Source organism: Lysobacter sp. A286 (assembly GCF_054052105.1).
This window is the reverse complement of the sequence record NZ_JBSVRJ010000001.1, coordinates 1,369,269-1,825,042: the sequence shown is the minus strand read 5'-3', so window position 1 is coordinate 1,825,042 and position 455,774 is coordinate 1,369,269. Positions and strand designations below refer to the sequence as shown.

Below are 455,774 nucleotides of genomic sequence, written 5' to 3'. Positions count from 1 at the left end.
CAGCTGACGGCGACCAGCACGGGCCGACTGGACCTGGGGACCACCGACGTGTCAGGCGCACTGGTGGCGACCAGCAACGGCGGCGCGATCGAACAGGACGGCGCGCTCCACGTGGGCGGCACGACCGAACTGGACGCGGGCACGGGCAGCGTGACGCTGGCCGACGGGGGCAACGACTTCGTCGGTGCGGTGGACGTGACCGGCGGCACCGTGGCGATCACGGATGCCACCGCCCTGACGCTGGCCACGGTCACCGCCGGTCAGCTGACGGCGACCAGCACGGGCCGACTGAACCTGGGAACCACCGACGTGTCGGGCGCGATGGTGGCGACCAGCAACGATGGTGTGATCGAACAAAGTGGCGCGCTGCACATAGGTGGCGTGACCGGGCTGGACGCTGGCACGGGCAACGTGACGCTGGCGAACGCGGGCAACGATTTCGTCGGTGCGGTGAATGTCACCGGCGGTGCCATCTCGCTGCGCGACGCCAATGACCTGGCCGTGGCGTCGCTGGCCAACGGCGCCAACCAGGCGGTGACGCTGGTCGCCGGCGGTGCGTTGAATCTGGCCGGCGCCGCGATCGACACGGGTAGCGCCGACCTGGCGCTGCAGTCGGGAGCCATGTTGACGATGGTGGCGTCGCTGGACGGTGCGAACGTGACGCTGCGAGGTGACGGTGGCATCGCACTGGGCGCTGATGTGACGGCGACCGGTGATCTGTCGCTGACAAGTCAGGACGCGGCGATCGTGCAGACCGGCGGCATGCTGTCGGTGAGCGGCAACACGGACGTGGATGCGGGCACGGGCGACGTGACGCTGGCGAACGCTGGCAATGATTTTGTCGGCGCGGTGGACGTGACCGGCGGCGCGGTCTCGCTGCGCGACATGAATGACCTGACGGTGGTGTCACTGGCAAGCGGTGCCAACCAAGGGGTGACGTTGGTGGCGGGTGCCGCGCTGAACCTGGACGGTTCACCGATCGACACGGGAACTACCGATCTAGTACTGCAGTCGGGCGCTCTGTTGGCCACGACGGCCGCCATGGGCGGCGCGAACGTGACCTTGCAGGGCGACGACGGCATCGCGCTGGGCGCCGACGTGACGGCGACCGGCGACCTGTCGCTGACAAGTCAGGACGCGGCGATCGTGCAGACCGGCGGCGCGCTGTCGGTGGGCGGCACGACCGAGCTGGACGCGGGTACGGGCAACGTGACGCTGGCGAACGCCGGCAACGACTTCGTCGGTGCGGTGGACGTGACCGGCAGCGCGATCTCGCTGCGCGACATGAATGACCTGACGGTGGCTTCACTGGCAAGCGGTGCCAACCAAGGGGTGACGCTGGTGGCTGGCGGCGCGTTGAACCTTGGCGGCAACGCTATCGACACGGGCACCGCCGACCTGGCGCTGCAGTCGGGGGACCTGCTGACGACGACCGCAGACCTTGGCGGTGCGAACGTGGCCCTGCAGGGCCACGGCGGTATCGCGCTGGGCGCTGACGTGACGGCGAGCGGCGACCTGTCGTTGACGAGTCAGGACGCGGCGATCGTGCAGACCGGCGGCGCGCTGTCGGTGGGCGGCAGCACGGACGTAGACGCGGGCACGGGCAACGTGACCCTCGCAAGCGGGGGCAACGATTTCACCGGTGCCGTGGACATCACCGGAGGTGCCGTGACGATCACGGATGTCAACACGATGACGCTGGGTACGGTCACCGCCGATCAGCTGGCGGCAACGAGCACGGGCCGCCTGGAGCTGGGAACCACCGACGTGTCGGGCGCGCTAATGGCGACCAGCAACGGTGGTGCGATCGAACAAAGCGGCGTGCTGCACATAGGCGGCACGACCGAACTGGACGCGGGCACGGGCAACGTGACGCTGGCCGACGGGGGCAACGACTTCGTCGGTGCGGTGGACGTGACCGGCGGCGCAATCTCGTTGCGCGATGCCAATGACCTGACGGTGACATCGCTAGCCAACGGCGCCAACCAGGCGGTGACGCTGGTCGCCGGCGGTGCGTTGAATCTGGCCGGCACCGCGATCGACACGGGCACTGCCGACGTGGCGCTGCAGTCGGGAGCCATGTTGACGACGGTGGCGTCGCTGGACGGTGCGAACGTGACGCTGCGGGGTGACGGTGGCATCGCTCTGGGCGCTGACGTGACGGCCACCGGTAACCTGTCGCTGACAAGTCAGGACGCCGCGATCATGCAGACCGCAGGCGTGCTGTCGGTAGGCGGCAGCACCGATGTGGATGCCGGCACGGGCAACGTTACCTTGGCGAACGCGGTCAACGACTTCGGCGGCGCGGTGGACGTGACCGGCGGCACCGTGGCGATCACGGACGCTAACGCCCTGACGCTGGGCACGGTCACCGCCGGTCAGCTGACGGCGACGAGCACGGGTCGGCTGGACCTGGGAACCACCGACGTGTCGGGCGCGCTGGTGGCGACCAGCAACGGCGGCGCGATCGAGCAGGACGGTGCGCTGCACGTGGGCGGCACGACCGAGCTGGACGCGGGCACGGGCAGCGTGACGCTGGCCGACGGGGGCAACGACTTCGTCGGTGCGGTGGACGTGACCGGCGGCACCGTGGCGATCACGGACGCCAACGCCCTGACGCTGGGCACGGTCACCGCCGGTCAGCTGACGGCGACGAGCACGGGTCGGCTGAACCTGGGAACCACCGACGTGTCGGGCGCGATGGTGGCGACCAGCAACGGCGGCGCGATCCAGCAGGGCGGCGCGCTGAACATAGGTGGCGCGACCGAGCTGGACGCCGGCACGGGCAACCTGACGTTGGCGAACGCGGGCAACGATTTCGTCGGTGCGGTGAATGTCACCGGCGGTGCCATCTCGCTGCGCGACGCCAATGACCTGGCCGTGGCGTCGCTGTCCAACGGGACCGACCAGACGGTGACGCTGGCGGCTGGCGGTGCGTTGAACCTGGACGGTTCATCGATCGACACGGGAACCGCCGATCTGGTGCTGCAGTCGGGCACGCTGTTGGCCACGACGGTGGCCCTGCGCGGCGCGAACGTGATCCTGCAGGGCGACGACGGCGTCGCGTTGGGCGGTGACGTGACGGCGAGCGGCGACCTGTCGCTGACGAGTCAGGACGCGGCGATCGTGCAGACCGGCGGCGCGCTATCGGTAGGCGGCAGCACCGATGTGGATGCGGGTACGGGCGATGTGACGCTGGCGAACGCGGGCAACGACTTCGGCGGCGCGGTGGACGTGACCGGCGGCACCGTGGCGATACGGGACGCCAATGCCCTGACGCTGGGCACGGTGACGGCCGATCAGCTGACGGCGACAAGCACGGGCCGGCTGGACCTGGGAACGACCGAGGTGACGGGCGCGATGGTGGCGCACAGCAACGGCGGCGCGATCGAGCAGAGCGGCGCGCTGGTGGTAGGCGGCACGACCGAGCTGGATGCAGGTACCGGTGACGTGACGCTGACCAACGCGAGGAACGACTTCGTCGGTGCGGTGGACGTGACCGGCGGCGCGATCTCGCTGCGCGATATGAATGATTTGGCGGTGGCGTCGTTGGGCAACGGGGCCAATGAGGCGGTGACGCTGATGGCTGGCGGCGCGTTGAACCTCGGCGGAGACTCGATCGACACGGGCACCGCCGACCTTGCGCTGCAGTCGGGGGGCCTGCTGACGACGACCGCAGACCTGGGCGGCGCGGACGTGACCCTGCAGGGCGACGACGGTATCGCATTGGGCGGTGACGTGACGGCGACCGGTGATCTGTCGCTGACGAGCCAGGATGCAGCGATCGTACAGACCGCAGGCGTGCTGTCGGTGGGCGGCAGCACGAACGTGGATGCGGGTGCGGGCGACGTGACGTTGGCGAACGCCGGCAACGACTTCGGCGGTGCGGTGGACGTGACCGGCGGCGCGATCTCGCTGCGCGACGTGAATGACCTGACGGTGGCGTCACTGGCCGGCGGTGCCAACCAGGCGGTGACGCTGGCGGCCGGCGGTGCGTTGAATCTGGGTGGGGCGACGATCGACACGGGAACTGCCGGTCTGGTGCTGCGGTCTGGCACTCTGCTGGCCACGACGGCCGGCCTGAGCGGTGCGAACGTGACCCTGCATGGGGATGACGGAGTCGCGCTGGGTGCCGACGTGACGGCGACCGGTAATCTGTCGCTGACGAGCCACGACGCGGCCATCGTGCAGGATACGGGACTGTTGTCAGTGAGCGGCATCACGAGTGCGGATGCCGGCACGGGCGACGTCACGCTGGCGAATGCGGGCAACGATTTCGTCGGTGCGGTGAACATCAGTGGTGGCACCGTGATGATCACGGACGCCAACACCCTCACGCTGGGCACGGTGACGGCCGGGCAGCTGACGGCAACCAGCACAAACGCATTGAATGTCACCGGGCTGGTGAGCGGAGGAGACCACGCCGTACTGACGGCGACCGGGGGCGACATCCTCATCGATGGCGCAGTGTCCGCGCAGGAGGTGCATCTCGATGCGAGCGGCGCAATCACCGCGCGGGGGGAGGGTGCCAGCATCGCTGCGGGGACGCTCAGTGGCCGGGCCGGTGGTGCGACCACGCTCGGCAGTGCCGATCACCATGTTGACAACCAGGTCGATGTGCTCGGGAACTTCACTTCCCGCTCCGGCTTCAGCATGACCAATGGCCGGACACTGACGCTGTCTTCAGTCGATGGCAGCGGGTTTACGGTGGACGCGGGAATCGCCGACACTTATCTATCCGTTGTTGGCGGCGACTTGCTTCAGCAGGGAACGGCGTGGCTTTACAACGGTAGCGGTACCTTCGCCTCTACCGGCCACATCGGGCTGCAACCGGCGCCAATCTATGTGTGGGGAACCGATCCCCAGCACGTGACGCAGATTGGCAAGCCACCGGCCTATTTCTACGCGGTTTCGAGCGATGGGGCGCAGTTGCCCATCGTGGGCGGAAGCATGGTGCCGGAATGGGCCGCACGAGCGCAGAACGCCAGCTATCGTACGGTGGCATTGACGGACGTCGATTCCGATTCGCCCTACCGTGGCTACGGAATCGTTGACCCGGGTATTCGCTTGCCGGAACACCTGCGTCCCGAGTGCAACCCGGATCTGCCCGGGTCGGAATGCGGCGAGAGGGAGTGACCCTTCGGAGCCGTAAGCCAATGAGCGCCCGAGGGTAGGGCAAATGGAGGCTTCCGATCGCTTGCTCATAGAACCTCCGTTGTTGCCGACCAGGCGATTGGAGCGCCCCCGACGGGCGCACTTGGCGGCCAAAAATGAAATGACGAAGTAAGTCACCCGGGGACGGATCCAATCGCGCTGGCCGGCGTCAACAGGGGTTGAGTGCCGATCCCCTCAGCACGTGGCCCTGCGAGCTGCCGCATGTGCGGTGATGGGGAGTCCCGATTGGGAGCGATTGGGATCATGGGGTGATTCGTCCGGACGCAATGCGTCGCTGTGGCTGGGCAAGGTGATGTGCCTCGGGCAGCATGCTGTGTGGCGCCGTCGGTGATGGACGGCCGTTTCGGGTGGATGTCCTGCTAGGACAGCTGTTTCACAATCTCACTTGGGAAGCGCGGCGAACGCAGAGCCTTGTTGTCTCGGGGTTGCGGGCTTTTGTTCCTCAGTGAAGTAGATGCGTCACTTTCTCAGAGCAGTGCCGGCGGTACGGGAGAGCGGCTAAGCGCTGGGTGCGAACTGCCGGGCTGGCCGGCGATCGTTGGAGCGTCTGATCAATGCGACTATCCGAAAGATGCCGTCTGAGATGGGCGCAGGGCCGATATGGCTGGCATGCGGCCAGTCGCGTGCGCTGTTCGCGCCTTGGGAAAGATCGTATCTCAGCAGCCACGGCGAGCAAGGGGGCAACCGGCGCTTCGTAGCCCTTGGTGACCCTGGCGAAGTCTGTGCCCCTGACGTCGCGTGCGGCCGGCCGACACCGCCCACAAAAAACCCCGCCGAAGCGGGCTGTGTGGGGCGGGTTGGGAGTTTTCGCCAAGGGGTCTTGATCATATGCCTGGGACGCAGAAAGGCAGGAGGTGAATTGAATATGCATAAAATCGTTGACAAAGTAAGTGTTTGGCGATCTACTACCTCCACTGATCTTGATGGGCTACCCATGGAAATACCTCAGTCGCAAGTCCACCGAGCCTTACATGACCATTTGCAGCCCCTGCGGGAGATGGTTGGACAGGCCGTCAGTGACTACCAGGTGCTGTACAGCCCGTATTTGCGCAGCGTGCACACGACCCGCACAAAGGCGTCAGCGATCCATGACCACTTCTTCCATCATGCAAGAGCCTATGCTGAGAAGACCCTAGGAGTGCGGTTTGAGCAGGTGCAAAAGCTCTGCATGCTGCAATTCTCTGAAGGCTTCATCGTCCGCTTCAAGAAGATGGACAAAGACCTCCTCCCCTCTGGTCATTTGACGAAGCAGGTCGTAAGGTTCCGCACCCATCAAGCTCTTGAGGGCCTTCCTGACTCCGTTCATCTGGATCTTGGCTACGAAGAGGGCGTCTTGGGAGACCTGCAGAGCGTGTACCTGATCTGCCCATCTGGCCCGCGGTCAAATATGTGGGTCTCCGAGCTTAACGACGAAGCGCCCGCAGCAACCACGGTTGTAAGCCTGTTCGGGGCCAGCAACACCACTATCGAAGAGCCGGCCGGCGCGACTATCGCGACGAAGGCAAAGCAGGACAAGCGCAATGAAACCCAACCCGGAAATGGTGATTCTGGCGCGTGAATTTCGTGAACTAACGCAGGCAGATTTGGCAGCGTTAGCGGGAATCACGCAGCCCCGCGTTGCGCGAATTGAGGCAGGGGTCGGCGCAGATCTGAGCACGACGGAAATGGGCGGGCTGGCGAACGCGCTGGGTTTTCCGGCGGGGTTCTTCAGCTTGGCCGAGCAGCGATTCTCTTACGGAAGTAGCTCGGTCTTCACGCGTAGTCGGCAGCTAAAAGCTGGTGAGCGACGGAAGATTTCCGGTCTCGTGAACGTGCTACGCATTCACGTCAAGCGCATGCTCGATCACGTGGATGTACAGCAGGCGCGTCCACTACCTCGTTTCAGCATTGAAGACTACGGCTCTGCCGGTGCGTGCGCTCGCGCGTTGCGTGTCGCATGGAACCTGCCCAATGGCCCCATCAAAAACCTCACTCGCCTACTGGAAGGCGCGGGCATTGTCGTCATTGAGTGTGACTTTGGAGGAGTCCCAATGGATGCGACCTGCATCCAGTTCGCGGATCTTCCGCCCATGGTGTTCATTGATAAGTCTGTGCCGGGTGATCGCTGGCGTTTCACGTTAGCTCATGAGCTAGCGCACCTTGTGATGCATGACTTGCCCCATCCATCGATGGAAGACGAGGCTGACGATTTTGCATCGGAGTTTCTGGTTCCAGGAGACGAGCTTTCACCCGATCTCTCGCGTGCGGCGGCTTCTAAGTTGGCGACGTACATGCCTCTGAAAGAGTACTGGCAGGTGTCGATCGCCATGCTGATACGCAAGGCCGTAACCTTGGGGAAGATCGACGGCAATCAAAGGAAGTGGCTGATTATCCAAATGGGTAAGCTTGGGATCCGAAAGGTTGAGCCTTTGCCCATCTCAAGGGAGCAGCCCGCCTTGTTTCCTTCGCTGATAAAGCACTTCCGCGGGGATCTCGGCTTCACCGACGTAGAGCTTGGCGCCGCGCTCATGTACTTGCCTGAGCGTCTTGGCGAGCTATACGGCGACATGGGCCGAGAGAGGGCGAAGCCTCAGTTGCGAGTCGTCCGATAAGTCGAGGGGCATGGCGACGAGCCATCGCAGGAATAGCAAGGGAAAGGGGCAGTTGCGGGTGGCGCTGAAACCGGGCTCTAACGTATCTTAACCGCCGCTTTCATCCGCCCACGACTGGCACCCTTGAATGAACGACTGCGAGTTGCCACCGCAGTCGCCAGGGTCACGGTTGCCCGTTATCTCTTCTTGCTCTTCTGTACGGACGTAATAAGGCCGTCACGGAACACGAGTGTTACCTGTGACACCTTCGCGCCTACCGGCCTTTTCGCAGCAAATTCTTTTTCCACATCACGTGCTGCGACCGAGCCGTGTATCGACATAGGCAGGCCAAGCGCATGACCCCACGGCTATCGCTATCGTGTCGCGCATCACCTCCACGACGGCGAACCCAGCCCTGAGCGATGCGAACCCCGAGCCGCACCCGAGATACGAAGTTCAGCATCTTGAGCGCTTGCAACTCGGTATGCCGTACCCCGCACAGGTTGACCGCCTAGAGGCCATGGTGTGCCGCCCGCCGCTAAGCCACGCAGCGCCGCGCGTGCTGGTCGACTACACGGGCGTAGGCCGCCCGGTGTTCGATATGTTCGCGGGCCGCCCGGCGCTGCGTAGGGCGCAAGGCGTGGTCATTACAGGTGGGCGCGAAACGTCGAGCACGACGGCGGGTTGGTCGGTGCCGAAAGGCGAGCTAGTCAGCAAGCTGCAAGCGTTGCTCCATGCCGGGGAACTTCGCATTGCGTCCACCTTGCCCGACGCGCCGGTTTTGCTGCGGGAGCTACAGGACTTCCGGGTTCGGTTTACCGAGTCGGGCAATGCGACGTTCAACGCTCGCGAGGGCGCTCACGATGATTTGGTCCTGGCGCTTGCGCTCGCCGTGTTCGGCTTGTCGCGGCCGGAGCCGGTACGGGAGATAGACGTGGTGTGGCCTCAGCGATGAACCCCCTGTTGACCGACCCGTTGGGTGGCCTCATCCTCGATCCCATCACAAGGGGAGGAGTTCTGACTGCTATGCCACTAGACCTGTCGTATCCGGCGATTTTGGAATTGTTCGGAACTCATTTGATTCCTGGAAGAGTTGAGTCGCGAGCGCTCTTGGGATGGTTCCTTGAGAACTACTATCGACTTGATGAGACAGACGCGCAGGACGCGATCTGTGACGGGCCAGACGACAAAGGCATCGACGGTATCTACGTTGACTCGAATCTTGAGCGCATCATCGTCTTTCAAACGAAGTTGCGGCAGAACATCGACAGGACCCTTGGTGACGCAGATCTTAAATCGTTCGCTGGCACACTGGATCAGTTGCGCTCAAGAGAGTCGATCGAGCATCTCCAAGGTTCAACTAAGAACGTGGAGCTTGCGCAGCTGATCAAGGATGCTAATCTGGCTGAGCGTGTAGAAAAGGACTACGAGGTTCGCGGTGTTTTCATTACAAACGTCAATAAGGACGATTCGGCTGTCAAGTATCTTAAGATGCGGCCGGACATTGCGGTTGTTGATGGCGATGAACTCGATACTAACTGGGTTGCGCCGGGCGACGCAGAGCCCGTACATACCGCAATGACGTTCAGGCTCGAGGGCCTCTCATCCATCGAGTACAGAACGCCGGAGGCAACCGCTTACGTCGCTCCACTTCTTGCCACTGAGCTAGTGGCCATGTCAGGACTCCAAAGCGGTGAGCTGTTCGCTTGGAACGTGCGCCAAACGTTGGGAAAAACGAAAGTTAACAAGGCGATTGCCGAGAGCGTAAAGGAGCAGGGGGAGCACAAGAATTTCCTCTTGTATCACAATGGACTAACCATTCTCGCTGAAGAGGCGGAGCTCACTGAGGACTCCATTACTATCAACGGCTACACTGTCGTCAACGGGTGTCAAAGCCTTACCACCCTGTTTGAGCATCGAGCAGGCATCACGGACGAACTGCGATTGCTCACGCGGATTATTAAGTTGCCGCCTGGAAGTCAGCTCGCCGCAAAGATCACGCGGCACAGTAATAACCAGAACTCGATCAGCGCGCGAGACTTACAGTCGAACAGCAATATACAGCGCCGCTTGCAGGCAGAGTTTCGAGAGGTGTTCCCTGGGGAATTTGGCTACGAGATAAAGCGCGGCGAGGTGATCGGAGCCTCGCATTCCATTACCAATGAGGCTGCGGGGAAGCAATTGCTCGCTTTCGATCTGCACCAGCCTTGGGCATGCCATCAAACTTATCGGCTCTTCGATGAGTTGCATAGCGAGATATTTGCCCGAAAGGAAGTCAATGCTATGCGAGTAGCGACCCTTTCTGTCCTTTTTGAAGCTGTACTTCAAACACTCCCAGAGCTGAAGAATAGATTGGTCGCCAGTTACACGCTCACGCGATTCTTTATGTTGTACCTGCTCCGGCAGGCACTTGATGTTGACCCGGGTGGTCGCGAGTTCGTGCGAGACCCAAGTCCTGTGGTCGACAAGTTCGGGTTTGATGCCGTTTCGGAGATCGCACAGAAGATCTTGTCGGATCTGATTATTGATATGAATGCGGAGCTAGAAGATCGCGAACAGGCCGGGACGCCGTTCGATTACAAACGGGAGCTGAAGAGCCCCACTGCCGTGAAGGCTTTAGCCAAGCAAATTATCCCGAGCTATGAAAAGGCGATTCGCCGTAACCGGGCGACATCGTTCAGTTCCGAATTGGAAGCCCTTGTAGCCGAATAAGCAGGCCGAAACTGCGATCCGTCGCAGCTTCAGTAGTGGCCTAGACACCGGGGCCGGCGCATCGTCGCGCGTGGCGGCTGGGGCAGCCATCGGCGACCGTCGCGCTCTCGTGTAGGGCAAATCTTAGAACGCGGGTTCGGCGCGCGTGCAGGTACCACTGTAGTCAGCAAATCCACCATCTGTCATGGGCATCGGAAAAACGATCAGCTCACCCGTGTAGCGGTTGAGGTTGATCCAGTAGTCTTTTCCCTTGGCCGTTGAAAGTTGACCAAGGTAGATTTCCGGCTTGGCGTCGAGCACTCCAAAAGCACGCCCTTCGCTAGTGGAGACGGATGCTCGCAGAGTGGCGAAGTCGATGCTGAGAACCCGAGTGGTCTCTACCTGTTTTCCGCTCATGTAGGTCCGACCCTGACAGTACAGGTCGTCAGCCAACGCCGGAGGAGCAATTACGACCAAGACGGCACCTATGAGCATGTGCTTCATCTTTCCGCTCCCCCGATCCGGTGTGTCAAGGGAGGTTAGCAGAACGACACAGATCGAAGCCGCCCTGCTCGCGCCTAGGCGGTCGCGCGCCGCGCACCTTGCCCCATTGGTGCCACGCGCAACGCGCGGGTCGTGGCGGCGCGTACAGGGCAGGGGTTGCCCCGGTGTCGGGCCACTGTCGGGCCACAGCGCGCGCCGGGCCATGCGCCGGGCCAGCCAAACGCCACAAACAAAAAACCCCGCAGTGCTCGAAGCATTGCAGGGCTTGCGTTACAGCTATCACAGCGACAGCCACCAAATGGTGGCCGGGGAGGGAATCGAACCCCCGACACGGGGATTTTCAATCCCCTGCTCTACCAACTGAGCTACCCGGCCCTGTCACGGGCTGGCCGTGAAGGAGCGGCATGATAGCGGGCTGATGGCGTAGGTGGCAAGCCGGATGTGAGCTGAATGCGTGTGCGCTCGTGCCAGAATCATCGCGACTCACTGTGCACTATGCACTCTTGAACGCCTCCTTCGCCAACCCGGGAGCAGACATGAAACGTATTTTCCTTTCGGTCGCCGTCGTAGCGCTGCTGACCGCTTGTGCCACCACCGCGACCTTGCCCGACGATCAACGCCTGGACATCCACCGGGCGCATGCCGGAGCGCCGGTCAACAGCTTCCACAATCTGGGCACGCTCTACAGCTGGACGCCGCTGGGCGATAGCGCTCTGGCGGTCTGGACCCGGCGCAACCAGGCCTACCTGCTGGAACTCGGTGGGCGCTGTCCGGGCCTGGAATACGGGCATGCCATCAGTTTCAGCGGGCAGGGTGGGACGGTCTTTGCCGGGATGGACAGCGTGGTGGTGCTCGATCGTGGAACCACCAACTTCCCGTGCCGGATCCAGCAAATCCTGCCGCTGGACGTCAAAGCCCTGAAGAAGGCCGAAGACGCCGCCCGCGACAGTGTGGAAGGCAAGTAGGCGCGGTTCAATCACCGTCGGGCGGAATATAGCCCGCTACTTGATCGACGTTGCCTTCGAACAGGAACTTCAGCATCTGCGCCTGCAGGAACGCGCGGTGCTTGGGGTCCATCGGTGACAGGCGATTCTCGTTGATCAGCATTGTCTGGTGGGCCAGCCACTTGGCCCAGGCGGGCTTGCCGATATGGGCATATACCCGCTTGCCGGCGTCGCCCGGCCAGGGTGCGAAATCGAGTCCTTCGGCGTCGCGTTTTTCGTATTCGCAGTAGACGGTACGGGCCATCATCAGATCTCCTTGAAATTGGCTGCGCGCTCGCTCAGTCCGCTTCCAGCAACCGGCGGATGGGCGCAGGGATGCCGAGACTCCCCAGTTGTCCGGGGGCGACCCAGCGCAGACCGACATTGTCGCCCACCGCACCGCCCAAGGTAACGCCGCGCCAGCGTCGTGGTTGCAGTGCCAGCCGGTAGTGGCTGAAGGCGTGGGCGATGGTCGGCAGGGTTTCTCCCTGGTCGAACCCGTCGTGATCAAGGTCACCCGCCAGGTGGCGGGCGAACCAGTCGCGTGCGCCAGCCTCGTCGTCGGCCTGCGGCAAGGTCCACAGCGAGGCCCAGATGCCCACCGGTGGGCGTTGCTGCAACAGCACCCGGCCATCGACGTCTTGCAGCCAGAGTACGTGCGCGTGACGCTGCGGGATGGCCTTGGCTGGCTTGCGGGTCGGCAGTTCGCTGCTGCGGCCTTCGATACGCGCAACACAATCGCCTTGCAGTGGGCATGAGACGCAACGCGGGTTGCTGCGCGTGCACAGGGTCGCCCCAAGGTCCATCTGGGCCTGGGTGTAGTCGCGCAGACGCGAGGTGGGCAGGTGTGACTCGGCAAGCGTCCACAACTGCTTCTCGATTGCCGGCGAGCCGGGCCAACCGGTGATGCCGTGGTAGCGCGCCAGTACCCGTTTGACGTTGCCATCCAGGATCGCGTGCCGGTCGTCCCAGGCTTGCGCCGCGATCGCCGCGGCGGTGCTGCGGCCAATGCCGGGCAGGGTGATCAACGCGTCGACATCACGTGGCAAGTCGCCGTCGTGCTGCTCCATGCATAGTCTCGCCGCATTGTGCAGGTTGCGGGCGCGGGTGTAGTAACCCAGTCCCGACCACAGCGCGAGGACATCGTCGAGCGGCGCGGCGGCCAAGGCGGGCAGGCTTGGTAGCGCCGCGACGAAGCGTTCGAAGTAGGGCGCGGCGGTCTTGACCTGGGTCTGCTGCAGCATGATCTCCGACAGCCATACCCGGTAAGGCGTGCGCGGATGCTGCCAGGGCAGGTCATGGCGCCCGTTGTGATCGAACCAGACGAGCAGGCGTCCGGCAAAGTCGGCTGGCTCGGGTGTCATGGGTCGACGCTGTCTTCGGAATCGCCTGGGTGCTCGTCTTCACCATTGTCGAACCGGATTTCCACCCCCGTCAGGGTTGCGCCGGCAATTTCGATGCGTGGCGTAACCAGGGTGCCGCTGAGTGGCGGCAATGGGGTGCCGGTGTCGAGCTGGTCCAGCCAGTCCAGGATCGCAGGCAATTTCAAACGGGTGTCCAGACGACTGCCATCGCGTTGCAGTTGCAAGGAGGTGACGCCGGACAAATCGAACGGGCCGGTGTAGTCGATATTGAACGGTAGTGGTGAACCGGACTGGGCCAGCGGCGCTGGCAGCGCCGGCCAACGGTCGGGCCATTCGGCGATGGCGCCGTTGAATTGCAATGCCAGTGCGTCGCCCCAGGCCAGAGAGCCGTGGGCATCGAAGCTGGGTATGGGCCCGTTGCCGCGCAGCACGGCGCCCAGCGGCGCGATGGTGAGGTTGCCTGAGTGATACCGCAGCGGCCCGGCAATGCCAAAGGAGAAAGCCAGGTTCCGGGAGTCGTCGGCAGTGCGGTCCAGCCAGCGAGTGTCAGCACCCAACCGGAAGCGATCAAGCCCGAGGCCATCGTCGCCATCGTTCAGTTGCCCCGATAGCTGCAGCCGCATCGGCATGCGCCAGTCGGGCGTGACCACGGTGACAATGCCGGCGGCGCCAAGGCCTGCATCCAGCGCTGGCCGGGTCAGGGCCAACTGCAAGTCGAACGGGGCGAGGGTGGTGCCAAAATTGCCCCTGCCGCTGATTCGCGCCGCAAGCGCGCTTTCGGGATGCAGCGACGGCATGTCCAGGCCAATCCGGTCGATCGACCAGCCGTCGCCAATGATCTCGCCTCGGGTGACCTGGACCCCGCTGGTGATGGTCGGGACGCGAAACTCCCCGCCGGGTGGCCGGCTGTCGAGCCAATGCTGCAATGCGGCGAGGTCGACTCGTGGCGCATCCAATTCCGCGCGCTGCACGGTGAGGTCTTCACCGGCCGCGCGCAGGGTCGTCCACGGCAGTGACAGGTAGATGCGTTCGGCGGTCAGTAACGGCGTTTCCGCGCCCGGCTGGCGGGCGATGACATCGCGAACCACAAGCCTGGGGACACCGCGCAAATGGTACTCACTTGCGCCGCTGGAGGTGATCTCCAATCCCAGTGCCTGCCCGACCCGTTCCAGAATCAGATCCGCGACCTGGCCGGGGCGAGTGAACCAGCCGAGGGTAAGCGCGAACATCAACAGCAGGAACGCGCCTGCACCCTTGGCGATGATCTTTCGCCACTGGCGGGCTTCTCGTTCGGTCCCGGTTGGCGCTGCTGGGGCGCCCACGCGCAGGTCGCCGGCGCTAGGCGCCGAGCGCCTCGGGCAACAACGCGTCGACGAAGGCTTCGGCATCGAACACGCGCAGGTCCTCCGGGCGCTCGCCAATGCCGGCAAAGCGGATCGGGATGCCGAACTCGCGCGCCAATGCAAACACCACGCCGCCCTTGGCCGTGCCGTCCAGCTTGGTCACCACCAGCCCGGTTACCCCGACGGCGGCGTTGAACTGACGCAGCTGCGACAGCGCGTTCTGGCCGGTGGTGCCATCGATCACCATCAGCACTTCGTGTGGCGCATCCTGGTCGAGTTTCTGGATCACCCGCTTGATCTTGCCCAGCTCGGCCATCAGGCCTTGCTGCGTATGCAGGCGTCCGGCGGTATCGGCGATCAGCACCTCGATGTTGCGTGCCTGGGCGGCTTGCAATGCATCAAACGCAACCGAGGCGGCGTCCGCGTTCTGTCCCTGTGCGATCACTGGCACCTGGTTGCGTTCGCCCCAGGCCTGCAACTGGGCCACCGCGGCGGCGCGGAAGGTATCGCCGGCAGCCAGCATCAATGACCGGCCTTCGTCCTTGAACCGGCGCGCCAGCTTGCCGATCGTGGTGGTCTTGCCGACGCCATTGACGCCTACGGTCAGGATGACGAATGGGTGGGCGTCGTTGCGGATCGACAATGGCACCGCAACCGGCGCCAGCAATGCGACCAGGTCGGCGCGCAATGCTTGCAGCAAGGCGCGCGAATCGGCGAATTCCCGTGCCTTCATGCGCTTGCGCAGGTCCTCGACCAGGTCGGTGGTCGCCGTTACCCCGACGTCGGCAATGATCAGTGCGGTCTCGATCTCGTCGAGCAGGTTGTCATCAAGTTTCGGGTTTCCATGGAACAGGCCGCCGAAGCTGCGCGCGAATCCGGTGCCGCGCAGGCGCTCGCGCCAGCTCGACCGACCGATTGCGACCGGCTTGTCGACCGACGCGACAGGCTGGATATCCGCTGTCGCGACAGCCGTGTGTGGGGTCGGCCCAGCGGCAGGCTGCGGCAAGTCCGCGGGCTTGGGCAAGCCAGGTGGCGCCGGGGCCGGCTCGGGTTCCGGAGTTGGAGCGGGAGTCGACGCTGGCGCCGACACTGGGATCGGAGCCGGAGCCGGAGCTGGTGCCAGGGCTTGCGGCGGAGTTGAGACCGGAGCCGCCGCTGGAGCAGGAACCGGTACGACCGGAGCCTCGGGTGCCGAAGACTCATCGCTCGCCGGTGCCGGGCCCGGGAACGCGGCCGCCAGTTCTTCCGTGCTGTAACGACGCTCGGACGGGCTGGTCCCTGACTTTTTTCGGCGAAAGAGGCTGACCATCGACGGTTGGTTTCACGAATGCGCGAGAATAGGCACATGCTAGCACTGGCCTGTCATTGCGAATGACCAAGAAACCCGCTCCAAAACCTATCCGCCCGGTGTTCCGTGGCCCCGGCCAGGTCCGGATCATCGCCGGGCGCTGGCGCGGCAGCAAGCTGCCGGTGGGTGACGCCAGCGGGCTGCGTCCGACGTCCGACCGGGTCCGCGAGACTTTGTTCAACTGGTTGATGCCGGCCTTGCCCGGCGCACGAGTGCTGGACCTGTTTGCCGGCAGCGGGGCACTCGGGCTGGAGGCGGTTTCCCGTGGTGCGGCGTCAGCGGTGCTGGTCGAGCGCGACCCCCGGCTGGCGGAAAGCTTGCAGGCGACCACCGAGCGGCTGCCGGGCGGCGAGGTCGCCAGCATCATCCGGGCGGACGCACTGGTCTGGCTGCCGGCGCAACCGCGCGCCAGCTTCGATATCGCCTTCGTTGACCCGCCATTCGCTTCCGGGCAGTGGGAGCCGGTGTTGGCCGCGTTGCTACCGGTCCTGGACAACGATGCCTGGCTCTATGTTGAGGCACCGCTGGCCGAGTCCATTGTCCTGCCGCCTGACTGGATATTGCACCGTGAAGGCCGCACCCGCGAGGTACGTTATGCCGTATATCGACATGTGGACATCACCGCTGACCAGCAGGACGACGGCCGCGGTTGATACACTCCCCGCATACCCGGCAATCCCGGGTTGCCATCTTCTTGAGCTCGCCATCAAATGACTCCGGCCCGCCATCGCATCGCTGTCTACCCCGGGACCTTCGACCCGGTGACCAACGGTCATATCGACCTGGTCGACCGTGCCGCGCCGCTGTTTGAGCGGCTCATCGTCGGAGTGGCGGAGAGCCCGAGCAAGAGTCCTGCCTTGCCATTGGAACTTCGGGTCGAGTTGGCGCAACAGGCGCTGGGTCACCACGCCAACGTGGAAGTGTGCGGCTTCGACTCCCTGCTGGCCCACTTCGTATCCGGTCTGGGGGCAGGAGTACTGCTGCGTGGCTTGCGTGCGGTGTCGGATTTCGAATATGAGTTCCAGATGGCCAGCATGAACCGCCATTTGATACCGGACGTGGAGACGCTGTTCCTCACTCCCGCCGAGCAGTACAGCTTCATTTCATCATCGCTGGTGCGCGAGATCGCCCGCCTTGGGGGCGACGTCTCCGGCTTCGTGCCACCGGCCGTTGCCAAGGCGCTGCAAACGCAATGGCAACGTAGTGACGTTTGAGCACTTGCCGTACCGACGCCGTTCCAAATCGACGCCGATCCAACCGACGCTGTTCCAATTGAACTTGATATTTGACCAAAGGGGAATGCCATGAACACCACCACCCGCCTGATCCTGATTGCCCTGCTTTCGATGCCGCTGCTGGCGGCTTGCGACAAGACCGACACGTCCGAAGACGCCGCCGTGGTGGTGAAGGCACCATTGACTGCGCCGACCACCAATGACGACAACGCCTGGGGCAGCTATCTGTCGCAGGTAGTGACCAGCAACATGGGCGAGGTCACCAACAGCCCATACCTCTACTACCTGCCCGGCAGCGACAGTGCAGGCTTCGAGGGTGCCCATGAGCGCCTGAAGGAAGAGATCGAGATTGCGATGCAACGCGGCATCGTGGAAGGCAACCTGGTGGCGTTTGGCTCACCCGAGTCTGCGATGATGGCCGATATCGTGGTCGGCGCTTTCGCCAAGGTCGATCCGGGTTCAATGAACAACGTCAGGCTGCTGTTCATCGGTGACGCCGCCGATAATGACCGGGTCAAGGCTGCCGTCGAGCCGTCCGGTGTCGTGTACGTGTTTGTCGAGGCGAAGTAGTCTTCTTCGACAGGCATCCTTGAAACTGTAATCACGGGATCCTTTCGCGGGCCACGGCGCCGCGTCATGCCATGGCCCTGAAGATCAACGAGATTTGCGTCAATTGCGACGTCTGTGAACCGGCCTGTCCCAACGGGGCGATCACCCAGGGTGAAGATATCTATGTAATCGCCCCGGGGCTGTGTACCGAGTGCGTGGGACATTTTGACGAACCGCAGTGCGTGGTCGTCTGCCCAGTGGAATGTATCGACCCGGACCCGAACTTTCCGGAAACCCATGAGCAGCTGCTGGGCAAATTGCTGAAGCTGCAAACCGGTGCCGGGTAAACCCTGCGACGCTAAAGAGGGCGACTTGATGCGCAATACACCACGAACGCTGACGCTGGTTGGCTTGCTGGCCTTCACTACACTCACCGTTGGCCTCACCGGGTGCGCGAGCTCGCCGGAGCAGGCACCGGCGCCCCAGGCCGCCAGCAATACCCCGCCCGGGGCGGTGATCGCCAGCGCTCATTCGCTTGCGACCGAGGCCGGGCTGGACATCATTGCCCAGGGCGGCAACGCGTTCGACGCCGCGGTCGCGGTGTCGGCGACGTTGTCGGTGGTCGAGCCGATCAGCTCCGGGCTCGGTGGCGGTGGTTTCTTCCTGCTCCACGACGCCAGTACCGATCGCGACATATTCCTCGACGCCCGCGAGACGGCACCGATCGTGGCGACGCCGGAGGCCTACCTCGACGAGGACGGCGAACTGGATCGCGACCGCGCGACCAACGGCCCGTGGTCGGCTGGTATCCCGGGATTGCCGGCCGCGCTGGTCGTGCTGGCGCAGGACTACGGCGACCTGCCGCTGGCAACCACCCTGGCGCCGGCGATCCGTGTTGCCCGTGATGGCTTCCCGATATACGAGCGGCTGGAGAAGGGCTACGCGCGTCGCAGCGAGGTGATGGAGCGCTACCGTGGCACCCGCGAGGTATTCCTGGCCGATGGCGATCCGCCCAAGGTCGGCGAGATCCTCAAGCAGCCCGACCTGGCTCGCACGCTGGAGTTGCTGGCAGCGCATGGCCATGACGGCTTTTATCGCGGTGAGGTGGCCGACAAGCTGCTCGCCTCGGTGGCGGAAGAGGGTAGTCACTGGACTGCCGCCGAGTTGGCCGGGTACCAGGTGCGCGAGCGTGAACCGATCAGGTTCGATTACCGCGGCTGGCAGGTAGTCACCGCGCCGCCGCCGTCCTCGGGCGGGGTTGCATTGGCGGAAATGCTGCAGATCCTGCAGCCGTGGGACTTGTCCCAGCTCGACCAGACCGAGCGAACCCACCTGGTGGTGGAGGCGATGCGCCGGGCTTACCGGGATCGCACCATTTATCTTGGCGACCCGGATTTCGTGCAGATGCCGATCGCGCTGCTGACCGATCCGGCCTACGCGGCCGGCCTGCGCGCGACCATCCACCCGGACAAGGCGACTCCCAGTGAGCTGCTTTCCGGCCAGCCAGTGCCCTTCGAGGATGACGAGACCACCCATTTCTCGATCATCGATACCGAAGGCAACATCGTCTCGGCAACCCAGACCGTCAACCTGCTGTACGGCTCCGGGTTGATTGCGCCCGGGACCGGCGTGATCCTCAACAACGAGATGGACGATTTCGCGCTCAGGCCCGGTACGCCCAATGCGTTCGGGGTGATGGGTTTTGCCGCCAACGCGGTCGAGCCGGGCAAGCGCATGCTCAGCTCGATGACCCCTACCTTCATCGAGTCGCCAGACAAGCTTGCCGTGCTGGGTGCGCCCGGTGGCAGCCGGATCATCACCGAGGTATTGATCGGGATCCTGGGCTATGACGCCGGCCTGGACGCACAACAGGTCGCAGCCGAACCGCGCATCCACCACCAGTGGCTGCCCGACGTGATTGCCGCCGAACCCGACGCGCTGGATGCCGACACCATCAAGGGTTTGCGCGCGATGGGCCACACGGTCAATACCGGCGAGGGTACCTGGGGCAACCTGCAAACCGTTGCCTGGGACAAACAGACCGACACCCTGGACGGCGGCACCGATCCACGCAATCCGGTCGGCTCGGCCGAGGTACAGATCGACGGGCGTTGAGCACTGAACGGACGGTTTCCTTGCGCATCCCGATCGCCCATCATGATCGGGATGCAGCCATGACTGCGAGCTTGTGGAGTCGACGATGAAACTCTGGTCGCTGATCGGCAACAGCCAGAAACTCGATGGCGGGGCGATGTTTGGAAACGCGCCGCGAGCGATGTGGAGCCAGTGGGCGCCGCCCGATGAGCAAAACCGCATCGACCTGGCCTGCCGCGCGCTGTTGGCCAGCCCCTTGGCGGGCAAGACGGTGTTGTTCGAGGCCGGCATCGGCGCCTTCTTCGAGCCCAGGTTGCGCGAGCGTTATGGCGTGGTCGAGGATCGCCACGTGCTGCTCGACTCGCTGGCCGAGGCCGGCTTCAAGCCCGGCGACATCGATGTGATCGTGCTGTCGCACCTGCACTTCGACCATGCCGGTGGCCTGCTGGCCCAGTGGAAAGAAGGCCAGTCGCCGCGGCTGGTGTTCCCGAATGCGAGTTACGTGGTGGGCCGGGAGCATTGGCAGCGTGCCTCCGCGCCGCACGCCAGAGACCGCGCCAGCTTCATCCCCGAGCTGCCGGGGTTGCTTGAGGCCACCGGCAAGCTTGAGCTGGTCGATGGCGAGTTCTCGCAGACTCTCGGCAAGGCGGTTCGCTTCCATTACAGCGACGGCCATACGCCGGGTCTGATGTTGGCGGAGATCGTCGGCCCGGAAGTCATCGACGGGCAATCCCAGGGCGGGGTGGTGTTCTGCGCCGACCTGGTCCCCGGACGGCCGTGGGTGCATGTACCGATCACGATGGGGTACGACCGCAATGCCGAGTTGCTGATCGACGAGAAAAAGACCTTCCTGGCCGACAAGATGGCGCGCAACGTGCGCCTGTTCTTTACCCACGATCCCGGTTGCGCACTGGCCCAGGTGACCCGCAACGAGAAGGGCAGGTTCGGCACCAGCCACGAGGTGGCGGAATTACGGGCGAGGACGCTGGCCGCATGAACTGGCGGCCCGGCCTGGCGGCATGGTTGCTGGTGGCCGTGGCGACACTTGCGCCATGGTCGGTCGGCGCGCAGGTGCCTGGCCGCATGGCGGCATCGGCGCAGGCGGTCGCAGCCCGGCCAGTGGGCGATCCGATGCCGGGCCGCGTGCTTGAAGACACCGAATTTGGCGTGCGCACCGACCAGTTCGGACTGGACCGTCGGGTTGAGATGTTCCAGTGGTATCGCAACCGCGATGGCGACTATGAGCGAGTCTGGAAACCGGCTTTGATCGACTCATCGGCATTTGCGCCGGGCCACAAGAACCCTGATGAAATTCCACTGCAAGGCCAGCGTTGGTGGGCTACCGACGCCAGTCTGGATGGCAGGCCGCTCGACCTGTCGGTGCTGAAAACACTGGGCCATTGGGAGGATTTTCGACCGGGTTTCTCACGCTTGCGAGCCAACTTGGCGGCCACCTTCCAGCCAGAGGGTGACGGCCTTGGAAGCTCCGACAATCCGCTCGACCCCAAGATTGGCGACTTGCGTATCCATTGGCGGCAATTGCGCCTTCCCGAGTTGGCGGGGCATGTCGAGCTGGAAGAGGGGCGCTGGCAGCTGACGGCGGCCAGGCCGGAGCTGGACACCCAAGCCCCGCGGTCGTTTCCAGCTGCCCCCGAGGACTCTCCGCAGGCCGCAAGTCCTGGACGCTGGTTCTGGATATCCGGCGGTGGACTGGTGCTGCTATTGGCGCTCGCCATGCTGTTGCGCGGCCGTTCCAGGCGCTAGCATTCACCCGCCTCACAACAAATTGACGTTCACGGCTGAAAAACGTGCTAATCCACTGCAAGGGTTCCTGGTGTCGGACAATCGTCTCGCAAAAGGACAGTCGACATGTCAATGCAGCAACAGCGTTTTGTCGAGCACCTTGAGGAGAATTTCAAGTACGTGCTGACCGTCACCACCGGCCTGCTTCCGCAATCGCTGTTGAAACGCATCATCACCGCAACGCACTACGTCCAGTTGGCAAGCTGGATGAAAGCCCAAGGCTTCGATTTTCCACGCCGTGTGCTGACGCGCGATGCGCTGTTTGATGTCCTGATCGCCGAAGTCGCCGATACCCAAACCTTGTATCTCGAGTTCGGAGTTTACCGGGGCGACAGCATCCGTTACTGGTCGCAGGGCCTGCGCCACTCAGCGAGCCAATTGCACGGTTTTGACAGTTTCGAGGGTTTGCCCGAATCCGGCTGGAACTGGCAGCAGGGCCAGTTCGACACGCAAGGCAAAATTCCGAGCGTCGACGACGCCCGGGTGCACTTCCATAAAGGTTGGTTCGACCAAACATTGCCCGTTTTCTGCCTCCCCGAGCATGCACGACTTGTGGTCAATCTGGACGCCGATCTTTACTCGTCCACCATCTCCGTGCTGCGGACGCTGGCACCGAGCCTGTGCACCGGCACCCTGATCTACCTTGACGACCTGCTTGCGGCGGATCACGAGCCACGCGCACTGGAGGAGTTCCTGTGCGAAAGCGGGCTGGTGCTCGAGCCGGTGGTGGCGTTGCGCTCTCTGGCGTCCGCCGCGTTCCGGGTGACGGGCTCAACGCGGGCCTGGCAACCCAGCGTGCAGTAGATGCCGAAGGGCTTGTCCAAACACCACGCCGTTTCGCTGTCGGTTCGGGACGATTACGGCGGCGAATGCGGGCGTCACTGCCGCCAGTAATTATTGGCCACGGCCACTGTCTGGAAATTGACCGCGATTACCTGGGATGCGGCCGTCAGCGCCTCGGCGGATTGTGCGTAGGCAGGTCGCAGTGCGTGCAGGACTTCGCCATCGGGTTGGGTGTACTTGACCCCGCGACGACTGAGGGTGATGGCCAATTCAAAACCTTCTTGCGCTGTGGTGGTGATGAGTGATGGCAACCATGTATCAGCCATGTCCGGTCTCCTGTTGGATGGGTGGATCGAGCGAGGTGGAGTCATAACTCTAGCCGAAGCCGACCCAGGCACTAGCGTGCATTCACTGCCCGACGAACGGATCATCGGCATCGCGACCATCCTGCTGCGGCTTGTCCGCCGTGTCGCGGGCGGTCAGATCATGCGTTGCAGCATTGGCGCTTTTTTGAATCGCCGTTCATGGATTGCTCCTGCTTTTGATCTGGAATGATTAAGCGCGCCGGTTGCTCAGCCGAAGCGGAATGCCGAAATGGTGGTTTGCATGACCGTCTCCGAGTAGACCTTTTGGCCACTGGAGTCGGCACCGGCACCGGCGGCGACCAGCAGCGGCATCAGGTGCTCCTCGCCGCCTGGGGGATGGCACAGGCGCGCGCGCGGCGCCTGCGTCCAGTCCTGCAGCAAGGCGTCGCGCTCGGCAGGCGCGCTTTCCACCGTGGCGGTCAGCCAGTCGTCGAACTCGGCCGAGATCGGGGTGAAACGCGGATCGCCGTAGCCGCGCATGTTGTGGAAGCTCATGCCGCTGCCGATGATCAGCACGCCCTCGTCGCGGAGCGCCACCAGTGCGCGGCCCGCTTCGATGTGCGCACGCGGATCCAGGTCGCGCCGCAGGGACAGCTGGATCACCGGAATATCCGCGCCCGGGAACACCAGCTTCAGCGGGATGAACATGCCGTGGTCGAAGCCGCGTTGGCCATCCACCCGCGCCTCCGTCCCGTCCTGGCCAAGCAGTTGCGCGACCTGCGCCGCCAGCTCCGGGTTGCCGGGCGCGGGATACGTCAGCTCATAAGTGTGCGGCGGAAAGCCGGAATAGTCGTAGATCAGCGGCGGGCGGGCGTGCCCGGTGACGCTGAACGCCGGCTCCAGCCAGTGGCCGGAGACCAGCACGATGGCCTTGGGCCGAGCCGGTAGTGTGTCGGCCACGCCCTTGAGAAAGCCCGCCATGCGGGTCCAGGTGTCGGCCGGGTTCCAGTCCATGAAAAAGCAGGGGCCCGCGCCATGCGGGATGAAAAACACCGGCATTCTTGCGTTCTTGCCGGCGCTGGGGCTGTTGTCATTGTTCATCGTGGATGCCTTTGCCTGATTCATGACTCGAGTATGGGTGCCGACCAAACGATAGAGAACCGACTAAGATCCACCAACACTTCGAACTAATAGTAGGAGCTGGTATGGATCGCGTCACCAGCATGCGCGTCTTCGTGCGGGCTGCCGGCGTCGGCAGCCTGTCCGCCGCCGCCCGCCACCTGGGCATGTCGCCAGCCATGGCGACCAAGCATGTCAATGCGTTGGAAGCACGGCTGGGCGTCAAGTTGTTCCACCGCACCACGCGTCGCCTCAGCTTGACCGAGGCCGGCAGCAATTACCTCGAGGCCTGCCAGCGCATCCTTCCGGAGATCGACGAGGCCGAGGCGGCGGCCGCGTCACAGCGCATCAAGGCCACCGGGTTGCTGCGCATGAACGTGCCGCTGTCCTTCGGCAGTCGTTTCATCGCGCCGCTGATGCCCGAGTTCAGCCGACTGCACCCGGAGGTGAGGGTCGAGCTTGGCCTGAACGATGCCCAACTGGACCTGATCGCCGACAGCTGGGACCTGGCCGTCCGGATCGGCCGGCTGGCGGACAGTCCACTGCAGGCCCGCCGGCTCGGAGACGCCGCGATGCTGGTCTGCGCGGCACCGGATTACCTCGACCGCCGTGGCGTGCCGCGACGGGTTGCCGAGTTGGCCCAGCACAACTGCCTGAGCTACACGCTGTCCGCCATGCAGGACAGCAAGCAGTGGGCGTTCGGCGCGCACGGCGAGTTCCGCGTGCCGGTCGGCGGCGACCTGCTGGCCAACAACGGCGATGCGCTGCTGGCCGCGGCGGTCGGCGGGCAGGGCATCATCTACCAGCCGGATTTCATCGTCGGCGAGGCGCTGGAGCGCGGTGACCTCGTCGTGCTGGAACTGGATAAACCGGTGGTGGAACTCGGCGGTATCCATGTCCTGTATCCGCCCGACCGGCGGCCGCCAGCCAAGGTGCGGGTCATGATCGACTATCTGGCGGAGGCCTTCGCCAAGAATCCGTGCTGAGCGTCAGGACAGTGCGTCAGCCGGCGTCGCGGACGGTCAGGTTCACGCGCGCGGGATTGCCCATGGCGGTGACGCCATCGGGCACGTCGCGGGTCACCACGCTGCCCGCGCCGATCAACGCGTCGTCACCGACGCTGACGCCCGGAAGAATGAGCGCACCGGCACCGATCCAGACATTGCGGCCGATATGCACCGGGCGGCCGAACTCCAGGCCGGAGCCCCGCGTTGCCGCGTCGCGTGGATGGTCGGCGGTGAGGATCTGCACACCCGGCCCGATCTGCGTCCCGTCGCCGATCGTGACTTCAACCACGTCGAGGATGATGCAACTGAAGTTGAGGAATACGCCATTTCCGAGGCGGATGTTGAAGCCGTAATCGCAATGAAACGGCGGTCGTATGACGGCACTCTCGCCGACCGCGCCCAGCCGCTCGCGCAGCAGCAGGTGGCGCTCCGATGCCGTCATGCCCAACGCGTCGTTGTAGCGTGCCAGCCATCGATGCGTCGCGGCCATGTCGTGCTGCAGCTCTCTGGCGCCGGCGTCGTACAACTCGCCCGCCAGCATCTTTTCCTTTTCCGTTCGCATATCCAGTTATCCGGACGCTCCCGCTTCAGGCTTCGTGGCAGGGGCAACCATCCCGCCGAACCCCCGCGTTGAGCGCGTGGGTCGGCGGGTTCATGTCAAGGACGGTCAGCGGGCCGGGGCCACGCGCCAGATCGTGTTGGCCAGGTCGTCGGCGATGATGAGCGCGCCGCGCGGATCCACGGTCACGCCGACCGGGCGGCCACGGGTCTTGCCGTCCTCGCCCCGGAAACCGGTGGCGAAATCGATCGGCGGACCCGCGGGACGACCATTGCTGAACGGCACGAAGATCACCTTGTAGCCGACCGGGTTCTTGCGGTTCCAGCTGCCGTGCTCGCCGACGAATGCGCCGTCCGCGAATTGGGTACCCATCGTGGGTGTGGAGAAATCCAGACCCAGCGCGGCCACGTGCGTACCCAGGGCGTAGTCCGGAGTGAGCGCGGAGGCCACCTTTTCCGGATTCTGCGGTCGCACGCGCGTGTCGACGTTCTTGCCCCAATAGGCGTAGGGCCAGCCGTAGAAACCGCCTTCACGGACCGAGGTGAGGTAATCGGGCGGGAGGTCCGGGCCGATCTCGTCGCGTTCGTTCACTACCGCCCACAAGACGTCCGTTCCCGGCTGGATGGCAAGCGCTGTGGGATTGCGCAGGCCGGTGGCGTAGACCTTGTGCGCGCCGGTCTGGGCATCCACCTGCCACACTTGGGCGCGGTCGACCTCGGCGTCCATCCCGCGCTCGGTGATGTTGCTGTTGGAGCCGATGCCGACGTAAAGGAAACGTCCATCCGGGCTGGCGGTCAACGCCTTGGTCCAGTGATGGTTGATGGCCGACGGCAACTCCGTGATCGTGACCGGTGCTCCGCTGGCCTTGGTCTGGCCTTCGTGATAATCGAACCGCACCAGCGCGTCCTGGTTGGCGACGTACAGCTTGTCGCCGATCAGCGCGAGCCCGTAAGGCGCGTTGAGGTTCTCGGCGAAGACGGTCCGCTCCTTGTAGCTGCCGTCACCGTCGGTGTCGCGCAGCAACGTCAAGCGGTTGCCGCTCTTGACCGTGGTGTTGCCCTTGGCCTTGATGCGGCCAGCGATCACGTCCTTCGGCTTCAACTTCGCTGCACTGCCGCCGCGGCCTTCGGCAATGAGGATGTCGCCGTTGGGAAGCACCAGGGTCTGGCGCGGGATGTTGAGGTCGGTGGCGATGGCCGCGATCGTGTAGCCCTGCGGCACGGTCGGCACCTGGTCGCCCCACAGCGCCGGCTTGGCAATGGTCATGTTGGGCAGCAGTCGGGTCTGAGCGGCCGGGATGGTCGGGTCAGCGCCGTACAGAGCGGAGTCCGGGGTGCTGCTGCCACCGCCACATGCACCCAACAGGGTCGTGATGGCAACGGCGGTCAATAGGCGTTTCATGCTGCACCTCCGGCACGAAGATTGGAGAACCCGACCCAGGTCGCCGCGCATGCAAGCACGGTAACGATCACGGACAGGATGAGGCTGGTCGGCATGATCCCGAACGCATCCTTGGCGTGGATCAGGGAGTCGATGAAGCCCACCACGAAGGTCGCCAGCAGAAGCAGGACGTAGACGAGCGGGCGCCCGCCGCGGCGATCGCCACGGAACAGGTCGATGACGGCCCACAGCAGCGCGAAGCCGGTGAAAACCATCGCGCCGACGAGCAGCCAGGACGCGAAGTTGCTCCACTGGATCTGGTAGCTGCGGGCATAGGTGATATCGCTCAACAGGACGCCCAGGAACAGCGGGACGGCCCCGGCAAGCAGAAACGCATGAAACGGGTGTAGTGCCCTTTGAGACACTTGGTCGACAGTGACAGCCATGGCAGTTGTTCCCTTTGATGATTGAAACGAGGCACCCACTACTGTACCAGTGCTGCCGGGCGAGATTTCCAGCACGAGGGCCCCACACAGTATCCAGACGCCGTTGTCATCGCGCTGTTACAGCGAGGTAGCAAACTTGTCTGTTTCGCAGACTAAGGTGCCACCGATGGCCGACTTCGATCTTTCCCGCCGCCAGATCCTCAAGGGCAGCGCGGCGGCCATGGCCATGGGCGCGATCGGCAGCCTGGGGGCGCTGTATTCCCGCCAGGCGATCGCCGCCGTGAGCGGTGATGCGATGCGCCTGGGACCGATTGCCGGTCCCTACGGTGCGCTGGCGCCGGTGGCCGACAGCGCGACCGGGCTGGAGCTGCTGCAATTGCCCCCGGGCTTCAGTTATACCTCGCTCGGTTGGGCCGGTGACCTGATGGATGATGGCCAGCCCGTGCCCGACCGGCACGACGGCATGGCGGTGCTCCAGCCTCAGCGCAAAGGTGGCGGCAGCGAGCTGGTGATCGTGCGCAACCACGAGCGGGGGATAGGAACGCCGATCAAGGCGCCGGGCATGTACGACACCGGGCTGATCGGCGGCGGCGTTGCTGGCGGCGGCACCACCAACCTGACCTGGCGCGACGGCAAGCTGCAGGCGATGGAGGCGAGCCTGGGTGGCACCCTGATCAACTGCGCCGGCGGCCCGACCCCATGGGGAACCTGGCTGAGTTGCGAGGAGGTCAGCAGCAACGAGGTTTCAGCCGACGGCAACAAACACGGTTACGTGTTCGAGGTCGACCCCGACCCCGCACGCACCAGCGGGCGGCCGATCATCGGCATGGGCCGGTTCTCGCACGAGGCGGTAGCGGTGGATCCGCGCACCGGTTACGTCTACCTGACCGAGGACGACCGCAACAAGTCGGGGCTGTACCGCTACGTGCCCGACGACACCAGTGGCCGTAATGGTTCGCTGGCCAACGGGGGCCGGCTGCAGGCCGCGCGGGTGCAGGGCAGGCGCAACGCCGACCTCTGCGTGGCCGCGATCGGCGACCGTTACCAACTGGAATGGGTCGACATCGACGCCCCCGACCTGGACAACCTGGTCGCTCCGGCCAGCTTCCCGGACGTCGACCCCGGGGATACCCTCAGCGGCCCGTTCGCGCAGGCCTGGACCCAGGGCGCGCTGCGCATGAGCCGCGGCGAAGGCATCTGGCACGCCGGCGACAGCCTCTTCATCGTCGACACGTCCACCGGCATGGACGATTCCGGCCGCAAGGGACATGGCCGTGGCGCGGTCTGGGTGCTGGACCTGCCCAGCCAGACGTTGCGCGCACTGTTCGTCAGCGGCAACCAGCTCGCCGCCAACAACCCCGACAACGTCACCGTCAGCCCGCGCGGCGGGGTCGTGCTGTGCGAGGACGGCGGCGAGAGCCTGGACCAGTACGGGCCTGGGGCGCGCGTACTCGGCCTGACCGGGGCAGGGGAGTCGTTCTACCTGGCCAAGAACAATGCCGAGTTGACCAGCAGCCAGATCGCGGGTGCCGGCAAGCAGGTTGCCGAGGGCGATTATCGTCGCGGCGAATTCTGCGGAGCGTGCTGGGATCCGGCCGGGGACACGTTGTTCGTCAACATCCAGACGCCGGGGATCACCCTGGCCATCACCGGGCCGTGGCAACACGGGGGGCTGTAGGAAGGAGGCTCCCGACGCGCAAAGGCCGCCCTGCCACCACGCTGACATCCGCACGTCACAGGGTGGCGATAGGGTGGCCGGTTCATTAACGTCCCGTAGCAGGATCCGCGCCGATGCCCCTCATCCCAAGCCTGTCGCCCATCGCCATCGCTTTCCTGGTTGCCATGACCTCGCATGCGGGGCCGGCCCTGGCCCAGCCGGCCGACCTGGCATTGTCTGACGGCAGTCGCGCCGCCAGCTGCACGTTGACGGCGTTCCGTGTGCGCTCGGACTTCGAGGCCGGACTCAACGTCGATACCGACTGGGTAGCCGCCACCAACGAGCCGATCACGGTCAACGCCGACCAGCCGTTCCGGGTGCGGATCGAGGTCGAGGCCGCTGACATGGCGGATACGCTGCGTCGCTTCTGGCTGCAATACCGCCACAACGGCGGGGAGTGGGCGGACCTCCAGTCGGCCGAGTTCCCCTATCCGCTGGTGACCCCGCCGATCAGCGTGGTCGCCAACGAGGAGTACACCCCCGGCGAGGCGACCACCGACCTGCTGGCCGGCTCATCCGCCCCGTTCCGTGCCGGTGCGGGCATGGTGCTGGACTCGACCACGCCGACCTGGAGCGGTGGGCAGGTGCATGGGGAATGGGAGTGGCCGCTGGTGATCCGCCGCTTCGCCGACGACGCGCATGCGAATGAGACCGGCGACACCTATGAGTTGCGCATGGTCGACACCGCCGGTGCCTGCGCAACCGCGGCCACACCGACCCTCACCGTGGCGGTGCCGGACGGACTGCTCGGCGGCACCTTCGTCGAGACCCCTGGCCCAATCGGCCCCTGGCAGGCGTCCAACGGCGACCTGTATTTCATCATCGAGCCGGCCGAGACCAGCAACGTCCTGATGATGGTCAAGTCCAGCGATGGCGGTCGAAGCTGGGACGAAGTCGACGCTGCCCACCGCCCGGCCGCGGACGACCTTGAAGGCTTTTCCACGGTGTTGGCCGGCGACACTGTGCATATGCTCCACCAGACCTCCGACGACGTCTGGCACCACGCCTTCCGCACCTCCGACCACCCGACCCACCCGGATAGCTGGGCGGTACGCGACGAGCTCGTGGCGTCCCCGCCGGAGCCGCCGACCCAGGTCGCCGCGCTCGCCGCGCGCTCCGACGGCAGCCTGGTGGGCGTGTATGGCGGCCCGGAACAGATTCATCTGAAGATCCGCGCCGCCGACGGCCGCTGGGGCGCGGAGACCATCCTCGACGCCGACACCGGTCCGCGCCTGTCCGGCCCGATGCTGGTCACCGGCAAGGGCGACGCCGTGCATCTGGCCTACACCGGCCACGACGGCACCGCCTGGTACCGTCTCATCGGGGCCGACGGGCAGCCCGGCCCGCGGCAGCTGCTCTCCGACCGGCTCGGCACTGGCGAAGACGATGTCGGTGCGATCCTGCCGCTGGTCTACCAGCCTCAGGACGACACCGTCATGGTGATCTACCGCCAGGCTGATGGGCGGCTGCGCGAGCGCCGTTCGGTTGCCGGTGGCCCGCTGGGCGAGGTCAACGTGGTGACCGATCGCCACGTGGTACAGAACGCGATCGACTCCGACCAGGCCGGCGCCGACGCCATCGTTCTGGACGGTCGCGCGCAGGTGCTGTTCATCGAGAACGCCAGCGGCCGCCTGTTCCACGCCAGCACCGATGCCGCCGGCAACTGGCAGCCGGCGACGCTGCAGGTCGACGAGGTCGATGCACAGTGGGTCCGCGGCCAGCCGGTGCGGCGTGCCGATGGCACGCGGGTGTACGGCTACGTCTACGACGCCGGCTCCAACGGCGGCTCGGGCATGAACCGGTACGGCGAGGTGATACCCGCCGGGAACTGAACATGGCGACAGGCGGCATTGGGGTGACAACTGTCATCGGCAGGTCACGGTTGAGACATACGGTTGCAGGGATCAGCTGATCCGAATTGGCTCGACGACCCTTACCCCAATCCGCCGGAGTCACCATGACGTCCCGTAAGCCCCTGCGCCAACGTGCGCTTGCATGCGCCGTTGCGACCGCCTTGCCACTGTTTTCCGTGATGTCCCACGCCGACGCCGCCACCGTGGCTGGCCGCGTGACCGATCAGGCCGGCCTGATCGGATTCCAGGGCGCCACCATCCGCGTATTGGAAGGCAACCGTCAGGCGGTCAGCGGCGACGATGGCAGCTTCCGTATCGGCGGCCTGCCCGCCGGCAGCTACACGTTGCAGGTCGACTACGTCGGCGCCGCGCCGGTGCAGCAGGCCATTGAAGTGGCCGAACCGATGGCCTCGATCGGCAATATCGCCATTGGCGCCGTTGGCGGTGCCGCGACCACGCTGGACTCGGTGCTGGTGATTGGCCAAATGGCCGGGCAGGCCGCCGCGCTGAGCCAGCAGCAGGCGTCCGACAATCTGGTATCGATCGTCTCGGCCGACGCGATCGGCCAGTTCCCCGACCAGAACGTGGCCGAGTCGCTGCAGCGACTGCCCGGCGTGTCACTGGAGCGCGATCAGGGCGAGGGCCGGTTCGTGGTCGTGCGTGGCCTCGACGCCGCGCTCAACACCACCAGCATCAACGGCATGCGTGTGCCCGGCCCCGAAGACGACTCGCGCGCGGTCAACCTGGACGTGATCTCCTCCGACCTGCTGGAGACGCTGGAGGTGATCAAGACGGTCACCCCCGACATGGACGGCGACGCCGTCGGTGGCCACATCGAGATCAAGAGCCTGACCGCCTTCGACCGCCCCGGTCGCAGCATCAGTGGCCGCGTGGAGGCCAGCCACAACGAACGCAGCGACAACACCAACCCCAAATTGTCGGGCACCTACACCGACCGTTTCGGCGCCAACGACGACTTCGGCGTAGCGGCGTCGGTGAGCTGGTACGAGCGTGAGTTCGCCACCGACGGCATCGAGACCGCTGCTGCTGACTGGCTGGAAGCGCCCGACGGCACCGAGTTCAAGGGCATCGCCGAGGGCGAGCAGCGCGACTACATGATCACCCGCGAGCGCACCAGTGCGAACCTCAACTTCGACTGGCGCCCGGACATGGACAACGAGTTCTACTGGCGCAACCTCTACAGCCGTTTCAGCGACGACGAGGTGCAGTCCACCAATGTGTTCGTGTTCGACGACGGCGACACCGTGGCCCTGGACGACACCGGCGGACGCTTCGAGGATGCGACCGCGAAGAAGTTCACCGAGGCGCGCATCCAGACCCAGGACATCTTCGCCACCACCCTGGGCGGCAAGGCATTCCGCGGCCCGTGGACGATCGACTACAGCGCCGCCTACTCGTTTGCCGAAACCGAGGAGACCGATTCTTTCGGCGCCGGTTGGGTGCAGGAAGGGCTCGACCTTGGCTACGACATCGGCGGCGCCGGTAAGCGCCCGCACTTCTTTGGCCTGGACAACGCCGCATTCACCGATGCCGGCGCGTACGAGCTCGACGAGATCGTTTTGGAGCCCTACAGCACCAAGGAGACCGAAACCGCGCTGAAACTGGACCTGCAGCGGGACTTCGAGCTGGGCGACATCTACGGCTACATCAAGTTCGGCGGCAAGTCGCGGTTGCGCGACAAGACCGCCGACTTCGACTCGACCGTGTTCGGTGGCTACGGCGGCGACTACACCCTGGCCGACTTCGCCCGCTCGGGTGCCGACTACCCGTATGCGACGCTCCAGCCGATCGCCGACGCCGGTAGCCTGGCCGGTTTCATCGACGCCAACCGCGGCCAGTTCGAGATCGACGAGGAGGAGACCGCGATCGAGCGCCAGGGCGGTGACTACCGCGTCGACGAGGACATCCATGCCGCCTATGCGATGGGCAAGCTGGACTTCGGTGACCTGCACCTGATCGGCGGTGTGCGCGTGGAGCGCACCGAATACGACGCCGTCGGCACCCGCATCGAGATCGACGAGCAGTCCGGTAGCGGCGATCCGATGTTCGTGCCGATCGGCATGGGCAAGACCTACACCAACTGGCTGCCGGGCCTGCACGCACGCTGGGAGCCGCGCGAGGGATTGGTGTTCCGGGCCTCGGCCAACAAGACCGTGTCGCGGCCGAACTTCGCCGACTCCGCGCCCTACCAGGTGATCGAGATCGAGGAAGACGGCGACGGCTACGAGCGCAAGGCAGAGCTGGGCAACCCCGAGCTGGACCCGATGCGCGCCACCAACGTCGACCTGTCGGTGGAGTACTACCCTGGCGACGTGTCCCTGCTCTCCGCGAGCCTGTTCTACAAGAAGATCGATGACTTCATCGTGGTCGCCGACGTGGCCGGTACCGGCGCCTTCGTCGACTTCGACGAGGCGATCCAGCCGCTCAATGGCGACGACGCGACCGTCCGCGGCCTGGAGCTGGGCTGGACGCAGAAACTCTCGTTCCTGCCCGGACCGTTCGACGGCCTGCTGTTCTCGATCAACCACGCCTGGATCGACAGCGAGTCCACGCTGCCATTCCGTGAGGGCGAGTTCAGCCTGCCGCGCCAGTCCGACCGGGTCGGCAACGTGTCGCTGGGTTATGAGAACGAGACCGTCTCGCTACGTCTGGCCGGCAACTACCGCAGCCGCTACCTGGACTCGCTGGAGGAGCTGGACGACCCGGCGTTCGACCGCTACGTGGACGACCACTTCCAGCTTGACCTGAGTGCCAAGTACCGTCTCAGTCCGAGCACCCAGCTTTACTTCAACGCAATCAACCTCAACGATCGCCCGCTGTACGCGTACCTGGGCGAGCGCCGCTTCAACAGCCAGTTCGAGAGCTACGGCCGCACCTTCGAGCTGGGCGTGCAGGTGAATTTCTGATCGCCGCGTACCCGCCGAATCCGCCCCGCCCACTCCGAATCCCGAGGACCCGTCCATGACCCTTCGCCTGAGCCTGCTGCCCCTGTCCCTTGCCATCTCACTGGCCGTCAGCGCCTGTGGCAACGCCGGCGATGCCGCGACTTCCACTGTGCCTGCGCAAGGCAGTGCCGACGCCGTAGCGGCCAGCGCCGAACCGGGCGCGACGACGGATACGCCGGTCATCGCCGAGGCGTTCAAGAGCACGATGACTCCGGAGGACAACATCGACTCACTGGCCAGCTGGACCACGGCCGACGGCAGCACCTGGGTGTTCGGCACCGCCAAGGCCACCGACCAGTTGGTGGTCTATGACGGCGATACCGGCGCCACCGTTCGCACGCTGGGTTCCCGCGGTGAGGCGGACGGACAGTTCAAGCGTCCCAACGGCGTATTCGTGATCGATGACCTGCTGTTGGTGGTCGAGCGCGACAATCGCCGCGTGCAGGGCTTCGCGCTGCCGTCGCTGCAGCCGCTCGGGCACTTCGGCCAGGAGCAGTTGGTCAAGCCTTACGGCCTGTGGGTCGACAAGGCCGGCGAGGGCACCTACGAGATCTACGTTACCGATGCCTACATGGCCGGCGAGGACGCGGACGGCGAGGACATCCTGCCGCCGCTGGCCAAACTGGACGAGCGGGTCAAGCGCTACAGCGTCACCGTGGGCGACAACGGCATGCTGGGCGAGTTCACCGGTGCCTTCGGCGATACCGGCGAGACCGGCGCACTGCGCGTGGTCGAGTCACTCTGGGGCGACCCCGCCACCGGGCGCCTGCTGGTGGCCGAGGAGGACGAGACCTACGCCAACGAGTTCAAGGTGTACGACCTGGAAGGCAACTTCTCCGGGCAGGTGTTTGGCGCCGACACCTTCGCCGCCCAGGCCGAGGGCATCGCCCTGTACACCTGCGGTGACGGCGGGTGGTGGGTGACCACCGAGCAGGCCAAGGACGTAACCACCTTCCACCTGTTCGAGCGCGAGAGCCTGCAGCACGCCGGCGCCTTCCGCGGCGAAATGGTGGCCAACACCGACGGCATCTGGCTGCACCAGGCCGCGACCCGCGAGTTCCCCGAAGGCGTGTTCTACGCGGTGCATGACGACCAAGGCATGGTCGCCTTCGACTGGCGCGATATCGCGAGCACGCTCGGACTGCCGGCTTGTAGCGGGTAGGGGTGGCGGGTGGGGTGGGCGCATTACGCCTTTGGCTAATGCGCCTACGCGGCCTGCGGCTTGATCGCGGTCAGGGCTGGGAGTGGTTGTGCGACGGACAATGGGGTGTCCGGACAACGTGATGTCCGCGGGTGAGGTCATCCAGATGGAGTTCCATGTCAGTGCTGCTGGTCCGTTGCCGGATGCCGATGCCGTCGAGGCGGCGATCCGCGAGCTTGATCCGTCGGCGCTGGTCGACGTTGATCCGACGGGCCAGTTGCTGAGGATCGCCGCCTCGATCGATTCGACCGAGTTGGTTTCACTGATCAACCAAGCCGGCTATCCGGTAACCCCGGAGCAGGTGCGGCAATTGCCGTCCATCTGTTGTGGCGGGTGTAGCGGATAGCGACCCACCCCGACAACCCAACGCGCATCCTGCCAACTGCATCCACAAAACAGCAGGGCAGCCGGCGGGCTACTACCCGATCGACTGCGTCGCGGCACCCACCGCGGTGCCGGAGGTGCGCGCCAGCATGCGGTCTTTTACGCCTGCGCGCGTTCCGGCTCCGCTGGTCATGCGCCTGCAGGATCCGGGGCAGGCTCCCCTCGATCCAGTCCGCAAGCGTACTGACCTTCTCCGCGGCCTCCCGGCCCAGCGGTGTCAGCCGGTATTCCACGTGGGGCGGAACCACTTCATAAGCGATCCGGTCGACCAGGCCGTCGCCTTCCAGCCACTGCAGCGTCTGCGCCAGCATCCGCTCGCTGACGCCATCGATGGCGCGCCGCAGCTCGCTGAAGCGGTGGACGCGCGTCTCCAGCACCAGCACCAGCACGCCCCAGCGGCTGGTGACGTGCTTGAGTACCTCGCGCGAGGGGCAGGCGGCCACGAGGAGTTGGTGTAAGTCCTACACTGCCAACACCCCCATCAACGGAGCGAATCTCCATGACCATCGCAGACACCGGCGCCACCGGCCAGCTTGGCCGCCTGCTCATCGAGCGCCTGCGCGCCAAGCTGCCGGCCGCCGACATCGTTGCGCTGGCCCGCACGCCCTCGAAGGCGGCCGACTGGAGGTGCGCGAAGCCGACTACACGCGCCCGGACACTCTGGACAAGGCCTTTGTCGGCATCGACACGCTGATGATGATTTCCGGCAGCGAGGTCGGGCAGCGGCTGCAGCAGCACCACAACCTCATCGAGGCCGCGAAGAAGGCCGGGGTCGGGCGCGTGGTCTATACCAGCCTGCTGCACGCGGACCGCTCCACCCTGGGGCTGGCGCCCGAGCACGTCGCCACCGAGGCGCTGCTGGAGGCGTCCGGGCTGGCCACCACCCTGCTGCGCAACGGCTGGTATACCGAGAACTACACCGCCGCCGCCGGCGCCGCTGTCGCCAATGGCGCGCTGTTCGATGACGGCCGCGTCCTGTCGCAGCTGATCGGCCGGCCGACCACGTCGCTGGCGGACGCCGTGTCCGCGGTGCTCGCGTAAGGACCAGGAAAACGATGACAACACAGGAAGGACCGCAGCGGATCGTAATCGTCGGTGGCGGCGTGGCCGGCCTCGAGATCGCCAGCACCCTCGGCCGCCGCTGGCGTCGGCAGCACGGGCGACCGTCCATCATCCTGATCGACCACGACTCGGCGCACGTGTGGAAGCCGATGCTGCATACCATTGCAGCCGGTACCCGGGATATTTCCCAGCAGCAGACTACCTACCTCGTCCAGGCACGCGACGCCGGCTTCGCCTACCAGCCCGGTGAACTGTGCGGCCTGGACCGGGACGCCCGCGAGATCCTGCTGGCGGCACAGCACGCGCCGGATGGGCGCCTGCTGATCCCCTCGCGGCGGCTTGGCTACGACATGCTGGTGCTGGCTACCGGCAGCCAGGCCAATGACTTCGGGACGCCGGGCGTGGCCGCGCACTGCTACCGGATCGATTCGCGCCGGCAGGCCGAGGCGTTCAACCGCGAGGTGCGCATCCGCCTGCTGCAGTGCCTGACCCAGGACACCGTGCTGCCGATCGCCATCGTCGGCGGTGGTGCCACCGGGGTGGAGCTGGCAGCGGAACTGGTGCAACTGTTCGAGTCCGCGACTGCCTACGGCGTGCCGGAGCTGGCCTCGCGCATCTCGATCACCCTGGTCGAGGCTGGCCCGCGCCTGCTCGCGGCGTTCCCTGAGGACATCTCCAGCGCCACGCGCACGCGGCTGGAAGCGATCGGGGTCACGGTCATGACCGGGACCCAGGTCAGCGCGGCGACCGCGGATGGCTTCGAGCTGGCCGATGGCAGCCGGCTGGCGGCTTCGCTGAAGGTCTGGGCGGCCGGGGTCAAGGGGCCGGACTTCCTCGCCGACCTCGATGGCCTGGAGGCGACCCGCAACAACCAGCTGGTGGTGCTGCCGACCCTGCAGACCACACGCGACCCGGCCGTCTACGCCCTCGGCGATTGCGCCAGCCTGACGCCCGCCGGGGCGGAGCGTCCGCTGCCGCCCACCGCCCAGGTGGCCCACCAGCAGGCCAAATACCTGATCGGAACCTTGCCGAAGGCGCTGCGGAGGGATGCGGTGGCGGATTTCCGCTATCGCGACATGGGGGCGCTGGTGTCGCTGGGGGACTACGACGCCTTCGGCTCGCTCGGCCAGTTCGGCCTGTTCACCGGCGTCACCTTCCGTGGCCGGCTGGCCCAGCTCAGCCACGTCATGCTGTACCGCAGCCACCAGGCCCGGATCCACGGCTTCTGGCGCGGCGGGTTGCTGTGGCTGGTGGACCGGCTCAACTCGCGCCTGCGCGCCACGATCCGCTTGGACTGATGCGTGTCAGCTGCCCGGGTGGCTCGCCCGGGCAGGAGGCCGAAGACCTGCTGGCAGGCCCCGACTCAACGCGCCAGCACGCCACCGTCGATCGGGTAGTAGCCGCCGGTAATGAAGCTCGAGCGCGGGCTGGCGAGGAACAGCACCAGTTCGGCGACCTCTTCGACTTCACCCAGCCGGCCCATCGGCTGCACGTTGGCCAGCTCGGCGCGCTGCTCGGCCGGGACGTAGTTGACGAGGTCGGTGTTGATGTAGGTCGGTCCCACCGCGTTGGCGCGGATGCCCTGGGTGGCGTATTCGAGGGCCACATTCTTCGTCAGCCCCACGACGCCGTGCTTGGCGGCGGTGTAGGGCGACAACCCCGGCACGCCGGCCGCACCGGCGACGCTGGCCATGTTGACCATCACGCCACCGCCCGCCTCGAGCATCGCCGGGATCTGGACGCGCACGCCGTAGAACATGCCCGACAGGTTGATCCGGAGCACCCGGTCCCAGGTCTCGACGGGAATCTCGGCGGTCGGGGCAAAGTCGTGGCTGATGCCGGCGTTGTTGACCGCGATGTCCAGGCGGCCATAGGCCTCCTTGGTACGGGCGATCACTTCGACGTGGTACTCCGGGTCGGACACGTCGCCGGTGACCAGAATGGCCTTCCTGCCGAGTGCACGGATGGCCTCGATGGTTCCGTTGCCGCCCTTCTCGTCGATGTCGGCGATGACGACGTTGGCCCCTTCCTCGGCCAGCTTCAGGGCGATTCCGCGGCCCAGCCCCGAACCGGCACCGGTGACGATTGCGGTCTTGTTCTCAAGAATCATTGATTCCTCCAGTGGCCTTGCGGCCGGTTATTCGGGTGGGTTGTGCGACAGGTAGGCACCTAGCGCGGCGAGTTCCCCGTCGTTGATCTCGGTCTTGCGGAAGAACGGCATCACCGAGATGCCGTTACGCACGAAGATCGCGACCACTTCCGGGCTGAGATTGGTGCGGTCTTCCAGGGCAGCGGGCATCGCGCCGCCATAGCGCGCTTCCAGTGCCTGGGTGCCCGGGTGGCCCGGGCCGCGGGCATGGCAGGCCGAGCACCAGTGCTGGTACAGCTGCTTGCCCTGCTGCAGCTGGGCCTCGTCCACGGCGGGCGTGGCCGATTGCCCGGATGCGGCCGACTGCGCTGACGCGGAGAACGGCAGCATCAACGCCAGCAGCAAGGCCGAGGGGAGTGTCATCGTCTTCACCGCGTGCCCTCCCGGTAGCGGCGCGGCCAGATCCCGCCGCGACCCGGCGCCATGATCCCGTTGGGGTCGACGGTGTCCTTCAGCTGTTCCTGGAAGCGCAGCAGCATGTTGTTGTTGAACGAGTAGGTCTTCGCCACCGCGTCCTGGAACGCGGGGGTGGTGCGGTACTCGGTCCAGCCGTGTTCGGCGGCGATGCGGATGAGGTTGGTGAAGTCCTGGACGGACTTGCGGTTCTGCGCCTTGTCCGATCGCGAGATGAACACCGGAAACAGGTAGACGTAGGTGCGGTACTGCCAGGTCTGCGGGACGTTGGTCACGCCGATCGGCGCCGAGGTGATGTTGAGCTCGCGCGCCGCCTGGGTGAACACCTGGTGGGCCTTGATGATCGCCTCGCCGGAGCGGGGAATGATCGGCGAGAACCAGATGTGGCCGTCGCTGGGTTCAGGCATGGCCTCCGCTCGCGCACCGATCGCGAAGATCGACATGTTGGGCACGCCGATCGCCACCTTGTGCCGTGCGTTCTGCTTCGCCTTGTCGTTGCGCAGGGGATCGGCGTAGCTCTCGATCTCATCGAAGCGCACGCCCGGGATGTCGCCGAACACCTTCTTCGCGTGCGCCCAGTTGGCGTACACGGTGTCCTTCGGTCCGTAGAAGTTCAGCAGCACGCTCCAGAACTCCAGGTCATGCTTGTCCGCGTAGGCTTCGTACGCCTCGACGCTGGCGCCGCCGGGCTGGGTGATGAGCGCCATCAGCTCCGGGGTGGTCTTGTAGATTTCCGGTTCCATCTGGATGCACAGCGGGTCCATCGGGCAGATGTAGCGCGGATGCCCGATCAGGCCCTGGTCCTCCATGCGGTTGACGCCATCGACCAGCGGGACGATGTCGCGGTACCGGGGCACCTTGACCACGGTGGACAGGAAGTGGTCGGGCGCCGGCTGCATCCAGAAGCCCATCCGGGTGACGATGCCGAAGCCCGCCTGGGCAAACAGGCCGTCGACGTAGGCACCGAAGCCGTACTTGTTCTCGCCCCAGGTCTCGGCCCCGGGGACGGCGGCCATGCCGGTACGCATGATCTCACCATCCGGCAGCACCACTTCCATGCCGCAGTGCGAGCCGAAGTGGTCGCGGTAGTTCATCCACGTGTAGCCGACGCCGTGGTCGAGTGCGTTGCCGAGCGGGCTGCCCCAGCCCGGGTCGGGTACGTCCACCATCAACTGCTTGCCGTGCTCCTGAATGTGGTTGTAGAGGTCGAAGTACGACACGCCGGGTTCGACGATGCAGAAGTTCCTGCGGTCGTCGACCTTGATGATCCGGTTCATGCGCTTGAGGTCGACGATGAAGGTCCCGGTCATGTTCGGGGCCGACCCGCCATAGCCGAGGTTCTTGCCGGTGGAGATGGCGTAGACCGGCAGCTTGTACTTGTTGGCGATGCGTACGACCGCCTGGACTTCCTCGGTGGAGGCGGGGGCGACGGCGCCGGACGGCATCAGCTCGCTTTCCTCGTCCCATACCGGCGAGTAGGCGTCGCGATACAGCGCGATGTCCTCGTCGCTGGTGAACACCCACTCGGGGCCGACGATCTTGCGGAACTCTTCGACGGCGGCGTTGAAGCTGGCCGGACTCACGTCATTGGGTAGCTTCATGCGTTCGCTCCTCGTGGATGGGCCTTCCGGGGTGCCAGCACCCAGGAGTACAGGGGGCCTTCGGCTGCGTGCCCGTGGGCGGGGGTCTGCAGCGACCGCGTGTCGCTGGCACCCGGCACTGCCGGGCAATGGACAACGGCACGCGCCACGCAGGCGCCGAAGTTGCGCTCGCGCCGCGCCGCCAGGCCGAATGCGCCGATGACATCTGGCGGGCCGCTGAGGGAGTGGGCGACCGTGCCGTCGCCCATGGGCCGGTGCTCGGCCCGGAACGCCACGCGCAGCCCGTAGTCACGGGCAGACTGCTCGAGCAGCAGCAGCGGGGTATGCGTGGTCATCCCGGCGATCGCGGCCGGTGCGGTGCGCCAGAGTTCAACCAGCCGTGCCCAGACGGGGGTGATGTCGCCGTCGATGCCGAAGGTCGGCAGCCTCTGGCGCGCGGCGGCGGCGAACGCGGCGCTCTGCGTCCGCCCCGGCTCGAACACCACGCCCTGCAGCTTCAGGCGGGCGCCCGGCGGCCCCAGTACGGAAGCGACGCCGGGACCGGCAAAGGCCGAGCTGGCGAGCACCAGGCCGCTGGTCGCCAGCGAGCCCTGCAGGAACTGTCGTCGTGTAGCCATGATGCTCTCCAATCAGTCGACCGACTCAAAGGCAACAGCGACCGCTTCGCCGCCGCCGATGCACAGCGTCGCAATGCCGCGCTTGGCCTGGCGGTCCTGCATGGCGTGGAGGAGGGTGGCGGTGATCCGCGCGCCGCTTGCGCCGATCGGGTGGCCCACGGCCAGCGTTCCGCCGTGCACGTTGATCTTTTCCGCCGGCACGCCGAGGTCCTTCATGACCGCCATCGGCACGGCCGCCATCGCCTCGTTGATCTCGAACAGGTCGACGTCGTCCACCGTCCAGCCGGTCTTACCCAGCAGCTTGCGCAGCGCGCCGACCGGTGCGGAGGTGAACTGCTCCGGCGCCTGCGAATGGGTTGCGTGCGCCACCACCCGCGCGAGCGGCGTGACTCCCAGGCGCTCCACCGCCTTCGCGCTCATCAGCACGACGGCCGCAGCGCCATCGCAGAAGCGCGACGCGGTCGCGGCGGTGATGCTTCCGTCGGGAGTGAAGGCGGGCTTGAGGGAGGACAGCTGGTCCAGGTTGATGGAAGACGGCATTTCGTCGGCGTCGACCAGGCGGCGTTCGCCCTTCCGGTCGACCACCTCGACGGGGACCAGTTCGTTCTTCAGCTTCCCGGCCTCCATCGCGGCGCGGGTGCGCAGCACCGTCGCCCGGGCGTACGCGTCCTGCTGCTCGCGCGTGAATCCGTATTCGTCCGCGGTGGCCTGGGAGAACGTGCCCAGCACGCGCCCGTCGGGGTGGTTGAGGCCGTCGCGCATCAGGTGATCGACAAGGGCCGTGTCGCCGATGCGGACCCCTCCACGGACATGGCTCAGGTGCGGCGCCAGGGTCATGTTCTCCATGCCGCCGGCGACCACCACGTCCGCGGAGCCGGCAAGGATGCCGTCGCGGCCGATCATGATGGCCTTCAGGCCCGAGCCGCAGACCTTGTTCACGGTGGTGGCTCCGGCCTTGAGTGGGATACCCGCCGCCATGGCCGCTTGCCGCGCGGGCGCCTGGCCTTCGCCGGCGGTCAGGACGTTGCCCATGTAGACCTCGTCGACCTCGTCCGGATCGAGCTCGATCGATGCGAGCGCGGCGCGGATGGCGGTGGCGCCCAGCGCGACCGTGGGAACCGACGAGTACTGGCCCAGCAGCGAGCCGATGGGCGTGCGCTTGGCAGCCACGACGAAAACTTCGTTGGATGACATGTGTTTGCTCCTCCTGCCCGCGTCGGGCGTGGAGGATCACGATAGGTCGGTTGACCTATTTTAGTCAAGTGACCTACTATGCGGGGGAGAGAAAATACAGGCCCTGCGCATGTCGCCAACACGTGTATCCACGCCCGAGCGCATCCTCGACGCTGCGGAGGCCCTGTTTGCCTGGCGCGGCTACGACGCGGTGTCGACCAGGGCCATCACCGAGCGCGCCGGCGTCCGCCTCAACCTGCTGTCCTACCATTTCGGGACCAAGGAAAAGTTGTTCCAGGCAGTGATCGACCGGCGCCTGGACGTGATCATCGAGCGGCGCGAGGAGGCGCTGGCCAAGCTCCGCGAGTCGGAGAAGCCGGTGACGGTGGACGGGATACTGCGGGCCTTCATCCATCCGTACTACGAGCTGTCGCATGGTGACCCGGGCTGGTTGAACTATGCGCGCCTGGTCGCGCTGACCAGCCAGTCCGAACGCGATTATCAGGCCCTCGACCAGTACATGCAGAGGACCGTTCACGTGTTCATGCGTGCCCTGCAGGAAGCGCTGCCCGGAGTATCGGAAAAAGCGATCAAATCCGGCTTCTACTACGCGATCACGCTGATGATGGCCTCATTCTCGGGCATGAACCGGATCAAGGGGCTGGTGGATGGTGCCAAGTCCGGCAAGGCGCTCGAGCGTGCGTACAGCCCACTCATCATTTATGCCGAGGCCGGCATCCTGGCGCTGGCCGAAGCCGACCGCGCCGCGCGATGACCGGCATCACCCAAGAGGATCCCCCATGACCATCAAGACTGTTTTCATCCCCGCCGGTGGCGGCTTCGACCACGTCAGCATCGGCACCACGCAGCCGGTCGAGCCCGGCCCCGGTGAGATCACCGTGCGCCTGCGCGCCAGCTCGCTCAATTACCACGACTACGGCGTGGTCAGTGGCGCGATGGCTCCCAAGGAGCGGCGCATCCCGATGTCCGACGGCGCTGGCGAAGTGACCGCGGTCGGCGCGGGCGTCACCGAGTTTGCCGTCGGCGATCACGTGGTCAGCACGTTCTTTCCGGACTGGGTTGACGGCGAGCCGCAGGCCGAGGGCTTCGGCCGGGTGCCGGGCGACGGCATCGACGGCTATGCGCGCGAGCAGGTGACGGCGGCGGCCACGGCGTTCACCCTCGCGCCGTGCGGCTGGAGCCACACCGAAGCGGCCACCCTGACCACCGCCGGCCTGACCGCCTGGCAGGCGCTGTTCGAGCACGGCGCGCTGCAACCGGGTCAGGACGTGCTGGTGCAGGGCAGCGGCGGCGTGTCGGTGTTCGCACTGCAGTTCGCGAAGCTGGCCGGCGCGCGCGTGATCGCGACCTCGTCCAGCGACGCCAAGCTCGAGCGCCTGCGCGAGTTGGGCGCCGACGAGGTGATCAACTACCGCAAGGACCCCGAGTGGGGCATGACCGTGCGCGGCCTGACCGGTGGCCGCGGCGTGGACCACGTGATCGAGGTGGGTGGTCCAGAGACGCTGGTGCAGTCGATGCTGGCGACCTGCGTGGGCGGCCACATCGCCGTGATCGGCGTGTTGACCGGCGTCGACAGCAAGCTGCCGTTGGGCCTGGCCCTGGCGCGGCACCTGCGCCTGCAGGCATTCGTGGTCGGCAGCCGCCGCCAGCAGCAGGACATGGTGCGCGCACTCGACGCCAGCACCATGCGCCCGATCATCGATCGCCACTTCGCGCTCGACGACCTGGTGGCCGCGTTCCGCCATCAAGAGAGCGGGAAGCACTTCGGCAAGATCGTCGTCGACATTTGAGCCGATCTCGACCAGCTACCGCGGCTACGACATCGTGCAGATGCCGCCGAGCACGCAGGGTTTCGCCGCGTTCACAGCTTCAGCAAACGCAGCCTGAGCGCGTTGCTGATCACGCTCACCGACGACAGCGTCATGGCCGCTGCGGCGATGATCGGCGACAGCAGGATGCCGAAGAACGGATACAGCACGCCGGCTGCGATCGGGATGCCGGCCGCGTTGTAGGCGAAGGCGAAGAACAGGTTCTGGCGGATGTTGCGCATGGTGGCTTCCGACAGCTGCCGGGCCCTGACGATGCCCATCAGGTCGCCCTTGAGCAGGGTGATGCCGGCGCTTTCCATGGCCACATCGGTGCCCGGGCCCATGGCGATGCCCACGTCTGCGGCGGCCAGGGCCGGGGCGTCGTTGACGCCGTCGCCGGCCATGGCGACCACCCGGCCTTCGGCACGCAGGCGCGACACCACGTCGCTCTTGCCGTCGGGTAGCACGTCGGCCTCGACCTCGTCGATCCCGAGCGTGCGCGCCACCGCCAGGGCCGTGGTGCGGTTGTCGCCGGTCAGCATGACGATGCGGATGCCGTCATCGCGCAATGCCTGCAAGGCCGGCGCCGTGGTGTCCTTGATCGGGTCGGCGATGGCGAGGATGCCGGCGGCCCGGCCGGACACGCCGATGTAGATGGCGGTTGCGCCTTCGCCACGCAGGCCGTCGGCCTGGTCGGCCAAGGCGGCGGTATCGACGCCGTGCTCGGCCAGGAAGGCGGCGTTGCCAAGCGAGACGAACTCGCCTTCCACTGTTCCAAGCACGCCCTTGCCGGTGGGTGAGTCGAAGCCGGTGACGTCGGGGATGACGATGCCGCGGCTCTTGGCAGCGTCGACGATCGCCAGTGCCAGCGGATGCTCGGAGGCGCGCTCCACGCCCGCAGCCAAACGCAGGATCGCCTCCTCGTCGAAACCCTCGGCGGGCACGATGCCGGTCACCGACGGCTTGCCCTCGGTAAGCGTGCCGGTCTTGTCGACCACCAGGGTGTCGACCTTCTCCATGTGCTCCAGCGCCTCGGCGTTCTTGATCAGCACGCCGAGCTGCGCGCCCTTGCCCACGCCGACCATGATCGACATCGGCGTGGCCAGCCCCAGCGCGCAAGGGCAGGCGATGATCAGCACCGAGACCGCGGCCACCAGGCCGTAGGCCATCCTCGGCTCCGGGCCGACGATGGACCAGACGATGAAGGTGACGATGGCAGCCGCGATCACCGCCGGTACGAACCAGCCCGAGACGCGGTCGGCCATGCGCTGGATCGGCGCGCGCGAGCGCTGCGCGTCGGCGACCATCTGCACGATCCGCGACAGCAGGGTGTCGCGGCCGACCTTCTCGGCGCGGATGATGAGCGCGCCCGACTGGTTGAGGGTGCCGCCGATGACCGGGTCGTCGACGCTGCGGGTCACCGGCATGGATTCACCCGTCACCATGGACTCGTCCACGGCCGAGCGGCCGTCGACGACCACGCCGTCCACCGGCACGTTCTCGCCGGGGCGCACGCGCAGGCGGTCGCCGATTTCGACCTCTTCGACCGGCACGTCGCTTTCCTCGCCGGACGCGTCGATCCGTCGGGCGGTCTTGGGTGCGAGATCGAGCAGGGCCTTGATCGCGCCGGAGGTCTGCTCGCGCGCGCGCAGCTCCAGCACCTGGCCGAGGAGGACGAGGACGGTGATAACGGCGGCGGCCTCGAAGTAGACCGCGACGCTCCCGTCTGCCGCCCGGAACGCGGGCGGGAACAGGCCGGGCATGAGCGTGGCCACCGCGCTGTAGGTCCAGGCCACACCGGTGCCCATGGCGATCAGGGTGAACATGTTGAGGTTGCGGGTGACCAGCGACGCCCACGCGCGCTGGAAGAACGGCCAGCCGGCCCACCACACCACCGGCGTGGCCAAGGCGAACTGGATCCACGCCGACGTGGTTGGCGGAACCAGACGATGGATCGCCGGGAACAGGTGGCCGCCCATCTCCAGCACGAACACGGGAAGGGTGAGCACCAGCCCGATCCAGAACCGCCGGGTCATGTCGGCCAGCTCCGGGTTCGGCCCGTCGTCGGCGGTGGCCACGTCCGGCTCCAACGCCATCCCGCAGATCGGGCAGCTGCCCGGCCCATCGCGCCTGATCTCCGGATGCATCGGGCAGGTATAGATCGCCCTGACTCCTGTTCTCGACATGCTCACCGGTAGACGATGCCGCCATCGATCAGGGGGGCCTGGCCGGTCATGTAATCCGAATCGGGACCTGCCAGGTAGGAAACGAACGCGGCAACCTCCTCGGGGGTCTGAGCGCGGCCAAGAGCGATGCCTTCGATATTCTTCTTGAGGTTGACCCCGATTTCGTCTCCATTGATCTCGGCCATACGCCTGTCAATCTCGACCCACATGTCAGTACCGACAGTGCCCGGGCAGTAGGCGTTGACCGTGATGTCGTCGCTGGCAAGCTCCTTGGCAGCCGCCTGCGTCAAACCCCGGACCGCGAATTTGGTCGCGCTGTATAAACCCAGGAGAGCGAAGCCCTCGTGGCCGGCATTCGACGCCGCGTTGATGATCTTGCCTTTCTGCTTACGCTCCTTGAACTTCTTTGCGGCGGCTTGAATGCCCCACACGACGCCCGCGACGTTGACCTTCAGGATCTTGTCGAGTTCCTCGGGCGTGACGTCGACCAGAGGCTGAATCGAGGCGATGCCCGCGTTGTTGACGATGATGTCGAATCCGCCAAGTTCCTTTTCAGCGTGATCGATGGCGGCATGAACATCGTCGCGATTTGAAACGTCGGCCTTGAACGTTGTCGCTTTGCGACCGACCGCCCTCACCTCGTCCGCGACAGCCTTCATCTGCTCGTCCTTGATGTCCACGATGGCGATGTCAGCGCCGTCGTTCGCCAGCCTGAGAGCGATCGCACGGCCAATGCCCTGGCCAGCGCCGGTGACGAGGGCGACTTTTCCCTTGATGCTCATGTTTATCTCCTTGTTGGTATTGCCCAAGACGTCTCTTGAGCGTCGTGGTGGATTCAGCTTTGAAGTGCAATGCGGCGAGCGGCTGCACCGTGTCCACCAGTCAACTCTTCCATCGGGGTGCCACAGTTTGCGAGTCGCGACCGTTAGACCGGGTGAAATCCGGGGTCGTCGATCACGGCATCGATGATGAGAATCACGTCGCCGACGAACATGGTCGGTGAACCGAACACGCCGCGTTCGGTGGCTTCGCGGGTGTTGAGGTTTGTGTTTGACGGTTTCGCACCCGCGCAACGCGACGCGCTAGTCTGTGTACCCGTTTCGAGGATCGCGCCATGGCCCGCACGCCCCGACGTACCATCCTGCCGATCGCACTCGCCGCCCTGCTGGCGGCCATCGCCCCGGGCTGCCAGGGCGATGGCGTGGCGCTCGCCTTCGACAGCCCTGACACGCAGGCCACCAGCGTCGGCGAGTTTGCGTTGCGCTCGCCGGCTTTCGCCGACGGCCAGCCAATCGCGGAGCGCCACAGCGCCTACGGCGAGGACATTTCGCCGGCGCTGTCCTGGCAGCCGGTGGAGGGTGCGCGGACCTACGTGCTGGTGATGGAGGACCCCGACGCCGACAGGCCCGCGCCCTACGTGCACTGGGTGGCCTGGAACATACCGGCCGGCGCGACGTCGCTGCCCGAAGGCCTGCCCGCGGAGCCGCAGTTGGCCGACCCGGACGGCATGCGCCAGGGCCTCAACGACCACGGATCAGCCGGTTACTTCGGCCCTCGGCCGCCTGCGGGGACCGGCCTGCACCACTACCACTTCCAGGTGTTTGCACTGGACGCCGCGCTCGACCTCGCGCCCGACACCGGCCGCGACGCGCTGCTCAGAGCGATGAGCGGTCACGTGATGGGGAAGGCGCGGCTGGTGGGCACGTACGCGGCACCGCAGGAGCCTGCCGGCTGACGGCGGCTGGCACCCCGGCACGCGCCACGGAGACGGACACCGGCCTATGCTAGGGTCAAACGGCTTGATGGGCTGGGACTGGGGTGATCTATCCCGCGCATGCGGCAGTGGATGTCTGGTCAACTCAAGGGGAAGGGGACATGTCAAAACTGCTCGTTCTGATGCGGAAACTCGGCAGTGATGCCGCGCTGGCCGCAGAGTATGCGGAGGATCCGGGCGCGGTGGTCAAGCGCGCTGGCCTGTCCGGGGACGAGCAAAAGGCAATGCTCGCCAGCGATTACGCAGCGATCAAGCGGCTAACCGGGCTGGCGGACGGACAGTTCGCCACAAACCACATCGTCAAGGCCTACGAGTAGCTGGCCGCGCCTTACGCCGTCGATGATCGCTACCGTATGAGCCGGTTCCTCTCCTTCGCCCTCCTGCTGCTTGCGTTCGCCGCCACGCCGGTGTTCGCCGACGACGCGTTGGAGGCGCAGGTCCAGGACATCGAGCGGTTGGCGGTCACCGCGCACTGGCGTGAGTCCGACAAGAAGATCGAGGGCCTGGCATCGCAGCTGGATGCGCTCTCGCAGGAGCAGCGCTACCGGATAGAGTTCGTCCGTCTGCGCAACCTCGCGCTCGCCGGCAACGAGTCCGTCGCGCTGCAGGGCCTGGCGGAGCTGCTGCGCCAGGATCTGACTGCGGCACTGCGCGTGCGCGTCTATACCAGCGCCATCAGCATCGCCGCCAACGTCGAGGACTGGACGTTGGCGTTCACCTGGCTGGGCGAGGGTCTGTCGTACCTGCCCGAGGCCCCTGCGGAATCGGCCGGGCTGCTTGGTGCCGCCAGTTATCTGCACACCCTCGTCGGCGAGACTGGCAAGGCGCGGGACCTGGCGCTGCGCGCCCTAGAAATTGTCGAAGCCGGAAATGAGCCCAGGGCGCTGTGCCTGGCCTTGGCCGACGTGGCCATGGCCGAGGACCACGCGGGTAATTTCCCTGAAGCGGAGGCATGGCGTCATCGCCAGATCGAGGCCTGCACCCGCGCCGGCGACAGGGTGTTCATTGCCAACGGCAAGTACGGCGTCGGCAAGATGTTGGCCAGCCAGGGGCGCCACGCCGAGGCACTGGACTGGGCCCGCCAGGCGCTTGCGGACTTCGGGGCGGCGGGCTTCGCGGCCGGCGCCTGGAGCGCCCGGCTGGAGCTGGCCAACAGCCTGATCGAGTCGAACCGGGGGCTCGACGAGGCCGAGATGCTGCTGACCGACACCCTGCGCTACTACCGGGACCAGGACTCCCACCTCGCGATCGCGGAGACCGAGGACCTGTTCGCCAAGCTGGCCGAGCGGCGCGGCGACTTTGTTCGGGCGCTCGCCCATTTCCGGCTGTCCATGTCGGCATCGAAGGTGGCCGAGCGCGACGCCCGCGAGCGCCGGCTGGTCTACCTGCAGGTCGAGTTCGATACCCGCTTGAAGGAGCAGCAGATCGCCCTGCTGGAAGCCGAGAATGAGCTGGCGGCGCTGCAGGTCACCGCGACGCAACGCCGGCAGATAATGCTCGGTGTAGGCCTGGTCGGGCTGCTGGTCACTGCGATCCTGCTGTTCGGCCTGCTGCGCCGCTCGATCCGCGAGCGCCGTCGCTACCGCTGGCAGTCCGAACGCGACGGCCTGACGCGCCTGTACAACTACCAGCAGGTCCGCAAGCTCGGCGAGGCGGCATTCGCGCACGCACGCGCCAACGGGCGGCCGTTTACGGCGATCGTCGCCGACATCGACCTGTTCAAGCAGGTCAACGACAGCTACGGCCACGCTGCCGGCGATGAGGCGTTGCGTTCGCTTGGCGAATGGATCACCGAGGTCGTCGGCGCGCGCGGCATCGCCGGGCGCAGCGGCGGCGACGAGTTCACGATTCTGCTCGATGCCGACGTGGTCGAAGCCGAGGCGCTGTTGCTGCGCCTGCGCGCGAGGATCGAGCCGATCACCGTGTTCGGGCAGACGTTCGGCTTCAACCTCAGCGCGGGAATCTGCCAGAGGAGCGCTGACACCGCCACGCTGGAGGAGCTGATCCACGAGGCCGACCAGGCCCTGTACCGCGCCAAGCACGACGGTCGCGACCGCGTGGTGTGTGCGAGCGGGGATGTCGGCTCCGCCGCGAAGTCGGCCGGAGGCCTGGTGGTGGTGGGCAGCGGGATCCAGTTCGGCCGCCACGCCAGCGAACGCTGCCTGTCGGAAATTCGTGAAGCCGAGGTCGTGTTCTGCCTGGTCGACCCGTTCGCGCTGGGCATGATCCACGGCTTCCGCCCCGATGCGATCAACCTCGGCGTCTACTACGCGCCCGACAAGGACCGGCGCGAGATCTACCGCGAGATCGACGCGGCGATCATGGCCGAGGTGGAGGCCGGCAAGCACGTCTGCGCGGTGTTCTACGGCCACCCGGGCGTGTTTGCCGACGTGCCGCATGCGGTGCTGCGCAAGGCCCGCGCCAAGGGCATCCCGGCGCGCATGGAGCCGGGGATTTCCGCCGAAGCCTGTCTGTACGCCGACCTCGGGATCGACCCGGGCCACCGTGGCGTGCAGTCGATGGAAGCGACCCATTTCCTGGTCTACGACCGCCGGCCTGATACCGCCGGCCTGGTGCTGCTGTGGCAGGTGACCCTGTCCGGCGACCTGTCTTGTCGCCGCCTGCACGCGGAGCGCGAAGGGCTGCAGGCGCTGGTCGACAAGCTGCTGCGCTGGTACCCGGCAGAGCACGAGGCGATCCTGTACGAGGCGGCGCAGCTGCCGATCGGATCACCCCGGATCGAGCGCCTGGCCCTGCGCGACCTGCCCGACGCGCACTACGAGGAATACACCACGCTGGTCATTCCGCCGCTGGGCGAGCTGCGCGACGATCCCGCGCCTGAAGGATCCGGGGCAGGCTTTCCTCGCTTCAGTCTGCAAGTCCCCTGACTTCTCCGCGGCCGCCGAAGCTGGTGGAGATGTTGGTTGCGCTAGGCCGGGCACAGGACCAGGACGGAAAGGTCGGCGCCGCTTGAGTTGGGTTATCAGGCGGAATTTATTGATAACTATAGTTAGGCCTCAGGAGAGACTATGCGGCAGTCCCTTAAAAATATCGCAGCCGGTGTTGTTTCGGGCGGGCTCACTTATGCGGCCTCTATCTACACGCTCGGCTTCACCAATGCCTTTGTCATGCCACGTGGCTTCTCTCTCGCGTTTTGGGAGGCTGCGGTGGTCTTTGGCATTGGCGCTTTGCTCGTGGCACTACTGATCCACTTCCTCTCAATTCGGTTGTTTGCCGCCAGAAGCGCTCTTGCCTTCGCCGCATTCGCAGTGACCGGGCTTGTTTCTTTGGCGGCGTCTGGCCTTCTGGTACATGGGGGCAAAGCCCTGGCAGCATGGTTGCTCGGTGCTTTGCTAGCGTCGGTGCTTCACATTCGGCTGAGGCCTAACAATTCATTCAAGCCGAAGCCGCTTCGCGGCTCGGCTTAATTCAGGCATTAGGCCGCTATCAAACTTTCCCTCGTAGTTTTCATGTTGGAGACGCCGTGCGCCGGACAACACTAAGCCTTTGGCAAAGCTTTTCCTCTAAACCGGGTGGGAAGTGGGCGTTCTCTCGCCTACTGTGCCTAAAGGCACCATACTTCGGCAGCATTCGCCCGCAATTCGAGGAGCTTCGCCCACAATACTGCGAGGTGCGGATGCGAAAGCGCCGTGCCGTGCTAAACCACATAGGGACGGTGCATGCCGTTGCCATGTGTAATATGGCGGAACTGGCAGGCGGAACAATGACCGAGGTTACTATTCCCTCGACACACCGCTGGATTCCCAAGGGAATGACCGTGAGGTACCTCAAGATGGCAAAGACCGACCTGGTTGCCATCGCTACGCCCCAGTCGCAGATCGATTGGTCGGTACCTGGTGAATTCAAAGTCAACGTCGTAGTGCGGGATCAACAGGCAGAGCCCGTGTTTGATGCGCTGATTACTATGTGGGTAGCACCCCGGAAGCTCAGGTCGGGCGCGGCCTGACAATTCATTCAAGCCGATGCCACCTCACGGGTCGGATCAATTCAGCTGCAAAGCGGCTCAATGAGCTGGAAGGCAAGTTCGCATGGATCATGGATCCGGATGGAAACAAGATCGAGCTTTGGAGACCAATGCCGTGGGGCGACAAGAACAAAGGTGTATGAAGCCATGCCCATACTGAATCCAGATTACTTCAACAAAATCGGTGCCGGGAACCTTCCTGGTCATCTCGGTATTGTGGTCACGGGAATCTCTGCGGCAGAGGTCACGTCGGAGCTGCCTGTGCGCAAGGAGATGATGGCGCCCAACGGGTTCCTGCATGCCGGCAGTATTGTCACCCTGGCCGATACCGCCGCAGGTTATGGGTGCGTCGCCAATCTTCCGGAGGGAGCAGAAGGTTTCACCACGATCGAGCTCAAGTCCAACTTTCTCGGCACCGCCCGTGACGGAACGATCGAGTGCACTGCCAAAGCCGTGCATCTTGGCAAGACCACCCAGGTCTGGGATGTCGTGGTCACGCACCGGGAGTCGGGCAAGACCATCGCTCTTTTCCGTTGTACTCAGATGGTGCTCTATCCGAAGAAAGGCACCTGACCATTCATCCAGCCGACCGTGGCTCCGCTGTGCGGCGTGATTCCAGGTTCTCCATGCCCCAGTCCTGTCCCTGCAACCCATCCTCTGCCTACGCGGCTTGCTGCCAGCCGCTGCACGAGGGCCGCGCCCCCGTCGCCAGCGCCGAGGCGTTGATGCGTTCGCGCTACAGCGCCTATGTGCTGGGCCTGCGCGACTACCTGCTGGCCACTTGGCACCCCGACACCCGCCCGGCGTCGCTCGACCTGGACGACACCCCGGGCCTGCGCTGGCTGGGGCTGGACGTGAAGCGCCACGCCGATGCCGGTGATGACAGCGCGGTGGTGGAGTTCGTGGCCCGCTACAAGGTTGGCAGCGCGCCCGCGGTGCGGCTGCACGAGGTGAGCCGCTTCCAGCGCATCGGCGGACGGTGGCTGTATGTGGACGGGGAGTTTCCTGCAACCATATGGTTGGATAGGTCCGGCACTGCATAGGTCCAGGGATACTGCTCATGAGTTGCACAGCCAACATTTTCAAGAGTCGTGCAGGATGGCTCGCCAAGGCATTTTGGCTGGGGCTGCTATTCGGCGTAGGTGGAAGCGCTTTCGCCGCTGGCTACGAGCGGGTCGAGGTGCCGGCTTCAGCCACCGGGCCAGCAATACAGGCGATGGTCTGGAGTCCCTGCGCAAGTCCGCCGGCTTCCGCGCAGTTGGGCCCTTACGACGTGCAAGGCACCCCGGGCTGCGCCGTGCATGGCGACTCGCTGTCCCTGGTCGTGGTTTCGCACGGGCACGGTGGAAGCCTCATGGGCCACCATGACACCGCCACGGCATTGGCCGATGCGGGTTTTGTGGTCGTTTCGTTCAATCATCCCGGAGACATGTTCGGCGATGATTCCGCGGCGCATCAGGTGGGAATATTCGAGTCGCGGCCGCGCGATGTGAGTAGGGTCATCTCGTTCATGCTTGAGGGCTGGCGCTCGCGCCAGCAGCTTGACCCCGGGTCGATTGGTGTTTTTGGATTCTCCCGCGGCGGGTACACAGCACTGGCCCTGGCTGGTGCGCAGCCCAGCGTGGCCGCCGCCGGGGAACGGCTCTGCGCTCGCTGGTGGTCGCTCATCAATCCCTTGTGTCGCCAGATCCGGTTGGGTGATCCACGCCTGGAGCCCCGCGCGGATCCGCGGATCCGTGCAGCCGTGGTGGTGGATCCGCTGAACCTGTTCGATGCGGCGGGGCTGCAGGCAGTGCACGTTCCGATCCAGTTGTGGGCGTCGGAACACGGCGGTGATGGCGTGGAGTTCGAACATATCGAGGCCATCCGGTCGGCGCTTCCGCAGGCGCCCGAATACCATGTCGCGAAAGGCGCAGGCCACTTCGCCTATCTGGCTCCGTGTACATCCCGGCTTGAGGAAGCGGCGCCGCAGATCTGCGAGGACCCGGAAGGCTTTGACCGTTCCGCCTGGCATCGGAGCATGAACGCCGCTGTGACTGCGTTCTTCCGCCGGCACCTGCCATCGGGCGTTTCCCGGTGAAGGGCAGCGCCGGCATGGTCGAGCGATCCACAGCGCGGTCCAATCCCGGATCACGCGATCACTTCATGGCGTCGCCGGCGATGGCCGGTGACCGCGTCCGCCATGGACAGCACCACGTTCTAGCGCGGTGAAAAGGGCTTCCGGCCGCACATGAGCAGCGACTGTCCCTTCTGCCGGATCGCCTGCGGAACCGAGCCTGCCAGCATCGTCTGCGAGAGCGATCTGGCGGTCGCGTTCGTCGATCTGCACCAGTTCAACCCGGGCCATGTCCTGGTGATTCCGCGGCACCATTTGCCGGATGTTCGTGAGCTGGACGACGCCACGGGCGCTGCGGTGATGTCGATGCTGGCCCGAGTGACACGGGCTGTGGGAGTGGCCTTCGCCAACGAGGGCTTGAGCCTCTGGCATTCCATTGGCGAGGCGGCGGGCCAGGAAGTGCCGCACCTGCATTTCCATGTGCATCCGCGCCGGATCGGGGATGGGATGTTGCGCGTCTATCCGCATGCGCCAGATACGCCAGGCGAGCAGGTCAGGGAGGCCTATGCGGAGACGCTGCGTCGGCAACTGGCGCAACCCGATGATCGGGCGAAGGGCGGTCCGCAGCGGTAAGCTCGCAAACCTTCCACTAGTCGGTAACTTGCCATGCCCCATCTGCTGCGCAACGTGATTGCGGTCGTCGTCGGGTTCGTCGTTGGCAGTGCCGTCAACCTGGCACTCGTGACCCTCGGCCCGTCGCTGGTTCCGCCGCCGGCGGGCGTGGACGTGACCAGCGCCGAGGGCCTTGCCGCCGCCATCCATCTTTTCGAGCCGCGGCACTTCGTGATGCCGTTCCTGGCGCATGCCGTCGGCACGCTCGCCGGGGCGCTCGTCGCCTACCTGATTGCGGCCAGTCACAAGGCGAAGCTGGCCTACGCGATCGGCGTGATCTTCCTGTGCGGTGGCGTGGCCGCCAGCTTCATGATTCCGGCACCGGCCTGGTTCATCGCGGTCGACCTGCTGGCCGCTTACCTGCCGATGGCCTGGTTGGCCACCCGGATCGGCGCGTGCCTGCAGGCGGGGAAGGCGGCGCCGGCAACGCCATGAAATCGACTTGGGAATGGGTCGCGCGCTTGGCGTCGATCCTGATCCACCCGGTGGTTGTGATGGTGGTCGCATCGGCCGTCGCCACCAGTGCGGGCGACCCGGCGCCGGGACGGGTGTGGCAGGCGCTGGGGCTCACGCTGGCGGCGGCCGCAGTGGTGATGATCTACAGCGCGCTGCAGACCCGCTCGGGCCGCTGGTCGCACATCGATGCCTCGCAGCCGCACGAGCGCTCGCAACTCAACCGGTTCGCCTCATGGGTGCTGCTGGGGCTTGCGGCGATACTCGCGGTTGCCGGTTCGGATCGTGGTGTAGTCGCGGCGATCGGCTTGTCGGGGGTGATCGTGCTGGGCGGCCACGTGCTGCGCGGCCAGCTCAAGATCTCTTTGCATGTCGCGTTCGCGATGTTCGCGGCGTGCATCGTCTGGCCGCAGGCGGTGGCGTTCGCCGGGTTGCTCGCGGCCGCAGTGGTGGTGGCGTGGTCGCGGCTGGTACTGCGCCGACACGGGATTTCGGAAGTCCTCGTCGGTGCGGTGACAGGGCTGGCGTGTGGGGTGGCGTTCCAACTGGCGGTGAATGCGTAGCCGCCGGTAATCCCCCCCGAATCAGGTTCCAGTGTCGACTCGGCGCGGGAGCTCCGGGCGCGTGGTCACGCGCCTGATACAAAACGGCCCCGCATGACAGGCACGCGGGGCCGGGTGTTTCACAAACCGACGTCAATACGGGCGGGTGATCAGCCCTCGCCCATGCCCTCGGCCGGTGCCGGCGCGCTGCCCGAGCGGACCTTGTCTTCGATCTGCTGGCCGGTCGCGGGGTCGACGTTCTTCCAGTATTCGAACGCGCGTTCCAGCACCGGGCTGCGGACGCCGCCGAGCAGGCTGCCGGCGACCTGGTCGACGAACTGGGCGCGTTGGGCGTCGTTCCAGACCTCGCGCACCAGGGTGCCGGGTTGGCCGAAGTCGTCGTCTTCCGCGTGCAGGGTGTAGGCGCTGCGGACCATCTCGCCGTCGGTCTCCCAGCCGTCTGCCACCGGGCCGGTTTCATCCGCCCAAGTGCGGCCGCCGCTGTTGGGTACGTACACCGGTGCGTTGCCGCTGTGGTGGTAAGTCATCTGGCCATCGAACATGTACGTGTTGACCGGCACCTTGGGCTGGTTGACCGGCAACTGGTGGAAGTTGGTGCCGATGCGGTGGCGCTGGGCGTCGGCGTAGGCGAACGCGCGACCTAGCAGCATCTTGTCCGGCGACAGGCCGATGCCCGGCACCGTGTTGCCCGGTGAGAACGCGGCCTGCTCGATCTGGGCGAAGAAGTTCTCCGGGTTGCGGTTCAGGGTCATGGTGCCGACCTTGATCAGCGGATAATCCTTGTGCGACCAGGTCTTGGTCAGGTCGAACGGATTGAAGCGGTAGCTCTTGGCGTCCGCGTACGGCATGACTTGCACCGACAGGATCCAACTGGGGTGTTCGCCGCGCTTGATCGCGTTGAACAGGTCGCCGCGGTGGAAGTCGGCATCCTGGCCGGCCATCGCGGAAGCTTCGGCGTTGTTGAAGAACGCCATGCCCTGTTCGGTGTGGAAGTGGTATTTGACCCAGAACTTTTCGCCGGCAGCGTTGATCCACATATAGGTGTGCGAGCCGTAGCCGTTCATGTTCCGCCAGGTGCGCGGCAGGCCACGCTCGCCCATCAGGTAGGTGACCTGGTGCGCGGTCTCGGGATTGTTGGTCCAGAAGTCCCACTGCATGTGGTTGTCGCGCAGGCCGGAGTCGGGCAGGCGCTTCTGGCTGCGGATGAAGTGGGGGAACTTCATCGGGTCGCGCACGAAGAACACCGGGGTGTTGTTGCCGACCAGGTCGTAGTTGCCCTCATCGGTATAGAACTTCAGCGAGAACCCGCGCACGTCGCGCCAGGTGTCGGGGCTGCCCACCTCGCCGGCGACGGTGGAGAAGCGCGCCAGCATGTCGGTCGACGCGCCCTTCTGGAACAGCGCCGCCTTGGTGTACTTCGAGACGTCCTCGGTGGTCTGGAGCACGCCGAACGCACCGGCGCCCTTGGCGTGCGGCTGGCGCTCGGGCACCTTCTCGCGGTTGAAGTGCGCCATCTGCTCCAGGAAGTGCACGTCGTGCAGCAGGATCGGGCCGTCGGCGCCGATACTCAGCGAGTTGCGGTCGCTCGGGGCGGGCGCGCCGGCACCGGTGGTCGATCCGCTGTTGGACGCACTGCTGTTGGACGTGTTGTCGGGACGGGTCATGGTCGTCTTCCTCATGTAGATGGTCAGCGCCGCATTGGCACGGATCCAGGCGGCTTGGCTTGGTGTTGCCAACGAGTCTGCCCCGCGCTCCATTGATATGCCATTTGATTGTCTCGATCGAAGCGATAGGCGGAGCGCACGAATGTAGCGACGGGCGATCGGCAATTTCAATCATATTGATGCTGGCATGAAAAAGCCGGGTTGCCCCGGCTTTTTCAGTACGCGATTGCAGTGGCTGACGTGGGGGCAGTCAGGCCACCGCGGCCTGGTTGAGGCGAGGGCCTTCCTTGAGGGCACGGCTGACCATGCTGACCAGCAGGTCGATCTCGGCGCTGGTGACGGTGAAGGTCGGGGTGAAACGCAACGAGTTGGCGCCGCCATGGATCACGCCGATGCCGTGCTCGCGCAGCCACTCTTCGGTGGAGCCGGTGCCGAAGCACTTGAAGTCGTCGGACAGCTCACAGGAGAACAGCAGGCCGGTGCCCTGGACCTTGGTGATCATGCCGCCCAGTGTGTCCTTGAGCGCCTCCAGCTTCTGGATCGCCTCGGCGCCGCGGGCGCGGATGTTCTCGCGCAGCGCCGGGGTGACCGTTTCCAGCACCGCGCAGGCCGTGTCCAGCGCGCGCGGGTTGGTGGTCATGGTGTTGCCGTACAGACCCTTTTTGTAGGCATTCGCGGCCAGCTCGTTGACCGCCAGCACCGACAACGGGTACTGCCCGGCGTTGAGCGCCTTGGAATAGGTCTCCATGTCGGGCGCATCGACGCCCTCGAAGCCGGGGTAGTCAACGATCGACAACACGCCGTTGGCGCGCAGTCCTGCCTGGATAGAGTCGACCAGCAGCAGCGCACCGTGAGCCTTGGTCAGCGCGCGGGCGGCATTGTAGAAGTCGACCGGCACGCTGCGGCCCGGGTCGCCTTCGCCCATTACCGGCTCCAGGAACATCGCCTCGATGAACCAGTTGTTGGCGTCGGCATCGGCGAACGCCTGCTTCAGCGCATCGATGTCGTAGGGCGCGATCACGATCACGCTGTTCTCGCCGCGGTAGCTGGCCAGGTACTGCTCGTAGGCCTTGCGCGAGGAGTTGGAGTACAAGCCCGGGCGCTCGGTGCGGCCATGGAAACCACCCTTGACCACGACCCGCTTGATGGTGGTGCGACCGGCGTGCCGGCCGCCTTCGTCGGTCATGGCCTTGGCGTTGGCATCGGCGATGCGGGCCGCCAGCGTGACCGATTCGGAGCCGGAGTTCAGGCACATGAAGCTCGCGTACGGACAGTCGCGGCCCAGGCCGATCGCTTCGCGCAACAAAGTGCTTAGGCGCAACTGGGACAGGCTCGGGGTCATGATGTTGGCCATCGCCTGCGGCTTGGCCATCGCCTCGAGCACCTTGGCCGGTGCGTGGCCGAAGCCGAGCATGCCGTAGCCGCCCGAGTCATGCAGCACCGCGCCCTTCAGGGTCACGATCCACGGCCCGCGTGCGGTGAGGGCGACATAGGGATTGACCGCGTCATCCTGGTAGAAGTTGATGAAACCCGCCTGCATGGCGTGGATCTGGGCATCCTCGTCGAGCTCGAGCAGGTCGGCGAAATCACCCTTGACGCGGTGGTACTCGGCGACCGCGGCATCGACCGCCTCGATCAGGTCGGCATCGTTGGAAAAACCGGCCAGAACCGCATCGTCCAGACCGGTGGTGCGGCGCGAGCCGGAGTGGGCGCGCAGTGGCGCAAGTTTGCTGACAATGGCGTTGCCGTTGGTGGTGCTGGACATCGGTGTTGTTCCTCCACGGGGTCGATCGCGGTGTCGAAAGTGCCCCGGCATAAGTGCGCAGGAGTTCAACACGACGGTGTTTTTCTTTTTGATTCAATCAGTTGCATGATTCTATCATGCCGGTCGTATGGGTATAACCCCCGCCGTCGTTACACTATGCGGCCGGCATGGGTGGGTTGTCACCGCGCCCGCCAGCCCGAAAGTCGCCTCGAAGATCCGCCTTGAAAAAATCCGATTTCCATTATGCGTTGCCGCAGGCGCTGATTGCCCAGGCGCCGTTGCCCGAACGCTCGTCGAGCCGATTGCTGCTGGTGCCGCCAGAGCCAGGTGGCATCGAAGACCACATATTTCACCAGTTGCCCGGTCTGCTTGCACCCGGCGACCTGCTGGTGTTCAACGATACCCGGGTGATTCCGGCGCGCCTGTTCGGGCAGAAGGCAACCGGCGGCCGGGTCGAGATTTTGATCGAGCGGTTGCTGGGTGGCGATGAGGCGCGCGCGCAACTGGGCGTCAGCAAGTCACCCCGGCCGGGCGCGCGGATCGCGCTGGACGCCGGTGGCGACGTCGAAGTGCTGGGGCGTGACGGCGAGTTCTATCGTCTGCGGTTCAATGTCGGGCAATCGCTGGAGCAATGGCTGCTGCACGCGGGGCAGCTGCCATTGCCGCCGTATATCCAGCGTGCTCCTGGCGCGGATGATGCCGAGCGCTACCAGACCGTGTTCGCGCGCGAGACCGGTGCGGTTGCCGCGCCCACCGCTGGGCTGCACTTCGACCAGCGACTGCTGGAGCGCCTGGCCGCGCGGGGTGTGGACGTCGGCCATGTCACCCTGCATGTGGGCGCGGGCACGTTCCAGCCGGTGCGGGTCGACGACCTGGACCAGCACGTGATGCACAGCGAGTGGCTGAATGTCGGCGCTGGACTGGTCGGGCAGGTGCGTCGTACGCGCGCTGCCGGGGGCCGGGTGATCGCCGTCGGCACCACGGTGGTGCGCGCGCTGGAGACGGCGATGCAGGCGACCGAGGCCAATCCCGGCGGCGAGTTGCGCCCGTATGCCGGCGAGAGCCGGTTGTTCATCCTGCCCGGTTACAAGATCCGCTCGGTCGATGCGATGGTCACCAACTTCCACTTGCCCGAGAGCACCTTGCTGATGATGGTGTCCGCGTTCGCCGGCAAGGACCGGGTGTTTGCGGCCTACGCGCATGCGATCCGCGAGCGCTACAGGTTCTTCTCCTACGGCGACGCGATGCTGCTGTGGCCCGAGCGCACCACGGAGCGGCAGCCATGAGCCGCATGTCCTTCGAACTGCTCGGCACCGACGGCAACGCGCGCCGTGGCCGCTTGGATTTTCCGCGCGGCACGGTCGAGACCCCGGCGTTCATGCCGGTCGGCACCTACGGCACGGTCAAGGGCGTGTTTCCCGATGACATCCACGGGTTGGGCGCGCAGATCATCCTGGGCAACACGTTTCACCTGTACCTGCGGCCAGGCCTTGAGGTGATCGAGGCGCACGGCGGCCTGCATGGCTTCACGCGTTGGGATGGCCCGATCCTGACCGACTCCGGGGGCTTCCAGGTGTTCTCGCTGGCGCACAAACGCAAGATCACCGAGGCCGGAGTGACCTTTGCCGCGCCCATCGATGGACGCAAGGTGTTCCTGGGTCCGGAGGAGAGCATGCACATCCAGAAGGTGCTGGGCTCGGACATCGTGATGATCTTCGACGAGTGCACGCCCTATCCGGCAACCCCGGATGTCGCGAAAAAGTCGATGGAACTGAGCCTGCGCTGGGCCGAGCGTTCCCGCAAAGCCCACGACGGCAACGATGCGGCGTTGTTCGGCATCGTCCAGGGTGGGGTCCACCACGACCTGCGTACGCGCTCGGCGGAAGGGCTCCGCCAGATCGGCTTCGACGGCTATGCGATCGGCGGCCTGGCGGTCGGTGAGCCGGAGCATGAGCGCAACGCGATGCTCGAGCACACCTGCCCGCAATTGCCTGCCGACCGTCCGCGCTACCTGATGGGTGTGGGGCGGCCGGAGGATCTGGTCGAAGGCGTGGCGCGCGGCATCGACATGTTCGATTGCGTGATGCCGACCCGCAACGCGCGCAACGGCCACTTCTTCACCTCGACCGGCACGGTGCGCATCCGCAACGCGAAATACGAGCACGACCTGCGGCCGATCGAGGAGGGTTGCGACTGCCGCGCCTGCGCCGGCGGTTTCACCCGCAGCTACCTGCGCCACCTGGACCGTTGCAACGAGATGCTCGGGCCGATGTTGGGTACCTTGCACAACCTGCGCTACTACCAGCGACTGATGGCGCAGATGCGCGAGGCGATCGGGCAGGGAACCTTTGCCGCCTTCAGGGAGTCTTTCTATCTCGCGCGCCAGCCGTAGCGGCGTGCAAGCCCCATTTCAACCGGTTTCAACCCGTCTCACGGTCAGGCAGGTGGTATGTGCGCTGCCGTGACATAATCCCCGGCTAATTTCAGCCTTTACGGAATTTCCACATGAACCTGCTTGATCTCCTGATTGCCCCCGCCCATGCAGCCGCTGCGCCGGCGGCTGGCGGCTTTGGAATGTCCTTGCTGTTCCCGATCCTGTTGATCGGCGTCATGTACTTCCTGATGATCCGTCCGCAGATGAAGCGCGCCAAGGAGCACAAGGCAATGCTCGGCCAACTGGCCAAGGGCGACGAAGTGCTGACCAACGGCGGCATGGCCGGCGTGGTAACCGAACTGGGCGAGAACTTCATCACCGTGGAGATCGCCGACAACGTGCGCATCCGCGTGCAGAAGGGTTCGATTGCGAACGTATTGCCCAAGGGCACCTTGAAGTCGGCCTGATCGGCCAACACTACCTTTTGACGTCTGGTGGCCGGGGTGGTCGCCACAGGGGCAATCGATGCTGACTTACGCGCGCTGGAAATACGTTGTACTGGTGCTGGCCATCGTGTTGAGCACGCTGTACGCGTTGCCCAACCTTTACCAGAAGGATCCCTCGGTACAGGTCACCGCCAGCCGCGGCGCTCCCGTTGACCAGGCACTGGCTGACCGGGTAAGCAGCACGCTTGAGAAGGCGGGCATCCCGGTCAAGCAAGTCGAGTTGGCCGGTGACAACCTGCTGGTGCGTTTGCCTGGCACCGAGCTGCAAACCAGGGCCGCCGATGCACTGGCGCCGGTGCTGGGCAGCGACTACGTGACCGCGCTCAACCTGGCGTCCACGGTCCCCGACTGGCTCACCGCCATCGGTGCCGACGGCATGCTGTTGGGCCTGGACTTGCAGGGCGGCGTGCACTTCCTGATGCAGGTCGACCAGAAGGCGGCGCTGGACAAGCACATGGAAGCCATCGTCGAGGACACTCGGGTGGTGTTGCGCGATAGCCGGGTGCGTTACGAGTCGGTGACCCGCCGGCCCGATAATTCCATCGTGGTACGTCTGGCCGACGCGGCGGACGCTGCCAATGCGCTCAACAAGATCCGCGCCAGCCAGCCGGCGCTGCAATTGGATCAAGATGACCGGATCCTGACGCTGACGGTGCCCGACACCGAGTTGCAGCGGATGATGGCCGACGCGCTGACCCAGAACCTGGGTACCTTGCGCAACCGCATCAACGCATTGGGCGTGTCCGAGCCGCTGATCCAGCGCCAGGGCAATGACCGGATCGTGGTTGAATTGCCGGGCGTGCAGGACACTGCCCAGGCCAAGCGCATCATCGGTGCCACCGCCACCTTGGAATATCGCGCCGTGGTTGAAGGCAACGCGTATGACGCGGTCGCCTCGGGCAACGTGCCGCCGCAGGCCAAGATCTATTATCGAAAGGAGCTCGGTCCGGATGGAAAGCCGGTGCCGATCCTGCTCAACAAGCGGGTGATCGCCTCGGGCGACCAGTTGATTGGCGCCACCTCGGGGATGGATCCGCAATCGGGCACGCCGTCGGTCTCGGTCCGGCTGGACAGTGCCGGTGGGCAGCGCATGTTCGACTTCACCAGCGAGAACGTTGGCAAGCCGATGGGCGTGGTCTATATCGAGCGTATCCCCGAGGTGCGCATGGTTGATGGCGAAGAGGTGCGCAGCACGCGGGTCAGCGAGCAGGTGATCTCTGTGGCCAACATCAACGGCGTGTTCGGCAAGGAGTTCCAGACCACCGGCCTGGACAGCAGCAAGGCGGCGGCCGACCTGGCGCTGCTGTTGCGCTCGGGCTCGCTGGCCGCACCGATGGACTTCGTCGAGGAGCGCATCGTCGGTCCCAGCCTGGGCCGGGAAAACATCGAGCGCGGCCTCACCGCGGTGAGCTACTCGTTCATCTTCGCGCTGGTGTTTTTCCTCGTTTACTACCGTATGTTCGGCCTGATCACCTGCCTGGCGCTGCTGCTCAATATCCTGATGCTGGTCGCGGTGATGTCGTGGTTCGGCGCCACGCTGACCTTGCCTGGCCTGGCCGGCATCGCGTTGACGGTCGGTCTGTCGGTGGATGCAAACGTGCTGATCAACGAGCGAATACGCGAAGAGCTGCGTGACGGGATGCCGCCCAAATCGGCGATCGTCGCCGGCTACGAGAAAGCCACCGGCACCATCATGGACGCCAACCTGACCGCAATCCTGGCCGGCGTGGCGCTGTTCGCCTTCGGCACCGGTCCGGTGAAGGGCTTTGCGGTGTCGTTGATCGTAGGTATCGCGACGTCGATGTACACGGCGGTGTCGGGTTCGCGGGCGATTGCCACGCTGATCTATGGCAAGCGCAACAAGCTCAAGTCCCTTGCGATCTGACGGCGGGAAACGATTATGAAACAACTCAACCTCATCCCGGTAAACGTCAACATCGACTTCCTGCGCCTGCGTACCGCGGCATTTTCGTTATCGATCATCCTGCTGTTGGTATCGGTCGGGTCGATCGTGGTCAACGGTTTCAACTTCGCACTGGACTTCACCGGCGGTACCGTTACCGAGCTGCGTTTTGAGAAACCGATCGACGTCAACGATGCGCGTACCCGGCTCGAGGAAGCCGGGTACGGTGATGCCGAGGTGCTCAGTTTTGGCTCGGGCAACGATATCCTGGTTCGTTTGCAATCGGAGCAGGAGGGCGAAGACGAGGCTGCCCAGATTGACTCACAGACGGCCCAGGCCATCACCAAGGCCGTATCCACGCCGGAGAATCCGGGCAGGGTGATGCGCAGCGACTTCGTCGGCCCGCAGGTCGGCAAGGAACTGGCGCTCAATGGCATCTGGGCGGTGATCTTCGTCGTGGTCGGCTTCCTGATCTATATCTCGATGCGGTTCGAGAAAAAATTCGCGGTCGCCGCGGTGATTGCGTCACTGCAGGACGTGGTGCTCGTCACCGGCTGGTTCGCGTTGAGCGGCCACGAGTTCGACCTGACGGTGCTGGCCGGCATCCTGTCGGTGCTGGGGTTCTCGATCAACGACACCATCGTGGTGTTCGATCGAATCCGCGAGAATTTCCGAACCATGCGCGCCGACCCACGCACGATCATCAATACCTCGATCAACCAGACCTTGTCGCGTACGATCATCACCTCGGTGGTCGCGTTCCTGACCGTGCTGGCGTTGTATCTGTACGGTGGCGGGTCGTTGCGTGGCATGGCCGAGTCGATGATGATCGGCGTGGTCGTGGGTACCTTGTCGTCGATCTTCGTGGCGTCTCCGCTACTGACCATCGGCTTCCTGAAGATCACCAAGCAGGACCTGATGCCCAAGGCCAAGAACGACGAAGCGTTGGCCCGCCGACCGTAACCGGTGCGGTTGTGTCACCCACGAAAAAGGCCGCGGATTCCGCGGCCTTTTTCGTGGGTGACCATTCGTTCTTGCGGCCATTCGTCCGTAGGGTGGATTAGCCACCGGCGTAATCCACTATTTTGATTCAATCAAACGCGGCCGCGTAGCCGGTATTGACGATGCGCTGCTGCAACAATCCGGCGACCTTGATGTTGCCGGCCAACAGCGGCCGCGGGTTCACGCCCCGCGCGTCCATCGGGCCGGTGGTGCGGTCGCGGAAGTCGCTGATCTTGCCGCCCGCCTCACGCACCATTAGCGCGCCAGCGGCGATATCCCACGGCTTTACGCCGGCCTCGAAGTAGGCATCGGCGCGGCCACAGGCCACGTACGCCAGGTCGAGCGCGGCGGAACCGCTGCGGCGGATGTCCTCGATCTCGGTGAATAGCGTATCAATGCATTTGAGCTGCGCACTGGCGCGGGCACGCTCGCGCGGGGCGAACCCGGTCAGGATCATGGCCCCGGTCAGGTCCTTGCGGTCAGAGACGCGTACGCGTTTGTCATTGAGCGTGGTGCCGCTGCCGCGACTGGTGGTGAACAGCTCATTGCGCAGTGGGTCGAAAATCACCCCGTGGATCGGCTCGCCGGCCTCGACCAATGCAATGGACACGCAAAAGTGCGGGATCCCGCGCAGGTAGTTGCTGGTGCCGTCCAGGGGGTCAATCACCCAGGTGAAACGGGAGCTCCCGCTCTTGGGCTTGATCAACCCTCCCTCTTCGCCAAGGATCGCGTAGTCCGGGGTGGCACGGCGGAATTCCTTGATGATCTCCTTCTCGGCCAGTTCGTCGACTTCGCTGGCGAAGTCCATGCGGTCCTTCTCGACCACGTTCAACGCATCCAGCTTGTACATGTGGCGCAACAGCACATTGCCGGCGGAGCGGGCGGCCTTGACCATGAGGGTGACGGCGGGTTTCTGCATGGCAAACGGCCTCGGGCGAAAGAGGTGAAGGAAGGATTGGCAAGGGAAAAGAGCAGCCGGCGATGACACGGATGGAGACCGTGGCCGGCTGGGAAGTTTACCATTGCCGTCATGACTACCACGCGCATTCCCGAACACGCCCCGCTTCCCGTCGCCCATCGCATCCGTATCGTGCTGGTGGGGACCCAGCATCCGGGCAACATCGGCTCGGCGGCTCGCGCGCTGAAAACCATGGGGCTGGCCCGTCTGGTCCTGGTCGCGCCGGAAAAATTGCCCAATGGGGACTCGTTCGCGCTGGCGGCCGGTGCCGACGACTTGCTGTCTGCCGCGGTGGTCTGCGGCAGCTTGGCCGAGGCCGTTGCCGACTGCCGGCTGGTAGTGGGCTGCACCGCGCGCACCCGTCGCATAATGTTGCCCGAGTTGCTGCCTGCCGCGGGTGCCCAGCGCCTGGTGTCCCGGGCGGCGGCCGATGAGGAAGTCGCGCTGGTGTTCGGCCGTGAGCGTACCGGACTGGACAACGACGAGTTGCAGCTGTGCCATGCCGCGGTGCATATCCCCGCCAACCCGGACTACAGCTCGTTGAACCTGGCGGCCGCGGTGCAGGTGCTGACCTATGAGGTGCGGTTGGCACTGCTGGCCGCCTCCGGACCGTCTGTAGCGGACGAAGCCCATCAGTTGCCTGCATCGCACGCCCAGATGGAAGGTTTTTTCACCCAGTTGGGCGAGACGCTGGATGCGATTGATTTCCACAAGGGCCGAGCGCCGGCATCGGCAATGCGCAAGCTGCGCCGATTGTTCATGCGCGCGGGACTGGACGAGCCGGAGGTGCGGTTGTTGCGAGGGGTATTGGCGGATGCCACCCGCATGGCAACCCTGGCGGGAAAACGATGACTGCATCGCGAGCGTCGACTGGCGGTCGCCAGGGTCGGTTGGGAGGGTTTTCGGGCTATCCTGCCGAATCGCCCCGTGTCGGCGGCTTTATTTTGCGAGTTCTGCAGTGATCGCAATGGTTCAGCGGGCCGTATTGGGTCTCTTGGTCGTGTTCGGATGCGCGTTGTCGCCGGCAATGGCGGACGACGGTGTGCTGGTGTTGGGTCGGATCAGCGACGATCCAGCGACCCACTATGAGCAACTCAAGCCGTTGCTGGACTATGTGGTGCCCCGGATGGCCGACGTGGGGATCCGTGAGGGCAGCGTGCTGATGGCGCGTGATGCCCAGCAGATGGCCAGCTACATGCGCCGTGGCCGGGTCGATTGGGTCACCGAGACCGCCGGGTCCGGCATGTTGCTGCGCGAGCGTGCCGGCGCCGAGCCCTTGGTCTTGACCGAGCGTGGCGGCCACAGCCAATACCACAGCGTGTTCTTCGTCCGGCGTGACAGCGGCATCACCGGGTTGGACGGCTTGCGCGGGCATTGCATCGCCTTCCAGCGGCCGTCCTCCACCAGTGCCTACTTTGTCCCGGCAGGCGAATTGCTGGAACGGGGAATCACGTTGGAGATCCTGCTTTCCCCGACGGATTCGATCGATTCCGACGCGCTGGGCTACCTGTTCGCACGCTCGGAGCGAAACATTGCGACCTGGGTGCATAAGCGGGTGGTCGATGCGGGGGTGATGAGCAACCTGGATTGGGACAACCCGGAGCGGATGCCGAAGGCCTTCCAACGCGACCTGTTGGTGATTGGCCGCACACCGGAGTACCCGCGTGCGGTCGAGATGCTGCGCCGGGACATGGACCCGGCGGTGCGCGAACGGCTCAAGGAAGTGCTGCTGGGCGCGGCCAGCGATCCGTCTGCCAGCGCCGCGCTACGGCAATTTTTCGGGACCACCGGGTTCTTGCCGATCGACGCCACGTCCCGCCATGCGCTGGATCACATCCAGTCCGGCGTCCGCCACGTACGGGCCAAGGTCGAATGAAGCCATTGCGTTTCAAGCCGGCTTACGGACTGCAGGCGAGGGTCGCATCGCTGATGCTGGTCGCGATGGTGGTCCTGGTGGCGCTGATCGCGTTGCTGTTGCACCGCCAGAACCGTACCCAGTACGAGGTCGAGGCCGCCAGCCGGGCGGCCATGCATTCCATGACCATCGAGACGCTGCGTCGACGGGCGGAAGGGATGGTTGGGCCATTGGCGGAGTCGCTGGCGAACCCGCTTTATTACCACGACCTGGACCAGATCGGAGCGCTCGTCCGCGACGCGTTGCGCCAGCCCGGCATTGCCTACGTCACCGTCTTCGATGAAAACGGCGACATCCTGCATGACGGCAGTGACGAGATTCCCGGTTACGGCCGGCACATGAGCGATCCATTGGCGGCACAGGGCATTGCAACGACGGCGCTGCATACACAGTTCAGCGACACAATCATGGACGTGTCGGCGCCGATCCTGGTCGGCCGCAATCGGCTGGGCGGCGTCCGCATCGGCTACGACCTCGACGTCGTGCGCGGGTACCAGGAACGTGGGGCAGCCAGTCTGCGCCAAAGCCTGTCGGAACTGGGTCGGCGGCAGCTGTTCTGGATTGGCCTGCTGGGTGTCGCGGTGCTGGCCCTGGGCGGTGTCACGTTGTGGTCGATCCATCGCTGGCTGGTACGTCCGATCCGCCAGCTGGCCGATTCGGCACGTGCGATCGAGGGCGGGGCATTCGGAACACAGGTGCCGGCCAGTGATCGCAACGACGAGCTTGGCGACTTGATGCGCGCGTTCTCGCGGATGAGCGAGAGTATCGCCTGCCATGACCGCGACATCCGCAAGATGGCCTATACCGACGCGCTGACCGGCCAGGCCAACCGCCTCGCTTTCCGGGAGGCGCTGGACCAGCGCCTGGTGCAGTTGCGTGGCTCGGGCCGACAGCTGGCGCTGTTGTTCGCCGATATTGACGACTTCAAGCGGATTAACGACACCTTGGGCCATGACGTCGGGGACGAGGTCTTGCTGGAGGTCTCCAATCGCATCCGCGAGGTGGTCGCGCGGGTGGCCGGCGAGCAGGCCCTGGTGGCACGCTTTGGTGGTGATGAGTTCCTGGTGCTGCTTGAGGCGGCTGATGGGGACGAGTTGCGCGCTGTCGCCAGTACGTTGGCGGAAATGCTGGTGGAACAAGTCGCGATACCACTGCCACTGCGGGCCAGCGATGTCTTCCTAGGGATTTCCATCGGTATCGGCCTGTTCCCTCAGGATGCGGCCGGCGCCGCGACCTTGATGAAAATCGGCGATATCGCGATGTACCAAGCCAAGGCCGCGGGCAAGAACTGCATCCGCTACTACAGCCGGACGATGAACCAGGCGGTAGAGCGGCGGCTGCATCTGGAAGCGGAGTTGCGTGATGCCTGGGACCGCGGGGAGCTCAGTCTGGTGTACCAGCCGATCTTCCAGCTCGCCGATGGCATCCTGGTCGGGGCGGAAGCATTGCTGCGCTGGAACCATCCGGAGCTGGGATCCATTGCCCCGTCGGTGTTCATCGAAGTCGCCGAACAGAGCGGGCTGATAGAAACCATCGGGCCGCTGGTCATGGAGGCTGCCTGTCGGGACGCCGTTCAATGGCAACCGATGTCTGCCAATGGGGAACCGCTGTTCGTGTCGGTCAACGTCTCGCCACGGCAGCTTCGTCGTGGCGACTTGCCGCGCGTGGTCGCCGCGGCGCTGGGAGATAGCGGGTTGCCGCCGCAACAGCTGCATATCGAATTGACCGAAACCGCGATGATCGGTGACGCGGCGCACGCGAGCGAGATGTTGCATCAGCTGCGTGCACGCGGGGTGCGGGTATGGCTGGATGATTTTGGCACCGGGTTCTCCGGGCTTAGCCATCTGCGACGGGTGCCGATCGATGGCGTCAAAATCGATCGCAGCTTCGTGGCTGACATCCTGCATGATCCCGATGACCTTGCCTTGACCACCGCGATCATCGCGATGGCGCATTCGTTGGGGATTCCCGTGGTCGCCGAAGGCGTGGAGACGGAAAGCCAGTACGCGCTGTTGCGTGAGCGTGGCTGCAACTTGGCTCAGGGTTTCTGGCTGGGGCGCCCGATGGCCCTGGAAGCATTCCATGAGGTAGTGCGGGCAAAGACGCCGCTGATGGTGTCGGGTCTGGGCTAGAACAGCAGGTCGACCCACGGGGTGATGAGCGTGGCGATCTGGCCCGACAGCAGTCCGAACACTGTAACGGCCACCGCTCCGGCCAACCACGCCACCGCCATGAGGCGCCCATCGCGTTCCAGCAATGCCAGCGCGAACAACAGCAGCAAGACGCCAAACAGATAGTTTGTCAGCGGTATCGGCAACGCCAGCAGCAGTCCCAGCGCGACCAGCAGCAAGCCGGTGAACGCGTTGGCCAGGCGATGATCGAGCAAGGCAGGTGAGCGCGGCCGTACCACGCGTTCCAACCGGGCCAGCCAGGGTGACAACCGGTCGCGAAAACGCGCCAGGGTGTGTCGGCGCGGGCCGCGGCAGGCGACGAACCCGGGTAGCCACGGGGTTCGCAAGCCGAGCAACAACTGCGCCCCGACCAGGATTACCAGTGGTCCGCTGACCGCGCCTGCCACGCCGGGAATGGGGATGAATGCTGGCAGGATGGCAACGAACAGCAGCATGCCGAAGGAACGCTTGCCAAGGCCGGCGAACACCTCCCCCAGCTTGACCACCTGTTCCTGGTCGCCGTCGGCAAAGGCGTCCAGCAGGGCACGCGTTCCTGCTTCGCGGATGGCCTGTTGCCTATCCACCGGTCTCATCGTTGTCCGGATCCTGCTCGGGTTCGCGGAACAGCAGGAGCTTGTCGATACGCGGGCCATCCAGGTCGACCACCTCGATCCGCCAGCCGGGCCAGGCGAACTGCTCGCCTACGTTGGGAATGCGGCCGAAGTGGGTGATCACCATGCCCGCGGCGGTATGGAAGTCGTGCTCCTCGTCGCCGGGCACGGAACCGGAGACCAGTTCGTGCAGGTCCTCGACGTGGAGGCTGCCATCGATCAGGTACGAGCCGTCGGCGCGCTCCACCACCGGGCTGGCCTGGTCGTCCTGGTGTTCGGTCGTCGTCCCCATGCCCGCCTGGACGCGGCCAATGACCGCTCCCATCACGTCGTTGACCGTCACCAGGCCGGTTACGTCGCCGTACTCATCCACCACCAGCGCCAGTGATTGCTGCTCCTCGCGGAAGATCTCCAGCAGCTTCATCGCGTGGGTCGATTCGGATACGAACAATGCCTCGCGCATGTTGCCAAACAGGTCGATCGCCACCCCGGGCGCCAGTGCGCGCAACAGCGACTTGGCTTCGACCACGCCGATCACGTCCTGATCGGTACCGCGCAACACCGGGAAGCGCGAGACGGGCGCATTGCGCATCGTCTCCAGGTTGACCTCCAGCGGGGCGCCGGCATCCAGCCAGGTAATGCGCGTGCGGGGAGTCATCAGGCTGTCGGCGGTGCGATCGCCCAGGCCGAGCACGCGGTGCATCATCTTGCGCTCGTCGGCATCGATCACGCCTTGTTCGTGGCTCTCGCTGACCAGCAGGCGGATCTCCTCCTCGCTGATGTTCGTGGCCTGGCTACGGTCCAGCCGCAGCAGCCTGAGCAGACCGCGGGTGCTGACCATCAGCAGCCAAACCGCCGGGGTTGCGATCCGTGAAACCCAGTGCATCGGCAATGCAATGAAACTGGCCAGCTTCTCGGGCGCCAACAGTGCCAGACGCTTGGGCAGCAATTCGCCCAACACGATGCTCAGGTAGGTGATCAGGCCGACTGCAAGTACCACGCCGACCGGTTGGGCGTAACTGCCAAGGGCCGGGATCTTCTCGCCCAGCCAGCTGCCGATCGCGCTGCCGATGGCGTCGCCACCGAACATGCCGGTCAGGATGGCGATCAGGGTAATACCCACCTGCACGGTGGAAAGGAAGCGGTCGGGGTGCTCGGCCAGGTCAAGTGCCTTGCGCGCGTTGGGACTGGAGCGGCTCATCTGGCGGAGCTTGGGCCGGCGTGAGGTGACCACCGACATTTCCGACAGGGCAAAGAAGGCGTTGAACGCGATCAGCACCAGGACAATCAGGAACTCCAGCATTGCGCCCTCTCCGGGTTGGCGGTGAAGGGGGCGCGCACGTGTCGCCGCAATGGCGGCGTAGTGACTGTTGGCGGAGGTTTGGAGTCGTCGTCCATGGAGAAATGATGTCGGATAAGCGCGCCGATGCGGCGCTCGCGGATTTTAGCAGGTGGTGCCCGTGGGCCCGTTGAGAGTCCCTGACTGGGCGTGAAGGTCACGAAACCGTCATAATTCCGCCGTCGCCTCCACCGCTATCCGGTTGCGGCACTCCTGCCCGCACATTCCGGCGACCCATTGCCGCCAGCACGACGAGGTCCCTCCCTGATGTTCTCCCTGCAAACCATGTTCGGCCAAGGCAATCAGTTCTATACGCTGCTGGAGGCCTCTGCGGTTGCCGCACACGACAGTACCAAGGCGTTGCACGAGATGCTCAGGAGCGCAGACGCCGAGCCGGCGCTGGATGCGTTCAAGCTCGCCCGCCAGCGCGAGCGCGATGCCTCGGCGCAGATCAGCCAGGAGCTGGTCGACAGCTTCATCATCCCTATCGAGCGCGAAGATATCGAAGCGTTGAGCTCTGCACTGCACAAGATCAACAAGCAGGCCGAGAAGTTCGCCGACCGTTACTCACTGGCGGTGCAGCACCTGGCGCACATCGACTTCGCGCCGCGCGCGGCGATGCTGGAGCAGGCGGCCGAAGTGGTGGTCAAGATGGTCAAACAGCTGCGCAAAATCAAGCTGGCGCCGATGAAACAACTCAACGACGAGCTGCGCTCGATCGAGAACGAGGCGGACCGGTTGATGCTTGAGCTGTACCGGGATATCTACTCGGGCGACCTGGAGCCATTGCAGATGTTCCTGCTCAAGGAGTTCTTCGAGATCCTCGAAAAGGCCATCGACCGTTGCCGCGAGGCCGGGGTGGCGGCGTACGACATCGTGCTGAAGAACTCCTGAGGCCTTTGGGATGCTGACCCTGGTCCTGATAGTCGTATTCGTGGCGTTGGTCTTCGAATACATCAACGGCTTCCACGACACCGCCAACTCGATTGCCACGGTAGTGGCCACCAAAGTGCTGTCGCCGATGCAGGCGGTTGCGATGGCGGCCAGTACCAACCTGTTGGGCGCGTTGCTGGGTACCGCGGTTGCCAAGACGATTGCTTCGGGGCTGATCGATGCCTCCGTGGTCGATATCAGTTCCCAGCTGATCCTGTGCGCGTTGCTGGGCGGCATCGTGTGGAACCTGATCACCTGGTGGCTCGGCCTGCCGTCCTCCTCGTCGCACGCACTGATCGGCGGGCTGATCGGTGCCGCACTGGCGGCAGCAGCAAACAATTTCGACGCGATCATCTTTTCGGTCCCGGTTGAACCGTGGTACCGCAGCGCCGGCGTGATGTGGAAGGTGATCGTGCCGATGGTGACCTCGCCGGTGGCGGGATTCGTCGGCGGGTTCCTGCTGATGGGGGTGTTGTTCGCGACCATCTCGGCCATGGCGCGGGCCGGTGGGCTGGTGGCGCGACTGGCGCGGACACGTTGGGTCAACGCGTTCTTCGGCAAGGCACAGATCGGCAGTGCGGCCTACATGGGGTTCGCGCACGGCATGAACGACGCCCAGAAGACCATGGGCATCATCGCCCTTGCCTTGGTCGCCGCGCAGGCCGATGGGACGCTGGACGACCTGCCGGGCTTCCTGGCGTTCCTGCACCCTTCGGAGGCTGCGTTGGTCGATGGTGACATCGACCTGTGGATCAAGTTCACCTGCGCCGCAGTGATGGCGGCCGGTACCGCTGCCGGTGGCTGGCGCATCATCAAGACCCTGGGCCACAAGCTGGTGAAGTTGCATCCGATCCATGGCTTCGCCGCCGAGGCCAGTGCGGCGACCGTCATCACCATTGCGTCTTCGCTGGGGATCCCGGTCTCCACCACCCACAACATCTCTGCGTCGATCATGGGCGTGGGTACCGCCAAACGCCTGAATGCCATCAAATGGACGATGGTGGAGCGGATGATCTGGGCGTGGATCCTGACCATCCCCGCGGCCGGCGGTATCGCGTACCTGTCGTTCCGGGTGTTGGCCGCCGCCGGCTGGGCCTAGAGCAGGTCGCGCTCACCGGACAGGGAGCGTTCCATGCGGTCGCCGAGTCCGCCGATCTCCAGTACCAGTCGGTGGACTTCGGCGCCATCGAGTCCGTCGAAGGGGCGGTTTTCGCACAGTTGCAGGTAGCGTTCTCCGCCCATGTCGCCGATGGCCAGGTAGCCGACCCGGCTTTGCCAGTTGAATACTAGGGCGCGGTGGGCATCCAGGCCCGCAATCGGCGCCACCGAGCTGCTTACGCGCAGGTAGGGACGCCCATCGTCGTCGTCCAGTTCCGACAGGAAGATCGATTGGTGGCGGCTGCCGCTGTCCAGTGACAGTTCGATGCAGACCACGCCTTCGTGCGGCAAGCTGATCTGGAAGCCGGCGGCAACCAGGTGCTGCTGGATCGCTTGGAGGTTGTGCATGGGCGACTCCGGGTCGGGACCACTATGCTACCGCGATGCAAGATGATGCTCCCACTCGAATCCTGGCCGTCATCCGGGCAATACCGCGCGGTTCGGTGGCCGGCTATGGCGAGGTGGCGCGTCACGCCGGGCTCCCCGGGCGTGCGCGCATGGTGGCCCGCCTGTTGAGCCACAACGACGACCCCGACCTGCCCTGGCACCGGGTCCTGCGCTCGGATGGGCGCATTGCTTTTCCTGCCGATTCGCCGCAGCTCGCCGAGCAGATCCAGCGCCTGCGGGCCGAAGGCGTGGTGGTGGAGGGCGGGCGGGTACGCGGCCGGCGTGCCGCTGCGACGCTGGATGAGCAGATCTGGGGCGGGCAGGGAGGCTGAGGGATAGGCCAGCGGGGGTTGCCAACTGACCAGGTGAACACCATGTCCTCGACGGGCTTCCCAACCGGAAACCGCACCCAGCCGCTACCATTGAACGACCCTTGAGGAGATGCGATGTTTTCCAACCTGCCGCCCGTCACCAAGGCGCTGTTGATTGCCAACGGACTGGTTTTCGTCCTGCAGATGGTGCTGGGTGACGCTGCACTGGCGTCGTTCATGCTCTGGCCGATCAGCAGCGGTGACAGTGCCTACGTGGTCAACGAGTTCCTGCCATGGCAGTTGCTCACCTACGGCTTCATGCATGGCAGCTTCACCCACCTGCTGTTCAACATGATCGCGTTGCTGATGTTTGGTGCGCCGCTGGAACACACTTGGGGCGAGCGTCGGTTCCTGACCTACTTCCTGGGCTGCGTGGCGGGCGCGGCGGTATGCCAGCTGATCGTCGGCGCCTGGACGATGTCACACGGTGGCGCCGCCTATCCGACCATCGGTGCCTCGGGCGGCGTGTTTGGCCTGCTGCTGGCCTACGGAATGCTGTTTCCGCACCAGCGGGTGATGTTGCTGATTCCGCCGATCCCGATGAAGGCGCGCACGCTGGTGATCGTCTACGGCGCCATCGAGCTGATGCTGGGCTTCAGCGGTTACCAGCCTGGCGTTGCCCATTTTGCCCATCTGGGCGGGATGCTGTTTGGCTGGTTGCTGATCCGCTATTGGCGGGGCCAGCCGCCATTTGGCCGTCGTGGGCCACCGCGGCCCCGCGTCGTACGCTGACGGACGCGGATGGTTGAAGTAAAACGGCGCGGTTTCATCCGCGCCGTTTTACCGGATCAGCTCAGTCGCTTTGCGGCCAGAGCACGACCCGGTCATCGGCCGGGCGTTGCATCGGCGTCTTGGCCTTGCAGCCGTAGACCTCGCCGAAATCGCCCAGGTTCATCAGCGGGCCATTGGTCCGCCACACGCCGGGGGCGTGCACGTCGCTGACGGCGCTGCGGGCGGCCATCTCAGGAGTCATATGCTTGGGCCACAGGGCCGCCCAACCTTCGAAGAAGGCTTCCCTGGACGCCTTGTCGGCGTCGGGCGTCGCGGCGGTATAGGCGGCCCACGCCAATTCGACTCCGGCCTGGTCGGCAACGCTCTCGTCGCGGACCGCTTCCGGGTTGACCTTGGTCGCTTCCAGTACCGGATAGTCGAAGGCTCCGTACTGCGCGGCCAACTGGTTTGCCGTGGCATCCCACGCCGCAAGTTCCTGCGGGCCCCACCAATTGCGCAGCTCCCCGGCGGCGTCCACGAAGCGACCGCGCGAATCGAAGCCATGGCTGAGCTCGTGACCGACCAGTGCGCCAAAGCTGCCGTACTGGGCGGAGGTCTGTGCGATCGGGTTCATTATCGGGGATTGCAGCACCGCCGCGGTGATTATCAAGCGGTTGTGGGCCAGGTCGTAGGCCAGTGCAGGTTGCTGTGGCAGCACGTTCCAGCGGCGGCCGGCATTGTCCTCGCCGATCCTTCGCATTTCCTCGCGGTGACGCCAAGTGGAGGCGATCAGCATGTTGCCGCCGAAGCTGCCACGGCCCATCGGCTGCACGGTGTAGTCAAGATCCCGCGCCGGGGTGCCAATCTCGATCTTCAGCGCGGCCAGCTTGGCTGCCGCTTCTGCCCGGGCTTCCGGTCCCAGGCGTGAGTCGCCCTGCAGGGCGACGCCGAGTGCGTCGCGGACGTGCCCGGCAATTTCGAGTGCCCGCGCCTTGACCTCCGGGGTCAGGTACCTTTCGGCGTACTCGTGCCCCAGCATTGGGCCGGCGGCGAGGTTGATGGCATCCAGTACCTGTTGCTGGCGTGGCGGCGGTGCCTTGGTGCCGGCCAACAGGCGACCGTGAAAATCAAAGTGCGCGTCACGCCATACTTTGGACAGGTACGGTGCCATGGCATCGCCCACTTGCCAGCGCAGATAGGCACGCCATTGTTCGGGCTTGAGCTCATCGACCAATGTGTCGATACCGGCCAGCAGCTCCGGGTTGGCAACCGATACCGTGGGCGAGGTGACGCCCTGGACTTCGAGAAACTGATCCAGGTGCAGATTCGGGTACTGCGCAGCGAGTCCCTCGGTGGCAACCGGCGCGTAGTTGGTGCGTGGATCATTCAGCTTGGGCAAGGGCAGCGAGAGCCGGGCAATGCGGGTCTCCAGGTCAATCACCAGTTGCGCCTGATCGGCCAGGTCCTTCTCCTTCACCCCGGTCAGGGCGAGGATTTTCTGCACGTAGGTGTCGTACTGGGCCAGCAACGCCTGGGTCGCGGCATCGGTGCGGGTGTAATAGGCCGGATCGGGGAGGCCGAGTCCGCCTTGGCTGAAGTAGCCGATATGGCTTTGCAGGTTGCGCAGGTCGATGTCGGCGCCGAAGTTGAATGCTATCGGGATGCCCACCTGATGCAGGGCCGCGATGGTCGGGGCGACGTGCTGGGAGCGCTTTACCGCGATGATCTTGTCCAGCAGGGGCGCCAATGGCTGGGCGCCGTCGCGCTCGACCTGGGCTTCACTGATGCCGCTGGCCCAGAAATCACCCAGCAGCTTTTGCACGTCGCCTTCGGGTGACTGCATGGCGGCGTTGAGCAAACTGATCTGTTGCTGGTGCGCGCGCTCGCCCAGTTGCCCCAGCGCAGAGATGGAATCCGAACCGGCGGGCAGGGGGTTGGCGGTGAGCCAGCCGCTGTTGGAGAAAGCGTGGAAATCGCTGCACGCGGTGGCAGTATCCTGCGCGGCGGCACTCGGCGAAGCGAAGCCGGCGGTCAGGGCCAGGGCGAGGGCACAACAGAGCGGTCGAAGGGTCATTGCAGATTCCGTCCAGATGATCGCGCCAGTCTAACAACGGATGCGCCTTGGCCACTGAATGCGGGTGGCAGAAAAGCAGAAGCCCGGAACGAATCCGGGCTTCTGCATCGATCGCTGGTCATTGCGTTGTCAGGACTGACCAGGGCCGGGCACGATTACCAGATGACGACCTTTTTGTCGTCGCTTCGAACCATCGGCTGGCCGGGCTTGCACTCAAACGCCGCGGCGAATTGCGGCATGTTGGACGGCGCACCAATGGCGCGGAAGTTCGCCGGTGCGTGCGGGTCGGTGGTCAGGCGTACCTTGAGCTCGTCGTCGGTGAAGTTGCGACGCCACACGGTGGCCCAGTTGGCGAAGAACCGCTGGTCGCGGGTCATGCCATCGGTCATCGGGTCCGGGGTGCCTTCGGTCGCCTGCTTCATCGCGTCGTAGGCCACCGCCAGCCCGCCCAGGTCGGCGATGTTCTCGCCCAGGGTGAGCTTGCCGTTGACGTGCTTGCCCGGCATGGCTTCATAGGCGTCGAACTGCGCGATCAGCTTGTCGGTACGGCTGCTGAAGCCCTTGGAGTCCGCTTCTGTCCACCAGTTCTCGAAGTTGCCGGTCGGGCCGAAGCGGCTGCCCTGGTCGTCGTAGCCGTGGATCATCTCGTGGCCGATCACCGCGCCGATGCCGCCGTAGTTGACCGCGTCGCCGGCTTCGGGATCGAAGAACGGTGGCTGCAGGATCGCCGCCGGGAACACGATCTCGTTGGCCAGCGGGTTGTAATAGGCGTTGACGGTCTGCGGGCTCATGCCCCATTCGGTCTTGTCGACTGGCTGGCCGATCTTGGACAGGTTCCACTGGTAGTTGAACTGGTTGGCCGCCATCACGTTGCCGATGTAGCTGTCGCGGTCGGTCTCCAGTCCGGTCCAGTCGCGCCACTTGTCCGGGTAGCCGATCTTCGGGGTGAAACTGCCCCATTTCTCCATGGCCTTGGCCTTGGTTTCATCGCTCATCCAGTCCAGGCCTTCCAGGTGAACCTTCAGCGCGTCGCTCAGGTTCTTGACCAGGGTTTCCATGCGCGCCTTGGACTCGGGGGAGAAGGCGACCTTGACGTACATCTGGCCCAGGGCTTCGCCCACCTCGCCCTCGATCGTGTTCAGCACCCGCTTGCTGCGGTCCTTGATCTCTTTCTGGCCGCGCATTGCCTTGTTGTAGAAGTTGAAGTTCTCCTGCACGAACGCGTCGCTCAGGAACGGCGAGGCACCGTCGACGGTGTGGAAGCGCAGGTAGGACTGCCACTGCTCGACCGGTACGTCGACCAGCATCTGGCTGACTTGCTCGTGGAAGGCCGGGATGGCCAGCGAGAACATTTCCGGGGCGGCGACACCCTGGGACTCGAAGAATTTCGTCCACGGGAAGTTCGGGGTCAGCTTGTCCGCTTCCGCCAGGCTGACCGGGTTGTAGAACAACGAGACATCACGCGACATCTCTTCGCTGGACTTGGAAGCCTTGGCCAGCCGGGTCTCGAAGGCGATCACGTCGCTTGCCTGTTCCGCCGCTTGCGCCACTTCCACGCCTGACAGCTCCAGTACCTTGGCGATGTGCTCCTGGTAGGCAGCCAGCTTGTCGGCCTTGTCGGGGTCCAGGTAGTACGACTTGTCCGGCAGGCCGAGTCCGCCCTGCGCGGCGTAGGCGATATTCATGTCGGAGTTCTTGAAGTCGGCCTCGGCACCAAACGAGAACAGGAAATTCTCACCTTCCGCTGCGCTGCTGCGCAGGTAATCGGTGACCGCCTGCTGGCTGTCGAGTGCGGCGATTGCGTCGATCCTGTCCTGGATCGGGGCAATACCCTGGGCGTTGATTTTCTCGGCGTCCATGCCGGTCGCCCAGAAGTCGCCGACGATGTTCTGCACGCCGGTGGCATCGTCATTGGCAGCGGCCTGTTTGGCCAGCTGGTGCTGGACTGCGGTGGAGCGCTCGTCGAGCATCTCGAACGCGCCCCAACTGGTGCGGTCGCCCGGAATAGCGTTGGCCGCCAACCAGGTGCCGTTGATGTAGCCACCAAAGTCGGTGCAGGCGTCCTTGGACGTGTCCAGGTCGGAGATCTGGAACCGGTTGACCGGCGGCAGCGCGCTCTCGTCGATGGTCAGTGAGTTGGCGTCAGCGGCAGCGACAGGCTTGGCGCTGGCGTCGTCAGCGGTGGCGGCGTCCTGGTTGGAACAAGCGGCCACGGCAGTGGCGATGGCGAGGGACAGCAACAGGATTTGTGGTTTGTTCAAGCTCACGTGTGACTCCGGCCGGTGGCATTGGGGAATGGCAGCCCCGAAGAGTACTGCTTTCAAGAACGGGACCGGTCGACATTAGACCTCCTGCAGGATCATTGGGGGTGTCGAAGGTCATTGCCGGAAAGTCATGGCAACCGGAGTTGGTATGGTGTTATGGTTTGCTACATCACCATATCAGGAAGCGTTCATGCTCAGCATCCGTGAGCTCAGCAAGACCTACGCCAACGGCGTGCGCGCACTCGATAACGTCAGTCTCGACATTCCGCGGGGGATGTTCGGGTTGCTGGGTCCCAACGGCGCGGGCAAGTCTTCGTTGATGCGAACCTTGGCGACCTTGCAGGAGGCCGACAGCGGCTCCGTCACGCTCGACGGTGCCGATGGCAAGCCGATCGACGTGCTGCGCGACAAGGACGTGGTACGCCGTCAACTCGGTTACCTGCCGCAGGACTTCGGTGTGTATCCGAAGGTCAGTGCGGAGGATCTGCTGGAGCACTTTGCGGTGCTCAAGGGCCTGACCGGGCGAAAACAGCGTCGCGAGGTCGTCGATGCGTTGTTGCAGCAGGTCAATTTGTGGGATGCGCGAAAGCGCAAGCTCGGCACGTTCTCCGGTGGCATGCGCCAACGCTTCGGCATCGCCCAGGCGTTGCTCGGCAGCCCGCGACTGGTGATCGTCGATGAGCCGACCGCAGGACTCGACCCGGAGGAGCGCAATCGCTTCCTCAACCTGCTGGCCGAGATCGGCGAAAACGTCGCGGTGATCCTGTCGACCCACATCGTCGAGGATGTCACCGATCTGTGTCCGTCCATGGCCATCATGAACAAGGGCCAGGTGCTGCTGACCGGCGAGCCGGGGGTCGCCATCGAGGCGTTGAGCAACCAGGTCTGGCGCAAGCAGGTGAGCAAAGCCGCGCTGGGTGATTACGAAATCCGGCACACGGTGCTGTCGACCCGGCTGGTTGCCGGCAACCCGGTGATCCACGTGTTCGCACCACAGCGACCCGATGACGGTTTCGAGCAAGTCGCGCCCGATCTCGAAGACGTCTACTTCCAGCGCCTGCGCCAGCATGCCGCACGAACCAAAGCGGCCTGAGGGCAGATCAGATGATGCTTGAATTCTTCCGCTTCGAGCTGAGGCAGCAGTTGCGTGCGCCGTTGCTCTGGTTGATGGCGCTGATGTTCGGCCTGCTCGCGTTTGGCGCCGCCAGCAGCGATGCGATCCAGATTGGCGGTTCGGTCGGCAATGTCGACCGCAATGCGCCAACAGTGATCATCAGCTTCCTCGGGATGTTCACCGTGCTCGGCTTGCTGGTGACGGTGGCCTTCATCAGCGGCGCCTTGCTGCGTGATTTCGAGCTTGGCACCGCCGACCTGTTTTTCTCCACGCCGATGCGCAAGCGCGACTTCCTGCTCGGCCGTTTCCTGGCCGCGGTGACCGCATGCCTGGTGATCTACCTGATGGTGGCGCTGGGGCTGATGATCGGGCCGCTGATGCCTTGGGTCGACCCGGAACGCGTCGGTACGTTTTCGCTGGCACCGTATTTGTGGGGTTTCGCCCTGCTGGTGTTGCCCAACCTGCTGTTCGTCAGCGCGCTGCTGGCCTTGCTGGCTGTGACCACGCGCAATGTGCTGGCGGTGTACCTGGGCGTGATTGGCTTCTTCGTGTTGAACGCGGTCTCCGGCAGCTTGACCGCCGACCTCGACAATATCTGGGTCGCCACCTTGGTCGACCCATTCGGCTTGACCGCGCTTGACCGGATGGTGCGTTACTGGTCGGCCGACCAGCGCAACAACCAGTTACCGGAGCTGGCCGGTTACCTGCTCGCCAATCGCGCGTTGTGGATGGCGGTGTCCATCGCATTGGTGACCGCGATGCTGGCCTTGTTCAAGCCACAGCGTGCCGGGACCGGGCGGGCCTGGTTCAAGCGCCGCAAGAAGGCGGCGGCAACCAGTGTCAGCGTGCGGCCGGTCTTGATGGTGCCACCGCGGATGATTCCGGCCAGTGGTGCCGCGTTGGCGTGGTCGCAATTGCTGCGGCAGCTGCGGTTCGACACCATCGGCGTGTTCAGGAGCGTGCCGTTCCTGGTGATGCTGTTGTTCGCGGTGGCCAACTTCCTGGCGATCGCAGGCATGGCGCAGAGCACGTATGGCACCTCGATCTACCCGGTCACCTCGCAGATGCTGGACACCTTGAAGGGTGGCTATGGCTTCATGCTGGTGTTCATCGTGATGTTCTACGCTGGTGAGTTGATGTGGAAGGAGCGCGGCGCCGGGTTGGGCGAAGTGACCGACGCATTGCCGGTGCCGAACTGGGTGCCGTTGGCGGCGAAGATGGCGAGCCTGGTAGCGGTGGTGCTGGCGTTCCAGGCCATCGGCGCATTGGCGTCGATCGGGTTCCAGCTGGCCAGCGGCTTCACCGCGATCGAGCCGGGATTGTATGTCCAGGCGTTGCTGCTGGACGCGATACCCTTCGTGTTGATGGCCGGGCTTGCGCTGGTGCTGCAGGTGCTGAGCAACAACAAGTTCATTGGCTACAGCCTGCTGATCGCCTGGCTGGTGCTGCAGGCCACGCTGGGCTTCCTGGATTTTGACCACAACCTCTACAGTTACGGCAGCGCCCCGGCCGCGCCGTATTCGGACATGAATGGTTACGGCCATTTCCTGGTCGCGCGCTTGTGGTTCCAATCGTACTGGGGTGTTTTCCTGCTGGCGCTGCTGTTGATCTCCGCGGCGTTCTGGGTACGCGGGGTTGCGCCGAGCCGACGGGATCGGTTCAAGCTGGCGCGACGGCGGCTTGCCGGACGCTCGGGCTGGGCACTGACGGCAAGCCTGGCCCTGTTCGCGTTGTTGGGTGGCTTCATCTTCTGGAATACCAACATCGTCAACGAGTACGTGCCCGGTGATGCCGTGTTCGATCGACAGCAACGTTATGAGGAGCAATACCGCAAGTACGTCGACCTGCCGCAGCCGCGCATCCTCGCCGTCCAGACCCACGTCGACCTGCGGCCGGAACAGCAGGGTATGCGTATCCATGGTCTCTACGTGATCGTCAACCAGCACGCCGTGCCGATCGGTGACATCCACATCCAGCTGCCGGCGGAAGTGGAACTCGGCGCGATCGAGATGGGCGGTGCCGAGATGACTCACCATGATGAGGTGCTCGGCTATCGGATCTATCGACTAGACGAGCCGATGCAGCCGGGCGAGCAACGCAGGCTGGGTTTCGATATCGCCTTTGACGAACACGGCTTCGGCAACTCCACGGCGCAGACCCAACTGGTCGAGAACGGCACGTTTTTCAATTCCATGATGTTGCCCGGCTTCGGTTACTCCGAGGCGGGGCAGATCAGCGACCGCAACGAGCGTCGCAAGCGTGACATGCCCGAACTGCCACGCATGGCCAAGCTGGAGGATCAGGTCGCGCGCGCCAACACCTACATCAGCGACGATGCCGACTGGATCGACTTCCAGACCACCGTGTGCACCGCACCCGACCAGATCGCGCTGGCGCCCGGGTTGTTGCAGAAGGAATACATGGACGATGGTCGACGCTGTTTCGACTATGCGATGCAGAGGCCGATGCTGGACTTCCATGCGACCTTGTCGGCGCGATGGGAGGTCAGGAAGGGCGCTTACAAGGCCGGTACCCCCGATGAGATCCCGATCGAGGTCTATTACGACCCCAAGCATCCGTACAACGTCGAGCGCATGGTCGAGTCGGTACAGAAGTCGCTCGCTTACTTCGAGGCGAATTTCAGTCCGTACCAGCATGAGCAGGTACGGATCATCGAATTCCCTGGCTACAACAGCTTCGCCCAGAGTTTCGCCGGGACGATCCCGTACTCCGAGTCGATCGGCTTCATCGCCGACCTGCGCGACGAGGACGCGATCGACTACGTGTTCTACGTCACCGCCCACGAGATCGCGCACCAGTGGTGGGCGCACCAGGTGATCGGCGCGGACGTCCAGGGCTCGACCATGCTCAGCGAATCGCTGGCGCAGTACTCGGCGCTGATGGTGATGGAGAAGGAGTACGGACGCGACAGGATGCGTCGCTTCCTCAAGTACGAGCTGGATCGTTACCTCTCCGGCCGTGCTGGCGAGAACATCGAGGAGCTGCCGCTGTACCGCGTCGAGAACCAGCCGTACATCCATTACCGCAAGGGCTCGCTGGTGTTCTACCGGTTGCGCGACGAGATCGGCGAGGACGCGCTCAACCGCGCGCTGTCGCGCTTCATCGCCGACAAGGCCTACCAGCACGCACCGTTCACCACCTCGGCCGAGTTGCTGAGCTACATCCGCGCCGAGGCCGCGCCGGAGCACCAGCAGTTGATCACCGACCTGTTCGAGAAGATCAGCTTCTATGACAACCGGGTAGAGGCTGCAACCGCGGTCAAGCGCGACGACGGCAAGTACGAGGTCACCCTGAATTTGCATGCGGCCAAGCTGTACGCCGATGGCGAGGGCAGGGAGACCGCGGCGAAGCTCGACGACTGGATCGAGGTCGGGGTATTCGCTCGCGGGCCCTCGAGCGAGGAGGCCGATGAGCAGGTGTTGTACCTCGAACGGCAGCACATCGTCGATGGATCGCCGGCGCTGACCGTGGTGGTCGACCAGTTGCCGTACGAGGCCGGTTTCGACCCCTACAACAAGCTGATCGACCGGGTGTCGTCGGACAACCGCAAGCGGGTGTCGGTGAAGTAATCCGGCGCAAAAATGAACGGGCAGTTACGAGTGCTGGCGCAGGCGAAGGTTTTCACGTAGGATTCGCCTGTTCAGCGCACGGCTGCCTTACGTTTCCCAGGTTGCCTGTCGTATCTGGTCCGAGTTCCCCGCATTCCGGGACCGCCCAATACGACGTTATCCCGCACGTCTTTCGTCGCGCCGACACGGTCCGGAGCATCCGGCACCGTCACATTGAATACTCGCAGCGCGGTTTCAGGGAACGCTCCGGGTCTTGCCGCATTCCATGCGGTTTTTTATCTACTCGGAGTTACAACATGTCTTTTGAATCCCTCGGCCTTGCGCCTGCTTTGCTGCGCGCGCTTGCCGAACAGGGCTATACCAGCCCGACCCCGATCCAGGTCCAGGCCATCCCGCTGATCATGGATGGCCACGACCTGCTGGGTGGCGCCCAGACCGGCACCGGCAAGACCGCCGCGTTTGGTTTGCCGCTGCTCAACCGGCTGGCCAAGCAGACCGCGCCGAACGGTTCGCGCAAGCCGCGCGCGCTGATCCTGGTGCCGACCCGTGAGCTGGCGGTGCAGGTCAACGACAGCCTGCGCAGCTATGCCAAGCACCTGCGCCTGAACTTCTGCACGATCTTCGGCGGCGCCGGCATGGGTCCGCAGGTCGAGAACCTGCGTCGTGGCATCGACGTGGTGGTGGCCACGCCGGGCCGGCTGATCGACCACATCGAGCGCGGCACCATCAAGCTCGACGAGATCGAAGTGCTGGTGCTCGACGAGGCCGACCGCATGCTCGACATGGGCTTCCTGCCCGCGATCAAGCGCATCCTCGGCCGCGTGCCGGCGCAGCGGCAGACGCTGCTGTTCTCGGCCACGTTCGAGAGTCAGCTCAAGCAGCTTGCGTTGCAATTCATGCGCGATCCGAAGCAGGTGCAGGTCGCCACCAGCAACGCGATTGCCAACACCATCAGCCATCGTGCGCACCCGGTCGACAGTGGCCGCAAGCGTGACCTGCTGATCGAGATCATCGCCAAGCGTCCGGGCGACCAGGTGCTGGTGTTCGGCCGTACCAAGCACGGTTGCAACCGGCTTGCCGAACAGCTGGACGCTGCCGGCTTGAAGTCGGTCGCCATCCACGGCAACAAGAGCCAGTCACAGCGCCAGAAGGCGTTGCGCGACTTCAAGTCGAACCGTGCGCGGGTAATGGTTGCCACCGATGTCGCCGCACGTGGCCTGGACATTCCTGACTTGCCGCTGGTGATCAACTTCGACCTGCCGATGGTGGCCGAGGATTACGTGCATCGGATCGGTCGTACCGGTCGCAATGGTTCCACCGGTGAGGCGCTGTCGCTGGTCTCGCATGACGAAGGTGGCCTGCTTCGCCAGATCCAGCATGTGCTGAAGAAGGATGTCGAGATGGTGGTGGTGCCGGGCTACGAGCCCAGCCGCCCGATCCGTCTGGACGTGGCGATCCCGAACCCGCGCAACAATGCCGGTGCGGGCCGTCCGCCGCGCAACAACGCTCCACGCAACAACGCCCCGCGTGGCGGTGCTCGTTCGCATGGACAGCCGGCTCCGCGTCATGCCCATGCCGGCGGCCCGCGACAGCGCACGGCACCGGCCGGTCGTGGCGGACGCGGTTCGTTCCGGGACGGCTCCAGCGCCTGACCCAAAGCGTAGTCGAACTTGGCTGCCAGCGACGGGAGCCATTCCCGTCGCTGGTTTGCGTCAGTGCAATCGAACGACCCGGATAAGCTCCGGGTCGTTTGCGTATGGGAGCCCCGGATCCGGGCTGGCTTGTTACTTGCTGGCGATCCAGCGGTTGATCTTGGCTTCCAGCACGTCCAGCGGCACCGAGCCGTCCTTCAGCACTTCCGCGTGGAATTCGCGCACATCGAACTTCTCGCCCAGCGCCGCTTCCGCCTTGTCGCGCAGCTCCTGGATCTTCAGGGCGCCGATCTTGTAGGCGAGCGCCTGGCCCGGGATCGCCATGTAACGCTCGGCTTCCGCCGTGGCCTGGGTCTCGCTTTCCGCCGAGTTCTCCAGCATATAGTCGATCACCTGCTGGCGGGTCCAGCCCTTGCTGTGCAGGCCGGTATCGACGACCAACCGGATCGCGCGCCACAGTTCATTTTGCAGATAGCCGAAGTAGCTGTACGGATCCTCGTAGACGCCCAGGTCCTTGCCCAGCGACTCGGCATACAGGCCCCAGCCCTCGATGAACGCGGTCTGGCCACCGAAGCGGCGGAAATCGGGCAGGCCGGTCAGCTCCTGCTGCAACGCGAGCTGGAAGTGGTGGCCGGGGATCGCCTCATGCAGGTAGAGATCTTCTGCATCCCAGGTCTTGCGGGTGGGCAGGTCATAGGTGTTGACGTAGAAGATGCCGGGACGACTGCCGTCCTCGCTTGGGGTCATGTACGAGCCGCCGGCCGCGGACTTGGCCCGGAACGCCTCGACCGGTCGGATCTCGAAACCGGCCTTGGGAATCAGCGAGAACTGCTCGGGGATCTTCTGGTTGATCTTGTCTTCGAGGCCACGGTAGTAGGTGAGCAGTGCTTCCTCGGTATCGAAGCTGAACTGCGGATCGGTCTTCATGAACTCGAAGAACTCCTGCAGCGTGCCCTTGAAGCCGGCTTCCTCCATCACCTTGTGGATCTCGCCGTGGATGCGGGCCACTTCGTCCAGGCCAATCTGGTGGATCTGGCTCGGACTCAGGTCGGTGGTGGTGGACTTGTGGGCGTTGAACGCATACCACGCCTCGCCATTGGGCAACGTGGCCATGCCGACGGTATCGCGGGCGTGCGACATGTAGTCGTTGGCGATGTACTCGCGCAGCTCGCGATACGCCGGCATCAGCTCGGTGTCGATCATCTTGCGGTACTCCGCCGCGATGCGCTCCTTGTCGGCCTCCGGGAATGATTCGGGCATCGATTCGATCGGCTTCCAGAACAGGGTTTCTTCGGGCTTGTCCTTGATCAGCGCGTCGAGCTGGTCGACCACGTTGTCCATCAGCACCTTGGGCTGCACCACGCCGGCCTCGACACCGAGCTTCATGTTGGCGATGGCCTGGTCGAACAGCACCGGGGTCTGCGATGCACGTTTGCGCCACGCCGCGTAGTCCTCAACGGTCTTGAATGGCTGCGCGCTGGTGCCCGAGCCGAGCTGCACCGCCATGCTGGCAAGGTTGTAGAACTGGTTGATCGGTTGCATCCAACCGGGGAATTGTTCGCTGGCCAGCTCGTCCTCGGCATCCTCGACGAAGATCTCATAGCTGAGCAGCGCCTGGCCTTCCAGTCCGTCCGAACCGATCGCCTCGACCTTGTCCAGCCAGCGCTGGGTGAAGTCGTGCGACTTCTGCCGGTACTGCTCGGACAGGTAGTTCGGCATCTGGTCGTTGTAGCGCGGGTCGCCCTGGAACGTCGCCGCCAATGGATTGAGCTTGAGGTACTCCTCCCAGTACTGGGCGTACATCTCCTTGAGTTCAGCGGCCTTGTCGGTTGCCGCCTGTTCGGTGGCGGGCTTGGCCTGGGCCGCATCGTTGGCGGGGGTGGGGCTGCAACCGGCCATTGCGGCGACCAGGGCAACGGCGAGCAGGGAGCGGGTGACGTTGGACTTCATCGCATTCTCCGATTGGATGGGCCGGCAAGCACAATCGTCGAGCCTCATCGCTCACGGCGCGCATGGCATGGCCCAAAAGTCACCCGCGATCGCTACGTGGCCTTCCCGCCATCAGTCCGCGCAGGTGGCGAGAACGGGATCGAGTCAGGCGACACCGCGCCGCCGGAGATGATGAAGCTCATCGCCTGGTCGACGGTCCAGTCGGTCGGGGTGATCTTCTCGACCGGGACGATCTCCAGGTAGCCCGAGGTCGGGTTCGGCGTGGTTGGCACGTACACGGCGGCCAGTTCGCGCCCGGTGCCCTGTTCCTTGAGCACCCGGGTGACGAAGCCGATCGACTTCATCTGGTCGTGCGGGAAGTCGATCAGCACCACCCTTTGGGTGCCGTCGGGCTTGGTCTGCAGGATATCCAGCAGCTGCCGCGCGCTGCCATAGATGGTGCTGGCGAACGGGATGCGCCCGATCACGGCTTCGAACCAGCGCAGCAACCGCTGGCCAACTACCCGATGGGCCATTACCCCCGACGCCAGGATTACCAGCAAGGTTGCGACCAGCGCGATCACCGTCTGCACCCAGGGTTGCGCCAGCCAACCGGCGAAGTGCGGGAAGTCGCTGGCAAGCCGGGTCAGCATCGGCCCGGTGATCGGCCGGCTGGTGTCCGATAGCAATACGAACACGAACTTGCCCACGACCCAGGTCAGCCATAGCGGCAACAAGGTCAGCAGTCCGGTGAGGAACAGTCGTTTCAGGGTAGGGGGAGTTCGCATGGCGCGATTGTAAATGGGCGGCGTGGCATCGGTGGACGGATGCTACAGCTCCCTTACCAGCCGGAACCCGACATCGTCATAGCCACGGCCGCTATCCAGCGCCCGACTCGGAGTCTGGCTGCGCCATGACGTGCCGCCAACCTCGCGTTGTTTGCAACTGCTACCGCAGTCAAGCAGCCACAGCGACAAGGGTTTGCCGCTGATCTCCGGTGCCAGCTGATCGGCCTCGGCAGTCGATGGCAAGCGATAGGTATGCCCAGATTGGCGGCTGTACCACTCGGCGTAGGCCTGTGCATCGACGAACGATACGCAGGTAACCGGGTTTTCCTCGTCCTGATCGAACCCGGGATTGCGCCAGTCACGTGGTGCCAGGACGCGCAACAGCGATACGCGCTCGCGACAGCGGGCGGCCGGACGGTCGGTGAGCGTGGCGAACCGGGAGTAATCATCGACGCTGACCGGCTTGCGACTGACGGCTACGCCGGCCGTTGCCACCACCGCGCCCGAGGGGTCACCCGGCAATCGCTGCCCAGACCTGGGGATCGCCAAGGCCAAGCGTTGAAGTTTGGCCGCGGCGTCGTCCGACAATCCAAGCGGTCCTGACAGGGCGGCAGCAGCGACCGCCCGCGTACTGTCGAAATGGGTGGCGGCCTGCTCGACCCGGTGTTGCAGGACCTGCTGGATGTCCGATTGCAGTTGCGAGCGAGCGGGCGACACGCGGGTTCCGGTATCGTCGGCCAGTTGCTGCACACGGCCCGCGTATTCCTTCGCGCGGGTGTCCTTGCCGCTACGCAGGTTCAATAACAATTCGGCCCCCAACGCGGTGGTGAGCTCGTCAGCTACGGCCTGCACTTGCGGGTTGTCGGGCTCGGCCTGCCACGCCGTCACCACGCTGGCATAGGCGTTGTCGCCCTCCGGTGCAGTGAGGTTACGTTGTGCGATCTGCCTGCGCGCGTTGTCCAGTGCGGCTTGCAAGGGGGCTTCGGGCAGGGGGCGCAACATCGACGCGATCGGGTCGGTTTGGACGGTGTTTTCGATCATCGGCGCGCCAGCGCGGAAGAACCCATCGATGCCATTATCGCGGGTCAACACGGCGCTGCCGATAATGGCGACGAATACCAAGGCGGTGGCAGCCAACACCCACCGTGGCACGTCAGCCAGCTGACCGGTGATGCGCTCCCAGAACACGGCGAGTCGTGGCCAACCCTGGCGCCGCTCCACCCGGGTCAGCATGTCCGACATTTGGCTGACATCTTCGAATCGCTCGCCGGGTTGCTTGGCCAGCGCACGGTTCATGAAACCCTGCCAATGACGCAGGTGCGCCGGCAGTTTCGGGATCGGGTCCTGCGCATGCATGACTGCCATCGACAAGGCGTCAGCGGCTTCGAACGGCAAGTGGCCGGTAAGCATTTCCCAAGCCAGCACACCCATGCTGTAAAGATCGGCGCGACCGTCGACTTCCTCGCCGCGTGCCTGTTCGGGTGCCATGTAGGCCGTGCTGCCAACCGCCAGGCCGATGGCAGTCACCCGCGGGCCGAAGCCGCGTCGCAACGCAATCCCGAAATCGGCCAGCAACGGTTGCTCGCCCTCGTCGAACAGCACGTTCTCGGCCTTGACATCACGGTGCACCACGCCGCGGCCATGCGCGTACGCCAAGGCAGACAGCACCGTGCGCAAGGTCGCGATTATGCGCGGTTCGTCGGGCTCGCCATTGTCGAGCAGGAAGCGGCGTTGGCCGAGGTGGCCACGCGACAGGTACGGCATCGTGTAATACGGCAGGCCATCCGCGGTGCGCCCCAACTCGTGGATGCGTACCACGTGGGGATGCTCCAGCCTGGCAACGGTACGTACCTCGTTCTCGAAGCGACGCCGACTGACTTCATCCGACAACGCCTGCGGCGCCATCACCTTGATCGCGACCTCGCGTGACGGGGCGATCTGCTCGGCCAGGTACACCGTGGACATACCACCATGGTTGATGACGCGCAGCAGCCGATAGCCACGAACTTCGGGCATTGGTTGCGTGCTCATGTCATTGTCTGGCGGATGTGGCATCGCGCGGCCCCCCTGTCTCGCGAGCGACGAGCATAACGCTCATGGGTCCGGTTCGATATCCCCAAGGGTCCTGCGTTTCCGGCGCACGTACAGTTGCTTGCGTACCAGGGCGACGATATCGCCTTGGGCGTCGGTGATTCCGGTCTCGAACCAGCGCAAGGCCTTGTCGCCATCGGCTGTCGCTTCCCGCAACTCGTCCAGGGCCGCCGCCTCCAGGTCGAAGCGCGCATGTACGGTGCCGCGGCCCGGCTTCATGAATTCGATCGTGCCGGCCTTGTCCCAGACGATGTAGTCACGCCCGAGCGATTGCATCACCAGCAGCATCCAGAACGGATCGGTCATCGCGAACAGGCTGCCGCCGAAATGGGTGCCGACGTAATTGCGGTTCCACGGACGCATGCGCAGCTCGACATGGGCATGGTGGTAATGGGCACCAATGGCAGTGACGTGGATGCCGCTGAACAGGAATGGCGGCCACAGGTTGAGTCCGTGGCGGAGCAGGTTGGGGTTCATTTACTCAAGTGCCGGACGCCGCCGGTTTTTCGACACGGACCTGCAGCCGGCCATCCGAGAGCCGGATTTCCAGGCGGTCGTCGGGTTCGGCATCGAATACGCTGCGAACCAGGCGGCCGTCGGGGTGCTCGACGATGGCGTAGCCACGGCGGACGGTGGCCAGTGGGCTGATCGCCTCCAGTGATCGCGCGAGTCCACGCAGTGCCAGGGCGTCGTGGCTCAACCGTCGGGCAATGGCTGCTTGTGGGCGTTGCGACACCGCCGCCAGCCGCTCGCGCAAACGATCGACACGCCGCCGCGGGTGGGATATCCGCAGTACCGCGTCGGCATGGCGCAGGCGGGACTGATCGCGCTCGAGCCGCTGCTGCCATGCGACGCTGAGCCGGCGCAGGGCATCGAGCTGGCGCCGGCGCAACCCGTCCAGCCGCGCTTGCGGGCGCTGTGCGTTCAGCCGCAGGCCGGCGCGGTCCACCCGTTGCATGGCCTGGCGTAGGTGCTGTGCCTGCAGGTTGGCATGGCGTGCATCCAGCGCGCGCAGGCGGCGATTGAGGTCATCCCGGTTGGGTACCAGCAATTCCGCCGCGACCGATGGCGTGGGTGCACGCACGTCGGCGGCAAAGTCGGCCAGGCTGAAGTCGGTCTCGTGGCCAACCGCGGACACCACCGGCACCTCGCACGCGGCGATCGCGCGCGCCAGTTGCTCGTCATTGAATGCCCACAAGTCTTCCATCGAGCCGCCGCCACGGGCCAGCACCAGCACGTCGTAACGACCTGAGGCGGCGGCGCGCTGCAGCATCCGGGTGATCTGCACCGCGGCGGTCGCACCTTGTACCGGTACCGGCAAGACCTCGGCCTGGACCAGGGGGAAACGGCGTGCCAGTACGCTCAGGACATCGCGCACCGCCGCGCCGCTGGGCGAGGTGATCACGCCGATACGCGATGCAAACGCCGGCAATGGCCGTTTGCGCGCGTCGTCGAACAGGCCCTCGGCCTGCAGCCGCGCCTTCAACTCGTCGAATGCCCGGCGCAACGCGCCTTCACCGGCTTCCTCCATGTGGTCGAGCACCATCTGGTACTCGCCGCGGGCCTCGTACAAGGTCAGCCGGCCCCGAGCGAGCACCCGCATGCCTTCGCGCGGGATGAACTTCAGCCAGGTGCTCTTGGGCTTGAACATCGCGCAACGCACCTGCGCCCGCGCGTCCTTGAGGGTCAAGTACAGGTGTCCGGAAGACGGACGCGCCACGTTGCCCAGCTCCGCCTCGATCCACACCAGCGGGAATGCCCCTTCCAGCAGGTCGCGCGCCAGGGTGTTGAGCTGGCTCGGGGTCAGGACGTGGTTGGGATCGTCGAGGGTCATGGCAACAGGGCAGGGTGGCTGGACAAGGTAACCCAGCGGTCGGGAGTGGTCACGCGGATCACGGGCCACCGGCATTGCCGCCATCGGCTGTTGTCATGTAACGCCTGCCTGCGGCGGTACAATGAGCGGATGAATCAGGACGTCGCCTTGCCTTGCTCCCACGCCGCCTTTGGCCCCCGGCCGCGCCTGCAGACGCGTGCCGTCAGGATCGGCGGGCTATCCGTTGGCGGCGGTGCACCGGTGGTGGTGCAGTCGATGACCAATACCGATACCGCCGACATCGCCGCTACCGTCAAGCAGGTCGCCGAGTTGTGGCGCGCGGGCTCGGAACTGGTGCGCATCACCGTCAACAACGCGGAATCCGCCGCCGCCGTGCCGCGGATCCGCGACAAGCTGGCGATGATCGGCGCCCCGGTTCCGCTGATTGGCGATTTCCATTACAACGGCCACCAATTGCTGACCGCAGAGCCGGCGTGTGCCGAGGCGCTGGCGAAATACCGCATCAACCCGGGCAACGTCGGTTTTGGCAAGAAGCGCGACAGCCAGTTCGCGACCTTGATCGAGCTTGCGGTCAAGTACCACAAGCCGGTCCGGATCGGTGCCAACTGGGGCTCGCTGGACCAGTCACTGGCCCGCGACTTGATGGACGAGAACGCGCTGCGCGCCAAGCCCTGGGACGCTGGACGGGTGCTGCGCGAGGCGCTGATCCGCTCGGCACTGGATTCGGCCGCGCGGGCCGTCGATATCGGCTTGGCGGCCGATCGCATCGTACTCAGCGCCAAGGTCAGCGGCGTGCAGGAGCTGATCGCGGTATACCGCGAACTGGCGACCCGCGGGGACTACGCACTGCACCTGGGACTGACCGAGGCCGGCATTGGCAGCAAGGGCATCGTCGCTTCGAGCGCAGCGCTGGCGGTGTTGCTGCAGGAGGGCATCGGCGACACGATCCGTATTTCGCTGACGCCCGATCCCGGCCAGTCGCGGACCAACGAGGTCATCGTCGCCCAGGAGCTGCTGCAGACCATGGGCCTGCGCGCATTCACCCCGATGGTCACCGCATGCCCCGGCTGCGGTCGCACCACCAGCGAGTTTTTCCAGGTGCTGGCCAAGACCGTGCAGGAACATGTACGCGCGAAAATGCCGCAGTGGAAAGTCACCCATCCAGGAGCCGAGAATCTCACCCTCGCGGTGATGGGCTGCATCGTCAACGGGCCCGGGGAATCACGCCACGCCAACATCGGCATTTCGCTGCCGGGTACCGGCGAGGCGCCAGCGGCGCCGGTGTTCGAGGACGGCCAGAAGACCGTGACTCTGCGCGGCGAGAACATCGCCGATGAGTTCGTCGGGCTGATCGACACCTACGTCGAGCGACACTATGGCGGCACCAGGGCCGACTGAGCGCAAGCTTCCCGCGGTCGGCGAGACGCTCCGCGCGGAGCGGCACCTCGTTACCGACCTGTCGCGGCGATACGGTTGGCGGTTGCTGCTGGTGTTCATCGGCTTGCTGTTGCCGCTGTGGGGTTTTGCCGAGCTGGCCGGGGACATCCACGAGCGCGAGGTGATCGGCTTCGACGAGCCGGTCCTGCGTTTCGCCCACGCGCTGGCGACACCGGACCTGGATCGTTTCTTTGTTGCCATTACCGATATCGGCTACCTGCATGGGGTGGTGCCGTTCGACATCGCGCTGGTGCTGGCGCTACTGCTGTTGAGGCGGTTGCGGGCGGCGACCTTTGCCGCGATCGCACTGGCGGGATCCGGCCTGCTCAACGTTGGCACCAAGCTCATATTCGCGCGCGACCGGCCATCACTGTGGGAGTCGATCACGCCCGAGCTCACCTACAGTTTCCCCAGCGGCCACGCGATGGGGTCGGCCACCCTGGTCTGGGTGTTGGTGTTGTTGTCTTGGCACACCCGCTGGCGCTGGCCGGTGGTGGCATGCGCGGTGCCGTTCGTGCTGCTGGTCGGCTTCTCGCGGGTCTACCTTGGCGTGCATTACCCCTCCGACATCCTTGCCGGTTGGGCCGCGGCCAGCATCTGGGCGGTGGTCGCGTATCTGGCGGTATTCCGCCTGCACCACAGGCCGTTTACTGGCCCGGTTTGACCGCAGTACTCGGTGCCGAGGTCGCCGCGCGACGCGCGAGACTTGCCTCGCGATGGGCGATGTAGCCGTTTGCGACCAGGATGATCGTCGCGCCAATCACGGTCCAGCGATCCAGGCTCTCACCGAACAGGAAGAAGCCGAACACCACCACGATCGGCAACTGCACGAAGCTGATCGGCGTCAGCGCGGAGACATCGCCAAGCTTGAGCGCACGGGTCCACAGCATGTGCCCGGCAGTCCCCAGGATGCCGGCGGCGATCACCCACAGCCAGGTGATGCCCTGCGGCCATTCCCACACCCACAGTGCCGGTACCAGTGACATCGGCACCCAGAAGATGGTGGTCAGAACCACGATCCGGTCCGCCGGTTCGGTATGCGACAACTGCTTGATCTGGATCGCGACGATGGCGCTGATGACCGCCGCCGAGACCGCGACCAGGGTCCCGGCACTGAACTCCGCCGTGCCGGGGCGCACGATGACCAGCACGCCGATGAAACCCAGCACGACCGCGCTCCAGCGGCGTACCCGCACCTGCTCGCCCAACCACAGCACCGCCGCGATGGTCACGAACAGCGGGGTGGAGTAGGACAGCGATACCGCCTCGGCCAGCGGCAGGTTGCCGATCGCCCAGAAGCCGCAAAACATCGACAGCGTGCCCAGCACGCAACGCACCAGGTAGCGGGGTAGTTGCTGCGTCCGCAATAGCCCGGGCCCATGTTTGAGCACCAGTGGCAGTGCTGCCAGCATGCCGAAGAAGCTGCGGAAGAATGCGACCTCGAAGGTATGCAGTGATTCAGAGGCCAGGCGGATGGTGATCACCATCAGCGCGAAGAAGCCGGTGCTGCCAAGCATCAACAGCGCTGCACGCGTATGTACCGGCATTGGCGCCTTGGAAGTGCTCACCATCGTGCTCCGATCACGCGCGGCTCCGGCTCCAGCGCCACGCCAAAGCGAGCGTGCACCGAATCGGCAATTCGCCGCGCCAGCTCGAACAACTGACGACCACTGGCATGGCCATGGTTGACCAACACCAATGCATGGGAGGCGGAAATACCCGCGTCACCGTCGCGATGCCCCCGCCAGCCGCAGGCATCGATCAACCACGCGGCCGATAGCTTGCGGCAGTCATTGTCGGGGTCGTTGTCGCGGACGGAAAACACCGGCAGTGCGTCGTGCTCCGCCAGCAGCGATTGCGCCTGCGACGTCGGCACGATGGGATTCTTGAAAAAGCTGCCCGCATTGCCGATGACCGTCGGGTCGGGCAGCTTGCGACGGCGAATCGCGATCACGGCATCGGCGACCTGGCGCGGGCTCGGGTCGCGCACATCAACCTGCATTGCGGCGAGCTCTTCCCTGATTCCGGCGTAGTCCAGTCGTGCTGTCGACGTGCGCGGTGTCGACGTGCGCGATAGCGCGAACTCCACTGCGGTGACGATGAAACGGTCTGGCTGCCGCTTGAACAGGCTGTCGCGGTAGGCGAACGCACAGGCGTCGCGATCCAGGCGATGCCATGACCCGGTCGCCGGCTCGAACGCCTCGACCGCGTGGATCAACTCGCACACCTCGACCCCGTAGGCGCCGATATTCTGGATCGGCGCCGCGCCCACGCTGCCCGGGATCAACGCGAGGTTCTCCAACCCGCAATAGCCGCGAGCGAGCGTGTCCAGCACGAATCCATGCCACGGCACCCCGGCGTCGGCACGCAAGATGACCCCGCCAGCTGCGCCGTCGACCACCCGGATCTCGCGACCGGTCAACACCAGCAGTGGTGGCTGCGGATCTTCCACGAACAGCAGGTTGCTGCCGCCACCCAGCACCAGCGGTGAGCGGCCGGCAAACTCGTCGTTCTCGAACAATTCCGGCAGCGCTGACGCATCACCGACTTCCGCCAGCAAGCTCGTACAGGCGGTCACGCCCAGGGTATTGCGCGGTTGCAGCGGTACCTGGCGAAGGATACGGACGGATGGATTCATGCGGCCGGTGGCATCGGGCCACTGCTGGGCGCGAACTTGCGCCGACGGATCGCCTCCACGCAGTCGCGCACCAGCGCCGGACCGCGGTAGACCAAGCCCGAATAACATTGCACCAGACTCGCCCCGGCGGCCATCTTGGTCACCGCATCGGCACCCGACAGGATGCCGCCGACGCCAATCAAGGGGATCGATTCGGGCAGCCGGGTGCGCATCATCCGCAATACCGTGGTCGACGGCCCCATCAACGGACGACCCGACAGGCCTCCTTGCTGTTCGGCATGGCGGCTGCCTTCGATCGCAATCCGCGACACGGTGGTGTTGGTCGCGATCACGCCATCGACTTCCAGTTCCGCCAGCACCCGCGCGCAGGCCTCGATATCGTGATCCGACAAGTCCGGCGCGATCTTGACCAGCATCGGGATGCGTCGGCCGTGTTTGGCGCCGAGGCGCTCCTGCTCGTCGCGCAGGATGCTCACCAGCCGGCGCAACATCTGCTCTTCCTGAAGCTCGCGCAGGCCGGCGGTGTTGGGCGAGGAGATGTTCACCGTTACGTAGTCGGCCAGTTCGTAGACCCGCGACAGGCAATACATGTAATCGCCTTCGGCAATCTCGTTGGGCGTTTCCTTGTTCTTGCCGATATTGATGCCCAGCAAGCCCTTGCCCGTGCGTTGCGCCCGTTCGACATTGCGCACCAGTGCGTCCACGCCGGCATTGTTGAACCCCAGCCGGTTGATCACCGCCTCCTGACCGGGCAGGCGGAACATGCGTGGCTTTGGATTGCCGGCTTGCGGCCGCGGGGTCACGGTACCAATCTCGACGAAACCGAAACCCAGCGCCAGCAACGCATCGATATGCTCGCCGTTCTTGTCCAGCCCGGCGGCCAGGCCGACCGGGTTGGGGAACTCCAGCCCGAAGGCACGAGTCGGCAACGGTTCCGGTGAGCGTGCCAGCATCCCGGTTGCGCCGCTGCGATGGGCCAGGTCAAGCGCCCGCAAGCTCAGGTCATGGGCGCGTTCGGCGTCCATGTTGAACAACAGCGGGCGTGCCAACCCGTACATGCTCACCCCCAGCTGGAGGCGATTGCGAAGAACGCGGCGAGCCCGCCAAAAAACAGCAACATGGCGATCACTGACAAGACCGCAATCACCACCATCGCGTACCCCAGCACCAGCCCGGCCAGGGCCAATCCATCGCCCTCCACCACCCCGGGATCATTGCGGATCTCGCTGCGTGCCAGATGACCGGTAACGATCGCCACGATGCTGCCGACGAACGGCAATACCGTCCAGCCGAGCAGGCCCGCGACCAGACTGATGACGGCCAGGACACTGGTTCGCCTACCGCCCGCAACGGGTGCGGGCGGGGGCAGCGACGAAGGATGATCCGGACTGTTCATCGTGCTGGTCTCGGTGGGCTTGTCTTACAGGTCGAACTTGATGCCCTGCGCCAGCGGCAGTTCGTCGGAGTAGTTGATGGTATTGGTCTGGCGACGCATATAGGCGCGCCACGCGTCGGAACCCGACTCGCGACCGCCGCCGGTTTCCTTCTCGCCGCCGAACGCACCGCCGATTTCCGCACCCGAGGTGCCGATGTTGACGTTGGCGATACCGCAATCGGATCCGCGCGCCGTCAGGAACTGCTCGGCCGCCTTCAGGCTCTCGGTGAAGATCGCCGAGGACAGGCCTTGCGGCACGTCGTTCTGCATCTCGATGGCTTCGTCCAGAGTGCTGAATTTCATCACGTACAGGATCGGCGCGAAGGTCTCGGTCTGGACGACCTCGGAGCTGTTGGCCAGACCGGTGATCAGGGTCGGCAGGACGAAGTTGCCCTTGCGGTCAATGGCCGCGCCGCCGGTTTCGACCTTGCCGCCGGCCGCCTTGGCCTTCTCGATCGCTGCCAGGTAGCCCTTCACGCCTTCTGCGCTGTTCAGCGGGCCCATCAGGTTGGCCGTGTCCATCGGATCGCCGGTTTTGCTTTCAACCTGCTTGTACGCGGTCACCAGCTTGGCCAATACGTCGTCATAGATCGACTCGTGGATGAACACACGGCGGGTACTGGTGCAGCGCTGACCGGCGGTGCCGACCGCGCCGAACACAATCGCCGGGATCGCCAGCTTCATGTCCGCACTGGCGTCCACGATCATCGCGTTGTTGCCGCCCAGTTCCAACAGCGAGCGGCCCATGCGCTTGGCAACGCGTTCGCCAACGTGGCGGCCGACCTTGGTCGAGCCGGTGAAGCTGATCAGGTTGATGCGCTTGTCGTCGACAAAGGTCTGGGCCAGCTTGTTATCGTCGTCGTTGAACAGGAAGAAGATGTCCGGGAAGCCGCCCTTCTTCAGCGCCTCGTTGCAGATCTTGATCGAGGCGATCGCTGACAGCGGGGTCTTGGGCGACGGCTTCCAGATGGTGATGTTGCCGCAGACCGCCGAGACCAGCGCGTTCCAGGCCCACACCGCGACCGGGAAGTTGAACGCCGAGATCACTCCGACGACACCCAGTGGATGCCACTGCTCGTACATCCGGTGGCCGGGACGCTCGGACGGCATGGTCAGGCCATACAGTTGGCGCGACAGGCCGACAGCGAACTCGCCGATGTCGATCATTTCCTGGACTTCACCATCGCCTTCGGGCTTGGACTTGCCCATTTCCAGCGCGACCAGCGAACCCAGTTGGTCCTTGTGCTCGCGCAGCGCGTCGGAGCACAGGCGCACGGCCTCGCCACGTCGCGGCGCCGGGGTGGTGCGCCAGACCTGGAACGCCGCCTGGGCGCGCTCGACCAGCTTGTCGTAGTCAGCCTGCGAGGTGGCATTGACCCGCGCCAGCGACTCGCCATTGGTCGGATTGATCGGTTCCAGGATGCCGGCATCGCTGGACGTGGCCCATTCGCCATTGCCGAGATAGGTGCCTGATTCGTTGTCGGTCAGACCGAGTGCGGTGAGGACGGGGTGGGTCATGAAGAAACTCCTTGGAAAAGCCTGGTGACCCCGACACGATTCGAACGTGTGACCTGTCCCTTAGGAGGGGACCGCTCTATCCAGCTGAGCTACGGGGCCGTAAAACGGTAATTTTCGCACGAATGGACGGTGGGCCGGAACTCAGGCGGATCCCCGGCGGGGTCTGGGCTGGCCCCAACGGGCACGCTCCAGCCACCAGGACGCCGCTACCAGCAGCAACCACGCGCAAAACCACGGCAGGCGGGGGCCGGGCGGGGCCGATCGGGGCGCCGATTCATGGGGCGACGTTGAGGTAGCGGTGTTGACGATGGCAGGCGTGGCCAGGGCGCGGGTGGCTTCGTGCAATGTGAAGGCGGCCAGACCGGGTGCATCGGACGGCTCGCGAACGTGGAACGGCAACGTGCGGTCCGCGTCGCGAAGCTGGTGCCAGCCACCGGTCTCCGCCCAGAACCCGGCGCAATGGCCGCTGTCGCTGGCCGGGTCAAGCGTCAACGGGACGGAATGCCCGTCCGGCGCCAGAACGCTGGCCTGCTCGCCGATGCCACAGATCACGCTGCGTTGGCCCGGAGCGGCGGCGTCCACCGTCGGCGGGGCGCCGAGCGGGGCCGGACGAGCCAAGGTGGTGAACGCATCGCTCCACAGCTCCCCGTGAACATCGTCGCGCCCGGCCAGCACCAGTCGATAACTGTCATTGACGATGGATACGCCGATGCGGCCGCGCCCATGCGCGCGCCAGATGGACACGGGCGCGCCAGACGCGTCGGCCAGAAGCGCGACCCCATCGGCGGCGGATATTTGTGGCGACCGGGTATGCAAGGTCGGCGATGCGGCGGTGCCGTTGTCGGGGGTGGTTACGGTGGCAGTGTCTGTGCCAATTTCGGTGAGGTTGCTGCGCAGTCGGATCTCACGTGGCGTAGCCGTGCTTGATGCCGAGAAGCCGAGCGTCTCCAGATGGTTGCGATCCGCGCCGTTGACCGGCCCGTCCAGGCGCAGCAACACGCCGAGCCCGCGGTCCATCGCGGCGGCAATCGCGCTGCGGTCGCGGCTGCCCAGTCCACGCCAGCGGCGATGGTCGAGCACCAGCAGATCGAGCTGGTCCAGCGCGGCGGCGCGCAAATCGACGGCGGTGGTGCGAATCTGCAAGCCCGCGCCCAGACTGATGCTGGTGTCGAGCTCGGCTCCGGTGTCGAGCGACCAACGGCGCAGGAACTTCAACTCCGGATTCGGTGCGCCCGCCATCATCAATATCCGCAGCGGGTGGGCGGGGGTTGTCTGCACAGGGACGATCACGTCATCGACCACCTGCGAATCGGCATCGCGCAGCTGCAGCCGATAGGACGTCACCCCGGCGCTGCGGGTGCGGGCGTGCAGTTCGAAGCCACCGTTGTCACCGATGGCGCCGCGTGACATGAGGCCGCCTGCCGGGTCACGCAGTTCCGCCGATCCGCCATCGCGCGCCAGCGCACGCCCGGTAATGGCGAATTGGCGGCCGGCGGGCACCTGCGTCGGGAAGTGCAGCGCGACCAGACCGTCGGGGAGTGGCGCGGGGTCGAATTCGACCGAATACCCGCGTACGGCATCGCGGTCGCGTGCGACCAGGCCGGCACCGACCACCCGGACTCGCTCGGTGGCGGGGTAACGGCGCAATGCACTGGCGAGATCGCCGAAGCGTTCGGCATCGGGCCGGATGTCGGACCGCGTGTCAGTAGCTGCGTGTGATTCGGGTAACGCGATCACGCGGGCATCGGAAGGCGCCTGCCCGGTCACCCCGCTCGCACCTGCGGTCCGCACGACCAGCGTCCCGGTGGTGTGTGCGACAGGGGGCGGGCACAGCACCTGATAGAGCAACCATGCGCTGGCAGCTTGCGCCAACAGCAGCACCACCGTGCGCCAGACGCGGGGGCGTGAAGACGGCGGCTGACGGTGCCGGTGCCACAGGCTGCGTGCGCTGGCGAGCACCACGGCAAGCGCGAGAACGCCGGCAATGACAACAGTGAAGTCGAGTGACGAGATGTTCATTGCTCACCCGCGCGCCCAAGCGCATCCAGATAGGCGTCGCCCACGCGTCCTGGTGGTGAGCGCTCGCCAGTGGCAGCGGGTGATCGCGACAACAACGGCCACAACAAGCGCCGAAGCTGCTCGCGACAGTCCGCGCAAGCGGGGTCGCGTCGCAGTGCGTCGATGGCAGCGACCAGCTGCAAAGGATCGCCGGCGTCGGTGGTGTTTGATTCGACCCAGCGGCCGAGCGCATCGAGATCCAGGGTCGCGTCCTGGCTTGCCGTAACCGGTGCCAGCGCGCGCCACGCATTGATGACGGTGGTATCGGTGCCGGCCGCCGGCTCCAGCGGGTCCGCCCGATCGGCCAGACCGGTGCGCTTGCCGCTCAGGCGCCGGTCGTGATCGATTGGTGGCTGTTCACTGCCCACGCGCGGCAAGTAGATCCGCTCGGCCTGTTGCACCTGCTTGATGAAGCCAAGCGCGCGGTTGGCGTAGGGCAGGGCGAGTTCGGGCCGGCCCTGTCGCAGGTTCAGCTCCGACTGCCACATTTCATCCAGCGCGGACTTGAGCAGCTTGCGCGTAGTCGGATCGAGCAAGGTCGCGGCTTCAGCATGATCGTGGGTGTGGCCGAACTGCTCGACCATGTCCTGTTCTTCGCCGAACGTGGCCGGTCGCGACACGTCGGGCGCGTCACCGTGTTCATCGCCGTGCTCATCGTGGCCGGCCGCTGTCGACGCATCGGTGTCGTCGCCCTCCAGCGTTGCCAGGTACTCATCCTGGGCGTCGGCGGTCACCATCAGCCGCGGCTCACCACTGGTCTCCTCGCCCAGGAACTGTCCGTAGCGCAGTCGCAGAAGACGCTGGTCGACGCCGATGGTGTTGGATTTTTCGAGATAGACGTCCGGCGCGAGCCCGTGCACCTGCTCCAGCAGCGCCTCCGCATCGATGATGATCTGGCGCTGGCTGCGGAAGTAGGCGGGCATCACCCTTTTGACCACGCCTTCAAGATCACTGGAGCTGGGGGTGATGGCCGCCGGCCAGCGCAGGATGTAACTCGGACTGTCGGTGGTGTGGGCCTTTGGGGCGCGACGATCACTGACACTGAGCTTGGCGATGACATCGTTGCCTGCGGCCAGGCCGAGCGTGGTGAGGTCGATCTGGTGGCGGTAGCGCTTGTGCCTGGCATCGCCACGTCCGCGCACGGTGATGACGTGATGTCGGGCGGTGATGTTCTCGCCATCGCCTTCGGTCCGCGTGAGTTGGAGTCGCGCGTCCGGGGACAGTCCGTAGTCGTCGCTGGCCTCGAACTCCAGCGTCCATGTCCGTTGCGCCGGTGTGGCCTGGGTGAGCGTTTGCTTCGGCTCCAGTGCGTGCAGCTGTGGAGGATTATCGGTGACTACATCCAGGCGATGCGGACCTGCCTGGGCCGGTGGCAGTGGCTGATCGGTTTCAATGCGATACAGGGTTGGCTTGTCGATGCGAAGCGCGCCTTTCCAATCGTCGCCGTCACGCTCCAGGGCCAGGCGCCGGCCATCGTGGAAGACCAGCTCCACCTGTTCCGGTGCCGGTGCGAAGTGCAATGTCCATTGCAGCGCCGAGCCCTCCGGCACCTTGGCCTCCAAGGTATCGACGGTACGCACCGGCAGGCCGGTATAGGCCGGCGGCTGGATACCGATGTGCTGGTCGAGCAATCGCCCCGGGGGTGCCACCGCGTGGTGCCTTCCCGAAGGCGCGGCAGGGTGGGGCGTGGCTTGCGGCAGCCCGGGATAGAGCACGATGGCAGCGATGCAGGCGCCGGCCAATGCCGCGCCACCAAGCAACTGGCGTGTTTTCCACGGGGCTCGCAGGTCCGGGATGGGCTGGTCTTGTATGCGTTGGCGCAGGCGTTCGCGTTGCAGGCGCCCAAGCGCGCTCGTTGGTGCGGCCTGCGGGAACAGCAAGGCCGCGCTGTCCTCCATGTCGGCGCGCTGTGCGTCCAGAAGCCGTGCCAACCAGTGATCATCAAAGCCGCGTCCGCTGCGCCAGACATGCCAAAGCGAGGCGATCAGCGTCGCGGCGACCAGCAGCTGCGACCAGACCGGTGCGTCCACGCGCCAGGCAAGGACGATGGCCGCGAGCAGCCATGGCAACGTGGTGAGCACCGCGGTCCCCATCGCGCGACGGCGGGCGATGCCACGGGCATGCTGCAAGCGGGCGTTGGCGATACTCATGCGACGGGCTTGCGACGCGGGCCGCCGGCCACCCAGCGCTCCATCAGGAACACCAGCGCCACCAGCATCGCCAGCCACGGCGCGAGCGGACGCGGTACTTCGGGATAGTCCGCACGACCGTTCCGGGGCGTGTGAACGGTGGCGTCCACCAGGGTCGGTTGCGGTGGTTCGCCGACCAGCAACCGTCGCAGGCGGATCGGAAAATCAGCCTCAAGCAAACTTGGCATTGCTGCCGGCACCAGCTCGCGCTCCAGGCGCATGATGCGCCCACGGCCGAGGCTCGTCCCGCGCACGATTGGGCCACCCGGGCCACGCCACAGGACGGCGGCATCCGCCAGATCAGCTGTGGTGGCGCCGGCGTCCAGCAGTGCACTGCCGCCGGCGATGACCCACTCACGGACGCTGTCGGGGAGCGGGCCGGGGACCAGCCAGACCAGGTATCGCTTGTCGACATCGATTGGCTGGGACGCGAGCGCGATGGTCACTGGCGAGACTGGCGTCGTGGCGGGAGGGTCGGTTTCCGGGTCAGCGTCCCGAGCCAGCGCCATCCACGCCTCGCCCGCGGCACGCAGGTAACGCAACGCGGCAGTACGCTCTGGCGAGTGGCGCACCATCAGCGAGGGTGTCGCGGTGGCTACAGGACGAGCGGGGGTTGCGGTGTGGGATCCCGGCACGACGCGCCATTCGACGTTGCGGCTGAGCACGGGGCGCTCGGCATCGGCCCCAACAATCACCGGTGGCACCAGCACGGTCAATGCCGTGCCTGCGGGTATCGTCGCGTCGACTTCGCGTAGCAGGCTGCTCAACGAGGGCGGGTTTGTTGCAGGCTCGTCGGTGCTGTGCGCGTCCTGCTCATCCAGCAGCGGAAGCCCTGGCGCCAATCGATGCCACTTGGCATCGGCCATGCCGATATCCCGACGAGCCGCTTCGACGTCGACGCCGGGTGCGACCACGATCCATGGTGTCCGGTCCGGCCGGCCGAACAGCACCGGATCCGCCAGCAGCAACGCCAGCGCCAGCAGCAGCAACAAGCGCAACAGCAGCAGCAGGATTTCCTCGAAACGGTACTTGCGCCGGGGTTGCGGTTTTGCCTGCAGCCAGCGCAACGCGGCGAACATCACCAGCCGTTGCTCGCTGCGTCGCGCGAGGTGGATCAGCAGCGGTACCAGACACGCGGCCAGAGCTGCCAGGCCGACTGGTAGCAGCAGCGACAGCGTCATGGGTGTGGGTGGCCCATGAACAGCCGGCGCAGCGGCAGGTCGAGCGGTTCGTCGAGCATGTATTCGACATGGCGGATGCCGTTGGCGGCGAGGCGCGAAGCAAGGGCGGCGCGTGCGGCGGCGAAGCGGGCAATGAAGCCTTCGCGGATGTCATTACCGTCGCCAAGCATTTCCTCGCCACTCTCGGGGTCTTGAAAACGGCAACCACCACGAAACGGAAAGTCGCGCTCTTCGGTGGTCAGTATCTGCACGCTCAGCACCTCGCGCCGCGCCGTGGCAAGGCGTTCCAGCAGGTGCGCGACGGCTTCGTCGAAGGCATCACTGAGCGACACGACCAAAGTGCGTGCCCCGACGTGTTGCCATAGCGGTCGCAATCGCGCCTCGCCGGGCCAGGTGCCAGTGGCGGCCAGGGACTGCAGCTCAAGCAGGCAGTGATCACGGTGGCGTGGCCCGGCGCCAATGCCCTGCAACCGGAGCTGGCCACCGCCAATGATGGCCAGGCCAAAGCGCTCGCCCTGGCTTGCCGCCAGTTCGATCAGGCAGGCGGCAAGCGACTTGGCTGCGGCCAGGCGCGACCAGCCGGGGCGGGCGGCATCTTCCTGTGACATGGAGGCGCTGGTGTCGATCAACAGCCACAGGTCGAGCGGACTGTCGCGCTCGGATTCGCGCACGAAGAAGCGGTCCGAGCGCGCATAGAGCTTCCAGTCGATCTGGCGCAACTCATCGCCGGGCTCATAGGCACGGTACTGTGCGAACTCCAGGCCGGCGCCGCGGTGGTGGCTGCGATGCTGGCCGAAGCCCTGTGCACCCGCAGCCTGTCGCGCGGCAAGCTGGATGTTCTTCAGCCGCGCGCGGACATCCGGTGGGATCAGGTCTGGCAGAGGGGTCGGCGGATGCGCCACGGCGTCACCTGCCTCAGCGCGGCGCGAACGGCACGGCGTTCAGCAGGGCTGCGATGACCTCATCGCCATGGGTCTGCTCGGCTTCAGCGGTAAACGACAACAACAGGCGGTGACGCAGCACGGGCGCGGCGAGTGCGAGGACATCTTCGCGGGTGGCGGCCAGGCGTCCGTGCAACAGCGCACGGGCCTTGGAAGCCAACACCAGCGATTGCCCGGCACGCGGACCGGCTCCCCATTTCACCCATCGACGTATTTCGGGCGGGGCGTTGTCGTCAGGCCGGCTGGCACGCACCAACCGGGTAATCCAGTCCAGCAGGTCGTCGCCCAGGTGCACTTCGCGGACGCGCGCCTGCAAGGCCAATACCGCTTCACCGTGCATCACCTGCGGCACTTCGGCCTGGTGGGTGCCGGTGGTCTGGATCAGGATCTCACGCTCTTCCGCCTGGGTCGGATACTCCACCCGCACATGCAACAAGAAGCGATCAAGCTGTGCTTCCGGCAGCGGGTAGGTGCCGGCCTGCTCCAGGGGGTTCTGCGTTGCCAACACGAAAAATGGCGCCGGCAGCGGATGGGTGACTCCCGCGTAGCTGACGGTACGTTCCTGCATGGCCTCCAGCAGCGCGGCCTGGGTTTTTGGCGGCGTGCGGTTGAGCTCGTCGGCGAGCAGCAGGTTGGTGAACACCGGGCCGCGCTGGAACTTGAAGTGGCGTTGTCCGGTGCCGTGATCCTCCTCCAGTATCTCGGTGCCGATGATGTCACTTGGCATCAGGTCTGGAGTGAACTGCACGCGTCGGAATTGCAGGTCGAGCGCCTGGCCGAGTGAGCGCACCAACAAGGTCTTGCCCAGGCCCGGCACTCCTTCCAGCAGGCAGTGGCCGCCGGCGAGCAGGCCGATCAGCAACTGCTCCACCACTTCATCCTGGCCGACGATCGCCTGCGCGATAGCGCGACGCAGGGTCTCGAGTTGGGCCAGCTCGGCCTGGATGTCTGTTTCGTTCGGCGTATCGTTCATGGTTGTTCCGGTTGCCTCATGCCGTCAGTGCATAGATCGCGATGTTGACGGCAAGCTTGGTGTTGTCCTCGGCCAGGAAGCGTTTGTTGCGCCAGTCGTAGTCCCATTCGCAGCCGTAATCCTTGTTGCTGTAGAGCACTCCCAAACGGCCATCCACTTCGATGCCCTTGAGGTAATCGTGGACCAGGTCATCACCCCAGCCGTTGAGCTCGAACGAGGTCGCCGGTGGGCCGTCCTTGAACGTGAAAAAGCTGCGGTACAGCGCATGGCTGTTGGGTAGTTTCCTGAGCGCCTTGCTGCCGAAGATCGATGCCATCTGGGCCTCGAACGACTTGGCGAACAGCCCATCGATGTCGTGGTTGCAGTCGTCGACGAAAACAAAGCCGCCGTTGCGGACGTAGCGCTCGAAGTTGCGCCGCTCGGCCGGGTTGAACTCGACCAGCTTGTGGCCGGCGAGGTAGCAAAACGGTGCCATCAGCATCTTCGGATCGGCGAGGTCGAGCACGCGCTCTTCCGGGTCCACCCGCAGGCTGGTGTAGTCGATCAACGAGGTGATCATGTTGGCCGGCATGCGCTGGTCGACATCCCAGTCGCCGGATTCGTAACGCAATCGGGTGAACCAGAAATCGTAGTTGGCGGTTGCCGCCGCTGCGACCTGCGGCCATGGCGCGACCAGGACGCCGAGGGCGCCGCCAGTCAGTAAACGAAGGAAATCGCGGCGGTGGACAGGACTGTTCATGCGGGTACTACGGCCGGCCGCGACCTCTTTTTTTCGATGGTGGCTCAGACCGCGTCCGACAGGGAACTGAAGGTAAAATCGCGCAGCTTCATCGCCGGGATCATCATCACGAAGTCCGACTCGTCACCCACGCGCACGGATCGGCCGAGTTCGTCGATGTTGTTGAGCATGATCACTGGCGACTCATTGAAGCGGAAGTTCTTGACCGGATACTTGATGACGCCGTCCTCGATGTAGAACGTGCCGTCGCGGGTCAGGCCGGTCAACAGGACGGTCTGCGGATCGACCATGCGGATGTACCAGGTGCGCGTGACCAGCACGCCGCGTTCGGTGCTCCTGATCAGTTCGGCGGTGGACTTGTCACCACCTTCCATCAGCAGGTTGCCTGGCTGGCCCACCGCGCGTTTACCGTGCTTGTCGGCCCAGTAACGCGAATATTGAAGGTTGGCGATCTTGCCATCCTTCACCAGTGACACCTTTTCGCGCGGCAGGCCATCGCCGTCCCACGGCAGCACCGCCACCTCCGGGTGCCATGGATCGGAACTGATGTTGACGCGCGGGTCGTAGACCTGCTCGCCGAGCTTGTTGCCGCCTCCCTTTTGCGACAGGAAGCTGCGGCCCTCGTCGGCGCGCCGCGCATCGAAGAATCGCATCATGAACGAGACCAGGCCGGCGGCCGCCGCCGGTTCCAGGATCACCGTGTACTTGCCCGGCTCCAGCGCCTTGGCATCGGCGGAACCGCGCGCCTTGGCGATCGCGGTCTTGATGTCGCTGCTGGCGTCGAACTGGCTGACATCCGCCAGGTTGCGCGCCACCCAGCCCGAGCCGGTGCCGTCCGCGGTGCGCACGGTGCACGTGTAATCCATTGCCGAGGTCTTCTGGTAGCCGAAATTGCCCTTGCTGTTGGCTTGGGCATGGAAGCCCTGCCCATCATTGAGGAAGCCGGCGGCCACCAGGTCCTGGGCCTTGCACGGCTCGATCGAATCGGCAGCGACCTTGGCGCGATACGCCGGGGTGATCGCGGCGGTCGCGGCGGTGAAGGTCGGGCTCGGCTTGTAGTCCTGCTTGCCGATGACGGGCATGAACTCGGGATTTTCCGGGGCGAGCTTCGCCAATTCCTCGGCGCGTTGCACCACGCGTTTCAATGCGGCGTCATCGAACTCGTTGATCGTCGCCACGCCCACGCGCTTTCCAAACGCTACCTGCACCGCCAGGCTGGTATCGCTGACCACGCCGCTGGTGGAGATGTTGTTCAGTGCGAAACGGACGTTTCCATCGATCGAGCCGTCCAAGGTCGCGGTGCATTCGTCGGCCGTCGACAGTGCGATGACCTTGTCGAGGATCGTCTTGGCCTCCTGTTCGGTGAGCATACCCATCTGCGGAACTCCTGGTTGATGCGTGCCTGGCGTTTCTAGCCGAGGCTGCGTGCCGTGTTGATGACGTTGATGCCGTCGAAGCGTGTGGTGCTTGACCCGTGCGAGACCGCCGAGACCTGCGAGGGTTGGCCCTTGCCGTCGAAGAACGAGCCGCCGAGGCGGTAGTCGCGCTGGTCGCAGATGGCCGAACATGAATTCCAGAACTCCGGCGTGCGGATCTGGTACGCCACGTCCTCGATCATGCGGGTGACCTGGCCGTCCTTGATTTCGTAGAACAACTGGCCGCCGAACTGGGCGTTGTAGCGCTGCTGGTCGATCGAGTACGAGCCGCGACCGAAGATGTAGATGCCGTTGTCGATGTCCTTGACCATCTGCGCCGGTGTCAATTCGGCCTTGCCAGGCGCCAGTGACACGTTGGGCATGCGCTGGAACTGCACGCTCGACCAGGAGTCGGCATAGGAGCAGCCCTGCGAGTGCGCCTCGTCGATGATATGGGCCTGGTCACGAGTGGCCTGGTAATTCACCAGGACGCCGTCCTTGATCAGGTCCCAGCGCTTGCCCGGGATGCCCTCGTCGTCGTAGCCGATCGCGCCCAGCGAATGCGGCTGGGTCCGGTCGGCGACGATCGTCACCTGATCGCTGCCGTAGTGGTAATCGCCGGAGCGCCACTTGTCGAGCGTGGCAAAACTGGTGCCGGCGTAGTTGGCTTCATAGCCGAGCACGCGGTCCAGTTCCAGCGGATGGCCTACCGACTCATGGATGGTGAGGAACAGGTGGCTGGGGTCGAGCACCAGGTCGTATTTACCCGGTTTCACCGACGGAGCCTTGAGCTTGGCCTGGGCATCGCGCGCCGCCGCGGCGGCGTCGGCGACGATGTCGTAGGAATCGGAATACATCACCACGCCGCCAGGCAGGTCGAAGCGGTGCTCCGGCTGCGGGTCGAGGAATTCGTATCCCATGCCCATCGGCGAGGACAGCCCGTCGCGGGTACGGAACTTGCCGCTGGCCTGGTCGATCGCGGTGACCGTGAACGGCGTCCAGATGCGGTGGATGTCCTGGTCGATATAGGAGCCATCGGTCGACGCGAAGTATTTCTGCTCGTTGACCTGGAACATCCGCGACGCGACGAAGCTGGCGCCGGCGGACAGCGCTGCAGCGTTGGCCCCCAGCAGCAACTCGACCTTGTCCTTGACCGGTACTGCCATGGCGTTGCGTTGGATCGGCGTCGCCCAGGACACTTCGCCGACGCCACGCGCCGGTGCCAGCTGGACCGGCGTGGTGATCATGTTCGCGTTGGCGTTCGCAATCGCAAGCGCCTGCAGCGCGGCTGCGGCCACCGCGTCGGTACCGAACTCGTTGGTTGCGGCAAAGCCCCACGCACCGTTGGACAACACCCGCACGCCGATGCCGGCCGACTCGGTGTTGACGATGTTCTCGACCTTGTCTTCGCGGGTAGTGATGAACTGGCGCAAGTAGCGCCCGATACGCACGTCGCAATAGCTTGCGCCGCCGGACTTGGCCGCATTGAGCGCGGCGTCGGCGAGACGCTTGTTCACGGCGGCGTCGAGCCGGCTGGTCAGCTCTTCAGCGGCAATGGCATGGCCGAACGAAGGCAGCAACAACAAGCCCAGGCCAGCGCTGGATGCTTTCAGGAAATCGCGACGGTGCATCATCGTGCAGGGTTCTCCATCAGCCCAGGTTGCGTGCTGTATTGATCACGTTGACGCCATTGAAGCGCGCCGTGCTGGATCCGTGAGAGACGGTCGATGATTGCGATGGCTGACCCTTGCCATCGAAGAACGTGCCGCCAAGACGGTAGTCACTCTTGTCGCAGACCCCGGCACAGGAATTCCAGAATTCGGGTGTCTGTATCTGGTAAGCCACGTCCTCGAGCATGCCGGTGATCTGGCCGTCCTTGATGCCATAGAACAGCTGGCCGCTGAACTGCGCGTTGTAGCGTTGCTGGTCGATCGAGAACGAGCCGTCACCGACGATGTAGATGCCGTTTTCGACGTCCTTGATCATCTCGGCGACGCTGAGCGGGTCCTTGCCGGGGGCCAGCGAGACATTGGGCATGCGTTGGAATTGCACGCTCGACCACGAGTCGGCGTAGCTGCAGCCATGCGAGGCGTCCTGGCCGAGCAGGTGTACCTGGTCGCGAGTGCCCTGCAGGTTGACCAGCTTGCCATCGCGGATCAGATCCCAACGCCTGGTCTTGACGCCCTCGTCGTCGTACCCGACCGCACCCAGACTGCCGGGCTCGAGCTTGTCGGCGATGATGTTGACGTGCTCACTGCCGTACTGGAAGTGATCACGGACTTTGTCCAGGGTCACGAAGCTGGTCCCGGCGTAATTGGCCTCGTAGCCCAGTACACGGTCCAGTTCGAGCGGGTGGCCGACCGACTCATGGATGGTCAGCCAGGTGTGCGAGGGGTCCAGCACCAGATCGTATTTCCCCGGTTTGACCGAGGGCGCGTTGAGCTTCTCGCGCGCCTGCTTCGCCGCGGCAATCGCGTCATCGCGCAGGTTGTAGGACTGGCCGTAGCTGACCACCCCATTGGGCAGGACGAAGCGGTCGTCGGCATTCCCGTCGAGGTATTCGTAACCCATGCCCATCGGTGCGGACAACCCGTCGCGGGTACGGAATTTGCCGCTGGCCCGGTCGATGGCAGTGACGGTCATCGGCACCCAGATCCGATGCACGTCCTGGTCGATGTAGGAGCCATCGGAGGACGCGAAGTATTTCTGCTCGTTGACCAGGAACAGCATCGAGTTGACGAAGTCGGCACCGGCCTGGATGGCATCGGCGTTGACGCCCAGCAACAGGTCGGCCTTTTCCTTGATCGGCACCGCCATCGCGTTCTTGCGGATCGGTGTCTTCCAGGACACTTCGCCCAGACCCGGGGTCTTGGCCAGTTGCACCGGCGCGGTTTGGGTCTTGGCGTTCGCCTGGGCGATGTCCGTGGCCTGCCTGGCCGCATCGGCGATGCCTGCCGCAGTGAGGTCGTTGGTTGCCGCGTAGCCCCAGGAGCCATTGGCGATCACACGGATGCCAACGCCGGTGGATTCGGTGTTGACGATGTTCTCGACCTTGTCTTCGCGGGTCCTCAGGAACTGGCGCAGGTAGCGGCCAATGCGCACGTCACAGTAGGACGCGCCAGCGTCAGTGGCCGCCTGTAGTGCGGTGTCGGCGAGCGCCTTGTTGATCGCCACGTCAAGCGGGTCCAACAGCGCCTCGGCGGCAATGGCGTGCCCCCATGAGGGGATTGCCAGGCCGGCGACGCCGAGGCTGCCGAGGGTAAGGAACTGTCGTCTATCCATCGTTAACGCGCCCCAGGAACGTGTTAATCGACTGTGCTGGCCACGCTATATACCGTCAAGTGACGTTAGGCATGGTTGGTGCGTCGGATACAAAAAACCCCGCACTAGGCGGGGTTTTTTGTATCCGGAGGCTATCCGGATTGTTTCGTGGTGGAGCGGAGGGGGATCGAACCCCTGACCTCCACGATGCGAACGTGGCGCTCTCCCAGCTGAGCTACCGCCCCACGAAGCTTGAAATTGTAGCGGCGTGCGGGCACCAGCGCCAGTACCCGCGACTATTTTTGCAGCAACGGGGCGAGACTGGGTTCCAATACTTCACGGCGCCAGCCAGCGAGTGCATCGGGCCACTGTCCATGATCCAGCAGTGCCTCCAGATAGCGTCGCGATGCAAGCACGCCGGCAGGCAGGCCCAGCTCGGCACTGCGGGCGGTGACGGCATCCTGCAGTTGCCGCAAACGATTCTTGTCGCGTTTTTCCGCCAGTCCCGCGTCGGGCAGGTCGGCCTCGTCGGGCAGCGCGGTGGTGAGCGCCTGCCAGATGGGCTCGCCCAGCTTGCGCGGTGCCTTGGGGTGGGCGTCCAACACGGCTTGCAGCGCGGTGGGATCCGCCGGCACGGTTCGGGCCAGCGCAACCGCCAGCTCGTTGTCGAGGATCCAGCTGCGCGGGCGGTCGTGTTCGCGAGCGTACGCCTCGCGCCAACGCAGCAGGCGCACCAGGCGGCGCTGGGCGTCAAGGTCGAGGAACTGGGCGCTGCGCATTGATAGATGCGGCCACTGCTCCAGCCCGGCGTTGCGGGCGTTGGCAACGGTGCGCGCCTCGTCGCTGGCCAGCCACTGGCTGCGGCCGAGTTGGTCGAGCATGCCGGCCAGGGCATCGTGCATCGGGAACAGGTGGCGAACGTCGTCCGCGGCGTATTCCAACTGCGACGGTGACAGCGGCCGGCGCAGCCAGTCCGAGCGCGTCTCACCCTTGGCCAGGGCAATCCCGGTCAGGTTCTCGACCAGCTTCTGGTAGCCCATGCCACCGGCGATGCCCGCCAGCGCGGCCGCCAGCTGAGTGTCGAACAACGGCTGCGGTACCACGGCGCAGGCGTGTTGGAAGGCCACCAGGTCCTCGCTGGGGCTGTGCATGACCTTGAGCACCGACTCGTCGACAAGGATCGGCGCAAGTGCCTGCGTGATTCCCGGCGCAAGCGTGTCCAGCAGCAGGATCTCCAGTACGCCGTCGCGCTCCAGCGCCAGTTGCACCAGTGCCAACTGTGGCCAATAGGTGCGTTCGCGGATGAATTCGGTGTCCAGACCGATACGCACCGGGCGATCGGTGAGGCGGGCGGTCAGCTCGGCGGGATCGGTGATCCAGACGGGAGTGGATGATGGAGGCATGGCGGGACTTGGCACGTGAAGACGGCTCCGATACACAGATTGCCGGGGCGGGTGACAATAGCCTACTTTCACCGTGCTCCTTGGCGCGGCACCGATGGTTCGCAGGGCAGGAGGACGATTGCAAGCACGATTGCCAGTTCAGTCACCCGCGTCACGACCCGTGCGGTGGGTAGCGGCCACGGTGCTCGCGCTGCTGTTGGCGGCCTGTGCGAACGAGCCGGACACGGAGCGTTCTGCATCAACCGATCCGGAAGCCGCTGCCGGCCCGCGGGTGCCGGTCGTCACCATCAGCGATGACCAGCAAGTCTCGCCCGTACCCGCTTGGCAGGCACCGCCGGTCGAAGTGGATGCCGACAGTGCCGCCGACCTGAAAAAAAGCGCGCAACTGGCGCTGGAGCAGGGTGAATTGTTTGGCAACGCGAGCGATGCCATTCCGTCGTACCTGGCATTGCGTGATATCGCACCGGAGGATCCCGAGGTCCTGGCCGGATTGGAGCGCGCCCTGGAGGCCCTGCTGGCCCAGGGCAGCGCCGCACTGGGGGGAATCGATTCCGACCCGGCGCAGTTGCGTCATGCCCATCAGATCGCCGCGGTTGCCCGGGCGGTTGCGCCGACCGATGAGGGCGTGGTCGAGTACCTGGAATTGCTGGACCGCGCCGATCAGGCTCGGCAAGCCAACCTGCGCGGCGAGCGCGCGTTGAATCAGGATCAATTGGGGCAAGGCGGCCAGGACGGTGCGATCGGCTATTTCCGCCAGGCACTGGTGTTGCGCCCCGCGGATGCACGTGCGAGGCAGGGGCTGGCCGCGGCCGAGAGCGGTTTGATCCGCAAGGCCGAGCTGGCAGCCAGCGGTGACGACTATGCCACTGCCGAAACCTGGTTGGGACATGCGGCCCAGGTGCGCCCGGACATGGACACGGTGGAGCAGGCGCGCCAACGGATAGCGCGCCAGCGGGGCGCGCGGGTGGGCAACCTGCGCGACGAGGGCATTGCTGCGTTGTCGAAGGAGGACGGCCTCGACGTGGCGCGTGGCAAGTTGGCAACGTTGCTGCGGATCGCACCGGCCGGCGACCCGGCGGCAATCGAGTTGCGCGAGCAAATCGAGCTGGTGACGCACTACGGGCTGTTTCGGCCGGGGCAGGCGTTCACCGAAGCGCTTGAGCACGGCGGCCGTGGCCCGGAGATGGTGGTGATTCCGCATGGCGCGTTCCGGATGGGCGCCGGTGACAACGAGCCGGATGCGAGCGAGTCGGAACTGCCAGTGCGCAGCATCCGTTTTGACCGCGGGTTGGCGGTATCGCGCAATGAAACCACCGTCGGCGAGTTCCGCCGTTTTGTCACTGCGACCGGCTATGAATCACGCGCCAGTCGGCGGCAGGGCTCCACGGTGTACGACGAGCGCAGCGGCAACCTGGTGCACCGAAGCCATGTGGACTGGCGCTCGGACTACACCGGCGCTCCGGCGGCCGATGACCAACCCGTCGTGCATGTGAGTGCCAAGGACGCCGAAGCCTATGCCCGATGGTTGTCGGAGCAGACGGGTCATCACTACCGGTTGCCGAGCGAGGCGGAGTTCGAATACATGTTGCGTGCCGGCAGCCAGACACGGTTTCCGTGGGGCGACGGTGCGCCACCATCCAAGGCCGGGAACTTTACCGGCGGACTCGACCAATCGCCCACTGGACGGGGTTGGCGCAACGCCTTTGACGATTATGGCGACGGGTCGTGGGGGCCTGCGCGGGTTGGCTCGTATGCGGACAACGCCTACGGTCTTCACGACCTGGCCGGTAATGTCAGCGAGTGGGTGGCCGATTGCTGGCATGACAGCTACCGGCGCGCGCCGTCTGACGGCCGCGCCTGGATCAATCCAGGCTGCCGCGACCGGGTGGTGCGTGGCGGCTCGTGGGCAAGCTCGCCAAGCCAGACGCGTTCGGCGTGGCGGCTTGGCAGCGACGCCAACACCACCAACGCCCGGGTTGGCTTCCGGGTGGTGCGCGAGATCTGAACGTAACGAGTTCCGGGAAATAAGGAGCGTGGAATGAATATCGGTTCCCTGTTGGGTTCCCGGCGCCGTACAGCGCCGGCGGGCAAGCGTCGCGGCGGTGGCATCCGTTGGTGGATATTGTTGCTGTTCGCCGGCTACGCGGCCTGGCAATGGTTTGGAAGTGCCCAGACCGATCCTTATACCGGCCAGACCGCGCACTATGGCGCCAGCGCGGCTGAAGAGTCGGAGCTCGGCGCCAACGCCTATCAGCAAGTCTTGGGTGATGCGCAGGCGCAAGGTGCATTGCTGCCGGCGAGCGACCCGGTGAGCCAGCAGGTCCGCGGCATCGCCCAGCGGCTCGTGGCCAGGGTGCCGCAGGTTACCGCCGACCTGGCCGCCCAGCATCAGCAACAGGCCCCCACCTCCTATCAGGACTTCCAGTGGGACGTAAGCGTCATCCAGTCCGACCAGGCCAACGCGTTCTGCCTGCCCGGAGGGAAGATGGCGGTCTATACCGGGCTGCTGCCGATCACCCGGACCGAAGACGCAATGGCGGTGGTGATGGGCCACGAAATTGCGCACGCATTGTTGCGCCATGGCTCACAGCGTATGGCCCAGCAGAACCTGGTGCAGTTGGGGCAGGTGGCCGCCGGCATGGCGGTGGGCGGGATGGACCCGCAACAACAGCAGGCGGTGATGGCGGCGTTGGGGGCAGGGGCCCAGTACGGCCTGATCCTGCCGTATGGCCGCAGCCACGAAACCCAGGCGGACGAGGTCGGGCTGATGTTGGCGGCTGCGGCCTGCTATGACCCACGTGCGGCGATACCGCTGTGGGAGCGGATGTCGCAACTGGGCGGCGGCGAACGTCCGCCAGAGTTCGCCTCGACCCATCCAGACCCCGCCAACCGCATCCAGACGCTGCAAACCCTGATGCCGCAGGCCATTGGGTTCTATGAGAAATATTGCCAGGGGGCGGCCAGGTAACCGCAGCGCGCGGAGCCTACCTGCGTCCTAGGACTTGGACCTGGACTTGTCACCGGTCTTCTTGCCCGGTGGCGTCGGCGTTTGTCCGACGCTGCCGGACAGGTTCTGCTGGAATTCCTTCCATAGCGCCATGTTGCGCTCGGTCAGTTGGTTCATCATCGACCATGGCGTCTGCCCGACGGAGTCGCCGAGTTGTTTGCGCAACTGTTGCTGCTGCTCCAGGAAGGTCTGCATCGAGCGTTCCAGGTAATTGCCCATGAAACCCTGCATCGAGTCACCGTAAAAGCGGATGACATGGCTCAACAGCTGCGTGGAGAGTATCGGCTCGCCGTTCTGCTCATGCTCGGTAATGATCTGCAACAGCACCTGGCGGGTGAGGTCATCGCCCGAACGCGCGTCACGCACCTCGAAATCCTCGCCATCGATGATCAGCTGCCGCACATCTTCGATCGTGATGTAGCTGGAGATCTCGGTGTCGTAGAGCCGGCGGTTGGGATATTTCTTGATGACGCGATTGGAAGACATGGGACAATCGGACCGGAAGCCATGATGCTTTGCAGCATGGCCCAGCAGGTGAGGTCTTGCAACAAGGTCGGTCGGCGCTGCGACGTTACCAGCCCATGTATTGACCGCCGTTCGCGGACAGGTTGGCGCCGGTGATCCAGCCCGCCTCGTCAGGCATGAAGAAGCTCACCGCGTAGGCGATCTCATCGGGCGTGCCGAGACGTCCGGTGGGGATCTGGGCAATGATCTTCTCGCGCACTTCCTCGGGTACCGCCATCACCATGTCAGTGCCGATGTAACCCGGCGAGACGGTATTGACGGTAATCCCGAACTTCGCATTTTCCTGGGCCAGCGAAATGGTGAAGCCGTGCATGCCGGCCTTGGCAGCGGCGTAGTTGGCCTGCCCGTATTGTCCCTTCTGGCCATTGATCGAGCTGATCTGGACGATCCGGCCCCACTTGCGCGCGCGCATGCCTTCGATCACCGGCCGCGTGACGTTGAAACACGAGTTCAAGTTGGTGCAGATGACGTCGTTCCATTGCTGCGACGTCATCTTGTGGAAGGTCGAGTCGCGGGTGATTCCGGCGTTGTTGACCAGGATGTCGACCGGGCCGAGTTGGCGCTCGACTTCCTGGATCAATGCGGCGGCCTGTTCCGGGCTGGACACGTCGCCCGGTGCCAGCGTGACGTCGATGCCCGCGTCTTTCATCCTGGCTTGCCAGGCAGCGCCACGGGCCTCATCACGAAAGTTGGTCGCGACCTTGTGGCCCATGTTGACCAATCGCTTGACGATCGAGGTTCCAATGCCGCCGGTACCACCGGTGACCAATGCGACGCGTGACTGCATGTCCTGTCTCCCCTCAATGGCGGGTGCAATTGGAATGGTGCGCCCTTGGAGGAAGAGTCTAGTAGGCAATCATAAAATTTCTGTTGTGCAACGCAGCGCTAGTTGAATTCGTAATCCATTTTTGGTCCGGCCTTGGCCAGGAAGTGTCCCTGGGCGTAGTCGATACCCGCGCTGAACAGCACCGTCATGCTGGCGGCATCCTCGACCATCTCGGCGATGGTCTGTTTTCCCGACTCACGCGCCTTGTCGGCAATCTCGCGGATGCGGCGCTGGGACTCCGGGTTCGCCGGGAGGTCTTCCATGAAGCTGGGATCGAACTTCAGCAATGCGGCGTCAAAATGACTCAACAGCTGGAACGAATTGAGCCCGCTGCCGAACTGCTCCAGTCCGACTCGCACGCCCATCTTCGCGACCTGTTGCTGGAACACCTGGGCGGCCTTGAGGTGGGTGAACACCTTTGACTCGGCCAACTGGAGTACCAGCAATTCACCATCCACTGCGTGCCTGGCCAACTGTTCCTGGATGTGTTGCAACAGGCTGTCGTCCTGCAGCGATACCTCGGTGATACGCACCAGCAAGGTAGTGCGCTGGCCGGCCTTGAGCTGCTGGGCAATGTTGGCGATCGCATTGGCGACCACCCAGCGGTCAATTTCCCATAGCAAGCCGTGCTCTTCTGCAATGTGCAGGAACGCCGGTGGCTGGATCAGCTCGTCGTGTTCACCGCGCATGCGCAGGTAGGTGTCGTACATCTGCCGGGGCTCGCCGTGCAGGCTCACCAGCGGCTGGTAATGCAGGACGAAGTCGTCACTGTCAATGGCTTGGCGGATGCGGTCGACCCAGACATCAATGCGCTCTTGCTCGGCGCGGTCAACCGCGCCGGGATCGAAGATATCGACCCGATTGCCGCCGACACCGACGTTCGATTGCACGGCCTGGTGTGCCTTGCCCAGCACCTCGGTGACACTGGCGATCTTCTGCCCGATCTGGACCCCGCCAATGCTGACGGTTGCGTTGAGCGATCGTTCCCGGGTCTCCAGCACATGGTTGGCGAATGCGTTGCGCACCGATTCCGCCAGGGCCAGGGTCGCGTTGAAATCGCTCCCGCGTCGCAAGACCGCCAACTGCTGCTCACCAAAGCGCGCGGCGATGTCATTCTCGCTCAGTACGCCCTGCAGGCGCTGGGCGCAGGCGGCGATCAGGTCGTCGGCGGCGTCCAGGCCAATGTCCTGGACCAGGTGGGCGAAATGATCAGGCTCCACCAGCAGCAAACCGTGGCTGGTCGCGTTGCGCGCGGCATCGGCAACCGTGTCCTCCAGCTCCCGCAGGAACGTCGCCCGGTTGAGCAGGCCGGTGGCCTGGTCACGGTGGCGCAGCGCTTCCATCTCCCGCGCCAGTTCCGGATCCAGCTCCTGGCGGCGCAATACGACTTGCTGGCAGGTCTCGCCTTCGTAACTGGCCGCCGTGAACTCCATCACCGCCGGGAAGCTGCTGCCGTCCATGGCGCAGGCTTCGGTCTCGTACCGTGGTGGTGCGGACTCGCCCTTGCCCAGTCGCTTCAGCAGTTGCTTGAACTCGTCGACGCGCTGTGGGGCAATCATGTCCAGCAGCGACATGCCCTCGATGTCTTCGAACGAGTCAAACCCGAACGCCTCCAGATAGGCATCGTTGGCGCGGATGTGCATGCCTTCGTGGATATAGGCGATGGGGTCGCGCGACGAGTCGATCAGGGCATCGCAGCGACGTTCGGTTTCGCGTACCTGCGATTCCAGCCGACGCAGGTCGCGGCGCGCTTCCAGGTCGGACCATTCACGGCGCACGACCGTCTCGATATGTGCCAGGCGGTTGCGCAGGGCGACTGCGCGCGCCCCCGTCGCGATGACATTGACCAAGCTGTCGCCGTCAATGGAGTCCAGCAACACCACCACCGGCAGGTCCTTGCCGGTGGCGTCGACCTGCGCCATCACCTGGGCCAGCGGAACGATATGCGCATCGTTGGCCACCAGAACCAGGTCGTGGGGTTGATTGGCCAACAGGGCGGCGAAATCCGCTTCGTGTTCAGGACGGCTGGGGCGCACGGCAATACCACTGTTGCGCAAGCCGTTGGTAATGCCTTCGGCAGCCTCCACGCTGTCATCGACGATCAGCAGCCTGAGCATGGTGTTCTTCACCGCCTGCATGTTGTCCCCTTGGTCCGGATGGATCGACGATTGTCGCGCAGCCAAGCGGACAGTTGCATGGAAATCGGATGGTGCCCCGGCCGTGGAAGTGCTGCCAGCAACCATGGCATTGTTGTCAATTTGTACCAGCATGATGCCCCCTGCGCTGCCGGACGCGTGACTTGATGCCCTTTGGTGGCTGGGCACCCGTGCATGGCGAAGTGCCGCAACATGGGCTCGATCCGGTCAGCTTGTGACAGCTTATGCCAGAACTTGTCCCATGCGTCCACGCAGGCGCGCCGGGTTGAGACGTCGGTTGCGGTCTACAGCGGCCTTTTGCCGCTGTCGCCGGCAGTTTCCCGCACCAGTCGCGGGACCAGGTAACCCGAGAGCCGAGCGCCCAGGGCCGCGTGCAGTTCACGGGCGCGTTCGTCGCTGACCTCGAAATGGGCCGCGCCCTGGACGCGATCCAGTTGGTGCAGGTAATACGGCAACACCCCGGCGGAGAACCCGCGCTCGCTCAGCGCGGCCAAGGCGTCGACCGAATCATTCACTCCGCGCAACAGCACCGCCTGGTTGAGTACCGTGGCGCCGGTGCTGCGCATTCGCGCCACTGCCGCATCGACATGGGCATCAAATTCATTGGCGTGGTTGGCGTGAAGGACCACCGCTACCGGCCAGGGCAGGGCGCGCAGCCAATCCTGCAGCGCCTGGTCGACACGCTCCGGCAGCACCACCGGCAACCGGGTGTGTATCCGCAGGCGCTTGATATGGGCGATGTCGGTGAGCGCGGCGGTGAGTTCGGCGAGTTTTGCACTCGACAGCGACAGCGGGTCGCCACCCGACAGGATCACCTCGTCGATAGTGGGGTCGGCGCGAATCAGCGCGACGGCCTCGGACCAGCCACCGGCTGCGGCGGTTTCCTGCGCATACGGGAAATGGCGTCGGAAGCAATAGCGGCAATTGATTGCGCAACTGCCGGTACTGACCAGCAAGGCCCGCCCGCGATACTTCCGGATCACCCCGCTGCCGGCCTTGGCCGCCCCGTCGCCCACCGCATCCAGGCTGAAACCGGGGCTTGGCCGCATTTCCGCATCCAGCGGCAGGACCTGGCGAAGCAATGGGTCCTGCGGGTCGCCGTGGCGCATGCGGGCGACGAACCCACGCGGCACGCGCAGCGCGAACTGGCTCGCGGCGGCGTCGGAGATGCCCATTGCGGCCGGATCCAGGCCGAGCAGGTCGAGCAGTTCGCGCGGGTCGCGCACCGCGTCGCGCCACAGCTGCTGCCAGCGAGGTGGCCGCGAAGGGGCTGGCTGCATGGCGATGGGGGCTGCGGGTATCATTCGGTTCCAGTTTCGCTTGTGACCGGCGTGACCGGAGACAGCCAGATATTCTAGCGGCCCGCGGCACAGCACGGGCCGAGTCATCATTGCCATCTACAGCGCAGGAGTTTCCGCATGGCCTCTTACGGCATGAACGACGTAAAAAACGGGATGAAGATCATGGTCAACAATGACCCGTGCGTCATCGTCGATACCGAGTACGTCAAGCCGGGCAAGGGCCAGGCATTCACCCGGGTGAAGTACCGCAGCATCAAGTCCGGTCGCGTGCAGGAAGTCACCATGAAGGCGACCGACGCGCTCGAGGCCGCCGACGTGATGGATACCGACATGCAGTTCCTGTATGCCGACGGCGAGCATTGGCACTTCATGGACCCGACCAACTTCGAGCAGGTCCAGGCCGACAAGAACGGCGTCGGCGACGCCGCCAAGTGGTTGAAGGGCGAGGAGGATTGCATCGTGACCCTGCTCAGCGGCACGCCGATCTTCGTGACCCCGCCGAACTTCGTCGAGCTGAAGATCGCCGAGACCGACCCCGGCGTGCGCGGTGACACCTCGGGTGGCGGCGGCAAGCCGGCCACCCTGGAAACCGGCGCAGTCGTGCGCGTGCCGCTGTTTGTCGGCCAGGACGAGATCATCAAGGTAGATACCCGCTCCGGCGAGTACGTCAGCCGCGTCAAGTGACCCATTGGCCCATGCACACTGACATCCCGTCCCAGCCCTGCGACCTGTTGATCGAAGCCGGCTGGGTCGTGCCAATCCAGCCGCATGGCATCGTTCTTGAGGACCATGCCGTTGCGGTGACCGGCGGCGTCATCATGGCGGTCTTGCCGACAGCCGAGGCCCGCACCCGTTATAGCCCGAAGGAAACCGTCTCGCGCCCCGATGCGGTGCTGATGCCGGGTCTGGTCAATGCCCACACCCACAACCCGATGACGTTGTTGCGCGGCGTTGCCGACGACCTGCCCCTGATGGAGTGGCTGCAAGGCCACATCTGGCCGATCGAGGCCGAGGTGATCGGGCCGGAGTTCGTGGCGGACGGGGTGACCCTGGCGATAGCGGAGATGTTGCGTGGCGGCACCACCTGCGCCAACGAGAACTACTTCTTCCCCGACGTCCAGGCCGCGGTCTACAAGCAACATGGTTTCCGGGCCCGGGTCGGCTTGCCGGTCATCGACTTCCCCACGGCTTGGGCGGCCAGTGACGATGAGTATTTCGATCGTGCCGGGGAGGTCCACGACCAGTGGCGCAATGACCCACTGGTGTCGATGGCATTCGTCCCGCACGCGCCGTACACCGTCTCCGATGCCAGCTTCGAGCGGATCCGGATGCTGTCCGACCAGCTCGACATCCCAGTCCACCTGCATTGCCACGAGACCGCGCACGAGGTCGCCGAGTCGCAATTGAAGTACGGCCAGCGTCCACTGGCGCGGCTGGACCGGCTTGGGCTGGTCAATGACCGCCTGATTGCGGTGCACATGACCGACTTGGTCGACGAGGAGATCGCGCTGTGTGCGGCGCGCGGCGTCAGCGTGGTGCATTGCCCGGAATCCAACCTCAAGCTGGCGTCCGGTTTCTGCCCGATCGGCAAGCTGGAGCAGGCCGGCGTCAATATTGCGATCGGCACCGACGGTGCGGCCAGCAACAACGACCTGGACATGTTCGGCGAGACCCGCACGGCAGCCCAGATGGCCAAGGCCGTGGCCGGCGATGCCGCAGCCTTCAGTGCCCCCAGTGCGTTGCGCGCCGCGACCCTGGGCAGCGCGAAGGCCATGGGGTTGGATACGCAGATCGGATCGATCGAGATCGGCAAGCAGGCCGACCTGGTGTGCGTCGACATGAGCCAGATCGAGAGCCAGCCGTTGTTCAACGTGGTCTCGCAACTGGTTTATGCCACCGGCCGGCATCAGGTGACCGACGTGTGGATCGGCGGCAAACCAAAACTGCGTCAACGCGAGCTGGTCGGGCTTGACGCGGCGGCGCTGATCGCCAATGCAAGACAATGGCGTCAGCGGATCGCCGCGATCCGTCCTTGAGCCACCACGATCCGGGAACCGAGTCCGATGACTGCACAATCCGCCACGCCCAATGACAATTTCCACCAGGCTGAGCTGGACAAGTTCGGTGCGCTGGCCAACCGCTGGTGGGACCCGCAGGGCCCGCAAAAGGCGCTGCATGCGCTGAACCCGGCGCGTCTGGGTTATGTCGCTGCGCGTCGTCCACTGGCGGGCGCCGACATGCTGGATGTGGGGTGTGGTGGCGGCTTGCTCAGCGAAGCGCTGGCACGCGAGGGCGCGCGGGTGACGGCGATCGATCTGGCGCCGGAGCTGGTCAAGGTTGCGCGGTTGCACGGGCTGGAGAGCGGCGTGGAGGTCGACTACCGGGTGCAGTCGGTCGAATCACTGGCAATTGAAATGCCGGCGCGGTTCGACGCGGTGACCTGCATGGAGATGCTGGAGCACGTACCCGACCCGGGCGCGATCATCCAGGCCTGTGCGAGCCTGCTCAAACCGGGTGGTCGCCTGTTCGTGTCCACGCTCAACCGGACCCCGGCCGCGTTTGCATTGGCGATCGTCGGGGCCGAATACGTGGCCCGGCTGCTGCCCAAGGGCACCCACCGCTACCGTGACTTCATCAAGCCGTCCGAGCTGGGCGCCTGGTTGCGTGAGGCGGGGCTGCAACTGGAGGATGTCAGCGGCTTGATGTATGAGCCATGGCGCAACGCAGCGCGGGTGGTGAAGCGCGCGGATATCAACTACCTGGCCTGCGCACGCAAACCCGAATGACCGCAAAATTTCCCCGGACCGTCCTGTTCGACCTCGACGGCACGTTGCTTGACAGTGCGCCGGACATGCTGGCGGCGATCAACGCGATGCGTGCCGAGCGGGATTTGCCGCCGATGCCCATGGACGACTTGCGCCCGCACGTATCAAAAGGCGCCCGAGCGATGGCCGCCGCCGCGTTTCCCGATGTCGACCCGGCGCAGCGCGAGACCTGGATTCCGGCTTTCCTGGATCACTACCAGCGCCAACTTGGCCGTCACGGCCGACCGTTCGAGGGCATCGAGTCGATACTGGCGAAGCTGGAGTCGGCGGGTAGTAGCTGGGGCATCGTCACCAACAAGCCCGAGTACCTGGCGGCCCAGTTGATTCCGTTACTGGGCTGGCAGGACCGTTGCGCGGTGTTGATCGGTGGCGACACGCTGCCGGCGCGCAAGCCCGATCCGTTGCCGCTGGTCACTGCTGCGCAGCGCATGGGCATTGCCCCGGCCGATTGCGTGTATGTCGGCGACGACGAACGCGACATCATCGCGGCGCGCGCCGCCGGGATGCCCTCGGTGGTGGCGTTATGGGGTTATCGTTTGCCCGGTGATGATCCCGCGACCTGGCGGGGCGACGTGATGGTCGCGTCTCCGGAGCAGTTGTGGGAGGGGTCTGCATGGCCATCGATATCATGAGCATCAAGGGTGATCCGGACGCGCAACGGCCCGTCGCCGACGAAGGCGAGGCCCAGACACTGGATAATTTCATCGGGAAATGGCGCGCTCGCTGGCCCGAATGGAGCGTCGCTGAGGTTTTCGTGACGCGTTCCGAACGGGAGCGCGCGCTGGCCTGGGCCACGCTCCAACAAGAGTTGACCGACGCCGCATGGGGCGGCAGCGACCCGCGCCCAGGCGCTGCCAAACTGTCCTGGTGGCAGGAAGAATTGATGGGTTGGGGCCGCGGCGCGCGTCGGCATCCGCTGGGCGTGGTGTTGCAGCGCTACCCGGCGCCATGGGACGGTTTGGCGGCTGAACTGCCTGCGCTGGCCAATAGCCGCGACCGGCCCGTCAGCATCGAAGAAGCGTTCGATGGGTTGTCGTCGGTCGCCAATGCGATCGCCAACATCGATGCGGTGCTGTTTGCCGTCGCGCGCAACGATGGCGATGGGGACGTGGTGGCGGCAACCCTGCTGCATGCCCGTTTCGCGCAGCCCGGTGATGCCCACGTACCACTGGACATGCTGGCCCTGGCGGGTACGGGCGACCCGCGGGCGGCATGGACGAACGAGCTGGCCAGGCGATGGCCGGACCACCGCGCCGCGAGCCGTTGCCGGCGCTTGTGGGCAGGATTGGCGAAAGCGCGCCTGCAGGCGTCTGATCCCGACCGGCCGCTATCGGCTTGGGCGACGTTGTGGCTGGCTTGGAGCGCGGCACGCCACTGAGTCGATTCGGCGTTATGCTCGGAGCATGTGCAGGCTAGGGGGCGGCATGGGGTTTTGCTGGGGGCAGCGCTATCGCAGGGCAGCATGGCTGGGTCTGGCCATGGCATGCCTGTTTGCGTTGTTGTCGTTCGCCTCGGGCGCTTCCGGGGCCGATGCCCCGACGTTGAATCCCGACATCCAGACAGGTTTGGCATCGCTGACGGTCGCTCGACTGGACGCCGATCCGACGGCCATGCAAGTCAGCACCGGTGAGTGGGATGGAGATTTCGTCACACTTCCCGACGACATCATCCATGCGTCAGAGCGATCGCCGCGCTGGTGGCGGGTAACGGTGGACCGCGTTGCCCCCGGATTGTCTGCAGCCGGCATGTTCGATGCACCGCTTTTGGTGATGCGATCGCCGTACATGACCCGTATCGAGGTCTGGCGGCCGGGGCACGCCACACCGTCGATCCATGCACGGGTGGGGCCGGAAGCCGACCGGGGTTATTCGACCCGTGCGCTGGTGTTCCCCCTGACGGACGGGGTGTCGGCGGGGGATTCAATTTACCTGCGGGTCCATGCTCCCGCGACGGTCTCGATGCCGGTCTCGATAGATACGCTGGGGGCGGTTCACGAGGCCGACCTGGTCCACGTGGCATGGCGGACGGCACTGCTGGGCAGCCTGATGCTGCTGGCGGTACTCGCATTGGGGCTGTGGATTGGCATTGGCGAGCGCAGTTACGCCTACCTGTTGTTGACGCTGCTTGCGCAGGCCGCTTATTTTGCGACTTCCGGCGGGGAGATCCGCCTGCTCCCAAGCTTGGCCGCGTTACTCGGTCACGATCCCCGGATTCCGCGCCTGTTTGCCGTCGTTGCGGTTTTGTCCAGCCTGGTCTTCGTTGGCAGGTACTTGGATCTGCGCGCGCGACAGCCTGTGATGCAGCAATTGCTTGCACTGTGCGGCGCGTTGTTCGGCGCACTGGCACTGGCCGCACTGGCCAACGCTGCCAGCTGGATCGCCACGACCATCAATCTGGCCCTGCTGTTGGCGACTGGGCTGGTATGGATTGCCACCGTGGTCGGCTGCCTGCGCCGCTATCGGCCGGCCTATGTGTTGTTGCTGTCGATATTACCGATGACAACCTTGATGCTGTTTGAGATCGGCACGATGGCCGGCCTTTGGCCAGCACCGCCCTGGTTGGATCACGTGTTTCCGATGACGTTTGCGATGTCCGGGCTGATCATCATGATCGGGCTCAGCGATACCATGCAGCAGTTGCGGCGCGATCGTGACCATGCCAGCCAGTTGGCGGGGTTTGATGCATTGACCGGTGCGATGTCGCGTCAGGCGATAGAAACGCGATTGTGGACTTGCGTCTCGGAGTCGCGCAGCAATGGCTTTCCCCTGTCGGTGTTGTTCCTGGATGTCGATAATTTCAAGCAGATCAATGACGGATTTGGGCACGGTGTCGGCGACACTTGCCTGAAGGTCATCGTCTTGCGTATCCGCAATCGCTTGCGTACCTACGACCTGCTCGGCCGTTGGGGTGGTGACGAATTACTTGTAGTGCTGCCCAACACCCGATTGGCTGAGGCGGTGGGCGTCGCCGAGAACCTGCGGTCGGCGGTCAGCTCAAGGGCGCTGTCGATCGACGGCCAGTTTCTCGACGCCACTCTCAGCCTGGGCGTGGTCGAGCTTGTCGGTGACGAGAGCGCTGAACAGCTGCTGGAGCGCGCGGATGCGGCGCTGTACGCGAGCAAGTCCGCCGGCCGTAACCGGGTGACCGGCAGCCGGTCGTTGCATGTGGCGCGAACGACGTCATCGTGAGCAATGCGAAACTGGTTGGCACGCAATCCGTGCAGCGATCATTTGCCTGGGCCGAGAACCAGTAACGGGTCGATCCGCACGTCCAGCCAGTTCATCCCCCAGTGCAGGTGTGGCCCGGTGGCACGCCCGGTCGCGCCGACGGCACCAATGACCTGGCCCTGCTCGATGCTGTCGCCGGTCGAGACATCCATGCGCGACAGATGCAGGAAGTTGGAGCTGATGCCGTGGCCATGATCCAGCACGATGGTGCCACCGGTCAGGTACAGGTCGTCGCTGAACGAAATCACGCCGGCGGCCGGCGCCTTGACCGGCGTGCCACTGGCGACGGCGATGTCCATGCCCGAATGGGCCGAGCCGGGCGTTCCGTTGTAGATACGCTGGTTGCCGAACCGGCCGCTGATCCGGCCGCGAACCGGCCAGATGAACTCCTGCGCGAAGCCGGTGCGGGCATCGTCACGGGTCCGTGCCGCGGTGACGGCGGCCTGCTCGCGGGCAATGCGTTTGGCGATTGCGGGCGGAGGTGTGACCGTCTTGCCGGGGACACCGTTGACGCGCTCGGTCGGGAAGTCACGCGGCGTGATGGTGATGCTGACCGACTGCTGCCGACCATCGGGTCCTGACACCTGCACGCTTGCCGGGCCGGCCTCGTCACGGGCGATACCGAATGCAACGGTTCCGTAGGACGTGACCCGCAGGTCACGTCCGGCGTAATGGACGGTGCTGCCGGAGGGCACTTTGCCGATGACGAGCGAGCCCTGGGGGACTGCCTCGGGAAACACGACGCGGCGATCGGCATGCACCGCTTCCACTGCTGGCAGCCGGGTGTCCTGCGATGAATCGGCGGCGCAGGCTGACCTTGTCGTGCTGCCGGCACCGACAATAAACGCCAGCGCAACCACCAGTGGCATTGCCCTCATCGATCAAAAACCAGGCGCTGGCCGTTGGCGGCGCCCACCAGCTGGCTGCCGTCCCATGCGAGCACGCCATTGACCCAGGTCGATGCAATCCGGGTATGGAAGGTGCGGCCCTCGAACGGCGACCAGCCGCATTTTGACAACACGTCTTCACGCCGAACAGTGAGCGGTTTGTCATCGATCAGGACCAGGTCGGCAGCGTAGCCTTCGCGCAGGAAGCCACGACCCTTGACGTCGAACAGCTGCGCCGGCGCATGGGCGAATTTCTGCACCACCTGGGCGGTGCTCAGGTGACCCTCATGGACCAGTTCCAACGCCGCATTGAGTGCGTACTGGACCAGCGGCAGGCCACTGGGCGCCTTGGTATAGGGCCGTTGTTTCTCTTCCAGCAGGTGCGGCGCGTGATCGGTGGCGAGCACATCGATGACATCGTCGGCAAGGGCGCGGACCAGTGCCTCGCGGTCTGCCGGGTCCTTGATCGCCGGGTTGCACTTGATCAGGTGGCCGAGCTGGGCATAGTCGTTGCGGTCAAAACGCAGGAAGTGGATGCAGGTCTCGGCAGTGATCTGCTTGCGGCTGCCGTCGGCGCGGACGAGCGGGCCGGACTCGAACAACGCCAGCTCGTCGGCAGTCGAGATGTGCAGTACATGCAACCGGGTGCCGTGCCGGCGCGCCAGCGAGATCGCCAACTGGGTCGACTTCATGCACGCCTCGCGTGAGCGGATGTCGGGATGGCACTCGGGCGGGATGTCGTCGCCGTACTTCGCCTTGTAGACGGCGGTGGCGGCCTCGATCATCGGCGTATCTTCGCAGTGGGTGATGATCGGTGTGGGCACGTCGCGGAATACCGCGTCCAGCACCACCGGATCGTCCACCAGCATGTTGCCGGTGGACGCGCCCATGAACACCTTGACCCCGGGCGCGCTCAGCGGATCCAGACGCTGGATGGCCTCCAGGTTGGTGGTGCTGGTGCCCATGTAGAAACCATAGTTGCCGCGCACCCTGCCGGCCGCACGCTGGTACTTGTTCTCCAGTGCTGCTGCATCCAGGGTCGGCGGGCTGGTGTTGGGCATATCCATGAAGCTGGTCAGTCCACCGGCAACCGCGGCGCCGGATTCAATTTCCATGTCGGCCTTGTACTCCATGCCAGGCTCACGGAAGTGGACCTGGTCGTCGATCATCCCAGGCAGCAACCGGCGACCGTTTGCATCCACCACGGTCTCGTTGGCCCGGCCGGAAAGGCCACTACCGATCTGGGTGATCCGTCCCTCCTCGAAGCGCAGGTCGCCGTCGAATTCACGGCCCTCGTTGACGAGACGGGCATTGACGATAAGCGTTGATGACGCGGTCATGGGGATCCTTTTGGGGCGAGTTGTCGGGAGGGCGAATCAGCCCGCGGGCGGCACCGGGTCGTTGCCGCCGGGATGCAGCGGGTGGCAGCGTAGTATCCGCCTCAATGCAAGCCAGCTGCCCTTGAAAGCGCCAAACCGGGCGATGGCCTGCATGGCGTACTCCGAGCACGTGGGATGAAACCGGCAGCGCGGTCCCAGCAGCGGGCTGATCCAGCGTTTGTAGCCTCGCAGCAGGGCGATGAGCAGACGGTCGATCACGGTTTCTCGAATATGGGCACGAACAACGGATGGAGGGTAGGATGGGCCGGATCCGTGCCCGACCCGGCCGGGGTCGATGGCAGTTTGCCGTCAGACCCTGGGTAAACCTGGAACGCCTTGTTTGTGACGAGGTTGCCGCAGGTGCCGGAGCAGGGTATAACAGCGCGCTTTCCCGTCACAAGGGAATCAACATCAAGGACAGTTGCTCGTGGCAATGAAAAAAACCGCGACGAAGGTCGCCAAAAGCAGTAAAAAGGCCGTCAAAACAGTTGCCGTGAAAAAATCCGCGGCGGTGAAAAAAGGCGTTGTGAAGAAGGCTGTGGCAGTGAAGAAGCCGGCTGCCAAGAAGGTCGTGGCGGTGAAGAAACCAGTCGCCAAGAAGACCGCGGCAGTGAAGAAGCCGGTCGCCAAGAAAGCCGCGACGGTGAAAAAAGCAGCCGTCAAGAAAGTCGCGGTGAAGACGCCGGCCGCCAAGAAGGTCGCGGCAGTGAAAAAGCCAGCCGCCAAGACAGCGGTCGTAAACAAATCCAGGGCGCCCGTCGCGAAGAAGACGGCAGAGGCGCCGGTAACCCGTTCAGCCGTGCCAGTCAGGCGACGTCTGGGGAAGGTTGCCGTAGCCGTTGCGGCCAAGTCGCAAACCCCCATCCCCCGAGGTAAAGTCAAAGTCGTGCCATATAAAACAGAAAAAGGCAGTGGCCGTCCGATCGTCCCCAAGGGCTATACGCCCAGTGAAGACGAGGAGTACATGAGTCCCTTGCAGTTGGAGTATTTCCGTCAGCGCCTGTTGCAGTGGCGGGAAGACCTGGTTGAGGAGTCCAAGCAGACCATCGAAAACCTGAAGGACGAAGTCCGGGATGTCGGTGACGAAGCTGAGCGCGCCACCCGCGAAACCGAAAACTCCCTGGAACTGCGTACCCGCGACCGCTATCGCAAGCTGATCAGCAAGATCGACAGTACGTTGAAGCGTGTCGACTCGGGTGAGTACGGTTTTTGCGCCGACACCGGCGAGGAGATCGGGTTGGAGCGCATGGACGCCCGGCTTACCGCCGAGCGGACGCTCGATGCACAGGAGCGTTGGGAGCACTTGCGCAAGCAAATGGGCGACTGAGGCATTGGATTGATCCAGAAAAAACCCCGCCAATGCGGGGTTTTTTCATATCAGTGCGGATGGCGTGTGCAGCCAGGCTGGCTTGTGTGCGTCAATGCTTTGGCTCGCCAAGTTGCGCCATGGCCTGTGCCTGGATGAAGCCAAGCAACGCGGCCAGGCCATTGCTTCGCGTGGGTGAAAGGTGCTTGGCCAGGCCGATGTCGGCGATGTAGCTGGCACCAGTCCCTGCGATCTCGGCCGCACTGCGGCCCGAGTAGACCCGCAGCGCCAGGTAGACCAGGCCGGAGACGATGGCTGAATCGCTGATGGCGTGGAAATCCAGCTTGTCGGCATCGCCTTGGGCGACGATCCAGACCAACGACTGACAGCCATGCAGGCGGTGTTCTTCGGTCTTCCATTCAGCCGGCAGGTCCGGCAGCTTGCGGCCCAGGTCAATCAGGTACTGATAGCGTTGCGACCAGTCGTCAAAGAATGCGAACTCGTCACGGATGGCGTCTTGAGCCTCGGTGGTAGTGGGTTCAAGCGGGAACGGTGTGGCAATCACGGCATCAATCCTGGTGGCGGATACTGGTATCACGGCGCCAGCGCACGCCGGCCGGGGTATCTTCCAGCAGTACCCCCTCGTCCGCGAGTCGGTCGCGGATGGCATCGGCACGGGTGAAGTCCCGGGCCTGCTTGGCCGCGCCCCGCTCATCGACCAGCGCCTGGATACGCGCATCGTCGCCGTCGTCATCGGCGCCACCGACGAACCAGGCCTGGGGCTCTTGCTGCAACAGCCCCAGAGCCAGGCCAGCACCCAACAGGTCGCCCTTGAGCCGGGCCTTGTCGTCGACCGATACCGCCTTGCGCGCCTGGCCGGCGATCCGGGCCAGTTCGGCCAGCGCCTGCGGGGTGTTGAGGTCGTCGTCGAGGATGGCCTCCAGGCTCGCCGGGATCGTGGCCGTTGCCTCGGTATCGGCCAGCGCACGCAGCGTCCCATACAGCCGGTCGAGCGTCCGCACGCTTTGCTCGATCAAGCCGTCCGACCAGTCCAGCGGTTGCCGGTAATGCGCCGATAGCAACGCGTAACGCAGGGCTTCAGGTGGGTGGGCGAGAACCAGGTCGTGGATCTTCTCGATGTTGCCCAATGACTTGGACATCTTGCTGCCGCCAAAATTCAGCATCCCGTTGTGCAGCCACCACCGTGCGAACGGCTTGCCGCCATGGGCACATTCGCTCTGGGCGATCTCGTTTTCATGGTGCGGAAACTGCAGGTCGACGCCGCCGGCATGGATGTCGATGGTCTCGCCCAGGTGCGCGGCCGCCATCGCGGAGCACTCGATGTGCCAGCCGGGGCGACCGTAGCTCCATGGCGACTCCCAGCCGGGCAGGGCCTGGCCTGGTGCTGATTCAGAGCCGGATCCCGAGCCCTGGCCAGAGGGCTTCCACAGCACGAAGTCGCCCGGATCGCGTTTGTAGGGGGCAACCTCGACCCGGGCGCCGGCCAGCATGTCCTCGATGTGGCGGCGCGACAGCTTGCCGTAGCCGCCGAAACTGGCGACGGAAAACAGCACGTGGCCCTCGGCGGCGTAGGCATGGCCGGAGTCGATCAATTGCCCGATCATCGTGATGATCTCGCCAATGTGGGCGGTCGCTTCTGGCTCGATATCCGGCGGCGCGACGCCCAGGGCCGCCATGTCGTCGCGGTAAGCGGCCGAGAATCGATCGGTGATGACCGAGATCGGCACGCCCTGGGCGTTTGCCGCGGCGTTGATCTTGTCGTCCACGTCGGTGATATTGCGGGCGTAGGCCAGCGCGCCGTAGCGCCGTCGCAGCAGTTCGGCCAGCACGCCGAACACCACCGGGCCGCGGGCGTTGCCAATGTGGACGTAGTTGTAGACGGTCGGGCCGCACACATACATCGTCGGACGGGCAGGATCGAGCGGCGTGAACGGTTCGACCCGTCGGCTCAGGCTGTTGTAGAGGTGCAGGCTCATGGAGACAGATCAATGGCGTTGCTCCATTCTAGCCTGCGCGTTCACCCGTCCGCCCGGAAGGCGCCGCACGACAGCATTGATTCAGCCGCCTGCCCTGGCGGGCGAATACACTTGTCCCCTTGTGTTCTTCGAGTCCAGCGACACGATGAAGCGTTTGCGCCTTTCACTGCCGATCCTGCTGTGTGCCTTGGTGATGGGCCCGGCGTGGGCGCAGGACACCACGGTGATCCAGGCCGAGAACGTCCGTTTCGCGTATGCCCAGGTGCTGCGGGTAACCCCGATCTATCAGACCCTGACCGCTACCAGTGTCGAGGAGCAATGCGTGCCGACCCCAGCGGATGAGGGTGATGGCGAGTCGCGCTTGGCGCGCGTGGTGGGAGCGGTCAAGGATGCGCTCAGCCGGCAGCCGGCGGAGACACGGGATAAAACGGTCGCGGCGGATTGCGAGACGGTGTCCGTTGAGCGCGAATTCCGCCGCCCGATCGCCTACGACGTCGACTATGTGTACAAGGGCTCGAAATACCGCTCGCGCTTGCCCGATGATCCGGGTAACCGGCTGCGGATCCGGATCGGGGTGACTCCGGTGGTGACCGGCTCGCGCAGTCAGTGACGGATGCTTGCTCCGCTGGCCGTCACGTGCCAGCATGCCCTCCATAAATGAACCAGCTTCGCGCCCCTGCCGACATCCTGACTTCTGCCTACATGGCGGCGGGGATGACCTCGCGTGCGCGCCGACTGTTGCCCACTGATCTGGCTGGGTAGCCGCTCGCACGCACGCCGCATCCGGCGTAACACGAACAAGCCCAGCCTCCGAGCTGGGCTTTTTGTTTTTCTGTCCCACGGATCCCTCAGTCATGCCCATCAAGCACTTCCTCAACACCCAGGACTGGTCACGCCCCGAGCTCGATGCGCTGCTTGCGCAGGCGGCCGGGTTCAAGGCCAGCAAACTCGGCGACCAGTTGCGCGGCCGGCCTTTGGAGGGCAAGTCGATCGCACTGGTGTTCTTCAACCCCTCGATGCGCACTCGCACCAGTTTCGAGTTGGGCGCATTCCAGCTTGGCGGTCATGCGGTGGTGCTGCAGCCGGGCAAGGACGCCTGGCCGATCGAATTCGACCTGGGCACGGTTATGGATGGCGATACCGAGGAGCACATTGCCGAGGTCGCGCAGGTGCTGGGCCGCTACGTCGACCTGATTGGCGTGCGCGCTTTTCCGAAATTCACCGACTGGTCGCTGGACCGCCAGGATCGGGTGCTCAAGGGTTTCGCGAAGTACTCCCCGGTGCCGGTGATCAACATGGAGACCATCACCCACCCGTGCCAGGAGCTGGCGCACGTGATGGCGCTGCAGCAACGGTTCGGAACGACCGATTTGCGTGGCAAGAAGTTCGTACTGACCTGGACGTACCACCCGAAGCCGCTCAATACCGCGGTCGCCAACTCGGCGCTGACCATCGCCACCCGGATGGGTATGGACGTGACCTTGCTGTGCCCGACGCCGGAGTACGTGCTGGACGAGCGCTACATGGGCTGGGCCGAACACAACGTGGCGGAGAGTGGCGGCTCGCTGGCGGTCAGCCACGACATCGAAAGCGCCTATTCCGGTGCCGACGTGGTCTACGCCAAGAGCTGGGGCGCGCTGCCGTACTTCGGTAACTGGGCGCCGGAAAAGCCCATTCGCGACCAGTACCAGCACTTCATCGTCGACGAGGCAAAGATGGCGCTGACCAACGACGCCGTCTTCAGCCACTGCCTGCCGCTGCGCCGCAACGTCAAGGCGACCGACGCGGTGATGGATTCGCCGCGGTGCATCGCCATCAACGAGGCCGAGAACCGCCTGCATGTCCAAAAAGCCATCATGACCGCCCTCATAAACCAGCCGCAGGGCGGGTCTTGACCCACCCTGCCATTGCCACGAGACAAACCATGACCGACAAGAACATCGTCCTCGCATTTTCCGGGGGGCTGGACACCAGTTTCTGCGTGCCATACCTGCAAGAGCAGGGCTACGCCGTGCATACCGTATTCGGTGATACCGGCGGCGTGGACGATGACGAGCGCGCCTTCATCGAGCAACGCGCGGCCGAACTGGGCGTTGCCTCGCACGTCACCGTTGACGGCGGCCCGGCGATCTGGGATGGCTTCGTCAAGCCGTTCGTGTGGGCCGGCGAGGGCTACCAGGGCCAGTACCCGCTGCTGGTGTCGGACCGCTACCTGATCGTCGAGGCCACGCTGGCGCGCGCCGCCGAGCTGGGCACGCGTGTGATCGCGCACGGCTGCACCGGGATGGGCAACGACCAGGTCCGCTTCGATCTGGCGGTCAAGTCGCTGGGCGATTACGAGATCGTTGCGCCGATCCGCGAGATCCAGAAAGAGCACACCCAGGTCCGCGCCTACGAGCAGAAATACCTGGAAGATCGCGGCTTTGGCGTGCGCGCCAAGCAGCAGGCCTACACCATCAACGAGAACCTGCTCGGCCTGACCATGTCCGGCGGCGAGATCGATCGCTGGCAGGCCCCGGGGGAGGGTGCGACCGGCTGGTGCAAGCCGCGCAACGAGTGGCCGGCGCAGCCGTTGCGGGTGACGCTCGGCTTCGAGAACGGCGAGGCGGTCACGCTCGATGGCGAGACGATCGCCGGGCACGTGATACTCGCCAGGCTCAACGCCTTGTTCGCGCAGTACGGCGTCGGCCGCGGCCTATATACCGGTGACACCACCATCGGCCTGAAGGGCCGGATCATCTTCGAGGCGCCGGGCCTGACCGCGTTGCTGGTCGCTCATCGTGCGTTGGAGGAGGCGGTGCTGAGCAAGCAGCAGAACCGCTTCAAACCCGAGGTCGCGCGCAAGTGGGTGGAACTGGTCTACGAGGGCTTCTTCCATGACCCGCTGAAGACCGACCTGGAGGCGTTCCTGGCTTCCAGCCAGTCGACCGTCAACGGCGAAGTGATGCTGGAAACCCACGGTGGCACCGTCAACGCGGTCGCGATCGACTCAAAGCATATCCTCAACGCCAAGGGCGCGACCTACGCGCAGGCCGCCGACTGGGGCGTGGCCGAGGCCGAGGGCTTCATCAAGCTGTTCGGGATGAGCAGCACGCTGTGGGCGGAGGTCAATCGGAAGTGAGCCTGCTCCCCGACATCCTCCGCCACCTTGAAGCCCTGGTGTCATTCGACACCCGCAATCCACCGCGCCGGATCGGTAGCGATGGCATCTTCGACTACCTGCGCGCCCAACTGCCCGATTTCCGCATCGAGGTCACCGACCACGGCGATGGTGCGGTGTCGATGCTGGCGGTGCGCGGCGACCCGCGCCAGCTGTTCAACGTCCACCTGGATACGGTGCCGGACTCACCGGCATGGACCGCCGATCCGCACGTTTTGCGTGTTACCGACGACCGCGCGATCGGTCTGGGTGCCTGCGACATCAAGGGCGCGGCGGCCGGCTTGCTGGCTGCCGCCGCCGTGACCAGGGGCGACGCCGCATTCCTGTTCGGCACCGACGAGGAGGCCAACGACGCGCGCTGCATTCCCGCCTTTCTCGCCAGCGCACATGGCTTTACCGAGGCGATCGTGGCCGAGCCCACCCGCTGCGAAGCAGTGTTGGCCCATCGCGGCATCAGTTCGGTGCTGATGCGGTTCCGAGGCAGTGCCGGCCATGCCTCCGGCGCCAACGCGATGGACGCCAGCGCGTTGCACCAGGCAATGCGTTGGGGCGATCGTGCGCTGGACCTGGTCGAGGCGGAGTCTCACCAGCGTTTCGGTGGCTTGACCGGGTTGCGCTTCAACATCGGTAGAGTCGAGGGCGGGATCAAGGCCAACATGATCGCGCCGAGCGCCGAGGTCCGGTTCGGCTTCCGGCCGCTGCCGTCGATGTCGATCGACGACTTGCACGCCCGGTTCGGCACGCTGGTCGAAGCGGGTGCGGTCGAGCGCTACGAGGAAACCTTCCGCGGTCCGTCGCTGCCCTCCGGCGCGGCTTCTATCGAGGGTGTCGCGACGGCCGAGGATCGCCGGCTGGAGGCCCGCGACCTCGCCGAGGCGCTCGACCTGCCGATCGGCAACGCGGTCGACTTCTGGACCGAGGCTTCGCTGTTCTCCGCCGCCGGCATGACCGCGATTGTCTACGGTCCCGGCGACATCGCCCAGGCGCACACGGCCGACGAATGGGTGGCGCTGGAGCAGTTACAGCGTTATGGCGAGTCGGTTGCCCGGATCCTTGGCGTCGACACGCCCCGATGACCATTCCCCCTACCACCCATGACATCCAGACCCGCCAGACCATCGTGCGGCTGCTCTCCAGCATGGCCAGCGCCAAGGAGATCAGCCAGTACCTCAAGCGCTTCTCGCAGCTCGATGCGGCGCGCTTCGCGGTGGTCAAGGTCGGTGGCGCGGTGTTGCGCGACGACCTCGATGCGCTGACCTCGTCGCTGGCGTTCCTGCAGGACGTCGGCTTGACCCCGATCGTCGTCCACGGCGCCGGTCCGCAACTGGACGAGGCGATGGTCGCCGCCGGCATCGATAAGCAGACCGTCAACGGTCTGCGGGTAACCTCGCCGGAGGCGCTGGCAGTGGTGCGCCGGGTGTTCCACAGCCAAAACCTGAAACTGGTCGAGGCGCTGCAGCGCGGCGACGCACGCGCGACCTCGATCGTGTCGGGCGTGTTCGAGGCCGACTACCTCGACCGCGACACCTACGGGCTGGTGGGCGAGGTCAAGCGGGTCGACCTGGCGCCGATTCAGGCCAGCCTGCAGGCCGGCTCGATCCCGGTGATCGCCAGCCTCGGCGAGACCGTCGGCGGCCAGATCGTCAACATCAACGCCGACTTCGCTGCCAACGAGCTGGTGCAGGTGCTGCAGCCATACAAGATCGTGTTCCTGACCGGTACCGGCGGCTTGCTGGACGCGCAGGGGCGGGTGATCGACTCGATCAACCTGTCGACCGAGTACGAGCAACTGATGTCGCAGCCCTGGGTCAACGGTGGCATGCGGGTCAAGATCGAGCAGATCAAGCAGTTGCTCGACCGGTTGCCATTGTCCTCCTCGGTGTCGATCACCAAGCCGGCCGAGCTAGCCAAGGAACTGTTCACCCACAAGGGCTCGGGAACGCTGGTGCGGCGCGGCGAGCGGGTGCTGCAGGCCGGTGACTGGGACGATCTGGACCTGCCGCGTTTGCGCACGCTGATCGAGTCCGCGTTCGGCCGCCGGCTGGCGCCGGACTACTTCGAGCGCACCGCGCTGCATCGCGCGTATGTCAGCGAGAACTATCGCGCCGCCGTCATCCTCACCGACGTCGATGGCCGTGCCTACCTGGACAAGTTCGCCGTGCTCGACGAGGCGCAGGGCGAGGGACTCGGCCGCGCGGTCTGGCTGCTAATGCGCGAGCAGAACCCAAGGCTGTTCTGGCGCTCTCGCCATGGCAACCCGGTCAATGCCTTCTATTACGCCGAGGCCGATGGTCACTACAAGCAGGAGCAGTGGAAGGTGTTCTGGTACGGACTTGATGATTTCGACGACGTCGCCCGCTGTGTCGCCCACTGCCGCGACCGCGCGCCGACCCTGCTTGACCCATTGGAGGCCGCATGAGCATCTGGCCCCTGCATGGACGGTATTTTCATGACTGAACCATCCATCAAGATAGGCATCGTCGGTGCGCGTGGCCACGTCGGCGTCGAACTGATCCGGCTGGTCGCCGTGCACCCGCGGTTCGAACTGGCCTTTGTTTGCTCGCGCGGACTTGACGGTCAGCGTGTTGCCGACCATGGCGATACCTACACCGGCGATCTTCGCTTCAGTGCGCCGAGCTTCGAGCAACTGCCGACATTGGGTGCTGACGCTGTGGTACTGGCGCTACCCAATGGCAAGGCCGCGTCATGCGTCGAGGCTTTCGACAAGGCGGCCGGCGGCGATGCGGCGGCTGGCCCGGTGATCATCGATCTGTCAGCGGACTATCGCTTTGACGAAGACTGGTATTACGGCTTGCCCGAGCTGACCCGCGATGGCTACCAAGGCCAACGTCGAATCAGCAACCCGGGCTGTTACGCCACCGCGATGCAGTTGGCGATCGCGCCGATGCTCGACGTCCTGGATGGGCCTGTGCAGTGCTTCGGTGTCTCCGGCTATTCCGGTGCAGGCACCACGCCATCGGACAAAAACAACCCGCAGAAACTACGCGACAACCTGATGCCGTACGCGCTGACCGGTCATGTGCACGAGCGCGAAGTGGCGGGTCGCCTCGGTCATCCGATCGAGTTCATGCCGCACGTGGCGCCGCATTTCCGCGGCATCACGATCACCGCCAACCTGCATCTGGCACAGGCGTTCGATCGCGATGAAGTGATCGAGCGCTACCGCCAGCGCTATGCCAATGAACCGCTGGTGCGCGTGCTCGACGAAGCACCATGGGTCAGCGCGATCGCCGGCGCGCATCATGTGGAGGTGGGCGGGTTTACCCTGTCCGACGATGGGCGACGGCTGGTGGTGGTCGCGACCGAAGACAACCTGCTCAAGGGCGCTGCGACGCAGGCGCTGCAGAACCTCAACCGGGCGTTCGGCTTGCCCGAGTTGAGCGGAATTCCAGGGTAGGGCGGGTTGAAACCCGCCCTACAGACCCCTCCGATCTACGGTAACGACATCATGACTGACCTCCTCTGGCAAAAGCCCGGCGTCAAGGTCGACCAGCGCATCCAGCAGTTCTGCGCCGGCGACGACGTTATCCTCGACCGCGAGTTCTTCGGGTTCGATATCCAGGCCAGCGTCGCGCATGCCGAAGGCCTGCAGCAGATCGGGATCCTCGACGCGGATGAACTGGCCGGGATCATCCGCGAACTTGATGTGCTGGCGAAGGATTTCGAGGGCGGAGGGTTCGTGCTCGACGCCAACTACGAGGACGGTCATTCCGCGATCGAGGCGCGCCTGATAGAACGGCTTGGGGATGCCGGCCGCAAGATCCACACTGGCCGTTCCCGCAATGACCAGGTATTGGTCGCGACCCGTCTGTGGCTGAAGGATCGGCTACTCAAGTTGAATGCGCTGTGCCGTGAAAGCGCCGAAGTCGCGCTCGCCCGAGCCGAGGCCGAGGCCTCGTTGCCGCTGCCTGGCTACACCCACCTGCAACGCGCAGTGGTGTCGTCGGTCGGGATGTGGTGGTCGGCGTGGGCCGAGGGCTTCATAGATGACGCGACGCGCGCGCGCGACACCTTGGACTGGGTCGATGCCAACCCGCTCGGCAGCGCCGCAGGTTATGGCGTCAACCTTCCGCTGGCGCGCGAGTACACCACCGACGCGCTGGGCTTCGGCCGGATGCAGGTGTCGGCGGCCTACGCCCAGCTATCGCGTGGCAAGTTCGAGATGGCCGCGATCGAAGCGCTGGGGTCTGCGCTGCTCGACCTGCGTCGATTGGCCTGGGACCTGAGCCTGTTCACCAGTGCCGAATTCGGCTTCGTCGCGCTGCCGGCGCAGTACACCACCGGCAGTTCGATCATGCCGAACAAGCGCAACCCGGACGTCATCGAGTTGATGCGCGCCAGCTACGCCAGCGTTGCGGCCGGGCGAACCGAGGTCGAACAGCTGCTGTCGCTGCCGTCGGGTTACCACCGTGACCTGCAGTTCACCAAGGGTGCGATCTTCCATGCTTTCGGTCGTGGCCTGGGGGCATTGGAATTGCTGCCCGACCTGCTGCGTAACCTGGAGTGGAAACCAGACGCCATGCGCGCAGCATTGGAGCCGTCGATGTACGCGACCGATCTGGCGGTTGAACTCGCCCGCGACGGCGTGCCGTTCCGCAATGCCTACCAGCAGGCCGCCGATCCGACTCGCTGGGTTCACGGCGATCCGGACGCGAGCCTTGCGGCCCGCGTGTCGCCGGGTGCTGCTGGCGACCTGCGTTTGCAGCTGCTGCAAGAGCGGTTGCAACAACTGCCGTAGTGAGCGTGTCCCACTCCACGATGAACCGCCGGCTGGGGTCGGCGTGGCGGAAGTGTTAGGCTCCTCGGCTTAGCGGATCCGGTTTTCCGGCGTCACCACGACGTTCCGATGTTCGGATTCGCATTTCTTCCCCGGCCCGCTGGTCGGGGGCGATGGCACCGCAAGGTCGCCTTCCGCAGAGCTGCTCCCCGTGCAGGCAATACCCGCTCCATGCGGGTTGGATGATTGCGGGAGTACCTGATTCGTCGATGCCTTGCTGTCTGGCGATGTTGAAGCCAGCCGCGTTGTCGCGTCCATCGCCAGCTCGCGAACATTCCATTGGAGAGCCACCCAAAACGATGACTTCGATATTCCCCGAACAACCACTACCCCCCTGGCAGCGCGCCGTGATCAAGGTCGGCAGCAGTCTCCTGACCGATGGCAAGGGCGGGTTGGGCAAGCGCAATGCCGCCGCGCTGGCCGGGTTGATTGCCCGCTTTCGTGACCAGGGGCGCGAGGTGCTTCTGGTCTCGTCCGGTGCCGTCTCCGCCGGCCGTGGCTTGCTGGCCAACCACGGCATGGGCGTGACCCAACGCCAGGCGTTGGCCGCGATCGGGCAGACCCCGATGCTGGCGTTGTGGCAAGGCCTGGTCGAGCAGCCCGTTGCCCAGGTGCTGCTCAGCCACGACGACTTGTGCAACCGACGCCGTTACCTCAATGCCCAGGCCACGTTGCGCGAGCTGTTGCGCATCGGCGCGCTGCCGATCGTCAACGAGAACGACACCGTTGCCATCGACGAGCTGAAACTGGGCGACAACGACAACCTGGCCGCCGTGGTGGCGACCCTGGTCGAGGCCGACATCCTGTTGATCGCCACCGATACCGGCGGGCTCTACACCGCGCATCCAGGTGAGGACGCCAGCGCACGGCCGGTACCGCGGATCGAGGAGATCACGCCCGACATCATGCGCATGGCCCAGGGTGGGGCGGGTTTGCTGGGCACCGGTGGCATGTACACCAAGCTGGAAGCGGCGACCAAGACCGCCGCTGCGGGCATCGCGACCGCGCTGTTCTGCGGCCACGATGCCCAGACCATTTCGGCGCTCGGCGAAGACCGCCTGCACGGCACTTTCATCCCGGCCCATGGCGATCGACTGGTCGCACGCAAGATGTGGCTGCGACACACTCCGCCCAGTGGTGGCGTGGTGCGGGTAGACGCCGGTGCCGTGCAGGCGCTGTCGAAGAACGGTGCTTCGTTGCTGCCCGGTGGAGTGGTGGCGGTTGAAGGTGATTTTTCGCGCTCGGCAATGGTCGATGTGCTGCCCGCGACCGGCCAACGCCGCCTCGCGCGCGGACTGGTCCAGTACCAGTCCAGCGACCTGGAGCGCATCGCCGGGCATCACAGCCGTGATATCGAGCCGATGCTGGGCTTCAATAACGGCCATTCGGTCATCCGCCGCGACGATCTGGTGCTGTTGAGCGCCGCCGCGGCGGTCGGAACCTGTGAATAATTCAAGGAGTAAAGTCATGAGTGGAACAGCCATGAGTGGATATGTCCGCAAACTCGCCGAGCGCGCACGCGCCGCCTCCCAGGTCATTGCCAGCCTCGATTCCGCCCAACGGGTGGTGTTGCTGGACGCCATGGCCGACGCGGTTGCGGCCGGCAGCGATGACATCCTCAAGGCCAACCGCGCCGATATGCAGCGCGCGGAAGCAGCAGGGACCACCGGTGCGATGCTGGATCGCCTGCGCCTGGATGACGAGCGTATCGCCGGCATCGTCACCGCGATCCGCGAGATCGCCCAGCTGCCCGATCCGGTTGGCCAAGTGACTCGCAGCGAAACCCGCCCGAACGGCCTGCTGGTCGAGAAGGTGCGTATCCCGCTGGGGTTAATCGCAATGATCTACGAAGCCCGCCCGAACGTGACCGCCGATGCTGCCGCGCTGTGCCTGCGCGCGGGCAACGCGGTGCTGCTGCGTGGTGGCTCGGAGGCGCGCGACAGCAATATCGCAATTGCCGCCTGCCTGCATCGCGCGCTGCGCCAGCAAGGCCTGCCGGCCGAAGCGGTGGCGCTGGTCGAGGACACGGCTCGCGAGCACGTGTTGGAGCTGCTGCAGCTCAGCGACCTGATTGACCTGGCGATTCCACGTGGTGGCGAGAAGCTGATCCGCTTCGTGGCCGAGAACGCCCGGGTCCCGGTGATCAAGCATTACAAGGGCGTGTGCCACCTGTATGTGGATCGCGCCGCGGACCTGGACCTGGCCGTGAAGCTGGCGATCGACGGCAAGCTCTCGCGCCCCGGCGTCTGCAATGCACTGGAGACGATGCTGGTCCACGCCGATGTCGCCGAAAAATGGCTGCCCGGTGCGTTGGCCGAGTTGACCGCCCGTGGCGCCGAGATCCGCGGCTGCGAACGGACCCGGGCGCTGTTCCCCGATGCCGTGCCCGCGACCCCGGAGGATTACGACGCCGAGTACCTGTCGCCCATCCTGAGCGTGCGGGTGGTGGACTCCATCGACGAGGCGATCACCCACATCCAGCGCCACACGTCCGACCATACCGAGGTCATCGTCAGCACCGATGCTGCGGCGTGCGATCGCTTCGTCCGCGAGATCCGCAGCTCGGCGGTAGTGGTCAATGCGTCATCGCGCTTCAACGACGGTGGTGCGTTGGGCCTGGGTGCCGAGATCGGCATCTCCACCACCCGGCTGCATGCCTACGGGCCGATGGGGCTGGAGTCGCTGACGATCGAGCGCTATGTCGTCCGCGGCGATGGCCAGACTCGCCACGAGGATGTACCCAAGGTTGCTGCTTGACGATCAACCATGAGCGATGACGAAATCCATTCAATGGATGTGGTCAACAGGTAATTTCAAATAGGTTTATACGAGGCGACTGGTTATCCTGACGCGAATTATTCGGATCCGCCGTCAGGGTAACCATGACCACGCAAGCCGCCAGCTCCGACAACATCGCCACCAATGCTGCTCCGCCACCGGCCACGGGTCTGTGGCCGGGCTTGTTGCTGTCGGTGGTGATTTCCGTGGTGGCGTTTGGCCTGGGCCAATGGCTGCCGCTGGTGGGCGGGCCGGTATTCGGCATCATCCTGGGCGTGCTGGTGAGCAACCTGGGCGCGCCACCGCCGGCCGCCTGCCAGCCCGGCATCCGGTTTGCCGGCAAGAAGATCCTGCAGTGGTCGATTGTTGCGCTCGGGCTTGGCTTGAGCCTTGCCCAAGTGGCGCAGACCGGGATGGAGTCGCTGTCGGTCACTGTTGTCAGTGTCATCGCGGCTTTCGTCTCGGCGCTGCTGCTGGGTCGGCTGCTGGGCATTCCATCGAAGCTGAAGATGTTGATCGGTGCCGGCACCGCGATCTGCGGTGGTTCGGCGATCGCCGCAGTGACGCCGATCATCAAGGCCGACGAGCACGAAACCGCGTTCGCCATCTCCACCATCTTCCTGTTCAACCTGGTGGCCGTGCTGGTGTTCCCCGCGTTGGGACACTGGATGCAGATGAGTCCAGAGGGGTTTGGCCTGTGGGCCGGGACCGCGATCAACGACACCTCGTCGGTGGTCGCCGCCGGCTATAGCTACGGCCAGGTGGCGGGCGACTACGCAACTATCGTCAAGCTGACCCGGGCCACCCTGATCATTCCGCTGTGCCTGGTATTGGCGGCAATCGAGGCATGGCGCCACAAGCAGCAGGGCGGCGGCGACTTCGACCTGCGCAAGGTGATTCCCTGGTTCATCGTGTGGTTCATGGTGGCGTCGGCCGTGCGCACGATGGGATGGATTCCGGAAGCGTGGCAGCCGGCGATCCATGACGGCGCCGAGTTCCTGATCATCATCGCGCTGACCGCCATAGGCCTGTCGGCCAACCTGCGCCGCATGGCGGCCACCGGCTGGCGGCCGATAGGGCTGGGGTTCGGGGTCTGGGTCGCCGTGGCGCTGTCCAGTCTGGCCACGCAGCAGGTCATCGGCAGCTGGTGAGCGCGGCGGCTGCAGGGACTGCGCACGCGCTACCCGCGTCGGGCTGTGCCTAAGCCGCTAAACGTCACTGGTAAGGAGCTCGTTCATGAAAGCAAGATTCTCATACCTACTGCTGTTTCTTCTTCCCATCGTCATGGTCGCGATCATTGTCACGGTGTTCGCAGGGGGTGCGAGCGCCGGCATCCTCTGGCTATACGTCTATGGGGACAACGTCTGGCCTCAATCAGCGAACAATGTGTTTATGGCAGTGATCGTGGTGGTATTTTCGGCAACCCTGATCACCCTCTGCCTTGCCAGCTATGCTTTCGGCAAGAAAAGGGAGTCTTGTGGTGGGCTGAAGGGGTCGCATGTGGCGTTGGCGGTGGGCGCCTCAATACTGATGCCAGGGCTGGGACTTCTTCATCAGCTGAGTGTAGGAAACATTGGACCACAGACAGATAACGTCATCTGCTCCCATTTCTGCCTCACGAAAGATTTCCGCGGCAGCAGGATACCGAGCGACGGCACATGCCGTTGCCTTGGCACGGATGGCAGCGCAGCATTGAACGTCTCGATAGAAAGCATACGTGCCAAGAAATAATGACGGTTACAAATAGCTCAAGCCAAGACCGCCAACCAACGACGTGTTAGGGGAAGCTTTGCACTATGGGGACGCGAGAAAAGCGAAAAAGCCCGAAAAGCTTTTGCTTTTCAGGCTCTTGCGTCAATACCAGTTGGTCGGGGAGACAGGATTCGAACCTGCGACTTCTACGTCCCGAACGTAGCGCTCTACCAGGCTGAGCTACACCCCGACTGCAGAGCCGCAAATTGTAGGACCGTGGCCGGTAGTACGCAAGGGGCAAGTGCCGCTGCAGGCGGAAAGAGAGCCGGCCCGCTAAACTGTGAGCTGAACCTTTTCACGCCCGTCATCATCAGGAGTCTTGCTTGATCAAGCCGCGCACGCCGCCCGGGGTCATGGAGCTGTTGCCCCCCGACCAGATCGCCTTCCAGCGCATGCTGGACACGATCCGCCGCAATTTCGAGCGATTTGGCTTCCTGCCGGTGGAGACGCCGGTGATGGAACTGTCGGAGGTGCTGCTGACCAAGTCGGGCGGCGAAACCGAGCGGCAGGTGTACTTCGTGCAATCGACCGGTGCGCTGGAGAAGAGCGCCGGGAGCTTGCCCGAGATGGCGCTGCGCTTCGACCTGACCGTGCCGCTGGCACGTTATGTCGCTGAACACGAGCACGACCTGGCGTTCCCGTTCCGGCGTTACCAGATGCAGCGGGTGTACCGCGGTGAGCGGGCCCAGCGTGGACGCTTCCGCGAGTTCTACCAGTGCGATATCGACGTAATCGGCAAGGACACGCTGAGCGTGCGTTTTGACGCGGAGATGCCGGCGGTGATCCACGCGGTGTTCTCGGCGCTGGCAATCGGCAAGTTCACCATCCAGCTCAACAACCGCAAGTTGATGCGCGGCTTTTTCGAGGCACAGGGCGTGGCCGATGGCGAGCTGCAGGCGCGGGTGCTGCGCGAGGTCGACAAGCTCGACAAGCGTGGTCCGGATCATGTGCGCGAGACGCTGACGGGCGAGGGTTTTGGCCTGTCTACGGAGGCGGTCGATACGATCCTGGATTTCGTCAAGGTGCGCTCGACTTCCCATGCCGATGCGCTGGCGCAGCTGGACGCATTGGGCGAGGGCAACGACTCGCTGCGCGAAGGTCGTGAGGAGTTGCGCGAGGTGCTCGGGCTGGTTCGCGCGATGGGCGTGCCCGAATCCGATTACGCGCTGAACTTCTCGATTGCGCGCGGGCTGGATTACTACACCGGCACCGTGTACGAGACGACGCTGGATGACTATCCGCAGATCGGCTCGATCTGCTCGGGCGGGCGTTACGACAACCTCGCCAGCCAGTACAGCAAGTCGAAGTTGCCGGGCGTGGGGATCTCGATCGGTCTGACCCGGCTGTTCTGGCAATTGCGTGATGCGGGTCTTGTCGACAGTGCGGCCAGCACGGTGCAGGTGCTGGTGACCCAGATGGACGCGGACTCGTTGCCGCATTGCCTGGCCGTGGCCCACGAGTTGCGACAGGCGGGGTTCAATACCGAGGTGGTGATGGAATCGTCGAAGCTGGCAAAGCAGTTCAAGTACGCGGATCGGTCCGGCATCCGTTTCGTGGTGGTGTTGGGCGCGGACGAGATCGCCAAGGACACCGTGACGATCAAGGACCTGCGGCGCGCCGACCAGTTCGAGGTGGCGCGCACGGATCTGGCCCGCAGGCTTCGGGTCGAACTGGCGCAACCGGAGGTGCAGCCATGAAGCCGGTATGCCTGGATGGTCGTTCGCTGACACGTGCCGGACTGGTTGCCGTCGCCCATGGTGCACAGGTCGAGCTGGCCGCGGAGCAGTTGCCTGCGGTGGCCCGTGCGGCCGACTTCCTGGCCGAACAGGTGCGCCGGGAGGAGCCGATCTATGGGGTGTCCACCGGGTTCGGCAGCAATGCCGACCGCCTGTTGGGCGCACATCGGGTGCGCGAGGCATTGCCCGGCGAGGAGCCGACTGGCGAGACGCTGCATGCGGAACTGCAGCGCAACCTGATCGTCACCCATGCCGTCTGCGTGGGCGAGCCATTCGCGCCGGAAGTCGTGCGCGCGATGCTGTGCATCCGGATCAACACGTTGATGCGCGGGCACTCGGGTATCCGGGTGCAGACCTTGCAGGCGCTGGTGTCGATGCTCAATGCCGGGATCGTGCCGGTGGTGCCGCAGTTGGGCTCGGTGGGCGCTTCGGGCGATCTGGCACCGCTGTCGCACCTGGCCATCGTTCTGCTCGGTGGTGGCGAGGCGTTCTACCAGGGCGAGCGCGTCGGCGGTGCAGAGGCATTGGAGCGCGCTGGCCTGGAGCCGGTCACGCTGTCCTACAAGGAAGGTCTGGCGCTCAACAACGGCACCGCGCAGATGCTGGCCTGCGGCGTGCTCGCGCTGTCGAAGCTGGAAGACCTGCTGGACACCGCCGACCTCGCCGCGGCAATGACGATCGATGCGTTTGCTGGCCGCCTGGGCGCGTTCGCCGAGGAAGTCCACGCCTTGCGTCCGCATCCGGGGCAGGTCGAGGTCGCGGCCCATTTGCGCCGGCTGCTGGATGGCTCGACCCTGGCCGATATTCCGTATCACCTCGTGCCGCGGTTCAAGCCGTGGTCACCGCGCGCTTGGGACACGCCCGACGCGCAGGCACTGCGTTTCGATATCGGTTGGGACTGGGTGCCGCTGGACCAGCGCCACGGCCGGGAAAAGTTCTACACCCGGTTCCGTCCGTTCCGCGGCGGCAAGAAGCACCAGCCGCAGGACAGTTATTCCTTGCGCTGCATCCCGCAGGTGCACGGCGCGGTGCGCGACGCGGTCGCGCAAGCCGCGCGGGTGCTGGAAATCGAGCTCAATGCGTTGACCGACAACCCGATCGTGTTCCCGGATGCGAAGGCGGAGCACGTCGAGCAACAGGTGATCTCTGCCGGGCACTTCCACGGCATGCCGCTGGCGCTGGTGATGAGCTATGTGAAGGCATCCATCCCGGTGTTGGCGAGCATCTCCGAGCGCCGCCTCAACAAGCTGGTTGACCCGGCCACCAACGACGGCCTGCCGGGTTTCCTGATCGGTAACGAGGATGCAACCGAGTCGGGCTTCATGATTGTCCAGTACACCGCCGCGGCGATCGTCAATGACCTGACCAGCCGCGCCATGCCGGCGTCGGTGTACTCCATTCCGACCAGCGCCAATGCCGAGGACCATGTCTCAATGGGAGCCAACGAGGCGCGTCATGTGCTGGCGATGGCGGACGACCTGGGCAAGGTGCTTGGGTTGGAGCTGTTCACCGCCGCGCAGGCGCTGGACCTGCGCTTGGGCATGATCAACGCCGCCTGCGAGTTGGCGCGCCGCGGCGACGCTGCCGCGCTGGCAACCAAGGTCCAGGGCGGGCCTCGCGACGACGGCGACCAAGCCGAATTTCTCAACGAGGTCGAGGCGCTGCGCGTGCAGTTGGTCGAGGCCGAAGCGTTCCGTCCCGGCAACGCGGTGGCGGCAGCGCATGCTGCAATTCGCGCACGTATTCCGTTCCTGGAACGTGACCGGGCGCTGGACGGTGATGTGGCTGCAGCCGTTCAGCTGGTCGTCGATGGCGACGTGCTGACGGCGGCGCGCACGCTCTAGGGAAGCTCTGATCAGTTCAGCGGCTTAGCGTCCATGGATCCCCGCCTTCGCGGGGATGACGGTTTATTGTGGGATGACGACAATTGTTCAGCGCCAGCGCCAGCGCACGCAATCACGGCCATCGCCCTTGGCCCGGTAAAGCGCTTCATCCGCACGCTTCAGGGCGGGGGAGATATTCGTGCCGCCATCCAGTTCCAACTGGTGGACGCCAATGCTGACGGTCAGGCGAATCTCCTGGCCTTCATTCAAGCAGGAGGCATCGCGCAGGTTCTGGCGAATCTCTTCTGCGATGACGATGGCGTCCTGCAGGCTCAGTCCCGGCAGTCCCACCACGAACTCCTCCCCTCCGAACCTCGCCAGCAACGCACCATGGGGCCGCAGGGTTTGCCCAATCGTGCGGGCGGTCCAGCGCAGGCATTCGTCGCCGACCAGGTGCCCATGGTTATCGTTGATGTGCTTGAACAGATCCAGGTCCATCAGCAGCAGCGATAGCGGCTGGCGCTGGTGATGGGATTCAAGCATCAAGTGCTGGAACCGCTCGATGAAATAGGCGCGGGTGTGCAGCCCGGTCAGTCCGTCGCGCTGGCTGGTCTCGCGCAGGCGTGCATGCGCATCGCCCAATTGGCTCAAGGCGTTGCGCAACTCGGTGGTACGGCGTCTGACCGTCTGTTCCAGCTCCTGGCCTGCCTCGCGCACGATGCGCTCGTTTTCGGTGCGCAGCACGGCGTACCTGTAACCCAGCGCGATCGACAACAGCAGCATTTCGCTGGCCGATCCGATCTGCACGCCGTATTCGGTGATGAAGTTCTTCGGTAACAGCCCAAATGCCACCGCTGCGAACATGGCAGTGCCGAGCAGGAACAACGCCCATGCCAGCAGGAACAACCGCGCCGGCTTGTAGCCAGTGCGCATGACCACGATCGACTCGACGGCGATCCAGCCAATACTGATGAACACCGAGGCCGACGCCAGCGGGGTGGCAATGCGGTAGGGCAGCCATAACGAGGCGATCCCGAGCAGGACGAAAAACCCGATCATCGCCAAACCGATGTAGTCGCCGAACCGCCATCGTTGCCGCAGCTCCAGGAAGTGCCGCGCGAATTGCTGCATGCCGATTTGTGCCAGGCAGATGGACAGCGGTACCGACTTGTCGGCCAGCCAGAGCGAGTCGGGCCACAGGTACTCGAAGCCCAGTCCGTTGAGGGTAAACAGGACCAGCCCAAACGCCGAGATATGCAGCAAGTACCAGAAGTAGCCCGAATCGAGCAGCCGCAGCCACAGCACCAGGTTGTAGACGAACAACGCCAGCAGGATGCCGTAGTAGAGCCCGATCCCGAACTGACCGTCGCGTGAGGCTTCGGCAAAAGCGGCCGGGGTATAAAGCCACAACGGCACCTGCATCGAGCTTTGGCTGCTCACCCGTACCAGCAAGTCGACCGGCTGGCCGTCGGCCATGTGGATCCAGGAATTGGGCATCCGGTAGCGGATGCTGCGCGCATCGAACGGCAGCCAGTCCCCGCCGGCGTGATGGTCTACACGCCCGTCGGGATGCACCGTATACACGTCGACGTGGTCGCTGAGGGCATATTTCTGTACCAGCAACCAGCGCGGCTCGAGCGGATTGTTGTTGCTGATCCGGGCATGGAACCAGTAGGCGCCGGGCTGGAAGCCGAACGTCGTATTACCGTCTGGCAGCGGTGCGAAACGCCCGTTCCGGAGCATGTCACGTGCCTTGGCGAGATCGGCTTCACCGGAAGTATCGTGGTAGTAGCCGATGTATGGCGCCAGCTCCAACTGGGAAACCTGGGCGTCCAGCTCGAGGGTGGGCATGGCGGCATTGGCGGGCGTGGCGGGAAAAGCGTGAGCGCACTGGCCGGCGAACACCAACCAGAACAGCAATCCGTAGCCGATCCCCATCCGGTTCCACTTCATCGTTCACCCTCGCGGAAACACAGCCCTATGCTCGCGTTGCGTGACAGCCTCCTGCCCAAGGCCGTGGCTGCCATCGTAACGCTCTATTCCGGTTCACGGATAGATTGCGGACAAATCGTGGACGGGCCATGCAGGGTTCGCGACGTATCGACAAGCGCGCCATATGGATGGGCGGGCACGCTGCGCTGCTACGCTTCCCCCAACGCGTCATCGGAAACCGCATCATGCTCGAATTGCACTCGCTGCCCGTACCATCGCGAACGCTGTTGTCATGGCGGCGCTGGTTGCCAGCGGTCGGTGTTGCCGCTGCCCTCGCCATGCTGGCGCCGCCGGGTCATGCTGTGCCGGCCTCCACTACCGATATGTCCGGCGGGATTTTCCTCGATGCCAATGGCGATGGTCTGCGTGACCCGGGCGAAGCCGGTGTCGCGGGGGTCAAGTTGTCCAACGGGCGCGACATTGTCCTGAGCGCCGCCGATGGCAGCTACTCGATTCCGGTCCGGCCCGGCGACACCGTGTTTGCGATCAAGCCTTCCGGGTATGCGTTCGCCAAGCGGGATGACGGGCTGCCCGCGTTCTGGCAACACTTCTTTCCGGAGGGCTCGCCGACGCTGAAGTACGCGGGTGTTCCCAAGCAGTCCAGCCGGCGGATGGACGTGGCCCTGCAACCGATGAGCGCGCCCGCCGGCGATCTGGACGTCGTGGTGCTGGCCGATCCGCAGGTCAAGTCCAGGGTCGATGTCGACTATTACGCCCGCGACATCATCGCCTCGATCCGCGGCGGCACGCTCCATGGCGACACGCCGGCCCGGCCCCCGGCGCAGCTGGGCCTGAGCCTGGGCGATATCGTCAATGACGATCTCTCGCTGTATCCGCCGATCAACACCCATACCGCGTCGCTCGGGGTGCCGTGGCTGCATGCGGCGGGCAATCACGACCTGGATTTTGATGCGAGTCACGATGAGGACTCACTGCTCAGCTTTCGCCAGACTTTCGGCCCTGACACACTGGCGTGGGAAGAGCACGGGGCCGCGTTCGTCCTGTTGGACGATGTGATCTATCAACCGGGGCAAAAGCCGTCCTATATCGGCGGCCTGCGCGAGGATCAGTTCGCCTTCCTCCGGGCTTACCTGCCGACGGTGGCGAAGGATGGGCTGCTGGTAATCGGCGCGCATATCCCGTTCTTCAATGCTTCATCGGTGCCAGGTGTGGAGACGTTCCGCTCCCGCGATCGTGAGCGCTTGTTCGCATTGCTGAAGGATTTTCCGAACGTGTTGCTGCTCAGCGGCCACGGGCATGCGCAACAGCATGTCGATCACGGTGTCGCCGATGGCTGGCATGGCCAGCAGCCACTGCACGAGTACAACCTGGGTGCCGCTTGCGGCGCGTTCTGGTCCGGGGCGAAGGACGCGGCCGGCATTCCCGATGCGACCATGGCCGATGGCACGCCCAACGGCTACGCAAGGTTGAAGGTCGGGCAGGGCGGCGAGTACGCGCTGAGCTGGCATCCGGCGCGATTGGCGTCCGATGATCCGGCCCGCACGGTCGCAATGTCTCTCCACGCACCCAAGGTGCTGCGTCGCGGCGCATACCCGGCCTGGGGTGTTTACGCCAACGTGTTCATGGGCATGGACGCGAGCCGGGTCGAATACCGGATCGATGAGGGTGACTGGAAGCCGATGCGGCGCGTCGGACAGGCCGATCCGGGCCTGCTGGCCGAGAACGTCCGCGACGACGAGGCAAGTGCCCTGCGCGGCTTCGACCGCTCGCCGGAAGCCGAGCCCAGCCGGCACCTGTGGCGTGGTGCATTGCCGACCGACCTGCCGCTGGGCGAGCACCGGATCGAAGTCCGCGTGTTCGACCCGTGGCAAGGCGAGCAGCGGGCTGAAACCCGCTACCAGCTGCAGGACGCTACCGAGTAGCCGCCGTCGTGGGGAGTAGTCGTTTGATCGGCGCGCCTAAAGCGTCGGCAAGACGGCGCTGAACGATTCCATGCGGCGGTGGCCGTTGGCCTGTGCGGCCGTGCGCGGCTGCGGGTAGTCCTCGATGCGGTCGATCAGCACGGTGTCCATGCCGGCATCACGCGCGGCATCCAGCTCGGCGACCACGTCGGACAGGAACAGGATCTCCGACGCGGGCAGGCCGATCGAGCTGGCGATTTCGCGGTAGCTGTCGGCCTCGCGTTTGCCACCGACCTCGGTGTCGAACCAGCCCGAGAACAGGCCGGTCAGGTCTCCGGCATCGCTGTGGCCGAAGAACAACCGTTGCGCCGGCACGCTACCTGAGGAATACACATACAGCGGCATGCCATCGGCGTGCCATTGACGCAGCGCATCGGCGGCATCGGGGTAGATGTGGGCGGTGAAGTCGGCCGACTGGTAACCATTGGCCCAGATCATTCCCTGCAGCGCTTTCAACGCGGTGTGCTTGCGATCCTCGTCGATCCAGCCCTGCATCACCTCGGCGATCATTGCGTCCTGGCACATGCCGCCCATCTCGGTGGCGACCATGTCCAGCCATCTGCGCACCGCGGGTTCATGGCCTCGCGCCTTGACGAAGCCGGGCAGTACCCGCCGCGCATACGGGAAAAGAACGTCGCGGACGAACGAGATGCTGCTGGCAGTACCTTCGATGTCGGTGAGGATGGCTTTCATCGGCGTGCTCATCGGGCCTCACCGGGTTCGTGGCGCGGGAAGCGCTGGGCGATGTCGGTGCCGGTGAAATGGCCGACCCAGCCGTCGGGCTGCTTGAAGAAACGGATCGCGATGAAGTCCGGCTCTGCGCCCATGTCGAACCAGTGGGTGGTGCCATCGGGCACCGAGATCAAGTCACCCCGTTCGCACAAGACCTCATAGACCTTCTCGCCCACGTGCAGGGTGAACAGTCCCGAGCCGGCGACGAAGAAACGGACCTCGTCCTCCTTGTGGAAATGCTCATCCAGGAAGGTTTTCCGGATCTCCTCGCGCTTGGGGTTGTCCGCACCCACGCTGGCCACGTCCACGCTCTTGAAGCCGTGTTGCGCGACCAGCCGGTCGATGTCGGCGCGATAGGCCAGCATGATCTTTTCCGGCGGGTCGCCGGGCTTGACCGGATGGCTGGCTTCCCACTGCTCGAAAGCGACGCCAATGGTCGCCAACTCACGGGTGATCGCGGCCTGGTCGCTGGTGGCCAGCAACGCCGTGGCCGGTTGGTTGTGGTCGAATATCCGCAGTCGGCTCATCGTTGCAGTTTCCTCAGCTCCAGTTCGCACCCCAGCAGGAAATCGAACGCCTCCAGGTGGCGTCGCGCTTCGGCCATGTCGGCCCCCCAGGCATACAGGCCGTGGCCGTCGATCAGATAGCCCCACATCTCACGGTTGTCGAGCAGTGCATCGACCTGGGCGGCGAGGGTGTGCATGTCCTGGCTGTTGGGTAGCACCGGCAAGTCCAGCATGGTGTCGTGGGTGGTGTTGCCCGTGAACGCCTTGAGCATCTCGTAGCCTTCCAGGTGCACGTGGCCGGCGCCGGCATACAGTCGAGAGGCGACGGTCTGGTTCTGCGAATGGGTGTGCAGGACGCAACCGATCTGCGCGGAGCGCTGGTAAAGCCGGGTGTGAAGCAGGGTCTCGGCCGACGGGCGCTGGTCGGTGGCGACCGGCCGACCCTCCAGGTCGACAACCATGATTTGAGCCTCTGTCAGCCGGCCCTTGTCGCCGCCCGAGGTGGTAATTGCGATGTGCCGGGCGTCCAGACGACGCGAGAAATTGCTGCTGGTCGCGGGGGTCCAACCGGCCGCCGCCAGTTCGCGCACGTTGACGATGATCTCGCCGGTGCAATGCTTCAGCTGTTGCGGGTCGTAGGGCAGGGCAATGTTCATGCCTCGATTCTAGCAATCCGGGGCGCATCTGGACGTTGTCCGTTTCACACCCCAAAAACGACGACGGCGCGGTTGCCCGCGCCGTCGTCGTTGCCATCGGGGTCCATCGTCAAGCGGCGGGAAGCGCCTTGCGTCCGAACACCCGGTACGCAATCCAGGCAATCAGGGCCACTATCGCCGCCCCGAGAAGCATGTCCGGGTCCGACGACCACAACAACAACCCGCACGCGATCAGGGCGCCCACGCCCAGCAGGCGGTCGCTGCTACTGGGACGACGCGTCCTGGTGCCCACCACCAGGCTCAAGCCGGCGGCGGCGTAGGCGATGACCACCAGCGACACCACGGTGCCAATGATGATCTCGAACTGGCCGGACACGGTGGGCGACAGGGTGAAGAACGCGATGGCAGTCATCGACAGGCACACGATCACCAGACCCCATGCTGCCGCACCGCGGCGGTTCATGCGGGCGAAGATACCGGGCAGGAACCCGCGCTCGGCGGCGCGGGCACCCGATTCACCGGTCACCATCATCCAGCCACCCAGGGTGCCGGTGGCTTTCAACGCGGCAGCGGCAGCGATCGCAATGGCCGCCCAGGGACCGAATATTTCGGCGGCAACCAGCGCGAACGGAGCGCTGGATGCGGCCAGGTCAGCGGCCGGAATGATGCCCATCACCAGCACGGACGAAATCAGGTAGATCACGCCGGCGATGGTGATGCCCGCCAGGGTGGCGATGGGTACGTTCCGGTCCGGATTGCGGACCACGCCGGCGACCATGGCGCCAGTTTCCAGCCCGACGAAAGCCCAGAAGATCGGCGCCAGCGAGCTGAAGATCACCGAGCCGTCGGACTCGCCAGTGACGTTCCAGCCGGCGTCGTAGATACCGCGGTCGAAGCTGCCCCAACCGAACATCAACACCATGGCCACCGGCGCCAGCCCGAACACCACGCAGAACGACTGGAACTTCGCCACCGGTCGTGGACCCAGCAGGTTGAGCGCAAACATCAGCCAGATCAGGCCGACCTGGCCGGCGACCTGCACCTGCGGGTTGCTGCCATCAAACGGCAGCAAGGTGACCAGGTAGCCAAACGCGGCCACGGCAATCGCGTTGTTGCCGATCCATGATGAAGCCCAGTAGAGCGTCGTCGCCAGGAAGCTGACGTCGCGGCCCAGGGCCGGCCGCACGTAATCGTCGGAAGATTCCAGATTCGGGTAGTCGCGGGCCAGTCGGGCGAACGCGCCACCCAATATCAGCGCCAGCGCGGTTGCGAACAGCCAGCTGATCGCGGTAACCGCACCGGAGCGGGCGAGGGTGGCCGGCAACAGGAAGAACCCGGAGCCGATCATGTTGTTGGCCACCAGGAAGGTGGCCAGTACCGGGCCTATCTTGCGGACGCTCATTGGGGCAGGCTACCGGCTGTGCAGCTTGCTGTGGCGGTAGCCATAGAGCCCGTAGATCAGCGCGCCGACCGCGATCCAGCCTAGCAGCAACGGCCAGTGCGACTTGAACGGCTGCCAGAACAGGTACAGGCACGATGCGACGCCCAGCGGGCAGATCACGATCGCCATCGGTACCCGGAACGGGCGTGGCAAGTCGGGCTGGGTGAAACGCAGGATCAGCACGCCGGCGCTGACGGTGGCGAACGCCAGCAAGGTGCCCATTGACACGATGTCACCCAGGAAGCCAACCGGCAGCAGGCCGGCGAGGATCGCGGCAACCACGCCGACGATGACCGTGCCGATATAGGGCGTGCGGTACTTCGGATGGACCTTGCCGAACACCTTTGGAATCAGGCCGTCGCGTGACATCGAGTAGAAGATCCGTGGCTGCGCCATAAGCATCACCAGGATCACCGATGACAGCCCGGCGATGGCGGCAAGCTCCACCAACGTCTGCAACCAGCCCAGGGTCGGGAAGGTGTCCAGTGCGGTGGATACCGGCTCTGGCGTGTTCAGCAGGCGGAAGTCCACCATGCCGGTCAATACCGCCGCCATCGCGATATAGAGCACGGTACACACCGCCAGCGAGCCGAGAATACCGACCGGCATGTCGCGCTGCGGGTTTTTGGCCTCGCCTGCCGCCGTGGACACCGCGTCGAAGCCGATATAGGCGAAGAACACCACCGCCGACGCGCGGATCACCCCTTGCATGCCATAGGTGTCGCCACCCTGGTTTTCCGGGATGAACGGCTGCCAGTTTGCCGGGTCGACGTACTGGATGCCGAAGGCGATGAACAACAGGATCACGGTGACCTTGATCGCAACGATGGCCGAGTTGACGAACGCCGACTGGGTAATGCCGACATAGCCGATGCCGCTGACGGCGGCGATGATCAGCACCGCGGGCAGGTTGACCAGGGCGCCGGTGCCGAGGAACTGATTGGTGGCGGTATCGAAGGTGTATGGCGCGCTCGCCAACGCCGCCGGCAGGGCCAGGTCGAAGTTGCTCAGGAACGCGTTGAGGTAGCCGGACCAACCCACCGCCACGGTGGACGCGGCAAACAGGTATTCCAGTATCAGGCACCAGCCGATGAACCAGGCAACCGCCTCGCCCAGGGTGGCATAGGAGTAGGAGTAGGCGCTGCCGGAAACCGGCAACATCGCCGCGAACTCGGCGTAGCACAGGCCGGCGAATGCGCAGGCGATACCGGCGAAGATGAAGCTGAGCATCACCGCAGGTCCGGCGTACTCGGCCGCGGCCTGGCCGGTCAACACGAAAATCCCGGCACCAATCACGGCTCCGACACCGAGCAGGACCAATTGGCTGCGGGTCAGCGTGCGTCGAAGCGAAACCTCGCCCTCAAGGCTGCCCTCGAACGGCTCGCCTGCATCGACGTGTCCTGCCGGTGCAATCGGTTTGGTGACTAACAGGTTCTTGAGCATCCGGATCCCCAACTGGTTGTCGACAACCGTGATGACTGCCGTGTGTGCTGCACCAACGTACGTGCGAAGGTGTGGCGGGCCACCTTACCCCAGCGGAGAAACGTGCGGCAAGCAGGGGTTGCGGCGCTCAACGCAACCGATAACATCCCCTTGCAACCATTCTCACGACGTACCCCAGCGTATGCACGCAAGCCCCCAAATACATCCATCTGCCGACCCGGTCATCGACGCGCTTCGGCTTGAACTGGACCATTACCGCCAACGTTGCCCCGACGAAACCGAGTTGGTCGGACAGTTCCAGCAACTGCTGGACGACGCGGAGGATCCCTTCGTGCGCGACCGGCTGGCGGGCCACTTCACCGGCTCGAGCTGGCTGGTGGACCGCACCGGCACACGGGTGTTGCTGACCCACCATCGCAAGTTGGGTCGCTGGCTGCAGCTGGGAGGCCACGCCGATGGCGATCGTGACCTGTCGCAGGTCGCTCTGCGCGAGGCCGAGGAGGAGTCTGGCCTGACCGGGCTGCGGGTCGAACCGGCGTTGTTCGACCTGGACCGTCATTGGATCGGCGAGCGCCAGGGCGTGCCCGGGCATTGGCATTACGACGCGCGATACATCGTCCATGCCGGCGCAGATGAGGACTACGTCATCAGCGCCGAGTCGCTCGACCTGCAATGGCGCGATATCGCCGGCATTGCCGGCGAAGCATCGACTGATCCGTCGATGAGGCGCATGGCATGCAAGTGGCTGCAGCGCCGGTGAGCGCCCGCGGCAAGGGCCGCGGCACCGGAACGATCAGTACAGCACACGCGTGCGCAGGGTGCCGGTAATCGCCGACAGCAGCGTCTTCAGTTCTGCCGCCTGCGCTTCGCTGGCGCTGATGTCGATCACCACGTAACCCACGTCCGCGTCGGTGCGCAGGAACTGGCCGTCGATGTTGACGCCACGCCGGGAGAAGATCTCGTTGACCTGCGACATCACGCCCGGCACGTTGCGGTGGATATGCAGCAAACGCAGGCTTCCGGTGTGCTCGGGCAGGGTGACCTCGGGGAAGTTGACCGCCGACAAGGTTGACCCGTTGTCGCTGTAGCGGATCAGCTTGGAGGCGACCTCCAACCCGATATTGTCCTGCGCCTCCAGCGTGCTGCCGCCGATGTGCGGGGTGAGGATCGCGTTGTCGATGCCGACCAGGGGCGAGCTGAAAATATCGTTGTTGCTGCTCGGCTCCACCGGGAATACGTCCACTGCCGCGCCGCCGATGTGGCCGGATTTCAGGGCATCGGCAAGCGCATCGATATCGACCACCTTGCCCCGGGAAGCGTTGATCAGGTGGGCGCCCGGGCGCATCCGGGCGATCTGCTGCGCACCGATGAGATCACGGGTGGCCGGAGTCTCCGGCACATGCAGCGTCACCACCTCGCTGCGCGCCAGCAAATCCTCCAGGCTGGCGGCCTCGCGTGCGTTGCCCAGCGTCAACTTGGGTTCGATATCGTGGAACAGCACCTGCATTCCCAGTGCCTCGGCGATCACGCCGACCTGGGTGCCAATGTGGCCATAGCCGACGATGCCGATGGTCTTGCCGCGGATCTCGTGGCTGCCGGTGGCCGACTTCGACCAACCACCGCGATGACAGCTCGCGCTCTTCTGAGCGATCCCGCGCATCAGCATGATCGCCTCGGCAATGACCAGCTCGGCCACGCTGCGGGTGTTGGAGTAGGGCGCGTTGAACACCGGGATGCCGAGCTTTTCGGCCGCATCCAGATCGACCTGGCTGGTACCGATGCAGAAGCAGCCGATCGCCATCAGTCGTCGCGCCTGGCCCAGTACCTCGGCCGTCAACTGGGTGCGCGAGCGGATGCCGATGATGTGCGCCTGGGCGATCTGGCGCTTGAGCTCGTCGTCGGGCAGCGCCTTGTCATGGACTTGTATCTGCTTGTAGCCGGCCGCCCGGAACTTCTCCACGGCATTCTGGCTGACGCCTTCCAGCAGCAATACGCGGATGTCGTTCTTCGGATACGAGGTCGTCTGGGTCACGGGCCGGGATCGTTGGGCAGAGAACCGAATATCGCAGAAATCCGGGCGTCTTGCTGCGTCGCACCACTGGACGTGCGGCTGGTGCTGCTGGCAGGCTGAAGTCCCATCGGCTGCCGCGACCATTAATGAACCACCCACGCCTGAACAGCTTGCTGGCAACCATTTCCGGTTTGCAGATCAAGACCGATCCGCACGACCTGGAGTACTACGGTCGCGACTGGACCCGGCGGTGGACGCCGTCGCCGCTGGCAATCGTCTTGCCCACGAGCATCGAGCAGGTTCAAGCGGTCGTGCGTTGGGCCAATCAGCACAGCGTGGGAATCGTGCCGTCGGGCGGACGCACCGGTCTGTCGGGTGGCGCAGTCGCGGCCAATGGCGAGCTGGTAGTCAGCCTGGAACGGATGAACAAGGTGCTGGAGTTCGACCCCATCGACCGCACCTTGACCGTGCAGCCGGGCATCGCGCTGGAAGCAGTGCACGAGGCGGCGCGCGAGCAGGGCCTGCTCTACCCGGTCGATTTCGCGGCACGTGGTTCGTGTTCCATCGGCGGCAACATCGCCACCAACGCCGGCGGTATCCGGGTGGTCCGCCATGGCAACACCCGCGAATGGATCGCCGGGTTGAAGGTGGTAACCGGTCGTGGCGAATTGCTGGAGCTCAACCGCGGGCTGGTCAAAAATTCCAGTGGCTACGACCTGCGCCACCTGTTTATCGGCTCGGAGGGCACCCTGGGTATCGTGGTCGAAGCGACCTTGCGACTGACCGACCTGCCGCCGCCGTCAAGCGTCATGTTGCTGGCGCTGCCATCATTCGGGAAATTGATGCAGGTGTTTGCGGCCTTCCGCGAGCGGCTGCCATTGGAAGCGTTCGAGTTTTTCACCGACGTGGCAATGCAGCATGTCGTTGAAGCTGGCGCGCAAGCCCCGTTTGATGAGTCGTATCCGTACTACGTGTTGGCCGAATTCGCCGTCGGTGACGAAGCCCGACAGGCGGCCGCGCTGGGAGCATTCGAGTACTGCCTGGACGCCGGGTGGGTCAGCGATGGCGCGATCAGCCAGAGTGATGCCCAGGCCGCCCGGTTGTGGCGACTGCGCGAAGGCATTACCGAGAGCCTGGCGCGCCACCGGCCATACAAGAACGACGTCTCGGTGAGGCTCTCCGCGATGCAGCCGTTCCTGGCCGAAACCCAGGCACTGCTGGCGCGCGAATACCCGGATTTCGAGGTGGTCTGGTTCGGCCATATCGGTGATGGCAATCTGCATATCAACGTACTGGCGCCTGATGACATGGCGATTGATGATTTCGTGGCCCAGTGCACGCGGGTGACCGACCTACTGGCGGCGTGCCTGCAGCGCCACGGCGGCAGCATTTCTGCCGAGCATGGCATTGGCCTGGTCAAGAAGCCCTGGCTGGACAGCACCCGGTCGGCGGCGGAAATCGAAGTGATGCGTGGCATAAAACGCGTGCTGGATCCGGCAGGCCTCATGAATCCGGGCAAGTTGTTCGACCCTTGACCGTCCAAGCGATGTAAAAGGACTAGCTGAACGTTTACAACACCTGCGTTGCCGGTCGACACGACCGATCGTGCCCCAGACGGGTAATCTGCAACCGCCATTCTCTTGCTCACCCCCAATGGAACCCAATCGATGACCATTCACACTCGTCTGCTTTGTGTCCTGCTGCTTGCCAGCGCCTCTTCGATCGCTTCGGCGTCCAGCTTCTACACGCTCTCCGAAGCGATAAGCGGCGCCATTGGTGGCACGTCCGCGACCAGTAGCTCGGCCGGTGACGACAAGATCGTCATCGCTGCGCGTGATGATGCCGCAAGCTTCGTGGCCACCGATGGCGATATCCGTGGCGTGCACCTGGAAGCGGCGTTCGTGTTGTTGCGCGGGCAGTTGCAGCAGGCGCGTGACGCCAGCGATCTTGAACTGGCACGGGCCATCCTCGCGTTGTGAACCCAGTGGTCGCGGGTTCCGATACATGAAGGATTGGCGCGCGGCCCGGTCGCGTTTTTGCTGCGCCGCACTGTTGTTGCTATCGGGATGGGCGCCCGCGCACGCCGCGCTACGCCTGCAACTGGAAACCAGCGGGCTGGGGCCGGCGCAGGTCGATGCCAGTCAGGAACTGCTGGACCAGGCCCTCGTGCGGTTGCCTCCAGGCTTCACGGACTCGCTGGACCAACAGGTCGTGGTTCGCTGGAGCGAGGTGCTGCCTCATGACGCCTGGGGCCGGGCGGAACATCGCGAACTGCTACTCAACCGCCGGCTGCTGGATGGATTGACCGACGGTACGGCTGCGGGGCGCGCGAGCCGCCGCGATGCCACTCGCACCGACCGCAGCCAGCGCGATGAACTGATCGCCACGGTATTGCACGAACTTGCCCACTTCCATGACCGCGTCCACGGGCTGTCCGATGACCCTCGCTTGCTGGACCTGGCAGGTTGGCAGGTCAAGGCCAGATGGTTCGGTGCGCGACAGTCGGAGAACCGGTTCGTCGATCGCAGCCCGGACCCGTACGAACTCACCAGCCCACGCGAGTTCGTCGCGGTCAACCTGGAGTACTTCCTGCTCGACCCGTCCTATGCCTGTCGCCGGCCGGGGTTGCACCGGTTCTTCCGGGATCATTTCGGCTGGGCGCCGCCGCACCCGGAGTGCCCGCAGGGGTTTGTCTATCTGAACGCGGGTAACGCGGCAGCTGATGACGCCTCCGGTAGTCCGCAGGTCCTGAACGTGCTCGACCCGGAACGCGTCTACGCGATCGAATACCTGCTGGCCGAGGGCAACGAGCAGTTGATGAGTCGCTGGGGCCACAGCATGTTGCGGCTGGTGGTCTGTGCGCCCGGGCGACCGCTTGGGCCGGACTGCCGGCTGGACATGCAGCATCACCTGGTGCTCTCGTTCCGCGCCTTCGTCAATGACGTGCAACTGTCCAGTTGGCGCGGACTGACCGGCTCCTATCCATCGCGGCTGTTCGTGCTGCCGCTGGAGCAGGTGGTGGAGGAGTACACCAAGGACCAGCTGCGCGCGCTGCAATCCATCCCGCTGGCGCTGGATCGCAGCCAGATCGAGGGCCTGCTGGACCGCGCCGCGAAACTGCATTGGAGTTACGACGGCCGCTATTACTTCGTCAGCAACAACTGTGCGGTGGAGACATTCAAGCTGCTGCATGACGGCATCCCGCAGCTGGCGCAGGCGGGGTTGGCGGCGATCACGCCAACCGGCCTGCTGACGAAGCTGGATCGGCGCGACCTGGCCGATACCTCGGTACTGGACGACCCGCAAGAGGCACGCCGGCTGGGTTACCGCTTCGACTCGTTTCGCGAGCGTTTCCAGGTGATGTTCGTGGTTGCCCGGCTAGAGCTGGGGCTGCCGCAAAGCGAGGTAGAAGACTGGTTGGCATTGCCGCCCGGCGAGCGGCACGCCTGGTTCGATCAGGCCGGGATGCGTGCCAGTGCCGCGTTGCTGTTGCTGGAACAAGCGGCATTGCGTCGGCAGGTATTGCTGGCCCAGGAGGATCTAAAACGGCGCTACCTGGGCGCGATGATGGCCGGACGCGACGACGGACCGAACAGGCAGCCGAACGCTGCGGAGGAACAGTTGCCTGCGGGCCAGGCGGCGCCAGGTGGAGAGCCTGCCGATGCCGGTGCAAGGCTTCGCCAGATCCTGCAGCACAGCGGGTTCCTCAGCCGGCCGGCCGGGTTGTTGGCCGCGAGCGACGGCTATGGCTTGCCGCAGCCCGCCGAGATCCAACGCCTGGCGCTGGAGAGTGGGCGCCGCAAGGCACGTCTTGACGAGCTCAACCTGCAGTTGCGTGATGAAGTCAAAGCGCTGCTGGATCCTGACCTGCGCGCCAACCTGGAGCGCACCCGCGGCAACGTGGATGCGCTCGGCCGGCGGTTGCGGATGTTGAACCAGCGCGATGCGGGGCTGGAGCTGCCGTAACCGCAACGGCCGGGCGCGGGTCAGATCGTCAGTCGGCGCGACCGGCGAACTCGCCACTGGTCGTGCTCACCAGTACCCGCTCGCCGGTGCCGATGTACTCGGGAACCATGATCTCAAGACCGGTTGACAGCTTGGCGGGCTTGGGTCGCTTGGTCGCCGTGCCTCCCTTGAGTTCGGGCGGTGTCTCGATGACCTCGATCGCAACGCTGGCCGGCAACTGCAGCCCGACCGGCAGCTCATCGATGATCTGCACATAACACCCCGAAAGACCATCGACGATATAGCCCGACGCATCGCCGACCACCGCGGCGTCCAGCATGTAGGGGCTGTAATCCTCGTCGTCGAGGAACACGAATGCATCGCCATCCTTGTAGGAGTAGGTCACCTGGCGACGGCTCAACTCGACTTCCTTGAGGTCCTCGTCACCGCCCAGGCTGAGATCGAACTTGTTGCCGCCCGGCACCGAGTACATGGTGAAACGGAACTTGACGTTGCCGCCTCGGCCTTGCGGCGAGCTGCGCTCGATGTCGCGCACCTGGTAGATGGTGTTGTTGTACTCGACCACGTTTCCTTTCTTGACGTCTGCAGCTTTCATTGGGTTCTTCCGTAGTTACCTGGGTGCCAGGCGCGTTGCGCCATCGAGACGGATGGTCTCGCCGTTGAGGTAGGTGTTGCCGAGGATGTAGGCGACCAGGTCGGCATATTCCTCCGGCTTGCCCAGCCGGGAGGGGAACGGGATGGTCGCTGCCAGCGATTGCTGTACCGACTCGGGCATGCCGTCGACCATCGGGGTCCAGAACACGCCCGGGGCGATGGTCATCACCCGGATGCCGAAGCGGGCCAGCTCGCGCGCCATCGGCAGGGTCATGCCAACCACGCCACCCTTGGATGCGGAGTAGGCGGCCTGGCCGATCTGGCCCTCGTAGGCGGCCACAGACGCCGTGTTGATGATCACGCCGCGCTCGCCATCGGTGCCGGCTTCGTTGTGCTGCATCAGGTCGGCGGCGGCCTTGGCGACGTTGAAGCTGCCGACCAGGTTGACCATCACCGTGGCCTGGAAGCGCGACAGCGGCATCGGCCCTTCCTTGCCCAGCACGCGGCCGGCACCCAGGATGCCGGCGCAGTTGACCGTGACGTTGAGTCCGCCAAGGAACTCCCGGGCCGCCGCGACACTGGCCACCACCGCGGCTTCGTCGGACACGTCGGTGCTGAAGAACCGTGCATTGGCTTCGCCCAGCCCAGCCACCGCCGCCGTGCCTTTGTCCTCGTTGACGTCGAACAGGGCGACCTTGCCGCCGTGCCGGACCAGGTGCTGCGCGACCGCCAGGCCCAAGCCGGAGACGCCGCCGGTGATGATGGCGAGGGTAGTGGAGAGCTGCATGGGAAACCCCGAATAAGAAAGCCGTAATTCTAGGCCAGCGGCGCGGGGGCGGCGAATGGTTGCCGCGAGTTATTTCGCTGACACCGCCGCCGATGCGTACATCTCTTCCAGCGCCTCGGGGGACAAGCCTTCGGCAAACAGGAACCCTTGCCCGACGCCGACCCCGAGCTTGATCAGGAAATCGCGTTGCTCCGGTGTCTCCACGCCTTCGGCCACCAGTTCCAGCCCGAGGCTGCGGGCAATGCCGATGACCGCCTCGCACACGGCGACGTCGGAGGCGTTCCCGGGGATGCCCTGGACGAACACCTGGCTCAGCTTGAGACCATGGATCGGCAGCCGGCGCAGGTAGTTGAGGGCGCTGTAGCCTTCGCCGAAATCATCGATCGTCAGCGTCACCCCCATCTCGCGCAAGGCTGCGAAGGCGCGCTGGGTGTCGGGCTCATCCTCGATCAAAACCCGTTCGGTGAATTCCAGCTCCAGTGCGCTGCCCGGCAGGCCGAATTCCAGCAGCACGGCCGCCACCGCCGTTGCCAGGTTCTTGCCCAGGAACTGGCGATAGGACACGTTGACCGCGACGCGATTGATCTCCAGCCCGCGGCTGCGCCATTGGCTCAGTTGCCAGCACGCCTGGCGAATGACCCAACTGCCGATTCCGATGATGTCGCCGGTGGTTTCGGCGTGGCTGATGAAATGATCCGGCTGGATTTCCCCCAGCAGTTCGTTGTTCCAGCGAATCAACGCTTCGACCGCGACCAGCCGGCCGCTGGCCAGCTCAACCTGGGGTTGGTAGACGAGGCGGAACTCGTCGTTGCCGATGGCATGGCGTAGCTGGGTTTCCAGTTGCTGGCGGTGTTGTTGCTCGGCGGCCAGCTCGGGACTGAATACCTGCCAGCTGTTGCGGCCGCGGCGCTTGCTGGCATACATCGCCACATCCGCATTCTTGATCAGTTGCTGGGCGTGGTCGCCGTCCTGCGGCGACTGGGCGATGCCGATGCTGGCGGTGATCGCAAACTCCTCGCCGTCCATGCGGAACGCATCGGCAAATATCTCCAGGATGCGGTCGGCCAATCGTGCCGGACGGACAGGGTCGTCCTCAAGCGAGCACAGCACCAGGAACTCGTCGCCGCCAAAGCGTGCGATCAGTCCCTCGGTGCCGACCGCACGCTGGATGCGCCGCGCGGCAGACGAGAGCAGCCGGTCACCCGCCGCGTGGCCGAGCACATCGTTCACGACCTTGAACCGGTCCAGGTCGATGTACAAAAGCGCCAACGCCGATTGGCATGAATCACCCAGGCGCGCTTCAATCTCGATGCGCAGTGCATCGCGGTTCAACAGGCCGGTCAGCGGGTCCGTGCGTGCTTCTACGCGCAGGGTTTCCTCATCCTGCTTGTCCTCGGTGATGTCCTGCACGGTACCGGTCAGGGTGGCACTCAAGGGCGGGGCGACCTGAGCCTCCCCGATCACGCGAATCCAGAACTGATGCCCATCGCTACGCCTGCCTTGCAGTTCAAGTTGCAGGCCTCGCCGGCTTTCCATGGTCTGGTCGAGCGCTTGGCGCAAGCGTCGGTGGTCGGATTCAACCAGGCAATCCAGCAGGCCTTCCATCGTGTCTGGAGCCGGATCGCGTCCGATGATGCGTTGTGCCTCGTTGGTCAGGTACAGGTGGTTGCGTCCGGTGTCCCACTGCCAGCCACCGATGTGGGCCAGTGCCTGCGCGCGCTCGAACAGCGTACTGTCGCGTTTGAGCGCAGTGACGTCGTGGAATACGGACAACGCTTGGTGTGGCTTGTCCGCACCGGCGACAAACTGTGGCACCGCGATCACCGACAGCCAGATCAGCTCGTGTCGTCGCTGGTTGAAGAAGCCGATCACTTCGGGTCCAACCGGCTTGCCGCTGGCCAAAGCGCGGGACGATGGCAGGGCATAGTCGGGCAAGGCCTTGCCACTCTCGTCCACCATCAGCCAGCGACCGTCCCTGAGCACCTCGTCGATGCTTGTGCTCTGTTCGGCATCCAGCAGCCGGACCGCGGCCGCGTTGGCATAGATGATGTGCCCGTCGGCGTGGCGGACCACGATGCCCTTGTCGACCATCTCGGTCAGTTCACGGAAGCGGACCTCGGCGTCGACGCGGGCGCTGAGATCGCGCGCGACCGCAACCAGGCAGCGCTGGCCGTCGTATTCGAAATTGGCCGAATGGACTTCGACCGGAAACCGGCTGCCGTCCGCGCGCCGGTTGGTGACTTCAATCACATAGGTCTGGCCGCGCGAGAGCGCGTCGTGCACCGGGCCCATGTGGCCGGGCGGCAGGTCGGGGTTCAACAGCTCGATTGGCTGGCCGACAATCTCGTCACGGGGGCGTTGGTAAGCGGCGACCCCGGCTTTGTTGAGGTCCAGCACGGTGCCGTCCCAGGCAATGATGCTGATCGGGTCTGGCACGGCGTCAAACAACGCCCGGTAGCGCTGCTGCGCGGACGCTTCGTTGCCCAGTGACTGCTGCAGTGCGGCCCGGGCCTGCTGCAGGACGGTAGCCAGCGCGGGGGGCAGGGTGGTGTCCTGGCCGGCCTGGTCCAACGCCGCCAACACCGCCGATGCATCCACCGGGTCGAGCGGTATGGACGGACTTCGTGCGGGTGGCTTGCGCTTCAATCTACACCGCCAGTGCCTTGCCGACTTTGCTGCCGGTCTCCCGTCCCAGGCGGGTGGACAACCAGCGCCCGGTTTCGGCCAGCAGATCGAGATTGATGCCGGTATGGATGCCCAGGCCATGCAGCATGTAGACCACGTCCTCGCTGGCGACGTTGCCGCTGGCACCCCTTGCGTAGGGACAACCACCCACGCCGGAGACCGCCGAGTCGACCACCGCGACACCTTCTTCCAGGCACGCCAGGATGTTGGACAGCGCCTGGCCGTAGGTGTCGTGGAAATGCACGGCCAGTGCGTCCATCGGAACCTCCCCGGCGACCGCCTTGAGCATCGCACGCGCCTTGCCCGGCGTGCCTACGCCAATGGTGTCCCCCAAGGAGATTTCATGACAGCCCATAACATGTAACTCACGTGCAACCCGGACAACATCGGCCAATGGCACATCGCCCTGGTAGGGGCAGCCCAGCACCGTGGACACGTAACCGCGCACCTTGATGCCATCGGCCCTGGCCCGCTGCAGGATTGGATCGAAACGGATCAGCGATTCTGCGATCGAGGCGTTGATGTTTTTCTGGTTGAACGCTTCCGAGGCGGCAGTGAACACCGCCACCTCCCGGACGCCGGCGGCGAGTGCGCGTTCGTACCCTTTCTCGTTGGGTACCAGTACCGGATAGTGCACGCCCGGCTTGCGGGCAATACCGGCATAGACTTCGGCCGCGTCGGCCAGTTGCGGTACCCATTTGGGGCTGACGAAACTGGTGGCCTCGATGCTTTGCAGGCCGGTCGCTGACAACCGGTCGATCAGCTCGATCTTGTCGGCGGTGGCGACGACCGTCTTCTCGTTCTGCAGCCCGTCGCGCGGACCGACCTCGACGATGCGGACCGCGGGCTTCATTCCACCGGGTCCAGAGTGACGAGGATCGCATCGGCGTCGACAAATTCGCCGGTCTGCGCGCGGACCTCGGCAACGGTACCGTCGCGCGGTGCCTTCAGGCTGAGCTCCATCTTCATCGCCTCGATCACCATCACCTCCTGGTCGGCCTGGACGACCTCGCCAGCCGCGACCCTCACTACCACGACGCGCCCCGGCATCGGGGCAACGACGTTGTCCGCGCCGGTGCCCGGACCGCTTTCCTGATGACAATACATCGCCAATGGCTGCAGGCGAAGCCGCTGGTCGCCGTCGTGGACGATGACATGACGGTCCTGGTCGAGCACCTGGAAGCGTCGCGCGCGCTCGGCGATGCGCAGGCTCAGTGACCCGCCTGCCAGCCGCGCGCCAGTGACCTGGTGGGTGTCGCCGCCAGTGTCGACGCGATAGTTGCCATCGCTGCCGCTGGCGCGAACCTCGATGCGTTGTTCCCGGTACTCGAAGGCGAGGCTGCGCAGGCTGCCGTGACCCAGGCGCCAGCCATCGGCGATGGCCCACGGTGAACCCGGGTCGCCGGAGTTTTCGGCCAGCATGCGGGCGTTTCGTTCTTGTCCCAGCAGGCTGGTTACCGTGGCGGCCAGCAGCAAGTCGGTATCGATCTCGTCGTTGGCTGGTATGAATTGCTCGAGGTGGCGATCCAGGTACCCGGTATCGATGGTGCCGGCCACGACCGTCGGGTGCCGCACCAGGCGCTCGAGAAAGGCAATGTTGGACTTGGGGCCACTGATCTCGCACTGCGCCAGCGCGTCGCGCATCCGCGCCAGCGCGCGCGGACGGTCGACGTCATGGACGATCAGCTTGGCGATCATCGGGTCATAGAAGATCGTTACCGTATCGCCTTCGATCACGCCCGAATCGATCCGGACGTGCGGGCCGGGTGCCGGTAGCCGCAGACGCTCCAGTTTGCCGGAGCCGGGCAGGAAACCGGCCTCCGGGTCTTCCGCGTACAGGCGTACTTCGACCGCATGGCCGTGGCGTTCGATCTGGTCTTGCGCCAGCGGCAGCGGTTCACCGGCGGCGACCTGCAATTGCCACGCGACCAGGTCCAGCCCGGTTACCAGCTCGGTCACCGGATGCTCGACCTGCAGGCGGGTGTTGATCTCCATGAAGTAAAAGCCTGCCGGCTTGCCATCGGCATCCTGGCCGACGATGAACTCCACCGTGCCCGCATTGACATAGTCGATGGCCCGCGCCGCCATGACCGCGGCCTCGCCCATCTGTTCGCGCAGCGCCGGGGTCAGGAACGGCGAGGGCGCTTCCTCCAGCACTTTCTGGTAACGCCGCTGGGCCGAGCATTCGCGCTCGCCGAGGTGAATTGCATTGCCGAAGTCGTCGCCAAATACCTGGAACTCGATATGACGCGGTTGCTGGACATAGCGCTCCAGCAGCACCCGGTCACGGCCGAATGCGTTCTTCGCCTCGCGCTGGCAGGATTCCAGATTGGATAGGAACTCCGCCGACTCGCGCACGATCCGCATGCCCTTGCCGCCGCCGCCGTGCGCGGCCTTGATCATCAGCGGGTAACCGATCCGGTCCGCCTCGGCCTGCAGGTGGGCAGGCGCCTGGTCCTCGCCGGTATAGCCCGGCACCACTGGGACCCCGGCGGCCTGCATCAGGTCCTTGGCGCCGGCCTTGCTGCCCATCTTGCGCATCGAGGCGGCCTTGGGCCCGATGAACGCCATGCCGGCGGCTTCGACGGCTTCGGCGAAATCGGCGTTTTCCGACAGGAAGCCGTACCCCGGGTGGATCGCCTGCGCGCCGGTCTGCGTTGCGACTTCGATGATCGCCTCGCCACGCAGATAGCTCTCCGCAGGCGTCGGCCCGCCGATGCAGTACGCCTCGTCCGCCTGGCGCACGTGCTGGGCATCGGCGTCCGCAGTGGAATACACCGCGACGGTACGGATGCCCAGCTCACGGCAGGTGCGGATGACCCGGCAGGCGATCTCGCCGCGGTTGGCAATCAGGACCTTGGTGAACATGCGGGGGCTCGCGACAAGGGGGTTGCTGGGAAGGGTGACGGACGCACGAGTGGTCATTGGCACCAGCCCGGCTTGCGTTTGTCGAGGAATGCCGACAGCCCCTCCTGACCCTCCGCCGATACCCGCAGCCCGGCGATCAGGCTGGCGTTGTCGGCGTCGTGGCGCGCGCCATCGTGGTGGGACGCGACCTGGCGTACCAGGGCCTTGGCTTGCGCCGAGGCCACCGGACCGGCCTTCAACAGCAAGTCGATCTGCCGTTGCACCGCGGTGTCCAGGGCGGTGGCGTTGACCACTTCGTGCAGCAAGCCCATCTCGCAGGCTTGCCGGCCGTCGAAAATCTCGGCGGTGGCAAACCAGCGCCGCGCCTGGCGCGCACCGATCGCGTCGATCACGTACGGCGAAATCACCGCCGGCAGCAGGCCCAGCTTGCTCTCGGTCAGCCCGAACTTCGCCTCCGGCACGCCGATGGCGATGTCGCAGCAAGCGACCAGCCCGACGCCGCCGCCAAAAGCCGCGCCGTGGACCTTGGCGATGGTCGGCTTTGGTATCTCGTCCAGGGTGCGCATCAGCCTCGCCAGCGCGAGCGAGTCGTCGCGGTTCTCGTCCTCGCTGGCGGCGGCCATGCCGCGCATCCAGTTGAGGTCGGCCCCGGCCGAGAACGACGCGCCTTCGCCTTCCAGCACCACGACTCGGACGCTGTCGTCCTCGCCCAGGTTCTCCAGTGCGCCGGTCAGCGCCGAGATCAGCATGGCGTCGAATGCGTTGTGGATCTCGGGACGGTTCATGCGCAGACGGGCGACAGGGCCCTCGCGCAGGTTCAGCAGCGGGTTGGTCATTGGTACTCGGCGGTTGCGGGACTAGTGGAATGATAGCGGTCGCGCCGCGGTGAGCAGCCATGACGTTCGGGATGCGATCAATTCTCATTATGAAGTAGAATCCGCCAGTCCCTTTACCGCGTTGAATCCGATGCTTATTGCCCTGCGCCTGCTTGCCGTCACGCTGATGCTGTCCTTCACGCTGCCTGCGTACGCCGCCGATACCGTGAACCAGGACGCACAGACCGCTTGGCGCCTGCTCGACTACATCGCGGTGGATTATCCGGTCGCGGTACAGGACGGGCAGGTCGTGAGTGAAGCCGAATACGCGGAGATGACGGAGTTTTCCGCGGCCGTGGGCGAGCGCCTGGAAGCGTTGCCGCCGACCGACGGCCAGGCCGGTTTGATGGACGCGGCCAAAGCCCTGCAGCTCGCCATTGCGCAGAAGACCGCCCCCGAGCAGGTCGCCTCGCTGGCGCGCAATCTTGCCGGCGAGTTGCTGGCGGCCCATCCCATGCCGTTGGCACCGACCGGCGCCCCCGACCTGGCCGGGGCGGCGGATCTCTACCAGCAGCAGTGCGCCAGTTGCCATGGCACGACCGGTGCCGGTGATGGCCCGGCAGGGATCGCGCTGGATCCGCCGGCGATCGATTTCACCGATGAGTCGCGCGCCCGCGAGCGCAGTGTGTTCGCGCTCTACCAGGTGATCGAACAGGGCCTTGAAGGCACCGGCATGGTGAGCTACGCGCACCTGCCATCGGAAGACCGCTGGGCGCTATCGTTCTATATCGGGCAGTACGCGTATCCGGATGAGCTGGCGGCATCGGGCGAGCGCCTGTGGAACGGCGATGAGTCGCTGCGTGCGCAGTTTCCGGATCTGGGAACCTTGACCCAGGTGACCCCGGCCGCCCTTGCCCAGAGCATTGGCGAGGAAGATGCCAAGGCGGTGACGGCTTACCTGCGTCGTCATCCCGAGGTGGTGCAGGCCAAGCCGGAAGGATCGTTGGCCCTGGCCCGCTCGCGCCTGCTCGAGAGCACCCAGGCCTATGCGGCCGGCGATCAGCGCAAGGCGCGCGATCTGGCTCTGTCCGCCTACCTGGACGGGTTCGAGCCGGTGGAACCGTTGCTGGCGGCGCGTGATGGCGCGTTGATGGTGGAGATCGAAACCGCCATGGCAGAGCTGCGTTCGCGCATCGGCCGCTCGGCGAGCGTGGAAGACATACAGGCGCAGGTCGAGGTCGTCGACGGCTTGTTCGTCAGGGCCGAGGCGGCGCTCGCCCCGGGGATGGCGAGCAACATGACGGCCTTCGTGGGGTCTTTCACCATCCTGCTGCGAGAGGGGCTGGAGGCGTTGCTGGTGCTGATTGCCATGATTGCGTTCCTGCGCAAGGCCAACCGCACCGAGGTCATGCCGTACGTGCATGCCGGTTGGGTTACCGCGCTGTTGGCGGGCGGGCTGACGTGGGTGGTGGCGACCTACCTGGTCAGCATCAGCGGTGCCAGCCGTGAACTGACCGAAGGGTTCGCGGCCCTGTTTGCCGCGGCGGTGCTGCTGTTCGTCGGCATCTGGATGCACGGCAAGAGCCAGGCCGGTGCATGGCAGCGCTACATCAACGAAAAGCTCTCCCACGCCTTGTCCAAGCGCTCGGCATGGTTCCTGTTCCTGCTGTCATTCGTGGTGGTGTACCGCGAAGTCTTCGAGACCGTGCTGTTCTACGCCGCGCTGTGGAGCCAGGGTAATGGCAGTGCCATCCTGGCCGGTGGTGCCGCCGGCGCGGTGGTACTGGCGGGTATCGCCTGGGCGATGCTGCGTTACAGCCGGAAGCTGCCCATTTCCACCTTCTTCTCGATCAGCTCGATACTGATTGCCGTACTGGCCGTGGTGCTGGCAGGCAAGGGTGTTGCCGCGTTGCAGGAAGCCGGCTGGCTGTCGGTGTCGGTCGTCAGCTTCCCGCGGATCGCACTGTTGGGGGTCTATCCAACCCTGCAAGGCGTGTTGGCGCAGCTGGTGACGCTGGCGATCATCATCATCGGGTTCTGGGGCAATCGTCGCGCGGCATTGGCGCGGTAAGCCACGCGCCAGCTTGAACACGCCAGCTTGAGCACGCCAGTTTGAAAGCGCGCTGACCGGAATGCGCTACAGGTACGTGCCGCCCTAATGAGGGCGGCGGGTTTTTTTTCCGGTGCTCTCGGTGGCTTCCACTACCAGGCTGAAGGTCCGCTCGTCGCCCGGGTGCAGCGCACCCACGCCGACCACCTGGCGGTTGATCTCCTTGCCGCGGCCGTCGCGGATCGACAGCACCATCGAGTACTCGCAGGCACCATCGGCGGGGGCCGGAATGGTGCCTTCAACCTTCAAGGCAGTTACCGCGGCTGCGGCGGCTGGGCCGGCATCAAACCGCAGGTGTCCACGGCATTGCGGACACACGCTGGAGCTTTCCAGGATCGTGGTCTTGCAATGCGGGCAGGTGCGGGTCGCGCCCGCAGTGCCCGGGCGCGGTGTGCTCATGCGAGGCTTTCGAGGCCCGTCTTGGTGCCGGACTGGTTGGCCGGTTTGGCACCCGAGTTGTTCTGGGACTTGTTCTCTGCCTTGTCGTAGCCCTTGTCACCCCAGCCGAACTCGACCTGGCCGCGCATCCGCGACCCGGCGGCGACAATCAGCGATCCGGCCTTGACGTCGCCGATCAACGCACCCGACTCCAGTACCTCGACCCGTTGCGCCGATTCGATGTTGCCTTCCAGCTCGCCGGCAACGATGACCTTCTGCGCGCGCACGCCGCCGGTCAGCTTGGCGCCGGTCTCGATCGTCAGGTTGCCCTGGACGTTGACATCGCCGTTGAACTTGCCGGCAATGCGCACGTGCCCGGTACCTTCGATTTTTCCCTCGATGGTCAGGTCGGCGGCAATCAACGATTCCTTCATCGATGATTCGTTGCGGCCTGGTGCAGCCACTTCACGGGTCGATGGGGCATCGAACCGGGCGGCTTCCGGTGTCGGGGTCGGTACCGATTGAACAGGCGCCGGCGGGGCAGCCGGGGCAGGCGCCGGTGATTTTGAGGAGGCGGGTTCTTTCCAGATAGCCATCGGTTGCAAGGTCCATCGAATCAGGGACTTCCGAATCTAGCACCGACTTCACGCCCTCTTGATGTGAAACCGGCCTGAAAAGCGGATCTGCTTCAGCCTCCCGACAGCAAAGCCGTATTCATCGGTGCAGTCCATCACATTCGGAATACGCCAAAATGGGTGCCGCGGGGGGCCGGCTCGCCCTGGGCCGGCGCATTGAACGCGGCCGACAACCCCAGTCCAAGCACGCGGCGAGTGTCGGCCGGGTCGATGATGCCGTCGTCCCACAGCCGGGCGCTGGCGTAGTACGGGCTGCCTTGCGACTCGTATTGCTCGCGCAGCGGTACCTTGAACGCCTCTTCCTCATCGGCCGTCCAGGTCCCGTCGCGCGCCTCGATGCCGTCGCGCTTGACCGTCGCCAGCACCGAGGCCGCCTGTTCGCCGCCCATCACGCTGATCCGCGCGTTCGGCCACATCCACAGGAACCGGCCACCATAGGCGCGGCCGCACATCGCGTAGTTGCCGGCGCCGAAACTGCCGCCAATCACCACGGTGAACTTGGGCACGTGCGAGCAGGCCACCGCAGTGACCATCTTCGCCCCATCCTTGGCGATACCGGCCTGCTCGTACTTCTTGCCGACCATGAAGCCGGTGATGTTCTGCAGGAACACCAGCGGGATCCCGCGCTGGTTGCACAGCTCGATGAAGTGCGCGCCCTTGAGCGCGCTTTCGGCAAACAGGATGCCGTTATTGGCCACGATGCCGACCGGGTAGCCGTGCAGGTGCGCGAAGCCGGTGACCAGGGTCTTGCCGTAGCGCGCCTTGAATTCCTGGAACTCGCTGCCGTCGACGACGCGGGCAATCACCTCGCGGATATCGAACGGACGGCGGGTGTCCTTCGGCACGATGCCGTACAGCTCCTCGGCGGCAAACAGCGGTTCGCGCACGGGCTGCACCGCGACCGGCACGACCTTCTTGCGGTTGAGCGTGCCGACGATACCGCGGGCGATCTGCAGCGCGTGGCGATCGTCCTCGGCGAAGTGATCGGCAACGCCGGAGATCGACGTATGGACGTCGGCACCACCGAGGGTTTCGGCATCGACGATCTCACCGGTCGCGGCTTTCACCAGCGGCGGGCCACCGAGGAAAATGGTGCCCTGTTCCTTGACGATGATCGATTCGTCGCTCATCGCCGGCACATACGCGCCGCCGGCGGTGCAACTGCCCATGACCACCGCGATCTGGGGGATGTTGTCCGCGCTCATGCGGGCCTGGTTGTAGAAGATCCGACCAAAGTGCTCCTTGTCCGGAAACACCTCGTCCTGCAAGGGCAGGAAGGCGCCACCGGAGTCGACCAGGTAAATGCACGGCAAATGGTTCTCGCGTGCGACTTCCTGTGCGCGCAGATGTTTCTTGACCGTCATCGGGAAGTAGGTGCCACCCTTGACGGTGGCATCGTTGGCGACCACCACCACCTCCAAGCCCTGCACCCGGCCGATGCCGCAAACCATGCCGGCCGCTGGCGCCGCGTCGTCGTACATGCCGCCTGCCGCCAATGGGGCAATCTCCAGGAACGGCGAGCCCGGGTCGAGCAGGGCAGTGATGCGGTCCCTGACCAGCAACTTGCCGCGAGCGGTGTGCCGGTCGCGCGCCTTGTCGCCGCCGCCGTGTGCAGCGCGCAGCAACCGGCTGTCCAGTTCATCAACCAGCGCGCGGTGGTAGGCGACGTTGTCCTTGAAATCCTGCGAGCGCGGATCAAGCGCGGAACTGAGTACGGGCATGCGGCGTTCTGTCGGTGATGGTCCAGGGGCTACAGGATACCCGTCCCGCAATTTCGCCATGAAAAAACCCGGGCCCGCATGACGCGGACCCGGGTTTGGAGTGACGGGATGATCGAGGCGATCAGTCCTGGATTTCGGCGTCGGCCTTGGCCTCGGCTTCCGCCTGCTCGTCCTTCATTTCAGCGGAGACATTGTCGGCAGCGTCGCCGATCGCACCGGCGGCATTCGCCTTGCCTTCCTCGTACGCCTGCTGCAACGGATCCGCTGCAGCATCGGCGGCGGCAGCTGCCGAGCCAACGGCGGCAGCGGTGTTGGTGGCGGCAGCATCAATCCCGGCAGCGGCGGCATCTGCGGCCGATTCGGCGGCGACTTCGGCCTGGGCAGCGGCCTCGGCGGCCTGCTGGTCGGCGCTGGGCGAGTTGCAGGCCGCAAGAGCGAAGACGCTGGCAGCAAGAAGGGCGGTGATCTTGTAGTTCATGGTGGACTCCTGGGTTTGTCGGCAGTGAAACTGCGTTGTGGTCGCCGGTTCTGCCGGCGGGCGCACTATTGAGGTTTTGCCAGTAAAGGAATGTGAAGACCATCAAAAAAGCCGCCGGGATTACCCGGCGGCTTTCGGTACAGCTGACAACTAGGACGGATTACTGACCGTCGTTGTTGGTCTCGGCATCGGCACTGGCAGCGGCTTCTTCAGCAGCGTCCTGGGCCTGCTCGGCAGCGTCGGCAGCGTTCTCGGCAGAATCGGCAGCGTCGTCAGCACCGGTCATGTCGGTAGCGGCGGCAGCGGCGTCAGCCGAGGTTGCGGCGGCATCGGCAGCCGAAGCGGCGGTGTCGGCAGCAGCCTGGGCAGCGTCGGCAGCCATCGCGTCGCCGGTAGCGGCGGCGTTGGCAGCAGCTTCGGAAGCCTCGGACGAAGCAGTAGCCGCTTCAGCCGCAGCGTCGTCAGCCTGCTGGGAGTTGGAGCAGGCAGCCAGGGCAAAGCCCATGGCGATAGCGAGCAGCGCCTTGTTGAAAGTCATGGTGTAGTCCTCGTCGTTAATAGGGTTAGGCAACGCGCTAGTGCGCGCATTAACATGATGACAACCGAGCGACGCGTGTCAAGCGCCACGTAGTGCATTTTTCGTTAACGAAACGTTGGCGTTTGGGTGCCGTTGGGGAAAAGAGTCAGAGCAGTTCGATCGCGATCGCTGTCGCCTCGCCGCCGCCGATGCACAGCGACGCGACACCTCGGGTGCCTCCGCGCGAGCGAAGTGCATTGATGAGCGTCACCACCAGACGTGCGCCACTGGCGCCGATCGGGTGTCCCAACGCCACCGCGCCGCCATGCACGTTGACCTTCTCGTGCGGGATCCCCAGGTCCTTGATTGGCGCCATCGCGACGCAGGAAAACGCCTCGTTGATCTCGAACAGGTCGACGTCCTCGACCTTCCAGCCCGCCTTTTCCAGCACGTTGCCGATCGCCGTAACCGGCGCGGTGGTGAACCACTCCGGCGCCTGGGAATGGGTCGCGTGGGCGACGATCCGTGCCAGCGGCTTCAGGCCGCGTGCGCTGGCGTCCTCGGCCGACATCAACACGGTGGCGGCAGCACCATCAGAAATTTTCGACGATGACGCCGCTGTCAACACGCCTTCCTTGCCGAAGGCAGGACGCAAGCCCGGGATCCTGCTGACGTCGATCTTGCCCGGCTCTTCGTCGGTGTCGACCACGGTCTCGCCCTTGCGGGTCTTGACGGTGACCGGGACGATTTCGTCCTTGAACTTGCCCTCGGCCTGGGCAGCCTTGGCGCGGTTCACGCTCTCGGTGGAGAACGCGTCCAGCGCGGCGCGATCGAACTGGTACTTGTCGCATGCCATGTCGCCGAACACGCCCATTGCCTTGCCGTCGTACGGGTTGGTCAGCCCATCGTGGGCCATGTGGTCGAGGAACTCGGCGCTGCCGTAGCGCACGCCCGTGCGGCTACCGTTCAACAGGTGCGGGGCATTGGTCATCGACTCCATGCCGCCGGCAACCACGACCTTCGCCGAGCCGGCCTTGATCAGGTCGTGTCCAAACATGATCGCTTTCATGCCCGAACCACACACCTTGTTAATGGTGGTGCAGCCGGCGGAGGCGGGCAGGCCAGCATTCAGCGAGGCTTGCCGTGCAGGCGCCTGGCCCAGCCCAGCGGGCAGTACGCAGCCCATGATGACCTCGTCGACCTGGTCGGCCGCGAGGCTGGCATGCTCGAGGGCGCCGGTGATTGCGGCAGAGCCCAGCGCCGGTGACGGCACGCCGGTGAACTGGCCGAGGAAGGAACCGATGGCGGTGCGCTTGGCACCAACGATGACGACGTCGCTCATGGGGGGACTCCGGTAAATGGGGGCTTGAGCTGCCCGAACCTCTCCGATTATGGCGCCGCATGCTGCATTGCGGCAAACCGCGGGTCGCAGCTGCCGTTGCGGGGGGCGCAGTGCCCGCCATTGTGGCCTGTGTCGCGATCGGCTAGAAAGGGTGGGGTTGATCAGCCGTTATGAACCAGCCGTTGTGACGCACCCGGGCGACACCGGGACCAGCCGGGGGAAGAGACAGAATGAAGTCAAAGGATAGTGGAAGCTGGCAAGCAATGGTGGGCGGCGCATGCCTGCTCGCGTTGACGGCGTGTGGCGGTGGCGGTGGTTCGTCCAACATCCGCCCGCAGCCGACGCCGCCTCCCACCGCGCCGGATCCGGAGCCAGAGCCAGGTCCGCAGCCCGACTTCGATTCCCATCTGGTATTGACCAACGCAGTCGCGGCCCACGATGCCGGTTTCACTGGCGAAGGCGTGATCATCGGCCTGCTTGACAGTGGCATCCGCCGCGACCACCCGACCCTGGTCGGCCGGGTCGATCCCGGGTTTGTGTACCTGGATGCTTATCAGAACGATCTCGACACTGACGACGTTCTGGGTCACGGCACCACCGTGGCGCAACTGGCTGGTGGCACCGCGTTTGGCGAATGGCCCGGCGGTATTGCCCCCGGAGCGACGTTTGTCTCCGCCCGGATCATTGCTGACGACCCGCCCGAGGACGACGGGTCCGGCCAGGGCAACCGGGTCACCGACGGCTCCTGGCTGGGGTTTGTCCACGAAGACCTGATGAGCGCCGGCGTACAGATCTCCAACAACTCCTGGGGCGGCCTGTACTGGGATGGCGATAATGTGACCAGGACCTTCATCGATGCGATGACGCCATTCGTGGTGGACTGGGGCGGGTTGGTGGTGTTTGCCACCGGCAACGAATCCGGGGCCAACCCGACGGATACCGCCTCGTTGCCCAGCCAAGGCGCCGGCGCGGCGGTCCTGGAGCAGGGCTGGCTCGCCGTGGCCGCGCTGGACACGCTTTCGCCGACGCAACTGGCCTCCTATTCCAATGCCTGTGGCATCGCGATGGACTACTGCCTGGTGGCACCGGGCGACGTGGTATTCACCGGTCTGGACGACACCGCGGGCAATCCGACGTATTGGGTCGGCGGCGGGACATCCTTCGCCGCGCCGCAGGTATCGGGTGCAGCGGCGCTGGTGTGGGAGGCATTCCCCTATTTCGACAACGACCTGGTGCGGCAGACCTTGCTGGGCACGGCGACCGACATTGGGGCTGCCGGCGTGGACGAGGTGTTCGGGCATGGCCTGCTGGATGCAGGCAAGGCAGTGCAGGGGCCGGCCAAGCTGGACTGGGGCCAGGTCACGGCCGCATTCGATGGCGGCATGTCGGTCTGGTCCAACCCGATTTCGGGCGCCGGCGGCATCACCAAAAGCGGCACCGGCCACCTCGACCTGACCGGTGAAAACAGCTACACCGGCGAGACCGTCGTGGAGGCAGGCACGCTGTCCACGCTGCACGCCTTGCCTGGCGACGCCACGGTGCGGACTGACGGGCTGTTGCTGCTGGACGAAGTCGGGGTGCATGGGACGCTGCGCAATGAAGGCGCGACCGCGATCTATGGAGCCGACCCGACCGGGGCCGTACATGTGATCGACGGCGACTTTGCCCAGACCGCCACCGGCAGGCTTGCGCTGGAGGTCGGTTCCCAGTTGCAGGTGCAGGGGCGCGCCGACATCGACGGCGAGGTGCTGGTCACCGGGGTCACCGACGGCTATGTGTACTCCGCACGCGAGACCTTCCTTGAGGCCGCGCAAGGCGTGAACGGGACGTTCGACGTGCTCTCGGCCGCCAGCGGCGTGTTCCTGGACGCCACCCTGGGCTACGACACCAACAGCGCCTGGCTGGACATTGACCGACTGGATGTCAGCGCGGTCGCACAGTCGATGGGCCTGACTGCGGCTTCCGTCGGATCGGCGTTGCGGATCGAGACTGCCTTCCAGATCATCGATGGCAACGGAGCAGGAACATTGCCGGTCGGCGGCCCCGTTGGCGCCAGCGAAGCGAGTGGGTTCATCCACGGTGCCGCGGCACTCCAGCGCACCCAAACCGCCGCCGCCGCCGAGCGTTCGCTGGCCAGCCTGTCGGGCGAGATGCACGGCGCGGATACCTCGTTCGCGATGATGGCGATGGAAGACAGCCGCCACGCGCTGGAATCGCGACTGGATGCACTGGGCCGCGGTGCCGGCAACGGCGCCTGGGCCGACCGCCTTGGCGGCGAGCGTTCGATCCACTCGCATACCCGGGTCGATGCCAATGGCTGGCTGATCGGTCAGGATCAGCGGCTTGGCCCTCACTGGACGGTCGGCGTCGCGTTCGGCCAGACCGATGGCTACGCCAATCACGACCTGCGCCGGGACCGTGAGCACAACCGTCAGTTCGAAGGCCAGCTCTACACCGCTTGGAGCACCGGCGGAAACTACGTGCTCGGACGCTTCGCCATTGGACAAATGGACCGGAGGATGCAGCGCGAAATCACCCTGGGGGCGGATCGCTTCGGCGTCGGTGCTGACTACGACAACCGCTACACCAGCTTCGGCCTGCAGGCCGGGCATCGCTTTGACTTCGCTGGCGGCACGCTGACCCCGTATATCGGCACCGAAACCATGCAACTGGAGCGCGGTGGCTTCAGCGAGAACGGGGCCGCGGGCTTTGGGCTGAGCACCACCGGGTCCAGCCTCGAGGCGACTCGCGCACTGGTTGGAGCCCGGGTGCAACAGCAGTTGCGGGTGGGATCATCCTTGATGACGGTGAGCAGCCGCCTGGAGTGGCAGCGCCTGCTGTCGCAGACCGGCAACCTGATTGATGCGCGCTTTACCGGGATCGATGCCTGGGCGCCGATCAGTGGCACCGGGCTGGCTCGGGAAGCGGCCGTATTCGGTGTCGGCGTGCGCGCTGACCTGCCGCTCGGCCAACTCGGCTTCGACCTGGATGCCCGTCATGAGCTCGGCAGGACCTGGACCGGCGCGTCTGCCAACTGGTCGGTCGGGTTCTGACCCGGTCGACGCTTTAAACAACAACGCCGCGGACATCCGCGGCGTTGTTGTTTCTGCGTGGCATGGCTTGCTGGTCAGTGCTGCTCGTTGAACAACTCGCGCCCGATCAGCATCCGCCGGATCTCGTTGGTGCCCGCACCGATGGCGTACAACTTCGCGTCACGCAGGAAGCGGCCGGTGGGGTAGTCGTTGATGTAGCCATTGCCGCCAAGGGTCTGGATGGCTTCCAAGCCGACCTGCACGGCGGCCTCGCTGGCATGCAGCAGGCACGAGGCGGCATCCACCCGGCTGCGGTGCCCGGCGTCGTAGTCGCGTGCCACCTGGTAGGCAAACGCGCGACTGGATTGCAGTGAGGTGTACATGTCGGCGATCTTGGCCTGCATGATTCCGAAGGTACCAATGGCGACGTCAAACTGCTTGCGCTCGCGCACATAGGGCAGGGCGATATCGAGTGCCGCCTGCATCAGTCCCAGCGGTCCGCCGGTCAATACCAACCGCTCGGTATTCAGACCGCTCATCAAGACCTTGACGCCCTGGTTGACCTCGCCCAGAACGTTGGCAGCCGGGATTTCGCAGTCGCGGAAGACCAGCTCGCAGGTGTTGGACCCGCGCATCCCCAGCTTGTCGAGCTTCTGGGCGGTGCTGAACCCCGGCATGCCCTTCTCGACGATGAAGGCGGTCATGCACTTGCTGCCCGCTTCCTTGCCCGCGGTGCGCATGTAGACCACCAGTACGTCGGCTTCGGGACCGTTGGTGATCCACATCTTGTTGCCGTTCGCAATCCAGACGTCGCCCTTCAGTTCGGCGCGGCACGACATCGAGCCGACCACGTCCGAGCCCGCGCCCGGTTCGCTCATCGCCAGTGCGCCCTTCCATTCGCCGGTGCATAGCTTGGGCAGATACTTGCCACGCTGCTCGTCGCTGCCGTTGGCGTAGAGGTTGTTCACGCACAGGTTGGAATGGGCGCCGTATGACAACCCGACCGAACCGGATGCGCGCGATATCTCTTCCATCGCGACCAGGTGCGCCAGGTAACCCATGCCGCTGCCGCCGTACTCCGGGTCGACGGTCAGGCCCAGTAACCCCATCTCGCCCAGTTTTGGCCACAGGTCCTGCGGGAATACATTGTCCTCGTCGATCTTCGCCGCGCGCGGCGCGATCTCGACCTCGGCAAAACGGCGCACGGCATCGCGCAGTGCATCAATCTCGTCGCCCAGTGGAAAAGGTCGCATTGGAGCTCCATAGGTTTTGTCTTGAAAGCACGACGGGGCACTCGGCCCCGTCGTGTTTGTCGCGTACTACAGCCGGTAATCAGCTGCCGCGAACGCGGCCCTTGAAGCGCGGGGTTCCGCGACCCATTGGCAACTTCAGCTTGCCGACGGCGGCGATGCGCTCCTCGGCCAGGCGGTCGGCGGCCTTGTAGGTCGGGATGCCGTCGCGCTCGGAGATCTCGAAGATCCGGCCGAGGTTGTGGTAAATGGTGCGCATCATGCGCATCGCGCGCTCACGGTTGTAGCCGTCGATCTCCAGCGAGACGTTCATCACGCCGCCGGCATTGACCGCGTAATCCGGGGCGTACAGGATGCCGCGCTTCTGCACGTCATCGCCAATCGCATCGGTGGCCAACTGGTTGTTGGCCGAACCGCAGATGACCTTCGCCTTCAAACGCGGCACGGTCTCCTCGTTCACGGTGCCGCCCAGCGCGCACGGCGCGTACACATCGGCCGCCACGTCGTAGATCTCGTCCAGGCCCACGGCTTCGGCGCCGTACTCGGACACGGCCTTGTCGACCAGGCCCTGGTTGATGTCGGTCACGAAGATCTTCGCGCCGCGCTCCTTGAGCAGCTTGACGTATTCCATGCCGACGTGACCCAGGCCCTGTACGGCGTAGCTGTACTTGCCCACTTCCTCGTCGCCAAAACGCTTGTTCAGCGATGCCATCAGGCCCTGCAGGGTGCCGTAGGCGGTGAACGGCGACGGATCGCCCGAGCCACCGTGGACCTGATGCACGCCGGTGACGTACTCGGTCTCGCGGAACACGAACTCCATGTCGTTGACATCGATACCGACGTCCTCGGCGGTGATGTAACGGCCGCCGAGCGACTCGACGAACTGGCCGAACGCGCGGAACAGCACCTCCGACTTGTCGGTGGCCGGATTGCCGATGATGACTGCCTTGCCGCCGCCCAGATTGAGCCCGGCGACCGCGTTCTTGTACGTCATGCCGCGGCTCAGGCGCAGCACGTCGTTCAGCGCTTCGGCCTCGGACTTGTACGGCCACATGCGGGTGCCGCCCAGCGCGGGGCCCAGCGTGGTGTCGTGGATGGCGATAATGGCCTTCAGGCCTGCATCCTTGTTGTGGCAGAACACGACCTGCTCGTGGCCGAAGGTATCGAGGGTTTCGAAAATCATTGCGGACTCCGCACGCTGGTAGCCGTATTGCGTAGCGCAACCGTCCCAGCTTTGGTTGATAAGTTGTTGAAAATGCTGAAATCTGGGGCGTGGGAGGTCGTCGAGACACCCGCCGCAGCCGCATCAGTCTAATGGAATCGGCGGTTTGTCGCGTGCAATGCAGCGGCACGGGGCCGATAGCAGCGGCGGGCTTCATTGGCGCGCCGGCGCTACAATCGGGGGTCAACGATTCTCCGATGGAAAGTGCATGAGTACGTCCGCCGCCAGCCTGCCCGAAGCCCGCCCCGACAACACGCCGCTGCGGTTCGTTACCGCCGCCAGCCTGTTCGATGGCCACGACGCGGCGATCAACATCATGCGCCGGCTGATCCAGTCCCAGGGCGCGGAGGTTGTCCATCTGGGCCATAACCGCTCGGTGGAGGACGTCGTCCGCGCCGCGTTGCAGGAGGACGCCGACGCCATCGCGCTGTCGTCCTACCAGGGCGGGCACGTCGAGTACCTGAAATACATGGTCGACATGCTCAAGGAGCGCGGCGCCGGCCATATCAAGATCTTCGCCGGCGGTGGCGGCACCATCACCCCGGAGGAGATCCGCGAGCTGCAGGCCTACGGCGTGGAGCGCATCTACCACCCCAACGACGGCATGAAGATGGGTCTGGTGGAGATGATCGAAGACGTAGTCCGCCGCACCCACGACGCCCGCGACGCAGTACGCCACGCCTCAACCGACCCCGCACCGCGAACCCCAACCGACCCCGCACGGCCGGCCTCAACCGACCCCGTAGGGCGGGTTTCAACCCGCCAAGACGCCACCCCCCACCCCCACCCCACCGACGCCACCGCCCCCTCCATCACCGACGAAATCGCAATCGGCAGAATGCTAAGCGCCATCGAAGAAGGCGAGTTCGACGAGACCGAGCTAAACCACCTCCGCAAACAATGGCAACTAGCCGGCAGCCGAACCCCGGTCATCGGCATCACCGGCACCGGCGGCGCGGGCAAGTCCTCGGTCACCGACGAACTGCTGAACCGCTTCCTCGCGCACTTCCCCGACATGCGCCTGGCGGTGATCTCCGTCGACCCGACCCGTCGCCGCACCGGTGGCGCGCTGCTGGGCGACCGCATCCGCATGAACTCGCTGCGCTCCAAGCGCGTCTATATGCGCTCGATGGCGACCCGCCGCCAGCACGCGGCGACCAACATCGTGCTCAAGGACAGCATCGGCTTCCTGAAGGGGCTCGGCTACGACCTGGTGATCGTGGAGACCGCCGGCATCGGCCAGAGCGACTCGGAGATCGTCGACCTGGTCGACTTCCCGATGTACGTCATGACCAGCGACTTCGGTGCCGCCAGCCAACTGGAGAAGATCGACATGCTCGACTTCGCCGAACTGGTGGTGCTGAACAAGTACGACAAGCGCGGCGCCGAAGATGCCTTGCGCGACATCCGCAAGCAGTGGAAGCGCAACCGCGTCGCCTTCCAGACCAAGGACGAGGACGTCCCGGTTTACCCGACCATTGCCAGCCAGTTCAACGACCCCGGCATCAGCTGGATGTTCGCCAACCTGTGCCGCCTGATGCGAGAGAAGCTGCACCTGGGCGAGGACGCCGGCCACGCCGCGCCAGCCCATTGCGACTTCCTCCCCGAGCTCGACACCACGCTGAAAGAGCCGCGCGCCACCGTCCTGATCCCCGGCGCACGCATCCGTTACCTGGCCGAAATCGCCGAGCAGGGCCGGGCGATCAACAGCACCATCGACACCCAGTCCGAGACCGCCGACCGCGCCCAGAGCTATTGGCAAAGCCTGCACGACCTCGAGGACCCCGCGCTCCCCAAGCAACTCGACCTCTACCAAGCCGACGACCTCGTAGGGCGGGTTTCAACCCGCCACGACGACGATGACGGGAAGGGCGGGGCAGACGATGCGGGCGCGAATGACGGAACGGCGGACCGCACCCTGCTCACCCTGCGCCAGCGCTACAACGACGCTATCCACTCGCTCTCGGCCGACTCCCGCAAACTACTGCGCCACTGGCCCGAGCGGCTCAAATCGATCACCGACGAGATCACCGAGTACGAAGTCCGTGGCAAGAAGATCCGGGTCGAGAACTACCGCGAGTCGCTCAGCCACCAGCTGATCCCCAAGATCGCCGCCCCCACCTACAAGTCCTGGGGCGAGCTGCTGACCTTCCTGCAGAAGGAAAACCTGCCCGGCCATTACCCCTACACCGGCGGCGTCTACCCGTACCGCCGCACCGGCGAGGACCCGATCCGCATGTTCGCCGGCGAGGGCACGCCGGAGCGCACCAACCGCCGCTTCCATTACCTGTCGGTCGGCCAGCCGGCCGCGCGCCTGTCCACCGCGTTCGACTCGGTCACCCTGTACGGCGAGGACCCCGCCCCGCGCCCCGACATCTTCGGCAAGATCGGCAACTCCGGCGTCAACATCGCCTCGTTGGACGACATGAAGAAGCTGTACTCCGGCTTCGACCTGTGCGCGCCGACCACCAGCGTGTCGATGACCATCAACGGCCCCGCGCCGATGATCCTGGCGATGTTCATGAACTGCGCCATCGACCAGCAGATCGAGAAATACCTGCGCGAGGACGACGCGCGCTGGAACGACGCGAAGGCCAAAATCGACGCACTGTTCGAAGGCAAACGCCGCCCCGAGTACAGCGGCGAGCTGCCGGAAACCAACGGCGGCCTCGGCCTCGGCCTGCTAGGCGTCACCGGCGACCAGGTGGTCGACGCGGACACCTACGAGCGCATCAGGACCTACACCCTCAAGACCGTGCGCGGCACCGTGCAGGCCGACATCCTCAAGGAGGACCAGGCCCAGAACACCTGCATCTTCAGCACCGAGTTCGCGCTGCGGATGATGGGCGACATCCAGCAGTACTTCGTCGACAACGGCGTGCGCAACTTCTACTCGGTGTCGATCTCCGGTTACCACATCGCCGAGGCCGGGGCGAACCCGATCAGCCAGCTCGCCTTCACGCTGAGCAACGGCTTCACCATCGTCGAGTACTACCTCGCGCGCGGCATGAAGATCGACGACTTCGCGCCCAACCTGTCGTTCTTCTTCAGCAACGGCATGGACCCCGAGTACACCGTCATCGGCCGCGTCGCCCGCCGCATCTGGGCCCGCGCCATGCGCGAGCGCTACGGCGCGTCCAGCCGCAGCCAGATGATGAAGTACCACATCCAGACCAGCGGCCGGTCCCTGCACGCGCAGGAGATCCAGTTCAACGACATCCGCACCACCCTGCAGGCGATGTACGCGCTGTTCGACAACTGCAACTCCCTGCACACCAACGCCTACGACGAGGCCATCACCACGCCGACCGAAGAGTCTGTGCGCCGCGCCGTCGCCATCCAGATGATCATCAACAAGGAGCTGGGGCTGAACTTCAACGAGAACCCCTGGCAGGGCAGCTTCATCGTCGACAAGCTCACCGACATCGTCGAGGAAGCCGTCTACAAGGAGTTCGAGGCCATCAGCGAGCGTGGCGGCGTGCTCGGTGCCATGGACACCATGTACCAGCGTGGCAAGATCCAGGAAGAGTCGATGTACTACGAACACAAGAAGCACGACGGCAGCCTGCCGCTGGTCGGCGTCAACACCTTCCTGCCGAAGGAGCACGCCGGCGAAGTGACCACCGAGATCGAACTGATCCGCTCGACCCCGGAAGAGAAAGGCCAGCAGATCGACAACGTCGCCAACTTCCAGCAGCTCCGCAACGCCCTAACCCCAGCCGCCCCCGCTCCTGTAGGTGGGGCTTCAGCCCCTCCCGACGAACCCACCCCAGGCCTCGCCTACCTCCAAAAAACCGCCCGCGACCGCCAGAACGTCTTCGCCGCGTTGATGCAGGCGGTAAAGACCCACAGCCTCGGCCAGATCAGCCACGCCCTCTACGAAGTCGGCGGCGAATACCGCCGGAACATGTAAGTCGATGGGCCGGCTGGTCGACCAGATCAAGGAGGAGATCTCGTCGCACAAACCGGCTTTCCGACCCACTGAGCGCGAGCCCAAAACGCTGCTCGTGCGCGAGGGCGGCCTGCCGGATGCGCCGTCCGGTGTGCGTGATTCGTTCGAAGCGCGGGTTGAACTGATGGAAGTGGTGGAAGCGCGTCGTTGATATGCGACGGCCCGCGCTTTCTTTGGCGCCGGAGCGTCAGTTAGCTGGTAGGGTCGTGAATGTGCTGCGATCGCAGTCTTTGCGACACCGATACGGAATGGTGCGTTGGCGGGACTGCCACATAGGGCGCCACCACATTGCAAAGGGAGGAGTTATCGCGATGGTAGAAACACAGGGGAGCGATCAAGCTCACGCCAATCCAGAGACATATGTGCCACTCACGGCATTGAAACATGCCATCGTCCATTCGATGGTGGTGCAAGGCTCGAAAGCCAGCGTCGACGCACGCGAGGACGAACTACCGAAAACGGCGCTCGCACAACGTCTGGTCGACACCCTCTATTCGGTGTATCGCAGTCGCCACGCGAAGTCGCACGGCAAGTTCAACGGCGATGAGGAAAAGGCGCCCTCGCAGAAGCATGCGAAGGCTTACCTGCTCGACCAAGAGGGCGATTTCTGCGCTTTCACGAAACGTATGGCCGAATTACTTTGCGACAAGGTGCAGGGAAAGGCGGCGACGAGCGGTCATGTGTTCTTCGCCCATATCGAAGGAGATGGCCGGGAGTTCTTGCTGATCGCAATCGTCACCGACGAAGTGGACATTGCCCTCAGCCGACAGAAAGATCTGCGAGAGTCCGAGCACCTAGACCTCAAAGGCTTCCGCTTCGCGGGTCGCATCGATGTCACGGGGTGGCGCGAGCAATCGGATCGCTACGTGAGCTTTCTCAAGGGCACGAAGGATGTATCGAACTACTTCATGGCCTTCCTCGGTTGCGATACGGCCATACCTAATCTCGCGGACACGCAGCACCTGACCAATGCAATTCGTGGTTTTGCCAGCACCGCGACGATCAATGGCGCACCGCTAAGCGAAGAAGAACGCGACCAATTTTTCTGGCGCGTGGACGCGCACTGCCGGAAGATGGCAGACAACTCGGAGCCGCTAGACACCGAAGCGTTTTGTAACGAACTCTGGCCGAAGGAGCCGGCGGCACTGCAGCGTGCCATCGTGGAGTCGGACTATCCATTCAGCGACGGGTTTGTCGTGAACAAACGCGGCCTGCAGGGATTAGTGCACTTTCGTGGCAAGGGCGATCACTGGGAACTAAAATTCGATCGTGAAGCACTGTCAAAAGGCAATGTTCATTACAACGCGGAGGACCAGACTATTACTCTGCGCGGCGTTCCTGTCGATTTGATTGCTCGCCTCAAACACGAAGATGAAGACCGGGAAGAGTAATTGAGCAAGCTTTTCGACAAGCTCGTGTCGCTGTACCGCATGGTCAATCCGGACCATGACGCGGTTGCCGACGTGTACATTGGCGATGCTCCAACACTTGCGTTGTTGAGCAATCTGCTCCAGCGGGATCCCGATGATACTGGCCTTGCGGTCTTATCAGGTGACCCGAGCGATTTGGCGCAGGGTCAAACCATTCGTTTGCAGTTCAACGCACCGCGACGCGGCGTGGGCTTGCTCTTGCACGATGTCGCACAGCTAGTGGAAGCGGGTCAATTGCGCGAGCCGTCTCGCTATTTCCTGCTCAACCCGCTTCGCGCAAAAGACGATCCCGAGCCGCCGGAAATCATCGGTCGTTACCGTGCGGCGCTGGAGTTCATCGACTTGTTGAAGAGGGCCGCCGCCTATTTGGACGAGTCACAAGGTGAGCTGGTGTTCGTCCAGAATGGTCGCTTCATTGTGCCGATTCGTTATACGGTTGCCGATCTCGCCGATAGGTTGCCGAGCGTCATCGATAGGCTTGCTGCGTTGTTCAATGAAGATATGCACCGCGATCAGAAGTTTGCCATGCTTGCCAGCGCCGTACAGGAGGCGGCAGGTCGAGTGGAGCCGCAAGCGCGCTTCACCGAGCTGTTGAGTCATCTGGACGATGTGACTCGTACAGTGACTGAGAGCTATCGATTATTTTGCTCAAATTTCTCTTATGAAAAGGTCAAGAATGACATCCAAGATGCGCATATCGAGTTCACCACGAAGATCCACAAGACCTTCTCGGATATTCAGAGTCAGCTGCTAGCTATCCCGGTTGCGACTGTGATCGTGACTACTCAAATGAAGCGTGCCGAAGGGCTAAATAGCCAGTTCTGGATCAACACAGGGGTTTTGCTTGGTAGCGCGATCTTCGTCGTGCTTTTCTGGCTGCTGGTGATCAATCAGCGGCACACGCTTGCCGTACTTGAGGAGGAGATTGGCCGGCGTGAAGCGGCGATCGCCAAAGACCATGAGCGCATCATGGATTTGTTCGAAACGACCTTTCGTTATCTTCGCAATAGGATTACATCGCAGAAGCGAATTATCGCCATCGTGCAGGCTATCGTGGTGCTTGGCTTCGTTGCGACTGTCGTGGTGTATGTCTATCTGCTCTATCTGCCTGTCAGCTAACTGGGTAACTATCTTGAAACCTCGGGTAAAGCGGAGGGTAGAACCTACACTTGTTAGCTCGACGCTAATTTCTCATGGTGATCCGTAATGATGCTGAGCAGCCTTGGTTTAGATGATAACCCGGCTATGACAGAATCGGTCTCGATAATGGTTGGGCCGAACGGATCTGGAAAAAGTTTGTTCCTCCGCAATCTAGCGGAATATCACCGCAATGATCGAAGCGTTGTGATCGTGTGTAATACGCCTCACGATCGATTTGTTGGTTTGCGAGGAATACGGCGCATATCAGTCGGGAGGATCGGAGGCTCCCCGAGGGTTATCGTCAAGAAGGCAGTGGCCCGGTCGCTTGCAGGCTCCGGTGCTGAGTTTCATCAGATGAGCTCTATTCTCGAGTATTGCGGCTATCGGGCGCGTTTCGGTTTCCGCATCGATCCAGGGCTGTTTTATGGTAAGAACCCTAGGGAAATTTGGTCGCAACTGACGAGTCCGTTCGTCGAGGAAATCGACGGGGTCGCGCATAATCTGTCATCCGTAAACGCGCCGGATGGTCCACAGGTTGCCGATTTTGATCTGGCCTTGGCGTTCTTCCAGCGGCACGATCCGTTGGAGCCCATATGGATTGATGCTTCCGAAAAGATCCTTGACTTCAGTCGTTCGCGAGAATTTGCCTCTGTTCTGAGGCTCGAATCCAAGTTGCGCGCGTGGAACGTTCTGCGCGGCATACGCGTTTATCTGCAACCGCGTACAGACAGCGATGCTATCGAAATGCAGCACGCGAGTTCGGGACAGTTGGCACTGATCTCCTCGCTTCTGTTCCTGATAACTAGTGTGGGTGCGGACCCGATCGTTATCATTGATGAACCAGAAAACAGCCTACATCCGAAGTGGCAGCGGGAATACGTCGACAAAGTCTTGACGGCTTTGAGCTATCGCAATCCAACGGTTATTGTGGCCACCCATGCCCCCTTAGTGGTGACGGGCGCACTTGCGAATAGGTCGGACCATGTGTCGGTGTTCGTGGTGAGGGATGGCATTCCTCAGCGCCTACCTATCGATAGCACCGACAGCTCGCTGGGCAGCATTGAGGAGGTGCTTTGGCGTGCCTTCGATGTCGTGACGCCGGCGAACCACTTCGTCAGCGAGCAGATCGTCGATGAGGTTTCCCGTTTCGAGAAGGGCGAGGTTCCGAAGGAAGTGGTGCTGGCGCTTATCGCAAAGATGGAAAGAGAAAGCTTCGATCAACGTCAGCAGAGCTTTTTTGCTGCAGTCAGAAAGCTTCTCGACAAGGTCGAGGCGCAGCGGGATGGAAAAATCAGCGATGGTCGATAAGTATTTACCAACGCTTGACGCTTTCACCCTAACTGACGATGAGCAGGAGCTACTCACGTCTGCTCTAGCCACCGACGATCCGTGGGGATGGAATCCGGGTAGGGCACAATCTAAGTTGCTTGCCAGGGTCAAGGCGAAGATCCGCGATCATCACCTCCAGCGTCATGGCAACAAATGTTGCTACTGTCGCGTCAATCTTCATGGAGGTGGCCCCTTTATGACCGATAGGGAGCATGTCCTCCCCAAATCGATCCCGGCTTACAGGTCCTTGTCCTACACAATGTGGAACTTGGGTATTGCCTGCAAGCGGTGCAACATGGAGTACAAGAAAGGTAGAACCGATTTCGTCGTAGTCCCTGATGACGCCACGCTTTTCGCGGAGAGCGCGAACTATCGCTTTATCCATCCGAACTTCGATCTGTTTCGTGACCATATGTCGCGCTTGGCGCAAGAGGTGGACGAAGCGGTGCTCGTCAAGTACACGGCCGTACCGGGAAGTTCAAAAGGGGCGTACACGTACGACTACTTCAATCTGCGCGGGCTGGAGGTTAATAGCTTCGATCAGGCGCAGGGATTGGACTCGCCAGATGACTTTGGCGAGGCTGTTCTAGAGGTTAGATCTCTAGCTGAAGAGTTTGGGCAATAAAAATGGGGTCAGGTTCACTTGCTCCGATATTAAAAACGGGTCAGGTTCACTTATTCCGTAGTTCTTTCAGTTTTTTTTCGAAGTCGGTGAGGGGCTCGAGAATTGCTAACCCGCGTCGTAGGGAAAGTGAACTTGGCCCCGTTATCACTGCAGCAGTCACTGGCTCGTTAGTTGCGCAGCCTAATCGTCCTGGCGTTCGCTCCACACGTCTCTAATCTGTGATGAAAGGACTTCCATCTTCACCTTGGGCGTGGTTCCAGACAGCGTTCCGGCAGCCACCATGGCGTCTCTGATTTCCTTCAGCTTTTCCAGTTTGATGTTGATCAGAGTTTTGTATTTGTCTGAATGAGATGTTCCCTGCTTCTCAGACGCTGTCCTGAATGTTTCTCTCTGATCTTCTACGTTCTTAAGCGCTTGGTCGTAATCTTCTTGCGTGAAATTATTTTGGTCGGACACGCCGTTACTCCTGTTGAAGGATGAAATAAAAAAACGGGGTGAGGTTCACTTCTCGATCTGGCCGCGTTCGGCGGGAAAGTGAAGCTGACCCCGTTCTGCCGTTCCGCGCGTACTTGCTTCATTGAATTATTCCGACTGGTCAATTCCCAACTTCTGGGTATCGCAGTGCGATTGCTTGGGCGACTAGTGTTCGACTTGTGGCATCCAACGCTTCTTGCCCACCGAGCATAAATTCCGCGCCGCGGCCCATCGGTGTAAACACGCGAACGTCGAAATGTCGTGCCGGATCCGTCCGCTCGATCCACCAGCCGGGCAGGGCGACGGTGGGAATCACGGGAACCTCCCGGCCTAATGATTCGCGGAGATAGCGTGCGAGCCATTGAGCTTGACGGCGCGCTTGGATGATCGGGGCATCGTCCTTCCAGTCCGGGAAGCGCAAGGATTGACCGTCGTATGTGACTTTGTAGTGGGAGTCGTCGGCGGAGCCACGCGGCTTGCGGAAGGACTTTGTCTCCACGGCATAGACGGCGCGTGGGGCGATGACGATGTGGTCGATGTTAAAGCCATCGCAAGGCAGGTCATGAGCCACGATGCAGTTGGGACCGATGAGGCGATTTAGCAGCTGGCCGGTCATCTGCTCGGCTACCAAACCGTCGCGAGCCTTGGTCCTAGCATCCCAGTGGCGGGCAAAGCTGCGCATTCCATAGGCGAACACTCCCAAGGCACTAATCACGAAGATAAGTTCGGCGATTCCGAACCGAACTGTTTCCCATTTCACACGGCTGATCGCCCAGGCGAACAGCATCATGGGGAAGGAGAGATACATGACCAGGCCGGCAAGCAGCAGATTGTCACCGTGATCGTTCACGCGGGCGATCAGTTGCTGGCCCGGGAGGTTCGCCAGCTTTCGACCATGCAGAGGCGAGCGTCGGGCCTCTCGTCGACGCCACACCTTGAGTCCGGCGACGCCGATGATCATCAGCACCACCGATACTGCGAAGGCGCCGAGCAGCAGGAGGTTGCCCATCATCGAATGGCCTCCTTGCGCATGGTCTCAACGATGACCTGGGTTTCCACGCTCGCGCGTGTGGCGCGCATCAGCAGGTCGATGACCTTCTCCTTGTGTTCGGAAAATCGGTAGGTGTTGAACTTCTCGCGGATGATGGCATCGTGAGGAGTCTTTTCCTTGTGCTGGTCCAGTACCGGAAAAACGGGGTCAGGTTCACTTCTCGATCTGGCCGAGGCGAAATTAACGCAGCTCAGTCTAATGACCTCTTCAGTGTGTTCTCCAAGGGGTCAGATCATCCTGCGGAAAGGGCGGGTTCTCAGGCGATCTTTTGAGCAAAGACAGAGCGATGGTGAGCCAAAAATCGCGACTGCTCGGGACAAAAGGATCTTACTTGTCGCCTCGGGTCGATCGACCAGCGTTCCAGTACATCTTCAGGAAGTGAAAGATGCACATGCATTTGGCCGTTGTCCTCGAACGTAAGTAAATGATCGTCGAACAATGCGTCGACGTGCGGCGACAGCAGCACGCCGTTGTAGCCGCTAATCCGCTCGGCGTTGCTTGAGTCCTTCCAACCCTTGATGTGGCTGGCGATTAACACCCGCTTATCGCTGACGCCGGTCACGCGGCAGGTCTGATCCAGCAGGATGACGCGCTTCCGGAACAGGCCTTGACCAACGCGGGCCTTGGCCAACTGGATACGCTGGGTCACCGGGACGTTTGGGTCGTCCTCGATGCGGTGCAGGTCTGCCAGTATTTCGGCGTCGGGCTCGGGTTCGTGGACGAAGCTGGCCGTCGAAAGTGGCAGCTCATCGGCTTGCGTCAGCGCCATTATGAGGTGACCGAGTGAGTCGGAGATGCCGGCGAGATAGCAACCCTGATTGCCGTGACCGTTCTGTTGGATCGGCGAGTAGCGGCTAGGGAGCAAAGGGCCAATTGCGTCGATATGGTCGCCCGGTTTGAGTGCCTTCGGCACCTCGACGAACTCCACCTCAACCAGCCAACCTTCATCCGACCAGTAGTCCCCGACGCTCCCGAACTCCAGCGGTTTGGGAGAGGGCGTCGCAGCTGCGGTGACCCGGCCGACCGCTCCGATGTACCCGTGCGCGAAGGAGAAGACGATGTCTCCGACCTTCACATGCCGCATGTTTTCGTAGGTCTGGTTGAAAGCCCCGTTCGCGTTTCGGTAAGGCGACCAGATGTAGCCACCGCCCACCTCGTGCTCGCGGGTCTGCTTGTGATTAACCCACCAGAAACTCATCGACGTCCCCTTCAACGATCTGGCCAGGGTATTACAAGTGACTGCACTAGTTCGTCTGTGTAACCATTCCCCCGCTCCGATCGCCCCGTACCCGCGATCACCCACACGCCACACGGACCGCGGCGGAGCAAGGACGCATCCGGCACTCGCCGGATTCACACATGGATCGACAAGGAGATCACCGTGTCCCAGAACTACATTTCACTCGACCTCACCGACGACCAGGTCACCACCGCCCGCGCCGGGCTGGACCAGTTGGCCACCGCGCTGACCGGGCTGGTGGCGATTCCGGATTCGGAGCGCCGCAACATCATCTACATGGGCCCGCGCTCGGAGGTGTTCGTCCGGCAGACGCTGCGGGTGATGACGGCCAATCCGCAGATCGTGCCGCCGAGCCTGGACCTGGCCGGGGCGTCGGCGGACCTCGCCACGCTCGACCGCCTGCGCCCGCTGCTGGAGGACCTGCAGAAGCTGGTCGCGCGCATGTCCGACACCGTCGACCTGCTCGGCAGCGATGCGATGGACGTCGCGCTGGACGGCTACGCGCAGCTCAAGCTGTCCGGCGGCGACCACGGTCTGGACGACCTGCGCCGGCAGCTCGGCACGCGCTTCAAGCGTGGCAGCCGTAGCGAGGCCGTCGAGCCGGTGCCGGTGCCCGAAATGACGCCCGCCTGAGGTCGTAGGCAAACGCGTCAATGAAAAGGCCGCCTTCGGGCGGCTTTTTCGTATCTGGTGCCGATCATGCGGTCATCTCCGGCGAAAATGAGGTCTCGAACCTCGTCAACTAGGTTCGAGACCGCATCCCCGACGTTGCAGACCTCGTCACCGAGGTTCAGGACCCCGTCTTTCACGTCCGCGACCGCAGCGGCGAGGTTCCAGACTCGAGGCGCGACGTCCGCGACCTCGTTGACGAGGTTCCAGACCGCATCCATGCGGTGCTGAGGCAGGCCGACGCGCTTCCGGACGTCGTTGTCGATCTGGTCGCGGATGTGCGGCCCGACCCGATTCCTCACAATCCGTACCGGACCAGGCATTGGGCGGCGCTGCGCTGGGGCTGGCGGAACTGCCGTTGCCCGTCTTCGTGGCGCCCTAAATGCGATGATCCAGCGCAGACACCGTTCCCCCTCGAAGGCAAGGTCATGTCCCAACGCATCCTGGTGTTCTACGGTTCCTATCGTTCCGACCGCATGGGCATCCGCCTGGCCGACTATTGCGTGCGCACGCTTCAGGCGCGCGGCATCGACGCCGAGTTGATCGATGCCAGGGCGGTCGGCCTGCCGATGCTGGACCGCATGTACAAGGAGTATCCGGAGGGCCAGGCACCGGAGGCAATGGAAGCGCTGGCCGGCAAGATCCGCGGTGCCGATGGCTTTGTGTTCGTCACCGGCGAGTACAACTGGGGCATGCAGCCGGGCCTGAAGAACCTGGCCGACCACTTCCTGGAGGAGTGGTTCTGGCGTCCCGCCGGTATCGTCAGCTATTCAGCCGGGCGCCTGGGCGGTGCGCGCGCGAATACCGCCTGGCACGGCACCCTGTCGGAAATGGGCATGGTGGTGATCTCCAGCACGGTGGAGGCCGGGCCGATTGCAAAGACCCTGGACGACCAGGGCCAACCTCTGGAAGCGGCCGGCAAGTCGCTCGAACGCAGCTTTGCCCGCTTCGCGGATGATCTGACGTGGTGGGCCGAGGCCGCGCGTTTGCAGAAGGTGCGTCGGGCGCCGCCGTATTGAATTGTGAGGGAAACGGGGGAAACGGGGTCAGGTTGAGGTGGCCCCGTTTGACCAGGATCCGGCGTCATGCTTCATGGCTAGGGCTCAGCGCGAGATCTCGAACACCGCCGATACCCGCTCGGTGAAGTCGATGGTCGGTTGCAGGTAGCGCCCGCTGTCCATGCGTGTTCCGGTGACCTGGATGCGGTCCAGTGTGGTGTTGCCGTAGCCGTGCGCCTGCACCGAGTTCACGCTGTTGATGCTGTACACCGGCCCGAGGTTGCCGCCGAACGCGTTGGCGAGGCCGGTCGCCTTCTCCCTGGCATCGGCGACGGCGCGGGCGCGTGCTTCTTCGCGCAGGCTGGCCTCCTTGCTGGACTTGAAGGTCACGTCCGCGATGTCCGTGAAACCGGCGGCCAGTGCCGCGTCCATGTAGGCCCCGAGTGTGTCGAGGTCGTCGAGCCTGACCTTCACTTCGCGGCTGGCGACGTGGGCTGGAGGCAGCGGCCGGTCGTTGTCGTCGTAATCGATGTCCTCGCGCAGTGCGAGGTCCGAGGCGGTGATGTCGTCGGGGTCCACATCGAATCCCGGTGCGGCTTTCAGCAGCGCCTCCACCGCGCGGTCGACCACGCGCTTGGCCTCGCCGGGGTTTGAGGCACGGTGACGCGCCACCATGGAGATGATCGCCGCGTCCGGCGCCACGCTGACCTCGCCTTCGCCCTGCACGACGACGTGTGGCGCGTCAGGCAGAGGGGTGCCGGCGATGGCGGCGGCGGGAGCCAGCGAGAGGAGTACGGCGGCAAGCATCCATTGGCGCATATGTGGCTCCGTGGGGCAGGTGGTTGTTTGATTGGAGAGAGTGCGGTGCGCTGGCACAGCGCGTCCAGTGTCCGCGCCGCCACGCCGGCCCGGTTAAACTCCCGGGGCGCTTGCCGAGCGCTGTTGAAGATGTCGATACCTCGGCGTAAAGGGGTCGGCTCACCAGAGTGGATCCACATGGAATTCGGAATCGAGGCCATCGCGCTGCTGATGGGCGTTGCCTTCATCGCAGGCGTCATCGACGCGATCGCGGGCGGCGGTGGGCTGCTGACTATCCCGGCGCTGATGGCGGCCGGCGTGCCGCCGATCCAGGCGATCGCCACCAACAAGCTGCAGAGCACCTTCGGCACCGCGAGCGCGGTGCATGCATTCGCGCGCAAGGGGCGCATCGACTTCAAGCGCTTCGCCAAGCCGGCGGTCGGTGCATTTGTCGGGTCGACGCTGGGCGCGTGGACGCTGCAACGCATCGATTCCGCGTTCCTGGCCGGGCTGATCCCGGTGCTGCTGATCCTGATGGTGATCTACTTCACTGTCGCGCCTAAGGCTTCGGAAGAGGACCGCCACAGTCGGTTCGGCACCGGCGCGCTGGTCGGGCTCGCCACGGCGATCGGCTTTTACGACGGCTTCTTCGGCCCGGGCGCGGGGTCGTTCCTGGCCACCGCGTTGGTCGCGCTGTTCGGCATGGGGCTGGTCTCCGCCACCGCGCATACCAAGTTCCTCAACCTGTCCAGCAACATCGCGGCGCTGATCACGCTGACGATCGGTGGCCACGTGCTGTGGGCGATCGGCTTGCTGATGGCGGTGTCGAGCGTGGCCGGCGGGCAGGTCGGTGCGCGCCTGGCGCTGCGCGTCGGCGGCAAGGTGATCCGGCCGCTGCTGGTGGTGATGGCGTTGGCGTTGACGGTCAAGTTGCTGGCGGATCCGGCGAATCCGTTGACGGCGTGGGTGATGGCAAAAACGGGGTCAGGTTAACTTCGCGATTTGGCCGCGTTCAGGCGGCGCCGCTTACGGTCGGGTTTCAGTTCCCCGGGAGCACACCAATGAAGAAGCTGTTGATTGCGAGTGCACTGGCGGCCGTCGCCGTCGCCTTCTCCGGCAACGCTTTTGCCGACGATGACCGTGGCAAGGAGGCGCGAAAGGAGTACCAGGAGGCGCAGCGCGAGCACTTGAAGGACCGCCGCGAGGCCATCCGCGAGTACGAGAAGGACCGCCGGGAGTACGAGAAAGACCGCCGCGAGGACATGCGGGAGGCCGCGAAGGATCGCCGCGAGGACGAGCGTGAGTACTGGAAGGACCGCCAGGAGGCCGAGCGCGAGTGGCGCAAGGATGTCCGCGAGCACCGCCGCTGGGCGCGTGGTGAATACATCCCGCGCGACTACCTGGCCGATCGCTACTACGTGCGGGACTATCGCGACTACGACTTGGCCGTGCCGCCGGACGGGTACAGGTGGGTGCGTCCCTATCAGGGCGATGACACCTACTACCTCGTGCAGATGGCCACGGGCCTGATATCGAGCATCCTGGGCGACTGAGGGGGCAGCCATGAACCACGTGATCCGCGGCATCGCCATGGTGCTGTCCATCAGCGTCCTGCTCCTCGCCGGTTGCGTGAGTCCCGGCGGTTCCGGCAGCTACCCCGGTGGATACGGACAGTCCGACCCGGGCTACCCCGGGCAGTACGGCAGCCAGCTGCAGGGCACCGTGGAGGACGTCGACACACGCTACGGCCGCATCGTGCTGGTCGTCGACGACCCGCGCACCCGGCGCTCAGAGCGCACAGAGGTCCGCTACGACCAGCGCACCCGCCTGTTCTACCAGGGGCGCGAGCACCCGGTGGGGGGCCTGGAGCGGGGCGACGTCATCCGGATCGATGTCGCCTCGTCGGGACGCGAACTCTTGGCGCGCTCGATCGAGGTCGTGCGCAATGTCCGCGATGGCGGGTATGGCGGCGGCTACGGCCAGGATCTGCGCGGCCCGGTCGCCTTTGTCGACCCGCGGGCGCGAGTGATCGCCCTGGACGGCGGCGGCTACGGCAACGCGACGCGAGTGCGCTACGACAGCCGCACCGCGGTCGAGTACCAGGGTCGCCGCTACCGCCCGGAGGACCTTGAGCGCGGGGATCTGGTTCGGATCGAGGCGCGGCGGATCGGCAACAACGAATGGCTGGCTGAGCGCATCGTCGTGGAGCGCTCGGTCCGGCGATGATGGGCGTGTCGCGCAGGCCGAACAGAATGGCGCTGATTTACCGGGTGGGGTCGGTGTCGAGCACCGTCGGCAGCGATGCGATGGACGTGGCGCTGGACGGCTACGCGCAGCTCGGCACGTGCTTCAAGCGATGCCCCCGCAGCGGTGGCTGCCGGGTTAATCTTCCATCCTTCCGAACGCAGAGTTGAAGAAATGAGAGTCACCGTCGTCGGTCTCGTGACGCCGCATCTGCTGCGCGTCGTCGATCTCGCCAATGAAGCCGAGAAGGGCGTCAACGTGGATTGGCATCTGCGCGCTGCCGTGGCCAAGACGATGGGCGAGCTGGCCGACCAGTACAACGCGCCGGCGTTGATGGAGGCGTTTGTCCATGGGCTGGAGACCGCTGGAGGCAACGCCCCGAAAACCCGTGTCGATTACGTGCGCGTCCTGCAGGCCGCGGCTGATGCAGCGCGCGCCCTCAGGCGCGATTGATCCAACCACAGAGAGAACCCCGATGACCCGTACCGCCGCCGCGCTTCCGCTCACCTTTGCGCTTGCCATGGCGCTGGCCACCGCGTCCTGCACCACCACCACGCCCGACGTTGCCGGGCCGGCGGATGGCCCGCTGCGGATCGAAGGCACCATCACCGCCATCGACCTGCAGCCGTGGACCTACGACGGCAACGCCACCGTGCAGGTCGACGCCGACGGGCGCGGCGATGTGAAGGTGCAACTCCCGGCCCGTTGGAGCCTGTGCAAGGCGCCGCCGGTGGACGTGCAATCGCTGGCCGTCGGCATGCGCGTACAGGCGGTGGGTGCCGCAGCGGGCGAGGGCGGGTTGGTGGTGTGTGGTGACGCGGCCCACCGTCTGTCGCCGGTGCAGTAGCGCCCCCGCGCTAGCCGGGAGATCGTGCATGCGTCGCCATAGCCGGCGGATCACACCGATATGACGTCACAGCGTGTGGCCCGCATGCGCTTGTCGGCATACATCGCGTGATCAGCGTGAGCCAGCAGGGACTCCAAGTCGTTTCCGTCCGCCGGAAAACAGGCGATTCCAACGCTGGCATCGAGCTGTAGTGCGCCATCGGGCAGCGCGTAGGGAGAGCGCAAACGGGCCCGCAGCATGTTGGCGATCTCGCGGGCGGCTGCGGCATCGTCGCAGCCTGGCAGCAGGACGACAAACTCGTCGCCGCCGATACGTGCAATCAGATCACCGTGACGTATGCCTTGTTGCAACCGGGTCGCGACTTCGCACAGCACCCGATCACCCGCGTTATGGCCGCCACGATCGTTGGCCGTCTTGAACCCATCGAGATCCAGGTACAGCAACGCCAAGCTGCTACCGCTCCGTGCCGCGTGATCCAGCGCGTGCTGCATTTCACGCTGCAGGCGGTGGCGGTTCGGCAGCCCCGTCAACTGGTCGTGGCTGGCGAGATGTTCGAGCTCGCGTTCTGCGCGTCGCAGGTCGGTCACCTCACGGCCAATAGCGATGCGCACACCGTGTTCGGCGTGCCAGCGGGCTGACCACTGGATGTCGACGCTGTGTCCTTCCTTGTGAACGTAGCGGTTGCGGAAGTGGCGCTGCACCGTGCCGCCCATGACCATTTCCGCCTGTTGACGGGTCGCCGCACGATCATCTGGATGCACCAGGTCGAATATGTGCCGGCCCAGCACTTCGTCGCGGCCGTAGCCAAAGACGCGTTCGAAGCTGGCACTGGCGAACAGGAGCCGGCCCTCGGCGTCGACCACGCACACCGTATCGGGGAGCAGATCGAGAATTTCGGAGGGCAGAGGCAACGTCGGGTTCATGCGGTTTCCGGATAGGGGGCGTCCGTTTGCTGTGTCTTCAAGGGCTCCGCCAACGCGCAAAGCATAGAACGTCGCCTTGGGCATGGCCATCGAACAACATAGGGACGGTGAACGGTTCCCGCGCGTTCTGCAGTGCAACACAGCAGCGATCATGCCCACACACTCCGTGCGTTCCGCACAACCATCAGGAGAATCCATCATGGCCAAGACTTTCGCCCTCGTGTATTCCTACAGCCCCGACGTGGCGCTCCAGGACGCCACGCGTCCCGCACACCTTGAGCACCTGCGCGGCCTTGTCGACGCCGGCACGCTCATCGCTGCCGGACCTTGGGGTCCCGGCGACGCGCGCGGCGGCTTGCTGATCTTCCGCGTGGATGATCGAGCGGCCATCCAGGCAATCGTGGACAGGGATCCGTTCGTCACCCAGGGCGTGGTAGCCACCAGCGACATCCGCGAGTGGGTGCCCTTGCTAGGCCCTGCCGCCCCGGCACTCGCCGCCGAGAAAGCCGCGAACTGAAGGACAGCAATGAAAAACGTGAAAAACGGGTCATCTCAACCTGACCCCGTTAGGGCCTTCGCGTTGCCTGGGCGCGAACCGAGCTACGGGTTGGAGCAGCGATTCTATTTGGCCTGTGCGCTGGTGCGCGTCCACTGAGCCACTGGCCGGCCGTCACGCCGCCACCACGACCCGGCCTCGTCCTGTTGCGGCCAGCCGACCGGCGAGTCCTCCCACGTCTCCTGTCGACCGTAGGCAGTGAGGTCAAGCAGTTGGAGAGAGGGCAGCATGGCCTCAATCCCCCGCCACTTCGTTTCGTACGTTTGGAACACCGCTTCGCCGTCTCGAACGTAGCAGCGGAGGTCGCCCCCGTTTCGGGTCGCCAGCACCTCTCCTGAGTTGGCTGTCGAGTACCACGGCGTCGTCCAACCCATGAAATCTCGGTAGGCAGCGATCTCGGCCCACGGACCACTGCTGAATACGGCGTAGCTCACGTCGCGTTCGGCCAGATAGGAGCGGACGGCCGAGTTCATTGCCGTCTGACTGTGCGTGCAGCCTTCACACTGTCCTTGGTGAGGTGCGCCCGGGTTCCACATGAAGTGGTAGACGATCAACATGCGCCGGCCTTCGAACACATCGTGCAGATGGACCGGGCCGTCCGGACCCACGACCATGACCGGTTCCATCCGCATCATCGGGAGCCGCCTCCGAGCGGCGGCTAGTTCATCGCCGGCGCGAGTGTGCGCCTTCTCACGGACCAGTAGTTCAGCGCGAGCCTGTTCCCACTCGTCACGGCTAACGATTCTCGGAGTCGCTGATACTTTCATGACATTCCTCCTACTCCAACTAGGCCGCGGGCCGGCGAGCTGGTGATCACGGGCATCACGGGATGGTCAGCCCTGCCGTGCCGCCTCGATGGTGGCGATGTCGATCTTGCGCATCGTCATCATGGCGTCGAATGCGCGCTTGGCCGCCGCGGGGTCGGGGTCGGTGACCGCTTCGATCAGGACGCGCGGCGAGATCTGCCACGACAGGCCCCACTTGTCCTTGCACCAGCCGCAGGCGCTTTCCTCGCCGCCGTTGCCGACGATCGCGTTCCACAGACGGTCGGTTTCTTCTTGGTCGTCGGTGGCGACCTGGAACGAGAACGCCTCGTCGTGCTTGAACGCCGGGCCACCATTCAGTCCGACGCAGGGGATGCCCATCACGGTGAACTCGACGGTCAGGACGTCGCCCTGCTTGCCGTCGGGAAAGTCGCCGGGCGCGTGGTGGACGGCGTCCACCGAACTGTCGGGGAAGGTCTCGGCGTAGAACGTCGCGGCATCAAGCGCGGTGCCGTCATACCAAAGACAAATCGTGTTTTTGCTGATCATCTCGCGTCTCCTAAGCAATGGGGCGGTGAAACGGTGCTTCAATCCCGATCCGGCGCCCCCAACGGGAAATACGCACGGTAGGGCCGCGCTTCGTCCACGGCTCGCTTGAACGATGGTCGCGCGAGCAGCCGTTCGCGATACGCGCGAACGTGGGCGAAGCCGGGGGCGATGGGATGCGTCCAGTCGGCGTAGAACAGGAACGGTGCCGCGCCGCAGTCGGCCAGAGAGAACGCCTCGCCGACGGCCCATTCGCGCGTCGCCATGTGCCGGTCCAGCCAGGCGTAGGCGGTCTCGAGCATCGCGCGGGCGTCGTTGACGCCGCGCGGGTCGCGTTCGGCTTCGGGACGCAGGCGGTCGATGACGAACTTCTGCTGCGGGGTGGAGATGTAGTTGTCGAAGAAGCGGTCGAGCATTCGCACCTGCAGCGCGGTGTCGGGATCGGCCGGAATCAACCTCACCGGCCCGGGGTAGTGCAGGTCGAGGTACTCGATGATGCAGGTCGCCTCGATCACCGTGCGCTCGCCATCGATCAGCACGGGGAAGCGACGCATCGGCCACAACGCCGCCAATTCCTCATTGGCCTGCGCGTCTTCCAGGTTGCGGTAGTCGAACGGGGTCTGATTTTCGTACAGCGCGATGAGCGCCTTCTGGCAGTAGGAGGAAAACGGGTGGGCGTACAGGCGGGGGCAGGCAGCGGGCATGTGGGGCTCCTGGTGGGTTTACCTGTGCGACGAACGGAGGCGCCGCGATTCGACACCGTTTCCGCTTGCAGCCACGCCTTTACACATACCCTACTCGCATTTCGACACACGCCCGGTAACGTTCAAAGCCCCACCTCGCGAGGCGGACGCAGTGACGTTCCGCACTGCCGGTCCGGCCGTCGCGATCCATCGGAGAGGCGTCATGTCGAATGTCGTTATCCACCCGGCCCTGCCTGGATTGCTCATCACCCTCGCGGCCGCGGCGAGCGCCGGTTGCGGCCTGTCATCGGAGGGCCAGGCGCAGGCCGCCGAGCACCCCGCGAACCCGGCGCTGACGCCGGCGCTCATTGCCGAAGGCCAGCAGATATTCCGCTACGACACCTTCGGCGACGAGCAGCTCTGGACCGACCGCCTGCGTATGCACGAAGTGGTTGCGACGATCGATCCAATCACCGCGCTCGCGGTCGGGCTCAAGGTCGATTCGGAGGCGCTGCCGCCGGGTATCCTCGAGACCGCTGACCTGAGCGATCCGGCCACCACCGCGGCGCTGCTGAGTCTCGACGCGGTGCTCGGCATCAAGGCCGACGTCGACGCCGACGGCCGCATCACCCGGCTCGGCATCACCTGCGCGCTGTGCCATTCCAGCGTCGACGATTCGATCGGGCCGGGCATCGGCCGCCGCATGGACGGCTGGGCCAACGTCGACCTCGACCCGGGCTTCATCATCGCGCTGTCGCCTGCGGTGTCGCCGGAGGACAGGGCGGTGTACATGAGCTGGGGGCCGGGCAAGTACGATCCCCGCTTCAACATCGACGGCCTCAACACGCCGATCGTGCTGCCGCCGGCCTACGGGCTGCGCCACATCCGCAACGAGACCTTCACCGGCGACGGCACGGTGTCGTACTGGAACGCCTACGTCGCGGTGACCCAGATGGGCGGGCAGGGCAACTTCTCCGATCCGCGCCTGGGCATCGACGTGCGCCAGACGCCCGACCTCGTCACCCCGAAACTGCCGGCGCTGCGCGCTTACCAGCTCAGCCTTGAGGCACCGCCGCCGCCGGTGGGCAGCTATGACCGCGTCGCCGCGCGGCGCGGCTTCCCGGTGTTCGCGCGCAACTGCATGGGCTGCCACGTCGCCAAGACCCGTACCGACAACATCTCCGGCCTATTGCACGCGCCGGAGGAGACCGGCATGGACGGCGCGTACGCAGCGCGCACCGCCAACAAGGCCTACCGCACCACGCCGCTGCGCGGCCTCTGGCAGCACCCACCGTATTTCCACGACGGCAGCGCGGCCACGCTCGCCGAGGTGGTCGAGCATTACGACGAGACGCTGGCGCTTGGCTTGACCGCGGACGAACGCGAGAACCTGGTCGAGTACCTGAAGACGTTGTAGGGGCTCCCGCACGCAGACCCTTGGCGGCGCAACCCGCGCCTTGTCCATGAGGCGAAAGAGAAGTGTGTTGCTATAGTCGCGGCAGCAAGGGGAGTCGGCTTTGAACGCGAAGATCAGCAGCATGGCGCTTGCTTTGGCGGGCGTGGTTTTCCTGGGCGCAAGTCCGGTGGCGGCCCACGCACAGGAGTCGTCCGAGAAGGATCGATCGACCACCGCCCAGCTTGCCTACGGCCTGATGTCGGACACGCGCTACGCCTATCGCCCCCACGAGCTCGACGATGCGCTTTCGAGCGAGATTTTCGACGCGTATGTGGATGCGCTCGACCCCGAGGGAGTGCGCTTCGCCCCGGCGGATCTGCAGGCGCTCGAGAAGCACCGGTTCAAGCTCGACACCGCAATCAGGCGTGGTGCGCTCGAGCCCGTCTACGAGATTGCCGCGGCCCGTACGAACGTCGGCGGCGAACCGCAGGACAAGGACGGGATCCTCGAGGTGTTTCTCAACGCCTATGCCAGGAGCAGCGACGGTGACGGCTCCTACAGGAGTCCGTTCGTCGAAGCGCCGACACAGGCCGCACCGGGTGCGGCCGACGAGCCACTCGCGTCGGTCCGATCAAGCGTGGTTGAGGCGGGCGGCGAGCGTATCGGCGTCATCGCCGTTTCCCACCTGCATTCGACCCCGCAGCAGGTCATCAGCGTCGACGTATCGGAGGCACTTGCCCGGTTCAATCGCGATGGTGTCGAGACGCTGGTGCTGGACCTGCGTGGCAATGAGGGCGGGGCGCTGCGCGAGGTGGTGGAGTTGGCTGGCCTGTTCCTTGGACCGATGCCGGTGATGCAGATCCGCGAGGCGGGCGGACGCGTCGGCGTCGAAAGCTCCAAAGCCGTGAGCCAGTGGGAGGGTCGGCTGGGTGTCCTGGTCGATCGCGAAACGGCCGCGGGCGCGGAGATGCTGGCGGCCGCGCTGCAGGACCATGGCCGCGGGATCCTGCTGGGAGAGCGGACGTTCGGCCGCGGCACCATCCAGAACCCGGTCGACCTGGATGCGTGGGGCTCCGGACCCCGCCGCTATGGCTTGCTTTCTCTCACGATCGCCGAAATGTTCCGGCTCAACGGACATCCGCTGGATGGTGTGGGAGTCACTCCGAACTACGAACTGCCGTTGAACGCCGCGCCAAGGGCCCCGGCCGTCCGGGTGGCGGTTTCGGACCCCATCGCTCCGGCCCGGGGTTTCACGCCGGTGCCGCGGGCCCTCAGTGCGCCCAGCCTTGCGCTGCCGCAGCAGGAAGATAGCGGCCAGAGCATTACAGACCCCGTTGTCGCGAAGGCTGTCCTGATCGTCCACGGTCTGGCCGATATCACACCGGACGCGCCTGCGGCGGAGCGAACCCCCGCGTCGCGGCTGGAGCGCTACGCGAGAACGCTGCAGGCGCACGTCGTCGACCGGTGGGTGTACCCCGAAAGCGCATTGGCGATGGATGCGTGCAAGGTGCACGTCCGGCAGCTGCCCGGGGGTGAAGTCATCGAGATCGCGTTCGACCCGGGCTGTCCGGTAGACCCGGGTTTCCGGCAGTCGATCCAGACAGCGATCGTCAAGTCCAGCCCGTTGCCTTATGCGGGGTTCGAGGACGTGTTCTCGCGCAACGTGACGATGAACTTCAAGGCCGAACCTGATCAGCCCATGTAAAACGGGATCAGGTTCACTTCTCGATCTGGCCGCGTTCGGCGGGAAAGTGAACCTGCCGCCGTTCTGTTGGTCGACTAGGGTGCGGTTGGCGGCGCCGGTATGGAATATTCTGCGTTGATCACGCAATCCCGGGCTTCGGCTTGGGTTTCAAAGTCATCCACTGTCAACACACCAAAACCGTTTCCGGTAACGCCAACCCAGAAGAAGCGAATCTCACCGGGGTTGATCTCAAATGTCTCGAATCCGCCGGCTCCGTGGTTCATGCCGTCATGTCGTAACAGCACGCCATGTTTTCCGGGCTCGACGGCTGTATGAACGAAGCTGTTGACTTTCAATGTGCCAATGTTCTCGTTGTCGATGTAGACCTCGCTCTTGACCCCACGGGCGACGAGGAGGGCCGACTCCCTGCAAACGTAAACGCTTCCTTTATCCGGAATTGACTCGAACTTTTTCAGAGTTGCACTTCGGTCGGCACCACCTGCCTGGTAGGTGGCACAGCCAGTTGCACAGGCGATACCCGCGATCATCGCTGCAGTCAGAACATTACGCATTAATTCGTCCCCTTTTTGTTTGCCCGTCCCCACGGGTAACGGAACTGTATGGCATGGCCACCGACCATGTCCATGACAATAAAGGGCAAGAGAATGTCGAACGGATGGCGTGGCCTGCCATTCGATCCCCTGCAATGCGTACTGGAGTAAAACCGATTGCCTTACTCCCCCTGCGCCAGCGCTTCCTCCACCGCACTGAACGCCGACTGCCCGCCGAGCCGATCGTGTAAAACGGGGTCGTGTAAAACGGGGTCAAGTTCACTTACCCCTCGGGTCTGGTTCTCTCCGCGGGCGATGAGCCGGCCGCGCGGAGGCGAAGCGCCGGGTTTTTGCTGCGACCATCGCCTTGAAGACGTTGCGGCCCAGCGCCCGCTGCTGCTGGAGGTAGAGGCGGATCTCCGCCAGTTCTTCGGGCGGGAGTGCTTCGTCCAGCACCTGGCGCCACACCTTCTGGCGTTGCGTCGCGGTGTCACCAAGGTCTCGCCAGACTGGATGTTCGCAGAGGTCCGAGCTTGCGCGCTGGCCGAGATAGGCTGGGCAACTGGAGACGGGGGAGGCGGGCCATGTCCATGAGCATGGCGACGCAGTCGCGTGGCGGCAGCCGGTGCATGCCGCCGTTGCGCATCGGGCATCGCCATCGAACAACGTAGGGAAAGTGAACCTGACCCCGTTAGTCGCCTGCGGATCCCGCATGTCCCGCTTTCCGTCCGAAATCGGTTACTTAGGGAAAGGAGTGGCGCAAATATCGCAGAGAGCGCCATGCCGCAAGCACCTTCATTGCACCGAACTGGAGAACCTGATGAGAGCAACCTCTCTTTCCGCCATCACTGCAGCCGTGGCGCTAGCGCTTGTTGCCGCCTGTGGTGCCACTGACCAACTCGACGGACAGGGCACGGCGCAGGGCGCGGCGCCGGACATCGCGCAAAGCACGGCGCAGAGCATGGCGCCGGACATCGGACAGATCACGGCGGCCATCGAGGAAGCCGGGTTCACCTGTGAAGTGAAGGACCGACATCCGGACAAGTTCGTCCAGGTCGTCGATTGCCGGTCGAACCAGGACAAGTACCAGAAGCTGATTGCCAGCGAATGGAAGGACCCGACGGCTCGCGACGAGATGTACCAGAACAAGATCCCCGGGATGTGCGGCACGCTCGGCCTGAAAGACCAGGTCCGTTGGTCGACCTCGGGCAATTGGGCGCTGGTTGCCGGCGCCGGCACGGAAAAGGACGTGGACGCACTGAACCAGGCCACCGACGCGCTCGGCTTCGAACCGCATGCGCTACCGTGCCAGTAGGGGGAGACGATCCATGAACAAGATGCTGACGTTGTTGTGCACGCTGTTGTTTCTGTCCAGTGCGCCATGGGCCGCCATCGCTTCGGAGAGTGGCGACGATGCCGCAAAGGCCGAAACCCGGAGCAGCAACCTGCTGTTCATCCTCGATGCCTCGGGCAGCATGTGGGGTCGCGTCGACGGCGAGCCGAAGATCGTCGTCGCCAAGGAAGTGATGTCCAGTCTGGTCCGGCAGTTGCCGGCGGACGCCAAGGTGGGATTGACCGCTTACGGCCATCGCCGCAAGGGCGATTGCATGGACATCGAGTCGCTGGTGGCGCTGGGGCCGCTGGACCGCGACGCCATGATCAAGCAGATCGAAGGTCTCAACGCGAAGGGGATGACACCGCTCACCGCATCGGTGAAGCAGGCGATCGAACAGCTGCGGCAAGCGGAGCAGTCCGCCAGCGTCGTGCTCGTCTCCGACGGGTTGGAGTCCTGCGGCGGCGATCCCTGTGAAGCGGTCAGGGCGGCGAAGCAGTCGGGTGTCGACTTCAAGTTGCACGTGGTCGGCTTCGATCTTGGTGACACCGATACCGAGCAGTTGCAGTGCATGGCCGAGGCTGGTGGTGGCCGGTTCTTCAGCGCGAGCAACGCCGATGAGTTGGCCGGCGCGCTGGACGAAGCGGTGCAGGTCGAACCCGAACCTGAGCCCGTGGTGGAGACCACCGGGGCAATCGCGCTGACCGTCACCAAAAACGGTGAGCCGATCGGCGCCTATACCTATGTCTACAGCGCCGGCACCGAGGACGAGGTCACGCGAAACCACGCGCTGGAGGAGGGCAAGGCCCGGTACGAGCTGGTCGCGGGTGACTACGACATCAGGGTCCGCGCGGAGGGAATCTCCGCACCGGATCAGCTGCTGGAAGACATTCCCGTCAGCAACGGTGAAACCACCGAGCGAAGCGTGGACTTTTCCACCGGAACCGTCGAACTCACGGTCACCACCAACGGCAAGCCGCTGAAGGCTCGCACCTATATCCAGTACGCCGACGGCCACGAGGAAGCCAGCCGCGACGGGACCGACGGCGAGGGCATCGCCAGCTACACCATCCCGGTCGGCGAATACCGCATCCAGGTCAGGCCCGATGGCATCAGTGCACCGGATCAGTTCATCGACGGCGTGACGGTGGAAGCGGGGAAAACCACGACGAAGAGCCTGGAAATCCCCAGCGGGACGGTCCGGATCAAGGTCACCGCCAACGGCAAGCCATTGAAGGCCCGCACCTATATCCAGTACGCCGACAGTCACAAGGAAGCCAGCCGCGACAGCACCGACGGTGAGGGCATCGCCGGTTACACCATTCCGGTGGGCGAGTACCGCATCCAGGTCCGGCCGGACGGTATCAAGGCCGATGACCGCTTTGTCGAGGACGTGACGGTCAATGCGGGCGCGACTACTGAAGTCAGTCTCGACTTCCCGGTGGAGTAGGGCGGTCATGAAGCGACCCATCGCCTCCATCGCTCGCCTGCGCGGGATGCACATCCTGCCCCTTGCCCTGTTCGTGGCCGTGCTCACGCTCACCGCGTCTGCCTGGGCCCAGTCGAACAGGCCCGGGAGTTGGCCGACGACCAAATGGGTCGTGATGGAAGAAAAGCCGCAAGAATTCAGTGCTGGCACTAGTCCCTTGTTCGTTGACCATGCTGATCGCTTTATCCCGTTCGGCGAGCGTGGCGAGCTTGCGGAAAGGCACCGGAAAGTACTGGAGGCCGCCAGCATCTGGTACCGCTCGCTGGGCTTTCCAGCCCCGTATCAGTTGACGGAGGACAAGAACCTGCACGTGGAACCCGGCGAGGCCTACCGCGCCCTGCTCAATGACAATCGGAAATATATAGGCTCCTGGCACGACTCGGACGGCGTGATGATGCTGACGTCACACCCCGACTTCCTTCCCGCAGACACGCCGATGTGGGAGCTGATGAAAGCTTCGGCAGTCCACGAGCTTTACCACGGAATCCAGGACATCATGAGTCCTCAGTGGAATGAGGCTGATCCAGGTCCCAAGAACCCGGAATGTCGCGACGACACGAACCTCGTCTGGTTGTCGGAGGGGACCGCGGCGATGATCCAGATCCGTTGGCTGGAGCAGACCGAGGGCGTGTCGTGGGGGCACCCGTTCAAGGGATCGAACCGGGCCGCGTGGGTCCGGGCATTCGATCAGTCGCTGCACAGGGGCGCGCTTCCGTTCGAACACCAGGTTTCGAAGGATCGGATTCTGGCATCGGGGACCGAGACGCCGTCGTGGGCATGCGATTACGGCACCTGGTACTTTTGGTACGCCATTGGCGACATGATCGGGCGCAATGACCACGAAAAGGTGGCCTATACCCGGTATCTCTTCGAAACCTCCCGGTCGTTTGACAACAGCGGGATCGAAGCGGTCGATCTGGGACTGAAGCGGGCGGCGAAGGAGTACGACGCGATCAGGCTGTATCGCGGCGGCCTTTACGACCTGTACCCGCAGTTCGTGGCGCAGTACCTCACCGAGGATCGTTTCTACGACAATCTCGAAACGGTCGAACTTGGAACACCTGATTTGTACCAGGCGTCGAGCAGTGCGCGCTCCGACGGGCCGATTGCGCCACTCGGATCGCGGGCATGGCGCTTCCGCGTCAAGCTTCCCAAAGACAGCGCGATCCCCTACAACGTGCGCTTCACGGTGGACACGCCGGAGGGCACCGACCGCGATGATCTCCACCTCATCGTGGACGAACGCGTGGTCAATCGGCCGGTGGACCCGACCGCGCCGTATGCCGACGTCCAGCGGACCAACCTCGCCACGCCGGCTGCCGACGGTGCGGTTGAGTACCTCGTCCGCGTCGCCAACGTGGCCGAGACGGCATCGGAGACCGCCGACGCCCAGTTCTCGCTGCGTGTCGAGGTCGACGGCTTCTACGGCAACGACGTGTCCAGCGAGCTGACGGCGGACGATATCGGCCGGGTCGCCGGTGAACTCCCGCCAGGCTTCAATGTCCGCGGGCCGTACCCGTGGTCGTGTGGCGGCAACAAGAATTCGCGCGGCATCTTCGAGGTGCGGACCCCCGACGAGGCGGCGCGCAACCTGGACCGGTCGATGCCCCAAGCCGAGCGCAACACCGAAGACTGGCTGAACAACGTGGAGAAAATGCGCGACCAGGCGGACAAGGCGCGCGGTACGCCAGGCGCGACGAGCGAGGAATTCGCCGCCTTCCGTCGCCAGATGGAGGAAGCGGTCGCCGCTGCCCGGGAACAGATTAAGCCGATTATCAGCGGTGCCGCCGACCGGGCGCGTGCCCGGAAGACGACCACTCTAGCCGCGACTTTCGTCGGACAGAGCGGTGACGGCGAGTGTCAGGTGACGGTCGGCGCGAGGCTGGAAGGGCGCGAGGGCGGGGCACAGGTGGTGGCCGGGGCGGTCGATGAAAGCCTGTATCCCACCGATGAGGCGCCGGAGTTCTCGGTCCGTGTCCATCCCACCAGGACGCTGCGGGCCATGCGCGCGGGGATGCCACTGTTCCATCCCCTTGAGCCGCGTCGCGGCGACTGGGAGGTCTGCACCATGAACCACGCCGAGCAGCAGAGAGCCCAGCGACTTGGCTCGGCCAGCTGCCCACCCGTCGTCTGCTCGGCCGGTAAGCTCACGCTGGAGGCTGCCGAACAGGGCCGGATCGCGGGGACGTTCGAGTTTGATGTCGTTCGCTGGCCGGAGGACAGGTATGGCGGCCGATGCAGTACCCCGCTGGCTCGCGAGAAGGTGGTGGGCCACTTCAACGTGAGCTCGACCGATGACGGCTACGATGGCAAGGGTCTGACCGACATCACGCCTGGCGTGGCCGGTGCGCCGATGCTCTAGCTCCTGGACGCTAGGGGATCGGTGAGCTTCCCGACCAGCAAAAACGGCCAAAAACCGGGCCACCTCAACCTGACCCCGTTTTTTGCGTTTTTTGGGCGAGGACATGCGCCCGCGGGCTTACTCCTCCTGCGCCAGCGCCTCCTCCACCGCACTGAACGCAGACTGCCCGCCGAGCCGGTCGCCCGGCATGCCGGTGACGAACCAGACCACGCCGGTGCCGCCCGCGCGGTCGAGCCACAGGCCCGACTGCAATCCGTACGCCGACCCGGAGTGGCCCACGCGCGGTACGCCGTCGTCGAACGGGTCGTCGCGGCAGCCCTGCACCGGTGTGGCCAGTGTCTGCATCGCCAACCCATAGCGGCAGAAGAACCCTTCGCCGACGTCGCCGGTGTCGGCTTCATAGGTCATGCCGTCGCCGGGCGTGTATTGCCATTGCGGGGTCGCCAGTGCCTGCACCGAGGCCGGGGTCAGGACGCGCACGCCGTCCAGCTCGCCTTCGGCCAGCAGCATCCGTCCGATCCGCGCCAGCCCGTTGGCCGAGATCCGCAGCCCACCCTGCGGTGCAAACAGCGCACCGTTATCGCCCGCGCGCCACTGCGCCAGATCGCAACTGCCGTCCTGCGCAGGGGACACCGGGCAGGCGGGCTTGTGGCCGCGCAGGTCATCGTCCTTGTTCGGCTCGCCCTCGCCGTTGTAGATCACCACGGCGCGCGCGGCGGCCGCATCGTTGCAGGCCGCCCAGTTGAAACAGCCCTCGATGCCGAGCGGTTGCAGTACCAGCCGGCCCATCAGGCGATCGAAGCGCTCGCCAGTGGCACGCTCCATCACCTGCGCCACCAGGGGGAAGTTGAGATTGGTGTAGCGGAAATACGTGCCCGGCGCATGCGCGGTGTCCCACGCGCTGGGATCGTCGAGTATGTCGTGCAGTTGCCCGCCCAGCGGCGTCTGCCAGTAGCCGGCCGCATCGGTGAGGCTGGAGCGGTGCGACATCAGCAGGCGCAGTGTGATCGGCGTGTCCGGGAACGCCGGGTTGCGCAGCGGCCAACCGAGCAGATCGCCCACGTCGGCGTCGAGGTCGAGCGTGCCGTCCTCGACCAGCCGCATCACTCCGATCGCGGTCACCAGTTTGGAGATCGACGCGATCCGCACCGGGTCGCCCGCGGTGACCTTGCGCCCGGTCGTCTTGTCGGCGATGCCGTGGACGTAGGTTGACGTGACGCCGTCGTGGTCAAAGGTGACCCGCACGGTAGCAACCGGCTCGGTGGCGTGGGCGAGGGATGTGACGGCGAACAGCAGTGCGGCGAGGAAGGTGATTTTGGTCATGGGGTGGCAATCTGACTCTGGATGAACCTGCATGAACATGCCCGTTTTGCGCTTCGCGGTCGAGCGCTGCTGGAGCCTGGTCCGATTTCCGCGACAATACCCATCCCGTTGAGACTTTCGCACTCCCATGCCCACATTGCGCGTGACGTTGATCTCCCTGCTGTTTGCGGCCAGCACCGTGTTGCACGTGGTGCCGCTGCTGCTGGTGGCGGTGGTCAAGGCGTTGCTCCCGTTCGCACGTCTGCGCAAGGCCAGCAACCCGGTGCTGACGGGGCTGGCGGAAAGCTGGATCGGGGTGAACAACTGGCTGTGGGACCGCTTCTTCGGCGCGCGCGTCGATGTGCAGCAGGACGTGGCGCTGCAGAGGGATGGTCATTACCTCGTGCTGGCCAACCACCAGAGCTGGGTGGACATCCTGGTGTTGCAGAAGGTCTTCAACCGGCGCATCCCGCTGCTGCGTTTCTTCCTGAAGCGGCAGCTGTTCTGGGTACCGCTGCTGGGGCTGGCGTGGTGGGCGCTGGATTTCCCGTTCATGGGCCGCCACACACCCAAGCAGATCGCGCGGCGTCCCGAGTTGGCGGGGCGCGATATCGAAGCCACCCGCCGTGCCTGCGAGAAATTCCGCGAGATCCCGGTGGCAATCATGAACTTCGTCGAGGGCACGCGGTTTACGCCGGCCAAGCATGCGAGGCAGGATGCGCCGTACCGGCACCTGCTCAAGCCCAAGTCGGGCGGTGTGGCATTCGTGCTGGATGCGATGGGCACGGGCCTGCACGCGATCCTCGATGTCACCATCGCCTATCCAGGCGGGCGGCCGTCGATGATGGATCTGGTGGCCGACCGCATCCCCGCGATCCACGTGCACGTGCGCCAGCGCCCGATCCCCGATGAGTTGCTGGACGGCGACTACCGGAACGACCGCGCCTTCCGTGTCCGGTTCCAGCATTGGATGAACAGGGTGTGGCAGGAGAAGGATGCGGAGATGGCGCGTCTGCTGGGGGAGTGAAGCGGGGTGATGGTGAAGGAAGCGCTCGGATGTCGGTGCGCTAACCTTGGCCGTATTCCGTTCGACGAGTGACAGCATGCAAAGACGAGATTTCATCCAGAGCACGGCGCTGGCGGCGCTGCTGCCATTGGTGGGCAGCGGCGGCAGTGCAATCGCGGCGCCGCGTGGGCGATTGCTGCCGGTGCCGCTGAACCCGGGCGACACCGTCTCGCTGGTCAGCCCGTCCTCGGCCACGGACGAGCGGCTCAGCCTGCAGCTTGCGCAGGAGGTGATGCAGGCGCTCGGCTTCAAGGTGAAGACCGGCGCGCACTACGGGTCGCGGCGCGGCCACCTGGCGGGCACCGACGCCGAGCGTGCGGGCGACCTCAACACGATGTTCGCCGACGACGAGGTCAAGGCAATCATTTGCGTCCGCGGCGGGTCCGGTGCCGCGCGGCTGCTGCCGCTGCTGGACTACGACACCATCCGCGCCAACCCCAAGGTACTGCTCGGCTACTCGGACATCACCGCGCTGCATAACGCCATCCTCGCGCAGGCCGGGCTGGTTACCTTCCACGGGCCGATCGGCGCCGCCAGTTGGAACGCCTTCAACGTCGACCAGTTCAAGCGCCTGTTCTTCGAGCGCGAGCTGATGCATTACAAGAACGTGGTCGATGCCGGCGACGAGCTGGTGCCGCGCAAGAACCGCACACTCACCATCACCGGCGGCAAGGCGCGCGGCGAACTGGTCGGTGGCAACCTGTCGGTGCTGGTTGCGCTCGCCGGGTCGCCATATCTACCGGACTTCGACGGCAAGATCCTGTTCCTGGAGGACGTGGAGGAGGCGCCGTACCGCATCGACCGCATGCTCACCACGTTGAAGCTGATGGGCGCGCTGGACCGGGTCGCCGGCTTCATCTTCGGCGAATGCACCGACTGCGACCCCGGCAAGGGCTACGGCTCGCTGACGCTGGACCAGATCTTCGACGACCACATCAAGCCGCTCGGCATCCCCGCCTACCGCGGCGCGATGATCGGGCACATCCGGGAGCAGTTCATCGTGCCGGTCGGCGGGCAGGTGGAGATGGATGCCGATGCTGGCGCGTTCCGGATGCTGGAGCCGGTGTTCCAGGCCGGGTAGGGCTATCACCAGCAGGCGACCGTTCCCTTGGTCCGCTCGCGCGGTTTCAACGGGGTTCCAGGATGATGTTCGGGTGCGTGGCGATGATCTCCAGCACGATGTCGAAGAACGTCTGGCCCGTGCCGGCCTCCAGCGCATCGAGGTCGCGCTGGATGCGTGCATCGTCGTACCGCCCCGGTACATCGAGTTTCGCCTGCAGGAAGGCGCGCGTCGCCCCGATGCCGAGGTCACGCTGGTTCTTCTCGAACTCCGTCCAGACCAGCGTGATCGGGGCGCTACCGTCGAGTGCGCCGTAGCTGCCGTACAACAGGTCGTCCAGTGCATCCAGACTGTGGCCGAGCGTCCAGTCGACGCCTGTCATGAAGACGCGGTTGATCTCGTCATAGAAGGACGGGATGTCATGGATGCGGCTGCCATCAAGGGTCAGGAGTGAAGTCATGGGCGTGTCCCGGCGATCATTCGCATTGTATCGGGATTGATTTTCCTATAACGCATTGCGTTATATAACGAGAAACGTTATGGTGGGCGCGTGATCCGGAACTTTACCGACACGGAAGCGGAAAAGATCTGGGGTGGCTCGCCCTCCAGGCGGCTGCCCTCGGGCATCCAACACGTCACCCGGCGCAAGCTGCGCATGCTCAATAGCGCCGCCACCCTGGACGACTTGCGTATCCCGCAGGCCAATCGACTGGAAGCATTGAAGGGCAACCGGAAAGGGCAGCACAGCATCCGGATCAACGACCAATGGCGTGTTTGCTTCCGCTGGAAGGGCGGCGACGCGCATGACGTGGAGATCGTCGATTACCACTGACACAACGGAGTCGGCCATGAAGACCCTACCCAACATCCACCCCGGCGAAGTCCTGCTGGAAGAGTTTCTCACTCCGCTGGGCATCAGCCAGAACGCCTTGGCGCGTGCCGCGGCCGTCCCGCCGCGCCGCATCAACGAGATCGTCCTGGGCAAGCGCAGGGTGACCGCCGATACCGCCGTCCGCCTTGCAGCCGCACTGGGTACCAGTGAGCGGTTCTGGCTTGGCCTGCAGGCCGATTACGACCTTGAGGAAGCGCACCGCGCGCTGGGCGAGACGCTTGCACGGATCGATCGTATTGCGGCCTGAGCGCCTGCCCTGGGAGTTATCAGCCGCAAGCACCGATCACCCTGCAAGCATGTTCTGACCAGCACGTTGTGACCGGCAGGCGTATCCCGAGCGCGCCGATGCGGCGCGCTTGCTGCGGATGGGGGTACCGTAAGCCCCAACTTGGAGATTCGAGGGGGTGCCATGAACCAGGCTTGGTCCAGACGTGAGGTATTGGCTGCAATGGTTGCGGGCGCTGCCTACGCGGCGGTTCAGCCAGTCGTGGGCGCGCAGCCCGCATCACAGACAGGCGGCTTGCTCTTCCGCGACACCCTCCTGATCGACGGCACCGGTGCTCCCGGTCGCGCCGCGGATGTCCTCATCCGCGGCGACCGCATCGAACACATCGGCACGCTGTCCGCTCGCGAGCTGCGCGGCGTGCGCGTCATCGAAGGCGGCGGCCGCGTCCTCGCGCCGGGCTTCATCGACCTGCACACCCACGGCGACCCGCTGGAGGAGGCGTTCACCCCGTACCTCGCGATGGGCGTGACCACCGTGGTGCTCGGCCAGGATGGCGGCAGTCCGTCGCTGGAGGACAAGGGCACAGCCGCCGACAGCCTGTCGTCATGGATGGACGCGGTGGGCCGCGCCACGCCCGACATCAACATCGCGACCCTGTCCGGCCATGGTGCGCTGCGCCGCCGCGCCGGAATCGACGACGGCACGCGCCGGCCGTCGGACAAGCAGCTGGCGAGAATGCAGGCGATCCTCGAGCACGACCTGCGTGCCGGTGCCTTCGGCCTGTCCACCGGGCTGGAGTACGTGCCAGGTCTTTATGCGGAGACGCGCGAGCTCGCCAGCCTCGGCCCGGTGATCGCCCGCTTTGATGGCGTCGCGATGAGCCACATGCGCTCCGAGGATGCCGACGACGTGCGCGACTCCATCCGCGAGCTGGTCGCCGCCGCCGGCCCCGCACGCGCTCACGTCTCGCACCTGAAGATGGTCTACGGCAAGGGCGAGGCCACGGCCGAGGAACTGATCGCCTTCCTGCGCACCGTGCGCGGAGCGGGGCAGCCGCTGACCGCCGATGCCTACCCGTACGAGGCCAGCTACACCGGCGTCTCGATCCTGTTCCCCGAGTGGGCGCTGCCACCGACCGACTACGCCACCGTGCTGCAGGCCCGCCGCGACGAGCTGCGCGCCTACCTGCAGCAACGCATGGAAAAGCGCGGCGGCCCGTTGGCGCTGCTGTTCGGCACCGGCCCGCATGCCGGGCGCACGCTGGACCAGGTGGCGGCGCAGCGCGACCTGCCGTTCGCCGACGCGCTGATGGAAATCGGCCCTGGCGGCGGACAGGCCGCGCACTTCGTGATGGACCGTGCCCTGCAGGACCGTCTGCTGCTGGACCCGATGGTGGCGGTGGCGTCCGACGGCTCGCCCGGCGGCAGCCACCCGCGCGGCGCCGGCACGTTTGCCAAGTGGATCGAGGATTTCGCGGTCGGCACGTCGCGGGTGCCGCTGGAGGAAGCGGTGCGCAAAGCGACCGCCTTCCCGGCATCGATCCTTGGCCTGACCGACCGCGGCGTGATTCGCACGGGAGCGAAGGCCGACCTGGTGCTGTTCGACCCGGCCAAGGTGCGGGCGCACGCGGACTACGTGAGTCCGACCGCGATGGCTGAAGGGTTCGACTTGGTGGTGGTGAATGGTCAGCCAGCATATGAGGCCGGAGAGCCGATGGGGCGGGCAGGGCGGATGTTGCGGCGGGATGGTTGACCCGGGGAGCCTGGATCCGCCAAAAGCCCTTCCGCTGGAATGACGGCGACGCGTGGTCACGCGGAATCGCCGTTCTTGACACTTGCGCACGCCAACCCCACGCTACGAGCCGATCGAGACGTTCGTCACATAACCGGGCTGGCATCCAGCCACACGAACGGTCGATTCCAAACAGGGGAAAACATGAAGAAGACCAGACTGATGGCGGCCATGGCCGCTGTCACCGCGGGGGCCGTCCTGGCATCTGCCGGCGCGCACGCCCAGACCAAGCCGCTCCAGGTTTGGCAGCCACCACAGCACGAGGAGCCGGACCCGGCCAAGCGCGTGCCGGCAACGCCGCAGCAGGCACCGACCACGCAAAGCGCGTCGCAGCCGCAACCCGCCGCCGCGTATCCGCAGCCGTACACCGCCCCGCCAGCTCCTGCGCGCTACGAGGAAGAGCGTGGCGGCTTCTTCCTCGGCGTGCAGGGCGGCAAGGGTTGGGTGGTTGACGATGTCGATCAGTCCGCGCTTGCGGTCAATGCCGGCTACCGCTGGCAGGCCGGCGCAGTGACGCTGGTGGGTATTGAAGCGGCATCCGGCCGGCTGGACGAAACCCGGCACGATGGTTGGAGCTACAGCAAGGTCGAGTACGCCAGCATCGGCGCGACTGCCCGCTTCAACTTCGGCGCCACCAACCCGATCTACGGCTTGGTCCGCGCCGGCTATTGGACGGCTGACAACAATTACGGCATGGACGTCGATGGCGGCTACTTCGGTGTTGGTCTGGGTGTCGACATCACCCGCAACTTCAACCTGAGCGTTACGTACACCAACCACGTGTACTTCAACGATTACTACTGGGATGACGGCGAGTTCTACTACGACGCCAACCGCGCCGACACATTGATGTTCGGCGCCGAAGTCCGGTTCTGACGGCGCGAGGAAAATCTACTTCATCGAGTGCAACCCGAACAGGTTGCCCTCGGTATCAAATACCAGCGAGATGTTGCCGTACTCGCCAATCGACATCTTCTTGCGCTGGATGCGGCCGCCGGCAGCCTCGACGCGGCTTTCCTCCTGGGCGACGTCCTCGCAGTCGAAGTAGACCAGCGTGCTGTTGCCCCCGGACGGGGCGCCGTCCATCTTCACCAGCGTTCCTCCCGCGCCCATGCGGTCCATCTCTGCCGGGAAGGCCTTCATCTCGACCGTCGAGTCGTTCGGGTCGCCCAGCGGCGCCAGTTTCACCTGCAGCACGGCCTCGTAGAACCGCTGCGCGCGGGTCATGTCCTGCACGTAGATCTCGAACCAGACGATGGGGTTGGTTTTCATGGCGATATGCCTCGTGGGTTGGGTGGTGGAAAGAGGGCCTGTGCAGACCCTTCTGACATACGACGAACGGCGAGGGCAGGGATCGACATCAGGCCGTGGCTCGGCCCGTGTGTGGTGTGCGGATCAACGCGGTGAGGTCAAACCCCTGGGCCTGCGCGATCGACAGGTAGCGGTTGCGCGCGGCCTCGTCGAGTTGCGGGTCGCGTGCGAGCAACCACAGGTACTTGCGGTCCGGACTGCCGACCAGTGCGACGGTGTAGTCGTGCTCGAGCGCTATGATCCAGTAGTCGCCTTTGGTAAACGGGATCCAGCGCAGGCCGTCGGGCAGGAAGCTGACTTCCAGCCGGCTGCCGCTGTCGTCGGTGGCGGTGGCCTCTCCATCGGCCTCCTCGACCTCGCCGTCGCGGCGCATGCGGTTGCACACCCGCACCTTGCCGTTGTCCTGCAGCGTGTAGGTAGCTGAGATGTCGGTCGCGTCTTCGGGCTCGTGGCGCATGGGAAGGCGCGCCAGCTCGTACCAGGTGCCCATGTAGCGCTGGATGTCGACGCGGGGAGCGGTGGCCAGTTCGGGATGATTAGTCATGGGGAGGGCCGTGGGGAAGGGACCGTAAGAGGATCGCCGGATGAGTGTTAAGCGGTCGTGCCGGCGTAGTCGGCGAGGGCACCACATTGCACGGCGCCAGTTCAAAGGCTGGCCATTGCGGCTGGCGTCTCGACCGTGCCAGCCCGCGAGTTGTTAGCATCCCAGTCACCGCAGTCCAAGGGGAATGGTCGATGGCACTGGATGGAACCCGACACTCATGATCAAACCCAAGGTCAAGCGCAAGTTGCACCCGATCGTCCGGCTGGACTACATCGTCCGCCTATCGTGCTTCCCGCCGTTGATCGCGATCTTCTACGCGGTGTTCCATGCCAGCGGGCGATCCAGCCAGAACCTGATCATCCTGCTCGCGCTGTGGGGGCTGGTGTGGCCGCAGGTGGCGTACCTGCTGGCGCGTTTCAGCCGCGATTCCAGGCGCGCCGAACACCGCAACATGCTTATCGATTCGGTGTTGATCGGAGCGTGGGCCGCGGGTATGCATTTCAGCCTGTGGCCATGTGTCATGGCGCTTACGGCGGTCAATCTCGGAAATCTGGGGGTCGGGGGCGCCCGGCTCGCGGCGAGGGGCTGGGCGGGCATCGCCCTGGGCGTCATTGGTTGCGGGCTGCTGTTCGGGTTCGAGTTCAATTTCGATGCGCCACCGCTGCCGACCGCGGCGAGCATTGTCGGCATCTTCCTCACCAGTTCGGTGTTCGCCTTTCACTCGTACCTGCAGAGCAAGCGCTTCGTGCGTAGTCGCAAGTTGCTGGAAGAGCAGAACCTGGTGATGGAGGAGAAGAGCCAGCAGCTGGCCCAGGCCAAGGAGGAGGCGGAAGAGGCGAACCGCTCCAAGAGCGTGTTCCTGGCCAACATGAGCCATGAGTTGCGCACGCCGCTGAACGCGATCATCGGTTACAGCGAGCTGCTGGTGGAGGAGGCTACCGACATCGGCAACGATGCGCTGATCCCGGACCTGGACAAGATCCATATCGCCGGCAAGCACCTGCTCGGCCTGATCAACGAGGTGCTGGACCTGTCCAAGGTCGAGGCCGGCAAGATGGAGCTGTCGCTGGAACAGGTGGAGATCGGCCCGATGATGGAGGACGTTAAGAACACCACTGAACCGCTGGTACACCAGAAGCACAACCGCCTGGTGGTCGAGGCCGGCGAGTTGGGCAGCATGCTGACCGACGTCACCAAGGTGCGGCAGATCCTGTTCAACCTGCTCGGCAATGCCGGCAAGTTCACCGAGGATGGCACCATCCATTTGCGTGCACGTCGTGAGCCGGGTTCGTCGCGCGACTGGATCGTGTTCGAGGTCGAGGACACCGGTATCGGCATGACGCCGGAGCAGCAGTCGCGGGTGTTCGAGCCGTTCGCGCAGGCCGATGCGTCGACCTCGCGCAAATACGGGGGCACTGGCCTTGGGCTGGCGCTGACCCGCCGCTTTGCCGAGATGCTCGGCGGCAGCATCGGCATGCGCAGCAGCGAGGGCGTCGGGACTACGTTCACCGTGCGTATTCCGGCGAGTGCCGAGGTGGCTGTGGCGGGGCCGGACGACGAGACGCCCCTTGTATCGCCCGGGGCGTCGACGACGGTGGCGAGTGCCGGCACCGTCCTGATCATCGATGACGACGGCGCCGGCGCCGAGGTCATCGGCCGCATGCTGGGGCGCGAGGGTTACCGCGCGGTGCCGGTCGGCAATGGCGAGGACGGCCTGCGGCTGGCGCGTGAACTGCAGCCGGACCTGATCCTGCTCGACGTGCTGATGCCCAATGCTGACGGCTGGAGCGTGCTGTCGCAGCTGAAGGCTGATCCAAAGCTGGCCCGGATTCCGGTGATCATGATTTCCGTCACCCGTGACAAGAGTCTCGGCTTCGCGCTCGGCGCGGTGGACTATCTGGTCAAGCCGGTCGATCAGCAGACTCTGGTGCGCGCGCTGCACAAGCACCTTGCCGGCAGTCCCGGCCGTCCGATCCTTGTGATCGACGACGATGAGACCACGCGCAGCATGTTGCGCCGGTTGCTGGAGCGCCAGGACTGGAAAGTGGTCGAGGCGGTCAACGGACGCGATGGCCTGGCCAAACTCCAGGAGGTACGTCCGGCCGTGGTACTGCTGGATTTGATGATGCCGGAGGTTGACGGCTTCGGCTTCCTCGACGCGCTGCACGAGCAGGGGCTGAGCGGCAGCGTGCCGGTGGTGGTGCTGACCGCCAAGGAGCTGACCCGCGCCGAGCAGCAGCGCCTGGCCAGCCACGTGCAGGCTGTGATCGAGAAAGGCAGCTACACGCAGAGCGAGCTGGAGCAGGAAGTGCGTCGCGCCATCGAATCGCGGCCGGTCAACCCGTAGCCCTCCTCCACACCATTGGATTGTGCCGACGATGAAGATCCTGCTGGTTGAAGACAACGAAATGAATCGCGACATGCTGTCCCGGCGCCTCAAGCGTCGCGGCTACGAGGTGGCCATCGCCATCGACGGACAGGCCGCGCTGGACAGGGTGGCCAGCGAGATGCCGCAACTGGTGTTGATGGACATGAGTCTGCCGGTGATAGACGGCTGGGAAACCACGCGGCGCATGAAGGCCGACCCGCGCACCGCAAACATCCCGATCATCGCGTTGACCGCGCACGCAATGATGGAGGACCGCGAGCGCGCGCTGGCCGCCGGCTGCGACGATTTTGATACCAAGCCGGTCGACCTGGAACGGCTGGTCGGCAAGATCGAGGCGCTGGCCGGTTCCGCGATGCCGCCATGACAACCTCGCCGCCGCCCACTGGTGCGTCCGTGTTCCTTGCCTCGGGAATGGCCGACCTCGCCGGGCTGATGGAATTCGTCGACCGCGCCTGCCGCGATGCCGGTGCCAATGACGACATGCAGTTCGCGGTGCGGCTGGCCGTCGAGGAGGCGTTTTCCAACATCATCACGCACGGTTATGGTGGCCAGGAGGGCCCGGTCGCGGTCAGTATCGATGCAGATGCGCGGCGCCTTGCCGTCACCCTGGTCGACCAGGCACCGCTGTTCGATCCGGCCGACGCGCCGGCAGCGGATGTGAAGGCCTCGCTGGATGAGCGCGAAATCGGCGGCCTTGGCTGGCATCTGGTGTATCAATTCATGGACGAAGTCGCGCATTCGCCCAATGGGGCGCGTGGTAACGTTTTGGTGATGGTCAAATTCTTTCCGGGCGCGGATGCCCGGTAATGGGAGCAGGTCTGTGGAAATCGATATCCAGCGGCGGGACCATGTCTCGGTCGTCGCCATCAGCGGCAGCGTCGACAGCCTGACCGCCGAGACGTTGCTGGCCGCATTGCACGAGCATGTCAGCGCGGGCAATGCCTACCTGGTCGCCGATCTCAGCGCGGTCGAGTACACCAGCAGCGCCGGCTTGCGCGCGCTGCTGGCGACGGTCAAGGAAGCGCGCAGCAGCGGCGGCGACCTGCGTCTGGCCGACATCAATGCGCAGGTATTCAAGGTGCTGGAACTGAGCGGTTTCACCACCATCCTGAAGCTGTACGACAGCGTGGACGCTGCGGTGGACAGTTACGCAGCGCTGGCACCGCAGTAGCCGGGACAGTTCACCAAGGGGCGGGGGAGGCCATGGACGCAACAACAACCAGGAAGAAGCGTGTCGCACTGGTGATCGGTGCCGGTAGCGTCAAGTGCGCCGCCGCGCTGGGCTTGTGGAAAGTGCTCAAGCGCGAAGGCATCGACATCGACATGCTGGTGGGCTGCAGCGGTGGCAGCCTGTACGCGGCGACGATGGCGCTGGGCTACGACGTGGAGACCAGCGAGCGGCTGACGCGCGAACTGTGGACCCCGGCGATCACCAAGCGCCGCGACATGCGCTCCATCCTCGGCGCCTTCATGCCGAAACTGTTCGGTTTCGACGGCCACTTCGGCATGGTCCATGGCGAGCCGATGATGCGCGCGCTGGAAGGGCCGTTCGGCGGGCGCGACTTCGCCGACGCGACGATACCGCTGCACATCGCCGCGACCGCCCTGGACAATGGCGAGCGCGTGGTCCTGAGCAAGGGCAGCGTGCGCGACGCGGTGCGCGCCAGCATCGCCATCCCGTACATATGGAAGCCGATGTGCATCGACGGACGCTGGTTGCTGGATGGCTGCATGTCCGACCCGCTGCCGATCGACATCGCCATCCGCGAGGGCGCCGATGTCATCTTGGCGATGGGCTTCGAGAGCCCGTATCCGAGCCGCATCCGCTCGGCCACGCGCTACGCGTTTCAGGTCAACAGCATCTATACCAACAACCTGCTGCGCGCCAATTACGCATTCCACAACCTGGCGCACCACGCCGAGATCATCCCGATGCTGCCGGACTTCGACCGCCCGATACGGTTGTTCGACACCGACCAGTTCCCCTACGTGATCGAGCAGGGGGAGCGCGCGGCCGAGGCGCAACTCGGCTACCTGCGCAAGGTGCTGGACCGGGCCGATGCCTGAGCCGGTGGCCAGCGACGCGCCGGTGCCGGCTGCCGGCGCGGCGCGACGGCCGCGGCTGGCGGTGGTGGTCGGTTCCGGCGGCATCAAGTGCGTGGCCGCGATCGGTATGTGGAAGGTGCTGCGTCGCGAAGGCATCGACGTCGACATCGCGGTCGGCTGCAGCGGCGGCGCCCTCTACAACGCGACGATGGCGCTGGGCATGTCCATCGCCGAAGCCGAGGAGCACAGCCTTGGGTTGTGGGGCGGGCTGTTCAGGCAACTGCACTACCGCTCGCTGGTACGCAGCGTGCTGCCGAGCTGGTTCGGCTTCAACGAGCGCTCGGGCCTGGTCAACGACCGCGCGGTGGGCGACGCCATGCGCACGCTGTTTGGCGATGCCACCTTCGCCGACACGCAAATGCCGCTGCACCTGGCGGCGACCGACCTGCACAGCGGCGAGCGCGTCGCCCTAAATACCGGGCACATCGGTGATGCCGTCCGTGCCAGTATCGCCATCCCGCTGCTTCTGCGGCCCTGGCCGGTCGGCGGGCGCTTGCTGGTCGACGGCGGCCTGTCCGATCCATTGCCGGTCAGCATCGCGATCCGGGAAGGGGCCGAGATCATCCTGGCGATGGGGTTCGAGACGCCACCGACCGAGCGCCTGAACTCGCTGCTCGGGGTCGGAGGGCAGTCGATCTCCATCACCGTCAACCACCTGCTGCGTGCCACCTATGCGTTCTATAGCGCCGCGCACCACGCGGAGATCATTCCGCTGATGCCCAGCTTCGATCAGCCCGTGCATATCAACGACACCCACCTGATCCCGCACCTCATCGAACAGGGCGAGCGTGTCACCGAGGCGCAACTGCCGTACCTGCGCCGCCTGCTGGCGGCGGGCAGCGTGGCGCGGGGTGCATCGTGACCGCAGTGTTGCCGGCTGCCGTCGAGCCGGCGCACATCCTGGTGGTCGACGACAACGAGGCCAACCGCGACCTGCTGGTACGACGTTTGCACCGCCAGGGGCACAGCACGGAGATGGCCGCCGACGGTCGCGAGGCGCTGGACATGCTCCGGGTGCGCGCGTTCGACCTGGTGCTGCTCGACATCATGATGCCGGTCATGAGCGGCTACGAGTTGCTCGAACACCTCAAGGCGGATGAGGTCCTGCGGCACCTGCCGGTGATCCTCATCTCGGCGCTCGACGATACCGACAGCATCGTCAAGGGCATCGCCATGGGCGCCGACGACCACCTGCCCAAACCGTTCAACCCGCACATCCTGCGCGCGCGGGTGGGGGCCAGCCTGGCCAGGAAACGCCTGCACGACCGCGAGCAGATGCATGCCCGCAGCCTGGAGCGCGAGATGGACATCGCGCGCGACATCCAGTCAGGTTTCCTGCCCGATCGATTGCCGGCCACCGCCGACTGGGACCTGGCGGCCTGGTTCCAACCGGCGCGGCGCGTGGGTGGTGATTTCTATGACGCCTTCGAACTGCACGGTGGCCGCCGTATCGCGATCGTGGTGGCCGACGTGTGCGACAAGGGCGTGGGGGCGGCGTTGTTCATGGCACTGTTCCGCAGCCTGGTGCGCGCGCTGGCTGAACGCATGCTCAGCGTCGACGGCGACCCGATGATCGAGGTGCGGCAACTGGTCGACAGCGTCAACGACTACATCGCCCGCACGCACAGCAGCGCCAACATGTTTGCCACGCTCTTCCTCGGCACCCTGGACCCGGCCAGTGGCAAGCTGGTGTACGTCAATTGCGGACACGAGGCCCCCATCGTGTGCGGCCCTGCCGGCGTCCGCGCGCGACTGCCACCGACCGGTCCGGCCGCGGGCATGTTCCCGGCCATGACGTTCCACGCGCGGCGCGAAACACTGGCCGTAGGCGAAACGCTGGTCGCATTCACCGACGGCGTCACCGATTCGCGCGATGCCGATGGTGTGATGTTTTCGGAACCGCGACTGTTGGCGCTGCTGTCACCCCCACCCGGTTCCGCACAGGCCACCGTCGAACACATCCGCAACGCCGTGCAGGCGCATGCGCGCAACGTGGCCCCGTTCGACGACATCACGCTGTTTGTCGCGCATCGGAATCAGGGAGAGATCTGAACAATCCGGCGTTTGCTCGTCATCCCCGCACTGTGCTCGTCCCCCGCACTGTGCTCGTCATCCCAGCGAAGGCGGGGATCCATGGGCTTTGATCAATCCAGGTCCGGCAAGCTTGTCACCTGGCGTTGTTGTGCGATGTGCATCCTGACCTCTGTCTTCCTGTTGTGGAATTAGCTTATGCCCCTGCGAAATGCACTCCTCCTGCTGAGCCTGTGTCTGTGCGTGCCCGCGCTGGCGTCATGCAGCGATCAACGCAGTCCGTCAGACGGTGGCAGCGTTGGCGGTGACACCGTCGGTGTTGCAGACGATGCCGCCCACGAAATCAGCCCGGACGTTCAGGCGGCAGCGGATGCGTCGATGGTCCCGGCCACGGAGGGACCGACACATGGCGGCGACGGGTCGCAGATCGCGTTGCAGCCGTTGAGCGCCGACCAGTTGGACGGCGTCGATCTGCCAGGCGAGCTGGCCTGCAGTTTTGCCGATGCCGGCGGCGCCACGCTGCTGTTGGCGCGTGCCGATGTATTACCCGACGGGATGGTCCGCGGCGTGCTGAATAACAACGGGTATGCGGAGATGCTGGGCAACGGCCGGGCGGGTGGATTCAACGACCTGGCTGATGGCATCACCCTGTCTGGCAAGGGCCTTGTGGTGGAGCTCCAGCGCGGTGAGTCACGCCCCACCGGCAACGAGGCGACGCAGCATGTGGCAACCCTCAAGGTGCAGCGCGCCGACGGCGCTGAGCGGATCTACGATGGCACCCTGACGTGCGGTCCCTGAAAGCGCTGCTGACCGTCGCCGAGGCGTTCGCGGCGAGGCCGGTAGCCGGTACCGCCGCCTCGTGTTTGTGACGGCGCCTCCACGCCCGGGCGGCTAACATCGGTGGTCCGGTGCCTGGAGCGTTGGCGATGCAACTTGAAGGATCCTGTCACTGCGGCCAGGTGCGCTTCCGCTGCCAAGCGTACGCGCCGGTGCCGTTCCTGCACTGCTACTGCTCGATCTGCCGCAAGACCGCGGGCGGCAGCGGCGGCGCCGTCAATCTTGGGGCCCGCGCCGACACGCTTGAGGTTGAAGGCCGCGAGCACGTGGGTGTCTACCGCGCCCGGATCCGCGAGGACGATGACAGCTGCCGCGTCAGTTCGGGGCGTCGGCATTTCTGCATGGCCTGCGGTAGCGCACTGTGGTTGTTCGACCCGCAGTGGCCGGAACTGGTGCACCCCCACGCGTCGGCCATCGACACGCCGCTGCCGGAGGCTGGTGAGCGGGTGCACATGCTGTTGGACTCGAAGGCAAATTGGGTCGAGGTGCCGGACGGACCGCATGATATCCACTTCGACGGTTTCCCCGACGAGTCGCTCGAGGACTGGCATCGACGCCATGGTGTACTGGGCGATGGGGCGCCGGCATCCTGATTGGGTGGTCCTTCAGCTGCCCAACAGCCGTGTCCGCACGAAATCCCCGTACATCGGATCCTCGTCCTCGAAGATCTCGGGGTCGAGCAGGTAGGCGCGTGTGAGTTCGTCGGCTGCGCGCTCCTCGTCGCCCAGCTCCAACTGGCACTGGCCAAGGCGCAAGTGCAGGAAGGGGTTGCCGATGGCGTCCGGGCAGTGCATGGCGCTGCTCAGGTTGTCGCGGCCGGCCTCGAAGTCCCCCGCCTGGAAGTTGGCGTCGCCGATGGCGGCCAAGAGCCAGGTGGCGGCTTCCCATTGGGGCTGTGGCTCGGGCAGCAGCCCCCATGCGGCCCAGTAACACTCGAGTGCGGAGGTAAAGTCGCCTGCCTCGGCGAGATCGTCGCCTTTGGCGCTGAGTGCTTCGATCTGCGCGTGGATGTCGTCGTCCAGTTCCATCATGTCGTCTTGCGGGGAAACGGCCATGTTCGCTGCCAAAGTTTGCAGTTGTACGACGATGGTGGCTGCACCGTCTGCAGCGCAGCTGTCACATTGAGCGGCCATGCTGCGGAATGCCCATGTACACGGTCACGTTGTCCAGGCTGATCGCAACCACCGCTGCCAGGCGGGCAGCGGTCCTCGCCGTGCCGCTGCTGTTCGCCGGCTGCATCGGTGGCCAGGACCATGCGGAGATCCGCGCCGAGGCGCTCCAACGCGGCGGTGGGGCAGAGCCCTTCCTGGTGCGCGAGGCAGAGGCCGCAGTTGCAGCCCGGCTGTCAGCCGAGGCCGGAACCCTGGTCCTCGCCTCGATCTCGATTGCGCCGGATCATCTGGCCCTGGTCGCCGCGGACCCGCGTACACCCGGCAACTGGGACCGCTATCGATATGCCAGTGGCCGGCTGGGTGAGCCCAGGCCCGTGAGGGCGCGGCCCGGCGCGGCGGCCGGGTTCCGGCTTGGCGAATTCCGGGCGTTGGATCGCCTGCCGACGCTGGTTGCCGACGCCCGTGCGCGGATCGGGTTTGCCGAGGGCCAGTTGGGGACCGTGGAAATCAAGCCCGCGGCGAACCCGAACGCGGACGAGGGGCGCAGGCCCGGTCCGCGCCTTTGGGTTCGTCTCACTGATCCGCGTCGAGGCACAGCGGCGCAGCAGTACGACGCCGAGGGCAGGCCACTGTGAAGCGCCTCGCGCCTTCCGATCGGGCGTCTTGGCCAGCGATCGCGGCGATGGCGGCAGCGGCGTCGGTGGTGGCGGCCGTATTTCTGGTCCTCATCCTGTGGGTGGTCTGGCCGGGCGCGATGGCCTATGCCGCACCGCTGGCCTGCCCGACCGGGTTTCCCGACCCGTTCGTGCTGGAGGAGGTCTACAGCTTGCCCGGCGAAACCCGGTGGACGTGGTCGCTGGTTTGCATGTCCGCGCACGGCGCGATGTACCGCCCCGGATCGACCATCCCCTGGGCGCTCGGCGTCGCCATCCTGTGGTTGCCGTGCATGGCCATCTCCCTTGCCGTGGTGGCGCGCAGCGGGGTGGCGCTCCACGCTTCGGATGATGTCGGGGGGTTGCACTTCTGAGGGATGGTGCCGCAGTGGACTGGGAACAGGGCCAGAACGGAACGAACTGCGTGGTTGTGAGCGTCATCCACGTCGTTCTTACTTCTGCCGCGGCATCTCCAGCCGGGAGCCGGCCTCGCGGATGCCGCCGCGCAGCTGACCGATGCGTTCGACCAGCGCCCGTGCCGCGTTGCGGCTCTCCTCGAGCGGGGCCCGGTCGTCATCCAGCGCGTCGTGGCTGGTGGCGTAGGGCGCGTAGTAGCCGATGTAGCGATCGACCTGCGACAGCGCGCCGGCGTCGACCAGGCCCATGCCGCGGAGCCAGTCGGCGAGCGCGTGGCGCACGGTCTGGGTGCCTTCGCTGTCGCCGTGCACCACCAGCGCGAACGCGCGTCCGGCGAGGTGTTGCGGGTAGTCCCAGCCGTCGAGCTCCAGCTGCTTGGCGAGCTTCGGGTCCTTGCCCTGGGTGGAGGTGGGGTCGACGTTGCCGCCGTCCGCACAGACCAGACGGTCCATCATCAGCTTCAACGGCGAGGTGGCGTGGTTCCAGTGCACCGGCGTCAGGATCATTACGCCGTGCGCCTCGGCCCAGCGCGGGTAGATCTCGCTCATCCAGTCGTGCTGCTGCCCCAAGGCGTGGTTGGGGTAGCACGAGCAGGGCCAGTGGCACAGCGGCATGGCGGTGGACACGCAGCCCTTGCAGGGATGAATGGTGCGGCCGTACTCGGAGGTGAGGCGGTTGAGCTCGAGTACGTCGCATTCGGCGCCAGCTTCGGTCGCGGCATCGCGCGCGGCCTCGAGAAGGCGCCAGGTCTTGGACATCTCGCCAGGGCAGGTGTGTTCGCTGCGGGGCGAGGCGCAGACCAGCAGGATGCGGTCGGGCGCTTGCGGGTCGCGCTGGCGCGCCTCGGCGGCGCGGATGGCATCGCGGGTGGCGCGCCACTCGTCCGACAGGTCGTAGCCAGGGTCCTGGAAGCCGGGGCCGGCGGGATGCGAGCGGGGCGCTTTGCGTCCTTCGTCGTAGGCCTCCCATGCGACGGCGGCGAGCCGGTCTATCGCGTCGCGGTAGGCATCGAACGCCGGATCGAAAAACGCATGGCGGTAGCGCTGCTCGAACTGCTCGCGCGTGAGCTTCGGGTCAGGCTGGCCGGTGCGCGGTTCGGGCGCCTGGGTTGCGTTGTCGGGCATGGGATCCTCGTGTCCGCGGTCAATGCGCTGCGGGAGCGCTCCGCTGAGGGGTATCGATCAACGGGCCGAAGTCGTAGCCCAGTGCCTGCGCGGTGGCGAGGTAATCCTGCCGCGTGCCTGGACAGCGCTGCAGATCGATGGCGGGGACGGTGGCAGGTTCGTCGTGGTGAGTCATGCGGGGATCCCGGCTTGGGGTGAGGAACATGTAACCCACCGGCGATGAAGCATATGCATACATGCGCCCGGTACCTTCGGTGATCACCGCGTCCTGAATGCGCCGCCGGAACGCGTCTATCGCGCCTTCCTCGACGCCGACGCCATCGCCAAGTGGCTGCCGCCGAACGGCTTCACCTTCAAGGTCCACCATCTCGACGCGCAGGTCGGGGGCAGTTACCGCATTTAGGGCGACGCCTGACGCGAAGCCGGGTACCCGCGCCGCTCCATGATCTGTAGCACCTCGTCGACCGGCAACGCGCCGACCTCATGCCCGTCGCGGCCGGTCATCGTCTCGGCGTGGAACAGCGAGTTGAGGATGGCTTCCTCGGTCGCTTCAATGGCAGCCATGAACAGCGGCGACATGGCGTCGTTGCGCAGGACGGCGATCTCGCGCAGCGGGCTGTCGGATTGGTAGGGCACGCGCACCGATTCGCTGGCCGAGAACGCGATCACGTAGTCGCCGCTGCCATTGGACGCGATGCCGCCGGTCCGGGCCAAACCGAGCATCGCGCGCTTGGCCAGCCGCTCCAGGTTGCGTGCGTCCAGCGGCGCGTCGGTGGCGACGATGATCATGCAGGAGCCGTCGGGCGAGTCGTTGAGTTCGTCGCTCAGGTAGTACTTGCCCAGCGACTTGCCGATCTGCACGCCGTCGACGCTCAGCACGCCGCCGAAGTTGGTCTGCGCGAGTACACCGACGGTATGGCCACCGAGGTTGTCGGGCAGCTTCCGCGACGAGGTGCCGATGCCGCCCTTGAAGCCGAATGTGACCGTGCCGGTTCCGGCGCCGACGTTGCCTTGCGCGACCAGACCGCTGGCGGCTGACTCGATCGCCTCCAGCACGTCGCGCCTGGTGACATGGCGTCCGCGGATGTCGTTGAGGTAGCCGTCGTTGGTTTCCCCGACGACCGGATTGACCGAGCGCACGTCGTCGTTGCCGGGGAAGGAGAAGGCGTGGTCGATCAGCGCGTCCGCCGCGACCGGCACGCTGAGGGTATTGGTCAGGATGATCGGTGTCTCGAGGGTGCCGAGCTCCTCGATCTGCGTCGTTCCGGCGAGCTTGCCGAACCCGTTACCGACATACACCGCGGCCGGAACCTTGGCCTGGAAGATGTTGCCGGCATGCGGCAGGACTGCGGTGACGCCAGTGCGGACATCGTCGCCACTCACCAGCGTCTTGTGGCCGACCTCGACGCCCGGCACGTCGGTGATCGCGTTCCACTGCCCCGGCTGCAGCACCCCGATGGTGATTCCGTACGCGCGCAGGTTTTTCTGTTGCGCATCTGCGGGCGTCCATGCAGACAGCAGCAAGGCAACGACAAACAGGCGAAAACACATGGTTGATTCCCTCGCGGAGTGCTTGGGCACAACGATACTAGTTGTTCTCCAGCAGCGGCTTGCGCGGCAGTCGCTCCTCGCGCATGGCGGCGTGGTAAACGAATGACGCGACGATGGCCGCGGCCTGTTTTAGGTCCTCCGGCTCGACGTGGTCCCAGGTGTCCAGGTCGGTGTGATGGACGTTGCTGAAGTAGTCCAGATGGTCCTGGATGAACTGGAAGCCGGGCAGGCCGACCTGATCGAAGGATATGTGGTCGGTGCTGCCGGTATTGCGCGTGGTCACGGTGGTGGCGCCGACGTCGTGGAATGGCGCCAGCCAGGCCTGGAAGATCGGCACCGCCGCCAGGTTTTCCTGCGCGTAAATGCCGCGGAAGCGACCTGAGCCATTATCCATGTTGAAGTAGGCGGAGAAACGATCGTAATCGCGCGTCTTCCGTAGCGGGCCGGTCGGGTCCCGCAGCGACGACGGCAGGGCTTTCTGCCCGGGGTCGGTGGGCTCGGGGTAGGCGGCGAAATGGTCGGTGACGTAAGCCCGCGACCCCACCAGCCCCTGCTCCTCGCCGCTCCACAATGCGACGCGGATGGTGCGGTCGGGCTTCGCGTCGACGGCCTTGAGGATGCGCATGGCTTCCATCATCACCGCGACGCCGGCCGCATTGTCGGCCGCGCCGGTTCCGGTGTGCCACGAGTCCATATGGGCACCGAGCATCACGATTTCATTGGCCTTGCGGCCGGTGCCCGGGATCGAGGCAATGGTGTTGTAACCGGGCTGGTCGGTCTCGTCGGTGAAGCGCGCCTCTACGTTGACCCGCAACCTGACCGGCTGTTCGCGCTCGGCCGCGCGCGCGAGCTGGTTGTAGTGCTCGGCCACCATCACCAGTGCCGGCACGCCGACCGATTCGCCGGCCTTGCGCGAGCCACCGCCGGTGGCACGAATGATGCCGTTGTCCCGGCTGCTGATGCTCAAGGTGGCCAGCACGCCTTCGTCGACAAAGAACTTGTTGCTGGCCTTGCTCAGTGCCAGGCGTTTGGTGTACTTCTTGATCCGCTCGGCGCGATCTTCCTTTTTGTCCTCGGGTACGGCGAATACCTCCAGCTCGACCAGACCGCTGTCCTCGTGGCGGCTCGAATCGGGCTTGTCGCCGCGTTTGTAGTCGCGTGCTTCATCCAGCAGCAGGATCTTGCCCGCCAGCTTTCCCTTGTACTTGTCCAGGTCGGCCAGCTTCTTGATGGTGACGGCCATTACCTCGCCGTCGACCGGTCCGTCGGTGCCCGGGGTCCACGCCTCAGGCAGCGCATGCAGTGGCAGCGTGCGCGGACTGAGCATCTGCACGCTGGCGTTGTTGAACTCCCAGCCACGGCCGAAGTCATCGAAGGCTTCGTCGTGGACGTCAGCCAGGCCCCAGTCGGTGAATTGCTCGCGGGTCCAGGCATTGGCCTGGGCCATCTGGGGGGAGTTGGTGAGCCGCGGGCCGATGGTTTCGGTCAAGTGGCTGAAGGTCGCCATCACCTGCGAACGGTGGAAAGCCTCCTGTCGGATGCGGTTGACCATGTCCAGGTCCACCGGCTCCTGGGCCACGGTCACGCCGTTGACTCCCAGACCCATCAACAACACGCATATCGGCAACAGGCAGCGATTGATCACTTCATTCCCCAAAGAGTTGGCGCGACATTGAAGGGTTGAAGTTTAGGGGGCCACGCTTCCATGCTCGCCGGCCTTTAGTCATGCGGCCGTTGCATGCTCACGACCCTACGCCTTGGCTACTGCGTGCTGGGCGTCGGACGGATCCGGCAGGTCATCGGCGAACGACGACGGGCGACCCAGCAGGTAGCCTTGCCCGAGTTCGCAACCCAGTGCGATCAAGATCCGGTGCTGTTCTTCGGTTTCTACGCCCTCGGCGACTACCACCATGTCCAACGCCCGGGCCAGTGCGATGACCGCCGACACCACCGGCGCGGTGTTGCTCTGCTTGCCGAGTGCGGCGAGGAATGTCCGATCGATCTTGAGCATTCGCAGCGGGAAGGTGTGCAGGTAGCTCAGCGATGAGTATCCGGTACCGAAGTCATCCAGCGCGGTCCGGACTCCCGAGGCCAGCAGGTGGTCCAGTACTGCCCGCATGTGTTCAGGGTCGTCGAGCAGCGAACCCTCGGTGATCTCGATCACCAACTGCGTCGGTGACATGCCGGTATGCGAGACCAGCCGCAATAGACGTTTGGCGAAATCCTTTTGGCGCAGGTGGCGCGGGGCAACGTTGATGGTCAGATAGGTGTCATCGTCCAACATCGCCATGTGGGTCATGCTGCGTTTGAACACGCGCCAGTCGATTGCCTGGATCAGGCCGCTGTCCTCGGCGACCTGAAGGAAGTCGCCGGGACACAGGACGCCGCGCCGCGGATGATTCCAACGCAGCAATGCTTCGTGGCCGACCACCTTGCCATCGGTCAAACGCACGATCGGTTGCAGGTAGGGCTCCAGTTGATCCAGCTGCAGCGCTTGGCGCAGCTCGCCTTCGATCGTCAACACGTCGACGGCCGACCGCTGCATCGAATCGTCGAACATCTGCCAGCGCTTGCGACCCAGCGCCTTGGCGCGATACAGGGCGGCGTCGGCGTCGCGTATCAGCTCATCGGCCTGGGTGTAATTTTTGTTGCCGATCGCGATCCCGATACTGGCCGACGGTTCCAATGTGCGGCCGGCGATCTCCATCGGCGCGGTGATCAGGTCCAGTACCCGCTGGGCGACGGCCGTCGGCGTCGACCGCGGACTCCCGCCATCGGGCGGGATGTCATTCAGCAGCACCGCAAACTCGTCTCCCGACAGCCGCGCCACCAGGTCCGGCTTGCGTACCGATGCCTGCAGCCTGCATGCGATCTCGCGCAGGAACGCGTACCCGGCCAAGTGTCCGAGACTATCGTTGATGACCTTGAAGCGGTCGACATCGAGGTACAGCAGGGCGCAACGACGCTTGGGCTGGCCCGCCATCTGGGCCAGCGCCGCCTCGATCCGTTCGCGCAAATGGCTGCGGTTGGGCAGTCCCGTCAGGGCATCGTGCATGACCTCGTGGCGCAATTGCCGCTGGATCCGCTCGCGCTCGCGAATCTGCTCTCGCAACTCGAGGGTGCGTTCATCGACCCGGTCTTCCAACTGTTCGTAGGCTTGCTGGCGGAACCGGGCAACGCGGCGACGATGCAGGCTATTGGCGATCTGGGAGGCAACAAAGCCCAGCAGCTCCTGGTCGGGCAGGCTATAGGAAACCGCCGGATCGTAACTCTGTACCGCGACCAGGCCGATGGTCTCGTCGCCGGAAATCAGCGGTACGCCAAGCCAGCTTTCCGACGGGACGCCGAAGCCGGGATGGTGCTCGATTTCGCCCCTGCGCTCGAGTTCGCGCAGCAACGTCGCCGTCGCCAGCAACGGCTGGCGGGTGCGCAGCACGTACTCGCTCAGCCCGCGCGCCAGTGGTCGGCTCATCGACCAGTCTTTGGAGTGCGGGTCGACGTGATAGGGAAACTCGAGCATCGAGCCGTCGTCGGACAACAACGCTATGAAGAGATTTTCGGCGTTGAGCAGCTGTCCGATGATGCCGTGGATGCGCCGGTAGAACTGATTCTCGTCGATGTCATCGACGGCGAGTTGGGCGACCTGGAACAGTGCCGTCTGCAGTTGCTGGGTGCGCTCGCGCTCGGCCACCTCGAACTGCAGGTCGCAGTTGGCCTGCGCCAGCTCCTGGGTCCGCAGTTTGACGCTGCGCTCGAGCAGCTCTGTGCTGCTTTTCCGTTCCAGCGTGGTCAGGATGTGACTGGCGACGAATTCCAGCAGGGTTTGGTTGGCCTCGCTATACCCGATACCCGGCTGGTAGCTCTGGACCACGATGGCGCCATGGGCGACGCCCTCGCGCAGCATTGGCACCCCCAACCAGGCCGGGCTGTCGGAGCCGACCAACCGCATCGGTCCGCTGGCCTGGGCCTTGAGGCGCTCATTGTCTCCACGCAGCGCCTTTCGATCACGAATGACGTACCAGGTCGCGGAATGCTCGACTTCGTCCAGGGGGAGCTCATCGAACGGCTGTGGATCCTTGACGTCCGCGAAGTAGATCAAGCGCAGGGTATCGAGTTCCAGGTCGCGCATGACGATGAAGAAATTCTCGGCATGCATCAACGTGCCGACAATGCGATGGATACCTCGCAGAACCTCGGCCATGTCACGGTCGGACCCGGCGAGCTCGGAGATCGCGAACAACGCCCGCTGGACCTGCTCGGACAATTGCAGCCGGACCACCTCGCCCTCCAGCTCGGACATCCGCAACCGGTTATCGAGCTTGCGGTCGACAACCCGCAGTGCCGAAGCCAACTGCGACGTGATGGCACCGACGTCGACGCTGGGCGCCAGTTCCAGCAGCATCACCGCAGTACTTGCGGGCAGGGGAATCGCAAGGTGGCGGCCATCGGCACTGGTGCTGGGCGCTCCCGTCGCGCCCGCGTCATCCATCAGTGCGAGTTCCCGCGGGTCGGGGGCGGGCACTTGGTCGGCCATCGGCGGCGCGAAATCGAGCTCCCAAAACAGCCTTGCCCGGCGGACGCCAGGCAGGCTGCCGGCCAGCCCGACCAGCACCGATGCCACTTCCAGCACGCTCACGGCTTCCACCATGCGTGTCCGCCAGTCCGCCGCGTTACCGGCGGCCCCCGGCAACGTGCCTGGAAACCAACTGTCGAACATGGGACATCCGTGACCGGTCGGAAATGCCGGTGCGCATGTTCTATCGGCCGTGCCGGAGGATTCTTTAGGGTTGCCGCGATTGATATCGCAACTGGGTAACGGCAGGGCGCGGGCGTGAATGACGGCCCGGCGTAGGTCGGTCAGCCAGCGGCCTTGCTTGCGGCCTTGTCGGCGGCGGTGCTTGGCTTGCGCTTGGAATTGCCCTTGGAGCGGAATGCGGTGACGTTGGCTCGAAGCGGCGTATTGCCGAGGACTTCGATACGGCCGCCGCCCTTCTTGAATGCCGCGAGCTGGTCGGCGATGTGGTCGCTGGTGATGCTGCGGTTCTGGTTCTTGTTCTTGCTGCTGTTGGAAGCGAACAGGTGTGACGGATTATTGGACTTGCCGGCGTTCTGGCTGGACATTGCTGCTCCTTGTGCGGGTCCGCCGTGGCAGGCATCTGGCGCGCCACGGCGTGACGTTCGGCGAAGGGCGTTCGACGCCCTTCGCGGATCGATGGCTTTCTTCCTTCCCCGGCACGGCTGAGGCGTGCGACAAGGCCCAGAGATACGGGCAAGAGGGGGAGGGAAGGCGCATCATACAGAAACGTCTGTGAACAAGAAGTTATGTTCGCCTAAGTTCGGCGAAAATTACTGCGTCAGCGCGAAGTCGATCGCCGCACGAACGGCCGCTACCTGCGCGGCGTTGCATTGTGCCGCCGTTGCCTGTGGGCTGTCGGGGTAGACCTCGGTGGTCGTCTTGTACGGCGCGTTGGTGATGCTGGCGCACAGGCCGAGTTGCTTGAGTGGGTAGGCGATGACTCCCGGGCCGACCATGGGCGAGCCTATGAGTTCGCCGTTGCTGTCCGCCGGTGCAATGTGGGTGACTTTCGCTACCGCATCGATCACGGCCTGCTGGAACCCGGGCTGCGGGTTCTCGCTGTCGTCGACCAGGTAAAAGCCGTCGGGGATCTCACCCGGTTCGCTGCTGACGCCGTCGCGAGCGGCCAGTGCCGGGCGAAACTCGGACTCGTCGGTATCGGTGGTTTCATGCAGGTCGACATGCACCAGGACGCGGTCGCGGAAGGGCGCGACCAAACCCATGAGCGCGGCCGACTCCTGCGCCGGGCTGTCGTCGCGGAACGAGCGGTTCGGGTCGACCGCATCCTTGTTCCAGCGGTGGATCATCTCGTAGGCCCAGGGGCTGACGCATGGGGCGACGACAAGGTTGACGCGGCCCTCATAGCTGGCGGCATGTTGGTCGACAAACTGCAACGCCCCATGCACGCCGCTGGTTTCGTAGCCGTGCACGCCGCCGGTGACCAGCGCGCAGGGGAGGTCGTCGCGCCAGTTGCGGGTCTTGATCGCAAACAGCGGGAATTTGTCGGGGTGGTAGTCAAGCTGGCCGTACTGCACCACATCGAAACGTGTCCGCAGGGTCTCGATGACGCTCAGCACGTCCGCTTCGTAGCTGCGCTTGGGAGTCTGCTGCGACAGCCAGGTCGCCACTTCGGCCGGCCCCCAGGGCTGGCCTGGCGTGCCGATCGGATAGGGTGCGGGGGTCTTCGTCATGGTGCTCGTTTCGCGATGGCTAAAGGGGGTAAGGCACTGTAGCACTGGCCCAAATGACCCGAAAAACCGAAGATGGCGCGAACCGGCCGATCAAAAAGCAAGGCGTGGCACATCCGAATCTTTAGCCGTCAACCGATGGATCGCGAGATCCTGCGCCTTGCCGTTCCGGCGTTCGGTGCGCTGGTGGCCGAGCCGATGTTCCTGCTGACGGATTCGGCAATGGTGGGGCATCTGGGCGAGGTGCCACTGGCCGGTCTCGGACTGGCGAGCGTCATTCTGCAAACCATCATCGGCCTCATGGTGTTCCTCGCCTACAGCACCACGCCTGCGGTGGCCCGATGGCTGGGCATGGGCGACACACAGCGTGCGGTGGCGGTGGGTATCGACGGGTTGTGGTTCGCGTTGGGCCTTGGCATCGTCCTGGCGGGCGCAGGTTGGGTTGCAACGCCCGGTCTGGTGGCCGCATTCGGTGCGGACGCTGGCGTCAACGCTGCGGCGGCCACCTATCTGGGCATCTCGATGGCCGGTATCCCGGCGATGCTGCTGGTGTTTGCCGGCACCGGACTGCTGCGCGGACTGCAGGACACGCGTACGCCGCTGATCGTGGCGGGCGGTGGGTTTGCCGCCAATATCGTGCTCAATTACTGGTTCATCTACGGCCTTGACCAGGGCATTGCGGGTTCCGCCGCCGGCTCCGTGGTGGCGCAATGGGCGATGGCGGCGGTCTACCTGGCCGTGATCGGCCGCCACGCGAGACGGGAGGGTGCCAGCGTATGGCCCAAGCGCGCCGGGATCATGCTGGGTGCGACCTCGGGTGGCTGGCTCTTCCTGCGCACAGTCACCATGCGCATCGCCATGGTGCTGGCGGTGTACGTGGCGACCGGCCTTGGGTCACCGCAGTTGGCGGCCTTCCAGGTCGCGATGACGATTTTCGCAACGCTTGCCTTCGCGCTGGATGCGCTGGCGATTGCTGCCCAGGCATTGGTGGGTCGAAGCCTGGGGGCGGGTGATGTTGCCAGCGTCAAGGCGATCCTGCGTCGCTGCCTGGAGTGGGGCGTGCTCGCGGGTGTCGTGCTCGGAGTACTGCTGATTGCCACCAGCGGTGTGCTCGGCCGCGTTTTTACCAATGCGGAGGAGGTCTCGTCATTGCTGCCGCCGACCCTGATCATTCTCGGCCTCTCGGTTCCGCTGGGCGCCGTTGTGTGGGTGCTGGATGGGGTTCTCATTGGCGCCGGTGACCTTCGTTACCTGGCCATCGCCGGGGTCATCAACCTGGCGGTGTTCGTGCCGCTGGCCGGTGCCGTCCTGGTGGCCGCGCCGTCGGGTGCGTCGGGGCTGGCGTGGCTGATGGCGGCATTTGTCTTCGGCTTTCTTGGTGCGCGGTTGGTCACGCTGGGTCTGCGCGCCCGTCACGACCGCTGGATGATCGTCGGCGCGCGATAGGCGACACCAAAGCTCCGAGGGACGATGACGTGCGCTGGGGACGGGCGAACTCGGGGGTTGTTGACGGTAAGATGCGGTTGGTTCCGATTTTTCCTCTCCATGATGCCAACGCCATTGCTTCTGCTTGCGGGTATTGCCGCGGTGCTTGTCGCCGGCTTTGCGTTATGGGCGGTTCGTCGGCGGGCAGCAGCGGCGCCTGTGTCCGGATCGATCAGGACGGCTGTTGAGCGCGCAGGCAACCGGCCCGATATCGGCGCTGAGGAGAGCGCGGATGAACGCAGCGGGGTGCCTGACCGGGACTATCCCGAGGACCGTGAGGTACTCCATCAGCTTTACGCCATTGCATTCGACGCCACGACGTTCAGCCGCGGCGCGGTGGTGGCCGGCTCTGCACACGCCGCTGTGGTGGCGCGATCGGTATCGCTGCTGCAAAAGATCGAGACACAACCGCGCTACACGCCCCGCCGGCCGCAGGTGCTGCCGCAGTTGATGCGTACCGTCAATGATCCCAAATCCTCCGGACGGATGATGGCGGACATCATCGGCAAGGATCCGGTGCTGGCCGGGAACCTTTTGCGCATCGCCAGCAGCCCGCTGTATTGCGTGCAGTCCCGGCCGGTGGAGGACTTTACCCATGCCGTGGCGATGGTTGGCACCGATGGCATCCGCCACCTGATCGCGGCGGCGGTGATGCAACCGGTGATGGGGACGAGCGACGTTGGCGCGTTTGCTGCCTTTGCGGACCTGATCTGGGAGTACACGTTGCTGTCGGCGGCCGCGGCGACCGATCACGCAAAGCTGGTCGAGCGTGACGATGCGTTCGCCGCGCAGCTTCTGGGCCTGTTGCAGGGGCTGGGCTTGATCATCGTCGGCAGGGTGGTACGCGACCAGTACAACCGGCAACCGGGGTTGGTTCCGGATGCGGATGTGGTCACCGCACTGCTGGATGCATGGGCGGCTCCGGCGGCGTTTCGGGTTTCAGGGACGTGGGAGCTGCCGCCACGGGTTTGTCAGGCGTTGGATCACTCTCGCCATGGGGTTACGTCTGACTCGCTGGGTCGGTCATTGCGGTTCGGGAGACTGGTCGGCGCGCTTGCCCTGCTGTGCAAGCACGGCCGAATGGATGAGACGCATGCGCTGGCGATGCTGGCGTCGGTTGAGCCCCGGCAGCATGCGACAGCCGATATCTGGAAGCGCGTGCGCCGAAGCGTCGATTCCGCAGGATGATCCGGCCACTGACCAACGCGTCGGCTGGGGCGATGCGCGAGTAGGCGTGTTGCGGATACAGGTGGCGACGGGTTGCACTTGCGGTGCATCTTTTCTAGGCTGGTCAGGTAGCACCCATTCTCGCCGTGAATCGACCGGCACATCCCCTGACTATCCCTAGAGAGGTTTCCCATGGAAATCGCAGAACGACGCGTTGCCGCTTTTCATTACACCCTGACCAATGACGCTGGCGAGGTGATCGACAAATCCGCCACGGATACGCCTTTGGCCTATTTGCATGGTGCCGGCAATATTGTCCCGGGCCTGGAGAAAGCCTTGCTCGGCAAGAAGAGCGGGGACAGCCTCACCGCCGATGTCGCGCCCGAAGAGGCGTATGGTCCGCGCCACGAGGGGCTGATCCAGACCGTGCCCCGCAGCGCGTTTGAAGGTGTGGAGTCGGTGCAGCCCGGCATGCAGTTTGAAGCGCGCACCGAGAAAGGCCCGCTGCTGGTGACCGTGACCAAGGTGGAGCCTGAGGAAGTGGTCGTTGACGGCAATCACCCGCTCGCCGGCCAGCAGCTGCACTTCGCGGTCGATGTGGTCGAAGTGAGGGAAGCGACCGAGGAAGAGTTGAACAACGGGCACGTGGCCTCGGCTGCCTGATTGCCCGGCAAGCCATCCGCGGACGCGTGTGTCTACGCGTCCGCGGACCGATGTTTCGTAAGCTTGTTTCTTAATACTGCCGCAACGTTTGTGGCGGTTTGTCAGGCCGCTTTAGCTTCCTGCGCCAACGCCGTTCCCACCAGGTGGCCGAACAGGTCCTTCGGGTCTTCCATCACCGGCACCAGGTCGATCTTGCGGCCCAGCTCCAGCTCGACGGCGCAATCGCGCATCAGGCGCAAGGAGGCGTAATCCTCCAGCGCGAAGCCGACCGAGTCGAAGATGGTGACATCGGCGTCGCTGGTGCGGCCCTCGGCTTCGCCTCCGACCACGCGCCAGAACTCGGTGACCCGGAAGTCCTCGGTCATGTGCTGCAACTCGCCTTCGATGCGGCTTTGCGGTTCGAACTCCACATAGGTGCGTGCGTCGTCGCGCAGCAGGATCTGCGGATCCAGCTCGGTCTTGCCCGGGCAATCGCCGCCGACGGCGTTTACATGCATGCCCGGCTCGATCATCGCCGCGCTCAGGATGGTGGCGTTCTTCTTGTCGGCGGTGACGGTGGTGACGATGTCGGCGCCGCGCACGGCCTCGGCGGTGCTGCTGCAGCGGACCACACGCAGGCCGGGTGCGGCGCTGGCGAGGTTGGCGGCGAGCTTGTCGATGGCGCCTGGGTCGACATCGAACAGACGCACTTCCTCGATACCCAGGAGGTGGTGGAAGGCCAGCGCCTGGAACTCGCTCTGGGCACCGTTGCCGATCAGTGCCATCACCTTTGAGTTCTTGCGGGCCAGCCGCTTGGCGGCCATCACCGAGGTCGCGGCGGTGCGGATCGCGGTGGTCAGGGTCAGCTCGCTGAGCACGGTGGGCATGCCGGTGTCGACATCGGCCAGGGCGCCGAACGCCATCACCGTCGACAGGCCGTGCTGGTAGTTGCCCGGATGTCCGTTGACGTACTTGAAGCTGTATTCCTTGTCGTCGGCGACCGGCATCAACTCGATCACGCCGACATCGGAGTGGGCAGCGGTGCGGGCGGTCTTGTCGAAGTCGTTCCAGCGGCCGAAGTCGGCTTCGATGTACTCGACCATGCGACCGAGCATCGTCGGCAGGCCGTGGGTGGCGACAATCCTGGCGACATCGTGGGTGGTGAGCAGGGTGGTCATGGAGACTCCTCTTGAACATGTGGGATTGAGCAGGGGGACGCACGGCGTCCTGACCCGATCCATTGTCCGGACTTCAGCGTCAGAGCGAAACGGCAAAAACGTGAGTATTACGCCATATTTCTAGCAATTCGCCAGAATAATCTGCCACTATGCGCATATGGACGACCTCGACCACCGCTTGATTGCCCTGCTGCGCCACGATGCCCGCACCCCGGTCGCGCAGCTCGCGCAAGTGCTTGGCGTCTCGCGCGGCACCGTTACCAACCGCATGGCACGGCTGGAACGCGACGGTGTGGTCGTCGGCTACACCGTCCGGCTGCGGCCGGATGCCGCGCCCGAGGAGATCCGCAGCTGGACCAGCATCGCGGTGAAGGGCAACCAGCATTCGGTGATACGTGCGCTGCTGGGCGAGCCGGGCGTGGCCGAGCTGCACGACACCAACGGGCGCTGGGACCTGCTGGCCGAGCTGCGCGTGGGCGACCTGGCCGAGCTGTCGAAGGTGCTCGAGCGCATCCGCAAGATCCCCGGCATCAGCGCCAGCGAGACCAGCGTGCACCTGCAGACCTTCCGCGGGTAGGACACCTCGCGTTTGCCACGGGCCAACTCTTGGCACTGCCCGGCATGCTCCCGGCTAAGGTAGAACATCAGGTCGGCCCAGGGCCGCCCGCTCATTCCAAAGAGAAACCACATTGAACAAGACCCTGCTTTGTGTCGCGACCGCGGTCGCGCTGACGATGGCTGCACCACTGGCCGCCCAGGACCGCTGCGTCGACGACGGTTGCGAAATCCAGACCCTGTTCGAGGCAAGCGATAACACCGGTGGTGGTGATGCGGCCATTGCCGCGACGCGTTTTGGCACCTGGGGTATCGACCTGGCCGGCATGGATACCAGCGTCGACCCGGGAGTGGACTTCTTCGGTTACGTCAGCGGCAACTGGGCGCAGAACACGCCAATCCCGTCCGATCGGTCAAGCTACGGTTCCTTCCTGGTCCTGCGCGACTTGTCGGAGGCGCGTCTGCGCCAACTGGTCGAGGGCTACGCGCTCGGCGACCCGGCCACCGGCGGCGATGCGGCCAAGGTCGCCGCGCTGTACCGCGGCTTCATGGACGAGTCGGCGATCGAGGCGCTCGGCGCCGCGCCACTGCAGCCGCACCTGGACGACATCCGCGCCGCCAATGACAAGGACGCCATTGCCGCCCTGATGGGCCAGCGCAACGCCGGCTTTGGCGGCAGCTTCTTTGGCGCTTACGTCTCCGACGACCAGAAGAGCCCCGACACCTACGCGCTCTATCTCAGCCAATCCGGCCTGGGCCTGGGCGACCGTCAGATGTACCTGGATGAGAAGTTCGCGCCGCAGCGTGAGCGCTACGTCGAGTACATCGCGCAGATGCTGGAACTGGCCGGTTGGGAGCAACCGCAGGCCAACGCCGACGCCATCATGGCAATGGAGACCAGGGTCGCCGAAGCGCACTGGACCCGCGCCGAGAGCCGAAACCGCGACAAGACCTACAACCCGGTGATGCTGGCCGACATCGACAAGGCCGCGCCCGGCTTCCCTTGGGCGACGTTCTTCGAGGCTGCCGGCGTCGATTACGCCGAGCGCGCTGTAATCCGTCAGGACACCGCGTTCCCGGAGATCGCACGGATCTTCGCCGACACTGACCTGGCCACCCTCAAGGCCTGGCAGGCGTTCCAGACCACCGACAACGCCGCGCCGCTGCTGTCGAAGGCGTTTGTCGATGCCGAGTTCGGCTTCCGCAGCAAGTTCCTGTCCGGCCAGCCCGAGCAGCGTGAGCGCTGGAAGCGTGCCGTCGCCTTCGCCGAGTCGGCGATGGGCGAGGCGATCGGTCGCGACTATGTCGAGCTGTACTTCCCGGCCGACGCCAAGGCCAAGATGGACGACCTGGTCGCCAACGTGAAGGCGGCGATGGGTGCGCGATTGGACCAGCTGGCGTGGATGAGCCCGGCGACCAAGGCCGAGGCCCACAAGAAGCTCGCCAACTTCGGGCTGAAGATTGGCCACCCCGACACCTGGCGCGACTACGCCGCATTGCAGGTCGCCAACGACGATGTGTTCGGCAATGCCGAACGTTCCTACGCCTTCGAGTGGGAGCACGACCGCGTGCGCATCGGCAAGCCGGTCGACAAGGGCGAATGGGGCATGACCCCACAGACCGTCAACGCCTACTACTCGTCGGTGAAGAACGAGATCGTATTCCCGGCCGCCATCCTGCAGCCGCCGTTCTTCGACCCCGATGCCGATCCGGCGGTGAACTACGGCGGAATCGGCGCGGTGATCGGCCACGAGATCATCCACGGCTTTGATGATCAGGGCCGCAAGTCCGACGGCAATGGCCTGCTGCGCGACTGGTGGACGGCCGATGATGCGGCCCAGTTCGACGTCCAGGCCGAGCGGCTCGGTGCCCAGTACGAGGCCTACGAGTTTCCGCAACTGCCGGACATGCACATCAACGGCAAGGTCGCGATGGGCGAGAACATCGGCGACCTCGGCGGCCTGACCATCGCGCTGGAGGCCTACCGCCGTTCGCTCGACGGCGACGCGGCACCGGAGATCGACGGCTTCACCGGCGAGCAGCGCCTGTTCATGGGCTGGGCGCAGGTCTGGCGCACCCTGTGGCGCGACGACGCCCTGCGCCAGCAACTGGTCAACGGCACCCATTCACCGGGTCAGATTCGCGCCTTTGCCCCGCTGCGCAACATCGACGCCTGGTACACCGCGTTCGATGTCACCGAGGACGACGCGCTGTGGATCGCTCCGGCCGATCGCGTCAGGATCTGGTAAGCCGCTGCACGGCAAACCGGTGAGTCCGTTGCGCCGGCGGTTGGCCTGTCCACCCGCCGGCGTCATCATGGTCGGCCACCGGAGTTGAATCACCACCATGCCAGAACCCATCCAGACCCAGTTCGATCTCAGTGAGCTCGACCTGCCGGACATCCTTGGAACCATCAACGAGGAGGTTCGCGCCCGCTTTGGCGAGGGTAAGCAGGCCGACTACATCGATGCCCTGGCCAACGTACCGCTGGACCGCTTCGGCATGGCGCTGGTGACCCGCGACGGTAACGTGCACGAGGTCGGCGACGCACGCGAGCGTTTCCCGATCCAGAGCATTTCCAAGGTCCACACGTTGACGATGGCGCTGGACGCGGTCGGTGATGCGCTGTGGGATCGCGTGGATCGGGAGCCGTCCGGCGATCCGTTCAACTCGCTGATCCAGCTCGAATACGAGATGGGCATCCCGCGCAACCCGTTCATGAATGCCGGCGCGCTGGTGGTGGCCGACGTCATCCTGTCCAATTACGCCCACCCCGAGCAGGCGCTTCTGGAGTTCATGCGGGCACGCTCGGGCAGCGTCGAAGTGGGCGCTGACGAGGTGGTCGCCAGGTCCGAGCGCGAGAGCGGTTTCCGCAATATCGCCACGGCCAATTTCATCCGCAGCTACGACAACATCGTCAACGATGTTGACGCCGTGCTCGACTTCTACTTCCTGCAATGCTCGCTGCAGATGAACTGCGTGGATCTGGCGCGCAGCGTGCAGTACCTGGCCCGACGCGGTCATTGCGGCGTCTCGGGGACGCGCGTAGTCAGCGAGCAATTGTCGACCCGGATCAACTCGCTGATGATGACCGCCGGCACCTACGACGCCGCCGGCGACTTCGCGTTCTACGTCGGCCTGCCGGCCAAGAGCGGCGTCGGTGGCGGCATCGTCGCGGTGGTGCCGCACGTGATGAGCCTGTGCGTCTGGTACCCGGGACTGGACGAGAAGGGCAACTCATTGCTGGGCGGCTATGCGCTGCACCGCTTTGCTTACATGACCGGGCTGTCAGTGTTTTGAGGCGCTTGCGCTGGGGTGCCACCTTCGGATTGCTGCTGGTGCTGGCCGGTTGCGTGACTGCGCCGCGGCCCACCGGTCCTGCGGCCGATGTGGTGCGTGCCGATATCGCCCGGCGGATCCCGGCCAAGGTCGACGACCGAGCCGGCTGGGCGGCCGACATCCAAGCGGCATTCGCGGCGCAGGAGATCGAGCCGATCGAGGAGAACATCTGCGCGGTGTTGGCGGTGATCGAGCAGGAATCCGGCTACCAGGCCGACCCGCCGGTGGCCAACCTGCCAGCGATCGCGCGTGCCGAGATCGTACGGCGGGCCGCGGCGGTGCACGTGCCGAAGTTCATGGTCACGGCCGCGCTCAAACTGGACTCGTCGGACGGCCGCAGCTACGACGAGCGGCTGCGCGCGGCGCGCACCGAACGCCAGCTGAGCGAGCTTTACGAAGACCTGACCGGTCGCGTGCCGCTGGGCGAGCGGTTGTTCGACGGCTTCAACCCGGTGCAGACGGGCGGCCCGATGCAGGTGTCGATCCCGTTCGCCGAGTCGCGCGCTGACGGCTATCCGTACCCGATCGACGGCAGCATCCGCGACGAAGTGTTCACCCGCCGCGGCGGCCTGTATTTCGGCATCGACCACCTGCTGGGTTACGCCACGCCGTACACACGCAAGGTGCACCGTTTTGCCGACTTCAACGCCGGCTGGTACGCCAGCCGCAACGCCGCATTCCAGAACGCGGTGGCGCTGGCGAGCGGGCAATCCCTGGCGCTGGACGGCGACCTGCTGATACCGGGCGCGTCGCTGGACCGGCCGGGCGAGACCGAGCGCGCGGTGCGCGTTCTGGCCGGCCAACTCGGCATGGACGACCACGCCATCCGCGACGCGCTGGAGCACGGCGACCGGCTGGACTTCAACAGCACCACGCTATTCGAGCGGGTGTTTGGGCTCGCCGAGGCCCGCGCCGGCAAGCCGCTGCCACGTGCGATGATCCCCGGCATTACGCTGGACAGCCCCAAGATCACCCGCGAGCTGACCACCGCGTGGTTTGCGAACCGCGTGGATGACCGTTACCGGCGCTGCATGGCGCGTTGATCGGAGAGTCTGACCAGTCATGAAAGCTGCAATCACCATCGCGGCCTTCCTCGTCTTGACGTCGTGCACGTACGGGGAGCCGACAAGCAGGCTCGAGCTTGACTACGCCATTGCCGATGACGAGTCGAAGGTAGCCATATCGGCAGAGCGCTATGTTGTGCAGCGGGCCACCGGAATTTCTGCACTCCCCAGCGGCGGCTTCGCAAAAATCACCGCCCAGATGGTGGATGTGTATGTCGTCGACCTGACGTCGGGGAAGATCCTGTACAAGCACGCGATCGATCCGCCAGGGGAGAGGAGCATGACCGCGCTCGAGACTTGGCTGCTGGGCTGGAAGGGTGACGATGTCTACCTGAAGATGACCGGTTGTGAATCGGGTTTCCGAACAAGCTACAAAGGGTGCGGGCCGGAGCGACGGAAGACGTATGTCTACAAGGTGTCGAGACATGATGTGGAGCCAGCCGGCGTGCCCGTGCCGCGACTGCGTCGACATCGGGTATTTGGCGGCATCGCGGGGGCCGACTCCCCGGGTGGGACGCGCTCATATCTTTCGACGACCGAGACCGATGGCGTGTGGATCCACAGGGGCGCACGAGGCCCGCGTGAGCCGCTCCTCCGGGTCAACGGGCATGAGCTTGAGCAGGTTGCCGATTGAGTTAAGTGGCGCGGCGTTGATCGGCTAGAACACCGGTGACCTGGTCGCGGTTACCATCGCGCTGGAGGCTTAAACCATCAAAGGAGCACGGCATGACCATCGCCCCCGCATTGACCCTCTACCACCATCCACACTCCCGTTCCGCCGGCGTCCGCGTGATGCTGGAGGAGCTGGGCGTCGACTACCGGATCGAGCTGGTGAACCTGCAGGCCGGTGAACAGCGCCGGCCGGAATTCCTCGCGCTCAATCCGCTGGGCAAACTGCCGACTCTGGTTGACGGCGACACGGTGGTGACCGAGCAGGTCGCGATCTACCTGCACCTGGCGGACCGCTTCCCGCAGGCGGGACTGGCACCGGCCATTGGCGACCCCGAGCGTGGCAGCTACCTGCGCTGGATGGTGTATTACGCCTCGTGCTTCGAACCTGCCGTGGTGGATCGCTCAATGAAGCGCGAAGCTGCGGCGGCGATGATGTCGCCGTACCGCGACTACGACTCGATGTTGGCGGTGCTGGAAGCGCAGCTCGGCCGCGGTCCCTGGATGCTGGGCGAGCGCTTCAGCGCCGCCGACGTGCTTTGGGGCATCGCGCTGTCGTGGACGACCGGTTTTGGCCTGGTGCCGGAGAGTCCGGTGATCAAGCAGTACATCGAGCGTGCGAAAGCCCGGCCGGCCTTCCAGCGTGCTGCGGAACTTGATGGGGCGTTGTTGGCTGGCGATTGAGACAAACGCGTATCCTGCCAACGGCATCACAAAACCGCAGGGTAGGGGACCCATCGTGGCCGACGACGCAGATAACCGATCTTCTGACAACGCCGCCGCCGATGCCTTCATCGACCCGCCACACGGGCCGGTAGGCCAGGGCCGCGCCGTCGCCGACGTCCTCGCCAACAGTCCCGTTCCGCTCTCACTTGATGAGATTACGACAAGGTTTACTGCGCGGGGGGGCTTGGAAAAAGCGGCTGCCGAAAATGGTTGAGATGCTGGTCGCGCTAGGGCTGGTACCGGAACAGGATGGGAAGATCGGGGCCGCTTGAGCTGCGTTATGAGGCGGAATCTATTGATAACCATAGTTAGGCCTTACAGGGGACTTCGATGCGACTCAAAAAAAGCACGTTAGACGTCCGGTTCTCTCTCGTGCTCTTTGCGGTCGGCATAGCAACTTTCGCAGTTCATGAGTTCGCGCATTGGATAACTGGAGTCGTCCTAGGATACGAAATGATGGTCGGCCCGAATCATGCTTGGCCCAAGGGCGACCTTACACATGCGGATGCGATTCTCATTTCAGCTGCGGGACCGATAGTAACGATTGCGCAAGGCGTGATCGGATTCACTCTTGTCTATAGTCGACGGCTATTGTTTGGCTTCGCACTGCTTTATATCGCGTTCTTTATGCGCTTTCTTGCCGCAGTCGTCAGCATCTTCAACGCAAACGATGAGGCTCGGGTCAGCTCAGACCTTGGCCTTGGTCTATGGACCATTCCAACGCTTGTGGTCGCCACGCTTTTCATGCTCACCTATTTGGCAAGCCGTCGATTGAAGCTTTCATTCCGTGACCAATTCCTATGCTACGTGGTGGCGTCTCTGGCTGTCAGTTTGGTCGTCGGCATTGATCATTTCTACTTTGGCAAGGCCTAACAATTCGTTCAAGCAGGTCGCTTAACTCATGCGTTATTGATTCGGGGAGAAGTCGTGGACGAACCAGCCAAAGAGCGTGACTGGGGCAACGTTCGGTTCCGCCGCAGTAGCCGCACCCCCGACGGGTCGCCGGACGACAACGCCGACTCCCGTTTCTGGATCGGGCTGGTGGTTTTCCTGACGGTGGCACTGGCCTATCCCTGGTACTCGTACTGGGTTCACGCACAGCTGTTGTCACGTAGCTTCCAGGAGGCGGCCGACTCACTGGGTCGCGAGCTGGATGTGGCGGAACGGCAGACCCGGCAAGAACTGGCCGCCAGTGCGGCGCGAAACAAGGAGTCGGCACGGAAGACGCGCATCGCCAGTGTGCGGGTGGTGGGTGTGAGCCCTGGCCGAACCGGGCCGGTGGTCATCGTGCGCTTGGGCAATGCCAGCCTGACCGAGTCGACCCTGACGATCTGCCGCCAGTCCGAGGTGATGCTGGGTAGTCCTCTGGATGGGCAATCACTTCGTGTGCAACAGCACCGGGGCAACCAACCGGCAATGAGCGTCGGTCAGATTCGCTGCTGAGGCCCCACGCGCTGGTCAGAAAACTCTGATCCCGCGTTGATACGTGGTCTACTTCCTGCGGGGATTTTCGGGTTGACACAGGGGATAGAAATGACCGAATTGATGACCGGAGGCGTGGGCCTCGGCGTCGCATTTTTTTGCAGTGTCCTTTGGAGAATCCAATGACGGACAACAGCCTTGAATACGTGGGGTTCTGGCCCCGGGTCGGCGCTTCATTGCTCGACACCATCATCCTCCTGCTTCTCACTTGGCCGGCTCTGTTCGCAATCTATGGCGCCGGCTACCTCACCGACCCGGATGCTCCTTTCATCGCTGGTCCGGCGGACTTCTTGATTTCCTGGGTACTGCCGGCAGTGGCGGTCATCCTGTTCTGGCTCTACAAGCAGGCCACCCCCGGCAAGATGGCGGTATCCGCGCGGGTGGTGGACGCCAAGACCGGTGCGACCCTGACCACGGGCCAGGCTGTCATCCGCTACCTCGGGTACTTTGCCTCGTCGATTCCCCTGGGCCTGGGCCTTATCTGGGTGGCGTTCGACCCGCGCAAACAGGGCTGGCACGACAAACTGGCGGGCACCGTCGTCGTGCGCTCGACGCATCGTGGACCGGCGCCGGTCCGGTTCGAAAGTTGAGGGCGGATGCATGAAACCGGAACAGCTCGAGAAGTGGAAGGAAACCCGGCAAAAGGGAATGTTGCGGTTCGTGCTGGTGAACGGCGTGCTGGCCTATGGACTGATCATGTTCATCGTCATGACGTTCGTCGTGCATCGGGACAAACTCAGCGTCAACTTCGTTTGGATTTCTGCGATGGTCTGGTCCATCGGGGGCGCGCTGTTTGGCGTTCTCATGTGGATCATCAATGAGCGCAAGTTCCACAAGATCAATGGCGCCGATGCGTAACGGAAACGCCTGAAAGGGCTAAGCCAGAGCGCGATCAGGAGAATACGATGGCAAAAGTTACCGGAATCGGCGGGGTGTTCCTCAAGTGCAGGGGCGACAGCACCGCTTTGGCCGCGTGGTACCAGAAGCACCTGGGCTTGCCGCTGGAAACCTGGGGCGGCGCGGTACTTAAATGGCCCGATGACAAGGCCGAGGACGGTGGCCTGACCGTGTGGAACCTGGCGGACAAGGACAGCAAATGGTTCAGCCCGAGTGATTCCGCCTTCATGATCAATTACCGGGTCGACGACCTCGACGAACTACTTGCTCAACTGCAGGCCGCCGGCATCGCGGTCATAGATGGCCCGCAGTCGCACGAGAACGGCAAGTTCGCATGGATCATGGATCCCGACGGAAACAAGGTTGAACTTTGGCAGCCGATGCTTTGGGACGACAAAAACAAGGGTGCGTGACACATGACCAGCAAGCGTCCGACCACGATCGCCGAATACATCAAGGCCGCGCCGCCTGAAGGCCAGCCGCACCTGCGCCGGCTGTACGCGATCCTCAAGAGTGCCGCGCCGGAGGCCGAGGAGGCGATCAAGTGGGGCAACCCGTTCTTCGTGGAGCCCCGGTTCGTGTTCGCGTTCTCCGCGCACAAGGCGCACCTCAGCTTCGCGCCGACAGCGGCGGCGATGGAGCACTTCCGCAAGCAGCTGGAAGTGCACCAGACCACGAAAAACTTCCTCAAGGTTCCCTACGACGAGCCGCTGCCCGAGGCCCGGATCCGGGAGATCGCGGAGTACTGCGTTCGGGAGCTAGGCAAGCGGAAGGATGATGCTTTTTGGTAGGACTACCGGTTACCAGCGGTAACTGACCTTCCCGTAGACAAAGGCACCCTGGGAACCGAACGGTGAGCTGCTCGGGTATGGGAATATGCCGTGGAAATCGCTGCCTGCGGGCGCCTTTTGTGGATAGGTATCGAGTATGTTGTCGGCGCCCAGGGTGAATGTCCAACGATCACGATAATAATCAACGGCAGTGTTGATAATCCATTTGGCCGGGTATATGTCGTCGTTGATAGCGTCGGTAGAACTGTATTCGGTCACGCCTCCGTAGCGGAGGGCGGTGCCGGTGATTCCCCAGTGGTCCTTCTTGTATGTATTGGTCCAGATGAACTTGGAGCGGGGCATCTGGTCGGCGAGTAATCCCTTTGTCTGGCTGCGGGTGATGCGGTTGAAACCGACATCGCCCAGCGCCTCAAGTACCGCAGGGTTCGGACGAACGCCGGTCACCTCGTTCTTGTGGTACGACCAGTTGACGGTTGTCTCGAATTCCCCGCCGTTGGCGAGTTCCGTGAAGTAATTGGTGACCATGCCGATACCCCGGATGCGCATTTGCGCAGCGTTAGTGAAGTAGGCAAGGGCAACAAACTGCGGGTCGGAAACACCATTGTCCGCCAGGTAGTCTTGGACCGAATCGGCCACAAGCGACATCGAACTCGACATCAGGATGCGGTCATCGAGGTCTATCTGGTACAGATCCACCGTTGTGGTGAGTGCAGGGATCGGGTTCCAAACCGCACCAATGGTGAAGCTCTTCGAGGTTTCCGCCTTCAGAGGCTCACTGCCAAGCAGCACGGCCAATTCGTTATTAACCGGCACCAGTCCACGCAGGTAGATTCCCTCGGGCAGGCCCAGCGAGTTGCCTTCTGGATAGGACACGGAGGTGGTTGCCGAGCCATGCTGTTGTCCCAGGCCCGGGGCGCGGAACCCGGTGGAAACCGTCCCGCGCAGGGCGAATCCGTTGTCAAAGTCATAGCGTCCGGACAACGCGTAGGACACGTTGGTCCCGAAATCCGAGTAATCCTCATGGCGCACCGCAAGGGAAGTACTCAACCGCTCCGTAATATTCCCTTCCAGCTGCACGTACTCGGCAATGGAGTTTCTCGAATTGTCGCTCGCGTCCTGCGGCCCCCAGCCGGCAAAACCCTGGGCAGCGCCGGTGACCCCGGAATTGCCCACGTACCACGAGGCAAGGTCACCCTCGACGATCTGGTATCTCTGGTGCAGGTACTGCACACCAAAGCCAAGATCCCAATTGTCCCCCAGCGGCTTGGCAATGGCGACATCAAACGAGGACTGTGATGAAGTCAGGGTGCCGTCGTGAATATCCGTGGGGCTGTAGCCAAAATCGTTCCAGTAGGCGAAGTTGACTGTATTGAAAGTGCCGTATGACACGCGGTTGGCGCCCCAGTTGGCACTGACATCCCAACTCCAGCCGCTATCGGTATAACCACGCAGCCCCGTGACGAAGCTCTTGTCCCGCGATTCACCGTGTTCCACCGGTTGAAAGCCATCGCCATCCGGGAAGATATACTGCATCAGGTCATCTTTCGGTTCCGGTGCATTGGCGCCATAGCGGTAAAACGCCATGGGCTCGGCCATGAGCATGCCGTAATGCCCGGAGCCATACAGACTCACACTCGGCGTGAAATCATATCCCCAGTTGAGGAACGTGTTGTAGCTCTCGGATTTCGGGATGCCCACCTGGAACTTCTTTCCCAGTTCGGTAAAGCCCGGCCTGTTATCCAGTCCCGCACGGTTGGTGGGCTGCTGATCACCCACCTCCGCAGAAAGCCGCAGCCATCCATCCGCACCAAGTGCAAAGCCGATGTCGGCCTGGATCCGGGACCGGTCACCGTCGCCAGCCGAGTACTTGCCGTAGCTGGCTTGCACTTGGCCGCCATCCGGTCCCTTCTTCAAAATGATGTTGATGACGCCCGCAAGGGCATCCGAGCCGTACTGTGCCGAGGCGCCATCACGCAGCACCTCGATGTGGTCGATGGCACCTATGGGGATCGTGCTGATGTTCACGCCCTGGGAGCCCTGGCCGACCTGGCCGAGCGTCAACATCAGCGCACTGGAGTGCCAGCGTTTGCCGTCCACCAGTACCAACACCTGGTCGCTGTTGAGGCCACGCATCTGGAAGGGCCGCGTGAAGGCGAACGTATCGGACATGGACGCGAGCGGGAAATTCAGCGACGGAACAACGAGGTCGAGTGCGCTGCCTAGGTCGATGGCGCCGGACTGGGTCAAGACGTCGCTGGGAATCACGTCGATCGGTACCAGCGACTCGGCCTGCGTGCGATCGCTGATGCGCGTGCCTGTCACGATGACCGTGGCCATGTCCAAGGCTTTGGCGGTTGCCGCAGCTTCGGACTTGGTGTCCTGGGCGGTGGTTGTCTGGTCCGCGTTTTCCAGATCTTGCGCGGTTGCCATGCCGGCCAGCGCAAGCAGCACCGACGCAGCCAACAAAGTGGGAATATTCCGACCCAGGCGATCATTCATGCAAAGTGCTCCCAGCGTTACGTGTCATGAAACCACCACGGCCAAAAGCAGTCACATCATCTTGACCGTGCAACGGATGCCCCCAACAGTCGGCCATGGAACCGGTTCAAGCAGCGCGCGGACCTGCGCCCCGACAGCGGCACATAGTGGTCGGGCACGGGGTTCTTCCGTCCATGACACGGTCCGAGCTTAGGCATAAGCCGCCAAAGTCCGCCAATAGAAAAACGGGTGTGAGTCATAACCGCAGGTTGTGGGTGGCGCGGTTGAAACCGTGCCTACAACGGCGGTGCCGCCAACGCGTCGTAATGCGCTTGCCATGCTTGCGGTGTCTGTGGCTTCACGAACAGCGCCACGACCTCCGGATGCTCGGTGCGCACGGTGGCCTCAAGGCGATTGATGCAGCTCTCGATCTGCGGCGTGGCGAGGGTGTCCTCGAACTCCACGCTGAGTGCGGCGACTACGCTCTTGGGCCCCATCTGCGTGCTCAACACGCCATTGGCGCAACGCACTGCAGGGTCTTCATTGGCGATGCGCATGATTGCCTCGCGCAGCTTCGGATGTGCCGACTCGCCCAGTAACAACGCTTTGGTCTCGCGCGCCAGCAACGTTGCGGTGGCGACCAGCAACAGGCCGATGCCGATGGATGCGTAGCCGTCGAATGCCGGGTCGTCCAGCACCAGCGCCAGGGTGATGCCCACCAGGCCGAACATCAGCCCGATCAGGGCGGCGCTGTCCTCCAGCAGCACGGTCAAGGTGCTGGCGTCCTTGCTGGACTTGAACGCCTGGAACCATCCCTGGTCGCCCTTGGTGGCGCGGAACTCCTTCACCGCCACCGACCACGTGTAGCCCTCGAACACCAGCGAGGCCCCGAATACCAGGTAGTTGACCAGCGGCCGGACGATCGGCTCGGGGTGTTGCAGGTGGTTGATGCCCTGGTAGATCGACACGCTGCCACCGAGCGCAAACACCAGCAGCGCCACGATGAAGCTCCAGAAATACAGTTCGCGCCCGTAGCCATACGGATGGCTTTCATCGGCCGGTTTTGAGGCGCGTTTGAGGCCGTACAACAGCAGCAGCTCGTTGCAGGTATCGACCAGCGAATGCACGCCCTCGCTCAGCATCGCGGAGCTGCCCGTAACCGATGCGGCAATGAACTTGGTGACGGCAACCGCGCCATTGCCGAACAGGGCGGCGATGACAACCTTCCTGCTGCTGCCGGATGTCTTGGCCATGGGGTGTCCTCGCACGTGGTCGGCGCGCAATACGCTTGCGCAGACCGCCATGGTCGTTGTCATGGCATGAAGGGCTTGTTCGCAGGGACCTGGCCGGAAGACTATTCGCTGCGTTAACGGTCGCTTGTCAGTGCTGTCAGAACCGGTAGTTCATACTCGCGAACCAGGTGCTGCCAACCTCGAGGTTCGTACGGAACAGGTCGTTGTGCGGGCCGGTTGCGCGTCCGCGCTCCTCGCCGAAGATGTTGCGTCCTTCAAGGCGAAGCTGCAGGTTCGGGTTGACCACCCACTTGGCGCTCAGGTCGAAGGTGGTGAACGGTTCGATCCAGATGTTCTGCCAGGGGTTGGCGGCAAACGACTCGAGGTACTCGCCCTGGTGGTTGACGGACAGGCGCAGCTCCGACCCGCGGTCGAAGGTCCAGAACACCGCGGCGTTGCCGGCGATCTCGGACTGGTATTGCAGTTGGTCAAGCTCGTGCGGGGTTCCGTTGTAGATGTAGGACGACTTGCCATCGACCAACATCAGGTTGAACGAGGCGCCCAGTGGGGACAGGGCGGGATGCATCTGCACGAAGCTGCTGTTGACGACGCCGAGCTCCAGGCCCTTGTACTTGGTGTCGTCACCATTGACCGGTGCGGAGACGGTCCAGGTATCGCCATCGATGACTTCCTGTGAGGAGACGTCGAGGATGTCGTCCTTGACGTCCTTGTAGAACCCGGTCAGCGTCAACATGCCCAGGCCGTCGTTGAAGTAGTACTCCATGCCCAGGTCGAGGTTGGTCGACTGCCGTGGTTTGATCAGCGGGTTGCCGCGCGAGATCGTGAGGTCGTCGTAGTCCAGGTTCTCGACCGTCGCGATCATCTCGGGGTTTGGCCGGCCAAGGGTCTGTGACGCCGAGGCCTTGATCCGGAAGTCGGGTGACAGCGACCAGATCGCGTTGAGATAGGGCAGGACCTCGGTGTCGTCGCCGGAGGCGCGTGCCTTTTCGGGCTGGACCACGCCGCCGACCGTCTTTGCCATTTCCGCGTCGAAGTCCGAACGGTCCATGCGCAGGCCACCGCTGAGACGCAGATTGTCGGTGGTGTAGACGCCGTTCACGTAGGCGGCCAGGACCTTTTCGCGGTACTGGTAGTCGTTGATCAGCGAGCGCTGCAGGGACTCGTCCTCGTCGATGGCGATGCCCGGGATGACGTCGTTCCAGAACGCCTCCGGCTTCTCCAGCCACATCGCCGGCCAGCTGTAGCCGGGCGTGTTGAAACCCGGGAAGTAGGACAACCCGTCCATCGTCACCTGCCCCTTCTCATAGTAGGTGGCGGTGTTGTCGCGCTCCATGTCCATGACCCGGTAGTCGAGGCCGGTGGTGAAGCCCCAGCCACGGTCCGAGGCCTCGTCGTTCAAGCCGTAGTCGACCTTGGCCTGGGAGACGTAGGACCAAGCCTCGCGCCGGTCCTGGTAGGTGTTGCCATTGCTGAAGTTGGCCGGGTCGATGAACGCATTTCCATCGTCCGGAATGAAGAACTGGCCCGGGTTGGACAGGTCGTAACTGATTCGCGTGTTCGGGTTGTAGAGGAAGGCCACGAACGGGCGGTCCGAGCTGTACCAGGCGCGGGTCCGGCTCAGGTCCACGCTCAGGTTCCCCTTGTCCTGGAAGTCCCACGCGGCGTGACCCTGGATGCCCATCTGGTCACGGTTGAAATCGTTGGAGCGCCACTGGGAGTCCATCGCGCGGACGTTGGCGGTGCCGGTGTGCTCGGTCTGGTCACGGTGCTGGTTCAGGCTGTAGACGCGGTTGGTGTTGCGGGTCTCCTGCTCGTCGGAGAAGTACGCGTAACCGAACAGGGAGGCCTGGAAGCGTTCATTCGGGCGGAAGTCCAGCTTCGCAGTGCCGCCGTGCTTGGTGAACATGTTGGTGTAGTTGTGCGCGACGAACCCGTCGGGGGCTGCGAAGCCATTCCAGCCCTCCGATTCCGGCGTGGTCAGGGTGCCGTCATCGTTGTAGTAGAGGCGGTTGGGGATCGCGGCGTTGGACTGGGTGCGGGGGCGCTGCTCGTAGATGCCGGTCACCATCAGGCCGATGGTGTCGTTGGCGAAGGTCGGCGCCCACGAGAACTGGCCCGAGCGGCCCCACGGGGAGTCCTTGGAATCACGGCCGAAGCTGTTGTCGTCGGGTACGTCCATGTAGGTCGAGTAGCTGGTGCCCAGGTTGAAGCTGAACAGTGGCTGCCCCATGTCGAACGCGCTGGTCGGCATGATGTTGATCAGGCCGGCGACCGCACCGGCGTCGAGCTCGGGGGACAGCGACTTGTAGGCCTGCAACTGATGCACGGCACTGGACGGGATCACCTGCAGGTTGACCTTGCGGGTGCCTTCGCCATGGTCGCCGGTGGTCGCGATCGTGAGGCCGTTGATCGTCACCGGGACGAAGTCGGGGTGGGAGCCACGGATCGACGCGAACTGGCCGATGTCGTCGTTGTAGACCGTGGTCACGCCGGTGATCCGTCGCAGGGACTCGGCGATGGTGAGGTCGGGCATGGCGCCGATCTCGTCGCTGGACAGCGTGTCCACGATCGCCGGTGCTTCACGCCGGGCCTCGATCTCCGACTTGGCCTGCAGCCGCGAGCCGGAGACGACCACCGCATCCAGGTTGGCGACATCCAGAGTGGTCTCGATGTTGGCCTCGGGTGCCGCCTCATCAGCGGCGAGGGCGGCGGTGTGCGTGTCCTGGGCGAAGGCCGGGAGCGCCGCGGCGGCGATGGCGGCGGACAGGGCCAGCGCCAGGACGCGGTGTTGCGGCAGGCCGCGCTGGTTGCGATGAAGGGTCGATGCGGTGACGGGGGACATTTTTGGCAAATCCATGTTCTGACCGTGGCGGTCGCAGGCAAGCCGCGACCGCCACGATCGGTCGGGCAGTGGGGAAGACGCGAGATTTCGCGTGCCGGGCGCGCGGCCTACGGCATTACGGGCGTGCGTTGTCGAATCGTTCGTGGAAACCGGTCAGCTCGACCACGAAGTCGTCGCGCTCCATGAACTCGGCATCCGGGGTGTCGGCTTGCCTCTCACCGGCCTTGTACCAGGCGGCGTATTCGGGGATTTCCGAGCTGTACTTTCCGTAGTGCGTGGAATAGGTCCGCACGTGGACGCTGGGTTGCGGGCTGTCGAGGTTGAAGGTCAGCAGGCGCAGCCAGCCGTCGCCTGTCTGGGTGTTGTCCGGATACCGGTTTTCCGGGTCCTTCGTCTTTGCCACGTGTGCCCGCGGCTGGTAATCGGACAGCATCTGGTGCACTTCGTGGCCATTGTCGTTGTAGTCGATCCCGTGGCCTTGGCCGCCGATGTGCCCGCTGAGCACCAGGAAGATCTGGTCGTGCTGGCTGATGAACTCGTCCCAGACCATCTGCGGGTTGTTGTCCTGCCGGTCGATCAGGCTCATGTCCAGCGTCCCGCCGACCGCATGCCTGCCGTCGCGCCCCGTGTACTTGTGGGTAGTGACGATGGTCGGCAGACCGGGGTTCTGATTGATCACGCGTCGCGCCCATGCCAGCGAGGAATCCGGGGCGTCGTACTGCAGGCCGAGGTGCAGGAACTTGCACTCGCCTGCGGTGAACAGCTGGGCACTGTCGGCGCCACCGTCATTCGAGGCGATGTACCAGGGCTGGTCCCGGAAGAAGTTCGACTGCTCGGAGAAGGCCGAAAGGAAGCCGGTCAGGCCGCCGAAGTGGCGGATCTCCGGTGCCATGGGGTCGGACTCGGGCTGCGGCGGATGGGCCGGGTCGGTCCAGACGGCATCGTAGTCATGGTTGCCCGGGACCACCGAGAACGGTAGGGCGTTGGCGATGATCTCGAATCCCTTTACCGCCGTCGGGATCTCGTGGTTCGGCACTTCCTCGGGGTGGAGGCCCGGCTTGCCGCCAGTCACCGAGTCGGGCAGGGCCTTGAAGCCACGCGCGGCGTGCCCAGGATCGATACGCTCGACGCGGTTCTGCCAGATGTCGCCCAGGTGGGTGGCGAACACGATGTCGCCGCCGTTGCTCCTGGCGTTGTCGGCGATGTAGCGCATCTGCTCGAAGTACAGTTCGGCGGCATCGATGGGGAACCCGTGGGACTTCTGGTGGCTGAAGTCCATGTAGTTCTGGGTGTCGGGGATGGCGGCGATGGTGAAGGTGCCGCACTCGCCCTGTCGGTACTGTTCAGCCTGAGCCTGCGATGCGAGCGTGGCGCCCAGCAAGGCAATGGCCAGCGCCGCCTGGAGCCGTCGGGCGGAGGAAATATTTCCAATCAGTTTCATCAAATTACCCGTGTCTGGTGCCGCCGCCCGTGGCGGGCCGAGGAATGTGATGATTCGGCCACTGCGATGCTTCACGCACGTGACAGGACGCCCGGCCGGCGCAATCGGCGCACCGGCCCGCCAAGCTGTGCAAAGGTGAGCGTGTCGGGGCAGGCGCCGGATACATCGAGGCCCCCTCCCGAGGGCTGGTTACCGCTCCAACCGCAGGAAACGTGCGGCGTTGTCGTGGAAGATCGCGCGCTTCTGCGCCGCATCCAGGAACGGCGCGCTGTCGACGCCCTCGAAGGCTTGGCCGATCGCTTCGGGCCAGACCATCTGGTCGGAGCCAAACATCAGCCGGTCGCCAAAGCCCGCCGTGACCAGCGCCTGCAGGTACTGGTGGAACTCGGCGCGCGGGATGATCCAGTCGATCACCGCGACATCGGCGTAGACCTGCGGGTACATGTAGAGGATCGCCTTGGTCTCCTGAAGGTACGGCCAGCCGGCGTGCATCAGCCACACGCGCAGCTTCGGATGGCGCTTGAGCATCGGCTCCAGGATCGCGGGGTTGCCGAGGCCGATGCTGAAGTCCGGGCAGCACCCGTAGGCGGCGCCGGGCGGCGCGAGGCCGGTGTGGATGCCGACTGGGATATCGAACTCCTCGGCCAGTGCCAGGTACGGTTCGAACCATTCGTCGCTCGGGTCCAGCCCGTGGTACTGCGCGCCGATTTCGCCGAGCACCTTCAGTTCACCGGAGGCGAATGCCGCGCGCAGCACCTCGGGCGGTGGCAGCGGGTGGCCGCCATCGTCGAGGAACGCACCCGCCCAGATCCGCTCGCCGCCGGCGTCGCGCATGCTTTTCATCGCGCCATCGGGCCCGCTAACCAGGCCCAGCACCACGTTGTGCTGCCGCAGTTGCTCCAGTGTCAGCCGCTCGCGCTCGGCATCGGTGTTGGCCGTGGTCAGCTGGCCGGTGGCCGGGTTCGGCGCGCCGGGCGCGGCCGCGCCGACATGCAAGTGCACGTCGATCACCGGGCCGGTGTAGTGCTGCGCGTGTGCCGGCGGCGTGCACCCCAGCAGCAGGACAGCCAGGATCGAGGCCGTTGTTTTCATCGGCGCGCTCCACAGGAATGTGCCCGGGATAACGCGGAAAGCATGGGGCGTCGGACTCGCCAGCATTCTCCGGGCGGCCCGGGTTCGCGCTGACCCTGGCGAAGCTGCTTGAGCGAGGCGGACTATCGCGTTCGGATCTCGCAACGCGCCTGGGCGTGAGTCCGGCGATGGTGACCAAGATCCTGGGGTTCCCGGAGGAGTCGCTGGAGGACTGGCATCGGCGGCAGGGGTTGTGGGTGCTTGATGCAGACCTTTGCGGGTGCGGAAAAGCGGTGCATTGTTAATGCACCCTACGACCGACCGTTGACCGGATGTAGGGTGTATTAGGCGGAGCCGTAATACACCGCTTTGCGGGGCATGGACATCCACTACACGCGGGCGAGGGTGGCCGGCTTTTCCATTCGATAACAATTGGCCCGATATGCTCGGACTGCGGCATACGCCGGTCCCGGAGAACCCCATGTCAAACCGACCCCGCTCAAAGGCCAGCGACTTCGATCCCGAGGTGCTGCGACTGTTCGATAAGTACGTCCACGGGGTGATCGATCGCCGCGGCTTCCTCACTGGGGCGGCGCGGCTTGCGGTCGGGGCAGCGACCGCGACCGGGCTGCTGGCGGCGCTGAGCCCGCAGTTCGCTCAGGCGCAGCAGGTGAAGCCGGAAGACCCGCGGCTGTCGGCTGAGTACATCGAGTTCGATTCTCCGGAGGGCTACGGAACCGGTCGCGGCTACCTGGTGAAGCCGGCCAAGGCGAGCGGCCCGTTGCCGGTGGTGTTGGTGGTGCATGAAAATCGCGGCCTCAATCCGCACATCGAGGACATCGCGCGGCGGATGGCGCTGGAAGGCTTCATCGCCTTCGCGCCCGACGCGCTGTTCCCGCTGGGCGGCTATCCGGGCGATGAGGACGCGGCGCGTGCGCTGTTTGGCAAGCTTGACCAGCGCAAGACCCATCAGGATTTCCTCGCCGCCGCCGACATGCTCGGCAAGGTCGAGGGCGGTAACGGCAGGATGGGCGTGGTCGGCTTCTGCTACGGCGGTGGCATGGCCAACTTCCTCGCCACGCGCTTGCCGGGCCTCGCCGCCGCTGTGCCGTTCTATGGCAGCGCACCGCCGCTGGAGGACGTGGAGGCGATCAACGCCGAGCTGCTGGTGGTACTCGCCGCCGCCGACGAGCGCGTCAACGCCACCTGGCCAGGCTACGAGGCCGCGCTCAAGGAAGCCGACGTGGACTACACCCTGTACCAGCCCGCCGGCACCGGGCATGGTTTCAACAACGACACCACGCCGCGTTACGACGAAGACGCCGCGCGTGAGGCGTGGCGCCGCACGGTCGCGCTGTTTGATCGCACGCTGCGGGACGACGGGGTGACGCCCGCTACGTAGCCGTCGGATTCTGGCGATGAATCGGGGGATCCGGCGACGCCTTCGCGCTCGCTTCGCGGTCGCGATGGCAGCATGGCAGCACCTGTTTTCAACGGAGTGCCATTCATGAATACCTTAGCCAGACTTGCCGCCGCATTGGGTGCCGGCGCGGCCCTCATGTACTTTCTGGACCCGGCGACGGGACGGCGGCGGCGTGCCTTGGCGCGCGATCGTGGGGTGTCGGTCGGCCATGACGCAGAACATTTCGCGCGGGGCAAGACCAAGCGCGTGATCGACCGTGCGCACGGCGTAGTGGCGCGCGCACGGGCCGGGCTGTCCAATGCGCCGGTGGAGGATGGCCAGCTGCACGGTCGCATCAGCACCCGACTCGGGCGCCTGCTCACGCATCCCGGCGAGGTCAATATCGAGGTGAACGAGGGCCACGTCGTGCTGCGTGGGCGCGCCTCGGCAGCGGAGATCGGCGCGCTGACGGCGGCGCTGGAATCGATGCAGGGCGTCACCGGGGTCGACAACCGGATGTCGGCGGCCACCAGCCAGACGCCTGACTGACAGGTACAGCGGCGCAGTCGCGGCCGTCGATCAGTGCTGCACTGGTAGCCGGCCGGTGCCGCCGCCTCGTTCCAGCATCACGGCGAAGGCTTCCGGACTCATCGGATGGGCGATTGCGAAGCCCTGCGCGCGGTCACAACCGGCGTCGGCCAGCCAGGCCAGCGTCGCCTCGTCTTCCACCCCTTCAGCGGTGACCTGCACGCCGAGATCGTGGGCGAGATGGATCGTCGCATGCACGATCGCCTGGTCGGAAGGCGACTGCAGCAATCGCGTCACGAAGGTGCGGTCGATCTTCAGTTCGTCGGCGTCCAGCAAACGCAGGTTGGTGAGCGAGGAGTGGCCTGTGCCGAAATCATCGATCGAGATGCGGATGTCGTATGGGCGCAGCCGGGCAATTGCGTCGACAACCTTGTCCGGGTCCCGCATGACGTCGGTTTCCGTGAGCTCCAACAACAACTGCGAGCCGAGGTCCCCCGTGGCGGCAATGACTGACGAGACCAGTGCCGGGTCGGCCAGGTCGTTGGCGGACACATTGACGGCGATCGTGAGCGGATGGCCCTGCTCGCGCCATTGGCGACAGTGCTTGAGCGCACAGCCCACCATGTACAGGGTCAGCTCGCCGGTCATGCCGGCATGTTCGGCCAGCGGTATGAAATCGTCCGGTGCCAGCGGACCATGCCGTGGGTGATGCCAGCGGACCAGCAGTTCGACGCCGATCCAGCGGTGATTGTCGAGGTCGAGTTTTGGTTGTAGCGCATACCCCAACTGCCCGTCGGCGATGGCTTCGCGAAGCTCTGACAGCAGCGTCAGCTGGCGAGGATCGGGCTCCAGTCCCGCGTGATAATAGGTGCCGACCGTGATCTGCTTCCCCGCGGCTTCACAGGCGATCCGGGCGGCTCGGGCCAAGCCGGTAGCGTCGGTGGCATCGGCGGGATACAAGGCAGTACCGATCCGGGTGCGCAACTCCACCGGCAGGTCACCGACCTCGAGCCGTGCGGCCAGGCACGCGGTCAGCCGGTCAATCGTCCGGGTGACGGCGGCCTGGTCGGAAACGCCATCGACGACCACCCCGAAGTTGCCGAATCCCAGCACGGAGACATGCTCGACGCCCGATACCTCCCGCAGCCGTGACGCGCTGCTGCGCCAGATGCGCTGACTCGCGGCTTCTCCCGCGATATTCTCGATCAGGTCCAGACCCAGCAGTCGGATTTCCGCCAATGCAAAGCTTGCACCCGGCCGGCGGCGGATGCGGCGTCCGAGCCACGTCACCAGGTCGCGGCGTCCATTGGTCTGGCCAGGCCAGGGCATGACACCGCCCGATGATCGCCACCAGGACAGTGCGGGAATGAGCAACATCAGGCATAGGCCGGACAGCACCAGCACCGCGAGCACCCACGACTTGTCGGTGTTTTCGGTGACGTGCCGACCCAGGGTCGCGGCTTCGTACAGTCGTTCCCGCTCGCCACTTGCGCGGACCCGGTCCAGCCCGGCGTCGATGATGGGCACCAGCTCTGCCCGGCCGGGTCGGACCGCGAAGACGTATCTGCGCTCGAGCAGGGGTGGGCCGAGCGCGATGATGTCGGTCATGCCGCCGTGTGCGGTGGCGTACAGTCCGATCCCGGTGGGCACAAGGGCGTAGTCGGCTTCGCCTCGTTTCACCGCGGCCAGGGCATCAGCTTCTACATCGACCTGGATGATCTCCACATCAGTGAGCGGGAGCGCACTCAGGGCTTCCAAGGCAAGACTGGCGTGCTGTACAGCGACGCGGTGTCCGGACAGCTCCTGCAGCGACAGGATGAGCGGAGAATCGCGATGGCCGAACACGACGTGGTAGCGCAGCATGTACGGCTTGGTGAACAGAAAGCGTTTGGCGCGCTCCGGCGATGTGAACATCGGTACCACGTCGACTTCGCCGCGATCGAGACGCTCCAGTGCGATGTCCCACTCGCCCAACTCGACGCGGACCGTCAGCCCCTGAGGTTCGAGCGCTGCGCGGATCAATTCGACGTCGAACCCATGTGCATCGCCTTGGTCGTCGAGGAACTGGAACGGCGGGTAGTCCTGGTCACCACCGACGATGACGGTCGGTGCCGAGGGCTGCGCGGGGATGGGCGCGCGGTCGTGCGTGTCGGTGGAGGCGGCGGCCGTCACTCCCGCGAGCAGGCACGTGGACAGGGCGAGCATGGCCACCCGCGTCGCCATCGTCGCGCTTCCGTGACTTCGCCTGGACAGTGATTCCATTCGACCCCCTCGAACGCGCCGTTTTGGGCATCGGATCCATCCTACCCCGGGTGGCGGCCGGCGGGGAGTGGGTGATGGGGTTTTAACGGTAGCCCTGCGCCTGCAGCGAAAACAGGTGGGCGTAGTGGCCGTCGGCGGCGATCAACTGCTCGTGGTTGCCACGCTCGATGATGCGGCCGTCCTGGATGACGATGATCTGGTCGGCCATGCGCACGGTCGAGAAGCGGTGCGAGATCAGGATCGCGATGCGGTTTTTCGTCAGCTTGCGGAAGTGCTCGAAGATGGTCGCCTCGGCAGCCGCGTCCATCGCCGAGGTGGGCTCGTCCAGCACCAGGATGTCGGCGCGCGAACGCATGAAGGCGCGGGCCAGGGCGATCTTCTGCCATTGCCCGCCGGACAGCTCGCGGCCCTCGCGGAACCACTTGCCGAGTTGGGTATCGAAGCCGGCCGGCAACGTCTCGATGAAAGGCGTGGCCATGCCCATGTCGGCGGCTTCCTGCCAGCGCTCGCGGTTCTCGAAGTGCTCGACGTCGCCGGCGCCGACGTTCTCGCCGACGCGCATCTGGTAGCGTGCGAAGTCCTGGAAGATCACCCCGACGCGTTGCAGCAACGTGGTCTCGTCCCACTCCTGCAGGTCGCGCCCGTCGAGCAGGATGCGCCCGGTGTCGGGCGAGTACAGCCGGGTGAGCAGCTTGATCAGGGTGGTCTTGCCCGATCCGTTCTGGCCGACCAGCGCCAGCGACTCGCCGGGACGGATGTGCAGGTTGATGTCCTGCAGCGCCGGAGTGTCGGAGCCGGGATAGGTGAAGCCGACGTTCTCGAAGCGGATGCCGTCGGCCGGATCCGGTCCTTCCTGGGCTGCGCCCTGACTGGCCGGGACCGGGGTCTCGAGATACTCGTACAGCGTCGACAGGTACAGGTTGTCCTCGTACATGCCGCCGATGGCCGACAGGCTTGCCGACACCGCCGCCTGACCCTGTCGGAACAGCATCAGGTACATCGTCATCTGGCCCAAAGTGATGCGCCCGACAATCGTGGTCATCGCGATCCAGCCGTATGCGGCGTACAGCGTCGCGGTGCCGATCAGCCCCAGCACGAACCCCCAGCCGTCGCGGCGGATGGCGAGATCCCGGTCAGCACTGTAGAGGGTGCGGAAGATGCTGCGATAGCGATCCAGCAGCAAGGGGCCGAGGCCGTAGAGCTTGACCTCCTTGGCATGGTCCTCCCGCGCAAGCACGGTCTCCAGGTACATCTGCATCCGGGTTTCCGGCGAGCGCCAGCGGAACAGCCTGAAGGCGTCACCGGAGAACCGCGTCTCGGCCAGGAACGCCGGCAGGCCTGCCAGCAGCAGCACCAATACCGCCCATGGCGAAAAGGCTGCGAGCAGGACGCCATAGCTGACCAGCGAGATGGCGTTCTGGACCAGTCCGAAGGTCCGGGTCACCAGTGACAGCGGCCGCGACGAGGCTTCGCGACGGGCACGGGTCAGCTTGTCGTAGAACTCCGAGTCCTCGAAATGCGCCAGTTGCAGGGTCAGCGCCTTCTCCAGGATCATCACGTTGACCCGCTGGCCCAGTTGCGCACGCAACAACGACTGCGCCAACGACAGGCCTCGCTGGGCCCCGGTCAGGGCCATCACCAGGGCGGCTTCCACGGCGATCAGCACGAACACCGGCGCCAGTACCAGCGGCTCTCCGGCAGATACCGCGCCGCTGGTGGCGACCACCGCATCGATGATCAGCGCGCCAACATAGGCCACGGCGGCAGGCAGCAGGCCGGCGACCAGGGTCAGCAGGCCCAGCGCCACGGTCAGCAGGCGACTGGTACTCCAGACCAGCTCCAGGGCACGCCCGCTGAAACGGAATACACCGAGGAAACTGCTGGTCAGGTCACTCGCGCTGGTGTCGGAGGGGGGAGGTATGGATGGAGGCAAGGAGGCGTTGTCCAGGCGGATGCGGAATTGGCGATATGGGGCCGGTTACCCGCTTCCTCAAACCGCCGACATGGTCGGCCGTATTCAATTACTTACGCAGTTACGGCCCTGGTTCTTTGCTCGATACAGCGCGTTGTCAGCGGAGTTGAGCCAGGCACGCAGGTCTGCATCCACGATGGGGAAGGGGGCCAGACCGATGCTGATGGTCGGCCGCAGGTCGGGGTAGTCGGGCAGTTGCAAGGCTTCAACGGCGACGCGAAAGCGCTCGGCAACCTGCCTGGCTTCGTGCTCTGAGGTATTGGGCAACAATACCGCGAACTCGTCGCCTCCGATCCGGCCAACGCGATCGTGGGGACGTAGCGCCTGGCGCAGTTGGCCTGACACCTGGCGTAGGACCTCGTCGCCGGCACCATGGCCGTGCAGGTCGTTGACTTGCTTGAAGTGGTCGATGTCGATCAACAGGATGCAGGCGTGCCCGTCGGTTTCCGGGTGGCTGGACAGCAACCGTTCCGCCTGCTCCTCCCAATCGCCGCGCCGTGACAGGCCAGTGAGTGTGTCGATGCGCCGTATCTGGTCCAGGACGGCGTTCTGTTGGCTGATCTTGCGGATCAGTTTGTTGCTGCCCCAACTGACCGCGATGGTGTGGATCAACAACACCGGCAAGCAGGCGACAAGCACGCTCATGGTGGTGGTCGGCGCAAACGCGGCGCCAGTGAGTATGGTGGTGGCCGCCAGCGCCAGCAGCAATCCAGGCATCGAGCGGATCCACAGGCCCGGGATCCCGGTGCTGATTTTATCGACCGTGGCAAGGGTGATGATCAGCACGCTGGGTAGCAGGTTGAAGTGCATCAGCGGTGCCAGTGTCCCGGCGATGGCGGAATCGATCAGCAGGTTGCGCGTCTCGGCGCGGTGGGGGTCGGCGCTGGACACGGCCATCCGGTAGGCCAGGTGCGGCCACAGCAGCGAGCTGAATGCCACGAATGCCCAAGCGCCCGGTGATGCCTTCAACTGGTGGAGTACAGCCGCCGCAGCCAGCCCGCCCAGCCCCATGCCCAGTATCCGGAAGGGGTATATGCGCCGGGCCAGCAATACCCGTCGGGGCTTTGCGTGGTTCGTCATCGGGCGCCTGTATGCCCCGCGCGGCAGCCGTGGCGAATACGCTGTCGCGGCTGTTCGTGCGTGATAGATAAACCATTCAAGACGTCGCCCCCCGAGCCTCGGTTTCGGTGAATCATACCTGTGGGTGGGTGATGAGCCATGCCGGCATCGGCGTTGCCCGGCGTTCCGGCGTTGAACCCACATGGGGGCACTCGACGGTCTTGCCTTACCTTGCTGCGGGGTCACGCAGGCCTCCACCGGAGCGCGATATGATCGCCGCTACTTTCGTGCATCACGGTTTGGAGGCTCCCATGGCAACCGGATGGGCTGGCGATGGCGCCGTGCAGGACCAGATCGATGCGACCGTCGAAGATGCCGTCAAGCGGGCGCGCAGCAAGCTGGCAACGGGCCCGGGCTTGACCCATTGCGAGGAATGCGATTGCGTCATTCCCGAGGCGCGGCGGATGGCGGTTCCGGGCGTGCGTCTGTGCATAACGTGCCAGGAAGCGCTGGACCAGGAGCAGTCTGGCGCCGGATACAACCGGCGCGGCAGCAAAGACAGTCAGCTGCGTTGATCACTGTCCGACGCCGCGGGCCGGCGATGGCTTGACTCGCACGCAATCGAGGTGGGTCAGGTACAAACGCAGGTCGAATTCCAACTGGTGGTAGTCCGGCGCCATGTGGGTGCACAGCTGGTAGAAGGGCTTGTTGTGATCACGCTCTTTCAGGTGCGCCAGCTCGTGCACCACGATCATCTTGAGGAACGGCGCAGGTGCTTCGCGGAACACCGTCGCGATGCGGATCTCGCGGCTGGCCTTGAGTTTGCTCCCCTGCACCCGTGACACCGTGGTGTGGGTGCCCAGCGCGTGTCGCACTACCTGCAACTTATTGTCATACATGACTTTGTTGAGCGGTTCGGTCTTGCGCAGGTAACGCTCCTTCATGGCGACGGTGTACTCGTACAGCGCCTTGTCGTTGCGCACGTCGTGCAGTTGGCCGTACTTGTCACGCAACCACCCGCCCAGGCGGTCACCGGCGATCAGTTCGCGCACTTGCGAAAGCACGTTCTCGTTGTAGCCGGTCAGGTATTTCAGCGTGGTCATGGCTGGCACGATACGGCAGTCTTTGCGCTAAAGTCGGGGCACCGACTGCCCATGTGGATCCCGATGTCGAACAACAAAGCCAACGCTTCCAGCGAGGCACTGGACCGCATCGTTGCCCAGGCTCGCCGCGACGCGGAACAGCGCGGCAAGGGCTATCGCGAGCGGGCGTTGAAGATGTACCCGTGGATTTGCGGACGCTGCGCGCGGGAGTTCACCCGCACCAACCTGTCAGAACTGACGGTGCACCATCGCAACCACGACCACGACTTCAACCCGCCCGACGGCAGCAACTGGGAGTTGCTGTGCGTCTACTGCCATGACAACGAACATTCGCGCTACGTGGACTACACCGGCGGCAGTGCGCTGGATGCCGAGGAAAAGCTGCCAGCCGCCACCGGTAATCCGTTTGCCAACCTCAAGTCGTTGCTGAAGCGCGAGTAGTCGCCAATCCGTCAGATGACGGTCACCGGGATTTCGCGCTCGTAGCGGCGGGAATAGGCCTTCCGCTCGCTGCGGCAATAACCGCTGCCCATGGTGAACTTGCGGCAGATGGCCGGACGTTGCTCATAGATGCTGCAGCACATGCGGTTCTGGTCGACCGCGACGCACCAGCCGTCCTCGTCGCGGGCCATGACTTCCAGGCCACGCTCGGTGCGCTCAACCAGATGGCGAGGCACGTTGTCCTCGGGCATGACCACGACCGTCAATCGGCAGCACACCGCGTCGCAGTGATCGCACGAGACCGTGGGGTCGACCACGTGGTCGTCATCGTGGGCGTCGGGTTGACCTTCGGTGTGGAGCGGGAAACTCATTGCCTGCTTACGGTAGAGGCGGGGATCGGGTGGAAGGCTGGTACCGCGCCGCGGTGGTAATGCAGCAGGCGACCACGGAATGGCGGCAGGTCGTCGTCGTTCATCGGTCCGCGGGTCTCGGTCACCACGAAGCCCTGTACCGCCAAGGCGCGGGTGAATGGTGCGCTGTTGCCGCGGCCGGGGTCGGTGATCAGGACCTCGGCCTGCTCATTGGCGTGGCGCCCGACCAGGGCCGCCAGCAGTTCAGCGTGGGTGCGCTCGTAAAGCACGTCGCTGCCGATGATCAGGTCGAACCGGCCCAGGGTGGGCAACGGCACGGCCCAACGCAGTTTTCGGTACGGGACCGAGGGCAATGCGTTGAGGGCGGAGTTGTACGCCAGGAAGGGCTCGGCCAATGGGTGGATATCGCTGGCGACGACATCCGCGCCGCGTCTTTGCAGCACCAGGCTTGCCAGGCCAAGTCCACAGCCGATCTCGAGAATGCGTTTGCCTTCGATGTCGAAATCGCTCATCGCGTTGGCCAGCAATCGGCCTGCGGGCCAGATCTGACCGAACAGGCACCATTGGGCCGACGAGATGCCAAGCCTTTCGGCGCGGCCATCCGGATCCGAGAACTGCTGGCGATCGCTGAGTGAGCGGATGCGATAGTCATGCGCACCCAGGCGCAGGTGCTGCTGGCGAGTGGTATAGCCGGGCATCGGAAACCTCCGGGAAAAGCGTCACCGCTGAAGCTGGGTGATGGCGCATGGAGGGGCGGGCCGGGGATTGGAGCGGGCCGCGAGAGGAGCTATTGACGAGGACGTACCGGGACATGCTACGCGTTGGTGGGGGCAACAGCGCATGGCACGCCGTCGGTCGGGGTTCCGGTTCAGCGATGGAACCGCCGGCAGGGCGGCGCCGCACCCGTTGGTGGCCATCCGCGACGGCCTATAATCCGGTGCCCGCTCAACGACTCTCCTGGACGGACTCATGCCCGATATTCCCGCGTGTAGCCAATGTGGCCTGGAAAACACCTATCCCGATGGTGACAACTACGTCTGCGCCGACTGCGCCCATGAATGGCCGATTGCCGGTGGTGCCACAGCCGACGACGCTGCCGTGGTCAGGGATGCCAACGGCAATGTCCTCAGCCAGGGCGATACGGTGACGGTGATCAAGGACTTGAAGGTGAAGGGTTCGTCGATCCCGCTCAAGCAGGGCACCGTCATCCGCAACATCCGACTGGTGGAAGGCGACGTCGAAAACATTGAAGGCAGCTCCGACAAGATCAAGGGCCTGGTGCTGAAAACCTGCTTCCTGAAGAAAGCCTGACGCCAGAATCGCGCTAGCATTGCGGTCATGCGCAGCCATGGCCGATCCGGATATCCTCGCTCCCCAGACCCGGACCCGGATGGAACGAGTGCGTCGGAGGAGCTCGCCAACGCGCTGACCCACGGCCTGGGTGCGACGGCGGCGCTTGCCGGTGGAGCGGTCCTGATCACTTTGGCCGCGTTGCACGGCAGTCGCTGGCAACTGGCCAGTGCGATCGTGTTCGGCATCTCGTTGCTGCTGCTGTACGTGGCCTCGACCCTGTACCACTCGGTGCGCCATCCGGTGCTCAAGTCGCGGTTGAAGGTCGTCGACCACTGTGCGATCTACCTGCTGATTGCCGGCACCTATACGCCATTCACCTTGATTGGCCTGCGCGGACCGTGGGGCTGGTGGATGTTTGCCACCATCTGGACGCTGGCCGTGGCCGGGGTGGTGTTCAAACTGTTCTTCACCGGCCGCTTCAAGCGCCTGTCCACGATGATCTACATCGGCATGGGCTGGCTGGTCGTGGTGGCGGCCAAGCCGATGTGGAATGTCCTGGACGGCTGGACGCTGGGCTGGTTGTTGGCCGGCGGCATTTCCTACACCGCCGGCACGTTCTTTTACCATCGCCCGACGCTGCGCTACTCGCATGCGATCTGGCACATGTTCGTGCTCGGTGGCAGCCTGTGTCACTACGTCGCGGTAATGGCCCACGTAGTCTGAGCGACACGTAGTCTGAGCTGGCGCCGTCACGGCGCGCTGCCGAACCGGAGACCCACGATGCTTTGGGAAGGATTGACCGCAACGCGGGACCTGGGCCGGGTGTATGAACTCGCCTCGATCCTGGTCCGCTACGGCTTTGGCGACATGGTGCGCCGGCTCGGGCTGGCAAAGTTGCTGGCCGGCGCGGGCAGGGTGCTTCCGCTGGGTCACATCGAGGCGTCGGTGGCGCTGCCTGCGCCGGTTCGGGTGCGGCGCGCGCTGGAGGAAATGGGTCCGAGCTTCGTCAAGATGGGCCAGATCCTGGCTACCCGCGTGGATCTGTTCGCCCCGGAATGGATTGCCGAGTTCGGCAAGCTCCAGAGCCAGGCACCGGCGGCGGCGCCGGAGGCGATCCGCAAACAGCTGTTGGAAGACCTTGGTGCGCCGCCGGAAGAGGTGTTTCTGCAGTTCGATCCAGCCCCGTTGGCCGCCGCGTCGATCGCCCAGGTTCATCGTGCGCGCCTGCATGACGGCACCGAGGTGGTGGTCAAGGTACGTCGACCGGGCATTCGCCCGACGGTCGAGGCCGACCTGCGTTTGCTGCAGCGCGCCGCGCAGGCGATCGAGGCGCGATTCCCGGAGCTGCGCCAGTTCCAGCCGACCGGGATGGTCCGTCAGTTCAAGGCATCGCTGACTCGCGAGCTGGACCTGGCCGCCGAGTGCCGTCACGCCGAACGGATTGCGGCCAGCTTCATCGATAACGACCAGATCGTGGTGCCGCGAGTGCATTGGGACTACACCGGCCCGCGGATGAACGTGCAGGATTTCGTCGACGGCATTCCAGTCTCGGATCTGGCGATGTTGGACGCTGCGGGCCTGGATTGCGGCTTGGTCGCCCGTCGCGGCGCCCAGACGGTACTGAAGATGATGTTCGAGGACGGCTTCTTTCATGCCGACCCGCATGCCGGCAACGTGTTCGTGCTGCCCGGCAACCGCATTGGGCTGATTGACTACGGCATGGTTGGGCGGTTATCCGACTCCAGGCGCGCGCAGGTGGTCGGGTTGCTGGATGCGCTGGTCCGGCGTGACTCGGAGCGGGTGACCGACATGTTGCTGGAGTGGAGCGGCGCAGTGCAGGTGGATGAGGCCCAGTTGGCCCAGGATATTGACGGGCTGGTGGACCATTACCACGGCGTACCGCTGGGGCAGCTTGACCTGGTGGCGATGCTGATGGAGGTCACGGCGTTGTTGCGCGCCAACCAGTTGGTGTTGCCCGCCGACCTGGCGTTGATGATCAAGGTGTTTGTCACCCTGGAAGGGCTGGGGCGCAAGCTGGATCCGGATTTCGACATGGCCGGTGAGGCAGAACCCTTCCTGCGTCGGGCGATGCTGGCGCGTTACGCACCGGGGGCGGTCGCACGCGACGGGTTGCGGGTGTTGTCTGATACTGCCGGCATCCTGTCGGTGCTGCCGCGTGATCTTCGCCGCCTGCTGCGTACCGCGCGCGGCGGCAATCTCAAGCTGAGGCTGGATGTCGATCACCTGCAGCGGTTCGGTACCCAGATCGACCATTCCGCCAACCGGCTGACCGTGGGCGTGGTGCTGGCGGCATTGATCATCGGCTCGTCGATCGCGCTGACCGTGGATGCGGGTCCCACTTTGCTCGGGCTGCCGGCATTCGGATTGCTGGGTTTTCTCGGTGCAGCGATTGCCGGTGCCTGGCTGGTGTTGTCCATCTGGCGGAGCGGGGGCGGCAAGTAATCAGCCAGCGCGTGGATGGCCAACGATTGGTTCGTTGATGCAGCGCCCGTCACGGCGATGGCATTGGAGCGGCAGTTCCGGACGCGTAATACGGGAACTGGGCGAAGATGGCGTTGATCGCACGATCGGCGGCCATGATGCGTTCGGGTGCGGTTTTCTGCGTCACCCTGCCGATGGCGTCGCCGGTCCAGACCAGCCGGTTCTGGTCGGCGTCCACGAGGTCGACCGTCAGCGTGCCTTCGGTGTATTGGTTGACCCGGGTCTCGTCGTACCACACCGGCACGGCCACGTAGGAGCGCGCGCGGTAGCTGTAGAACCAGCGCACATCAGAGCGGGGGACGTCGTATACCGACGTGCGCTCGCGGATCACTCCCTGGAAATTCACCCGCAGGTCGGGGTCTGCCGGGTCGAAGCGATAACCACGCGCTTCCATTTCGCGGCGGATGCTGGTTTTGATCTGCGCAGACAGATAGGAGCTGTAGCCAGAGGCCTCCATTGCCAGCGGCTCGTAAAATGCGTACGTCTGGTAGGCGGCGAAATTGGCTTCCGGATCAAGGTCGGTCCGCACCCGGGGCCCGGTGGAACAGGCGACCAGGGTAAACAGGGCAAGCGCGACAGCCAGCCCGCGAGCGGTGCGCTGGAAGCGTTTCTTCACGGTGCGCCTTCACTGGTGTGGGTTGCTGTCGACGCTAGCACCCAGCCCGGATGGGGGCGTGAATGCCGGCCGCTGCGCTCGCCTGAAGCCACGCGTCTCAGGGGACCACAGCCGTCCAGTCGACGGACGCGAACTTGTCCCTGGCAAGCACGGTGGCGCGGTCCAGCTCGTCGGCGGTCAGGCTGTCCGGGCGCAATCCATGGCTGCGCTGGAAGGTCTGGACCATCCGTTCGATCACCGCCTCGCGGCTCAGGCCGGTCTGGCTGCGCAGCGGGTCGACCCGCTTGGCCGCGCTCGCCGTGCCCTTGTCGGACAGCTTCTCGCGGCCGATCCGCAGCACTTCCAGCATCTTGGCCGCATCAATGTTGTAAGCCATGGTGACGTGGTGGAGCACCGCATTGCCGCGACGCGCCTGGGCGGCGCCGGCGATCTTGCCGCCGGGCGAGGTGATGTCGTTGAGTGGCTGGTAGCTGGCGTGGATGCCGAGCTCGCCGAGTGCCTCGATGACCCAGGAGTCCATGAGCTGGTAGGACTCCTGGAACGACAGCCCTTCGACCAGCGTCAATGGCGCGCAGATCGAGTAGGTGATGGTGTTGCCCGGCTCGATGAACATCGCACCGCCGCCACTGATCCGGCGAACCACCTCGATGCCATGACGGCCAGCAGCCTCGGCGTCGACCTCGTTGCGCAGCGACTGGAAGCGGCCGATGACCACCGCCGGGCTCGCCCACTCCCACACCCGCAGGGTCGGTGGGCGACGGCCGGCGGAAACTTCCGTGGTCAACACCTCGTCCAGGGCCATGTGCATGCCGGGCGACTGCGCGTCGGTATGGATCAGCTGCCAGTCGTGCTCGCGCCAGGACGAGCGGCTCACGAATGGTCTCCGTTGCCCAATGCCCGGGTCACGGCGATCGCCACGCCCTCGGGCGTTATCCCGTAAAGGCTGACGCCATCGCCCAGCGCGGCGTCTACCGCGGCGGCGAGCGCGGTGGTGTCGGTATCGACGGGCAAGCCGCGCAGCGCGGTGTTGATCGATTCCAGCGCGGAGTCGGGCTCCAGGAAGAAGTCGCCGCTGACCTGGACCTCGGCGAGTCGACCGCCGGTGGCCTCCAGGTCGACTACCACCAGCTTGCCGCCGGGCACCTTGTATTCGCCATGCATGTGAGTTGGCTCCCTTGGATTGCTCCGGTCGTCGGTGACGACCATGTCGGTATACATGGTCGGGGTCGTGCGGGCTGCTGACAATGACATGGGTCAGGGCGGCATGGATCCGCCACACGCGCATCCTGGCCCGGTCTCGGCGACAATCGGCAGTTGCGCCGTTACCGGACGCATCCGCTGCGAGGCTTCGGTCGCGCGATGATTTCCATTTCCGTCGACCGACCAGGTACCCATGCCAAATTCCAGGTTCCGAACTTTTTTCGTCTCGCTGCTGTCCCTCGGCCTGGTCACCCAGATCGTTATCGGCCTGGTCGCCGGAACCCTGCTGGCGCTGGTATCTCCAGCGGCGGCGGCATCGGCGGGCCTGTTGGGGACGATCTTCATCGCTGCCCTGAAGGCCGTGGCGCCGGTCCTGGTGCTGGTGTTGGTGGCGGCGTCAATCGCCAACCATCGCCAGGGCCAGCGCACCCACATCAGGCCGATCCTGGTGCTGTACCTGGCGGGCACGTTGGCTGCGGCGCTGGTGGCGGTGTCGGCAAGCTTCGTGTTCCCGACCGTGCTGCAACTGTCCAGCGTCGGCGTGAGCGAACTGGCCCCGCCCGATGGCATCGCGGAAGTACTCAGGACCCTGTTGCTGCAGATCGTCGACAACCCGGTCAACGCGTTGGTGACCGGCAATTTCATCGGCATCCTGGCCTGGGCGGTCGGCCTGGGCATTGCGCTGCGCCATGCGGCCGACAGTACCCGGCAGATGGTCGGAGACCTGTCCAATGCGGTTACCTGGCTGGTCCGGCTGGTGATCCGGCTGGCACCGCTGGGCATCTTCGGACTGGTGGCCTCCACGCTTGCCGAGGCGGGGCTTTCGGTATTGCTGGACTATCTGCATCTGTTGACGGTGTTGCTCGGCTGCATGTTGTTCGTGGCGCTGGTTGCCAACCCGCTGATCGTGTTCGCGATCACCCGGCGTAATCCGTACCCGCTGGTGTTCACCTGCCTGCGTGAAAGCGGGATCACCGCATTCTTCACCCGCAGCTCGGCGGCCAACATCCCGATCAACATGGAACTGTGCCGCAAGCTGGGGCTGCACAAGGAGACCTATTCGGTATCCATCCCGATCGGGGCAACCATCAACATGGCCGGCGCGGCCATCACCATCACCGTGCTGACGATGGCAGCGGTGCACACCCTGGGCATTTCCCTGGATCTGCCTACCGCGTTGCTGCTCAGCGTAGTGGCGGCGATTGCCGCGTGTGGTGCCTCCGGCGTGCCTGGTGGTTCGCTGCTGCTGATTCCGCTGGCCTGCGGGTTGTTCGGGATATCCACGGATATCGCGATGCAGGTGGTCGCGATCGGCTTCATCGTCGGTGTGGTCCAGGACTCGGCGGAGACGGCATTGAACTCATCCACCGACGTGCTGTTTACAGCGGCAGCGTGCCGGGCCGCCGCGGATACCGTTGATGCCCGCACTTGACATGAGTCAGGGTATTGGCCGGTCGAATCGCTAACGTGTTGGCAATCATCCAGGAGTACCCATCATGAATATTCGAGACTTTGCCGTCGCAGTGGCGGTCGTTTCCCTGATGCTTGGCAGTGCCGGTTGCAGCGACGACGCCGACGTCGATCCGTCGGCGCACGCCACTGCCAACGAGGGTGGTGCCAGCGTCACGCCGGATGCGCCACCTGCCCACGAGCAAGCGGCCGACCACGCCGGCCACGATCAAGCCGCGCCGGTCCTGGCCGAAGGGCAGCGCTGGGCAACCGACGCTCCGTTGCGTGCGGCGATGACCCGGATCCGCGATACCGTCGCGGATAACCTGCCCGCCTACCACGAGGGCCGCCTGCAAGTGGAAGACGCCGACGCGCTCGCGATCGGAGTCGGGAACGATATCGATTACATGGTCGCCAATTGCGAGCTTGACCCCGAGCCGGATGCGGCACTGCATGTCTTGATCGGGCGGATGATGGGCGCGACTGGCGCATTGAAGACCGATCCGGCTTCGGTGGAAGGGATGCCGCAACTGGTGGCGGTCGTCAACGACTACCAGGCCACGTTCGACCACGAAGGCTTGCAGCCACTCACTCATGACTAAGTAGCAAAGCACGCAGCAAATCACCAGGTCACGCGAGTTTCACGGCGCCCCTTCAAGGGGCGTTTCGCATTGTCCGCAACCATTGCCAAGGCTGGCTGTCAGCTGAACATACGGTGGCGTTTGGTTTGGCTTGACCCAAGTCATGGAGCAAGTCGTGCGCGCACCCTATGTTGACTTCCAACAGCTGCATTTTTGTAACCGGAAGGAAGTCCACGATGAAAGAGCTTGTGTTGTTGTTTGCACTGGCAGGAGCCGCGGGATTCGTACCCCAGGCAATCGCCGCCAATGAATCCGTTACCCCGGTGGCGGATATCACCTTCACCCTGAAGACACAGATCCATGAAGGCCAGTTGGTCTTTGTTGGCGATGCCGGTTCGATCAAGGGGCAGATCAATCCCGACTTGAAGGTGGCCGAGGGCGCGGTGGTTGCACTCACCGTGATCAACGGCGACGGCGCAATGCATGACGTCGCGGTTCCCGAGTTCAACGCCCAGTCCGACAACCTGGTCGGAGTGGGCTCGGCGACCACGATCGTGTTCCGCGCCACCAAGGGCGGCACATTCGAGTACGTGTGCACGATTCCGGGGCACCGGGCGGCCGGCATGTTCGGCAAGCTGATCGTCGGCGATGTCGTGGAAGTGGCCAGCACCGCGCTGGACGTGGCCAAGGATCCTAGCCAGGTCGGTGAGCCGGTCGGGGACCGGGCGCCGAAACACGTCAACTACGACTTGCTGACCACCGAGGTGGAAGGACGTCTGTCCGATGGCAGCACCTATCGCTACTGGACCTTCGACAACACGGTGCCAGGCCCGATGCTGCGCATCCGCCAGGGCGACACGGTGACCATCAACCTGAAGAACGCCGAGGACAGCATCAACATCCACTCGGTCGACTTCCACTCCGTGACCGGGCCTGGTGGCGGCGCGGCGGTGACCCAGGTGGCTCCGGGGCAGACCAAGAGCTTCACTTTCAAGGCCCTGCATCCGGGATTGTTTGTCTACCACTGCGCCACGCCGATGATTGCCCAGCACATCTCCAACGGCATGTACGGCATGGTTCTGGTCGAGCCTGAAGGCGGTTTGTCCGAGGTCGACAAGGAGTTCTACGTGATGCAGGGCGAGCTCTACACCGCGCAGAAGCATGGCTCGTCCGGCCTGCAGGAATTCTCCCTGGAGAAGCTGCTGGACGAGAAACCCGAGCACCTGATGTTCAACGGCAGCATGGACGCGCTGACCAAGACCTTCAACATGGAAGCCGAGGTGGGCGAGACGGTGCGCATGTTCTTCGGCGTCGGCGGTCCCAACCTGACCTCCAGCTTCCACCTGATCGGCGAGGTCTTCGACCGGGTCTACAACCTGGCCTCGTTCACCAGCCCGCCGCTGACCGACGTGCAGACCACGATCGTGCCGCCGGGCGGGGCGACGATGGTCGAGTTCAAGGTCGATTATCCGGGCCGTTACATCCTGGTCGACCACGCGCTGTCGCGGACCGAGAAGGGCCTGATCGGGTTCCTGAACGTCAAGGGTGACGCGGACCCGGCGATCTTCCAGTCCAACGAAGCGATCGATCATTCCTCCGGTCACTGACCAACGCAGCGTCCGCCATGCCTGAACGCCAGGCGGATGCGACAACACAGGCCAGGTCCGCAGCGATGCGGATCTGGCTTTTTCATGGTTCTGCGTGATAGCCTCGCCGGCGAAGGGGAGTAGCTCCCAATCGCTGTCGCCGTCATTACGGGCATTTGCTCCGGTGCAGCAGCAAACCGTCCAGCGGTTTGCGGGCAAGACCTTCGCCTCTCCATGGCGAAGGTGCATCCATCCGATGCATTTCCGATCGTGGTTTTTCATACCTCGCTGGAACATTTGGAAATCATCATGGAATTGCTCGCCAACCCGGAAATCTGGGTCGCATTGCTGACACTGACGGCGCTGGAGCTCGTGCTCGGCATCGACAACATCATCTTTATCTCGATCCTGGCCGGGAAACTGCCCGTCGAGCAGCGCGCCATGGGGCGTCGCATCGGCATCCTCATGGCAGCCGTGACCCGTTTGATGTTGCTGTTTGCGATCGTATGGATCGTCGGACTGACCGCACCGCTGTTCTCGGTGTTCGATCATGTTTTCTCGTGGCGGGACATGATCCTGATCGGCGGTGGCCTGTTCCTGATCGCGAAGGCCACGCACGAAATCCATCAGAAGCTGGAGGGCGCAACCGAGCAGGTCGCGACGGGCGCGGCGACCGCGACCTTCGGTGCGGTCATCATGCAGATCATGGTGCTCGACATCGTGTTCTCGCTGGATTCCATCATCACGGCGGTGGGGATGGTCGACGAGCGCTGGGTGATGGTGACCGCCATCGTCATCTCGATTGTCTTCATGCTGGCGTTTGCCCGGCCGATCGGGGAGTTCGTCGAGCGCCACCCCACGGTCAAGATACTGGCGCTGGCCTTCCTGATAATGGTCGGCCTGGTACTCGTCGCCGACGGGTTTGGCCAACACATTCCCAAGGGTTACATCTATGTCGCGATGGCGTTCTCGGTGTTCGTGGAGATGATCAACCTGTGGATCCGGCGGCGCAGCAAGGAGCAGGCCGCACCGGTGGAGTTGCACGAAAAATACACCGAGGGCGGTAGCAGTCGATCTTTGCCGGCCGATTAGATTGCGGCATCGCTACCGTCCATACTTGGCACTGTGCCTGGTCATTCTCCCAACCTGATTCCGCCGCCGGTTCCGATGCAGAAAAGCGACGACCCGCCGCCGTTGCTGCCCGAACGTCCACTGCCGATGGATTGTTGTGACAGCGGCTGCGAGCGTTGTGTATCGGACATCTATGCCGACGAGATGAAACACTACGAGACCTTGCTGGCGGCCTGGCGCGCCCGAAACCCCGGGCGTGATCCGGGCCCCGGTTGAGTCGCAAGGCCCGGGTGTATCGCTCACGTGTCCGGGAGCGTGGCATTCTATGGCGCCATTCCAGTGAGCGCGGGCTGCCTTGGACCTGAACTCCATCATCACCGTGATCGACCTGGTCGGCACGTTTGCGTTTGCGATCAGTGGCGCGACCCTCGGGGTACGCAAACGGCTGGACCTGTTTGGCGTGCTGGTGCTGTCATTCGCCGCGGCAGCCGCAGGCGGCATCACCCGCGACCTGATGATTGGTGCGACACCACCGGTCGCATTGGCGAACTGGCATTACCTGGCGGTGAGTTGCCTGGCGGGTATCGTCACTTTCTATCGTTACGCCGATATCGAACGGTTGCACAATCCGGTGCGGTTGTTCGACGCAGCCGGATTGGCGCTGTTTGCAGTGATCGGCACGATCAAGGCGTTGGATCACGGGCTGGGGCCGGTGGGCGCGGTGCTGTTGGGAATGCTCAGTGGCATCGGCGGGGGCATCGTGCGGGACGTGCTGGTGGCGCGCACGCCGGTGGTGTTCCAGTCCGATTTGTATGCGGTTGCCGCGATGATTGGCGCGATCGTGATTGTCGTCGGGGATTTCTTCGACCTGCCGCTGGTGCCGGTGATGATCGTGTCCGCGGTGCTGTGCTTTGGGCTGCGCTACATGGCGATCCGCTACGATTGGCATCTGCCGGTAGCCCCGCAACGTGAACAATGATCCGTGCAACTGCTATGTTTCGATTGGGGGGTGGGCAGGGACGACGAAGGGTACGAAACGATGACGACGATGATTGCGCGGTTCCCAGCTTCGTGGCGATATCTCCCCGCCGCAGCGCTTCTGGTCGTGCTGTCTGGCTGTGCAACGGTTTCGCTGGGGTCCAAGGCGGGATACCCGGAGTACATGGCCGAGGCGGATGCCGCCGTTCGCGACGACTTGCCTGAACAGGCATTGCAGGCCTACCGGCAGGCGGCTTTGGCCGACCCGGCGCGCAAGCAACCGTGGCAGCAGATTGCGCTGCTCCAGGCCCAGGCTGGGCAGCCCGAGGCGGCGCTGGTGGCCTGCCAGGAAGTGCTGCGCCGCGACCCGGCGGACCAGCAGGCCGGCGAGCTGTTCATCGACAGCGGTCTGGACATAGCGCAAGAGACCTTGCGCCGATTGCGTGCCACTGACGCCGCGCAGGTCGAGCCGCGGCGCAAACCGGCGGAAGCACTGCTGGCCCAGATAATCGAGGTGTTTGGCGAGCAGGCGATTCCCGCCGGGATACTCGACCAACATGCAAAAAAGGCGATAGAGGCGTACAGGAGCCGGTTGCCCCGACGCTCCGTCCCGCTTCCTGGTGAGCCGCTTCCCGATCAACCGGTTGCCGACCCACTGGACGTGCTGGGAGTAAAATGAACCGTCCGGCACCGCCGCCCGCCGGTATGATGGCGGCATGTCAAAACTGCTGCTCAACCTGCGCCTGGTACTGGACGACGAGATCGATGACGTGCGGGCGATGCTCGATGAGGCACGGATCGAGTACTACGAGACCCAACCCAGTCGCTGGGGCATCTCGCATGGCGGTATATGGCTGAGCCATGACGACGACCTGCCCAGGGCCAAGCGGCTGATGGCGGAGTATCAGGCCAAGCGGCAGGCGAACGCGCGCGCCGAACATGAAGCTGCCCAGCGCGATGGCACCGCCCAGACGTTCAAGGACGTGCTGCGCGAAGAGCCTGGCCGGGTGCTGTTGGCGGTTGTCGCGACTATCGTGTTGCTCGGGCTGGTGGCGCTACCGGCGATCCTGCTGCGCGGATAGCCCCTCGGCGGCGGGCTGCGGCGTTGCAGTCGCGTTCCGACGTGGGTCGAACCACGGCAGCATCAGCTGGATCAACGGCCCGATTACCAGCATGTAGGCCACCGTGCCGATGCCAAACGTGCCGCCAAGCAGGAAGCCCGATACCAGCACGCTGCCTTCGATGATGGTGCGCACCAGGCGCACGGATCGGCCGGTCCGTCGTACCAGTCCGGTCATCAACCCGTCGCGTGGGCCGGGGCCGAAGTGCGCCCCCAGGTAGGCGGCCGTCGCCGCCCCATTGAGCACGATGCCGCCGATCAGCAACGCCGTGCGCGATGCAAGGGAGGCTTCGAGCAACCGGTCGCCAATCAGCGTGTTGACCGCGTCGAATACCAAACCGATTACCACCGCGTTGCACAGGGTGCCGACGCCCGGCTTCTGGCGGATGGGGATCCACATCAACAACGTCGCGAAGCTGACCGCAATCGTGACCCGGCCCATCGGCCAGTCGCCCTGCAACGCGATGCCCTGGTGCAGCACGTCCCATGGCATCAGTCCAAGGTCGGACTGGAGCATCATCACCATCGACACCCCGTAGGCGATCAACCCCAGGAACAACTGCAGTACGCGACGCGGCATTGGATGACCGAAAGACGACAAGGCCGTCAATTCTAGAGCGCCACGGCCAAGGCCGGGTGTGCAGGGATGGAACGTTGAGGTAGAGCGGCTACCATCAAGGTTTGTCCCTTCAGAGAATCCCGATGACCATTTCCATGCACGCCGCGTCCGTTCCCGTGTTCAAGCAGATGCTCGGCAGTCTTGCCGCGATCCTGGAGAAGGCCGAGGCGCACGCGTCCGAGCGCAAGATCGACCCGGGCGTGCTGCTGCAGGCACGCCTGTTTCCCGACATGCTGCCGCTGGTGCGCCAGGTGCAGATTGCCTGCGACTTCGCCAAGGGGGTCACCGCGCGGTTGGCCGGCGCCGAGGTGCCGGTCTATGACGACAACGAGCAAAGCATCGAGCAGCTGCGGGCCTTGCTGGAGCGCACCATTGCCTTTGTCGACAGCTTTGATGCCGCGCGCTTTGACGGCAGTGAGGCACGCGAGATCGTGACCCGTCCCGGCACCGCGAAGGAGCGTCGCTTCACCGGCCAGGATTACCTGCTGACCTATGGTTTGCCGCAGTTCTTCTTCCACGTGACCACGGCCTACGCCCTGCTGCGTCACAACGGACTGGAGATTGGCAAGCGCGATTACATGGGCGCGTACTGACCCGCGATCAAACGTGATCAGAAGCGATCGGTGACCGGCTGGTAGCGCCACTGGCCCACCGGCATCTTGTTCAGGCCGATCCGCCCGATCCGCAGACGGCGGATCGCCACTACCTCAAGGCCCACCTGCGCGCACATGTCCCGCAGCTGGCCGGGGCGCACGTCCTTGATGGCGAAGCGCAGGCGGATCTCGTTCTGCCAGCTGACCTTGCACGGCCCCAGCACGCGTCCCTGATAGCTCAGGCCACGCGCCAGGCGGCTCAGGGTGTACGGACCGGCCTGACCGCTGATCTCAACCAGGAATTCCTGCTCGAGCTTCGCGCCGTCTTCCTTCAGCCGTCGCAGGACGCGTGGATCCTGGCTCAGCACCACCAGGCCGCTGGCGTCGCTGTCCAGCGGCATCGATGGCGTCAGGTGCGAGAAATGACGCTGCAATACGCGGATGCCGCGACGGTGGTCACCCTCGACACGGCTGGACTCGATGATCAATGGGGCGCTGTCTTCAAACGCAACGCCCGCCGGCTTGTGCAGCAGCATCGTCGCCGGTTCGGCGGCTTCAAGTTGTGCGTCGGGATCCACTTCCACGCATTGCCCGGCCACCATGAACTGCGGCGACTCGACCACCTCGCCGTCCACCCGGACCCAACCCCCGGCAATGTACTGCTCGGCTTGCGCGCGTGAACATGCCGCCAACTCCGAGACCCGGCGCGACAAACGCTCGGATGACGGCGGGGCATCGTCCTGGGATGGGTCAGACATCGATGGAACCTGCATTCGGGCGGGCCAGTGTAGACGGGCCAGCGTAGATCCGCCGGCCCGGAATGACCGGGTTACGCCTCGGACTCGGGTCGATAGGTTTTGCAGAAAACCTACATCGGCTCGGCATAGGGGGCGTCGGCCAACTCCTCACCGTCCGATTGGCCAGCGTCCTGCTGGGCAGCGTGGCGGCCTTGGCGCTCCGGCGCGGCCAGCTTGCCCAGGGAGCTGGCCAGCAGCCGTTGCAGCTTGCCGGTCGCCCCGGTGATGGCCGCACGCATGGTGCCGGCCTGGTGGGTGACGGCCATCGGCTGGCGGCCTTCCAGTCGCGCCTCCATCATGCATTGCTTGTCGCCGCCGCCGCCCTTGGCGGCATTGAGATCGCTCAAATGGACCTCGACCCGCGTGACCTGGGTGCTGAACCGCCCCAGGGCATCGGTGACGACCCCCTCGACGTGGGCGGCGAGGGCATCATCGCCCTGGATGTTGTTGTCGGTATTGAGCTGGATCTTCATTCGGTAGTCTCCGGTGGGTTGGGATGTCGTGCGCGCGGATGCAAACGCGCAGGCCTATAGACACGTTAGTGGTGGCAACATTTACAGGGTGAGAAGGGATCCGACCGCCATGCGCTTGCAGCGTGGTCGCGGTTAAAATTGGCGGATGATCCTGAATGTCGCCGCCTACCATTTCACCGCCGTTGCCCAGCCCGACACCCTGGTCGACGAGCTGCGTACCCGCGCCGAGGCCGGCAACCTGCGCGGCACGGTGCTGGTCGCGCCCGAGGGGATCAACCTGTTCCTGGCCGGCGCGGAAGCTTCGGTGCAGTCTTTTTTGGTAAAGCTGCGCGAAGACCCGCGCTTTGCGGACATGGTCGTGAAGTCCAGTCGCAGCCACGCGCAGCCATTTGCGCGGCTGAAGGTGAAGCTCAAGCCGGAAATCATCAGCTTCCGTCGCGACAACGCCTCGCCGTTGGCGACCGGCCGCGCGCCGGTGGTGGCGCCGTCAGACCTCGCGCGCTGGATCGAGCAGGGCACCGACGATGCCGGCAAGCGGCTGGTGTTGCTGGATACCCGCAACCGCGAAGAGGTGGGTTACGGGACATTTTCCGGCGCACTGACGCTGCCGATCGACAATTTCACCGAGCTGCCCGAAGCCCTTGAGCCGCATCGAGACGGGTTGAGCGACGCCACCGTGGTCAGCTTCTGTACCGGCGGTATCCGTTGCGATAAGGCCGCGCTGTGGCTGCGTGCCGATGGCATGGACAACCTGCTGCAGCTCGACGGTGGCATCCTGGGCTACTTCGAGCAGGTGGGCGCGGCGGGCTACGACGGCCACTGCTTCGTGTTCGATGAGCGGGTTGCGCTGGACGCGGCATTACGACCGCTGGTCCAGCCGGAGCCTGCTGGGTAGGAATTATCGTCATTCCCGCGAAGGCGGGAAGCGCTCCACAACAGCCCAAAGGGCTGGTCATCCATGGACTTCAAACCGGTGATCTGACGGCTGGTTTGGCCCGGTCCGGCCGATTACAGGCGATACAAGTCCGTCGAGTTGGCGGCGGATAGTGATTCAGTTGACATTCCCACCATGGGAAGCTTGAGAATGGCCCGCAAGCAAGTTCCGGAGTCCGTCATGCCTGCCCCCGCCATTCCTGCAAACAACCCGCGCACCATGCGCTTCGACGTCCTCGGGATGTCATGTGCGTCCTGCGTGGGCCGGGTCGAGAAGGCGCTGGCCAAGGTGCCGGGCGTGCAGGCGGCCAGCGTCAATCTGGCCACCGAAAGCGTGGAGATCCTGGCTGGTGAGGACGTGCCGGTATCGACTCTTGTCGCCGCAGTACGCGCCGCCGGTTACGAAGTCGCGGGTGAATCGGTCGATCTGGCGATCGAAGGCATGACCTGCGCATCGTGCGCCGGCCGGGTCGAGAAGGCACTCGCGGCGGCGCCCGGTGTGCTGGAGGCCAACGTCAACCTGGCCACCGAGCGCGCCACCGTGCGTACGGTGGGCGGTACCGATCCGGCCGCGTTGATCGCCGCAGTCACCCGGGCCGGCTACGCCGCGACGTTGCCGCAGGCTGAGTCCACAGGCGACACCGCCATTTCGGCAGCGGGCGAGACAGCGGCAGCGAACCCGCGTCGCTCGCGCGAGCTGCGCCACCTCATCATTGCGATCGTGCTGTCGGCGCCGTTGATGTTGCCGATGCTGGCGATGCCGTTCGGCCACGACTGGATGCTGCCGGGCTGGCTGCAGTTCGCCTTGGCGACGCCGGTGCAGTTCTGGCTGGGTGCGCGCTTCTACCGCGCCAGCTGGGGCGCGCTGAAGGCACGCACCGGCAACATGGACCTGCTGGTCGCGCTCGGTACCAGTGCGGGCTACGGCCTCAGTCTGTTCCATTTGATCGCGCCCCATCTGTTTGCCGACGCGGGACACGGCAGCGGACATCTGTATTTCGAGGCCTCGGCGGTGGTGATCACCCTGGTTCTGCTGGGCAAATGGCTGGAAGCACGGGCCAAGCGCCAGACCACCGAGGCGATCCGTGCGCTGCAGGCGTTGCGCCCGGCCACCGCGCGGGTGCTGCGCGACGGCGTGGAGCGGCAACTGCCGCTGGCCGAGGTCGTCGTCGGCGACGAGGTCAGCGTGCTGCCCGGCGAGCGCATTCCGGTCGACGCCGAGATCATCGAAGGCCGCAGTCACGCCGACGAGTCGCTGATCACCGGTGAGTCGTTGCCGGTCGCCAAACAATCCGGTGACCGGGTGACCGGTGGCGCGGTGAACGGCGAGGGCCGGATACGGCTGCGCACGCTCGCGGTCGGCGCGGAGACCGCGTTGGCCCGGATCATCCGGCTGGTCGAGGACGCGCAGGCGAAGAAGGCGCCGATCCAGCGCATGGTCGACAAGGTCAGCGCGGTGTTCGTGCCCGTGGTGGTCGGCGTTGCCGTGCTGACGTTGCTGGGCTGGGGCGTGGTGGGCGGCGACTGGAACGTGGCGATCCTCAATGCGGTCGCCGTGCTGGTGATCGCCTGTCCGTGTGCGCTTGGGTTGGCCACGCCGACCGCGATCATGGCCGGCACCGGCGTCGCCGCCCGCGCCGGCATCCTGATCAAGGACGCCGAAGTGCTGGAAACCGCGCGCTCGTTGCAGGTGATCGCCTTCGACAAGACCGGCACCCTGACCGAAGGGCGGCCGACCCTGGCCGAACACGTAGCGGTCGATGGCGACCACGCCGCCCTGCTGCGACTGGCGGGCGCGTTGCAGTCGGGCAGCGAGCATCCGCTGGCGAACGCAGTGGTCGAGGCCGCACAGCCGGCCGGCTTCCCGCAGGCGAGCGGGGTGAGGGCGTTGGCCGGGCGCGGGCTGGAGGGTGATGTCGAGGGCCGCGACCTGCTGCTTGGCAGCTCCCGGCTGATGCAGGAGTCTGGCGTGGATCTCGGTGCCTTGCAGGCGCGCGGCGATGAGTTGGCGGCACACGGCCACAGCGTGTCGTGGGTGGCTGAGCGGACTGCGGGTGAGGCTCGCTTGCTCGGACTGCTCGCGTTCCGCGATGAGCCGCGGCCGCAGGCACGTGCCGCGATCGCTACCCTTCATCAACTCGGCCTGCGCACGGCCATGATCTCCGGCGACAACCGTGGTGCAGCCCAGGCCGTCGCCGACACGCTTGGCATCGATGACGTGCGTGCCAACGTGCTGCCCGGCGACAAGGCCGAGGCTGTGCTGGAGCTGCGCTCGCATGGCCCGGTGGCGATGGTCGGCGATGGCATCAACGACGCTCCGGCGCTGTCGGCGGCCGATGTCGGTATCGCGATGGGCGGCGGAAGCGATGTCGCCATGCACGCGGCCGGGATCACTCTGATGCGCTCCGACCCGCGGCTGGTCGCCGACGCGATCGCGGTCTCGCGCCGCACCAGTGCGAAGATCCGGCAGAACCTGTTCTGGGCCTTCATCTACAACGTGGTCGGGATTCCGTTGGCGGCGGCGGGCCTGCTCGACCCGGTGGTGGCCGGTGCGGCGATGGCGTTCTCCAGCGTCAGCGTGGTGGGTAATACCCTGTTGTTACGGCGCTGGAAGCCGCAGTCGGCGGTCGCGCTGCAGGAGCAGGATTGACATGGCCAAGACCGATCGCGAACTCCATCCGCAAGCCGGGCCGGCGCTGGCAGCCGCCCCAGGGAGGCACCAATGAGCAACATCGCCCGGCCCCGCTCAGCTTCGCCACGCGCGCCAAAGCCCGAACTGGCCGATGCCCTTGCCGACGGCCTGCACAACATCGGCCAGGCTGCCGCGCTCAGTGGTGTGTCGGCGAAGATGATCCGCCACTACGAAGCGATCGGACTGCTGCCGGCAGTGGCCCGTACCCAGGCCGGCTACCGGATCTACGATGAAATCGCGCTGCACCGTCTGCGCTTCATCCATCGTTCCCGCTCGCTGGGATTTCCGATCAAGCAAATCGAAAACCTGCTCGCGCTGTGGGACGACCGCGCGCGAGCCAGTGGCGAGGTGAAACAACTGGCGCTGGCGCACGCCGCCGAGCTGGCGAAGAAGGTCGAGGAGATGCAGGCCATGCAGCGCACGCTGGAACAACTGGCACGTCGCTGCCACGGCGATGACCGGCCGGACTGCCCGATCCTGGACGACCTGGCGGGCGACGCGTGAATCGAACAGTGCGGGTGCTCGGATTTCTGCGCGTTCGCGGCTGAAGCCGCTCCTACATGGGAGCCGCGTGCGTGGAACGGGCTTGCGTATGGCGTAGCCACTCGACGGCGCCCAAGCCTGCGCGTCGGCCGCTGGCGAAGCATGCGGTCAGCAGATAGCCGCCGGTGGGGGCCTCCCAGTCCAGCATCTCGCCAGCGCAGAAAACGCCGGGCAGTCGGGTGAGCATCAGGGCCTCGTCCATCGCTTCCAGCCGCACGCCGCCGGCGCTGCTGATGACCTCGGCGATGGGCCGCGCACGGCGCAAGGTCAGGGGCAGTCGTTTGATCGTCTGCGCCAGCAAGGCGTCGTCGCTGATGCGCTCCTTTCCCAGCACCTCGTACAACAACGCCACCTTGGCACCAGCGAGCCTGGTCTGGCGGCGCAGGTGGTCGCTGACGCTTCGGCCGTTGCGTGGTTTGCCAAGGTCGTTCTGCAGCCGTTCCAGCGTGCGGCCGGGGGCCAGGTCGAGTGTCAGCGTGGCCTCGCCGTCGCGCGCGATCGCGTCGCGCAGTTGTGCGGACAGGGCGTACACCAGGCTGCCTTCGATCCCCGTTTCGGTGACCACGCATTCGCCCTGCAGCGCGTGCTCGCCATCGGCTTCGCGCCAATGGGCGACGACCGGCTTCAACGGCGCGCCCGCATGACGGCTGGAAAAGTGTCCGCTCCAGTCGATGTCGAATCCGCAGTTGGCCGGTGCCAGCGGCGCGACATCCACGCCGCGATCGAGCAGCCAGGGTTGCCAAGCACCATCCGAGCCCAGCTGCGGCCAGCTGCCGCCACCCAGTGCCAGCAGCGTCGCCGATGCGCGGGTCTGGCGCTCGCCGTCTGCGGTCTGGAAGCGCAGCGCGTCGTCTTCGGTCCATCCCAGCCAGCGGTGTTGCACATGGAAGCGCACGCCGTCCTCGCGCAGTCGTCGCACCCAGCCGCGTAGCAGTGGCGCCGCCTTGCGGTCCAATGGAAAGACCCGGCCGGAGCTGCCGACATAGGTCTCCACATCCAGCTCGCGTGCCCAGTTGCGCACGGCGTCGGCGTCGAAGTCGTCCAGCCAGTTGGCTACCGTGCCACGGCGCTCGCGATAACGCGCGTCAAAGCCCGGTCGCGGCTCGTCGTGGGTCAGGTTCAGTCCGCCCTTGCCGGCGATCAGGAACTTGCGCCCGACCGAGCCCTTGGCCTCGAACAGGTCGACCTCGATGCCGGCCGCGCGCGCGACCTCGGCCGCCATCAGGCCGGCGGGACCACCGCCAATGATGGCCAGGCCGGGCAGGGCAGTTTGTTTGGGCATGCTCACGTCAGTGAAGTGCTCGCGCGGGGACAAGGTGCGCAGTGAAAAGTGTCGGGGGATCCAGTGTGATGCCCGGCCCGCATTATGCCGTGTCCGGCAGAGACTGCCGGGCAGTGCATCGGTGCGGTATCGTCGGCGTTTCGCATCGAACGGGAGCAGGGGCAGCATGCAGATTGACACCATCCCACGCCGGGGACTGGCGGTTGCGGTGATGTTTGCCGTGGCCATGACCACGCCTGTTGTCGCGTACGCACAAGCGGCTACCGAGTCGCACGTGGGCGAAGTGACGTCGGCGACCAACTCGACCGCGGCGTTGCCCGCGCAGTTGCAGGACTTCGACGCGTATATCGAGGACGTGCGCCAACAGTTCGACGTGCCGGCGATGGCGGTGGCCATCGTGAAAGACGGAAAGGTCGTGCTGGAGCGCGGTTACGGCTTGCGCCAACTGGATGGCACGCAGCCGGTGGACGAGCACACGATGTTCGCGATCGCCTCCAATACCAAGGCGTTCACCGCGGCCTCGCTGTCGATGCTGGCCGATGACGGCAAGCTGGAGATGGATGATCGGGTGATCGAGCACCTGCCCTGGTTCCGGATGTCCGACGCGTACGTGACCGCCGAGATGCGGATCCGTGACCTGCTCGCGCACCGCAGCGGACTGGGTCTGGGGGCCGGCGACCTGCTGTACTGGCCGGGCACCGATTACAGCACCGAGGAGGTCGCGCGCCGGCTCAAGGATGTGCCGCTGGATGCCAGCTTCCGCGCCCAGTACGCCTACGACAACATCCTGTTCGGGGTTGCACAACTGGTGGTCGAGGCGGCCAGCGGGCAAACCTACAAGGACTTCCTGCAAACGCGCATCTTCAAGCCGCTGGGCATGGACGAGACACGTTTCAACAGCGACTATTTGAAGCCCGGTGATAGCGTCGCCACGGGCTATTCGAAGGCCGACTTCACCACCCTGGTGGAAGCGCCAAAGCTGTCGTGGGGCAATGTGTCCGGAGCCGGCGGCCTGTACTCCAGCGTCCACGACCTGACCAAGTGGGTGCAGGTGCAGCTCGACCAGGGTGTGATCGCACCGGCCGGTGGCGCCGGCCAAGACGACCAGGAACCTGCCCGGCTGTTCAGCGAGAAGCGCCAGCAGGAAATGTGGTCGGTGCTCACTCCGATCCGGGTCCGCGAGCCTTCGGTTCCCGAACTCGCCGCCGCCACGCCCAACTTCATGGGCTATGGCGAGGGCTGGTCGTTGTCCGACTATCGCGGCGAGAAGCTGGCATGGCACACCGGCGGCTGGCCGGGGTATGTCTCGCGCATCACCATGGTCCCCGAACAGGAGCTGGGCATCATCGTGTTGACCAGTGCCGAGGCCGGCGGCGCGTTCCAGGCCGTGACAATGCGCGCACTGGATGCCTATCTGGACGCGCCGAAAACCGACTGGACGGCGGCCTACATCGCCGCCCAGGGTAGCTCTCAGGACAAGGCGGCCAAGGATTGGCAAGCCCACCTGGATGCGCGTGACGCGGGGTCCAAACCCTCGCTGCCATTGGCGGACTATGCCGATACCTACCGCGACCCCTGGTACGGCGACGTGGTGATCAGCCAGGACGACGGCAAACTGCGGATCCGCTTCACCCACACCGCCGCGTTGGTCGGCAGCCTGGAGCCGTGGCAGAACGACACCTTCGTGGTGCGTTGGGACCAGCGCTGGTTGAATGCCGACGCCTTCATGAGCTTCGCGTTGGACCCCGATGGGCAAATCCGCGAGGCGCGGATGGAAGCGATTTCCCCGGCGACGGATTTCAGTTTCGACTTCCACCATCTGCGACTGGCACCGGTGGAGAAGGACAAGCCGTCACCGGGTTAAGGGAGCCCGAATACCTCGATCTTTGCTCGTTCAGACGTACAGAAACACTTTTACGCTGGTGACAGGAGGCCGTTGGCCGTGCCGTTTTCCGGCTGCTCGAAGACCACCACGTGTTCCAGATCCAGTCGTATGCCGATGGCTTGGCCGATGGCGTGGTCGTGGTGCGAGGGCACCAGCGCCTGCACCAGGCCGCCGCCGTCGAGTTGCAGGGTGTAGAGGAAGTCCGCGCCGCGGAAATGACGGCGCACGATCCGTGCCTGCAGCGGTGCGTCGTCGTCGTGGATGACGTCGTCGGGGCGCAGCAGCATGTCCACGTCGGTGCCGGGAGGGTCGAGCAATTGATGGTCGGCGGTGAGCACGCCGAATTCGGTGCCGACATGACCGTCGTCGACGACCCGTGCGGGCAGCAGCACGCCTTCGCCGACGAAGCCGGCTACGAAGCGGTTGGCGGGGCGGTGGTAGAGGTCGTAGGCGCTGGTCCATTGCTGCAGCCGGCCGTGGCCGATCACGCCGACCCGGTCGGCCATCGCGAACGCCTCGGCCTGCGAGTGGGTGACCAGCAGGGCGCCGATACCAGTTGCCTTCAGGGCCTCGCGCACCTGCAGGGCCAGGCGTTCGCGCAGGTCGGGATCGAGACTGGAAAACGGTTCGTCCAGCAACACCAGCCGTGGTTGCGGGGCGAGGGCGCGGGCGACGGCAACACGTTGTTGCTGACCGCCCGACAATTGGTGCGGCTGGCGCTTGGCAGTGTCGGCCAGGCCGACCAGTTCGAGCATCTCGCGGGCGCGTGCGATCGCTTTCGCGCGCGGCCAGCGGAACAACCCGAATCGCACGTTGTCGAGCACGCTCAGGTGCGGCAACAACGCGTGGTCCTGGAACACCATGCCGATCTGGCGTTGCTCCGGCGGCAGTCGCACGCCGTCGCCGACCAGCAGTTGCCCATCGGCGCGGATGCGGCCCCGCATCAGTGGCTCGAAGCCGGCCACCGCGCGCAGCAAGGTAGTCTTGCCGGCGCCCGACGGGCCGAGCAGGCAGCCGATCTCGCCATCGGCCAGGGTCAGACTGGCGCCTTCCAGCACGATGCGGCCGTCGTAGCCGACTGCAGCGTCGTCGATATCAAGTTGCATGACGGCTCCGCCGTGTCAGTGCGATCACCGGGATCAGGCCGGCCAGGGCAATCGCCAACGAGGGCAGGGCAGCGCGGGCGTATTCGCCTTCGTTGGTCAGCTCGAACACGCGCGTGGCCAGGGTGTCCCAGCCGAACGGTCGCATCATCAGGGTAATTGGCATCTCCTTCATTGTGTCCACAAATACCAGCAGGGCGGCCGTGGCGAAACTGCCGCGCAACAACGGCCAGTGCACCTGCCGCAGTTGGCGCGCGCCGGTCACGCCGAGGCTGCGACTGGCTTCCAGCAGTTGCGGGCGGATCCGCAGCAGGCCGCCGGCTACCGGAGTGTGGGCCACGGCCAGGAAGCGGATGCCATAGGCGACAAGCAACAGCAGCAGGCCGCCTTCCAGCGGGACATCCCAGCCGCGGGTTTCCATCAGCCAGGTCGAAAATTGCGCGACCGGGACATACAGGCCGATGGCCAGCAACGCGCCCGGCAGGCCGTAACCGAGGGTGGTGATGCGGGTGATGGTGGTGGTGAGCAGTCCAGGTTGCTCGCGTGCCGCCAGTGCGATCGCGAACGCGGCGGCGGTCGTCAGCGCGGCGGCCATCGCCGACAGCGACAACGCATTGCGCAGGCTGGCGAGGTACCGCAGGTCGAGGTCGGCCAGATGGGCCAGGCCATCCCACGCCAATTGAGCTAGCGGCAAGACCAGCGCCGCGAACAGCACCAGCGCGCAGCCGCCCGTGGCCCACCAACCGCGGCGGCCGAGTGGAATCCGGGCGGCCTCGGCCAGACCGACGCGGGCGAACGATTGACGCTTGCGCGACGCGGCTTCCAGGCCGACCAGCACCAGCACGCCGATCAGCAGCACCGCAGCGATCTGCAGCGCGGTATCGGTGGAGAACAACGCGAACCACGCCTTGTAGATCGCTGTGGTGAAGGTCTCGTAGTTGAACGCGGACACGGCACCGAAGTCGGCCAGCGTCTCCATCAGCACCAGCAGGGTGCCGCCGGCGATCCACGGTCGGGCCATCGGCAGGCTGGCGTGCCAGAACGCCCGCCACGGCCCCATGCCCAGCGCGCGGGCCGCTTCCATCGCCCGTGCGCCCTGGCTGGCGAAGGCCTCGCGGGCGACCAGGTAGACGTAGGGATACAGCGCCAGCGTCATCACGGCGATCAGGCCACCGCGCGAGCGGATGTCCGGCAGCTGCGTCCCGGCGAATTCACGCAGGAAGGTGGTCAGCGGCGCGCTGTAGTCGAACAGCCCGATGAAGGCCACGGCGAGCACGTAGCCCGGTACCGCCAGGGGCAGTACCAGCAGCCAGGCGAACACCCGCCGGCCGGGAAATTCGCACAAGGCGACCAGTGCCGCCAGCGCCGTGCCCAGCACCGCAGTGCCCACGCCGACGCCGAGCAACAGCCACAAGGTGTTGCCGGCCACCTGTGGCAGTACGTACTGCCACAGGTGTTGCAAGGTGTCGCCGTCGGGCCGCGCCAGTGCCGCCAGGGTGGCGGCCAGCGGGATCAGGCTCGGCAAGCTCAACGCGACCGCGAGCCAAGTCCATCCCCGCAAGCCGATCACCTGGTGGACGCGCCCGGGAGCGTGCCGACGTTGGAGCGGATCAGCGATAGCCGGCACGATCCATGAGCTTGACGGCCTCGGCCTGCATCGCGCCGGCCTCGGAGACGTTGATCAGGTCCTGACGGTAGTCGCCCCAGGCCGCGATCAGCGGGTCGGTGGCGACGGTCGGATTGGCCGGGTACTCCAGGTTCTCGCCCGCAAACAACGCCTGGGCCTGGCCATCGGACAGCCACTCGATAAACGCAATGGCGGCTTCGGGGTGCGGGGCGTATTTGGTGACGCCCGCGCCGGACACATTGACGTGCGCGCCGCGCTCGCCATCGGCCTGGTTCGGCCAGAACACGGTGACCGTCAGGTCGGCATCCTTGCGCAGCGCGCGGCCCAGGTAGTAAGTGTTGGTGATGCCTACCGCGCAGCGCCCGGCAGCAATCGCGTCGATCACCTCGTTGTCGCTGGCCATCGGTGCCGCGGCGAGGTTGGCGACCCAGCCCTTCACGACCTGCTCGGTTTTCTCCGCACCCAGGCTGGCCATCATAGTGGCGACCAGGCTCTGGTTGTAGACCGAGTTGCTGGTACGCAGGCACAGCTTGCCTTTCCACTTCGGGTCGGCCAGTTCTTCATACGTCGACAGCGTGTCGGCTGGGGCGGCCGCTGGGTTGTGGATGATCGTGCGTGCACGCACCGACAGGCCGAACCAGCGATTGTCCGGGTCGCGCAGGTTCGACGGGATGTTCTGCTCCAGCCGCGTCGACGTGATCGGCTGCAGCAGATCCAGATTGGTCGCCTGCCACAGGTTGCCGGCGTCCACGGTGATGAACACATCGGCGGGACTGCGACTACCTTCCGCCTTCAGTCGCTCCATCAGCGGCGGCGCCTTGTCGGTCAGGTAGGTGATCTTGACGCCGGTCTGCTCGGTGTACTGGTCGAACAACGGTTTGAGCAATTGCTCGTTGCGGGAGGTGTAGACCACCAGCTCCGCCGGTGCCGCATCACCGGCGTCGGCGTCGGTGCCAGATACCGTGGATGGCGATTGATCGGCGGAGCACGCCGCCATGGAAACCAGGATAGCGACGGACAAGGACAGCAATCGCACGGTGAGCACCTCGAATAGCAGTAAATGAGAATCGTTATTATCCACGAATCGCCGCAGCCCTGCATGGAGAATCCGTTGCAAGGCCCCATATCCAAAGTTAATCCTCAGCTTGGTCTTCAAATGACTCCCTATTCATTGCTCGATCTGGCGCCCGTTACCGAAGGCAGCGACATCCGCCAGGCATTCGCAAACACTCTGGATCTGGCGCGCAACGCGGAGCGCTTTGGTTATAACCGCTACTGGCTCGCCGAGCACCACAACATGCCCGGTATAGCCAGCGCCGCGACCGCGGTGTTGATCGGCTACGTGGCGGGCGGCACGTCGACGATCCGGGTGGGGGCAGGCGGCATCATGTTGCCCAACCATTCGCCGCTGCAGGTGGCCGAACAATTCGGAACACTGGCGTCGCTGTATCCCGACCGGATCGACCTGGGACTGGGGCGCGCACCCGGCACCGACCAGGCGACCGTGCGTGCCTTGCGCCGTTACCACGAGGGTGCGGATGCGTTTCCGCATGATGTTGCCGAACTGCTGGGCTACTTCCGTCCGGCGAAGCCTGGCCAGCCGGTGCGCGCTGTGCCAGGCGCCGGGGTCGAGGTGCCGGTGTGGCTGCTTGGCTCAAGCCTGTTCAGCGCGAGGCTTTCTGCGGCGATGGGCCTGCCATTCGCCTTTGCGTCGCACTTTGCGCCCGGCTCGATGGATGAGGCGTTGGCGCTGTATCACCGCGACTTCACCCCGTCGGCGCACTTGTCGAAGCCCCACGCCATGCTCGCCCTCAACGTCGTGGGGGCGGAGACCGATGCGGCCGCTCGGCGGCTGTTCACCAGTCAGCAGCAGTCGTTCGTGAGACTGCGCCGCGGCGACATCGGACTGGTCCCACCGCCGATCGATGACATAGATTCGTGGTGGAGCCCGCAGGAGAAGTTGGGGGTGGAAAGCGCGCTGTCCTGCTCGGTGGTCGGCAATGCCGAGACGCTGAAGGAAGGGATCGCCGCCTTCATCGACCGCCACCGTCCCGATGAGTTGCTGCTAACGGCCAACATCTTCGACCACGCTGCCCGCGTGCGCTCGTTCGAGATCGCCGCCGAGGTGATGCGCTCGCTTCAAGGCACAGCATGAGCATGACTGCGTCCCGAACCGCGCTGGTCGCCGGCTACACCGGGCTCGTTGGCCGCCATCTGCTGGCGCAATTGCTGGCAGGCCGGCCGTACGCGAACATCAAGTACGCGCACATCAAGGCGGTGGGCCGGCGGGCACCGCCCGGGGACGATGCGCGAGTCGAGGCGCTGGTGACCGAGCTGGGCGACCTCGCCGGCATGCGCGAGCGGCTCGCGGCCGATGACGTGTTCTGCTGCCTGGGCACCACGCTGCGCACGGCGGGCTCGCGCGCGGCTTTCGAGCATGTCGATTTCGACATGGTGGTGGACCTGGCGCGCGCGGCCCGTGCCGCCGGTGCGCGGCGCTTCTTCCTGGTGTCCGCGCTGGCAGCGAATGCGAACTCGCGGGTGTTCTACAACCGCATCAAGGGACGCGCCGAGGCGGCGGTGCGTGCGATCGGGTACGAGACACTGCACATCGTGCGGCCCTCACTGTTGCTGGGTGAGCGCGGCGAGTCGCGTCCCGGCGAGGACTTCGCGCAGAAGCTGCTGCCTGCACTCGGCCGGTTGCTGGTCGGGCCGCTGGCGGCGTATCGCGCGGTGCCTGCCGAGGACGTGGCGCGCGCACTGGTCGAGCTGGCGGCACGGGAACAACCGGGCGTGACGATTTCCACCCTGCCGCTGCGCTGAGTCGCTGCCTCCGCACCGCGACCTTGCGTCCTGTCGCCGCGCTACGGCTTCCGCACGCCAATCAGTTCGACCTCGAACACCAGCGATGCGCCGGGCGGGATGGCCCCGCCGGCGCCCTTTCGCCCGTAGCCGTAGGCGGCCGGAATCAGCAGGATCCGCTGTCCGCCGACCCGCATGCCGGCCACGCCTTCGTCCCAGCCGCGGATGACGCGGCCGGCACCAAGCAGGAAGGTGATCGGCTCGCCGCGTTCGCGTGAACTGTCGAACTGTTTTCCGTGCTGGTCGGGAGCGTCCTGGTCATACAGCCATCCGGTGTAGTGGACGTCGACGGTGTCTCCGGGAGCGGCCACCTCTCCGCTGCCGGTCTTCAGGTCGATGCGTTGCAACTCGTCCACGCTTCCACCAGCGGGTGGCTGGGACGGTGTGCAGGCAGCCAGCATCGCGATGATCATGGTGGAGATGGCGAGGCGGGGAATCATTCGGCGCATGGGTGGGAGACTGAAAAAGTGGAACCCGGAGCCTAGCCGATCTGCCGGGCGTGCGGCCGCGACCGGGGTCGGTTTGGGGCGACGGTTAAACCGGAGGGGAAAATCGCCCATACTGCTTGGTCCTCCGAAGGCCGAACGTCAATAATGAAGACTCCCGCCGGCTTGCAGCCGTTGATCGATGAAGGTGTGATCGACGAGGTGCTGCGCCCGCTCAAGAGTGGCAAGGAAGCATCGGTCTACGTGGTCCGGTCCGGCCACGAGATCCTGTGCGCCAAGGTCTACAAGGACATGGCGCAGCGCAGTTTCCAGCAACGCGTGCAGTACCAGGAAGGCCGCAAGGTCCGCGGCAGCCGGCAGGCACGCGCGATCGGCAAGGCGACCAAGTTCGGCCGCAAGGAACAGGAGGCCGCCTGGAAGAATACCGAGGTCGATGCACTGTACCGGCTGGTCGATGCCGGGGTACGGGTCCCGCATCCGAAAGGCTATTTCAACGGCGTGCTGGTGATGGAACTGGTAACCGATGCCGATGGCCATTCGGCTGCGCGGCTAGGCGAGGTCGAGCTGGCGCCGGACCAGGCGCGCGGCTTCCACCGGTATCTGGTCCGCCAGGTCGTAAAGATGCTGTGCATCGACCTGATCCACGGCGACCTGTCCGAGTACAACGTCCTGGTCGGCCCGGAAGGCCCGGTGCTGATCGATTTCCCGCAGGTGGTCAGCGCCTCGGGCAACAATGCCGCCCGCCAGATGCTGCAGCGCGACGTCAACAACCTCACCCTGTGCCTGGGCAAGATTGCCCCCGAATTGCTGTCTACCCACTACGCGGAAGAAATGTGGGCCTTGTACGAGAAAGGCAAATTGCGGCCCGACAGCGAGCTCACCGGAGAGTTTGAATTCGACGAGTCCACTGCCGACCTGGACAGCGTGCAACTGGCGATCCGCGATGCCCGCGAAGAGGCGTTGATTCGCCAGCAGGGGCGCGAAGCCGCCGCCGAGGCAGACTGACCGTCGGCCCTGAACCTTGGCCGTGGTTAGACCGCGCTGCCCGCAGCGTGACCCGAGGCCCAGGCCCACTGGAAGTTGTAGCCTCCCAGCCAGCCGGTGACGTCGAGCACCTCGCCGACAAAGTACAGCCCTGCGACATGCCGGGACTGCATCGTGCTGGAAGAGACCCCGTCGGTATCCACGCCGCCGAGGGTCACTTCGGCGGTGCGGTAGCCTTCAGTACCGCTGGCAACCAGCGGCCATCGCTCCAGTATCGATGCGACCTCGCGCAGCTGCGGCAGGTTGAACTGCTTCATCGGTCGCGCCGGTTGCAGTTGCGCCAACCAGATCTCGCACAGCCGCTGGGCGAATCGCTTGGGCAGCAGATCAACCAGCACGGTCTTGAGCTCGGCCGCCGGGCGCTCGGTCTGTAGCTGCTGCAAGGTTGCCAGCGCGTCGCGCCCGGGTAGCAGGTCCAGTTGCAGCTCGTCGCCGGGCTGCCAATAGGACGAGATCTGCAGGATCGACGGTCCGCTGATACCACGATGGGTGACCAGCATGAAGTTGCTGAAGTCCTGCCCATTGCAACTGGCGGTGACCGGCAACGCGACGCCGCTGAGGTCGGCCAGGCGTTGCTGGTGCTTGCCGCTGAGCGTCAGCGGCACCAAGCCGGCGCGGGTCGGCAACACATTGTGGCCAAACTGCCGGGCCAGCTCGTAACCGAAGCCGCTGGCGCCCATGCTCGGGATCGACAGCCCGCCACAAGCGATGATCAGTGCCGGTGCGGCGAATGTCCCACGAGCGGTATGCAGCCGGAACGCGGCTTCCTCGGACATGCCGTCCCCGCCACGCACCACGCGGTCAATACCGCATGAGGTCTCGACCCGCACCCCAGCGTTGCTGCACTCGTCCAGCAGCATCTTCACGATCATCTTGGATGAGACGTCGCAGAACAGCTGGCCGAGCTCCTTCTCGTGGTAGGCGATGCCGTGGCGCTCGACCATCTCGATGAAATGCCACGGCGTGTAGCGGGCGAGGGCGGACTTGCAGAAATGCGGGTTGCCTGACAGGAAATTGTCGGCGCTGGTGCCGGTATTGGTAAAGTTGCAGCGGCCGCCGCCCGACATCAGGATCTTCTTGCCGACCCGGTTGGCATGCTCGATCACCAGTACCCGCCGGCCGCGCCGGCCGGCAGTGATCGCGCTCATCAGCCCGGCGGCACCGCCACCGATGACCAGGACGTCGTAGTGCTCCATCGCGTCGCGCGCTCCCGGCTTAGCGCGGCGCCATCCGCACCGTCGGCCGTAACGACGTGCTGCCGCGCTCGCCCATCAACTGCAGTTCACCATCCTGGATCAGCACGTTCAGGCGCATGCCACGCTCGCCGATGGCCGGCAATGCGTCCACCACCTCGGCCGGGATGTCGATCACGGTGAGGTTCTTCAAGCGCGTCAGCGAGCTGGCGACCTTGTCCCACCAGATATCCGATGCGCGCCCGCCGTAGTTGACCACAACCACTTGCTGGGCCCGTCCGCAGGCTTTCTTGATCCGCGACTCGTCGGGATGGCCGAGGTCGATCCACAACTCGATCTCGCCGGTATAGCTGCGCCGCGACAAACCCGGCTCATCCTCGTCGCTGAGGCCGCGTCCAAACTCCAGCCGTTCGTCGGCATGCAGCGCAAAGGCGAGCACCCGCACCATCAGCCGCTCGTCGGTCTCGGACGGATGTTGGGCGAGGGTGAGGTTGTGGGTGGCGTAGTAATTGCGATCCATGTCGCTGATCTGCAATTCGGCCTTTACGACGGTGGATTTGAGCGCCATGGGGACATGGACTGCCTGACGAAGGGGATCGCCATTCTAGGCGCTGCAGGCGCCGTCCGGACAACCGCCTCAGCCGTCTCCCTGCAATTGCTGCGCGTGTTCGCGATGCGCGGCGACGATATCGCGCGTTGCCTGCAGGTGCTCCCGGATAGCACCTTCGGCCATGGTCTCCAGGTGCTCATCAATCAATGCCAGCGCATCGGTGTGGCTGTCCACCATGGCCGCAAGGTAGGCGGTCGCGTACTGCTCGCCCTCCAGCGTGCCCAGTTGCGTCAACGTTTTTTCGGTTTCCCCACGGTAGGTTTTCAAGGGCTCCGAATCGGTGATGTCCACGCCCGAGGAGTCTGCTAACGCCCGTGTCTGGCTGAGGTTGCGACGATGCTCGATATGCATTGCATCGGCGTAGGCGCCGACCTCGTCATCGACCTGCTTTTCAATGGCCTGCGATGCGGCCGTGATTTCGTACTGGTCGATCGCGATGAGCCAGGCCAATGTCTCGCCGGGACTAGCGGCTTTCTCCCCGGCTTGTGCCTTGGCGGTGTCTGGTGTGTTGGTCGGGGCGGAGCGCGCATTATCGGTTTCGGATTGCATGCATCCTGATGTAGCAACTGCGAGGGCTGCGGCAATGGCGAAGGAAATTTTCCTGGACATGGTCGTACCTCCAACGGTTGTCGAACTGCGCTTGGTGCGCGGAGTGAGCTCACCTGCAACCCTGAATCTAGATGAACCGGTAGCACGCCGCGTGAAGGCCACGCGAAGACCCTCCCGCTGCCGTGCGTGTCCCCCCGCTAAGCTGAGGGGGTGAAGACGGCCCCATTCAACGTTGATGGCGTGGCAGCCAGTCGCCTGCAATTGCCCCCCGGCCCCTGGCCGACGGTACTGGACGCGCTGTGCGCCAGGTTCCCGGCCATTGGTCGGGACGCATGGTTGCAGCGCTTTCAGCGCGGGTTGGTGCTAGATGCTGACGGGACACCGCTGATGGCCGCTGCCAGGCATCGCACGGGAGCGGTGGTCCAATACTTCCGGGAAGTGGTTGATGAGCCACGCATCCCGTTCCAGGAGACCATCGTCCATCTCGATGAGCACATCCTGATCGCTGACAAGCCCCATTTCCTGCCAGTCACACCGGCTGGTAGATTCGTCGCAGAGACCCTGCTGGCACGGCTGATGCAGCGCACGGGGATAAGGGATCTGGTGCCGCTGCACCGCATTGACCGCGCGACGGCTGGCCTGGTGCTGCTGTCGACCAATCCCGGGAGCCGCGGCACCTACCAGGCGCTGTTTCGGGAGCGCCGGATCAGCAAACGCTACCAGGCACTGGCGCCGCCACTGCCGGACACGGCGTTCCCGTTGCTCAGGCGCAGTTGCCTGGCCACGGGTGATCCGTTCTTCCGGATGGCTGAAATCGAGGGCGAACCCAATAGCGAAAGCCGTATCGAGGTAGTCGAACAGTCGGCGACGTCATGGCGCTACGCGTTGGAGCCGGTCACCGGCAAGAAGCATCAGTTGCGCGTGCACATGGCCGCACTGGGGGCACCCATCGCCAACGATGGCCTCTACCCGGTACTGCGTGACTACGCGGCAGATGACTACTCACGCCCACTGAAATTACTGGCCAGGTCGCTGGCTTTCGTTGATCCGCTGACCGGGCGTCAGCGGAGCTTCCAGAGCCAGCGGACCTTGTCGGCGGTTGGCGCGCCGATCAGCGCGGCTTGAACGGCTTGCGTGGCGCGAAGCCGGCAGGTTTTCCATCCCTGGGGCCGGACGACCGGCCCGCGGGCCCCGAGTGTGGCTTTCCGGGATGCGGCTTTCCGGCATGCGGCGGTCGCGGTCCGCGTGGGCCCGGGGCGCGCGCGGCGACGTTGGCACGCGGGCCACTGCGACCGCCTCCGGCGTCGTCAGCATCGGCATGGCGGATGCGCAATGGCTGGCCAGCGACGTAGACGCGCTTGAGGTGCTCCATCAGTTCGTGCGGCATGCCTTGGGGTAGATCGACCAGGCTGTAGTCGTCGCGGATGTCGATACGCCCGATGTAGCGGCTTTCCAGGTCGGCTTCATTGGCAATCGCGCCAACGATGTTGCCGGGTTGCACGCCGTGATCGTGACCGACCTCGATGCGGAAGGTTTCCATGCCGATGTCTTCCGTACGCGGTGCGGTGCGCTCCGGCGGACGGCGCTCGGTGTTGCGCGGCTCCGGGCGCGGCTCTGGGCGTGAGCCGGCGCGATGCGGCGGCGCGGCGTTCTCCGAGAACATGGCCTCCGCGGCGTTGATCGACGGGTTGCGATCGGGGAGCGGAGCGCTGGAACGCGGACTGTGGCTGGACGCTGCCGGCGGGTTGCCGAAGTCGCGTGGTTCGCGGGGCTCACGAGCCGGTGGCGCCACGTGGCGCTCGTCGAAGCTGCGCGGGGCGGCGGCATCGCGATCCGCGGTGCGTTGCTGACGCGGCGGGCGCGGCGGCTGGCCCCGATGGCCGACATCGCGGGGACTGGCTCCGCGCGGATCCGGGCGCGGCTCGTACTTCGCGCGCGGCGGCGGCGGGGCCAGCAGCAGAGGATGGTCACCCTGGAACAGCTTGGCCAGTGCCGCAGCGATCTCCACCGCAGGCACATTCTGCTCACGTTCGTAGCGCTCGATCAGCTCGCGGAACATCCCCAGGTCATTGTCGGCCAGGGTGTCGGTGATGCGGTCGAGAAATTTGGAGACGCGCTGCTCGTTGACCGTCTCGATGGTCGGCAATTCCATCTGCTCGATCGGTTGCCGGGTGGCCCGCTCGATCGAGCGCAGCATGCCGCGCTCGCGCGGGGCGACGAACAGGATCGCCTCGCCCTTGCGCCCCGCGCGACCGGTGCGGCCGATGCGGTGGACATAGCTTTCAGTGTCGTAGGGAATGTCGTAGTTCAGCACGTGGCTGATGCGCTCCACGTCCAGGCCACGCGCGGCGACGTCTGTGGCGACCAGCACGTCGATCTTGCCGTCCTTGAGATTCTGGATGGTCCGTTCGCGCTGCTGCTGTTGCACATCACCATTGATGGCCGCGGCGGAAATCCCGCGTGCGGCAAGTTTGGAAGCCAGTTCATCGGTACCCAGCTTGGTGCGGGCAAACACGATCATGGCGTCGAACGGCTCGGCTTCCAGTATCCGGGTCAGTGCGTCGAGCTTCTGTACACCGCTGACGGCCCAGTACCGCTGCCGGATGTTGGCGGCGGTGCTGGTCTTGTTCTTGATCGCGATCTCGACCGGGTCTTTCAGGTAGGTCTGGGCGATGCGCTTGATCTGCGATGGCATCGTGGCCGAGAACAGCGCGACCTGGCGCGTTTCCGGGGTCTTCTTCAGGACCGTCTCGACGTCGTCGATGAAGCCCATGCGCAGCATCTCGTCGGCTTCGTCCAGGACCAGGTAACGCAGTTCGGACAAGTCCAGCGACCCACGCTCCAGGTGGTCAATCACCCGCCCTGGCGTGCCCACGATCACCTGCACGCCGCGCTTGAGCGCCTGCAACTGCGGGTAATAACTCTGGCCACCGTAAATGGGCAGCACGTTGAATTTGCGCAGGTGGACGGAATAGGTCTGGAACGCCTCGGCGACCTGGATCGCCAGCTCGCGCGTGGGTGTCAGCACCAGCGCCTGGGGCTTGAACTGGTTTGGATCGATACGGGCCAGGATCGGCAGCGCAAACGCCGCGGTCTTGCCGGTACCGGTCTGGGCCTGACCAATCACGTCCCGGCCGGCCATCAGGGGCGGAATGGTCGCGGCCTGGATGGGGGAAGGTGACTCGTAGCCCAGATCCGCGATCCCGCGCAACAGCGCGTCCGACAGGCCCAGATCGGTGAAGTTCGGTGAAGTTGAGGTTGAAGTGTCGGGGGAAGCGGGCGTTTCGGCGCTCATCGCAATTCTCGGCAGCGCCGGCAAGGCCGGTCGGGTAGACCGCCTAGTTTAGCGCTCACCGGCAGTGTGCGTGTAACTTTCGCGATCAACCGCTAGCGCCCGGTTATGAGTCGGTCACGCCGTTTCCGCATATTGGAGACCCGGCAACGCGGTCAGCCCGCTGGTTCAGCCCTGGTCCGGGGTGTGGCTGGTGCTGGTCGGGGTGACGGCTGCGTCGCCGCTGGTATCGGTTGTATCGGTTCTGGCGGGCTGCTTGCGAGACAGCTTTTCTTCTTTCTTCTTCTTTTTCGCGATCTCGCGCTGTCGCTTCTCAAACGAATAATTCGGCTTTGCCATGGGCATCTCCTTGCGGGTGAATGCGACCAGTCTAGGGCATGCAGCTTTTTCATGGCGGCGGCGGTCACCGCCAGTCTCCGCCAGTGTGTTTACGATGGGGTGTTTCCTGGCTTTCCGAGTGACATCCATGATTACCGTCCATCACCTCGACAATTCGCGTTCACAACGCGTGCCATGGCTGCTGGAGGAGCTGGGCCTGCGCTACGAGCTGGTGCGCTACCAGCGCGACCCGAAGACGCTGCTTGCGCCGCCGGAACTGCGCCAGATCCACCCACTGGGCAAGTCACCGGTGCTGGAAGAAGACGGTCTGGTGGTGGCCGAGTCCGGCGCGATCATTGACTACCTGATAGAACAGCACGATCAGGCCCATCGGCTATCGCCCGCGCCGGGGCCGGCGGATGATCCGGAGCAGCTTCGGTACCGCTATTGGCTGCATTACGCAGAAGGATCGGCGATGCCGCCGTTGCTGCTCAGCCTGGTGTTCTCGCGGCTGAAGCAGGCGCCGATGCCGTTCTTCGCCAAGCCGGTCGCGCGCGCCATTGCCGAAAAGACCCTGAAGGCGTTCGTACGCCCCCAGATCAAGCTGCACATGGACTACATCGATGCCGAGCTGGCCAAACAACCGTGGTTTGCCGGGGAGCGCTTTACCGCCGCCGACATCCAGATGAGCATCCCGATCGAACTGGCCACGGCGCGCTCAGGTGGAACCGTGTGGCCCAACCTGCAGCGTTTCCTGGACCAGATCCGCGCACGACCCGCCTACCAGCAGGCATTGGAGCGTAGTGGTGGACTCGAGCCGGTCCGATGAGCGCCCTGCCATGCTGAAGCTTGAATTTGACAATGCGTTCCTGCGTGAGATGCCAGGTGACCCCGAGTCCGGCTCACGGATACGGTCGGTCGAGAACGCGTTGTGGTCGTTGGTCGAGCCGACGCCGGTGGTCGCGCCGCGGCTGCTCGCCCACTCGGCTGAAATGGCCGCAAGTCTTGGCTTCACCGGACAAGACGTCGCGTCGCCGCAGTTTGCGCGGATCTTTGCCGGCAACGAGCTGTTGCCAGGCATGCAGCCTTTCGCGTCCAACTACGGCGGTCATCAATTCGGCCATTGGGCCGGGCAGTTGGGCGATGGCCGGGCGATCAGCCTGGGCGAGGTGGTCACCGCGACTGGCGAGCGCTGGGAGCTGCAACTCAAGGGCGCCGGCCCGACCCCATACTCGCGCAACGCCGATGGCCGCGCGGTGCTGCGCTCATCGGTGCGGGAGTTCCTGTGTAGCGAGGCGATGCACCACCTGGGAGTACCGACCACGCGGGCGTTGAGCCTGGTCGCCACCGGCGAGGCCGTTGTCCGCGACATGTTCTACGACGGCCACCCCGCGCCCGAGCCCGGCGCGATCGTGTGCCGGGCAGCGCCGTCATTGCTGCGCTTCGGGAACTTCGAGTTGCCTGCCTCGCGGGGGGACATCGATCTGTTGCGGCAACTGGTCGACTTCTGCATCCGCCGCGACTTCCCGCATCTGGAGGGCGAGGGCGAGGCGTTGTACGGCGCCTGGTTCAGGGAAATCTGTGAACGTACCGCAGTGATGATCGGCCACTGGATGCGGATCGGCTTCGTGCATGGCGTGATGAACACCGACAACATGTCGGTTCTGGGGCTGACCATCGACTACGGCCCGTATGGCTGGATCGACAACTTCGATCCGGACTGGACCCCCAACACCACCGATGCCCAACGCAAACGCTACCGATTCGCCCAGCAACCGGCCGTGGCGTACTGGAACCTGGGCCGGTTCGCCAGCGCGCTGGCGCCATTGTTCGACGGGGTGGAGGCGTTGCAGGAGGGTTTGCAGGCCTATGCCGATACGTGGAATGCGAAGAGCCGCGACAACACCGCACGCAAACTGGGCCTGGAAGAGTGTCGCGACCAGGATGTGGCGCTGATGGAAGCGTTGCAGGAGCTCCTGCATGAGGCCGAAGTCGACATGACGATGTTCTTCCGGGAGTTGATCGACTTCAAACCGGACGCGCCTTCACCGGAGCGGTTTGCGGAGTCTTTCTACGACCCCGCGAAGCGTGCAGCTGCGATGCCGGCGCTTGAGGACTGGCTGGCGCGCTACGCACGACGCCTTGGTGAAGATGCACTGGAGCCACTGCAACGACAGGCCCGGATGCGCGCTGCCAACCCGCGTTACGTGTTGCGCAACTATCTGGCCCAGCAGGCGATTGACCGCGCGACGGGCGGCGACATGGGCGCAGTGGAGGAATTGCTGGAGGTCATGCGTCGCCCGTATGACGACCAGCCCGGCCGCGAGGCATTTGCGGCCAAGCGACCTGACTGGGCCCGCGACAAGGCCGGGTGCTCGATGCTGTCATGTAGCTCGTGAGCGCGCGGACCGCAGGTTCACAGGCGTGGAGCGAGGCAGGCTCCCTCCAGTGGGAGGGCCCTGTCAGGTTCGGTTCATTGAAGCGCCCGCGAATGCCGGGATCAACATTGCCGCTCAGGTCGGCGCGAACGCCTTGCCAGCCTTCTTGTCGCGTTTTTCAGCCTTCTTTTCCTTCATGGTCTTGGCCGGTTTCTTTTTCTCGCTTTTCTTCTGGTCCATGCCCTTGCTCATGCCGTTCTCCTGGGTGCCGCAGTTGGGTCGACGCGGACGTTGGACGCCGCACACTGCAGTATGCACTTTGCCCGGTCGGAAACGTCCTCTCGGCAGCGCCAGCCAAGTAGAATGGGCGGATGTCATTGATCACCCTGAATAGCGTCGACTACAGCGTCGGCGGCCCGCTCCTGCTCGAGAACGTCGAGTTGTCCATTGAATCCGGCGAGCGCATCGCCCTGATCGGTCGCAACGGTGCCGGCAAGTCGACCTTGCTGCGCCTGCTGTCGGGCACGATCCATCCCGACGACGGCGAGATTCGCCGTGAGAGCGGCCGCCGGATTGCCCGGCTCGAGCAGGAGGTCCCCAAGGACGCGACCGGCAGCGTGTTCGACGTGGTCGCAGAAGGGATGGGCGAGCTGGGCGCCTGGTTGGCCGAATACCACCGCATCAGCCATGCCGAGGTGTTCGATGGTGACGCCCTGGCTGACGTGCAGACCAAGATCGAGACCGCCAACGGCTGGGGCGCCGACCAACGGGTAGTGGAGACGCTGGACCGTCTCGGCCTGGATGGCGATGCGGCCTTCACCGGCCTGTCAGGTGGCATGAAGCGTCGGGTCCTGCTGGCGCGCGCGCTGGTCTCCGCACCCGACCTGCTGTTGCTGGACGAGCCCACCAATCACCTGGACATCGAGGCGATCGACTGGCTGGAGGAGTTCCTCAAGTCGTCGTGGAAGGGTGCGTTGGTATTCGTGACCCATGACCGGCGGTTCCTGCGGGCATTGGCGACCCGGATCGTGGAAATCGACCGTGGCCAGGTCACCAGTTGGCCGGGCGACTGGGCCAACTACGAGCGCCGCCGCGAGGAGCGATTGAATGCGGAAGCGCAGGAGAACGCGCGCTTCGACAAGATGCTGGCGCAGGAGGAGATCTGGATCCGCCAGGGCATCAAGGCCCGGCGCGTGCGTGATGAAGGCCGCGTTCGCCGCCTCAAGGCGATGCGCAACGAACGCATGGAGCGCCGCAACCACGTCGGCAACGTTCGCATGGACCTGGCACAGGCCGAGTCCTCGGGCAAGAAGGTCGTGGAGGCCAAGCACGTCTCGTTCGACTTTGGCGGCAAGCCGCTGATGCGTGATGTGTCGACCACCATCTTCCGCGGCGACCGGATCGGCCTGATCGGTCCCAACGGCAGCGGCAAGACCACCTTGCTCAAGGTGTTGCTGGGTGAGTTGCCGCCTCGCGAAGGCGAGGTGCGGACCGGAAGCAACCTGCAAATTGCCTATTTCGACCAATACCGCGCGACCTTGCGCGAGGATTGGAGCGCGCTGGAGAACGTGTCCGAGGGCCGCGAGTTCGTCGAGGTCGGCGGCAAGCAGAAGCACGTCATCGGTTACCTGCAGGATTTCCTGTTCACCCCCGAGCGGGCCCGCGCGCCGATCACCCGGCTGTCGGGAGGCGAGCGCAACCGGCTGCTGCTGGCCAAGTTGTTCGCCCAGCCGTCCAACCTGCTGGTGATGGATGAGCCGACCAACGACCTCGATGTGGAGACCCTGGAGTTGCTGGAAGAACTGCTGGGTGACTACCCGGGCACCTTGCTGCTGGTCAGCCATGACCGCGACTTCCTCGACAACGTGGTGACCTCCACGCTGGTCATGGAAGGCGACGGACGCGTGGGTGAATACATTGGCGGCTACAGTGACTGGTTGCGCCAGCGGCGGGTCGAGTTCACCGCGCCGGCGTCGGCCCGCTCGGCCTCGATGCCGGTGTCGCCGGTCGCTGCCGCAGTCACCACGCCATCGGCGCCCAAACGCAAGCTCAGTTACAAGGATGCGCGCGAACTGGAACAGCTGCCGGCGCTGATCGAGAGCCTCGAGGCCCGGCTGGCCGGACTTACCGCGCAGATGAACGAGCCTGCGTTCTACCAGCGCGACAGCACCGCGATCAACGCCCACAACGCGACCATCGCCAGTACCCAGGTCGAACTGGAAACTGCGTACGCGCGCTGGGGCGAGCTGGAGTAGGCCGGTTGACGCAGGCGCCCCAGCGCTCGCGCTGACAAGGTTTTTTCCACGTGCGATGCTGGGATGTCACCATCCACGAGACCCATGAAGATGCAGACTCCCGACCGCGAAACTATGGAACAGGCCGCGCGCGATGGCGACGACGGCGCGCGGATCGAGTTGGGTAATCGCCTGTTGAGCGAACACCCGTATGGCGCCGCCGAACACGAGCGCGGCCTGGACCTGCTCAAGCAAGCGGCGCAAGGCCCGCGGGGCCAGCAGGCGCAGTGGTTCCTCGGTGCCTATTTCACCCAGGTGCCGGTGCGGCCGGACGCGCAGGTGCATGCGGCGCACTGGCTTGGGCAGGCCGCGAGCGCCGGTTTCGCGCCGGCGATCGACCGCCTTGCCGACCTCCATCTGCAAGGTGCGGGCGTCGAGCGATCGCCCCGGCGCGCGCTGGAACTGCAACGCCGCTTGGCCGATCACGGTTTCCAGCGGGCGGCATGGGAAGCCGGCTACCTGATGTCGCAGGGTGTTGGCGATGCCACCGAGACGACTGCGACGGTTGCGTTCGCCCGGGCTTGCGCCCTCGGCTACCCGCCCGCGTATTACTCGTTGGGCCTGCGTTTCGTGCTCGGCGTCGGAGTGGCGCGCGATGGCGCGTTTGGCCGAGCGCTGCTGCACCGCGCCGCCGATGGCGGTTTCCCTGATGCACGTGAAGCCGCGGACGAACTCGCTCCCGAGGCTGAATTCGGCGCCGAAGCATCGCGATGGCAGGGTCGCCTGAAGGCCAACCTCGACAGCGCGCCGCTGGAGCGGTTGGTGCCGGGCCGGTCAGCGGTGGGGCAGCATTCGAACCCGGTAGTTCAGGTGCTGGAGGCGCATTTTGCCGGGGTTGGTCACCCGGCACTTCGCATCGACGACCACGGCCGGCTGGACTGCGTGGCTGGCGGAGATGCCGCTTTGCAGACGCAGCCGCCCCGATGGGAATGGCTTGCCGAGCGCCCGAAGATCGGCATCAGCCGCGCTTTCGCGTCCCGCGAGGAATGTGCGCATCTGATTCACAAGATGGCCCAATCATTGAAGCAGGCCAGCGAGTACCGCCGCAGCAGCAGCGCCAACGACGATGCCGAGGTGCTGCACTTCAGCGGGCGCGGCCAGTCGGTCGGCGCGATGCAGGCCGACTCGGTGGTGCGCTGGCTCGAACACCGCATCGCGACGATGACTGACTGGCAGCTCGACGCGCTCGAACCCTGCTCGGTGATCCGCTACCAGCCGGGCGAGGAGTACCGCCCGCATGTCGATTACTTCTCGTCCGAGCAGATCGAAATCAACCGTGCCGAGGGCAGGGACTTTGGTGGCCAGCGCATCGCCACGTTCCTGTTGTACCTGCGAGTGCCCGAACAAGGCGGCGAAACGGTTTACGAGCATGCGGGGATCACGGTGAAGGGCGCGCCGGGCATGGGCGTGCTGCACTACAACGTGACCCCCGATGGCAGCGCCGACGAACAGTCGCTGCACACCGGCAAGCCGGTGCGGCAGGGTGAGAAATGGCTGTGGCGCTCGACCCTGCGCGAGCACTGCCTGTATCGGGCGCCGCAGCGTTGAGTCGGACGAACTGAGTATCCCTGCGCCCCCCAGCCATTGCGTCCGTGACCGCAGCGGCTTCGTCCAGGTACGTGGCGCGCGCGAGCACAACCTGCAGGATGTCGACGTCGATATCCCGCGGGATGCGTTGGTGGTCTTCACCGGGGTGTCAGGTTCGGGCAAGTCATCGCTGGCGTTTGGCACCCTGTATGCGGAGGCGCAGCGTCGTTACCTGGACTCGGTGGCGCCGTACGCGCGCCGGTTGATCGACCAGGCCGGAATACCCCAGGTCGACTCGATCGAAGGGCTGCCGCCGGCGGTCGCGCTGCAACAGCAGCGTGGCACGCCCAGCACACGCTCCTCGGTCGGCAGCGTCACCACGTTGTCGAACGCGTTGCGCATGTTGTATTCACGCGCCGGCCGCTACCCGCCGGGGCAGCCGATCATCTACGCCGATGGCTTCTCGCCCAACACGCCGCAGGGCGCCTGCCCGCAATGCCACGGCCTGGGCTCTGTGCACGAGGTCACCGAGCGGTCGATGGTGCCCGATGACTCGCTGAGCATCCGCGAACGTGCGGTGGCCGCCTGGCCGCCGGCCTGGCACGGGCAGAACCAGCGCGACATCCTGGTCACGTTGGGCTACGACATCGATGTTCCCTGGCGCGAGCTGCCGCAGGCGCAACGCGACTGGATCCTGTTCACCGACGAGCAGCCGGTGGTGCCGGTCTACCGGGACCTGACGCCGGCGCAGACGCGCGCGGCGCTTGATCGCGGCGACAACCCCAGCTACAAGGGCACGTTCTCCAGCGCGCAGCGCTATGTACTGCACACCTTCGCGCACACCCAGAGCGCGATGATCAAGAAGCGCGTCGCGCAATACATGGTCAGCACCACCTGCCCGCTGTGCGAAGGCAAGCGGTTGCGGCGTGAGGCGCTGTCGGTGACCTTCGGCGGGCTGGATATCGGCGAGTTGTCGCGGCTGCCATTGAAACAACTGGCCCGATTGCTGCAGCCGGTCGCCGACGGTGCCCCGGTCGATGTGCAGCAGGCCAAGGCGCACCCCGAGCAGGCGGTGGTGGCCCAGCGCATCGCGCACGACCTGCTGGCGCGGATCGGGATCATCGTCGAGCTCGGACTGGGCTACCTGACGCTCGAGCGCACCACGCCGACCTTGTCGCCGGGCGAGTTGCAGCGGCTGCGGCTGGCGACCCAGATCCGGTCCAACCTGTTCGGCGTGGTCTACGTCCTCGACGAGCCGTCCGCCGGCCTGCATCCGGCCGATACCCAGGCGCTGCTGGCGGCGCTGGAGCAGCTGAAGGACGCGGGCAACTCGCTGTTCGTAGTCGAGCACGAGACCGATGTCATCCGCCGTGCGGACTGGCTGGTCGATATCGGCCCGGCGGCGGGCGAGCACGGCGGCCGGGTGCTGTACAGCGGGCTGCCGGATGGGCTGTCGGGCGTCGCCGACTCGCAGACCGCGCGCTACCTGTTCGACCGTGCGGCTGTGCCTGTGCGGGTACCGCGTACGCCGACGGGCTGGTTGCGGCTGGAGGGCGTCAGCCGCAACAACCTGGACGGGGTGGGCGTCGGATTCCCTCTGGGCGTGTTCACCACCGTCACCGGCGTGTCCGGCTCGGGAAAATCCAGCCTGGTCAGCCAGGCACTGGTCGAACTGCTGTCCGGGCACCTTGGCCAGTCGGTCCGTGCCGACGCGGACGATGCCGAGCGGCTCGAGCCGGCGCCCGTCACCCGTGGCGGCCGCATCACCGAAGGCCTCGACCAGATCAAGCGTCTGGTCACCGTTGACCAGAAACCGATCGGTCGTACCCCGCGCTCGAACCTGGCCACCTACACCGGCCTGTTCGACCATGTGCGCAAGCTGTTTGCGGCGACACCCCAGGCGCGCGAGCGCGGCTACGATGCGGGCCGCTTTTCGTTCAATGTTGCCAAGGGCCGCTGCGACACCTGCGAGGGCGAGGGCTTCGTCAGCGTCGAATTGCTGTTCATGCCAAGCGTCTACGCGCCTTGCCCCAGTTGCCATGGCGCCCGTTACAACGCCCAGACACTGGAGGTCAGCTACCGCGGCCGCAACATCGCCGAGGTGCTGGCGTTGACCGTGGATGCCGCCGCTGACTTCTTTGCCGGCGACCCGCCGGTAGTGCGGCCGCTGAAGGTGCTGCGCGAGGTCGGTCTGGGCTATCTGCGCCTGGGCCAACCGGCCACGGAGCTGTCGGGCGGAGAAGCACAGCGGATCAAGCTGGCCAGTGAGCTGCAACGTGCGCACCGGCGGGGCACGCTCTACCTGCTGGACGAGCCGACCACGGGCCTGCATCCGGCCGACGTGGACGTGCTGATGCGGCAGTTGGACGGGCTGGTCGAGGCGGGCAATACCGTCATCGTGGTCGAGCACGACATGCGCGTGGCCGCGGCCAGCGACTGGATCATCGACATCGGTCCTGGCGGCGGTGACGAGGGCGGCAAGGTGGTGGTGCAGGGCACGCCGCAGGAGGTCTGCCAATCGCGACAGGGCCGGACTGCGCCCTTCCTGGCAGCGTGTTGCGGTTTTTGAGCCGGGTTACGGCTTGAGCAGCCGCGGCACGCTTCCGGTGCTCAAAACGCCCGACTGATGGTGAAGCTCCCATACGCAGGACGGTTGCGCTGACCCTCGAACTCCCGGGTACGGAAGTAGCGGGCGAAAGCGAACTTGGTGCGGCCATGCGTCATGGCGACGCCGATTGCGGCTTCGGCGACCAGTGGCTCCTTGTCGACGCTGTGGCTTCTGCGGAACGTGTTGCCATCAAGGGTCAGGTCGCGCAGCACCCACCGCGCATCGGTGGCAAGGAACGCATGCCAGGACCAGCCCCGTACCATCCTTCGATCAATGGTCGGCGAGGTGTTGTTGCCTGACGGCCGCACCGGGCTGGAGCCGAAATCGTCCGGCAGCCGGTGGCCGAGCCGCAACTCGACCCCGGCGTTCGCATGGGTGTGTAGATTGCCGATCGCTCCGCCCCAGTGCGAAATTGCATCCCATTCCAGGTAGCCATCGCCGATCGTAACCGCCGGCTGTCGGCGTGACCGTTCGTGGACAAGGTTCAGCACCGGCTCGTTGTGCAGTTGGTGTTCCCAACCGTGGAACTTGTCCCCGCTGACGATGTCGTGGATCAGGTCCTGGGTGCGCTCGGCCAGCGAAGCGGGACCGACCATGCCCACCAGCAGCTGCGTGGTGCGTAGTTCGTGTTCCTTGCGGGCGTTGTAGCCGAAGCCCACCAGCAGCGCGCCCGCGTATGGCCGGTCGTCCTCGATCAGGTCCGTCCGTGTGTGGTCCCCGGGGGTGAATATCCCTTGGGCGACAGTGACAACCATATTCTGCTGGTCGAAGCCCTCGGGCTGGATGCGCTGCAGGTATCCGTTCAACCAGCGCGCCGGCGCCGGCAGGCACGGGTCGTCGACATAGTCCTTGAGATTGGGCGAGACCATGGTCAGCAGCACGCCACTGGTGTAACCCTCGTCCCGGTTGGCGAACAGATCATTGTCCACCCGCAAGCTGACGACCGGCGGGTAGGCGGCCAGGGTGGAGTCCTCGGGGCAGACGGCCTGCGCGGCGGCAAGGCCAGGCAGCACCGCGCCGATCGCCAGCACGCACCAGCGGCGCAGGAGGCATCGCTTGGCCGCCACGGGGCGACTTTACGCGCTGGCGCTGTCGAGCAGGGCGATGTCGGTCGCCGGGAGCGCCAGTAGGGTTGCGCGAACCAGACTGTCGAGCTGCTCGATTGTGGTGGCGCTGGCGATCGGTGCGGTGACGCCTTCACGCGCGATCAGCCAAGCCAGCGCGACTTCGGCCGGCGTCGCGTCGTGGTTTGCCGCCACCGTGTCCAGTGCCTGCAGGATATTCAGGCCACGCGCGTCGAGATACCGGGCGATGCCTTGGCCACGCACGCTTTTGCCCAGATCGTCGCTGGAGCGGTACTTGCCCGACAGGAAGCCCGAGGCGAGGCTGTAGTACGTGATCACGCCCTGGCCTTCGGCGATGCAAAGATCGCGCAGTCCGGCCTCGTAGCCGGCGCGGTCGTAGAGGTTGTACTCGGGCTGCTGAACCTCGTAGCGTGGCAGGTTCTTTTCCGATGCCACCGCGAGTGCTTCGCGAAGCTGTGCCGCATCGAGGTTGGAGGCGCCGATGGCCCGCACCTTGCCCTGGGCGATGAGCTGCTCGTAGGCGCGCAGGGTTTCCTCCACCGCCGTATCCGGATCCGGTTGATGGCTCAGGTAAAGGTCGATGCGGTCGGTCTGCAGCCGGCGCAGCGAGTCTTCGGCAGCCGTAATGATCCATTTCGCCGACAGGCCCTTGCGGTCGGGGGCTATCTGCGAGCCGACCTTGGTGATGATGACGGTCTTCTCGCGCCGGGCGGGGGCTGCCTTGAGCCAGTTGCCGATGATGGTCTCCGACTCGCCGCCCTGATTGCCGGGCACCCAGGTGGAGTACACGTCGGCGGTGTCTATGGCGTTCAGGCCGGCATCGATGAAACGGTCGAGCAGGGTGAAGGCGGTCGGTTGATCCACCGTCCAGCCGAATACGTTGCCGCCGAATACCAGCGGTGCGATCTGCAGGCCGCTACGGCCAAGGGGGCGCTTGTTCATGGAGATTCCTTTTGCGTGTTTCTGCGGATGGCCAGGCCCGCGGATCGATCCCGGTTAGGGGCTGAGCAGCAGCGGCACGAAATCCTGCAAGGCCTTCGCCAATAGTGCCCGGTCCAGTTTGGGCTCGCGGGTCTCGCGCACTTTCAGCCCTTCAAACAACAACTGCAGCATCAGGGCGCGGGACGGGGCCAGATCGGCTGACAACCCGAGGCCGCCGTTTTCGGGGCTGTCGCTCAGCCACTCCGTCATTACCTTGCGCAGTACGGTGTCGAAACCGTCCAGCGCGGCGGCGATGGAGGGATCACGGGTGGCCTCGGCAGACATCTCCAGCAGCAGCGCCGGGCTCATGCCGCGCGGACCCCGGCGGCAGGTGGTGCCGAAACTGCCGATCATCTCGGCAGTCATGTCGACTTGGCGGTTGAGCTGGACGTCGTGCAAAAACAGCTCGAGCTGGTGCTGCACGATCGCCAGGATGATTTCGTTCTTGCTCGCGAAATAACGGTAGATCAGCCCGGCGCTCATGCCGGCGGTCTCGGCGATGTTGGCCATGCTGGCGCCGTGGAAGCCGTGCTCGATGAAGCACTTCTGCGCCGCAGCCAGGATCCGTTCGCGCTGGGCTTCGACGCGGGCTTCGCCCTTCGCCGTGACCAGTGCCTCCTCGCTCATGGCCAGGGGGTCAGGGGTTTTGCTCATACCACCCGCCGCCGAGCACCTTGTATAGCGTGATCCGGTTGGCCTGCTCGGACAACAGGGTCGCCACCAGGGATTGGCGGGCTGCATACAACGTCCGCTGGGCATCGAGCAGGATCAGGTAGCTGTCCCGTCCGGCGTCATAACGGGCCTGGGAGAGTTCGTGCGCACGGGTCGCCGCCTCCAGCAGGGCCTCCTGTGCAACCCGCTGGTCCGCCAGAGTCGTGCTCAGTGCCAGCGCATCGGCGACTTCACGGAAGCCGACCTGGATCGATTTTTCATATTGGGCCAGTGCGATATCGCGGTCCGCGGTGGCCATGCCCAGGTTGGCGCGCAGGCGGCCACCCTGGAAGATCGGCAGGTTGATCCGCGGCACGAAGCTCCAGATGCTGGTGCCACCATCGAACAAGCCAGACAACTCGGTGCTGGTGGAGCCAATGCTGCCGGTCAGGCTGATCGACGGAAAGAACGCCGCGCGGGCAGCGCCGATGTTGGCATTCGCGGAAAGTAACTGGTGTTCGGCGGCCATGATGTCGGGCCGGCGCAACAACACTTCCGAGGGCAGGCCGGCGGGCAGGGCATCCAGCCCGCTCACCTGCGGCTGGAACGCGTCGGGCAGAAATTCCGTACCGATGGGGTTGCCCACCAGCAAGGTCAGTGCATTGGTGTCCTGCGCCACTTGGCCGGCGAACCGGGCCACGTCGGAGCGTGCGGTTTCGACCACCGTACGGGCCTGGTTGACCTCCAGTGCGGACAAGGCGCCGAGCTCATGACGCTGTTGGGTCAGTTTGTATGAAGCTTGGTGGCTTGCCAGCGTCGCTTCTGAGATTTGCAACAGTTCGCGGTCGGCCGAGAGGGCGAGGTAGGTGTTGGCGACCTGCGCGATCAGTGCCAACTGGGCGCTGCGACGGGCTTCCTCGGTGGCGAAGTACTGCTGCAATGCGGCGTGACTGAGGTTGCGCACGCGTCCGAACAGATCGAGTTCGAACTCGGCGATTCCCAGGTTGGCGGAGTAGGTCTCGCTGGTCGTTACATCGCCGCCGATCCGCTCCATTTGTCCGGTCACGCCGAGCGATGGCATCCGGTCGGCCCGCTGGATCCGGTACTGGGAGCGGGCGCGCTCCACGTTGAGCATCGCCACCCGCAGGTCGCGGTTGTTCTCCAGCGACAGCGCGATCAGCTGCTCCAGCGCGGGATCGACGAAGAAGTTGCGCCAGCCAATATCGGCAACCGGGAGCGCAGTGGAGGTGCCGGTCACCAGCGCGGGGGAGCTTGTCGAGGTGGTCGGCGGCAACGGCCAGTCGGCGGCGATCGCCGGTGCCGCCTCAGGTACCCGGGGCTCGAGCATGGCGCAGCCGGAGACGAACAGGCTCGTCGCCAGCGCCAGGGCGGTGATCAGTGGCTTATGCATGTTTGTCGTCTCCGGCGAGAGCGGCAGCGGCGGGTTTGCGCAGGTCGCGGTTGAACAGCAGCTCGACCACCAGGAAGAACAGGGGAACGAAGAACAGGCCCAGTATCACGCCGACGATCATGCCGCCGAGCACACCGGTACCGATCGCATTCTGTGCGCCCGAGCCGGCACCGTTGGCGAGGGCCAGCGGCAGCACGCCCATGCCGAACGCCAGCGAGGTCATCAGGATCGGCCGCAGGCGGTCGCGTACAGCCTGCATGGTGGCCTGCACCAGTTCCATGCCCTCGGCCATGTAGTCCTTGGCGAAGGTGATGATCATGATCGCGTTTTTGCTGGTCAGCCCCACCGTGGTCAACATAGCCACCTGGAAGTAGACGTCGCGTTCCATGCCACTCAACGAGGCCGCCAGCACGGTGCCCAGGATGCCCAGTGGCGCCACCATCAGCACCGCGGTCGGGATCGTCCAGCTCTCATACAACGCGGCCAGGCACAGGAATACGATCAGCAGCGACAGCGTGTAGAGCAATGGCGTCTGCGCGCCAGCCTCGCGTTCCTGATAGGACAAGCCGGTCCATTCGATGGCGAACCCTTCCGGCAGTTGCGCGGCGAGCGTCTCGATGGTGTCCATGGCCTCGCCCGAGCTTTCCCCTGGCGCGGCCTCACCCTGGATCTGGACCGCGGACACGCCGTTGTAGCGTTCCAGACGCGGCGAACCATACGCCCACCGCGAGGTGCCGAAGGCGGAGAACGGCACCATCTCGCCGGCGTTGTTGCGCACCGACCACTGGTTGAAGTCCTCGGGCACCATGCGGAATGGCGCATCGGCCTGCAACATCACGCGCTTGACGCGGCCACGGTCGATGAAGTCATCGATGTACTGGCCGCCCCAGGCTGCCGACAAGGTGGAGTTGATGTTGGCGGTCGACAGGCCCAGCGCGCTGGCTTTTTCCTGGTCGATATCCAGTCGCAACTGCGGCGAGTCCTCCTGGCCGTTCGGACGTACGTTGACCAGCACCGGACTCTGGGCGGCCGCGCCCAGCAACTGGTTGCGCGCCGCGATCAGTGCATCGTGCCCTTGCGCGGCGTTGTCCTTGAGGTAGAAGGTGAAACCGGCGGCCGTGCCCAGCTCGGGGATGGCCGGCGGGGCGAAGGCGAACGCGAATGCGTCCTGGATGCCGGCAAGCCCGACCATCGCGCGGCCGGCAATCGCGGTGGCACTGGCGTCGTCGCTGGTGCGCTCGCCCCAGTCCTTCAACTTGACGAAGGCCATGCCGTTGTTCTGGCCGCTGCCGCCAAAGCTGAAGCCCTGCACGCTGAACACCGATTCGACGTTGTCCTTCTCGTCCTCCAGGAAGTAGTTCTCCAGCTTCTCCATGGACTCCATCGTCCGCTCCTGGGTCGCTCCCACCGGGGCCAGGACCTGGGCGAACAGGATGCCCTGGTCCTCCTGCGGGAGGAACGAGCTGGGCAGGCGCACGAACAGCAGGCCCATCACCACGACCAGGGCCAGGAAGATAGCCAGGAAACGCTTGGAGCGACCCATGATGCCGTACACGCCGCGTCGGTACTTCTTGCTGCTGTTGTCGAAGTGGCGGTTGAACCAGCCGAAGAAGCCGGTGGTCTTGCCGTGCTCGCCCTTCTTGATGGGCTTGAGCATGGTGGCGCACAGCGCCGGGGTCAGCACGATGGCGATGAGCACCGACAACCCGATCGCCGACACGATCGTGGCGGAGAATTGTCGGTAGATGATGCCGGTCGACCCGGACATGAAGGCCATCGGCACGAATACGGCAGACAGCACCAGGCCGATGCCGACCAGTGCGCCGGTGATCTGGTCCATCGACTTGCGCGTCGCCTCCAGTGGCGACAGGCCTTCCTCGGACATCAGCCGCTCGACGTTCTCGACCACCACGATGGCGTCATCAACCAGCAATCCGATTGCCAGCACCATCGCGAACATGGTCAGCATGTTCACCGAGAAGCCCAATGCCGCCAGGATGCCGAAGGTGCCCAGCAGGACCACCGGCACCGCGATGGTGGGAATCAATGTCGCGCGGAAATTCTGCAGGAACAGGTACATCACCAGGAACACCAGCACGATCGCTTCCAGCAAGGTGATGACGACGCCCTTGATCGCCACCTTCACAAACGGCGTGGTGTCGAACGGAACGACTGCCTTCAGGCCTGGCGGGAAGAACGGCGTCAACTCATCCAGTGTCGCCTTGACGCCTGCGGCTGCATCGAGGGCGTTGGCGCCGGTGGCCAGCGAAATGGCCACGCCGGTTGCGTTCTGGCCGTTGTAGCGGGAGATGAACTCGTAGTTCTCCGAGCCCATCTCCACCCGTGCGACGTCGCCCAGCTTGAGCACCGAGCCGTCGGCATTGCTGCGCACCACGATGTCGCGGAACTGCTCCGGCGTCTGCAGCCGATCCTGTGCGGTGATGGTGGCGTTGATCTGCTGGCCTTCAACCGCCGGGGCGCCACCCAGCGAGCCGACCGCGACCTGCGCGTTCTGCGCCTGCACCGCGGCGGTGATGTCGGCGGGAGTTAGGTGGTAGGTGTCGAGCTTGTTGGGATCCAGCCAGATTCGCATCGCGTACTTGGAACCGAACACCTGGATGTCGCCCACACCGGGTACCCGGCTGAGTGGGTCGACCAGGGTGGCACCGACGTAATCGGAGATGTCGTCCTTGGACATGCTGCCGTCTTCGGACACGAAGCCGATCACCTGCAGGAAACCACTGGACGACTTGCTGACGTTCACGCCCTGGCGTTGCACTTCCTGCGGCAGCAACGGCATGGCCGACTGCAGCTTGTTCTGCACCTGCACCTGGGCGGTGTCGGGGTCGGTGCCGTTCTCGAACGTCAGGGTGATCGAGGCGCGGCCGCTGCCCTCACTGGTGGATGAGAAATACAGCAGGCCGTCGAGGCCTTTCATCTGCTGCTCGATGATCTGCACCACCGAGTCCTCGACCACCTTCGCCGAGGCGCCGGGGTAGGTCGCGCCAATGGATACCGTGGGCGGCGCGATGGTCGGGTACTGGGAGATCGGCAAGGTGAAGATCGCCAGCCCGCCGGCCAGCATGATGATGATCGCGATGACCCACGCAAAGATGGGGCGATCGATAAAGAAATGTGCCATGAAGTTCTCCGCTTACTGCTGCGAGGCCGGGGCGTTGGCCGCCGGCGTGGCCGCATCAGCGGGGGTGGCGGCGTCGGGGTTGGCGACCTCGGGCGTGCCGGGCTCTGGTTTGGCAGTCGCCGGCTGGGCATCCTCGGGCGCAGCTTCGCCGGTGGCCTTTTCGGCCTGCTCACCGGCCTCGGTAGCGTTCACCGGGGCATCGGGCTGGACTTTCTGCAGGCCGGCGATGATCACCTTATCGCCGGCAGCCAGGCCGCTTTCGACCAACCATTTGTTGCCGACGGTCTGGCTGACCGTGACCGGGCGCACCTCGACCTTGTTCTCGGCGTTGACCACCATCGCGGTAGCATGGCCCTTGGGGTCGCGGGTGATGCCCTGCTGCGGCACCAGGATCGCGTTCTGGCGTACTCCTTTTCCGATTACCGCCCGTACATACATGCCGGGAAGCAACAGGTGATCGGGGTTGTCCACCACCACGCGCAATGAGTAGCTGCCGGTGCCGGGATCGACGCTGACCTCGGCAAACGCCAGCTTGCCCTGCTGGTCGAACGGCGTGCCATCCTCCAGCAGGATCGTCACCGGCAGGTCGCGCGCGCCTTCCAGCGTGCCCGCCGCCAGCTCCTTGCGCAGTTGCAGCAGTTCGCTGGCCGATTGGGTCAGGTCGACGTAGATCGGATCGAGTTGCTGGACGGTCGCCAGCGCTTCGGGCTGGTTGGCCGTCACCAGGGCGCCCTTGGTGACCGAGGACTTGCCAATGCGGCCGCTGATCGGCGAGTTGATCCGGGCATAACCCAAGGTCACTTCGGCACTTTGCACCGCGGCCTGGGCAGCCGCGACCTCGGCCTTGGCCTGGCTCAGCGCCGCCGTGGCGTTTTCATTGTCCTGCCTGCTGATGGCATCGATCTTGACCAGTTCGCCCGATCGGGCGGCGGTCAGCTTGGCCGATACCAGGGTTGCCTGCGCGCGTCCGAGCTGCGCCCGGGCACTGTTGGCGTTGGCTTCGTAGGAGGCGTTGTCGAGCTGATACAGCGCCTGTCCCGCCTTTACCAGACCGCCCTCGGTGAACAGCCGCTTGTCGACGATGCCCGACACCTGGGGGCGAACCTCGGCGATCTGGAAAGCGTTGGTCCTGCCCGGCAACTCGCGCGTCAGGGTCGCCGTTTCCGGCTTCATGGTGACCACGGTTACCGCGGCGGGCGGCGGCTGTTGCGAGGCCTCATCGCCGCCGCAGGCAGCAAGGGCGACGGTGAGTGCCAACGGCAGGAGAACCAAGCGGCGTGGGGACCTGGACATGGGAGTAGGCTCAATGGGGTGAATAGAAAGAGGGCGGTCAAGCCGCCCGAACCGGAGAAGAATGAACGATCATTCTTTTTATGTCAATGGTGTGATCACGTGAAGCTGAATGCGCGTGTGACGTTCCGTGAGCGATCACACACTTTCGAGCGCCGGTCTTGCGCGGATTCATTTTGAATGACGCCCGGAAGCCATCTGGAGATCACGTTGACGAGTTTCTGTGCGCATAACGCGCGCAAGCATTGCAGCTGCCGGTTGAAGCTCATGTGAGCGCAGGGCTTCGTTGGAAATGAGCAGCCGGGAAGCTTTCGCTACTGTCCGGCACCAGGCCCAGTGCGGTTTGCAGCTCGCGGACTTCTGGGTCTATTTTGGCCGCAGGCCCTGGTCGGCGAACAGCGATAGCACCTGGTGGTCGGCGAAGCCGGGGAAAGGAGCTCGGCCTGGCGGGACTGTCGCGATGACTCGATGTGCTCGACAAAAGCCCCGAAACACCTATACTTCAATAACTGAAGTAACAAGGTGTCGACAAAGTGAAAGTGAAGTCTTTCGCAGGAATGCGGTGTTCCATCGCGGGCGCACTCGAGTTGATCGGGGATCGCTGGACGCTGCTGCTGATCCGCGACCTGTCGCTCGGGCTTGCCCGCCATGACGAACTGCGCGAGAGCACGGGCATTCCCACCGCCACGCTGGCGGCGCGCCTCAAGCACCTGACGCAGCACGGCATCGTCGAACAATCGCGCTATCAGGAGCGGCCGCCACGGGTCGAATACCGGCTGACGGCCAAGGGCCGCGACCTGTGGAAGGTCAGCGTCGCACTGCGCGAATGGGGCGATCGCTGGGATGCGAGCGGCTTTGGCGCGCCGACCGTGGAGACCATCGATCGCGAGACCGGGCGACCGCTGCGCCTGGCGCTGGTCGATCCCGAGACCGGCACGGCCGTGCCCACGAACCGCACCCAGCTTCGCCCCGGCCCAGGGGCCGACGACCGCACCCGCCACCTTCTCGACAACCTCGCCACAGGAGCAGCCCGATGACCCGATCGCTCGAACTCTTCTACGATTTCCGCAGCCCGTACAGCTACCTGGCCTTCACCCAGCTACGCGAGATGGGCGTCGACCTCGTGCTCAGGCCGATGATGCTGTTGAAGGTGATGGAGGCGGTCGGCAACGTGCCGACCACGCTCACCTGCGCGGCCAAGGGACGCTACGCCTCCACGGACCTGGCGCGCTGGGCGCAGCGCTACGGTATCGCGCTGAACCCATCCGACATGCGCGCCAACGATGGCGATGCCTGTTCGCGCGCGGTGCTGGCGGCGGAGTCGCCGGCGGAGGCAATGGAAATAACGCTGGCGCTGTACCGCGCGTGCTGGAGCGAGGGCAAGACACTCGCCACGAAGGACGACATCCTCGCTGTCATCGCCGCAGCCGGGATCAACACTGACGCGATCGCCAAGCGGATCGACGCACCCGAAACGATCGCGCAGCTGGAGGCCAACACCAACGAAGCCATCGAGCGCGACGTGTTCGGCTCGCCGACCATGTTCGTTGGCGACGCGATGTTCTTCGGCAACGACCGTCTCGACTTTGTGCGCGAACACATCGCGCTCCTGGAGGAATCAGCATGACCAGCAAGACCACCAAACCACTCGCCCTCGTGACCGGGGTCGGCCCCGGCACCGGCGCTGCCCTGGTGCGGCGCTTCGCCGAGGGCGGCTACCGCGTGGCAATGCTGGCGCGCGATGCGGATCGCCTCGCGGCGCTGGAAAGGGAGATCCCCGACACCATCGCCGTGCCGTGCGACGTGACCGACGTGGCCGCGCTCGAGCAGGCCATCGCCGACGTCGGCATGCCGAAGGTGGTCGTCCACAACGCCGTGGGCGGCGCGTTCGGCACGTTCATGGAGATCGAGGCGGAGACGCTGCAGAAGAACTTCGACATCAACACGATGGCGCTGTTCAACCTCGCGCGGCTGACCGCCCCGGCGATGGTCGCGGCTGGCGAAGGCGCGTTGATCGTGACCGGCAACACCTCCGCCCAGCGTGGCAAGGCGGGCTTTGCCGGCTTCGCGCCGACCAAGGCGGCGCAGCGGATCCTGGCCGAATCACTGGCCCGCGACCTGGGGCCGAAGGGCGTGCACGTTGCCTATCTCATCATCGATGCCGTAATCGACGTGCCGTGGCAGCGCGAGCGGCTGCCCGATGCGGCGGACGATTTCTTCATCTCCCCCGCCTCGATCGCGGGCGAGGTCTTTCACCTGGCACATCAGCCGCGAGACGCGTGGTCGTTCCTCGCCGAAGTCCGGCCCTTCCACGAGCCGTGGTGAGCACCGTGGATACGTGGGGAGACGGCGCGCTCAACGGCCTCGAGCAGCTTCGCGCCCTGATGGTGGCCGGAGCCAACCAGCCGCCGATGGGCGAAACGCTCGGCTTCACCTTGGTCGAGGTCGATCGCGGCCATGCCGTGTTCGAAGGCGCGCCTGATCGGACCGTCTACAACCCGCTCGGCTCGGTGCACGGTGGCTATGCGGCGACACTGCTCGACAGTGCCTGCGGCATTGCCGTCCACAGCCAGCTCGACGCCGGGCGCGGGCACACCACGCTCGAACTGAAGGTGTCGTATCTGCGTCCGCTGACCGACAACAGCGGGACGGTGCGCGCGGTCGGCCGTGTTATCTCGATGGGGCGACGCGTCGCTTTCGCCGAGGCGACGCTGCATGACGGCGAGGGCCGGCTGTGTGCGACGGCCACGTCGACGCTGCTGGTATTCGACATTAAGGAGCCCCAATGAGGTGGCAGAGATGGACAAGGCGATGAATGGATTGGAATTGCGATCGCTGGCGACGTCCGAGGGACAGCTTCGCCTGAGTCTGGAGACGGTCACTCTGGATGAGCCCGGCCCGGATGAGCTGGTGGTGCGGGTCGAGGCCACCCCCATCAATCCATCCGACCTTGGGCTCTTGCTCGGGCCTGCCGATGTCTCGACCGTCAGAGCCGAAGGTACGCAAGAACGACCGGTGCTGGTCGCCGACATTCCGCAGCAGCGTCTGGCGGCCATTCGCAGCCGGCTGGATCAATCGCTGCCGGTCGGCAACGAAGGCGCGGGCACCGTCGTCAAAACCGGCGGCAATATGCAGCATTTCCTTGGGAAAAAGGTCGGGATGCTGGGCGGCGGGATGTACACGCAGCTGCGCAAGCTGCGGGCGCAGGACTGCATCCTGCTGCCCGATGACGCGGACGTGGCGGACGGCGCGTCGATGTTCGTCAATCCGCTGACGTCGCTTGGCTTCACCGAGACGATGAAGGCCGAGGGGCACAGCGCCATCGTGCATACCGCCGCCGCTTCGAACCTGGGCCAGATGCTCAACAGGATCTGCCTTGCTGACGGCATCGGGCTCGTCAATATCGTGCGCAGCAGCGCGCAGGCGACGATTCTCCGCGAGATCGGCGCACACCACATCGTCGACAGCACGTCGCCGGACTTCCAGGCCGAGCTGACGGAAGCGATCGCTGAAACGGGCGCGACCATAGGCTTCGACGCCATCGGTGGCGGCAAGCTGGCCGGGCAGATCCTGCAGGCGATGGAAACGGTCGCCAGCCGCGGCGTCACCTCCTACAGCCGCTACGGCTCGGACGCGCCCAAGCAGGTCTACATCTACGGCGCCCTGGACACCGGGCCGACCGTGATCGATCGGACGTTCGGCTTTGCCTGGAACATCGGCGGATGGCTTCTCTTCCCCTTCATGCAGAAGGCGGGCCAGGAGGTCGCGGCGCGGATGCGCCAACGCGTTGTGGATGAGCTGACAACGACTTTCGCCAGCCACTATACAAAAACCGTCAGCCTCACCGATGCGCTCCAGCCAGAAATCCTGGCCGCGTACCAGCGCAAGTCGACCGGCGAGAAGTATCTGATCAACCCGTCCTTGTAGGCGGGGAGCCTGGAGCCGCGAACGCGGTCAAGGTCTGAGGCGCTGGCTGGCGGGGGAACCTCTGTCTCTGGTTTTCGTCATGCGCCCGTCCGCTGCGGGCCGCCGTCGAGCCAGGCCGGCTCCTCGGCATACATCTCGCCGATCAAGCGCTTCACCAGGTCGATGTCGCGCGAGTGGTCGTTGGCGCGGTAGCTGATGATGATCGGCGAGGTGGCGTGATCGTCTGCCAGGTCGCGATAACACAGGTCGGTGCGCAGGATCCGTACCGAGCTGGGGATGATGCAGGCGCCCATGTCCGCCGCGACCAGGCCCAGTGCGGTCTGCAGTTCGCGGACTTCCTGGGTCTCTTTTGGCCGCAGGCCCTGGTCGGCGAACAGCGAGAGCACCTGGTCGGCGAAGCTGGGGCGGGGTTCCTTCGGGTAGACGATCAGGGTTTCGCCGGTGATTGCGCTCAGCGGCAGCGGGCCGGTGCCGCCTGCCAGCGGACTGGTCGGGGGCAGGGCGACCACCAGCCGCTCTTCGCGCATCACGATGCGCTCCACCGCCGGGTCGATCGCGCGGACGCGGCCGAAGCCGACGTCGATGCGCCCGGTCTTGAGTGCCTCAATCTGATCCATCGACATCATTTCGAGCAACTGGATGTCCAGCTCCGGACGCTGTTGGCGGAGCCGGCGCACCAGCAGTGGCATCCCGCTGTACAGCGTGGAGGCGACGAAGCCGATCGAGAGCACGCCGCGCTCGTTGCGGCCGGTGCGCTGGGTCGCGGTTTTCATCTGTTCCACCCGCGCCAGGATCTGCAGGGCCTGCTCGCGGAACACCCGGCCGGCGTCGGTCAGCCGCAACGGCCGGCTGTTGCGCAGCAGCAGCTGCACGCCCAACTCGTCCTCCAACTGCCTGATCTGGCGGCTGAGCGGTGGCTGGGCGATATGCAGCTGCTCGGCCGCCCGGGTGAAGTTGCGCGTTTGGGCGACCGCGACAAAATAACGTAGCTGCCGGAGCTCCATTCAGCTTTACCTTCGACTGGGGTATGGGGCGGATGTTGCAGCGCAATAAACGCTGCATTCGGGCGTTATGCAGTTAGATCATACCTTTTGGGTATGAAATAAGACTGTAATAGTCTTGGACTTGCCACGCGGCAGGGTCGAAGAATCGGGGCATGCCAAATATCAGCCATCCCCGTCAGCCCACCGTTCGCGTCGAGCGCGTCGAGACCCTCCTGCTGGATATCCCGACCATCCGGCCGCATAGGATGTCAGTCGCGACCATGCATGCCCAGACCCTGATGCTGGTTCGGATCCACGCCACCGACGGCAGCGTCGGCATCGGCGAGGGCACCACCATCGGCGGCATGTCGTACGGGCCGGAAAGCCCGGAAAGCATGAAGCTCGCCATCGATACCTACATCGCGCCACTGCTGAAGGACGCCGACCTGTCGCAGGTGCGTCTGCTGATGGCGAAGATCGGCAAGCACGTGAAGGGCAACCATTTCGCCAAGTGCGCCGTCGAGACCGCGTTGCTGGATGCCCACACCCGCCGGCTGGGCATACCGCTGTCGGAACTGTTCGGTGGCCGCGTGCGCGATCGCCTGCCGGTGGCGTGGACGCTCGCTTCGGGCGATACCGCACTCGACATCGCCGAGGCCGAGCAGATGTTGGCGCTTCGCCGCCATGACGTGTTCAAGCTGAAGATCGGCATGCGTGCGGTGGCCGACGACGTCGCCCACGTGGCCGCGATCAAGCGTGCGGTTGGCGACCGTGCCAGCGTCCGCGTCGACGTCAACATGGCCTGGAGCGAGACCGCCGCCGCGCGTGGATTGCCGGCGCTGGCCGATGTCGGCTGCGATCTGGTCGAGCAACCGACGGCGACCGCTGCTTCCCTGGCGCGGCTGGCCCGTCGCTTCCCGATCCCGCTGATGGCCGACGAGTCGGTCGGCACCCCGCAGAGCGCCTACGAGCTGGCGCGTGCCGGCGCGGCCGATGTGTTCGCGATCAAGACCGAGCAGGCCGGCGGCTTGTTCGCCGCGCAGCAGATTGGCGCGATTGCCGATGCCGCCGGCATCGAGCTGTATGGCGGCACGATGCTGGAGGGATCGGTTGGCACCGTTTCCGCGGCGCATGTCTTCAGCACCTTCCCGAACCTGCAGTGGGGCACCGAGCTGTTCGGGCCGTTGCTGCTGACCGAGGAGATCCTTGTCCAGCCGCTGGATTACAGCGACTTCCAGCTCACCGTTCCGACCGGTCCGGGCCTGGGCATCGACCTGGACGAGGAGCGGGTGCAGTTCTTCCGCCGCGACGCGGTACGCCGCACGCTCAGCGTCCCCGCCGCGATCGCACCTGTTTCCACCACCTCATCCCAAGGAGCCTGACCATGCTTTTTCATGTCCGCATGGACGTGCGCATCCCGCGCGACCTTCCCGCAGACACCGTCGCCACGCTCAAGGCCGACGAGAAGGCGCTGTCCCAGCAACTCCAGAAAAGCGGCAAGTGGCGCCACATCTGGCGCGTCGTCGGCCAGTACTCGAACGTCAGCATCTTCGACGTCGACAGCAACGCCGAGCTGCACGAGCTGCTGATGGCGCTGCCGCTGTACCCCTACATGCAGATCGAGGTGATGCCGTTGTGCCGTCACCCGTCCGCGATCCGTGACGACGACCGCTGAATCGGTCATCGCATCACCCCCAGCTACTCGCCACAACCCCAGCAAGACGAACCGAAAGAGGGCAACACCATGACGGTCAAACTCATCGACACCGCCGAGCTGCGGGATTTCCTCGAGACCTGCAGCGGTCTGAAGTCGGCTGAAGGAAAAACGTCCCAAGGCAACCTGCGCACCAAGCAGATCCTGCACCGCGTGCTGGGCGACCTGTTCCGTACCATCGAAGATTTCGACGTCACCCCGGGCGAGTTCTGGACCGCGGTGAACTACATCAACGAGCTCGGTGCCGCCGGTGAAGCCGGCCTGGCCGCCGCCGGGTTCGGCTTCGAGAAATACCTTGACATGCGCATGGACGCGGCCGATGCCGCCGCCGGCATCGCCGGTGTGACCCCGCGCACCATCGAGGGTCCGTTGTACGTGGCCGGCGCGCCGGTGAGCGAAGGCAAGGCCCGCCTGGATACCGACCCGGATCCGGATGGCCAACTGCTGGTCATGCACGGCCAGGTGCGCGACGCGGGCGGCAAGGCGCTGCCGGGTGCGACCGTCGAGGTCTGGCACTGCAACACCAAGGGCATGTACTCGTTCTTCGACTCGACCCAGAGCGCGTTCAACCTGCGCCGCACGATCCGCACCGATGCCGACGGCAACTACGAGTTCCGCAGCGTCGTTCCGGCCGGTTACGGTTGCCCGCCCGGCGGCCCGACCCAGAACCTGCTCGACGCAGTCGGCCGCCACGGCCAGCGCCCGGCGCACATCCACTTCTTCATCAATGCCGATGGCTGCCGTCACCTGACCACGCAGATCAACATCGACGGCGACGAGTACCTGCACGACGATTTCGCCTTCGCCACCCGCGACGACCTGGTGCCGGCGATCAAGCAGGTGGACGACGCCGACGCGATCAAGGCGCGGGGGCTGGAAGGCCCGTTTGCCGAGATCGAGTTCGACTTCGTGCTCGTGCCCAAGACCGGGTCCGTGCCCGATAGCGTGGTCGAGCGCAAACGCGCCGCCGCCTGATCTTTCAAGCCAGCCCTTGAAGCCCGGCAGATGCTGCCGGGGTCTTGTCCAGTCCGGTACCCGCGAGTCGTCTCGCGTGGCGCCGCACACGCCACGCACGTCGCTCACGTGCAGGAGCTCGCCATGTCCGCCGTCATCGAGAATTCCCCCCGCGTTTCCCGGTTGATCGACGCCGCCCTGGTCGAAGACGCCGACAGTGGCGTGTACCGCGCCCGCCGCGACATCTTCACCGACGAAGCGCTGTTCGACCTGGAGATGCGCCACATCTTCGAGGGCAACTGGGTGTATCTGGCCCATGAAAGCCAGATCCCGGAGAACAACGACTACTTCAGCACCAACATCGGTCGCCAGCCGGTGGTGATCACCCGCGACAAGCAAGGCGAGCTGCACGCGCTGATCAACGCCTGTGCGCACCGCGGCGCGATGTTGTGCCGCCGCAACCGCGGCAACAAGGGCAGCTTCACCTGTCCGTTCCACGGCTGGACCTTCAGCAACAGCGGCAAGCTGCTCAAAGCCAAGGACGCCAAGACCGGCGCCTATCCGCCGGGCTTCAACACCGACGGTTCGCACGACCTGAAAAAGGTGGCGAAGTTCGCCTCGTACCGCGGCTTCCTGTTCGGCAGCCTCAACGCCGCGGTGCTGCCGCTGGAAGAGCACTTGGGCGAAACCAAGGTGATCATCGACCAGATCGTGGATCAGGCGCCGGACGGGCTCGAGGTGCTTCGCGGCAGCTCCAGCTACACCTACGACGGCAACTGGAAGCTGCAGATCGAGAACGGCGCCGACGGTTACCACGTCAGTTCGGTGCACTGGAACTACGCCGCCACCATGGGCCGGCGCAACTACGAGGAAGGCGGCACCCAGGCCGTGGACGCCAACAGCTGGTCCAAGGCGGTCGGTGGCGTGTACGGCTTCGAGCACGGCCACCTGCTGCTGTGGACGCAACTGCTGAATCCGGAAGTCCGGCCGGTGTATGCGCATCGCGAGGCGCTGGCCGCGAAGCTGGGGCAGGACAAGGCCGACTTCATCGTCAACCAGACCCGCAACCTGTGCGTGTACCCGAACGTCTACCTGATGGACCAGTTTTCCACCCAGATCCGGGTGGTGCGCCCGATCGCGGTCGACAAGACCGAGGTCACCATCTACTGCTTCGCGCCCAAGGGCGAGAGCGCGGACATGCGTGCGCTGCGCATCCGCCAATACGAGGACTTCTTCAACGTCAGTGGCATGGGCACGCCCGACGACCTGGAAGAGTTCCGCGCCTGCCAGCAGGGCTATCAGGGCATTGCCGCGCCATGGAACGACCTAAGCCGCGGCGCCGACGGCCACTGGATCGACGGTGCCGACGACAACGCCACGGCCATGGGCCTGAAGCCGCTGATCAGCGGCACCCATCCCGAGGATGAAGGTCTTTACCTGAAGCAGCATGGCTACTGGTCGCAAGTGATGGCGCGCGCGCTGGCCGCGGAGCAGGGCGATGCGGAGGTGTCGGCATGAGCCTGACGCATGAGCAGATCGCCGCATTCCTGTACCGCGAGGCACGCCTGCTGGACGACCGCGACTTCGACGCCTGGCTGCAGTGCTATTCGCCCAAGGTGGAGTTCTGGATGCCGGCCTGGGACGACGACGACACCCTGGTCGAGAACCCGCAGACCGATATCTCGCTGATCTACTACCCCAACCGCGAGGGGCTGGAAGACCGTGTGTTCCGGATCAAGACCGAGCGTTCCAGCGCGAGCCTGCCGGAGACGCGTACCGGCCACAACCTGAGCAATATCGAAGTGCTGTCGCGCGAAGGCGAACGCATCGACCTGCGCTTCAACTGGCACACGCTCAGCCACCGCTACAAGGCCACCGACAGCTATTTCGGCACCTCGTTCTACACGTTGGATACGAGCGGACTGGACACCAGCGGTGGCGAGCCCTTGATCGTGCGCAAGAAAGTCGTGCTGAAGAACGACTACATCCACCAGTTGATCGATATCTATCACATCTGATCAGGCTGAATTTGAGCCGGCCGAATTTGAGCTGGCCGCCTGCCGCATCTGCGAGGTAAATCCATGAGTCATCGCATTGCCCTGAGTTTCGAGGACGGCGTCACCCGTTTCATCGATTGCCGCGCCAATGAGACGGTGCTGGATGCCGCCTACCGGCAGCGCATCAACCTGCCGATGGACTGTTCCGATGGCGTCTGCGGCACCTGCAAGTGCCGCGCCGAGCAGGGTCGCTACGACCTCGGCGACGACTACATCGAGGACGCGCTGACCGAGGACGAGGCCGCCGAGGGCCTGGTACTGACCTGCCAGATGGTGCCGTCGTCGGACTGCGTGATATCGGTGCCGTTGCCGTCGACTGCGTGCAAGACCGGCACGGCGACGTTCGAGGCGACGCTGGTGGCGATCACCCCGCATCAGGACGCGGCACTGGAAGCGGCATTCGAGATCGCCGACGGCGCCGAGGCGCCGGTGTTCCTGCCGGGCCAGTACGTCAATATCGCCGTGCCGGGAAGCGAACAGACTCGTTCGTACTCCTTCAGTTCGGCCCCGGGCGCACGCCGGCTGTCGTTCCTGGTCAAGCAGGTGCCGGGCGGCCTGATGACCGGCTACCTCACTGAAGCGGCCATAGGCCAGACCGTGTCGTTGACTGGCCCGCTGGGCAGCTTCTACCTGCGCGAGGTCAAGCGGCCGTTGCTGCTGCTCGCTGGCGGCACCGGGCTGGCGCCGTTCCTGTCGATGCTGGAAGTGTTGGCGGTGCAGGACAACACCCAGCCGGTGCAGCTGCTCTACGCGGTCACCCGCGACGAAGATCTGGTGCTGGTGGAACAACTGCAAGCCTATGCGCAGCGCCTGCCCGACTTCGCGTTCGCCACCATCGTCGCGGACGAGGCGTCCACGCATGCGCGCAAGGGCTTCGTCACCCACCACCTGCCGGCCGATGCGCTGCATGGCGGCGAGGTCGACGTGTACCTGTGCGGGCCGCCGCCGATGGTCGATGCGGTGCGCCGCCACCTCGGCGAACTGGGCGTCACCCCGGCCAGCTTCCACTACGAGAAGTTCACGCCCAGCACGCCGGGCCTGAAGGAGGCTGCGTGATGGCCCGCGCCGACCGTTTCACCGGCAAGTCGGTGGTGGTCACCGGCGCGGCCCAGGGCATTGGCCGCGAGGTCGCGCTGGACATCGCCCGTGAGGGCGGCCGCCTGGTGCTGGCCGACCGGGCCGACTTCCTCGATGAGGTGGTGGCCGAAGCGTGCGCGCTGGGCGCCGACTGCGAGGGCATCCACGCCGACCTGGAAACCTGGGCCGGCGCGCAGGCGGTGATGGCGCTGGCGATCGCCCGGTACGGCCGCATCGATGTGCTGGTCAACAACGTCGGCGGCACCATCTGGGCGCGCCCGTTCGAGCACTACGGTGAAGAGCAGATCGAGGCGGAGATCCGCCGTTCGCTGTTTCCCACCCTGTGGTGCTGTCGCGCCGCGCTGCCGCAGATGCTGGAGCAGGGCGCCGGCGCCATCGTCAACGTGTCCTCCATCGCCACCCGCAGCATCCACCGCGTGCCATACGCCGCGGCCAAGGGCGGCGTGAACGCGCTGACCGCTTCGCTCGCGTTCGAGTGCGGCGGCCGTGGCGTGCGCGTCAACGCAGTCGCGCCCGGCGGCACCGAAGCGCCGCTACGCAAGGTGCCGCGCAACACAGAATCGCCCACCGCGCAGGAAGCACGGTGGTACCAGGCCATCGTCGAACAGACCACCGACAGCACGCTGATGAAGCGCTACGGCACACTGGCCGAGCAGGCCGCGGCGATCCTGTTCCTCGCCTCCGACGAGGCCTCCTACATCACCGGAACCGTGCTGCCCGTTGGCGGCGGCGACCAGGGTTGAGCGCAAGCCGGCCCTCCACAGCGACATGAAGGATATCCATGGCTGACATCTGTTCACTGCGAGAAGCCGTCTCCGGCCTGATCCACGATGGCGACACCGTGGCGATGGAAGGCTTCACCCACCTGATTCCGCATGCGGCCGGCCACGAGGTCATCCGTCAGGGCAAGCGCGACCTCGCGCTGGTGCGCATGACCCCGGACCTGATCTACGACCAATTGATCGGCGCCGGTTGCGCGACGTCGCTGCGCTTTTCCTGGGGCGGCAATCCCGGCGTCGGCTCGCTGCACCGCCTGCGCGATGCGGTGGAGAAGGGCTGGCCGCACAAGCTCGCCATCCGCGAGCACAGCCATGCCGACATGGCCAACGCCTACGTCGCCGGCGCGTCCGGGCTGCCGTTCGCGGTGCTGCGCGGCTACATCGGCTCGGATCTGCCCAAGGTCAACGACAGCATCAAGTTCATCGATTGCCCGTACACCGGCGAGACGCTGGCCACCACGCCGGCCGTGCGGCCCGATGTCACCGTGATCCACGCCCAGCAGGCCGACCGCCAGGGCAACGTGCTGCTGTGGGGCATCCTTGGCGTGCAGAAGGAGGCCGCGCTGGCGGCGAAGAAGGTGATCGTCACCGTCGAGGAGATCGTCGACAAGCTGGACGCTCCGGCCAACGCCTGCATCCTGCCGCGCTGGGTGGTGAGCGCCGTGTGCCACGTGCCGCGCGGGGCCACTCCGTCCTATGCGCATGGCTACTACGAGCGCGACAATCGCTTCTACCTGGCCTGGGATCCGATCGCCCGCAGCCGCGAGGCGTTCACCGCCTGGATCCAGCGCCACATCCTGGACACCGAAGACTTCGAGGGCTTCCTGCGCGTCCATGCCGAAAGCCAACAGGAGGCGAGCGCATGAGCACCTACACCACCAATGAAATGATGACCGTCGCTGCCGCCCGCCGCCTGCGCGATGGCGCGGTCTGCTTCGTCGGCATTGGCCTGCCGTCCACCGCCGCCAACCTGGCGCGGCTGACGCATGCCCCGGACGCCACCCTGATCTACGAATCCGGCCCGATCGGTGCCAAGCCGACCGTGCTGCCGCTGTCCATCGGCGATGGCGAATTGGCCGAGACCGCCGACACCGTGGTCTCGACCCCGGAAATTTTCCGCTACTGGCTGCAGGGCGGGCGGGTGGACGTGGGCTTTCTAGGCGCGGCGCAGATCGACCGTTTCGCCAACCTCAACACCACCGTGATCGGCCCCTACGACGCCCCGAAGACGCGCCTGCCCGGCGCCGGTGGCGCGCCGGAAATCGCCGGCTCGGCCAAAGAAGTGTTCATCATCATCCGCCAGTCGAAGCGCGCCTTCGTCGACACGCTCGACTTCGTCACCAGCGTCGGTCATATGGACGGCGGTGATGCGCGCCAACGGGCCGGTCTGCCGGGCAAGGGCCCGCAAGTCGTGGTCACCGACCTGTGCGTGATGGAGCCGGACCCGGTGACGCGCGAGCTGACCGTGGTCTCGATCCATCCCGGTGTCAGTCGCGAGCAGATCGTCGAAGCCACCGGCTGGCCGATCCAGTTCGCCGACAACGTGAGCGAAACCGTGCCGCCGGAAGCTTCGGTGTTGGCGACGCTGCGCGAGCTGCAGGCCCGCACCGATGCCGCCCACGGCAAGCAGGAAGGAGGAGAGTGATGACTGACGCATTCATCGTCGACGGCATCCGCACGCCGATCGGCCGCTACGGTGGCGCGCTCGCCGGCATCCGCGCCGACGACCTCGGCGCGGTGCCGCTGAAAGAATTGCTGGCGCGCAACCCGGCGCTGGATCCGACACTGATCGACGACGTGTTCCTCGGCTGCGCCAACCAGGCCGGTGAGGACAACCGCAACGTCGCGCGCATGAGCCTGCTGCTGGCCGGGTTTCCGAGCGACGTACCGGGCGTGACCCTCAATCGCCTGTGCGGCTCCGGTCTGGACGCGGTGGGTACCGCCGCTCGCGGCATTGCCAGTGGCGAGCTGGAACTGGCGATCGCCGGTGGTGTCGAGTCGATGTCGCGCGCGCCGTTCGTGATGGGCAAGGCAGCGTCGCCGTTCGCCCGCAATCAGCTCCTCGAAGACACCACGATGGGCTGGCGCTTCGTCAATCCGGCGCTTGAGGCGCTGTATGGCGTCGAGTCGATGGGCCAGACCGCCGAGAACGTGGCCATGCAGTACGGCATCTCGCGCGAGGATCAGGATGCGTTCGCGCTGCGCAGCCAGCAGCGTTACGCCGTAGCCAAGGCGGCCGGCTTCTACGACGGCGAGCTGGTGCCGGTGACGGTGCCCGGCCGCAAGCGCGGCGAGACCGTGCAGGTCGACGAGGACGAGCATCCGCGCGCCGACACCAGTGCCGAGGCGCTGGCCAAGCTGAAGGCGATTTTCGCCAGCCCCGGCACCGTCACCGCCGGCAATGCCTCGGGCATCAACGACGGTGCCGCGGCGCTGCTGCTGGCCTCGGCCGCGGCGGCGCAGCGCCATGGCCTGACCCCGCGCGCACGGGTGCTGGGCATGGCCACCGCCGGCGTGCTGCCCGGCGTGATGGGCACCGGCCCGGTGCCTGCCACGCAGAAACTGCTGGCGCGCCTGGGCCTGACCATCCACGACTTCGATGCGATCGAGCTCAACGAGGCATTCGCCGCGCAAGGGCTTGCGTGCCTGCGACAGTTCGGGCTCGCCGACGATGCCGCCCACGTCAACGCCAACGGCGGCGCGATCGCGCTCGGCCATCCGCTGGGCATGAGCGGCGCGCGTCTGGCGCTGACCCTGCTGCGTCAGCTGGAAGCCAGCGGCGGCAAGCGCGGCCTGGCGACGATGTGCATCGGCGTCGGGCAGGGCATCGCCCTGGCCATCGAGCGGGTGTGAGAAGGCCGGTGAAACACATCGAAACCTTCGCCACCGTCAACGGCGTCCGTCTGCATTACCGCGTCGACGGCCGCGCCGACGGCCCGTGGCTGACGTTCTGCAATTCGCTGGGCACCGACCTGACGATGTGGGACCGGCAGATCGAGGCGCTGGGCGAGCATTTCCGCATCCTGCGCTACGACCGTCGCGGCCACGGCCGTTCGGCCGTCCCGCCCGCGCCGTATTCGATCGACGACCTCGGCCGCGACGTGCTCGGGCTGCTCGATGCGCTGGGCATCGAGCGCACCCATTACTGCGGCCTGTCGATCGGCGGGCTGGTCGGGCAATGGCTGGCGGTCAACGCCCCGGAACGGCTCGATCGGCTGGTGCTGTGCAGCACCGCCGGCAAGATCGGCACCGAAGACGGCTGGCTGGCGCGCATCGACCAGGTTCGGGCGAACGGCATGGAGTCGATCGCCGAAGGCACGGTCAGCCGCTGGTTCACGCCGGCGTTCGCCGCAGCCGAACCGGAGGCGGTCGAGCAGACGCTGGAGCGCTTGCGGCAGATCCCGGTAGAGGGCTACGCCGGTTGCTGCCATGCGCTGATCGGCGCCGATTTCCGCGACACGCTGGCGGGCGCCGCGACGCCGGTGCTGGCGCTGGCCGGCAACCAGGATCCGGTGACCACGCCGGCCGACCTGCAGGCCATCGCCCACCGGGTTGCCGATGGCCGCTACGCCGAAATCGAGGGGCGCCATATCTGCAACCTGGAGTCCCCCGATACCTTCAACCAGGCGCTGACCGGCTTCCTGTTGCCATAGCCATTAACCGCGGTGGCGCTGTGCGTACTGGCGGCCCGGGTGGATCAGATACCCTTGGCGGATGCCTGCTGGAAAGCACCACGACATTGAGATTCGACTTATGAGCAACAAGTACTATCCGTCGGCACTTTGCAGGCGTCGCCTGCGACTGCATTGGCTCGCACTCCTGCTGGTGCCGGGGATTGCGCAATCGCAATCATCCTCGCCGCCGCCATCGTCGGGGGGTGATACGCAATTGGCTCCTGTGGTGGTCACCGCCACCCGCATCCCGGTGGACGCTCTGGTGGTGCCCGCGGCGATCGACGTCATCAGTGCCGATGAGATCCAGCGTGCGCAACCGAAAATCGACCTGTCGGAAACCTTGCAGCGAGTGCCCGGCGTGGTCGCCCGCGACCGCCAGAACTACGCCCAGGATCTGCAGATATCGATCCGGGGCTTTGGTGCGCGTGCCGCCTTCGGCGTGCGCGGCATACGCCTGTACACCGATGGCATTCCGGCCACGATGCCCGACGGTCAGGGGCAGGTGTCGCACTTCCCGTTGGAGTCGGCGCAACGTATCGAGGTGCTGCGTGGACCTTTCTCGGCCCTGTATGGCAACGCGTCCGGTGGTGTCATCTCGCTGTTCACCGCAGACGCACCGGCGAACCCGCTGCTACGCGCAGGCATGGTTGCCGGGGAAGACGGACTGCGGCGCTCGGCACTGTCGTTCCACACGCCTTGGGGCCGAGACGAGCAGGGCAGCTTCCTGGTCGACCTGGTCGATGTCGAGGATCAAGGCTATCGTCACCACAGCGCCGCGCGCCGGCGTAGCGGCCAGGCGCTGCTGAAGGGGACGTATGGTGATGGCGGACGCTACACGGTGTTGTTCAATGGCCTGGACCTGCAGGCGGACGACCCGCAGGGTCTGACCGCGCAGCAGTTGCAGGGAGACCGGCGCGCCGCCAGCGACGGCGCGCTGGCTTATGACGTCGACAAGTCGGTACGCCAGAGCCAGTTTGGTGCGCATGTGGTGCAGCCGATCTCATCGGACCATGAGTTGGCGGTGACCGCCTATGGCGGCAATCGGGCGACCGGGCAGATGTTGTCGGTCCCTGCCGCGGTCCAGCGAAATACACCCTTGCACAACGGTGGCGTGATCGACCTGGACCGGGACTATCACGGCATCGATGCGCGCTGGCGCTGGACGACCGAGTTATGGGAACGGCCGTTCTCGTTGACCTCGGGGGTCGAGTACGAGGTTTCCGAGGAGCACCGTCGAGGCTATGAGAACTTCGCCGGCGACCAGCTAGGTGTGATCGGGGCGCTACGCCGTGACGAGATCAACCAGGTGTCCGGACGCGACGTCTACCTGCAAGCGAACTGGGAGCCGGCGGACCGCTGGCGGATCAACGTGGGCGCGCGCCGCAGCCAGGTGCGGTTCCGATCAAGCGATCGCTTCATCACCGACATCAACCCCGATGACAGCGGCGCGTTGTCCTACTCGCGGACTTCACCCGTCGCCGGTGTGCTCTATCGCGCCACCCCGTGGATGAGCCTGTACGCCAATGCCGGTGGCGGCTTCGAGACGCCAACCTATTCGGAGTTGGCATACCGCAGTGACGGGTTGAGCGGCTTGAACGATACCCTGGCACCGGCGCGTAGCCACAACTACGAGATCGGCCTGCGCGCGCGCCGGGACCGACTGCAATATTCCGCTGCCGCGTTTGTCAGCCGTACCCGGGACGAGCTGGTCGTGGTGGCCAACCTGGGCGGACGCAGCGTGTACGACAACGCCGGCCTTACGCGCCGTCGCGGGGTAGAGTTGGCGTTGTCGGGAGAGATCTCCCCACGCTGGCATTTTTCCTCGGCCTACACATTCCTCGACGCACGCTATCTGAGTGATTTCGCTGTTTGCGCCACGCCGCCTTGCGCGCCCGGTGATGCGCGCGATGAGCTGCTGATCCAGGGCGGACGGCATATCCCGGGACTGGCGCGGCATGTCGCCTGGGCCGAATTGCGCTGGAGTCCGCAGGAGGCCATCGATGTCATGCTGGACGGTCAGTTCGTGGATCGCGTCTATGTCAATGACGACAACAGCGAATTTGCTCCGGCCTATGCCAGCTTCGCCCTGGCCGCCGAGCGCCGATTCCAACTGGGTGGCTTCGACTGGCGAGGCTTTGCCCGGGTCAACAACCTGTTCGACCGGGACATCATCGGTTCGGTGATCGTCAACGCCGGTGGCGGGCGCTATTACGAGCCATCACCCGGACGCAACTGGATGCTTGGCCTGGACGTGACCTGGTCGTTCGACTGACCAGGCCGCGCCGGCGGCCCCGGCGTTACCGGGGCAAGGTGTCGATGCGCATCACGGGATAGAGGTTGTAGCGCTGGTCCCACGAGGAGTGGCGGCGGTAGAAGAAGTCCAGCCGGGCACGCGGGTTGGCGGCGAACTCGGCATCCTCGCGCAGGCGCTGCTCAAACACGGCCTTCAACTCCGGGTCCGCTGCGAGCATCTCGCGGGCGACCTGTTCGGCGACATAGGGCTCCATGTATTCCTTGCGCTCGAAGGCATTGTTGAACTCGCCCCATGCGGCCAGCGAGTCCGGCGCCTGCGGCTCCAGGATGTGCATCACCAGTCGCGCCTTGGGCTGGGTGATGGGCACCAGCAAGGCACCGGCGTTGACATCGCGCGTCTCCGGCTGCCATTGCCCCTCGAGGTCAAGACGCTGATGGCCTTCATAGGATGACTCACCGAACTTGGTCGCCTGTGCGCGGAAGGTTTCGACTTTCGCATTCGGCAAGCCTTGTTCAAGCCGGCGGTAGTCGATGTCGTGCCGGTCGAGCCGTTTGGCGACCCAGCCGGCATGGGCGGCCGGTACCAGGTAGCCCCCCTTGGGCGCATTGACCACCAGTGCGGGACGGAGCTCGTCGCATAACGGGACTTTCCAGGTCTCCGGCTGGTTCTCGTCGTAGCGGGTCATGGTCGCCCCGGAGATCTCCGACGGCGTGCGGGTAAAGGCGTAACCCTCGAAATTGATGGTGTGGCAGTTGGCGGTGGCATCGAAGGTGAGCGGTACCGGATCACCAGCCAGCGCAAGCGCGCGTGTGTCGGCGGCGCTGGCCAACTGTTGCCACTGCCCGCCGTGTTGGGCGACCTGTTGCAGCACCGCGATGATCGCGTCATGGGTGGTCTTTACCCGGTGCGGATAGTCCTTCCAGGAGTGGGTCTCGACCAGCATCCCGAGACGGTTGCGCAGGCGCATGTAACCCTGCGAGAACCTCGGGGTGGCAACGCCGTCGACAAAGCCGGAGGCCGGGTTGTCTTCTTCCACGAACGAGGGATAGAACGGCAGCGGCATTGCGCCATGGTCGGCGAGATAATCGATGGTGCCCTGGCGCAGCGCACTGCCGGCCTTGCGCAGTGCCTGGTCGCCACTGTTGACCGGCTCCACCTGGATCGACACGTCGTGCTGGAACTTCGCGCCGTTTGTGACGTGCAGGTCGACATACACCAGCGGGTCCCACTGGTTGATCAACGCCAGCATCGCCTGCATCTCCGGCGCGTCGGCTTTCACATAGCCGCGATTGAGGTTGTAGTTCTGCGCGGTGGTGCGCCAGCCCATCTGCTCGGGCCCGCGTTGGTTGGGGCGGTTCCATGCACCGAATCGCTCATGACCATCGACGTTGAACACCGGCACGAACAGGAACACCTGCTGCTTCAGTACACCGGGGGCGATTTCACCGTCGAGCATCTCGCGCAGGGCCAGGAAGCCGGCGTCCTTGCCATCGATCTCGCCGGCGTGGATGCCGCCCTGGATCAAGGTCACGGGCAGGCTCTGGTCGCGCGCCGCCTCGGCGGAGAACGCGCCGCTCTGCGACACCACCAGCAGCTTCATCGGCCGACCTTCCGGCGTGGTGCCGAAGGTCTCGCAGCGCACGGCCTCCGGATACTGCGCGGCGAACGCATCGCACAGTTCCAGCACCTCCGCATAGCGTCCGGTCTGGATGAAGCCGCTGCGTTCGGACACCGTGGTCAACTGCGCGGTGGTCAAAGATGTTTGCTGGGCGAAGGCAGGAAGGGCGGCGGCCAACAGCAGGCAAAACAGGGCGGGACGGAGTTCGCGGGAGCGGGTCATCGGCAGGCTTCGTGTCTTGGATCGGTCAATGTTACCCCGCGACCGTGGCGAGTCGGTTAGCCTTGCCCCTTCGCCAAAAAGACTCAAGCAGGATTGCCTGACCCATGCTGACCCTCATCCTGATCGCAGTAACCGTGCTGGTTTCCTGGCTGGCGTTTGACCGTCCGCGCCTGCTTGATCGCCTGATCCTGTGGCCGCCGGCGATTGATCGCCAGAAGCAGTACGACCGGCTGCTGACCCACGGCTTCATCCACGCGGACTGGCAGCACCTGCTGTTCAACATGATCACCCTGTTCTTTTTTGGGCGGGCGACCGAGCGTTTGATCGTCGAGATGATCGGCCCACTGGGCTTCCTGCTGTTTTATCTGTCGGCGATCGTGATTGCGATCCTGCCGACCTACCTGCAGCACCGCAACGACGCGCACTATCGCAGCCTGGGGGCCTCGGGCGCGGTATCGGCGGTGTTGTTCGCCTTCATCCTGGTGCAGCCGTGGTCGCTGATCTTCGTGTTTTTCCTGCCGGTGCCCGCCATTGTCTACGGCGTGTTCTTCGTCGGCTATTCGTACTGGATGGATCGCCAGGGTGGCGGCCGCACCAACCACAGCGCGCATTTGTCCGGCGCGATCTACGGCGTGTTGTTCATGCTGTTCATGGAGCCGCGAATCGGCCCTTACTTTCTCGAGCGACTGATGAGCCCGTCGTTCGGTTGATGCCTCAGCCGGCAGTGGCCTCGCCGTCATTGCCATAGGTCTGCAACAGGCGCTCGTAAACCAGCGCGTCGACGCGGGCGAGTTCACCGCTGTCGTCGTTGTCGCCCAGTTCGTAGAGCCGGGCGACCAGTGCATCGTCGCTGCAGGCAGCACTCGTGGCGGGGCTCAGGACATCCATGGCTATCTCCGTGAAGTGGCCGCATCAGGTTTCCGGTGATCGGAACCTTGTACCCAAGAGAAACGCAGGTTCCATGCCATCAGCGCGGTCAGGAGGATCCAGTGATGTGTGACACGGTGAAATGACCTTCTGCGTCACACTCGGCCGTGAAGGTGCCGGCGTTGCCGTCGGCGGTCGATGCTCACTCCGTATAAATACAATCCATGGTATCGATCAGCCGTCACATCACAGCGTGACGTGACGGCGCGCACCGGAACCTTCGTTGGCGCGCCCCTCGACTATCTCGATGGAGGACTGTATGGCCACGACCTCAGCGCGAAAGGCCACTAGCAAGGTGGCAACGAAGAAGACCGCGGTAAAGAAACCGGCTGCAAAGAAGGCAGCCGTGAAAAAAGCGGCCGTGAAAAAAGCCGCTCCGAAGAAACCGGCTGTGAAGAAAGCAGCAGTGAAGAAGGTGGCAGTGAAGAAGGCGGCAGTGAAGAAGGCTGCGGTGAAGAAGGCTGCGGTGAAGAAAATGCCGACGAAGAAAACAGCCGCGAAGAAGACAACCACGAAAAAGACGGCCACGAAAAAGACGGCCACGAAAAAGACGGCCACGAAAAAGACCGCCGCGAAGAAGCCAGTGGCCAGGAAGGCCGTGGCGAAGAAATTGCCAGCCAAAACAGCGACAGCAAAGAAAAGCGCCAAGCGACGCCGGATCACTCCCGAACGGGCGCTTGCCAATACCCGCGAACTGCTTGAGGCCAAACAGGCACGCGACCGCGAGCCACAGCCGTGGCAGGCGCTGGACCCGGAGCACGAACATCAGCCAGGCGTGGGTTTCCAGTCACCCGCCGCCGCGGACCGCGCCGAAGAGCTGCACGCGGGCGAGAGTCGGATGTCCGCCATCCAGGGCAGCGTCAGCACGCATGATCGACACAATCAGGGCAAACGCGACAACCGTTGACGCATGCCGGAGCATTTTCATCCAGTGGGTAGCACAGACATGTCCGTTTCCAGTCCCAGTCCCGATATGCCGACGGTGGTGGTTCGCCATGACGTCGCCGGTTCACGCTTTGTCACCACCGTTGATGGCGTCGATGGGGTGCTCGACTACCAGCGCCGCGACGACTTGATGGTGCTCACCCACACCGGCGTACCCGAGGCGATAGGCGGGCGGGGCATCGCCGGAAAACTGACCTTGAAGGCGTTCGAACACGCCCGCAGCGAGGGCCTGAAGGTACGTCCGGACTGCGCCTACGCCGCCGCGTGGGTCAAACGCCACCCCGAGTACCGCCTGCTGTTGGCGTAGACTGGCCGGCCGCCAAACCCTGTGCAACCCACCATGCGTCTGAACAAACACATCAGCGAGAGCGGTTTCTGCTCGCGCCGCGAAGCTGATCGCCTGATCGCCGAAGGGCGGGTCACGGTCAACGGATTGCGCGGCAGGGTTGGCTCCGAGGTGGGCGAGGGTGACGAAGTCAGGGTCGACGGCCAGGCGCTGCGCGTCCGCGCGGTCCCCAAGGGGCAGCGAAAGCACGTTTATCTCCTGCTCAACAAGCCCGTTGGCATCACCTGTACGACCGAATCCGCAGTGGACGGCAATATCGTGGACTTCGTTGGCCACGAACGCCGGGTTTTCCCGATTGGTCGTCTCGACAAGGATTCCGAGGGCCTGATCCTGTTGACCAGCAATGGCGATATCGTCAACGAGATCCTGCGCGCCGAAAACAAGCTTGAGAAGGAATACCTGGTCGCGGTCAACCATGAGGTGACCGCCGAATTCCTGCGCGCCATGGCCAAGGGCGTGCCGATCCACGGTCAAACGACGTTGCCCTGCAAGACCAGCAAGCTGGGCCGGTTCGGCTTCCGAATCGTGCTGGTACAGGGCTTGAACCGGCAGATCCGGCTGATGGCGGCGTACTTCAAGTTCCGGGTCAAGCAGTTGATCCGCGTGCGCATCGGCAACGTCAAGCTGGGGCGGATGAAAACCGGCCAATGGCGCAACCTCACCGATGCCGAACTGCACGGACTGCTGCCGCAACGCACTGACTGGTAACGATACGTTCGCTTTATCCCGTCTGCATCCGGGCGTCACATGAATGGCGTTAAGGTTCCGTCCAATCAGGAGGGGCCAACTTCATGCGACAAATCAGGATCAATGGTGTTTTCGCGGTCGCGTTGCTGGCCTCGCTCGTGGCCTGCGAGCGTTCGCCGCAATCGCCAACCGGAGTGACGGATCCCACGGCGGGTCCGGACATCGCCTCGACACCCGCGGTGGGCGCGCCGGCGGCAGACGTGGCGCTTGAGGACGTGATGGAGTCGACCGGGGACTACATCATCGGTATCAGCTATCCGTCGTCGGCCGGTAATTACCCCGAGCTGGCGGCACTGCTCAAGGCTTACGCGGAGGCGGCCCGCACGCAGTTGCTGCAGGCGGTGGCGTCGCGTCCCCAGGACAGCAGTGCGATCTACGATCTGTCGCTCGGTTTTACCGAGGTGCTGGACAGTCCCGGATTGGTTGCCTACGCCGCGGATGGCAGCAGTTATACCGGTGGCGCCCACGGTGTGCCGTTGCTGGAGCGATTCGTGTGGTTGCCCGACCAGGCTGAGCGACTGACGGCGGCACGGTTGATTCCGGACGCCGAAGGTTGGCAGGCGGTTTCCCGACAAGTGCGCGAACAGCTGCATGCCGCCTTGTCACAACGGGCCGATGCCGATGAGCTGCCGTCTGGCCAAAGGGCCGAGCTGGTGCGCAGTGCAGGCGGGATGATCGATGAAGGTACCACCGCGGATCCGGAGAATTTCGCGCATTTCGAACCGGTTGCCGGTCCCGATGGCAAGCTGGTTGCGCTGCGTTTTGTCTTCCCGCCCTATCAGGTGGGGCCGTATTCCGACGGCGTGCAGACGGTGGAGATACCGGCGACTGTATTGCTGCCCCATGTCGCACCGCAATACCGCCAGTTGTTCCAGGACGGCGCCCCGCGTTAAGCCTTTGCGATCACAAAAAAAGCCGCCCGGATTGCGCCGGGCGGCCTTGGTCATGCAAGCGGATCGTTACTGCTTCGGTGTGTCTGGCACCACGGCGTCATCCGATACCGGGCCGTCCAGGCCGCGACGTACCAGCAGCGACTGGATCTGCGGCTCATGGCCGACGAAGTCGCGGAACAACTGCAGCGCGTCCTTGCTGCCACCCTGCGAGAGCAGGGTTTCGCGGAAATGGTCGCCGTTCTCGCGAGTCAGGCCACCGTTGCTCTTGATGTATTCCACGGTGTTGGCGTCCAGCACTTCCGACCAGATATAGGCGTAATAGCCGGCGGCGTAACCCCCCATGATGTGACTGAAGTACGGGGTCTTGTAGCGCGGCGGAACCGGCGCGTAGTCGGTGCCGTTGGCTTTCAGGGCAGCGGCTTCGAACGCCATCACGCCATCGGCCTCGGGGATCTTGTCCGCACCGATCTGATGCCAGCTCTGGTCAAGCATTGCCGCACCCAGATACTCGGTGGTGGCGAAACCCTGGTTGAACTTCGAGGTCGCCAGCACCTTGTCCAGCAGTTCCTGCGGCATCGCCTCACCGGTTTCGTAGTGCTTGGCGTAGTTGGCCAGCACCGACGGCCAGTCGGACCACATCTCGTTGACCTGGGACGGGAACTCGACAAAGTCACGCGGCACGCTGGTGCCGCTGAAGTACGGGTACTTCACGTCGGAGAACATGCCATGCAGCGCGTGGCCGAACTCGTGGAACGTGGTGGTGACTTCATCCCACGTCAACAGGGTCGGACCGTTGATCGGCTTGGTGATGTTGAGGTGGTTGGCGACCACCGGCAGGTCGCCGGTCAGCTCGGACTGGTCGACATAGGAGTTCATCCACGCACCACCACGCTTGGTGTCGCGTGCATACATGTCCGCCAGGAAGATCGCCAACTGGGTTCCGTCAGCTTCGAACACGTCGTACACGAGTACATCCGGGTTGTAGACCGGCAGGTCGGTGCGCTGCTTGAAGGTCAGTCCGTAAAGCTCGCCGGCAGCATAGAAGACGCCGTTTTCGAGCACGTTCTTCATCTCGAAGTACGGCTTCAGCTGGGACTCGTCGAAGTTGAACTTCTCCTGGCGCACCTTCTCGGTGTAGTACGCCCAATCCCACGGCTGCAGCTCAAAGGTCGGCTCGCCCTTGGCGGTCTGTTCCTTGTCGATCATCGCCTGGATGGCAGCACCTTCGCGCTTGGCGTTGGCCACCGCAGCTGGTGCCAGCTTGCCAAGCATGTCGTTCACCGCTTCGGTGGTCTTGGCGGTCTCGTCGGCCAGCACGTAAGCGGCGTAATTGGGGTAGCCCATCATCGTCGCTTTCTCGGCGCGCAACTTCAGGACATTGGAGACGATGCCGGTGTTGTCGAACTCGTTGCCACGGCTGCCACGTGCGACCGAGGCCTTGAAAATGCGCTCGCGCAGCTCACGGTTTTCCAACTGTGCCAGCGGCGGCTGGCCCGTGGTGTTGAGCAGGGCGACGAGGTACTTGCCCTCCAGGTCACGACCCTTGGCGGCAGCCGCGGCGGCGGCGATCTGCTCGTCGGTCAGCCCGGCGAGTTTGTCCTTGCTGTCGACAACGACGGCGGAGTCATTCACCTCGGCCAGCACGTTCTGGTTGAACTGGGTGCCGAACACGGCCAACTCGGAGTTGATCTCCTTCAGGCGGGTCTTGTCGGCATCGGACAACTCGGCGCCGGCGCGGACGAAATCGGTGTGATAACGCTCGATCAGGCGCACACCCTCGGGCTCCAGGCCCAAGCTGTCGCGGGTTTCGTACAGCTTCTGGACACGGGCAAACAGCTCGGGGTTCAGCGAAATGGCGTCGCGATGCGCCGACAGCTTGGGCGCGTACTCGGCCTGGATCGCCTTGCGTGCATCGTTGGTGTCGACACCGACCAGGCTGAAGAATGCGGTCGCGGTGCGCTGCAGGATGTCGCCGGATTTCTCCAGCGCGATGATGGTGTTGTCGAACGTGGGCGCTTCGTTATTGCTGGCGATCGCCTCGATCTGCTTGAGATGCTCGGCCATGCCGCGATCGAAACCGGGGCCGAAGTCGGCGTCATCGATCTTGTCGAAGCGCGGGTAGTGCAGCGGCAAATCGCTTTCGGTGAAGAACGGGTTGCTGGCGTCGGTCACGGCGGTATCGGCCTTGGATTCGGACTGGGCGGCGTCGCCCTTGGCAGCTTCAGATTGTGCGCAGGCGGACAAGCTGGCGGTCAGCGCTATGGCCAACGCCAGCGCAAGTGGATGCTTCATCGGACATAACCTCGTCAGTGGGAACCCGAAGCCTAACGCATGCCGCCGGCTGCCACCCATGGCAAAAGCCACGGGCGCACCACCGTCGTGCTCAGCGGCTGTCCTTGGCGCGAGCGAAGGCGGCGGCCAGTGCGTTGTTGGCCGGCGGTGCAGACGCCGGCTTGGCCGGGCTGGACCGGTGTGGCTTGACCGGAACGTTGCGAGGCTGGCGGTCCCGAGGTTGGCGGTCCTGGTGCTGCGGCGCCGGTGGGGACGCGTCCTCCAGGCGGCAGGTCAACGCGACCCGCTTGCGTGGGATATCGACTTCCAGCACCCGCACCTTGATCACGTCGCCGGCCTTGACCACCTCGCGCGGGTCCTTGACGTAGCGGTTGGCCAGCGCCGAAATGTGCACCAGCCCGTCCTGATGGACGCCGATATCGACGAACGCGCCAAACGCCGCGACGTTGCTGACCACGCCTTCCAGGATCATCCCGACCTTGAGGTCCTTGAGTTGCTCGATGCCGTCGGCAAATCGCGCGGCCTTGAACTCGGGCCGTGGGTCGCGACCGGGCTTTTCCAGCTCCTTGAGGATGTCGCGCACGGTCGGCAAGCCGAATTTGTCGTCGGTGTATTGCTCGGCGTGCAAGCTGCGCAGGAACGACGCATCGCCGATCAACTGCTTCACCTCGCGCCCGCATTGCTTGACGATCCGCTGTACCACCGGATACGCCTCTGGATGCACCGATGAGCCATCCAGTGGCTGGTCGCCATTGGCCACGCGCAGGAAGCCGGCGCACTGCTCGAAGGTCTTCTCGCCCAGTCGCGGCACCTTCATCAGCTGCTTGCGGCTGTCGAACGCGCCGTTCTGGTCGCGGTAGACCACGATGTTCTCAGCCACGGTCGCACCCAGTCCCGACACCCGGGCCAGCAAAGCGGCCGAGGCGGTATTCACGTCGACACCCACGGCGTTCACGCAATCCTCGACCCGCGCATCCAGCGCGCGTGCGAGCCGGTAGCCGTCCACGTCGTGCTGGTACTGGCCGACACCAATGGCCTTGGGCTCGATCTTGACCAGCTCGGCCAGCGGATCCTGCAGCCGGCGGGCGATCGACACCGCGCCGCGCAGCGACACGTCCAGTCCGGGAAACTCCTTGGCCGCGAATTCCGACGCCGAATACACCGATGCACCAGCCTCGCTGACGACCATTTTCTGCATCTTCAGCTCGGGTGCCAACTTGATCAGATCGCCGGCCAGCTTGTCGGTCTCGCGCGAGGCGGTTCCGTTGCCGATCGCAATCAACTGCACGCCGTGCTTGGCGCACAGGGCCCGCAACACATGCAACGAGCCGTCCCACTGGTTGCGCGGCTGGTGCGGGAATATCGTGTCGGTCGCGACCAGCTTGCCGGTCGCATCCACGACCGCGACCTTGACCCCGGTGCGCAGACCAGGATCCAGCCCGAGCACGGCCTTCGGCCCGGCGGGAGCCGCCAGCAGCAGGTCCTTGAGATTGTCCCCGAACACCGCGATCGCCTCGGCCTCGGCCTTCTCCCGCGCCTGGCCGAACAGGTCCAGCATCAGGTGCAGGTGGAGTTTGGCCTTCCAGGCTAGGCGGCAGGCGTTGTGCAGCCACGCGTCCGCTGGCCGGCCCTGGTCGCGGATGCCGGCATGGTGTGCCACCCGGGCGATGGCCTGGGCGTGGCCCGTCTCGGCGTTCGTGCCCGGGTCCAGTTCAAGCTGGATGACCTCTTCGCGACGGGCGCGAAACAGCGCCAGTAGCCGGTGCGAGGGGATTTTCGCCAATGATTCGGCGTGATCAAAGTAATCGCGGTATTTAGCGCCGTCGTTTTCCTTGCCCTCGATCACCCGGGCGCGGATGACGCCAACCTCCGTGAGCCAGCTACGCAGCTCCCCGACCAGCGCGGCGTCCTCCCCCCAGCGCTCCATCAATATCGCGCGTGCGCCTTCCAGCGCCGCCTTCGTATCGGCAATGCCCTTTTCGCCGTCCACGAAGTCGGCCGCGACTACCTCGGGCTCCTGGCTGGGGTTGGCCAGCAGTCCGTCCGCGAGTGGCTCCAGACCGGCCTCGCGTGCAATCTGGGCGCGGGTCCGGCGCTTGGTCTTGTAGGGCAGGTACAGGTCCTCAAGGCGCGACTTGCTGTCGGCGGCCTCGATGTCGGCGCGCAGTTCGTCGGTCAACTTGCCTTGTTCATCAATGCTGGCCAGCACGCTCGCCCGACGATCCTCCAACTCGCGCAGGTAGATCAGCCGGGTTTCCAGGTTGCGCAACTGGGTGTCGTCCAGGCCCTCGGTTACCTCTTTGCGGTAGCGGGCGATGAACGGCACCGTCGCACCGTCGTCCAGCAAGCCGATCGCAGCGATGACCTGGCTGGGCCGGGCGTCAATTTCGCGGGCGATCAGGTGGGCGATCTGGTTCGAAAACCGGGAGCTGAGTTCTGACATTGAGGAGACGACCTTGGGGGAAAGACGGGCCCATGCCGGGCGGGGTGGTCGATTGTGGCGGGGGATGCGCTGCGGGGAAAGGCGTTGACAGCCGCGATGAAGGCAGCAACAGAAACGTCTGGTCGGCAGTGTCTGAGGTTTTGACGCGATGGGAACAACGATAATTTAGTGATGTTGATCACAAAAACGAAAGTGCGTCGAGCACGTCGCTCATGTTCGACCTCGCCCGGCCGTTGTCGCAGGCATGAGTAAATGGGTTCTGCCTCTGGCGATGTTGTTTGCAACGGCGACGGCCTTTGCGGCTCCAGCGTATCGCCCGGTCGCGCCAATCTCCACGGCGACCGGGGAGTCGGTCGAGACTGTCCTTGAAGACCAGCGCCTGCATGGCTACGAGTCTCCGATGCGCGCCATTGCGCGTTTGCGTGCAGCGCACGCGCGACAGGGTGGCCGTCTGTCAACGGATATGAATAGCCGATACTGGGCGGCGATTGCCGGATTGTCCCTGAGCGGCCGTGACGCGGAGTCGATGCGGGATGCATTGGTCGCGGCCGAGAAAATCAGCAAGCGCGGCGACTGTGCCGGTTGCCGCGCCCGGTTGCTGGTTCTGCGCGCCGGTGACGCGATGCAGCGCCTGGACTACGAGCTGGCAGGGGACTTGCTCATCGAGGCGGAACCGCTGGTCGGCTCGAACCCGCAATTGCACCTGGAAATGCTCAGGGCAAAGGTCAGGTTCCAGGAGATGATCGGAAATCTGACCGCTTCGATCTCCGGTTCGTTCGACGCGCTGCATTTGGCCCAATCGCTGGGAAACACCGCGGACCGGGTCGAGTTGTTGAACCGGCTTGCGCGAATGAACGCGATTCTGGGTAACGAGGTCCAGGCGCTTGCGTTCACTGAAGAAGCCTTGGCCATCGCCGAGTCGATCGGTTTCGTCCATGCCATTGCCGCGTTGCACATCACCCGGAGCCATGCCTACGCCAAGGCCGGGCAAGGCGACAAGCAACTCGAGGCGCTCACGAAAGCCCTGGCGATCACGCAGGCTCACGAGGGGCTGAGTGACGCCGAAGTCACCATTCTTTCCAACCTTGCCGACCATTACCTGAAACCCGGTGGCTACGCACAGGCGCTGGCGTATGCGAGTCGCGCCGCAGCCCTCGCCGTGAAGACGGGCAACGATAACGGCCTTGCCGTGGCGATGGCCAACCAGGGCATCGCGATGAGCGGCCTGGGCGATGTGGAAGCAGGGGTCCACACGCTGGAGCAATCGGTGGCGTTGGCCAGACGCCAGGGCAATATCGTCTACGAGATCGTGATCTCCGATGAACTGGTGCGGATCCTGGAGCAGGCAGGGCATTACAAGGAGGCTCTGCAGGCCGTGCATGAAGCGCAGGCGGCCAACGACAAGCTGACCCTCCAGGAGCGCGAAAAAGCGGTTCTGGAGTTGCAGGTCAAGTACGACCAGGAACGCAAGAGCAGTGAAATCCAGCGCCTCTCCGCGCAGGCCGAACTGCGCAAGGCCGCCGTCGCCGCGCGCAATTGGCGCCAGCGCCTGTGGGTCGTGGTGGCGATCGCGTCGATTCTCGCTGCGCTCTTGCTGGTGCAGCGGCTGCGGCGTACCCGGCATGCAAATCGACGACTCGCCGTGGACAATGCCACCCTCACCGAGAAATCGGTGCGCGACGAGCTGACCGGCGCATTCAACCGGCGCCATTTCCACGCGCTGATGGCGCGGGTGGCAACGAGTCGCAACGGTGCCTTGCAGGAGCAAGGAGCGCGCTCCGGCATTGGCCTGATGTTGTTGGATGTCGACCATTTCAAGACGATCAACGATACCCATGGCCATGCCGCCGGCGATGCGGTATTGGTCGAGCTGACCCGGCGCCTGCAGTCAGGGTTGCGCGAGCAGGATGCGTTGGTGCGTTGGGGCGGGGAGGAGTTCGTGCTGGTTTTGTCGGGTGTTCCGGCAGGCGGGATGGTCGTGCTGGCGCAGCGGATACTGCTGGCCATCGCTGGTGAGCCGGTCGAAGTCGGCAGCGATGCGATCAGTGTCACCGCGTCGCTTGGCGGCGTTGTGTTTTCCGGCGCCAGCGAACGGCAATGGCAGGATGCCTTGCGGCTGACCGATGCGGCGATGTACCTGGCCAAGCATCACGGACGCAACTGCGCTATATGCTTGGACGTCAGCCAGGGCAACATCGAGTCGTGCGATATCGATGAGATCTGCGAGGACCTGGCCGCCGCGGAACGGGCGGGGAAGGTCGAATTGGTGACCTTGCTGGGAGATCGGCAAACTCCGTCATCGGGTCTGCCGTCACCTCTGCCGGTGCCAGCTCCGGGCAAGTTGCGCTGAGGCTCCCGGCTACTTCTCCACGAAGGCCCGCTCGAACACGTAATGGCCCGGCACGCCGATGCGGGGTGCAGCGACGAAACCCCGGCCGTCCAGCAGGGCGCGGAAGTCGGCCAGCATCTGCGGGCTGCCGCAGATCATTGCCCGGTCGTGCTCCGGGTCGAGCGGCTCCAGGCCGAGGTGCTCCATCATTTGCCCCGTGGCCATCAAATCGGTCATCCGGCCGCGATGGTCGCACCCGTCGAACTGGAAGCTCTCGCGGGTGACCGCCGGGTAGTAGTGGAGTTTCTGCGCGATCGTCTCGCCGAGAAAGTCATGCCGCGGCAACTCGTTGAGGATGTAGTCGCGATAGGCGAGATCGTCGGCACGCCGGACACCGTGGGTCAGGATGACCCGATCGAAGCGCTCGTAGGTTTCCGGGTCCTTGATCACCGACAGCCATGGCGCGAAGCCGGTGCCGGTGCCCAGCAGGTACAGGTTGCGCCCGGGGTGCAGGTCGTGGATCAGCAGTGTCCCGGTCGGCTTGCGGCCGATCCGGATCGTGTCGCCCGGCTTGATGTGCTGCAACCGGGACGTCAACGGGCCGGAGGCGACCTTGATCGAGAAGAACTCCAGTTGCTCCTCCCAGTTCGCGCTGGCGATCGAGTACGCGCGCATCAATGGTTTGGTCGAGCCGTCGGCTTGCGGGATATCCAGACCGATCATGACGAACTGGCCGTTGTCGAAACGGAAGCCGTTGTCGCGGGTGGTGGTGAAGCTGAAGTAATCGTCCGTCCAGTGACGGACGTCCAGCACGGTTTCGGTGCCGAAGGCAGGGGACATGGCGGATTTGCTGCGTGGGGACAGCGCATTTTAGCCGATTGCGGCCAAACGTTCCGGAAGCCCCAGGCGGCCATGGTTGCTGGTTCCATCGCCGCTCGGCGACCGAATGATTCCCGCGTCAATGTCACTTCACGGGCGGCAGCGCATCCTGTCGGCATGGATGGGCAGAACCACACGTTGTGGACCATCGGCCACTCGACCCGCGACTGGGACGTGTTCGTCGGCATGTTGCGTGACGCCGGTATCCGCGCGCTGGGCGATGTGCGCCGGTTTCCCGGCTCGCGCCGAAACCCGCAATTCTCTGCCGAGACCATGGCGAGCGAATTGCCGCCGACCGGAATCGTCTACCTGCCGATGACCGAGCTGGGAGGCCGTCGTAAGGTGGATCCTCATACCCGCAATACCGCCTGGCGCAACGCCAGTTTTCGCGGCTATGCGGATTACATGCAGACCGCCGACTACCAGCGCGCGAGAGACCATCTTGCCGAGCTGGCAGCAAACCAGCGCGTGGCGATCATGTGCGCCGAAGCGGTCTGGTGGCAGTGTCATCGGGGGTTGATTTCCGATGATTTCAAGGCCCATGGCTGGGACGTCATTCACCTGATGGCACCTGGGCGCAGTGACGAACACCCGTACACCTCGGCGGCCAGGATCGTTGATGGAAAACTGGACTATTCCGCGCCCGAGCCGCCGCAGGCCACGCTGTTCTGACGCGGCTGGTAACCGATAGGGCATCTGCGCCACGCCTGATCCTGGTCAAGGCAACGCGACCCGATTTCCGCGACTCTGGCGACCAGCGCTCCGAAGACCGTCGGGGCATGCCACCAAGTATCAGGAGTGCCGGAATCATGTTGCTCGATGTAGAAGAAATTACCTGCGACAAGTGCAGTGACGCCATCACGACCGCTATCCTGGCCCAGGATCCCACCGCCCAGGTCACCGTCAATGTCGACCACAAGCAAGTCCGCGTGGAAGGGCTCCTGACCCAGCAACAGGCCATCGACGCGCTCGCGACCGCCGGGTATCCGGCCAGCAGTGCGGCGCCCCATAGCGGTGAAGGTAGCGACTGCTGCGGCGGTTGCTCCTGATCGGGACCATCGGGATTGGGGAGCGGCGTGTCGCTTGGCGGCGCGTCGCTCCCGTGTTCGGGACCTGATTCGCCACTCGGCCGGCTCCGATCGCTAGAATATGGGCTCCGCAACCAGCACTGAAGCCTGCCGTGAGCCCTGTCGCAAGTCCGATTTCCGTCCGCCAATCCGTCTCGATCCGGCAGGAGGACTTCATCCAGTCCGTTGCCGATGCCTTGCAGTACATCTCGTACTATCACCCGGTCGATTACATCAAGAGCCTCGCCGCCGCCTATGAGCGCGAAGAGAGCGTCGCCGCGAAGGGTGCGATCGCGCAGATCCTGATCAACTCGCGGATGTGCGCCGAAGGCCACCGGCCGATCTGCCAGGACACCGGCATCGTCACCGTGTTCCTGGAAATCGGCATGGACGTGCGCTGGGACGACGCAACGATGGGTGTGGAAGACATGGTTCACGAAGGCGTGCGCCGCGCCTACCAGCACCCCGACAACAAGCTGCGCGCCTCGGTGCTGGCCGACCCGGCCGGCAAGCGCGTCAACACGAAGGACAACACGCCTGGCGTGGTCAACGTCAAGGTGGTGCCCGGCAACACCGTCGATGTGATCGTCGCGGCCAAGGGCGGCGGTTCGGAGGCGAAAGCCAAGTTCGCGATGCTCAACCCGTCCGACTCAGTCGCCGAATGGGTGCTCAAGACCGTACCGACCATGGGCGCCGGTTGGTGCCCGCCGGGCATGCTCGGCATCGGCATCGGCGGCACCGCCGAGAAGGCGATGCTGCTGGCGAAAGAGTCGCTGATGGAGCCGATCGACATTACCGAGCTGAAGGCGCGCGGCCCGTCCAACCGCGCCGAAGAGCTGCGCATCGAGCTGTTCGACGCGGTCAATGCGCTGGGCATCGGCGCACAGGGATTGGGTGGGCTGACCACGGTGCTCGACGTCAAGGTCAAGGATTATCCGACCCACGCCGCCAACCTGCCGGTAGCGTTGATTCCCAACTGCGCGGCCACGCGGCATGCGCACTTCACCCTTGATGGCAGCGGCCCGGTACAACTGGATCCGCCATCGCTGGAAGACTGGCCCGAGCTGACCTACGACGCTTCCAGCGGCCGTCGCGTCGACCTCGATACCGTGACCCCGGCAGACGTCGCCAACTGGCAGCCGGGCGAGACGATCCTGCTCAACGGCAAGTTGCTTACCGGCCGCGACGCCGCGCACAAGCGCATCGTCGGCATGCTCGACAAGGGCGAACCGCTGCCGGTCGATTTCAAGGGCCGCTTCATTTATTACGTGGGCCCGGTTGACCCGGTGCGAGACGAAGTCGTCGGCCCCGCCGGCCCGACCACGGCCACCCGGATGGACAAGTTCACCGAGCAGGTGCTGAGCCAGACTGGCTTGCTGGGCATGGTCGGCAAGGCCGAACGCGGTCCGGTTGCGATCGAGGCGATCAAGAAGCACAAGTCGGTTTACCTGATGGCGGTCGGTGGCGCCGCGTATCTGGTGTCCAAGGCGATCAAAGCCTCACGCGTGGTGGCGTTCGAGGACCTCGGCATGGAGGCGATCTACGAGTTCACCGTGCGCGATATGCCAGTGACGGTGGCGGTCGACAGCAGCGGCGAGTCGGTCCACCAGACCGGCCCGCACAAGTGGCAGGCGCGCATCGGCAAGATTCCCGTGCTGGTCGAGCCCGCCTGACCCGTAGGGTGTATTAGGCGCCAGCCGTAATACACCATGGCCGGTCTACAACCGCTCCACCAGCGCCTTCAGTTTCTTGCGCGTGCCCGGCAGGGCCAGGTAGCCCGTTGCCAGCTTCTCCAACGCGGCGATGTTGACCGCGCTGGTGTCATCCAGGTCATCCAGGCCGGCCAACAGTTCCGCCTGCATCCTGAAGTAACTGTCACCAACCAGCTGTCGGGTGATGTAATCCACCGACTCGGCGTTGCCGTCGAACAACACGTCGATGATCGGCACGGCCCACTCCAGCGCGCCCCATTCCCGGGCGGATTCCAGGCTGATGGGCCGGGTGCGCTCCCCGGTGCCGATCGAAAGTACCACCAGGTCGCCGCATTGGTGGGCATCGCGGTCGTAGCGCAAGGCCTCGGCAATCGCGCACATCGTCGGGTTGTTGGCAACGACGCCGCCGTCGATCAGCGAGCAGGTCTTGCCTTCTATTTTCATCGGATGCGCGGGGAAATAGGTGGGGGCGGCGGTGGTTGCGCGGCAGACTTCCCAGACCAGCAAGTCCCGGTGGCTGGGCTTGAAACTCTTGAAGATCACAGGCTTGCGCGAGATGGTGTCGTAGCTGGGGATCACGGTCGGCAGCTTGAGCTGGCCCAGCGTGGTCTTGCCAAAGACCTTCTTCAGTATCTTCTCCAGACCCTTTCCGTCGTACTTGGGTGCGGACGGCCCGGCGCTGAAAAATCGTCCCGCGCGTGACCACAGGCGGTCGGTCATCCCCGGGAAAATCTCGTCGCGCTGGGTGCGGTAAACCTCGGCCATGGTATTGGGACCCAGGCCAATACCGAGCCCGCAGGCCACCAAAGCGCCGGTGGAACTGCCGGCGACCAGGTCGAAGCTGTCAAGCAATCCGGGCTTTCCAGAGCGCGCCAAGACGTCCTCCACGCCGCCAAGCCAGGTGCAGCTGACCAGGCCGCGGATGCCGCCGCCGTCGAAGGACAGGATTCGTTTGGCCTGCATCAGAACCACTCCAGTAGCGAGATGCCCAGCCCGATCTGGGTTGATCGATGGTCATAGTCAATCAGGCTTTCGCCATAGCCGTCGAATACCTGCAGGTGGCCCCGCAGCGTGCGAGTCAACGGAAAGCCCCAGTCGAACCGCACCGCGCCGTGGGATCGATCGCCGCTGCGCATGGAGTGTCGCGCCATCAGTGCGAACTCATGGCCGCCGCGGGTGTGCACCAGTGTGACGTCGCCGCGCCCGACGTAGTCCTCGATGTTCGGGTTTTCGTCCTCGCTTCCGTCGGATATCCGCCACCACGGGCGCACCATCAGGGCCCAGTTTTCCCGGTCCAGGCCGAAATTCATTACCACCCGGTTCCAGCTGCGCGACAGTGGGTCGGCGCGACCGTTGGACTGGTGGTTGATGCCGATACCGAGCATCCGGCCGCGCCAGTGCTCGCCCAGTCCGTAGTTGTTGCGGAACACCAGCATTACTTCCGGCTCGTAATTGGACTCGCGGAAGGGGCGCGAGTTGTCGCCTTCGTAGACCTGCCAGTGCGAGACCTGGGTGTAGCCCATCCAGATATCGCCGTTATCGCCAAACAGGTTCTCGACCGCCTTGGTCTTGAAGCTGATCTGGAATTTGGTTTCCACGTCCTTCAGTGATAACGGCTGTGCCGGCATGACCGGGTTGGAGCTGGTGGGAAATTCGTTTGGATGGCTACTCCACACGGCGGGGAGCAGGTAGACGGGTTTGTAGGCACGCAGATTGAAAATGCCCAGCTTGGAATCGCGAGCCAGTTCCCAGCGGCTGTCCAGCAAGCCGCCCTTGCCGGCGTTGGCGATGCTTGCATCCAGCGGGTTGGGCGGGCCGTTCTCTGCGCGGAACAGGTCACTCAGCCCCTGCCGTAGGCGTTCGCGCCGGGGCAGGTCTGCGCGTCGGCTGCGCTGCTGTGCCGCGCTGGCGTCCTTGAGCTGCCGCGCCTGGAGGGCCTGTGCGTCGGCGACGGAAGGGCCCTCCGGGTGACGCCCAACAGCGGCGTCGTAGCAAGCCAGGCGCTCCACGTCGATATTGAGCGCCGCGCAGGCCTCCGGGTTTGCCGGGGCGCCTGGTGACAGAAAGTCCTGCGCCAGCGTCGGACTGGAGGTCAAGCCGATGAGCAATCCGATCGACCAACAGCCTGGCAGCAGCGCCCTGCGGCGTGTCGGCGCGGGAACCAACATTGTCTGGTCGCCCGGCTTCACAATTGCGACTTGATTGGCAACAAGACCCGCTCGGCAATCTTTTCCGTCCACGGCCGTTCCTGCCAGGTTTGGTAGGTGTAGCGCTTGCTCGACTCCAGGTCCCGCTCGAACACCCGGGTCATCCGCTCCGCAAATTCATGGTCATAGATGTTCAGGCTCGCCTCGTCGTTGAGCTGGAACGAGCGGATGTCAAAGTTGGTGGAGCCGACCGAGACCAGTTCCTGGTCGATGACCAGCAGCTTGGTGTGGATCATCGTGGGTTGGTATTCGTGGATTTCGACGCCCGCGTCCAGCAATGGCCCCCAGGTGGACTTGGACGCCAGTCGTACGGCGTTCGCATCGATATGCGGGCCCGGCACCAGGATCCGGATTCGCACGCCGCGTTCGCGAGCCGCCACCAGCGCGCTGATGATCAACGAGTCTGGCACGAAGTACGACGCGGTCAGGTCGATCGACTGCTCGGACGCGGCGATCGCCATCAAGTACATCAGATGCATGCTTTCGCTGCCACCGGACGGAGAGGCGGTGAGCATATGCGCGTCGATATCTCCGGCAGGCGGCAGTGCGGGGAAATACTTCGGGCCGTTCAACACCTCGCCGGTGCTCTTGATCCAGTTGTCGTTGAACGCCGCCTGTATTTGCCCCACCGCCGGGCCTTCCACCCGGAAGTGCATGTCACGCCAGTGATCGGGGTCCTGCGCGTGGCCCTGCCACGGGTCCGCAATACCGACGCCGCCAGTGAACCCGATCTTGCCATCGACCACCAACAGCTTGCGGTGGGTGCGGTTGTTCATCCGGCTCAGGTTGTACCAATGCAAGGGCCGGTAACGCTCCAGCCGAACGCCTGCGTCGCGCATCCGGTCCAGCAACTGCTGGTCCATCTTGAGGCTGCCGACCCAGTCAATGGTGACGTGCACCGGGATGCCTGCCCGTGCACGCTCTGACAGCGCCTCGGTGAACTCTTTGCCAATCGCTCCGGACCAGTAGATGTAGGTCTCAAAGGTGATGGAAACCTGCGCGCTGCGGATTGCCTCCAGCATCGACGGAAAAATTTCGTCACCGTTGTTGAGGGCTGTGACCTGGTTTCCCGACAACACCGATGGACCCAGCATCACCGACATTTCCCGACGGAATTGCGGGTCGCTGATTGCGTAGCGATGCTCGATCTTGCGATCGAGCTGCTTGGTCGGGGTGGCGAAGTTGAGCCCGATGATCACAGCCAAGGCAGTGATCAGCACGGTGGCAAGGATGATCCAGGTCATGCGTTGGCGACTCCATCGTGGCATTGATGCTCCCCACACCCCATCCGAAGGTGCCTACTTTGCCCGTTCATGGTCAAAGTTGGTGTGAACGTGGCATGGGTGCCAGAGGGTCAGATAAACCACGCAAAGGCAAAAATTCCCAACATCGCGAACGCCAGCCCAACCTTGAGCACGGTGCCGACCAGAATGCCCAGCCAGGTACCAAAGCCGACCCGGGTGGCCTGGCGCACTTGCCTGCCGTGGATCAACTCGCCGACCAGGGCGCCAACAAACGGACCCGCCAGTAGACCGATGATGCCGAAGAACAAGCCCACAAGGGTGCCAACTACCGCGCCCACCAAGGCCAGTCGGCTCGCGCCGACCCGCTTGGCGCCCATCGCAGTGGCAAGCAGGTCGACGGCGATCGACAGCACGGTCAGCACCCCCAGCACCACCACCACCCACCATCCCACCTGTTCGAAATTGCCGGCCCAGGCCGCCAGCAGCATGCCTGCGAACATCAACGGCACCCCTGGCAGGGCAGGCAGTACCGTGCCGGCCAGGCCCACCAAGACCAGTAACGCGGCGATGAGGTAGTAGATATTCACCAGATCCATGCCAAGTCCCCACCAGTTTTACTGGATACGTTATTGCGTTTTCACACTGTACGGGTTAGTTTCAGGCCGCTGTTTGTCAGGGTCACCGTGAATCTTGGCTCGATGCGCTGATCCCATGATCGCTTCATCGTTGTACCTCGCTTCCTCCTTGCAACCAGCACCGTGCAACCGCGCTGTTGTCAATCAAATGTTCCAAGGAGCAAGTTAATGTCCAACCGTGAAACCGGAACCGTCAAGTGGTTCAACGATGCCAAGGGTTTTGGCTTTATCAGCCGTGAAAATGGCGAAGATGTGTTCGTCCATTTCCGTGCCATCCAGTCCGAGGGCTTCAAGAGCCTGCAGGAAGGCCAGCAGGTCTCGTTCGTCGTGACCCAGGGTCAGAAGGGTTTGCAGGCTGACGAAGTCCAGGCCGTATAAGACGCGAACCCCGGCACCCGCCGGGATTCGGCTGTCGCAATAGAACAGGCGGTCCGCATTTGCGGGCCGCCTGTTTTTTTACGGGAACGTTTTTGTTGGAATGTGGCACTTGGCGCGCAGCAGCGTGCGCCGTTATCAGCGCGCCCAGGCCCGCCCGTTGTATACGCGCACGTACGAGCCTTGGCGGATGCCGCCCAGGTCGTCCTGGCTGACCACGGTGGTGCGGCCGTTGTCCATGCGCACATGGACGTTGTAGCCCGCTCCGCCGACCCGGTTCTGGATGGCGTTGCCTGCCACCGCGCCCGCCACCGCGCCCGCCACGGTAGCAGTGTTGCGGCGACCCTTGCTCTCGTCATCGGCCAGCTCACGGCCCGCAGCCGCACCTACCAGGCCACCCAGGACCGCACCGGTGGCATTGGGCACATTACTGTTGTTGCCGACCTGCTCGATACGGACCACGGTGCCGCAGTCCTGGCAATTGGCGCCGTTGTTGCCGTAGCTCGGCGACGGTGAGCCGTAGTTGTTGCCGTAACCCGGGGTGGCGCAACCGGCCAGAGCAAGGCTGGCAGCAGCGGCCACACCGAACAACTTGAGGTTCTGGATATTCATGCGGATCTCCTGCGAAGGCGGGGTGTCACCGGATGATGGACCCGGTTGCGTCCTCAACTTATGCGCTGGATCGTGAACATCCGGTCAACCGCGAAAATCCTGATGACAGGCTTTGCATGACTCACCGATGCTCTTGGTGACCTTGGCCAGGCCTTCGCAGTTGAGCGGGGGACTGGCAAGTGCTGAATCCAGCGTCGCACGCAGGTTGCCCGCGTGCTCGACGAAACGCCTGTCGTCGCGCAAGCCGGGAAAGGCAGGTTCCAGGTCATTGGCGACCGTCCGCAGTGCCTGCAGGTGCGGCAGGCTGTCAGTCGCGGCGCAGCGATTGGCCTTGACGCTTCCGCCCAGTTGTGCGGCATGGGCCTGCATCAAATGCATTGCCGCATGTGGGAAATGATCCTGCCAACCCTTTCGGCTCTCGATCGCGCGCAATGCCATGACCGTTGCGAGCACGCCGATGACCAAGCCCAGCAGCAACAGGAAAATGTACTTTGACCCATTGGTGGTCTTGGGCGTGGGGGTGGTCATGGTCGCGCTCCTGTGAATTTCGCCGAACGATAGCATGCGTGTCGCCGGTCTCGTGCTCGGTGGCACTTACAATGCCCGGATGAATACTGCTTCGCTGGACCCGGTTTTGCTGGAACGTTTTGGCGGGATCGACCGCTTGTATGGTGCCGGGGCGCTGGCGCGGTTCTCGGGCAGCCGGGTTGCCGTGATTGGCATGGGCGGGGTTGGCTCGTGGGTGGTGGAGGCCTTGGCGCGTAGCGGGGTCGGACACCTGACCCTGGTCGATGCCGACGATATCTGTGTGTCCAACAGCAACCGCCAGTTGCCCGCGCATGCCGGGCAGTTTGGCAAGGCCAAGGTCGAGGCGATGGCGGAGCGCTGCAGGGCGATCAATCCGTTGCTGGAGGTGGAACCGGTCGCAGACTTTCTGGTCGCCGGCAACATGGCCCAATTGCTGGACCGCCGATTTGACCTGGTGCTGGATGCCTGCGACAGCTTCCGCAGCAAAGTCGAGTTGATTGCATGGTGTCGACGGCGCAAGTTGCCACTGGTGGTGTGTGGCTCGGCAGGCGGGCGGGTCGATCCGACCCTGGTGCGGGTGCGGGACCTGTCTCGTACAGAGCACGACGCGATGTTGGCGCTGGTCCGTAAAAAATTGCGGAGCGAGTTCAATTTCCCCAAGAGCCTGCAGCGCTATTTCGGAGTGCCGGCGGTGTACTCGCTGGAGAACGTGAGGTATCCGCAAGCCGATGGCAGCGTCTGCGGCTTGCGTCCGTCGGTCGCTGGAGACGCGGCGCTCAAGCTCGACTGTGGCGCCGGTCTGGGCGCCGCCACGCACGTCACTGGCGCGTTTGCGTTTGTCATGGTGAGCAAGGCGCTGGAACTGCTGTTGAAGCCGCCGCGGGTGCTTCCACCCGCCTAGGTCGGTTTCCGGGTCGGTGGCAACCGGAACAATCGTTCGGCATTCGCTGTCGTTGCGGCGGCCACCTCTGCTGGTGCGACGTCGCGCAAGTCGGCAATGGTCTGCAGTACATGGGTCAGGCGGGCCGGCTCGTTGCGCTTGCCGCGATGGGTGGCGTCGGGTTGGTCGGGAGCGTCGGTTTCCAGCAGCAACCACTCCAGCGGCATGGTGGCGGCCAGTTTGCGCAGCCGATTGGCGCGCGGGTAGGTGACCGGGCCACCAAGACCGAGCAAAAATCCTTGCTCCCACAGATTCTCGGCCTGCTGCTGGCTGCCTGAAAAGCTGTGGACGACGCCGCGTAAGCCACCGATTGCACGGATCGCCATCGTTACCGCATCCACCGCTTTGCGGGCGTGGACGATGACCGGCAGATCGAACTCACGAGCCAGTGTGAGTTGGGCCTGGAAGCAGGTCGCCTGGAGGTCACGATCAAGTCCGTCGACGAAGTAGTCCAGTCCGCACTCGCCGACCGCTACCGGGCTCTCGCGCTCGATCCACTGGCGCAGCTCGTCCAGGTGTCTGGGGTGATAGGAGGCCAGGAACATCGGATGCAGTCCGTAAGCCGGGTGCAGCCGATCATCGAGCCCACATACGCTGCGCAATTTCGGCCAATCGGCGGCAGTCACTGCAGGCACGATCTGTCGGGTGACACCGGCCTGGATGGCGCGCGCGATCACCGCAGCGCGGTCGACATCAAACTCCGCCGCGTCAAGGTGACAATGGCTGTCGACCAGCACGACGAACCGTTACCGGTCGCGGTCGCGGGGTGCCGGAGCCTGAATGGTGTCCTTACGGCTTTTCCAGTTGGCGAGCAGCAAGGTGCCCAGCCCCAGGACGATCTCATCGATGAACGGAAATGGATCGGGTACCAAGACAGTGATCACGAACAAGGCCGCGGTCAGCTTGAACAGCGTTGGGTAGCGCAGCTTTCGCGCCCAGCTGAGTAGCGGCAGGAGCAAAGGATTGGGCATGACCATCTCGCGAGTCGGATAACCGGGAAGCTAGCACGCGCTGATCGGGCGGACTTCACGGTTTGGCGGTTGTGGTCTCGACTGGCGGCCTCTGTTCAGCATCAAGGTGCTCAGATACCGACATCTGAAACGGCGGAATGCACCGCTTCACGAAGGAGAGCGACCTAATGAACAAGAACATGCTTGCCGTGGCGCTCGCCGCCCTGCTGGTTGGTGGCGTGGCCGTCGCCGCCTACAACAGCTTCAGCGGCACCGATGTCAGCGAATCGGCTCAACTGATGACCAATGGCGACGGGTTGACTGCCAATCTGTCGGGTGACGTCGACAGCGCCGGTGCGATCAATCCCAGCGGCAACCTGGAGTATGCCGACGTGGTCAATGTTGATCCGGTCCTGAAGAAGCAGGAATTGTTTGCCAGCGTGATTGGCACCGATCCGATTCGCGAGACCAGCACCACTTCGTCCCCGCGTCAGGTTTGCGAGGACGTCGTTGTGCAGGAACGTGCGCCCGAGCGCGATGGCAACGTTGGCGGAACAGTCGCCGGTGCTGTGCTCGGTGGTGTGTTGGGTAACCAGGTGGGCGGAGGCAACGGCAAGAAGCTCGCGACTGCGGCCGGCGCCGTTGCCGGTGGTTTCGTCGGCAACCGGGTCGATCGCAACCACGTGGGTGGCCGGGTGAGCCAGCGTGTCGACACCCAGTGCCGCACCGTCTCCGACACCTCCAAGTCCACCAAGGTCATTGGATACAACGTGACGTATCGCAATCCCGACGGCACCACCGGCACGATGCGCACGGGCAGCAAACCCGGCGAGAAGATTTCGCTGGGCAGCGAGGACCAGGTGGTCGCCTACGACGTGACCTATCGCTACCAGGGACAGGATCAAACCGTGCGTCTGGACGACGAGCCCGGCAAGCGCTTGCCGGTGATCGATGGTCAGGTAGTCACCCAGACGGCCTCGGCGAGCACTGGTGCCGATCGCGGCTGATTTTACAAGCGCGAACAGGCAACAACCCAAAGGGGTCGGACTTTCCGGCCCCTTTTTGTTTGGTCGCGGATTGGTTCGTTGCGATGTTCCTGATGCTTTCCTTCAGGGCGCCTGCTTACAATGGGAGCTTTCCAAGTACGAGTTCACCATGGCCCTGAATCCCTACGACCTGTACGACACCCGTTCCCTGCTGACCGAAGAGGAGCGCGCCGTGCAGGACACGGTGGCGCGGTTCACCGACGAGCGCGTGCTGCCGATCATCGGCGACGCGTTCGACGACGGCCGCTTTCCGAAGGAGTTGGTGCCGGAAATCGCCGAGCTTGGCCTGCTGGGCGCGACGTTACCCGAGCAGTACGGCGGCGGTGGCCTGAACTCGGTCAGCTACGGCCTGATCTGCCAGGAGCTGGAGCGCGGCGACAGCGGCATCCGCAGCTTCGTCTCGGTGCAGTCCTCGCTGTGCATGTACCCGATATTTGCCTATGGCACCGAAGAACAGAAGCTGCGCTGGCTGCCCGACATGGCCGCCGGCAAGGTCATCGGTTGTTTCGGCCTGACCGAAGCGCATGGCGGCTCCGACCCGGGCAACATGAAGACCCACGCCAAAAAAGACGGCGGAGACTGGGTGCTCAACGGCTCCAAGATGTGGATCACCAACGGCAATCTGGCCGACATCGCGATCGTCTGGGCGCAGACCGACGACGGTATCCAGGGCTTCGTGGTCGAGAAGGGCATGGCCGGTTTTGCCGCCCAGGAGATCAAGCACAAGATGAGCCTGCGCGCGTCGGTGACGTCGTCGCTGTTCTTCGACAACGTGCGCGTGCCCGAAGCCAACCGCTTGCCCAAGGTGAAAGGCCTGCGCGGCCCGCTGGGCTGCCTGACCCAGGCCCGTTACGGCATCACCTGGGGCCCGATCGGCGCGGCGATCGCGTGCCTGGACGAGGCGCTGAACTACTCCAAGGAACGCATCCTGTTCGACCGCCCGGTGGCGGCGACGCAATCGGCCCAGCTGAAGCTGGCCGACATGGCGCGCCGGATCACCATGGCGCAGTTGCTGGTCGTGCAGTTGGGCCGGCTGAAGGATGCCGGCACCATGGCGCCTACCCAAGTCTCGCTGGCCAAGTGGAACAACTGCCGGATGGCGATCGATATCGCGCGCCAATGCCGCGACCTGCTGGGCGGTGCCGGCATCACCACCGAGCATTGCGCGATCCGCCACGCACTGAACCTGGAGTCGGTGATCACCTACGAGGGCACCGAGACCGTGCACCAGTTGGTGCTTGGCCGCGAGCTGACCGGCATCAACGCGTTCTAGGAACCCGATACCCCATGACCGTTCACCTCGGACCTACGCTTGAAACCGAACGCCTGATCCTGCGCCCACCGCAACGTCCGGATTTCGAGGGCTTCGCGGAGTTGATCGGCGACGAGGAGGCGGCCCGCTACATCGGTGGCGCCATGCCGCGTGCCGCCGCTTGGCGCAAGTTCCTGCAGATGCCCGGAGCGTGGGCGATGCAGGGTTTTGCCATGTTTTCGGTCATCGACAAGACCAGCGGCGAGTGGCTCGGCCAGACCGGTCCGTGGCAGCCCGAAGGTTGGCCGGGGACTGAGGTGGGCTGGTCATTCAAACGCTCATCGTGGGGTCGTGGTTATGCGCATGAGGCGGCGATTGCGACGATCGACTGGGCGTTCAACCATTTGCAGTGGTCCGAGGTAATCCATTCGATCGATCCGGACAACCGCGCTTCGCAAGCACTGGCGGCGCGACTGGGCTCGACCAATCGTGGGCCTGGCCGGTTGCCGCCCCCGTTGGAGGACCATCCGATCGAGATATGGGGACAGACCCGTGAGCAATGGCAAGCGCGGCGCGCGAAGCCTCCGTCCTGAGTCAAATCGCCATCACTGCCGCGAGGCCCGGTGCCTTTCCCCCATTTGAAGCCTCGCTTGACGGTGAGGCGGAGCCTGTCGATGTCAACATTGTCCAACCCCATCCCCGCGCGCATGAGGGGTCTTAATCGCGCCGAGATTTGCGACGTCAATTTCACCGAGTTCGTGCGTGACTGGAACGACGCGATCGACGCGCCACCGGCGCCGCATGAGCCGGTTGTCGAGGGCAGCGCGCTGGATGCACAAGGCTTCATCGAACTGTTCGAGTCGCAGCTGGTCAGTCGCCACCTCGACCTGATGGCGCGCGTGTTGCGGGTGCAGAACAAGGTCTTCTACACCATCGGTTCGTCAGGCCATGAAGGCAATGCGATGGTGGCCCGGGCGACCCGTCATACCGATCCGGCGTTCCTGCATTATCGCAGCGGTGGCTTCATGGCCGAGCGCTTCCGCAAGTTGCCGGGCATGGACCCAGCGATGGATTCGGCATTGAGCTTTGCGGCCAGCAAGGATGATCCCGCCAGCGGTGGTCGTCACAAAGTCTGGGGCAGCAAGCCGTTGTGGGTGCTGCCGCAAACCTCGACCATCGCCTCCCACCTGCCCAAGGCGCTCGGCACGGCGATCGCGATCGAGGCCGGCAGGCGGCTCGGCCATGCGCTGCCGATCCCCGACGACAGCATCGCGATCTGCTCGTTTGGCGACGCCTCCAGCAACCATGCCACCGCCCAGACCGCGTTCAACGCCGCAGCATGGACGGCGTACCAGAAGCTGCCCGCGCCGGTGCTGTTCGTCTGCGAGGACAACGGCATTGGGATCTCGGTAAAAACTCCGAACGGCTGGATCGCGCAGAACTTCTCGCAGCGGCCGAACCTGGATTATTTCACTGCCGACGGGCTGGACCTGGCGACCGGCTATGCCGACGTCCAACGCGCCGTCGAGCATTGCCGCCGCACCCGCCGGCCGACCTTCCTGCACCTGCGCACGACCCGGATCATGGGTCACGCCGGTACCGACTTCGAGATCGAATGGCGTTCGCTGGAGGAATTGTGTGCCGTCGAAGCGACCGATCCGCTGCTGCGATCGGCCGCGATCGCACTGGAATCGGGCCTGATGTCGAAGGACGAGGTGTTGGCGCTGTACGAGGCCACCCGTAAACGCTGCTTCGCCGCCGCCGACGAGGCCGACCGTCGGCCCAAGCTGGATTCGCTGGCGGAGGTCATCGCACCGCTCGCGCCGTACTCGCCGGCGCGGGTGATGGCCGAGGCCGAGCGCGCCGATTTCGGCCAGCGCCGACTGGAGGTGTTCGGCGATGAGTCGAAACTGCCGGAGAACCAGCCGCCGCGCCACCTCGCAATCCAGATCAACCACGCGTTGCACGACACCTTCGCGAAGTATCCCGAGGCGCTGCTGTTCGGCGAGGATGTGGCCCAGAAGGGCGGCGTCTACACGGTGACCAAGGGGCTGCAGAAGGCCTTCGGCGCGCGCCGGGTATTCAACACGCTGCTCGACGAGACGATGATCCTTGGCATGGCGCAGGGGTTTGCGAATGTCGGCATGTTGCCGATCCCGGAAATCCAGTACCTGGCGTACTTCCACAATGCCTGCGACCAGCTCCGCGGCGAAGCGGCCAGCCTGCAGTTCTTCAGCAACAACCAGTACGCCAACCCGATGGTGGTGCGTATCGCCGGACTGGGTTACCAGCGCGGTTTTGGCGGCCATTTCCACAATGACAACTCGATCACCGCGTTGCGCGACATCCCCGGCCTGGTCGTGGGCTGTCCATCGCGTGGCGACGACGCGGTGACCATGTTGCGCACCTTGACGGCATTGGCGAAGGTCGATGGGCGGGTGAGCGTGTTCCTGGAGCCGATTGCGTTGTACATGGCCAAGGACCTGCACGAGCCGGGCGATGGCGGCTGGTTGACGGGCTATCCCGCCCCGGGCGAGGCGATGACGCTGGGCGAGGGCAGGGTGTACGACGCCGGCCACGACGACCTGGTGATCTTCACCTACGGCAACGGCGTGCCGATGAGCCTGCGCGCCGCACGCGCGATCGAGCAGAAACATGGCTGGAAGACGCGAGTGGTCGACCTGCGCTGGCTGGTGCCGCTCAATGACGGATTCATCGTCGATCACGCACGTGATGCGAAGCGCATCATCGTGGTGGACGAAGGGCGTCGCAGTGCCGGTGTCGGCGAGGGCGTGATCACGGCGATTGCCGAGGGCGGACTGGGAGCCATTCCGTTCCAACGCGTGGTCGGCGTCGATACCTACACCCCGTTGGCCGGCGCGGCATTCCTGGTAATCCCGGGCGAGGAGGACATTGTTGCGGCGGCGGACCAGTTGGGTGACACGAAAATCTGACGACCGCACTTTGCTCGTCGTGGCGTAACCTCAGCGAGCAAGGCCGTCCATCAGGATGCCTTCGCGCGCAGTGGTGCCGTCCACGCTCAATCTCGCCGCCTCGCTCCCGCGCTCCAGCGGCAGCACGGCGAGGCTGACATGCCGCCCGCCATGGGTGGCAGCGGCCGCAATGCGACCCAATACGGTAGTGACGCCGTCTGCGGCGGTGCTGGTCACGTCACTACCAGGTGCGGTCGCAGCAGTGGCCTCCAGCAGAACCAATCCACGCTTCGCCTTGCCGAGAAAATGCGTGCGCGCGACGATCTCCTGGCCCGGGTAGCAGCCCTTCTTGATGCTGAAGCCCGTCAAGCGTTGCAGCGATAACTGCTGCGGCGTCCATTGTTCTGCCTGTGATTCCGGCAGGCGTGGCAAGCCGTGTTCGAGATCGGTCAGTCGCCAGCGCGCGGCCCCGTCGGTGTTGGCGGACGAGGCGTCTGTGGCCGACGTCGCTGCGGCAATCCGCAAGCCTCGCGGGCCGCCCTCGGCGCTCATGTCGAACTCGACCGACCCGTCGTCAGCAATTTCGGCCAGGTTCCCGCTTGCCGTTTTCGCCGCTGAAAAACATCCGCTGACCTGCAAATCATCGCGCACGCTGATCGTGACCTTGCTGCGGAACAGGAACCCACGCAAACGCTCGGCCAGCGCTCTGGGGTCGGCATCGGGCAATAGCAGCCACACACTCTCCTCGTCCAGCTTGAGCAATGCGAACAGCGCGATCACGCGACCCTTCGGCGTCAACCAGCCGTTCCATTGCCACTGTCCGACCGCCAGCGCATCAAGGTCATTCATGAATTGGGCCTGCGCAAACCCGATCGCATCCCGTCCGTGGAGCATGACCACGCGGTGCCCGGGCAACGTGAAGCAGGTGTCATCGGCGTATTGCGACTTGTCAGACAAGGGACCGAGTCCTAAGATTGGGGTCTGTGATGATAGGCCAAACCACTTCCGAGACCGATTCCGAGGCGTCGCCCGGGACACCCGCTCCGCGGACCCCCGAGACGACAGCAACGCCATTGGTGCCGGTCGAACACGGCGGTCGCAGCGGACCCGACCCCACCCGCTATGGTGACTGGGAGAAGAACGGCCGCTGTATCGATTTTTGATCGTCACCGTAACGAGTTCTGATCCACCATCAGTCGAGTCTTCGGGCGTGCCCGAAGGCCTGCAATTCCCGCCACGCGGCCACGCCGCCCAGCCCAGAGAGCGCCGTTGCCATGGCCAGCCGCCCACGCCCGATATCACCGCACATCCAGGTCTACAGCTGGCAGGTCCAGATGGTGACCTCGATCCTGCACCGCGCCACCGGCATCGTGTTGGCGGTGGGTACCCTGCTGTTTGCCTGGGGGTTGGTGGCCATCGCTGCCGGCCCGGAACAATGGGCCGACTTCAGCGCCTGCGCACGATCCGGTCTCGGATTCGTCGTGTTGTTCGGCTGGAGCTGGGCGTTGTCCTATCACCTGGTCAACGGCATTCGACACCTGCTGCAGGATGCCGGTTGGGGATTCCAGATCAGCAATTTCATCCGTAACAGCTGGACCACCATCATCGTCAGCCTGGTGCTCACGGCGCTGATCTGGTTCGCGGCAATGCAGCAGTGGGGTGGCGCATGAGTAACAGCAATCCGCAGGTAGACCTGCGCAATCCGCTCAAGCGTGCCCGCGGTTGGGGTTCGGCAAAAAGCGGTACCCACCATTTCATCATCCAACGGATCACTGCGGTCGCCTTGATCTTCCTGTCGATCTGGGCCGTTGTGCTGTTGCTGTCGTTGATCGGCGGTGACTACACCAGTGTTCGCGCCGCCGTTGCCGACCCGGTCAACGCTGTGCTGCTTGCCGCCTTCATGATCGCCTCGTTCTGGCACGCCAAGCTGGGCATGCAGGTAGTCATCGAGGATTACGTACACACGCCGTGGATTGCGGTCACCCTGCAGTTGGCGGTCATCTTCATTTGCGTCCTCGCGGCACTCGCCAGCGTGTTCGCAGTCATTCGCATCACGCTCGGGGGCTGACGTGCCGGCTTACAAGATCCAGGAACACAAGTTCGACATGATCGTGGTGGGTGCCGGTGGCGCCGGACTGCGGGCGACCTTCGGTTTGGCCCAGAAGGGCCTGAAGACCGCCTGCATCACCAAGGTTTTCCCGACCCGCTCGCATACCGTGGCGGCCCAGGGCGGCATTGCCGCGGCGCTGGGCAACATGGGCGAAGACAACTGGCGGTACCACTTCTACGACACCGTCAAAGGGTCGGATTGGTTGGGCGACCAGGACGCGATCGAGTACATGTGCCGCGAGGCGATTCCGGCGGTCGTGGAGCTGGAACACCAGGGCGTGCCGTTCTCGCGCACCGCCGAGGGCAAGATCTACCAACGTCCGTTTGGCGGCATGACCACCAAATACGGTGAAGGCCCTGCCGCCCAGCGCACCTGCGCGGCAGCCGACCGCACCGGCCACGCGATCCTGCACACGCTGTACCAGCAATCGCTGGCCCATCACGCCGAATTCTTCATCGAGTACTTCGCGCTCGATCTGATCATGGATGCCGATGGCACCTGCCGCGGCGTGCTTGCGCTCGACATGGCGGAAGGCACGCTGCACCTGTTCCGCGGCCAGGGTACTGTGCTGGCCACTGGCGGCTATGGCCGCGCGTATTTTTCGGCAACCTCGGCCCATACCTGCACCGGCGACGGTGGCGGCATGGCGTTGCGTGCCGGCCTGGGTCTGCAGGACATGGAGTTCGTGCAGTTCCATCCGACCGGCATCTATGGCGCCGGCTGCCTGATCACCGAGGGCGTCCGGGGCGAGGGCGGGATCCTGCGCAATGCCACCGGCGAGCGCTTCATGGAACGTTACGCACCCACCGCCAAGGACCTGGCCTCGCGTGACGTGGTCAGCCGTGCGATGACGATGGAGATCCGCGGCGGGCGCGGCGTCGGCGAGCACAAGGATCATCTGCTGCTCGACCTGACCCACCTGGGCCCGGAAGTGATCCACGAGAAGCTGCCGGGCATCGCCGAGTCGGCGCGCATCTTCGCCAACGTCGATGTCGAGAAGCAGCCGATCCCGGTGATCCCGACCGTCCACTACAACATGGGCGGGGTGCCGACCAATTATCGGGGGCAGGTCGTCCAGTTGAAGGATGGCGACCCCGACTCGGTCGTTCCCGGGCTGTACGCCATTGGCGAGGCGGGTTGCGTATCGGTCCACGGCGCAAACCGCCTGGGTTCCAACTCGCTGCTCGACCTGGTGGTGTTCGGTCGCGCCGTGGCCAACCACTGCGCCGAGACCATTACTCCCGGGGCAAGTCATGCAGACCTGCCTGGCGATGCGTGCGAAGCACCGCTGGCGCGCCTGGACAAGCTGCGTAATGCCAACGGCGGCACCCCGACCGCGATTATCCGTGACCAGATGCAGCGTGCGATGCAGGCCGATGCCGCGGTGTTCCGTACCGAAGAGACATTGGCCGAGGGCGTCAAGCGCATTCGCGAGATCCGGGCGTCCTTCGACGACGTCAAAGTCAGCGACCGTTCGCTGGTCTGGAATTCCGACCTGGTGGAAACGTTCGAATTGGCCAACTTGCTGGACCAGGCGCTGGCAACGATCGTGTGTGCCGAGAACCGCACCGAATCGCGCGGCGGTCATGCACGTGACGACTTCCCCGAGCGTGACGACGTCAACTGGCACAAGCATTCATTGTGCTGGGTCGATGAAAACGGCAATACCAAGATCGATTACCGCCCCGTGCACATGTACACGCTGACCGACGACGTGGAAGTGGTTCCACCGGCCAAGCGCGTGTATTGATTGACGCCGTCGCCGTAAGGCAAGACGTCAAACGTTCGAGGTGGTCTGGTTTTCCCCGGCGCCCGCTCCTTGTGGAACGGGCCGCCCCTGATACGGAACTGGTGCAGCAATGGCCGAATTCGCGCTTCCAAAAAATTCCCAGATTCAAAAGGGCCGGCATTTCGATTCGCCGGGCGCGAAACAACCGCGCACGTTCCGGGTTTACCGCTGGAACCCCGATGACGGCTTGAATCCGCGCCTGGACACCTATGAGGTGGACATGGCGACGTGCGGGCCGATGGTCCTGGACGCGCTGATCAAGATCAAGAACGAGATCGATCCGACCCTGACCTTCCGCCGCTCGTGCCGCGAGGGCATTTGCGGTTCGTGCGCGATGAACATCGACGGCACCAATACGCTGGCCTGCACCAGGGCAATCGAGGATTGCAGCAGCGGCGACGTGCCGATCTATCCGTTGCCGGCGATGGAGGTGGTCAAGGATCTGGTGCCCGACCTGACCCATTTCTACGCCCAGTACGCATCGATCAAGCCCTGGATCCGTACCCAGAGCCCGGCACCGAGCGACCGCGAACGCCTGCAGTCGCCGGAAGATCGCAAGAAGCTCGACGGCCTCTACGAATGCATCCTGTGCGGTTGTTGCACCGCCGGTTGCCCGAGTCACTGGTGGAACGGCGACCGCTACCTCGGCCCCGCCGTCCTGCTGCAGGCGTATCGCTGGATCGTGGATAGCCGCGACGAAGATACCGGTAGCCGGTTGGATGACCTGGAAGACCCGTTCAAGCTGTATCGCTGCCACACCATCCTAAACTGCACCCGTACGTGCCCGAAGGGATTGAACCCGGCCAAGGCCATTGCTGAAATCAAGAAGCTGATGGTCGCGCGTAGCGCCTGAGTAGATCGCGTCACGATCCAGTTGATGCTCACGATTCAGTAGATGCAATGGGCGCGCTTTCCAGGCGCGCCCTTTTTTTTGGGAGAGCCTGTCCATGAGCGATGTCGATGATCTGGAGCTGCGCCGCCTGCGCTGGAAGTGCCGCCGCGGCATGCGTGAGCTCGACCAGTTGCTGGGACGTTACCTAGACCAGCAATGGCGACAGGCATCCGAAGCCGAGCGCGGCGTTTTCCTACGGCTGCTGGCAAGCGAAGACGATAAGCTCTGGCACTGGTTCATGGGCCAGGAGACCCCCGCCGATGACGAGCTGGCCGCCCTGGTTCAACGCATCGGCAACCTGCCGCCTTGAGTGGCGCCCGTCGCATTGGCTGTTGGGCTTGCTGGTGATGCTCGGGTTGTTTGCCGCGGCTTCGGTGCTCGTCTCCGACCTGCCCCCCGTGGCTGCCTGGCCATGTGCGGGTCTGGTGGTGCTCTGGGCCGGTTGGCTGGCCCGACGGGAAGCGAGTAGGCCGGCCATCGACTTGCATATCGGTGATGGTGTCGTCCGCGTGGATGGCAGAGCGGTGACGCAGTTCCAATTGCAGTGGCGAGCGGCGTTGGTGTTTGCCCGTTGGCGCGACAGCGACAATCGCCAGCGGCGGCTGATCTGGTGGCCCGATACGCTTGGCCCGGCCGGTCGTCGTGAACTGCGGCTGGCTGCGCCGGTCGAAACTGCTGCGCAACCCCCACGCTCAATGGCACCATAGCCCCCTATGTTCAAACCCATCCCTGTTGCCATCGGCCTGCGCTACCTGCGCGCCAAGCGCCGTAATGGTTTTATCTCCTTTATTTCCATGGCATCCATCCTCGGTATCGCGCTGGGCGTGGCGGCGCTAATCACCACCCTGGCGGTGATGACCGGGTTCCAGAAGGAGATCCGCGACCGCATGCTGCAGATGGCCGCGCACGCCACCGTCAGTGCCTATGGCGATCCGATTACTGACTGGCAACAAGCGGTGGATATGGCACTGGCCGATCCGCGAGTGGCCGGGGCGGCGCCCTACGTGGAGAAGGAGGCCCTGCTCAACGGCCCGCGCCAGCAACCGGCGATGGTGCGCGGCGTAGTGCCGGCCGATGAGCGCACCGTGTCGGTGCTGGGCGACAAGATGGCCCAAGGTGAACTGGAATCGCTGGTTCCGGGCAGTTTCAACATCATCTTGGGACGGGAACTGGCGGCCTGGCTCGGCGTAGGCGTCGGCGACAGCGTGGTGATGACCATCGCCGAGTTCAACAGCACCCCGGTGGGGGCGATGCCGCGGGTCAAGCGCTTCACCGTCAGCGGCGTGTTCGAGGTCGGCTACAACGAGTACGACCGCGGCATGGCATTCACCAACATGGCGGACATGCAACGGCTGATGCGGATGCAGGAAGGCGTGACCGGCGTGCGCCTGCGACTGCACGACATGAACCTGGCCTGGGATGTTGCCCGCGACCTGGCCGTGAAGCTGGGCGGCCCATATCAGGTGAGCGACTGGACCACCGACAACGCCAACATGTTCCGGGCATTGAAGATGGAAAAGACCCTGATGGCGATCCTGTTGTCGTTGATCATCGCCATGGGCGCGTTCAACCTGGTGTCCTCGCAGGTGATGCTGGTCACCGACAAGCAGGCCGACATCGCCATCCTGCGGACATTGGGCCTGTCTCCGCGCGGGGTGATGCAGGTGTTCATGGTCCAGGGCAGCCTGATCGGAATCATCGGTACTGTGATCGGCGTGATCGGCGGGATCGTGTTGACCCTGAGTCTGGAGGACATCCTGTTCGCGATCGAACGCGTGTTCGGGGTGACCTTGCTGCCCGAGGACGTTTACTACATCACCGGGCTGCCCACCGAGATGAAGCCAAGCGACGTGATGGCGATTACGGCGGTCGCATTGGTGATGGCGTTCCTGGCCACGATCTACCCGGCCTGGCGCGCCGCGCGTACGCCGCCGGCGGAGGCTTTGCGCTATGAGTGAACCGATCATCAGCAAGCCCGTCACTGGCGAGGCGACGGCCGGCGAGCCGGCGTCCGTGTCGCGCGCCGGCCTGGTCCTGGGATGCACCAACCTGGGCATGGTGTACGCCGAGGGCAAGATGCGCACGCCGGTGTTCGACGGGCTTCGACTGGACGTGCACAAGGGCGAGACCGTTGCCATCGTCGGCGCTTCCGGAGCCGGCAAGAGCACGTTGCTGCACTTGCTCGGTGGCCTGGATACGCCGTCAGCCGGCGAGGTGTTCGTCGGTGGCCAGAAGATGAGCGCGTTGTCGGATACGGCCCGCGGCCAGTTGCGAAACCGCGCATTGGGTTTTGTTTACCAGTTCCACCATTTGCTGCCCGAGTTCACGGCGATGGAAAACGTGATGTTGCCGGTACTGCTGGGCGGCGCCCGGATCCCGGACGCCGAGCAACGGGCGCAAGCGCTGCTGGAGGCCGTCGGCCTGGGGCACCGGCTCCAGCACAAGCCCGGGGAGCTTTCCGGTGGTGAGCGTCAGCGTGCCGCGGTCGCGCGCGCACTGGTCAACCAGCCGGCATGCGTGTTGGGCGACGAGCCCACTGGCAACCTCGACGAGAAGACGGCCGGGGTCGTCTTCGACCAGATGCTGGAGTTGAACCGGGAACACCGCACCAGTCTGGTGGTAGTCACCCACGATCGCCGCCTGGCGCGGCGGCTGGACCGGGTGCTGGAATTACATCAGGGCAAGCTGCGGGAATTGGCGACGCGGGATATTTGATTCGGGCAATACCCGACTGAAGGGATGAACCATGAGCGATGCGGCAAGGATGCCGCCGTCCACGCCACCGGGAGACAGCCTCCCCGGCGGGACGGAACAGGGCAGGACGCGGCGGCCAGCAAGCCCGGTGTGGCTGGCTCCATTCGGGATCGTGAGCGCCTCAGCGCTGCTGGCCGGTGTGTCGATGTGCCTCTGGCTACCCCGGTTGCCGCCGTCCTGGCCACTGGTCGCGATTGCGCCCTTGGCTGTTCTGCTCTGGTGGCGCGGGCGCGCCGTGCGCTGGATGGGGCCCTTGCTGCTTGGTTTCGCGCTGGCCGGGCTGCATGCGGGGTACGCGCTGTCGATCCAGCTGCCGGTGGCTTGGGAACAGCGTGAAGTCACCGTTGCCGGCCACGTCGCCGAGCTTCCCAAGCACCACGCGCGTCGAACCAGCTTCGGGTTTCGCGTCGACGATGAGCTGGCGCAACCGGAACCGCTGCGTGGTCGCTTGCTGCGCTTGTCCTGGTACGACGATTTCGACGGCAGCGCGACCGGGCGCGATCGCCTGCGGGCGGGGCAACGCTGGCAACTGACCGTCCGCGTGCGGGCGCCGCGTGGGCTGCGCAATCCCGGCGGGTTCGACAGTGAAAAGCACGCACTGGCCGACCGGCTGACGGCGACGGGGTATGTCCGTGCCCCCGAGTCGACCCGGCTGCTGCGCCCGGCGCGAGGACTGAACGCGTGGCGCGAGCGCATGTCGGAGCAGATCGCGACCGCCATACCCACGTCCACGTCGCGATTTATCCGTGCGTTGGCACTGGGGGATACCCGTGGCCTGGACGATGCCGACTGGCAGGTCCTGCGAGCCAATGGCCTGACCCATCTGGTTGCCATTTCGGGTTTCCATGTCGGACTGGTGGCCGGCTTTTTTGCGTTGGCCATTGCGGGCCTCTGGTGGCTATGGCCGCAGCTGGGTCGCCGTTGTCCGCGTCCCGTGGCCGCCGCCATTGCCGGTCTGGTCGGCGCCATGGTGTACGCCGCGGTTGCCGGTTTTGCGCTGCCGACCGTGCGCACGGTGTTGATGATCGCGGTCGTGGCAGGGGTCCGGGGCCTGCGGCGCAGCTCGAGTGCATTCGACACGTTGGCACTTGCGGTGGTGGTGGTTCTACTGGTCGATCCACTGGCGGTGTTGGGTGCCGGTTTCTGGCTCAGTTTCTTTGGCGTGGCCTGGCTGCTCTGGTGCCTTCCACACGCCGGGCGCAAACCGCTCCGGGACCTGGTTTCCGCCCAGGGCGTTGCGACCTTGGGCTTGTTGCCGCTGACCGCGGTGCTGTTTGGCCAGGCTTCGCTGGTGGGGCCATTGGCGAACCTGCTGGCGGTGCCGTGGTGGAGCCTGGTGGTGGTGCCACTGGCGCTGATCGGGACCGGGCTGGAGTTCCTGCATGCCGGGTGGGGCAGTTCACCGTGGCAGGCGGCGGCCTGGTGTTTCGAGCTGAGCTGGCCGCTGTTCGACTACCTGGCCGGCAGCGAGCTGGCGCTGTGGTGGTTGCGGGAATCGCGCTGGTTTGCGTTGCCGCTGGCCATGTTCGGCGCGTTTTGGCTGCTGCTTCCTCGCGGCTTGCCGGGACGGTCGCTGGCGCTGCTGTTGTGGTTGCCGCTGCTGTGGCCGGCCCGTAACCTGCCGGCGCCTGGTGAGGTCGAGTTGCGGTTGCTGGATGTTGGCCAAGGCTTGTCGATTCTCGTACGCACCGCGAATCACAGCTTGCTGTACGACATGGGGCCCGCCAGCCCGGATGGCTATGACACCGGCGAGCGCGTGGTGCTGCCTGCGCTGTACGCCCTTGGGGTACGCCGGCTCGATCGCGCGGTCGCGAGCCACGCCGATAACGACCATGCCGGGGGTCTCGGTGCCGTCAGGCGCACAGTCGCGGTGCCGGTGGTCAACTCGCCGCAGGGTTCGGGGCTGGTGGGTACCCGGCCCTGCGTGGCGGGGGAGACGTGGCAATGGGACCGGGTCGAATTCCGCTTCCTGCATCCACCGCGGCACTTCCCCTACCTGGGTAACGAGGCCAGCTGCGTGCTGCGGATCGACACCGGGCACGGCAGCGCATTGTTGACCGGGGACATCAGTGCGGTGGTTGAGCGCGAGCTGGTACGCCGAAGCCATCTGGACGAGGCGGCCGGCTTGCGCGCGCAAGTGGTCGTAGTCGCCCATCACGGCAGTTCCAGTGCCTCCGATCCCGGGTTCATTGCCGCCACCGGTGCGCGACATGCACTGGTTTCCAGCGGACACGGCAACCGGTTTGGCCATCCCAAGCCCGAAATACTCGCCCGCTGGCACGCCAGCGGCGCACAAACGCTGGATACCAGCGAAAGCGGCGCCCTGCACGTGCGGTTCCAGCCCGGTGGGCCAAGCGTGGAAACAAGACGGCGCGCACACCCACGGGTCTGGGATGCGGCTCGCCGCGCGAGCGAATCGTCGGGCGGGGCGGCCGCTGGGCTATCCTATCGACCGGATTGAATCGGCCCCGGGCCGGAGGTTAGCGAGTGCTGGAACTGGTCAAGGCCGGGGGATGGCCGATGATTCCATTGTTGCTGTTGTCGGCGCTGGCGCTGGCATTGATCGTCGAGCGGGCGTGGGCACTGCGGCGCAGCGAGATCCTGCCGCCAGGACTGGGCAAGGAGGTTCGCAGTTGGGCCCGTGGTGGCCAGCTGGATCCGACGCATATCGATTCGCTGCGGGCTACCTCGCCGCTGGGCGCGCTGCTCGCAGCGGCCCTGGACGTACGCCATCGCCCGCGTGAGCACGTCCGCGAGCGTATCGAGGACGTGGGCCGCCATCTGGTCCACCGGATGGAGCGCTATCTCAACACCCTGGGTTCGATCGCGTCGGCGGGTCCATTGCTGGGCCTGCTTGGCACCGTTGTCGGCATGATCCAGCTGTTCCTCGGTATCCTCGACCATGGTATCGGCGATGTGAACCAGTTGGCGGGAGGGATCGGCAAGGCGCTGGTGTGTACCGCGGCCGGCATGATCGTGGCGATCCCGGCGTTGATGGCACACCGCTGGTTCCGTGGCCGCATCGCCGGCTATGTCGTGGAGATGGAGCACGAAGCCATGCAACTGCTCGATACGCTGGAGGAGACCGCCCGGGACGGGACTGCCCAGGCCGCGCCGGCTGCGCGCCAGCCGCGTGCCACGGCTGTGCCGTCGGACGCCTGACCGCTCATGCGTATCCGTGACCGCCACACCGGGGACGAGCCGGAAATCAGCCTGGTACCGCTGATCGACGTGATCCTGGTGATGATCATCTTCTTTGTCGTCACTGCCACCTTTGATGCGCGCTCGGTGATCCAGATCGAGCTGCCGCGCGCCACCGGGGAGCAAGTCGATGCGGAGCAGCCGCTGGTGGTGCTGGTCAATGCCGACGGCCGCTATTTCGTGGGTGACCGCGAAGTGCTGCGCACCGATATCGAGTCGCTCAAGGCGACCATCAGCGAGGTGGCGGGCAGCGACCGCGAGCGCCCGGTGATGTTGCGCGTCGATGCGCGCACCCCCTACCAGGCGGTGGTCACCGTGTACGACGCGCTGGGTGGCCTGGGTTTCAACCGGATCATGATCCCGACCGCGCCGCCGACAGGCGCCGCAGCGTCTCCGGGTGGCGAGTCCGGCGCTTCGGCCACCGGAGCCTCGCAGTGACACCGCCGATCACCTCCTGGGCCACCTACCGGCGGTTGCTGGGCTTTGCCCGTCCGTATCGGGCGCTGCTGGGGCTTGCAGGGGTGGGGATGTTGCTGGAGGCGCTGGCAGGCGGCGCGTTCACCAAGCTCATGGAGCCGGTGATCAACGAGACCTTCATCACCAAGGACGCGGCGTTCAGCCTGGTATTGCCGTTGGCGATTGTCGGCCTGTTCCTGCTGCGCGGTGTGGCAGGCTACGTGGCCGACATCTACATGGCCAAATCCGGGCGTGGCATTTCCCGTGACTTGCGGGTGCAGGTACTGGGCAAGTATCTGCGCTTGCCTGGACTGCAGTTCGATACCGAACCGGTGCCGTCGATGCTGGTTCGCCTGGGCTCGGACAGCGACCAGGTCGCGCAGGCGGCGGTCGACGCGATGAAGGTGATGATCCAGCAGGCGCTGCAGGTGCTGGTGGGCATCGGCGTGATGCTGTGGACCAGTTGGCAGGTAACCATTGCGATCGTGCTGCTGGCGCCGCCACTGGCCTGGGTCATGAACACGGTGGGCAAGCGCTATCGCCGGATCAGCCACAAGATCCAGGAGAGTGGGTCGCAGCTGATGCAGTCGGCCGACCAGGCGTTGTCCAGCCACCAGGAAGTCAAGATCTACGGCGCCCAGGGTGTCGAGATGCAGCGCTACTCAGCGCAGGCGGACCATCATCTGAAGCTCAGCCTCAAGGTCGAATCTACCCGCAGCATCTCGTCCGCGCTGGTGCAGTTGATGGGCGCGATCGGGTTGGCACTGTTGCTGTTTTTTGCCGGCCGCGAAGCGGCCGCCGGTCGTCTCGGCGCGGGTGGCTTCGTGGTGTTGATGATGGCCATGATGGCGATCATCCCTGCACTCAAGCAACTGACCAACGTGCAGGGCATGCTGCAACGTGGCGTGGCCTCGGCCGAGCGACTGTTCCACATCCTGGATGCCCCCGACGAGCACGACACCGGCAGCTTGCCGCTGGAGCGCGCGCGCGGCGAGATCGAGTTTCGCGACGTAAGCGCGCGTTACCCGGACCAAGGCCAGGCGGCACTCAGCAACGTCAGTTTCAGTGCCAAACCCGGGACCGTCACCGCCATTGTTGGCCGCTCCGGCAGTGGCAAGTCCACCCTGATCAAGCTGATCCCGCGTTTCTACGAGATCGAGTCGGGACAGATCCTGCTCGATGGCCATCCGCTGCGCGACTATCGACTTGCCGACCTGCGCAAGCAGATCGCCCTGGTGGGCCAGCAGGTCATGCTGTTTGACGGCAGCATCGCGGCCAACGTCGCCTATGGCGAGATGGAGCAGGCCACACCGGAGGACCTGGACCACGCGATCCAGGGTGCCAACGCCACCGAGTTCGTCGAGCGTTTGCCGGACGGGGTGGACGCCGGTATCGGCAGCAAGGGCGGTCGCCTGTCCGGTGGCCAACGCCAGCGGTTGGCCATTGCCCGGGCGATGTTGAAAGACGCGCCGATCCTGATCCTGGACGAGGCCACCGCCGCGCTCGACACCGAATCGGAGCGGCTGGTGCAGGATGCGCTGGAACGCCTGATGCCGGATCGCACCACGTTGGTCATTGCGCACCGACTGTCGACCATCGAACATGCCGACCAGGTACTGGTGCTTGACGAGGGTCGCATCGTCGAGCGCGGTACCCACGCCAGCTTGATGGCCCTGGACGGCCTGTACGCCCACCTGCACCGCATGCAATTTCGCGAGGCCTCATGAACGCAGGACCCGGTGGTCGCCGCGAGCACCAGCCACCCCATTGGTACGGCAACGCGCCGGTGCCGTTCTATACACGGCTGCTGGCGGCGGTCTATGCCGCAGTCAGTGGTATCCGGCGCTGGCTCTATCGCGTCGGCGTGTTGCGTACCCGCCATCCGGGCATCCCGGTGGTGGTGGTCGGCAACATTACCGCTGGCGGTGCCGGCAAGACCCCGCTGACCATCGCGCTGGCTGAACGGCTGCGCCGCGAAGGCTGGAACCCGGGCGTTGCCAGCCGGGGTTACGGCCGCGCCGATGCGGGCAACCCGGTGTGGGTCCAGGCCGATACCGAGCCCGCCGTCGGCGGCGACGAGCCGGTGCTGATCGTCCGTCGCACCGGGGTCAAGCTGCGTGCCGACCGTGACCGTGCCGCGGCGGCGAAGGCATTGGCGAAGGCCGGTTGCGACATTGTCATCTGCGACGACGGTCTGCAGCACTACGGACTTGAACGCGACGTCGAGATCGAAGTGGTCGACGGCCGTCGTCGTTATGGCAATGGTCGTCTGCTGCCCGCCGGACCGTTGCGCGAGTTGCCCGAGCGCGGAGCGCAGTGCGACTTCCGGGTCATCAATATCGCCAATGCGCCAGCGGGCAGCAACAGCAGCGGAACCGGTTTTGGCGAATGGCCGATGCGCCTAGTTGCCGACAGTGCCGTGCCGGTATTGGGCGGCCGGTCGAGACCGCTGGAGTCGTTTCGCGGCCACCGGGTCCATGCGGTCGCCGGGATTGGCAACCCGGAGCGGTTCTTCTCGATGTTGCGCAGCCTGGAGATCGCGGTGGTGCCGCATGCCTTTGCCGACCACCATCGCTATCGTGCGTCCGACTTCGAGTTTGGCAGCCCGCTGCCGGTGCTGATGACCGAAAAGGACGCCGTCAAGTGCGCCCGGTTCGCCACCGAGGCGTTTCATAGCGTGGCCGTCACCGCCGAGCTTCCGGAAGCCTTCTGGGTCTCGTTGCTGGACAAGTTGGCACAGGTCCGGCTGGCAGAGGTCCGGCAGCGATGAATGCCGCCGTGGACTTCGTGGTGGCGATCCCTGCGCGTCACGACGCAAGTCGCCTGCCCGGCAAGCCACTGCGGCTGCTCGGCGGGCAGCCCTTGGTGTTGCATGTAGCTCGGCGCGCGCTGGCGGCGGGTGCGCGCGAGGTGTGGGTGGCGGCCGACGACGAACGCATCGCCGCGGCGTTGGCGAATGCCGGCGTACGCGTGGCAATGACCTCCGTCGCGCATGCTTCCGGCACCGATCGACTGGCCGAGTGCGCGCGAATCGCCGGCTGGAGCGATGACACCATCGTGGTCAACCTGCAGGGCGACGAACCTTTCGCGCCGGCTGCGGGGGTTCGTGCGGTGGCGGCCTTGCTGCGCGACAGCGGCGCCGCGATGGCAACCCTGGCCGCGCCGGTGACCGAGGTGGGCACACTGTTGGACCCCAATGCGGTCAAGTTGGTGCGCGCCGACAATGGAGATGCGCTGTACTTCAGTCGTGCGCCGATCCCGTGGCCGCGCGATGCCTTCTCGCGCGACCAGTCCCGTATGCCGGAAGGCCAATCCTGGCTGCGGCACATCGGCATCTACGGGTACACGGCGGGGTTCCTGCAGCGTTTCGCGGCGATGCCCCAGGGCCGGCTCGAGCAGGTCGAGTCACTGGAGCAACTGCGCGTGTTGGAGGCCGGTTACCGGATCGCGGTCGGGTTGACGCCCGATCCGTTCCCGCCCGGCGTGGACACCGCCGAAGACCTGGCCCGCGCGGAAAAATGGCTTGCCGGAAACGGCTGAGCCGTCGCGTGAGCTGGCGGCCTCAACCGAGCGTCGCCATCCAGCCAATGACGTGCAGCAGGCCAAACAGCAATCCACCAATCAGCGCGCCAATCGCGGTGCCGTTGTAGCGGATGTATTGCAGGTCGCTGCCAACGCTCAACTCCAGCTCACGGACCAGCTCGCGGGTGTCCCAGCGCGCGACCCGCTCGACTATGAAGTCGCGGATGCTGCCTCGATACTTCTCGATCATCGGCTCGACGGTGGCCATCACCCATTGGTTGACCCACGACTGCATCGCCGGATCGCCGCTGAGCTTCTCGCCGATCAGTTCCGCGCCCTGGGTCGCCTTCAAGGCAATCAATGAGTCATTGCGCTGCAGGTCCGTGCGCAGCCAATCCAGGACTTCCGACCACATCTCCCTGATCTGGCGGGGCAGGGCGGGGTCATCGATCACCCGGTCACGCAGTTCTTCACACTTCCGGCGCAGCACGTCATCGGTCTTCAGGCGCTGGGTGAACTGGGTGACGTAATCATCGAAGCGCAGGCGCAGTTCGTGCCGGGGATCGTCCGCCATCTCGGTGAGCAGGTCGCTGACGCCGGCAACGACCTTGGCGGCAAGCTTGTCGGCTACGGCGTCGTCGAGGCGGGCCAGGCGCAATATCGACCAGAGCTGCGGCGTGATCTTGCTGGCGACCAAGTCCTGGGTGTCCGGGTCACCCAGCACCTCGCCGACGTCGCGCAGCAGGTTGTCCAGCAGCACCTGGTGGCGGCGGTCGTGGGTGAGCACCTCGAGCACCTGACTGCCCAACGCGGCAACATCAAGGCGGCCCAGCTGCTCACGGGCCAGGCCATGCAGGAAACGGTGCAGGCGGTCGCTGTCCAGCAGTTGCACCAGGTGCGGTGCCAGGGTCACCACGAACCCTCCCACCTTGCTTGCGTGGGCAGGATCGGACAGTGCAGCAGCGAGTCGCCGGCCCGGATCGAACTGGCGAACCTTTGCCAGCACTTCCTGGTTGTCGAGGAAGTGGTCGCAGATGAAGTTGGCCAACGCACGGCCCAGTGCGTCCTTCTTGTTCGGGATGATCGCGGTGTGGGGGATCCAGCGCTGTCCCAGCGGATGGCCGAACAGCGCCACCACCGCGAACCAGTCGGCCAGCCCACCGATCATCGCCGCCTCCGCCATCGCCACCAGCAGCTCGAATGCCCAGTGCGGGTGGCTCATTCGCAGCCAGCTGCCGGCCACGAACACCAGCGCTGCAATCACCAGCATGGTCACGGCAGTGCGCTTGCGGCGCCTCAACGCGGCCGCACGGTCGGGGCGCAGGTCGTCATTGATCGTGTCGTGGTCGGGTTCAGCGCTCATATGGGGCAGAATAACCGGTCGGCATTGTGGGTAATGATCCGGGAAGACTTGCGGTGACGCATAATTTGCCCCATCCATGGAGTTGATGTGCGTATTTCCTGCCGGGTGTCGTCATGACTGAACTGCTGCCGGTATTCGACGGCAAGGCGTTCGCCAAGGCCCTCAGTACCGCACCGGGCGTGTACCGGATGATCGCTGCCGACGACAAGATTCTTTACGTCGGCAAGGCCAGCGCGCTGCGCAACCGGGTCTCCAGCTACTTCAACGCGACGCCAAAGTCGACGCGGATCATGACCATGCTCGCGCAAACCGTGCACATGGAGGTCACCGTTACCCGTACCGAGACGGAGGCGCTGATCCTTGAAAACGAGCTGATCAAGTCGCTCAAGCCACGCTACAACGTGTTGCTGCGCGACGACAAAAGCTATCCCTACGTACTGCTGACCCATGGCGAGTGGCCACGGATCGGGATGCACCGGGGGCCGCGTTCAGTGCCGGGGCGCTATTTCGGGCCTTACGCCAGCGTCGGTGCGGTACGCGACACGCTCAACCTGATCCACAAGCTGTTCAAGTTGCGCAGTTGTGAGGACAGTGTCTTCTGCAGCCGGACGCGACCCTGCCTGCAGTATCAGATCGGCCGCTGCAGTGGTCCCTGTGTCGGTCTGGTCGAGCCTGACACGTACCGGGAGAGCGTTCGCCGCGCGGTGTTGATGCTGGAAGGCCGCAGTGACGAGTTGACCAACGAGATAGGCGCACAGATGGAAACGGCCAGTGCGCGCCTGGATTTCGAGCAGGCCGCCCGTCTGCGTGACCTGGTGACCTCGATCCGCACCCTGCAGGCTCGCCAGTACGTGGACGGCCGCGCCGCCGACCTGGACGTGCTGGCGGTTGCCATGCAGGGCAGTGCCGCCTGTGTCGTGCTGTTGGCGTTTCGCGACGGCAGGAACCTTGGTACCCGCTCCTTTTTCCCGCGCACCAATGGCAGCGAGAACCCCGAGGAGGTGCTGGCGGCGTTCGTTTCGCAGTACTACGGTGAGCAGGTGCCGCCGGTGGAGATCGTGCTTGATCGCGACATCCCCGACCGCACATTGATCGAGCAGGCACTGTCCAACAGCGGCGCGCACCGGGTGCAACTGCGTTTCAACGTGCGGGGTGATCGCGCTGGCTACCTCGACATGGCCAGCCGCAATGCGCGGATCACCCTGGAGACCGAACGCACCAGCCATGCGGCCCAACTGGCGCGCGCGCAAGACCTGCAGAAGATGCTTGGCATGGACGCGTTGCCGGGACGGATTGAGTGTTTCGATATCAGCCACACCATGGGCGAGGCGACGGTGGCGTCCTGCGTGGTGTTCGATGCCGAAGGCCCGGTTCGCAGCCAGTACCGGCGATACAACATCGCCGGTATCGAGCCGGGCGACGATTACGCGGCGATGCACCAGGCGCTGCACCGGAGGTTCAAACGGGCAATGGCGACCGACGACAAGCCCGCCGGCGTGCTGCCCGATGTCTTGCTGATTGACGGTGGCGCCGGACAAGTCGCCCAGGGCCGCGCCGTGCTTGATGAGCTCGGCATCGCCGGCGTGGTGCTGGTGGGGGTTGCGAAGGGTCCGGCGCGACGTCCCGGCGACGAGGACCTGTTGCTGCCCGATGGTCGCAGCCTGCACCCCGGTGCGGGCTCGCCGGCGCTGCAACTGGTCCAGCAGGTCCGCGACGAGGCGCATCGGTTTGCCATCACCGGCCATCGCGGGCGTCGCCAGAAGGCGCGCAATACCAGCCGGCTGGAGGACATTCCGGGGATAGGGCCGCGTCGACGCGGTAACCTGTTGCGACATTTCGGCGGGTTGGGCGGCTTGAAGGCCGCTGGCGTGGAAGAAATTTCACGCGTGGATGGCATTAATGCAGCGCTCGCCGAGCGCGTCTATGCGACCCTGCATGGACTGGAAGCCGGTGAAACCGGATCGCGTACCAATGGCCCACGGAGTGACGGATGAAGTTGACGGTTCCCACCATGCTGACGCTGCTGCGGATCATGTTGATCCCGGTGTTGGTGATGGTCTTCTACCTGCCGTTCAAGTGGACCAGCGTCGCGGCCGCCGCGATCTTTGCCTTTGCCTCGCTCACCGACTGGGCGGATGGCTGGATTGCCCGTCGCTATAACCAGTTCTCCACGTTTGGCGAGTTCCTGGACCCGGTCGCCGACAAGTTGATGGTGGCTACAGCGTTGATGCTGACCGTGCAGAAGCACCCGACGGTCTGGATGGCGCTGTGGGCGGCGGTGATCATCGGACGTGAGATCGCGGTCTCCGCGCTGCGCGAGTGGATGGCCGAGCTTGGGCAGCGGGCCAAGGTCAAGGTTGCTGCCATCGGCAAGATCAAGACCGTCGTGCAAATGGTTGCGCTGATCTTCCTTCTGTACCGGGTGCCGCTGTTCGGGATGCCCATCCACGCCATCGGCGAGTGGCTGTTGGCGGCGGCCGCGCTGCTGACGCTGTGGTCCGCTTTTGCCTACCTGCGGGCAGCATGGCCTTCGCTGAAGGAAGATGCGAACAGGTAGTTGACAGTTTGTTTGTTATGCCTAAAATGGACGGCTCATCAGCGGGAATAGCTCAGTTGGTAGAGCACGACCTTGCCAAGGTCGGGGTCGCGAGTTCGAGTCTCGTTTCCCGCTCCAGATTCAACGCTTCGGTTCTCCGGGGTGTTTGTCGAAACAAGCCCCGTTATCGGGGTTTTGTTTTATGGGCACGTCATCCGGCCGGGTGGCAGAGTGGTTATGCAGCGGACTGCAAATCCGCGTACGCCGGTTCAATTCCGACCTCGGCCTCCATGTTCAAAGTCAAATCCCGCAACGGTTCGCGCCTTGCGGGATTTTTCTTTTAGCCCGCAGGATGGGAGAGGGCGGTATTATTCCGCGCGGGACGCCCGGATGGCGAAACAGGTAGACGCAACAGACTTAAAATCTGTCGACCGCAAGGTCATGCCGGTTCGATTCCGGCTCCGGGCACCAACCAGGTCAACAATTTATCTTCGTTGGCTTGTGATCGTTACTGTCCTGCGGGACAAATTCGGGACACTTGCACCGTAGGGTTGCTCATGACAGCGCCGTCACCAGTGCCATATAGGGTTGACGCATGATCTGGAGACTTCTTCTGCCGACGCTGTTCGTGCTGCCCACGCCCTCGCTGGCGCAGGCCACGTCACCGCCAACCGTTCCGGCGGATGCATCGCCGGCATACGATGTCGCCGCCTTCGACCGCTGCCTGGACCGACTGCAACAGCAGTTCGCCAGCAAAGGCGTGGAGAACGCCGTGTTTGACCGCAATGTCCGCGCGATCGTGCCGGACACCTCGGTATTGAAGCAGCTTGACAACCAGCCCGAGTTCAAGACGCCGGTCTGGGACTACCTCGCCGGACTGGTGGATGCGGAACGGGTTACCGATGGCCAGGCGATGCTCCGCCAGCACGCCGCCACCCTGGCCAAGGTCGAGGCGCAGTACGGCGTCGATCCCGCGACGGTGGTGGCAATCTGGGGCGTGGAAAGCGACTTCGGCAAGACCTCTGGCTCACGGCCGCTGCTGAACTCGTTGACCACCTTGTCATGCATGGGGCGCCGGCAGGAATTCTTCCGTGGCGAGCTGGCAGCGACATTGCAGATTATCCAGTCCGGCGACATCGCCGCGGACGCGCTGGTCGGGTCCTGGGCCGGCGCATTCGGGCAAACCCAGTTCATGCCGTCCACTTACCAGCGCATCGCGGTGGATTTCGACGGCGACGGCCGCCGCGATCTTGTCGGCACCATCCCTGATGCGTTGGCCTCCACGGCGAACTACCTTGAGCGCTCCCACTGGCGCACTGGCCAGCCGTGGGGGTACGAGGTGAAGTTGCCGGGCGGATTTGATACCGCCATCTCCGGGCGCACCACTCGCCGGCCATTGTCGTACTGGACCGGGCGCGGAATCTCCCGCGTCGATGGCGGTGCGATCGCACCATCGGATACCGCAACCGCGCTACTGCTGCCGGCTGGCAAGGCCGGTCCGGCGTTCCTGGTGTTCAAGAATTTCGACGCGATTTATTCGTACAACGCCTCGGAAAGCTATTCCCTGGCGATTGCACTGTTGTCGGACCGTTTGCGCGGGCAGGGAGGGCTGGTGGCGTCCTGGCCCACGGCGGATCCGGGATTGTCGCGACGCCAGCGTCGTGAGCTACAGCAACTGCTGCTGCAACGTGGTCATGACATTGGCGAGGTGGATGGCTTGATTGGCAGCGCAACCCGGTCAGCCATCAAAATCGAGCAACAAGGTCTGGGGGTTGTGACAGACGGGCGCGCCAGCCAGTCGCTGCTACAGGCATTGCAGGCGCCAATCAAGGGCGCAAAATCGGGCCCGACTGGTCCGGCTGATCCGCCCCGATCCGACTGACCAGCATCGTCTTGATTGGGCCAGGGCTCACCTTGGCCTGGCACCGCGGGTATCCTTTGGGCTGATGACTTCCCCGGAGCCCGCATGACGCGTTACACGTCCTACATCACCTGCGTTGCGCTGACCGTGCTGACGGCCGCACTGACGATTTTCGTGTCGCCTGGCTGGGGCTGGGCATCGGCCATATTCGGCGCATTGGCGGTGTTGGGGACGATCGACCTCTTGCAAAAATCCAGTACCTTGCGCCGCAATTATCCGTTGATCGCGCACTTTCGCTACGGGCTGGAATCGATCGGTCCGGAGATGCGCCAGTACTTCATCCAAGCCGACACCGCCGAAGTGCCGTTCTCACGGTTGCAGCGCGCGTTGGTGTACCAGCGGGCCAAATCGGTCAACGACACCCGCCCCTTCGGCACCATGCAGGATGTCTACGCCGGTGATTACGAGTGGATCAACCACTCGATGGTCCCGGCGCCGCACGGCAACCCGGACTTCCGCATTCTGGTGGGTGAAAAAACCGCCCAGCCTTACTCGGCCAGTGTGTTCAACATCTCCGCGATGAGCTTTGGCTCGTTGTCCGCCAATGCCATCCGGGCGCTCAACAAGGGCGCCAAGATGGGCGGGTTCTACCACGACAGCGGAGAAGGATCGATCTCCTCGTACCACCGCGAGCACGGTGGCGACCTGGTCTGGGAGATCGGCTCGGGGTACTTCGGATGCTGCGATGTAAACGGGGCGTTCAATGCCGAGCGCTTTGCGGAGAACGCACGCGACCCACAGGTGAAGATGATCGAGATCAAGCTGTCGCAGGGCGCCAAGCCGGGACATGGCGGCGTGCTCCCGGCGGCCAAGGTCAGCATGGAGATCGCCATGACTCGCGGCGTAACCGCTGGCGTGGAATGCGTATCACCGGCGCAGCACAGCGCATTCTCGACGCCGATCGAGTTGCTCGAATTCGTTGCCCGGTTGCGCGAGCTGTCGGGTGGCAAGCCCACCGGGTTCAAGCTGGCGATCGGCCACCCCTGGGAGTGGTTCGGGATTGCCAAGGCGATGCAGGAGACCCGGTTACTGCCGGATTTCATCGTCGTCGATGGCGCCGAGGGCGGCACGGGCGCGTCGCCGGCGGAGTTCATCAACCACGTCGGCGTGCCGATGCAGGAAGCGTTGATGCTGGTCCACAACACACTGGTGGGACTGGGCTTGCGCGACGATCTGCGGCTTGCGGCGGCCGGTCGCATCATCAGCGCGTTCGACATCGTGCGGACCATGGCCATGGGGGCCGACTGGTGCAACGCCGGCCGCGGCTTCATGTTTGCCGTTGGCTGCATCCAGGCCCAAGTCTGCCATACCGATCGCTGCCCGACCGGCGTCGCCACCCAGGACCCCAAGCGCTGGCAGGGGCTGGATGTCACCGACAAATCGATCCGGGTCCACGGCTTCCATCGCAACACCATGACCGCGTTGCGCGACCTGTTGTGCGCTGCCGGGCTGACCGACCCGCGCGAGGTCGGGCCCGAACATATCCTGCGGCGCGTCTCGCCGGTGGAAGTGCGTTCGCTGGCAGCGCTGTACCGCTTCCTCGAGCCGGGACAACTGCTGGATGGAATTCCGGACCATGCCGTATTCCAGACCTATTGGGCGAACGCCCGCAGCGACTCGTTTGCCGCCCCCCACCACGTGCGGTCGATGCGCGAGAGCAAGTCCTTCTGACTCCTGCCTGCCAATTGCGGTGATGGCGCCGCGGCGGTAATGGTCACAACAGCTCAAGCACCTTCTCGGGCGGGCGGCCAATCACCGCGCGTCCCGCGTGGACGAAGACCGGTCGCTCGATCAAGCGCGGATGGCTTGCCATGGCGTCAATCAGCGCCGCGTCGGTTTTGTCCGGATCGGCCAGCCCCAGCTCGGTGTACTCGGCCTCACCGGTGCGAAGCAGTTCGCGTGCCGGCACCGCGAGCATCGCCAGCAGCTCGCGCAACTCGGATGCCGAGGGCGGGGTGTCGAGATAGGTGATGACCTCCGGCTCGATCCCGCGCTCGCGCAACAACTCCAGCGCGCCGCGCGACTTGGAGCAGCGTGGATTGTGGTAGATGCGGGTGTCGTTCATGGGGCTCCAACGGTGGCGGTTGAAGGGCCATCGTATCGCGGCGTCGGGCACAAAAAGCCCGGCACCAAGCCGGGATTCGATGAAACTCAGGTTTACAACCTGGCGGGCGGGTGATCTTCTACGGCGCGTGCGTCCTCGGCCACGTAAAAATCAGAACAGGCTTTCGTCGACATAGGGCGGCTCTCGCTGCCAACGTTGGGGATCAGTTCTGTCTGTCACGTTCCTGTCCCGATCCCGCTGATCCTTGAATGCCATACCCAGCGCCACGAGCACCACCAGGCCGATCAGGCCGAAACCGATGACCACGGCGATCGACCAGGACCACCGTGCAAGTGATGCGAACACCGCCGCGGTGATCATGGCAATGCCGACCGATGTCCCGATGCGCTGGCCGGTCTGCATGATCGCCCCCGAGCTTCCGGCATATGCGAGCGGCACCTCCGCCAGCGTCAGCGTCTGGTTCGGACTGATCACGGCCCCTTGCGCGAGTCCGATGAAGGACAGTGACAGCACCAACCACCACACGCTCAGACCAAACCGCTCGTGCAGGAGGACGACGGTGATGCTCGCGACGAGGCCGAGCAGGGCCAGGAGCAGTCCGCCGATCACGATCTTCCGACCGTACTGGTTTACCCGGCGCCCCGACCAGTGAGCGGCATAAGCCGATAGAAGCGCACTTGGAATGCCGAACATGCCGGATTCAAACGCGGTTTTTCCCTGACCGTCCTGCACATAGAGTGCGACCAACACCCAAACACTGGTCATGCCGGTGAAATAGAGCGTCATGATGACCGTGCCGTTGGTAAAGCTGCTGGTGCGGAAGATGTCCAGATCGACCATCGGGGTGTGACCCAGGCGCGGGCAACGCTGCTCCCACCGCACCCAAATCCAGACCAGCGCGATGCCCACCGGCAGCAGCGCCCACCAGAGCGTCGAGCCGCCCGATTCCATGAACGGATAGAGGATGGCCAGCAGCGCGAGCCCCAACAACACCGAGCCGATCGGATCCAGCGACCATAGCCAGCCGGCAGGCCGCTGCGCTCCGTTCGGCGCACTCTGGGGGGGGCGGAAAAGGGGCTTCGGAAACCACTTCATCCCCAAAATGATGGCGACGATGCCGATGGGCACATTCACCAGGAATGTCAGACGCCAACCAAAGTCGGCACCGCCAGCCTCGATCAAAAAACCGCCCAGCACCGGACCGATGGCAACGGAAAATCCGACCACGATTCCGAAATAGCCGAAGGCCCGACCGCGCTCCTCACCACGGAAGTATTGCTGGATCATCCCGATGGCCTGCGGACTGAGCAGCCCGGAGCCAAGTCCCTGGACCAACCGCGCGGTATTGAGCCACATCGCGTCAGGCGCGAGTCCGGCGGCGATGGAGGAGAGGGTAAAGAGGGAAACGCCGACAAGAAAGATGCCGCCTCGCCCCAGAATATCGCCAGCGCGCCCCGCGGCAACCAGAATGATCCCGAAGGTGAGTGCATAGCCCGACAGCACCCATTGGAGATCGGACTGGTCCGCCCCCAGGCCCCGCTGGATCGAGGGAAGGGCGACGTTGACGATGCTCACCCCGATCAGCGACATGAAAACGATGCCAAGCAGCACCGCCAGGATGCGCCAACGAGCCGCACCCTCTACTGTCGTGCTGTCGGGTTGCACTGGAGTCTTCATGATGCGTTCTGAGTTGGAAGTATCACCCGTGACGCGGGCGAATCTGCATTGGACACCCTGCGCAGGCGACGAGCCGATACTCCCTTCCGCCTCAGGTTGTCAGAGCGCGGCAACGGCATGCGGAACAGATGAATCTCCTGCAAGCAGTTCGAACTGTTTGCCGTGCGTATTGCTGGCGTCCAGCACCTGCAGCAGCACCGCAGCAACATCGTCGCGCGGGACGCTGCCTTGGCGCCCAAGATCCTCCGACACTTCTACCTTGCCCGTCCCATTCTCATCGGTAAGGGAGCCCGGGCGCACGATGGTGTACCGAAGACCACTCGCCCGCAAATATTGGTCGGCTCTCTGCTTGGCATGCAGGTAATGCTGCAGCCCCTCCGGGCCTTTTTCCGGTGTGTCCGCACCCATGGATGACACCATGATGAAGCGCTCTACGCCGGCCTTCTGTGCCGCGTCGATCACGGCAATCGCGCCATCGCGGTCCACCGCATCGGTCTTCTCGTGGCCGCCTTTGCCCCCGGATCCCGCCGTGAAAATGACGGCATCGCAGCCATCAAGTGCGGTCTGGATATCGTCTTCGAGGTCAGCGACCACGGTCGCATCGGCGCCAAGTTCGCGCAGCCCTGCTGCCTGCGCCGCGCTGCGGATCATGGCCTGGGTCTTATGTGGACCGGAAGCCATCTGCTTGACCAGACGACGACCAATCTGGCCGTTGGCACCTACGATGAGAACGCGCATGAGAAGTTCCTTGGGAGAGTGGAAGTAAGGGGTCCGGGATGCGCGATCTGTTCTACGGCAATGGGTGTCCAGTCGGCGTGTGCGGACACATCCAGAACCGGGCGCAGCGAAGAGGCTCAGGACTTTTTGATCGGTTTGCCAGGTCTGCTCGACTCTATCTCTCCGCTTCCAGCGCGCAGACCCGCAACAAACTGGGATGGGAGCCCGTCGCCCCCGGACTGCTTGCCGATCTTAATAAGGGTGCTACGTCGAGTGATCCTTGCCGCGATGAAGGACGCGTAACGTCTTCGGAGCAGGGCGGGTGCACGCCACCGTTTTCAGATAGCAACCGCTCACCGCAACGGACGGAAGAACGCGCGGATTTCTTCCGCCAGCAGCTGCGGCTGTTCCATGGCTGCGAAGTGCCCGCCTTTGGGCATAGGCGTCCACCTTTTGACATCGAACACCCGCTCGACCCACGAGCGTGGAGGCGTAGGAAGCTCGGCAGGAAACAACGCCATGCCAAAGGCAGGTTCTACGCGTTCTCTTTCATTGAATTTGAGCGGCTCGCTGCGGTTCTCTTTGTAGATGCGCAAAGTGGATGCGACGTTGCCGCTAAACCAGTAAATCGATATGTCAGTGAGCAACTGGTCTAGCGTGAAAACACGCTCAAGCTCCCCATTGCAGTCACTCCAGGTCCGGAACTTCTCGGCAATCCAGGCGGCAAGGCCGACAGGTGAGTCCGAAAGCGCGTAGGCAAGTGTAAGCGGCTTGGTGCTTTGTTCGGCCGAGTAGGCCCCTTCGGCTGCGAACCAGCTTGCCGCCCTGGTGCGAAACGCCTCTTCTTCGGCGGTAATAGGGGACGAGCCATCGCCTAGCGGCGGTAAAAACCCGCCAGGGATGTAGTTCAGATGTAGCCCTGCCATCAGCTTTGGATAAAGCCGGCCCAGCCACATCGACACGCCCGCACCTATGTCTCCGCCCTGGGCACCGAATCGGTCATACCCCAACCCGGTCATAAGCTCTGACCACATTTCGGCAACACGCTTCGAACTGACACCCCGATGCTGTGGGGCTTGCGAGAAGCCGAAGCCGGGCAGCGAAGGCACCACGACATCGAACGCATCTGCGGCATCGCCGCCATGGGCTGCCGGGTCACTCAGCAGTGGGATGATTTCCAGCATCTCTGCAAACGATCCGGGCCAGCCATGGGTCAGCACCAACGGCATGGGCGCGGGGCCTCTACCTTTCTCTTGCACGAAGTGGACATCCAGCTCGCCGACCCGGGCAATGAACTGTGGGAATCTGTTGAGGCGATCTTCTTGGGCGCGCCAGTCAAAACCTAGCCGCCAGTGGCTAATCAAGCGTTCCATGAATGCCAAGCTGGCGCCATCGTCCCAGCTCTCGGTATCCAGACTGCGTGGCATGCGAGTGAACTTGAGTCGAGCTAGCAAGTCGTCAAGTTGCTCTTGGGAAACGGCAATCTTGAAAGGTCGTATGTTCATTGGATCGCTTTCACCGCGGAGTGTCGTCGCTGAGCGCCTGCATGTAGTTCTGGTCCACTCTCAGGCGTTCGACCAGGAAGTCGACGAAAGCGCGCACTTTCGGTGACTGCACCTGTCCGCGCGGGAAGAGCGCATGGAGGTCGACGTCCATGCCGCGCCAGCCGGCTAGCGCCCGCTGCACCAGCCCTTGCTCGACATAGGCCCGTACCATCACGTCGCTGGTCAGCGTGATGCCTTCGCCGCCCAGCAGCACGGCCCGCAGCGCGCCCGGGTCGTTCGAGATCATCACCGGGTCGACCGGGAACTCGCGCGGCTTGCCGTCGTCGTCGCTCAGCGTCCAGGTGAAAGCGCTGGCGTTGCGGTGGTTGGTCTGCGCCAGTGCGCGATGGTGGATCAAGTCGTCAGGATGCAGCGGCTCGCCGAAACGCTCGATGTAGCCCGGCGTCGCGTAGACAGCGGTGCGGAACACGCAAAGCCTGCGCGCTGTCAGGTTTGAATCCGGTAGCGTGCCCACGCGCATCGCCACGTCGATCTCGCCGGCGATGATGTCGAGGTTGTTGTTACTCAGCAGCAGTTCCACGCGCACTTCCGGATGACGCGCGTGGAATTCGCTGAGCAAAGGCGCGACCCAGATGTTGCCCACCGCGTGCGTTGCGGTAACGCGCAACCAGCCTCGCGGCCCGCTCTGCAGCTGGCCTACCGCACTTTCCGCCTCATCGAGGTCGCGCGCAATGTGTTGGCAATGCGCGAAATAGATGGTGCCCGCCTCGGTCAGTCCGAGCTTGCGGGTTGTGCGATGCAGTAGCTGGGCGCCCAGTCGCGCTTCCAGCTCCTGCACCTTGCGGCTGACCGTGGTGTTGGGCAGATGCAGCGTCTTGGCGGCGGCGGTAAAGCTACCCAGTTCGACCACCTTGACGAACACCAAGGTGTCATTGAGATCGCGGCTCATGAGGCCTCCCGGCGACTTTGCCACTGGCGGGATAGTTATACCCCCTATTGCCGGCTAATCATGTGCCGGCGGCGGAACTAGATTGGAGCATCACTTACAAGGGATGCATGACATGAACAGAATGAATGGAAAGACCGCCGTGATCACCGGCGGCGCTACTGGCATTGGCCTCGCCGCTGCAAAGCGCTTCATCGAGGAGGGCGCCTTCGTCTTCCTTTTCGGCCGCCGGCAGGAAGCGCTCGACGCCGCTGTGGCCGACCTCGGGCCCAATGCCCGCGCGGTGAAGGGCTCGGTCTCAAATGAGGCCGACCTCGCCCGGCTTTACACGGCGGTGAAGGCCGAGCGTGGAACCCTCGACATCGTCTTCGCCAATGCCGGGGTGGGAAGCCAGCTCAAGCTCGGCGAGATCACCGCCAAGCACATCGACGAGACCTTCGATGTCAATGTGAAGGGTACGATCTTCACGGTCCAGCAGGCGCTGCCGCTGATGGGCGAGGGCGGTTCGATCATCCTGACCGGATCGAGCGCCGGCACCACGGGCGCCCCGGCATTCACTGCCTACAGCGCGAGCAAGGCGGCAGTGCGCAACCTCGCGCGGACCTGGGCGGAGGATCTGAAGGGCACCGGCATCCGCGTAAACGTGCTGTCGCCCGGGGCGATAGCGACCGAACTGGCGACGGAAGCGTTGGGCGAGGAGGGCCTGAAGGCCTACGGCTCGATGACTGCGTTCCAGCGCATGGGCAATCCCGTGGAGCTCGGAGCGGCGGCTGCTTTTCTCGCGTCGTCGGACAGCAGCTTCATGACCGCCAGCGAGGTCGCGGTCGACGGCGGCCTGGCGCAACTCTGACGCGCACGTCCTACGGCGCTCCGTAAACCAAAGGAGAATTTGTATGAGTTACGCAATTATCGGCTTCGGCCAGATCGGTCAAGCGCTTGCCAAGGCGTTTGCCCGCAAGGGCATCGAAGTATCCGTTGCAACCACGCGTGACCCGGAAAGCTTTGCAGCCGATGCGGCCGCGACCGGACCCACGATCATTCCCACAACACTGGCGGAAGCCGTCAAGGCGGACGTCATCTTTTTGGCTGTCCGTTTCGAATCCCACCCGGACGTCGCGAAGGCGCTGCCCACCTGGGAGGGCAAGACCATCGTCGATGTGACCAATACCTACGGCGTGTCCCCAGAGGAACTGGGAGGACAGTCTTCCTCCAAGGTCGTCGCGCAGGCCTTCACTGGTGCAAGACTGGTCAGGGGCTTCAACCATCTGGTCGCTGCCGTCCTTGAACAAGATCCGGCCGTACATGGCGGCAGGCGAGTCGTGTTCCTGGCGAGCGACGATGACGGCGCCGCAGCGGAGATTGGTGCGCTTGCGGAAAATCTCGGTTTCTCGCCGATCCAACTTGGCGGGCTTTTGGAAGGTGGACTGCTTGTGCAGACGCGCGGAAAAAGCTGGGGTCAACTGATCTTCAAGGACCTAGTCAAGTTCGACTGAACATAATACGTCCGTACAACGAAAAAAGGCCACCTGCTGAAGGTGGCCTTTTCCGCTGTAACCTTTGTGCTGTAATGCTTTCCACTGGTGGGCGGTGCAAGGTTCGAACTTGCGACCCTTGCCGTGTGAAGGCAATGCTCTACCACTGAGCTAACCGCCCCAAGAGGCCGCGCAGTATACAGCGGAAAGGCCCCTTTTTTGCAAGTGGTTCGCTGCGGTGGCAACTCCCTGCGTGGACAAGAAGTTGCCGCCGCTGGGCTTCTTCACGCGTAGATAACGCGAGTGGCCGTCAGCTTGCGTAATCCTCAAGGGGCGCTTGCACATGATCAACACCCTGATCGACCGACATCGCGATGCGCTGATCCTGCTGGCCCGTCTTTTGTTGATGCTGCTCTTCCTCATTTCGGGCTGGTCCAAACTGATCGATTACCAGGGAACGGCCGGGTATCTGGCGTCGATCGGCACGCCGCTACCATCGATTGCCGCAGCGGTTGCGGTGATCATGGAGTTCTTCGTCGCCCTCGCCCTGATCGTCGGCGTGTGCGTGCGTCCACTGGCGCTTCTGATGGCCTTGTTCGTGCTGGGGACGGCGCTGATTGGCCACCCCTTCTGGTCCATGGAAGGCGCCGACCGCGCAATGAACATGACCCAGTTCTACAAGAACGTGGCGATTGTCGGTGGCTTGCTGCTACTTGCCGTCACTGGGGCGGGTCGTTACGCGCTGATGCGGCGTCAACCATAGGCGCTGATCGGGACCTGGACTGATCGGGAGAACGACCATGCTGGACTGGAACAAGTACCGGACGGATATCAAGAAGCGGATCTCGGACATCGGAAAGCTGTCCCCGGACACCGTGCGTGGCTATGCGACGCTGGGCAATGCCGGTGCGCAGACCAACCACCTGGATGCCAAAACGCGTGAGTTGATAGCCCTGGCCGTGGCAGTGACTACGCGTTGCGATGGCTGCATCACGGTTCATGTCGATGCCGCACTCAAGCAAGGTGCCACACGTGAGGAGATCGCCGAGGCACTGGGAGTAGCGGTGGCGCTCAACGCCGGTGCCGCCCTGGTTTATTCCGCCCGGGTCATGGATGCCGTCGACGCCCATCAGTAGCCCTGGGGGCCAACAAGGGGCCGCGCCGCGTGGGGGGACGCCCATGGATGTGGCTGGTAATGGCGGCGTGTGCATCGGCCTGGGTGTCATGGACACCGACCGCAGGCGTCCTGGTTCTTGAGCGTAGCAAAGAAGCCCTCGGCGACCGCGTTGTCCCTCCAGCTCATGGTGGACACGAAGCCATGCGGGAAATATCGATCTCGCCTACAGCGGTAGATCACCAGGCCAGGACGAGGCACCGGCCCGATATTAAAGTGCTGGAGGGAAGGGCTGCCCGGTCATGAATTTCCCGGGGTTGTCCATCTCACCTTCTGAGACGCGCCCGTAGTACGTTGACGCAGCAAAATCACCGCCAGTCGATCACGACTTCTGTCCGGTCCACATGGGTGGGTCGGGCAAGCAGCCAGTCAAGTCGGCCAGTCCGTTTTGATACACAGGGGCCCCCATTGGAAGAGATCCACAGTGGACTCATCGTCTACCGCGCAAGTCGCTTGGAAGGCCTGCTTGAGGCGCTGACGTATTTCGTCGACAAGCATCCGCCGAGCCAGGTGCTCGCGCCGCAGACGGTAATCGCCGCTCATCCGGGGATGAAGCACTGGCTTTCCGCGGAGTTGGCGCGCACACGTTGTGAGGGCGGTGCCAGTGGGATTGCCGCCAATCTGGACATCGTCCTTCCGAGCGCCTGGCTGGATCGGCTGGCGCTGGAGTTGCAAGGCGAGTCCGCGGTGGCGCTTGCGCCGTATCAGCGCGGGGGGCTGCGTTGGCGTATCCACGAGATCCTGCCGACGCTGGACGACGAGCAGGTGCGCGCCTATCTGAAAGGCTGCGACCAGGCGCGTCGACGGTTCCAGCTGGCCGACCGGCTGGCGCGCATCTACACCCAGTACATCGTGTATCGACCGGATTGGCTGGATGCGTGGGCCGCCGGCAAGCGCGTGCCGCTGCAGGAAGGCACCGGGTCGCGCGAGCACGATCTGCTGGCGTCGCTGTGGGCCACGCTGCGCCGGCAGATCGGGCTGCCGCATCGCGGCGAGCTGCTGGCGCAGATGCGGGCCGGGTTGGCGTCCGGGCGGCACGTCATGGATGAGGCCGAGCCGTTGCACGTGTTTGGCGTCAGCCATCTGGCACCGTCCGAGTTGAGTGTGCTGGCGGCGGTGGCGCAGCGGAGGCCGGTGGTGCTGTACGTGCCGGACCCGTGCCGGGAGTACTGGCTCGATCAGCGCAGCGACCGCGAAGAGCTGCGGCAGCGGGTCGAGACCGCCCCCTACGATCACGAAACGGAAAGCCTGTTCCTGCAGCAACGCCATCCGTTGCTGGGTGCCTGGGGCCGGATGGGCCAGCACTTCCTGTTGGCGCTGGAAGGCTTGGACATGCAGGTCGATATCCGCCATTGGGGCGATAAGTCGGAGGCGACGCCGGCTGCACAGCGACTGCCGCGGCTGCAGGAAAGCATCCGCCGGTTCGATCCGTCCCTGCTGGCACCGGTCGGCGATCTGTCCAGCCAGCGCGCCGACGCGTCGCTGCGGGTTCACGCCTGCCATACCCGCCTGCGCGAGCTTGAGGTGCTGCGCGATGCGTTGCTGAAGGCGCGCGTCGATCAACCGGACTTGCGGCCGCGCGACATCGTCGTCATGGCGCCCGACATCCAGGCCTACGTGCCGCTGCTGCCGGCAGTGTTCGGCGAGCCCGGCGAGCACCAGGGGCCGCTGCCGTACCACATTGCCGACGTGTCGATTTCGCGCTCGCACTCGTTGCTGGAAGCCTTTCGGCGGCTGCTGGACTTCCCCCAGTCGCGGATCACTGCGCCGGAAGTCGTCGACCTGCTGGGCGTGCCGGAAATCGCCCGCCGCTTTGGCCTGGCCGACGCGGATACCGGGGTGCTGGTCGGCTGGCTGCGTAACAGCCGCGTGGCTTGGGCGCTGGATGAGAAGTTCCGCGCGGGTCTGGGTGTGCCGGCCATCGAGGAGCACACCTTTGCCTGGGGCATGGATCGGATGATGGCCGGCTACATCATGGGGGCTTCTGCCGACGTTGAGGACAACGCGGTGACGCTGCCGGACGGCAAACAACTGGCGCCGCTGGCCGGCATCCACGGCCCGCAAGCCGCGCTGCTGGGCGCGCTCGACGGCCTGCTGGTGCAACTGGCACGCCTGCACGAAGTAGGCAGGCAAACACTGTCTGCAAGTGAGTGGGCCAAGCAGCTTGAGCAGGTGTTTGATGCCTTGTTCCGCATCGACAAGCGCGACGCCGACGCACGCGATGCCGAGACGCTGGTGCGCCAGTTCATCCGTTCAATCACCGGCGAGCCGCAACAGAGCGGACTCGATCCGGAGCTGGAGTTCAGCGTCGTGCGCGAGCTGCTATTGGAGCGTCTGACGGCCGCGCCGGAACGCCAGCGCTTCCTGATGGGCGGCGTGACGTTCTGCGGCATGGTTCCGCAACGGGCCATTCCGTTCCGTGTCGTCGCAGTGCTCGGCCTCAACGATGGCGACTTTCCGCGCGCGGGCAGCGATGGCGGACTGGATCTGATGACGACCCATCGCCGCCTCGGCGACCGCGACGTGCGCAGCGACGACCGCTACCTGTTCCTCGAAACGGTGATGTCCGCACGCGACATGCTGCATCTGAGCTACATCGGTGAAGGCGTGCGCAACGGCAAGCCGCGCAACCCGGCGGCACCGCTCGCCGAACTGCTGGAGGCGCTGGAAGATGCGGCCGGGCCGGATTCGGACGATTCGACAGTCGATCGCCCGTGGCTTGTCAGACATCCGCTGCAACCGTTCGACGTGCGCTATTTCGACCGCAGTGACGCAGCGCTGTTCTCGTTCAACCAAGGCCATGCGGCCATGGACAGGCGCGGCATCGATTTGTCTGCAGCGCCACCATTCGTGGGCGAGCGTCCGTCGTCACTGCCGCAGCGCAACGCCGACACGCCGCCACCCATCGCCTTGCGACCGGTGTTCGCCTACTTCCGCGATCCGGCCAAGCAGTTGCTGGCCAGCGGACTCAACCTGCGGCTGGACGCGCTGGACGAGGACCGGCTGCGTGACCGCGAGCAGTTGGAGGCGAAGTTCGAAGGGCTGGATCAGGTCGCCCGGCGCGTGCTCAACTCGGTTGTCGCGCAGGCGGAAAAAGCCGTCTCCGATGAGGCGCCGGACTGGATGCGGCTGAGCGGTCTGGTGCCGCCGGGGACGGTGGGTGAGCAGGCCTGGACCGATACCCGCAATCAGGTCGAAGAACTGTTGAAGCTCACGGGAAATTACCCCTTGTTCGATCCCTGCTTGCCCGATGCGACGCCGGTCCTGATCGATCAGCCGCTGACAACCGGGCAGGGCGATTGCCGCCTGCAGGGCGAGCTGCACCGGGTGTACGAGGTGGGCGACACGCGCTGGGTGTTCGACGCGTTTCCGGGCAAGGCCGAGGAACAGCTGGACTTCAAGGCGCGGGTGGGCTTTTTCCTCGAGTGGGCACTGGTCCGGCTTGACGATCCCTCCGGCCAGCGCGAGGTCCGCGCTTGCGTGCTGGCGAAGCCGAAAAAAGACGGCGGCGGCTGGCAAGCCAGCTTCGATACCTGGAACATCACCTTCATGCAGGCCGTCCGCGATGGAAACGAGGAGCTGCGCCGTCAGATGATCGACACGCTGCAGCGCCAGGTGACCGGCCTGATCGAGTTCTACCAGGACGCCCAGCACGCACCACTGTGGTATTTCCCCAAGACCTCGTGGGCGGCGACGAGCTCCCCGCAGAAGGCGCGTGAGGCGTGGGTGGGCGGTTTCAACATGGGCGAGCGCGACTACTCCCCGGGCTACGGTCGCCTGCTGGCTGGCGAGCGCCAGTTCGATGAAACCGATGATTACGACCAGATGCTGCAGACGGCCAATCGGCTGGCTGCATTGATCCTACTCACCCTGCCGGCGGAGGCAAGCGCATGAGCACGCAAGTCGCGCCGACGCATGCAAAAACTGAAGACTGGCGCTCGCTGTCATTGGATGCCGATGGCCGCAGTCTGATCGAGGCCAGCGCCGGCACCGGCAAGACCTGGACGATCTCAGTGCTCTACCTGCGCCTGTTGTTGGAGCAGAGGCTGTCGCCGAAACAGATTGTGGTGACGACGTTTACCGATGCCGCCGCGGAGGAGTTGCGCGAGCGCATCCGTGCCCAGTTGATCCGGGCCGAACGCTACGGTCGCCAGTTGCGGGCCCAAGGTGTGCAGTCCGACGGCGATGAACCGGCCGACCTGAAATGGCTGTACACGCACTGGACCGATGCCGGGGACAAAACGCCCGAAGACCGCATTGCCAGCGACATCAATCGCCTGCGTCTGGCCCAGGCCGAGCTCGACCTCGCACCCATCAGCACGCTGCACGGCTTGTGCCGGAAGATCCTCAGCGACTTTCCGTTCGAGAGCGGCAGCGCCTTCGGCCTCGGCGACATGGTGTCCTCTGAGAGCATGATGCAGACGCTCGCCGAGGACGTGTGGCGGCACCTGAAGCAGGCACCGCAGCCGTCGGACCAGCCCTTGCCGGATGCCAAAAGTTTCGGCGCGCTAAAGAACCATCTCGGCGCGTACTCGGCACCGGGTGTTTCGGTGCGGCTGCGCGCGTTGGACGTAGCGCCCGAGGTTGCCCTATCGGCGGAATGGGTAGGCCCGATACGGCAGTTGGTGGGCAGGAAAGTGTTTCAGCCGAGGAAAACAGCATTCAAGGTGGCGCTGGCCCAACTGGCCAATTACCTGGAATCACAACCGCGTGATCCAGACCTGCGGCCAAAGATTGTGGCAAATCTGGTTCCGGGGCCGGTATCGGATCAGATTGGCGAGGAGCACCTCGATGATCCTGAAGTGCAGAAAGTTCTCACCATCGCAGCCCATGCCGCCCAAGCGCTGGAATGGCAAGCCGCCGCACCTCGGATTGCCGCCTGGCATCACTGGGTCGAACAGACCAAGACCTGGCGCGACCAGCGCCTGACCGCCAGCGGCCAGGTGACCTTCGACGAACTGATCGAGCGGGTCGCCCGCGCCTTGCCGGAGGGTGGAAGCGCGCTGGCCGACAGCCTGTTCAAGGCCTGGCCGGTGGCGCTGGTCGACGAGTTCCAGGACACCGATGCGTTGCAGTACGGCATCCTCGACCGGATCTACCGTGACTCGACCGGCGAACCGCGCGGCCGGCTGGTGATGATCGGCGACCCGAAACAGGCAATCTATCGCTTCCGTGGCGGTGACATCCACGCTTACCTCAAGGCGCGAAGCGATGCCGGCAGCCGGTTGAGCCTGGACACCAACTACCGCTCCTCGCGCCCGATGGTGGCCGCCTGCAATGCGTTCTACGAGCTGGCCGGAACGCAGCTGAGCACCGATGCCGATCACGCCATCCGCTACGAAGCGGTCAAGGCCAGCGCACGTTGTGACGACGCGCCGTACGAGGTGGACGGACAGGCCTGCACCCAACCCTTGCAACTGCATTACTGGGCCGACTGCCCGGATGACGCCGAAAGCCGCCGTAGCGCTGCGCTGAAAGGCTGCGCCAACCAGATCGTCGAGCTGCTGAAACCCGGGAGGCATTCCATCGGTGGAAAACCCTTGGTGCCCGGCGACATCGCAGTGCTTGTGCCGGGCAATAACGACATCATCCGGCTGCGGCGGCTGTTGAACGATCGCAACGTGCCTTGCGTGTCCTCGGCCCGGAGCAGCGTGTTCGAGTCCGACTGGGCGCGTGAATTGCAGATTGTGCTGTACGCCGCCCAGCATCCACGCGACGAGGGTGCCGTACATGCGGCGTTGGCGACACGGCTGGGCGGCAAGACCTACGAGGATCTGCGGACGCTGCGTGACCAGCCGGAGCATTGGCAGGCACTGTCCGCCGGCTACGTGCGCCTCGGCGAGATCTGGAAGACGCGCGGCGTGCTGGCGTTGGTCCAGGAATTGACCCGGCAAGCGACGCCGCGGTTGTTTGCCGCCGGCGACAGCGAGCGCTCCCTGACCGACCTGCGCCATCTGGGCGAGCTGCTGCAAACCGCCAGCGAGACCTTTGCCGGTCCCGAACAGTTGCTGGGCTGGCTCGCCGAAGAGCGCGGCCGCCGCAAGGCCGACGATGGTGATGCCGCCGACGAGATGCGGCTGCGCATCGAATCCGATGCCGCACGCGTGCGCTTGATGACCGTCCACGCCAGCAAGGGGCTGGAGTTCCCGGTGGTGATGTTGCCGCTGATGTGGGCCAACACCCAGGTCACCAAGGACACAATCCAGATACTGCATGACGCGGAAAGCGGAGAGCGCATCCCCGGCTTCGGCGAGGCTGACAAGACGCGCTACCGTCAGGAGGGACAGGACGAGCGCTTCCGCTTGCTGTACGTCGCGCTGACTCGCGCCCGGTATGCCTGCCACGTCTACGTGCTGCCTCCCGGTCGCGCGAAGGACAAGAAGGGTGGGGCGGCGGATACGGATCCGCACCGTGCACCGCTCGACGCCATGATCGAGCGCATGTTGCCCAAGCTTGATGGGACCGCATCGCAGGCGTCTCTGCATGAGCACATCGTCTGGAACGCCAACGACTGGGCCTGGCCGGAGGGCAGGTATCAACCGCCTGTCGATACCAAACCAGTGTCACGCGTGGCCCTGTCCGAACCCCATACCACCGCGTTCGAGTTCAAGTGGAGTTTCACCAGTTTGACCAAGTCGCAAACCAGAATCGCCAGCTTTGAGGACGGTTCGGCCGCAGACGAGAGCGAGCAAGACGCAGGCGAACCGATCCCGCTGCCCTCACCCCAGCCCTCTCCCGCAAGCGGGAGAGGGGGAGCAGCAGAGCCGACCCCGGAACCGAACGAATCCCCCAACCGCGAACTGCTCGAACTGGTTCCGATCGCCGGCGCCGACTTCGGCAACGCGCTGCATGCGATGTTCGAGTTCCGCCAGATCGGCCAGCCGATGTCGGCGCAGCACGACCTGATTCGCCATCACCTGCTCGAAAGCGGCGTGCGTCTGGGCGAGATCGACCTGGAGACACTGATTCGGCAACTGGCACACCGCATCCAGACCACCCTGGACACACCGATGGAACTGGCGGATGGCCACGTCGTGCGGCTGGGAGACCTGCCCAGGGAACACCTGCGCGCGGAAATGGGTTTCGACTACGTGCTCGATGGCGTGGCGATGCAGCGCCTGCGCGATGCCTGCGCCCGTGCCGGTGAACCCGACCTGGTGCCCAAGGCATCGCCCCGCTATTTGCGCGGCATGATGAACGGAAAAATCGACCTCGTGTTTCAGCACGAAAGCCGCTTCTACGTGCTCGACTACAAGGGCAATCGACTGGGGGAGGCCGGCCTGTTGTCGCCCTACGCGCCCACGCAACTCGACGAAGCGATGGACCGCAGCCATTACCGCTTCCAGGCCTTGCTGTACGTGGTCGCGGTCGACCGCTACCTGCGCCAGCGCATCGGCCCGGGCTACGACCGGAGCGCGCAGTTGGGCGAGGCGATCTACCTGTTCGTGCGTGCCGTCGGCTTGGCACCCGGCACCGGTATCTGGGCGCACCGTTTCAGCGACGAGTTGATCGACGCCATCGATGCCGCACTCGCCGGCCGTGAACAGGAGGCCGCATGAGTTACCGCTTCGAGTCGTTGCCTGCCGAATCCGCCGTCGAGGCTTGGCGTCCACTGGATCGCGCGCTGTACCGCTGGGTCATCGGCCACGGCGGTTCGGCGTTGCTGGCCAAGGTCGCGGCCTGGGCCAGCCTGGCCGATGGCAATGGTCATACCGCCTTGCGCCTGTCCGGCGGCGTCGAGGGCGACAATGCAATGCCCGGATTGACGGAGGCCGACATTGCCGCGCTTGCCGACCAGCCGATGGTTGGCAAACCGGATACCGATGTCGCCGCGCCCGTTCCGTTCGTGCTGGATGCTGACGGCCGGTTCTACCTGTGGCGTAACCATCAGCACGAAGTCGCGGTGGTTGATGCGGTCAAGTGCCGTCGCGGTAATGCCAGCGCTGCCGAAGTGGCGGAGGCGGACATCGACGCCTTGTTCCATGGCATCAGCAACGACACGGTCACGCTGCAGCGGCACGCGGTTCGCTCGGTAGTCGGGCGCAAGCTGTTCGTGCTCACCGGCGGCCCCGGAACCGGCAAGACCACCACCGTGTTGCGCATGCTGTTGATGCTGCAACGCCAGTCGCCGGTGCCATTGGCGATCCAGGTCGCCGCGCCCACCGGCAAGGCCGCGCAACGGCTGGTGCAGTCCCTGCGCAAGGGCAAGCAGAACCTGCAACAGCATCCCACCAAACCGCTGCCGCAGGAGTGGCACCCCCTGCTGGAAAACGTGCCCGACCACGAGGCGCTCACCCTGCATCGCCTGCTTGGCTACCGGCCGTACGACAACGCCTTCGCGCGCAACGAGAAAGACCCGATCCCCGCCGACATCGTCGTGGTGGACGAGGCGTCAATGGTCGATCTGGCCATGCTGCGCAGCCTGCTCGACGCAGTGCGACCCGACGCCACCCTGATCCTCGTCGGCGACGCCGATCAACTGACTTCGGTCGCGGCCGGCTCGGTGCTGATGGACCTGGTCAGCGCGATGAGGGTGGAAAACGACGGGGCCGGCGCAGGCGATCTGGTGAAACTGCAACACAGCTTCCGCGCCGAGAAGTATCTGGTGGAGATCAACCAGGCCATCAATGCCGGCGATGCGGAACGCCTGAGCGAAGCGGTTGCCGCTGCCGGAACGCACGCAACGCGCATCGCCGTTGATGACCTGAAAGCGCTGGGCAACCAGATCGACCGTTGGGCGAAAGACTCAGCGGAACCAGCAACAACGCCGCCAGACACCAGCCCGGTCGAGGCCGCCCTGGACGCGCTCGCCCAACGTCAGTTGCTGTGCGCCCTGCGGGAAGGCCCCTACGGCGCCATAGCGGTCAATCTGGCCATCGAACAGCGGCTGCGCAGGCAGTGGAACGTCGAGCGCGACCGCGAGTGGTACCCCGGCCGCGCCGTCATCGTCATCCGCAATGACTACACCGCCGGCCTGTTCAACGGCGACGTCGGCATTTGCCTGGCCGATGCGGAAGGTCACCTGCGGGTCTGGTTTGAAGGCAGCCCCGGTAGATCGACGGATGGCGAAGACGCAGGATTTACCCGCACGCTCCGCAGCTTCGCCCCCAACGCGTTGCCACCGCACGAAAGCGCGTTCGCCATCACCATCCACAAGAGCCAGGGCTCCGAATACGCCCACGTCGCTGTGCTGCTGCCGCCCGATGCCGAAAGCCGGATCCTCTCGCGTCAACTGCTCTACACCGGCGTGTCCCGGGCCAAGGTGTCGGTCGAGCTGTGGGCGGCCGACGACGCACTGGCCACGGCAGTCACCCACACAGTCCAGCGACAGGGCGGGGTGGCTGCGAAGCTGGCCCCAACAACCCGTCATCCCCAATAACCCGTCATCCCCGCGCAGGCGGGGATCCATGGACTTCAAGCCGTTGATTGGCAGAAGCGACTTGATCAGAACTTACCTAGTGGGGCGCGGTGGCCACCGGATGACGGATGCGATCATGCAGTGATTTTTCGCCGCGTCTCGCCCCGACGCGGCACGCTACTGTGCATACGCAATCATTGCAATCGCAACGATCGCCAGGACAATCGCGGCACGGTTCCAGCGGCTTGTTTTCTCGCCGAACACCGCCACGCCGACCAGCGTGCCCAGTACCACCACACCGATGTTCATGGCCGCGAACACCACCGCCGGACTGTCAGGCAGGGCCTGATGGGCGTGGACGTAGAACACGATGTTGCCGAGGTTGAGCAGGCCCAGCAGCAGCCCGGCACCGAGGTTGACGACGCTGAACCGGGCGGTGCCGCGCAGGTGGCGGGCGATCTGCCAGCCCAGCATCAACACGAATGCCAGCGCGAACGCAACCTGGAGTGATGCCATCGACGAGGTGCCCGATTGGGCGATCAGTTTCAGCAGCACATCGACCAGTGCGAAGCCGACCCACACCGTCAACAGCGGCAGCCAGGCCTTCGCGCTGGACGCGACCCCGTTGGACGGCCGTACGACAATCCCCGCCACGGCAATCAAGCCCAGTGCCAGACCGACCAGTTTGATGCCGCCAGCGTGTTCGCCGAACACGGTGAATGCCGCCACCAGCGACAGCAACAGCGACAAGCGTTGGGCGACGTCGGTCCGCACGATGCCGGCTTGCCGCACTGCCGAGGCCAACACCAGAAACAGCGACGGCAGCAGCACGGCCAGCCCCAGCAACACCAGCCACTGGGTGCCGCCGTCGCGCAGGCCGTCCAGATCCGGCCGCAGCAGCAGAGCGCACAGCACCGCGGCGGCCAGGTAGTTCCAGGTGACCATCTGCGCCACGTCCAGCCGGCCGCGGGGCGCGAGCTTCAGCACTACCGAGACCAATACGCTGCATACGGCGCTGAGCAGGATCAGATGCATGGGTGCGGCCACGGCAACATTGCGAACCAGACCGGTGTCGCAGCAATAAGGGTCGGGATATCGATGGGCATGGCTCTGGTAGCGACGTGGGGCGAGGCGCGAAGCGATGGATTCTACCGGTCGACCTCTGCGGTGACCTGGGACCGCCTGCGGCTGCTATTCCCGTCAACCTGCGCGACAATAGGCCGTTGGTCTTCGCTGGTTGTCTGATCCGCGGCGGTGCATCCGCCGTCAGGCCGGGCCTCATACCCATAATTTCCTTATCAGGAGCTGGACATGTTCAGCCATTTGCCGCTTTACGCCGGTGACCCCATTCTTTCGCTGCAACAGGCGTATCTCGCCGAGCCACGCGCCGACAAGGTCAATCTGGGCATTGGTGCCTATCAGGACGAGAACGGGGCGATTCCGACCCTGCGCTCGGTGGCAGCGGTGCGTCCGGCGCTGGCGGCCGAGATGGGCCCTGCGCCGTACCAGCCGATTGCCGGTTCGAAAAGCTACCGCGATCTGGTCACCGAGTTGGTGCTGGGCAGCGACCGCTACCAGCAGGTCGGCGAGCGCACGGTGGCGATCCAGTCGCTGGGCGGCTCGGGCGCGCTGCGGGTGGGTTGCGACCTGTTGAAGCGCTACTTCCCCGATTCGCAGGTGTTCATCAGTGCACCGTCGTGGCCGAACCACCAGGCGATCTTCGAGGCCGGCGGTTTCAAGGTCGGCTCGTATCGTTATTTCGACACGGCGACCAATGGCGTCGATTTCGACGGCATGCTGGCCGACCTGCAGGCAATGCCGGCGCGCAGCATCGTCATCCTGCATCCGGCCTGCCACAACCCGACCGGTGCCGATTTGACCCGCGACCAGTGGGACGCGGTGATCAAGGTGATCGCCGAACGCAATCTGTTGCCGTTCCTGGACATGGCCTACCAGGGCTTCGCCGAGGGCATCGACGAGGACGGCTACGCAGTGCACGCGATGGTCGATGCGGGGATCTCGCTGCTGTTGAGCGTGTCGTTCTCGAAGACGTTCTCGTTGTACGGCGAGCGTTGCGGCGCGCTGGTGGGCGTATCTGCGAATGCCGATGAGGCCAAGCGCCTGCTCAGCCAGATGGAGATGTCGATCCGGGCGAACTATTCCAGCCCGCCGACCTTCGGCGGCAAGATCATCACCCAAGTGCTGGCCGATGCCGCCTTGCGCCAGGACTGGATGGACGAGGTCGGGGAAATGCGCACGCGCATGCTGCAGATGCGCCAGCGCTTGCACGCCGGCATGAAGGCGCGCGCGCCGTCGTTGAACGTGGACTATCTGCTGAGCCAGCGCGGCATGTTCAGCTACACCGGCATGAGCGCGGCGCAGGTCGAGCGGCTGCGGGCCGAGCACGGTATCTTCGCGGTCAATTCCGGGCGCATCTGCGTCTCCGGGCTGCGCGATGACAACGTGGACCGGGTGGCCGAGGCGTTCGCGAAGGTCATGCACGACCCCGGGCAAGACTGATGGGGAAGCCGCGCGGCCAGGTGAAGCTGGAAGGGTTCAACCACCTCACCAAGGAGTTGAGCTTCAATATCTACGATATCTCCTATGCCATGTCGGAGACGCAGCGCCAGCGTTACATCGAGTACATCGACGAGGAATACGACGCCGACCGGTTGACCGAGATCCTGCTCAAGGTCGCCGATATGATTGGTGCGACGGTGCTCAATGTTGCGCGTCAGGATTACGACCCGCAGGGCGCGTCGGTCACGATCCTGATGTCGGATCGCCCGGCCCTGGCCGCGCCCGAACCGGGGCAGAACACGTCCAGCGACAAGCACAAGCGCACGGTCGCGCACCTGGACAAGAGCCACGTCACCGTCCACACCTATCCGGAGATGCATCCCGACAACGGGATCGCGACCTTCCGGGTGGACATCGACGTGGCGACCTGCGGGTTGATCTCACCGCTGGAAGTGCTGGATTACCTGATCGAGCAGTTCGATTCGGACGTGGTGATCATGGATTACCGCGTGCGCGGCTTCACTCGCAACGCCAAGGGCAAGAAGCTTTTCATCGACCACAAGATCAACTCGATCCAGGAGTCGATCTCAAAGCGACTGCTGAACAAGTACGAGTTCCGCGACGTCAACGTCTACCAGGAAAACATCTTCCACACCAAGATGCACCTGAAGAACTTCAACCTGGACGACTATTTGTTCAGCGAGATGGCACATCTGTTGCCGTTTCGCGAGCGGATGCGCATCGAGCACCTGCTGCGCAAGGAGATCATCGAGTTGTACCAGGGCTACGCCGAGCGCTGAGGCAGGGGCGTAGACTGGGCGCGTTTCCCCGGTTTCGGATGCGCCATGTTTGAGCTCGATGCCCTGTTGCTTTCCAGGATCCAGTTCGGCTTCACCATCTCGTTCCACATCATCTTCCCGGCAATCACGATCGGGCTGGCCAGTTATCTGGTGGTGCTGGAAGCGGCTTGGCTGCGCACCGGGAGGTCCGTCTACCTCGACATCTACCACTACTGGATCAAGGTGTTCGCGGTCGCGTTCGGCATGGGCGTGGTCTCCGGCATCGTGATGGCGTACCAGTTCGGCACCAACTGGAGCGAGTTCTCCCGGTTCGCCGGTGGCGTCACCGGGCCATTGCTCGCCTATGAGGTGTTGACGGCGTTCTTCCTGGAGGCCGGCTTCCTGGGGGTGATGCTGTTCGGCATGAAGCGGGTCGGCCCCGGGCTGCATTTCCTGTCCACCTTCATGGTGGCCCTCGGCACGCTGATTTCCTCCACCTGGATCATCGCCTCCAACAGCTGGATGCACACGCCGCAGGGTTACGAAATCATCGACGGCCGGGTGGTGCCGGTCGATTGGGTAGCGGTGATCTTCAATCCGTCCTTTTTCTACCGGTTGCCCCACATGGTGACCGCCGCGTTTCTTGCCGTGGCGCTGATCGTGGCGGCCAGCGCCGCCTGGCACATGTTGCGCGGACGTGCCGACCCGGCGATCAAGACCATGTGGTCGATGGCGATGTGGATGGTGCTGTTCACTGCGCCAATCCAGGCGGTGATCGGGGATTTCCATGGCCTGAACACACTGGAGTACCAGCCGGCCAAGATCGCCGCGATGGAAGGGCACTGGGAGCATCCTCCGCGGGGCAAGGGCGTGCCGTTGATCCTGTTCGGGATCCCGGACATGGAAGAGGAGCGGACAAAGTACCAGGTGGCCATTCCCCGGTTGAGCAGTCTGATCCTGACCCATAGCCTGGATGGCGATATCCCGGCATTGAAGGACTTCCCGGCGGCGGACCGGCCCAATTCGTTGGTGGTGTTCTGGACGTTCCGGGTGATGGTGGGCCTGGGGACCTTGATGATTCTGCTGGGCTTGTACGGGGCGTGGTCCCGATGGCGCGGAAGGTTCCACGAGTCCAGGCTGCTGCTGAAGTTCGCCCTGGCCATGGGACCGGCAGGGCTGGTTGCGATCCTCGCCGGCTGGTACACCACCGAGATCGGCCGCCAGCCGTGGATCATCCACGGAGTGATGCGGACCTCGGAGGCCGTGTCCGCGCACAGTGCGACCCAGGTCGGCCTGACCCTGGCGATCTTCATCGTGGTGTATTTCGCGTTGTTTGGAGCCGGCACTGTCTATTGTTTGCGGATCATTGCTGCCGGGCCGGATCTGGCCGATGACAACAGGTCGCCCGATGGCGGCCCGGGCCAGTCACGCCAGCCAATGCGACCGATGTCAGCCGCAACCGACGGCGAGACGGACCACGACATGCACCGCAACAGCACGCATCACGGGAGGATGGACTGATGGGTATCGACCTGCCGTTGGTGTGGGCCGTCGTGATCCTGTTCTCGATCATGATGTACGTGGTCATGGACGGGTTCGACCTGGGCATTGGCATGTTGTTTCCGTTCATCCCGGAGACCGAACACCGCGACGTGATGATGAATACCGTGGCGCCGATCTGGGACGGCAACGAGACCTGGCTGGTAATGGGAGGGGCCGGGTTGCTGGCGGCGTTTCCGCTGGCCTATTCAGTGGTGCTGACCGCGCTGTACCTACCGCTGATACTGATGCTGGTGGGGCTGATCTTTCGCGGTGTCGCGTTCGAGTTCCGCTTCAAGGCGGTGCCCGACAGGCGGCAGAAATGGGACTGGTCGTTTGCCCTGGGCTCATATGCAGCGACTTTTTTTCAGGGTGTGGTCCTGGGCACCTTCATCAATGGACTGGAGGTAAGCGATGGCCGCTTCGTCGGCGGGCCGCTGGACTGGATCGCACCGTTCCCACTATTCACCGGACTGGGCCTGGTGGCCGCCTACATGTTGCTGGGCAGCACCTGGCTGCTGATGAAGACCGAGGGACCCTTGCACGATGATATGCGGCGGCGGACGCGACATTGGCTGTGGACGCTGTTGGTCACCATCGCCGGGGTAAGCGTCTGGACCGCACTGGCGCACCCGCAGATCGCCGAGCGCTGGTTCAGCCTGCCCAATCTGTACTTTTTCGCGCCGGTGCCGGTACTGGTTGTGGTGGCCTCGTACTACCTGCTGCGCGAGCTGCGCCGTGACGCCCACGCCTCCCCGTTTATGCTGACGCTGGCCCTGGTGTTCCTGGGTTACAGCGGGCTGGGAGTCAGCCTGTGGCCGAACATCATCCCCCCCGACATCTCCATCTGGGAAGCGGCCGGGCCACCCCAAAGCCTGGGCTTCACCTTGGTAGGCGCGTTGCTGGTAATCCCGATCATCCTGGCGTACACGGCGCTGAGTTACTGGGTCTTCCGCGGCAAGGTCCGCGCCGAGGACGGTTATCACTGATGCCTCGTGAGCCGGGTCGTCGTTGGTGGTCGCGCATCGGATGGCTGGTGCTGATCTGGGTGTTGAGCGTGGCGAGCCTGACGCTGGTGGCTTTACTGTTGAAGCTGGTGATGCGCTCGGCGGGAATGACGACCTGACCGCGACCCAGCCGGTTGTCCGGCGGTCATTTCATTGGGCGGCATTGAAGGAACCGGACCGGTGCGTCGCTGCTTGGTGGCGGCTGTAGCTGTACCCGCACGCTGTGGATGCCGTTGCGCTGGAGCGTGCCGCAAATCCGGTCGACCTGCTCATCGTTCGCATTCGACTGCAGGTGAACCAGAAACGTCGACTGGGTCGCCCAGGAGGCGCGCTCGATGCCGGGCAGTGTCGATACCTGCGTCGCGGCGTTCAAACGCTGCGCCGGTGCGTCTTCATCGGCTTCCGGACTCGCGGTCCCGGGCGCCGATGGCTGAGGTGCATCGGCGAGGTTGCCGGACGGTCGCGCAGGGCTCGCCGACGATGATGCAGCGGGCAAAACGACGGTGTCGCCCGCGTCGCTGGATTGGGTCGACAGAGCCATCGCCACACCCGCGCCCAGCAGCAGCGCCACCAGCCAGACCAGCATGGTTGCCCGGATTGTCCGGGCGCGCGCGCGGCTGCCCAGGTCCTGATGCAAGCTTGGCGGCAACAACGGCTCGATCAATGGCCACAGGGTCGCGCCGTCGATCAGCTCGATCCCCTGCGGCTGCTTGCGGGCGCTGGCCTGGATGGTGCCCAGGGTAGCGAGGATGCCGCCACTGGCCTGGCTGTCATGTACGGCGTGGGCCAGCTGGCTGACCATGGCGTCGTTGATGCGGTAATTGACTCCTTGCTTGCAGCTCAGCAGCCACACTTGGTCGCCCCGGGTGAGCAGCAGGTCGGCATTCTGTCCGCGGTCAGCGTCGGGTGCCAACCGGCTGGCATTGAACCCCTGTGCCTGCAAGGCTTCGATAACAAAGCGCGAGAACTCCCGCCAACGCATGGCCGCCAACGTTCGCAGGCCTGCGGCAGCCACCAGTTGTTGACGGTGAACCAGCCACAACCAGCCCGTGGCTGCGCCGCCGGTCAGCAGCGTTATCACCAGCGCAGCGATGGTCAATGAAACGGTTGACATTCGTGTCCTGACATTGCATTGACGCCCCAAGGCTGGCGCGTCCAGAGTGGCGAAATATACGTCAACGCCGGTCGACAAAAAGTGAGCTGTGGCTCGCCCGGACGAGCCGTGGTGACGTTAGCCAAAGCGCCGCTCCAGCACGCGGCGAATCTCGGCTTCGATGGCGCCCTTGAAGGCTCCGAGCATGAATCCCAGCTCCGCGGTGACATGAATTTTATCGGCCAGCAGCGCGATGTGTCCGTCGATTCCGGCGCGGGTGAAGTTGAGGATGTCGTCGTCCCAGTCGCACTGCACGCCAAAGCGCTCAACCAGCTTGTCGGCGAGTTCCTGCATCCCCAGGCGAGCCTGGGCCGGGGCCATGGAATGGGGATGGGTGATATCAATGCTGGCCATGCGGCTCTCCCTGGACGAGCGCGTATTGTGGACTTGGATTGCGTGGGTTCAAAGTACGCGCTGCGGTCAACAATCGTGCCGGACCGATAGGCGTGGATGCCGCGCCGTGCTAGATTGCCGCCGCGTGGATGCCCTCAGACTGCAATTCCCAAACCGTGACCGTGACGACCTGGTGTTGAGCCAGGGCGTGCACGCTATTGGGCGTGGCGCGGATGGACAACTTTGCCTGGTTGATCATCCCGACCAGGCCGCGATCCAGTTTTGTGTTGACCGTCGCGGCGTCTGGCTGCAGCTGCGCGAGGGCGCGCAGGGCCTGCATGTCAATGGGCGCCCGGTGCGTCGCATGGCGATGCTGCGCGCTGGGGATGCGGTGCACATGGATGGCGTTGAGTTGACCCTGCTGGGGCGGCAGCCCGAGCCGCTGCCGGTTGATCCGACTACCAGCGCGTCCGCTGCGCGCCACACCGTCTTGCGCGGCGTCGGTGGTATCCACCATGGGTGTTGTTTCACGCTCGACGCACCTTGCACGGTCGGTCGCCAAGCCGGATCCGATGTCCATATCGGGGAACCGGGAATTGCCGAGCAGCATGTCCGGCTGGAACCTCACCGCGATGGCATCGTGCTGCGTGATCTGGGCTCCAGCGATGGCAGCGTGGTCAACGGTTATCGCGTCCGCGAAGGCTTGTTGCGTCCGGGCGACCAGATCGTGTTCGGCGCCAATCATCGTTTCGTGCTGGAAGCGCCGCTGTCCTCGCCGCGCATGACGGGATCACCGGATGTCGAGGCGGCGCCTGCCGAAGCCGCTGCGGCGGGTCAGCCGAGGCGCTCACCGGTCGCATCATCGCTGCGGCGCCTGCCATGGTTATTGCTGGCGGCGGCGTTGCTGGCGGGCGCGTTGGCGTTGCTGTTGCTGTACGGGGTGCGATAGCCGGGGCGCGATAATCAGGTTTGATGGCGGCAGCCAGAGGTAGTTGCGATGTTGGTGCGGTGCGGCATACTGCGCCATCACCTCAGCGGAGCGTCCGATGTCGCGCGCTTACAACTTCAGTGCCGGTCCCGCGACACTGCCCGAGACGGTATTGCAACAAGCGCGCGAGGAGTTGCTGGAATGGCGCGGCGCGGGTGCGTCGGTGCTGGAGCTGAGCCATCGCGGCCCCGAGTTCATGCAGGTCGCCGCCGAGGCCGAGGCCGATCTGCGCCGCCTGTTATCCATATCGGACGACTACGCGGTGTTGTTCCTGCAAGGCGGAGCGACGACCCAGCAGGCGCTGATCCCGCTGAACTTCGCAGCCCCCGGGCAAATTGCCGACTACGTGGTTACCGGCCATTGGGGCGTCACCGCCATGAAGCAGGCGCAGTCCTGCGTGGACGTTCGCATCGCCGCCGATGGGGCGTCCGGTGGGTTTCGCGCCATTCCCACCCGAGACCAGTGGCGGCTGTCCGACGACGCGGCGTACGTTCATTACACCGCCAACGAGACCATCCACGGCGTCGAGTTTCCCGGTATTCCGTCGGTGGGTGATGTGCCGCTGATCGGTGATTTCAGCTCCAGCATCGCCGCCGAGCCGATTGATGTATCCCGTTTCGGCGTGATCTACGCGGGCGCGCAGAAGAACCTGGGGCCGGTGGGACTGACCGTGGTGATCATCAGGCGCGACCTGTTGGAGCGCGCTGGCCAGCCCCGCGCGCCGATCCTCAACTACCGCGAGCATGCGGCGCGTGGCTCGATGCTCAACACACCGCCGACGTTCAACTGGTACCTGGCTGGTCTGGTGTTCAAGTGGATGCTGGCCGAAGGCGGCGTCGCCGAATTTTCCCGGCGCAACGCTCGCAAGGCGGCGTCACTGTACGCCGCCATTGATGGCTCGGATGGCTTCTACCGCAACACGGTGGAGGCGGAAGCGCGTTCACGGATGAATGTGGTGTTTTCCCTGCGCGATCCGGTGCTGGAGCCCATTTTCCTGGAAGAAACGGCGCAAGCGGGTTTGATTGGGCTGCGCGGGCACCGGGTCGTGGGCGGTGTCCGGGCGTCGATTTACAACGCGATGCCGGAGACGGGAGTGCAGGCGCTGGTCGAGTTCATGAATGACTTCAGCAAGAGGAACGGCTGAGATGGTTGCCAAGGCCAAGACCCCGACGTTGGGCGTGTTGCGTGAGCGCATCGACGGTATCGACCGTACGATCCAGGAGTTGATTGCCGAACGCGCGCAGTATGCCAACCAGGTCGGGAAAGCCAAGGGCGACCTTGCCGCGGCGATCGATTATTACCGCCCCGAGCGCGAGGCACAGGTGCTGCGCCGGGTGGTGGACCGCAATGACGGGCCGCTCGACAACGAGGTACTGGTACGCGTGTTCCGCGAGATCATGTCGGCCTGCCTGGCCCAGCAAGAGCCGCTCAAGATCGGTTACCTGGGCCCGGAAGGCACGCACTCGCAGCAGGCGGTATATAAGCATTTCGGCCATTCCATCCACGGCCTGCCGCTGGGCAGTATCGAGGAGGTTTTTGGCGAGGTTGAATCGGGCGCGGCGGATTTCGGTGTGGTGCCGGTGGAAAACTCCACCCAGGGCACGATTCAGTCGACCCTGGATACCTTCCTGGGCTCGGAGGTGAAGATCTGTGGCGAGGTCGAGCTGCGCGTGCACCAGCACCTGCTGTCGCGCAGTGGCCGGCTTGAGGACATCGAGCGGGTCTATTCGCACCCGCAGTCGTTCGCCCAGTGCAAGGCATGGTTGCGCCAGTACCTCCCGCATGCCGAGAAGATTCCGCTGGGCAGCAACGCCGAGGCCGCGCGCCGCGCCCGCAATGCCGATGATGCCGCGGCCATCGCCGGTATCAGTGCCGGCACCGTCTATGGCCTGAAAGCCGTTGCCGGCCCGATCGAGGACCGGCCGGACAATACCACCCGGTTCCTCGTGCTGGGTCGGGAACTGTTCCCGGCGTCCGGCAATGACCGCACCTCACTGCTGATCTTCATCAAGGACCAGCCCGGCGCGCTGCATCATGTACTGGCACCGTTCGCGCGGCATGGTTTGAGCATGAACCGGATTGAATCGCGCCCCGGTCATACCGGCCGTTGGCAATACGCGTTCTTCGTCGATGTCGGTGGGCATATCGAGCAGGAAGCGATGTGCAAGGCGCTGGCCGAGTTGGATGAATTTGCCGAGCAGGTCCGGGTGCTCGGTTCCTACCCGGTGGCGATCACGTGAGCGATGCGGCACGCGAGGACTGGGTTGGCCGGCCTGGCCATCCTTTGCGTGGCAGCGTGCGGGTTCCCGGAGACAAGTCGATCTCGCATCGAGCGGTGATATTGGGTGCGCTCGCCGATGGGGAGACCCTGATCGAGGGCTTCCTGCAGGGTGAGGACACTCGTGCCACTGCGCGCATCCTTGGCCAGTTGGGTGTACGGATCGAAAACCCGGAGGCGGGCAGCTGTCTCGTCCACGGGGTCGGGCTCCACGGCCTGCATGCAAGCGCCGAGCCGCTGGACTGTGGCAACGCGGGTACCGGCATGCGCTTGCTGGCGGGGCTGTTGGCCGGACAAGCCTTCGATAGCGTCCTGGTTGGTGACGCCGCGTTGTCGCGACGACCGATGCGTCGGGTCACCGATCCGCTGGCCGCGATGGGCGCCCGGATCGACACCGATTTCGACGGCACGCCGCCGTTGCGCATTACCGGCGCTGCGCCCCTGCAGGGGATCGACTACGCGTTACCGGTGGCCAGCGCACAGGTGAAATCCGCGCTGCTGCTCGCCGGGCTGTATGCACGTGGTTCGACGGTCGTGCGCGAGCCTCATCCCACCCGTGACTACACCGAACGCATGTTGGCGGCGTTTGGCTGGCCGGTTCAGTTCGAGCCCGGTCTGGTGCGCCTGAGCGGCGGCCACCGCCTGCAGGCGATACCAGTTGTGGTGCCGGCCGATTTCTCATCGGCCGCGTATTTTCTGGTGGCCGCCAGCGTGGTGCCAGGCTCGGAATTGCGGCTGGAGGCTGTCGGGATGAATCCCCGCCGTACCGGTCTGTTGCAGGTGCTGCGACAGATGGGTGCCGACATCCGCGAAGAGCAGCGCAGCAATGCCGGCGAGCCGGTCGCCGACCTTGTGGTCAGACACGCACCCTTGCATGGCGTCGAGGTGCCGGTGTCGCTGGTGGCCGACATGATCGATGAGTTCCCGGCGCTGTTCATCGCCGCCGCCTGTGCCCGGGGGCGCACCGTGATCCGGGGCGCGGCCGAGCTGCGGGTCAAGGAGTCCGACCGGATTGCGGCAATGTCGGCAGGCCTGCGGACGCTGGGGATCGCAGTCGAGGAGACCGCGGACGGCGCGATTATCGACGGCGGCAGCTTCGGCGCCGGCGTGGTCGACAGCCACTCGGATCACCGCATTGCCATGAGCTTCGCGGTTGCCGCGCAGCTGGCGAAGGGCGAAGTGGAAATCACCGATGTCGCCAACGTCGCAACGTCGTTCCCCGGTTTTGTCGAGATGGCCGACCGCATCGGCATGGGGCTGCAGCCTCGTTGCGGACGCACGGACGGGCCGTCCACGCAGCGCGACTGAGGCCCGTTGTCCCGTCGGTCCGGCACTGCCGCGACCGCTCAGTCCGACAAGTTATGCTCGCCGACGGTCAGCGGTTCGGCGCAAATTCGATCGGGATGTTCACCGTGCCGACCGTCGGTCGACCATCCTGTCGCGCCGGATGGAATCGCCAGCGTTCGACGGCATTCACCGCAGCGCGATCCAGGTCACGCGAGCCACTGCCGTTGATTACCTCGACCGAAGTCGGGACGCCATCGGGTCCGATCCGCGCGCGCACCAGTACGACGCCGCTTTCTCCACGACGCAGCGCACGGCGCGGGTAGCGGGGCGCCGGCATGCTTCCGGCGATGGGGCTTGGCTGGCTTGAAACGCCGGCATCCGAACCGGAAGGCGGTGGGACCGGCGACGTGGTGGTGGGCGCCGGAGCCGCAGGTGGTGCTACCTCGACCAAGCGTGGCTGGGCATCCTGGTCGTCGCCGTCCTCGGCCCTGGCTTCGCCAGGGTCCAGACCACTGGCTTCGCGGTCGCTGGCAGTGGACGGGACCGGCAGCGGGCGGTAGTCAGGTGCGCCGGCGGTCGGTGGCGTCTCGCCGGCACGGAAGAAGTCATCCTGGTTGCGGTCCGCGGACCAGACCCACGCGAACAGCAGCACGCCGGCCAAAAATGCCAGCCCGACCCACAACAATGTGCGCCACGATGGCAGCCAACGGGAGTAGTCCCGGTGCGGTGGTTGCGGGTTGGAAGAGGACTCTGGCATGGCTGATCCGATGACGAAGACCCCGATATTGTGCATGGATGTCGTTAACGCGTTGCCAACCGGTCCCGCCGACGGGCGATCCACGCGATAATCGGACTCCCATCCACGACCCGGTCCCGACATGCTTGACCCCAACCTGCTGCGTCAACAGCCCGCCGAACTGGCCGCCCGCCTGCGCGAAACGCGTGGCCACGACCTCGATCCCGACGTGCTGCAGGCGCTGGAGATCGAGCGCAAGCAGATCCAGGTGCGTACCCAGGAGTTACAGAACCTGCGCAACACCTGCTCCAAGGCGATCGGCCAAGCCAAGGCGAAGGGCGAGGACGCGGCGCCGCTGATGGCGCAGGTTGCCGGGTTTGCCGATGAGCTGAAGGCCAGCGAGGCACGGCTGGACGTGCTCAAGGCCGAGCTGGACGCGATAGCGTTGGGACTGCCGAACCTGCCCCAGGATGGCGTTCCAGTTGGCGCGGATGAGAGTGGTAATGTCGAGCAGCACCAGTGGGGCACGCCGCGCGCGTTCGATTTCAAGGTCAAGGACCATGTCGAACTCGGCGCCCGCAACGGCTGGCTCGATGGCGATACCGCGGCCAAACTCAGTGGCGCGCGCTTCACAGTGCTGCGCGGACAGCTCGCCCGGCTGCATCGCGCGCTCGCCCAGTTCATGCTCGATCTGCACACCAACGAGCACGGTTTTGAGGAGACCAACGTGCCGCTGCTGGTCAACACCGACAGCATGCTCGGCACCGGCCAGTTGCCGAAGTTCGAGGACGACCTGTTTGCGACCGAGATCGGCGAGGCCGCGTCCGCGAGCAGCCGGCGCTACTTGATCCCGACCTCGGAGGTGCCGCTGACCAACACCGTGCGCGATGAGATCATGGATGACGCGGTGATGCCGCTGCGCATGACTGCACACTCGATGTGCTTTCGTGCCGAGGCCGGTGCCTACGGCCGCGATACCCGCGGCATGATTCGTCAGCACCAGTTCGAGAAGGTCGAGTTGGTCAGCATCGCCCGGCCATCGGAGTCCAATGACGAGCACGAGCGCATGACGCGCTGTGCCGAGGTGGTGCTGGAAAAGCTCGGCCTGCCGTACCGCCGCATGTTGTTGTGCTCGGGTGACATGGGTTTCTCCGCCGCCCGCACGTTCGACCTCGAGGTCTGGCTGCCATCGCAGGCGTCGTACCGGGAAATTTCCTCGGTCTCCAACTGCGAGGCGTTCCAGGCCCGGCGCATGCAGGCCCGCTGGCGCAACCCGGCTACCGGCAAGCCCGAGTTGGTGCACACCCTCAATGGATCAGGCGTCGCGGTAGGTCGCGCATTGATCGCGGTGATGGAGAACTATCAGCAGGCCGATGGCAGCATCGCCGTCCCCGAAGCGTTGCGCCCGTACATGGGAGGCCTGGAGAAGATTGCCTGAGTGGGCGTCGAAATCGTCAGGGCAATTTCCGGTGCCGCAGCACACCTGACCCGAAGCCGAGGCCCAACAGCGAAAACAGGAACACGAATGCCGCACGCCAACGCGCCGAAGGCGGGCTGATTGCCCCCAGGTCGGACAACGATGGGAACGCCCCGGGGTCGATAAAGGCCCACAACCCGATGATTGCGCCGCATGTACCACCGACGATGAGCGCCAGGCGCAGGATCATCATGACAATTTTCATCGTTGGCGTGCTCCCTTGGACATCGAGCCATTCAGACATTTCCGGATTGCGCTGTCCAATGTGATGACATCGATCGGGCCTGAGCGACGAAGGCATCCCTTGGGCGGTTGTTGCACGCGCGCAACCAAGCTGATCAAATATAAGTCGATGTTCCGCTGGTGGAATTACCGCGCATGCATGATTTGAACGATCTCTACTACTTCGCGTTGGTGGTCGAGCACTCCGGCTTTGCTGCCGCCGAGCGTGCGATAGGCATTCCAAAGTCTCGCTTGAGCCGTCGTATCAGCCAGTTGGAGACCGATCTGGGCGTCCGCCTGCTGCAGCGCTCAACCCGCCGCTTTGCCGTCACCGATGTCGGCAACGCGGTCTATCGTCATGCGCAATCAATGTTGGCCGAAGCGCAAGCGGCGAGGGAAGTGGTCGACCGTCTGAGCGCGGAGCCGCGCGGCGTGGTTCGGGTCAGCGTACCGGTCGGCGCGGCCCAGCAGCAGATGCCGAAATTACTGCCCGAGTTTCTTGCCCGTTACCCCCAGGTCCGGGTGCAGTTGCTAGTCAGCAATCGGCGCGTGGACGTGATCAACGAGGGGATCGACGTCGCCCTGCGCGTGCGTACCAAGCTCGATGACGACGGCAGTCTGGTGATGCGCAGCTTCGGCCAGATCCAGGAACTGCTGGTCGCCAGTCCCGACTACCTGCGCAAGATGGGCCGACCACAGACGCCCGAGCAATTGGCCGAACACGTCACCATGAGCATGAGCGAGGACGATGCGCGCCAGCGATGGGAGCTGCATGGTCCCGATGGCGACGTGCAACGCATCGAGATCAAGCCGCGGGTGATGGGGTTCGACCTGCCGATGCTGTTGTCGCTGGCGATCCAGGGCGTTGGCATCACCCTGCTGCCGGAGACGGTCTGTGCCGACGCGGTCCGATCGGGCCAGCTAGAGGTCGTGCTGCCGCAGTGGCGCTTGCCGCAAGGTATTTTCCACGCCGTGTTCGCCTCGCGCCGCGGCATGTTGCCGGCGGTACGGGTGTTCATCGACTTCCTCGCCGAGAAGATCCCCGCGATGGTCGACAGTGCACACCTGGGTTGCGCCGACATCAAGGGCCAACCCTGCAGCGAAAGCGAACTCAAGGCGTTCCGGCTGTGACGAATCCGCGCCCACTCGTGCGAGAATAGCGCCGCGCCGGATCGCAGCCACGCGATCACAAACGCGCAGCAGCAGCGCGCAACAGCATACGGAGAGATGGCCGAGCGGTTTAAGGCACCGGTCTTGAAAACCGGCGAAGGGTCAAACCTTCCGTGGGTTCGAATCCCACTCTCTCCGCCAATTGCTACTTTCCCAGGTTGCACCTGAACAGCCCGCCGCGTAGCCTCCGGTGACGGAGTGTTCTGGGAGGGAAAGGGATGACCATTACTGTATTCATCGTCGACGACCATGCATTGGTGCGCACGGGGATGCGCTTGATCCTGTCGACAGGCACGGACATCGAAGTGGTTGGCGACGCCGAGAGCGGTGAGCTGGCCTTGCCGTTGATCCGCAAGCTGAAGCCCGACGTGGTGCTTTGCGACCTCCACCTGCCGGGCGTGAGTGGCCTGGAGGTGACCGAACGCGTGGTCAAGGGGGACCACGGCACCCGGGTCATCATCGTGTCGGTGCTGGAGGATGGGCCGCTGCCGCGCCGATTGCTTGAAGCGGGTGCGTTCGGTTATGTCGGCAAGGGCGGTGATGCCACCGAACTGCTGCGGGCGGTGCGTGAGGTCGCGGCGGGCAGACGCTATCTGGCCAGCAACATCGCGCAGCATCTGGCGTTCTCCGGTCTCTCGGGGAGCGCGACACCCTTTGACGTGCTTTCTCCACGCGAGCTGGAAGTGGCGCTGTTGCTGGTCCAGGGGTTGCGACAGGAGGAGATTGCGCGGCGCTTGAGCCTTAGCGCCAAAACGGTCAACACCCACAAGACCCGCTTGTTTGAAAAGCTGGCGATCACCGACAGCATTGCTCTGGCGCGACTGCTCGGGCAATACGGCGTAGCGGAACCCGCTACCGCCCTGTAACAAAAAAGCGGGCCGCTCGATGAGCGGCCCGCCTGGTTACAACAACCGCTGTAATCCGACGTCAGGCGCTGTGTTCGTCCTCTTGGCGAGGCGCGTCCTGGCGCTCCGGCTTGTCGGACGTCGCATCCGCCACGGCCTTTGCGGCCGCTTGTGCCGGGGAGGCGGGAGCCGGGGCGGGCGAGGCATCGAACAGGCCTGCGGTCATCGGCTGGGTGGTGCCATTGCTGGCGGCGGGCAGGACCTCCGCGGGCGACGCAGCTGGCGTATCCACGACCACAGGGTCGGCGACGGGGGCCGGTTGCGGAACCGCCGGCGTGTCCACCACCACCGGTGCCGGGATGACGGCCTCGGCAATGGGTGCGGCAGCCGGAGTCGGATCGACTACAGCTACCGGTTCTGGCGTCGTCGGTGCTGCGGGTGCTGCCGTCGCTGCCGGGGCAGGGGCTGCCAGGACTGCCGTTGCTGCCGTTGCTGCCGGTGCTGCCGGTGCTGCCGGTGCTGCCGGTGCAGCTGGTGCAACTGGTGCAACTGGTGCAACTGGGGTTGCCGTTGCTGCCGGGGCTGCGCTTGCCGGCGACGGCGGCTCAGCCGGGTTGCTGGCTTCGACCTCTATCACCGGAGTTCCGGCGATATACCCGGATCGCTTCTGGCCAGATGAGTGGGAGTCGGTGGTAACCGAATCGTAAGCACTGGTGCTGGCAGAATCGACGGTAGGCCGATCGGTCACGGCCTCGTCGGTTGCGGCAACCGTCGATTTCGATCGGGCCGGGCGCGGTTGGCGCGGCGTCCTGGGCTTGCGTGGCGGGCGTGCGCTGGTAGCGCTGGTGGCGTCTTCCGGCACTGAGGATTCGTCGTCCTTCGAAAGCTCATTGCCTGGCTCGCGGGCAGCGGCTTGGGCTGGCTTGTCGGCCTTGTCCGCCTCGTCGGTTTTATCCGACTTGTCAGACGTCTCCGGCTTCTCCGGCTTTTCAGTGGAGCTGGAGCTGCCGTCGACTTCATCCTCGAAGTCGAATTCCGGCTGCGACCGGCTGACCACGGCGACGGTGGCTGCTTCAGTGTCGGTGTCTTCATCACCCAGTACGCCAGTGTCCAGCGATTGGTCCTCGGCTGCACCATCGGCTCCGCCGCGGCGGCGGCGGCGGCCACCGCGACGGCCACGACGTCGCCGTCCGGTACCTTCGCCGGCAGCATCGTCATTGCTGCCGGAGTGCCCGGAATCGTTGTCGGCCTGGACGCTGCCCTTGTCAGGTGCACGGTCTGCGTCGCTGACCTGGTTGCCCTGGTTGGTGGCCGCATCGTCGCGATTCGCCGATAGGGCTTCGGCACCTGCCATTCCGACCGCGACTGCAGGCAGTACCGCGCCCGTGTCACTGGTGGGGCTGGTCACATCCGTCGCAACATCGACCGCCTTCGACGAGGGCTTCTCGCCACGCGGCGCGCGGGGCTGCCTGCCTGGATTTGCAGTGTCGCCTTGTTGGCCGGCCGAGGCGATCTGCTCTTCGGTTTGCGGGCGGGGCTGGCGTTGCCTGGGTGGTTTGGCGTTGCGACCCGGCTGGGTGGAGCCGTTTTGCGCCTGCGATTTCTGCGCGCTGTCGTCCCGTGCCTGGCCATTCCCACGGCGGGACTCGTCGCGGCGTTGACCGTCGCGGCCCTGCTTGCCACCACGACGCTGCCCGTTGCGCTCGCCGCGCTCGGTGCGGTCACCGCGACTGCGGTTGTCTTGCTGCTTCGTCGCTGGTTTGGCCTGCTCCGTAGCCGGTTGGCTGCCGCGGAAGAAGCGCATGACCCGCTCGACCATTCCTATCGAGTGGGTCGGGGCAACCACGGCGGCGACCGGTGCGGGAGCCGGTGCGACGTCAGCCTCGCGTGGTTCGCGTTGCGGAGCCGGTTGAGTCGGCTTGACGTTGGTCACGGCCGGTGCTGCCGGGACGTTCAGGTTGGCCTTGGTCAACGCATGGGTCGGCAACTTACGCGGGGTGCCCCGGTGGTAGCTCGGCCGACTGCTTTCTTCGCCCAGTTCGTTTTCGCGCAGGCGGGTGACCTCGTAGTGCGGGGTCAGCAATTGCTCGTCGGCGACGATCACGATCGGCGCGCCATGGCGCTGCTCGATCTCGCTGAGCGCGCGCCGCTTCTCGTTGAGCAGGTAGTTGGCGATCTCCGTCGGTGCCTGGACCAGCACCTGTCCGGTGTTCTCTTTCATCGCGTGCTCTTCGCTCACGCGCAGGATCGATAGCGACAGCGACTCAACGCTGCGCATCCGGCCATGGCCTTCGCAACGCGGGCAGACCAGTTGGCTGGATTCCCCCAGGCTGGGACGCAGGCGCTGGCGGCTCATCTCCAGCAAGCCGAAGCGGGAGATGCGGCCGACCTGGACGCGTGCGCGGTCCTGCTTGAGGGAGTTTTGCAGACGGTTCTCGACGTCGCGCTGGTGCTTGTTGGACGACATGTCGATGAAGTCGATCACCACCAGTCCACCCAGGTCACGCAGGCGCATCTGGCGGGCGACTTCTTCGGCCGCCTCCAGGTTGGTATTGAGCGCTGTTTCTTCGATGTCGCTGCCGCGGGTCGCACGGGCGGAGTTGACGTCGACGGCGGTCAGGGCTTCGGTCTGGTCGATCACCAGCGCGCCGCCGGATGGCAGCCGCACCTCACGCTCGTAGGCGTTCTCGATCTGCGACTCGATCTGGAACCGGTTGAACAGCGGGACGTCGTCGGTGTAGTGGCTGAGCTTGCGCAGATTGTGCGGCATCACCCGTTCGACGAACTCAAGTGCCTCGTCATACATCTCCTGCGTATCGACCAATACCTCGCCGATGTCGGGACGCATGTAGTCACGCAGGGCGCGGATGATCAACCGCGATTCCTGATAGATCAGGAACGGCGCCGGTTTGGTCAATGCCGCGTCGGCCACCGACTTCCAGACCTGCAGCAGGTAGTCCAGGTCCCATTGCAGCTCTTCCGCGTCACGGCCGACGCCTGCGGTGCGGATGATCACGCCCATGTCATCGGGAATGTTCAACGCATCCATGGCGCGCTTCAGCTCGGCGCGATCCTCACCCTCGATCCGTCGCGATACGCCGCCGGCAGTCGGGGAGTTGGGCATCAGCACCATGTAGCGACCGGCCAGCGAGATGAACGTGGTCAGGGCAGCGCCCTTGTTGCCGCGTTCTTCCTTGTCGACCTGGACCACGACCTCCTGGCCTTCGCGCAGCAGTTCCTTGAGGCCGGCCTTGTTCGGGTTGACCCCGGCGGCGAAGTAGTCGCGGGAGATTTCTTTCAGCGGCAGGAAGCCGTGGCGATCACCACCGTACTCCACGAACGCCGCTTCCAGCGACGGCTCCAGGCGGGTGATCTTGCCCTTGTAGATGTTGGACTTTTTCTGTTCTTTCGAAGGTTGCTCGATATCGATGTCGTACAGGTTCTGGCCATCGACAATCGCGACCCGCAGTTCTTCTGCCTGCGTCGCGTTGATCAGCATGCGTTTCATTGTTGCGTTCCTCGCGCTCAACCGCGCGGAACGCCCTGGCGTTTCGCCTCTGGACACTGCGTCCCGTCGCCGCGGCTTTGGACCCTGCATAACGGCAAGCCGTTGTGCGCGCGCTGACGTGACCTGACAATTTCCAGCGCTTCAACACCACGGCGTGCCGCGGGAGCGCTTGTTTTGTTGCTTTCAAATTTTGCTGGGCCGGCGGCACGTCAGGCAAATGCCCTGGTGCCACGCGGGTCGTGTTTATCGAGCAGTCCTTGTGACAATAATGATGTGACAAGAACGGACGAGCCGAGGTTCCGCCGGACTGTCGCTGCTAACATGGCCGCCCCAAGGGCAGGGGTTAGACGCAGACCGGAATCGCAGGTCGGACTTTTGGCCCAGACCCATGCCACCACTCGGATGACAGGGGCAACTCCCTGCGAAATCAAAACCTTATCTCGCGTCGCGAGTGTATCAGATAAGCCATAGCGAATGACCCATTCAGAAAGCACTGAAAACCATGCCGGCGCGCGTACGATCGCAGTGCCCGAAGACCGCGACGGCCAACGCCTGGACAACTTTTTGCTGGGCATCTTGAAAGGGGCACCCAGGTCGCTGGTTTACAAGTTGGTCCGCTCCGGCCAGGTGCGTGTGAATGGGGGCAGGGCGAAGGCGGAACGCAAGCTGGAAGGCGGCGACAAGATCCGCATTCCGCCGGTTCGCATCAACGAGGTGGGCGAGAAGCCGGCCCCGCCGCAGGGATTCATGAATGCGCTGGATGCAGCCATTGTCTACGAGGACGCCCGGCTGCTGGCGTTGAACAAACCGTCGGGGGTTGCCAGTCACGGTGGCAGCGGGATCAGTTTCGGTGCGATCGAGACCTTGCGGGCCTTGCGGCCGGGCCACACCCTGGAGTTGGTCCACCGCCTTGACCGGGATACCTCCGGAATCCTGGTGATTGCCAAGAAGCGCTCGGCGCTGACCGAGATGCAGGCCTTGATGCGCGAAAGCAGTGGCGGCGCGGGCGGGATCCGCAAGCGCTACCTGGCGTTGTTGAGCGGACGCATGCCGGACGGGGTAATGACCGTGGATGCACCGTTGCACGTTGGATTGCGCCAAGGGGGAGAGCGCCATGTCCAGGTCAATCGCGCAGGCAAGGCGTCACTGAGCCACTTCCAGGTGCTGGAGCGGCGCGGCGGGCAGTCCTATTGCGAGGTCCGGATCGAGACCGGGCGTACCCACCAGATCCGTGCGCACGCCCGGCACATTGGCCATGCGGTGGCCGGTGATGACAAATACGGCGACCCGGTGATCAACAAGCGCTTGCGTGACCAGGCCGGCTTGAAGCGTCTGTTCCTGCATGCCTCCACACTGGAATTCGCGCTGGACGACGGCAAGACGCCTTATACCCTCAATGCGCCACTGGCACCGGAGCTGCTCGAGGTCCTGGACCGACTGGCGTGATTTGCGGTTCGGTCCAGTGCCTGGGGGTCAGCGTTGCTCATCCAGCTGGAAGCACATCTGCGGCCGCATCGTTGGCGGGGTGAACGTCACCGGCACGCGCAAGTCGGATTCCACCGGTTCGCCGCGGCTGGTGGCCGGCTCGAAACGCCAGGCCTTGACCGCCGCGACGGCCGCTTCGTCCAGCGCAGCATGGCCACTGCCGTTCTCGACCCGGACATCACTGATGCGTCCATCGGCGGTGATTTGCATGATAAGGCCCACCTCGCCGCCCACGTCGGCGCACGCCAGCTCCGGCGGATAGGTCGGCGGTGGGGTGTCGACGGCCAGCGGCTGGGTCGGCATGACCTTCGGTATCTGGACGGTGGTGTCGGGGCTGCAAGCGGTCAGCAGTGCCAATGACAAGGTTGCTGCAATGAGCACGGCAATGGAGCGGCGTGGGGTCGTGATTGCAGGGGCCTGGGTTGCGGGGATGGGTGGCATGGGCATCGGTGACATGGAATTCACTCCGTGAGTGCCTGCGTTTTGGCCGCGCAGATGAAGTCATTTTCGCTGAGTCCGCCAACATCGTGGGTCGAGTAACGCACGACGCAGCGGTCGTAATGGACACTCAGGTCCGGGTGGTGGTCCTCGCGATGGGCAATGAAGGCCAAGGCGTTCACGAATGCCATCGTCCGGTAGTAGTCCTTGAACCGGAACGTCTTGCACAGGGCACGGCCATTTTCGGCCAGTTCCCAGCCCGGAACTTCGATCAGCAGTTCGCGCACCCGCACATCGCCGAGCTTGTGTTCACTGCCGCGACGGGGCGCGCAATGGGCGTGGGCGAGGGGGATCATGTCGTTCATCAGGGCTCCTTGGCTCGCTAACGGTTGTATAGCGTATAGACCGTTAGAATAGCGGCATGATCCAGATATCAGAATCCGCCCAGACCCATTTCCGTAAATTGATCGAACGAGAGGCGCTGCCTGAACTTGGCGTGCGTCTGTCGGCGGTCGATCCCGGCACGCCGCGCGCTGACGTGCGGCTGGAGTTCACCCAGCCGGGCGACCTGCAAGGCGACGAGTGGGCGATCGATTGCCAAGGCTTCACGTTGTGGCTGGAGGCAGCCAGCGTGGAGGTCCTGGATGGGGCGGAGATCGACTACGAGAACCAGGCGACGGGTGGTCAACTGCAGATCCGCGCGCCCAAGATCAAGGGCGTGGCGCCAGGCGAGTCGGCCTCACTGGTGGAGCGCGTGCTCTACCTGGTGGAGAACGAGATCAATCCGCAGCTTGCCCAGCACCGGGGCAGTGTTTCAGTGTCGGAGGTAACGGCCGAAGGGGTCGTGGTGCTGCGCTTCGGCGGTGGTTGCCACGGGTGCGGGATGGCGGACATGACGCTGAAGAACGGCATCGAGAAAACCCTGCTGGAAAAAGTCCCGGGGGTAACCGCGGTGCGCGACGCGACCGACCACGAAACTGGCGCGGCGCCGTATATCGCCCGCGAAAGCGGCGCCTGAGCCTGGCGATGCATCGTTGACGGTCTCGGTCGACGCATGGATCCACGCATTGCAGCTTCGCCTGAAGCTGATTGCACCGCATCGGCGCATGCCGCCGGGCGAGTTCCCGCCCGGCTGGCAGCAATGGTTTGCATCGATGTCGCCGCGCGCCGGCGCGGTGACTGGCGCCAGCGCCCGGTCGATCGCGGCGACAATGGCCGAGCGTCCCTTGAAGGCGCCGCCGCGTGCGTCGGCACCACTGAGCCGATGGCAGGCGCTCACGGCGCTGGGTCGCCAGCAGTGGGAGCCCGCCCAACGTGACGAGCGTGGGCTTCGCTGGTTCGCCACAGTTGCTTCGGTTGGCTGGCACGTGTTGCTGGCGGCAATACTGGTCTGGCTGATCTACCAGCAATCCGTCAATCCGTCCCATCCTCCACCCAAGGGCGAAGAGATGGTGGTGCAGATCGAGTATGTCGGAACGGGAACCCCTGAGCAGGTGGGCGGTGGACCGGCCTCGGAACCCGAACAGCAGCAGAGCACCCCCGTACCACCGACGCCGGTTGACGATGTCCCTGACGCGCCGACGACCAGTGCGGCGCCACCGCCGGAAGCGCTCGAGCCGCCGACCCCGGAACCGCCTGCGGTCATCCCGGCTCCGCCGCCGGCACCGGCTGAGGTGCAGGAAGTCGCGGAAATGGCGGCAACAGAGGCCAACCAGCCACTGACGGTCAGCGAGCCGATCGGCGAGGTCAGCGACTTCGTATTGCCGCCGACCGCCCAGCGCCTGGATGCACCGGAACTGATAGTGCCCGAACTGCAGATGTCGATACCCGCCGTCGAAGTGGCGGAGGTGCCGGTTGCGCCGCGCCCGACCGTGTCGGTCATTGAAGCATCGCCGTCGGCACCGCCGGTTCTGGAGCAGCGTCCTGCCGAAGTGGTCGTGCGCGAGATCCCCATTGCCCTACCAAGCAGGCCACTGCCAAGCGTGCCGGTACCGAGCATCCCGCCGCCCCGGTCGTCACCGTCAACCGTGGTGCGACCCGCGCTGGTCGCCCCGCCAAGCGAACTCCAGGCCCCCGCATTGCAGGCACGGGAGATTCCCGCCGTCACGGCGGCCCCTGCCGTGTCACCCACGCCGTCGACTACTGCAATGCCGACCGTCAGCCAGTCTGCTGAGCCGGCTGCGACGGCGGCACAACCACTCTTGCCGGCGATCAAGCCCCCTGGTGCCGCCGATCAACCCGGCGTCAGCTCCAATGCGGGTCCAAAGCCGACACCCACCCCCGGCGGTTGGCCCGATCCGAAGCGTGGCGACGACTGGGGCGCAGATGCGCAAGAGCGTCCGGGCCAGCAACTGGGCCAAGCGGACGGTTTGTACAACAGTGATGGCAGCGCGAAGCTGGCAGAAACGCCTGGCTCGGCATCGCCGGGCAAGCCCCCGGGCACGGTCACCGATGAGATCGTCAACCTCGACCGCAACGGTACCTGGCTCAAGCGCGCGCCAACCGATTACGAGCCAACCGCCTTTGATCAGTACTGGCGTCCGACCGAAACGCTGCTGGAAGAGTGGGTCCGCAAGAGCGTTAGTACGATCCGCATCCCGATCCCCGGTACCAGCAAGCACATCGTCTGCCATACCGTGCTGTTGGCGCTTGGCGGAGCATGCGGCATCAGCGACCCCAACCTGGCCGACCAGCCTGCGACGGCGCGGCCATCACCGGATATCCCATTCAAGCCGGAGTTGCAGGACGATAACGGCAGCGTTCCGGCCGGCGACTGACGGGCCTGGTAGCAATAAAAAAGCCCGCGTCAAGCGGGCCTTTTTACTGGTGACGGTTTCCTGGTGGGAAGCGGCAGGTTGGCTACTTGTCGTGGGATCCAGCCATGTTGACCAACTTGCTGTCCCGCGATCCAAAATACGCGCTCAAGTTGGCGATCTGCTGATCGGTCAGGTCCTGGGCCTGGGACGACATCAATACATGCTCGCGGCTGCCGTCGCGATAGCCTTGCAACGAGTGGGCAATGTAGTCCGCGTATTGTCCACCAATGATCGGATACGTCGGGTCGATCGGTGCGTTGCCTTCCGCTCCGTGGCAATCGATGCACGATTGGCCGGTTGCCGCACCCTTGACCTTGGCCTGTTGCTCGCCCGCGGCGATGCTGCCGTTGGGCAAGCCGGCCGAGGATGAGCTCAGTGCGGCATGTTCGCCATCGGCGGGAGCGTCTGATGAACATGCCGACAGGGCCAGCATCGTGGCGAGCAGAACAGGTGCGATGGCGAAATTGCCGCGGATCGTCGTTGACATCTGTTCTCTCACTTCAAGTTGGAAAGGAATGCGGTGATATCGGCAATGTCCTGGTCCGAGAAACCCCGGGCCTGGGCCTGCATCGTGGGATGGCTGCGCGTGCCGTCCCGATAGGCGTGCAATGCATTGCTCAGGTAAACCGCGGACTGGCCGCCGAGCTTTGGCACGTGGTAATTCGGATAGGCGTTCTTGTAGCCATCGATCCCGTGACAACCTTGGCAGGTGTAGGTCAACAGGAAGCCACGCTCGGCAGCGCTGGACGAGTCGTTGGTCCCGGCAGTGGCGGGATCCTGGGCCATCGCCGGGGCGGCGAGGAGGGTGAGCGCCAGGCAGGCGGCAATAGTCAGCGGTCGCATCATGTTGTAGTCCGCAATCTCTGTGGCTGGATAGGTGTTTAGCGGGGCAGGTGGAGTTACGCGTATCCACGGTGCTCGCGCATAATCTACAAAGTATAGCTCGCGTTCATCGTTCCATGAAGGCATGCCCATTGGCAACCGGGTTCCTTCGCTGCCGGGTATCGCCGGACATGTCGGCGTGACCTTCGGGGGATAGGATCCGGCCAGCTATACTGATATACATAGCTACAACACCGACATGCGGTCGAAGCGTCACATGCACACACACATTCCTTGGGGTCACTTGATGCGCCAGCCTATTTTTCCACCCACCGGTAGCGGCCTGCGCGTTGCTGCGTTGGCACTGCCCTGTTTGTTGCTGCTGGCGGCCTGCTCCGGTGGCAAGCCAGACCCGGGTGCCGACAAGGCAGGCAGCGAAAAAGTCGTCGAAGCGGTGCCGGTGGAGGTCGCTGCTGTCACCCAACGACCGATGGCCGCCAGCTACACGGGGACCGCGCCGTTGGAGGCGCCCACCGAATCCCAGGTCGTTGCCAAGACCTCCGGTGTCGCCCTGGACGTGCTGGTCGCCGAAGGCGAGCACGTCCAGGCGGGCCAGGTCCTGGTGCGCCTGGATTCGGACCGGGCGCGACTGCAGCTGGCACAGGCCGCCGCGCAGCTGGGCAAGCTGCAGAACCAGTTCGAACGGGCGAAGACGCTCGCGGCCGAGCAATTGATTGCCGCATCCGACTATGACCAGATCCGCTACGACCTGGCCAATGCCAAGGCCGCCAACAAGATGGCCCAGCTGGAGCTGTCGTATGCCAGCGTCAAGGCGCCAATCAGCGGCGTGGTGGCGTTGGTCACGCCCAAGGCAGGCAATTTCGTGCAGATCAATACCCCGATCGTGCGGATCGTCGACACCTCCAGGCTGGAGGCCACCCTGAACGTGCCCGAGCGGGAGCTGTCGGTGCTGAAGCCCGGCCAGGAGGCGCAGTTGCGGGTGGACGCATTGCCGGGCAAGAGCTTCGTCGGCATCGTCGATCGTGTCTCGCCGGTGGTTGATGCCGGCAGCGGCACCTTCCGGGTCATTATCCGGTTTGATGGCGTCGGCATATTGCGGCCGGGCATGTTCGGTCGTATCAGTATCGATTACGACCAGCGTGCCAACGCCTTGGTGGTGCCCCGTGTCGCATTGCTGGAAGACCAGGGCGACCCGGCGGTGTTCCTGCTGAAGGACGGCAAGGTCGCACGCACGCCGGTGCAACTGGGTTACATGGACGGTAACTGGGCCGAAATCCGTGGCGGGCTGAGCCTGGGCGATCGCGTGGTGGTTGCCGGCAAGAGTGCGTTGCGTGACGGCAGCGCCGTGGCGGTGGTCGACGCGCCGGCCGATGAACAAAGGCCGGTTGCCGACAGCGCGCCGACCCAACAGCCGCCGGCTCCTGCGCCGACGGCGGCGACCGACCAGTAGGCCGGGCCGAACGTGAGCGACGACATCAACAATCCTTCCCGCCCGATGCCCGACCCGCATCGTTCCGCCGGTTTCAGTCTGGTCGAGTTTTCCACTCGTCGCCGGGTCACCGTGGCGATGGTCACCATCACCTTCCTTCTGTTCGGGTTGATCGCGCTGGGCAACCTGAAGGTCAACCTGCTGCCCGACCTGAGCTATCCGACCCTGACCGTGCGCACCGAGTACGTCGGTGCGGCGCCCACCGAGATCGAGACCCTCATCACCGAACCGGTTGAGGAGGCGGTCGGCGTCGTCAAGGGCCTGCGCAAGCTCAAGTCAGTCTCGCGCACCGGCCAGAGCGATGTGGTGCTGGAGTTTGCCTGGGGCACCGACATGGACCAGGCCGGGCTGGAAGTGCGCGACAAGATGGAGGCCTTGCAGCTGCCATTGGAAGCCAAGCCGCCAATACTGCTGCGCTTCAATCCCTCTACCGAGCCTGTTATCCGGCTGGCGCTGTCCACCACGGCCGACGACGACAGCCTTCGCCACCTGTCGGTGCTGCGTCGCTATGCCGAAGAAGACCTGAAGAAGAAACTCGAGCCGGTGGTGGGCGTTGCCGCGGTCAAGGTCGGCGGCGGCCTGGAGGATGAGATCCATGTGCTGATCGACCAGCAGAAGCTGGCCCAGTTGAACCTGCCCATCGAGACGGTGATCCAGCGACTGGGCCAGGAGAACATCAATATCTCTGGCGGCCGGCTGGAGCAGGGCAGCCAGCGTTATCTGGTACGTACGGTCAACCAGTTCGCCAGCGTCGAGGAAATCGGCAACATGCTGGTGACCACCAGCACCGGTGGCGACAACGCGGCGCAGGACGCGGCCGCACAGATGGCGCGAGTCGCAGCGGCGTCAGGATCCGCCGATGCGATGGCGGCGGCGGCTTCCGTGCAGAGTGCGTCGTCTGGCAGCTCCGGCGCGATTGCCGGGGGCAAGGCGGTCCGGCTCAAGGACATCGCCGAGGTCACCCAGGGCCACAAGGAGCGCGAGTCGATCATCCGCGTGGATGGCAAGGAAGCCGTCGAGCTGGCGATCTACAAGGAAGGCGATGCCAATACGGTGGCCACCGCCGATGCCGTGCACAAGCAACTGGTACTGATCCAGGAGCAGATCCCGCCCGATATCGGTCTGACCGTTATCGAGGACCAATCGACGTTCATCCGCCACGCCATCAGTGACGTCAAGAAGGATGCGGTGATCGGCGGCTTGCTGGCGATCCTGATCATCTTCCTGTTCCTGCGCGATGGCTGGAGCACGTTCGTGATCGGGTTGTCGTTGCCGGTGTCGATCATCACCACCTTCTTCTTCATGGGGCGACTGGACCTGAGCCTCAACGTGATGTCACTGGGTGGGCTGGCGCTGGCGACCGGTCTGGTGGTGGATGACTCGATCGTGGTGCTGGAATCGATCGCCAAGGCACGCGAACGCGGGTTGGGCATCCTGGAAGCAGCGATCAAGGGCACCGGTGAGGTCAGCATGGCGGTGGTCGCGTCCACCTTGACCACGATTGCGGTGTTCCTGCCGCTGGTGTTCGTGGAAGGTATCGCTGGTCAGCTGTTCCGTGACCAGGCGTTGACCGTGACCATTGCGATTGCGATCTCGCTGGCGGTGTCCATGACGCTGATCCCGATGCTCAGTGCGCTCAAGGGACGGCCGCCGCTGGCTTTCCCGGAAGAGGCGGCGCACCCGCAGTGGAAGCCGGAGTCCCGGTTGGCGAAGCCCTTGGCCATGGCCGAGCGTGGCGTCGGCGCCGGTGTACGCGGCGGCTTTTTCGGACTGGCGTGGGTGGCGGTGCGTTTGTGGCGTGGGCTCTCGGCCGTGGTCGGCCCGGTGATGCGCAAGGCCAGCGACCTGGCGATGAAGCCCTACGACCGTGCCGAGCGCGGTTACCTGAGGCTGTTGCCGGCGGCATTGGCGCGGCCGCTGGTGGTGCTGGGAGCGGCGGCGACGGTGTTCGTGCTGTCGCTGCTGCTGGTGCCGTTGCTGGGTGCCGATCTGATCCCGCAACTGGCCCAGGACCGCTTCGAGATGACCGTCAAGCTGCCGCCGGGCACACCATTGCGCGAGACCGATGCGTTGGTGAGCGAGCTGCAGGAAAAAAATGCCGACGCGCCGGGGATCCGCACCATGTATGCGGTCAGTGGCAGCGGCACGCGGCTGGACGCGAGTCCGGCGGAGAGTGGGGAGAACATCGGCAAGCTGAGCATCGTGATGAGCGATGGTGGCAGCGAGGAAATCGAGGCGGCGACCACGGAACAACTGCGCAAGACGATGCAGTCACACCCCAGCGCGACGGCGGATTTCAGCCGGCCACAGTTGTTCAGTTTCTCGATGCCGCTGGAGATCGAATTGCGCGGTGGCGACCTGGATTCCATCAAGAGCGCCGGCCAGGAAATGGCGGCGATGCTGCGGGCCAGTCCGCATTACGCCGACGTCAGCTCCACGGTCGAGCAGGGTTTCCCGGAGATCCAGATCCACTTCGACCAGGAGCGCGCGGCCGCCTTCGGGCTGACCACCCGGCAGATCGCCGACGCGGTGGTCGCTAAGGTGCGCGGCGAGGTGGCGACCCGTTACAGCTTCCGCGACCGCAAGATCGACGTGCTGGTACGCGTGGAGGAGACCGATCGTGGCTCGGTGGAGGATATTCGCCGACTGATCGTCAACCCGGGCGGTGCCGCACCGGTACGGCTGGCGTCGGTCGCGGATGTGGTTGCGACCACCGGTCCCAGCGAGATCCATCGTGCCGACCAGGTGCGGGTCGCGATCGTGTCGGCCAACCTGCGCGATATCGACCTGGGCAGCGCCGTGGCCGAGGTACAGCAGATGGTCGAGCAGAACCCGCTGGGCGCCGGAGTCCAGATGCATATCGGCGGCCAGGGCGAGGAACTGTCCAGCTCGATTCGCTCCCTGAGCCTGGCGTTCGGGCTGGCGATCTTCCTGGTGTACCTGGTGATGGCATCGCAGTTTGAATCGTTGCTGCACCCGTTCGTGATCCTGTTCACCATTCCGTTGGCGATGGTGGGTGCGATCCTGGCGCTGTTCCTGACCCGCTCACCGGTGTCGATCGTGGTCTTCATCGGATTGATCCTGATGGTGGGGCTGGTGACCAAGAACGCGATCATCCTGATCGACAAGGTCAACCAGTTGCGCGAAGCGGGCGTGGCCAAACACGAGGCATTGGTGGAGGGCGCCCGCTCCCGGTTGCGGCCCATCGTGATGACCACGATGTGCACGCTGTTCGGCTTCCTGCCGCTGGCGCTGGCGTTTGGCGAAGGTGCCGAGGTGCGCTCACCGATGGCCATCACCGTCATTGGCGGCTTGCTGGTGTCCACGCTGTTGACGCTGGTGGTGATTCCGGTGGTGTACGACCTGTTGGATCGGCGTCCGGACCAGTATTACCGCACTCGCGCGCACCGCACTGAGCCCCACCCGGAGTCGCTGGGGTGAACATCTCCGAGATGAGTCTCAGGCGCCCGGTCACCACGATGATGCTGTTCGTGTCGATGGTGGTGATTGGCCTGATCGCGGCGGTACGGTTGCCCCTGGAAGCGCTGCCCGCGATCTCGTTCCCGGCCGTGTTCGTTAACTTGCCGTACCCGGGTTCGACGCCCGAAGAGGTGGAACGCACGGTGCTGCGCCCGGCCGAGGAAGCGTTGTCCACGATGAGTGGGCTGGAAAGCCTGCGTGGCACGGCGACCTCGGATGGTGCAAGGCTGCAGGTGATGTACTCGGACTGGGACACCGATGTGCAGATTGCCGCGTCGGAGGCGCGCGAGCGACTGGATGCCATCCGCGACGAGTTGCCCGACGACCTGCAACGCTATTTCGTCGGTAACTGGTCCAGCAGTGATGATCCGATACTTGAGATCCACCTGGCCGGCGACACCGACCTGAGCCAGGCGTACGACCTGATCGAGCGCGAGTTCCAGCGTCCGCTGGAACGCGTCGACGGCATCGCCAATGTCGAGATCGGCGGCGCGCCGGCCAACGAGATCGAAATCGCCATCGACCCCGACCGGTTGACGGCCCACGGGCTCAGCCTCAACGAGCTGACCCCGCGCCTGCAATCGTTGAACTTCTCCATGGCGGCGGGCGAGATCGAGGTGGAAGGGCGACGCCTGCGGGTGCAGCCGGTCGGTGAGCTGACCGACCTGGACGAGTTCCGCCAGTTGGTGATCAACGACGCCGGGGTGCGATTGGGTGATATCGCCGAAATCCGCATCAAGCCCGAGCGCGTCACCGGCGCGCGCCAGCTCGATGGGCGCCCCTCGGTGACCCTGGACATCTTCAAGGAGCGTGAGGCCAACCTGGTGGATGTTTCCCGGCGCGCGCTGGAGGAACTGGAACGGATCCGCCAGCAGCCGGCATTGAGCGGTATCGAGATCAAGGTCGACGACAACCAGGGCAAGGAGGTCACCAGTTCGCTGCTGGAGCTGGCCGAAGCCGGTGGTATCGGCTTGCTGCTGTCTATCGCGGTGCTGTACTTCTTCCTGCGCCACTGGCCGTCGACATTGATGGTGACCCTGGCGATCCCGATCTGCTTCGTGATGACACTGGGCTTCATGTATTTCGCCGGCGTCACCCTCAATGTGTTGTCGCTGATGGGCTTGCTGCTGGCGGTCGGAATGCTGGTGGACAATGCGGTAGTGGTGGTGGAAAGCATCTACCAGGAGCGGGAGAAACTCCCCGGACAGCCGGTGCAGGCCTCGATCGTCGGTACCCGCAACGTCGCCATCGCGTTGTCGGCGGGCACGTTGTGCCACTGCATCGTGTTCGTCCCCAACCTGTTTGGCGAGACCAATGACATCAGCATTTTCATGTCGCAGATTGCGATCACCATATCGGTGTCGCTGCTGGCGTCATGGCTGGTGGCCGTCAGCCTGATCCCGATGCTGTCGGCGCGGATGAAGACGCCGCCGGCAGTAAGCAACGAAGGCGGAATCATCCATCGGCTGCAGAAGCGCTATGCACGTTTGCTGCGGTGGACCCTGGACCATCGCGGCTGGAGCGTGTTCGGGATCGTGTTGATCATTGCCGTCAGCATAGTGCCGATGACCCAGACCAAGATCGAGATGTTCGGTAGTGATGACGGCAAGGAGGTCGAGATCTTCTACAAGTGGCAAGGCAGCTACACCAAGGAGCAGATGGGCGAAGAAGTCCGACGTGTCGAGCAATACCTGAACGAGAACCGTGAGCGCTTCCATATCGTCCAGGTGTATTCGCAGTATCGGGAGCAGGGCTGGGCCGAGACCGAGGTGTCGTTCGACGACTCGGTCGAGGATCCATCCAAGCTGGGCGAGATCATCAGCAAGGAGTTGCCAAAGTCGGCGCGCGCGAAACTGGGTGTCGGCCGCAGCCGCGGTGACGGCGGGGGCGCGGGCAATATCGAAGTGCACCTGGTGGGTGACTCGACCAAGATATTGGAGAACCTGGCCGAGGATGTCGTGCCGATCCTCGCCCGCAATCCGGAGCTGCGCGACGTGCGCGTCGACAGCGGCGACCAGAACAACGAGTTGACTGTGCGCGTTGATCGCGAACGTGCCGCGGCGTTCGGTTTCAGCACCCAGGACGTTTCCCGCTTCGTGTCATTGGCATTGCGCGGCGCACAGTTGCGCGACTTCAAGCGTGACCAGACCGAGATCCCGGTATGGGTGCGCTTCCAGGGCGCCGACAACTACGGAATGGAGGACATCGCGGCGTTCACCGTGCGCGCCCCCGATGGTCGTACCGTGCCGCTGATGGCGATGGTCGATGTCAACGTGCAGGAGGCGGCGACCGATATCCGCAGGACCAACCGGCAGACCCGGTTGACCATCCAGGCCAACCTGGCCAATGACGCCACCGTGCCGCGCGCCCGTGAGGTGATGGAGCAGACCCTGGACGGCGTTGCGTTCCCGCCGGGTTATGGCTACAGCTTCGAGGGCAGTGCCTTCCAGCGCGATTCCAAGGCCCAGAACCAGATGATGTTCAACCTGGTTATCGCACTGGTGATGATCTACGTGGTGATGGCGGCGGTGTTCGAGTCGCTGTTGTTTCCCACCGCCATATTGAGCTGTGTGCTGTTCTCGGTGTTCGGCGTGTTCTGGCTGTTCTGGATCACCGGCACGACGTTCTCGGTGATGGCGTTTATCGGCATCCTGGTGTTGATGGGCGTGGTGGTGAACAACGGGATCGTGATGATCGAGCACATCAACAACCTGCGCCGCCGCGGCCTGTGTCGCACCGATGCCCTGGTCGAAGGCAGTCGCGAGCGCCTGCGGCCGATCCTGATGACGATGGGCACGGCGATCCTGGCGATGGTGCCGATTGCGCTGAGCGAGACCCAGGTGTTGGGCGGGTTGACCTACTTCCCGATGGCGCGCGCGGTTGCCGGCGGTCTGGCGTTCTCGACTGTGGTCAGCCTGCTGTTCCTGCCGACCATCTATGCGCTGCTGGATGACCTGCGTAACGGGACGGTCAGGATCGTACGCAAGGCAAGGGGAGCCACGCCTGCGCCGCTGGCGGGTGGGCTCAACGAAGCCTGACGGGTTTGGGCAACGTTGCCGGTCCGTCTGGCCGGCAAGTTGTATCCCGGTCGCCACGACAAGGGCGCGACCCGAACGGGATATGACGGCGCCGTATCAGAACACGGTGCTGAGTATTTTCAGCCCGCCGACCCATACGCCAATCGCCGTGCCCATGCTGGTCAGGAAGAAGTTCAGCAGTATCCGTGCCACCCGGTTGCGCCACCAGCCACGCATGGTCTGCACGTCCGCGCGCAAGGCCATGAAATCGGCGTAAGTCGGCTTGCGCAGCGTGGCCTCGGTCAACGCGCTGAGCATTCCCGACCCCAGCGCGGGGTGCAATGGGGTAATCGGGGACACCAGGAATGCGACCAGGATGCTCAACGGGTGCCCGCCGGCGATCGCGCAACCTGCCGCGCCCAGCAAGCCGGTCGCCAGCACCCATTGCAGCAGCAACTCCGAGCCGACATCCAGGCCACCCTGCGAGAAGCCCCAGGCGAAGCCGCCGATCACGATGGCACTCACCACGATACTGACCCACGGGATTCCGCTCTTCTTCGGAAGGGACTCCAGCTCCTCGCGGATCGCGGTCGGTGCGGCGGTCTCCTCGCGCAGGTGCCGGGCCAGCCCCTGCAAATGACCGGCGCCGACCACCGCCAGCACCTCGCGTGAGCCGTCGTTGTTGGTGTCCTGACGGATCGCGCGCAAGCGCGCCGCCATATAGCGATCGCGTTCGGCAATCACTGTCTCGTAGACGGCCGGGCTTTCGCTGGCGAACTCATTGAAGCTCGCCTCCAGCATGTCGCCCTGCTTGAGTTTCTCGATCTCCTCGCTGCCGACCTCGTCATCGGCAAGCAGGCTGACCAACAACCCGCCGCCCAGCTTCGCGCGGCCCCAGAACCCGAGCCGGGACGAGGCGCGCTTGAAGGTCAGGCCGACGTCGCGATCAATCAGGTGCACGGGCAATTCGCGTGCCCGGGCTTCCAGCACCGCGCGCTTGAGTTCGGCGCCGGGTTCCACGCCCAGTTGCTCGGCGAGCCGGCGTTGGTAGGCGGACAAGGCCAGGTTGGCGGCAAACATCGCGGTCTTGCCGGAACGGATCACCTGGACCAGGTCAAGCTTGGCCATCGAGTCCGCATCAGTAAGGGCATTGAGGCGGGGGGCGTCCAGTTCGACCGCGACTGCATCGTAGTGGCCGCTGGCGATCGCGGCGGCAACCGCTTCAACGCTGGCCCGCGATACGTGGGCGGTGCCAAGCAGGGTGTAGCGCACGCCGTCGCGCTCGACGACTTGATGTGGCTGCCCGCGCAGGAAGTCCGGGGTAATGTCGTCCACGGTGGTCTCAATCATCAAGCGGCAACCAGTTGGAGCAAGGGGGGATGTGACGGTGGCACTGTGCCGGGTTGGACGCACTGCGCCGGCGAAGGTTCAATCCCGGTAGCGCTTGAGCAAGTCGCCATAGGCATCGATGCGGCGATCACGCAGGAACGGCCAGATCCGCCGGACGTCCTCGCTGCGTTGCATGTCGACTTCGGCCATGAGGATTTCCGGGTCACTGCCAGCCTCGGCGAGGAACTCTCCCTGTGGGCCCAGCACGTGGCTGTTGCCCCAGAAGTCCACTCCCGACGCCCCCAGTGGCGAAGGCTCGTGGCCGACGCGGTTGCAGCTCAGCACCGGCAGGCCGTTGGCGACCGCATGACCGCGGTGGCTGATGATCCAGGCATCGCGCTGACGATCTTTTTCGGCCTGGTCGTCGTCGGGGTCAAAGCCGATAGCGGTCGGATACAGCAGCAGCTCGGCGCCCGCCAATGCCATCAACCGTGCCGCTTCCGGGTACCACTGATCCCAGCACACCAGCACACCGAGACGACCCACCGAGGTATCGATCGGCTCGAAACCCAGGTCGCCCGGGGTGAAGTAAAACTTCTCGTAGAACCCCGGGTCGTCCGGGATATGCATCTTGCGATATTTGCCGGCGATACTGCCGTCGGCCTCAAGCACCACGGCGGTGTTGTGGTAAAGCCCCGCCGCGCGACGCTCGAACAATGAACTGACCAGCACCACGCCGTGCTGCCGTGCCAGTTTCCCGAGGCGCTCGGTGCTGGGACCCGGGATCGGCTCGGCAAGATCGAACTCGTCGACCGACTCGTGCTGGCAGAAATAGGCGCCGTTGTGGATCTCCTGCAGCAGGACCAACTTCGCACCCTGCCTGGCAGCCTCAGCCACGCGCTGTTCAATCAACCCCAGGTTGGCGTCGGCGTTGCCGGCGCCCTGGTCGATGATGGCGCGCTCCTGGATCAGCGCGACGGGAAGGGTCTTGTTGCTCATGATGATTCCATTGGCTGGGATCGCTGCCGGACAGCAGGTGGAACCAGCCCCGCCGGCAGCTGCATGGTGATGCAGTGCAAGCTGCCGTTCTGCCAGATCAGCGAGCGACACGGGACCTGTACGATTTCACGGCCCGGGAATGCCTTCGACAATACTGCCGCGGCGGCCGTATCGGCGATGTCATCGTAGGCGGGCATCAGAACCGCGCCGTTGATCACCAGGAAGTTGGCGTAACTGGCGGCCAGACGACGTCCGCCGTCAACCACTGGCCTGGGCCATGGCAGCGGAAAAAGCCGGTAAGGCTGGCCGCTGCGGGTGCGCAAGGCCGACAGCTCAGTGCCCATCGCTTGCAGTTCGGCGAAATGGGAGTCATCCGGGTCGTCGCAGGCCTGGTAAACGATGGCATCGGTCGCGGCGAAGCGGGCGAGAGTGTCGATGTGGGCGTCGGTGTCGTCACCCTCCAGATAGCCGTGATCCAGCCACAACACCCGGTCCTGCTGCAGCCAGCCAGCCAGTTGTTGCTCCAGCGCGGTCCTGGACGCATCCGGGTGGCGTTCGCTCAAGCACGTCCACGTGGTAAGAAGCGTGCCTGCACCATCGGTTTCAATGGCGCCACCTTCAAGTGCAAAATCAATCGCTTGCCGGGAACTGTCAATGAAGACTCCGAGGTCACTCAGGGCTTCCACCAAGCGGTCGTCGCGGCTGGCCTGGAATTTTCCGCCCCAACCGGTGAAGCGGAAATCCAGCAGCCGGTAGCCGTCGGTTGTCACCAGGGTGATGGGGCCGGAATCGCGTAGCCAGGTGTCGTCGTAGGCAACGGCGATGAACCTGACCCGCTCCATCTCGACCCGTGCCGAGGCCAGCCGGGCGCGCGCATAGGCTTCGACATCATCATCGGCGACGCAGACAAGCACCGGCTGGAAGCGGGTGATTGCCGCGACCAGGGCGATATACGTCTCTTCGACGTCGCCCAGACGCTCGGCCCAGTCAGTACCTGCGTGCGGCCAGGCGATCAGGATCGCCGATTGGGGCTCCCACTCGGCAGGAAAGCGCAATAAATCAGTCATCGATCATGTCGGTTCATATTGAGCGGTCACAAGATCGCCGGCTTCGGGCCGATCTCGCTGGCGTCGGCCTGGTTGGCAACCACGTTGATCACGCGGTTGTTCTCAAAGTAGACGGTAAAGGCGGGGTAGGCCCAGCGGTTGATGGTCGGCCATTGCTGCTTTTGCCCGCCACGTGGGTCCAGCCGTTGCGCGGGGGCTCCGAAGCGGGCCTCGACCTGTCCCATGCTTTGACCACGGGCCGGCACGGTCGCCGGGTTTTGCTGCTGGACGCGCTCGATCAGCAAGGTTTCTGCCGAAGCGGTACTGCCCAAGGTCAATAATGCGAGCAACGAAAGTGCGATAACGCCGGTCTTCATCATCATGTCCCCATCCCCCATGCAAGAAGGCTTGGATTGTAAGCGCAAGCCCGCCGCAACTGGCAGCACACGTCACGGATCGACGACGCCGGCTTCAAGGCGGCCGGCTTCAACACGCCCGGCTTCAACAAGCCACTCCAGCTGGGGAAAGCCCAATGCAAGAAAGCCGCCCGGAGGCGGCTTTCTCGACCAAGCGCAGACGCGCCCGCAGAATCAGCGCTGACGCGCCTTGAAACGCGGGTTCGACTTGCAGATCACGAAGACCTTGCCACGACGGCGAACGACTTTGCAGTCGCGGTGACGGGTCTTCGCCGACTTCAGGGAGTTCACGATCTTCATGACAAACCTCAGGCAACGGATGGATAAACGAGTAAGCCGGCAATTCTAGCGGGTCTTTGCGTGGCGGATCAAGGGGGTAGGGCGCTTTTATCCGACAGGTGCCGGAGAACGCTTGCATCCACGCATAATAGGGCATGACCAAAACACCCTCCATCGCAAATGCCCCCCCCGCATCGCCGGTGCTGACCATCGACGGCCCCTCCGGATCGGGCAAGGGCACCATCAGTCGCCTGGTCGCGCGCCGGCTTGGCTGGCACTATCTCGACTCCGGCGCGCTGTATCGCGCCATCGGCGTTGCCGCCGGCTGGGGCGACATCGACCTGTCGGATCCGTCCGCGCTGGTGCGCTGTACCTTTGACACCGATATCGGCTTTCGCGAGGTTGATGGGGAGTTGCAGGTATGGGTGAACGGTACCGACGCCACCCACGAGCTGCGCACCGAAACCGCGGGGGCCGCCGCGTCCGCGATTGCCGCCATTCCCGCGGTGCGTGCGTCGTTGAAGGATCGCCAGCGCGCGTTCCGGCAGCCCCCGGGACTGGTCGCAGACGGCCGCGACATGGGCACCGTCATCTTCCCCGACGCCGCCCACAAGGTGTTCCTTACTGCCAGTGCCGAGGAGAGGGCGGGCCGGCGCTATAAGCAGTTGAATGACAAGGGGGTTTCCGTTACCTTAAGCGGTCTGCTACGGGAGATTTTGGCCCGTGACGCCCGTGACGCGAGTCGTGCGGTGGCGCCGCTGCGACCGGCCGATGACGCCGTGACCGTCGACACCACCGGAATCGGCATCGATGAGGTTGTCGAGCATGTCCTGGGCCTGATGACCGCGTAGCAGGGATCATCGCTTCAAATTTACCTGTTCCAGATTTACCTGTCCCGGATTTACTTGTTTCAACTCTACCCGTCGCAATCCCGCGGCGGATCAACCAACCGACACATGGTGCACTCCATCGCACCACATCAACGGGTGGGTCGACCACGTGCTGCTTGCGTTTGCCTCTGCGGGAAACGATGCCAGCCGGTGCGGCCCGTGTGTTCAATCGGATATTTTCCAATGACCGAATCATTTGCAGAACTGTTCGAACAAAGCGAGCAATTCCTCGCGAAGCTGAAGCCTGGCTCCATCGTGGTTGGCACCGTCGTCGAAGTTCGTACCGACGTGGTAGTCATCAATGCCGGCCTGAAGTCCGAAGGCATCGTGCCGATCGAACAGTTCCGTAACGACGACGGCGAGATCGACGTCGCCGTGGGCGACCAGGTAAAAGTCGCCCTGGATGCCATCGAGAATGGCTTTGGCGAGACCGTGCTGTCGCGCGAGAAAGCCAAGCGCGCGATGGTGTGGGACGAGCTTGAGGAAGCGCTCGAGAAGAACGAGACCATCACCGGCCGCATCAGCGGCAAGGTCAAGGGTGGTTTCACCGTCGACATCAAGGATGTCCGCGGCTTCCTGCCCGGTTCGCTGGTCGACGTGCGCCCGGTGCGCGACTCGACCTACCTGGAAGGCAAGGAACTCGAGTTCAAGCTGATCAAGCTGGACCGCAAGCGCAACAACATCGTCGTCTCCCGCCGCGCGGTGGTCGAGAGCGAGCACTCGGAAGAGCGCGAGCAGTTGATGGAGAAGCTGGTCGAGGGCGCGATCCTGAAGGGTGTGGTCAAGAACCTCACCGACTACGGCGCGTTCGTGGACCTGGGCGGTATCGACGGCCTGCTGCACATCACCGACATGGCCTGGAAGCGCGTGCGCCATCCGTCCGAAGTGGTGGAAGTGGGCGCCGAGCTGGATGTGCGCGTGCTCAAGTACGACAAGGAGCGCAACCGCGTCAGCCTCGGCCTCAAGCAGCTGGGCGAGGATCCGTGGGACAACATCGCGCGCCGCTACCCGGCCGACACCCGCGTGTTCGGCAAGGTCTCCAACGTCACCGATTACGGCGCGTTCGTCGAGATCGAGCCGGGCGTGGAAGGCCTGGTCCACGTGTCCGAGATGGACTGGACCAACAAGAACGTCAACCCGTCCAAGATCGTGCAGGTCGGTGACGACGTGCAGGTCATGGTGCTGGACGTGGACGAGGAGCGTCGCCGCATCTCGCTGGGCATGAAGCAGGTGTCGTCCAACCCGTGGGAGACCTTCGCGGTCCTGCACAAGAAGGGCGACAAGGTCGAAGGCCAGATCAAGTCGATCACCGACTTCGGCATCTTCATCGGCCTGGACGGCGGTATCGATGGTCTGGTCCACCTGTCCGACATCAGCTGGAACACCACCGGCGAAGATGTCGTGCGCGAGTTCAAGAAGGGCGACACCCTGGAAGCGGTGGTGCTGGCCGTCGACCCGGAGCGCGAGCGCATCAGCCTGGGCGTCAAGCAGATGGAGCAGGATCCGTTCGGCCAGTACATGGCGTCGAACACCCGCGGTTCCATCGTTACCGGCAAGGTCAAGGAAGTCGACGCCAAGGGTGCGACGATCGAACTGGCCGACGGCATCGAGGGCTACGTGGCGGCGCGCGACATCTCCAAGGATCGCGTCGAGGATGCCAGCAAGGTGCTCAAGGTTGGCGACGATGTGGAGGCACGCTTCATTGGTATGGACCGCAAGGGCCGGACCATGCAGCTGTCGATCAAGGCGAAGGACGAGGCGGAGATGCAGGAAGCCGTTTCCGACTACAACCGTGCCAGTGCCGATGCGGCCAGCGGCACCACCAAGTTGGGGGCGCTGCTGCGCGAGCAGCTCAACAGCAACAAATCCGAGTGATTTCGGTTGCGCTGCCTGATCCAGGCAGCGCATGGGTCCTCGCCAGCGCTGTCGCTGGTGTTGGCCACCAGGACGGCCCGGCCTTGGCCGGGCCGTCCTTCGTTTGGGGTGCCGTCGATGATGGCGTCACCGCCTTCGACCTGATTTCCGCGCGTCTGGAACCGTTCCTTCAAGAGCATCCGCATTGCCCATGACCAAGTCAGAGCTAATCGAGATACTGGCCCAGCGCCAACGCCACCTGAAGGGTGAAGACGTGGATTTGGCGGTGAAGGCATTGCTGGAAATGATGGGTGCTTCCCTGGCCGATGGTGAGCGCATCGAGGTACGCGGTTTCGGAAGTTTCTCTCTGCACTACCGCGCGCCACGAATGGGCCGCAACCCCAAGACCGGTGAATCGGTCGCACTGTCGGGCAAGCATGTGCCGCACTTCAAACCCGGCAAGGACCTGCGCGAACGCGTTTGCGACGCCACGCCGCTGGAAGAGGCCGACTAGGACGGGCGGTACTTTTGTACACGCGCTTGCGTACACATGGCGGCTGTTCAGCTAAGCTGTACGCCAAGCAGGAACCGACCGGAGGCTGTCATGCGTTTGATCCGATTGCTCATCGCAATTGCGTGCCTGGTACTGGGTGCCATCGTGGGAGCGCTCAATTTGCAGCCGGTAAGTATCGACGTGGGTTTCAGCCACATACCTGCCAACCTTGGCATCGCGCTGATCGTGGCGCTGTTGCTCGGGGTGGTGATCGGTGGGCTTGCCCTGAGCGCCAGCGTGATATTGCCGCTGCGCCGTCGCCTCGCACTCGCTGAGCGCGGCCGCGACGTGACGACGTCACTGGATGGCGGGACCTGACCGGTGGAGTTCATCAACGAGTGGTTCTGGTTCTTCCTGTTGCTGCCGATTGCGGCGGTAAGCGGTTGGGTGGTCGGCCGCCGGGGGGGCGAACGCCATAGCAGCAGCCAGGTCAGTCGGCTTTCGACAACGTATTTTCGCGGACTCAACTATTTGTTGAACGAGCAGCCCGACAAGGCGATCGAGCTGTTCCTGCATATCGCGGAGCTGGACAAGGAAACTTTTGAGACCCAGGTCGCCCTGGGCCACCTGTTCCGCCGTCGTGGCGAGGTCGACCGTGCGATTCGCCTGCACCAGGCACTGGTGCAGCGTCCGGGCCTGAGTGACCAGCAAAAGGTCCAGGCCCTGCTCGCGTTGGGCGAGGACTATATGCGTTCGGGCCTGCTGGACCGGGCCGAGACCGTTTTCAGTGACCTGGTGGACCTCGACATGCGGGCGCCGCTGGCATTGCGTCACCTCATCAACATCTATCAGTCCGAGCGCGACTGGGACAAGGCGATCGAGAACGCGCAGCGTTACGAGTCCGCCACTGGCGAATCAATGGGCAAGTTGATTACCCAGTTTGAATGCGAACTGGCCGACCGACATCGTGCCGCCGGCGACGTCCAGGCCGCTCGCGCCGCCGTTGCCCGTGCCTATCAAGCCGACGCGAACTCGGTGCGCGCAGGCATGCTCGAGGGCCGGCTGGAGGTCGAGGCTGGCAACGACGCTGGCGCCATCCGCGCGTTCGAGCGAGTCGCGCGAACCGATCCGGACTACCTGCCCGAGGTCATGCCGGCGTTGCTGTCGTGTTACGAGAGAGTGGGTGATGGCCCGGGCGCACGTGCGTTCCTGGCCGAAATGTGTGAGCACTATCGCGGCATCGCCCCGGTGCTGGCCCTGACCCGGATGGTCGAGAGTCAGGACGGTGTGGCTGCCGCGCGCGCCTACCTGGCCGAAGAACTGAAAGATCGCCCTTCGGTCCGCGGCGAAGCGGCGTTGATGGAGCTGAGCATTGCCGAGGGTGCGGATCCACTGGCAACCTTGCACGACCTCAAACACATCACCGACCAGCTGCTCGTACGCAACCCCAGCTATCGATGCAATCGTTGCGGCTTTGGCGCGCGTAGCCATCATTGGCAATGCCCGAGCTGCAAGGAATGGGGCACGGTCAAGCCGTTGTTGAACTACGCTGTGGTCTGACACCGTGCTGACCTGGTTGTTCCTGCACGCCTCGGTCGCCGCCGCTGGCACCTGGTTGGCGCGCCGCTATGCGGTCCAGCGTGATCTGCTCGATCATCCCGGCGAGCGGCGTAGCCATCATGTTGCGACTCCGCGCGGTGGTGGCATCGCGATCGTGGCAGCGTTGCTGGTGGCGTCGGCTGCATTGGCGTTTCGCGACCCGGCCTACCGGGTCCTGCTGGCGGCTTTCGCCAGTGGCCTGGTACTGGTGGCCGGTGTGGGTCTGGTGGACGATCACCGGCCGCTCTCGCCCTGGTGGCGACTTGCTGTACATGGGTTGGCAGCGGTGTTGTTCGGCTTCGCCATCCAGCTGACATCCGGCAACCCCTGGCTTGGCTTGGCCGCGGTGGTGCTGGTGATGGTCCTGACCAATGTCTGGAACTTCATGGATGGGATCAACGGTTTGGCGGCCAGCCAGGCGCTGTTGCTCGCCGTCGTAGTGGCGTTGCTGCTCGGTGGCGTGTGGGGCTTGCTGGCCGCGGCGCTCGCCGCCGCGTGCCTGGGGTTCGTGCCGTATAATTTTCCCCGCGCCCGGATATTCCTGGGCGACGTGGGTAGCGGCGCCATCGGATTCTCGATTGCCGCGTTGGTCGCAGTCGGCGTCGCACGGATCGGTACGCACGCCGGTTGGCTGCTGCTGCCGTTGTCGGCATTCCTGGTCGACTCTGGACTTACCCTGCTGCGTCGCATGCTTCGCGGCGAGCGCTGGTGGACCCCGCATACCCAGCACGCCTATCAGGTGTGGGCGCGCCGGGATGGTCATGTGATTGTCACAGTGGCTTACGCAAGCTGGACGGCGATTGCAGCTATTGCGGTGGTCGTCATGTTTGGAGCCAGTACAATCGTCCTGTTGTGCAGTTGCGTGGCGTGGTATGCGTCCGCCGCTTTTGCATGGTGGTTATTGCAACGTATCGAATCGGCGCCCCCGATTCCGACCAAGAAGGATAGTGAATGAGCGCATGGAAGGATCGTTGGTCGTCGTCGGCACCGCGGATAGCGGTGGTATTGCACGACCTCGCGATGGTCTGGGTGGTGTGGCAGGGCCTGCACCGGTTGCGTTATGGGGTGATGTCGAATCCGCCCGAGATCGCGTGGTGGTCCACCGAGATTGTGTTGGTATTGGCCGCCCAGGGGCTGGTGTTCTGGCAGGTAGGCCTCTATCGCGGCCTGTGGAGGTTCGCCAGCGTTCCGGATCTGTGGAATATCTTCAAGGCCTGCGCGCTCGGGCTGTTCGCAATCGTTCTGGGGCTGTTTCTCTACAATCGGCTGAATCTTGTTTCGAGGACCGTGCTGGTTCTGTACCCATTGGTTCTGATGGGCATGCTCGGTGCACCGCGACTGTTGTATCGCGCATGGAAAGACAGCCGGATGGACCGGGGACATGGAGCCTCGGTACGGATCCTCATTCTTGGCGCTGGCGGTGCCGGTGAGGCATTGGTTCGCGACCTGCGACGCATCGGCAACTACCAACCCGTGGGTTTCCTGGACGATGCCTCGCGCCTGCGTGGCTCCAAGGTGCAGGGCGTGCCGGTGTTGGGCCGGGTGGGGGACGTGGCCGAGATCGCCCGCGAGACCGCCGCACGCTTGCTGGTGATCGCGATGCCATCGGCCGATGCGAAATCCATGCAGGCCGTGGTGGCGTCTTGCGAACGCTCGGGTTTGCCGTTTCGGATGGTGCCTCGTTTGCTCGACACCCTTGAGGGTCGTTCGCTGCCGGGTGAACTGAAGGAAGTGGCCATCGAAGATCTGCTTGGTCGCCAACCGGTGCTCCCTGACTGGAAGGCCATCCGGAGTTGGCTTGGTGCTCGCTCGGTGCTGGTCACCGGCGCAGGCGGCTCGGTTGGTTCGGAGCTGTGCAAGCAGTGCGCCCGCCACGGTGCGCGTCGCATAGCACTGGTGGAGCAGGACGAGTTGGCGCTGATCACCGTTTTGGCCAACCTGCGGCGGGATTTCCCAGACCTGGAGTACATCCCCGTACTCGGTGATTGTGGTGATCCGGCCGTCATCGATTACGCACTGAGGGCTG

General features: G+C 64.8%; 413 protein-coding genes, 9 tRNA genes and 2 pseudogenes (2 of these 424 cut by a window edge). 251 read left to right on the top strand and 173 right to left on the bottom strand.

Translation table 11 applies throughout. The features are described from left to right. The 5 genes from ACW7G0_RS08405 to ACW7G0_RS08385 all read left to right on the top strand — a co-directional run. Positions 1–5,136 carry the 3' portion of a two-partner secretion domain-containing protein gene (locus ACW7G0_RS08405; RefSeq protein WP_456989055.1) on the top strand. Its footprint begins 3,486 nt before the window's first position, so the window shows 5,136 of its 8,622 coding nt (coding positions 3,487–8,622); its start codon lies beyond the left edge, outside the window; it ends in the stop codon at positions 5,134–5,136. A gap of 904 nt (positions 5,137–6,040) precedes the next feature. Then, complete coding sequence (locus ACW7G0_RS08400; RefSeq protein ID WP_456989053.1) at positions 6,041–6,733, top strand: hypothetical protein; 693 nt, start codon at positions 6,041–6,043, stop codon at positions 6,731–6,733. Further along, positions 6,696–7,766, top strand: a complete 1,071-nt coding sequence (locus tag ACW7G0_RS08395; protein WP_456989051.1) for an ImmA/IrrE family metallo-endopeptidase — start codon at positions 6,696–6,698, stop codon at positions 7,764–7,766. Before ACW7G0_RS08400 ends, ACW7G0_RS08395 begins: the two co-directional genes overlap by 38 nt. A 358-nt stretch (positions 7,767–8,124) precedes the next feature. Further along, positions 8,125–8,700: a hypothetical protein gene (locus ACW7G0_RS08390; protein WP_456989049.1), complete on the top strand. Its 576-nt coding sequence runs from the start codon at positions 8,125–8,127 to the stop codon at positions 8,698–8,700. After that, positions 8,697–10,457, top strand: a complete 1,761-nt coding sequence (locus ACW7G0_RS08385; protein WP_456989047.1) for an AIPR family protein — start codon at positions 8,697–8,699, stop codon at positions 10,455–10,457. Before ACW7G0_RS08390 ends, ACW7G0_RS08385 begins: the two co-directional genes overlap by 4 nt. A 123-nt stretch (positions 10,458–10,580) precedes the next feature. On the opposite strand, the gene ACW7G0_RS08380 is transcribed toward ACW7G0_RS08385, so the two are convergent. Together ACW7G0_RS08380 and ACW7G0_RS08375 are read right to left on the bottom strand one after the other, a co-directional pair. Further along, positions 10,581–10,940 carry a hypothetical protein gene (locus ACW7G0_RS08380; protein WP_456989045.1) on the bottom strand — a complete coding sequence of 120 codons (360 nt, stop codon included), beginning with the start codon at positions 10,938–10,940 and terminating at the stop codon, positions 10,581–10,583. Positions 10,941–11,239: 299 nt separating this feature from the next. Beyond that, positions 11,240–11,315 (bottom strand) — tRNA-Phe (locus ACW7G0_RS08375). 161 nt (positions 11,316–11,476) lie between these two features. On the opposite strand from ACW7G0_RS08375, the gene ACW7G0_RS08370 reads away from it, so the two are divergent. Next, the gene (locus tag ACW7G0_RS08370) at positions 11,477–11,905 is read left to right on the top strand and encodes a DUF6491 family protein (protein ID WP_456961057.1); all 429 of its coding nucleotides are present in this window, start codon (positions 11,477–11,479) and stop codon (positions 11,903–11,905) included. Between the two features lie 7 nt (positions 11,906–11,912). On the opposite strand, the gene ACW7G0_RS08365 is transcribed toward ACW7G0_RS08370, so the two are convergent. The 4 genes from ACW7G0_RS08365 to ftsY are packed head-to-tail and all read right to left on the bottom strand — an operon-like array spanning position 11,913 to position 15,939. Next, complete coding sequence (locus ACW7G0_RS08365) at positions 11,913–12,188, bottom strand: oxidative damage protection protein (RefSeq protein ID WP_456989043.1); 276 nt, start codon at positions 12,186–12,188, stop codon at positions 11,913–11,915. Positions 12,189–12,222: 34 nt separating this feature from the next. After that, positions 12,223–13,287: an A/G-specific adenine glycosylase gene (gene mutY / locus ACW7G0_RS08360; protein ID WP_456989041.1), complete on the bottom strand. Its 1,065-nt coding sequence runs from the start codon at positions 13,285–13,287 to the stop codon at positions 12,223–12,225. After that, positions 13,284–14,609, bottom strand: coding sequence for a hypothetical protein (locus ACW7G0_RS08355; RefSeq protein ID WP_456989039.1), 1,326 nt, complete (start codon positions 14,607–14,609; stop codon positions 13,284–13,286). Before ACW7G0_RS08355 ends, mutY begins: the two co-directional genes overlap by 4 nt. A gap of 16 nt (positions 14,610–14,625) precedes the next feature. Further along, positions 14,626–15,939 (bottom strand): signal recognition particle-docking protein FtsY, encoded by a 1,314-nt coding sequence (gene ftsY / locus ACW7G0_RS08350; protein ID WP_456989038.1) that lies wholly within the window; start codon positions 15,937–15,939, stop codon positions 14,626–14,628. 62 nt (positions 15,940–16,001) lie between these two features. Here ftsY and rsmD point away from each other — a divergent pair, with 62 nt between their 5' ends. The 8 genes from rsmD to ACW7G0_RS08310 all read left to right on the top strand — a co-directional run bounded on the left by rsmD (position 16,002) and on the right by ACW7G0_RS08310 (position 22,463). Continuing rightward, positions 16,002–16,631 (top strand): 16S rRNA (guanine(966)-N(2))-methyltransferase RsmD, encoded by a 630-nt coding sequence (gene rsmD / locus ACW7G0_RS08345; protein ID WP_456989036.1) that lies wholly within the window; start codon positions 16,002–16,004, stop codon positions 16,629–16,631. 57 nt (positions 16,632–16,688) lie between these two features. Continuing rightward, complete coding sequence (gene coaD, locus ACW7G0_RS08340; RefSeq protein ID WP_456989034.1) at positions 16,689–17,192, top strand: pantetheine-phosphate adenylyltransferase; 504 nt, start codon at positions 16,689–16,691, stop codon at positions 17,190–17,192. A 90-nt stretch (positions 17,193–17,282) separates the two neighbouring features. After that, positions 17,283–17,783, top strand: a complete 501-nt coding sequence (locus ACW7G0_RS08335; protein WP_456989032.1) for a hypothetical protein — start codon at positions 17,283–17,285, stop codon at positions 17,781–17,783. Between the two features lie 71 nt (positions 17,784–17,854). After that, positions 17,855–18,109 carry a YfhL family 4Fe-4S dicluster ferredoxin gene (locus ACW7G0_RS08330; protein ID WP_456989030.1) on the top strand — a complete coding sequence of 85 codons (255 nt, stop codon included), beginning with the start codon at positions 17,855–17,857 and terminating at the stop codon, positions 18,107–18,109. A gap of 28 nt (positions 18,110–18,137) precedes the next feature. Next, the gene (gene ggt, locus ACW7G0_RS08325; protein ID WP_456989028.1) at positions 18,138–19,877 is read left to right on the top strand and encodes a gamma-glutamyltransferase; all 1,740 of its coding nucleotides are present in this window, start codon (positions 18,138–18,140) and stop codon (positions 19,875–19,877) included. 85 nt (positions 19,878–19,962) lie between these two features. Next, the gene (locus ACW7G0_RS08320; RefSeq protein ID WP_456989026.1) at positions 19,963–20,853 is read left to right on the top strand and encodes an MBL fold metallo-hydrolase; all 891 of its coding nucleotides are present in this window, start codon (positions 19,963–19,965) and stop codon (positions 20,851–20,853) included. After that, positions 20,850–21,620, top strand: coding sequence for a TMEM43 family protein (locus ACW7G0_RS08315; protein ID WP_456989024.1), 771 nt, complete (start codon positions 20,850–20,852; stop codon positions 21,618–21,620). Before ACW7G0_RS08320 ends, ACW7G0_RS08315 begins: the two co-directional genes overlap by 4 nt. Positions 21,621–21,725: 105 nt before the next feature. Then, entirely contained in the window at positions 21,726–22,463 is a 738-nt protein-coding gene (locus ACW7G0_RS08310) for a TylF/MycF/NovP-related O-methyltransferase (protein ID WP_456989022.1), read from the top strand. 74 nt (positions 22,464–22,537) lie between these two features. On the opposite strand, the gene ACW7G0_RS08305 is transcribed toward ACW7G0_RS08310, so the two are convergent. Next, positions 22,538–22,768, bottom strand: a complete 231-nt coding sequence (locus tag ACW7G0_RS08305) for a hexameric tyrosine-coordinated heme protein (RefSeq protein WP_456989020.1) — start codon at positions 22,766–22,768, stop codon at positions 22,538–22,540. A gap of 76 nt (positions 22,769–22,844) precedes the next feature. On the opposite strand from ACW7G0_RS08305, the gene ACW7G0_RS08300 reads away from it, so the two are divergent. Next, on the top strand, positions 22,845–22,997 hold the full coding sequence (locus tag ACW7G0_RS08300; RefSeq protein ID WP_456989018.1) for a hypothetical protein: 153 nt from the start codon (positions 22,845–22,847) through the stop codon (positions 22,995–22,997). Positions 22,998–23,014: 17 nt separating this feature from the next. Here ACW7G0_RS08300 and ACW7G0_RS08295 read toward each other — a convergent pair whose 3' ends face one another. After that, positions 23,015–23,848 carry a DODA-type extradiol aromatic ring-opening family dioxygenase gene (locus tag ACW7G0_RS08295; RefSeq protein WP_456989016.1) on the bottom strand — a complete coding sequence of 278 codons (834 nt, stop codon included), beginning with the start codon at positions 23,846–23,848 and terminating at the stop codon, positions 23,015–23,017. 104 nt (positions 23,849–23,952) lie between these two features. On the opposite strand from ACW7G0_RS08295, the gene ACW7G0_RS08290 reads away from it, so the two are divergent. After that, the gene (locus tag ACW7G0_RS08290; RefSeq protein WP_456989014.1) at positions 23,953–24,852 is read left to right on the top strand and encodes a LysR family transcriptional regulator; all 900 of its coding nucleotides are present in this window, start codon (positions 23,953–23,955) and stop codon (positions 24,850–24,852) included. Between the two features lie 16 nt (positions 24,853–24,868). Here ACW7G0_RS08290 and ACW7G0_RS08285 read toward each other — a convergent pair whose 3' ends face one another. The 3 genes from ACW7G0_RS08285 to ACW7G0_RS08275 all read right to left on the bottom strand — a co-directional run bounded on the left by ACW7G0_RS08285 (position 24,869) and on the right by ACW7G0_RS08275 (position 27,258). Next, complete coding sequence (locus ACW7G0_RS08285) at positions 24,869–25,435, bottom strand: sugar O-acetyltransferase (RefSeq protein WP_456989012.1); 567 nt, start codon at positions 25,433–25,435, stop codon at positions 24,869–24,871. Between the two features lie 105 nt (positions 25,436–25,540). After that, on the bottom strand, positions 25,541–26,833 hold the full coding sequence (locus ACW7G0_RS08280; RefSeq protein WP_456989010.1) for a PQQ-dependent sugar dehydrogenase: 1,293 nt from the start codon (positions 26,831–26,833) through the stop codon (positions 25,541–25,543). After that, positions 26,830–27,258, bottom strand: coding sequence for a DUF2231 domain-containing protein (locus ACW7G0_RS08275; protein ID WP_456961073.1), 429 nt, complete (start codon positions 27,256–27,258; stop codon positions 26,830–26,832). The genes ACW7G0_RS08280 and ACW7G0_RS08275 overlap by 4 nt, the downstream gene beginning before the upstream one ends. A 166-nt stretch (positions 27,259–27,424) precedes the next feature. Between ACW7G0_RS08275 and ACW7G0_RS08270 the strand changes: the two genes are divergently transcribed. The 5 genes from ACW7G0_RS08270 (at position 27,425) to ACW7G0_RS08250 (ending at position 35,341) form a co-directional block, all read left to right on the top strand. Further along, the gene (locus tag ACW7G0_RS08270) at positions 27,425–28,936 is read left to right on the top strand and encodes an alkaline phosphatase PhoX (RefSeq protein ID WP_456989008.1); all 1,512 of its coding nucleotides are present in this window, start codon (positions 27,425–27,427) and stop codon (positions 28,934–28,936) included. A gap of 113 nt (positions 28,937–29,049) precedes the next feature. After that, entirely contained in the window at positions 29,050–30,807 is a 1,758-nt protein-coding gene (locus ACW7G0_RS08265; RefSeq protein ID WP_456989006.1) for a hypothetical protein, read from the top strand. A 125-nt stretch (positions 30,808–30,932) separates the two neighbouring features. Beyond that, on the top strand, positions 30,933–33,755 hold the full coding sequence (locus ACW7G0_RS08260; RefSeq protein WP_456989004.1) for a TonB-dependent receptor: 2,823 nt from the start codon (positions 30,933–30,935) through the stop codon (positions 33,753–33,755). Between the two features lie 55 nt (positions 33,756–33,810). Next, positions 33,811–34,956: a phytase gene (locus ACW7G0_RS08255; protein WP_456989002.1), complete on the top strand. Its 1,146-nt coding sequence runs from the start codon at positions 33,811–33,813 to the stop codon at positions 34,954–34,956. 121 nt (positions 34,957–35,077) lie between these two features. Continuing rightward, positions 35,078–35,341 (top strand): hypothetical protein, encoded by a 264-nt coding sequence (locus tag ACW7G0_RS08250; RefSeq protein ID WP_456989000.1) that lies wholly within the window; start codon positions 35,078–35,080, stop codon positions 35,339–35,341. Here the strand turns inward: ACW7G0_RS08250 and ACW7G0_RS08245 are convergent. Next, positions 35,262–35,756 carry a winged helix-turn-helix transcriptional regulator gene (locus tag ACW7G0_RS08245; protein ID WP_456989485.1) on the bottom strand — a complete coding sequence of 165 codons (495 nt, stop codon included), beginning with the start codon at positions 35,754–35,756 and terminating at the stop codon, positions 35,262–35,264. The genes ACW7G0_RS08250 and ACW7G0_RS08245 overlap by 80 nt on opposite strands. A 122-nt stretch (positions 35,757–35,878) precedes the next feature. Here ACW7G0_RS08245 and ACW7G0_RS08240 point away from each other — a divergent pair, with 122 nt between their 5' ends. Genes ACW7G0_RS08240 through ACW7G0_RS08230 form a run of 3 tightly spaced genes read left to right on the top strand, consistent with a single transcriptional unit; the run spans position 35,879 to position 37,739 of the window. Continuing rightward, positions 35,879–36,073, top strand: coding sequence for an SDR family oxidoreductase (locus ACW7G0_RS08240; protein WP_456988998.1), 195 nt, complete (start codon positions 35,879–35,881; stop codon positions 36,071–36,073). Continuing rightward, entirely contained in the window at positions 36,007–36,420 is a 414-nt protein-coding gene (locus ACW7G0_RS08235) for an NAD(P)H-binding protein (RefSeq protein ID WP_456988996.1), read from the top strand. Before ACW7G0_RS08240 ends, ACW7G0_RS08235 begins: the two co-directional genes overlap by 67 nt. 14 nt (positions 36,421–36,434) lie before the next feature. Next, on the top strand, positions 36,435–37,739 hold the full coding sequence (locus ACW7G0_RS08230; RefSeq protein WP_456988994.1) for an NAD(P)/FAD-dependent oxidoreductase: 1,305 nt from the start codon (positions 36,435–36,437) through the stop codon (positions 37,737–37,739). A 65-nt stretch (positions 37,740–37,804) separates the two neighbouring features. Here the strand turns inward: ACW7G0_RS08230 and ACW7G0_RS08225 are convergent, their stop codons facing one another. From ACW7G0_RS08225 to ACW7G0_RS08205, 5 genes are read right to left on the bottom strand one after another with little or no spacing between them, the layout of a single operon-like run. Then, positions 37,805–38,551, bottom strand: a complete 747-nt coding sequence (locus ACW7G0_RS08225) for an SDR family NAD(P)-dependent oxidoreductase (RefSeq protein ID WP_456988992.1) — start codon at positions 38,549–38,551, stop codon at positions 37,805–37,807. A 27-nt stretch (positions 38,552–38,578) separates the two neighbouring features. After that, complete coding sequence (locus tag ACW7G0_RS08220; protein WP_456988990.1) at positions 38,579–38,953, bottom strand: c-type cytochrome; 375 nt, start codon at positions 38,951–38,953, stop codon at positions 38,579–38,581. Positions 38,954–38,958: 5 nt separating this feature from the next. After that, a complete protein-coding gene (locus tag ACW7G0_RS08215; RefSeq protein WP_456988988.1) occupies positions 38,959–40,605 on the bottom strand; it encodes an FAD-binding oxidoreductase in 1,647 nt (548 codons plus the stop codon). After that, positions 40,602–41,222: a hypothetical protein gene (locus ACW7G0_RS08210; RefSeq protein WP_456988986.1), complete on the bottom strand. Its 621-nt coding sequence runs from the start codon at positions 41,220–41,222 to the stop codon at positions 40,602–40,604. Before ACW7G0_RS08210 ends, ACW7G0_RS08215 begins: the two co-directional genes overlap by 4 nt. Positions 41,223–41,234: 12 nt before the next feature. Continuing rightward, complete coding sequence (locus tag ACW7G0_RS08205; RefSeq protein ID WP_456988984.1) at positions 41,235–42,416, bottom strand: thiolase family protein; 1,182 nt, start codon at positions 42,414–42,416, stop codon at positions 41,235–41,237. A gap of 109 nt (positions 42,417–42,525) precedes the next feature. On the opposite strand from ACW7G0_RS08205, the gene ACW7G0_RS08200 reads away from it, so the two are divergent. Together ACW7G0_RS08200 and ACW7G0_RS08195 are read left to right on the top strand one after the other, a co-directional pair. Then, entirely contained in the window at positions 42,526–43,170 is a 645-nt protein-coding gene (locus ACW7G0_RS08200; protein WP_456988982.1) for a TetR/AcrR family transcriptional regulator, read from the top strand. A gap of 25 nt (positions 43,171–43,195) precedes the next feature. Beyond that, positions 43,196–44,206, top strand: a complete 1,011-nt coding sequence (locus ACW7G0_RS08195) for a zinc-dependent alcohol dehydrogenase family protein (RefSeq protein ID WP_456988980.1) — start codon at positions 43,196–43,198, stop codon at positions 44,204–44,206. Between the two features lie 71 nt (positions 44,207–44,277). Here the strand turns inward: ACW7G0_RS08195 and ACW7G0_RS08190 are convergent, their stop codons facing one another. Then, positions 44,278–46,410 carry a copper-transporting P-type ATPase gene (locus ACW7G0_RS08190; protein ID WP_456988978.1) on the bottom strand — a complete coding sequence of 711 codons (2,133 nt, stop codon included), beginning with the start codon at positions 46,408–46,410 and terminating at the stop codon, positions 44,278–44,280. Positions 46,411–46,412: 2 nt separating this feature from the next. Next, complete coding sequence (locus tag ACW7G0_RS08185) at positions 46,413–47,192, bottom strand: acetoin reductase (protein ID WP_456988976.1); 780 nt, start codon at positions 47,190–47,192, stop codon at positions 46,413–46,415. A gap of 332 nt (positions 47,193–47,524) precedes the next feature. Between ACW7G0_RS08185 and ACW7G0_RS08180 the strand changes: the two genes are divergently transcribed. The 11 genes from ACW7G0_RS08180 (at position 47,525) to ACW7G0_RS08130 (ending at position 55,913) form a co-directional block, all read left to right on the top strand. After that, positions 47,525–48,145, top strand: a complete 621-nt coding sequence (locus ACW7G0_RS08180) for a YbhB/YbcL family Raf kinase inhibitor-like protein (protein WP_456988974.1) — start codon at positions 47,525–47,527, stop codon at positions 48,143–48,145. A gap of 140 nt (positions 48,146–48,285) precedes the next feature. Beyond that, positions 48,286–48,501: a hypothetical protein gene (locus tag ACW7G0_RS08175; RefSeq protein ID WP_456988972.1), complete on the top strand. Its 216-nt coding sequence runs from the start codon at positions 48,286–48,288 to the stop codon at positions 48,499–48,501. A 36-nt stretch (positions 48,502–48,537) separates the two neighbouring features. Next, positions 48,538–51,072 carry a diguanylate cyclase gene (locus ACW7G0_RS08170; RefSeq protein WP_456988970.1) on the top strand — a complete coding sequence of 845 codons (2,535 nt, stop codon included), beginning with the start codon at positions 48,538–48,540 and terminating at the stop codon, positions 51,070–51,072. A gap of 141 nt (positions 51,073–51,213) precedes the next feature. Next, positions 51,214–51,612 (top strand): hypothetical protein, encoded by a 399-nt coding sequence (locus ACW7G0_RS08165; protein ID WP_456988968.1) that lies wholly within the window; start codon positions 51,214–51,216, stop codon positions 51,610–51,612. Between the two features lie 56 nt (positions 51,613–51,668). Next, the gene (locus ACW7G0_RS08160) at positions 51,669–52,151 is read left to right on the top strand and encodes a hotdog fold domain-containing protein (RefSeq protein WP_456988966.1); all 483 of its coding nucleotides are present in this window, start codon (positions 51,669–51,671) and stop codon (positions 52,149–52,151) included. Positions 52,152–52,316: 165 nt separating this feature from the next. Beyond that, positions 52,317–52,742, top strand: a complete 426-nt coding sequence (locus ACW7G0_RS08155; protein ID WP_456988964.1) for a PaaI family thioesterase — start codon at positions 52,317–52,319, stop codon at positions 52,740–52,742. 53 nt (positions 52,743–52,795) lie between these two features. Further along, positions 52,796–53,212, top strand: coding sequence for a YchJ family protein (locus tag ACW7G0_RS08150; protein WP_456988962.1), 417 nt, complete (start codon positions 52,796–52,798; stop codon positions 53,210–53,212). Positions 53,213–53,229: 17 nt separating this feature from the next. Then, on the top strand, positions 53,230–54,249 hold the full coding sequence (locus ACW7G0_RS08145; RefSeq protein ID WP_456988960.1) for an alpha/beta hydrolase family protein: 1,020 nt from the start codon (positions 53,230–53,232) through the stop codon (positions 54,247–54,249). A 150-nt stretch (positions 54,250–54,399) separates the two neighbouring features. Next, on the top strand, positions 54,400–54,858 hold the full coding sequence (locus ACW7G0_RS08140; protein ID WP_456988958.1) for an HIT family protein: 459 nt from the start codon (positions 54,400–54,402) through the stop codon (positions 54,856–54,858). A gap of 33 nt (positions 54,859–54,891) precedes the next feature. Continuing rightward, a complete protein-coding gene (locus ACW7G0_RS08135) occupies positions 54,892–55,332 on the top strand; it encodes a hypothetical protein (RefSeq protein WP_456988956.1) in 441 nt (146 codons plus the stop codon). Then, on the top strand, positions 55,329–55,913 hold the full coding sequence (locus ACW7G0_RS08130) for a hypothetical protein (protein ID WP_456988954.1): 585 nt from the start codon (positions 55,329–55,331) through the stop codon (positions 55,911–55,913). The genes ACW7G0_RS08135 and ACW7G0_RS08130 overlap by 4 nt, the downstream gene beginning before the upstream one ends. A gap of 149 nt (positions 55,914–56,062) precedes the next feature. On the opposite strand, the gene ACW7G0_RS08125 is transcribed toward ACW7G0_RS08130, so the two are convergent. Together ACW7G0_RS08125 and ACW7G0_RS08120 are read right to left on the bottom strand one after the other, a co-directional pair. Further along, positions 56,063–57,577: a catalase gene (locus ACW7G0_RS08125; RefSeq protein ID WP_456988952.1), complete on the bottom strand. Its 1,515-nt coding sequence runs from the start codon at positions 57,575–57,577 to the stop codon at positions 56,063–56,065. Positions 57,578–57,827: 250 nt separating this feature from the next. Next, positions 57,828–59,342 (bottom strand): aminotransferase class III-fold pyridoxal phosphate-dependent enzyme, encoded by a 1,515-nt coding sequence (locus ACW7G0_RS08120; RefSeq protein WP_456988950.1) that lies wholly within the window; start codon positions 59,340–59,342, stop codon positions 57,828–57,830. 221 nt (positions 59,343–59,563) lie between these two features. Between ACW7G0_RS08120 and queA the strand changes: the two genes are divergently transcribed. From queA to secF, 5 genes are all read left to right on the top strand, one after another. Then, positions 59,564–60,628, top strand: coding sequence for a tRNA preQ1(34) S-adenosylmethionine ribosyltransferase-isomerase QueA (gene queA, locus ACW7G0_RS08115; RefSeq protein WP_456988948.1), 1,065 nt, complete (start codon positions 59,564–59,566; stop codon positions 60,626–60,628). Further along, positions 60,625–61,734 (top strand): tRNA guanosine(34) transglycosylase Tgt, encoded by a 1,110-nt coding sequence (gene tgt / locus ACW7G0_RS08110; RefSeq protein WP_456988946.1) that lies wholly within the window; start codon positions 60,625–60,627, stop codon positions 61,732–61,734. The genes queA and tgt overlap by 4 nt, the downstream gene beginning before the upstream one ends. A 113-nt stretch (positions 61,735–61,847) precedes the next feature. Next, positions 61,848–62,183, top strand: a complete 336-nt coding sequence (gene yajC, locus ACW7G0_RS08105) for a preprotein translocase subunit YajC (protein WP_456961103.1) — start codon at positions 61,848–61,850, stop codon at positions 62,181–62,183. Between the two features lie 58 nt (positions 62,184–62,241). After that, positions 62,242–64,107: a protein translocase subunit SecD gene (secD, locus tag ACW7G0_RS08100; protein WP_456988944.1), complete on the top strand. Its 1,866-nt coding sequence runs from the start codon at positions 62,242–62,244 to the stop codon at positions 64,105–64,107. Positions 64,108–64,122: 15 nt separating this feature from the next. Continuing rightward, the gene (gene secF / locus ACW7G0_RS08095) at positions 64,123–65,088 is read left to right on the top strand and encodes a protein translocase subunit SecF (protein ID WP_456988942.1); all 966 of its coding nucleotides are present in this window, start codon (positions 64,123–64,125) and stop codon (positions 65,086–65,088) included. Between the two features lie 127 nt (positions 65,089–65,215). Here secF and ACW7G0_RS08090 read toward each other — a convergent pair whose 3' ends face one another. Then, on the bottom strand, positions 65,216–66,046 hold the full coding sequence (locus tag ACW7G0_RS08090; protein WP_456988940.1) for an inositol monophosphatase family protein: 831 nt from the start codon (positions 66,044–66,046) through the stop codon (positions 65,216–65,218). Between the two features lie 111 nt (positions 66,047–66,157). Here ACW7G0_RS08090 and ACW7G0_RS08085 point away from each other — a divergent pair, with 111 nt between their 5' ends. From ACW7G0_RS08085 to ACW7G0_RS08075, 3 genes are all read left to right on the top strand, one after another. Then, complete coding sequence (locus ACW7G0_RS08085) at positions 66,158–66,937, top strand: RNA methyltransferase (RefSeq protein ID WP_456988938.1); 780 nt, start codon at positions 66,158–66,160, stop codon at positions 66,935–66,937. Between the two features lie 115 nt (positions 66,938–67,052). Then, positions 67,053–67,961 carry a phosphate/phosphite/phosphonate ABC transporter substrate-binding protein gene (locus ACW7G0_RS08080; RefSeq protein WP_456989484.1) on the top strand — a complete coding sequence of 303 codons (909 nt, stop codon included), beginning with the start codon at positions 67,053–67,055 and terminating at the stop codon, positions 67,959–67,961. Further along, entirely contained in the window at positions 67,958–70,132 is a 2,175-nt protein-coding gene (locus ACW7G0_RS08075; RefSeq protein WP_456988936.1) for a putative bifunctional diguanylate cyclase/phosphodiesterase, read from the top strand. The genes ACW7G0_RS08080 and ACW7G0_RS08075 overlap by 4 nt, the downstream gene beginning before the upstream one ends. Here ACW7G0_RS08075 and ACW7G0_RS08070 read toward each other — a convergent pair. Continuing rightward, on the bottom strand, positions 70,129–70,764 hold the full coding sequence (locus ACW7G0_RS08070; protein ID WP_456961109.1) for an exopolysaccharide biosynthesis protein: 636 nt from the start codon (positions 70,762–70,764) through the stop codon (positions 70,129–70,131). The two genes, ACW7G0_RS08075 and ACW7G0_RS08070, sit on opposite strands and share 4 nt — an antisense overlap. Beyond that, on the bottom strand, positions 70,748–72,085 hold the full coding sequence (locus ACW7G0_RS08065) for a hemolysin family protein (RefSeq protein WP_456988934.1): 1,338 nt from the start codon (positions 72,083–72,085) through the stop codon (positions 70,748–70,750). The genes ACW7G0_RS08070 and ACW7G0_RS08065 overlap by 17 nt, the downstream gene beginning before the upstream one ends. A gap of 303 nt (positions 72,086–72,388) precedes the next feature. On the opposite strand from ACW7G0_RS08065, the gene ACW7G0_RS08060 reads away from it, so the two are divergent. Further along, complete coding sequence (locus tag ACW7G0_RS08060; protein WP_456988932.1) at positions 72,389–73,015, top strand: DUF47 domain-containing protein; 627 nt, start codon at positions 72,389–72,391, stop codon at positions 73,013–73,015. A gap of 10 nt (positions 73,016–73,025) precedes the next feature. Next, a complete protein-coding gene (locus tag ACW7G0_RS08055; protein ID WP_456988930.1) occupies positions 73,026–74,153 on the top strand; it encodes an anion permease in 1,128 nt (375 codons plus the stop codon). Here ACW7G0_RS08055 and ACW7G0_RS08050 read toward each other — a convergent pair. Next, positions 74,150–74,560 carry a hypothetical protein gene (locus tag ACW7G0_RS08050; RefSeq protein WP_456988928.1) on the bottom strand — a complete coding sequence of 137 codons (411 nt, stop codon included), beginning with the start codon at positions 74,558–74,560 and terminating at the stop codon, positions 74,150–74,152. The genes ACW7G0_RS08055 and ACW7G0_RS08050 overlap by 4 nt on opposite strands. A gap of 35 nt (positions 74,561–74,595) precedes the next feature. Between ACW7G0_RS08050 and ACW7G0_RS08045 the strand changes: the two genes are divergently transcribed. Together ACW7G0_RS08045 and ACW7G0_RS08040 are read left to right on the top strand one after the other, a co-directional pair. Then, the gene (locus ACW7G0_RS08045) at positions 74,596–74,931 is read left to right on the top strand and encodes an MGMT family protein (protein ID WP_456988926.1); all 336 of its coding nucleotides are present in this window, start codon (positions 74,596–74,598) and stop codon (positions 74,929–74,931) included. A 114-nt stretch (positions 74,932–75,045) separates the two neighbouring features. Further along, positions 75,046–75,702 carry a rhomboid family intramembrane serine protease gene (locus ACW7G0_RS08040; RefSeq protein ID WP_456988924.1) on the top strand — a complete coding sequence of 219 codons (657 nt, stop codon included), beginning with the start codon at positions 75,046–75,048 and terminating at the stop codon, positions 75,700–75,702. Positions 75,703–75,763: 61 nt separating this feature from the next. On the opposite strand, the gene ACW7G0_RS08035 is transcribed toward ACW7G0_RS08040, so the two are convergent. Next, positions 75,764–77,755 carry a M13-type metalloendopeptidase gene (locus tag ACW7G0_RS08035; protein ID WP_456988923.1) on the bottom strand — a complete coding sequence of 664 codons (1,992 nt, stop codon included), beginning with the start codon at positions 77,753–77,755 and terminating at the stop codon, positions 75,764–75,766. A 155-nt stretch (positions 77,756–77,910) separates the two neighbouring features. Next, positions 77,911–80,022, bottom strand: coding sequence for a M13 family metallopeptidase (locus ACW7G0_RS08030; protein WP_456988921.1), 2,112 nt, complete (start codon positions 80,020–80,022; stop codon positions 77,911–77,913). Positions 80,023–80,209: 187 nt separating this feature from the next. Here ACW7G0_RS08030 and ACW7G0_RS08025 point away from each other — a divergent pair, with 187 nt between their 5' ends. The 3 genes from ACW7G0_RS08025 (at position 80,210) to ACW7G0_RS08015 (ending at position 86,375) form a co-directional block, all read left to right on the top strand. After that, on the top strand, positions 80,210–81,112 hold the full coding sequence (locus tag ACW7G0_RS08025; RefSeq protein WP_456988919.1) for an ABC transporter ATP-binding protein: 903 nt from the start codon (positions 80,210–80,212) through the stop codon (positions 81,110–81,112). Positions 81,113–81,123: 11 nt separating this feature from the next. Next, positions 81,124–84,723 (top strand): ABC transporter permease/M1 family aminopeptidase, encoded by a 3,600-nt coding sequence (locus ACW7G0_RS08020; RefSeq protein WP_456988917.1) that lies wholly within the window; start codon positions 81,124–81,126, stop codon positions 84,721–84,723. 296 nt (positions 84,724–85,019) lie between these two features. Next, positions 85,020–86,375 carry a DEAD/DEAH box helicase gene (locus ACW7G0_RS08015; RefSeq protein ID WP_456988915.1) on the top strand — a complete coding sequence of 452 codons (1,356 nt, stop codon included), beginning with the start codon at positions 85,020–85,022 and terminating at the stop codon, positions 86,373–86,375. 132 nt (positions 86,376–86,507) lie between these two features. On the opposite strand, the gene ACW7G0_RS08010 is transcribed toward ACW7G0_RS08015, so the two are convergent. The 5 genes from ACW7G0_RS08010 to xseA form a co-directional block, all read right to left on the bottom strand. Continuing rightward, the gene (locus ACW7G0_RS08010) at positions 86,508–88,274 is read right to left on the bottom strand and encodes a DUF885 domain-containing protein (RefSeq protein WP_456989483.1); all 1,767 of its coding nucleotides are present in this window, start codon (positions 88,272–88,274) and stop codon (positions 86,508–86,510) included. Positions 88,275–88,417: 143 nt separating this feature from the next. After that, entirely contained in the window at positions 88,418–89,092 is a 675-nt protein-coding gene (locus ACW7G0_RS08005; RefSeq protein WP_456961120.1) for a DUF502 domain-containing protein, read from the bottom strand. Between the two features lie 42 nt (positions 89,093–89,134). Further along, entirely contained in the window at positions 89,135–91,123 is a 1,989-nt protein-coding gene (locus tag ACW7G0_RS08000; protein ID WP_456988913.1) for a bifunctional serine/threonine-protein kinase/formylglycine-generating enzyme family protein, read from the bottom strand. Positions 91,124–91,186: 63 nt separating this feature from the next. Beyond that, positions 91,187–91,660 (bottom strand): DUF4442 domain-containing protein, encoded by a 474-nt coding sequence (locus tag ACW7G0_RS07995; RefSeq protein WP_456961122.1) that lies wholly within the window; start codon positions 91,658–91,660, stop codon positions 91,187–91,189. Positions 91,661–91,664: 4 nt separating this feature from the next. Next, entirely contained in the window at positions 91,665–93,017 is a 1,353-nt protein-coding gene (gene xseA, locus ACW7G0_RS07990; RefSeq protein WP_456988911.1) for an exodeoxyribonuclease VII large subunit, read from the bottom strand. 129 nt (positions 93,018–93,146) lie between these two features. On the opposite strand from xseA, the gene ispG reads away from it, so the two are divergent. Together ispG and ACW7G0_RS07980 are read left to right on the top strand one after the other, a co-directional pair. Next, on the top strand, positions 93,147–94,415 hold the full coding sequence (gene ispG / locus ACW7G0_RS07985) for a flavodoxin-dependent (E)-4-hydroxy-3-methylbut-2-enyl-diphosphate synthase (protein WP_456988909.1): 1,269 nt from the start codon (positions 93,147–93,149) through the stop codon (positions 94,413–94,415). Further along, positions 94,393–95,118, top strand: a complete 726-nt coding sequence (locus ACW7G0_RS07980) for a phosphatase PAP2 family protein (protein WP_456988907.1) — start codon at positions 94,393–94,395, stop codon at positions 95,116–95,118. The genes ispG and ACW7G0_RS07980 overlap by 23 nt, the downstream gene beginning before the upstream one ends. On the opposite strand, the gene ACW7G0_RS07975 is transcribed toward ACW7G0_RS07980, so the two are convergent. The 17 genes from ACW7G0_RS07975 to rnd all read right to left on the bottom strand — a co-directional run bounded on the left by ACW7G0_RS07975 (position 95,102) and on the right by rnd (position 114,205). Beyond that, entirely contained in the window at positions 95,102–96,025 is a 924-nt protein-coding gene (locus tag ACW7G0_RS07975) for a DMT family transporter (RefSeq protein WP_456988905.1), read from the bottom strand. The two genes, ACW7G0_RS07980 and ACW7G0_RS07975, sit on opposite strands and share 17 nt — an antisense overlap. Then, positions 96,019–97,092: a UDP-N-acetylmuramate dehydrogenase gene (gene murB, locus ACW7G0_RS07970; protein WP_456988903.1), complete on the bottom strand. Its 1,074-nt coding sequence runs from the start codon at positions 97,090–97,092 to the stop codon at positions 96,019–96,021. Before murB ends, ACW7G0_RS07975 begins: the two co-directional genes overlap by 7 nt. After that, positions 97,089–98,150: a quinone-dependent dihydroorotate dehydrogenase gene (locus ACW7G0_RS07965; protein WP_456988901.1), complete on the bottom strand. Its 1,062-nt coding sequence runs from the start codon at positions 98,148–98,150 to the stop codon at positions 97,089–97,091. Before ACW7G0_RS07965 ends, murB begins: the two co-directional genes overlap by 4 nt. 2 nt (positions 98,151–98,152) lie before the next feature. Next, positions 98,153–98,488 carry a DUF4190 domain-containing protein gene (locus ACW7G0_RS07960; protein WP_456988899.1) on the bottom strand — a complete coding sequence of 112 codons (336 nt, stop codon included), beginning with the start codon at positions 98,486–98,488 and terminating at the stop codon, positions 98,153–98,155. 24 nt (positions 98,489–98,512) lie between these two features. Beyond that, a complete protein-coding gene (gene amaB / locus ACW7G0_RS07955) occupies positions 98,513–100,045 on the bottom strand; it encodes an L-piperidine-6-carboxylate dehydrogenase (RefSeq protein WP_456988897.1) in 1,533 nt (510 codons plus the stop codon). 22 nt (positions 100,046–100,067) lie between these two features. Then, positions 100,068–100,144 (bottom strand) — tRNA-Arg (locus ACW7G0_RS07950). Positions 100,145–100,186: 42 nt separating this feature from the next. Beyond that, the gene (locus tag ACW7G0_RS07945; protein ID WP_456988895.1) at positions 100,187–102,064 is read right to left on the bottom strand and encodes a carboxypeptidase regulatory-like domain-containing protein; all 1,878 of its coding nucleotides are present in this window, start codon (positions 102,062–102,064) and stop codon (positions 100,187–100,189) included. Continuing rightward, positions 102,061–104,253 (bottom strand): hypothetical protein, encoded by a 2,193-nt coding sequence (locus tag ACW7G0_RS07940; RefSeq protein ID WP_456988893.1) that lies wholly within the window; start codon positions 104,251–104,253, stop codon positions 102,061–102,063. Before ACW7G0_RS07940 ends, ACW7G0_RS07945 begins: the two co-directional genes overlap by 4 nt. Beyond that, on the bottom strand, positions 104,250–105,473 hold the full coding sequence (locus ACW7G0_RS07935) for a BatA domain-containing protein (protein WP_456988891.1): 1,224 nt from the start codon (positions 105,471–105,473) through the stop codon (positions 104,250–104,252). Before ACW7G0_RS07935 ends, ACW7G0_RS07940 begins: the two co-directional genes overlap by 4 nt. Continuing rightward, positions 105,470–106,375, bottom strand: coding sequence for a DUF58 domain-containing protein (locus tag ACW7G0_RS07930; protein WP_456988890.1), 906 nt, complete (start codon positions 106,373–106,375; stop codon positions 105,470–105,472). The genes ACW7G0_RS07935 and ACW7G0_RS07930 overlap by 4 nt, the downstream gene beginning before the upstream one ends. Before the next feature lie 13 nt (positions 106,376–106,388). Continuing rightward, positions 106,389–107,387: an AAA family ATPase gene (locus ACW7G0_RS07925; protein WP_456988888.1), complete on the bottom strand. Its 999-nt coding sequence runs from the start codon at positions 107,385–107,387 to the stop codon at positions 106,389–106,391. 16 nt (positions 107,388–107,403) lie between these two features. Further along, the gene (locus ACW7G0_RS07920; RefSeq protein WP_456988887.1) at positions 107,404–108,126 is read right to left on the bottom strand and encodes a DUF4159 domain-containing protein; all 723 of its coding nucleotides are present in this window, start codon (positions 108,124–108,126) and stop codon (positions 107,404–107,406) included. Positions 108,127–108,170: 44 nt separating this feature from the next. Then, positions 108,171–109,502, bottom strand: a complete 1,332-nt coding sequence (locus tag ACW7G0_RS07915) for a TldD/PmbA family protein (RefSeq protein WP_456988885.1) — start codon at positions 109,500–109,502, stop codon at positions 108,171–108,173. Between the two features lie 35 nt (positions 109,503–109,537). Beyond that, positions 109,538–111,172 carry a TldD/PmbA family protein gene (locus ACW7G0_RS07910; RefSeq protein ID WP_456989482.1) on the bottom strand — a complete coding sequence of 545 codons (1,635 nt, stop codon included), beginning with the start codon at positions 111,170–111,172 and terminating at the stop codon, positions 109,538–109,540. Between the two features lie 19 nt (positions 111,173–111,191). Next, on the bottom strand, positions 111,192–112,823 hold the full coding sequence (locus tag ACW7G0_RS07905; RefSeq protein WP_456988883.1) for a TldD/PmbA family protein: 1,632 nt from the start codon (positions 112,821–112,823) through the stop codon (positions 111,192–111,194). A 148-nt stretch (positions 112,824–112,971) separates the two neighbouring features. Next, positions 112,972–113,047 (bottom strand) — tRNA-Ala (locus tag ACW7G0_RS07900). A gap of 51 nt (positions 113,048–113,098) precedes the next feature. Then, a complete protein-coding gene (gene rnd, locus ACW7G0_RS07895; protein ID WP_456988881.1) occupies positions 113,099–114,205 on the bottom strand; it encodes a ribonuclease D in 1,107 nt (368 codons plus the stop codon). 94 nt (positions 114,206–114,299) lie between these two features. Between rnd and ACW7G0_RS07890 the strand changes: the two genes are divergently transcribed. After that, positions 114,300–116,210: an SUMF1/EgtB/PvdO family nonheme iron enzyme gene (locus tag ACW7G0_RS07890; protein ID WP_456988879.1), complete on the top strand. Its 1,911-nt coding sequence runs from the start codon at positions 114,300–114,302 to the stop codon at positions 116,208–116,210. Between the two features lie 33 nt (positions 116,211–116,243). Further along, positions 116,244–117,173: a M48 family metallopeptidase gene (locus ACW7G0_RS07885; protein ID WP_456988877.1), complete on the top strand. Its 930-nt coding sequence runs from the start codon at positions 116,244–116,246 to the stop codon at positions 117,171–117,173. 27 nt (positions 117,174–117,200) lie between these two features. On the opposite strand, the gene phaR is transcribed toward ACW7G0_RS07885, so the two are convergent. The 4 genes from phaR to epmB all read right to left on the bottom strand — a co-directional run bounded on the left by phaR (position 117,201) and on the right by epmB (position 122,023). Then, positions 117,201–117,698, bottom strand: a complete 498-nt coding sequence (gene phaR, locus ACW7G0_RS07880; protein ID WP_456988875.1) for a polyhydroxyalkanoate synthesis repressor PhaR — start codon at positions 117,696–117,698, stop codon at positions 117,201–117,203. 85 nt (positions 117,699–117,783) lie between these two features. Continuing rightward, positions 117,784–118,524: an acetoacetyl-CoA reductase gene (gene phbB, locus ACW7G0_RS07875; protein ID WP_456988873.1), complete on the bottom strand. Its 741-nt coding sequence runs from the start codon at positions 118,522–118,524 to the stop codon at positions 117,784–117,786. A 98-nt stretch (positions 118,525–118,622) separates the two neighbouring features. Beyond that, on the bottom strand, positions 118,623–120,701 hold the full coding sequence (locus tag ACW7G0_RS07870; RefSeq protein WP_456989481.1) for an EAL domain-containing response regulator: 2,079 nt from the start codon (positions 120,699–120,701) through the stop codon (positions 118,623–118,625). A 302-nt stretch (positions 120,702–121,003) separates the two neighbouring features. Beyond that, complete coding sequence (epmB, locus tag ACW7G0_RS07865) at positions 121,004–122,023, bottom strand: EF-P beta-lysylation protein EpmB (protein WP_456988871.1); 1,020 nt, start codon at positions 122,021–122,023, stop codon at positions 121,004–121,006. 114 nt (positions 122,024–122,137) lie between these two features. On the opposite strand from epmB, the gene efp reads away from it, so the two are divergent. Genes efp through ACW7G0_RS07835 form a run of 6 tightly spaced genes read left to right on the top strand, consistent with a single transcriptional unit; the run spans position 122,138 to position 128,033 of the window. Further along, a complete protein-coding gene (gene efp / locus ACW7G0_RS07860; protein WP_456961146.1) occupies positions 122,138–122,704 on the top strand; it encodes an elongation factor P in 567 nt (188 codons plus the stop codon). A gap of 11 nt (positions 122,705–122,715) precedes the next feature. Then, on the top strand, positions 122,716–124,056 hold the full coding sequence (locus ACW7G0_RS07855) for a TRZ/ATZ family hydrolase (protein WP_456988869.1): 1,341 nt from the start codon (positions 122,716–122,718) through the stop codon (positions 124,054–124,056). Between the two features lie 27 nt (positions 124,057–124,083). Beyond that, on the top strand, positions 124,084–124,806 hold the full coding sequence (gene ubiG / locus ACW7G0_RS07850) for a bifunctional 2-polyprenyl-6-hydroxyphenol methylase/3-demethylubiquinol 3-O-methyltransferase UbiG (RefSeq protein ID WP_456988867.1): 723 nt from the start codon (positions 124,084–124,086) through the stop codon (positions 124,804–124,806). After that, positions 124,803–125,477 carry a phosphoglycolate phosphatase gene (locus tag ACW7G0_RS07845; RefSeq protein WP_456988865.1) on the top strand — a complete coding sequence of 225 codons (675 nt, stop codon included), beginning with the start codon at positions 124,803–124,805 and terminating at the stop codon, positions 125,475–125,477. Before ubiG ends, ACW7G0_RS07845 begins: the two co-directional genes overlap by 4 nt. Next, a complete protein-coding gene (locus tag ACW7G0_RS07840; RefSeq protein WP_456988863.1) occupies positions 125,459–126,223 on the top strand; it encodes a phytoene/squalene synthase family protein in 765 nt (254 codons plus the stop codon). Before ACW7G0_RS07845 ends, ACW7G0_RS07840 begins: the two co-directional genes overlap by 19 nt. A 46-nt stretch (positions 126,224–126,269) precedes the next feature. After that, the gene (locus ACW7G0_RS07835) at positions 126,270–128,033 is read left to right on the top strand and encodes a diguanylate cyclase (RefSeq protein WP_456988861.1); all 1,764 of its coding nucleotides are present in this window, start codon (positions 126,270–126,272) and stop codon (positions 128,031–128,033) included. A gap of 38 nt (positions 128,034–128,071) precedes the next feature. Here the strand turns inward: ACW7G0_RS07835 and ACW7G0_RS07830 are convergent, their stop codons facing one another. From ACW7G0_RS07830 to yidD, 3 genes are all read right to left on the bottom strand, one after another. Further along, positions 128,072–128,851: a M23 family metallopeptidase gene (locus ACW7G0_RS07830; protein ID WP_456989480.1), complete on the bottom strand. Its 780-nt coding sequence runs from the start codon at positions 128,849–128,851 to the stop codon at positions 128,072–128,074. A gap of 95 nt (positions 128,852–128,946) precedes the next feature. Then, a complete protein-coding gene (locus ACW7G0_RS07825) occupies positions 128,947–130,299 on the bottom strand; it encodes a dihydroorotase (RefSeq protein WP_456988859.1) in 1,353 nt (450 codons plus the stop codon). Positions 130,300–130,335: 36 nt separating this feature from the next. After that, a complete protein-coding gene (yidD, locus tag ACW7G0_RS07820; protein WP_456988857.1) occupies positions 130,336–130,557 on the bottom strand; it encodes a membrane protein insertion efficiency factor YidD in 222 nt (73 codons plus the stop codon). 208 nt (positions 130,558–130,765) lie between these two features. Between yidD and dksA the strand changes: the two genes are divergently transcribed. Beyond that, positions 130,766–131,665, top strand: coding sequence for an RNA polymerase-binding protein DksA (gene dksA, locus ACW7G0_RS07815; protein WP_456988855.1), 900 nt, complete (start codon positions 130,766–130,768; stop codon positions 131,663–131,665). Between the two features lie 91 nt (positions 131,666–131,756). On the opposite strand, the gene ACW7G0_RS07810 is transcribed toward dksA, so the two are convergent. Then, entirely contained in the window at positions 131,757–132,209 is a 453-nt protein-coding gene (locus ACW7G0_RS07810) for a SufE family protein (RefSeq protein WP_456988853.1), read from the bottom strand. 4 nt (positions 132,210–132,213) lie between these two features. Further along, entirely contained in the window at positions 132,214–133,641 is a 1,428-nt protein-coding gene (cysS, locus tag ACW7G0_RS07805) for a cysteine--tRNA ligase (protein WP_456988851.1), read from the bottom strand. Between the two features lie 145 nt (positions 133,642–133,786). Here cysS and ACW7G0_RS07800 point away from each other — a divergent pair, with 145 nt between their 5' ends. The 11 genes from ACW7G0_RS07800 to ACW7G0_RS07750 all read left to right on the top strand — a co-directional run bounded on the left by ACW7G0_RS07800 (position 133,787) and on the right by ACW7G0_RS07750 (position 146,108). Then, positions 133,787–134,251 (top strand): hypothetical protein, encoded by a 465-nt coding sequence (locus tag ACW7G0_RS07800; RefSeq protein WP_456988849.1) that lies wholly within the window; start codon positions 133,787–133,789, stop codon positions 134,249–134,251. A gap of 244 nt (positions 134,252–134,495) precedes the next feature. Then, positions 134,496–135,536, top strand: coding sequence for an N-acetylornithine carbamoyltransferase (locus tag ACW7G0_RS07795; protein ID WP_456988847.1), 1,041 nt, complete (start codon positions 134,496–134,498; stop codon positions 135,534–135,536). A gap of 29 nt (positions 135,537–135,565) precedes the next feature. After that, positions 135,566–136,762: an argininosuccinate synthase gene (locus ACW7G0_RS07790; RefSeq protein ID WP_456988845.1), complete on the top strand. Its 1,197-nt coding sequence runs from the start codon at positions 135,566–135,568 to the stop codon at positions 136,760–136,762. Beyond that, on the top strand, positions 136,759–137,877 hold the full coding sequence (locus tag ACW7G0_RS07785; RefSeq protein ID WP_456988843.1) for an acetylornithine deacetylase: 1,119 nt from the start codon (positions 136,759–136,761) through the stop codon (positions 137,875–137,877). The genes ACW7G0_RS07790 and ACW7G0_RS07785 overlap by 4 nt, the downstream gene beginning before the upstream one ends. Beyond that, on the top strand, positions 137,874–139,220 hold the full coding sequence (locus ACW7G0_RS07780) for an acetylglutamate kinase (RefSeq protein ID WP_456988841.1): 1,347 nt from the start codon (positions 137,874–137,876) through the stop codon (positions 139,218–139,220). Before ACW7G0_RS07785 ends, ACW7G0_RS07780 begins: the two co-directional genes overlap by 4 nt. A gap of 30 nt (positions 139,221–139,250) precedes the next feature. Further along, positions 139,251–140,219 carry an N-acetyl-gamma-glutamyl-phosphate reductase gene (gene argC, locus ACW7G0_RS07775; RefSeq protein ID WP_456988839.1) on the top strand — a complete coding sequence of 323 codons (969 nt, stop codon included), beginning with the start codon at positions 139,251–139,253 and terminating at the stop codon, positions 140,217–140,219. 51 nt (positions 140,220–140,270) lie between these two features. Continuing rightward, the gene (gene argH / locus ACW7G0_RS07770; RefSeq protein WP_456988837.1) at positions 140,271–141,560 is read left to right on the top strand and encodes an argininosuccinate lyase; all 1,290 of its coding nucleotides are present in this window, start codon (positions 140,271–140,273) and stop codon (positions 141,558–141,560) included. A 338-nt stretch (positions 141,561–141,898) separates the two neighbouring features. After that, positions 141,899–143,050, top strand: a complete 1,152-nt coding sequence (gene proB / locus ACW7G0_RS07765; RefSeq protein ID WP_456961164.1) for a glutamate 5-kinase — start codon at positions 141,899–141,901, stop codon at positions 143,048–143,050. Between the two features lie 16 nt (positions 143,051–143,066). Then, positions 143,067–144,356 carry a glutamate-5-semialdehyde dehydrogenase gene (locus tag ACW7G0_RS07760; RefSeq protein ID WP_456988835.1) on the top strand — a complete coding sequence of 430 codons (1,290 nt, stop codon included), beginning with the start codon at positions 143,067–143,069 and terminating at the stop codon, positions 144,354–144,356. Between the two features lie 125 nt (positions 144,357–144,481). Beyond that, positions 144,482–145,528, top strand: a complete 1,047-nt coding sequence (locus ACW7G0_RS07755; RefSeq protein WP_456988833.1) for a YeiH family protein — start codon at positions 144,482–144,484, stop codon at positions 145,526–145,528. Between the two features lie 85 nt (positions 145,529–145,613). Continuing rightward, complete coding sequence (locus ACW7G0_RS07750) at positions 145,614–146,108, top strand: hypothetical protein (protein ID WP_456988831.1); 495 nt, start codon at positions 145,614–145,616, stop codon at positions 146,106–146,108. A 134-nt stretch (positions 146,109–146,242) separates the two neighbouring features. On the opposite strand, the gene ACW7G0_RS07745 is transcribed toward ACW7G0_RS07750, so the two are convergent. Further along, positions 146,243–146,319 (bottom strand) — tRNA-Pro (locus ACW7G0_RS07745). Between the two features lie 133 nt (positions 146,320–146,452). Here ACW7G0_RS07745 and hisS point away from each other — a divergent pair. Continuing rightward, positions 146,453–147,826 (top strand): histidine--tRNA ligase, encoded by a 1,374-nt coding sequence (gene hisS, locus ACW7G0_RS07740; protein WP_456988829.1) that lies wholly within the window; start codon positions 146,453–146,455, stop codon positions 147,824–147,826. Further along, complete coding sequence (locus tag ACW7G0_RS07735; RefSeq protein ID WP_456988827.1) at positions 147,823–149,709, top strand: HAL/PAL/TAL family ammonia-lyase; 1,887 nt, start codon at positions 147,823–147,825, stop codon at positions 149,707–149,709. The genes hisS and ACW7G0_RS07735 overlap by 4 nt, the downstream gene beginning before the upstream one ends. Positions 149,710–149,796: 87 nt before the next feature. On the opposite strand, the gene ACW7G0_RS07730 is transcribed toward ACW7G0_RS07735, so the two are convergent. Continuing rightward, positions 149,797–151,641: a sensor domain-containing diguanylate cyclase gene (locus ACW7G0_RS07730; RefSeq protein ID WP_456988825.1), complete on the bottom strand. Its 1,845-nt coding sequence runs from the start codon at positions 151,639–151,641 to the stop codon at positions 149,797–149,799. A gap of 317 nt (positions 151,642–151,958) precedes the next feature. Between ACW7G0_RS07730 and ACW7G0_RS07725 the strand changes: the two genes are divergently transcribed. Continuing rightward, positions 151,959–153,563: a calcineurin-like phosphoesterase C-terminal domain-containing protein gene (locus ACW7G0_RS07725; protein WP_456989479.1), complete on the top strand. Its 1,605-nt coding sequence runs from the start codon at positions 151,959–151,961 to the stop codon at positions 153,561–153,563. A 36-nt stretch (positions 153,564–153,599) separates the two neighbouring features. On the opposite strand, the gene mtnC is transcribed toward ACW7G0_RS07725, so the two are convergent. From mtnC to ACW7G0_RS07700, 5 genes are all read right to left on the bottom strand, one after another. Next, positions 153,600–154,295 (bottom strand): acireductone synthase, encoded by a 696-nt coding sequence (mtnC, locus tag ACW7G0_RS07720; protein ID WP_456988823.1) that lies wholly within the window; start codon positions 154,293–154,295, stop codon positions 153,600–153,602. A gap of 8 nt (positions 154,296–154,303) precedes the next feature. Then, positions 154,304–154,861, bottom strand: coding sequence for a 1,2-dihydroxy-3-keto-5-methylthiopentene dioxygenase (locus ACW7G0_RS07715; protein ID WP_456988821.1), 558 nt, complete (start codon positions 154,859–154,861; stop codon positions 154,304–154,306). Further along, positions 154,858–155,496, bottom strand: coding sequence for a methylthioribulose 1-phosphate dehydratase (locus tag ACW7G0_RS07710; protein WP_456988819.1), 639 nt, complete (start codon positions 155,494–155,496; stop codon positions 154,858–154,860). Before ACW7G0_RS07710 ends, ACW7G0_RS07715 begins: the two co-directional genes overlap by 4 nt. Before the next feature lie 109 nt (positions 155,497–155,605). Further along, a complete protein-coding gene (locus ACW7G0_RS07705) occupies positions 155,606–156,898 on the bottom strand; it encodes an amino acid permease (protein WP_456988817.1) in 1,293 nt (430 codons plus the stop codon). A gap of 9 nt (positions 156,899–156,907) precedes the next feature. Beyond that, a complete protein-coding gene (locus ACW7G0_RS07700; RefSeq protein WP_456988815.1) occupies positions 156,908–158,380 on the bottom strand; it encodes an amino acid permease in 1,473 nt (490 codons plus the stop codon). A 181-nt stretch (positions 158,381–158,561) separates the two neighbouring features. Here ACW7G0_RS07700 and ACW7G0_RS07695 point away from each other — a divergent pair, with 181 nt between their 5' ends. Beyond that, positions 158,562–159,140, top strand: a complete 579-nt coding sequence (locus ACW7G0_RS07695; RefSeq protein ID WP_456988813.1) for an NUDIX hydrolase — start codon at positions 158,562–158,564, stop codon at positions 159,138–159,140. Positions 159,141–159,173: 33 nt separating this feature from the next. On the opposite strand, the gene serA is transcribed toward ACW7G0_RS07695, so the two are convergent. After that, positions 159,174–160,412, bottom strand: coding sequence for a phosphoglycerate dehydrogenase (gene serA, locus ACW7G0_RS07690; protein WP_456988811.1), 1,239 nt, complete (start codon positions 160,410–160,412; stop codon positions 159,174–159,176). A 125-nt stretch (positions 160,413–160,537) separates the two neighbouring features. On the opposite strand from serA, the gene ACW7G0_RS07685 reads away from it, so the two are divergent. From ACW7G0_RS07685 to ACW7G0_RS07675, 3 genes are all read left to right on the top strand, one after another. Further along, positions 160,538–161,926, top strand: coding sequence for an FAD-binding oxidoreductase (locus tag ACW7G0_RS07685; RefSeq protein WP_456988809.1), 1,389 nt, complete (start codon positions 160,538–160,540; stop codon positions 161,924–161,926). A 132-nt stretch (positions 161,927–162,058) separates the two neighbouring features. Further along, the gene (locus tag ACW7G0_RS07680; protein ID WP_456988807.1) at positions 162,059–162,370 is read left to right on the top strand and encodes a DUF2388 domain-containing protein; all 312 of its coding nucleotides are present in this window, start codon (positions 162,059–162,061) and stop codon (positions 162,368–162,370) included. A 25-nt stretch (positions 162,371–162,395) separates the two neighbouring features. After that, positions 162,396–164,357: a DUF7844 domain-containing protein gene (locus tag ACW7G0_RS07675; RefSeq protein WP_456988805.1), complete on the top strand. Its 1,962-nt coding sequence runs from the start codon at positions 162,396–162,398 to the stop codon at positions 164,355–164,357. Positions 164,358–164,385: 28 nt separating this feature from the next. Here the strand turns inward: ACW7G0_RS07675 and efpL are convergent, their stop codons facing one another. The 6 genes from efpL to ACW7G0_RS07645 form a co-directional block, all read right to left on the bottom strand. After that, entirely contained in the window at positions 164,386–164,952 is a 567-nt protein-coding gene (efpL, locus tag ACW7G0_RS07670; protein WP_456988803.1) for an elongation factor P-like protein EfpL, read from the bottom strand. A gap of 15 nt (positions 164,953–164,967) precedes the next feature. After that, complete coding sequence (locus ACW7G0_RS07665; RefSeq protein WP_456988801.1) at positions 164,968–165,738, bottom strand: SDR family NAD(P)-dependent oxidoreductase; 771 nt, start codon at positions 165,736–165,738, stop codon at positions 164,968–164,970. A gap of 69 nt (positions 165,739–165,807) precedes the next feature. Beyond that, entirely contained in the window at positions 165,808–168,384 is a 2,577-nt protein-coding gene (locus ACW7G0_RS07660) for a sensor domain-containing protein (RefSeq protein ID WP_456988799.1), read from the bottom strand. A gap of 1 nt (position 168,385) precedes the next feature. After that, entirely contained in the window at positions 168,386–169,276 is an 891-nt protein-coding gene (locus ACW7G0_RS07655) for a hydroxymethylglutaryl-CoA lyase (protein ID WP_456988797.1), read from the bottom strand. Continuing rightward, a complete protein-coding gene (locus ACW7G0_RS07650) occupies positions 169,273–171,291 on the bottom strand; it encodes an acetyl-CoA carboxylase biotin carboxylase subunit (RefSeq protein WP_456988795.1) in 2,019 nt (672 codons plus the stop codon). Before ACW7G0_RS07650 ends, ACW7G0_RS07655 begins: the two co-directional genes overlap by 4 nt. A 53-nt stretch (positions 171,292–171,344) precedes the next feature. Next, positions 171,345–172,127, bottom strand: a complete 783-nt coding sequence (locus ACW7G0_RS07645) for an enoyl-CoA hydratase-related protein (RefSeq protein ID WP_456988793.1) — start codon at positions 172,125–172,127, stop codon at positions 171,345–171,347. Positions 172,128–172,257: 130 nt separating this feature from the next. Between ACW7G0_RS07645 and ACW7G0_RS07640 the strand changes: the two genes are divergently transcribed. Further along, entirely contained in the window at positions 172,258–174,177 is a 1,920-nt protein-coding gene (locus ACW7G0_RS07640; RefSeq protein ID WP_456988791.1) for an FTR1 family protein, read from the top strand. A gap of 84 nt (positions 174,178–174,261) precedes the next feature. On the opposite strand, the gene ACW7G0_RS07635 is transcribed toward ACW7G0_RS07640, so the two are convergent. From ACW7G0_RS07635 to ACW7G0_RS07610, 6 genes are all read right to left on the bottom strand, one after another. Continuing rightward, the gene (locus ACW7G0_RS07635) at positions 174,262–174,615 is read right to left on the bottom strand and encodes a hypothetical protein (protein ID WP_456961199.1); all 354 of its coding nucleotides are present in this window, start codon (positions 174,613–174,615) and stop codon (positions 174,262–174,264) included. Then, a complete protein-coding gene (locus ACW7G0_RS07630) occupies positions 174,612–175,190 on the bottom strand; it encodes a bactofilin family protein (RefSeq protein ID WP_456988789.1) in 579 nt (192 codons plus the stop codon). The genes ACW7G0_RS07635 and ACW7G0_RS07630 overlap by 4 nt, the downstream gene beginning before the upstream one ends. Before the next feature lie 134 nt (positions 175,191–175,324). Further along, a complete protein-coding gene (locus tag ACW7G0_RS07625) occupies positions 175,325–176,950 on the bottom strand; it encodes a carboxyl transferase domain-containing protein (protein ID WP_456988787.1) in 1,626 nt (541 codons plus the stop codon). Between the two features lie 121 nt (positions 176,951–177,071). After that, positions 177,072–177,428 (bottom strand): hypothetical protein, encoded by a 357-nt coding sequence (locus tag ACW7G0_RS07620; RefSeq protein ID WP_456988785.1) that lies wholly within the window; start codon positions 177,426–177,428, stop codon positions 177,072–177,074. 160 nt (positions 177,429–177,588) lie between these two features. Continuing rightward, a complete protein-coding gene (locus ACW7G0_RS07615; RefSeq protein ID WP_456988783.1) occupies positions 177,589–177,966 on the bottom strand; it encodes a hypothetical protein in 378 nt (125 codons plus the stop codon). 145 nt (positions 177,967–178,111) lie between these two features. After that, positions 178,112–179,287 carry a thiolase family protein gene (locus ACW7G0_RS07610; RefSeq protein WP_456988781.1) on the bottom strand — a complete coding sequence of 392 codons (1,176 nt, stop codon included), beginning with the start codon at positions 179,285–179,287 and terminating at the stop codon, positions 178,112–178,114. Between the two features lie 230 nt (positions 179,288–179,517). On the opposite strand from ACW7G0_RS07610, the gene ACW7G0_RS07605 reads away from it, so the two are divergent. Beyond that, a complete protein-coding gene (locus ACW7G0_RS07605; protein WP_456988779.1) occupies positions 179,518–182,340 on the top strand; it encodes a S8 family serine peptidase in 2,823 nt (940 codons plus the stop codon). Between the two features lie 74 nt (positions 182,341–182,414). Here the strand turns inward: ACW7G0_RS07605 and ACW7G0_RS07600 are convergent, their stop codons facing one another. Both ACW7G0_RS07600 and ACW7G0_RS07595 read right to left on the bottom strand, forming a co-directional pair. Next, complete coding sequence (locus ACW7G0_RS07600; protein ID WP_456961206.1) at positions 182,415–183,572, bottom strand: isovaleryl-CoA dehydrogenase; 1,158 nt, start codon at positions 183,570–183,572, stop codon at positions 182,415–182,417. Positions 183,573–183,651: 79 nt separating this feature from the next. Next, on the bottom strand, positions 183,652–184,752 hold the full coding sequence (locus ACW7G0_RS07595) for a Glu/Leu/Phe/Val dehydrogenase dimerization domain-containing protein (RefSeq protein ID WP_456979107.1): 1,101 nt from the start codon (positions 184,750–184,752) through the stop codon (positions 183,652–183,654). A gap of 247 nt (positions 184,753–184,999) precedes the next feature. Here ACW7G0_RS07595 and ACW7G0_RS07590 point away from each other — a divergent pair, with 247 nt between their 5' ends. From ACW7G0_RS07590 to ACW7G0_RS07565, 6 genes are all read left to right on the top strand, one after another. Further along, the gene (locus ACW7G0_RS07590) at positions 185,000–188,704 is read left to right on the top strand and encodes a methylmalonyl-CoA mutase family protein (RefSeq protein ID WP_456988777.1); all 3,705 of its coding nucleotides are present in this window, start codon (positions 185,000–185,002) and stop codon (positions 188,702–188,704) included. Between the two features lie 4 nt (positions 188,705–188,708). After that, positions 188,709–188,894, top strand: a complete 186-nt coding sequence (locus ACW7G0_RS07585) for a hypothetical protein (RefSeq protein ID WP_456988775.1) — start codon at positions 188,709–188,711, stop codon at positions 188,892–188,894. 160 nt (positions 188,895–189,054) lie between these two features. Further along, a complete protein-coding gene (locus ACW7G0_RS07580; RefSeq protein WP_456988773.1) occupies positions 189,055–190,134 on the top strand; it encodes a nucleoid-associated protein in 1,080 nt (359 codons plus the stop codon). Continuing rightward, positions 190,135–191,292 carry a hypothetical protein gene (locus ACW7G0_RS07575; protein WP_456988772.1) on the top strand — a complete coding sequence of 386 codons (1,158 nt, stop codon included), beginning with the start codon at positions 190,135–190,137 and terminating at the stop codon, positions 191,290–191,292. 87 nt (positions 191,293–191,379) lie between these two features. Next, on the top strand, positions 191,380–192,621 hold the full coding sequence (locus ACW7G0_RS07570; RefSeq protein ID WP_456988770.1) for an AAA family ATPase: 1,242 nt from the start codon (positions 191,380–191,382) through the stop codon (positions 192,619–192,621). Next, entirely contained in the window at positions 192,596–193,267 is a 672-nt protein-coding gene (locus ACW7G0_RS07565) for an HNH endonuclease (protein WP_456988768.1), read from the top strand. The genes ACW7G0_RS07570 and ACW7G0_RS07565 overlap by 26 nt, the downstream gene beginning before the upstream one ends. Before the next feature lie 180 nt (positions 193,268–193,447). Here the strand turns inward: ACW7G0_RS07565 and ACW7G0_RS07560 are convergent, their stop codons facing one another. From ACW7G0_RS07560 to ACW7G0_RS07550, 3 genes are all read right to left on the bottom strand, one after another. Beyond that, the gene (locus ACW7G0_RS07560; protein ID WP_456988766.1) at positions 193,448–193,723 is read right to left on the bottom strand and encodes a hypothetical protein; all 276 of its coding nucleotides are present in this window, start codon (positions 193,721–193,723) and stop codon (positions 193,448–193,450) included. A gap of 139 nt (positions 193,724–193,862) precedes the next feature. Next, complete coding sequence (locus ACW7G0_RS07555; RefSeq protein ID WP_456988764.1) at positions 193,863–194,753, bottom strand: nuclease-related domain-containing protein; 891 nt, start codon at positions 194,751–194,753, stop codon at positions 193,863–193,865. Between the two features lie 295 nt (positions 194,754–195,048). Then, positions 195,049–195,990: an HNH endonuclease gene (locus ACW7G0_RS07550; RefSeq protein WP_456988762.1), complete on the bottom strand. Its 942-nt coding sequence runs from the start codon at positions 195,988–195,990 to the stop codon at positions 195,049–195,051. A 183-nt stretch (positions 195,991–196,173) separates the two neighbouring features. On the opposite strand from ACW7G0_RS07550, the gene ACW7G0_RS07545 reads away from it, so the two are divergent. Continuing rightward, positions 196,174–196,665, top strand: a complete 492-nt coding sequence (locus tag ACW7G0_RS07545) for a hypothetical protein (protein WP_456988760.1) — start codon at positions 196,174–196,176, stop codon at positions 196,663–196,665. Between the two features lie 17 nt (positions 196,666–196,682). Here the strand turns inward: ACW7G0_RS07545 and ACW7G0_RS07540 are convergent, their stop codons facing one another. After that, on the bottom strand, positions 196,683–197,003 hold the full coding sequence (locus ACW7G0_RS07540; protein WP_456988758.1) for a hypothetical protein: 321 nt from the start codon (positions 197,001–197,003) through the stop codon (positions 196,683–196,685). A 126-nt stretch (positions 197,004–197,129) separates the two neighbouring features. Here ACW7G0_RS07540 and ACW7G0_RS07535 point away from each other — a divergent pair, with 126 nt between their 5' ends. Then, positions 197,130–197,720 (top strand): NADPH-dependent FMN reductase, encoded by a 591-nt coding sequence (locus tag ACW7G0_RS07535; RefSeq protein WP_456988756.1) that lies wholly within the window; start codon positions 197,130–197,132, stop codon positions 197,718–197,720. A gap of 84 nt (positions 197,721–197,804) precedes the next feature. Here the strand turns inward: ACW7G0_RS07535 and ACW7G0_RS07530 are convergent, their stop codons facing one another. Continuing rightward, positions 197,805–198,518 carry an SIMPL domain-containing protein gene (locus tag ACW7G0_RS07530; protein WP_456988754.1) on the bottom strand — a complete coding sequence of 238 codons (714 nt, stop codon included), beginning with the start codon at positions 198,516–198,518 and terminating at the stop codon, positions 197,805–197,807. 177 nt (positions 198,519–198,695) lie between these two features. On the opposite strand from ACW7G0_RS07530, the gene ACW7G0_RS07525 reads away from it, so the two are divergent. From ACW7G0_RS07525 to ACW7G0_RS07505, 5 genes are all read left to right on the top strand, one after another. Continuing rightward, positions 198,696–199,490 (top strand): TSUP family transporter, encoded by a 795-nt coding sequence (locus ACW7G0_RS07525; protein WP_456988752.1) that lies wholly within the window; start codon positions 198,696–198,698, stop codon positions 199,488–199,490. 68 nt (positions 199,491–199,558) lie between these two features. Next, positions 199,559–200,050 carry an RcnB family protein gene (locus ACW7G0_RS07520; protein WP_456988750.1) on the top strand — a complete coding sequence of 164 codons (492 nt, stop codon included), beginning with the start codon at positions 199,559–199,561 and terminating at the stop codon, positions 200,048–200,050. A gap of 10 nt (positions 200,051–200,060) precedes the next feature. After that, positions 200,061–200,723 carry a DUF5666 domain-containing protein gene (locus tag ACW7G0_RS07515; protein ID WP_456988748.1) on the top strand — a complete coding sequence of 221 codons (663 nt, stop codon included), beginning with the start codon at positions 200,061–200,063 and terminating at the stop codon, positions 200,721–200,723. Between the two features lie 192 nt (positions 200,724–200,915). Beyond that, on the top strand, positions 200,916–201,194 hold the full coding sequence (locus ACW7G0_RS07510; RefSeq protein WP_456988746.1) for a hypothetical protein: 279 nt from the start codon (positions 200,916–200,918) through the stop codon (positions 201,192–201,194). Positions 201,195–201,216: 22 nt separating this feature from the next. Beyond that, positions 201,217–201,588 (top strand): hypothetical protein, encoded by a 372-nt coding sequence (locus tag ACW7G0_RS07505; RefSeq protein WP_456988744.1) that lies wholly within the window; start codon positions 201,217–201,219, stop codon positions 201,586–201,588. A gap of 50 nt (positions 201,589–201,638) precedes the next feature. Here ACW7G0_RS07505 and ACW7G0_RS07500 read toward each other — a convergent pair whose 3' ends face one another. After that, on the bottom strand, positions 201,639–202,601 hold the full coding sequence (locus tag ACW7G0_RS07500; protein ID WP_456988742.1) for a diguanylate cyclase domain-containing protein: 963 nt from the start codon (positions 202,599–202,601) through the stop codon (positions 201,639–201,641). A 109-nt stretch (positions 202,602–202,710) separates the two neighbouring features. Here ACW7G0_RS07500 and ACW7G0_RS07495 point away from each other — a divergent pair, with 109 nt between their 5' ends. Beyond that, a complete protein-coding gene (locus ACW7G0_RS07495) occupies positions 202,711–203,028 on the top strand; it encodes a YciI family protein (RefSeq protein WP_456988740.1) in 318 nt (105 codons plus the stop codon). 104 nt (positions 203,029–203,132) lie between these two features. Here the strand turns inward: ACW7G0_RS07495 and ACW7G0_RS07490 are convergent, their stop codons facing one another. The 3 genes from ACW7G0_RS07490 to ACW7G0_RS07480 form a co-directional block, all read right to left on the bottom strand. Further along, on the bottom strand, positions 203,133–203,834 hold the full coding sequence (locus tag ACW7G0_RS07490; RefSeq protein WP_456988738.1) for a DUF899 family protein: 702 nt from the start codon (positions 203,832–203,834) through the stop codon (positions 203,133–203,135). A 66-nt stretch (positions 203,835–203,900) separates the two neighbouring features. After that, complete coding sequence (locus ACW7G0_RS07485; protein WP_456988736.1) at positions 203,901–204,380, bottom strand: VOC family protein; 480 nt, start codon at positions 204,378–204,380, stop codon at positions 203,901–203,903. A 38-nt stretch (positions 204,381–204,418) separates the two neighbouring features. After that, complete coding sequence (locus ACW7G0_RS07480) at positions 204,419–205,081, bottom strand: glutathione S-transferase family protein (protein WP_456988734.1); 663 nt, start codon at positions 205,079–205,081, stop codon at positions 204,419–204,421. Positions 205,082–205,283: 202 nt separating this feature from the next. On the opposite strand from ACW7G0_RS07480, the gene ACW7G0_RS07475 reads away from it, so the two are divergent. After that, positions 205,284–206,477, top strand: a complete 1,194-nt coding sequence (locus ACW7G0_RS07475; protein ID WP_456988732.1) for a c-type cytochrome — start codon at positions 205,284–205,286, stop codon at positions 206,475–206,477. Between the two features lie 100 nt (positions 206,478–206,577). Continuing rightward, complete coding sequence (locus ACW7G0_RS07470) at positions 206,578–208,161, top strand: S41 family peptidase (protein WP_456988730.1); 1,584 nt, start codon at positions 206,578–206,580, stop codon at positions 208,159–208,161. 74 nt (positions 208,162–208,235) lie between these two features. On the opposite strand, the gene ACW7G0_RS07465 is transcribed toward ACW7G0_RS07470, so the two are convergent. Further along, the gene (locus tag ACW7G0_RS07465) at positions 208,236–208,712 is read right to left on the bottom strand and encodes a hypothetical protein (RefSeq protein WP_456988728.1); all 477 of its coding nucleotides are present in this window, start codon (positions 208,710–208,712) and stop codon (positions 208,236–208,238) included. A gap of 691 nt (positions 208,713–209,403) precedes the next feature. Between ACW7G0_RS07465 and ACW7G0_RS07460 the strand changes: the two genes are divergently transcribed. Genes ACW7G0_RS07460 through ACW7G0_RS07450 form a run of 3 tightly spaced genes read left to right on the top strand, consistent with a single transcriptional unit; the run spans position 209,404 to position 213,875 of the window. Next, positions 209,404–210,006 (top strand): hypothetical protein, encoded by a 603-nt coding sequence (locus tag ACW7G0_RS07460; protein WP_456988726.1) that lies wholly within the window; start codon positions 209,404–209,406, stop codon positions 210,004–210,006. 13 nt (positions 210,007–210,019) lie between these two features. Then, the gene (locus tag ACW7G0_RS07455; RefSeq protein ID WP_456988724.1) at positions 210,020–211,474 is read left to right on the top strand and encodes a VWA domain-containing protein; all 1,455 of its coding nucleotides are present in this window, start codon (positions 210,020–210,022) and stop codon (positions 211,472–211,474) included. A gap of 7 nt (positions 211,475–211,481) precedes the next feature. After that, complete coding sequence (locus tag ACW7G0_RS07450; protein ID WP_456988722.1) at positions 211,482–213,875, top strand: hypothetical protein; 2,394 nt, start codon at positions 211,482–211,484, stop codon at positions 213,873–213,875. 117 nt (positions 213,876–213,992) lie between these two features. On the opposite strand, the gene ACW7G0_RS07445 is transcribed toward ACW7G0_RS07450, so the two are convergent. Beyond that, positions 213,993–215,198: a serine hydrolase domain-containing protein gene (locus ACW7G0_RS07445; RefSeq protein ID WP_456988720.1), complete on the bottom strand. Its 1,206-nt coding sequence runs from the start codon at positions 215,196–215,198 to the stop codon at positions 213,993–213,995. 127 nt (positions 215,199–215,325) lie between these two features. Between ACW7G0_RS07445 and ACW7G0_RS07440 the strand changes: the two genes are divergently transcribed. Together ACW7G0_RS07440 and ACW7G0_RS07435 are read left to right on the top strand one after the other, a co-directional pair. Beyond that, a complete protein-coding gene (locus tag ACW7G0_RS07440; RefSeq protein ID WP_456988718.1) occupies positions 215,326–216,204 on the top strand; it encodes an acyltransferase in 879 nt (292 codons plus the stop codon). Between the two features lie 76 nt (positions 216,205–216,280). Continuing rightward, positions 216,281–217,324, top strand: a complete 1,044-nt coding sequence (locus ACW7G0_RS07435) for a S66 peptidase family protein (RefSeq protein ID WP_456988716.1) — start codon at positions 216,281–216,283, stop codon at positions 217,322–217,324. A 46-nt stretch (positions 217,325–217,370) separates the two neighbouring features. On the opposite strand, the gene ACW7G0_RS07430 is transcribed toward ACW7G0_RS07435, so the two are convergent. Further along, entirely contained in the window at positions 217,371–217,763 is a 393-nt protein-coding gene (locus ACW7G0_RS07430) for a barstar family protein (RefSeq protein WP_456988714.1), read from the bottom strand. Between the two features lie 90 nt (positions 217,764–217,853). On the opposite strand from ACW7G0_RS07430, the gene ACW7G0_RS07425 reads away from it, so the two are divergent. The 4 genes from ACW7G0_RS07425 (at position 217,854) to ACW7G0_RS07410 (ending at position 221,088) form a co-directional block, all read left to right on the top strand. Then, positions 217,854–218,135: a type II toxin-antitoxin system RelE/ParE family toxin gene (locus ACW7G0_RS07425; protein ID WP_456988712.1), complete on the top strand. Its 282-nt coding sequence runs from the start codon at positions 217,854–217,856 to the stop codon at positions 218,133–218,135. A 16-nt stretch (positions 218,136–218,151) separates the two neighbouring features. Next, complete coding sequence (locus ACW7G0_RS07420; protein ID WP_456988710.1) at positions 218,152–218,442, top strand: HigA family addiction module antitoxin; 291 nt, start codon at positions 218,152–218,154, stop codon at positions 218,440–218,442. A 162-nt stretch (positions 218,443–218,604) separates the two neighbouring features. Further along, a complete protein-coding gene (locus ACW7G0_RS07415) occupies positions 218,605–220,173 on the top strand; it encodes an N-acyl-D-amino-acid deacylase family protein (protein ID WP_456988709.1) in 1,569 nt (522 codons plus the stop codon). 183 nt (positions 220,174–220,356) lie between these two features. Further along, complete coding sequence (locus tag ACW7G0_RS07410) at positions 220,357–221,088, top strand: hypothetical protein (RefSeq protein ID WP_456988707.1); 732 nt, start codon at positions 220,357–220,359, stop codon at positions 221,086–221,088. 15 nt (positions 221,089–221,103) lie between these two features. Here ACW7G0_RS07410 and ACW7G0_RS07405 read toward each other — a convergent pair whose 3' ends face one another. Further along, positions 221,104–221,484: a VOC family protein gene (locus ACW7G0_RS07405; RefSeq protein ID WP_456988705.1), complete on the bottom strand. Its 381-nt coding sequence runs from the start codon at positions 221,482–221,484 to the stop codon at positions 221,104–221,106. 88 nt (positions 221,485–221,572) lie between these two features. After that, positions 221,573–222,067 (bottom strand): lipocalin family protein, encoded by a 495-nt coding sequence (locus ACW7G0_RS07400; RefSeq protein WP_456988703.1) that lies wholly within the window; start codon positions 222,065–222,067, stop codon positions 221,573–221,575. Between the two features lie 217 nt (positions 222,068–222,284). Here ACW7G0_RS07400 and ACW7G0_RS07395 point away from each other — a divergent pair, with 217 nt between their 5' ends. The 9 genes from ACW7G0_RS07395 (at position 222,285) to ACW7G0_RS07355 (ending at position 230,023) form a co-directional block, all read left to right on the top strand. Beyond that, the gene (locus tag ACW7G0_RS07395; RefSeq protein ID WP_456988701.1) at positions 222,285–224,414 is read left to right on the top strand and encodes a response regulator; all 2,130 of its coding nucleotides are present in this window, start codon (positions 222,285–222,287) and stop codon (positions 224,412–224,414) included. Between the two features lie 31 nt (positions 224,415–224,445). After that, positions 224,446–224,820 carry a response regulator gene (locus ACW7G0_RS07390; RefSeq protein WP_456988699.1) on the top strand — a complete coding sequence of 125 codons (375 nt, stop codon included), beginning with the start codon at positions 224,446–224,448 and terminating at the stop codon, positions 224,818–224,820. 47 nt (positions 224,821–224,867) lie between these two features. Next, positions 224,868–225,263 carry an ATP-binding protein gene (locus ACW7G0_RS07385; RefSeq protein ID WP_456988697.1) on the top strand — a complete coding sequence of 132 codons (396 nt, stop codon included), beginning with the start codon at positions 224,868–224,870 and terminating at the stop codon, positions 225,261–225,263. Between the two features lie 13 nt (positions 225,264–225,276). Next, the gene (locus ACW7G0_RS07380; protein ID WP_456961240.1) at positions 225,277–225,627 is read left to right on the top strand and encodes an STAS domain-containing protein; all 351 of its coding nucleotides are present in this window, start codon (positions 225,277–225,279) and stop codon (positions 225,625–225,627) included. A 32-nt stretch (positions 225,628–225,659) separates the two neighbouring features. Then, on the top strand, positions 225,660–226,523 hold the full coding sequence (locus ACW7G0_RS07375; protein WP_456988695.1) for a patatin-like phospholipase family protein: 864 nt from the start codon (positions 225,660–225,662) through the stop codon (positions 226,521–226,523). Then, entirely contained in the window at positions 226,516–227,424 is a 909-nt protein-coding gene (locus tag ACW7G0_RS07370; RefSeq protein WP_456988693.1) for a patatin-like phospholipase family protein, read from the top strand. The genes ACW7G0_RS07375 and ACW7G0_RS07370 overlap by 8 nt, the downstream gene beginning before the upstream one ends. Beyond that, positions 227,421–228,614, top strand: coding sequence for a PP2C family protein-serine/threonine phosphatase (locus ACW7G0_RS07365; RefSeq protein WP_456988691.1), 1,194 nt, complete (start codon positions 227,421–227,423; stop codon positions 228,612–228,614). The genes ACW7G0_RS07370 and ACW7G0_RS07365 overlap by 4 nt, the downstream gene beginning before the upstream one ends. 177 nt (positions 228,615–228,791) lie before the next feature. Further along, on the top strand, positions 228,792–229,391 hold the full coding sequence (locus ACW7G0_RS07360) for a hypothetical protein (protein WP_456988689.1): 600 nt from the start codon (positions 228,792–228,794) through the stop codon (positions 229,389–229,391). Between the two features lie 128 nt (positions 229,392–229,519). Continuing rightward, positions 229,520–230,023 carry a GFA family protein gene (locus ACW7G0_RS07355; protein WP_456988687.1) on the top strand — a complete coding sequence of 168 codons (504 nt, stop codon included), beginning with the start codon at positions 229,520–229,522 and terminating at the stop codon, positions 230,021–230,023. Positions 230,024–230,035: 12 nt separating this feature from the next. Here the strand turns inward: ACW7G0_RS07355 and ACW7G0_RS07350 are convergent, their stop codons facing one another. After that, positions 230,036–230,485, bottom strand: a complete 450-nt coding sequence (locus tag ACW7G0_RS07350) for a tetratricopeptide repeat protein (RefSeq protein WP_456988685.1) — start codon at positions 230,483–230,485, stop codon at positions 230,036–230,038. Positions 230,486–230,577: 92 nt separating this feature from the next. On the opposite strand from ACW7G0_RS07350, the gene ACW7G0_RS07345 reads away from it, so the two are divergent. Both ACW7G0_RS07345 and ACW7G0_RS07340 read left to right on the top strand, forming a co-directional pair. Then, complete coding sequence (locus tag ACW7G0_RS07345; protein ID WP_456988683.1) at positions 230,578–231,177, top strand: hypothetical protein; 600 nt, start codon at positions 230,578–230,580, stop codon at positions 231,175–231,177. A gap of 68 nt (positions 231,178–231,245) precedes the next feature. Continuing rightward, entirely contained in the window at positions 231,246–231,569 is a 324-nt protein-coding gene (locus ACW7G0_RS07340) for a hypothetical protein (protein WP_456988681.1), read from the top strand. A gap of 78 nt (positions 231,570–231,647) precedes the next feature. On the opposite strand, the gene ACW7G0_RS07335 is transcribed toward ACW7G0_RS07340, so the two are convergent. Further along, positions 231,648–232,736: a flavodoxin family protein gene (locus ACW7G0_RS07335; protein ID WP_456988679.1), complete on the bottom strand. Its 1,089-nt coding sequence runs from the start codon at positions 232,734–232,736 to the stop codon at positions 231,648–231,650. Between the two features lie 226 nt (positions 232,737–232,962). On the opposite strand from ACW7G0_RS07335, the pseudogene ACW7G0_RS07330 reads away from it, so the two are divergent. Next, positions 232,963–233,136 (top strand): annotated as a pseudogene (locus tag ACW7G0_RS07330) (SRPBCC domain-containing protein); the annotation flags it as partial. Here the strand turns inward: ACW7G0_RS07330 and ACW7G0_RS07325 are convergent. The 5 genes from ACW7G0_RS07325 to ACW7G0_RS07305 all read right to left on the bottom strand — a co-directional run bounded on the left by ACW7G0_RS07325 (position 233,136) and on the right by ACW7G0_RS07305 (position 240,554). After that, on the bottom strand, positions 233,136–234,287 hold the full coding sequence (locus ACW7G0_RS07325) for a DmpA family aminopeptidase (protein ID WP_456988677.1): 1,152 nt from the start codon (positions 234,285–234,287) through the stop codon (positions 233,136–233,138). The pseudogene ACW7G0_RS07330 and the gene ACW7G0_RS07325 overlap by 1 nt on opposite strands. A 37-nt stretch (positions 234,288–234,324) precedes the next feature. Continuing rightward, the gene (locus tag ACW7G0_RS07320; RefSeq protein WP_456989478.1) at positions 234,325–235,893 is read right to left on the bottom strand and encodes a M20/M25/M40 family metallo-hydrolase; all 1,569 of its coding nucleotides are present in this window, start codon (positions 235,891–235,893) and stop codon (positions 234,325–234,327) included. 144 nt (positions 235,894–236,037) lie between these two features. Further along, positions 236,038–239,004 (bottom strand): bifunctional diguanylate cyclase/phosphodiesterase, encoded by a 2,967-nt coding sequence (locus ACW7G0_RS07315; RefSeq protein ID WP_456988675.1) that lies wholly within the window; start codon positions 239,002–239,004, stop codon positions 236,038–236,040. A gap of 140 nt (positions 239,005–239,144) precedes the next feature. After that, positions 239,145–239,408, bottom strand: a complete 264-nt coding sequence (locus ACW7G0_RS07310; RefSeq protein ID WP_456988673.1) for a hypothetical protein — start codon at positions 239,406–239,408, stop codon at positions 239,145–239,147. A gap of 225 nt (positions 239,409–239,633) precedes the next feature. After that, a complete protein-coding gene (locus ACW7G0_RS07305; RefSeq protein ID WP_456988671.1) occupies positions 239,634–240,554 on the bottom strand; it encodes a M14 family metallopeptidase in 921 nt (306 codons plus the stop codon). Positions 240,555–240,689: 135 nt separating this feature from the next. On the opposite strand from ACW7G0_RS07305, the gene ACW7G0_RS07300 reads away from it, so the two are divergent. The 3 genes from ACW7G0_RS07300 to ACW7G0_RS07290 all read left to right on the top strand — a co-directional run bounded on the left by ACW7G0_RS07300 (position 240,690) and on the right by ACW7G0_RS07290 (position 243,866). Further along, entirely contained in the window at positions 240,690–241,997 is a 1,308-nt protein-coding gene (locus ACW7G0_RS07300; RefSeq protein WP_456988669.1) for an MATE family efflux transporter, read from the top strand. 99 nt (positions 241,998–242,096) lie between these two features. After that, the gene (locus ACW7G0_RS07295; protein ID WP_456988667.1) at positions 242,097–243,224 is read left to right on the top strand and encodes an HDOD domain-containing protein; all 1,128 of its coding nucleotides are present in this window, start codon (positions 242,097–242,099) and stop codon (positions 243,222–243,224) included. Positions 243,225–243,395: 171 nt separating this feature from the next. Beyond that, on the top strand, positions 243,396–243,866 hold the full coding sequence (locus ACW7G0_RS07290; protein ID WP_456988665.1) for an FKBP-type peptidyl-prolyl cis-trans isomerase: 471 nt from the start codon (positions 243,396–243,398) through the stop codon (positions 243,864–243,866). 101 nt (positions 243,867–243,967) lie between these two features. Here ACW7G0_RS07290 and ACW7G0_RS07285 read toward each other — a convergent pair whose 3' ends face one another. Next, positions 243,968–245,023: an ornithine cyclodeaminase gene (locus ACW7G0_RS07285; RefSeq protein WP_456988663.1), complete on the bottom strand. Its 1,056-nt coding sequence runs from the start codon at positions 245,021–245,023 to the stop codon at positions 243,968–243,970. Positions 245,024–245,180: 157 nt separating this feature from the next. Between ACW7G0_RS07285 and ACW7G0_RS07280 the strand changes: the two genes are divergently transcribed. The 12 genes from ACW7G0_RS07280 to ACW7G0_RS07225 all read left to right on the top strand — a co-directional run bounded on the left by ACW7G0_RS07280 (position 245,181) and on the right by ACW7G0_RS07225 (position 254,546). Then, positions 245,181–245,600 carry an Lrp/AsnC family transcriptional regulator gene (locus tag ACW7G0_RS07280; RefSeq protein ID WP_456961254.1) on the top strand — a complete coding sequence of 140 codons (420 nt, stop codon included), beginning with the start codon at positions 245,181–245,183 and terminating at the stop codon, positions 245,598–245,600. Between the two features lie 112 nt (positions 245,601–245,712). Further along, the gene (locus tag ACW7G0_RS07275) at positions 245,713–247,827 is read left to right on the top strand and encodes a M13 family metallopeptidase (RefSeq protein WP_456988661.1); all 2,115 of its coding nucleotides are present in this window, start codon (positions 245,713–245,715) and stop codon (positions 247,825–247,827) included. Positions 247,828–247,924: 97 nt separating this feature from the next. Further along, a complete protein-coding gene (locus tag ACW7G0_RS07270) occupies positions 247,925–248,878 on the top strand; it encodes a glutaminase (RefSeq protein WP_456988659.1) in 954 nt (317 codons plus the stop codon). Positions 248,879–248,883: 5 nt separating this feature from the next. Further along, positions 248,884–249,960 carry a DUF1615 domain-containing protein gene (locus ACW7G0_RS07265; RefSeq protein ID WP_456988657.1) on the top strand — a complete coding sequence of 359 codons (1,077 nt, stop codon included), beginning with the start codon at positions 248,884–248,886 and terminating at the stop codon, positions 249,958–249,960. Between the two features lie 19 nt (positions 249,961–249,979). Continuing rightward, on the top strand, positions 249,980–250,615 hold the full coding sequence (locus tag ACW7G0_RS07260) for a hypothetical protein (protein ID WP_456988655.1): 636 nt from the start codon (positions 249,980–249,982) through the stop codon (positions 250,613–250,615). A gap of 92 nt (positions 250,616–250,707) precedes the next feature. Continuing rightward, positions 250,708–251,334: a glutathione S-transferase family protein gene (locus tag ACW7G0_RS07255; protein ID WP_456988653.1), complete on the top strand. Its 627-nt coding sequence runs from the start codon at positions 250,708–250,710 to the stop codon at positions 251,332–251,334. A gap of 495 nt (positions 251,335–251,829) precedes the next feature. Then, positions 251,830–252,249, top strand: coding sequence for a hypothetical protein (locus tag ACW7G0_RS07250; protein WP_456988651.1), 420 nt, complete (start codon positions 251,830–251,832; stop codon positions 252,247–252,249). Positions 252,250–252,303: 54 nt separating this feature from the next. Continuing rightward, on the top strand, positions 252,304–252,819 hold the full coding sequence (locus tag ACW7G0_RS07245) for a hypothetical protein (RefSeq protein ID WP_456988649.1): 516 nt from the start codon (positions 252,304–252,306) through the stop codon (positions 252,817–252,819). A gap of 161 nt (positions 252,820–252,980) precedes the next feature. After that, a complete protein-coding gene (locus tag ACW7G0_RS07240) occupies positions 252,981–253,448 on the top strand; it encodes an RDD family protein (RefSeq protein WP_456988647.1) in 468 nt (155 codons plus the stop codon). A gap of 10 nt (positions 253,449–253,458) precedes the next feature. Beyond that, positions 253,459–253,716, top strand: a complete 258-nt coding sequence (locus ACW7G0_RS07235) for a hypothetical protein (RefSeq protein ID WP_456988645.1) — start codon at positions 253,459–253,461, stop codon at positions 253,714–253,716. 47 nt (positions 253,717–253,763) lie between these two features. Then, a complete protein-coding gene (locus ACW7G0_RS07230) occupies positions 253,764–254,168 on the top strand; it encodes a VOC family protein (protein ID WP_456961264.1) in 405 nt (134 codons plus the stop codon). A 3-nt stretch (positions 254,169–254,171) separates the two neighbouring features. Then, positions 254,172–254,546 carry an iron chaperone gene (locus ACW7G0_RS07225; protein WP_456988643.1) on the top strand — a complete coding sequence of 125 codons (375 nt, stop codon included), beginning with the start codon at positions 254,172–254,174 and terminating at the stop codon, positions 254,544–254,546. A 9-nt stretch (positions 254,547–254,555) separates the two neighbouring features. On the opposite strand, the gene ACW7G0_RS07220 is transcribed toward ACW7G0_RS07225, so the two are convergent. The 5 genes from ACW7G0_RS07220 to ACW7G0_RS07200 all read right to left on the bottom strand — a co-directional run bounded on the left by ACW7G0_RS07220 (position 254,556) and on the right by ACW7G0_RS07200 (position 263,652). Further along, on the bottom strand, positions 254,556–257,045 hold the full coding sequence (locus ACW7G0_RS07220; protein ID WP_456988641.1) for a TonB-dependent receptor plug domain-containing protein: 2,490 nt from the start codon (positions 257,043–257,045) through the stop codon (positions 254,556–254,558). A 275-nt stretch (positions 257,046–257,320) separates the two neighbouring features. Next, the gene (locus ACW7G0_RS07215) at positions 257,321–258,277 is read right to left on the bottom strand and encodes a cation diffusion facilitator family transporter (RefSeq protein ID WP_456988639.1); all 957 of its coding nucleotides are present in this window, start codon (positions 258,275–258,277) and stop codon (positions 257,321–257,323) included. A gap of 136 nt (positions 258,278–258,413) precedes the next feature. Further along, positions 258,414–261,119, bottom strand: coding sequence for a TonB-dependent receptor (locus ACW7G0_RS07210; protein ID WP_456988637.1), 2,706 nt, complete (start codon positions 261,117–261,119; stop codon positions 258,414–258,416). 115 nt (positions 261,120–261,234) lie between these two features. After that, positions 261,235–262,560: a hypothetical protein gene (locus ACW7G0_RS07205; RefSeq protein ID WP_456988635.1), complete on the bottom strand. Its 1,326-nt coding sequence runs from the start codon at positions 262,558–262,560 to the stop codon at positions 261,235–261,237. A gap of 189 nt (positions 262,561–262,749) precedes the next feature. After that, positions 262,750–263,652, bottom strand: coding sequence for an amidohydrolase family protein (locus ACW7G0_RS07200; protein ID WP_456988633.1), 903 nt, complete (start codon positions 263,650–263,652; stop codon positions 262,750–262,752). 460 nt (positions 263,653–264,112) lie between these two features. Between ACW7G0_RS07200 and ACW7G0_RS07195 the strand changes: the two genes are divergently transcribed. Together ACW7G0_RS07195 and ACW7G0_RS07190 are read left to right on the top strand one after the other, a co-directional pair. Further along, entirely contained in the window at positions 264,113–265,033 is a 921-nt protein-coding gene (locus tag ACW7G0_RS07195) for a dienelactone hydrolase family protein (protein ID WP_456988631.1), read from the top strand. A gap of 105 nt (positions 265,034–265,138) precedes the next feature. Beyond that, entirely contained in the window at positions 265,139–265,582 is a 444-nt protein-coding gene (locus tag ACW7G0_RS07190) for a BON domain-containing protein (protein WP_456988630.1), read from the top strand. Positions 265,583–265,612: 30 nt separating this feature from the next. Here the strand turns inward: ACW7G0_RS07190 and ACW7G0_RS07185 are convergent, their stop codons facing one another. The 3 genes from ACW7G0_RS07185 to ACW7G0_RS07175 form a co-directional block, all read right to left on the bottom strand. Beyond that, positions 265,613–267,784 (bottom strand): EAL domain-containing protein, encoded by a 2,172-nt coding sequence (locus tag ACW7G0_RS07185; protein WP_456988628.1) that lies wholly within the window; start codon positions 267,782–267,784, stop codon positions 265,613–265,615. Between the two features lie 121 nt (positions 267,785–267,905). After that, positions 267,906–269,756 (bottom strand): ABC transporter ATP-binding protein, encoded by a 1,851-nt coding sequence (locus ACW7G0_RS07180; RefSeq protein WP_456988626.1) that lies wholly within the window; start codon positions 269,754–269,756, stop codon positions 267,906–267,908. A gap of 84 nt (positions 269,757–269,840) precedes the next feature. Then, positions 269,841–270,875 carry a diguanylate cyclase gene (locus ACW7G0_RS07175; protein ID WP_456988624.1) on the bottom strand — a complete coding sequence of 345 codons (1,035 nt, stop codon included), beginning with the start codon at positions 270,873–270,875 and terminating at the stop codon, positions 269,841–269,843. Positions 270,876–271,165: 290 nt separating this feature from the next. On the opposite strand from ACW7G0_RS07175, the gene ACW7G0_RS07170 reads away from it, so the two are divergent. After that, positions 271,166–271,429, top strand: a complete 264-nt coding sequence (locus tag ACW7G0_RS07170; RefSeq protein WP_456988622.1) for a DksA/TraR family C4-type zinc finger protein — start codon at positions 271,166–271,168, stop codon at positions 271,427–271,429. On the opposite strand, the gene ACW7G0_RS07165 is transcribed toward ACW7G0_RS07170, so the two are convergent. Then, positions 271,430–271,957, bottom strand: a complete 528-nt coding sequence (locus ACW7G0_RS07165; RefSeq protein ID WP_456988620.1) for a YgjP-like metallopeptidase domain-containing protein — start codon at positions 271,955–271,957, stop codon at positions 271,430–271,432. A 63-nt stretch (positions 271,958–272,020) separates the two neighbouring features. On the opposite strand from ACW7G0_RS07165, the gene ACW7G0_RS07160 reads away from it, so the two are divergent. Next, positions 272,021–272,398 carry a YajD family HNH nuclease gene (locus ACW7G0_RS07160; RefSeq protein WP_456961278.1) on the top strand — a complete coding sequence of 126 codons (378 nt, stop codon included), beginning with the start codon at positions 272,021–272,023 and terminating at the stop codon, positions 272,396–272,398. Between the two features lie 11 nt (positions 272,399–272,409). Here ACW7G0_RS07160 and ACW7G0_RS07155 read toward each other — a convergent pair whose 3' ends face one another. Then, positions 272,410–272,769 (bottom strand): YkgJ family cysteine cluster protein, encoded by a 360-nt coding sequence (locus tag ACW7G0_RS07155; protein ID WP_456988618.1) that lies wholly within the window; start codon positions 272,767–272,769, stop codon positions 272,410–272,412. Beyond that, entirely contained in the window at positions 272,766–273,467 is a 702-nt protein-coding gene (locus tag ACW7G0_RS07150) for a class I SAM-dependent methyltransferase (protein ID WP_456961281.1), read from the bottom strand. The genes ACW7G0_RS07155 and ACW7G0_RS07150 overlap by 4 nt, the downstream gene beginning before the upstream one ends. Before the next feature lie 271 nt (positions 273,468–273,738). Between ACW7G0_RS07150 and ACW7G0_RS07145 the strand changes: the two genes are divergently transcribed. The 3 genes from ACW7G0_RS07145 to ACW7G0_RS07135 are packed head-to-tail and all read left to right on the top strand — an operon-like array spanning position 273,739 to position 276,525. Continuing rightward, complete coding sequence (locus tag ACW7G0_RS07145; protein WP_456988616.1) at positions 273,739–274,080, top strand: zinc ribbon domain-containing protein YjdM; 342 nt, start codon at positions 273,739–273,741, stop codon at positions 274,078–274,080. Between the two features lie 27 nt (positions 274,081–274,107). Continuing rightward, a complete protein-coding gene (trhA, locus tag ACW7G0_RS07140; RefSeq protein WP_456988614.1) occupies positions 274,108–274,785 on the top strand; it encodes a PAQR family membrane homeostasis protein TrhA in 678 nt (225 codons plus the stop codon). A 57-nt stretch (positions 274,786–274,842) separates the two neighbouring features. Then, positions 274,843–276,525: an ABC1 kinase family protein gene (locus ACW7G0_RS07135; RefSeq protein WP_456988613.1), complete on the top strand. Its 1,683-nt coding sequence runs from the start codon at positions 274,843–274,845 to the stop codon at positions 276,523–276,525. A gap of 49 nt (positions 276,526–276,574) precedes the next feature. Here the strand turns inward: ACW7G0_RS07135 and ACW7G0_RS07130 are convergent, their stop codons facing one another. The 3 genes from ACW7G0_RS07130 to ACW7G0_RS07120 all read right to left on the bottom strand — a co-directional run bounded on the left by ACW7G0_RS07130 (position 276,575) and on the right by ACW7G0_RS07120 (position 278,341). Continuing rightward, positions 276,575–277,180, bottom strand: a complete 606-nt coding sequence (locus ACW7G0_RS07130; RefSeq protein WP_456961285.1) for a DUF4136 domain-containing protein — start codon at positions 277,178–277,180, stop codon at positions 276,575–276,577. A gap of 97 nt (positions 277,181–277,277) precedes the next feature. After that, positions 277,278–278,054 (bottom strand): lipoate--protein ligase family protein, encoded by a 777-nt coding sequence (locus tag ACW7G0_RS07125; protein ID WP_456988611.1) that lies wholly within the window; start codon positions 278,052–278,054, stop codon positions 277,278–277,280. After that, positions 278,051–278,341 (bottom strand): biotin--protein ligase, encoded by a 291-nt coding sequence (locus ACW7G0_RS07120; protein ID WP_456988609.1) that lies wholly within the window; start codon positions 278,339–278,341, stop codon positions 278,051–278,053. Before ACW7G0_RS07120 ends, ACW7G0_RS07125 begins: the two co-directional genes overlap by 4 nt. 232 nt (positions 278,342–278,573) lie before the next feature. On the opposite strand from ACW7G0_RS07120, the gene sstT reads away from it, so the two are divergent. The 8 genes from sstT (at position 278,574) to ACW7G0_RS07080 (ending at position 285,127) form a co-directional block, all read left to right on the top strand. Then, positions 278,574–279,812, top strand: a complete 1,239-nt coding sequence (gene sstT, locus ACW7G0_RS07115; RefSeq protein WP_456988607.1) for a serine/threonine transporter SstT — start codon at positions 278,574–278,576, stop codon at positions 279,810–279,812. 64 nt (positions 279,813–279,876) lie between these two features. Next, positions 279,877–280,431, top strand: coding sequence for a hypothetical protein (locus ACW7G0_RS07110; protein ID WP_456988606.1), 555 nt, complete (start codon positions 279,877–279,879; stop codon positions 280,429–280,431). A gap of 215 nt (positions 280,432–280,646) precedes the next feature. Next, the gene (gene nirK / locus ACW7G0_RS07105; RefSeq protein WP_456988604.1) at positions 280,647–282,017 is read left to right on the top strand and encodes a copper-containing nitrite reductase; all 1,371 of its coding nucleotides are present in this window, start codon (positions 280,647–280,649) and stop codon (positions 282,015–282,017) included. Between the two features lie 288 nt (positions 282,018–282,305). Then, positions 282,306–283,088, top strand: a complete 783-nt coding sequence (locus ACW7G0_RS07100) for a TerC family protein (RefSeq protein WP_456988602.1) — start codon at positions 282,306–282,308, stop codon at positions 283,086–283,088. A gap of 75 nt (positions 283,089–283,163) precedes the next feature. Beyond that, positions 283,164–283,343 (top strand): oxidoreductase-like domain-containing protein, encoded by a 180-nt coding sequence (locus ACW7G0_RS07095; RefSeq protein WP_456988600.1) that lies wholly within the window; start codon positions 283,164–283,166, stop codon positions 283,341–283,343. A gap of 85 nt (positions 283,344–283,428) precedes the next feature. Beyond that, on the top strand, positions 283,429–284,046 hold the full coding sequence (locus ACW7G0_RS07090) for a trimeric intracellular cation channel family protein (RefSeq protein WP_456989477.1): 618 nt from the start codon (positions 283,429–283,431) through the stop codon (positions 284,044–284,046). Positions 284,047–284,106: 60 nt separating this feature from the next. Next, positions 284,107–284,724, top strand: coding sequence for a hypothetical protein (locus tag ACW7G0_RS07085; protein ID WP_456988598.1), 618 nt, complete (start codon positions 284,107–284,109; stop codon positions 284,722–284,724). A 37-nt stretch (positions 284,725–284,761) separates the two neighbouring features. Further along, positions 284,762–285,127 carry a DUF6164 family protein gene (locus tag ACW7G0_RS07080; RefSeq protein ID WP_456961294.1) on the top strand — a complete coding sequence of 122 codons (366 nt, stop codon included), beginning with the start codon at positions 284,762–284,764 and terminating at the stop codon, positions 285,125–285,127. Here ACW7G0_RS07080 and yczE read toward each other — a convergent pair. Then, positions 285,101–285,745, bottom strand: coding sequence for a membrane protein YczE (gene yczE / locus ACW7G0_RS07075; protein ID WP_456988596.1), 645 nt, complete (start codon positions 285,743–285,745; stop codon positions 285,101–285,103). The genes ACW7G0_RS07080 and yczE overlap by 27 nt on opposite strands. 122 nt (positions 285,746–285,867) lie before the next feature. Between yczE and ACW7G0_RS07070 the strand changes: the two genes are divergently transcribed. Further along, positions 285,868–286,377 (top strand): DUF1993 domain-containing protein, encoded by a 510-nt coding sequence (locus ACW7G0_RS07070; RefSeq protein WP_456988594.1) that lies wholly within the window; start codon positions 285,868–285,870, stop codon positions 286,375–286,377. Positions 286,378–286,394: 17 nt separating this feature from the next. Here ACW7G0_RS07070 and ACW7G0_RS07065 read toward each other — a convergent pair whose 3' ends face one another. Both ACW7G0_RS07065 and ACW7G0_RS07060 read right to left on the bottom strand, forming a co-directional pair. Beyond that, positions 286,395–287,135, bottom strand: coding sequence for an rRNA pseudouridine synthase (locus ACW7G0_RS07065; protein ID WP_456988592.1), 741 nt, complete (start codon positions 287,133–287,135; stop codon positions 286,395–286,397). Positions 287,136–287,245: 110 nt separating this feature from the next. Then, positions 287,246–287,647 carry an HPF/RaiA family ribosome-associated protein gene (locus tag ACW7G0_RS07060; RefSeq protein WP_456988590.1) on the bottom strand — a complete coding sequence of 134 codons (402 nt, stop codon included), beginning with the start codon at positions 287,645–287,647 and terminating at the stop codon, positions 287,246–287,248. Between the two features lie 145 nt (positions 287,648–287,792). Here ACW7G0_RS07060 and ACW7G0_RS07055 point away from each other — a divergent pair, with 145 nt between their 5' ends. From ACW7G0_RS07055 to cueR, 3 genes are all read left to right on the top strand, one after another. Next, positions 287,793–288,542 carry a sulfurtransferase gene (locus ACW7G0_RS07055; RefSeq protein ID WP_456988588.1) on the top strand — a complete coding sequence of 250 codons (750 nt, stop codon included), beginning with the start codon at positions 287,793–287,795 and terminating at the stop codon, positions 288,540–288,542. Positions 288,543–288,761: 219 nt separating this feature from the next. After that, the gene (locus tag ACW7G0_RS07050; protein ID WP_456988586.1) at positions 288,762–291,230 is read left to right on the top strand and encodes a heavy metal translocating P-type ATPase; all 2,469 of its coding nucleotides are present in this window, start codon (positions 288,762–288,764) and stop codon (positions 291,228–291,230) included. A gap of 72 nt (positions 291,231–291,302) precedes the next feature. Next, entirely contained in the window at positions 291,303–291,776 is a 474-nt protein-coding gene (cueR, locus tag ACW7G0_RS07045) for a Cu(I)-responsive transcriptional regulator (RefSeq protein ID WP_456988584.1), read from the top strand. 52 nt (positions 291,777–291,828) lie between these two features. Here cueR and ACW7G0_RS07040 read toward each other — a convergent pair whose 3' ends face one another. Next, complete coding sequence (locus tag ACW7G0_RS07040; RefSeq protein ID WP_456988582.1) at positions 291,829–293,097, bottom strand: TIGR03862 family flavoprotein; 1,269 nt, start codon at positions 293,095–293,097, stop codon at positions 291,829–291,831. A 166-nt stretch (positions 293,098–293,263) separates the two neighbouring features. Here ACW7G0_RS07040 and ACW7G0_RS07035 point away from each other — a divergent pair, with 166 nt between their 5' ends. Next, positions 293,264–294,961 (top strand): serine hydrolase, encoded by a 1,698-nt coding sequence (locus ACW7G0_RS07035; protein WP_456988580.1) that lies wholly within the window; start codon positions 293,264–293,266, stop codon positions 294,959–294,961. 50 nt (positions 294,962–295,011) lie between these two features. On the opposite strand, the gene ACW7G0_RS07030 is transcribed toward ACW7G0_RS07035, so the two are convergent. Genes ACW7G0_RS07030 through ACW7G0_RS07020 form a run of 3 tightly spaced genes read right to left on the bottom strand, consistent with a single transcriptional unit; the run spans position 295,012 to position 298,748 of the window. Further along, the gene (locus tag ACW7G0_RS07030) at positions 295,012–296,088 is read right to left on the bottom strand and encodes an ABC transporter ATP-binding protein (RefSeq protein ID WP_456988578.1); all 1,077 of its coding nucleotides are present in this window, start codon (positions 296,086–296,088) and stop codon (positions 295,012–295,014) included. Beyond that, the gene (locus ACW7G0_RS07025; protein WP_456988576.1) at positions 296,078–297,646 is read right to left on the bottom strand and encodes an ABC transporter permease; all 1,569 of its coding nucleotides are present in this window, start codon (positions 297,644–297,646) and stop codon (positions 296,078–296,080) included. The genes ACW7G0_RS07030 and ACW7G0_RS07025 overlap by 11 nt, the downstream gene beginning before the upstream one ends. A gap of 49 nt (positions 297,647–297,695) precedes the next feature. Then, positions 297,696–298,748 carry an extracellular solute-binding protein gene (locus ACW7G0_RS07020; protein WP_456988574.1) on the bottom strand — a complete coding sequence of 351 codons (1,053 nt, stop codon included), beginning with the start codon at positions 298,746–298,748 and terminating at the stop codon, positions 297,696–297,698. A 120-nt stretch (positions 298,749–298,868) separates the two neighbouring features. Here ACW7G0_RS07020 and ACW7G0_RS07015 point away from each other — a divergent pair, with 120 nt between their 5' ends. Both ACW7G0_RS07015 and ACW7G0_RS07010 read left to right on the top strand, forming a co-directional pair. Continuing rightward, positions 298,869–299,867 carry an LLM class flavin-dependent oxidoreductase gene (locus ACW7G0_RS07015; RefSeq protein WP_456988572.1) on the top strand — a complete coding sequence of 333 codons (999 nt, stop codon included), beginning with the start codon at positions 298,869–298,871 and terminating at the stop codon, positions 299,865–299,867. 2 nt (positions 299,868–299,869) lie between these two features. Further along, positions 299,870–300,535, top strand: coding sequence for an NAD(P)H-binding protein (locus tag ACW7G0_RS07010; RefSeq protein WP_456988570.1), 666 nt, complete (start codon positions 299,870–299,872; stop codon positions 300,533–300,535). Positions 300,536–300,576: 41 nt separating this feature from the next. Here the strand turns inward: ACW7G0_RS07010 and ACW7G0_RS07005 are convergent, their stop codons facing one another. After that, positions 300,577–301,023: an FKBP-type peptidyl-prolyl cis-trans isomerase gene (locus ACW7G0_RS07005; protein WP_456988569.1), complete on the bottom strand. Its 447-nt coding sequence runs from the start codon at positions 301,021–301,023 to the stop codon at positions 300,577–300,579. A 144-nt stretch (positions 301,024–301,167) separates the two neighbouring features. On the opposite strand from ACW7G0_RS07005, the gene ACW7G0_RS07000 reads away from it, so the two are divergent. Then, positions 301,168–302,025 (top strand): PA4780 family RIO1-like protein kinase, encoded by an 858-nt coding sequence (locus tag ACW7G0_RS07000; RefSeq protein ID WP_456961309.1) that lies wholly within the window; start codon positions 301,168–301,170, stop codon positions 302,023–302,025. A 26-nt stretch (positions 302,026–302,051) separates the two neighbouring features. Here the strand turns inward: ACW7G0_RS07000 and ACW7G0_RS06995 are convergent, their stop codons facing one another. The 3 genes from ACW7G0_RS06995 to ACW7G0_RS06985 form a co-directional block, all read right to left on the bottom strand. Beyond that, entirely contained in the window at positions 302,052–303,260 is a 1,209-nt protein-coding gene (locus ACW7G0_RS06995) for an NAD(P)/FAD-dependent oxidoreductase (protein ID WP_456988567.1), read from the bottom strand. Between the two features lie 19 nt (positions 303,261–303,279). Next, complete coding sequence (locus tag ACW7G0_RS06990) at positions 303,280–303,825, bottom strand: YaeQ family protein (protein ID WP_456988566.1); 546 nt, start codon at positions 303,823–303,825, stop codon at positions 303,280–303,282. A gap of 69 nt (positions 303,826–303,894) precedes the next feature. Further along, a complete protein-coding gene (locus ACW7G0_RS06985; RefSeq protein WP_456988564.1) occupies positions 303,895–304,416 on the bottom strand; it encodes a DUF4142 domain-containing protein in 522 nt (173 codons plus the stop codon). A gap of 210 nt (positions 304,417–304,626) precedes the next feature. On the opposite strand from ACW7G0_RS06985, the gene ACW7G0_RS06980 reads away from it, so the two are divergent. Further along, entirely contained in the window at positions 304,627–305,541 is a 915-nt protein-coding gene (locus ACW7G0_RS06980; protein WP_456988562.1) for an RluA family pseudouridine synthase, read from the top strand. Here ACW7G0_RS06980 and ACW7G0_RS06975 read toward each other — a convergent pair. Together ACW7G0_RS06975 and ACW7G0_RS06970 are read right to left on the bottom strand one after the other, a co-directional pair. Then, complete coding sequence (locus ACW7G0_RS06975; protein ID WP_456988560.1) at positions 305,528–307,711, bottom strand: DEAD/DEAH box helicase; 2,184 nt, start codon at positions 307,709–307,711, stop codon at positions 305,528–305,530. The genes ACW7G0_RS06980 and ACW7G0_RS06975 overlap by 14 nt on opposite strands. A 165-nt stretch (positions 307,712–307,876) precedes the next feature. After that, positions 307,877–308,047 carry a hypothetical protein gene (locus ACW7G0_RS06970; RefSeq protein WP_456988559.1) on the bottom strand — a complete coding sequence of 57 codons (171 nt, stop codon included), beginning with the start codon at positions 308,045–308,047 and terminating at the stop codon, positions 307,877–307,879. Between the two features lie 127 nt (positions 308,048–308,174). Between ACW7G0_RS06970 and ACW7G0_RS06965 the strand changes: the two genes are divergently transcribed. From ACW7G0_RS06965 to uvrA, 5 genes are all read left to right on the top strand, one after another. Next, positions 308,175–308,855 carry a glutathione S-transferase gene (locus ACW7G0_RS06965; RefSeq protein WP_456988557.1) on the top strand — a complete coding sequence of 227 codons (681 nt, stop codon included), beginning with the start codon at positions 308,175–308,177 and terminating at the stop codon, positions 308,853–308,855. A gap of 10 nt (positions 308,856–308,865) precedes the next feature. Further along, on the top strand, positions 308,866–310,425 hold the full coding sequence (locus ACW7G0_RS06960; protein WP_456988555.1) for a protein adenylyltransferase SelO: 1,560 nt from the start codon (positions 308,866–308,868) through the stop codon (positions 310,423–310,425). Positions 310,426–310,775: 350 nt separating this feature from the next. Further along, entirely contained in the window at positions 310,776–312,659 is a 1,884-nt protein-coding gene (locus tag ACW7G0_RS06955) for an ATP-binding cassette domain-containing protein (RefSeq protein ID WP_456988553.1), read from the top strand. A gap of 84 nt (positions 312,660–312,743) precedes the next feature. Then, positions 312,744–314,246 carry a 2OG-Fe(II) oxygenase gene (locus ACW7G0_RS06950; protein ID WP_456988551.1) on the top strand — a complete coding sequence of 501 codons (1,503 nt, stop codon included), beginning with the start codon at positions 312,744–312,746 and terminating at the stop codon, positions 314,244–314,246. 16 nt (positions 314,247–314,262) lie between these two features. Continuing rightward, positions 314,263–316,794, top strand: a complete 2,532-nt coding sequence (gene uvrA / locus ACW7G0_RS06945; protein ID WP_456989476.1) for an excinuclease ABC subunit UvrA — start codon at positions 314,263–314,265, stop codon at positions 316,792–316,794. 41 nt (positions 316,795–316,835) lie between these two features. Here the strand turns inward: uvrA and ACW7G0_RS06940 are convergent, their stop codons facing one another. Genes ACW7G0_RS06940 through ACW7G0_RS06915 form a run of 6 tightly spaced genes read right to left on the bottom strand, consistent with a single transcriptional unit; the run spans position 316,836 to position 325,396 of the window. Further along, positions 316,836–317,900, bottom strand: coding sequence for a lipid A deacylase LpxR family protein (locus ACW7G0_RS06940; RefSeq protein ID WP_456988549.1), 1,065 nt, complete (start codon positions 317,898–317,900; stop codon positions 316,836–316,838). Positions 317,901–317,909: 9 nt separating this feature from the next. Beyond that, the gene (locus ACW7G0_RS06935) at positions 317,910–318,860 is read right to left on the bottom strand and encodes an aldo/keto reductase (RefSeq protein WP_456988547.1); all 951 of its coding nucleotides are present in this window, start codon (positions 318,858–318,860) and stop codon (positions 317,910–317,912) included. Positions 318,861–318,914: 54 nt separating this feature from the next. Further along, entirely contained in the window at positions 318,915–319,553 is a 639-nt protein-coding gene (locus ACW7G0_RS06930; RefSeq protein WP_456961323.1) for a TetR/AcrR family transcriptional regulator, read from the bottom strand. Next, positions 319,537–320,961 carry an efflux transporter outer membrane subunit gene (locus tag ACW7G0_RS06925; RefSeq protein ID WP_456988545.1) on the bottom strand — a complete coding sequence of 475 codons (1,425 nt, stop codon included), beginning with the start codon at positions 320,959–320,961 and terminating at the stop codon, positions 319,537–319,539. Before ACW7G0_RS06925 ends, ACW7G0_RS06930 begins: the two co-directional genes overlap by 17 nt. Beyond that, on the bottom strand, positions 320,954–324,103 hold the full coding sequence (locus ACW7G0_RS06920) for an efflux RND transporter permease subunit (protein WP_456988543.1): 3,150 nt from the start codon (positions 324,101–324,103) through the stop codon (positions 320,954–320,956). The genes ACW7G0_RS06925 and ACW7G0_RS06920 overlap by 8 nt, the downstream gene beginning before the upstream one ends. A gap of 12 nt (positions 324,104–324,115) precedes the next feature. Continuing rightward, entirely contained in the window at positions 324,116–325,396 is a 1,281-nt protein-coding gene (locus tag ACW7G0_RS06915; RefSeq protein ID WP_456988542.1) for an efflux RND transporter periplasmic adaptor subunit, read from the bottom strand. Positions 325,397–325,950: 554 nt separating this feature from the next. Between ACW7G0_RS06915 and ACW7G0_RS06910 the strand changes: the two genes are divergently transcribed. From ACW7G0_RS06910 to ACW7G0_RS06890, 5 genes are read left to right on the top strand one after another with little or no spacing between them, the layout of a single operon-like run. After that, positions 325,951–326,430, top strand: a complete 480-nt coding sequence (locus ACW7G0_RS06910; RefSeq protein WP_456988540.1) for a winged helix-turn-helix transcriptional regulator — start codon at positions 325,951–325,953, stop codon at positions 326,428–326,430. Then, entirely contained in the window at positions 326,427–327,020 is a 594-nt protein-coding gene (locus ACW7G0_RS06905) for a DsbA family protein (protein WP_456988538.1), read from the top strand. The genes ACW7G0_RS06910 and ACW7G0_RS06905 overlap by 4 nt, the downstream gene beginning before the upstream one ends. Next, positions 327,017–327,718, top strand: a complete 702-nt coding sequence (locus ACW7G0_RS06900) for an SDR family NAD(P)-dependent oxidoreductase (protein ID WP_456988536.1) — start codon at positions 327,017–327,019, stop codon at positions 327,716–327,718. The genes ACW7G0_RS06905 and ACW7G0_RS06900 overlap by 4 nt, the downstream gene beginning before the upstream one ends. Next, complete coding sequence (locus tag ACW7G0_RS06895) at positions 327,715–328,182, top strand: PaaI family thioesterase (protein ID WP_456988535.1); 468 nt, start codon at positions 327,715–327,717, stop codon at positions 328,180–328,182. The genes ACW7G0_RS06900 and ACW7G0_RS06895 overlap by 4 nt, the downstream gene beginning before the upstream one ends. Positions 328,183–328,192: 10 nt before the next feature. After that, on the top strand, positions 328,193–329,320 hold the full coding sequence (locus ACW7G0_RS06890) for a zinc-binding dehydrogenase (protein ID WP_456988533.1): 1,128 nt from the start codon (positions 328,193–328,195) through the stop codon (positions 329,318–329,320). Positions 329,321–329,397: 77 nt separating this feature from the next. On the opposite strand, the gene ACW7G0_RS06885 is transcribed toward ACW7G0_RS06890, so the two are convergent. After that, on the bottom strand, positions 329,398–330,324 hold the full coding sequence (locus ACW7G0_RS06885) for a LysR family transcriptional regulator (protein WP_456988531.1): 927 nt from the start codon (positions 330,322–330,324) through the stop codon (positions 329,398–329,400). A 152-nt stretch (positions 330,325–330,476) separates the two neighbouring features. Here ACW7G0_RS06885 and ACW7G0_RS06880 point away from each other — a divergent pair, with 152 nt between their 5' ends. From ACW7G0_RS06880 to ACW7G0_RS06825, 12 genes are all read left to right on the top strand, one after another. Then, positions 330,477–331,685: a muconate/chloromuconate family cycloisomerase gene (locus ACW7G0_RS06880; RefSeq protein ID WP_456988529.1), complete on the top strand. Its 1,209-nt coding sequence runs from the start codon at positions 330,477–330,479 to the stop codon at positions 331,683–331,685. A 2-nt stretch (positions 331,686–331,687) separates the two neighbouring features. Next, positions 331,688–331,978: a muconolactone Delta-isomerase gene (catC, locus tag ACW7G0_RS06875; RefSeq protein ID WP_456988527.1), complete on the top strand. Its 291-nt coding sequence runs from the start codon at positions 331,688–331,690 to the stop codon at positions 331,976–331,978. Between the two features lie 69 nt (positions 331,979–332,047). After that, a complete protein-coding gene (gene catA / locus ACW7G0_RS06870) occupies positions 332,048–332,992 on the top strand; it encodes a catechol 1,2-dioxygenase (protein WP_456988525.1) in 945 nt (314 codons plus the stop codon). Between the two features lie 123 nt (positions 332,993–333,115). After that, positions 333,116–334,489 (top strand): Rieske 2Fe-2S domain-containing protein, encoded by a 1,374-nt coding sequence (locus ACW7G0_RS06865; protein ID WP_456988523.1) that lies wholly within the window; start codon positions 333,116–333,118, stop codon positions 334,487–334,489. Beyond that, complete coding sequence (gene benB, locus ACW7G0_RS06860; protein ID WP_456988521.1) at positions 334,486–334,989, top strand: benzoate 1,2-dioxygenase small subunit; 504 nt, start codon at positions 334,486–334,488, stop codon at positions 334,987–334,989. Before ACW7G0_RS06865 ends, benB begins: the two co-directional genes overlap by 4 nt. 63 nt (positions 334,990–335,052) lie before the next feature. Continuing rightward, a complete protein-coding gene (gene benC, locus ACW7G0_RS06855; protein WP_456988520.1) occupies positions 335,053–336,084 on the top strand; it encodes a benzoate 1,2-dioxygenase electron transfer component BenC in 1,032 nt (343 codons plus the stop codon). After that, on the top strand, positions 336,084–336,869 hold the full coding sequence (locus ACW7G0_RS06850) for a 1,6-dihydroxycyclohexa-2,4-diene-1-carboxylate dehydrogenase (RefSeq protein WP_456988518.1): 786 nt from the start codon (positions 336,084–336,086) through the stop codon (positions 336,867–336,869). Before benC ends, ACW7G0_RS06850 begins: the two co-directional genes overlap by 1 nt. Positions 336,870–336,907: 38 nt before the next feature. Continuing rightward, positions 336,908–337,771, top strand: a complete 864-nt coding sequence (locus tag ACW7G0_RS06845; protein ID WP_456988516.1) for a CoA transferase subunit A — start codon at positions 336,908–336,910, stop codon at positions 337,769–337,771. After that, positions 337,768–338,550: a CoA-transferase subunit beta gene (locus ACW7G0_RS06840; protein ID WP_456988514.1), complete on the top strand. Its 783-nt coding sequence runs from the start codon at positions 337,768–337,770 to the stop codon at positions 338,548–338,550. Before ACW7G0_RS06845 ends, ACW7G0_RS06840 begins: the two co-directional genes overlap by 4 nt. Next, a complete protein-coding gene (gene pcaF / locus ACW7G0_RS06835) occupies positions 338,550–339,758 on the top strand; it encodes a 3-oxoadipyl-CoA thiolase (protein ID WP_456988513.1) in 1,209 nt (402 codons plus the stop codon). The genes ACW7G0_RS06840 and pcaF overlap by 1 nt, the downstream gene beginning before the upstream one ends. Positions 339,759–339,775: 17 nt before the next feature. Further along, positions 339,776–340,558, top strand: a complete 783-nt coding sequence (gene pcaD / locus ACW7G0_RS06830; RefSeq protein WP_456989475.1) for a 3-oxoadipate enol-lactonase — start codon at positions 339,776–339,778, stop codon at positions 340,556–340,558. 100 nt (positions 340,559–340,658) lie between these two features. Beyond that, positions 340,659–342,851: a TonB-dependent receptor family protein gene (locus ACW7G0_RS06825; protein WP_456988511.1), complete on the top strand. Its 2,193-nt coding sequence runs from the start codon at positions 340,659–340,661 to the stop codon at positions 342,849–342,851. Positions 342,852–342,876: 25 nt separating this feature from the next. On the opposite strand, the gene ACW7G0_RS06820 is transcribed toward ACW7G0_RS06825, so the two are convergent. Continuing rightward, a complete protein-coding gene (locus ACW7G0_RS06820; RefSeq protein WP_456988509.1) occupies positions 342,877–344,673 on the bottom strand; it encodes a M14 family metallopeptidase in 1,797 nt (598 codons plus the stop codon). Between the two features lie 104 nt (positions 344,674–344,777). Here ACW7G0_RS06820 and ACW7G0_RS06815 point away from each other — a divergent pair, with 104 nt between their 5' ends. After that, a complete protein-coding gene (locus ACW7G0_RS06815) occupies positions 344,778–345,383 on the top strand; it encodes a rhomboid family intramembrane serine protease (protein WP_456961346.1) in 606 nt (201 codons plus the stop codon). A gap of 4 nt (positions 345,384–345,387) precedes the next feature. Here ACW7G0_RS06815 and ACW7G0_RS06810 read toward each other — a convergent pair whose 3' ends face one another. After that, positions 345,388–345,561 carry a hypothetical protein gene (locus ACW7G0_RS06810; protein ID WP_456988507.1) on the bottom strand — a complete coding sequence of 58 codons (174 nt, stop codon included), beginning with the start codon at positions 345,559–345,561 and terminating at the stop codon, positions 345,388–345,390. Between the two features lie 298 nt (positions 345,562–345,859). Between ACW7G0_RS06810 and ACW7G0_RS06805 the strand changes: the two genes are divergently transcribed. From ACW7G0_RS06805 to ACW7G0_RS06790, 4 genes are all read left to right on the top strand, one after another. Then, on the top strand, positions 345,860–346,507 hold the full coding sequence (locus ACW7G0_RS06805) for a histone H1-like repetitive region-containing protein (protein WP_456988505.1): 648 nt from the start codon (positions 345,860–345,862) through the stop codon (positions 346,505–346,507). 39 nt (positions 346,508–346,546) lie between these two features. Next, on the top strand, positions 346,547–346,852 hold the full coding sequence (locus tag ACW7G0_RS06800; protein WP_456988503.1) for a GNAT family N-acetyltransferase: 306 nt from the start codon (positions 346,547–346,549) through the stop codon (positions 346,850–346,852). A 33-nt stretch (positions 346,853–346,885) separates the two neighbouring features. Next, positions 346,886–347,599: a pseudouridine synthase gene (locus tag ACW7G0_RS06795; RefSeq protein ID WP_456988501.1), complete on the top strand. Its 714-nt coding sequence runs from the start codon at positions 346,886–346,888 to the stop codon at positions 347,597–347,599. 83 nt (positions 347,600–347,682) lie between these two features. Next, on the top strand, positions 347,683–348,531 hold the full coding sequence (locus ACW7G0_RS06790) for a DUF3298 domain-containing protein (RefSeq protein ID WP_456988499.1): 849 nt from the start codon (positions 347,683–347,685) through the stop codon (positions 348,529–348,531). A 66-nt stretch (positions 348,532–348,597) separates the two neighbouring features. Here the strand turns inward: ACW7G0_RS06790 and ACW7G0_RS06785 are convergent, their stop codons facing one another. Both ACW7G0_RS06785 and ACW7G0_RS06780 read right to left on the bottom strand, forming a co-directional pair. Next, entirely contained in the window at positions 348,598–350,823 is a 2,226-nt protein-coding gene (locus ACW7G0_RS06785; RefSeq protein WP_456988498.1) for a M3 family metallopeptidase, read from the bottom strand. 91 nt (positions 350,824–350,914) lie between these two features. Next, entirely contained in the window at positions 350,915–353,266 is a 2,352-nt protein-coding gene (locus tag ACW7G0_RS06780) for a Tex family protein (RefSeq protein ID WP_456988496.1), read from the bottom strand. A 463-nt stretch (positions 353,267–353,729) separates the two neighbouring features. Between ACW7G0_RS06780 and ACW7G0_RS06775 the strand changes: the two genes are divergently transcribed. Continuing rightward, a complete protein-coding gene (locus ACW7G0_RS06775; protein ID WP_456988494.1) occupies positions 353,730–355,616 on the top strand; it encodes a diguanylate cyclase in 1,887 nt (628 codons plus the stop codon). 9 nt (positions 355,617–355,625) lie between these two features. Here the strand turns inward: ACW7G0_RS06775 and ACW7G0_RS06770 are convergent, their stop codons facing one another. Then, on the bottom strand, positions 355,626–356,435 hold the full coding sequence (locus ACW7G0_RS06770) for a ferredoxin--NADP reductase (RefSeq protein ID WP_456988492.1): 810 nt from the start codon (positions 356,433–356,435) through the stop codon (positions 355,626–355,628). A 156-nt stretch (positions 356,436–356,591) separates the two neighbouring features. Between ACW7G0_RS06770 and ACW7G0_RS06765 the strand changes: the two genes are divergently transcribed. The 3 genes from ACW7G0_RS06765 (at position 356,592) to ACW7G0_RS06755 (ending at position 359,214) form a co-directional block, all read left to right on the top strand. Then, positions 356,592–357,146 (top strand): DUF488 domain-containing protein, encoded by a 555-nt coding sequence (locus ACW7G0_RS06765; protein WP_456988490.1) that lies wholly within the window; start codon positions 356,592–356,594, stop codon positions 357,144–357,146. A 137-nt stretch (positions 357,147–357,283) separates the two neighbouring features. Continuing rightward, entirely contained in the window at positions 357,284–357,523 is a 240-nt protein-coding gene (locus ACW7G0_RS06760; protein WP_456988488.1) for a heavy-metal-associated domain-containing protein, read from the top strand. A 152-nt stretch (positions 357,524–357,675) separates the two neighbouring features. Then, on the top strand, positions 357,676–359,214 hold the full coding sequence (locus tag ACW7G0_RS06755) for a fumarate hydratase (protein WP_456989474.1): 1,539 nt from the start codon (positions 357,676–357,678) through the stop codon (positions 359,212–359,214). 45 nt (positions 359,215–359,259) lie between these two features. On the opposite strand, the gene ACW7G0_RS06750 is transcribed toward ACW7G0_RS06755, so the two are convergent. From ACW7G0_RS06750 to ACW7G0_RS06735, 4 genes are all read right to left on the bottom strand, one after another. Next, complete coding sequence (locus ACW7G0_RS06750; protein ID WP_456988486.1) at positions 359,260–360,216, bottom strand: patatin-like phospholipase family protein; 957 nt, start codon at positions 360,214–360,216, stop codon at positions 359,260–359,262. Next, a complete protein-coding gene (locus ACW7G0_RS06745) occupies positions 360,216–361,421 on the bottom strand; it encodes a phospholipase A (RefSeq protein ID WP_456988484.1) in 1,206 nt (401 codons plus the stop codon). Before ACW7G0_RS06745 ends, ACW7G0_RS06750 begins: the two co-directional genes overlap by 1 nt. 17 nt (positions 361,422–361,438) lie before the next feature. After that, positions 361,439–362,704: a phospholipase D-like domain-containing protein gene (locus tag ACW7G0_RS06740; RefSeq protein ID WP_456988482.1), complete on the bottom strand. Its 1,266-nt coding sequence runs from the start codon at positions 362,702–362,704 to the stop codon at positions 361,439–361,441. 110 nt (positions 362,705–362,814) lie between these two features. Beyond that, the gene (locus ACW7G0_RS06735; RefSeq protein WP_456988481.1) at positions 362,815–363,300 is read right to left on the bottom strand and encodes a DUF456 domain-containing protein; all 486 of its coding nucleotides are present in this window, start codon (positions 363,298–363,300) and stop codon (positions 362,815–362,817) included. 207 nt (positions 363,301–363,507) lie between these two features. Here ACW7G0_RS06735 and ACW7G0_RS06730 point away from each other — a divergent pair, with 207 nt between their 5' ends. Continuing rightward, positions 363,508–363,717, top strand: coding sequence for a cold-shock protein (locus tag ACW7G0_RS06730; RefSeq protein WP_036193815.1), 210 nt, complete (start codon positions 363,508–363,510; stop codon positions 363,715–363,717). A gap of 135 nt (positions 363,718–363,852) precedes the next feature. Here ACW7G0_RS06730 and ACW7G0_RS06725 read toward each other — a convergent pair whose 3' ends face one another. Both ACW7G0_RS06725 and ACW7G0_RS06720 read right to left on the bottom strand, forming a co-directional pair. Then, positions 363,853–364,326, bottom strand: coding sequence for a glycine zipper 2TM domain-containing protein (locus tag ACW7G0_RS06725; protein ID WP_456988479.1), 474 nt, complete (start codon positions 364,324–364,326; stop codon positions 363,853–363,855). An 84-nt stretch (positions 364,327–364,410) separates the two neighbouring features. Then, positions 364,411–364,854: a hypothetical protein gene (locus ACW7G0_RS06720; RefSeq protein ID WP_456988477.1), complete on the bottom strand. Its 444-nt coding sequence runs from the start codon at positions 364,852–364,854 to the stop codon at positions 364,411–364,413. A 79-nt stretch (positions 364,855–364,933) separates the two neighbouring features. Here ACW7G0_RS06720 and ACW7G0_RS06715 point away from each other — a divergent pair, with 79 nt between their 5' ends. Next, positions 364,934–365,755 (top strand): tRNA threonylcarbamoyladenosine dehydratase, encoded by an 822-nt coding sequence (locus ACW7G0_RS06715; RefSeq protein WP_456988475.1) that lies wholly within the window; start codon positions 364,934–364,936, stop codon positions 365,753–365,755. Here the strand turns inward: ACW7G0_RS06715 and ACW7G0_RS06710 are convergent. Together ACW7G0_RS06710 and ACW7G0_RS06705 are read right to left on the bottom strand one after the other, a co-directional pair. Further along, positions 365,752–366,531 (bottom strand): TatD family hydrolase, encoded by a 780-nt coding sequence (locus tag ACW7G0_RS06710; RefSeq protein ID WP_456988473.1) that lies wholly within the window; start codon positions 366,529–366,531, stop codon positions 365,752–365,754. The two genes, ACW7G0_RS06715 and ACW7G0_RS06710, sit on opposite strands and share 4 nt — an antisense overlap. Positions 366,532–366,540: 9 nt before the next feature. Beyond that, positions 366,541–366,765: a DUF6116 family protein gene (locus tag ACW7G0_RS06705; RefSeq protein WP_456988471.1), complete on the bottom strand. Its 225-nt coding sequence runs from the start codon at positions 366,763–366,765 to the stop codon at positions 366,541–366,543. A 167-nt stretch (positions 366,766–366,932) separates the two neighbouring features. On the opposite strand from ACW7G0_RS06705, the gene ACW7G0_RS06700 reads away from it, so the two are divergent. The 4 genes from ACW7G0_RS06700 (at position 366,933) to ACW7G0_RS06685 (ending at position 371,996) form a co-directional block, all read left to right on the top strand. Beyond that, the gene (locus ACW7G0_RS06700; RefSeq protein WP_456988469.1) at positions 366,933–367,751 is read left to right on the top strand and encodes a glycine zipper 2TM domain-containing protein; all 819 of its coding nucleotides are present in this window, start codon (positions 366,933–366,935) and stop codon (positions 367,749–367,751) included. Positions 367,752–367,899: 148 nt separating this feature from the next. Then, positions 367,900–369,063, top strand: a complete 1,164-nt coding sequence (locus ACW7G0_RS06695; RefSeq protein ID WP_456988467.1) for an acyl-CoA dehydrogenase family protein — start codon at positions 367,900–367,902, stop codon at positions 369,061–369,063. Between the two features lie 14 nt (positions 369,064–369,077). Next, positions 369,078–369,635 (top strand): GNAT family N-acetyltransferase, encoded by a 558-nt coding sequence (locus tag ACW7G0_RS06690; RefSeq protein WP_456988465.1) that lies wholly within the window; start codon positions 369,078–369,080, stop codon positions 369,633–369,635. An 81-nt stretch (positions 369,636–369,716) separates the two neighbouring features. Next, entirely contained in the window at positions 369,717–371,996 is a 2,280-nt protein-coding gene (locus ACW7G0_RS06685) for a thiamine pyrophosphate-dependent enzyme (RefSeq protein WP_456988463.1), read from the top strand. 30 nt (positions 371,997–372,026) lie between these two features. Here ACW7G0_RS06685 and ygfZ read toward each other — a convergent pair whose 3' ends face one another. Further along, on the bottom strand, positions 372,027–372,869 hold the full coding sequence (gene ygfZ / locus ACW7G0_RS06680) for a CAF17-like 4Fe-4S cluster assembly/insertion protein YgfZ (protein WP_456989473.1): 843 nt from the start codon (positions 372,867–372,869) through the stop codon (positions 372,027–372,029). Positions 372,870–372,961: 92 nt separating this feature from the next. Between ygfZ and ACW7G0_RS06675 the strand changes: the two genes are divergently transcribed. From ACW7G0_RS06675 to kdsB, 15 genes are all read left to right on the top strand, one after another. Beyond that, positions 372,962–373,138 (top strand): DUF1674 domain-containing protein, encoded by a 177-nt coding sequence (locus ACW7G0_RS06675; RefSeq protein WP_456988461.1) that lies wholly within the window; start codon positions 372,962–372,964, stop codon positions 373,136–373,138. 111 nt (positions 373,139–373,249) lie between these two features. Continuing rightward, the gene (gene sdhC / locus ACW7G0_RS06670) at positions 373,250–373,645 is read left to right on the top strand and encodes a succinate dehydrogenase, cytochrome b556 subunit (RefSeq protein WP_456988460.1); all 396 of its coding nucleotides are present in this window, start codon (positions 373,250–373,252) and stop codon (positions 373,643–373,645) included. Further along, positions 373,642–374,043 carry a succinate dehydrogenase, hydrophobic membrane anchor protein gene (sdhD, locus tag ACW7G0_RS06665; protein ID WP_456961373.1) on the top strand — a complete coding sequence of 134 codons (402 nt, stop codon included), beginning with the start codon at positions 373,642–373,644 and terminating at the stop codon, positions 374,041–374,043. Before sdhC ends, sdhD begins: the two co-directional genes overlap by 4 nt. 1 nt (position 374,044) lies before the next feature. Continuing rightward, entirely contained in the window at positions 374,045–375,835 is a 1,791-nt protein-coding gene (gene sdhA / locus ACW7G0_RS06660) for a succinate dehydrogenase flavoprotein subunit (protein WP_456961374.1), read from the top strand. Between the two features lie 109 nt (positions 375,836–375,944). Next, complete coding sequence (locus tag ACW7G0_RS06655) at positions 375,945–376,727, top strand: succinate dehydrogenase iron-sulfur subunit (protein WP_456961375.1); 783 nt, start codon at positions 375,945–375,947, stop codon at positions 376,725–376,727. A gap of 94 nt (positions 376,728–376,821) precedes the next feature. Next, on the top strand, positions 376,822–377,076 hold the full coding sequence (locus ACW7G0_RS06650) for an FAD assembly factor SdhE (protein WP_456988459.1): 255 nt from the start codon (positions 376,822–376,824) through the stop codon (positions 377,074–377,076). Next, entirely contained in the window at positions 377,027–377,473 is a 447-nt protein-coding gene (locus tag ACW7G0_RS06645; protein WP_456988458.1) for a hypothetical protein, read from the top strand. The genes ACW7G0_RS06650 and ACW7G0_RS06645 overlap by 50 nt, the downstream gene beginning before the upstream one ends. Positions 377,474–377,479: 6 nt before the next feature. Continuing rightward, positions 377,480–378,724: a lipoprotein-releasing ABC transporter permease subunit gene (locus ACW7G0_RS06640; protein ID WP_456988457.1), complete on the top strand. Its 1,245-nt coding sequence runs from the start codon at positions 377,480–377,482 to the stop codon at positions 378,722–378,724. Further along, on the top strand, positions 378,717–379,481 hold the full coding sequence (gene lolD / locus ACW7G0_RS06635; protein ID WP_456988456.1) for a lipoprotein-releasing ABC transporter ATP-binding protein LolD: 765 nt from the start codon (positions 378,717–378,719) through the stop codon (positions 379,479–379,481). The genes ACW7G0_RS06640 and lolD overlap by 8 nt, the downstream gene beginning before the upstream one ends. Before the next feature lie 184 nt (positions 379,482–379,665). Next, complete coding sequence (locus ACW7G0_RS06630; RefSeq protein ID WP_456989472.1) at positions 379,666–381,981, top strand: DNA internalization-related competence protein ComEC/Rec2; 2,316 nt, start codon at positions 379,666–379,668, stop codon at positions 381,979–381,981. 26 nt (positions 381,982–382,007) lie between these two features. Then, the gene (locus ACW7G0_RS06625; protein WP_456988455.1) at positions 382,008–382,682 is read left to right on the top strand and encodes a MotA/TolQ/ExbB proton channel family protein; all 675 of its coding nucleotides are present in this window, start codon (positions 382,008–382,010) and stop codon (positions 382,680–382,682) included. A gap of 6 nt (positions 382,683–382,688) precedes the next feature. Further along, complete coding sequence (locus tag ACW7G0_RS06620) at positions 382,689–383,159, top strand: ExbD/TolR family protein (protein ID WP_456988454.1); 471 nt, start codon at positions 382,689–382,691, stop codon at positions 383,157–383,159. Beyond that, on the top strand, positions 383,156–384,904 hold the full coding sequence (msbA, locus tag ACW7G0_RS06615) for a lipid A export permease/ATP-binding protein MsbA (protein WP_456988453.1): 1,749 nt from the start codon (positions 383,156–383,158) through the stop codon (positions 384,902–384,904). The genes ACW7G0_RS06620 and msbA overlap by 4 nt, the downstream gene beginning before the upstream one ends. Beyond that, the gene (gene lpxK / locus ACW7G0_RS06610) at positions 384,901–385,947 is read left to right on the top strand and encodes a tetraacyldisaccharide 4'-kinase (protein WP_456988452.1); all 1,047 of its coding nucleotides are present in this window, start codon (positions 384,901–384,903) and stop codon (positions 385,945–385,947) included. The genes msbA and lpxK overlap by 4 nt, the downstream gene beginning before the upstream one ends. Next, a complete protein-coding gene (gene kdsB / locus ACW7G0_RS06605; protein WP_456988451.1) occupies positions 385,944–386,717 on the top strand; it encodes a 3-deoxy-manno-octulosonate cytidylyltransferase in 774 nt (257 codons plus the stop codon). The genes lpxK and kdsB overlap by 4 nt, the downstream gene beginning before the upstream one ends. A gap of 22 nt (positions 386,718–386,739) precedes the next feature. Here the strand turns inward: kdsB and ACW7G0_RS06600 are convergent, their stop codons facing one another. Next, entirely contained in the window at positions 386,740–388,062 is a 1,323-nt protein-coding gene (locus ACW7G0_RS06600) for a DUF445 domain-containing protein (protein WP_456988450.1), read from the bottom strand. Between the two features lie 113 nt (positions 388,063–388,175). Between ACW7G0_RS06600 and uvrC the strand changes: the two genes are divergently transcribed. The 7 genes from uvrC (at position 388,176) to ACW7G0_RS06565 (ending at position 394,190) form a co-directional block, all read left to right on the top strand. After that, positions 388,176–390,056 (top strand): excinuclease ABC subunit UvrC, encoded by a 1,881-nt coding sequence (gene uvrC / locus ACW7G0_RS06595; protein WP_456988449.1) that lies wholly within the window; start codon positions 388,176–388,178, stop codon positions 390,054–390,056. Next, a complete protein-coding gene (pgsA, locus tag ACW7G0_RS06590; RefSeq protein ID WP_456979316.1) occupies positions 390,053–390,619 on the top strand; it encodes a CDP-diacylglycerol--glycerol-3-phosphate 3-phosphatidyltransferase in 567 nt (188 codons plus the stop codon). The genes uvrC and pgsA overlap by 4 nt, the downstream gene beginning before the upstream one ends. 41 nt (positions 390,620–390,660) lie before the next feature. Then, positions 390,661–390,736: transfer RNA gene (locus ACW7G0_RS06585), tRNA-Gly, on the top strand. A 79-nt stretch (positions 390,737–390,815) separates the two neighbouring features. Further along, a tRNA-Cys gene (locus ACW7G0_RS06580) sits at positions 390,816–390,889 on the top strand. A 93-nt stretch (positions 390,890–390,982) separates the two neighbouring features. Further along, positions 390,983–391,069: transfer RNA gene (locus tag ACW7G0_RS06575), tRNA-Leu, on the top strand. Positions 391,070–391,193: 124 nt separating this feature from the next. Continuing rightward, a complete protein-coding gene (locus ACW7G0_RS06570) occupies positions 391,194–392,480 on the top strand; it encodes a lytic murein transglycosylase (protein ID WP_456988448.1) in 1,287 nt (428 codons plus the stop codon). 84 nt (positions 392,481–392,564) lie between these two features. After that, positions 392,565–394,190, top strand: coding sequence for an FMN-binding glutamate synthase family protein (locus ACW7G0_RS06565; protein WP_456988447.1), 1,626 nt, complete (start codon positions 392,565–392,567; stop codon positions 394,188–394,190). Between the two features lie 43 nt (positions 394,191–394,233). On the opposite strand, the gene arsC is transcribed toward ACW7G0_RS06565, so the two are convergent. The 5 genes and pseudogenes from arsC to ACW7G0_RS06540 all read right to left on the bottom strand — a co-directional run. After that, entirely contained in the window at positions 394,234–394,584 is a 351-nt protein-coding gene (gene arsC / locus ACW7G0_RS06560; protein WP_456988446.1) for an arsenate reductase (glutaredoxin), read from the bottom strand. Between the two features lie 150 nt (positions 394,585–394,734). After that, positions 394,735–396,261 (bottom strand): MFS transporter, encoded by a 1,527-nt coding sequence (locus ACW7G0_RS06555; RefSeq protein WP_456988445.1) that lies wholly within the window; start codon positions 396,259–396,261, stop codon positions 394,735–394,737. Positions 396,262–396,360: 99 nt separating this feature from the next. Beyond that, positions 396,361–396,999 carry an SDR family oxidoreductase gene (locus ACW7G0_RS06550; RefSeq protein ID WP_456988444.1) on the bottom strand — a complete coding sequence of 213 codons (639 nt, stop codon included), beginning with the start codon at positions 396,997–396,999 and terminating at the stop codon, positions 396,361–396,363. 332 nt (positions 397,000–397,331) lie between these two features. Beyond that, the gene (locus tag ACW7G0_RS06545) at positions 397,332–398,483 is read right to left on the bottom strand and encodes an epoxide hydrolase family protein (protein WP_456988443.1); all 1,152 of its coding nucleotides are present in this window, start codon (positions 398,481–398,483) and stop codon (positions 397,332–397,334) included. Positions 398,484–398,517: 34 nt separating this feature from the next. After that, a pseudogene (locus ACW7G0_RS06540) lies at positions 398,518–399,432 on the bottom strand (LysR substrate-binding domain-containing protein); the annotation flags it as partial. 112 nt (positions 399,433–399,544) lie between these two features. Here ACW7G0_RS06540 and ACW7G0_RS06535 point away from each other — a divergent pair. Beyond that, complete coding sequence (locus ACW7G0_RS06535) at positions 399,545–400,279, top strand: SDR family NAD(P)-dependent oxidoreductase (RefSeq protein WP_456988442.1); 735 nt, start codon at positions 399,545–399,547, stop codon at positions 400,277–400,279. A gap of 43 nt (positions 400,280–400,322) precedes the next feature. Further along, a complete protein-coding gene (locus ACW7G0_RS06530; RefSeq protein WP_456988441.1) occupies positions 400,323–400,922 on the top strand; it encodes an NADPH-dependent F420 reductase in 600 nt (199 codons plus the stop codon). Positions 400,923–401,007: 85 nt separating this feature from the next. Here ACW7G0_RS06530 and ACW7G0_RS06525 read toward each other — a convergent pair. Then, positions 401,008–401,082: transfer RNA gene (locus ACW7G0_RS06525), tRNA-Val, on the bottom strand. 162 nt (positions 401,083–401,244) lie between these two features. On the opposite strand from ACW7G0_RS06525, the gene ACW7G0_RS06520 reads away from it, so the two are divergent. The 5 genes from ACW7G0_RS06520 to recD all read left to right on the top strand — a co-directional run bounded on the left by ACW7G0_RS06520 (position 401,245) and on the right by recD (position 411,454). After that, positions 401,245–401,664, top strand: a complete 420-nt coding sequence (locus ACW7G0_RS06520; protein WP_456988440.1) for a DoxX family protein — start codon at positions 401,245–401,247, stop codon at positions 401,662–401,664. Positions 401,665–401,701: 37 nt separating this feature from the next. After that, entirely contained in the window at positions 401,702–402,037 is a 336-nt protein-coding gene (locus ACW7G0_RS06515; RefSeq protein WP_456988439.1) for a carboxymuconolactone decarboxylase family protein, read from the top strand. A gap of 446 nt (positions 402,038–402,483) precedes the next feature. Then, positions 402,484–405,969, top strand: coding sequence for an exodeoxyribonuclease V subunit gamma (gene recC / locus ACW7G0_RS06510; RefSeq protein ID WP_456988438.1), 3,486 nt, complete (start codon positions 402,484–402,486; stop codon positions 405,967–405,969). Then, positions 405,966–409,634, top strand: a complete 3,669-nt coding sequence (locus tag ACW7G0_RS06505; RefSeq protein WP_456988437.1) for a UvrD-helicase domain-containing protein — start codon at positions 405,966–405,968, stop codon at positions 409,632–409,634. Before recC ends, ACW7G0_RS06505 begins: the two co-directional genes overlap by 4 nt. Next, positions 409,631–411,454, top strand: a complete 1,824-nt coding sequence (recD, locus tag ACW7G0_RS06500) for an exodeoxyribonuclease V subunit alpha (protein ID WP_456988436.1) — start codon at positions 409,631–409,633, stop codon at positions 411,452–411,454. The genes ACW7G0_RS06505 and recD overlap by 4 nt, the downstream gene beginning before the upstream one ends. A 156-nt stretch (positions 411,455–411,610) precedes the next feature. On the opposite strand, the gene ACW7G0_RS06495 is transcribed toward recD, so the two are convergent. Then, positions 411,611–412,468: an EamA family transporter gene (locus ACW7G0_RS06495; RefSeq protein WP_456988434.1), complete on the bottom strand. Its 858-nt coding sequence runs from the start codon at positions 412,466–412,468 to the stop codon at positions 411,611–411,613. A gap of 276 nt (positions 412,469–412,744) precedes the next feature. Here ACW7G0_RS06495 and ACW7G0_RS06490 point away from each other — a divergent pair, with 276 nt between their 5' ends. From ACW7G0_RS06490 to ACW7G0_RS06470, 5 genes are read left to right on the top strand one after another with little or no spacing between them, the layout of a single operon-like run. Continuing rightward, positions 412,745–413,953 carry an amino acid aminotransferase gene (locus ACW7G0_RS06490; RefSeq protein ID WP_456988432.1) on the top strand — a complete coding sequence of 403 codons (1,209 nt, stop codon included), beginning with the start codon at positions 412,745–412,747 and terminating at the stop codon, positions 413,951–413,953. Next, on the top strand, positions 413,953–414,753 hold the full coding sequence (gene speD, locus ACW7G0_RS06485; RefSeq protein WP_456988430.1) for an adenosylmethionine decarboxylase: 801 nt from the start codon (positions 413,953–413,955) through the stop codon (positions 414,751–414,753). Before ACW7G0_RS06490 ends, speD begins: the two co-directional genes overlap by 1 nt. Positions 414,754–414,798: 45 nt before the next feature. Then, on the top strand, positions 414,799–416,253 hold the full coding sequence (locus ACW7G0_RS06480; RefSeq protein ID WP_456988428.1) for a cytochrome ubiquinol oxidase subunit I: 1,455 nt from the start codon (positions 414,799–414,801) through the stop codon (positions 416,251–416,253). Beyond that, positions 416,253–417,260 (top strand): cytochrome d ubiquinol oxidase subunit II, encoded by a 1,008-nt coding sequence (cydB, locus tag ACW7G0_RS06475; protein WP_456988426.1) that lies wholly within the window; start codon positions 416,253–416,255, stop codon positions 417,258–417,260. The genes ACW7G0_RS06480 and cydB overlap by 1 nt, the downstream gene beginning before the upstream one ends. After that, on the top strand, positions 417,260–417,397 hold the full coding sequence (locus tag ACW7G0_RS06470) for a DUF2474 domain-containing protein (RefSeq protein WP_456988424.1): 138 nt from the start codon (positions 417,260–417,262) through the stop codon (positions 417,395–417,397). The genes cydB and ACW7G0_RS06470 overlap by 1 nt, the downstream gene beginning before the upstream one ends. Before the next feature lie 26 nt (positions 417,398–417,423). Here the strand turns inward: ACW7G0_RS06470 and ACW7G0_RS06465 are convergent, their stop codons facing one another. From ACW7G0_RS06465 to ACW7G0_RS06455, 3 genes are all read right to left on the bottom strand, one after another. Next, positions 417,424–418,392, bottom strand: a complete 969-nt coding sequence (locus tag ACW7G0_RS06465; RefSeq protein ID WP_456988422.1) for a restriction endonuclease — start codon at positions 418,390–418,392, stop codon at positions 417,424–417,426. 117 nt (positions 418,393–418,509) lie between these two features. Then, positions 418,510–418,785, bottom strand: coding sequence for a polyhydroxyalkanoic acid system family protein (locus tag ACW7G0_RS06460; protein WP_456988421.1), 276 nt, complete (start codon positions 418,783–418,785; stop codon positions 418,510–418,512). Positions 418,786–418,894: 109 nt separating this feature from the next. Continuing rightward, entirely contained in the window at positions 418,895–419,374 is a 480-nt protein-coding gene (locus ACW7G0_RS06455; protein ID WP_456989516.1) for a hypothetical protein, read from the bottom strand. Between ACW7G0_RS06455 and ACW7G0_RS06450 the strand changes: the two genes are divergently transcribed. The 4 genes from ACW7G0_RS06450 to aroA all read left to right on the top strand — a co-directional run bounded on the left by ACW7G0_RS06450 (position 419,255) and on the right by aroA (position 423,338). Beyond that, positions 419,255–419,713, top strand: coding sequence for an FHA domain-containing protein (locus ACW7G0_RS06450; protein ID WP_456989471.1), 459 nt, complete (start codon positions 419,255–419,257; stop codon positions 419,711–419,713). The two genes, ACW7G0_RS06455 and ACW7G0_RS06450, sit on opposite strands and share 120 nt — an antisense overlap. Before the next feature lie 97 nt (positions 419,714–419,810). After that, positions 419,811–420,896, top strand: a complete 1,086-nt coding sequence (gene serC / locus ACW7G0_RS06445) for a 3-phosphoserine/phosphohydroxythreonine transaminase (RefSeq protein ID WP_456988419.1) — start codon at positions 419,811–419,813, stop codon at positions 420,894–420,896. 1 nt (position 420,897) lies between these two features. Next, complete coding sequence (gene pheA / locus ACW7G0_RS06440; RefSeq protein WP_456988418.1) at positions 420,898–421,992, top strand: prephenate dehydratase; 1,095 nt, start codon at positions 420,898–420,900, stop codon at positions 421,990–421,992. Beyond that, positions 421,989–423,338, top strand: a complete 1,350-nt coding sequence (gene aroA / locus ACW7G0_RS06435) for a 3-phosphoshikimate 1-carboxyvinyltransferase (RefSeq protein ID WP_456988416.1) — start codon at positions 421,989–421,991, stop codon at positions 423,336–423,338. The genes pheA and aroA overlap by 4 nt, the downstream gene beginning before the upstream one ends. A gap of 67 nt (positions 423,339–423,405) precedes the next feature. Here the strand turns inward: aroA and ACW7G0_RS06430 are convergent, their stop codons facing one another. Then, positions 423,406–424,074 (bottom strand): energy transducer TonB, encoded by a 669-nt coding sequence (locus ACW7G0_RS06430; protein WP_456988414.1) that lies wholly within the window; start codon positions 424,072–424,074, stop codon positions 423,406–423,408. 121 nt (positions 424,075–424,195) lie between these two features. Between ACW7G0_RS06430 and serS the strand changes: the two genes are divergently transcribed. Then, entirely contained in the window at positions 424,196–425,491 is a 1,296-nt protein-coding gene (serS, locus tag ACW7G0_RS06425; protein ID WP_456988413.1) for a serine--tRNA ligase, read from the top strand. Between the two features lie 16 nt (positions 425,492–425,507). Here the strand turns inward: serS and ACW7G0_RS06420 are convergent, their stop codons facing one another. Further along, positions 425,508–425,723, bottom strand: a complete 216-nt coding sequence (locus ACW7G0_RS06420; protein ID WP_456988411.1) for a hypothetical protein — start codon at positions 425,721–425,723, stop codon at positions 425,508–425,510. A gap of 170 nt (positions 425,724–425,893) precedes the next feature. Here ACW7G0_RS06420 and ACW7G0_RS06415 point away from each other — a divergent pair, with 170 nt between their 5' ends. From ACW7G0_RS06415 to ACW7G0_RS06405, 3 genes are all read left to right on the top strand, one after another. Then, entirely contained in the window at positions 425,894–426,883 is a 990-nt protein-coding gene (locus ACW7G0_RS06415; RefSeq protein ID WP_456961412.1) for a LysR family transcriptional regulator, read from the top strand. Positions 426,884–426,973: 90 nt separating this feature from the next. Continuing rightward, positions 426,974–427,063, top strand: a tRNA-Ser gene (locus ACW7G0_RS06410). 77 nt (positions 427,064–427,140) lie between these two features. After that, complete coding sequence (locus ACW7G0_RS06405) at positions 427,141–427,788, top strand: response regulator (protein WP_456988409.1); 648 nt, start codon at positions 427,141–427,143, stop codon at positions 427,786–427,788. Positions 427,789–427,849: 61 nt separating this feature from the next. On the opposite strand, the gene ACW7G0_RS06400 is transcribed toward ACW7G0_RS06405, so the two are convergent. Beyond that, positions 427,850–431,275 carry an Rne/Rng family ribonuclease gene (locus tag ACW7G0_RS06400; RefSeq protein WP_456988407.1) on the bottom strand — a complete coding sequence of 1,142 codons (3,426 nt, stop codon included), beginning with the start codon at positions 431,273–431,275 and terminating at the stop codon, positions 427,850–427,852. 474 nt (positions 431,276–431,749) lie between these two features. Between ACW7G0_RS06400 and ACW7G0_RS06395 the strand changes: the two genes are divergently transcribed. Continuing rightward, positions 431,750–432,721 carry an RluA family pseudouridine synthase gene (locus tag ACW7G0_RS06395; RefSeq protein ID WP_456988406.1) on the top strand — a complete coding sequence of 324 codons (972 nt, stop codon included), beginning with the start codon at positions 431,750–431,752 and terminating at the stop codon, positions 432,719–432,721. Positions 432,722–432,748: 27 nt separating this feature from the next. Here ACW7G0_RS06395 and ACW7G0_RS06390 read toward each other — a convergent pair whose 3' ends face one another. Both ACW7G0_RS06390 and ACW7G0_RS06385 read right to left on the bottom strand, forming a co-directional pair. After that, positions 432,749–433,216, bottom strand: coding sequence for an energy transducer TonB (locus ACW7G0_RS06390; RefSeq protein ID WP_456988404.1), 468 nt, complete (start codon positions 433,214–433,216; stop codon positions 432,749–432,751). A 5-nt stretch (positions 433,217–433,221) separates the two neighbouring features. After that, the gene (locus ACW7G0_RS06385; protein WP_456988402.1) at positions 433,222–433,563 is read right to left on the bottom strand and encodes a 4a-hydroxytetrahydrobiopterin dehydratase; all 342 of its coding nucleotides are present in this window, start codon (positions 433,561–433,563) and stop codon (positions 433,222–433,224) included. A gap of 56 nt (positions 433,564–433,619) precedes the next feature. Here ACW7G0_RS06385 and ACW7G0_RS06380 point away from each other — a divergent pair, with 56 nt between their 5' ends. Both ACW7G0_RS06380 and ACW7G0_RS06375 read left to right on the top strand, forming a co-directional pair. Further along, on the top strand, positions 433,620–434,216 hold the full coding sequence (locus ACW7G0_RS06380; RefSeq protein ID WP_456988400.1) for an NfuA family Fe-S biogenesis protein: 597 nt from the start codon (positions 433,620–433,622) through the stop codon (positions 434,214–434,216). Positions 434,217–434,265: 49 nt separating this feature from the next. Further along, complete coding sequence (locus tag ACW7G0_RS06375; protein ID WP_456988398.1) at positions 434,266–435,975, top strand: hypothetical protein; 1,710 nt, start codon at positions 434,266–434,268, stop codon at positions 435,973–435,975. 82 nt (positions 435,976–436,057) lie between these two features. On the opposite strand, the gene ACW7G0_RS06370 is transcribed toward ACW7G0_RS06375, so the two are convergent. Both ACW7G0_RS06370 and ACW7G0_RS06365 read right to left on the bottom strand, forming a co-directional pair. After that, positions 436,058–436,501 carry a c-type cytochrome gene (locus ACW7G0_RS06370; protein WP_456988396.1) on the bottom strand — a complete coding sequence of 148 codons (444 nt, stop codon included), beginning with the start codon at positions 436,499–436,501 and terminating at the stop codon, positions 436,058–436,060. Between the two features lie 8 nt (positions 436,502–436,509). Beyond that, positions 436,510–436,857 carry a c-type cytochrome gene (locus ACW7G0_RS06365; RefSeq protein WP_456962948.1) on the bottom strand — a complete coding sequence of 116 codons (348 nt, stop codon included), beginning with the start codon at positions 436,855–436,857 and terminating at the stop codon, positions 436,510–436,512. A gap of 286 nt (positions 436,858–437,143) precedes the next feature. Between ACW7G0_RS06365 and ACW7G0_RS06360 the strand changes: the two genes are divergently transcribed. From ACW7G0_RS06360 to ACW7G0_RS06350, 3 genes are read left to right on the top strand one after another with little or no spacing between them, the layout of a single operon-like run. Then, positions 437,144–438,307 carry an efflux RND transporter periplasmic adaptor subunit gene (locus ACW7G0_RS06360; RefSeq protein WP_456988394.1) on the top strand — a complete coding sequence of 388 codons (1,164 nt, stop codon included), beginning with the start codon at positions 437,144–437,146 and terminating at the stop codon, positions 438,305–438,307. 45 nt (positions 438,308–438,352) lie between these two features. Beyond that, positions 438,353–441,787, top strand: a complete 3,435-nt coding sequence (locus tag ACW7G0_RS06355; protein ID WP_456989470.1) for an efflux RND transporter permease subunit — start codon at positions 438,353–438,355, stop codon at positions 441,785–441,787. Then, positions 441,784–444,864, top strand: a complete 3,081-nt coding sequence (locus ACW7G0_RS06350) for an efflux RND transporter permease subunit (protein WP_456988392.1) — start codon at positions 441,784–441,786, stop codon at positions 444,862–444,864. Before ACW7G0_RS06355 ends, ACW7G0_RS06350 begins: the two co-directional genes overlap by 4 nt. Before the next feature lie 96 nt (positions 444,865–444,960). Here the strand turns inward: ACW7G0_RS06350 and ACW7G0_RS06345 are convergent, their stop codons facing one another. The 5 genes from ACW7G0_RS06345 to ykgO all read right to left on the bottom strand — a co-directional run bounded on the left by ACW7G0_RS06345 (position 444,961) and on the right by ykgO (position 448,933). Beyond that, a complete protein-coding gene (locus tag ACW7G0_RS06345; protein WP_456989469.1) occupies positions 444,961–446,178 on the bottom strand; it encodes a TraB/GumN family protein in 1,218 nt (405 codons plus the stop codon). A gap of 93 nt (positions 446,179–446,271) precedes the next feature. Next, positions 446,272–447,171 carry a carbon-nitrogen hydrolase gene (locus ACW7G0_RS06340; protein WP_456988390.1) on the bottom strand — a complete coding sequence of 300 codons (900 nt, stop codon included), beginning with the start codon at positions 447,169–447,171 and terminating at the stop codon, positions 446,272–446,274. Then, positions 447,168–448,238, bottom strand: coding sequence for an agmatine deiminase family protein (locus tag ACW7G0_RS06335; protein ID WP_456988388.1), 1,071 nt, complete (start codon positions 448,236–448,238; stop codon positions 447,168–447,170). The genes ACW7G0_RS06340 and ACW7G0_RS06335 overlap by 4 nt, the downstream gene beginning before the upstream one ends. 26 nt (positions 448,239–448,264) lie before the next feature. Further along, a complete protein-coding gene (locus ACW7G0_RS06330; RefSeq protein ID WP_456989468.1) occupies positions 448,265–448,594 on the bottom strand; it encodes a hypothetical protein in 330 nt (109 codons plus the stop codon). Positions 448,595–448,807: 213 nt separating this feature from the next. Then, the gene (ykgO, locus tag ACW7G0_RS06325) at positions 448,808–448,933 is read right to left on the bottom strand and encodes a type B 50S ribosomal protein L36 (protein ID WP_456961425.1); all 126 of its coding nucleotides are present in this window, start codon (positions 448,931–448,933) and stop codon (positions 448,808–448,810) included. A 134-nt stretch (positions 448,934–449,067) separates the two neighbouring features. Here ykgO and cmk point away from each other — a divergent pair, with 134 nt between their 5' ends. The 7 genes from cmk to ACW7G0_RS06290 form a co-directional block, all read left to right on the top strand. Beyond that, on the top strand, positions 449,068–449,763 hold the full coding sequence (cmk, locus tag ACW7G0_RS06320) for a (d)CMP kinase (RefSeq protein ID WP_456988386.1): 696 nt from the start codon (positions 449,068–449,070) through the stop codon (positions 449,761–449,763). Positions 449,764–449,985: 222 nt separating this feature from the next. Then, the gene (gene rpsA, locus ACW7G0_RS06315; protein ID WP_456988384.1) at positions 449,986–451,677 is read left to right on the top strand and encodes a 30S ribosomal protein S1; all 1,692 of its coding nucleotides are present in this window, start codon (positions 449,986–449,988) and stop codon (positions 451,675–451,677) included. Between the two features lie 190 nt (positions 451,678–451,867). Continuing rightward, positions 451,868–452,170 (top strand): integration host factor subunit beta, encoded by a 303-nt coding sequence (locus tag ACW7G0_RS06310; protein ID WP_456988382.1) that lies wholly within the window; start codon positions 451,868–451,870, stop codon positions 452,168–452,170. Positions 452,171–452,260: 90 nt separating this feature from the next. Next, on the top strand, positions 452,261–452,527 hold the full coding sequence (locus tag ACW7G0_RS06305) for a lipopolysaccharide assembly protein LapA domain-containing protein (RefSeq protein WP_456988381.1): 267 nt from the start codon (positions 452,261–452,263) through the stop codon (positions 452,525–452,527). Positions 452,528–452,530: 3 nt separating this feature from the next. Then, a complete protein-coding gene (lapB, locus tag ACW7G0_RS06300; protein WP_456988379.1) occupies positions 452,531–453,709 on the top strand; it encodes a lipopolysaccharide assembly protein LapB in 1,179 nt (392 codons plus the stop codon). A 7-nt stretch (positions 453,710–453,716) separates the two neighbouring features. Further along, the gene (locus tag ACW7G0_RS06295) at positions 453,717–454,703 is read left to right on the top strand and encodes a lipopolysaccharide biosynthesis protein (RefSeq protein WP_456989467.1); all 987 of its coding nucleotides are present in this window, start codon (positions 453,717–453,719) and stop codon (positions 454,701–454,703) included. After that, positions 454,700–455,774, top strand: the 5' portion of a protein-coding gene (locus ACW7G0_RS06290) for a polysaccharide biosynthesis protein (protein ID WP_456961431.1). The gene runs 839 nt beyond the window's last position; the window shows 1,075 of its 1,914 coding nt (coding positions 1–1,075); it begins with the start codon at positions 454,700–454,702; its stop codon lies beyond the right edge, outside the window. The genes ACW7G0_RS06295 and ACW7G0_RS06290 overlap by 4 nt, the downstream gene beginning before the upstream one ends.

Excerpts from the sequence above, each read along its gene's own strand:
- ACW7G0_RS07605 (WP_456988779.1), top strand. The coding sequence starts at position 179,518 with ATGAAGTCAAAGGATAGTGGAAGCTGGCAAGCAATGGTGGGCGGCGCA.
- ACW7G0_RS08215 (WP_456988988.1), bottom strand. The coding sequence starts at position 40,605 with ATGAAGCTACCCAATGACGTGAGTCCGGCCAGCTTCAACGCCGCCGTC.
- ACW7G0_RS07935 (WP_456988891.1), bottom strand. The coding sequence starts at position 105,473 with ATGACGCTGTCGCTGCTGCTACCAGTCGGCCTGGCAGCTCTGGCCGCG.
- ACW7G0_RS06630 (WP_456989472.1), top strand. The coding sequence starts at position 379,666 with ATGTGCCTCTGGCTACCCCGGTTGCCGCCGTCCTGGCCACTGGTCGCG.
- ACW7G0_RS06565 (WP_456988447.1), top strand. The coding sequence starts at position 392,565 with ATGACGCGTTACACGTCCTACATCACCTGCGTTGCGCTGACCGTGCTG.
- ACW7G0_RS06795 (WP_456988501.1), top strand. The coding sequence starts at position 346,886 with ATGCGTCTGAACAAACACATCAGCGAGAGCGGTTTCTGCTCGCGCCGC.
- ACW7G0_RS07760 (WP_456988835.1), top strand. The coding sequence starts at position 143,067 with ATGAGTGGAACAGCCATGAGTGGATATGTCCGCAAACTCGCCGAGCGC.
- ggt (WP_456989028.1), top strand. The coding sequence starts at position 18,138 with ATGCGCAATACACCACGAACGCTGACGCTGGTTGGCTTGCTGGCCTTC.
- ACW7G0_RS08165 (WP_456988968.1), top strand. The coding sequence starts at position 51,214 with ATGCGGCAGTCCCTTAAAAATATCGCAGCCGGTGTTGTTTCGGGCGGG.
- ACW7G0_RS07590 (WP_456988777.1), top strand. The coding sequence starts at position 185,000 with ATGAGTACGTCCGCCGCCAGCCTGCCCGAAGCCCGCCCCGACAACACG.
- ACW7G0_RS08000 (WP_456988913.1), bottom strand. The coding sequence starts at position 91,123 with ATGAGCACGCAACCAATGCCCGAAGTTCGTGGCTATCGGCTGCTGCGC.
- ACW7G0_RS08130 (WP_456988954.1), top strand. The coding sequence starts at position 55,329 with ATGAAATCGACTTGGGAATGGGTCGCGCGCTTGGCGTCGATCCTGATC.
- ACW7G0_RS07220 (WP_456988641.1), bottom strand. The coding sequence starts at position 257,045 with ATGAATGATCGCCTGGGTCGGAATATTCCCACTTTGTTGGCTGCGTCG.
- ACW7G0_RS06535 (WP_456988442.1), top strand. The coding sequence starts at position 399,545 with ATGAACAGAATGAATGGAAAGACCGCCGTGATCACCGGCGGCGCTACT.
- ACW7G0_RS07195 (WP_456988631.1), top strand. The coding sequence starts at position 264,113 with ATGTCAAACCGACCCCGCTCAAAGGCCAGCGACTTCGATCCCGAGGTG.
- murB (WP_456988903.1), bottom strand. The coding sequence starts at position 97,092 with ATGAATCCATCCGTCCGTATCCTTCGCCAGGTACCGCTGCAACCGCGC.
- ACW7G0_RS08120 (WP_456988950.1), bottom strand. The coding sequence starts at position 59,342 with ATGTCCAGCACCACCAACGGCAACGCCATTGTCAGCAAACTTGCGCCA.
- ACW7G0_RS06735 (WP_456988481.1), bottom strand. The coding sequence starts at position 363,300 with ATGGATCTGGTGAATATCTACTACCTCATCGCCGCGTTACTGGTCTTG.
- ACW7G0_RS07145 (WP_456988616.1), top strand. The coding sequence starts at position 273,739 with ATGCCCGATATTCCCGCGTGTAGCCAATGTGGCCTGGAAAACACCTAT.
- ACW7G0_RS08205 (WP_456988984.1), bottom strand. The coding sequence starts at position 42,416 with ATGTCATCCAACGAAGTTTTCGTCGTGGCTGCCAAGCGCACGCCCATC.
- ACW7G0_RS08280 (WP_456989010.1), bottom strand. The coding sequence starts at position 26,833 with ATGAAACGCCTATTGACCGCCGTTGCCATCACGACCCTGTTGGGTGCA.
- ACW7G0_RS07625 (WP_456988787.1), bottom strand. The coding sequence starts at position 176,950 with ATGCCCGTACTCAGTTCCGCGCTTGATCCGCGCTCGCAGGATTTCAAG.
- ACW7G0_RS08175 (WP_456988972.1), top strand. The coding sequence starts at position 48,286 with ATGTCAAAACTGCTCGTTCTGATGCGGAAACTCGGCAGTGATGCCGCG.
- ACW7G0_RS08220 (WP_456988990.1), bottom strand. The coding sequence starts at position 38,953 with ATGACACTCCCCTCGGCCTTGCTGCTGGCGTTGATGCTGCCGTTCTCC.
- ACW7G0_RS06340 (WP_456988390.1), bottom strand. The coding sequence starts at position 447,171 with ATGAGCAACAAGACCCTTCCCGTCGCGCTGATCCAGGAGCGCGCCATC.
- ACW7G0_RS07995 (WP_456961122.1), bottom strand. The coding sequence starts at position 91,660 with ATGAACCCCAACCTGCTCCGCCACGGACTCAACCTGTGGCCGCCATTC.
- ACW7G0_RS06465 (WP_456988422.1), bottom strand. The coding sequence starts at position 418,392 with ATGTCAACCGTTTCATTGACCATCGCTGCGCTGGTGATAACGCTGCTG.
- ACW7G0_RS08085 (WP_456988938.1), top strand. The coding sequence starts at position 66,158 with ATGACTACCACGCGCATTCCCGAACACGCCCCGCTTCCCGTCGCCCAT.
- ACW7G0_RS06335 (WP_456988388.1), bottom strand. The coding sequence starts at position 448,238 with ATGACTGATTTATTGCGCTTTCCTGCCGAGTGGGAGCCCCAATCGGCG.
- mtnC (WP_456988823.1), bottom strand. The coding sequence starts at position 154,295 with ATGAAAGCCATCCTCACCGACATCGAAGGTACTGCCAGCAGCATCTCG.
- ACW7G0_RS06690 (WP_456988465.1), top strand. The coding sequence starts at position 369,078 with ATGACCGTTCACCTCGGACCTACGCTTGAAACCGAACGCCTGATCCTG.
- ACW7G0_RS07415 (WP_456988709.1), top strand. The coding sequence starts at position 218,605 with ATGAACCAGGCTTGGTCCAGACGTGAGGTATTGGCTGCAATGGTTGCG.
- cueR (WP_456988584.1), top strand. The coding sequence starts at position 291,303 with ATGAGCAACATCGCCCGGCCCCGCTCAGCTTCGCCACGCGCGCCAAAG.
- uvrC (WP_456988449.1), top strand. The coding sequence starts at position 388,176 with ATGACTGAACTGCTGCCGGTATTCGACGGCAAGGCGTTCGCCAAGGCC.
- ACW7G0_RS07190 (WP_456988630.1), top strand. The coding sequence starts at position 265,139 with ATGAATACCTTAGCCAGACTTGCCGCCGCATTGGGTGCCGGCGCGGCC.
- ACW7G0_RS06405 (WP_456988409.1), top strand. The coding sequence starts at position 427,141 with ATGACCATTACTGTATTCATCGTCGACGACCATGCATTGGTGCGCACG.
- ACW7G0_RS06925 (WP_456988545.1), bottom strand. The coding sequence starts at position 320,961 with ATGCATAAGCCACTGATCACCGCCCTGGCGCTGGCGACGAGCCTGTTC.
- ACW7G0_RS08015 (WP_456988915.1), top strand. The coding sequence starts at position 85,020 with ATGTCTTTTGAATCCCTCGGCCTTGCGCCTGCTTTGCTGCGCGCGCTT.
- ACW7G0_RS07800 (WP_456988849.1), top strand. The coding sequence starts at position 133,787 with ATGAAGCGTTTGCGCCTTTCACTGCCGATCCTGCTGTGTGCCTTGGTG.
- secD (WP_456988944.1), top strand. The coding sequence starts at position 62,242 with ATGCTGACTTACGCGCGCTGGAAATACGTTGTACTGGTGCTGGCCATC.
- ACW7G0_RS08185 (WP_456988976.1), bottom strand. The coding sequence starts at position 47,192 with ATGAGCATCAAGGGAAAAGTCGCCCTCGTCACCGGCGCTGGCCAGGGC.
- xseA (WP_456988911.1), bottom strand. The coding sequence starts at position 93,017 with ATGACCCTCGACGATCCCAACCACGTCCTGACCCCGAGCCAGCTCAAC.
- ACW7G0_RS08230 (WP_456988994.1), top strand. The coding sequence starts at position 36,435 with ATGACAACACAGGAAGGACCGCAGCGGATCGTAATCGTCGGTGGCGGC.
- sstT (WP_456988607.1), top strand. The coding sequence starts at position 278,574 with ATGCCAAATTCCAGGTTCCGAACTTTTTTCGTCTCGCTGCTGTCCCTC.
- ACW7G0_RS06620 (WP_456988454.1), top strand. The coding sequence starts at position 382,689 with ATGCGTATCCGTGACCGCCACACCGGGGACGAGCCGGAAATCAGCCTG.
- ACW7G0_RS06355 (WP_456989470.1), top strand. The coding sequence starts at position 438,353 with ATGCCCGACCCGCATCGTTCCGCCGGTTTCAGTCTGGTCGAGTTTTCC.
- ACW7G0_RS07920 (WP_456988887.1), bottom strand. The coding sequence starts at position 108,126 with ATGAACAGTCCTGTCCACCGCCGCGATTTCCTTCGTTTACTGACTGGC.
- cmk (WP_456988386.1), top strand. The coding sequence starts at position 449,068 with ATGACCAAAACACCCTCCATCGCAAATGCCCCCCCCGCATCGCCGGTG.
- ACW7G0_RS06380 (WP_456988400.1), top strand. The coding sequence starts at position 433,620 with ATGATCCAGATATCAGAATCCGCCCAGACCCATTTCCGTAAATTGATC.
- ACW7G0_RS08135 (WP_456988956.1), top strand. The coding sequence starts at position 54,892 with ATGCCCCATCTGCTGCGCAACGTGATTGCGGTCGTCGTCGGGTTCGTC.
- ACW7G0_RS08285 (WP_456989012.1), bottom strand. The coding sequence starts at position 25,435 with ATGCGAACGGAAAAGGAAAAGATGCTGGCGGGCGAGTTGTACGACGCC.
- ACW7G0_RS06825 (WP_456988511.1), top strand. The coding sequence starts at position 340,659 with ATGAGCAACAAGTACTATCCGTCGGCACTTTGCAGGCGTCGCCTGCGA.
- ACW7G0_RS07200 (WP_456988633.1), bottom strand. The coding sequence starts at position 263,652 with ATGAAAACAACGGCCTCGATCCTGGCTGTCCTGCTGCTGGGGTGCACG.
- ACW7G0_RS07250 (WP_456988651.1), top strand. The coding sequence starts at position 251,830 with ATGATGGTCGGCCCGAATCATGCTTGGCCCAAGGGCGACCTTACACAT.
- ACW7G0_RS07285 (WP_456988663.1), bottom strand. The coding sequence starts at position 245,023 with ATGACCACCCTGCTCACCACCCACGATGTCGCCAGGATTGTCGCCACC.
- ACW7G0_RS07525 (WP_456988752.1), top strand. The coding sequence starts at position 198,696 with ATGGAATTCGGAATCGAGGCCATCGCGCTGCTGATGGGCGTTGCCTTC.
- benB (WP_456988521.1), top strand. The coding sequence starts at position 334,486 with ATGAGCCTGACGCATGAGCAGATCGCCGCATTCCTGTACCGCGAGGCA.
- ACW7G0_RS07445 (WP_456988720.1), bottom strand. The coding sequence starts at position 215,198 with ATGACCAAAATCACCTTCCTCGCCGCACTGCTGTTCGCCGTCACATCC.
- ACW7G0_RS08155 (WP_456988964.1), top strand. The coding sequence starts at position 52,317 with ATGCCCATACTGAATCCAGATTACTTCAACAAAATCGGTGCCGGGAAC.
- sdhD (WP_456961373.1), top strand. The coding sequence starts at position 373,642 with ATGAGTAACAGCAATCCGCAGGTAGACCTGCGCAATCCGCTCAAGCGT.
- ACW7G0_RS06310 (WP_456988382.1), top strand. The coding sequence starts at position 451,868 with ATGACCAAGTCAGAGCTAATCGAGATACTGGCCCAGCGCCAACGCCAC.
- efp (WP_456961146.1), top strand. The coding sequence starts at position 122,138 with ATGGCCTCTTACGGCATGAACGACGTAAAAAACGGGATGAAGATCATG.
- ACW7G0_RS07100 (WP_456988602.1), top strand. The coding sequence starts at position 282,306 with ATGGAATTGCTCGCCAACCCGGAAATCTGGGTCGCATTGCTGACACTG.
- ACW7G0_RS06930 (WP_456961323.1), bottom strand. The coding sequence starts at position 319,553 with ATGAGCAAAACCCCTGACCCCCTGGCCATGAGCGAGGAGGCACTGGTC.
- ACW7G0_RS07975 (WP_456988905.1), bottom strand. The coding sequence starts at position 96,025 with ATGGTGAGCACTTCCAAGGCGCCAATGCCGGTACATACGCGTGCAGCG.
- ACW7G0_RS06915 (WP_456988542.1), bottom strand. The coding sequence starts at position 325,396 with ATGTCCAGGTCCCCACGCCGCTTGGTTCTCCTGCCGTTGGCACTCACC.
- ACW7G0_RS06600 (WP_456988450.1), bottom strand. The coding sequence starts at position 388,062 with ATGAGCGCTGAACCCGACCACGACACGATCAATGACGACCTGCGCCCC.
- ACW7G0_RS07755 (WP_456988833.1), top strand. The coding sequence starts at position 144,482 with ATGACCACGCAAGCCGCCAGCTCCGACAACATCGCCACCAATGCTGCT.
- trhA (WP_456988614.1), top strand. The coding sequence starts at position 274,108 with ATGCGCAGCCATGGCCGATCCGGATATCCTCGCTCCCCAGACCCGGAC.
- catC (WP_456988527.1), top strand. The coding sequence starts at position 331,688 with ATGCTTTTTCATGTCCGCATGGACGTGCGCATCCCGCGCGACCTTCCC.
- ACW7G0_RS08295 (WP_456989016.1), bottom strand. The coding sequence starts at position 23,848 with ATGAACAATGACAACAGCCCCAGCGCCGGCAAGAACGCAAGAATGCCG.
- ACW7G0_RS06470 (WP_456988424.1), top strand. The coding sequence starts at position 417,260 with ATGCCTCGTGAGCCGGGTCGTCGTTGGTGGTCGCGCATCGGATGGCTG.
- ACW7G0_RS06705 (WP_456988471.1), bottom strand. The coding sequence starts at position 366,765 with ATGCCCAATCCTTTGCTCCTGCCGCTACTCAGCTGGGCGCGAAAGCTG.
- ACW7G0_RS06400 (WP_456988407.1), bottom strand. The coding sequence starts at position 431,275 with ATGAAACGCATGCTGATCAACGCGACGCAGGCAGAAGAACTGCGGGTC.
- ACW7G0_RS07620 (WP_456988785.1), bottom strand. The coding sequence starts at position 177,428 with ATGAACTACAAGATCACCGCCCTTCTTGCTGCCAGCGTCTTCGCTCTT.
- ACW7G0_RS06370 (WP_456988396.1), bottom strand. The coding sequence starts at position 436,501 with ATGTCAACGACGATCCGCGGCAATTTCGCCATCGCACCTGTTCTGCTC.
- ACW7G0_RS06420 (WP_456988411.1), bottom strand. The coding sequence starts at position 425,723 with ATGATGATCCTGCGCCTGGCGCTCATCGTCGGTGGTACATGCGGCGCA.
- ACW7G0_RS07295 (WP_456988667.1), top strand. The coding sequence starts at position 242,097 with ATGATGCCAACGCCATTGCTTCTGCTTGCGGGTATTGCCGCGGTGCTT.
- ACW7G0_RS07260 (WP_456988655.1), top strand. The coding sequence starts at position 249,980 with ATGAAAGCTGCAATCACCATCGCGGCCTTCCTCGTCTTGACGTCGTGC.
- ACW7G0_RS06775 (WP_456988494.1), top strand. The coding sequence starts at position 353,730 with ATGAATAGCCGATACTGGGCGGCGATTGCCGGATTGTCCCTGAGCGGC.
- ACW7G0_RS06815 (WP_456961346.1), top strand. The coding sequence starts at position 344,778 with ATGCTGACCCTCATCCTGATCGCAGTAACCGTGCTGGTTTCCTGGCTG.
- ACW7G0_RS06935 (WP_456988547.1), bottom strand. The coding sequence starts at position 318,860 with ATGAACAAGCGCCCCCTTGGCCGTAGCGGCCTGCAGATCGCACCGCTG.
- ACW7G0_RS06395 (WP_456988406.1), top strand. The coding sequence starts at position 431,750 with ATGACCCATTCAGAAAGCACTGAAAACCATGCCGGCGCGCGTACGATC.
- ACW7G0_RS06885 (WP_456988531.1), bottom strand. The coding sequence starts at position 330,324 with ATGGAGCTCCGGCAGCTACGTTATTTTGTCGCGGTCGCCCAAACGCGC.
- rnd (WP_456988881.1), bottom strand. The coding sequence starts at position 114,205 with ATGCCTCCATCATCCACTCCCGTCTGGATCACCGATCCCGCCGAGCTG.
- ACW7G0_RS07795 (WP_456988847.1), top strand. The coding sequence starts at position 134,496 with ATGCCCATCAAGCACTTCCTCAACACCCAGGACTGGTCACGCCCCGAG.
- ACW7G0_RS06360 (WP_456988394.1), top strand. The coding sequence starts at position 437,144 with ATGCGCCAGCCTATTTTTCCACCCACCGGTAGCGGCCTGCGCGTTGCT.
- ACW7G0_RS07345 (WP_456988683.1), top strand. The coding sequence starts at position 230,578 with ATGTACACGGTCACGTTGTCCAGGCTGATCGCAACCACCGCTGCCAGG.
- lolD (WP_456988456.1), top strand. The coding sequence starts at position 378,717 with ATGAGTGAACCGATCATCAGCAAGCCCGTCACTGGCGAGGCGACGGCC.
- ACW7G0_RS08090 (WP_456988940.1), bottom strand. The coding sequence starts at position 66,046 with ATGCAGAAACCCGCCGTCACCCTCATGGTCAAGGCCGCCCGCTCCGCC.
- ACW7G0_RS06480 (WP_456988428.1), top strand. The coding sequence starts at position 414,799 with ATGTTTGAGCTCGATGCCCTGTTGCTTTCCAGGATCCAGTTCGGCTTC.
- ACW7G0_RS07225 (WP_456988643.1), top strand. The coding sequence starts at position 254,172 with ATGACCAGCAAGCGTCCGACCACGATCGCCGAATACATCAAGGCCGCG.
- ACW7G0_RS07035 (WP_456988580.1), top strand. The coding sequence starts at position 293,264 with ATGCAGATTGACACCATCCCACGCCGGGGACTGGCGGTTGCGGTGATG.
- ACW7G0_RS07585 (WP_456988775.1), top strand. The coding sequence starts at position 188,709 with ATGGGCCGGCTGGTCGACCAGATCAAGGAGGAGATCTCGTCGCACAAA.
- ACW7G0_RS08140 (WP_456988958.1), top strand. The coding sequence starts at position 54,400 with ATGAGCAGCGACTGTCCCTTCTGCCGGATCGCCTGCGGAACCGAGCCT.
- ACW7G0_RS06430 (WP_456988414.1), bottom strand. The coding sequence starts at position 424,074 with ATGCCAGAGTCCTCTTCCAACCCGCAACCACCGCACCGGGACTACTCC.
- ACW7G0_RS06850 (WP_456988518.1), top strand. The coding sequence starts at position 336,084 with ATGGCCCGCGCCGACCGTTTCACCGGCAAGTCGGTGGTGGTCACCGGC.
- ACW7G0_RS07055 (WP_456988588.1), top strand. The coding sequence starts at position 287,793 with ATGATCCTGAATGTCGCCGCCTACCATTTCACCGCCGTTGCCCAGCCC.
- ACW7G0_RS06745 (WP_456988484.1), bottom strand. The coding sequence starts at position 361,421 with ATGTTGGTTCCCGCGCCGACACGCCGCAGGGCGCTGCTGCCAGGCTGT.
- ACW7G0_RS07910 (WP_456989482.1), bottom strand. The coding sequence starts at position 111,172 with ATGCACCGTCGCGATTTCCTGAAAGCATCCAGCGCTGGCCTGGGCTTG.
- ACW7G0_RS07965 (WP_456988901.1), bottom strand. The coding sequence starts at position 98,150 with ATGTACGGGTTGGCACGCCCGCTGTTGTTCAACATGGACGCCGAACGC.
- ACW7G0_RS07050 (WP_456988586.1), top strand. The coding sequence starts at position 288,762 with ATGCCTGCCCCCGCCATTCCTGCAAACAACCCGCGCACCATGCGCTTC.
- ACW7G0_RS07555 (WP_456988764.1), bottom strand. The coding sequence starts at position 194,753 with ATGATGGGCAACCTCCTGCTGCTCGGCGCCTTCGCAGTATCGGTGGTG.
- ACW7G0_RS07040 (WP_456988582.1), bottom strand. The coding sequence starts at position 293,097 with ATGCCCAAACAAACTGCCCTGCCCGGCCTGGCCATCATTGGCGGTGGT.
- ACW7G0_RS07110 (WP_456988606.1), top strand. The coding sequence starts at position 279,877 with ATGAATATTCGAGACTTTGCCGTCGCAGTGGCGGTCGTTTCCCTGATG.
- serS (WP_456988413.1), top strand. The coding sequence starts at position 424,196 with ATGCTTGACCCCAACCTGCTGCGTCAACAGCCCGCCGAACTGGCCGCC.
- ACW7G0_RS06555 (WP_456988445.1), bottom strand. The coding sequence starts at position 396,261 with ATGAAGACTCCAGTGCAACCCGACAGCACGACAGTAGAGGGTGCGGCT.
- ACW7G0_RS07750 (WP_456988831.1), top strand. The coding sequence starts at position 145,614 with ATGAAAGCAAGATTCTCATACCTACTGCTGTTTCTTCTTCCCATCGTC.
- ACW7G0_RS07395 (WP_456988701.1), top strand. The coding sequence starts at position 222,285 with ATGATCAAACCCAAGGTCAAGCGCAAGTTGCACCCGATCGTCCGGCTG.
- pheA (WP_456988418.1), top strand. The coding sequence starts at position 420,898 with ATGGTTGCCAAGGCCAAGACCCCGACGTTGGGCGTGTTGCGTGAGCGC.
- ACW7G0_RS07550 (WP_456988762.1), bottom strand. The coding sequence starts at position 195,990 with ATGAGTTTCTGGTGGGTTAATCACAAGCAGACCCGCGAGCACGAGGTG.
- ACW7G0_RS07240 (WP_456988647.1), top strand. The coding sequence starts at position 252,981 with ATGACGGACAACAGCCTTGAATACGTGGGGTTCTGGCCCCGGGTCGGC.
- ACW7G0_RS07685 (WP_456988809.1), top strand. The coding sequence starts at position 160,538 with ATGAACCACCCACGCCTGAACAGCTTGCTGGCAACCATTTCCGGTTTG.
- ACW7G0_RS07960 (WP_456988899.1), bottom strand. The coding sequence starts at position 98,488 with ATGAACAGTCCGGATCATCCTTCGTCGCTGCCCCCGCCCGCACCCGTT.
- ACW7G0_RS07060 (WP_456988590.1), bottom strand. The coding sequence starts at position 287,647 with ATGAAGATCCAGCTCAATACCGACAACAACATCCAGGGCGATGATGCC.
- ACW7G0_RS06640 (WP_456988457.1), top strand. The coding sequence starts at position 377,480 with ATGTTCAAACCCATCCCTGTTGCCATCGGCCTGCGCTACCTGCGCGCC.
- ACW7G0_RS08265 (WP_456989006.1), top strand. The coding sequence starts at position 29,050 with ATGCCCCTCATCCCAAGCCTGTCGCCCATCGCCATCGCTTTCCTGGTT.
- ACW7G0_RS06900 (WP_456988536.1), top strand. The coding sequence starts at position 327,017 with ATGACCAGCAAGACCACCAAACCACTCGCCCTCGTGACCGGGGTCGGC.
- ACW7G0_RS07095 (WP_456988600.1), top strand. The coding sequence starts at position 283,164 with ATGCAGAAAAGCGACGACCCGCCGCCGTTGCTGCCCGAACGTCCACTG.
- phbB (WP_456988873.1), bottom strand. The coding sequence starts at position 118,524 with ATGCAGTCACGCGTCGCATTGGTCACCGGTGGTACCGGCGGCATTGGA.
- ACW7G0_RS06530 (WP_456988441.1), top strand. The coding sequence starts at position 400,323 with ATGAGTTACGCAATTATCGGCTTCGGCCAGATCGGTCAAGCGCTTGCC.
- ACW7G0_RS06840 (WP_456988514.1), top strand. The coding sequence starts at position 337,768 with ATGAGCACCTACACCACCAATGAAATGATGACCGTCGCTGCCGCCCGC.
- ACW7G0_RS07495 (WP_456988740.1), top strand. The coding sequence starts at position 202,711 with ATGGCCAAGACTTTCGCCCTCGTGTATTCCTACAGCCCCGACGTGGCG.
- ACW7G0_RS07310 (WP_456988673.1), bottom strand. The coding sequence starts at position 239,408 with ATGTCCAGCCAGAACGCCGGCAAGTCCAATAATCCGTCACACCTGTTC.
- ACW7G0_RS07505 (WP_456988744.1), top strand. The coding sequence starts at position 201,217 with ATGACCCGTACCGCCGCCGCGCTTCCGCTCACCTTTGCGCTTGCCATG.
- ACW7G0_RS08025 (WP_456988919.1), top strand. The coding sequence starts at position 80,210 with ATGCTCAGCATCCGTGAGCTCAGCAAGACCTACGCCAACGGCGTGCGC.
- ACW7G0_RS07230 (WP_456961264.1), top strand. The coding sequence starts at position 253,764 with ATGGCAAAAGTTACCGGAATCGGCGGGGTGTTCCTCAAGTGCAGGGGC.
- ACW7G0_RS07715 (WP_456988821.1), bottom strand. The coding sequence starts at position 154,861 with ATGAGCCGACTGCGGATATTCGACCACAACCAACCGGCCACGGCGTTG.
- ACW7G0_RS08040 (WP_456988924.1), top strand. The coding sequence starts at position 75,046 with ATGTTTTCCAACCTGCCGCCCGTCACCAAGGCGCTGTTGATTGCCAAC.
- benC (WP_456988520.1), top strand. The coding sequence starts at position 335,053 with ATGAGTCATCGCATTGCCCTGAGTTTCGAGGACGGCGTCACCCGTTTC.
- ACW7G0_RS07675 (WP_456988805.1), top strand. The coding sequence starts at position 162,396 with ATGAAGGATTGGCGCGCGGCCCGGTCGCGTTTTTGCTGCGCCGCACTG.
- ACW7G0_RS07455 (WP_456988724.1), top strand. The coding sequence starts at position 210,020 with ATGAACAAGATGCTGACGTTGTTGTGCACGCTGTTGTTTCTGTCCAGT.
- ACW7G0_RS07480 (WP_456988734.1), bottom strand. The coding sequence starts at position 205,081 with ATGCCCGCTGCCTGCCCCCGCCTGTACGCCCACCCGTTTTCCTCCTAC.
- ACW7G0_RS07010 (WP_456988570.1), top strand. The coding sequence starts at position 299,870 with ATGACTGCGTCCCGAACCGCGCTGGTCGCCGGCTACACCGGGCTCGTT.
- ACW7G0_RS08065 (WP_456988934.1), bottom strand. The coding sequence starts at position 72,085 with ATGCTGGAGTTCCTGATTGTCCTGGTGCTGATCGCGTTCAACGCCTTC.
- ACW7G0_RS06995 (WP_456988567.1), bottom strand. The coding sequence starts at position 303,260 with ATGGAGCACTACGACGTCCTGGTCATCGGTGGCGGTGCCGCCGGGCTG.
- ACW7G0_RS08305 (WP_456989020.1), bottom strand. The coding sequence starts at position 22,768 with ATGGCTGATACATGGTTGCCATCACTCATCACCACCACAGCGCAAGAA.
- ACW7G0_RS06800 (WP_456988503.1), top strand. The coding sequence starts at position 346,547 with ATGTCCGTTTCCAGTCCCAGTCCCGATATGCCGACGGTGGTGGTTCGC.
- ACW7G0_RS08195 (WP_456988980.1), top strand. The coding sequence starts at position 43,196 with ATGACCATCAAGACTGTTTTCATCCCCGCCGGTGGCGGCTTCGACCAC.
- ACW7G0_RS07205 (WP_456988635.1), bottom strand. The coding sequence starts at position 262,560 with ATGAAACTGATTGGAAATATTTCCTCCGCCCGACGGCTCCAGGCGGCG.
- ACW7G0_RS08170 (WP_456988970.1), top strand. The coding sequence starts at position 48,538 with ATGAGCCGGTTCCTCTCCTTCGCCCTCCTGCTGCTTGCGTTCGCCGCC.
- secF (WP_456988942.1), top strand. The coding sequence starts at position 64,123 with ATGAAACAACTCAACCTCATCCCGGTAAACGTCAACATCGACTTCCTG.
- ACW7G0_RS08145 (WP_456988960.1), top strand. The coding sequence starts at position 53,230 with ATGAGTTGCACAGCCAACATTTTCAAGAGTCGTGCAGGATGGCTCGCC.
- ACW7G0_RS06990 (WP_456988566.1), bottom strand. The coding sequence starts at position 303,825 with ATGGCGCTCAAATCCACCGTCGTAAAGGCCGAATTGCAGATCAGCGAC.
- ACW7G0_RS07325 (WP_456988677.1), bottom strand. The coding sequence starts at position 234,287 with ATGTGTTTTCGCCTGTTTGTCGTTGCCTTGCTGCTGTCTGCATGGACG.
- ACW7G0_RS06845 (WP_456988516.1), top strand. The coding sequence starts at position 336,908 with ATGGCTGACATCTGTTCACTGCGAGAAGCCGTCTCCGGCCTGATCCAC.
- ACW7G0_RS08315 (WP_456989024.1), top strand. The coding sequence starts at position 20,850 with ATGAACTGGCGGCCCGGCCTGGCGGCATGGTTGCTGGTGGCCGTGGCG.
- ACW7G0_RS06880 (WP_456988529.1), top strand. The coding sequence starts at position 330,477 with ATGCCAAATATCAGCCATCCCCGTCAGCCCACCGTTCGCGTCGAGCGC.
- ACW7G0_RS08335 (WP_456989032.1), top strand. The coding sequence starts at position 17,283 with ATGAACACCACCACCCGCCTGATCCTGATTGCCCTGCTTTCGATGCCG.
- ACW7G0_RS08180 (WP_456988974.1), top strand. The coding sequence starts at position 47,525 with ATGGCCCGCACGCCCCGACGTACCATCCTGCCGATCGCACTCGCCGCC.
- ACW7G0_RS07185 (WP_456988628.1), bottom strand. The coding sequence starts at position 267,784 with ATGGCGACGCGGGTGGCCATGCTCGCCCTGTCCACGTGCCTGCTCGCG.
- ygfZ (WP_456989473.1), bottom strand. The coding sequence starts at position 372,869 with ATGCTCCACGGACGGGATGCGATCGGGTTTGCGCAGGCCCAATTCATG.
- arsC (WP_456988446.1), bottom strand. The coding sequence starts at position 394,584 with ATGAACGACACCCGCATCTACCACAATCCACGCTGCTCCAAGTCGCGC.
- ACW7G0_RS07945 (WP_456988895.1), bottom strand. The coding sequence starts at position 102,064 with ATGAACATCTCGTCACTCGACTTCACTGTTGTCATTGCCGGCGTTCTC.
- ACW7G0_RS07790 (WP_456988845.1), top strand. The coding sequence starts at position 135,566 with ATGACCGACAAGAACATCGTCCTCGCATTTTCCGGGGGGCTGGACACC.
- ACW7G0_RS06780 (WP_456988496.1), bottom strand. The coding sequence starts at position 353,266 with ATGTCAGAACTCAGCTCCCGGTTTTCGAACCAGATCGCCCACCTGATC.
- ACW7G0_RS06805 (WP_456988505.1), top strand. The coding sequence starts at position 345,860 with ATGGCCACGACCTCAGCGCGAAAGGCCACTAGCAAGGTGGCAACGAAG.
- phaR (WP_456988875.1), bottom strand. The coding sequence starts at position 117,698 with ATGTCTTCCAATCGCGTCATCAAGAAATATCCCAACCGCCGGCTCTAC.
- ACW7G0_RS07630 (WP_456988789.1), bottom strand. The coding sequence starts at position 175,190 with ATGGCTATCTGGAAAGAACCCGCCTCCTCAAAATCACCGGCGCCTGCC.
- ACW7G0_RS07695 (WP_456988813.1), top strand. The coding sequence starts at position 158,562 with ATGCACGCAAGCCCCCAAATACATCCATCTGCCGACCCGGTCATCGAC.
- ACW7G0_RS06550 (WP_456988444.1), bottom strand. The coding sequence starts at position 396,999 with ATGCGCGTTCTCATCGTAGGTGCCAACGGCCAGATTGGTCGTCGTCTG.
- efpL (WP_456988803.1), bottom strand. The coding sequence starts at position 164,952 with ATGAAAGCTGCAGACGTCAAGAAAGGAAACGTGGTCGAGTACAACAAC.
- yczE (WP_456988596.1), bottom strand. The coding sequence starts at position 285,745 with ATGCCGCGTCGCGTACTGCAGTTGTTCCTGGGGTTGATCGCCTACGGG.
- ACW7G0_RS06390 (WP_456988404.1), bottom strand. The coding sequence starts at position 433,216 with ATGTCACCGATGCCCATGCCACCCATCCCCGCAACCCAGGCCCCTGCA.
- ACW7G0_RS08330 (WP_456989030.1), top strand. The coding sequence starts at position 17,855 with ATGGCCCTGAAGATCAACGAGATTTGCGTCAATTGCGACGTCTGTGAA.
- ACW7G0_RS08260 (WP_456989004.1), top strand. The coding sequence starts at position 30,933 with ATGACGTCCCGTAAGCCCCTGCGCCAACGTGCGCTTGCATGCGCCGTT.
- argH (WP_456988837.1), top strand. The coding sequence starts at position 140,271 with ATGACTGACCTCCTCTGGCAAAAGCCCGGCGTCAAGGTCGACCAGCGC.
- ACW7G0_RS07915 (WP_456988885.1), bottom strand. The coding sequence starts at position 109,502 with ATGGGTATGCTCACCGAACAGGAGGCCAAGACGATCCTCGACAAGGTC.
- ACW7G0_RS06365 (WP_456962948.1), bottom strand. The coding sequence starts at position 436,857 with ATGCGACCGCTGACTATTGCCGCCTGCCTGGCGCTCACCCTCCTCGCC.
- ACW7G0_RS07780 (WP_456988841.1), top strand. The coding sequence starts at position 137,874 with ATGACCATTCCCCCTACCACCCATGACATCCAGACCCGCCAGACCATC.
- ACW7G0_RS07635 (WP_456961199.1), bottom strand. The coding sequence starts at position 174,615 with ATGAGCACACCGCGCCCGGGCACTGCGGGCGCGACCCGCACCTGCCCG.
- ACW7G0_RS06385 (WP_456988402.1), bottom strand. The coding sequence starts at position 433,563 with ATGAACGACATGATCCCCCTCGCCCACGCCCATTGCGCGCCCCGTCGC.
- ACW7G0_RS07080 (WP_456961294.1), top strand. The coding sequence starts at position 284,762 with ATGTCAAAACTGCTGCTCAACCTGCGCCTGGTACTGGACGACGAGATC.
- ACW7G0_RS07315 (WP_456988675.1), bottom strand. The coding sequence starts at position 239,004 with ATGTTCGACAGTTGGTTTCCAGGCACGTTGCCGGGGGCCGCCGGTAAC.
- pgsA (WP_456979316.1), top strand. The coding sequence starts at position 390,053 with ATGAAGTTGACGGTTCCCACCATGCTGACGCTGCTGCGGATCATGTTG.
- ACW7G0_RS07005 (WP_456988569.1), bottom strand. The coding sequence starts at position 301,023 with ATGCGCCGAATGATTCCCCGCCTCGCCATCTCCACCATGATCATCGCG.
- ACW7G0_RS07855 (WP_456988869.1), top strand. The coding sequence starts at position 122,716 with ATGCACACTGACATCCCGTCCCAGCCCTGCGACCTGTTGATCGAAGCC.
- ACW7G0_RS06570 (WP_456988448.1), top strand. The coding sequence starts at position 391,194 with ATGATCTGGAGACTTCTTCTGCCGACGCTGTTCGTGCTGCCCACGCCC.
- ACW7G0_RS07705 (WP_456988817.1), bottom strand. The coding sequence starts at position 156,898 with ATGAGCGTCCGCAAGATAGGCCCGGTACTGGCCACCTTCCTGGTGGCC.
- ACW7G0_RS07175 (WP_456988624.1), bottom strand. The coding sequence starts at position 270,875 with ATGACGAACCACGCAAAGCCCCGACGGGTATTGCTGGCCCGGCGCATA.
- ACW7G0_RS06645 (WP_456988458.1), top strand. The coding sequence starts at position 377,027 with ATGACGAGCTGGCCGCCCTGGTTCAACGCATCGGCAACCTGCCGCCTT.
- ACW7G0_RS07065 (WP_456988592.1), bottom strand. The coding sequence starts at position 287,135 with ATGTCTGACCCATCCCAGGACGATGCCCCGCCGTCATCCGAGCGTTTG.
- ACW7G0_RS07840 (WP_456988863.1), top strand. The coding sequence starts at position 125,459 with ATGGCCATCGATATCATGAGCATCAAGGGTGATCCGGACGCGCAACGG.
- ACW7G0_RS07650 (WP_456988795.1), bottom strand. The coding sequence starts at position 171,291 with ATGTTCACCAAGGTCCTGATTGCCAACCGCGGCGAGATCGCCTGCCGG.
- ACW7G0_RS07520 (WP_456988750.1), top strand. The coding sequence starts at position 199,559 with ATGAAGAAGCTGTTGATTGCGAGTGCACTGGCGGCCGTCGCCGTCGCC.
- mutY (WP_456989041.1), bottom strand. The coding sequence starts at position 13,287 with ATGACACCCGAGCCAGCCGACTTTGCCGGACGCCTGCTCGTCTGGTTC.
- ACW7G0_RS07030 (WP_456988578.1), bottom strand. The coding sequence starts at position 296,088 with ATGCAACTTGATATCGACGACGCTGCAGTCGGCTACGACGGCCGCATC.
- ACW7G0_RS06505 (WP_456988437.1), top strand. The coding sequence starts at position 405,966 with ATGAGCACGCAAGTCGCGCCGACGCATGCAAAAACTGAAGACTGGCGC.
- lpxK (WP_456988452.1), top strand. The coding sequence starts at position 384,901 with ATGAACGCAGGACCCGGTGGTCGCCGCGAGCACCAGCCACCCCATTGG.
- rpsA (WP_456988384.1), top strand. The coding sequence starts at position 449,986 with ATGACCGAATCATTTGCAGAACTGTTCGAACAAAGCGAGCAATTCCTC.
- ACW7G0_RS07290 (WP_456988665.1), top strand. The coding sequence starts at position 243,396 with ATGGAAATCGCAGAACGACGCGTTGCCGCTTTTCATTACACCCTGACC.
- ACW7G0_RS07595 (WP_456979107.1), bottom strand. The coding sequence starts at position 184,752 with ATGATTTTCGAAACCCTCGATACCTTCGGCCACGAGCAGGTCGTGTTC.
- ACW7G0_RS07405 (WP_456988705.1), bottom strand. The coding sequence starts at position 221,484 with ATGAAAACCAACCCCATCGTCTGGTTCGAGATCTACGTGCAGGACATG.
- ACW7G0_RS06460 (WP_456988421.1), bottom strand. The coding sequence starts at position 418,785 with ATGGCCAGCATTGATATCACCCATCCCCATTCCATGGCCCCGGCCCAG.
- ACW7G0_RS07530 (WP_456988754.1), bottom strand. The coding sequence starts at position 198,518 with ATGCGCCAATGGATGCTTGCCGCCGTACTCCTCTCGCTGGCTCCCGCC.
- cysS (WP_456988851.1), bottom strand. The coding sequence starts at position 133,641 with ATGAGCCTGCACCTCTACAACAGCCTGAGCCGACGGGTCGAACCGTTC.
- proB (WP_456961164.1), top strand. The coding sequence starts at position 141,899 with ATGACTTCGATATTCCCCGAACAACCACTACCCCCCTGGCAGCGCGCC.
- ACW7G0_RS06515 (WP_456988439.1), top strand. The coding sequence starts at position 401,702 with ATGCTGGACTGGAACAAGTACCGGACGGATATCAAGAAGCGGATCTCG.
- ACW7G0_RS07580 (WP_456988773.1), top strand. The coding sequence starts at position 189,055 with ATGGTAGAAACACAGGGGAGCGATCAAGCTCACGCCAATCCAGAGACA.
- ACW7G0_RS07885 (WP_456988877.1), top strand. The coding sequence starts at position 116,244 with ATGAATATCGGTTCCCTGTTGGGTTCCCGGCGCCGTACAGCGCCGGCG.
- ACW7G0_RS07210 (WP_456988637.1), bottom strand. The coding sequence starts at position 261,119 with ATGTCCCCCGTCACCGCATCGACCCTTCATCGCAACCAGCGCGGCCTG.
- ACW7G0_RS06960 (WP_456988555.1), top strand. The coding sequence starts at position 308,866 with ATGCTGAAGCTTGAATTTGACAATGCGTTCCTGCGTGAGATGCCAGGT.
- ACW7G0_RS07465 (WP_456988728.1), bottom strand. The coding sequence starts at position 208,712 with ATGCGTAATGTTCTGACTGCAGCGATGATCGCGGGTATCGCCTGTGCA.
- ubiG (WP_456988867.1), top strand. The coding sequence starts at position 124,084 with ATGACTGCACAATCCGCCACGCCCAATGACAATTTCCACCAGGCTGAG.
- ACW7G0_RS07510 (WP_456988746.1), top strand. The coding sequence starts at position 200,916 with ATGAGAGTCACCGTCGTCGGTCTCGTGACGCCGCATCTGCTGCGCGTC.
- ACW7G0_RS06785 (WP_456988498.1), bottom strand. The coding sequence starts at position 350,823 with ATGAAGCATCCACTTGCGCTGGCGTTGGCCATAGCGCTGACCGCCAGC.
- ACW7G0_RS06655 (WP_456961375.1), top strand. The coding sequence starts at position 375,945 with ATGGCCGAATTCGCGCTTCCAAAAAATTCCCAGATTCAAAAGGGCCGG.
- ACW7G0_RS06740 (WP_456988482.1), bottom strand. The coding sequence starts at position 362,704 with ATGACCTGGATCATCCTTGCCACCGTGCTGATCACTGCCTTGGCTGTG.
- ACW7G0_RS06520 (WP_456988440.1), top strand. The coding sequence starts at position 401,245 with ATGATCAACACCCTGATCGACCGACATCGCGATGCGCTGATCCTGCTG.
- ACW7G0_RS06810 (WP_456988507.1), bottom strand. The coding sequence starts at position 345,561 with ATGGATGTCCTGAGCCCCGCCACGAGTGCTGCCTGCAGCGACGATGCA.
- ACW7G0_RS06675 (WP_456988461.1), top strand. The coding sequence starts at position 372,962 with ATGATAGGCCAAACCACTTCCGAGACCGATTCCGAGGCGTCGCCCGGG.
- ACW7G0_RS06330 (WP_456989468.1), bottom strand. The coding sequence starts at position 448,594 with ATGAAGACCGGCGTTATCGCACTTTCGTTGCTCGCATTATTGACCTTG.
- ACW7G0_RS06970 (WP_456988559.1), bottom strand. The coding sequence starts at position 308,047 with ATGGCAAAGCCGAATTATTCGTTTGAGAAGCGACAGCGCGAGATCGCG.
- ACW7G0_RS07700 (WP_456988815.1), bottom strand. The coding sequence starts at position 158,380 with ATGCTCAAGAACCTGTTAGTCACCAAACCGATTGCACCGGCAGGACAC.
- ACW7G0_RS08310 (WP_456989022.1), top strand. The coding sequence starts at position 21,726 with ATGTCAATGCAGCAACAGCGTTTTGTCGAGCACCTTGAGGAGAATTTC.
- ACW7G0_RS08270 (WP_456989008.1), top strand. The coding sequence starts at position 27,425 with ATGGCCGACTTCGATCTTTCCCGCCGCCAGATCCTCAAGGGCAGCGCG.
- ACW7G0_RS06545 (WP_456988443.1), bottom strand. The coding sequence starts at position 398,483 with ATGAACATACGACCTTTCAAGATTGCCGTTTCCCAAGAGCAACTTGAC.
- ACW7G0_RS07280 (WP_456961254.1), top strand. The coding sequence starts at position 245,181 with ATGGACGACCTCGACCACCGCTTGATTGCCCTGCTGCGCCACGATGCC.
- ACW7G0_RS06910 (WP_456988540.1), top strand. The coding sequence starts at position 325,951 with ATGCGGTGTTCCATCGCGGGCGCACTCGAGTTGATCGGGGATCGCTGG.
- ACW7G0_RS07485 (WP_456988736.1), bottom strand. The coding sequence starts at position 204,380 with ATGATCAGCAAAAACACGATTTGTCTTTGGTATGACGGCACCGCGCTT.
- ACW7G0_RS06920 (WP_456988543.1), bottom strand. The coding sequence starts at position 324,103 with ATGGCACATTTCTTTATCGATCGCCCCATCTTTGCGTGGGTCATCGCG.
- ACW7G0_RS07430 (WP_456988714.1), bottom strand. The coding sequence starts at position 217,763 with ATGACTTCACTCCTGACCCTTGATGGCAGCCGCATCCATGACATCCCG.
- ACW7G0_RS06765 (WP_456988490.1), top strand. The coding sequence starts at position 356,592 with ATGGATGGGCAGAACCACACGTTGTGGACCATCGGCCACTCGACCCGC.
- ACW7G0_RS08150 (WP_456988962.1), top strand. The coding sequence starts at position 52,796 with ATGCCCCAGTCCTGTCCCTGCAACCCATCCTCTGCCTACGCGGCTTGC.
- ACW7G0_RS06730 (WP_036193815.1), top strand. The coding sequence starts at position 363,508 with ATGTCCAACCGTGAAACCGGAACCGTCAAGTGGTTCAACGATGCCAAG.
- ACW7G0_RS06790 (WP_456988499.1), top strand. The coding sequence starts at position 347,683 with ATGCGACAAATCAGGATCAATGGTGTTTTCGCGGTCGCGTTGCTGGCC.
- ACW7G0_RS08320 (WP_456989026.1), top strand. The coding sequence starts at position 19,963 with ATGAAACTCTGGTCGCTGATCGGCAACAGCCAGAAACTCGATGGCGGG.
- kdsB (WP_456988451.1), top strand. The coding sequence starts at position 385,944 with ATGAATGCCGCCGTGGACTTCGTGGTGGCGATCCCTGCGCGTCACGAC.
- ACW7G0_RS06955 (WP_456988553.1), top strand. The coding sequence starts at position 310,776 with ATGTCATTGATCACCCTGAATAGCGTCGACTACAGCGTCGGCGGCCCG.
- ACW7G0_RS07385 (WP_456988697.1), top strand. The coding sequence starts at position 224,868 with ATGGCCGACCTCGCCGGGCTGATGGAATTCGTCGACCGCGCCTGCCGC.
- ACW7G0_RS07980 (WP_456988907.1), top strand. The coding sequence starts at position 94,393 with ATGGCGGCACCAGGGCCGACTGAGCGCAAGCTTCCCGCGGTCGGCGAG.
- ACW7G0_RS06650 (WP_456988459.1), top strand. The coding sequence starts at position 376,822 with ATGAGCGATGTCGATGATCTGGAGCTGCGCCGCCTGCGCTGGAAGTGC.
- ACW7G0_RS07135 (WP_456988613.1), top strand. The coding sequence starts at position 274,843 with ATGCTTTGGGAAGGATTGACCGCAACGCGGGACCTGGGCCGGGTGTAT.
- ACW7G0_RS07845 (WP_456988865.1), top strand. The coding sequence starts at position 124,803 with ATGACCGCAAAATTTCCCCGGACCGTCCTGTTCGACCTCGACGGCACG.
- ACW7G0_RS08045 (WP_456988926.1), top strand. The coding sequence starts at position 74,596 with ATGCAAGATGATGCTCCCACTCGAATCCTGGCCGTCATCCGGGCAATA.
- ACW7G0_RS08365 (WP_456989043.1), bottom strand. The coding sequence starts at position 12,188 with ATGGCCCGTACCGTCTACTGCGAATACGAAAAACGCGACGCCGAAGGA.
- ACW7G0_RS08380 (WP_456989045.1), bottom strand. The coding sequence starts at position 10,940 with ATGAAGCACATGCTCATAGGTGCCGTCTTGGTCGTAATTGCTCCTCCG.
- sdhC (WP_456988460.1), top strand. The coding sequence starts at position 373,250 with ATGGCCAGCCGCCCACGCCCGATATCACCGCACATCCAGGTCTACAGC.
- ACW7G0_RS08250 (WP_456989000.1), top strand. The coding sequence starts at position 35,078 with ATGTCCGCGGGTGAGGTCATCCAGATGGAGTTCCATGTCAGTGCTGCT.
- ACW7G0_RS08370 (WP_456961057.1), top strand. The coding sequence starts at position 11,477 with ATGAAACGTATTTTCCTTTCGGTCGCCGTCGTAGCGCTGCTGACCGCT.
- ACW7G0_RS07255 (WP_456988653.1), top strand. The coding sequence starts at position 250,708 with ATGACCATCGCCCCCGCATTGACCCTCTACCACCATCCACACTCCCGT.
- ACW7G0_RS07410 (WP_456988707.1), top strand. The coding sequence starts at position 220,357 with ATGAAGAAGACCAGACTGATGGCGGCCATGGCCGCTGTCACCGCGGGG.
- ACW7G0_RS06725 (WP_456988479.1), bottom strand. The coding sequence starts at position 364,326 with ATGAATATCCAGAACCTCAAGTTGTTCGGTGTGGCCGCTGCTGCCAGC.
- speD (WP_456988430.1), top strand. The coding sequence starts at position 413,953 with ATGGGGAAGCCGCGCGGCCAGGTGAAGCTGGAAGGGTTCAACCACCTC.
- ftsY (WP_456989038.1), bottom strand. The coding sequence starts at position 15,939 with ATGGTCAGCCTCTTTCGCCGAAAAAAGTCAGGGACCAGCCCGTCCGAG.
- coaD (WP_456989034.1), top strand. The coding sequence starts at position 16,689 with ATGACTCCGGCCCGCCATCGCATCGCTGTCTACCCCGGGACCTTCGAC.
- catA (WP_456988525.1), top strand. The coding sequence starts at position 332,048 with ATGACGGTCAAACTCATCGACACCGCCGAGCTGCGGGATTTCCTCGAG.
- pcaF (WP_456988513.1), top strand. The coding sequence starts at position 338,550 with ATGACTGACGCATTCATCGTCGACGGCATCCGCACGCCGATCGGCCGC.
- ACW7G0_RS07515 (WP_456988748.1), top strand. The coding sequence starts at position 200,061 with ATGAACCACGTGATCCGCGGCATCGCCATGGTGCTGTCCATCAGCGTC.
- ACW7G0_RS07370 (WP_456988693.1), top strand. The coding sequence starts at position 226,516 with ATGCCTGAGCCGGTGGCCAGCGACGCGCCGGTGCCGGCTGCCGGCGCG.
- ACW7G0_RS07565 (WP_456988768.1), top strand. The coding sequence starts at position 192,596 with ATGGAAAAATCAGCGATGGTCGATAAGTATTTACCAACGCTTGACGCT.
- ACW7G0_RS06770 (WP_456988492.1), bottom strand. The coding sequence starts at position 356,435 with ATGTCCCCTGCCTTCGGCACCGAAACCGTGCTGGACGTCCGTCACTGG.
- ACW7G0_RS06750 (WP_456988486.1), bottom strand. The coding sequence starts at position 360,216 with ATGCAGGCCAAACGAATCCTGTCCTTCGACGGCGGCGGCATCCGCGGC.
- rsmD (WP_456989036.1), top strand. The coding sequence starts at position 16,002 with ATGACCAAGAAACCCGCTCCAAAACCTATCCGCCCGGTGTTCCGTGGC.
- ACW7G0_RS07235 (WP_456988645.1), top strand. The coding sequence starts at position 253,459 with ATGAAACCGGAACAGCTCGAGAAGTGGAAGGAAACCCGGCAAAAGGGA.
- argC (WP_456988839.1), top strand. The coding sequence starts at position 139,251 with ATGACTGAACCATCCATCAAGATAGGCATCGTCGGTGCGCGTGGCCAC.
- ACW7G0_RS07735 (WP_456988827.1), top strand. The coding sequence starts at position 147,823 with ATGAAGCCGGTATGCCTGGATGGTCGTTCGCTGACACGTGCCGGACTG.
- ACW7G0_RS07655 (WP_456988797.1), bottom strand. The coding sequence starts at position 169,276 with ATGAAGCCCGCGGTCCGCATCGTCGAGGTCGGTCCGCGCGACGGGCTG.
- ACW7G0_RS07730 (WP_456988825.1), bottom strand. The coding sequence starts at position 151,641 with ATGAAGTGGAACCGGATGGGGATCGGCTACGGATTGCTGTTCTGGTTG.
- ACW7G0_RS07120 (WP_456988609.1), bottom strand. The coding sequence starts at position 278,341 with ATGCATGGCGAATACAAGGTGCCCGGCGGCAAGCTGGTGGTAGTCGAC.
- ACW7G0_RS08055 (WP_456988930.1), top strand. The coding sequence starts at position 73,026 with ATGCTGACCCTGGTCCTGATAGTCGTATTCGTGGCGTTGGTCTTCGAA.
- nirK (WP_456988604.1), top strand. The coding sequence starts at position 280,647 with ATGAAAGAGCTTGTGTTGTTGTTTGCACTGGCAGGAGCCGCGGGATTC.
- ACW7G0_RS08005 (WP_456961120.1), bottom strand. The coding sequence starts at position 89,092 with ATGCGAACTCCCCCTACCCTGAAACGACTGTTCCTCACCGGACTGCTG.
- ACW7G0_RS08275 (WP_456961073.1), bottom strand. The coding sequence starts at position 27,258 with ATGGCTGTCACTGTCGACCAAGTGTCTCAAAGGGCACTACACCCGTTT.
- ACW7G0_RS08125 (WP_456988952.1), bottom strand. The coding sequence starts at position 57,577 with ATGACCCGTCCCGACAACACGTCCAACAGCAGTGCGTCCAACAGCGGA.
- ACW7G0_RS08070 (WP_456961109.1), bottom strand. The coding sequence starts at position 70,764 with ATGAGACCGGTGGATAGGCAACAGGCCATCCGCGAAGCAGGAACGCGT.
- ACW7G0_RS07475 (WP_456988732.1), top strand. The coding sequence starts at position 205,284 with ATGTCGAATGTCGTTATCCACCCGGCCCTGCCTGGATTGCTCATCACC.
- ykgO (WP_456961425.1), bottom strand. The coding sequence starts at position 448,933 with ATGAAGATCGTGAACTCCCTGAAGTCGGCGAAGACCCGTCACCGCGAC.
- ACW7G0_RS08290 (WP_456989014.1), top strand. The coding sequence starts at position 23,953 with ATGGATCGCGTCACCAGCATGCGCGTCTTCGTGCGGGCTGCCGGCGTC.
- ACW7G0_RS07490 (WP_456988738.1), bottom strand. The coding sequence starts at position 203,834 with ATGAAAGTATCAGCGACTCCGAGAATCGTTAGCCGTGACGAGTGGGAA.
- ACW7G0_RS08010 (WP_456989483.1), bottom strand. The coding sequence starts at position 88,274 with ATGGCCGGTTGCAGCCCCACCCCCGCCAACGATGCGGCCCAGGCCAAG.
- ACW7G0_RS07870 (WP_456989481.1), bottom strand. The coding sequence starts at position 120,701 with ATGCAGGCGGTGAAGAACACCATGCTCAGGCTGCTGATCGTCGATGAC.
- ACW7G0_RS07390 (WP_456988699.1), top strand. The coding sequence starts at position 224,446 with ATGAAGATCCTGCTGGTTGAAGACAACGAAATGAATCGCGACATGCTG.
- ACW7G0_RS06975 (WP_456988560.1), bottom strand. The coding sequence starts at position 307,711 with ATGAGCGCCGAAACGCCCGCTTCCCCCGACACTTCAACCTCAACTTCA.
- ACW7G0_RS06905 (WP_456988538.1), top strand. The coding sequence starts at position 326,427 with ATGACCCGATCGCTCGAACTCTTCTACGATTTCCGCAGCCCGTACAGC.
- ACW7G0_RS08210 (WP_456988986.1), bottom strand. The coding sequence starts at position 41,222 with ATGGCTACACGACGACAGTTCCTGCAGGGCTCGCTGGCGACCAGCGGC.
- ACW7G0_RS07085 (WP_456988598.1), top strand. The coding sequence starts at position 284,107 with ATGACGACGATGATTGCGCGGTTCCCAGCTTCGTGGCGATATCTCCCC.
- ACW7G0_RS08020 (WP_456988917.1), top strand. The coding sequence starts at position 81,124 with ATGATGCTTGAATTCTTCCGCTTCGAGCTGAGGCAGCAGTTGCGTGCG.
- recD (WP_456988436.1), top strand. The coding sequence starts at position 409,631 with ATGAGTTACCGCTTCGAGTCGTTGCCTGCCGAATCCGCCGTCGAGGCT.
- ACW7G0_RS07610 (WP_456988781.1), bottom strand. The coding sequence starts at position 179,287 with ATGAGCGACGTCGTCATCGTTGGTGCCAAGCGCACCGCCATCGGTTCC.
- ACW7G0_RS07440 (WP_456988718.1), top strand. The coding sequence starts at position 215,326 with ATGCCCACATTGCGCGTGACGTTGATCTCCCTGCTGTTTGCGGCCAGC.
- ACW7G0_RS08035 (WP_456988923.1), bottom strand. The coding sequence starts at position 77,755 with ATGACCCTTCGACCGCTCTGTTGTGCCCTCGCCCTGGCCCTGACCGCC.
- ACW7G0_RS07150 (WP_456961281.1), bottom strand. The coding sequence starts at position 273,467 with ATGCCCGGCTATACCACTCGCCAGCAGCACCTGCGCCTGGGTGCGCAT.
- ACW7G0_RS07015 (WP_456988572.1), top strand. The coding sequence starts at position 298,869 with ATGACTCCCTATTCATTGCTCGATCTGGCGCCCGTTACCGAAGGCAGC.
- ACW7G0_RS06985 (WP_456988564.1), bottom strand. The coding sequence starts at position 304,416 with ATGCAATCCGAAACCGATAATGCGCGCTCCGCCCCGACCAACACACCA.
- ACW7G0_RS06890 (WP_456988533.1), top strand. The coding sequence starts at position 328,193 with ATGGACAAGGCGATGAATGGATTGGAATTGCGATCGCTGGCGACGTCC.
- ACW7G0_RS07725 (WP_456989479.1), top strand. The coding sequence starts at position 151,959 with ATGCTGGCGCCGCCGGGTCATGCTGTGCCGGCCTCCACTACCGATATG.
- ACW7G0_RS07000 (WP_456961309.1), top strand. The coding sequence starts at position 301,168 with ATGAAGACTCCCGCCGGCTTGCAGCCGTTGATCGATGAAGGTGTGATC.
- ACW7G0_RS06720 (WP_456988477.1), bottom strand. The coding sequence starts at position 364,854 with ATGACCACCCCCACGCCCAAGACCACCAATGGGTCAAAGTACATTTTC.
- amaB (WP_456988897.1), bottom strand. The coding sequence starts at position 100,045 with ATGACCCACCCCGTCCTCACCGCACTCGGTCTGACCGACAACGAATCA.
- ACW7G0_RS07335 (WP_456988679.1), bottom strand. The coding sequence starts at position 232,736 with ATGCCCGACAACGCAACCCAGGCGCCCGAACCGCGCACCGGCCAGCCT.
- ACW7G0_RS08395 (WP_456989051.1), top strand. The coding sequence starts at position 6,696 with ATGAAACCCAACCCGGAAATGGTGATTCTGGCGCGTGAATTTCGTGAA.
- ACW7G0_RS06455 (WP_456989516.1), bottom strand. The coding sequence starts at position 419,374 with ATGCTGCTCGGCAATTCCCGGTTCCCCGATATGGACATCGGATCCGGC.
- ACW7G0_RS07160 (WP_456961278.1), top strand. The coding sequence starts at position 272,021 with ATGTCGAACAACAAAGCCAACGCTTCCAGCGAGGCACTGGACCGCATC.
- ACW7G0_RS07355 (WP_456988687.1), top strand. The coding sequence starts at position 229,520 with ATGCAACTTGAAGGATCCTGTCACTGCGGCCAGGTGCGCTTCCGCTGC.
- ACW7G0_RS08400 (WP_456989053.1), top strand. The coding sequence starts at position 6,041 with ATGCATAAAATCGTTGACAAAGTAAGTGTTTGGCGATCTACTACCTCC.
- ACW7G0_RS07400 (WP_456988703.1), bottom strand. The coding sequence starts at position 222,067 with ATGACTAATCATCCCGAACTGGCCACCGCTCCCCGCGTCGACATCCAG.
- ACW7G0_RS07305 (WP_456988671.1), bottom strand. The coding sequence starts at position 240,554 with ATGACGAAGACCCCCGCACCCTATCCGATCGGCACGCCAGGCCAGCCC.
- ACW7G0_RS07300 (WP_456988669.1), top strand. The coding sequence starts at position 240,690 with ATGGATCGCGAGATCCTGCGCCTTGCCGTTCCGGCGTTCGGTGCGCTG.
- ACW7G0_RS07360 (WP_456988689.1), top strand. The coding sequence starts at position 228,792 with ATGCCCCTGCGAAATGCACTCCTCCTGCTGAGCCTGTGTCTGTGCGTG.
- ACW7G0_RS06820 (WP_456988509.1), bottom strand. The coding sequence starts at position 344,673 with ATGACCCGCTCCCGCGAACTCCGTCCCGCCCTGTTTTGCCTGCTGTTG.
- ACW7G0_RS06495 (WP_456988434.1), bottom strand. The coding sequence starts at position 412,468 with ATGCATCTGATCCTGCTCAGCGCCGTATGCAGCGTATTGGTCTCGGTA.
- ACW7G0_RS06965 (WP_456988557.1), top strand. The coding sequence starts at position 308,175 with ATGATTACCGTCCATCACCTCGACAATTCGCGTTCACAACGCGTGCCA.
- ACW7G0_RS07165 (WP_456988620.1), bottom strand. The coding sequence starts at position 271,957 with ATGACCACGCTGAAATACCTGACCGGCTACAACGAGAACGTGCTTTCG.
- ACW7G0_RS07905 (WP_456988883.1), bottom strand. The coding sequence starts at position 112,823 with ATGGATAGACGACAGTTCCTTACCCTCGGCAGCCTCGGCGTCGCCGGC.
- ACW7G0_RS07570 (WP_456988770.1), top strand. The coding sequence starts at position 191,380 with ATGATGCTGAGCAGCCTTGGTTTAGATGATAACCCGGCTATGACAGAA.
- ACW7G0_RS07460 (WP_456988726.1), top strand. The coding sequence starts at position 209,404 with ATGTCCCGCTTTCCGTCCGAAATCGGTTACTTAGGGAAAGGAGTGGCG.
- ACW7G0_RS07640 (WP_456988791.1), top strand. The coding sequence starts at position 172,258 with ATGCTTATTGCCCTGCGCCTGCTTGCCGTCACGCTGATGCTGTCCTTC.
- ACW7G0_RS06760 (WP_456988488.1), top strand. The coding sequence starts at position 357,284 with ATGTTGCTCGATGTAGAAGAAATTACCTGCGACAAGTGCAGTGACGCC.
- ACW7G0_RS07940 (WP_456988893.1), bottom strand. The coding sequence starts at position 104,253 with ATGAGTATCGCCAACGCCCGCTTGCAGCATGCCCGTGGCATCGCCCGC.
- ACW7G0_RS08225 (WP_456988992.1), bottom strand. The coding sequence starts at position 38,551 with ATGATTCTTGAGAACAAGACCGCAATCGTCACCGGTGCCGGTTCGGGG.
- ACW7G0_RS07450 (WP_456988722.1), top strand. The coding sequence starts at position 211,482 with ATGAAGCGACCCATCGCCTCCATCGCTCGCCTGCGCGGGATGCACATC.
- ACW7G0_RS07645 (WP_456988793.1), bottom strand. The coding sequence starts at position 172,127 with ATGACCAACCCGCTGCTGAACCTGCGCGAGGGCCCTGTCGCCCGTCTG.
- ACW7G0_RS07500 (WP_456988742.1), bottom strand. The coding sequence starts at position 202,601 with ATGGCCATGCCCAAGGCGACGTTCTATGCTTTGCGCGTTGGCGGAGCC.
- ACW7G0_RS07925 (WP_456988888.1), bottom strand. The coding sequence starts at position 107,387 with ATGAACGATACGCCGAACGAAACAGACATCCAGGCCGAGCTGGCCCAA.
- ispG (WP_456988909.1), top strand. The coding sequence starts at position 93,147 with ATGAATCAGGACGTCGCCTTGCCTTGCTCCCACGCCGCCTTTGGCCCC.
- ACW7G0_RS08385 (WP_456989047.1), top strand. The coding sequence starts at position 8,697 with ATGAACCCCCTGTTGACCGACCCGTTGGGTGGCCTCATCCTCGATCCC.
- ACW7G0_RS06950 (WP_456988551.1), top strand. The coding sequence starts at position 312,744 with ATGAAGATGCAGACTCCCGACCGCGAAACTATGGAACAGGCCGCGCGC.
- cydB (WP_456988426.1), top strand. The coding sequence starts at position 416,253 with ATGGGTATCGACCTGCCGTTGGTGTGGGCCGTCGTGATCCTGTTCTCG.
- ACW7G0_RS08080 (WP_456989484.1), top strand. The coding sequence starts at position 67,053 with ATGGTTCAGCGGGCCGTATTGGGTCTCTTGGTCGTGTTCGGATGCGCG.
- ACW7G0_RS07600 (WP_456961206.1), bottom strand. The coding sequence starts at position 183,572 with ATGCGACCTTTTCCACTGGGCGACGAGATTGATGCACTGCGCGATGCC.
- ACW7G0_RS07155 (WP_456988618.1), bottom strand. The coding sequence starts at position 272,769 with ATGAGTTTCCCGCTCCACACCGAAGGTCAACCCGACGCCCACGATGAC.
- ACW7G0_RS07665 (WP_456988801.1), bottom strand. The coding sequence starts at position 165,738 with ATGCAGCTCTCCACTACCCTCGCCATCATCACCGGCGGCGTCTCCGGC.
- ACW7G0_RS07615 (WP_456988783.1), bottom strand. The coding sequence starts at position 177,966 with ATGACTTTCAACAAGGCGCTGCTCGCTATCGCCATGGGCTTTGCCCTG.
- epmB (WP_456988871.1), bottom strand. The coding sequence starts at position 122,023 with ATGATACCCGCAGCCCCCATCGCCATGCAGCCAGCCCCTTCGCGGCCA.
- ACW7G0_RS06305 (WP_456988381.1), top strand. The coding sequence starts at position 452,261 with ATGCGTTTGATCCGATTGCTCATCGCAATTGCGTGCCTGGTACTGGGT.
- ACW7G0_RS08075 (WP_456988936.1), top strand. The coding sequence starts at position 67,958 with ATGAAGCCATTGCGTTTCAAGCCGGCTTACGGACTGCAGGCGAGGGTC.
- ACW7G0_RS08060 (WP_456988932.1), top strand. The coding sequence starts at position 72,389 with ATGTTCTCCCTGCAAACCATGTTCGGCCAAGGCAATCAGTTCTATACG.
- ACW7G0_RS06685 (WP_456988463.1), top strand. The coding sequence starts at position 369,717 with ATGTCAACATTGTCCAACCCCATCCCCGCGCGCATGAGGGGTCTTAAT.
- ACW7G0_RS07680 (WP_456988807.1), top strand. The coding sequence starts at position 162,059 with ATGACCATTCACACTCGTCTGCTTTGTGTCCTGCTGCTTGCCAGCGCC.
- ACW7G0_RS07320 (WP_456989478.1), bottom strand. The coding sequence starts at position 235,893 with ATGGGTCTGGGAGTCAACGGCGTGACCGTGGCCCAGGAGCCGGTGGAC.
- ACW7G0_RS07835 (WP_456988861.1), top strand. The coding sequence starts at position 126,270 with ATGGGGTTTTGCTGGGGGCAGCGCTATCGCAGGGCAGCATGGCTGGGT.
- ACW7G0_RS07215 (WP_456988639.1), bottom strand. The coding sequence starts at position 258,277 with ATGGCCAAGACATCCGGCAGCAGCAGGAAGGTTGTCATCGCCGCCCTG.
- ACW7G0_RS06695 (WP_456988467.1), top strand. The coding sequence starts at position 367,900 with ATGGCCCTGAATCCCTACGACCTGTACGACACCCGTTCCCTGCTGACC.
- ACW7G0_RS07070 (WP_456988594.1), top strand. The coding sequence starts at position 285,868 with ATGACCATTTCCATGCACGCCGCGTCCGTTCCCGTGTTCAAGCAGATG.
- ACW7G0_RS07375 (WP_456988695.1), top strand. The coding sequence starts at position 225,660 with ATGGACGCAACAACAACCAGGAAGAAGCGTGTCGCACTGGTGATCGGT.
- ACW7G0_RS07890 (WP_456988879.1), top strand. The coding sequence starts at position 114,300 with ATGGTTCGCAGGGCAGGAGGACGATTGCAAGCACGATTGCCAGTTCAG.
- ACW7G0_RS07710 (WP_456988819.1), bottom strand. The coding sequence starts at position 155,496 with ATGAACATTGCCCTGCCCTACGACCCGCAACAGCTGAAGCATTGCACC.
- ACW7G0_RS07170 (WP_456988622.1), top strand. The coding sequence starts at position 271,166 with ATGGCAACCGGATGGGCTGGCGATGGCGCCGTGCAGGACCAGATCGAT.
- ACW7G0_RS06490 (WP_456988432.1), top strand. The coding sequence starts at position 412,745 with ATGTTCAGCCATTTGCCGCTTTACGCCGGTGACCCCATTCTTTCGCTG.
- ACW7G0_RS08050 (WP_456988928.1), bottom strand. The coding sequence starts at position 74,560 with ATGCACAACCTCCAAGCGATCCAGCAGCACCTGGTTGCCGCCGGCTTC.
- serC (WP_456988419.1), top strand. The coding sequence starts at position 419,811 with ATGTCGCGCGCTTACAACTTCAGTGCCGGTCCCGCGACACTGCCCGAG.
- ACW7G0_RS06715 (WP_456988475.1), top strand. The coding sequence starts at position 364,934 with ATGAATACTGCTTCGCTGGACCCGGTTTTGCTGGAACGTTTTGGCGGG.
- ACW7G0_RS07420 (WP_456988710.1), top strand. The coding sequence starts at position 218,152 with ATGAAGACCCTACCCAACATCCACCCCGGCGAAGTCCTGCTGGAAGAG.
- tgt (WP_456988946.1), top strand. The coding sequence starts at position 60,625 with ATGAGCCGCATGTCCTTCGAACTGCTCGGCACCGACGGCAACGCGCGC.
- ACW7G0_RS08190 (WP_456988978.1), bottom strand. The coding sequence starts at position 46,410 with ATGTCGAGAACAGGAGTCAGGGCGATCTATACCTGCCCGATGCATCCG.
- ACW7G0_RS07350 (WP_456988685.1), bottom strand. The coding sequence starts at position 230,485 with ATGGCCGTTTCCCCGCAAGACGACATGATGGAACTGGACGACGACATC.
- ACW7G0_RS08200 (WP_456988982.1), top strand. The coding sequence starts at position 42,526 with ATGTCGCCAACACGTGTATCCACGCCCGAGCGCATCCTCGACGCTGCG.
- ACW7G0_RS06865 (WP_456988523.1), top strand. The coding sequence starts at position 333,116 with ATGTCCGCCGTCATCGAGAATTCCCCCCGCGTTTCCCGGTTGATCGAC.
- ACW7G0_RS07435 (WP_456988716.1), top strand. The coding sequence starts at position 216,281 with ATGCAAAGACGAGATTTCATCCAGAGCACGGCGCTGGCGGCGCTGCTG.
- ACW7G0_RS07535 (WP_456988756.1), top strand. The coding sequence starts at position 197,130 with ATGTCCCAACGCATCCTGGTGTTCTACGGTTCCTATCGTTCCGACCGC.
- ACW7G0_RS07270 (WP_456988659.1), top strand. The coding sequence starts at position 247,925 with ATGCCAGAACCCATCCAGACCCAGTTCGATCTCAGTGAGCTCGACCTG.
- ACW7G0_RS08255 (WP_456989002.1), top strand. The coding sequence starts at position 33,811 with ATGACCCTTCGCCTGAGCCTGCTGCCCCTGTCCCTTGCCATCTCACTG.
- ACW7G0_RS06700 (WP_456988469.1), top strand. The coding sequence starts at position 366,933 with ATGAACAAGAACATGCTTGCCGTGGCGCTCGCCGCCCTGCTGGTTGGT.
- yajC (WP_456961103.1), top strand. The coding sequence starts at position 61,848 with ATGAACCTGCTTGATCTCCTGATTGCCCCCGCCCATGCAGCCGCTGCG.
- ACW7G0_RS08240 (WP_456988998.1), top strand. The coding sequence starts at position 35,879 with ATGACCATCGCAGACACCGGCGCCACCGGCCAGCTTGGCCGCCTGCTC.
- ACW7G0_RS07825 (WP_456988859.1), bottom strand. The coding sequence starts at position 130,299 with ATGACCGCGTCATCAACGCTTATCGTCAATGCCCGTCTCGTCAACGAG.